General features: G+C 72.7%; 394 protein-coding genes, 11 tRNA genes, 1 other RNA gene, 4 pseudogenes and 1 riboswitch (1 of these 411 running past the window's edge). Of the genes and pseudogenes, 244 read left to right on the top strand and 166 right to left on the bottom strand.

The features are described from left to right. The 7 genes from BLW85_RS16415 to BLW85_RS16385 all read right to left on the bottom strand — a co-directional run. Positions 1-845, bottom strand: the 5' end (the start) of a protein-coding gene (locus BLW85_RS16415) for a bifunctional glycosyltransferase/CDP-glycerol:glycerophosphate glycerophosphotransferase (RefSeq protein WP_074992442.1). The gene continues 1,363 nt to the left of window position 1, outside the view; 845 of the gene's 2,208 nt are visible here — the first part of the coding sequence; it begins with the start codon at positions 843-845; its stop codon lies beyond the left edge, outside the window. A 2-nt stretch (positions 846-847) separates the two neighbouring features. Further along, positions 848-3,049, bottom strand: a complete 2,202-nt coding sequence (locus tag BLW85_RS16410) for a bifunctional glycosyltransferase/CDP-glycerol:glycerophosphate glycerophosphotransferase (protein ID WP_074992441.1) — start codon at positions 3,047-3,049, stop codon at positions 848-850. 115 nt (positions 3,050-3,164) lie between these two features. Beyond that, the gene (locus BLW85_RS16405; protein ID WP_074992440.1) at positions 3,165-5,405 is read right to left on the bottom strand and encodes a bifunctional glycosyltransferase/CDP-glycerol:glycerophosphate glycerophosphotransferase; all 2,241 of its coding nucleotides are present in this window, start codon (positions 5,403-5,405) and stop codon (positions 3,165-3,167) included. Positions 5,406-5,561: 156 nt separating this feature from the next. Further along, the gene (locus tag BLW85_RS16400; protein WP_074992439.1) at positions 5,562-6,464 is read right to left on the bottom strand and encodes a carbohydrate ABC transporter permease; all 903 of its coding nucleotides are present in this window, start codon (positions 6,462-6,464) and stop codon (positions 5,562-5,564) included. Next, positions 6,461-7,804: a carbohydrate ABC transporter permease gene (locus BLW85_RS16395; RefSeq protein ID WP_208624847.1), complete on the bottom strand. Its 1,344-nt coding sequence runs from the start codon at positions 7,802-7,804 to the stop codon at positions 6,461-6,463. Before BLW85_RS16395 ends, BLW85_RS16400 begins: the two co-directional genes overlap by 4 nt. Positions 7,805-7,811: 7 nt before the next feature. Further along, positions 7,812-9,203, bottom strand: a complete 1,392-nt coding sequence (locus BLW85_RS16390) for an ABC transporter substrate-binding protein (protein ID WP_074992438.1) — start codon at positions 9,201-9,203, stop codon at positions 7,812-7,814. Between the two features lie 164 nt (positions 9,204-9,367). Further along, positions 9,368-12,556 (bottom strand): FHA domain-containing protein, encoded by a 3,189-nt coding sequence (locus BLW85_RS16385; protein WP_074992437.1) that lies wholly within the window; start codon positions 12,554-12,556, stop codon positions 9,368-9,370. A gap of 360 nt (positions 12,557-12,916) precedes the next feature. Here BLW85_RS16385 and BLW85_RS16380 point away from each other — a divergent pair, with 360 nt between their 5' ends. The 4 genes from BLW85_RS16380 to BLW85_RS16365 all read left to right on the top strand — a co-directional run bounded on the left by BLW85_RS16380 (position 12,917) and on the right by BLW85_RS16365 (position 18,357). After that, positions 12,917-14,593, top strand: a complete 1,677-nt coding sequence (locus tag BLW85_RS16380) for a serine/threonine-protein kinase (protein ID WP_074992436.1) — start codon at positions 12,917-12,919, stop codon at positions 14,591-14,593. 134 nt (positions 14,594-14,727) lie between these two features. Then, positions 14,728-15,954 carry a serine/threonine-protein kinase gene (locus BLW85_RS16375; protein ID WP_070022691.1) on the top strand — a complete coding sequence of 409 codons (1,227 nt, stop codon included), beginning with the start codon at positions 14,728-14,730 and terminating at the stop codon, positions 15,952-15,954. A 207-nt stretch (positions 15,955-16,161) separates the two neighbouring features. Continuing rightward, positions 16,162-17,268, top strand: a complete 1,107-nt coding sequence (gene prfB / locus BLW85_RS16370) for a peptide chain release factor 2 (protein ID WP_070022692.1) — start codon at positions 16,162-16,164, stop codon at positions 17,266-17,268. 303 nt (positions 17,269-17,571) lie between these two features. Then, positions 17,572-18,357, top strand: coding sequence for an LPXTG cell wall anchor domain-containing protein (locus BLW85_RS16365; RefSeq protein WP_074992435.1), 786 nt, complete (start codon positions 17,572-17,574; stop codon positions 18,355-18,357). Between the two features lie 146 nt (positions 18,358-18,503). Here the strand turns inward: BLW85_RS16365 and BLW85_RS16360 are convergent, their stop codons facing one another. Further along, complete coding sequence (locus BLW85_RS16360) at positions 18,504-18,695, bottom strand: hypothetical protein (protein ID WP_074992434.1); 192 nt, start codon at positions 18,693-18,695, stop codon at positions 18,504-18,506. Positions 18,696-18,934: 239 nt separating this feature from the next. On the opposite strand from BLW85_RS16360, the gene ftsE reads away from it, so the two are divergent. The 5 genes from ftsE to ssrA all read left to right on the top strand — a co-directional run bounded on the left by ftsE (position 18,935) and on the right by ssrA (position 22,882). Continuing rightward, positions 18,935-19,624 (top strand): cell division ATP-binding protein FtsE, encoded by a 690-nt coding sequence (ftsE, locus tag BLW85_RS16355; RefSeq protein ID WP_070022695.1) that lies wholly within the window; start codon positions 18,935-18,937, stop codon positions 19,622-19,624. Positions 19,625-19,667: 43 nt separating this feature from the next. Further along, positions 19,668-20,585, top strand: coding sequence for a permease-like cell division protein FtsX (gene ftsX, locus BLW85_RS16350; protein WP_070022696.1), 918 nt, complete (start codon positions 19,668-19,670; stop codon positions 20,583-20,585). Between the two features lie 67 nt (positions 20,586-20,652). Next, positions 20,653-21,819: a S41 family peptidase gene (locus tag BLW85_RS16345; protein WP_177330010.1), complete on the top strand. Its 1,167-nt coding sequence runs from the start codon at positions 20,653-20,655 to the stop codon at positions 21,817-21,819. A gap of 57 nt (positions 21,820-21,876) precedes the next feature. Then, positions 21,877-22,419 carry an SsrA-binding protein SmpB gene (gene smpB / locus BLW85_RS16340; protein ID WP_070022698.1) on the top strand — a complete coding sequence of 181 codons (543 nt, stop codon included), beginning with the start codon at positions 21,877-21,879 and terminating at the stop codon, positions 22,417-22,419. Positions 22,420-22,513: 94 nt separating this feature from the next. Next, positions 22,514-22,882: a transfer-messenger RNA gene (gene ssrA, locus BLW85_RS16335) on the top strand. A gap of 95 nt (positions 22,883-22,977) precedes the next feature. Here the strand turns inward: ssrA and BLW85_RS16330 are convergent. Then, positions 22,978-23,799 carry a class I SAM-dependent methyltransferase gene (locus tag BLW85_RS16330; protein WP_074992433.1) on the bottom strand — a complete coding sequence of 274 codons (822 nt, stop codon included), beginning with the start codon at positions 23,797-23,799 and terminating at the stop codon, positions 22,978-22,980. A gap of 173 nt (positions 23,800-23,972) precedes the next feature. On the opposite strand from BLW85_RS16330, the gene BLW85_RS16325 reads away from it, so the two are divergent. The 4 genes from BLW85_RS16325 (at position 23,973) to BLW85_RS16310 (ending at position 29,431) form a co-directional block, all read left to right on the top strand. Further along, positions 23,973-24,539: a CGNR zinc finger domain-containing protein gene (locus BLW85_RS16325; RefSeq protein ID WP_070022700.1), complete on the top strand. Its 567-nt coding sequence runs from the start codon at positions 23,973-23,975 to the stop codon at positions 24,537-24,539. A gap of 120 nt (positions 24,540-24,659) precedes the next feature. Beyond that, entirely contained in the window at positions 24,660-27,020 is a 2,361-nt protein-coding gene (locus tag BLW85_RS16320) for a HelD family protein (RefSeq protein ID WP_074992432.1), read from the top strand. A 421-nt stretch (positions 27,021-27,441) separates the two neighbouring features. Continuing rightward, positions 27,442-28,857 carry an NAD-dependent malic enzyme gene (locus tag BLW85_RS16315; protein ID WP_070022702.1) on the top strand — a complete coding sequence of 472 codons (1,416 nt, stop codon included), beginning with the start codon at positions 27,442-27,444 and terminating at the stop codon, positions 28,855-28,857. 292 nt (positions 28,858-29,149) lie between these two features. Further along, complete coding sequence (locus BLW85_RS16310) at positions 29,150-29,431, top strand: HU family DNA-binding protein (RefSeq protein ID WP_023550134.1); 282 nt, start codon at positions 29,150-29,152, stop codon at positions 29,429-29,431. A gap of 185 nt (positions 29,432-29,616) precedes the next feature. On the opposite strand, the gene murA is transcribed toward BLW85_RS16310, so the two are convergent. Continuing rightward, entirely contained in the window at positions 29,617-30,957 is a 1,341-nt protein-coding gene (murA, locus tag BLW85_RS16305) for a UDP-N-acetylglucosamine 1-carboxyvinyltransferase (protein WP_070022703.1), read from the bottom strand. Between the two features lie 271 nt (positions 30,958-31,228). On the opposite strand from murA, the gene BLW85_RS16300 reads away from it, so the two are divergent. The 8 genes from BLW85_RS16300 (at position 31,229) to BLW85_RS16265 (ending at position 42,179) form a co-directional block, all read left to right on the top strand. Continuing rightward, positions 31,229-31,801, top strand: a complete 573-nt coding sequence (locus BLW85_RS16300) for a YqgE/AlgH family protein (RefSeq protein WP_070022704.1) — start codon at positions 31,229-31,231, stop codon at positions 31,799-31,801. A 28-nt stretch (positions 31,802-31,829) separates the two neighbouring features. After that, entirely contained in the window at positions 31,830-32,120 is a 291-nt protein-coding gene (locus BLW85_RS16295; protein ID WP_070022705.1) for a DUF3039 domain-containing protein, read from the top strand. 230 nt (positions 32,121-32,350) lie between these two features. After that, positions 32,351-34,024 (top strand): beta-N-acetylhexosaminidase, encoded by a 1,674-nt coding sequence (locus BLW85_RS16290; protein ID WP_074992431.1) that lies wholly within the window; start codon positions 32,351-32,353, stop codon positions 34,022-34,024. Between the two features lie 292 nt (positions 34,025-34,316). Next, positions 34,317-35,210: an FAD binding domain-containing protein gene (locus tag BLW85_RS16285; protein WP_074992430.1), complete on the top strand. Its 894-nt coding sequence runs from the start codon at positions 34,317-34,319 to the stop codon at positions 35,208-35,210. Continuing rightward, positions 35,207-37,786: a 2Fe-2S iron-sulfur cluster-binding protein gene (locus BLW85_RS16280; RefSeq protein ID WP_074992429.1), complete on the top strand. Its 2,580-nt coding sequence runs from the start codon at positions 35,207-35,209 to the stop codon at positions 37,784-37,786. The genes BLW85_RS16285 and BLW85_RS16280 overlap by 4 nt, the downstream gene beginning before the upstream one ends. After that, the gene (locus BLW85_RS16275; protein ID WP_070022708.1) at positions 37,783-40,092 is read left to right on the top strand and encodes a xanthine dehydrogenase family protein molybdopterin-binding subunit; all 2,310 of its coding nucleotides are present in this window, start codon (positions 37,783-37,785) and stop codon (positions 40,090-40,092) included. Before BLW85_RS16280 ends, BLW85_RS16275 begins: the two co-directional genes overlap by 4 nt. Before the next feature lie 199 nt (positions 40,093-40,291). Continuing rightward, the gene (locus BLW85_RS16270; protein ID WP_070022709.1) at positions 40,292-41,449 is read left to right on the top strand and encodes an SUKH-4 family immunity protein; all 1,158 of its coding nucleotides are present in this window, start codon (positions 40,292-40,294) and stop codon (positions 41,447-41,449) included. A gap of 106 nt (positions 41,450-41,555) precedes the next feature. Further along, positions 41,556-42,179, top strand: coding sequence for a hypothetical protein (locus tag BLW85_RS16265; RefSeq protein WP_074992428.1), 624 nt, complete (start codon positions 41,556-41,558; stop codon positions 42,177-42,179). Between the two features lie 48 nt (positions 42,180-42,227). Here the strand turns inward: BLW85_RS16265 and BLW85_RS16260 are convergent. Continuing rightward, positions 42,228-42,302 (bottom strand) — tRNA-Cys (locus BLW85_RS16260). Between the two features lie 223 nt (positions 42,303-42,525). Between BLW85_RS16260 and BLW85_RS16255 the strand changes: the two genes are divergently transcribed. The 4 genes from BLW85_RS16255 to BLW85_RS16240 all read left to right on the top strand — a co-directional run bounded on the left by BLW85_RS16255 (position 42,526) and on the right by BLW85_RS16240 (position 47,696). Continuing rightward, a complete protein-coding gene (locus BLW85_RS16255) occupies positions 42,526-43,962 on the top strand; it encodes an MFS transporter (protein WP_074996094.1) in 1,437 nt (478 codons plus the stop codon). Positions 43,963-44,110: 148 nt separating this feature from the next. Further along, the gene (locus BLW85_RS16250; RefSeq protein ID WP_070022712.1) at positions 44,111-45,907 is read left to right on the top strand and encodes a DEAD/DEAH box helicase; all 1,797 of its coding nucleotides are present in this window, start codon (positions 44,111-44,113) and stop codon (positions 45,905-45,907) included. A 300-nt stretch (positions 45,908-46,207) separates the two neighbouring features. After that, positions 46,208-46,849 (top strand): IclR family transcriptional regulator, encoded by a 642-nt coding sequence (locus BLW85_RS16245; RefSeq protein WP_070022713.1) that lies wholly within the window; start codon positions 46,208-46,210, stop codon positions 46,847-46,849. Between the two features lie 55 nt (positions 46,850-46,904). Further along, complete coding sequence (locus BLW85_RS16240) at positions 46,905-47,696, top strand: S16 family serine protease (protein ID WP_070022714.1); 792 nt, start codon at positions 46,905-46,907, stop codon at positions 47,694-47,696. 45 nt (positions 47,697-47,741) lie between these two features. Here the strand turns inward: BLW85_RS16240 and BLW85_RS16235 are convergent, their stop codons facing one another. Further along, on the bottom strand, positions 47,742-48,215 hold the full coding sequence (locus tag BLW85_RS16235) for an Lrp/AsnC family transcriptional regulator (protein ID WP_070022715.1): 474 nt from the start codon (positions 48,213-48,215) through the stop codon (positions 47,742-47,744). Between the two features lie 122 nt (positions 48,216-48,337). Between BLW85_RS16235 and hppD the strand changes: the two genes are divergently transcribed. Next, the gene (hppD, locus tag BLW85_RS16230; protein WP_070022716.1) at positions 48,338-49,486 is read left to right on the top strand and encodes a 4-hydroxyphenylpyruvate dioxygenase; all 1,149 of its coding nucleotides are present in this window, start codon (positions 48,338-48,340) and stop codon (positions 49,484-49,486) included. A gap of 55 nt (positions 49,487-49,541) precedes the next feature. Here the strand turns inward: hppD and BLW85_RS16225 are convergent, their stop codons facing one another. Then, the gene (locus tag BLW85_RS16225; RefSeq protein ID WP_074992427.1) at positions 49,542-51,032 is read right to left on the bottom strand and encodes a tetratricopeptide repeat protein; all 1,491 of its coding nucleotides are present in this window, start codon (positions 51,030-51,032) and stop codon (positions 49,542-49,544) included. A gap of 92 nt (positions 51,033-51,124) precedes the next feature. Here BLW85_RS16225 and BLW85_RS16220 point away from each other — a divergent pair, with 92 nt between their 5' ends. Beyond that, positions 51,125-52,540, top strand: a complete 1,416-nt coding sequence (locus BLW85_RS16220; RefSeq protein ID WP_074992426.1) for an FAD-binding oxidoreductase — start codon at positions 51,125-51,127, stop codon at positions 52,538-52,540. A 32-nt stretch (positions 52,541-52,572) separates the two neighbouring features. On the opposite strand, the gene BLW85_RS16215 is transcribed toward BLW85_RS16220, so the two are convergent. Next, complete coding sequence (locus tag BLW85_RS16215; protein ID WP_070022719.1) at positions 52,573-52,986, bottom strand: SsgA family sporulation/cell division regulator; 414 nt, start codon at positions 52,984-52,986, stop codon at positions 52,573-52,575. Positions 52,987-53,231: 245 nt separating this feature from the next. Here BLW85_RS16215 and BLW85_RS16210 point away from each other — a divergent pair, with 245 nt between their 5' ends. Both BLW85_RS16210 and BLW85_RS16205 read left to right on the top strand, forming a co-directional pair. Next, positions 53,232-54,776, top strand: a complete 1,545-nt coding sequence (locus BLW85_RS16210) for an RDD family protein (RefSeq protein WP_074992425.1) — start codon at positions 53,232-53,234, stop codon at positions 54,774-54,776. A 133-nt stretch (positions 54,777-54,909) separates the two neighbouring features. Beyond that, the gene (locus BLW85_RS16205) at positions 54,910-55,629 is read left to right on the top strand and encodes an RDD family protein (protein WP_074992424.1); all 720 of its coding nucleotides are present in this window, start codon (positions 54,910-54,912) and stop codon (positions 55,627-55,629) included. Between the two features lie 21 nt (positions 55,630-55,650). Here BLW85_RS16205 and BLW85_RS16200 read toward each other — a convergent pair whose 3' ends face one another. Beyond that, a complete protein-coding gene (locus tag BLW85_RS16200) occupies positions 55,651-55,887 on the bottom strand; it encodes a hypothetical protein (RefSeq protein WP_070022722.1) in 237 nt (78 codons plus the stop codon). A 335-nt stretch (positions 55,888-56,222) separates the two neighbouring features. Between BLW85_RS16200 and BLW85_RS16195 the strand changes: the two genes are divergently transcribed. Next, positions 56,223-58,577 (top strand): immune inhibitor A domain-containing protein, encoded by a 2,355-nt coding sequence (locus BLW85_RS16195; RefSeq protein ID WP_074992423.1) that lies wholly within the window; start codon positions 56,223-56,225, stop codon positions 58,575-58,577. Positions 58,578-58,698: 121 nt separating this feature from the next. After that, positions 58,699-59,022: a hypothetical protein gene (locus tag BLW85_RS16190; protein ID WP_074992422.1), complete on the top strand. Its 324-nt coding sequence runs from the start codon at positions 58,699-58,701 to the stop codon at positions 59,020-59,022. A 32-nt stretch (positions 59,023-59,054) separates the two neighbouring features. Here the strand turns inward: BLW85_RS16190 and BLW85_RS16185 are convergent, their stop codons facing one another. Together BLW85_RS16185 and BLW85_RS16180 are read right to left on the bottom strand one after the other, a co-directional pair. Next, positions 59,055-59,648, bottom strand: coding sequence for an isochorismatase family protein (locus BLW85_RS16185; RefSeq protein ID WP_070022725.1), 594 nt, complete (start codon positions 59,646-59,648; stop codon positions 59,055-59,057). Positions 59,649-59,734: 86 nt separating this feature from the next. Beyond that, complete coding sequence (locus BLW85_RS16180; RefSeq protein WP_074992421.1) at positions 59,735-61,081, bottom strand: nicotinate phosphoribosyltransferase; 1,347 nt, start codon at positions 61,079-61,081, stop codon at positions 59,735-59,737. Positions 61,082-61,137: 56 nt separating this feature from the next. On the opposite strand from BLW85_RS16180, the gene clpS reads away from it, so the two are divergent. The 8 genes from clpS to BLW85_RS16140 all read left to right on the top strand — a co-directional run bounded on the left by clpS (position 61,138) and on the right by BLW85_RS16140 (position 68,815). Then, positions 61,138-61,455 (top strand): ATP-dependent Clp protease adapter ClpS, encoded by a 318-nt coding sequence (gene clpS, locus BLW85_RS16175; protein ID WP_070022727.1) that lies wholly within the window; start codon positions 61,138-61,140, stop codon positions 61,453-61,455. Positions 61,456-61,468: 13 nt separating this feature from the next. Continuing rightward, positions 61,469-62,074 (top strand): DUF2017 domain-containing protein, encoded by a 606-nt coding sequence (locus tag BLW85_RS16170; RefSeq protein ID WP_070022728.1) that lies wholly within the window; start codon positions 61,469-61,471, stop codon positions 62,072-62,074. A 318-nt stretch (positions 62,075-62,392) separates the two neighbouring features. Beyond that, a complete protein-coding gene (locus tag BLW85_RS16165) occupies positions 62,393-63,826 on the top strand; it encodes an amino acid permease (RefSeq protein WP_070022729.1) in 1,434 nt (477 codons plus the stop codon). 146 nt (positions 63,827-63,972) lie between these two features. Continuing rightward, on the top strand, positions 63,973-64,395 hold the full coding sequence (locus BLW85_RS16160; RefSeq protein WP_070022730.1) for a M67 family metallopeptidase: 423 nt from the start codon (positions 63,973-63,975) through the stop codon (positions 64,393-64,395). A 162-nt stretch (positions 64,396-64,557) separates the two neighbouring features. Next, positions 64,558-64,836: a MoaD/ThiS family protein gene (locus tag BLW85_RS16155; RefSeq protein ID WP_070022731.1), complete on the top strand. Its 279-nt coding sequence runs from the start codon at positions 64,558-64,560 to the stop codon at positions 64,834-64,836. 16 nt (positions 64,837-64,852) lie between these two features. After that, positions 64,853-65,803, top strand: a complete 951-nt coding sequence (locus tag BLW85_RS16150; protein ID WP_070022732.1) for a PLP-dependent cysteine synthase family protein — start codon at positions 64,853-64,855, stop codon at positions 65,801-65,803. 321 nt (positions 65,804-66,124) lie between these two features. Then, positions 66,125-68,200, top strand: a complete 2,076-nt coding sequence (locus BLW85_RS16145; protein ID WP_074992420.1) for a putative Ig domain-containing protein — start codon at positions 66,125-66,127, stop codon at positions 68,198-68,200. Between the two features lie 171 nt (positions 68,201-68,371). Then, a complete protein-coding gene (locus BLW85_RS16140; RefSeq protein WP_070027285.1) occupies positions 68,372-68,815 on the top strand; it encodes a hypothetical protein in 444 nt (147 codons plus the stop codon). On the opposite strand, the gene BLW85_RS16135 is transcribed toward BLW85_RS16140, so the two are convergent. Continuing rightward, positions 68,812-69,333, bottom strand: a complete 522-nt coding sequence (locus tag BLW85_RS16135; RefSeq protein WP_074992419.1) for a type II toxin-antitoxin system PemK/MazF family toxin — start codon at positions 69,331-69,333, stop codon at positions 68,812-68,814. The two genes, BLW85_RS16140 and BLW85_RS16135, sit on opposite strands and share 4 nt — an antisense overlap. Positions 69,334-69,594: 261 nt before the next feature. On the opposite strand from BLW85_RS16135, the gene BLW85_RS16130 reads away from it, so the two are divergent. Next, positions 69,595-70,347, top strand: coding sequence for an MBL fold metallo-hydrolase (locus tag BLW85_RS16130; RefSeq protein WP_070027289.1), 753 nt, complete (start codon positions 69,595-69,597; stop codon positions 70,345-70,347). A gap of 70 nt (positions 70,348-70,417) precedes the next feature. Here the strand turns inward: BLW85_RS16130 and BLW85_RS16125 are convergent, their stop codons facing one another. Both BLW85_RS16125 and BLW85_RS16120 read right to left on the bottom strand, forming a co-directional pair. After that, on the bottom strand, positions 70,418-71,668 hold the full coding sequence (locus tag BLW85_RS16125) for a PTS transporter subunit EIIC (protein WP_070027291.1): 1,251 nt from the start codon (positions 71,666-71,668) through the stop codon (positions 70,418-70,420). 129 nt (positions 71,669-71,797) lie between these two features. Beyond that, a complete protein-coding gene (locus BLW85_RS16120; RefSeq protein ID WP_074992418.1) occupies positions 71,798-73,105 on the bottom strand; it encodes a PTS transporter subunit EIIC in 1,308 nt (435 codons plus the stop codon). Positions 73,106-73,289: 184 nt separating this feature from the next. Here BLW85_RS16120 and BLW85_RS16115 point away from each other — a divergent pair, with 184 nt between their 5' ends. The 3 genes from BLW85_RS16115 (at position 73,290) to BLW85_RS16105 (ending at position 74,843) form a co-directional block, all read left to right on the top strand. Then, positions 73,290-73,523 carry a PTS sugar transporter subunit IIB gene (locus tag BLW85_RS16115; protein ID WP_070027295.1) on the top strand — a complete coding sequence of 78 codons (234 nt, stop codon included), beginning with the start codon at positions 73,290-73,292 and terminating at the stop codon, positions 73,521-73,523. An 80-nt stretch (positions 73,524-73,603) separates the two neighbouring features. Beyond that, a complete protein-coding gene (gene rph, locus BLW85_RS16110) occupies positions 73,604-74,341 on the top strand; it encodes a ribonuclease PH (protein ID WP_070027297.1) in 738 nt (245 codons plus the stop codon). A gap of 103 nt (positions 74,342-74,444) precedes the next feature. After that, complete coding sequence (locus BLW85_RS16105; protein WP_070027465.1) at positions 74,445-74,843, top strand: hypothetical protein; 399 nt, start codon at positions 74,445-74,447, stop codon at positions 74,841-74,843. A 33-nt stretch (positions 74,844-74,876) separates the two neighbouring features. Here BLW85_RS16105 and BLW85_RS16100 read toward each other — a convergent pair whose 3' ends face one another. Genes BLW85_RS16100 through BLW85_RS16085 form a run of 4 tightly spaced genes read right to left on the bottom strand, consistent with a single transcriptional unit; the run spans position 74,877 to position 78,263 of the window. Continuing rightward, on the bottom strand, positions 74,877-75,674 hold the full coding sequence (locus BLW85_RS16100; protein WP_074992417.1) for a DUF1707 SHOCT-like domain-containing protein: 798 nt from the start codon (positions 75,672-75,674) through the stop codon (positions 74,877-74,879). Positions 75,675-75,683: 9 nt separating this feature from the next. After that, on the bottom strand, positions 75,684-76,646 hold the full coding sequence (locus BLW85_RS16095) for an ABC transporter ATP-binding protein (RefSeq protein ID WP_070027301.1): 963 nt from the start codon (positions 76,644-76,646) through the stop codon (positions 75,684-75,686). Between the two features lie 2 nt (positions 76,647-76,648). Continuing rightward, positions 76,649-77,413 (bottom strand): ABC transporter permease, encoded by a 765-nt coding sequence (locus tag BLW85_RS16090; protein ID WP_107409310.1) that lies wholly within the window; start codon positions 77,411-77,413, stop codon positions 76,649-76,651. Positions 77,414-77,462: 49 nt separating this feature from the next. Beyond that, positions 77,463-78,263 (bottom strand): ABC transporter permease, encoded by an 801-nt coding sequence (locus BLW85_RS16085; RefSeq protein WP_070027303.1) that lies wholly within the window; start codon positions 78,261-78,263, stop codon positions 77,463-77,465. A 973-nt stretch (positions 78,264-79,236) separates the two neighbouring features. Here BLW85_RS16085 and BLW85_RS16080 point away from each other — a divergent pair. Beyond that, the gene (locus BLW85_RS16080; protein ID WP_074996093.1) at positions 79,237-82,020 is read left to right on the top strand and encodes a transglycosylase domain-containing protein; all 2,784 of its coding nucleotides are present in this window, start codon (positions 79,237-79,239) and stop codon (positions 82,018-82,020) included. Between the two features lie 7 nt (positions 82,021-82,027). Here the strand turns inward: BLW85_RS16080 and BLW85_RS16075 are convergent, their stop codons facing one another. The 3 genes from BLW85_RS16075 to BLW85_RS16065 form a co-directional block, all read right to left on the bottom strand. Further along, entirely contained in the window at positions 82,028-82,348 is a 321-nt protein-coding gene (locus tag BLW85_RS16075; RefSeq protein WP_070027305.1) for a DMT family transporter, read from the bottom strand. A 34-nt stretch (positions 82,349-82,382) separates the two neighbouring features. After that, positions 82,383-82,447, bottom strand: a riboswitch (guanidine-III (ykkC-III) riboswitch). 75 nt (positions 82,448-82,522) lie between these two features. After that, positions 82,523-82,825, bottom strand: coding sequence for a GroES family chaperonin (locus BLW85_RS16070; protein WP_374028541.1), 303 nt, complete (start codon positions 82,823-82,825; stop codon positions 82,523-82,525). Positions 82,826-82,937: 112 nt separating this feature from the next. Continuing rightward, positions 82,938-83,264 (bottom strand): DUF3618 domain-containing protein, encoded by a 327-nt coding sequence (locus BLW85_RS16065; RefSeq protein ID WP_070027312.1) that lies wholly within the window; start codon positions 83,262-83,264, stop codon positions 82,938-82,940. A 104-nt stretch (positions 83,265-83,368) separates the two neighbouring features. On the opposite strand from BLW85_RS16065, the gene bcp reads away from it, so the two are divergent. Beyond that, positions 83,369-83,836: a thioredoxin-dependent thiol peroxidase gene (bcp, locus tag BLW85_RS16060; protein ID WP_070027314.1), complete on the top strand. Its 468-nt coding sequence runs from the start codon at positions 83,369-83,371 to the stop codon at positions 83,834-83,836. A gap of 229 nt (positions 83,837-84,065) precedes the next feature. Then, positions 84,066-84,140: transfer RNA gene (locus tag BLW85_RS16055), tRNA-Leu, on the top strand. Between the two features lie 43 nt (positions 84,141-84,183). On the opposite strand, the gene rdgB is transcribed toward BLW85_RS16055, so the two are convergent. Both rdgB and BLW85_RS16045 read right to left on the bottom strand, forming a co-directional pair. Continuing rightward, the gene (gene rdgB, locus BLW85_RS16050) at positions 84,184-84,786 is read right to left on the bottom strand and encodes an RdgB/HAM1 family non-canonical purine NTP pyrophosphatase (protein WP_074992416.1); all 603 of its coding nucleotides are present in this window, start codon (positions 84,784-84,786) and stop codon (positions 84,184-84,186) included. Positions 84,787-84,811: 25 nt separating this feature from the next. Then, positions 84,812-86,188, bottom strand: a complete 1,377-nt coding sequence (locus BLW85_RS16045; RefSeq protein WP_074992415.1) for an SGNH/GDSL hydrolase family protein — start codon at positions 86,186-86,188, stop codon at positions 84,812-84,814. Positions 86,189-86,382: 194 nt separating this feature from the next. On the opposite strand from BLW85_RS16045, the gene BLW85_RS16040 reads away from it, so the two are divergent. Both BLW85_RS16040 and BLW85_RS16035 read left to right on the top strand, forming a co-directional pair. After that, positions 86,383-87,696, top strand: coding sequence for a DUF445 domain-containing protein (locus BLW85_RS16040; RefSeq protein WP_107409309.1), 1,314 nt, complete (start codon positions 86,383-86,385; stop codon positions 87,694-87,696). Positions 87,697-87,839: 143 nt separating this feature from the next. Then, positions 87,840-89,561 carry an MFS transporter gene (locus BLW85_RS16035; RefSeq protein ID WP_244174867.1) on the top strand — a complete coding sequence of 574 codons (1,722 nt, stop codon included), beginning with the start codon at positions 87,840-87,842 and terminating at the stop codon, positions 89,559-89,561. Positions 89,562-89,600: 39 nt separating this feature from the next. On the opposite strand, the gene BLW85_RS16030 is transcribed toward BLW85_RS16035, so the two are convergent. Then, positions 89,601-90,482: an NAD(P)-dependent oxidoreductase gene (locus BLW85_RS16030; RefSeq protein WP_074996091.1), complete on the bottom strand. Its 882-nt coding sequence runs from the start codon at positions 90,480-90,482 to the stop codon at positions 89,601-89,603. Positions 90,483-90,578: 96 nt separating this feature from the next. On the opposite strand from BLW85_RS16030, the gene BLW85_RS16025 reads away from it, so the two are divergent. Next, a complete protein-coding gene (locus BLW85_RS16025) occupies positions 90,579-90,950 on the top strand; it encodes a winged helix-turn-helix transcriptional regulator (protein WP_074992413.1) in 372 nt (123 codons plus the stop codon). A 64-nt stretch (positions 90,951-91,014) separates the two neighbouring features. Here the strand turns inward: BLW85_RS16025 and BLW85_RS16020 are convergent, their stop codons facing one another. Beyond that, complete coding sequence (locus BLW85_RS16020) at positions 91,015-91,317, bottom strand: hypothetical protein (RefSeq protein ID WP_070027324.1); 303 nt, start codon at positions 91,315-91,317, stop codon at positions 91,015-91,017. A 173-nt stretch (positions 91,318-91,490) separates the two neighbouring features. On the opposite strand from BLW85_RS16020, the gene BLW85_RS16015 reads away from it, so the two are divergent. Together BLW85_RS16015 and BLW85_RS16010 are read left to right on the top strand one after the other, a co-directional pair. After that, a complete protein-coding gene (locus tag BLW85_RS16015) occupies positions 91,491-91,916 on the top strand; it encodes an Hsp20/alpha crystallin family protein (protein ID WP_208624846.1) in 426 nt (141 codons plus the stop codon). Between the two features lie 416 nt (positions 91,917-92,332). Then, a complete protein-coding gene (locus tag BLW85_RS16010; protein WP_244175030.1) occupies positions 92,333-92,803 on the top strand; it encodes a DUF2267 domain-containing protein in 471 nt (156 codons plus the stop codon). A gap of 28 nt (positions 92,804-92,831) precedes the next feature. Here BLW85_RS16010 and BLW85_RS38840 read toward each other — a convergent pair whose 3' ends face one another. The 4 genes from BLW85_RS38840 to BLW85_RS15995 all read right to left on the bottom strand — a co-directional run bounded on the left by BLW85_RS38840 (position 92,832) and on the right by BLW85_RS15995 (position 99,107). Next, complete coding sequence (locus tag BLW85_RS38840) at positions 92,832-93,785, bottom strand: hypothetical protein (RefSeq protein ID WP_143060446.1); 954 nt, start codon at positions 93,783-93,785, stop codon at positions 92,832-92,834. A 9-nt stretch (positions 93,786-93,794) separates the two neighbouring features. Continuing rightward, entirely contained in the window at positions 93,795-94,745 is a 951-nt protein-coding gene (locus tag BLW85_RS16005) for an SRA domain-containing endonuclease (protein WP_079172345.1), read from the bottom strand. 86 nt (positions 94,746-94,831) lie between these two features. Beyond that, positions 94,832-97,975 carry a DEAD/DEAH box helicase gene (locus BLW85_RS16000; RefSeq protein ID WP_244174866.1) on the bottom strand — a complete coding sequence of 1,048 codons (3,144 nt, stop codon included), beginning with the start codon at positions 97,973-97,975 and terminating at the stop codon, positions 94,832-94,834. A gap of 121 nt (positions 97,976-98,096) precedes the next feature. Next, positions 98,097-99,107, bottom strand: a complete 1,011-nt coding sequence (locus BLW85_RS15995; RefSeq protein WP_074992408.1) for a hypothetical protein — start codon at positions 99,105-99,107, stop codon at positions 98,097-98,099. A gap of 173 nt (positions 99,108-99,280) precedes the next feature. Between BLW85_RS15995 and BLW85_RS15990 the strand changes: the two genes are divergently transcribed. Next, entirely contained in the window at positions 99,281-100,324 is a 1,044-nt protein-coding gene (locus BLW85_RS15990) for a permease (RefSeq protein ID WP_074992407.1), read from the top strand. Further along, on the top strand, positions 100,321-101,139 hold the full coding sequence (locus BLW85_RS15985) for a TIGR03943 family putative permease subunit (RefSeq protein WP_074992406.1): 819 nt from the start codon (positions 100,321-100,323) through the stop codon (positions 101,137-101,139). The genes BLW85_RS15990 and BLW85_RS15985 overlap by 4 nt, the downstream gene beginning before the upstream one ends. On the opposite strand, the gene BLW85_RS15980 is transcribed toward BLW85_RS15985, so the two are convergent. Beyond that, positions 101,140-102,561 carry an MFS transporter gene (locus BLW85_RS15980; RefSeq protein WP_074992405.1) on the bottom strand — a complete coding sequence of 474 codons (1,422 nt, stop codon included), beginning with the start codon at positions 102,559-102,561 and terminating at the stop codon, positions 101,140-101,142. Positions 102,562-102,702: 141 nt separating this feature from the next. Between BLW85_RS15980 and BLW85_RS15975 the strand changes: the two genes are divergently transcribed. From BLW85_RS15975 to BLW85_RS15960, 4 genes are all read left to right on the top strand, one after another. Further along, positions 102,703-103,230: a winged helix-turn-helix transcriptional regulator gene (locus BLW85_RS15975; RefSeq protein ID WP_177330012.1), complete on the top strand. Its 528-nt coding sequence runs from the start codon at positions 102,703-102,705 to the stop codon at positions 103,228-103,230. 56 nt (positions 103,231-103,286) lie between these two features. Next, entirely contained in the window at positions 103,287-103,601 is a 315-nt protein-coding gene (locus BLW85_RS15970) for a DUF6412 domain-containing protein (RefSeq protein WP_070027337.1), read from the top strand. A 105-nt stretch (positions 103,602-103,706) separates the two neighbouring features. Continuing rightward, positions 103,707-104,423, top strand: a complete 717-nt coding sequence (locus BLW85_RS15965) for a YidC/Oxa1 family membrane protein insertase (RefSeq protein WP_074992404.1) — start codon at positions 103,707-103,709, stop codon at positions 104,421-104,423. A 143-nt stretch (positions 104,424-104,566) separates the two neighbouring features. Further along, the gene (locus BLW85_RS15960; RefSeq protein ID WP_074996090.1) at positions 104,567-105,421 is read left to right on the top strand and encodes a fumarylacetoacetate hydrolase family protein; all 855 of its coding nucleotides are present in this window, start codon (positions 104,567-104,569) and stop codon (positions 105,419-105,421) included. Positions 105,422-105,482: 61 nt separating this feature from the next. Here the strand turns inward: BLW85_RS15960 and BLW85_RS15955 are convergent, their stop codons facing one another. From BLW85_RS15955 to BLW85_RS15945, 3 genes are all read right to left on the bottom strand, one after another. After that, positions 105,483-106,358, bottom strand: coding sequence for an LLM class F420-dependent oxidoreductase (locus BLW85_RS15955; RefSeq protein ID WP_074992403.1), 876 nt, complete (start codon positions 106,356-106,358; stop codon positions 105,483-105,485). A 128-nt stretch (positions 106,359-106,486) separates the two neighbouring features. Continuing rightward, positions 106,487-106,987: a heme-degrading domain-containing protein gene (locus BLW85_RS15950; protein ID WP_070027340.1), complete on the bottom strand. Its 501-nt coding sequence runs from the start codon at positions 106,985-106,987 to the stop codon at positions 106,487-106,489. Then, a complete protein-coding gene (locus BLW85_RS15945; protein WP_074992402.1) occupies positions 106,987-108,057 on the bottom strand; it encodes a Gfo/Idh/MocA family protein in 1,071 nt (356 codons plus the stop codon). The genes BLW85_RS15950 and BLW85_RS15945 overlap by 1 nt, the downstream gene beginning before the upstream one ends. Before the next feature lie 48 nt (positions 108,058-108,105). Here BLW85_RS15945 and BLW85_RS15940 point away from each other — a divergent pair, with 48 nt between their 5' ends. The 14 genes from BLW85_RS15940 (at position 108,106) to BLW85_RS15875 (ending at position 120,008) form a co-directional block, all read left to right on the top strand. Then, entirely contained in the window at positions 108,106-109,251 is a 1,146-nt protein-coding gene (locus BLW85_RS15940; RefSeq protein WP_070027342.1) for an ROK family transcriptional regulator, read from the top strand. A gap of 85 nt (positions 109,252-109,336) precedes the next feature. Next, positions 109,337-109,666: a hypothetical protein gene (locus BLW85_RS15935; protein ID WP_074992401.1), complete on the top strand. Its 330-nt coding sequence runs from the start codon at positions 109,337-109,339 to the stop codon at positions 109,664-109,666. A 14-nt stretch (positions 109,667-109,680) separates the two neighbouring features. After that, a complete protein-coding gene (locus BLW85_RS38445) occupies positions 109,681-109,956 on the top strand; it encodes a hypothetical protein (protein WP_070027344.1) in 276 nt (91 codons plus the stop codon). Between the two features lie 84 nt (positions 109,957-110,040). Then, positions 110,041-111,141 (top strand): hypothetical protein, encoded by a 1,101-nt coding sequence (locus tag BLW85_RS15925; RefSeq protein ID WP_244174865.1) that lies wholly within the window; start codon positions 110,041-110,043, stop codon positions 111,139-111,141. A gap of 63 nt (positions 111,142-111,204) precedes the next feature. Next, entirely contained in the window at positions 111,205-111,960 is a 756-nt protein-coding gene (locus BLW85_RS15920) for a GntR family transcriptional regulator (protein ID WP_070027346.1), read from the top strand. A gap of 176 nt (positions 111,961-112,136) precedes the next feature. Next, on the top strand, positions 112,137-113,261 hold the full coding sequence (locus tag BLW85_RS15915; protein WP_070027347.1) for a TIGR03364 family FAD-dependent oxidoreductase: 1,125 nt from the start codon (positions 112,137-112,139) through the stop codon (positions 113,259-113,261). Between the two features lie 7 nt (positions 113,262-113,268). Then, on the top strand, positions 113,269-113,967 hold the full coding sequence (locus BLW85_RS15910) for a phosphonatase-like hydrolase (protein WP_074992399.1): 699 nt from the start codon (positions 113,269-113,271) through the stop codon (positions 113,965-113,967). 1 nt (position 113,968) lies between these two features. Further along, positions 113,969-115,015, top strand: a complete 1,047-nt coding sequence (locus tag BLW85_RS15905; RefSeq protein WP_074992398.1) for an ABC transporter ATP-binding protein — start codon at positions 113,969-113,971, stop codon at positions 115,013-115,015. After that, complete coding sequence (locus tag BLW85_RS15900; RefSeq protein ID WP_074992397.1) at positions 115,008-115,886, top strand: 2-aminoethylphosphonate ABC transporter permease subunit; 879 nt, start codon at positions 115,008-115,010, stop codon at positions 115,884-115,886. The genes BLW85_RS15905 and BLW85_RS15900 overlap by 8 nt, the downstream gene beginning before the upstream one ends. After that, on the top strand, positions 115,873-116,670 hold the full coding sequence (locus BLW85_RS15895; protein ID WP_071828665.1) for an ABC transporter permease: 798 nt from the start codon (positions 115,873-115,875) through the stop codon (positions 116,668-116,670). Before BLW85_RS15900 ends, BLW85_RS15895 begins: the two co-directional genes overlap by 14 nt. A gap of 55 nt (positions 116,671-116,725) precedes the next feature. Then, entirely contained in the window at positions 116,726-117,781 is a 1,056-nt protein-coding gene (locus tag BLW85_RS15890) for a 2-aminoethylphosphonate ABC transporter substrate-binding protein (RefSeq protein WP_074992396.1), read from the top strand. Between the two features lie 119 nt (positions 117,782-117,900). Continuing rightward, complete coding sequence (locus tag BLW85_RS15885) at positions 117,901-118,680, top strand: HAD-IIA family hydrolase (RefSeq protein WP_070027352.1); 780 nt, start codon at positions 117,901-117,903, stop codon at positions 118,678-118,680. A 102-nt stretch (positions 118,681-118,782) separates the two neighbouring features. Beyond that, positions 118,783-119,349 carry a hypothetical protein gene (locus BLW85_RS15880; RefSeq protein WP_074992395.1) on the top strand — a complete coding sequence of 189 codons (567 nt, stop codon included), beginning with the start codon at positions 118,783-118,785 and terminating at the stop codon, positions 119,347-119,349. A gap of 8 nt (positions 119,350-119,357) precedes the next feature. Then, a complete protein-coding gene (locus tag BLW85_RS15875; protein ID WP_074992394.1) occupies positions 119,358-120,008 on the top strand; it encodes a class F sortase in 651 nt (216 codons plus the stop codon). 57 nt (positions 120,009-120,065) lie between these two features. Here BLW85_RS15875 and BLW85_RS15870 read toward each other — a convergent pair. Beyond that, positions 120,066-120,139: transfer RNA gene (locus BLW85_RS15870), tRNA-Lys, on the bottom strand. A 176-nt stretch (positions 120,140-120,315) separates the two neighbouring features. On the opposite strand from BLW85_RS15870, the gene BLW85_RS15865 reads away from it, so the two are divergent. The 3 genes from BLW85_RS15865 to BLW85_RS15855 all read left to right on the top strand — a co-directional run bounded on the left by BLW85_RS15865 (position 120,316) and on the right by BLW85_RS15855 (position 123,532). After that, entirely contained in the window at positions 120,316-121,605 is a 1,290-nt protein-coding gene (locus BLW85_RS15865; protein WP_074992393.1) for a peptidoglycan-binding protein, read from the top strand. A gap of 67 nt (positions 121,606-121,672) precedes the next feature. Next, entirely contained in the window at positions 121,673-122,803 is a 1,131-nt protein-coding gene (locus BLW85_RS15860; protein ID WP_070027356.1) for an SPFH domain-containing protein, read from the top strand. 123 nt (positions 122,804-122,926) lie between these two features. After that, entirely contained in the window at positions 122,927-123,532 is a 606-nt protein-coding gene (locus BLW85_RS15855; RefSeq protein ID WP_070027357.1) for a lytic polysaccharide monooxygenase auxiliary activity family 9 protein, read from the top strand. Between the two features lie 43 nt (positions 123,533-123,575). On the opposite strand, the gene BLW85_RS15850 is transcribed toward BLW85_RS15855, so the two are convergent. From BLW85_RS15850 to BLW85_RS15815, 8 genes are all read right to left on the bottom strand, one after another. Continuing rightward, positions 123,576-123,649, bottom strand: a tRNA-Lys gene (locus BLW85_RS15850). 87 nt (positions 123,650-123,736) lie between these two features. Further along, positions 123,737-124,495, bottom strand: coding sequence for an IclR family transcriptional regulator (locus tag BLW85_RS15845; RefSeq protein WP_070027358.1), 759 nt, complete (start codon positions 124,493-124,495; stop codon positions 123,737-123,739). A gap of 214 nt (positions 124,496-124,709) precedes the next feature. Then, positions 124,710-125,492, bottom strand: coding sequence for an ectoine/hydroxyectoine ABC transporter ATP-binding protein EhuA (gene ehuA, locus BLW85_RS15840; protein WP_074992392.1), 783 nt, complete (start codon positions 125,490-125,492; stop codon positions 124,710-124,712). Further along, positions 125,482-126,132 (bottom strand): ectoine/hydroxyectoine ABC transporter permease subunit EhuD, encoded by a 651-nt coding sequence (gene ehuD / locus BLW85_RS15835; protein ID WP_070027360.1) that lies wholly within the window; start codon positions 126,130-126,132, stop codon positions 125,482-125,484. The genes ehuA and ehuD overlap by 11 nt, the downstream gene beginning before the upstream one ends. Further along, positions 126,129-126,848, bottom strand: coding sequence for an ectoine/hydroxyectoine ABC transporter permease subunit EhuC (gene ehuC, locus BLW85_RS15830; protein WP_074992391.1), 720 nt, complete (start codon positions 126,846-126,848; stop codon positions 126,129-126,131). Before ehuC ends, ehuD begins: the two co-directional genes overlap by 4 nt. After that, entirely contained in the window at positions 126,845-127,759 is a 915-nt protein-coding gene (gene ehuB, locus BLW85_RS15825) for an ectoine/hydroxyectoine ABC transporter substrate-binding protein EhuB (protein WP_071828868.1), read from the bottom strand. The genes ehuC and ehuB overlap by 4 nt, the downstream gene beginning before the upstream one ends. Before the next feature lie 284 nt (positions 127,760-128,043). Then, the gene (locus BLW85_RS15820) at positions 128,044-129,450 is read right to left on the bottom strand and encodes an amidase (RefSeq protein ID WP_074992390.1); all 1,407 of its coding nucleotides are present in this window, start codon (positions 129,448-129,450) and stop codon (positions 128,044-128,046) included. A 15-nt stretch (positions 129,451-129,465) separates the two neighbouring features. Further along, a complete protein-coding gene (locus BLW85_RS15815) occupies positions 129,466-130,416 on the bottom strand; it encodes a D-2-hydroxyacid dehydrogenase (RefSeq protein WP_074992389.1) in 951 nt (316 codons plus the stop codon). A 465-nt stretch (positions 130,417-130,881) separates the two neighbouring features. On the opposite strand from BLW85_RS15815, the pseudogene BLW85_RS41045 reads away from it, so the two are divergent. From BLW85_RS41045 to BLW85_RS15805, 3 genes and pseudogenes are all read left to right on the top strand, one after another. Continuing rightward, positions 130,882-131,022 (top strand): annotated as a pseudogene (locus tag BLW85_RS41045) (maleate cis-trans isomerase family protein); the annotation flags it as partial. Beyond that, positions 131,019-131,750, top strand: coding sequence for a maleate cis-trans isomerase family protein (locus tag BLW85_RS15810; protein WP_074992388.1), 732 nt, complete (start codon positions 131,019-131,021; stop codon positions 131,748-131,750). The pseudogene BLW85_RS41045 and the gene BLW85_RS15810, both read left to right, overlap by 4 nt. A 96-nt stretch (positions 131,751-131,846) precedes the next feature. Then, positions 131,847-132,944, top strand: coding sequence for an LLM class flavin-dependent oxidoreductase (locus tag BLW85_RS15805; RefSeq protein WP_070027366.1), 1,098 nt, complete (start codon positions 131,847-131,849; stop codon positions 132,942-132,944). A gap of 6 nt (positions 132,945-132,950) precedes the next feature. On the opposite strand, the gene BLW85_RS15800 is transcribed toward BLW85_RS15805, so the two are convergent. Then, a complete protein-coding gene (locus BLW85_RS15800; protein WP_070027367.1) occupies positions 132,951-134,756 on the bottom strand; it encodes a putative bifunctional diguanylate cyclase/phosphodiesterase in 1,806 nt (601 codons plus the stop codon). A gap of 323 nt (positions 134,757-135,079) precedes the next feature. On the opposite strand from BLW85_RS15800, the gene BLW85_RS15795 reads away from it, so the two are divergent. Next, positions 135,080-136,339, top strand: coding sequence for a M6 family metalloprotease domain-containing protein (locus tag BLW85_RS15795; protein ID WP_074992387.1), 1,260 nt, complete (start codon positions 135,080-135,082; stop codon positions 136,337-136,339). Between the two features lie 159 nt (positions 136,340-136,498). Here the strand turns inward: BLW85_RS15795 and BLW85_RS15790 are convergent. From BLW85_RS15790 to BLW85_RS15760, 7 genes are all read right to left on the bottom strand, one after another. Then, positions 136,499-136,572: transfer RNA gene (locus BLW85_RS15790), tRNA-Lys, on the bottom strand. After that, entirely contained in the window at positions 136,563-137,108 is a 546-nt protein-coding gene (locus tag BLW85_RS15785; protein WP_074992386.1) for a hypothetical protein, read from the bottom strand. Before BLW85_RS15785 ends, BLW85_RS15790 begins: the two co-directional genes overlap by 10 nt. A gap of 141 nt (positions 137,109-137,249) precedes the next feature. Beyond that, positions 137,250-137,618, bottom strand: a complete 369-nt coding sequence (locus tag BLW85_RS15780; RefSeq protein ID WP_074992385.1) for a hypothetical protein — start codon at positions 137,616-137,618, stop codon at positions 137,250-137,252. Positions 137,619-137,724: 106 nt separating this feature from the next. Continuing rightward, positions 137,725-139,062, bottom strand: a complete 1,338-nt coding sequence (locus tag BLW85_RS15775) for an AAA domain-containing protein (RefSeq protein WP_074992384.1) — start codon at positions 139,060-139,062, stop codon at positions 137,725-137,727. Beyond that, on the bottom strand, positions 139,059-140,648 hold the full coding sequence (locus BLW85_RS15770) for a hypothetical protein (protein WP_074992383.1): 1,590 nt from the start codon (positions 140,646-140,648) through the stop codon (positions 139,059-139,061). The genes BLW85_RS15775 and BLW85_RS15770 overlap by 4 nt, the downstream gene beginning before the upstream one ends. Then, the gene (locus BLW85_RS15765) at positions 140,639-141,865 is read right to left on the bottom strand and encodes a hypothetical protein (RefSeq protein ID WP_079172343.1); all 1,227 of its coding nucleotides are present in this window, start codon (positions 141,863-141,865) and stop codon (positions 140,639-140,641) included. The genes BLW85_RS15770 and BLW85_RS15765 overlap by 10 nt, the downstream gene beginning before the upstream one ends. Then, positions 141,762-142,697, bottom strand: a complete 936-nt coding sequence (locus tag BLW85_RS15760) for a phosphatase PAP2 family protein (RefSeq protein ID WP_070027373.1) — start codon at positions 142,695-142,697, stop codon at positions 141,762-141,764. Before BLW85_RS15760 ends, BLW85_RS15765 begins: the two co-directional genes overlap by 104 nt. 237 nt (positions 142,698-142,934) lie before the next feature. On the opposite strand from BLW85_RS15760, the gene BLW85_RS15755 reads away from it, so the two are divergent. Continuing rightward, positions 142,935-143,531 carry a histidine phosphatase family protein gene (locus BLW85_RS15755; RefSeq protein ID WP_070027374.1) on the top strand — a complete coding sequence of 199 codons (597 nt, stop codon included), beginning with the start codon at positions 142,935-142,937 and terminating at the stop codon, positions 143,529-143,531. Positions 143,532-143,583: 52 nt separating this feature from the next. Here BLW85_RS15755 and BLW85_RS15750 read toward each other — a convergent pair whose 3' ends face one another. Next, positions 143,584-145,068 carry an NsdA family TPR-like regulatory protein gene (locus BLW85_RS15750; protein ID WP_107409129.1) on the bottom strand — a complete coding sequence of 495 codons (1,485 nt, stop codon included), beginning with the start codon at positions 145,066-145,068 and terminating at the stop codon, positions 143,584-143,586. 265 nt (positions 145,069-145,333) lie between these two features. Between BLW85_RS15750 and BLW85_RS15745 the strand changes: the two genes are divergently transcribed. Both BLW85_RS15745 and BLW85_RS15740 read left to right on the top strand, forming a co-directional pair. Then, complete coding sequence (locus BLW85_RS15745) at positions 145,334-145,741, top strand: hypothetical protein (RefSeq protein WP_074996087.1); 408 nt, start codon at positions 145,334-145,336, stop codon at positions 145,739-145,741. A gap of 34 nt (positions 145,742-145,775) precedes the next feature. Beyond that, complete coding sequence (locus BLW85_RS15740; RefSeq protein WP_074992382.1) at positions 145,776-146,648, top strand: spermidine synthase; 873 nt, start codon at positions 145,776-145,778, stop codon at positions 146,646-146,648. A gap of 127 nt (positions 146,649-146,775) precedes the next feature. On the opposite strand, the gene BLW85_RS15735 is transcribed toward BLW85_RS15740, so the two are convergent. Further along, positions 146,776-147,297: a hypothetical protein gene (locus BLW85_RS15735; protein ID WP_074992381.1), complete on the bottom strand. Its 522-nt coding sequence runs from the start codon at positions 147,295-147,297 to the stop codon at positions 146,776-146,778. A 139-nt stretch (positions 147,298-147,436) separates the two neighbouring features. Between BLW85_RS15735 and BLW85_RS15730 the strand changes: the two genes are divergently transcribed. The 3 genes from BLW85_RS15730 to BLW85_RS15720 all read left to right on the top strand — a co-directional run bounded on the left by BLW85_RS15730 (position 147,437) and on the right by BLW85_RS15720 (position 151,109). Then, entirely contained in the window at positions 147,437-148,144 is a 708-nt protein-coding gene (locus BLW85_RS15730) for a response regulator transcription factor (RefSeq protein ID WP_070027378.1), read from the top strand. Continuing rightward, positions 148,141-149,544, top strand: coding sequence for a sensor histidine kinase (locus BLW85_RS15725; RefSeq protein ID WP_070027379.1), 1,404 nt, complete (start codon positions 148,141-148,143; stop codon positions 149,542-149,544). The genes BLW85_RS15730 and BLW85_RS15725 overlap by 4 nt, the downstream gene beginning before the upstream one ends. 122 nt (positions 149,545-149,666) lie before the next feature. After that, complete coding sequence (locus BLW85_RS15720; protein ID WP_074992380.1) at positions 149,667-151,109, top strand: glycoside hydrolase family 18 protein; 1,443 nt, start codon at positions 149,667-149,669, stop codon at positions 151,107-151,109. Positions 151,110-151,300: 191 nt separating this feature from the next. Here the strand turns inward: BLW85_RS15720 and BLW85_RS15715 are convergent, their stop codons facing one another. Both BLW85_RS15715 and BLW85_RS15710 read right to left on the bottom strand, forming a co-directional pair. Then, the gene (locus BLW85_RS15715) at positions 151,301-152,725 is read right to left on the bottom strand and encodes a GH1 family beta-glucosidase (RefSeq protein ID WP_070027381.1); all 1,425 of its coding nucleotides are present in this window, start codon (positions 152,723-152,725) and stop codon (positions 151,301-151,303) included. Between the two features lie 105 nt (positions 152,726-152,830). Next, on the bottom strand, positions 152,831-153,880 hold the full coding sequence (locus tag BLW85_RS15710) for a LacI family DNA-binding transcriptional regulator (protein ID WP_074992379.1): 1,050 nt from the start codon (positions 153,878-153,880) through the stop codon (positions 152,831-152,833). A 491-nt stretch (positions 153,881-154,371) separates the two neighbouring features. Between BLW85_RS15710 and BLW85_RS15705 the strand changes: the two genes are divergently transcribed. The 6 genes from BLW85_RS15705 to BLW85_RS39410 all read left to right on the top strand — a co-directional run bounded on the left by BLW85_RS15705 (position 154,372) and on the right by BLW85_RS39410 (position 161,215). Further along, positions 154,372-155,688, top strand: a complete 1,317-nt coding sequence (locus tag BLW85_RS15705) for an ABC transporter substrate-binding protein (protein ID WP_070027383.1) — start codon at positions 154,372-154,374, stop codon at positions 155,686-155,688. Positions 155,689-156,114: 426 nt separating this feature from the next. Then, positions 156,115-157,107, top strand: a complete 993-nt coding sequence (locus BLW85_RS15700; protein WP_070027384.1) for a carbohydrate ABC transporter permease — start codon at positions 156,115-156,117, stop codon at positions 157,105-157,107. A gap of 14 nt (positions 157,108-157,121) precedes the next feature. Beyond that, positions 157,122-158,030 (top strand): carbohydrate ABC transporter permease, encoded by a 909-nt coding sequence (locus BLW85_RS15695; RefSeq protein WP_070027385.1) that lies wholly within the window; start codon positions 157,122-157,124, stop codon positions 158,028-158,030. Between the two features lie 241 nt (positions 158,031-158,271). Then, complete coding sequence (locus BLW85_RS15690; RefSeq protein WP_070027386.1) at positions 158,272-159,720, top strand: GH1 family beta-glucosidase; 1,449 nt, start codon at positions 158,272-158,274, stop codon at positions 159,718-159,720. A gap of 183 nt (positions 159,721-159,903) precedes the next feature. After that, positions 159,904-160,944, top strand: a complete 1,041-nt coding sequence (locus BLW85_RS15685; RefSeq protein WP_074992378.1) for a LacI family DNA-binding transcriptional regulator — start codon at positions 159,904-159,906, stop codon at positions 160,942-160,944. Between the two features lie 130 nt (positions 160,945-161,074). Beyond that, positions 161,075-161,215 carry a hypothetical protein gene (locus BLW85_RS39410; RefSeq protein WP_167381410.1) on the top strand — a complete coding sequence of 47 codons (141 nt, stop codon included), beginning with the start codon at positions 161,075-161,077 and terminating at the stop codon, positions 161,213-161,215. A gap of 8 nt (positions 161,216-161,223) precedes the next feature. Here the strand turns inward: BLW85_RS39410 and BLW85_RS15680 are convergent. The 4 genes from BLW85_RS15680 to BLW85_RS15665 form a co-directional block, all read right to left on the bottom strand. After that, positions 161,224-161,296 (bottom strand) — tRNA-His (locus BLW85_RS15680). A 116-nt stretch (positions 161,297-161,412) separates the two neighbouring features. Next, positions 161,413-162,015 (bottom strand): oligoribonuclease, encoded by a 603-nt coding sequence (gene orn, locus BLW85_RS15675; RefSeq protein WP_070027388.1) that lies wholly within the window; start codon positions 162,013-162,015, stop codon positions 161,413-161,415. Positions 162,016-162,197: 182 nt separating this feature from the next. Beyond that, entirely contained in the window at positions 162,198-163,427 is a 1,230-nt protein-coding gene (locus tag BLW85_RS15670; protein ID WP_070027389.1) for a helix-turn-helix domain-containing protein, read from the bottom strand. A 378-nt stretch (positions 163,428-163,805) separates the two neighbouring features. After that, positions 163,806-164,222, bottom strand: a complete 417-nt coding sequence (locus BLW85_RS15665) for a hypothetical protein (protein WP_079172342.1) — start codon at positions 164,220-164,222, stop codon at positions 163,806-163,808. Between the two features lie 330 nt (positions 164,223-164,552). Between BLW85_RS15665 and BLW85_RS15660 the strand changes: the two genes are divergently transcribed. Beyond that, entirely contained in the window at positions 164,553-165,080 is a 528-nt protein-coding gene (locus tag BLW85_RS15660) for a universal stress protein (RefSeq protein WP_070027390.1), read from the top strand. Between the two features lie 49 nt (positions 165,081-165,129). Here BLW85_RS15660 and glmS read toward each other — a convergent pair whose 3' ends face one another. From glmS to BLW85_RS15645, 3 genes are all read right to left on the bottom strand, one after another. Further along, entirely contained in the window at positions 165,130-166,947 is a 1,818-nt protein-coding gene (glmS, locus tag BLW85_RS15655; protein ID WP_070027391.1) for a glutamine--fructose-6-phosphate transaminase (isomerizing), read from the bottom strand. Positions 166,948-166,959: 12 nt separating this feature from the next. Further along, positions 166,960-167,217, bottom strand: coding sequence for a hypothetical protein (locus tag BLW85_RS15650; protein ID WP_070027392.1), 258 nt, complete (start codon positions 167,215-167,217; stop codon positions 166,960-166,962). A 109-nt stretch (positions 167,218-167,326) separates the two neighbouring features. Next, positions 167,327-168,238, bottom strand: coding sequence for a DUF4429 domain-containing protein (locus tag BLW85_RS15645; protein ID WP_074992377.1), 912 nt, complete (start codon positions 168,236-168,238; stop codon positions 167,327-167,329). 62 nt (positions 168,239-168,300) lie between these two features. Here BLW85_RS15645 and BLW85_RS15640 point away from each other — a divergent pair, with 62 nt between their 5' ends. Next, positions 168,301-169,932, top strand: a complete 1,632-nt coding sequence (locus tag BLW85_RS15640) for a beta-N-acetylhexosaminidase (protein WP_074992376.1) — start codon at positions 168,301-168,303, stop codon at positions 169,930-169,932. A gap of 78 nt (positions 169,933-170,010) precedes the next feature. On the opposite strand, the gene BLW85_RS15635 is transcribed toward BLW85_RS15640, so the two are convergent. From BLW85_RS15635 to BLW85_RS15610, 6 genes are all read right to left on the bottom strand, one after another. Then, positions 170,011-171,780: an IucA/IucC family protein gene (locus BLW85_RS15635; RefSeq protein ID WP_074992375.1), complete on the bottom strand. Its 1,770-nt coding sequence runs from the start codon at positions 171,778-171,780 to the stop codon at positions 170,011-170,013. Continuing rightward, entirely contained in the window at positions 171,777-172,310 is a 534-nt protein-coding gene (locus tag BLW85_RS15630; protein WP_074992374.1) for a GNAT family N-acetyltransferase, read from the bottom strand. Before BLW85_RS15630 ends, BLW85_RS15635 begins: the two co-directional genes overlap by 4 nt. Continuing rightward, positions 172,307-173,596, bottom strand: a complete 1,290-nt coding sequence (locus BLW85_RS15625) for a lysine N(6)-hydroxylase/L-ornithine N(5)-oxygenase family protein (protein ID WP_070027397.1) — start codon at positions 173,594-173,596, stop codon at positions 172,307-172,309. Before BLW85_RS15625 ends, BLW85_RS15630 begins: the two co-directional genes overlap by 4 nt. Beyond that, the gene (desA, locus tag BLW85_RS15620; protein ID WP_074992373.1) at positions 173,580-175,022 is read right to left on the bottom strand and encodes a lysine decarboxylase DesA; all 1,443 of its coding nucleotides are present in this window, start codon (positions 175,020-175,022) and stop codon (positions 173,580-173,582) included. Before desA ends, BLW85_RS15625 begins: the two co-directional genes overlap by 17 nt. Positions 175,023-175,129: 107 nt before the next feature. After that, positions 175,130-175,975: a siderophore-interacting protein gene (locus BLW85_RS15615; RefSeq protein WP_074992372.1), complete on the bottom strand. Its 846-nt coding sequence runs from the start codon at positions 175,973-175,975 to the stop codon at positions 175,130-175,132. 54 nt (positions 175,976-176,029) lie between these two features. Further along, entirely contained in the window at positions 176,030-177,070 is a 1,041-nt protein-coding gene (locus tag BLW85_RS15610) for an ABC transporter substrate-binding protein (RefSeq protein ID WP_074992371.1), read from the bottom strand. A 160-nt stretch (positions 177,071-177,230) separates the two neighbouring features. Between BLW85_RS15610 and BLW85_RS15605 the strand changes: the two genes are divergently transcribed. Then, entirely contained in the window at positions 177,231-177,413 is a 183-nt protein-coding gene (locus tag BLW85_RS15605; protein ID WP_070027401.1) for a DUF1737 domain-containing protein, read from the top strand. 96 nt (positions 177,414-177,509) lie between these two features. Here the strand turns inward: BLW85_RS15605 and BLW85_RS15600 are convergent, their stop codons facing one another. The 4 genes from BLW85_RS15600 to BLW85_RS15585 are packed head-to-tail and all read right to left on the bottom strand — an operon-like array spanning position 177,510 to position 183,158. Further along, positions 177,510-178,670: an acyl-CoA dehydrogenase family protein gene (locus BLW85_RS15600; protein ID WP_070027478.1), complete on the bottom strand. Its 1,161-nt coding sequence runs from the start codon at positions 178,668-178,670 to the stop codon at positions 177,510-177,512. 5 nt (positions 178,671-178,675) lie between these two features. Beyond that, complete coding sequence (locus BLW85_RS15595) at positions 178,676-179,599, bottom strand: hydroxymethylglutaryl-CoA lyase (RefSeq protein WP_425275363.1); 924 nt, start codon at positions 179,597-179,599, stop codon at positions 178,676-178,678. 17 nt (positions 179,600-179,616) lie between these two features. Next, a complete protein-coding gene (locus BLW85_RS15590) occupies positions 179,617-181,530 on the bottom strand; it encodes an acetyl/propionyl/methylcrotonyl-CoA carboxylase subunit alpha (protein ID WP_074992370.1) in 1,914 nt (637 codons plus the stop codon). A gap of 11 nt (positions 181,531-181,541) precedes the next feature. Then, positions 181,542-183,158: a carboxyl transferase domain-containing protein gene (locus BLW85_RS15585; protein WP_074992369.1), complete on the bottom strand. Its 1,617-nt coding sequence runs from the start codon at positions 183,156-183,158 to the stop codon at positions 181,542-181,544. Positions 183,159-183,255: 97 nt separating this feature from the next. On the opposite strand from BLW85_RS15585, the gene BLW85_RS15580 reads away from it, so the two are divergent. The 4 genes from BLW85_RS15580 to BLW85_RS39405 all read left to right on the top strand — a co-directional run bounded on the left by BLW85_RS15580 (position 183,256) and on the right by BLW85_RS39405 (position 186,881). Next, the gene (locus BLW85_RS15580; protein WP_070027405.1) at positions 183,256-183,855 is read left to right on the top strand and encodes an SACE_7040 family transcriptional regulator; all 600 of its coding nucleotides are present in this window, start codon (positions 183,256-183,258) and stop codon (positions 183,853-183,855) included. A 143-nt stretch (positions 183,856-183,998) separates the two neighbouring features. Next, complete coding sequence (locus tag BLW85_RS15575) at positions 183,999-185,156, top strand: acyl-CoA dehydrogenase family protein (RefSeq protein WP_070027479.1); 1,158 nt, start codon at positions 183,999-184,001, stop codon at positions 185,154-185,156. A 35-nt stretch (positions 185,157-185,191) separates the two neighbouring features. Continuing rightward, positions 185,192-186,058 carry an acyl-CoA thioesterase II gene (tesB, locus tag BLW85_RS15570; RefSeq protein ID WP_070027406.1) on the top strand — a complete coding sequence of 289 codons (867 nt, stop codon included), beginning with the start codon at positions 185,192-185,194 and terminating at the stop codon, positions 186,056-186,058. A gap of 460 nt (positions 186,059-186,518) precedes the next feature. Continuing rightward, positions 186,519-186,881, top strand: a complete 363-nt coding sequence (locus BLW85_RS39405) for a hypothetical protein (protein ID WP_074992368.1) — start codon at positions 186,519-186,521, stop codon at positions 186,879-186,881. 68 nt (positions 186,882-186,949) lie between these two features. On the opposite strand, the gene BLW85_RS15560 is transcribed toward BLW85_RS39405, so the two are convergent. Continuing rightward, a complete protein-coding gene (locus tag BLW85_RS15560; RefSeq protein ID WP_074992367.1) occupies positions 186,950-187,741 on the bottom strand; it encodes a phosphatase in 792 nt (263 codons plus the stop codon). A gap of 75 nt (positions 187,742-187,816) precedes the next feature. Continuing rightward, a complete protein-coding gene (locus BLW85_RS15555) occupies positions 187,817-189,322 on the bottom strand; it encodes a PucR family transcriptional regulator (protein WP_208624845.1) in 1,506 nt (501 codons plus the stop codon). 194 nt (positions 189,323-189,516) lie between these two features. Between BLW85_RS15555 and BLW85_RS15550 the strand changes: the two genes are divergently transcribed. The 4 genes from BLW85_RS15550 to BLW85_RS15535 all read left to right on the top strand — a co-directional run bounded on the left by BLW85_RS15550 (position 189,517) and on the right by BLW85_RS15535 (position 194,205). Beyond that, positions 189,517-190,989, top strand: a complete 1,473-nt coding sequence (locus BLW85_RS15550; protein ID WP_074992365.1) for a sodium:solute symporter family protein — start codon at positions 189,517-189,519, stop codon at positions 190,987-190,989. Positions 190,990-191,043: 54 nt separating this feature from the next. Continuing rightward, complete coding sequence (gene speB, locus BLW85_RS15545; RefSeq protein ID WP_070027411.1) at positions 191,044-192,015, top strand: agmatinase; 972 nt, start codon at positions 191,044-191,046, stop codon at positions 192,013-192,015. A 5-nt stretch (positions 192,016-192,020) separates the two neighbouring features. After that, positions 192,021-193,706, top strand: a complete 1,686-nt coding sequence (locus tag BLW85_RS15540; protein WP_074992364.1) for a thiamine pyrophosphate-binding protein — start codon at positions 192,021-192,023, stop codon at positions 193,704-193,706. Between the two features lie 166 nt (positions 193,707-193,872). Then, positions 193,873-194,205, top strand: a complete 333-nt coding sequence (locus BLW85_RS15535; protein WP_143060445.1) for a hypothetical protein — start codon at positions 193,873-193,875, stop codon at positions 194,203-194,205. A gap of 23 nt (positions 194,206-194,228) precedes the next feature. On the opposite strand, the gene BLW85_RS15530 is transcribed toward BLW85_RS15535, so the two are convergent. The 4 genes from BLW85_RS15530 to BLW85_RS15515 are packed head-to-tail and all read right to left on the bottom strand — an operon-like array spanning position 194,229 to position 199,770. After that, positions 194,229-194,564 carry a hypothetical protein gene (locus BLW85_RS15530; protein WP_070027414.1) on the bottom strand — a complete coding sequence of 112 codons (336 nt, stop codon included), beginning with the start codon at positions 194,562-194,564 and terminating at the stop codon, positions 194,229-194,231. Next, entirely contained in the window at positions 194,554-195,024 is a 471-nt protein-coding gene (locus BLW85_RS15525) for an Imm50 family immunity protein (RefSeq protein ID WP_167381409.1), read from the bottom strand. Before BLW85_RS15525 ends, BLW85_RS15530 begins: the two co-directional genes overlap by 11 nt. Positions 195,025-195,049: 25 nt before the next feature. Then, entirely contained in the window at positions 195,050-199,405 is a 4,356-nt protein-coding gene (locus BLW85_RS15520) for a DUF6531 domain-containing protein (RefSeq protein ID WP_244174864.1), read from the bottom strand. Continuing rightward, positions 199,402-199,770: a WXG100 family type VII secretion target gene (locus tag BLW85_RS15515; protein WP_074992363.1), complete on the bottom strand. Its 369-nt coding sequence runs from the start codon at positions 199,768-199,770 to the stop codon at positions 199,402-199,404. Before BLW85_RS15515 ends, BLW85_RS15520 begins: the two co-directional genes overlap by 4 nt. A 358-nt stretch (positions 199,771-200,128) precedes the next feature. Between BLW85_RS15515 and BLW85_RS15510 the strand changes: the two genes are divergently transcribed. The 5 genes from BLW85_RS15510 to BLW85_RS15490 all read left to right on the top strand — a co-directional run bounded on the left by BLW85_RS15510 (position 200,129) and on the right by BLW85_RS15490 (position 208,474). Continuing rightward, positions 200,129-201,052: a serine hydrolase gene (locus BLW85_RS15510; RefSeq protein WP_074992362.1), complete on the top strand. Its 924-nt coding sequence runs from the start codon at positions 200,129-200,131 to the stop codon at positions 201,050-201,052. Between the two features lie 84 nt (positions 201,053-201,136). Then, positions 201,137-202,174, top strand: coding sequence for an esterase-like activity of phytase family protein (locus BLW85_RS15505; RefSeq protein WP_074992361.1), 1,038 nt, complete (start codon positions 201,137-201,139; stop codon positions 202,172-202,174). 90 nt (positions 202,175-202,264) lie between these two features. After that, positions 202,265-205,984 (top strand): ABC transporter ATP-binding protein, encoded by a 3,720-nt coding sequence (locus BLW85_RS15500; protein WP_074992360.1) that lies wholly within the window; start codon positions 202,265-202,267, stop codon positions 205,982-205,984. A gap of 121 nt (positions 205,985-206,105) precedes the next feature. Next, the gene (locus tag BLW85_RS15495; protein ID WP_074992359.1) at positions 206,106-206,495 is read left to right on the top strand and encodes a hypothetical protein; all 390 of its coding nucleotides are present in this window, start codon (positions 206,106-206,108) and stop codon (positions 206,493-206,495) included. Positions 206,496-206,614: 119 nt separating this feature from the next. After that, positions 206,615-208,474, top strand: coding sequence for a glycoside hydrolase family 3 protein (locus tag BLW85_RS15490; protein ID WP_074992358.1), 1,860 nt, complete (start codon positions 206,615-206,617; stop codon positions 208,472-208,474). Between the two features lie 91 nt (positions 208,475-208,565). On the opposite strand, the gene BLW85_RS15485 is transcribed toward BLW85_RS15490, so the two are convergent. Beyond that, a complete protein-coding gene (locus BLW85_RS15485) occupies positions 208,566-209,354 on the bottom strand; it encodes a sugar phosphate isomerase/epimerase family protein (RefSeq protein ID WP_074992357.1) in 789 nt (262 codons plus the stop codon). Positions 209,355-209,528: 174 nt separating this feature from the next. Between BLW85_RS15485 and BLW85_RS15480 the strand changes: the two genes are divergently transcribed. Beyond that, positions 209,529-210,944 (top strand): alkaline phosphatase family protein, encoded by a 1,416-nt coding sequence (locus BLW85_RS15480; protein WP_074992356.1) that lies wholly within the window; start codon positions 209,529-209,531, stop codon positions 210,942-210,944. A 262-nt stretch (positions 210,945-211,206) separates the two neighbouring features. Here the strand turns inward: BLW85_RS15480 and BLW85_RS15475 are convergent, their stop codons facing one another. Next, on the bottom strand, positions 211,207-212,253 hold the full coding sequence (locus BLW85_RS15475; RefSeq protein WP_074992355.1) for a LacI family DNA-binding transcriptional regulator: 1,047 nt from the start codon (positions 212,251-212,253) through the stop codon (positions 211,207-211,209). Between the two features lie 262 nt (positions 212,254-212,515). Here BLW85_RS15475 and BLW85_RS15470 point away from each other — a divergent pair, with 262 nt between their 5' ends. The 3 genes from BLW85_RS15470 to BLW85_RS15460 are packed head-to-tail and all read left to right on the top strand — an operon-like array spanning position 212,516 to position 215,618. After that, entirely contained in the window at positions 212,516-213,640 is a 1,125-nt protein-coding gene (locus tag BLW85_RS15470) for a Gfo/Idh/MocA family protein (protein ID WP_425275362.1), read from the top strand. Beyond that, positions 213,637-214,788 carry a dihydrodipicolinate synthase family protein gene (locus BLW85_RS15465; protein ID WP_074992353.1) on the top strand — a complete coding sequence of 384 codons (1,152 nt, stop codon included), beginning with the start codon at positions 213,637-213,639 and terminating at the stop codon, positions 214,786-214,788. The genes BLW85_RS15470 and BLW85_RS15465 overlap by 4 nt, the downstream gene beginning before the upstream one ends. Further along, positions 214,785-215,618 (top strand): sugar phosphate isomerase/epimerase family protein, encoded by an 834-nt coding sequence (locus tag BLW85_RS15460; RefSeq protein ID WP_074992352.1) that lies wholly within the window; start codon positions 214,785-214,787, stop codon positions 215,616-215,618. The genes BLW85_RS15465 and BLW85_RS15460 overlap by 4 nt, the downstream gene beginning before the upstream one ends. A gap of 20 nt (positions 215,619-215,638) precedes the next feature. On the opposite strand, the gene BLW85_RS15455 is transcribed toward BLW85_RS15460, so the two are convergent. From BLW85_RS15455 to BLW85_RS15445, 3 genes are all read right to left on the bottom strand, one after another. Next, entirely contained in the window at positions 215,639-215,872 is a 234-nt protein-coding gene (locus tag BLW85_RS15455) for a non-oxidative hydroxyarylic acid decarboxylases subunit D (RefSeq protein ID WP_070027428.1), read from the bottom strand. Positions 215,873-215,919: 47 nt separating this feature from the next. Then, positions 215,920-217,350: a non-oxidative hydroxyarylic acid decarboxylases subunit C gene (locus BLW85_RS15450; RefSeq protein WP_070027429.1), complete on the bottom strand. Its 1,431-nt coding sequence runs from the start codon at positions 217,348-217,350 to the stop codon at positions 215,920-215,922. Positions 217,351-217,421: 71 nt separating this feature from the next. Continuing rightward, the gene (locus BLW85_RS15445) at positions 217,422-218,012 is read right to left on the bottom strand and encodes a non-oxidative hydroxyarylic acid decarboxylases subunit B (RefSeq protein WP_070027430.1); all 591 of its coding nucleotides are present in this window, start codon (positions 218,010-218,012) and stop codon (positions 217,422-217,424) included. 156 nt (positions 218,013-218,168) lie between these two features. Here BLW85_RS15445 and BLW85_RS15440 point away from each other — a divergent pair, with 156 nt between their 5' ends. After that, positions 218,169-219,032: an AraC family transcriptional regulator gene (locus BLW85_RS15440; protein WP_074992351.1), complete on the top strand. Its 864-nt coding sequence runs from the start codon at positions 218,169-218,171 to the stop codon at positions 219,030-219,032. 18 nt (positions 219,033-219,050) lie between these two features. On the opposite strand, the gene BLW85_RS15435 is transcribed toward BLW85_RS15440, so the two are convergent. From BLW85_RS15435 to BLW85_RS15425, 3 genes are read right to left on the bottom strand one after another with little or no spacing between them, the layout of a single operon-like run. Then, the gene (locus tag BLW85_RS15435; protein WP_074992350.1) at positions 219,051-219,272 is read right to left on the bottom strand and encodes a DUF397 domain-containing protein; all 222 of its coding nucleotides are present in this window, start codon (positions 219,270-219,272) and stop codon (positions 219,051-219,053) included. 17 nt (positions 219,273-219,289) lie between these two features. After that, positions 219,290-219,514 carry a DUF397 domain-containing protein gene (locus tag BLW85_RS15430; RefSeq protein WP_074992349.1) on the bottom strand — a complete coding sequence of 75 codons (225 nt, stop codon included), beginning with the start codon at positions 219,512-219,514 and terminating at the stop codon, positions 219,290-219,292. After that, positions 219,501-220,325 (bottom strand): helix-turn-helix domain-containing protein, encoded by an 825-nt coding sequence (locus tag BLW85_RS15425; RefSeq protein ID WP_074992348.1) that lies wholly within the window; start codon positions 220,323-220,325, stop codon positions 219,501-219,503. The genes BLW85_RS15430 and BLW85_RS15425 overlap by 14 nt, the downstream gene beginning before the upstream one ends. A gap of 128 nt (positions 220,326-220,453) precedes the next feature. Between BLW85_RS15425 and BLW85_RS15420 the strand changes: the two genes are divergently transcribed. Genes BLW85_RS15420 through BLW85_RS15405 form a run of 4 tightly spaced genes read left to right on the top strand, consistent with a single transcriptional unit; the run spans position 220,454 to position 222,629 of the window. Continuing rightward, positions 220,454-220,663: a hypothetical protein gene (locus tag BLW85_RS15420; protein ID WP_074992347.1), complete on the top strand. Its 210-nt coding sequence runs from the start codon at positions 220,454-220,456 to the stop codon at positions 220,661-220,663. Next, a complete protein-coding gene (locus tag BLW85_RS15415; RefSeq protein WP_074992346.1) occupies positions 220,660-220,992 on the top strand; it encodes a hypothetical protein in 333 nt (110 codons plus the stop codon). Before BLW85_RS15420 ends, BLW85_RS15415 begins: the two co-directional genes overlap by 4 nt. 39 nt (positions 220,993-221,031) lie before the next feature. After that, a complete protein-coding gene (locus tag BLW85_RS15410; protein WP_070027436.1) occupies positions 221,032-221,403 on the top strand; it encodes a YciI family protein in 372 nt (123 codons plus the stop codon). Beyond that, positions 221,400-222,629: an RNA polymerase sigma factor gene (locus BLW85_RS15405; RefSeq protein ID WP_074992345.1), complete on the top strand. Its 1,230-nt coding sequence runs from the start codon at positions 221,400-221,402 to the stop codon at positions 222,627-222,629. Before BLW85_RS15410 ends, BLW85_RS15405 begins: the two co-directional genes overlap by 4 nt. An 11-nt stretch (positions 222,630-222,640) precedes the next feature. On the opposite strand, the gene rbsD is transcribed toward BLW85_RS15405, so the two are convergent. The 5 genes from rbsD to BLW85_RS15380 all read right to left on the bottom strand — a co-directional run bounded on the left by rbsD (position 222,641) and on the right by BLW85_RS15380 (position 228,518). Beyond that, the gene (gene rbsD / locus BLW85_RS15400) at positions 222,641-223,021 is read right to left on the bottom strand and encodes a D-ribose pyranase (protein ID WP_070027438.1); all 381 of its coding nucleotides are present in this window, start codon (positions 223,019-223,021) and stop codon (positions 222,641-222,643) included. Beyond that, positions 223,018-223,920 carry a ribokinase gene (locus tag BLW85_RS15395; RefSeq protein WP_074992344.1) on the bottom strand — a complete coding sequence of 301 codons (903 nt, stop codon included), beginning with the start codon at positions 223,918-223,920 and terminating at the stop codon, positions 223,018-223,020. Before BLW85_RS15395 ends, rbsD begins: the two co-directional genes overlap by 4 nt. Before the next feature lie 89 nt (positions 223,921-224,009). Next, a complete protein-coding gene (locus tag BLW85_RS15390) occupies positions 224,010-225,959 on the bottom strand; it encodes an ABC transporter permease/substrate-binding protein (RefSeq protein WP_070027440.1) in 1,950 nt (649 codons plus the stop codon). Beyond that, positions 225,949-227,469 carry a sugar ABC transporter ATP-binding protein gene (locus BLW85_RS15385; RefSeq protein ID WP_070027441.1) on the bottom strand — a complete coding sequence of 507 codons (1,521 nt, stop codon included), beginning with the start codon at positions 227,467-227,469 and terminating at the stop codon, positions 225,949-225,951. The genes BLW85_RS15390 and BLW85_RS15385 overlap by 11 nt, the downstream gene beginning before the upstream one ends. Further along, positions 227,466-228,518, bottom strand: coding sequence for a LacI family DNA-binding transcriptional regulator (locus BLW85_RS15380; RefSeq protein ID WP_074992343.1), 1,053 nt, complete (start codon positions 228,516-228,518; stop codon positions 227,466-227,468). Before BLW85_RS15380 ends, BLW85_RS15385 begins: the two co-directional genes overlap by 4 nt. Before the next feature lie 278 nt (positions 228,519-228,796). Here BLW85_RS15380 and BLW85_RS15375 point away from each other — a divergent pair, with 278 nt between their 5' ends. The 3 genes from BLW85_RS15375 (at position 228,797) to BLW85_RS15365 (ending at position 234,948) form a co-directional block, all read left to right on the top strand. Continuing rightward, entirely contained in the window at positions 228,797-231,160 is a 2,364-nt protein-coding gene (locus BLW85_RS15375; RefSeq protein WP_143060444.1) for a helix-turn-helix domain-containing protein, read from the top strand. Between the two features lie 46 nt (positions 231,161-231,206). Beyond that, positions 231,207-233,480: an SF1B family DNA helicase RecD2 gene (recD2, locus tag BLW85_RS15370; protein WP_070027444.1), complete on the top strand. Its 2,274-nt coding sequence runs from the start codon at positions 231,207-231,209 to the stop codon at positions 233,478-233,480. A gap of 178 nt (positions 233,481-233,658) precedes the next feature. Next, entirely contained in the window at positions 233,659-234,948 is a 1,290-nt protein-coding gene (locus tag BLW85_RS15365; protein ID WP_070027445.1) for a citrate synthase, read from the top strand. Positions 234,949-235,576: 628 nt separating this feature from the next. Here BLW85_RS15365 and BLW85_RS15360 read toward each other — a convergent pair. The 3 genes from BLW85_RS15360 to BLW85_RS15350 form a co-directional block, all read right to left on the bottom strand. Next, positions 235,577-237,838 (bottom strand): heavy metal translocating P-type ATPase, encoded by a 2,262-nt coding sequence (locus BLW85_RS15360; RefSeq protein WP_074992341.1) that lies wholly within the window; start codon positions 237,836-237,838, stop codon positions 235,577-235,579. Between the two features lie 96 nt (positions 237,839-237,934). Next, on the bottom strand, positions 237,935-238,174 hold the full coding sequence (locus BLW85_RS15355) for a heavy-metal-associated domain-containing protein (protein ID WP_070027447.1): 240 nt from the start codon (positions 238,172-238,174) through the stop codon (positions 237,935-237,937). Positions 238,175-238,246: 72 nt separating this feature from the next. After that, a complete protein-coding gene (locus tag BLW85_RS15350; RefSeq protein ID WP_074992340.1) occupies positions 238,247-239,185 on the bottom strand; it encodes a PrsW family glutamic-type intramembrane protease in 939 nt (312 codons plus the stop codon). Positions 239,186-239,338: 153 nt separating this feature from the next. Here BLW85_RS15350 and BLW85_RS15345 point away from each other — a divergent pair, with 153 nt between their 5' ends. After that, the gene (locus BLW85_RS15345; protein WP_070027449.1) at positions 239,339-240,382 is read left to right on the top strand and encodes a zinc-dependent alcohol dehydrogenase family protein; all 1,044 of its coding nucleotides are present in this window, start codon (positions 239,339-239,341) and stop codon (positions 240,380-240,382) included. A gap of 177 nt (positions 240,383-240,559) precedes the next feature. Here the strand turns inward: BLW85_RS15345 and BLW85_RS15340 are convergent, their stop codons facing one another. Together BLW85_RS15340 and BLW85_RS15335 are read right to left on the bottom strand one after the other, a co-directional pair. Beyond that, entirely contained in the window at positions 240,560-241,513 is a 954-nt protein-coding gene (locus BLW85_RS15340; RefSeq protein ID WP_107409124.1) for an IS481 family transposase, read from the bottom strand. Positions 241,514-241,631: 118 nt separating this feature from the next. Continuing rightward, positions 241,632-241,832: a helix-turn-helix transcriptional regulator gene (locus BLW85_RS15335; RefSeq protein WP_070027450.1), complete on the bottom strand. Its 201-nt coding sequence runs from the start codon at positions 241,830-241,832 to the stop codon at positions 241,632-241,634. Between the two features lie 372 nt (positions 241,833-242,204). Here BLW85_RS15335 and iolC point away from each other — a divergent pair, with 372 nt between their 5' ends. From iolC to BLW85_RS15295, 8 genes are all read left to right on the top strand, one after another. Next, positions 242,205-243,155, top strand: coding sequence for a 5-dehydro-2-deoxygluconokinase (iolC, locus tag BLW85_RS15330; protein WP_074992339.1), 951 nt, complete (start codon positions 242,205-242,207; stop codon positions 243,153-243,155). After that, positions 243,152-244,066: a Cgl0159 family (beta/alpha)8-fold protein gene (locus BLW85_RS15325; protein ID WP_074992338.1), complete on the top strand. Its 915-nt coding sequence runs from the start codon at positions 243,152-243,154 to the stop codon at positions 244,064-244,066. The genes iolC and BLW85_RS15325 overlap by 4 nt, the downstream gene beginning before the upstream one ends. Positions 244,067-244,073: 7 nt before the next feature. Continuing rightward, a complete protein-coding gene (gene iolB / locus BLW85_RS15320; protein ID WP_074992337.1) occupies positions 244,074-244,895 on the top strand; it encodes a 5-deoxy-glucuronate isomerase in 822 nt (273 codons plus the stop codon). Beyond that, positions 244,892-246,760, top strand: a complete 1,869-nt coding sequence (gene iolD, locus BLW85_RS15315) for a 3D-(3,5/4)-trihydroxycyclohexane-1,2-dione acylhydrolase (decyclizing) (protein ID WP_074992336.1) — start codon at positions 244,892-244,894, stop codon at positions 246,758-246,760. Before iolB ends, iolD begins: the two co-directional genes overlap by 4 nt. A 17-nt stretch (positions 246,761-246,777) precedes the next feature. After that, positions 246,778-248,280 carry a CoA-acylating methylmalonate-semialdehyde dehydrogenase gene (gene mmsA / locus BLW85_RS15310; RefSeq protein ID WP_070027455.1) on the top strand — a complete coding sequence of 501 codons (1,503 nt, stop codon included), beginning with the start codon at positions 246,778-246,780 and terminating at the stop codon, positions 248,278-248,280. Between the two features lie 395 nt (positions 248,281-248,675). Continuing rightward, positions 248,676-250,076 (top strand): APC family permease, encoded by a 1,401-nt coding sequence (locus tag BLW85_RS15305; RefSeq protein ID WP_074992335.1) that lies wholly within the window; start codon positions 248,676-248,678, stop codon positions 250,074-250,076. A gap of 175 nt (positions 250,077-250,251) precedes the next feature. Then, positions 250,252-252,906, top strand: coding sequence for a CocE/NonD family hydrolase (locus BLW85_RS15300; RefSeq protein WP_074992334.1), 2,655 nt, complete (start codon positions 250,252-250,254; stop codon positions 252,904-252,906). Then, a complete protein-coding gene (locus tag BLW85_RS15295) occupies positions 252,903-253,754 on the top strand; it encodes an ABC transporter permease (protein ID WP_070027458.1) in 852 nt (283 codons plus the stop codon). Before BLW85_RS15300 ends, BLW85_RS15295 begins: the two co-directional genes overlap by 4 nt. A 69-nt stretch (positions 253,755-253,823) precedes the next feature. On the opposite strand, the gene BLW85_RS15290 is transcribed toward BLW85_RS15295, so the two are convergent. Together BLW85_RS15290 and BLW85_RS15285 are read right to left on the bottom strand one after the other, a co-directional pair. Then, entirely contained in the window at positions 253,824-254,231 is a 408-nt protein-coding gene (locus BLW85_RS15290) for a rodlin (RefSeq protein ID WP_070027459.1), read from the bottom strand. A 202-nt stretch (positions 254,232-254,433) separates the two neighbouring features. After that, the gene (locus BLW85_RS15285) at positions 254,434-254,844 is read right to left on the bottom strand and encodes a rodlin (RefSeq protein WP_070027460.1); all 411 of its coding nucleotides are present in this window, start codon (positions 254,842-254,844) and stop codon (positions 254,434-254,436) included. A 280-nt stretch (positions 254,845-255,124) separates the two neighbouring features. On the opposite strand from BLW85_RS15285, the gene BLW85_RS15280 reads away from it, so the two are divergent. The 10 genes from BLW85_RS15280 (at position 255,125) to BLW85_RS15235 (ending at position 261,770) form a co-directional block, all read left to right on the top strand. Next, on the top strand, positions 255,125-255,535 hold the full coding sequence (locus tag BLW85_RS15280) for a rodlin (protein ID WP_070027461.1): 411 nt from the start codon (positions 255,125-255,127) through the stop codon (positions 255,533-255,535). A 260-nt stretch (positions 255,536-255,795) separates the two neighbouring features. Then, positions 255,796-256,047, top strand: a complete 252-nt coding sequence (locus BLW85_RS15275; RefSeq protein ID WP_239697767.1) for a chaplin — start codon at positions 255,796-255,798, stop codon at positions 256,045-256,047. Positions 256,048-256,168: 121 nt separating this feature from the next. Then, a complete protein-coding gene (locus tag BLW85_RS15270) occupies positions 256,169-256,990 on the top strand; it encodes a chaplin (protein ID WP_074992333.1) in 822 nt (273 codons plus the stop codon). A 172-nt stretch (positions 256,991-257,162) separates the two neighbouring features. Beyond that, positions 257,163-257,402, top strand: coding sequence for a chaplin (locus BLW85_RS15265; RefSeq protein WP_070027464.1), 240 nt, complete (start codon positions 257,163-257,165; stop codon positions 257,400-257,402). A 220-nt stretch (positions 257,403-257,622) separates the two neighbouring features. After that, positions 257,623-258,450: a hypothetical protein gene (locus BLW85_RS39400; protein ID WP_074992332.1), complete on the top strand. Its 828-nt coding sequence runs from the start codon at positions 257,623-257,625 to the stop codon at positions 258,448-258,450. 138 nt (positions 258,451-258,588) lie between these two features. Continuing rightward, positions 258,589-258,879: a hypothetical protein gene (locus tag BLW85_RS15255; RefSeq protein WP_074992331.1), complete on the top strand. Its 291-nt coding sequence runs from the start codon at positions 258,589-258,591 to the stop codon at positions 258,877-258,879. Between the two features lie 155 nt (positions 258,880-259,034). Next, a complete protein-coding gene (locus BLW85_RS15250) occupies positions 259,035-259,523 on the top strand; it encodes a DUF5949 family protein (protein WP_070027245.1) in 489 nt (162 codons plus the stop codon). A 222-nt stretch (positions 259,524-259,745) separates the two neighbouring features. Continuing rightward, positions 259,746-260,258, top strand: coding sequence for a hypothetical protein (locus BLW85_RS15245; RefSeq protein WP_070027243.1), 513 nt, complete (start codon positions 259,746-259,748; stop codon positions 260,256-260,258). Between the two features lie 149 nt (positions 260,259-260,407). Further along, the gene (locus tag BLW85_RS15240) at positions 260,408-260,920 is read left to right on the top strand and encodes a tyrosinase family oxidase copper chaperone (protein ID WP_079172341.1); all 513 of its coding nucleotides are present in this window, start codon (positions 260,408-260,410) and stop codon (positions 260,918-260,920) included. Then, positions 260,904-261,770 (top strand): tyrosinase family protein, encoded by an 867-nt coding sequence (locus BLW85_RS15235; protein ID WP_070027238.1) that lies wholly within the window; start codon positions 260,904-260,906, stop codon positions 261,768-261,770. Before BLW85_RS15240 ends, BLW85_RS15235 begins: the two co-directional genes overlap by 17 nt. Before the next feature lie 72 nt (positions 261,771-261,842). On the opposite strand, the gene BLW85_RS15230 is transcribed toward BLW85_RS15235, so the two are convergent. The 3 genes and pseudogenes from BLW85_RS15230 to BLW85_RS40915 form a co-directional block, all read right to left on the bottom strand. After that, positions 261,843-262,121 (bottom strand): chaplin, encoded by a 279-nt coding sequence (locus BLW85_RS15230; RefSeq protein WP_070027236.1) that lies wholly within the window; start codon positions 262,119-262,121, stop codon positions 261,843-261,845. Positions 262,122-262,245: 124 nt separating this feature from the next. Continuing rightward, positions 262,246-263,205: a D-2-hydroxyacid dehydrogenase family protein gene (locus BLW85_RS15225; protein WP_074992329.1), complete on the bottom strand. Its 960-nt coding sequence runs from the start codon at positions 263,203-263,205 to the stop codon at positions 262,246-262,248. Positions 263,206-264,161: 956 nt separating this feature from the next. Then, positions 264,162-264,920, bottom strand: a pseudogene (locus BLW85_RS40915) (serine/threonine-protein kinase); the annotation flags it as partial. Between the two features lie 89 nt (positions 264,921-265,009). Here BLW85_RS40915 and BLW85_RS15215 point away from each other — a divergent pair. From BLW85_RS15215 to BLW85_RS15205, 3 genes are all read left to right on the top strand, one after another. Beyond that, the gene (locus BLW85_RS15215) at positions 265,010-265,888 is read left to right on the top strand and encodes a hypothetical protein (protein ID WP_244174863.1); all 879 of its coding nucleotides are present in this window, start codon (positions 265,010-265,012) and stop codon (positions 265,886-265,888) included. Next, positions 265,885-266,145: a transcriptional regulator gene (locus BLW85_RS15210; RefSeq protein ID WP_244174862.1), complete on the top strand. Its 261-nt coding sequence runs from the start codon at positions 265,885-265,887 to the stop codon at positions 266,143-266,145. The genes BLW85_RS15215 and BLW85_RS15210 overlap by 4 nt, the downstream gene beginning before the upstream one ends. Before the next feature lie 237 nt (positions 266,146-266,382). Next, a complete protein-coding gene (locus BLW85_RS15205) occupies positions 266,383-266,550 on the top strand; it encodes a hypothetical protein (RefSeq protein ID WP_244174861.1) in 168 nt (55 codons plus the stop codon). Positions 266,551-266,754: 204 nt separating this feature from the next. On the opposite strand, the gene BLW85_RS15200 is transcribed toward BLW85_RS15205, so the two are convergent. Beyond that, positions 266,755-266,830, bottom strand: a tRNA-Arg gene (locus tag BLW85_RS15200). Between the two features lie 274 nt (positions 266,831-267,104). On the opposite strand from BLW85_RS15200, the gene BLW85_RS15195 reads away from it, so the two are divergent. The 4 genes from BLW85_RS15195 (at position 267,105) to BLW85_RS15180 (ending at position 273,377) form a co-directional block, all read left to right on the top strand. After that, positions 267,105-268,715, top strand: coding sequence for a dynamin family protein (locus BLW85_RS15195; RefSeq protein WP_074992327.1), 1,611 nt, complete (start codon positions 267,105-267,107; stop codon positions 268,713-268,715). Positions 268,716-268,718: 3 nt separating this feature from the next. Then, on the top strand, positions 268,719-271,079 hold the full coding sequence (locus BLW85_RS15190) for a YfjP family GTPase (RefSeq protein WP_074992326.1): 2,361 nt from the start codon (positions 268,719-268,721) through the stop codon (positions 271,077-271,079). A gap of 207 nt (positions 271,080-271,286) precedes the next feature. Then, a complete protein-coding gene (locus tag BLW85_RS15185) occupies positions 271,287-271,763 on the top strand; it encodes a single-stranded DNA-binding protein (RefSeq protein ID WP_070027221.1) in 477 nt (158 codons plus the stop codon). Between the two features lie 261 nt (positions 271,764-272,024). Beyond that, a complete protein-coding gene (locus tag BLW85_RS15180; RefSeq protein ID WP_074996084.1) occupies positions 272,025-273,377 on the top strand; it encodes a Cys-Gln thioester bond-forming surface protein in 1,353 nt (450 codons plus the stop codon). Between the two features lie 318 nt (positions 273,378-273,695). Here BLW85_RS15180 and BLW85_RS15175 read toward each other — a convergent pair whose 3' ends face one another. Then, positions 273,696-274,157 carry a MarR family winged helix-turn-helix transcriptional regulator gene (locus BLW85_RS15175; RefSeq protein ID WP_239697753.1) on the bottom strand — a complete coding sequence of 154 codons (462 nt, stop codon included), beginning with the start codon at positions 274,155-274,157 and terminating at the stop codon, positions 273,696-273,698. A 162-nt stretch (positions 274,158-274,319) separates the two neighbouring features. Between BLW85_RS15175 and BLW85_RS15170 the strand changes: the two genes are divergently transcribed. From BLW85_RS15170 to BLW85_RS15145, 6 genes are all read left to right on the top strand, one after another. Further along, positions 274,320-275,288, top strand: a complete 969-nt coding sequence (locus BLW85_RS15170; protein ID WP_074992325.1) for an alpha/beta hydrolase — start codon at positions 274,320-274,322, stop codon at positions 275,286-275,288. Positions 275,289-275,825: 537 nt separating this feature from the next. After that, complete coding sequence (locus BLW85_RS15165; RefSeq protein ID WP_074992324.1) at positions 275,826-277,754, top strand: SGNH/GDSL hydrolase family protein; 1,929 nt, start codon at positions 275,826-275,828, stop codon at positions 277,752-277,754. A 96-nt stretch (positions 277,755-277,850) separates the two neighbouring features. Continuing rightward, entirely contained in the window at positions 277,851-278,111 is a 261-nt protein-coding gene (locus tag BLW85_RS15160) for a S1 domain-containing protein (protein ID WP_074992323.1), read from the top strand. Positions 278,112-278,338: 227 nt separating this feature from the next. Next, positions 278,339-280,003: an energy-dependent translational throttle protein EttA gene (gene ettA / locus BLW85_RS15155; protein WP_070027213.1), complete on the top strand. Its 1,665-nt coding sequence runs from the start codon at positions 278,339-278,341 to the stop codon at positions 280,001-280,003. Positions 280,004-280,009: 6 nt separating this feature from the next. Next, positions 280,010-280,432: an acyl-CoA thioesterase gene (locus BLW85_RS15150; protein ID WP_070027207.1), complete on the top strand. Its 423-nt coding sequence runs from the start codon at positions 280,010-280,012 to the stop codon at positions 280,430-280,432. Beyond that, positions 280,429-281,118, top strand: coding sequence for a DUF8010 domain-containing protein (locus BLW85_RS15145; protein WP_070027205.1), 690 nt, complete (start codon positions 280,429-280,431; stop codon positions 281,116-281,118). The genes BLW85_RS15150 and BLW85_RS15145 overlap by 4 nt, the downstream gene beginning before the upstream one ends. 140 nt (positions 281,119-281,258) lie before the next feature. Here the strand turns inward: BLW85_RS15145 and BLW85_RS15140 are convergent, their stop codons facing one another. The 4 genes from BLW85_RS15140 to BLW85_RS15125 form a co-directional block, all read right to left on the bottom strand. Beyond that, entirely contained in the window at positions 281,259-282,167 is a 909-nt protein-coding gene (locus BLW85_RS15140; RefSeq protein WP_074992322.1) for an ABC transporter ATP-binding protein, read from the bottom strand. A gap of 64 nt (positions 282,168-282,231) precedes the next feature. Next, the gene (locus BLW85_RS15135; RefSeq protein ID WP_074992321.1) at positions 282,232-284,952 is read right to left on the bottom strand and encodes an FtsX-like permease family protein; all 2,721 of its coding nucleotides are present in this window, start codon (positions 284,950-284,952) and stop codon (positions 282,232-282,234) included. A 1-nt stretch (position 284,953) separates the two neighbouring features. Next, complete coding sequence (locus BLW85_RS15130; protein WP_074992320.1) at positions 284,954-288,193, bottom strand: FtsX-like permease family protein; 3,240 nt, start codon at positions 288,191-288,193, stop codon at positions 284,954-284,956. A 162-nt stretch (positions 288,194-288,355) separates the two neighbouring features. Next, the gene (locus BLW85_RS15125) at positions 288,356-288,760 is read right to left on the bottom strand and encodes a globin (RefSeq protein ID WP_074992319.1); all 405 of its coding nucleotides are present in this window, start codon (positions 288,758-288,760) and stop codon (positions 288,356-288,358) included. 68 nt (positions 288,761-288,828) lie between these two features. Here BLW85_RS15125 and BLW85_RS15120 point away from each other — a divergent pair, with 68 nt between their 5' ends. After that, positions 288,829-289,803 (top strand): methyltransferase domain-containing protein, encoded by a 975-nt coding sequence (locus BLW85_RS15120; RefSeq protein WP_074992318.1) that lies wholly within the window; start codon positions 288,829-288,831, stop codon positions 289,801-289,803. A gap of 15 nt (positions 289,804-289,818) precedes the next feature. Here BLW85_RS15120 and BLW85_RS15115 read toward each other — a convergent pair whose 3' ends face one another. The 16 genes from BLW85_RS15115 to BLW85_RS15040 form a co-directional block, all read right to left on the bottom strand. Continuing rightward, positions 289,819-291,612, bottom strand: a complete 1,794-nt coding sequence (locus BLW85_RS15115) for an FHA domain-containing protein (RefSeq protein ID WP_074992317.1) — start codon at positions 291,610-291,612, stop codon at positions 289,819-289,821. Between the two features lie 58 nt (positions 291,613-291,670). Further along, positions 291,671-293,008, bottom strand: coding sequence for a vWA domain-containing protein (locus BLW85_RS15110; protein ID WP_074992316.1), 1,338 nt, complete (start codon positions 293,006-293,008; stop codon positions 291,671-291,673). 80 nt (positions 293,009-293,088) lie between these two features. Then, a complete protein-coding gene (locus tag BLW85_RS15105; protein ID WP_074996083.1) occupies positions 293,089-294,462 on the bottom strand; it encodes a PP2C family protein-serine/threonine phosphatase in 1,374 nt (457 codons plus the stop codon). A gap of 3 nt (positions 294,463-294,465) precedes the next feature. Next, positions 294,466-296,970, bottom strand: coding sequence for a serine/threonine-protein kinase (locus tag BLW85_RS15100; protein WP_074992315.1), 2,505 nt, complete (start codon positions 296,968-296,970; stop codon positions 294,466-294,468). Beyond that, complete coding sequence (locus BLW85_RS15095; protein ID WP_070027188.1) at positions 296,967-298,241, bottom strand: coiled-coil domain-containing protein; 1,275 nt, start codon at positions 298,239-298,241, stop codon at positions 296,967-296,969. The genes BLW85_RS15100 and BLW85_RS15095 overlap by 4 nt, the downstream gene beginning before the upstream one ends. Before the next feature lie 41 nt (positions 298,242-298,282). Further along, complete coding sequence (locus BLW85_RS15090) at positions 298,283-299,308, bottom strand: glutamate ABC transporter substrate-binding protein (protein ID WP_074992314.1); 1,026 nt, start codon at positions 299,306-299,308, stop codon at positions 298,283-298,285. 14 nt (positions 299,309-299,322) lie between these two features. Then, positions 299,323-300,750, bottom strand: coding sequence for a hypothetical protein (locus tag BLW85_RS15085; RefSeq protein ID WP_208624844.1), 1,428 nt, complete (start codon positions 300,748-300,750; stop codon positions 299,323-299,325). Between the two features lie 191 nt (positions 300,751-300,941). Next, the gene (locus BLW85_RS15080) at positions 300,942-302,030 is read right to left on the bottom strand and encodes an RICIN domain-containing protein (RefSeq protein WP_070027184.1); all 1,089 of its coding nucleotides are present in this window, start codon (positions 302,028-302,030) and stop codon (positions 300,942-300,944) included. A gap of 103 nt (positions 302,031-302,133) precedes the next feature. After that, positions 302,134-303,132: an N-acetylglucosamine kinase gene (locus BLW85_RS15075; RefSeq protein WP_074992313.1), complete on the bottom strand. Its 999-nt coding sequence runs from the start codon at positions 303,130-303,132 to the stop codon at positions 302,134-302,136. Then, on the bottom strand, positions 303,123-304,388 hold the full coding sequence (locus BLW85_RS15070) for a 6-phospho-beta-glucosidase (protein WP_074992312.1): 1,266 nt from the start codon (positions 304,386-304,388) through the stop codon (positions 303,123-303,125). Before BLW85_RS15070 ends, BLW85_RS15075 begins: the two co-directional genes overlap by 10 nt. Before the next feature lie 7 nt (positions 304,389-304,395). Further along, the gene (locus tag BLW85_RS15065; protein WP_074992311.1) at positions 304,396-305,289 is read right to left on the bottom strand and encodes a carbohydrate ABC transporter permease; all 894 of its coding nucleotides are present in this window, start codon (positions 305,287-305,289) and stop codon (positions 304,396-304,398) included. Positions 305,290-305,291: 2 nt separating this feature from the next. After that, entirely contained in the window at positions 305,292-306,233 is a 942-nt protein-coding gene (locus tag BLW85_RS15060) for a carbohydrate ABC transporter permease (RefSeq protein ID WP_070027176.1), read from the bottom strand. A gap of 3 nt (positions 306,234-306,236) precedes the next feature. Continuing rightward, positions 306,237-307,580, bottom strand: coding sequence for an ABC transporter substrate-binding protein (locus BLW85_RS15055; protein ID WP_167381408.1), 1,344 nt, complete (start codon positions 307,578-307,580; stop codon positions 306,237-306,239). Between the two features lie 45 nt (positions 307,581-307,625). Next, a complete protein-coding gene (locus tag BLW85_RS15050) occupies positions 307,626-308,837 on the bottom strand; it encodes an ROK family transcriptional regulator (protein WP_074992310.1) in 1,212 nt (403 codons plus the stop codon). A gap of 131 nt (positions 308,838-308,968) precedes the next feature. After that, positions 308,969-309,589 carry a Uma2 family endonuclease gene (locus BLW85_RS15045; RefSeq protein WP_074992309.1) on the bottom strand — a complete coding sequence of 207 codons (621 nt, stop codon included), beginning with the start codon at positions 309,587-309,589 and terminating at the stop codon, positions 308,969-308,971. Between the two features lie 134 nt (positions 309,590-309,723). Further along, complete coding sequence (locus tag BLW85_RS15040; protein WP_074992308.1) at positions 309,724-310,833, bottom strand: mechanosensitive ion channel family protein; 1,110 nt, start codon at positions 310,831-310,833, stop codon at positions 309,724-309,726. Positions 310,834-311,156: 323 nt separating this feature from the next. On the opposite strand from BLW85_RS15040, the gene BLW85_RS15035 reads away from it, so the two are divergent. Continuing rightward, positions 311,157-311,693 carry an HNH endonuclease gene (locus BLW85_RS15035; protein ID WP_070027169.1) on the top strand — a complete coding sequence of 179 codons (537 nt, stop codon included), beginning with the start codon at positions 311,157-311,159 and terminating at the stop codon, positions 311,691-311,693. A gap of 99 nt (positions 311,694-311,792) precedes the next feature. Here the strand turns inward: BLW85_RS15035 and BLW85_RS15030 are convergent, their stop codons facing one another. Genes BLW85_RS15030 through BLW85_RS15020 form a run of 3 tightly spaced genes read right to left on the bottom strand, consistent with a single transcriptional unit; the run spans position 311,793 to position 314,403 of the window. Beyond that, complete coding sequence (locus BLW85_RS15030; protein ID WP_079172340.1) at positions 311,793-313,157, bottom strand: FtsX-like permease family protein; 1,365 nt, start codon at positions 313,155-313,157, stop codon at positions 311,793-311,795. Continuing rightward, complete coding sequence (locus BLW85_RS15025; RefSeq protein ID WP_074996080.1) at positions 313,154-313,852, bottom strand: ABC transporter ATP-binding protein; 699 nt, start codon at positions 313,850-313,852, stop codon at positions 313,154-313,156. Before BLW85_RS15025 ends, BLW85_RS15030 begins: the two co-directional genes overlap by 4 nt. A gap of 17 nt (positions 313,853-313,869) precedes the next feature. After that, positions 313,870-314,403, bottom strand: coding sequence for a PadR family transcriptional regulator (locus BLW85_RS15020; protein WP_074992307.1), 534 nt, complete (start codon positions 314,401-314,403; stop codon positions 313,870-313,872). Positions 314,404-314,511: 108 nt separating this feature from the next. Here BLW85_RS15020 and BLW85_RS40910 point away from each other — a divergent pair, with 108 nt between their 5' ends. From BLW85_RS40910 to BLW85_RS15000, 4 genes are all read left to right on the top strand, one after another. Then, positions 314,512-314,799, top strand: a complete 288-nt coding sequence (locus tag BLW85_RS40910; protein WP_074992306.1) for a hypothetical protein — start codon at positions 314,512-314,514, stop codon at positions 314,797-314,799. After that, entirely contained in the window at positions 314,800-316,995 is a 2,196-nt protein-coding gene (gene malQ / locus BLW85_RS15010; RefSeq protein ID WP_074992305.1) for a 4-alpha-glucanotransferase, read from the top strand. Positions 316,996-317,053: 58 nt separating this feature from the next. Next, the gene (locus tag BLW85_RS15005; RefSeq protein ID WP_074992304.1) at positions 317,054-317,284 is read left to right on the top strand and encodes a hypothetical protein; all 231 of its coding nucleotides are present in this window, start codon (positions 317,054-317,056) and stop codon (positions 317,282-317,284) included. A gap of 315 nt (positions 317,285-317,599) precedes the next feature. Next, entirely contained in the window at positions 317,600-318,499 is a 900-nt protein-coding gene (locus tag BLW85_RS15000; RefSeq protein WP_074992303.1) for a methyltransferase domain-containing protein, read from the top strand. Here BLW85_RS15000 and BLW85_RS14995 read toward each other — a convergent pair. Then, positions 318,450-318,920: a DUF1203 domain-containing protein gene (locus tag BLW85_RS14995; RefSeq protein ID WP_070027156.1), complete on the bottom strand. Its 471-nt coding sequence runs from the start codon at positions 318,918-318,920 to the stop codon at positions 318,450-318,452. The two genes, BLW85_RS15000 and BLW85_RS14995, sit on opposite strands and share 50 nt — an antisense overlap. Before the next feature lie 112 nt (positions 318,921-319,032). On the opposite strand from BLW85_RS14995, the gene pepN (BLW85_RS14990) reads away from it, so the two are divergent. Further along, complete coding sequence (pepN, locus tag BLW85_RS14990; RefSeq protein WP_070027155.1) at positions 319,033-321,600, top strand: aminopeptidase N; 2,568 nt, start codon at positions 319,033-319,035, stop codon at positions 321,598-321,600. Between the two features lie 116 nt (positions 321,601-321,716). On the opposite strand, the gene BLW85_RS14985 is transcribed toward pepN (BLW85_RS14990), so the two are convergent. Continuing rightward, the gene (locus BLW85_RS14985; RefSeq protein ID WP_074992302.1) at positions 321,717-322,733 is read right to left on the bottom strand and encodes an aspartate-semialdehyde dehydrogenase; all 1,017 of its coding nucleotides are present in this window, start codon (positions 322,731-322,733) and stop codon (positions 321,717-321,719) included. A 482-nt stretch (positions 322,734-323,215) separates the two neighbouring features. Between BLW85_RS14985 and BLW85_RS14980 the strand changes: the two genes are divergently transcribed. From BLW85_RS14980 to BLW85_RS40595, 4 genes are all read left to right on the top strand, one after another. After that, positions 323,216-324,970, top strand: a complete 1,755-nt coding sequence (locus tag BLW85_RS14980; protein WP_074992301.1) for a TIGR03767 family metallophosphoesterase — start codon at positions 323,216-323,218, stop codon at positions 324,968-324,970. A gap of 92 nt (positions 324,971-325,062) precedes the next feature. Beyond that, on the top strand, positions 325,063-326,229 hold the full coding sequence (locus tag BLW85_RS14975) for a serine hydrolase domain-containing protein (RefSeq protein WP_208624843.1): 1,167 nt from the start codon (positions 325,063-325,065) through the stop codon (positions 326,227-326,229). Positions 326,230-326,297: 68 nt separating this feature from the next. Next, on the top strand, positions 326,298-326,840 hold the full coding sequence (locus tag BLW85_RS14970; protein ID WP_079172339.1) for a MarR family winged helix-turn-helix transcriptional regulator: 543 nt from the start codon (positions 326,298-326,300) through the stop codon (positions 326,838-326,840). Continuing rightward, positions 326,837-329,566: an FUSC family protein gene (locus BLW85_RS40595; RefSeq protein ID WP_279628604.1), complete on the top strand. Its 2,730-nt coding sequence runs from the start codon at positions 326,837-326,839 to the stop codon at positions 329,564-329,566. Before BLW85_RS14970 ends, BLW85_RS40595 begins: the two co-directional genes overlap by 4 nt. 124 nt (positions 329,567-329,690) lie before the next feature. On the opposite strand, the gene BLW85_RS14960 is transcribed toward BLW85_RS40595, so the two are convergent. Together BLW85_RS14960 and pepN (BLW85_RS14955) are read right to left on the bottom strand one after the other, a co-directional pair. After that, positions 329,691-330,725, bottom strand: coding sequence for a hypothetical protein (locus tag BLW85_RS14960; protein WP_074992299.1), 1,035 nt, complete (start codon positions 330,723-330,725; stop codon positions 329,691-329,693). 206 nt (positions 330,726-330,931) lie between these two features. Next, positions 330,932-333,508 (bottom strand): aminopeptidase N, encoded by a 2,577-nt coding sequence (gene pepN / locus BLW85_RS14955; RefSeq protein ID WP_074992298.1) that lies wholly within the window; start codon positions 333,506-333,508, stop codon positions 330,932-330,934. A gap of 139 nt (positions 333,509-333,647) precedes the next feature. Between pepN (BLW85_RS14955) and BLW85_RS14950 the strand changes: the two genes are divergently transcribed. Next, positions 333,648-334,310, top strand: a complete 663-nt coding sequence (locus BLW85_RS14950) for a mycothiol-dependent nitroreductase Rv2466c family protein (protein WP_070027145.1) — start codon at positions 333,648-333,650, stop codon at positions 334,308-334,310. 203 nt (positions 334,311-334,513) lie between these two features. On the opposite strand, the pseudogene BLW85_RS14945 reads toward BLW85_RS14950, so the two are convergent. Together BLW85_RS14945 and BLW85_RS14940 are read right to left on the bottom strand one after the other, a co-directional pair. Continuing rightward, positions 334,514-334,800: pseudogene (locus tag BLW85_RS14945) on the bottom strand (carbohydrate kinase); the annotation flags it as partial. A 103-nt stretch (positions 334,801-334,903) separates the two neighbouring features. After that, positions 334,904-335,926: a 2-hydroxyacid dehydrogenase gene (locus tag BLW85_RS14940; protein WP_070027141.1), complete on the bottom strand. Its 1,023-nt coding sequence runs from the start codon at positions 335,924-335,926 to the stop codon at positions 334,904-334,906. Positions 335,927-336,036: 110 nt separating this feature from the next. Here BLW85_RS14940 and BLW85_RS40905 point away from each other — a divergent pair, with 110 nt between their 5' ends. Beyond that, positions 336,037-336,384 (top strand): histidine phosphatase family protein, encoded by a 348-nt coding sequence (locus tag BLW85_RS40905; RefSeq protein WP_425275335.1) that lies wholly within the window; start codon positions 336,037-336,039, stop codon positions 336,382-336,384. Positions 336,385-336,476: 92 nt separating this feature from the next. On the opposite strand, the gene BLW85_RS14930 is transcribed toward BLW85_RS40905, so the two are convergent. The 8 genes from BLW85_RS14930 to BLW85_RS14895 all read right to left on the bottom strand — a co-directional run bounded on the left by BLW85_RS14930 (position 336,477) and on the right by BLW85_RS14895 (position 345,069). Beyond that, on the bottom strand, positions 336,477-337,124 hold the full coding sequence (locus BLW85_RS14930) for a superoxide dismutase (RefSeq protein WP_074992297.1): 648 nt from the start codon (positions 337,122-337,124) through the stop codon (positions 336,477-336,479). 126 nt (positions 337,125-337,250) lie between these two features. Continuing rightward, the gene (locus BLW85_RS14925; protein ID WP_070027136.1) at positions 337,251-338,633 is read right to left on the bottom strand and encodes an amino acid permease; all 1,383 of its coding nucleotides are present in this window, start codon (positions 338,631-338,633) and stop codon (positions 337,251-337,253) included. Positions 338,634-338,754: 121 nt separating this feature from the next. After that, positions 338,755-339,657, bottom strand: a complete 903-nt coding sequence (locus tag BLW85_RS14920) for a TauD/TfdA dioxygenase family protein (RefSeq protein WP_070027135.1) — start codon at positions 339,655-339,657, stop codon at positions 338,755-338,757. Positions 339,658-339,696: 39 nt separating this feature from the next. Then, on the bottom strand, positions 339,697-341,037 hold the full coding sequence (locus tag BLW85_RS14915; RefSeq protein WP_279628603.1) for an LLM class flavin-dependent oxidoreductase: 1,341 nt from the start codon (positions 341,035-341,037) through the stop codon (positions 339,697-339,699). After that, positions 341,034-341,768: an ABC transporter ATP-binding protein gene (locus tag BLW85_RS14910; protein WP_070027133.1), complete on the bottom strand. Its 735-nt coding sequence runs from the start codon at positions 341,766-341,768 to the stop codon at positions 341,034-341,036. The genes BLW85_RS14915 and BLW85_RS14910 overlap by 4 nt, the downstream gene beginning before the upstream one ends. Beyond that, complete coding sequence (locus tag BLW85_RS14905; RefSeq protein WP_070027131.1) at positions 341,744-342,589, bottom strand: ABC transporter permease; 846 nt, start codon at positions 342,587-342,589, stop codon at positions 341,744-341,746. Before BLW85_RS14905 ends, BLW85_RS14910 begins: the two co-directional genes overlap by 25 nt. Beyond that, positions 342,586-343,629 (bottom strand): ABC transporter substrate-binding protein, encoded by a 1,044-nt coding sequence (locus BLW85_RS14900; RefSeq protein ID WP_074992296.1) that lies wholly within the window; start codon positions 343,627-343,629, stop codon positions 342,586-342,588. The genes BLW85_RS14905 and BLW85_RS14900 overlap by 4 nt, the downstream gene beginning before the upstream one ends. A gap of 237 nt (positions 343,630-343,866) precedes the next feature. Beyond that, positions 343,867-345,069 (bottom strand): ROK family transcriptional regulator, encoded by a 1,203-nt coding sequence (locus tag BLW85_RS14895; RefSeq protein ID WP_074992295.1) that lies wholly within the window; start codon positions 345,067-345,069, stop codon positions 343,867-343,869. 447 nt (positions 345,070-345,516) lie between these two features. On the opposite strand from BLW85_RS14895, the gene BLW85_RS14890 reads away from it, so the two are divergent. After that, entirely contained in the window at positions 345,517-346,098 is a 582-nt protein-coding gene (locus tag BLW85_RS14890; protein WP_074992294.1) for a biotin transporter BioY, read from the top strand. Between the two features lie 77 nt (positions 346,099-346,175). Here BLW85_RS14890 and BLW85_RS14885 read toward each other — a convergent pair whose 3' ends face one another. Next, positions 346,176-347,597: an amino acid permease gene (locus BLW85_RS14885; protein WP_070027124.1), complete on the bottom strand. Its 1,422-nt coding sequence runs from the start codon at positions 347,595-347,597 to the stop codon at positions 346,176-346,178. A 295-nt stretch (positions 347,598-347,892) separates the two neighbouring features. Here BLW85_RS14885 and BLW85_RS14880 point away from each other — a divergent pair, with 295 nt between their 5' ends. Both BLW85_RS14880 and BLW85_RS14875 read left to right on the top strand, forming a co-directional pair. Further along, positions 347,893-348,378, top strand: a complete 486-nt coding sequence (locus BLW85_RS14880) for a ribose-5-phosphate isomerase (protein ID WP_070027123.1) — start codon at positions 347,893-347,895, stop codon at positions 348,376-348,378. Positions 348,379-348,559: 181 nt separating this feature from the next. Continuing rightward, positions 348,560-349,369, top strand: coding sequence for an Fpg/Nei family DNA glycosylase (locus tag BLW85_RS14875; RefSeq protein ID WP_070027122.1), 810 nt, complete (start codon positions 348,560-348,562; stop codon positions 349,367-349,369). A gap of 13 nt (positions 349,370-349,382) precedes the next feature. Here the strand turns inward: BLW85_RS14875 and BLW85_RS14870 are convergent, their stop codons facing one another. Continuing rightward, a complete protein-coding gene (locus tag BLW85_RS14870; RefSeq protein WP_074992293.1) occupies positions 349,383-350,624 on the bottom strand; it encodes a GNAT family N-acetyltransferase in 1,242 nt (413 codons plus the stop codon). Positions 350,625-350,798: 174 nt separating this feature from the next. On the opposite strand from BLW85_RS14870, the gene BLW85_RS14860 reads away from it, so the two are divergent. Together BLW85_RS14860 and BLW85_RS14855 are read left to right on the top strand one after the other, a co-directional pair. After that, a complete protein-coding gene (locus BLW85_RS14860; protein WP_070027119.1) occupies positions 350,799-351,971 on the top strand; it encodes a PP2C family protein-serine/threonine phosphatase in 1,173 nt (390 codons plus the stop codon). Between the two features lie 12 nt (positions 351,972-351,983). Beyond that, entirely contained in the window at positions 351,984-352,457 is a 474-nt protein-coding gene (locus tag BLW85_RS14855; protein ID WP_074992292.1) for an HD domain-containing protein, read from the top strand. A gap of 36 nt (positions 352,458-352,493) precedes the next feature. Here BLW85_RS14855 and BLW85_RS14850 read toward each other — a convergent pair whose 3' ends face one another. Next, positions 352,494-353,678, bottom strand: a complete 1,185-nt coding sequence (locus BLW85_RS14850) for an acyltransferase family protein (protein ID WP_074992291.1) — start codon at positions 353,676-353,678, stop codon at positions 352,494-352,496. A gap of 439 nt (positions 353,679-354,117) precedes the next feature. Between BLW85_RS14850 and BLW85_RS14845 the strand changes: the two genes are divergently transcribed. Further along, positions 354,118-354,312, top strand: a complete 195-nt coding sequence (locus BLW85_RS14845; RefSeq protein ID WP_070027114.1) for a hypothetical protein — start codon at positions 354,118-354,120, stop codon at positions 354,310-354,312. A gap of 41 nt (positions 354,313-354,353) precedes the next feature. Here BLW85_RS14845 and BLW85_RS14840 read toward each other — a convergent pair whose 3' ends face one another. The 3 genes from BLW85_RS14840 to BLW85_RS14830 all read right to left on the bottom strand — a co-directional run bounded on the left by BLW85_RS14840 (position 354,354) and on the right by BLW85_RS14830 (position 355,609). Next, entirely contained in the window at positions 354,354-354,992 is a 639-nt protein-coding gene (locus BLW85_RS14840) for a TetR/AcrR family transcriptional regulator (protein ID WP_074992290.1), read from the bottom strand. Further along, positions 354,989-355,375, bottom strand: coding sequence for a VOC family protein (locus tag BLW85_RS14835; RefSeq protein WP_074992289.1), 387 nt, complete (start codon positions 355,373-355,375; stop codon positions 354,989-354,991). The genes BLW85_RS14840 and BLW85_RS14835 overlap by 4 nt, the downstream gene beginning before the upstream one ends. A 163-nt stretch (positions 355,376-355,538) precedes the next feature. Then, a tRNA-Gly gene (locus BLW85_RS14830) sits at positions 355,539-355,609 on the bottom strand. A 159-nt stretch (positions 355,610-355,768) separates the two neighbouring features. On the opposite strand from BLW85_RS14830, the gene BLW85_RS14825 reads away from it, so the two are divergent. From BLW85_RS14825 to clpX, 5 genes are all read left to right on the top strand, one after another. Next, positions 355,769-355,845, top strand: a tRNA-Pro gene (locus BLW85_RS14825). A 188-nt stretch (positions 355,846-356,033) separates the two neighbouring features. Then, positions 356,034-357,389, top strand: coding sequence for a trigger factor (tig, locus tag BLW85_RS14820; RefSeq protein ID WP_074992288.1), 1,356 nt, complete (start codon positions 356,034-356,036; stop codon positions 357,387-357,389). A 341-nt stretch (positions 357,390-357,730) separates the two neighbouring features. Then, a complete protein-coding gene (locus BLW85_RS14815) occupies positions 357,731-358,336 on the top strand; it encodes an ATP-dependent Clp protease proteolytic subunit (RefSeq protein ID WP_070027106.1) in 606 nt (201 codons plus the stop codon). A gap of 69 nt (positions 358,337-358,405) precedes the next feature. Then, positions 358,406-359,071, top strand: coding sequence for an ATP-dependent Clp protease proteolytic subunit (locus BLW85_RS14810; protein ID WP_070027104.1), 666 nt, complete (start codon positions 358,406-358,408; stop codon positions 359,069-359,071). A gap of 169 nt (positions 359,072-359,240) precedes the next feature. After that, positions 359,241-360,527 carry an ATP-dependent Clp protease ATP-binding subunit ClpX gene (gene clpX, locus BLW85_RS14805; RefSeq protein WP_014672712.1) on the top strand — a complete coding sequence of 429 codons (1,287 nt, stop codon included), beginning with the start codon at positions 359,241-359,243 and terminating at the stop codon, positions 360,525-360,527. A gap of 71 nt (positions 360,528-360,598) precedes the next feature. On the opposite strand, the gene BLW85_RS14800 is transcribed toward clpX, so the two are convergent. Continuing rightward, positions 360,599-361,654 (bottom strand): hypothetical protein, encoded by a 1,056-nt coding sequence (locus BLW85_RS14800; RefSeq protein WP_070027103.1) that lies wholly within the window; start codon positions 361,652-361,654, stop codon positions 360,599-360,601. A 137-nt stretch (positions 361,655-361,791) separates the two neighbouring features. On the opposite strand from BLW85_RS14800, the gene BLW85_RS14795 reads away from it, so the two are divergent. From BLW85_RS14795 to BLW85_RS14745, 11 genes are all read left to right on the top strand, one after another. Further along, positions 361,792-364,416, top strand: a complete 2,625-nt coding sequence (locus BLW85_RS14795) for a valine--tRNA ligase (protein ID WP_070027101.1) — start codon at positions 361,792-361,794, stop codon at positions 364,414-364,416. 89 nt (positions 364,417-364,505) lie between these two features. Next, a complete protein-coding gene (gene folC, locus BLW85_RS14790) occupies positions 364,506-366,023 on the top strand; it encodes a bifunctional tetrahydrofolate synthase/dihydrofolate synthase (protein WP_070027099.1) in 1,518 nt (505 codons plus the stop codon). Positions 366,024-366,033: 10 nt separating this feature from the next. Then, on the top strand, positions 366,034-366,390 hold the full coding sequence (locus BLW85_RS14785; protein ID WP_070027097.1) for a DUF4233 domain-containing protein: 357 nt from the start codon (positions 366,034-366,036) through the stop codon (positions 366,388-366,390). Positions 366,391-366,458: 68 nt separating this feature from the next. Continuing rightward, positions 366,459-366,872 (top strand): nucleoside-diphosphate kinase, encoded by a 414-nt coding sequence (gene ndk, locus BLW85_RS14780; protein WP_070027095.1) that lies wholly within the window; start codon positions 366,459-366,461, stop codon positions 366,870-366,872. A gap of 207 nt (positions 366,873-367,079) precedes the next feature. Then, entirely contained in the window at positions 367,080-368,099 is a 1,020-nt protein-coding gene (locus tag BLW85_RS14775) for a rod shape-determining protein (RefSeq protein WP_070027093.1), read from the top strand. A 168-nt stretch (positions 368,100-368,267) separates the two neighbouring features. After that, positions 368,268-369,284, top strand: coding sequence for a rod shape-determining protein MreC (mreC, locus tag BLW85_RS14770; RefSeq protein WP_071828626.1), 1,017 nt, complete (start codon positions 368,268-368,270; stop codon positions 369,282-369,284). Positions 369,285-369,297: 13 nt separating this feature from the next. Next, positions 369,298-369,975, top strand: coding sequence for a rod shape-determining protein MreD (gene mreD / locus BLW85_RS14765; protein WP_070027092.1), 678 nt, complete (start codon positions 369,298-369,300; stop codon positions 369,973-369,975). 167 nt (positions 369,976-370,142) lie between these two features. Next, on the top strand, positions 370,143-372,395 hold the full coding sequence (mrdA, locus tag BLW85_RS14760) for a penicillin-binding protein 2 (protein ID WP_070027091.1): 2,253 nt from the start codon (positions 370,143-370,145) through the stop codon (positions 372,393-372,395). Further along, on the top strand, positions 372,392-373,588 hold the full coding sequence (rodA, locus tag BLW85_RS14755; protein ID WP_070027089.1) for a rod shape-determining protein RodA: 1,197 nt from the start codon (positions 372,392-372,394) through the stop codon (positions 373,586-373,588). Before mrdA ends, rodA begins: the two co-directional genes overlap by 4 nt. A 41-nt stretch (positions 373,589-373,629) precedes the next feature. Beyond that, complete coding sequence (locus BLW85_RS14750) at positions 373,630-375,126, top strand: CYTH and CHAD domain-containing protein (RefSeq protein ID WP_074992287.1); 1,497 nt, start codon at positions 373,630-373,632, stop codon at positions 375,124-375,126. 70 nt (positions 375,127-375,196) lie between these two features. After that, a complete protein-coding gene (locus tag BLW85_RS14745; protein ID WP_074992286.1) occupies positions 375,197-377,158 on the top strand; it encodes a TIGR03960 family B12-binding radical SAM protein in 1,962 nt (653 codons plus the stop codon). Between the two features lie 391 nt (positions 377,159-377,549). Here the strand turns inward: BLW85_RS14745 and BLW85_RS14740 are convergent, their stop codons facing one another. Then, complete coding sequence (locus BLW85_RS14740; RefSeq protein ID WP_074992285.1) at positions 377,550-378,419, bottom strand: YhjD/YihY/BrkB family envelope integrity protein; 870 nt, start codon at positions 378,417-378,419, stop codon at positions 377,550-377,552. Between the two features lie 273 nt (positions 378,420-378,692). On the opposite strand from BLW85_RS14740, the gene BLW85_RS14735 reads away from it, so the two are divergent. The 8 genes from BLW85_RS14735 to BLW85_RS14700 all read left to right on the top strand — a co-directional run bounded on the left by BLW85_RS14735 (position 378,693) and on the right by BLW85_RS14700 (position 392,133). Next, complete coding sequence (locus BLW85_RS14735; RefSeq protein WP_074992284.1) at positions 378,693-379,469, top strand: TIGR03936 family radical SAM-associated protein; 777 nt, start codon at positions 378,693-378,695, stop codon at positions 379,467-379,469. Between the two features lie 260 nt (positions 379,470-379,729). Then, a complete protein-coding gene (locus BLW85_RS14730; protein WP_079172337.1) occupies positions 379,730-384,163 on the top strand; it encodes an Rne/Rng family ribonuclease in 4,434 nt (1,477 codons plus the stop codon). Between the two features lie 230 nt (positions 384,164-384,393). Beyond that, on the top strand, positions 384,394-384,714 hold the full coding sequence (gene rplU, locus BLW85_RS14725) for a 50S ribosomal protein L21 (RefSeq protein WP_030653874.1): 321 nt from the start codon (positions 384,394-384,396) through the stop codon (positions 384,712-384,714). 14 nt (positions 384,715-384,728) lie between these two features. After that, positions 384,729-384,983, top strand: coding sequence for a 50S ribosomal protein L27 (gene rpmA, locus BLW85_RS14720; protein WP_023550764.1), 255 nt, complete (start codon positions 384,729-384,731; stop codon positions 384,981-384,983). A 119-nt stretch (positions 384,984-385,102) separates the two neighbouring features. Then, a complete protein-coding gene (gene obgE / locus BLW85_RS14715; RefSeq protein ID WP_070027080.1) occupies positions 385,103-386,551 on the top strand; it encodes a GTPase ObgE in 1,449 nt (482 codons plus the stop codon). Between the two features lie 276 nt (positions 386,552-386,827). Further along, positions 386,828-388,324: a bifunctional cytidylyltransferase/SDR family oxidoreductase gene (locus tag BLW85_RS14710; RefSeq protein WP_074992283.1), complete on the top strand. Its 1,497-nt coding sequence runs from the start codon at positions 386,828-386,830 to the stop codon at positions 388,322-388,324. A gap of 169 nt (positions 388,325-388,493) precedes the next feature. After that, entirely contained in the window at positions 388,494-390,596 is a 2,103-nt protein-coding gene (locus tag BLW85_RS14705) for a CDP-glycerol glycerophosphotransferase family protein (protein ID WP_239697750.1), read from the top strand. A gap of 325 nt (positions 390,597-390,921) precedes the next feature. Next, a complete protein-coding gene (locus BLW85_RS14700) occupies positions 390,922-392,133 on the top strand; it encodes a glycosyltransferase family 2 protein (protein WP_070027075.1) in 1,212 nt (403 codons plus the stop codon). Between the two features lie 22 nt (positions 392,134-392,155). Here BLW85_RS14700 and BLW85_RS14695 read toward each other — a convergent pair whose 3' ends face one another. Beyond that, entirely contained in the window at positions 392,156-393,571 is a 1,416-nt protein-coding gene (locus BLW85_RS14695; RefSeq protein ID WP_074996076.1) for a polysaccharide pyruvyl transferase family protein, read from the bottom strand. A gap of 230 nt (positions 393,572-393,801) precedes the next feature. Here BLW85_RS14695 and proB point away from each other — a divergent pair, with 230 nt between their 5' ends. The 5 genes from proB to BLW85_RS14670 all read left to right on the top strand — a co-directional run bounded on the left by proB (position 393,802) and on the right by BLW85_RS14670 (position 398,626). Further along, entirely contained in the window at positions 393,802-394,929 is a 1,128-nt protein-coding gene (gene proB, locus BLW85_RS14690) for a glutamate 5-kinase (RefSeq protein WP_070027074.1), read from the top strand. Positions 394,930-395,051: 122 nt separating this feature from the next. Then, positions 395,052-395,477 carry a hypothetical protein gene (locus BLW85_RS14685; protein WP_070027071.1) on the top strand — a complete coding sequence of 142 codons (426 nt, stop codon included), beginning with the start codon at positions 395,052-395,054 and terminating at the stop codon, positions 395,475-395,477. A gap of 75 nt (positions 395,478-395,552) precedes the next feature. Continuing rightward, positions 395,553-396,839 (top strand): glutamate-5-semialdehyde dehydrogenase, encoded by a 1,287-nt coding sequence (locus BLW85_RS14680; protein ID WP_074992282.1) that lies wholly within the window; start codon positions 395,553-395,555, stop codon positions 396,837-396,839. A gap of 76 nt (positions 396,840-396,915) precedes the next feature. After that, the gene (locus BLW85_RS14675; protein ID WP_074992281.1) at positions 396,916-397,470 is read left to right on the top strand and encodes an SCO2584 family spore wall biosynthesis protein; all 555 of its coding nucleotides are present in this window, start codon (positions 396,916-396,918) and stop codon (positions 397,468-397,470) included. Between the two features lie 88 nt (positions 397,471-397,558). After that, entirely contained in the window at positions 397,559-398,626 is a 1,068-nt protein-coding gene (locus tag BLW85_RS14670) for an SCO2583 family membrane protein (protein ID WP_074992280.1), read from the top strand. A 45-nt stretch (positions 398,627-398,671) separates the two neighbouring features. Here BLW85_RS14670 and BLW85_RS14665 read toward each other — a convergent pair whose 3' ends face one another. Beyond that, positions 398,672-399,751: a M48 family metallopeptidase gene (locus tag BLW85_RS14665; protein ID WP_074992279.1), complete on the bottom strand. Its 1,080-nt coding sequence runs from the start codon at positions 399,749-399,751 to the stop codon at positions 398,672-398,674. 100 nt (positions 399,752-399,851) lie between these two features. Between BLW85_RS14665 and BLW85_RS38425 the strand changes: the two genes are divergently transcribed. The 14 genes from BLW85_RS38425 (at position 399,852) to BLW85_RS14600 (ending at position 413,532) form a co-directional block, all read left to right on the top strand. Beyond that, entirely contained in the window at positions 399,852-400,022 is a 171-nt protein-coding gene (locus tag BLW85_RS38425) for a hypothetical protein (protein ID WP_107409123.1), read from the top strand. Positions 400,023-400,163: 141 nt separating this feature from the next. Continuing rightward, positions 400,164-400,316, top strand: a complete 153-nt coding sequence (locus BLW85_RS39395; protein ID WP_167381407.1) for a hypothetical protein — start codon at positions 400,164-400,166, stop codon at positions 400,314-400,316. 50 nt (positions 400,317-400,366) lie between these two features. Next, positions 400,367-401,065 (top strand): nicotinate-nucleotide adenylyltransferase, encoded by a 699-nt coding sequence (gene nadD / locus BLW85_RS14660; protein WP_071828625.1) that lies wholly within the window; start codon positions 400,367-400,369, stop codon positions 401,063-401,065. Positions 401,066-401,084: 19 nt separating this feature from the next. Next, entirely contained in the window at positions 401,085-402,953 is a 1,869-nt protein-coding gene (locus tag BLW85_RS14655; protein ID WP_074992278.1) for an LCP family protein, read from the top strand. 92 nt (positions 402,954-403,045) lie between these two features. Then, positions 403,046-403,489, top strand: coding sequence for a ribosome silencing factor (rsfS, locus tag BLW85_RS14650; RefSeq protein WP_070027062.1), 444 nt, complete (start codon positions 403,046-403,048; stop codon positions 403,487-403,489). Further along, on the top strand, positions 403,489-404,157 hold the full coding sequence (locus BLW85_RS14645) for a histidine phosphatase family protein (protein ID WP_070027255.1): 669 nt from the start codon (positions 403,489-403,491) through the stop codon (positions 404,155-404,157). Before rsfS ends, BLW85_RS14645 begins: the two co-directional genes overlap by 1 nt. A 98-nt stretch (positions 404,158-404,255) precedes the next feature. Beyond that, positions 404,256-404,328 (top strand) — tRNA-Ala (locus BLW85_RS14640). A 218-nt stretch (positions 404,329-404,546) separates the two neighbouring features. After that, positions 404,547-404,780: a hypothetical protein gene (locus BLW85_RS14635; protein ID WP_067006897.1), complete on the top strand. Its 234-nt coding sequence runs from the start codon at positions 404,547-404,549 to the stop codon at positions 404,778-404,780. A 118-nt stretch (positions 404,781-404,898) separates the two neighbouring features. Next, a tRNA-Ala gene (locus tag BLW85_RS14630) sits at positions 404,899-404,971 on the top strand. 275 nt (positions 404,972-405,246) lie between these two features. After that, the gene (leuS, locus tag BLW85_RS14620) at positions 405,247-408,120 is read left to right on the top strand and encodes a leucine--tRNA ligase (protein WP_070027060.1); all 2,874 of its coding nucleotides are present in this window, start codon (positions 405,247-405,249) and stop codon (positions 408,118-408,120) included. A 128-nt stretch (positions 408,121-408,248) separates the two neighbouring features. Continuing rightward, entirely contained in the window at positions 408,249-408,902 is a 654-nt protein-coding gene (locus tag BLW85_RS14615) for a hypothetical protein (RefSeq protein ID WP_074992277.1), read from the top strand. A gap of 84 nt (positions 408,903-408,986) precedes the next feature. After that, the gene (locus tag BLW85_RS14610) at positions 408,987-409,832 is read left to right on the top strand and encodes a DegV family protein (RefSeq protein WP_074992276.1); all 846 of its coding nucleotides are present in this window, start codon (positions 408,987-408,989) and stop codon (positions 409,830-409,832) included. A gap of 155 nt (positions 409,833-409,987) precedes the next feature. After that, positions 409,988-411,013: a ComEA family DNA-binding protein gene (locus tag BLW85_RS14605; protein ID WP_107409122.1), complete on the top strand. Its 1,026-nt coding sequence runs from the start codon at positions 409,988-409,990 to the stop codon at positions 411,011-411,013. Beyond that, positions 411,010-413,532, top strand: coding sequence for a ComEC/Rec2 family competence protein (locus BLW85_RS14600; protein WP_074992274.1), 2,523 nt, complete (start codon positions 411,010-411,012; stop codon positions 413,530-413,532). The genes BLW85_RS14605 and BLW85_RS14600 overlap by 4 nt, the downstream gene beginning before the upstream one ends. A 25-nt stretch (positions 413,533-413,557) precedes the next feature. On the opposite strand, the gene BLW85_RS14595 is transcribed toward BLW85_RS14600, so the two are convergent. Further along, on the bottom strand, positions 413,558-414,067 hold the full coding sequence (locus BLW85_RS14595) for a DUF3761 domain-containing protein (RefSeq protein WP_074992273.1): 510 nt from the start codon (positions 414,065-414,067) through the stop codon (positions 413,558-413,560). 274 nt (positions 414,068-414,341) lie between these two features. Here BLW85_RS14595 and BLW85_RS14590 point away from each other — a divergent pair, with 274 nt between their 5' ends. From BLW85_RS14590 to holA, 3 genes are all read left to right on the top strand, one after another. Beyond that, positions 414,342-415,223, top strand: coding sequence for a YceI family protein (locus tag BLW85_RS14590; protein ID WP_070027048.1), 882 nt, complete (start codon positions 414,342-414,344; stop codon positions 415,221-415,223). 41 nt (positions 415,224-415,264) lie between these two features. Beyond that, positions 415,265-415,510, top strand: a complete 246-nt coding sequence (locus BLW85_RS14585; RefSeq protein ID WP_074992272.1) for a hypothetical protein — start codon at positions 415,265-415,267, stop codon at positions 415,508-415,510. 66 nt (positions 415,511-415,576) lie between these two features. Next, positions 415,577-416,566 (top strand): DNA polymerase III subunit delta, encoded by a 990-nt coding sequence (gene holA / locus BLW85_RS14580; protein ID WP_205009821.1) that lies wholly within the window; start codon positions 415,577-415,579, stop codon positions 416,564-416,566. 191 nt (positions 416,567-416,757) lie between these two features. Here the strand turns inward: holA and rpsT are convergent, their stop codons facing one another. Continuing rightward, positions 416,758-417,024: a 30S ribosomal protein S20 gene (rpsT, locus tag BLW85_RS14575; protein ID WP_070027045.1), complete on the bottom strand. Its 267-nt coding sequence runs from the start codon at positions 417,022-417,024 to the stop codon at positions 416,758-416,760. A 225-nt stretch (positions 417,025-417,249) separates the two neighbouring features. Here rpsT and lepA point away from each other — a divergent pair, with 225 nt between their 5' ends. From lepA to hemW, 4 genes are all read left to right on the top strand, one after another. Further along, positions 417,250-419,124, top strand: a complete 1,875-nt coding sequence (gene lepA, locus BLW85_RS14565) for a translation elongation factor 4 (protein ID WP_070027044.1) — start codon at positions 417,250-417,252, stop codon at positions 419,122-419,124. A gap of 270 nt (positions 419,125-419,394) precedes the next feature. Continuing rightward, on the top strand, positions 419,395-421,269 hold the full coding sequence (locus BLW85_RS14560) for an AMP-dependent synthetase/ligase (protein WP_074992271.1): 1,875 nt from the start codon (positions 419,395-419,397) through the stop codon (positions 421,267-421,269). A gap of 181 nt (positions 421,270-421,450) precedes the next feature. Beyond that, positions 421,451-423,271, top strand: a complete 1,821-nt coding sequence (locus BLW85_RS14555; RefSeq protein WP_107409301.1) for a SpoIIE family protein phosphatase — start codon at positions 421,451-421,453, stop codon at positions 423,269-423,271. Between the two features lie 43 nt (positions 423,272-423,314). Further along, positions 423,315-424,547: a radical SAM family heme chaperone HemW gene (gene hemW, locus BLW85_RS14550; protein ID WP_074992270.1), complete on the top strand. Its 1,233-nt coding sequence runs from the start codon at positions 423,315-423,317 to the stop codon at positions 424,545-424,547. Positions 424,548-424,568: 21 nt separating this feature from the next. On the opposite strand, the gene BLW85_RS14545 is transcribed toward hemW, so the two are convergent. Together BLW85_RS14545 and BLW85_RS14540 are read right to left on the bottom strand one after the other, a co-directional pair. Beyond that, entirely contained in the window at positions 424,569-425,378 is an 810-nt protein-coding gene (locus BLW85_RS14545) for a DUF3097 domain-containing protein (RefSeq protein ID WP_074992269.1), read from the bottom strand. A gap of 34 nt (positions 425,379-425,412) precedes the next feature. Further along, positions 425,413-426,135 carry an MBL fold metallo-hydrolase gene (locus BLW85_RS14540; protein WP_070027040.1) on the bottom strand — a complete coding sequence of 241 codons (723 nt, stop codon included), beginning with the start codon at positions 426,133-426,135 and terminating at the stop codon, positions 425,413-425,415. A gap of 163 nt (positions 426,136-426,298) precedes the next feature. Between BLW85_RS14540 and hrcA the strand changes: the two genes are divergently transcribed. From hrcA to BLW85_RS14460, 16 genes are all read left to right on the top strand, one after another. Further along, positions 426,299-427,315: a heat-inducible transcriptional repressor HrcA gene (gene hrcA / locus BLW85_RS14535; protein ID WP_070027039.1), complete on the top strand. Its 1,017-nt coding sequence runs from the start codon at positions 426,299-426,301 to the stop codon at positions 427,313-427,315. Then, complete coding sequence (gene dnaJ, locus BLW85_RS14530; protein ID WP_070027038.1) at positions 427,316-428,452, top strand: molecular chaperone DnaJ; 1,137 nt, start codon at positions 427,316-427,318, stop codon at positions 428,450-428,452. Between the two features lie 224 nt (positions 428,453-428,676). Next, complete coding sequence (locus BLW85_RS14525) at positions 428,677-429,750, top strand: nitronate monooxygenase (protein WP_074992268.1); 1,074 nt, start codon at positions 428,677-428,679, stop codon at positions 429,748-429,750. Next, a complete protein-coding gene (locus BLW85_RS14520; protein WP_074992267.1) occupies positions 429,747-430,493 on the top strand; it encodes a 16S rRNA (uracil(1498)-N(3))-methyltransferase in 747 nt (248 codons plus the stop codon). The genes BLW85_RS14525 and BLW85_RS14520 overlap by 4 nt, the downstream gene beginning before the upstream one ends. A gap of 19 nt (positions 430,494-430,512) precedes the next feature. Next, positions 430,513-430,905: a VOC family protein gene (locus tag BLW85_RS14515; protein ID WP_070027035.1), complete on the top strand. Its 393-nt coding sequence runs from the start codon at positions 430,513-430,515 to the stop codon at positions 430,903-430,905. 113 nt (positions 430,906-431,018) lie between these two features. Then, a complete protein-coding gene (locus BLW85_RS14510; protein ID WP_208624841.1) occupies positions 431,019-431,558 on the top strand; it encodes a hypothetical protein in 540 nt (179 codons plus the stop codon). A 45-nt stretch (positions 431,559-431,603) separates the two neighbouring features. Next, entirely contained in the window at positions 431,604-434,813 is a 3,210-nt protein-coding gene (locus tag BLW85_RS14505; RefSeq protein ID WP_074992266.1) for a S41 family peptidase, read from the top strand. A 73-nt stretch (positions 434,814-434,886) separates the two neighbouring features. After that, positions 434,887-435,240 carry a histidine triad nucleotide-binding protein gene (locus BLW85_RS14500; protein ID WP_070027034.1) on the top strand — a complete coding sequence of 118 codons (354 nt, stop codon included), beginning with the start codon at positions 434,887-434,889 and terminating at the stop codon, positions 435,238-435,240. 6 nt (positions 435,241-435,246) lie between these two features. Then, positions 435,247-436,152: a ribonuclease Z gene (locus BLW85_RS14495; protein ID WP_074992265.1), complete on the top strand. Its 906-nt coding sequence runs from the start codon at positions 435,247-435,249 to the stop codon at positions 436,150-436,152. Positions 436,153-436,172: 20 nt separating this feature from the next. After that, the gene (locus BLW85_RS14490) at positions 436,173-437,162 is read left to right on the top strand and encodes an adenosine deaminase (RefSeq protein ID WP_070027032.1); all 990 of its coding nucleotides are present in this window, start codon (positions 436,173-436,175) and stop codon (positions 437,160-437,162) included. A gap of 265 nt (positions 437,163-437,427) precedes the next feature. Continuing rightward, complete coding sequence (locus tag BLW85_RS14485) at positions 437,428-438,570, top strand: carbohydrate kinase family protein (RefSeq protein WP_070027031.1); 1,143 nt, start codon at positions 437,428-437,430, stop codon at positions 438,568-438,570. A gap of 160 nt (positions 438,571-438,730) precedes the next feature. Continuing rightward, positions 438,731-439,810, top strand: a complete 1,080-nt coding sequence (locus BLW85_RS14480) for a PhoH family protein (RefSeq protein WP_071828622.1) — start codon at positions 438,731-438,733, stop codon at positions 439,808-439,810. A 12-nt stretch (positions 439,811-439,822) separates the two neighbouring features. After that, entirely contained in the window at positions 439,823-440,320 is a 498-nt protein-coding gene (gene ybeY, locus BLW85_RS14475; protein ID WP_070027029.1) for an rRNA maturation RNase YbeY, read from the top strand. A gap of 9 nt (positions 440,321-440,329) precedes the next feature. Next, entirely contained in the window at positions 440,330-441,625 is a 1,296-nt protein-coding gene (locus tag BLW85_RS14470; protein ID WP_070027028.1) for a hemolysin family protein, read from the top strand. Beyond that, a complete protein-coding gene (locus BLW85_RS14465; protein ID WP_070027027.1) occupies positions 441,622-441,981 on the top strand; it encodes an MmcQ/YjbR family DNA-binding protein in 360 nt (119 codons plus the stop codon). Before BLW85_RS14470 ends, BLW85_RS14465 begins: the two co-directional genes overlap by 4 nt. Positions 441,982-442,023: 42 nt before the next feature. After that, positions 442,024-443,043, top strand: a complete 1,020-nt coding sequence (locus tag BLW85_RS14460; protein WP_074992264.1) for a S66 family peptidase — start codon at positions 442,024-442,026, stop codon at positions 443,041-443,043. Here the strand turns inward: BLW85_RS14460 and BLW85_RS14455 are convergent. After that, positions 443,028-444,482, bottom strand: coding sequence for an MFS transporter (locus BLW85_RS14455; protein ID WP_070027025.1), 1,455 nt, complete (start codon positions 444,480-444,482; stop codon positions 443,028-443,030). The two genes, BLW85_RS14460 and BLW85_RS14455, sit on opposite strands and share 16 nt — an antisense overlap. Positions 444,483-444,577: 95 nt before the next feature. Here BLW85_RS14455 and BLW85_RS14450 point away from each other — a divergent pair, with 95 nt between their 5' ends. The 5 genes from BLW85_RS14450 (at position 444,578) to BLW85_RS14430 (ending at position 448,061) form a co-directional block, all read left to right on the top strand. After that, complete coding sequence (locus BLW85_RS14450; RefSeq protein WP_070027024.1) at positions 444,578-445,456, top strand: helix-turn-helix transcriptional regulator; 879 nt, start codon at positions 444,578-444,580, stop codon at positions 445,454-445,456. A 38-nt stretch (positions 445,457-445,494) separates the two neighbouring features. Then, positions 445,495-445,848 (top strand): cytidine/deoxycytidylate deaminase family protein, encoded by a 354-nt coding sequence (locus BLW85_RS14445; RefSeq protein ID WP_074992263.1) that lies wholly within the window; start codon positions 445,495-445,497, stop codon positions 445,846-445,848. A 187-nt stretch (positions 445,849-446,035) separates the two neighbouring features. Beyond that, positions 446,036-446,989 carry a GTPase Era gene (gene era / locus BLW85_RS14440; protein ID WP_070027249.1) on the top strand — a complete coding sequence of 318 codons (954 nt, stop codon included), beginning with the start codon at positions 446,036-446,038 and terminating at the stop codon, positions 446,987-446,989. Between the two features lie 47 nt (positions 446,990-447,036). Then, positions 447,037-447,546 (top strand): nuclear transport factor 2 family protein, encoded by a 510-nt coding sequence (locus BLW85_RS14435; protein WP_074992262.1) that lies wholly within the window; start codon positions 447,037-447,039, stop codon positions 447,544-447,546. 5 nt (positions 447,547-447,551) lie between these two features. Next, positions 447,552-448,061 (top strand): hypothetical protein, encoded by a 510-nt coding sequence (locus BLW85_RS14430; RefSeq protein ID WP_107409121.1) that lies wholly within the window; start codon positions 447,552-447,554, stop codon positions 448,059-448,061. A 27-nt stretch (positions 448,062-448,088) separates the two neighbouring features. On the opposite strand, the gene BLW85_RS14425 is transcribed toward BLW85_RS14430, so the two are convergent. Then, on the bottom strand, positions 448,089-449,402 hold the full coding sequence (locus BLW85_RS14425) for a GH1 family beta-glucosidase (protein WP_074992261.1): 1,314 nt from the start codon (positions 449,400-449,402) through the stop codon (positions 448,089-448,091). Positions 449,403-449,532: 130 nt separating this feature from the next. Between BLW85_RS14425 and BLW85_RS14420 the strand changes: the two genes are divergently transcribed. After that, complete coding sequence (locus BLW85_RS14420) at positions 449,533-450,543, top strand: hypothetical protein (protein ID WP_074992260.1); 1,011 nt, start codon at positions 449,533-449,535, stop codon at positions 450,541-450,543. Between the two features lie 65 nt (positions 450,544-450,608). Here BLW85_RS14420 and BLW85_RS14415 read toward each other — a convergent pair. The 4 genes and pseudogenes from BLW85_RS14415 to BLW85_RS14400 all read right to left on the bottom strand — a co-directional run. Continuing rightward, a pseudogene (locus BLW85_RS14415) lies at positions 450,609-450,860 on the bottom strand (IS5/IS1182 family transposase); the annotation flags it as partial. Continuing rightward, positions 450,823-451,281, bottom strand: coding sequence for a pyridoxamine 5'-phosphate oxidase family protein (locus BLW85_RS14410; protein ID WP_074996073.1), 459 nt, complete (start codon positions 451,279-451,281; stop codon positions 450,823-450,825). The pseudogene BLW85_RS14415 and the gene BLW85_RS14410, both read right to left, overlap by 38 nt. A 188-nt stretch (positions 451,282-451,469) precedes the next feature. Beyond that, positions 451,470-451,736, bottom strand: coding sequence for a protealysin inhibitor emfourin (locus BLW85_RS14405; protein WP_070027018.1), 267 nt, complete (start codon positions 451,734-451,736; stop codon positions 451,470-451,472). A 25-nt stretch (positions 451,737-451,761) separates the two neighbouring features. Continuing rightward, positions 451,762-452,832 (bottom strand): M4 family metallopeptidase, encoded by a 1,071-nt coding sequence (locus tag BLW85_RS14400; protein WP_070027017.1) that lies wholly within the window; start codon positions 452,830-452,832, stop codon positions 451,762-451,764. A 342-nt stretch (positions 452,833-453,174) separates the two neighbouring features. Here BLW85_RS14400 and leuA point away from each other — a divergent pair, with 342 nt between their 5' ends. The 3 genes from leuA to BLW85_RS14380 all read left to right on the top strand — a co-directional run bounded on the left by leuA (position 453,175) and on the right by BLW85_RS14380 (position 457,072). Continuing rightward, positions 453,175-454,896, top strand: coding sequence for a 2-isopropylmalate synthase (gene leuA, locus BLW85_RS14390; RefSeq protein WP_074992259.1), 1,722 nt, complete (start codon positions 453,175-453,177; stop codon positions 454,894-454,896). A gap of 183 nt (positions 454,897-455,079) precedes the next feature. Next, entirely contained in the window at positions 455,080-455,775 is a 696-nt protein-coding gene (locus tag BLW85_RS14385) for a TerB family tellurite resistance protein (protein ID WP_070027015.1), read from the top strand. Positions 455,776-455,845: 70 nt separating this feature from the next. After that, positions 455,846-457,072 carry a sialidase family protein gene (locus tag BLW85_RS14380; RefSeq protein ID WP_074992258.1) on the top strand — a complete coding sequence of 409 codons (1,227 nt, stop codon included), beginning with the start codon at positions 455,846-455,848 and terminating at the stop codon, positions 457,070-457,072. On the opposite strand, the gene BLW85_RS14375 is transcribed toward BLW85_RS14380, so the two are convergent. Beyond that, positions 457,051-457,659: a ScbR family autoregulator-binding transcription factor gene (locus BLW85_RS14375; protein ID WP_070025161.1), complete on the bottom strand. Its 609-nt coding sequence runs from the start codon at positions 457,657-457,659 to the stop codon at positions 457,051-457,053. The two genes, BLW85_RS14380 and BLW85_RS14375, sit on opposite strands and share 22 nt — an antisense overlap. Positions 457,660-458,026: the final 367 nt, after the last annotated feature.

The raw sequence follows: 458,026 nt of genomic DNA, 5'->3' as shown, positions 1-458,026 counted from the left end.
GTGCGCCGGAAGAACTCGGCCCGGTCGGCGGGCGGCAGCCGGTCCGGTTTGGCCAGGATGTCCAGGCAGTGCTCGCCCATCTTCCGGTGCAGGTACGGCCGCCAGTGCGCGAGCCGGGGCCGCGCGTCCAGGAACGCGAAGACCCGCTCGTACTGCTCGTGGACGTCGAAGTGCCTGCGGCTGGTGGTGGACAGGATGCTGCCCTGCCTGCGCTGCCGGTAGTGCACGCAGATCCGGTCCAGCGCGGCGATCCGCCGGGCGCTGAGCAGCACCGGGAACGTCCAGGGGGTGTCCTCGTAGTAGCCCGGCGGGAACGCGAAGCCCTCCGCCTTGACGAACTCCCGGCGGTAGACCTTGTTCCACACCACCATCAGCAGGTCCAGGACGCGCGGGTACCCGTCCGCCGTGAAGGTGTCCGGGCCTGCCTCGGCGAGCACCCCGGCCAGCGCGTTGCGCCGGGTGCCGCCCCACCAGTAGGTGCGCGCGTAGTCGTACACGAGCACGTCCGGGTCGCCGGTCTCCGCCAGCCGGTCGGCGACGGCCCGCAGCGCGCCCGGGGTGAGCGTGTCGTCGCCGTCCAGGAAGAGCAGGTAGTCGCCGGTGGCGTGCTCCAGAGCGGCGTTGCGGGCGCGGCCGAGCCCCACGTTCTCCGGCAGGTGCAGCGCCTTCACGCGCGGGTCGCGGGCGGCGTACTCGTCCAGGATCGCGCCGCAGTCGTCCGGTGAGCGGTCGTCCACGGCGATCACCTCGACGTCCCGGTACGACTGCGCGAGCACCGAGTCCAGGCACTCGGGCAGGTACGCCCGCACCCGGTGGCAGGGCACGATCACGCTGAAGCGGGGCACGGTCAGCTCCTCACGAGGGTCGCGGCGGCCGGGGCGGGGACGCGCTCGGCGAGCGGGAGCACCGGCGCGATCGCCTCCGGCGGCTCGCCGAGCAGCACCCGCCGTACGACGCGTTCGGCGGCCCGGCCGTCGTCGAACTGGCAGAAGCGGGCGCGGAACGCGGCCCGCAGCGCAGCCGACCCGGCGCCCGCGTACGAGCCGTCGCGGAAGACGGCGGCCAGTTCCCCGGGGGTGCGGGCGACCGGCCCGGGCGGCTCGGCCGGCAGGTCGAAGTAGACGCCGCGGGTGTGCCGGTAGACGTCCCAGTCGTCGGCGTAGACGACGATCGGCCGGTCCAGGTTGGCGTAGTCGAACATGATGGACGAGTAGTCGGTGACCAGCGCGTCCGCGGCCAGGCACACGTCCTCGGCGCAGCGGTGCGCGGTGACGTCGATGATCCGGTCCGAGTGCCGGGCGCCGCCCCGGTCGTAGAAGTAGTGGGCGCGCAGCAGGACCACGACGTCCTCGCCGGCCGCCCGGCAGAACGCCTCCAGGTCCAGGCCCGGTTCGAAGCCGGTGTGGTGGTCGCGGTGGGTGGGCGCGTAGAGCACGGCGAGCCGGCCCTCGGGGACGCCCAGCTCCCGCCTGACCCGGGCCACGTCGTCGGCGGTCGCGGTGTAGTAGACGTCGTTGCGCGGATAGCCGTACTCCAGCGCCTCCCAGGAGCCGGGGAAGGCGCGCTCCCACATCCGGGTGGAGTGGCGGTTGGCGGACAGGTTGAAGTCCCAGCGGTCGACCCGGCCGAGCAGCCGGGTGAAGCTGCCGGACCGCGCGGCCACCACGGGGTACGTCGACTGGTCCACGCCCATCGTCTTCAGCGGGGTGCCGTGCTGGGTCTGCAGGTGCACGCTGCCGGGCCGCTTGACCACGCCCTCGGCGAAGTTGGCGTTGTTGATCAGGTAGGTGGCGCGGGCCAGCAGCTCCCAGGAGCGGTGCGAGCCGAGCACCGCGTACTCCACGTCCCGCGGCAGGGTGTGTTCCCGGCCGGCCTCCACCAGGAACACCGACCGGATGTGCGGGGCGAGTTCGCGGGCCTTGGCGTGGATCGCGGCCGGGTTGCAGGCGTAGCCGCGGCCCCAGTAGGCGCAGTACACGGCCAGGTTCGGATCGAGGGGGCGGCGCAGGGCGGCGTGGTAGCGCAGCCGGGTGCGCACCGCGTGCGGGCGGGGCAGGGCCCCGGCGGCCCTGCCCATCAGCCGGTTGGCCTCGCGCAGCGCGCGGAACGCGTCGTAGGCGCCCACCGCCAGCAGCCGGTGCTGCACCCCCAGGCTGCCGCGCGGCAGCCGGTGGCCGGCCGGCCGGAAGCGCCGGTAGAGGCGGCCCGCGCGGCGGAAGAACGCCCGGTGCCCCGAGGACAGCCGCTCCGGCCGGGACGCCGTCTTCAGCACCACCGCGAACAGCTGGTCGAAGAGGGGCCCGGTGCGCTCGGCGGGCAGGGCGCACCCGGCCGCCCGCTCCAGCACCAGCTCCACCTGGTCCAGCAGGGCGAGCTGCCCCGGCCCGGGCTGGTTCAGCCGGCTGCCCTGGCGGCGCAGCCGGTGCCGTACCACCACCCGGCGCAGCACCGCGATCCGCTCGGCGGCGAGCGAGGTCAGCCCGCCCCAGCCGACGTCGGTGAAGTGGCCGTCCGGGAAGGCCAGCCAGTGCTCGGCGAGGAAGGCGCGCCGGTACACCGCGCTCCAGGCGGGCAGCCGGACGCCGGTCAGGTGCGGCAGCTCGGCGGGGGCGAAGGCGCCGTCGGGGGCCCGGGCGAGCAGCGGCGCCACCGGATTGGCCGGCTCGCCCTCCCACCAGGGGGCGCGTTCGTGCTCCGCGTACAGCACGTCCACTCCGGCGGTCCCGGCCAGCCGGGCGTCCAGGGCGGCGAGCGCGCCCGGCAGCAGCAGGTCGTCGCCGTCCAGGAAGAGCAGGTAGGTGCCGCTCGCCGCCCGCATCCCGGCGTTGCGCGCCCCGCCGAGACCGGCCGTCGGCGGCGAGTGGACCGGGGTCACCCGGGGGTCCCGCGCGGCGTATCCGGCGGCCACCTCGGCGGCCGGGGCGTCGGGCCCGTCGCAGACCGGGATCAGCTCCAGGTCGCCGAAGGACTGGCCGAGGACCGAGTCCAGGGCCTGGGACAGCCGGCCGGCGACCCCGTGGGAGGGGACGATGACGCTGAAGCGGGGCATGCTGCTCTTTCTGTCGTTTTGCGGACGCGGCCGGGCCGTCCCGCCGGACGCCAGGTGGACGGCCGGCTCGGGGCGGGCCGCGTCGAGCCGCGGGGCATGGGAACTCCCGGTGGGATCAACGGTGTTCGGCGGCCTCGGTGACGGGGCGCGGGCCCCCCGGGCGCGGCACGGTGGCCGGCGCGGACCGGGTCGCGGCCGCGGCGGCGGACGGCACCGGCCGCCGCTCGGCGGGCGGCACCACCGGCGCCGGGTCGGTCCGCCCCAGCACCACGTGCCGTACCACCCGCTCGGCGGCGCGCCCGTCGTCCCACGGGCAGAACCGCTCCCGGAACGCGGCCCGCAGCGTCGCGGCCCGCGCGCCGTTCCAGTCGCCGCCGGTGAAGACGTCGGCCAGCCCCTCCTCGTCCCACCCCGTCTCGCCCGGCGGCACGGCCCGCAGGTCGACGTAGGCGCCGTGCACGGTCTCGTACGCCGCCCGGTCCCCGGTGTGCAGCACGATCGGCCGGTCCAGGGCCGCGTACTCGAAGAGGAGCGGCGCGTGGTCGGTGAGCAGCGCGTCCGAGGCGAGGCACAGCTCCTGGACGCAGGGGTGCGCGCGGACGTCGACGACCCGGGGACCCTCGACGGGCGCGTCCCCGGGCACGCGGGCCAGCAGCACGAAGCGCGGGCCCAGCCGGTGCGCGAGCAGCGCCAGGTCCAGCGGGGGGTGCTGGGTGCGGCGGTGCTCGCGGCGGGCGGGCGCGTAGAGGATGGCGACGGCGCCCGAGGGGATGCCCAGCCGGGCGCGCAGCCGGGCCACGTCCTCCCGGGTGGCGCGCTGGAAGACGTCGGTGCGCGGGCTGCCGTACTCCAGGGCGGTGTAGCGGCCCGGGTAGACGCGCTCCCAGGTCAGGGTGGAGTGCCGGTTGCCGGAGATCACGTGGTCCCACTGGTCGACGTCCCGCAGCAGCGCCGCGAAGTCCGTGCCGCGGGCCGCCGCCGGGCGTTCCTGGAGGTCCAGGCCGGTGTGCGCGAGCGGGGTGCCCTCCAGGGTGCGGACGAGGACCTGCCCCGGCCGTTTGCGCAGCCCGCGGGTGAGGTGGTCGTCGCCGACCAGGTAGCCGGCGCGGGCCAGCGCCGTCCAGTGGGCGGCCGTGCCGGGGGCGATGCGGCGCGCGCCGGGCGGCAGCGGGCCCCGGTAGGAGGGGTCGGCGAGCCAGGCGGTGCGGACGTGCGGGGCGTACCGCCCGAAGGCCTCCTCCAGCGCGGCCGGGTCGCCGCCGTACCCGCCGCCCGCGGCGAACACCGCCCGGTCGGGGCGCAGCGGCAGGCGCCGCTGGATCCGGTAGTGCAGCGCGAGCGCGCCGCGGCGCACGGCGCGCGCCAGGCCGGTCAGGGTGCGCTGTGCGCGCCGGCGGGCGGCCGCGGCCAGCAGCAGCGCCCGGAAGGCGCGGTGCAGCCCGAACCGGATCAGGACGTGCCGTCGCCGCAGCCGGGTTCCCGGCACCCGGTAGCGGCGGTGGTGGGCGCGGGCCCGGTGCAGGAACTCCCGGTGGCTGCCGCGCGGCAGCCGGTCCCGCCGGGTGAACACCACCCCGTAGTGGTCGATCATCCGGCGGAACAACTCCGGCTTCCAGTGGGCCAGTTCGGGGTGGTCGGCGACATAGGCGAAGACCCGCTCGTACTGGTCGAACAGATCGAAGTGCCCCCGGCTGGTGGTGGACAGGATGTTGCCCCGGCGGCGCTGCCGGTAGTGCACGCACACCCGGTCCAGGGTCGCGATCGACCCGGCCGTCATCAGCACCGGGAAGGTCCAGGGGGTGTCCTCGTAGTAGCCCGGCGGGAACGCGAAGCCCCGCTCGGTCACGAACTCCCGCCGGTACGCCTTGTTCCAGGCCACCATCAGCACCCGGAGCAGCCCCGGCCGGTCGGTCAGCGGGAAGGGCGCCGGGCCCCGCTCGGCCAGCTCGGCCCGGAGATGGTTGCGCACCCGCCGGCCGTCCCAGTACGTGCGCTCGTAGTCGTACACCAGCACGTCCGGGTCGCCGGTCGCCCCGATCCGGTCGGCGATGGCCCGCAGCGCGCCCGGGGTGAGGGTGTCGTCGCCGTCCAGGAAGACGAGGTAGTCGCCGCTCGCCTCGGCCATGCCCGCGTTGCGGGCCCGCCCGAGCCCCCGGTTCTCGGCCAGGTGCACCGGCTTCACCCGGCGGTCGCGGGCCGCGTACTCGTCGATGATCGCCCCGCACGCGTCCGGCGAACGGTCGTCCACGGCGATCAGTTCGAGATCCGTGTACGACTGGGAGAGCACCGAGTCCAGGCACGCGGAGAGATACGCCTGGACCTGGTACGCGGGGACGATGACACTGAACCTGGGCACGGGACATCCATGGGTGTGCGGCGCGGGGCGTTGTGCCCGGCAACGGCCGATGGAGTGAATTGGTTACGTCCCGTACGGCATTCGGGGGACACCGGGCGAACGGCGGGGGGCGGGCCCTTCCCGGACCCGCCCCCCTCAACACGCTGCGGTCGACGCCTACTTGACCGCGCCCGCCATCACGCCGGAGACGAACTGCCGCTGGAACGCGAAGAACACGGCCAGCGGGATCACCATGGAGATGAACGCGCCGGGCGCCAGCACGTCGATGTTGTTGCCGAACTGGCGTACCTGCGTCTGCAGGGCGACCGTGATCGGCTGGGTGCCGGACTTGGTGAACACCAGGGCCACCAGCATGTCGTTCCACACCCACAGGAACTGGAAGATGCCGAGGCTGGCGATGGCCGGCCCGCCGAGCGGCATCACCACCCGGGCGAACAGCCGCAGTTCACCGGCGCCGTCGAGGCGGGCCGCCTCCAGCAGTTCGCGCGGGATCTCCGCGAAGAAGTTCCGCAGCAGGAACACCGCGAACGGCAGACCGAAGCCGGTGTGGAACAGGACCACCCCGAGGATCGACCCGAACAGGCCGATCTTGCCGAACAGTTCGGCGATCGGGATGAGGGCCACCTGCACCGGCACCACCAGCAGGCTCACCACGCCGAGGAACCACCAGTCCCGGCCCGGGAACTCCAGCCACGCGAACGCGTATCCGGCGAGCGAGCCGATGATCACGACCAGCACCGTGGCCGGGACCGTGATCAGCACCGTGTTCAGCAGGGAGTGGGTGATGTCGCCGTTCTCCAGCAGCTTGCGGTAGCTGTCGAAGGTCAGCTGGGAGGGCTTGGTGAACACCGTCCACCAGCCGCTCGCGCTCATGTCGTCGGGCGAGCGCAGCGAGGAGATCAGCAGCCCGATGGTCGGCACCAGCCAGAACAGGCCGACGAGGACGAGGAAGACGCGGACGACCCCGCCGCCCAGCCGCTCCGTGATCCTCGCGCCGAGCGAGGGCCGGGCCCGGACGGCGGGCGCCTGTGCGCGCACCTCGGTGGCGGTCGCCGTCATCGCCGTACCTCCCGCCGCAGCCGTCGGACGTTGAACAGCATCACCGGGATCACCAGCAGCAGCAGGAACACCGCGATCGCGCTCGCGACGCCCGGCTGGCCCTCCGCGAAGCCCCTGCGGTACAGCTCCAGGGCGAGCACGTTGGCGTCGTCCTGGGAGGAGCCGGGGGCGATGATGTAGACGAGGTCGAACACCTTCAGCACATTGATCATCAGGGTGACGGTGACGACCGCGAGGACCGGCGCCAGCAGCGGCACGGTGACCCGGCGGAACACCTGCCACTCGTTGGCGCCGTCCACCCGCGCGGCCTCCAGCAACTCCCGTGGCACGCCCGCGAGTCCGGCCGCGATCAGCACCATCGCGAAACCCGCCCACATCCAGACGTACGAACCGATGATCGCCGGGGTGACCAGCGCGGGACCCAGCCACTGCACCCCGTTGTACGGCTCCCGGAAGTTGGCGGCCGGCAGCCGCAGCCGGGCCCCGTCCGCCGCCGCGGGCAGCGTGAAGGTGCCGTCGTCGGCCGCCTTCGCCGAGGCCACCACCTTGCCGTCCTTCACCGCCTCGATCCGCATCCCCGGGTAGCCCACCTCGCTCGGGTCGGGCGCGCCGAGCCGGCCGACGCCCTTGCCGCGGGTGAAGTCCTGCCAGGTGGTGCCGGTCACCTTGCCCGGCTCGGCCTTCGCGGCCGCCGCCCGCTTCGCGCCGCCCGGCATCTTATCGGGGGCGACGCCGACGAGCGGCAGGGCGACCGGCTGCCCGGCGTGCACCACGGCCCTGGTGACGAAGCCGCCGTCCTGGGCCACCAGCGGTGACCGGCGCCCCGGGTGCGCCATGGGGAAGGCCGAGGACTGGGCGAAGCTGTCGTGCACCGACACCCACACCGCGTTGGCGACGCCCTTGCCGGGGTCCTGGTCGTACACCAGCCGGAAGATGATCCCGGCCGCGAGCATCGAGATCGCCATCGGCATGAAGACGACCAGCTTGAACGCCGTTCCCCAGCGCACCCGTTCGGTCAGCACCGCGAAGATCAGCCCGAGCGCGGTGGACACGGTGGGCGCGAACACCACCCAGATGACGTTGTTCTTCAGCGCCGTGAGGATGCCGTCGTCGGTGAAGACCGTCCGGTAGTTGTCGAGACCGGCGAAGCCGTGCCCCGAATTCGTACCGAAACTGCGGACGACCGAGTACCCGATCGGGTAGACCACGAGCGCGCCCAGCAGCACCAGCGCGGGCAGCAGGAACAGCACTGCCACGGTCTTGCGGGTGCCGGTCACGCTCTTGCGGGGGCGGGACGCGGCGGGACCCGGTGGGGCCCCGGCCGCCGCTGCCGACGCCATCGCCGGATCAGCTCCCGCTTCCGTACGCGGCCGCCGCGTCCTTCTCCAGCGCGGCCTGGGCACCCGCCACGTCGCCGGGGTTCCTCAGGAAGTCCTGGAGGTCCTTCCACTCGCCCTTGCCCGGGGTGCCGCCGAACGCCTGCGGCGCCTGGTCGGACATGTCGAAGCGGAAGTCGTCGCCGGACGCGATCAGCGCCTTGGCGATCTTCTGCTGGACGCTGTTCGGGTACGCCGAGATCGGGACGTTCTTGTTCGGCGAGAGGTAGCCGCCCAGCTTCGCCTGGATCGTCGCCGCCTGCGGGGAGGCGAGGAAGGTCATCAGGGCCTGCGCCGCCTTGGAGTCCTTCAGCACCACCGCCGCGTCACCGCCGGAGACCACGGGCGCGGCCGAGCCGACGGCCGGGAACGGGAACACCTTGGCGTCGGTGCCCACCTTCGCCTTGGTCTCACCGATGTTGACCTGCGCGAAGTCGCCCTCGTAGACCATCGCCGCCTTCGGCTGGTCGCCGCCGGTGAAGGTCTGGGTGACCGAGGCCGGGAACTCCGTCTGGAGCGCGCCCTTCTGGCCGCCCGCCAGGTAGTCCTTCTTCCCCCAGACCTGCGCGAGCGTCTGCAGCGCCTGCTTCACCGAGGGGTCGGTCCACTTGATCTTGTGCTGGGCGAGCTGGTCGTACTTCTCGGGCCCCGCCTGCGACAGATAGACGTTCTCGAACCAGTCCGTCAGCGGCCAGCCGTCCGCGCCCGGCACCGAGAAGGGCGTGACCCCGGAGTCGTACACCGCCTGCGCCGTGGTCAGCAGGTCCTTCCAGGTGGCGGGCTCCTTGGCGCCCGCGTTCTCGAAGACCTTGGCGTTGTACCAGACCAGCGACTTGTTGGCGGCCTTGTAGTAGATCCCGTACTGCTTGCCGCCGACCTTGCCGATGTCCTGCCAGCCCTGCGAGTAGTTCTTCGCCAGCTCCTTCTGCGCCTTTGGCCCGACCGGCTTGGCCCACCCCTTGTCCACGGCCTGCTTGATCGCACCGGGCTGCGGCAGCATCGCCACGTCCGGCGGCTGGCCGCCCGCGATCTTCGAACCGAGGAAGTTGATGATCGGGTCCTGGGCGGGCACGAAGGTGACCTTGGCGCCGGTGCGCCGCTCGAACTCGGCGAGCACCTTCTTGAAGTTCGCCTGCTCCTGCCCGGTCCACACGGCGGCGATCTCCAACTGCGCGCCGTCCAGTCTGGGCAGGGAGACCGCGTCCCCGGCGGGCGCCGAACTCCCGCCGCCCTTGCCGCCCTTGGCGCCGCCGTCGTCCTTCTCCCCACTGGAGCAGGCGCTGAGCGCCAGGCCCCCCGCGAGCAGGGCGGCGAGCACGGTGGTGGCCCGGCCGGCCCGGATGGTGCTGCTCTTGCTGCGCATCACTTCCCCGTTCGTCGTTCTCCGTTGAACATCGTTGAACGTCAGAACACTGTCCGTGCGCTCCGGTGTACGCCGGGCCGCTCGGGCTGGGCAAGAGCGCCTACGGCACTGCGCGGGTGATCGTGACCGGCTCGTGACCGTGGCTGTATGCGCCTTCCGGACGCCTACAGCAGGGAGGGCACCCGGGAGGCCGAGACCTGGCGGGCGGCGCGTTCCACGGCGCTGGCCAGGAGGGCCAAGTCGGTGGGTCCGTTGCCGAGTTCGCGGACCGGCCGGCGGGCCGGCGGATCGCCCATGCGCTGCCAGTCCAGCGGGACGACCGTGGGCCGCTGGGTCGCGGTACGGGGGATGCGGCCGGTCACCCGGCCGCCCTGGAACTCCACCGCCGCGCCGTCCGGATGCGTCAACCGCCCACGGCCGGGCGCCGGTTCGTCCGGTCCCTGTCTGACCGCGGCCAGTGCGACGCGCAGCGCGGCCCGGCGGGCCGGCTCGCTCTCCGCCGTACGGCCCCCCGGGGCGGCCGCCGCGACCAGGTGCACGCCCAGCCGCTCGCCCTCCCGGGCCACCGCCTCCAGGGCCCGCGTCACCGACCCGGCCGCGGGCCGGCCGGGCGCGCCGAGGGCGGGGGAGACCAGTGCGTCCAGGTCGTCCACGACCACCACCAGACGGGGCAACGGCGGTACCTCCTCGGCGCGTTGCCGTGCCGCCGCGCCCGGTCGCAGCCGCAGCGTGGAGCTGGGCGGCGCCTCGATGTCCCCGGCACCGGCCGGGGTGCGCTGCGCGACGATGCGACCGGAGACCGCGCGCCCCGCGTGCCACTGCGCGAAGTCGGTCCGGCCCAGCAGCTCCGCCCGCCGCTTGAGTTCCGCGCTCAGCGACTGGGCGAACTCCCGCATGCGCATCGGGTCGTTGGCGATCAGATGGGTGGTGACGTGGGGTATCTCCACACAGACCCGCAGGCCCTCGGTGCGCCCGCCGCCCGTGCCGACGCCGTCCCGTCCGTCGATGAGCACCATGCCCAGCCGGTCCGGCCGCTCCGCGGTGGCCAGCGAGGCCACCACGGACCGCAGCAGCTCCGTACGGCCGCTGCCGGGCGGTCCCTCGACGAGCAGGTGCGGCCCGTCGGCCACCAGGTCCGCGGTGACCGGGCCGTGCGGTCCGGCACCGAGCACCGCGCGGGCCCGGCCGCCCAGCGCCTCCGTGTCGTCGGCGGCGTCCGCCCAGCGGGCCATCAGCGAGGCCGGGGTGGCGCGGGCCAGCCCCAGCTCGTCCAGCAGCCGTGCCGACCGCGGCAGCGGCGTGGCCACCAGGGCCTGTCCCTCGGCGGCCGGGCCGTCCGGACGCAGCGGCGCCAGCGCCCGCGCGAACCGCTCCGCCCACGCCGGGGACACCGCGTCCACCGTGGCGAGCACACCGGGCTCCACCGGGCCGCCCGGCGCCACCCGCATCAGCTGGAGGGTGCTCGCCACGTCACCGCTGAGCAGCGCCACGGCACCGCAGTGCCGGAACGTCGGCGCCACCGTGCAGGCCGCCGCGTACGTCCGCCCCACCGGCGACGCGGCCGAGGCGGCCGGCACCTCGGCCAGACACACCACGTGCACGCCGACCCGCGGGCCCACCGCGGCCAGCCGCGCCAGGGCCTCCTGGAGCGCGGTGCCGCCGGGGTCGCCGTCCACCACCACGACGGTGTAGGGGCCGGGGAAGCCGCTCGCCGCGCCCAGTTCGGAGTCGTCCTTGGCCCAGGAGGGGCGGCGGGGGGAGGGGGAGAGGGGAGCGGCGGGCGCGGGCGGCTGCCGCCGGGGGGAGGGGGCCTGCGCCTGCGCCGGGATGCGCGGGGTGTTGACCGCCGTCGCCGTGTTGCCGCCGGCCGCGGTGAAGTCGTCCACCCGGCGCAGCAGTTCCCCGGTGCGCGCGGCGGCCTGCTCACGGTCGTAGGCGAGCAGCAGCCGGCAGTCCTGGCCGTGGTTCGGGCGGACGTGCGGGAGCCAGCCCAGCCAGGACCACTCGGCCGTGCGCTCCTCCACCGGACGGGAACCGTCGGCGCTGATCAGCACGATCTCCAGCAGGTCCGGCGAGTGCAGCGCGGCGAGCTGGGCCAGCACCGCGCGGGCCAGCCCGGACAGCCGGGGCCGGGGACCGGCGAGGCCCAGCGCGCCCGCCTCCCGCAGGGCCGCGGTCATCGGCACGGCGGGCAGCACGCCCGAGCCGTTCGGGGTCCTCCGGTCGGCGGTGCCGAGCCGTACGGTCAGGGCCTCCGGGTGTCCCGGACCGCGCTCCCACAGCCGGGGGCCGGGGCCGAGCGCGGTCAGCAGCAGCGCGGCGGGGTCGGGCCAGGTCTCGGGCCGCCGGGCGGCATCGGCGTCCGGGCCGCCGTCGGCCGGGGCCGCGTCGCCGTACGCCCGCGCGTCGGCCTCCGGCTGCTCCGCGCGCGAGCCGGCCAGCCGCCGGGCCCAGGCGCCGAGCCCCCGCCGCCGGACCGGCTGCGCCCCGCCGCCGACGCCGAACCGGCCCGCGTGGGTGTCCCCGCTCCCCGTGGCCGCGTCCTCGACCTGGTAGCCGGCGCCGGCGGTCCCCCACGGGACGGAGCCGTAGGCGTGCGCGGTCCCGTCCGCCCCGGCGCCGCCGGGAACGGGAGGATCGAAGGGAGGGGCGGTGTCCGCGCCGGCACCGGGAGACGTCCCCGGGGCGACCCGGACGCAGCCCTCGCCGTCGGCGACGACCCGCGGCCGGTCCCCGCCGGGCACTCCGCCGGCCGCGACCCGCAGCGCGGACTCGCCGACCCGCACGAGGCTCCCGGACGGCACCCGTACCGGGCGCTCGCCCACCCGGGTCCCGTCCAGCGTCGTGCCGTTCGTGGAGCCGAGGTCGGCCACGGAGACCCGGCCGTCCGCGCCCACCGTCACCGCGCAGTGCAGACGGGACACGTCGGGGTCGTCCAGCGGTACGTCCGCGTCGGCGGAGCGGCCGATGGTGATCCGCCCGCCGTGCAGCAGGTGCACCCCGCCCGCGTCCGGCCCGGCCACCACGTGCAGCCGGGTGGGCGCGTCGTCCGGCCCGGGGTGCGGTTCGGCCGCCGCGGGCGCGCCCAGGGACAGGACGGCGCCGTCGACCAGCGGGGGCTCGCCGAGGACGGCGCGGCGCGGGTCGAGACGTACCGCGTCGGCGTAGAGCACGACGGCCGCGCCACCCGCCTCCCGTCCGGCGCCCTCTCCGGTGACCGCCCCGGCCAGCGCGGACGCGACCGCGGCGAGGTCGGTGCCCGCGGGCGCCGTGACCAGCACGTCGCGGCTCGCGGCACGGCCCCGCTGCGCGGGCGGGCCCAGCGGGTCTACGACGGTCAGCCGGATCTGCATCGGCGTCAGCGGTCCCTTCTGCGCGGGTCTGCGCGGGCGCGGACTACCCCCCACCCCACACGAGCACGTCGGCCAGTACGGGGAGCATCCTCGCACCTGCCGTCGACGGCGTGCCCGCCACCCGACGAGAAGTGATCTTGAATGGTCGGCTCTGCCCCCAAAAGTGCCTGACCATGTTGACGTCATCGATCAGTTGAGATCGGTCACGTACACCGGGTGGCAACCACCTGTCGAAGTGACGCGTCTTCCCTTCGAACATGGTCGGGAACGCTTACGTGGTGCCCCTCGGAGCGGCACTACAGTGGGTCGGAACAACCGGAACGCAAGGCAAGCAACAGCAACCAGCAGGGAGCGCGTGACGTGCGGCCAGTCGGCAGCAAGTACCTGCTTGAGGAGCCGCTCGGACGCGGCGCCACAGGCACCGTCTGGCGTGCCCGCCAGCGCGAGACCGCGGGCGAGGAGGCGGCCGTACCCGGCCAGCCGGGCGAAACGGTCGCCATCAAGGTCCTGAAAGAGGAGCTGGCGAGCGACCCGGACATCGTGATGCGCTTCCTGCGGGAGCGCTCCGTCCTGCTCCGGCTCACCCACCCCAACATCGTCCGGGTCCGCGACCTGGTGGTGGAGGGGGAGCTGCTGGCGCTGGTCATGGACCTCGTCGACGGCCCCGACCTGCACCGCTACCTGCGCGAGAACGGCCCCCTGACGCCGGTCGCCGCCGCCCTGCTGACCGCGCAGATCGCCGACGCGCTCGCCGCGAGCCACGCCGACGGCGTCGTGCACCGCGATCTGAAGCCCGCCAACGTGCTGCTCAAGCAGCAGGACGGCGAGATGCACCCGATGCTGACCGACTTCGGCATCGCCCGCCTCGCCGACTCCCCGGGCCTGACCCGCACCCAGGAGTTCGTCGGCACGCCCGCCTACGTCGCGCCGGAGTCCGCCGAGGGCCGCCCGCAGACCTCCGCCGTGGACGTCTACGGCGCCGGCATCCTGCTGTACGAGCTGGTCACCGGCCGTCCGCCGTTCTCCGGCGGCACCTCCCTGGAGGTGCTGCACCAGCACCTGAGCGCCGAGCCGCGCCGCCCCTCCACCGTCCCGGACCCGCTGTGGACGGTGATCGAGCGCTGCCTGCGCAAGAACCCCGGGGAGCGGCCCAGCGCCGAGAACCTGGCGCGCGGCCTGCGGGTCGTCGCCGCGGGCGTCGGGGTGCACGCGAACGCCGCCGCGATCGCCGCGGCCGAGGGCGTCGGCGCGCTGCTCGCCCCCGACCCGGCCCCGACCGCGGTGCCGGGCGAGCCCGGCGTGCCGGGAGCCGCCGACCCCACGCAGGTGCTGCCGACGAACGCGCCCCCGGGCGCGTACGACCCGAACGGCGCCACCAGCGTCCTGCCGCACACCGCGGGACCCGCGGGCGCCGCCGACCCCACCGCCGTCCTCCCGCACACCGGCGCCGCCGACCCGACGGCCGTGCTGCCGAGCACCGGGCCGGGTCAGCAGGGGCCCGAGCAGCCGCACCCCTGGCAGAACCAGCTGCGCGCCGCCCGCGACCGCAACGAGCAGACGCAGGTCCAGTACCTCTCCCCGGAGGACGACCCGCTGCACCACCGGCCGCACCGGCAGGCCGCCCGCCCGCAGCAGCCGCAGCGCCAGGCCCCGCAGCCCCGCCCGCAGCAGCCGCAGCCGCGCGGCCGGCAGCAGCAGGGGCAGGGGTACCAGCAGGGCTACGGCCACGCCCCGCAGCAGCAGCCCCGGCAGTACGCCCCGCAGCCCCGGCAGTACGCGCCGCCGGAGCCCCAGCGGCCCGCGCGCGAGCCCCGGCCGCCGCGGCAGCGCAGCGCCAACCCGATGAAGATCCCCGGACTCGGCTGCCTCAAGGGCTGTCTGTTCACGATCGTCATCCTGGTCGTGGCGAGCTGGCTGATCTGGGAGCTGACCCCGCTGCACACCTGGGTCGGCCAGGGGCGCGGTTACTGGCACGAGGTGACGCACTGGGCGGGCCAGGTGAGCGGCTGGGTCAAGGACCTGGGCGGCGGCAACTGACCGGTGGCGCGCCGGCAACCCACCCGTGGGGTTGGGGATTTGTCGACATCTGGCGGGTGATTTCCGTCGCCGCGGTGAAGGTTGGCTCGCCGGACGCGTAGCTTTGACGACAACACGCGTCTGTAGGAGCAGTCTTGGCACGGAAGATCGGCAGCCGGTACACCGCGAACCAGATCCTGGGGCGGGGCAGCGCCGGCACGGTGTGGCTGGGCGAGGGACCCGAGGGCCCCGTCGCCATCAAGCTGCTGCGGGAGGACCTCTCCTCCGACCAGGAGCTCGTCGGGCGCTTCGTCCAGGAGCGCACCGCCCTGCTCGGACTGGAGCACCCGCACATCGTCACCGTGCGCGACCTGGTCGTCGACGGCAACGACCTGGCCCTCGTGATGGACCTGGTGCGCGGCACCGATCTGCGCACCCGCCTGGAGCGGGAGCGGCGGCTCGCCCCCGAGGCGGCCGTGGCGATCGTCGCCGACGTGGCCGACGCGCTGGCCGCCGCCCACAGGGCGGGGGTCGTGCACCGGGACGTCAAGCCGGAGAACGTGCTGCTCGACATGCAGGGCCCGCTCGGCCCCGGCGGTGCCCACCCGGCGCTGCTCACCGACTTCGGTGTGGCCAAGCTGATCGACGCCCCGCGCCGGACCCGCGCGACGAAGATCATCGGCACGCCGGACTACCTCGCGCCCGAGATCGTCGAGGGCCTGCCGCCGCGGGCCTCCGTGGACATCTACGCGCTGGCCACCGTCCTGTACGAGCTGCTGGCCGGCTTCACCCCCTTCGGCGGCGGCCACCCCGGCGCGGTCCTGCGCCGCCATGTCACCGAGACGGTCGTGCCCCTGCCCGGCATCCCCGAGGAGCTGTGGCAGCTGATCGTGCAGTGCCTCGCCAAGGCGCCCGCGTCCCGGCTGCGCGCCTCGGAGCTGGCGGCGCGGCTGCGCGAGCAGCTGCCGACGCTGGCCGGGCTGCCGCCGCTGGACGTGGACGAGCCGGAGCCGGCCGAGCCGCCCGCCGAGGCGGAACCGGCCTCCGCGCCCCCCGAGCGGGCCGAGTCGGTGCGCCGCCGGGGCGCGGTCTCCCTCGTGCCGGGCGCCCGCCCCGACTCCAACCGCGACACCCATACCTCGATGCGGGTCCCGGCCCCGGACGAGCTGGCCGGCGGCGCCCACGGCACGGCCCGCGCCCCCCGCACCCCCGGCGCCCCCCGTCCCGGCTCGGCCCGGCACCGCGCCGCGGTACGCCGCCGCCGGATCACCCTGGGCGTGGCCGGGGCGGCGGTCGCGGCGCTCGTCGCCGTCGGCGGCTGGTGGGCCTCCGGTTCGGACGACCAACCGCCCCGCGACACGCACAGCACGTCGACGCCGTGACTCCGCCGTGGGGGCGGCGAGCGTGGTCGTCGGTGCGCGGCCGGGGCCCCGCCCGGACGGACGTCCGGGCCAGGCGGCCGCGGGGAACCGCCTGAGCGGCCACGACGTGGGCGTACCCGCAGGACCGCCGCCGCCACCCCTGCGCCCGGCGACGGCGGCCCCTCGAGCCCGGAGCAGGTCGCTTGCCACAGCCGTTACGCTGGTTGCGTGGCAGTCGTCGATGTTTCCGAAGAGCTGAAGTCCCTCTCCTCGACCATGGAGTCGATCGAGGCCGTCCTGGACCTCGACAAGATGAGGGCCGATATCGCCGTGCTTGAGGAGCAGGCGGCGGCGCCGTCCCTGTGGGACAACCCGGACGAGGCGCAGAAGATCACCAGCAAGCTCTCCCACCTCCAGGCCGAGGTCAGGAAGGCGGAGGCGCTGCGCGGCCGCATCGACGACCTCGCGGTCCTCTTCGAGATGGCCGAGGAGGAGGACGACCCGGACACCCGCGCCGAGGCCGAGTCCGAGCTCACGGCGGTGCGCAAGGCGCTGGACGAGATGGAGGTCCGCACCCTCCTGTCCGGCGAGTACGACGCCCGTGAGGCGCTGGTCAACATCCGCGCCGAGGCCGGTGGCGTCGACGCCGCCGACTTCGCCGAGAAGCTCCAGCGCATGTACCTGCGCTGGGCCGAGCAGCGCGGCTACAAGACGGAGATCTACGAGACGTCGTACGCCGAAGAGGCCGGCATCAAGTCGACCACCTTCGCCGTCCAGGCGCCCTACGCCTACGGCACCCTCTCCGTCGAGCAGGGCACCCACCGCCTCGTGCGCATCTCGCCCTTCGACAACCAGGGCCGCCGCCAGACCTCCTTCGCGGGCGTCGAGGTGCTCCCCGTCGTCGAGCAGTCCGACCACGTCGAGATCGACGAGTCCGAGCTGCGCATCGACGTCTACCGTTCCTCCGGCCCCGGCGGCCAGGGCGTCAACACGACCGACTCCGCGGTCCGCATCACGCACCTCCCCACGGGCATCGTCGTCTCCTGCCAGAACGAGCGCTCGCAGATCCAGAACCGGGCCACCGCGATGAACGTCCTCCAGGCCAAGCTGCTGGAGCGCCGCCGCCAGGAGGAGCAGGCCAAGATGGACGCCCTCAAGGGCGACGGCGGCAACTCCTGGGGCAACCAGATGCGTTCGTACGTGCTGCACCCCTACCAGATGGTCAAGGACCTGCGCACCGACCACGAAGTGGGCAACCCCGAGGCCGTGTTCAACGGCGAGATCGACGGTTTCCTGGAGGCCGGCATTCGCTGGCGCAAGCAGCAGGAGAAGTAACTTTGTCGACATGACAACTGCCGCCCGCGAGGCGGCAGTTGTCGTTTCGCCCCAGTTTTACGACACGCTCACGGCTTCCAATTCCCCCTGAAAAACCTTTATCGGACAATGCGCTCGCAACGCCCTTGACGTTGCTTTGAAAAACCGAAAAGGTGACTGTGGCATGCGTGTCTTTGGGGCGCATGTGAACCGGGGGGACCGAATCACTCGACTCTGATTCGGGCATCGTCAGCTGCCTCCGTCGATCACGGCCGGCCCCACGCGCTGCCTCATTGACGAATCGCTACTGGGGGTAGCAAATACATGACTAGGAAGACGCGGATCCGGATCGCCCGGGTCGCCGCGGGTGCCGTGGTCGCGGCCGGTGCCTCGCTGTGTGTCGCGGGTGTCGCCTCGGCCGACCCCGGTCCCATTTGTGACATCATCGTCACCCCTGACTGCCCGGACCCCGGCACGGGCGACCCGGACCCCGGCAACCCCGACCCCGGCAACCCGGACCCGGGCAACCCGGACCCCGGTAACCCGGACCCGGGCAACCCTGACCCCGGTAACCCTGACCCGGGCAACCCTGACCCGGGCAACCCGGACCCGGGCAACCCTGACCCGGGCAACCCTGACCCCGGTAACCCGGACCCGGGCAACCCCGACCCCGGTAACCCGGACCCGGGCAACGGCACCGGCGGCTCCGGCAACAACGGCGGCGGTCACGGCAACGGTGGCGGCCACGGCACCGGCGGCTCCGGCAACGGCGGCGGCTCCCACCACGGTGGCGGCACCGGTGGCTCGGGCAACGGCGGCGGCTCCGGCACCGGCGGCAGCGGCACCGGCGGCTCCGGCACCGGTGGCAACAACGACACCCCGCAGGGCGGCGGCAACGACAACGTCTCCCAGGAGGCGGGTTCCTCGGCCCTCACCGACACCGGCTCGGACTCCCCGAAGCCGCAGGGCGGCGGCAGCGGCAAGCAGCTCGCCGAGACGGGTGCCGGCCAGACCACCTTCCTGGTGATCGGTGCCGCGACGATGATCGCCGGCGGCATCGGCTTCCGCGTCCTGCCGCGCCTGGCGGGCCGGGGCGGCGCGGCCGCCTGATCGCGGTCTCCGAGTGACGACACGCGTACGGCCGTACACCGACCGTACGCATGTCACACACGGCAAGGGCCCGGAGCGTCACGCTCCGGGCCCTCAAGGTTTTCCGGGGCCTTTGCCGACCCGCGGTCGCGGCCGCCCGTCCTCGGTCACGCGGTCTGGTGCGCCAGCAGTACCAGCGCGGCGACCAGCACCGCCAGCAGCGCGATCAGCGCCATCGGGTTGACCCCGCTGAGGAAGCCCTCCTGCTGAAGACGCTCGCGGTTGGCGCGGCACACCGGGCACCGGCCCTCGCTCACGGGCGCCGCACAGTTCGCGCACACCAACCGGTCGTACGTCATGCGCTCGCCCTCCTTGCACCGGCCCTGTCGCTTCGTACAACGCTCACGGGAACCCGAACGTTCCCCTCCCACTGTGCCAGTTTCCGCCGGGGCGTGCGCGAGGCCCCCGTCAACGCGGTCCATACAAAGGGCGGTGCAAAAGCGTACAAGTCTTGCCCAACCTCAGCCTGCGCCTGCGCTTGCGCACCCGGTTCGCGTATGGTCACGCTCATCTACCCCCGGCGACCCGTGGTGCATCCGTGATCCGATTCGACAACGTCTCCAAGGTCTACCCCAAGCAGACCCGTCCCGCACTCAGGGATGTCTCCCTGGAAGTGGAGAAGGGCGAGTTCGTCTTCCTCGTGGGGTCCTCCGGCTCCGGAAAGTCCACCTTCCTGCGGCTGATCCTCCGCGAGGAGCGGTGCAGCCACGGCCAGGTGCACGTGCTGGGCAAGGACCTCGCGCGCCTCTCCAACTGGAAGGTGCCGCAGATGCGCCGCCAGCTGGGGACCGTCTTCCAGGACTTCCGCCTGCTGCCCAACAAGACGGTCGCGGAGAACGTGGCCTTCGCGCAGGAGGTGATCGGCAAGTCCCGTGGCGAGATCCGCAAGTCCGTGCCGCAGGTCCTCGACCTCGTCGGCCTCGGCGGCAAGGAGGACCGGATGCCCGGCGAGCTGTCCGGCGGTGAGCAGCAGCGCGTGGCCATCGCGCGCGCGTTCGTCAACCGGCCCAAGCTGCTGATCGCCGACGAGCCCACCGGCAACCTCGACCCGCAGACCTCCGTCGGCATCATGAAACTGCTCGACCGGATCAACCGGACGGGCACCACCGTCATCATGGCGACGCACGACCAGAACATCGTGGACCAGATGCGCAAGCGCGTCATCGAGCTGGAGAAGGGACGTCTCGTGCGCGACCAGACCCGCGGCGTCTACGGCTACCAGCACTGACCCGCCGTCCCAGTTCGTCCACGGAAAGGCACAACCCGACGCCATGCGCCCCCAGTTCGTCCTGTCGGAGATCGGTGTCGGTCTCCGCCGCAACCTCACGATGACCTTCGCCGTCATCGTCTCCGTCGCCCTGTCGCTGGCGCTCTTCGGCGGCTCCCTGCTGATGAGCGACCAGGTGAGCACCATGAAGGGCTACTGGTACGACAAGGTCAACGTCTCGATCTTCCTGTGCAACAAGCACGACGCCGAACAGGACGTGCACTGCGCCAAGGGCGCGGTCACCGAGGACCAGAAGAAGCAGATCCTCTCCGACCTGCACAAGATGACCATCGTCGAGAAGGTGGCGTACGAGTCCCAGGACGAGGCGTACAAGCACTACAAGGAGCAGTTCGGCAACTCGCCGCTGGCCGGCTCCCTCACGCCGGACCAGATGCAGGAGTCGTACCGGATCAAGCTCAAGGACCCGCAGAAGTACCAGGTGATCGCGACCGCGTTCAACGGGCGCGACGGCGTGCAGTCGGTGCAGGACCAGAAGGGCATCCTGGACAACCTCTTCCAGCTGCTGAACCTGATGAACCGGGGCGCGCTCGGCGTGATGGCGCTGATGCTGTTCGTGGCGCTGCTGCTGATCGTCAACACGGTGCGCGTGTCGGCGTTCAGCCGACGGCGTGAGACCGGCATCATGCGCCTGGTCGGCGCCTCGGGCTTCTACATCCAGGCGCCGTTCATCGCCGAGGCCGCCGTCGCCGGGCTCATCGGCGGTGGTCTGGCCTGCGTCTTCCTGGTGGTCGGCCGGTACTTCACCATCGACCACGGCATGGACCTGTCCCACAAGCTCACGCTCATCAACTTCGTCGGCTGGGACGCCGTGTTGACCAAGCTGCCGCTGATCCTCGCCACGAGCGTGCTGATGCCCGCCCTGGCGGCGTTCTTCGCGCTGCGCAAGTACCTGAAGGTGTGACGCAAACCAAGACGACGGACGGGGCAACGGGCCGTGACGACGGGCCCGTTGTCCTAGACTCACCGCCATGTCCGGCCGCGACCCGCTCTGTCCGACCTTCCGAGCCCGCCAAGGGGCCGCGCTGACCTTGGTCTTCGCCGGAGTACTCGTCGCCGGGGCGGTCACCGGGGCCTTCCCGGACCCCGACCACACGGCGCGCCGCACCACCGCCGAGCCGGTGGGCGCCGCGCTCCACGAGGACGTGCGGGAGGCCGCCGCGCGGGCCATGGCCGACGGCACGTCCCCGATGGAGGCCGCCGAACGGGCCGTCAGCCGCAGCGGGGACCGCTGGGGCGCCGTCTACTCCGAGGGCGAGTACCAGGAGTTCCAGGACTCCCTCGACGGCCGCTACACCGGCGTCGGCCTCTCCGCGGCGCGCGAGCAGGACGGCCGGATCGAGGTGACCGGCGTCCAGCCCGGCTCGCCCGCCGCCGCGGCCGGCATCCGCACCGGCGACCGGCTGCGCAGCGTCGACGGCGCCAGGGCCGACGGCCTGCCGGTCACCGAGGTGGTCTCCCTGCTGCGCGGCGACGCCGACGACGCGCCCGCCGGGACGACCGTCACCCTCGGCCTCCAGCGCGGCGGCCGCACCTGGACCGAGACCCTGCACCGGGCCACGCTGTCCACCGACTCCGTGACCGTGACCCGGCCGTCCGGCCGGCTCACGGTGATCCGGGTCGCCGCCTTCACCCGGGGCACGGGCGCCGAGGTCCGCGAGGCACTGCGCGCCGCCCCGGCCGGCGACGGGATCGCCCTGGACCTGCGCGGCAACTCCGGCGGCCTGGTCACCGAGGCCGTGGCCGCCGCCTCCGCCTTCCTCGACGGCGGCCTGGTGGCCACCTACGACGTCGACGGCGCCCAGCGCGCCCTGCACGCCGCGCCCGGCGGGGACACCGTCCGGCCGCTGGTCGTCCTGGTCGACGGCGGCACCATGAGCGCGGCCGAACTGCTCACCGGCGCCCTCCAGGACCGGGGGCGCGCGGTCGTGATCGGCTCCCGCACCTTCGGCAAGGGCTCCGTCCAGATGCCGACGAACCTGCCCGACGGCTCGGTGGCCGAGCTGACCGTGGGCCACTACCGCACCCCGTCGGGGCACGCGGTCGACGGCCGGGGCATCACACCGGACCTGGAGGCGGGGGACAGCGTCCTGCGGCGCGCCGAGACGGTTCTCGCCGGCCTGGGCGACGCCGATTAAAGGCTGGCCGCGAGGCCCCCGCGTAGTGCGAAAATGGACGGCACTATGAGCAAGGGAATGTACGTACCCAAGGAGTCCCAGCCCAAGCAGGGCGGCGGGGCGGGCAAGGCCCGGGACGGCGAGAAGGGCGGCAAGCGCAAGATCGTCGCCCAGAACAAGAAGGCCCGGCACGACTACGCGATCATCGACACCTACGAGGCCGGGCTCGTGCTCACCGGCACCGAGGTCAAGTCGCTGCGCGAGGGCCGGACCTCGCTGACCGACGGCTTCGTCCAGATCGACCGGGGCGAGGCATGGCTGCACAACGCCCACATCCCCGAGTACCACCAGGGCAGCTGGACCAACCACTCCGCGCGCCGCAAGCGCAAGCTGCTGCTGCACCGCGAGGAGATCGACAAGCTGGAGTCCAAGGCCCAGGAGACGGGGCACACCATCGTGCCGCTCGCCGTGTACTTCCGGGACGGCCGCGCGAAGGCCGAGATCGCGCTCGCCCGGGGCAAGAAGGAGTACGACAAGCGGCAGGCTCTGCGGGAGAAGCAGGACCGACGCGAGTCGGACCGCGCCATCGCGGCGGCGAAGCGGAGGCAGCGCGGCGTGTAGCCCCGGGGAATACGCTGGCATCGGCCTGCGTTGTTCCCGTACGATGGCAGCAGCATCGGGCGCAGGTCCGGTGCGCACCTTGAAAAAACAACATGGGGATGATCGGTTTCGACAGCGGCTGTCGAAGCAGGGGAAGCGTGTCGAGGAAGCGGCCATGATCTCGTAAACCACAGGCCGAAACAAATAATCGCCAACACCAAGCGCGATTCCTTCGCCCTCGCTGCCTAAGTAGCGACTTGCGAAGTGTCAGCCCGGGGCTGTTCCCGACCCGGATCCTGGCATCAGCTAGGGAACTAAACCTTGATCCCGGTCACGGGGTGAAGAGGGAAATCAAACAGTGACTGGGCCCGTCGGCGACTTGTTCGCGTGATCGCCGGGGCCGAGAAAAGCACAGCGAACTGCACACGGAGAAGCCCTGATTCCGCACCGTTGGACGCGGGTTCGATTCCCGCCATCTCCACGAACCCCTCCGGGGGTACCCCATGTGGGCGAAGGCCCCGCCGCTTCGAGCGACGGGGCCTTCGTCATGCGCGCCCGGCATGATCCGCAAGAGAGGCCCTACCGCAGCCGGGCCGCGGCGAGATGCACCGTGAAGCCGCAGGGCACGGTGCCCTCGGGGGTCGTCAGGTCCGCGACGTCGGCGAAGAAGTCCTCCCGGAGTCGTGCGACGGTCGCCGTGTCGAGCGGTCCCAGCTCGTAGAACCCGGAGACGGAGTCCCAGACCCGGGCCACGGGGCCGCCGAGATCGATGGGCACGCTCCGCCACCGCACGGGACCGAAGCCCGCGGGCCGCAGGATCTCGTCCAGCCCCGCTCGGCTGCGCGTGCGCCGGTCCCCGAGGGACGGGATGCGCGAGGAGGCGGGTGCCTCGTCGACCGCGCGCCTCAGCAGCCGTCCGAACCGCTCGAACGCCTCCCCGCCGACGGGCCCGCCGCCGACCGCACAGGCCAGCAGCCCGCCCGGCGCGAGCACCCGCGCGATCTCCGAGGCGACCTGCTCGATGTCGTTCATGAGCATCAGCGCGAGGTGCGACACACAGGCGTCGAACCCGGCGTCCGCGAACGGCAGTTGCTGCGCCCGCCCGACGGCCAGCCGGACCCCGGCCAGCGCGGGCCGGCGCCGGGCGGCCGCCAGGGACTCCGGCGACAGGTCCACCCCGGCGAGCCGCCGCCCCTCGTCGCGGGCCAGCAGTTCGAGCAACAGCCCGTCCCCGCACCCGAGATCCAGCACGCGCCGGTCCCCGGCGACCTGGTCGCACAGGAGCTGGTAACTGGACCTCCCGTCGGGCGCCCGCCCGGACCCGAAGGCCTCGGCGGTCACGGCGGGACGCTCGGCGTGAAAGGCGCGGAGGAAGTCCTCCGGCGCGGCGCTCTTCGTCATCCGCCCAACCTAGGGCGCCCCGGCGCGACGCCGCGAGCGCGGCAACCGCCGTCGCGGCGACGGATGTTCGCCGCCCCCGTCCGGCGCGGGGGGTTCCGGGGACCGCGTCGGACGGGCACTGTGGGAGGAGGGCGATGTGAGACCTCCCCGTATGCCTAGGCGGTGACAGGCACATGGCGCTGCGGTTCGATGCCGGACGGGTTTGTCTGGATCTTCTGGCCACCGGCCACCCCCGCGAACAGCTGGTTTCCGTCGGCGCGCTGTGCGCGTGGATACAGGGGGCGGGGATCGTCCCGGCCGGGACCGCGCTGGAGCACGCCGACGCCTCCTGGCTCGGGCGGTTCCGGGAAGTGCGGGGCCACGTCCAGCAGTTGGTGCGGCCCGGCGGCGGGGACACCGCGGCGTACCGGCGGGCCCTCGTCCGGGTCAACGACCTGGCCGCGGCCGCGCCCCCCGCCCCCCGCGCGGTGCGCCGCCAAGGTGGGGATCTCGTAAGAGAACTCGCCGCGCCACCCGGGCCCGCCGCGCTGCTCGCCCTCCTCGCCCGGGACGCCGTGGAGCTGATCACCGATCCCGTCGCGCGGGCCGCCGTGCGGGAGTGCGAGGGGGACAACTGTTCGCTCGTCTATCTGGACACCTCCCGGGGCAGGCGCCGCCGCTGGTGCTCCAGCGAGGTCTGCGGCAACCGGGAGCGGGTCGCCCGGCACCGGCGGCGGGCCACCCTGGCCGCCCGTGCCTGAGCCGCCCGCGCCCCGCCGCGCGATCTGCGCTCCCCGCGCCGTACGCCGTGGGGCGCCGTAGCCTCCCGGCCCCCCTTCGCGTACGGTTGACGGCTGCCCAGCACGTCAGAAGGGGGCCCGGTGGCCGCTCAGGTTCAGCATTCCGCGGTCGGCTCGGTACAGGACGCACACGATTCCGCCCGTGACCGAGAGATCAGCGTCGAACAGGCACACCTGGACCGGGTGTACCGGCGGCTCGAGGAGAAGATCCACGAGGCCGAGTTCCTGATGAACGACGCGGCCAAGCGCGGCCAGGTCGGCACCCCCGGCGCGCTCGCCGAGCGGGACGCGCAGGTCTTCCGCGCCGGCATCCACCTCAACCGGCTCAACAACGAGTTCGAGGACTTCCTGTTCGGGCGGATCGACCTGCTGCTCGGGAAGGACGGCAAGAAGGGGCCCGACGGGGCCTACACGGCGGTGGAGCCGGCCGAGGGGGCCGTGCGCGAGGACAACACCGCCGACATCGCCGAGACCCTGCACATCGGGCGGATCGGCGTGCTGGACGCCGAGTACGCGCCCCTCGTCATCGACTGGCGCGCGCCCGCCGCCGCGCCCTTCTACCGGGCCACCCCCGTGGAGCCCGGACGGGTGGTGCGCCGGCGCGTCATCCGGTCCAAGGGGCGCCGGGTGCTCGGCGTCGAGGACGACCTGATGAGGCCCGAGCTGACCGCCCGCCTCGACGGCCGGGAGCTGGCCGTCATCGGCGACGGCGCCCTGATGGCCGCCCTCGGGCAGGCCCGCGGCCACACCATGCGGGACATCGTCTCCTCGATCCAGGCCGAGCAAGACCTCGTGATCCGGGCTCCCGCCGCCTCCATCACCTACGTCGAGGGCGGCCCCGGCACCGGGAAGACCGCCGTCGCGCTGCACCGCGCCGCCTACCTGCTGTACCAGGACCGGCGGCGGTACGCCGGGGGCATCCTGATCGTCTCGCCGACCCCGCTGCTCGTCGCCTACACCGAGGGCGTGCTGCCCTCGCTCGGCGAGGAGGGGCAGGTCGCGATCCGGGCGATCGGTTCGCTGGTCGACGGCGCGGAGGCGACGCTGTACGACTCGCCGTCCGTGGCCCGGGCCAAGGGGTCCCACCGGATGCTGAAGGTGCTGCGGAAGGCCGCCCGGGGCGCCCTGGAGCTGGGGCCGGCCGCTTGCGCGGGGCACAAGGACGACGACACCGAGGGGCCGCGCGCCCTCGACGGCACCCCGACCCGCCTGCGTGTCGTCGCCTTCGGGCGCCGGCTCGAACTGGAGGCCGAGGAGCTGGACCGGATCCGCCGTACCGCCCTCGGCGGCACCGCGCCCGTCAACCTGCTGCGTCCGCGCGCCCGCAAGCTGCTGCTGGACGCCCTGTGGGAGAAGTCCGGGGCCGGCACCCGGCACACCGACCCGGAGCTGGCCGCCGAGCTGCGGTCGTCGTTCGACGAGGACATCACGACCGAGGACGCCTTCATCGGCTTCCTCGACGCGTGGTGGCCGGAGCTGACCCCGGCGCGGGTGCTGGACGCGATGGCCGACGAGAAGCGGCTGGGCCGCTGGGCGCGCAGGATCCTCAACCCGGGAGAGGTGCGCAAGGTGGCCCGCTCGCTGAAGCGGGACGGCCGCTCGGTGCACGACATCGCGCTGCTGGACGAGTTGCAGGCGATCCTCGGCGTCCCGGCGCGGCCCCGCAGGAAGCGCGAGCTCGACCCGCTGGACCAGCTCACCGGCCTGGAGGAGCTGATGCCGGTGCGCGAGGAGAGCCAGCGGGAGCGGGCCGAGCGGCTGGCGCAGGAGCGCACCGAGTACGCGCACGTGATCGTGGACGAGGCGCAGGACCTCACGCCGATGCAGTGGCGGATGATCGGCCGGCGCGGCCGGCACGCCACCTGGACGGTGGTCGGGGACCCGGCGCAGTCGTCCTGGTCCGACCCGGACGAGGCGGCCGAGGCCCGTGACGAGGCCCTGGGCAGCCGCCCCCGGCGCCGCTTCCGGCTGACGGTGAACTACCGGAACCCGGCGGAGATCGCCGAGCTGGCCGCCCGGGTGCTCGCGCTCGCGATGCCCGGCTCCGAGTCGCCCACGGCCGTGCGGTCCACCGGTGTCGAGCCGCGCTTCACCGTCGTGGGGGAGTCCCTGGAGGCCACCGTGCGGGCCGAGGCCGAGCGGCTGCTCGGGCTGGTGGACGGCACCGTCGGCGTGGTCGTCGCGATGAACCGGCGCGAGGAGGCGAGACGCTGGCTGGCCGGGCTCGGCGACCGGGTGGTGGCGCTCGGCAGCCTGGAGGCCAAGGGCCTGGAGTACGACGCCACGGTGGTCGTCTCGCCCGCGGAGATCGCGGACGAGTCCCCGGCCGGGCTGCGCGTGCTCTACGTGGCGCTGACCCGGGCCACCCAGCAGCTCACGGTGGTCTCCGGGGAACGGGACGAACCGGACGCGGCCGGGGTGCCGGACCTGCTGCGGGACTGATTTTCCTGTGAACTGCCCGCAGGGGGAATGGCAGTCGGCATCCGTTTGTTAGCCTGGGTACGGCACCGGCTCGATCCAAGCCCCCGGGCCCAACCTTCGTCCCTTCGAGGGACCACTTGCCGCGAGGCGAGCATGGCGGGCCGGTGTCTTGAACGTGGAGGCCCACGTCACGGAAGTGACGTGGGCCTCTTTTCGTTGTCCTGTTTTCGATCCCGCAGGCGCCCCGGATGCCGGGGCACCCCCCTTCCCTTGCCCGAGCGTTTCTCGTATGGTGGAAACTGTTTTCCGAAAGCATGCTGCTCTTCGGGAACCGCACATGAACAAAACGTCCGTAACCAAGGGCGACTACCACGTACTCAGCGGTAGGTGCGACGATCGGACGGCACAACTCGCGACACGGTGAAAGCAGAGGAAGTCGGCCATGGCAACGGCGCCCAGCGTCTCCTACTCGATGACCATCCGGCTGGAGGTGCCCGCGAGCGGAACCGCCGTCTCGCAGCTCACCAACGCCGTGGAGTCCTCCGGAGGCTCGGTGACCGGCCTCGACGTCACCGCGTCCGGCCACGAGAAGCTCCGTATCGACGTCACCATCGCGGCCACCTCCACGGCCCACGCCGAGGAGATCGTCGAGAAGCTGCGCGGCATCGAGGGCGTCACCCTCGGCAAGGTCTCCGACCGTACGTTCCTGATGCACCTCGGCGGCAAGATCGAGATGCAGTCCAAGCACCCCATCCGCAACCGTGACGACCTCTCCATGGTCTACACGCCGGGCGTGGCCCGCGTCTGCATGGCCATCGCCGAGAACCCCGAGGACGCCCGCCGCCTCACCATCAAGCGCAACTCCGTTGCGGTCGTGACGGACGGCTCCGCCGTGCTCGGCCTCGGCAACATCGGCCCCAAGGCCGCGCTGCCCGTCATGGAGGGCAAGGCGGCCCTCTTCAAGCGCTTCGCCGGCATCGACGCCTGGCCGATCTGCCTGGACACCCAGGACACCGACGCCATCGTGGAGATCGTCAAGGCGATCGCCCCCGGCTTCGCCGGCATCAACCTGGAGGACATCTCCGCGCCGCGCTGCTTCGAGATCGAGGCCCGGCTGCGCGAGGCCCTGGACATCCCCGTCTTCCACGACGACCAGCACGGCACCGCCATCGTGGTGCTCGCCTCCCTCACCAACGCGCTGCGCGTCACCGACAAGGCGATCGAGAACATCCGGGTCGTCATGTCCGGCGCCGGCGCCGCCGGTACCGCCATCCTCAAGCTGCTGCTCGCGGCGGGCGTCAAGAACGCCGTCGTCGCCGACATCCACGGCGTGGTGCACGCCGGCCGCGAGGACCTGGTGGACGCCCCGGCCGACTCCCCGCTGCGCTGGATCGCCGACAACACCAACCCGGAGGGCCTCACCGGCACCCTGAAGGAGGCCGTGCGCGGCGCGGACGTCTTCATCGGCGTCTCCGCCCCGAACGTCCTGGACGGCGACGACGTGGCCGCCATGGCGGACGGCGCGATCGTGTTCGCGCTCGCGAACCCGGACCCCGAGGTCGACCCGGCGATCGCCCGCCAGACGGCCGCCGTGGTGGCCACCGGCCGCTCCGACTTCCCCAACCAGATCAACAACGTGCTGGTCTTCCCGGGTGTCTTCCGTGGCCTGCTGGACGCGCAGTCCCGTACCGTCAACACTGAGATGATGCTCGCCGCCGCGAAGGCCCTCGCCGACGTGGTCAGCGAGGACGAGCTGAACCCGAACTACATCATTCCGAGCGTCTTCAACGACAGGGTCGCGGGCGCCGTCGCGGGCGCGGTGCGCGAGGCCGCCAAGGCGGTCGGCGCGACTGCCTGACCAGGGCGTGCCGTACGGTGCCGGGGGCTGTGAGGATCACCACGGCGGCCCCCCGCTCCGGCGCGTCGCGGAACCACCTGGTACCGGGCGCCCTCTAGGGTGGCGCCGATCGGGCCCTTTTCGTGTGACTCCCCAGGGTGTTCTCACGACTCCTACGGGTGCCGGATTGGCTTTCCCGCCGCAGGTAGGGGCAGGATGCGTCCCTGGGCGCGAGCGCATCGGCATCGCAGTGCCTGCGGCCTGACCGCCGCGTGGCACACCCCAACGGCAAGAAAAACACGGGAGTAACAACATGAACCGCAGTGAGCTGGTGGCCGCGCTGGCCGACCGCGCCGAGGTGACCCGCAAGGACGCCGACGCCGTGCTGGCCGCGTTCGCCGAGACCGTCGGCGAGATCGTCGCCAAGGGCGACGAGAAGGTCACCATCCCCGGCTTCCTGACCTTCGAGCGCACCCACCGTGCCGCTCGTACCGCGCGCAACCCGCAGACCGGCGAGCCGATCAACATCCCCGCCGGCTACAGCGTGAAGGTCACCGCGGGCTCCAAGCTCAAGGAAGCGGCCAAGGGCAAGTAAGCGCGTAGGCGCTCCGCTGTGCGGCGCCGGCCCGCGGGTGACCGCGGGCCCGCCGTCGCCGATCGCACGGCTGCCCGCGCCCCCTGGGGCGCGGCCCGGCGGGCGGCGCCGCGAAGAGCCGACGATGCCAACAGGGCGGCCCCCTCACACCGAGGGGGCCGCCCTGTTTGCCGTTTGCTCCGGGGTCAGCCGAGGGCCTTGCCCGGCAGCTCGACCTTGGCGCCGAGCTCCACGAGCTTCTCCATGAAGTTCTCGTAGCCGCGGTTGATCAGGTCGATGCCGTGGACCCGGGAGGTGCCCTCGGCCGCGAGCGCGGCGATCAGGTAGGAGAAGCCGCCGCGCAGGTCGGGGATGACCAGGTCGGCGCCCTGGAGCCGGGTCGGCCCGGAGACGACCGCGGAGTGCAGGAAGTTGCGCTGGCCGAAGCGGCAGTCCGAGCCGCCCAGGCACTCGCGGTACAGCTGGATGTGCGCGCCCATCTGGTTGAGGGCCGAGGTGAAGCCGAGCCGGGACTCGTAGACCGTCTCGTGGATGATCGACAGGCCCGTGGCCTGGGTGAGGGCCACCACCAGCGGCTGCTGCCAGTCGGTCTGGAAACCGGGGTGCACGTCCGTCTCCAGGGCGATGGACTTCAGCTGGCCGCCCGGGTGCCAGAAGCGGATGCCCTCGTCGTCGATCTCGAAGGCGCCGCCCACCTTGCGGTAGGTGTTCAGGAACGTCATCATCGAGCGCTGCTGGGCGCCGCGGACGTAGATGTTGCCGCCGGTCGCGAGCGCCGCCGAGGCCCAGGAGGCGGCCTCCAGGCGGTCCGACAGGGCCCGGTGGGTGTAGCCGCTCAGCTTGTCCACACCGGTGATCCGGATGGTCCGGTCGGTGTCCATCGCGATGATCGCGCCCATCTTCTGCAGCACGCAGATGAGGTCCTCGATCTCCGGCTCGACCGCCGCGTTGGACAGCTCCGTGACGCCCTCGGCCAGCACGGCCGTCAGCAGCACCTGCTCGGTCGCGCCCACGGACGGGTACGGCAGCCGGATCTTCGTGCCCCGCAGCCCCTTCGGCGCCTCCAGGTACTGGCCGTCCGCGCGCTTCTCGATGGTCGCGCCGAACTGGCGCAGCACGTCGAAGTGGAAGTCGATGGGCCGGCCGCCGATGTCACAGCCGCCGAGACCGGGGATGAACGCGTGCCCGAGCCGGTGCAGCAGCGGGCCGCAGAACAGGATCGGGATACGGCTGGAGCCGGCGTGGGCATCGATGTCAGCGACGTTGGCGCTCTCGACATGGGTCGGGTCGAGTACCAGCTCGCCGGGCTCCTCGCCCGGACGGACCGTCACCCCGTGCAACTGGAGCAGGCCGCGTACGACGCGCACGTCACGGATGTCCGGAACGTTGCGCAGCCGGCTCGGCGCGCTGCCGAGCAGCGCGGCGACCATGGCCTTCGGTACGAGGTTCTTCGCACCGCGGACACGGATCTCGCCCTCAAGCGGGTTTCCGCCGTGGACAAGCAGGACATCGTCGTTGACGGTCATGAATCTCGCGTTCCGATCAGATGGGCAGGGGACCGCCGATCACCGGGCGGGCCGTGGGACAGGGTAATCGCCGATCACCCCCCGCCCGTAAGTCCGCGGACCGCCCCGCCGTGTCATGGGTGTGTCACAACACGAAACGTCCTTGATCGGGCACATGGGGTCACCGGTCGCGCGCGTGCGCCGGGGCCGCTTCCGTGCTCCCTGAGCTGCGTTCACTCCCGCACTCCGATTGGCTCCCCACTCCCGGGGAAGATGCGGGATCATGTCTGGCATGACCGAGGTGTCCTCGCTCACAGGGCGGCTGCTCGTGGCCACCCCCGCCCTGGCGGACCCGAACTTCGACCGCGCGGTGGTGCTCCTCCTCGACCACGACGAGGAGGGTTCCCTCGGTGTCGTCCTGAACCGCCCCACCCCCGTGGGCGTCGGCGACATCCTGGCGGGCTGGGCCGAGCTGACCGGCGAGCCCGGCGTCGTCTTCCAGGGCGGTCCCGTCTCGCTGGACTCGGCTCTGGGCGTCGCGGTCGTCCCGGGCGGGGCGAACGGCGAAGGGGCCCCGCTGGGCTGGCGGCGGGTGCACGGCGCGATCGGCCTGGTCGACCTGGAGGCGCCGCCGGAGCTGCTCGCCCCGGTCCTCGGTTCCCTGCGCATCTTCGCCGGGTACGCGGGCTGGGGCCCGGGCCAGCTGGAGGACGAGCTGGCCGAGGGTGCCTGGTACGTCGTCGAGTCCGAACCGGGCGACGTCTCCTCGCCGGCCCCGGAGCGGCTGTGGCGCGAGGTGCTGCGGCGCCAGCGCAGCGAGCTGGCGATGGTGGCCACATATCCGGACGACCCTTCGCTCAACTGATGGCCGGGCGCTTCAGTACCCTGGCGGTATGAGCACTCTTGAGCCCGAGCGCGGGACTGGTACGGGGACCCTCGTAGAGCCGACGCCACAGGTGTCCCACGGCGACGGCGACCACGAGCGCTTCGCCCACTACGTCCAGAAGGACAAGATCATGGCGAGCGCCCTCGACGGCACCCCCGTCGTGGCGCTGTGCGGCAAGGTCTGGGTGCCGGGCCGCGACCCGAAGAAGTACCCCGTGTGCCCCATGTGCAAGGAGATCTACGAGTCCATGGGCAGCGGCGGCGACGACAAGGGCGGCGACAAGGGCAAGGGCAAGTAACGCCCCGCCCCCCGTGGTGACCCGCGAGGGCCCCGGTGCGCTTCGGTGCGCGCCGGGGCCCTTCGCCGTGCCGGGGCTTGCTCGTGTCACGCGTCCGAGTGGTCGAGACCTCTTGTGGGCGGGAAGCGGGGCACCTAGCCTCCCTGTCCATCGACTGGTTGTACAGAGCGAAACGGCCGTTGCGCATGGTGCAACGCGAGCGTGGAGGTGCGGCGGACCACATGAGTGACATGAGCGACAAGGGGCCGGTTCCGGCCGATTCCCCGGAGTCCGGGGCGGTGGCGCTGATTCCGGCGCCGGTCCGGATCTCGGTGCCCGGCGCCCGCTGTGTGATCGACACGGACACGGAGATCGACGCCGGCGAGGGCGCCGAACGGGTGGCGCGCTGGCTGCGCTCGGCCGTCGGCGCGGCCACCGGGCTGCCGCTCGCGCCGTACCGCGACGGCGCCGGCCGCATCCGGCTGCGGATCGTGCCCGCGCTCGCGGACGAGCTCGGCGGCCCCGAGTCCTACCGCCTGCGCGCCGAGGGCCGGCGGATCGAACTCGACGGGGCGAGCGCGGCCGGACTCTTCCAGGGCGCGCAGACCCTCCGGCAGCTGCTCGGGCCCGACGCCTTCCGGCGCGCCCCGATCGGCGACCGCGCCGCATGGGAGTTCCCCGCCGTCACCGTCGAGGACAGCCCCCGGTTCGCCTGGCGCGGGCTGCTGCTCGACGTGGCGCGGCACTTCATGCCCAAGGACGGGGTGCTGCGCTATCTCGACCTGATGGCCGCGCACAAACTCAACGTGCTGCATCTGCACCTGACGGACGACCAGGGCTGGCGGATCGAGATCAGGCGCTACCCGAAGCTGACCGAGACCGGCTCCTGGCGGTCCCGGACGAAGTTCGGGCACCGGGCCTCACCGCTGTGGGAGGACAAGCCGCACGGGGGCTACTACACCCAGGACGACATCCGGGAGATCGTCGCCTACGCGGCCGAGCGGCACATCACCGTCGTACCGGAGATCGACGTGCCCGGCCATTCGCAGGCGGCCATCGCCGCGTACCCGGAACTCGGCAACACCGACGTCATCGACACCACGGCCCTCTCCGTCTGGGACACCTGGGGGATCAACTCCAACGTACTGGCTCCCACCGACGGCACCCTGCGGTTTTACGAAGGGGTGTTCGAGGAGGTCCTGGAGATGTTCCCCTCACGGTTCATCCACATCGGTGGCGACGAATGCCCGAAGGACCAGTGGCAGAAGTCGTCGGCCGCCCAGGCGCGCATCGCCGAGCTGGGGCTCGCCGACGAGGACCAGCTCCAGTCCTGGTTCGTCCGGCACTTCGACACCTGGCTCGCCGCGCGCGGACGCCGGCTGATCGGCTGGGACGAGATCCTCCAGGGCGGCCTCGCGCCGGGCGCCGCGGTCTCCTCGTGGCGCGGTTTCGAGGGCGGGGTCACCGCCGCCCGGGCCGGGCACGACGTGGTCATGTGCCCCGAGCAGCACGTGTACCTGGACCACCGCCAGGCCCCCGGCGACGACGAGCCGGTGCCGATCGGCTTCGTGCGCACCCTGGAGGACGTCTACCGGTTCGAGCCCGTGCCGGCCGCCCTCACCGAGGCCGAGGCGCGGCATGTGCTCGGCACCCAGGCCAATGTGTGGACCGAGGCCCTGGAGGACGCCGGGCGCGTGGACTACCAGGCGTTTCCCCGGCTCGCCGCCTTCGCCGAGGTCGCCTGGAGCCGGCTGCCGGCCCCCGCGGACCGGGACTTCGCCCGGTTCGAGCGCCGGATGACCGCGCACTACCGGCGACTTGACGCCCTGGGCGTCGCCTACCGGCCGCCCGCCGGGCCCCGGCCGTGGCAGCGGCGCCCCGGGGTGCCGGGCCGCCCGATCGACGGACCGCCGCCCAACAGGTAGCCGCGAACGGCCGGATCCCGGCGGGTGTACCCCAACGGGCCTGCCGGGCAACGCGGATAGAACAGATAGCGGAAAAACCCCGTCAGCATCACCGAAGGGTGGCAATTCGCCCTCTTCGGTGATGCCTCGCCAAACCGGCCATCTCCCCGATGAGGTGGGCGAATGCCTCCTAGCGGACCCCCGCGTCCGGGTCCTGCGAAGATGTGCCAGAGTTGCCACGTCCGCCCTGTCAGCACGTACCGTACGGCGCAACAGGCGGGACCAGGTGGGGCAGCGGGAAGGGGCAGCCGGTTTGACCACGCACGCACCGCAGGCGGGGCAGGCCGTCACGCTGCCCACGACGCTGGACGAGGCGGTGGCGGCGCTCGCCGCGATGCCCACCGCGGTCCCCGTCGCGGGCGGCACCGACCTGATGGCCGCCGTCAACTCCGGGCAGCTCAGGCCCGCGGCCCTGGTCGGCCTCGGCCGGATCAGCGAGATCCGCGGCTGGCAGTACCAGGACGGCCACGCGCTGCTCGGCGCCGGCCTCACCCACGCCCGCATGGGCCGCCCCGACTTCGCGGCCCTCATCCCGGCGCTCGCCGCCGCCGCCCGCGCCGCGGGCCCGCCGCACATCCGCAACGCGGGCACCCTGGGCGGCAACATCGCCTCCGCCGCGCCCACCGGGGACGCGCTCCCGGTGCTCGCCGCCCTGGAGGCCACGCTGATCGTCGCGGGCCCGGGCGGGGCACGCCGGGAGGTCCCGGTCTCGCACCTGCTGGCGGGCGTGGAGATGCTGGGCGGCGGTGAACTCATCGGCTTCGTACGGGTGCCGCTGCTGCACGCCCCGCAGGTCTTCCTGAAGGCCACCGCGCGCACCGGACCCGGCCGCGCCCTCGCCTCCGTGGCGCTCGTCCTCGACCCCGCCCGGCGCGGCGTGCGCTGCGCCGTCGGGGCCATCGCGCCGATGCCGCTGCGGCCGCTGGAGGCCGAGCAGTGGGTCGCGCAGCTCATCGACTGGGACAACGACCGCGCGCTCGTCCCCGAGGCACTGAGTGCCTTCGGCGAGTACGTCGCCGCGGCCTGCATCCCCGACCCGGCGCCGGAGGCGGACGGCTCGGTGCCGTCGCTGCCGCCCGCCGTACTGCACCTGCGGCGCACCGTCGCCGCGCTGGCCCGACGAGCACTGGGGAGGGCGCTGTCGTGACCGACGACCAGCACGGAGAGGGCACGCCCGAGGGCGGCGGGCGCTGGAACCCGCTGCCGGGTGACTACGACGACGGCGCCACCGCCTTCGTCAAGCTCCCCGAGGGCGGCATAGACGCCCTGCTGTCCGGCGACAGCCCGCTGGCCGCGCCCGGCCACGGCTATGTGCCGCCGCGCATCCCGCAGGCCCCCGCGGAGGGCGCCGCCGGGGGCTGGCCCGCCGCGGACGGCGGTGGGTGGCCCGACCCGGGCGCGACGCACGGGGGCGCGGACGACCGGTTCACGTACGACCCGGCCGCCACCCAGCACTGGACCTTCGAGGAGCCCGCGGCTCCGGCCGCGCCCGGCCACGACGTCACCGGGCAGTGGTCCATCCCCGTCGCCGGCGGAGAACTCCCGGACGAGTCGGGCGAGTTCACGACGTCGTCCCTGGTGGAGCAGTGGGGCGGCACCCCGCCGGCCACCCTGCCGGGCGGCGCGCCGGCCCCCTGGGCCACCAACGCCGGCCAGCCCTGGGGGCAGGCGGCCGGGCCGGCGGCCCCGGCGGCGGACGGGTACGCGACCGGCGAGGGGTACGGCACGGAGGCCGGGGGCGCGCCGGGGGAGACGTACGGCGGGACCGGTGGTGTGCCGGGAGAGGTGTACGGCGCGGGGGCCGGGGAACACCCGGGCGACGAGGACTTCGGCGCGGGGCGCGCGCAGGGCGCGTACGCCGCTCCGGTGCCGGGCGTGGACACGCACGACGGGTACGGACACGCGCAGGGCGCGGACCCGCAGGCCGGTCATCCGCAGGCCGAACAGACGCAGGCAGGTCACCCGCAGGCCGGTCACGCGCAGGGCCGGCACGCCGGAGCGCACGGCGCGGGCCCGCAGGGTGGTGCCGCGCCGGGCGCGTACGGCCAGGGGGCGTACGAGCAGCCCGCCCGGCCCGACGGCGCGCCCGCGCACGACCCGCACGGCCAGGGTGCGCGGGAACACGCCGCGCACGGACACGACGACCGGATAGAGGACCCGCTCGGCCAGGCCGGGCAGGGGCAGCCGGGACACGCGGAGGCCGCGCACCGGCACACCGGGCACCCCGGACCGGCCCCGGTGGAGCCGGGCCACACCCCGCCGGAGCACGCCGACGCCGCCCACGACCCGTCGGCGCCCGGCGCATCGCCGTACTCCACGCCCGGCGCCCACGCGCGGGACGGGCGCGCGCAGGAGGCGCACCACACGCCGCCCGCCGGTGTCCCCCTGGAGCAGACCGCGCACGACCCCGCGACGGCCCCTGAGCGGCCCGTCGACGGCCCGGCGGACCACACGGCCCCCGCCGAGCCGGGTGCCGTGCCCGAGGCCGTCATGGAGCCCGGTACGGCCGCCGCCGCACCGGACGCGGCGGCGGACGCGGGGGACGCCGCGGTCCCGGAGGCCGGCGCCGCCCCGACCGCACCGGTCGTACCGGAGCAGCGCACCGGCGCGTCCGCGCCCGCCGTGCCCGGCCAGCGGTCCGACACGCCCACGCCCCCCTCCGGCGTACCCACCGTCCCCGCTCCGGCGCACGACGGCGACACGCCGGTGGCTCCGCCCAGCACCCCGGAACACGCCGTCCAGGACGTCCCGGAGGCCGCGCCCGCGGACGGCGCCCGGCAGGAACCCCACGACCTGGCCGAGCGGCCCGAACAGCCGGGACAGACCGAGCCGTCCGAGCCGTCAGGGCCGTCCGGAGGGCCCGAACAGCCCGCCGAATCCGCCGAGTCCGCCCTCGGCGCCCCCGAGGCTCCCGGCACCCCGGACACCTCGGACGCGCCGGACACCCCGGACGCCCCGGAGGAGCCCGCCCCCCTCCCGCCCCACGACGACCACCCCCTCGCCTCCTACGTCCTGCGGGTGAACGGCTCCGACCGCCGGGTCGCCGACGCCTGGATCGGCGAGTCGCTGCTGTACGTGCTGCGCGAGCGGCTGGGGCTCGCCGGGGCCAAGGACGGCTGCTCGCAGGGCGAGTGCGGGGCCTGCAACGTGCAGGTGGACGGCCGCCTGGTGGCCTCCTGCCTGGTGCCCGCCGTCACCGCGGCCGGCACCGAGGTGCGCACGGTCGAGGGCCTGGCCAAGGACGGGCAACCCTCCGACGTGCAGCGGGCGCTGGCCCGGTGCGGTGCCGTGCAGTGCGGCTTCTGCGTGCCCGGCATGGCGATGACGGTGCACGACCTGCTGGAGGGCAACCCCGCGCCGACCGAACTGGAGACCCGGCAGGCCCTGTGCGGCAACCTGTGCCGCTGCTCCGGGTACCGGGGCGTCGTCCAGGCCGTCCAGGAGGTCGTCGCCGAGCGCGAGGCCGCGCACGCCCCCGAGCCGGAGGCGGACACGGCGGGCGAGGCGCGCATCCCGCAGCAGGCGGGCCCCGGCTCCGGCGGCGTCGGCCCGTCGGCGTTCGAGGCACCGGGTGCCTTCGACACGCCGCCGCCCACGCCGGACGGGTACGGCGACATGCCGGGCGGCTACGGCGAGGCGCCCGACGGCTACGGCGACACGCCGCCCTACGGCACGCCGGGCCCGCACGACCAGCACTACGGCCAGGACGGAGGCCAGGCGTGAGCAACGAAGCCGCCACCGCGACCCCCGCCGGGGAGTCCGCCCCCGAGCCCGAGGGCCCGCCGCACGGCCTCGGCGTCTCCCTGCCGCACGCCGACGCCCGCGCCAAGACCGAGGGCACCTTCCCCTACGCCGCCGACCTGTGGGCCGAGGGCCTGCTCTGGGCGGCCGTACTGCGCTCCCCGCACGCGCACGCGCGGATCGTGTCCATCGACACCCGGCACGCCCGCGAGATGCCCGGCGTGCGCGCCGTCATCACCCACGAGGACGTGCCCGGCACCCCGCGCCACGGCCGGGGCACCCCGGACCGGCCGGTGTTCGCCTCCGAGGTCGTACGGCACCACGGCGAGCCCATCGCCGCCGTCGCCGCCGACCACCCCGACACCGCGCGGATGGCCGCGGCCGCGATCATCGTCGAGTACGAGATCCTCGACCCGGTGACCGACCCCGAGCAGGCGTTCGAGGCGGAGCCGCTGCACCCCGACGGCAACCTGATCCGGCACATCCCGCTGCGCCACGGCGACGCGGAGGCGGTCGGCGAGGTCGTGGTCGAGGGGCTGTACCGCATCGGGCGGCAGGACCCGGCCCCGATCGGCGCCGAGGCCGGACTCGCCGTGCCGCGCCCCGACGGCGGTGTGGAGCTGTACCTGGCCTCCACCGACCCGCACCACGACCGCAACACCGCCGCCGCCTGCTTCGGTCTGTCACCCGATCGAGTGAAGATCGTGGTCACCGGGGTGCCCGGCGCCACCGCCGACCGCGAGGACCAGGGCTTCCAGCTCCCGCTCGGGCTGCTCGCGTTGCGCACCGGCTGCCCGGTGAAGCTCACCGCGAGCCGCGAGGAGTCCTTCCTCGGCCACGTCCACCGCCACCCCACCCTGCTGCGCTACCGCCACCACGCCGACGCCGAGGGCCGGCTGGTCAAGGTGGAGGCGCAGATCCTGCTGGACGCGGGCGCGTACGCAGACACCTCCGCCGACGCGCTGGCGGCCGCCGTCTCCTTCGCGTGCGGCCCGTACGTCGTCCCGAACGCCTTCATCGAGGGCTGGGCCGTGCGCACCAACAACCCGCCCTCCGGCCATGTGCGCGGCGAGGGCGCGATGCAGGTGTGCGCCGCCTACGAGGCCCAGATGGACAAGCTGGCCAGGAAGCTGGGCGCGGACCCGGCCGAGCTGCGGCTGCGCAACGTGCTGGCGACGGGCGACGTGCTGCCCATCGGCCAGACGGTGACCTGCCCCGCCCCGGTCGCCGAACTCCTCCAGGCGGTACGGGACTTCCCGCTGCCGACGCTGCCCAAGGACACGCCCGAGGAGGACTGGCTGCTGCCCGGCGGCCCCGAGGGCGCGGGCGAGCCGGAGGCGGTGCGCCGGGGCGTCGGCTACGGCCTCGGCATGGTGCACATGCTCGGCGCGGAGGGCGCCGACGAGGTGTCCACGGCGACGGTCAAGGTGCACGACGGCATGGCGACCGTGCTCTGCGCGGCCGTGGAGACCGGCCAGGGCTTCACCACGCTGGCCCGGCAGATCGTCCAGGAGACCCTGGGCATCGAGGAGGTCCGGGTCGCCCCGGTCGACACCGACCAGCCGCCGTCCGGCGCGGGCTGCCGGGGCCGGCACACCTGGGTGTCCGGCGGCGCGGTGGAGCGGGCGGCGAAGATGGTCCGCACCCAGCTGCTCCAGCCGCTCGCGCACAAGTTCGGCATGTCGACCGAGCTGCTCCAGATCAACGACGGCAAGATCACGTCGTACGACGGGGTGCTGTCGACCACGGTCACCGAGGCGCTGGACGGCAAGGAGCTGTGGGCCACCGCGCAGTGCCGCCCGCACCCGACCGAGCCGCTGGACGCCGCCGGGCAGGGCGACGCCTTCGTGGGACTCGCGTTCTGCGCGATCCGCGCGGTGGTGGACGTGGACATCGAGCTGGGCTCGGTCCGGGTGGTGGAGCTGGCGGTCGCCCAGGACGTCGGCCGGGTGCTCAACCCCGCCCAGCTGGCGGCCCGGATCGAGGCGGGCGTCACCCAGGGCGTCGGCATCGCGCTCACCGAGAACCTGCGCACCCCGCGCGGGCTGGTCCGCCATCCCGACCTGACCGGCTACGCCCTGCCGACCGCCCTGGACGCGCCGGACATCCGGATCGTCAAGCTGGTGGAGGAGCGGGACGTGGTCGCGCCCTTCGGTGCCAAGTCGGTCAGCGCGGTGCCGGTGGTGACGGCCCCCGCGGCCATCGCCTCCGCCGTCCGCGCGGCCACCGGCCGCCCGGTCAACCGGCTGCCGATCCGTCCCCAGGCCGCGGTCGTCACGACGCGGTGAACGCGGCGGCCGCCGTGATCCGGTGAGCGCGGCGGCCGTCCCCATCCCGGTGGGTTTCGCGGGGCAACGTGCCCGGGTCGTCCGGCGTCCTTTCCGTCGAGGGGCGTTGTCAGTGGGGCGGCGTAGTGTGCACAGCGGTGGGGGAGCCGGGCAGCGGCGCCGGCCACACTGTCACGCAGTGGGAGATCGCGGGGGAGCGATGAGTACGACGGATGCCGGGACGGCGGCGATCACACTGACCGAGGCGGAGCTGGACCGCCATGTCACCCACGCGCCGACGCGCGGACTGCTCACGGGCCCGGGGCTGCCCGCCGTGACCGACGTGCTGACGTTCTCGCCGCTGCGCGCCCACGGCCTGCGCACCCTCGCGGACGCGGCCGAAGGCCCGCTCCACCTGGCGGAGGAACTGCGCGACCGCCTGGTGATAGGCGAACTGCTCAACCCGCCGGGCACGGAGCGCGAGTCGATCCTGCTCGACGGCGACACGGGCGAGGTGACGACGGCCTACCTGTGCGACCCGTCCGAGTCCCGCCCCTTCGCGCCGTCCCTGGCCACGCTGCTGCGGTTCGCCGCGGTCACCGAGGAACTGACGGGCCTGCGCGGCCGGTTCGCCTCCCTGGCGGGCCAGTACGGCCCGAGGACGGTCGCCGAGGCCTCGCGCCGCCTGCTCGCCCTGTTCGAGGAGGGCACGGACGGCGCGGTCCCCCCGTACTGGAAGGTGGCGGCCCTGATCCGCCCGCTGTCCCTGGTCGCGGGTCCCGGTACGGCGTCCGGTCTCGCCCTCGACCTGCCCGCCCGCGTCCTGGACCAGGAGTTCGGGCACGGCCGGGTGGCCCGCTTCGAGGACGTCGACTTCCCGGCCACGCTCACCCACGAGCCGACCCGCCGCTTCCTGCGCGAGACCGGGCTGCCGGAGGAGGCGGTCCTCTTCTTCGCCGACCCGGACGCCCCGCTGCCGACCCTGCGCGAACACTTCACCCGGGACCGCCCCGACTACCCGCTGTCCGAACTCCCGGCCCACTGCGACCACTTGATCCGCCTGGGCTACCTGGTGGAGGACAACAGCCTGGTGGTGGACGGCCGCACGGGCGCGGTCCTCACCTTCAGCGAACCGGAGGCGGCGCTCTGCCCCCTCAACACCGACGTCTCCACCCTCGCCTTCACCCTCTGGCTGCTGCACCACGAACGCACCATCGACCAGCACCTCTCCCACGAACTCAGCACGGCCGCCTACGAACAACTGGCCGCCGCCATGCTGCACACCCTGACCACCCTCGACCCGACGGCCACGCTGCCGGGCACGACGTGGCACTACTGGACCGAGACGTTCCAGGACGAGGCGGGCGGGGTGCTCTGAGCCCAGGCGCCCGGCAGGGCCCGGTCGCTGATGCGGCGACCGGTTCCGACTCCTTCAACAGGGAGGCGGTCCGGCGGTACGTTTGTGCCGCACCCTGGGAGGGCTGATGCCGTCGAGTGCCGATCTCGCCGCGTGGGCCGGTGCCTTGGGCACATGGGCGGCGCTGGGTGCCGCGGTCCACGGAGCGCGCACCGCGTTCCACATGATCCGCGTCGAACGGGACCGGGATCGCGAACAGGAGCGCCGGCGGCAAGCCGATCAGGCCTCCAGCGTCGCCGTGTGGGTCGGGCGGCCGTTCGGCGGGGGCAACCGCCCGGACCGCCTGGCGACGAGCGTGGCCCTGCGCCGCGAAAGCTTCTTCCCCGACATCTACTTGGTGAACGGCTCGCGCCTCCCCGTCTACGAGGTCGGCGTCTTCGTCTGGGTCGACTTCAGCGCCCGCCCGATCCGCTGGCAGAACCGCGTCATCCTCCCGCCCACCCACGAGCCCATGCTCGCCAGCGCCTTCGTGGAAGCGGCCCCCGATGTCGCGCCGGTCATGGAGCATGTCGTCGGCGTCAGCGTCGCCTTCCGCGACGCCGAGGGGACGCACTGGCAGCGCACGCGGGACGGGTCCCTCCGCGAGATCGACACGGACGACGTGCACCAGCGGACGGGAGTCGCCGACGGCGACGGTTTCGTCCAGCCCCAGGAACTGGAGGACGTACACATCCCCGGCCGCCAGGCCTGAGCGGGCCCCCGGGCAACCCCGTGCCGCTCCGGCACACACTGCTGTCCTTGGAGGCCGTGACGGGAATCGAACCCGTGTAACTCGCTTTGCAGGCGAGCCCCTAAGCCACTCGGGCACACGGCCGTGTTGAGTTGTCGTCCGCACGGCCGTGGCGGGAAGGCGTACGGCCATGTCGACGGATCGACCGTAGGGCGCGGGAGCCGCGGGGCTCAAGGGGATGGCCGGGGCCGCAATGTGACTGCCACACCGCGTTCACAGGACGAGGGGGGACCAGGACCAAGGTCGTAGTGGGAGGTGGGTCCACCGACAGGGGTCAATGTCGGTGACGGGCCTTACCCTGACGGGCATGAGTGTCCTGGGATCCCGTGCCGCCGATGCCGTGGTGGAGGAAGACGTCGAGCCGGACGGCGGTGTGCTCGGCCGGGCCTACCGGGCGCTGAGCGTCGGCATCGTCTCCGTCGTCCTGCTGATCGCCTTCGAGGCGACCGCCGTGGGCACCGCGATGCCCGTCGCCGCCCGCGAGCTGGACGGCGTGGCGCTGTACGCGTTCGCGTTCTCCGGGTACTTCACCACCAGCCTCTTCGGCATGGTCCTCGCCGGCCAGTGGGCCGACCGGCGCGGTCCGCTCGGGGCGCTGACCAGCGGGATCGGGGCCTTCGCGGTGGGGCTGGTGATAGCCGGCACCGCGCGGACGATGTGGGTGTTCATCCTGGGCCGGGCCGTCCAGGGGCTCGGCGGCGGACTGGTCATCGTCGCGCTGTACGTCGTCGTCGGCCGCGCCTACCCCGAGCGGCTGCGCCCCGCGATCATGGCGGCGTTCGCGGCGAGCTGGGTCGTGCCCTCCGTCGTCGGCCCGCTCGCCTCCGGTGCCGTCACCGAGCAGCTCGGCTGGCGCTGGGTGTTCCTCGGCATCCCGGTCCTCGTGGTGTTCCCGCTGGCCCTCGCCCTGCCGCAGATACGCCGGCGGGCGTCCGGACCGGTCGACGCGGAGGCGGGCGCCGCCGCCTTCGACCGGCGGCGCATCCGGCTCGCCCTCGGCATCTCCCTCGGCGCCGGCCTCCTCCAGTACGCCGCCCAGGACCTGCGCCCCCTCTCCCTCGTGCCCGGCGCGGCCGGCGTCGCCCTGCTGGTGCCCGCCGTCCTCGGCCTGCTGCCGCCCGGCACCTGCCGGGCGGCCCGCGGCCTGCCCGCCGTCGTCCTGCTGCGCGGGCTGTCCGCCGGGTCCTTCATCGCCGCGGAGTCCTTCGTGCCGCTGATGCTGGTCACCCAGCGCGGGCTGTCGCCGACGCTCGCCGGGTTCTCGCTGGCCGCGGGCGGCGGCACCTGGGCGCTGGGCTCCTGGGTGCAGTCCCGGCCGCGCCTGGCGCCCCACCGGGAGCGGCTGATGACCGGCGGGATGCTGCTGGTCACCGTCGCGCTGCTGGCCGCGCCGAGCGTGCTGTGGCACTCCGTGCCCGCCTGGACCGTGGCCGTCGCCTGGGCCTTCGGCTGCTTCGGCATGGGCCTGGTGATCTCCTCCACCAGCGTGCTGCTGCTGCGCCTGTCCGCGCCGGAGCAGGCCGGTGCCAACTCCGCCGCGCTCCAGATCTCCGACGGCCTCTCCAACGCCCTGCTGCTCGCCGCCACCGGTGCCGCCTTCGCCGCGCTCGGCGGCGGCACCTCCGCGACCACGACGACCACCTCCTCCCACCCCGCCGCCTTCGCCGCCGTGTTCCTGCCGATGGCGGTGGTGGCCCTGGCCGGGGCCTGGGTGACGACGCGGATGCGGACGGAAACGCCCTGACGCCGCGCGGCGCGAGCGCCGGAGCGCGCCGGTTGTGACGTGAGTCCCACCCTGGGGCGACCCGGCCTCGTTCGGCGTCGGCGGGGAGCGCGGCGCCGGTAGGGTGGCCCGGTTGTCATACGTAGCCGACTGACTGACCACGGAGACCGTGACTACCACCGCTTCCTCCACCACGTCCCACCACCTTTCCCCCGCCTTCCCGGGCCGTGCGCCCTGGGGCACCGCCAGCAAGCTGCGCGCCTGGCAGCAGGGGGCGATGGAGAAGTACATCCAGGAGCAGCCGCGTGACTTCCTCGCCGTCGCCACGCCCGGCGCCGGCAAGACCACCTTCGCGCTGACGCTGGCCTCATGGCTGCTCCACCACCATGTGGTGCAGCAGGTGACCGTGGTCGCGCCGACCGAGCACCTGAAGAAGCAGTGGGCCGAGGCCGCGGTGCGGGTGGGGATCAAGCTCGACCCCGAGTACAGCGCCGGCCCGCTCGGCCGGGAGTACGACGGGGTCGCCGTCACCTACGCCGGTGTCGGCGTGCGCCCCATGCTGCACCGCAACCGCGTCGAGCAGCGCAAGACGCTGGTGATCCTGGACGAGATCCACCACGCCGGCGACTCCAAGTCCTGGGGCGAGGCCTGCCTGGAGGCGTTCGAACCGGCCACCCGGCGGCTCGCGCTGACCGGTACGCCGTTCCGCTCGGACACCAACCCGATCCCCTTCGTGACGTACGAGGAGGACAACGCCGGCATCCGCCGCTCCGCCGCCGACTACACCTACGGGTACGGCTCCGCGCTCGCCGACGGCGTCGTCCGGCCGGTCATCTTCCTCTCCTACAGCGGCAACATGCGCTGGCGCACCAAGGCCGGTGACGAGATCGCCGCCCGGCTCGGGGAGCCGATGACCAAGGACGCGGTCAGCCAGGCCTGGCGCACCGCGCTCGACCCGCGCGGCGAGTGGATGCCGAGTGTGCTGCGCGCCGCCGACCAGCGGCTCACCGAGGTCCGCAAGGGCATCCCGGACGCGGGTGCGCTCGTCATCGCCTCCGACCAGGACTCCGCCCGCGCCTACGCCAAGCTGATCCGTGAGATCACCGGCACGAAGGCCACGCTGGTCCTGTCCGACGACGCCGGCGCCTCCAAGCGCATCGACGATTTCAGCGCGAGCGACGACCGCTGGATGGTCGCGGTGCGCATGGTGTCCGAGGGAGTCGACGTGCCCCGCCTCGCGGTCGGCGTGTACGCCACCACCATCTCCACCCCGCTGTTCTTCGCCCAGGCCGTCGGCCGCTTCGTACGGTCCAGGCGGCGCGGCGAGACCGCCTCCGTCTTCCTGCCGACCGTCCCCGACCTGCTCACCTTCGCCAACGAGATGGAGGTGGAGCGCGACCACGCCCTCGACAGGCCGAAGAAGGAGGGCGAGGAGGACCCGTACGCCGAATCCGAGAAGGAGATGGAGGAGGCGAACAAGGAGCAGGACGAGGACACCGGCGAGCAGGAGCAGTTCGCCTTCGAGGCGCTGGAGTCCGAGGCCGTCTTCGACCGGGTGCTCTACGACGGCGCCGAGTTCGGCATGCAGGCCCACCCGGGCAGCGAGGAGGAGCAGGACTACCTCGGCATCCCCGGGCTGCTGGAGCCGGACCAGGTGCAGCTGCTGCTGCAGAAGCGGCAGGCCCGGCAGATCGCGCACAGCAAGAAGAAGCCGGACACCGAGGCCGACCTGCTGGAGCTGCCGGCCGAGCGGCGCCCGGTGGTCAGCCACAAGGAGATGATGGAGCTGCGCAAGCGGCTCAACACCCTGGTCGGCGCGTACGTCCACCAGAGCGGCAAGCCGCACGGGGTGATCCACACCGAGCTGCGCCGGGTGTGCGGCGGGCCGCCGAGCGCGGAGGCCACGGCCGGACAGCTCAAGCAGCGCATCGCGAAGGTGCAGGAGTGGGCGACGCGGATGCGCTGAGGACCGGGCGGGCCGGGTTTACGCTGCCGTACGTATACGGACGAATACCCTCAGTCCGCCTGGGTCCTTGACCGGATTCTGGACCAAGACTTCCGCTCAGCGAACCCCCTTCGCTACTGTCCCGCTACGCATACGCCCCGTGGCAGCGCCGCCGCGGAGCGCAGCCGTGAAAGCGACAGGGTCCGGAGCCGCCGGGCCGTCCTGCCGATCGGCGGCCTCTGGAGCGCGTCGCCGACGGGACTCGGTGACGCATCGTCCGCTCGGGGGCCCGCCGACCTCACCGCCGAAGGAGTGGGGGTCGTGACCGCGGAGACCTCTCAGACGCTCGACCGGGGACTGCGGGTCCTCAAGCTGCTCGCCGACACCGACCACGGGCTGACCGTCACCGAGCTGTCCAACAAACTGGGCGTGAACCGGACCGTGGTCTACCGGTTGCTCGCCACGCTGGAGCAGCACGCCCTCGTCCGGCGCGACCTCGGCGGACGCGCCCGGGTCGGGCTCGGGGTGCTGAGGCTCGGCCGGCAGGTGCACCCGCTGGTGCGGGAGGCCGCGCTGCCCGCCCTGCGCTCGCTGGCCGAGGACATAGGGGCCACGGCGCACCTGACCCTGGTCGACGGCACGGAGGCGCTGGCCGTGGCCGTGGTCGAGCCGAGCTGGACCGACTACCACGTGGCCTACCGCGCGGGCTTCCGGCATCCGCTCGACCGCGGTGCCGCGGGCCGGGCCATCCTCGCGGCCCGCCGCGCCCCCTCCGCCGAGCCCTCCTGCACCCTGACCCGGGGGGAGCTGGAGACGGGGGCGTGCGGTGCGGCGGCACCGCTGGTGGGGGTGACCGGGGTGGAGGGCAGCGTCGGCGTCGTCATGCTCGCGGACTCCGTGCCGGAACGGGTGGGTCCCCGGGTGGTGGACGCGGCGCGGGAGGTGGCGGAGGCGCTGCGCTGAACGCCCCGGCGGCCGCCCGCGCCGCCGGGCGCGGCACGTCACGTAAATTGAACCCGTGCTCTCACGTCTCACGCGCCGCCAAGCCCTCGCCGTGTGCGCCCTCCCGGTCGCCGCGCTGTTCGCCACGGCGGTGTTCGCGCCGCTGCCGTTCTCCGTGGCGCAGCCGGGGATGACGGCGAACGTGCTCGGGGCGAACAAGGGCACCCCGGTGATCACGGTGGACGGCGCGCAGACGCGCAGGCCGAGTGGTCAGCTGCGGATGGTCACCATCGTGGCGACCGGCCCCGACGCCCGGGTATCGCTCGGCGACGTGATCGGCAACTGGTTCCGCACCGACCGTGCGGTGATGCCCCGCGACGCGGTCTACCCGACCGGTGACACCCTCAAGGAGATCGAGCAGCACAACACGGCGCAGATGCGGCAGTCGCAGGACGCGGCGACCAGCGCGGCGCTGAAGTACCTCGATCTGAGCCCCGACCAGGTCAAGGTCACCCTGAAGCTGGCCGACGTGGGCGGCCCGAGCGCGGGCCTGCTGTTCTCCCTGGGCATCATCGACAAGCTGCACGGCGACGGCCACGGCGGCGATCTGACCGGCGGCCGCACCGTCGCCGGTACGGGCACGATCGACGAGGCCGGCCGGGTCGGCGCGGTCGGCGGCGTGGCGCTGAAGACGCAGGCCGCCCGGCGCGACGGCGCCACCGTCTTCCTGGTGCCGAAGGCCGAGTGCGCCGACGCGAAGGCCGAACTGCCCAAGGGGCTGCGCCTGGTCCCGGTGACCACGCTGAAGGGCGCGGTCGACTCCCTGGTCTCCCTGGAGAAGGGCACGGGCTCGGTGCCGAGCTGTTAGGGGTGCGCGGCCCGCGGTCGCCAACTCCCGCCAGGACCGCTCCCGTTACCCCTCCTCCTCCGCCGCCTGCTCCACCAGGGGGATGATCCGCAGCGGCACCGGGTTCTCCATCACGATCGCCGTGGAGGCGCGCACGATGCCCTCGAAGCCGACGACCCGGTCGATCACCCGCTGGAGATCGGCGTTGGAGCGGGCGACCAGGCGGCAGAGCATGTCGCCGCTGCCCGTGGTGGTGAGCAGTTCCAGTACCTCCGGCACCGTCGCCAGGTAGGCGCGCACGTCCGCCCCCTGGCCCTGCCGGATCTGGAGCGTGGCGAACGCGGTGACCGGATAGCCGAGGGCCGCCGGGTCCACCTGCGGGCCGAAGCCCCGGATGACGCCGTTCGACTGGAGCCGGTCGAGGCGGGCCTGCACGGTGCCCCGGGCGACCCCGAGCCGCCGGGACATCTCCAGCACGCCGACGCGCGGCTCGCGCGCCAGCAGCACGATGATCCGCCCGTCCAGATGATCGATCGCCACAGCCCCTCCCGGGGTGGTCATCCTGTACAGAAAGTCCGGCCGGTGGGCCGTTCCGCCTAACAGATTGCCCAGTGAATACGCGAACTATTGCGCACCTTGCAGAGTCCGGTCACCCTTCCGCTATGACGCAGACCACAGAGCACACTCCCGACACGACCGCCCGGCAGGACGACCCCTTCCCGGTCAAGGGAATGGACGCGGTCGTCTTCGCCGTGGGCAACGCCAAGCAGGCGGCGCACTACTACTCCTCCGCCTTCGGCATGAAGCTGGTCGCCTACTCCGGACCGGAGAACGGCAGCCGCGAGACCGCCAGTTACGTCCTGGAGAACGGCTCCGCCCGGTTCGTCTTCACCTCGGTGATCAAGCAGAGCAGCGACTGGGGCCGCTTCATCGACCGGCACGTGGCCGAGCACGGCGACGGCGTCATCGACCTGGCCATCGAGGTCCCGGACGCCCGCGCCGCGTACGAGTACGCCGTCGCGCAGGGCGCGCGCTCGATCGACGAGCCGTACGAGGTCAAGGACGAGCACGGCACCGTCGTCCTCGCCGCCATCGCCACCTACGGCGAGACCCGCCACACCCTGGTGGAGCGCTCCGGCTACGACGGCCCCTACCTCCCCGGTTTCGTGGCCGCCGAGCCGATCGTCGCGCAGCCCGAGCACCGCACCTTCCAGGCGATCGACCACTGCGTCGGCAACGTGGAACTCGGCAAGATGAACGAGTGGGTCGGGTTCTACAACAAGGTCATGGGCTTCACGAACATGAAGGAGTTCGTGGGCGACGACATCGCCACCGAGTACAGCGCGCTGATGTCGAAGGTCGTCGCGGACGGCACCCTGAAGGTGAAGTTCCCGCTCAACGAGCCCGCGATCGCCAAGAAGAAGTCGCAGATCGACGAGTACCTGGAGTTCTACGGCGGTCCCGGCGTCCAGCACATCGCGCTGAACACCAACGACATCGTGCAGACCGTCCGCACCATGCGCGCGGCCGGCGTCGAGTTCCTGAACACCCCGGACTCGTACTACGACACCCTCGGCGAGTGGGCCGGCGAGACCCGGGTGCCGGTGGAGACCCTGCGCGAGCTGAAGATCCTCGTCGACCGCGACGAGGACGGGTACCTGCTGCAGATCTTCACCAAGCCGGTCCAGGACCGGCCGACGGTGTTCTTCGAACTGATCGAGCGGCACGGCTCGATGGGCTTCGGCAAGGGCAACTTCAAGGCCCTGTTCGAGGCGATCGAGCGCGAGCAGGCCAAGCGCGGCAACCTCTGAGCCACACCCGGTGAGCGGGGCCCGGCATCCCACGTGCCGGGCCCCCGCCCCTGTCTCAGCCCGGCACCTCCACGTCCTGCGGTTCGCCCAGCGCCGCGAGCGCCGACCTGGCCTGCGGGGCCCACAGGGGCGAGAAGGACGGGTTGATGCGCAGGGCCTCCTGGAGGCTGCGGCGCGCGGGCCCCTCCAGCTCCAGCGCGGCCTCGATCGCCCCCCGGTGGTAGGAGTACAGCGCGCTGCGCAGGCCGCCGCCCTTCGTGCCGTCCGTCGCGGTCGTGGCGTACTCCAGGGCCTCGTCGTCCTCGCCGACCCGGTGCAGCGCCCAGCCGAGCGCGTCGGCCACCTCGGTCCCGGGCTGGCGGTCGTACTCGGCGCGCAGCCGCTCCACGGCGTCCGACGCGTCCCCGTGGTCGGCCTCGTACCGCCCGAGCACCAGCTCGTCGTCGACCCCGCCCGCCGTCTCCCGCTTCGCCAGCTCGGCCACCTGGTCGTAACTCCGCCGGGCCTCCGCGGTCCGGCCCAGCGACTCGTACAGCTCGCCCAGCTCCAGGGCGTCGCGCGGGTCGGCCCGCCGGTCCAGGGCCGCCCGGTACGCGGTCACCGCCTCGGCTGGCCGCCCCAGCGCCGCCAGCGCCCGCGCCCGCCCGGACGGTGCCGCCTGCTGGTCCGCGTCCAGCCGCAGGGCCTCGTCGTAGTGGCGCAGCGCGTCCTGCGCGTCCCCCCGCTCGAAGGCCAGTTGGCCGAGCTGGGACAGGTAGGCGGCCTGCTGGGCGGGGGAGCCGGCGGCGGCCGCCGCGTCGCTCAGCTGGGCCACCGCGTCCTCGCGCCAGCCCCGGCTCCGGTAGACCGCCGCGGCCTGTGCCATCACGGCGGGCCGTTCGGCCGGCGCGGGCTTCAGCGCCATCAGCTTCTCCAGGGCGGTGCCGACGGATTCGTAGTCGCCGAGCCCGTTGTACGCCTCGATCAGCGGCGCGTACGAGCTCCACCGCTGCGGCGCCAGCTCCTGCGCCTGCTCGCCGTATCGTTTCGCCTCCGAGAAGTCCCGGCGCGCCAGCGCCAGCGTGGCCATCCCGTCCAGCGCCTGGAGGTTCTGCTCCTCGTCCACCACCTGGAGCGAGGTCTGCAAGGCCCGTTCCGCCCGCGGGAAGTCCGCGGCCTGCGCCGTACGGCGGCCCCGTTCGACGTAGGCCGTGCCCAGCACCGCCCACGCCCTCGCGTCCTGCGGCTGCGCCCGCACCCGCTGCTCCTCCTGCCCGATGAGCGCGGTCAGGGCGGGCAGCGCGGCCGGCACCCCGGAGGTCACCGCGGTCAGCGCCTGCGCCGCCTGCGCCGGGGCGCGCACCGGCGCCCGGTGGGCCCGCGGCCCCGCGGCGGGCGGACTCGCGGCCCCGGACCGCAGTCCTGGCCACACCGCCAGCACCGCGCCCGCGACCAGCCCGCCGGTCAGCGCGGTCACCAGCACCCGCCGCAGCAGTCGCCGGGAACGGCGCGGCGTGGAGGACTCGCTCATCAGGGACGTACCCGGCTCGCTCACTCGGTTGTCCATGGCGCTCACTGTGCGTCAGTACGACAAGAAGATCGCGCCGGGTGAGGCAGGAGGCTGACGGGGTTCACACCGATGGCTGTGAGTGCGAACCTGTGATCATGAGCCGCATCGAAGCGCACCGCGATGGAGCGGGCGCAGCAACCGGTAGCCTCACCGACCGGCTCCTGGCCGGCCTGCCCGCCGAGGCCGTCCTGACCGACCCGGACGTCACGGCCTCCTACGCCCACGACATGGCCAGCTTCTGCCCCGCCGGGGCCCCGGCCGTCGTGGTCCTGCCGCGCACCGTGGAACAGGTGCAGCACGTCATGCGCACCGCCACCGAACTGCGCGTCCCCGTCGTCCCGCAGGGCGCCCGCAGCGGCCTGTCCGGCGCCGCCAACGCCTCGGACGGCTGCATCGTGCTGTCCCTCGTCAAGATGGACCGCATCCTGGAGATCAACCCCGTCGACCGGGTCGCCGTGGTCGAACCGGGCGTGATCAACGCGGTCCTCTCCCGAGCCGTCGGGGAACACGGCCTGTACTACCCGCCGGACCCCTCCAGCTGGGAGATGTGCACCATCGGCGGCAACATCGGCACCGGCTCCGGCGGCCTGTGCTGTGTGAAGTACGGGGTGACCGCCGAGTACGTCCTCGGCCTGGACGTCGTCCTCGCCGACGGCCGCCTGATGTCCACCGGCCGCCGCACCGCCAAGGGCGTCGCCGGCTACGACCTCACCCGCCTGTTCGTCGGCTCCGAGGGCTCCCTCGGCATCGTCGTCCGCGCGGTCCTCGCCCTCAAGCCCAAGCCGCCCGGACAGCTCGTGATGGCCGCCGAGTTCGCCTCCGCCGCGGCCGCCTGCGAGGCCGTCTGCCACATCATGGAGCGGGGCCACCTGCCCTCCCTGCTCGAACTGATGGACCGTACGACGGTCAAGGCGGTCAACGCCATGGCCCGCATGGGCCTGCCGGAGACCACCGAGGCGCTGCTGCTCGCCGCCTTCGACACCCCCGACCCGGCCACCGACCTCGCCGCCGTCGGCGCCCTGTGCGAGGCGGCCGGCGCCACCCAGGTGGTCCCGGCCGAGGACGCGGCCGAGTCCGAGATGCTGCTCAAGGCCCGGCGGCTCTCGCTGCCCGCGCTGGAGGCGGTCAAGGGCACCACGATGATCGACGACGTGTGCGTCCCGCGCTCCAGGCTCGGCGCCATGCTGGAGGGCATCGACCGGATCGCCGCCAAGTACGGCCTGACGATCGGCGTCTGCGCGCACGCGGGCGACGGCAACACCCACCCCACCGTCTGCTTCGACGCCCAGGACGAGGACGAGTCCCGGCGGGCCCGCGAGTCCTTCGACGAGATCATGGCCCTGGGCCTGGAACTCGGCGGCACCATCACCGGCGAACACGGCGTCGGCGTGCTGAAGAAGGAGTGGCTGGCCCGCGAGATCGGGTCCGTCGGCGTGGAGATGCAGCGGGGCGTCAAGGCCGTGTTCGACCCGCTCGGCATCCTCAACCCCGGCAAGCTCTTCTGACGCCGCCCGGCCCCCGGCGACGGGGGACCGGGTCACCGGGCGAGCAGCTGGTCGAGCGCGTCGTCGATGCCGAGCTGCCCGCCCTCCGTCCCCGGCGGGACCGCGCGCAGCGTCCGCTCCAGCCAGGCCGACACCTGCGGGATCGGCGCCTCCAGCAGCGCGTCCCCGTCGGGCGAACTCAGCGCCATCAGCACGACGCTGCGCCCGTCCGCCTTCGTCGGCCACACCCGCACGTCCCCGTGCCCGCACGGCCGGAAGACGCCCTCCACCAGCAGTTCACGGGCGAACGTCCAGTGCACCGGGTGCTCGGAGTTGATGTGGAAGACGATGTGGACGGCGTAGGGATCGTCGCACCGGTAGGCGAGCAGCGCCGGGACCGGGATGCTCCGCTCGGGCGACAGGATCAGCTTGAGTTCGAGTTCCCGTTCCACCACCGTGTGCTGCATGACCTGCGTTCCTTCTCTGTCGGGGGACGTGCGCGGGACCGCGGGGCGCGGGCCCGTACCAGGGGAGAGGGGGCGGCGGCGCGGGCATTACGCGGGTTCGGAGAAATTTTTTTCGGCCCGGCGTACCGGGCGCGCCCGGCGTTGCCCGGAAGGAGTGGGTCCTGCGGGACTGGCGGTGGCCGGTGCCCGCGTCTGATAGATGTGGGACGCCCATCCCACCCACGAGCAGATACGGGACGACGGACATGAGCGCCCCAACCCCGGCCCCAGGTGACGACAGGCCCCGCGAGGGCTACTACCCGGACCCGTCCATCCCCGGCTACGTCCGGTACTGGAACGGCACCGCCTGGGTGCCCGGCACCAGCCGCCCCGCCCCCAAGGACGGCGAACCGCTCAGCCCGCCCCCCGGCGTCACCCCCGCCGTGGAGGAGACGGGCCCGCACTTCTTCGACGAGGAACCCGGTGGCCCGGCGGCCTCGGGACCGGCGGTCACGGGGGACTCCGCGCGGCCGGCGGCGGATCCGGGGACACCCGGCCGGTGGCCGGCGGCGGGCGACGCGGGGGCGGCCGCCGCCGACGGAGCGCCCGGCCGGGACGCGGAGCGGGCGGACGGGTCCGGGCAGGCGGGGCAGGCCCAGTGGGGTGGGGCCGGGGTGCCCGGGCAGGCCCGGCAGCCCTGGCAGCAGGGCGCCGCCGCCGCTCCCCGGCAGACTCCGGCCGGCCCGTCCGTGCCCGCGCAGGGCGGTGCCGCCGGTCCCCGGGGCGCCGATCCGCGCGTGGCGCCCGGCCCCGCGCAGCCCGAGGGCCGGGCGGCCCGCGGCGACGGCACGGCGACCATTCCGCCGGCCGGGAGCGAGGCCCCGGACCCCGGCACCTTCGTCTTCCGGCGGCCCGTCACGGGACCGGCCGCGCGCACGGACGGCGGCACCATGACGATCCGTCCGGTGCCGCCGGGCCAGGGCGGCGCGCCCGGCTTCGGCACCCAGGGCCCGGTCGCCGCGCCCACCCCCGCCCCCGCCGGGCCGTCCCCGTCCCCAGGCCCCGGCTTCGGCGCCGGGCAGACACCTCAGGCCCAGGCCCCCCAGGCCCAAGCCCCGCAGCCCCAGCCGCCCCAGACCCGGCAGCCCGCGCCCGCGTCCCCGTCCGGTCCCGCCGCCGTGCCCCCGCAGCTGCCGCAGCAGGCGGGCGGCCAGGGGTCCTGGGCACAGCAGGTGCACCAGCTGGCGGGCGGTGCCGACGAGCAGCCCGTGGCGCCGTGGAAGCCGCCGGTGGAGGACCTCTTCCAGGCGGCGGCGCGCAGACAGGCCGCCGCCCGCCCGGCCGGACTGGGCAAGCGGTTCGCGGCCCGGCTGATCGACAGCGTGGTCGTGGGCGCCGTGACCGCCGCCGCGGCCGTGCCGCTCGGCGTCCGGGCCGCCGACCACGTCCGGGAGAAGATCGACGCGGCCCGGCTGTCCGGGCACGAGGTCACCGTCTGGCTGATCGACGGCTCGACCGGCACCAGCCTCGCCGTCGTGCTCGCCGTGCTGCTCCTGGCCGGCGTGGTCTACGAGGTGCTGCCCACCGTCAAGTGGGGCCGCACCCTCGGCAAGAGGCTGTGCGGCCTGGAGGTCCGGGACATCGAGGCGCACGAGCCGCCGACCTTCGCCCCGGCGCTGCGCCGCTGGCTCGTCTACAGCATCCCCGGGCTGCTCGGCATCGGGATCGTGGGCGTGCTGTGGTGCCTGTTCGACCGGCCCTGGCACCAGTGCTGGCACGACAAGGCGGCCCACACCTTCGTCGCGGGCTGAGCCGCGCGCGGGGCCGGGGCGCGGCCGGGCGCGGCACCGGCGCCGGTACCGGGCCGGACCCCGGGAACAGGGCCGTCCCCCGTACGGCCGTCCGCCGGATGCGGAGCCGGGGCGTTCGCGATCCACTCGGGCCATGAGCAGCGCACCGCCCCCCGGCTCCGGAGAGCCGCCACCCGAGGACGACCCGTTCAGGAAGCCGCCCCCGTCGGAGCAGGGGCCCGGCTCGCCGTACGACCGCCCGCCGGACGGCGGCGGCCCCTACCCCCCGCCCTACGGCGGCAGCCAGCCCCCGCCCGCCGGCGGCCCCTACGGGCAGGGCCCCTACGGCGGTGGCCCGTACGGCGGCGGCCCTTACGGAGCCGGTCCGTCCGGCCCCGGCGGCCGTCCCACCGACCCCCTCGCCGGGATGCCCCCGCTGGCCGACAGCGCCAAGCGGACGCTCGCCCGCATCATCGACATGATCCTGGTCGGGATCGTCGTCTACCTGCTCACCTGGGCGTTCAACGTGCGCGAGTACGAGGTGAACGGCGACCGCGTCGACGCCGCCCGCTCGCTCGGCCAGTCCGTCATCGCCGCCGTCCTCTACATCGCCTACGACACCTTCCTGACCCACAGGACCGGTCAGACGCTCGGCAAGAAGTGGCTGCGCATGCGGGTGGCCAACCTGTCCGACGGCGCCACCCCCAGCATGCAGACCGCACTGCTGCGGGCCCTCGTGCTGTGGCTGCCGTTCGCCTTCTGCTGCGCCTGCGTCTGGACCGTGATCTGCGGCGGCTGGAGCTTCTTCGACCGGCCCTACAAGCAGGGCCTGCACGACAAGGCGGCCAGGACGGTGGTGGTCAGCACCGACTGACCGCCGCCGTACCGGCCGGCGTCACAGGGCCGTCGGGACGCGCCGCTCCTCGGGAGCCGCCCCGGCGGCCTCTTCCGTGCCCCGCGCCCGTGGCGCCGGCACCGTCATCGCGACCAGCAGCCCGAGCGCGAGCGCGGCGAGGGCGATGACGGCGATGCCGGCGCCCGAACTCGTCTGGGACAGCAGCAGCATGGCGAGGGTCGAGAAGACCACGGTGCACGCACCGTAGGCGAGCTGGGCGACGGTCGGACGAGGCATGGCAATCGTGTCCTCGGAAGTCTTCGTGATCGGGTGACCGGGTGATCGGGTGCCGTTCGACTCTCTTCTCTCCTCGCCTGCATGCCCGAGCGGACCCCTCGGTAAGCGTGACCTAACCCACGGTGCCGGTGCACGGGGGGCGCACAGGAAGCACGCCCCGCCTAAAGTCGACGTCAACTCCGCATAGTGCACCAGACCTTACCGAGTCAAGATCTGTCTTTTCTTCTAAACCTCTAGTCAAATGTCGTCACTTGAACACGCGCTTGTCATGCGCGCACGGACTTCCGATCACGGGAACCCCCTGTCCGCGCGCGGGGCGCGGGGGAGGAACTCAAGTGACCAGCAGATCCTGGACGTTCAGAGCGGCCGCGATCGGTGTGACGCTCGCGGCGGCCTCCGCCACGTTCGCCACCTTCGCCGTCGCGGAGGCGAGCACCCGGACCGGGGCCGGCGCCGTACACCGGCACGACCCGGCGCCGGTGCGGCAGCAGACGCACGACCTCGACGGCCCGCTGAGCAAGACCCAGAAGGCGCAGCGCGCCGAGGCCCTCAACCAGGTCATCGCGGGCAAGGCGTCCGCGCAGGAGCGCGACGGTTCCAAGGTCGTCAAGCTCAAGAGCGGCAAGGGCAAGAGCAAGTACGTCGAGCTGAGCCGCGAGAAGACCGACAAGATCTTCACCATCCTGGTGGAGTTCGGCGACAAGACCGATCCGAAGTACGGCGGCACCCCCGGCCCGCTGCACAACACGATCGCCGCGCCGGACCGCAAGCTCGACAACTCCACGGCCTGGCAGCAGGACTACGACCAGAAGCACTTCCAGGACCTGTACTTCGGCACCGGCAAGAACACCGAGTCGCTGAAGAAGTACTACGAGAAGCAGTCCTCGGGCCGCTACTCGGTGGACGGCGAGGTCTCCGACTGGGTCAAGGTGCCCTACAACGAGGCCCGTTACGGCAACAACGCCTGCGGCTCCACCAACTGCACCAGCGTGTGGAACGTCGTCAAGGACGGTCTGAACGCCTGGGTCGCCCAGCAGAAGGCGGCCGGCAAGTCCGACGCCGACATCAAGGCGGACCTGGCCCAGTACGACCAGTGGGACCGCTACGACTACGACGGCGACGGCGACTTCAACGAGCCCGACGGCTACATCGACCACTTCCAGCTGGTCCACGCCGGCGAGGACGAGTCCGCGGGCGGCGGCGTCCAGGGCACCGACGCGATCTGGGCCCACCGCTGGTACGCCTTCGGCACCGACGCGGGCGCCACCGGCCCCACGGACAACAAGCTGGGCGGCGCGGCGGTCGGCGACACCGGCATCTGGGTCGGCGACTACACCATCCAGCCGGAGAACGGCGGCCTCGGCGTCTTCGCCCACGAGTACGGCCACGACCTCGGCCTGCCGGACGAGTACGACACCGACGGCGGCGACAACTCCACCGGCTTCTGGACCCTCATGTCCTCCGGTTCCTGGCTCGGCACCGGCAAGGAAGCCATCGGCGACCTGCCCGGCGACATGAACGCCTGGGACAAGCTCCAGCTGGGCTGGCTGAACTACGACACCGCCAAGGCCGGCACCAAGTCCTCGCACAAGCTGGGCGTCGCCGAGTACAACACCAAGAACAAGCAGGGCCTGGTGGTCAGCCTGCCCGACAAGGCGGTCACCACCACCATCAACGAGCCGGCCGAGGGCGCCACCCAGTGGTGGAGCGGCAGCGGCAACGACCTGAAGAACACGCTGACCCGGGACGTCGACCTCACCGGCAAGTCCTCCGCCGCGCTGACGCTCGACGGCTGGTGGGCCATCGAGGCCGACTACGACTACCTCTACACCGAGGTGTCCACCGACGGCGGCGCCAAGTGGACGGCCGTGGACGGCACGGCGGACGGCAAGGCCATCCCGCGTGACGCCAGCGGCGCGCCCGCGCTGACCGGCTTCTCGGAGAAGAACCAGAAGCTGTCCTACGACCTGAGCGCGTACGCCGGGCAGAAGATCCAGCTCCGCTTCCGCTACGTCACCGACGGCGGCGTCGCGGAGAACGGCTTCACCGCCGACGAGATCACCGTGACCGCCGACGGCACCCCGCTCTTCTCGGACAACGCCGAGACGGCGGACGCCGCCTGGAGCGCGAGCGGCTTCTCCCGCATCGGGGCGTCCTTCACCAAGGACTACCCGCAGTACTACATCGCCGAGAACCGGCAGTACGTGTCGTACGACACCACGCTCAAGACCGGCCCGTACAACTTCGGTTCCGCGGCGCGGCCCGACTGGGTGGAGCACTACCCGTACCAGAACGGCCTGTTGATCTGGAAGTGGGACACCTCCCAGGCCGACAACAACACCAACGTGAAGGACCACCCGGGCAGCGGTCTGATCCTCCCGGTCGACTCCCACCCGACGGCGCTGCGGTGGGCCGACGGCACGCTGCTGCGCAACCGGATGCAGGCGTACGACTCGCCCTTCAGCCTCTACGGCACGGACGGCATCACGCTGCACAAGGCGGACGTCGCGACGACGGTCAAGCCGTCCAAGGGCGTCTCGGTCTTCGACGACCACGCGAACACGTACTACGACCCGGCGAACCCGAGCGGTGCGGTGAAGGTAACTGACACCAACACCAAGATCTCGATCGTCCACGAGGCCAAGGACGGCTCGACGATCTCCGTGAAGGTCGGACCCGCAGTGAAGTAGTCCGCATCTTCGCAGGTCAGACGCGTATCGGCGGCAACCCCTTGGCGGGTTGCCGCCGATCGTGTTTAGGTGCGTTCTGTGGCTCTCTTATTGACACCGAACGAAACGGGGATGTGACCGCATGGCCGCTGGAGGCTTTAGCAAACTGCCGAACGGCACCGTTGTCGTCGCGCTGAACCTGCCGTACGACGCCGCCGGGGTGCGTGTCCTGGTGCACGCCCGCAACCGGGCCCGGGCCCTGACCCGGCTCCGCAATCTGGGCCTGCGCGCGGTCTACCTCCGCGGCAACACGGCTCCGCCGACGCCGGACGAGATCACGGCGGTGCTGCACCATCCGGACGGCCTGATATGGCGCACTACCCCCGCCCCGGGGGACAACGGTGTCATGACCGAGCTGTGGCACCCGATCCGGGCGCTGCTGCGCGGCGCTGCGGTGGCGCGGTAGCGCCGGGCGGCGGGGCCCGGCGCCCGCCGGGCTCAGCCGCCCAGCACCGGCTTGCCGGTCAGCTCCACGCCGGCCGCCCGCAGCTCCTCCAGGGCGCGCTCGGTCGTCTCCGCCGAGACCCCGGCCGTCAGGTCGAGCAGGACGGTGGTGCGAAAGCCCTCCCGCGCCGCGTCCAGGGCGGTGGCGCGGACGCAGTGGTCCGTGGCGATGCCCACCACGTCGACCTCCTCGACGTCCCGGGCGCGCAGCCAGTCGGCGAGGGCGGTGCCGTTCTCGTCACTGCCCTCGAAGCCGCTGTAGGCGGCCGAGTAGGCGCCCTTGTCGAAGACCGCGTCGATCGCGCCGGAGGCGACCGCCGGGGCGAAGTTCGGGTGGAAGCCCACCCCCTCGGTGCCCGCGACGCAGTGCGCGGGCCAGGAGCGGACGTAGTCGGGGTCGTCCGCGAAGTGGCCGCCGGGCGCGATGTGGTGGTCGCGGGTGGCCACCACATGGCGGTACCCGGTGCCCGCCGCCTGGCCGATCAGCTCGGTGACGGCGGCGGCCACGTCGGCACCACCGGCCACCGCGAGGCTGCCTCCCTCGCAGAAGTCGTTCTGCACGTCTACGACGATCAAGGCGCGGCGCATGGTGGTGTCCTTCGAACGGCGGTGAAGTATCCGAGCCTAGAGAGTTACGGGCCCGTAGGGGAGAGGGAGGCGACGGCGGTCCGGCACTAGCTGCCCGAGCGCTCGTGCAGGTACTCCGTCGGCAGCACCGGCTCCCCCCGCGACAGCTGCGTCGCGGACAGCGGGAGGTTGGCGCGGGCGGCGATGTGCCGGTCCCGGGGCACGTCCAGCGGCTCGCGGGCCACGACCGTGCCGCCCTCGACCAGCCGCACCAGCAGCTGCCGGTCGGCCAGCTCGGCCGGCACCGGCCCGGTGCCCACGACCTCGGCCTCGGCCACTCCGTCCGCGTCCACCCTGCGCGCCGCCCACTTGCGGCCCCCGACGGAGATCTTGCCGCCGCTGGACTTCTTGGCCACCGGCACCAGCGGCGCCCCCGGGTCGGCGGTCTTTGCGCGGGCGACCAGCTTGTAGACCATGGACGCGGTCGGGTGCCCGGAACCGGTGACCAGCTGGGTGCCCACCCCGTACGCGTCCACCGGCGCGGCGGCCAGCGAGGCGATGGCGTACTCGTCCAGGTCGGAGGTGACCACGATCTTGGTGCCGGTCGCGCCCAGCTCGTCCAGCTGCTGGCGGACCCGGTGGGCGACCAGCAGCAGGTCGCCGGAGTCGATGCGGACCGCGCCCAGCCCGGGGCCGGCGACCTCCACCGCCGTGCGGACCGCCTCGGTGACGTCGTAGGTGTCCACCAGCAGCGTGGTGTCCGAGCCGAGGGCGTCCACCTGGGCCCGGAAGGCGTCCCGCTCGCGGTCGTGCAGCAGGGTGAAGGCGTGCGCGGAGGTGCCGACGGTCGGGATGCCGTACCGGAAGCCGGCCGCGAGGTCGGAGGTGGTGGCGAAGCCGCCCACGTAGGCGGCGCGCGCGGCGGCGACGGCCGCCAGCTCGTGGGTGCGGCGGGCACCCATCTCGATCAGCGGGCGGTCACCGGCCGCGGAGGCCATCCGGGAGGCGGCGGCCGCGATGGCCGAGTCGTGGTTGAGGATGGAGAGGATCACCGTCTCCAGGAGCACGCACTCGGCGAAGCTGCCCTCCACGCGCATGATCGGGGAGCCGGGGAAGTACACCTCGCCCTCCGGGTAGCCCCAGATGTCCCCGGTGAACCGGTAGCCGGCCAGCCACCGCAGGGTCTCCTCGTCGACGATCCGCTGCTCGCGCAGGAAGCGCAGGACGCCCTCGTCGAAGCGGAAGTTCTCCACCGCGTCCAGGACGCGTCCGGTGCCCGCGACGACGCCGTAGCGCCGCCCGTCGGGCAGCCGCCGGGTGAAGACCTCGAACACGCTCCGCCGGTCGGCCGTGCCCGCTTTCAGGGCGGCCTGCAGCATCGTCAGCTCGTACTGGTCCGTGAAGAGCGCCGTCGACGGAACATCCACCGGCAGCCCAAGGTCCGCTGTGTTCATGTCGAGTAGGGTAACCCCATCTCGTCAGTGTGACGATTTCCGGGGCGCGTGGCAGCATGGTCACTGTGACGTCACCCGCGCCCGTAGAGATCGAACGCACCGAGTCGGCGGAGGAGGTCTTCGCCGTACCCGAGCCCGACGTCCCCTGGGTCACCATCGTGCACAACGACCCGGTGAACCTCATGAGCTATGTGACGTACGTCTTCCAGACGTACTTCGGCTACCCCAAGGACAAGGCCACCAAGCTCATGCTCGACGTCCACCACAAGGGCCGGGCGGTCGTCTCCAGCGGAAGCCGCGAGGAGATGGAACGCGACGTGCAGGCCATGCACGGCTACGGACTGTGGGCCACCCTGCAGCAGGACCGGAAGTAGCGAACCCACTTACATGCCCGGACATTTCGAACCGCTCCCCGGCGGCGGCGCGGCCGTCGCGCTCGACGACGTCGAGATCTCGATCATCCGATCGCTGGCCGTCCAGCTCCTGGAGCTGATCGGCCCGGGTCCCGGCGCGGACGCCCCCGCCGATCCGCTCGCGGAGCTGTTCGCCGAGGGGCCGAGCGAGCCGCCCGCCGACCCGGTGCTGCGCCGGCTCTTCCCGGACGCCTACAGCGACCCGGAGAAGGCCCCGGACTCGCCCGCCCAGGCCGAGGAGCGCCGGGCGCACTCCGCCGAGTTCCGCCGCTACACCGAGAACGACCTGCGGGCCGGCAAGCGGGAGAACGCGCTCGCGGTGATCCGCAGCCTGGACGCGCTCGCCCCGGTGGACGAGGGCGGCGCGGTGCTGAAGCTGACTCCCGAGGAGTCCCGGCGCTGGCTGAACTCCCTCAACGATCTGCGCCTCGCGATCGGTGCCCGGCTGGAGATCACCGACGAGGACGACACCGAGCTGCTGTACCGGCTGCCGGACGAGGACCCGCGCAAGCCGATGGTGATGGCCTATCTGTGGCTGGGCGGACTCCAGGAGACCCTGGTGTCGACCCTTATGCCCTGATCCTGCCCGATCTGCGGTTCGCTCAGCGGACGCTCAAATCCGGATAACGATCCCGTCACCGTTGCGGCCGGGTTTGCCTCGTTCGGACGCTATTTGTCTGCTTCTACCTGTGCCTTGCATCACAATCGATCAGGGTGATCAGTGTTGCGGTCGTGATAAATCTTCACGACCGCCCGGCGAACACCACCCACGTTCGGCCGGGTGCGCCACCGAGCCGACGACCGTCGGCCAGGCAACAACTCCATCAATCCGGGGGGATCGTGATCCGGTCCGAGGCCGACGAAGGCCCGGGTCGGAATGGAGAAAGGCGCACCAAGAATGACCTCAGCGCAGGTCGACCAGCATCCCGACGGCCAGGACGCCGTGCGGGCGGAAGGCGGCGAGGGCGAGGGGTATCAGCGGGGGCTCGGGTCCCGGCAGATCCAGATGATCGCCATCGGCGGTGCCATCGGCACCGGTCTGTTCCTCGGCGCGGGCAAGGGCATCTCCAAGGCCGGACCGAGTCTGATCCTGGCGTACGCCATCGCGGGCTTCGTCATCTTCCTGATCATGCGGGCGCTCGGCGAGCTGCTGATGTACCGCCCGGTCTCCGGCTCCTTCTCGGAGTACGCGCGCGAGTTCATCGGCCCGTTCGCGGGCTTCGTCACCGGTTGGACGTACTGGCTGTTCTGGGTGGTCACCGGCATCACCGAGGTCACCGCCGCGGCCGCGTACATGACGTACTGGTTCTCCATACCGCAGTGGGCCTCGGCCCTGATCTTCACCATCGTGCTCTACGCCGCCAACCTGATCTCCGTGAAGCTCTTCGGCGAGCTGGAGTTCTGGTTCTCCATGGTCAAGGTGACCGCCATCATCGGCATGATCCTGATCTGCGCGGGCATCCTGACGCTCGGCTTCTCCGACGCGGGCAAGACCGCCTCGGTGGGCCACCTGTGGAACGAGGGCGGCTTCTTCCCGCATGGCGTCGGCGGCACCCTGATGACGCTCCAGATGGTCATGTTCGCCTTCCTCGCCGTCGAACTGGTCGGCGTGACCGCGGGCGAGTCCAAGGACCCGCGCAAGGTGCTGCCGAAGGCGATCAACACCGTGCCGTGGCGCATCGCCGTCTTCTACGTCGGCGCCCTGATCATGATCCTGTCGGTGGTGCCGTGGACCGAGTTCCACGCCGGGGTGAGCCCCTTCGTCGCCGCCTTCCAGAAGATGGGCCTGTCCGTCGGCGCCGGCATCGTCAACTTCGTGGTCCTCACGGCCGCGCTGTCCTCCTGCAACTCCGGCATGTACTCCACCGGCCGGATGCTGCGCGACCTCGCGCTCAACAGCCAGGGTCCGAAGTTCTTCACCAAGCTGACACCGAGCGGTACGCCGCTGGTCGGCACCACGTTCTCCGCCGCGCTGATGCTCGTGGGCGTCTGGATCAACTACCAGTGGCCGGGCAAGGCGTTCGACTACGTGGTCTCCTTCGCGACCATCTCCGGCATGTGGGCGTGGATCGTCATCCTGATCTGCCACATCCGCTACCGGCGGCTGTCGGACCGCGGCGTCCTGCCCCGCTCGGAGTTCCGGGCCCCCGGCGCCCCGTACGCCAGCGTCTTCGCGCTGCTGTTCATCGGCATGGTGATCGTGCTGATGGGCATCGACAAGGACGCCCGGGTCTCGCTGTACTGCGCGCCGCTGTGGGGTCTGATCCTCGGCATCTCGTACGCGGTGCTCAAGCGCCGCAACCCGGAGGCCTCGGCCTTCGCCAAGCGCTGACGCCACCGCCGGGACCCCTCCCCGGGACGTCCGGCCGCCGGGAGCACTCGTGGCGCCCCCGGCGGTCGCCGCTCAGGACGTCCGGCATGCGGGCCGCCTCGTACCACCCATCGGTACGGGGCGGCCCTGTGCTTATCCTGACGAGCATGCTGACCATCACCCAGGCGCTGTACGACCAGATCGTCGCCCACGCCCGCAAGGACCACCCCGACGAGGCGTGCGGCGTCGTCGCCGGTCCGGCCGGTTCGGACCGCCCCGAGCGTTTCATCCCCATGCTGAACGCGGCCATGTCGCCCACCTTCTACGAGTTCGACTCGGGCGATCTGCTCAAGCTCTACCGCGAGCTGGACGACCGCGACGAGGAGCCGGTGGTCATCTACCACTCGCACACCGCGACCGAGGCCCACCCCTCGCGCACCGACATCTCCTACGCCAACGAGCCCGGCGCCCACTACGTCCTGGTCTCCACCGCGGACACCGACGGCCTGGGCGAGTTCCAGTTCCGTTCCTTCCGCATCGTGGACGGTGAGGTCACCGAGGAGGAGGTCAAGGTCGTCGCCGCCTACTGATCTCAGGATGCGACCGGAATCCGTCCGACAGATGGGATCACATTCCGGAGCGCCGACCGGGAATCGATACGATGAGCCCATGGTTCTGACTGTGGTGCGCGCCTTCTGCTGACGTACCGAGCCCGCAGCCCCGACGAACACTTCCGACAGGAGCCCGCAACCATGGCCATCGAGGTCCGCATCCCGACCATCCTCCGCACCTACACCGACGGTCAGAAGGCGGTGGAGGGCACCGGGAACACCCTCGCCGAGCTCTTCGCCGACCTGGAGAGCCGGCACGCGGGCATCCAGGCCCGCATCGTGGACGGCGACCAGCTGCGCCGGTTCGTCAACGTCTACCTGAACGACGAGGACGTCCGCTTCCTGGACGGCATCAACACCAAGCTGTCCGACGGCGACAACGTCACGATCCTGCCGGCCGTCGCCGGCGGCATGCGCTGATCGGTCCCCGAGAGCGATGCGCTACGACTCCCCGCTGGCCGCGGTGGGCAACACTCCTCTGGTGCGCCTGCCGCGGCTGTCGCCGTCCCCCGAGGTCCGCATCTGGGCGAAGCTGGAGGACCGCAACCCCACCGGCTCGGTCAAGGACCGCCCCGCGCTGCACATGATCGAGCAGGCGGAGAAGGACGGCCGGCTCACCCCCGGCTGCACCATCCTGGAGCCCACCTCCGGCAACACCGGCATCTCGCTGGCCATGGCGGCCAAGCTCAAGGGCTACCGCATGGTGTGCGTGATGCCCGAGAACACCTCGCAGGAGCGCCGGGACCTGCTCGGCATGTGGGGCGCGGAGATCATCTCCTCGCCGGCCGCGGGCGGCTCCAACACCGCCGTGCGGGTGGCCAAGGAACTCTCCGCCGAGCACCCCGACTGGGTGATGCTCTACCAGTACGGCAACCCGGACAACGCGGGCGCCCACTACGCCACCACCGGCCCGGAGATCCTGGCGGACCTGCCCTCCGTCACCCACTTCGTCGCGGGCCTCGGCACCACCGGCACCCTGATGGGCGTGGGCCGCTACCTGCGCGAGCACAAGCCGGACGTCAAGATCGTGGCCGCCGAGCCGCGCTACGACGACCTGGTCTACGGCCTGCGCAACCTGGACGAGGGCTTCGTCCCCGAGCTGTACGACGCCTCGGTCCTCACCACCCGCTTCTCGGTGGGCTCCGCCGACGCGGTCACCCGCACCCGTGAGCTCCTCCAGCAGGAGGGCATCTTCGCGGGCGTCTCCACCGGTGCCGCGCTGCACGCGGCGATCGGCGTCGGCAGGAAGGCCGTCAAGGCGGGCGAGAGCGCCGACATCGTCTTCGTCGTGGCGGACGGCGGCTGGAAGTACCTCTCCACCGGCGTCTACACGGCGGCCACCACGGAAGAGGCCATCGAGACGCTGCACGGCCAGCTCTGGGCCTAGGGGCCTTTCGTCTGGATCATGCCGGGCTCGCGGGCCCGGACGAAAGACCCTGAATCCCGGGCCGCTCCCGCCTCAAGCGCAGCCCAGCCCCCTCTCACGAGGGGGCTAAGCCGTTCCTATGGGGAAGCAAAGAATTCCTTGGGCCCCTGCCGGGTGAAGCGCGTGCGGGGCTAGGTTCCTCCCGCACCCTGTCATGTCACGCTCAGCCGACACGACGAGTGTCTGCGATGTCATGCTCATGACTGCGTGGTCGCCGCTACGCGCGTCACGGGCCTGCCAACCAGTGCGAGAAACCCCACTTCCCGATGGAGGCAGTACCCCATGCGTGAGTCACGCCCGAGCGGGCGCACCCGAAGCATGCGAAGACTTCTGGCCGTCGCCTTCCCCGCTCTGTCCCTGACCGTCGCCGGATTCGCCGCCGCGCCGACGGCCGGCGCGCAGCCCGTCGCGGCCCACCCGCACACCTCCAAGGTCGCCCAGAACAACCAGGCGCTGACCGCACCCGAGCGGCAGACCTTCCACACGACCGGCAAGGCCGGCCAGAAGGTCCCCACCACCCACCTGTGCGCCGCCCACGCCGCGCCCGGTCACGTGTCCTGCTTCGCGCAGCGCCGTACCGACATCAAGCAGAAGCTGGCCTCGGCGCTCGCCGCCGCGGCGCCCTCCGGTCTCTCCCCGGCCAACCTGCACAGCGCCTACAACCTGCCCACCACGGGCGGTTCGGGCCTGACGGTCGCGGTGGTCGACGCCTACAACGACCCCAACGCCGAGGCCGACCTGGCCACGTACCGCTCCCAGTACGGCCTGTCCGCCTGCACCAAGGCCAACGGCTGCTTCAAGCAGGTCAGTCAGACCGGCTCCACCACCTCGCTGCCGACCAACGACAGCGGCTGGGCCGGTGAAGAGGCGCTCGACATCGACATGGTCAGCGCCATCTGCCCGAACTGCAACATCGACCTCGTCGAGGCCAACTCCGCGAACGACACCGACCTCGGCATCGCCGAGAACGAGGCCGTCGCGCTGGGCGCCAAGTTCGTCTCCAACAGCTGGGGCGGCTCCGAGGCGTCCTCCCAGACGACCGAGGACTCCCAGTACTTCAAGCACCCGGGCGTCGCGATCACCGTCTCCGCGGGCGACTCCGGCTACGGCGCCGAGTACCCGGCGACCTCCCAGTACGTGACCGCCGTCGGCGGCACCGCCCTCACCACCTCCTCCAACTCCCGTGGCTGGAGCGAGTCGGTGTGGAACACCAACTCCACCGAGGGCACCGGCTCCGGCTGCTCGGCGTACGACCCGAAGCCGAGCTGGCAGACCGACTCCGGCTGCTCCAAGCGCATGGAGGCCGACGTCTCCGCGGTCGCCGACCCGGCCACCGGCGTCGCGGTCTACGACACCTACGGCGGCAGCGGCTGGGCGGTCTACGGCGGCACCAGCGCCTCCTCGCCGATCATCGCCGGCGTCTACGCCCTCGCGGGCACCCCGGGCTCCAGCGACTACCCGGCGAAGTACCCCTACGGCCACACCGGCAACCTGAACGACGTCACCAGCGGCTCCAACGGCTCCTGCACCACGTCGTACTTCTGCAAGGCGACCACCGGCTACGACGGCCCGACCGGCTGGGGCACCCCGAACGGCACCGCGGCCTTCACCTCGGGCGGCAGCACCGGCGGCAACACGGTCTCCGTGACCAACCCGGGCAGCCAGTCCACCACCACCGGCAGCTCCGTCAGCCTCCAGATCAAGGCCTCCGACAGCGCGGGCGCGGCCCTGACCTACAGCGCCTCCGGCCTGCCCACCGGCCTGTCGATCAACAGCTCCACCGGCGTGATCTCCGGCACCGCGTCCACCGCGGGCACCTACCAGGTCACCGTCACCGCGACCGACTCCACCGGCGCGACCGGCTCCACCTCCTTCACCTGGACCGTGGGCACCGGCGGCGGCAGCGGCTGCACCTCGACCCAGCTGCTGGCCAACCCGGGCTTCGAGTCCGGCAACACCGGCTGGACCGCGAGCAGCGGCGTGATCACCACCGACAGCGGTGAGCCGGCGCACAGCGGCTCCTACAAGGCCTGGATGGACGGGTACGGCACCTCGCACACCGACACCGTGTCCCAGTCGGTGACCATCCCCGCGGGCTGCAAGGCGACCCTGACCTTCTACCTGCACATCGACACCGCGGAGACCGGCAGCACCGCGTACGACAAGCTGACGGTCACCGCCGGTTCGACCACCCTGGCGACGTACTCGAACGTCAACGCGGCCTCCGGCTACGCCCTGAAGACCTTCGACCTGTCCTCGCTGGCGGGCCAGACGGTCACCCTGAAGTTCAACGGCGTGGAGGACTCCTCGCTCCAGACCAGCTTCGTCGTGGACGACACCGCCCTGACGACCGGCTGATCACCCGCACCGCCCGAACCACCCTGCGATCCCGCACGCGGACACCCTCCGCGTGCGGGATCCGTTCGTTGGCCGGTCCTTTGCCTTGCGGCGGGATCCGGCACCGGCCGCCGTACGTCACACCGGCACCAGGCGGGCCGACCGGCGGCCCCGCGGAAAGGCGGTCCCCCCATGCGCCGTACGACAGTTCTCGCCCTCGCGGCCACCGCCCTGCTGCTGGCGGGCTGCGGCACCCACACCAGCTCCACCGCGAGCCGGAAGGTCTCCCCGGTCCCCGGGAACCAGGCCCCGGTGTGCCGGAACCAGGTGCGGCTGACCGCCGCCGACAACGGACGCACCGTCTGCGTGGCCAAGGGCGGTCAGGTGCGGCTCGGCCTCACCGGCACCAAGGACCGGCCCTGGAAGCCGGTCACCGTCACCGGCGGTGCCCTCACCGCCGTCAACTCGGGCTTCGTCGTCCGGCGGGGCGACGCCGAGGCCGCCTACCGGGCGGTCGCCCCCGGCACCGGGAGGCTGACCTCGTCCCGCCCCATGTGCGCCCAGCCCACCGCACCCGGCCAGATGGCCTGCAAGGGCATCCAGGACTGGACGGTCACCGTGACCGTGAAGAGCTAACGGGCGAGGTGGCGCACCTGGTCCCACAGGACCGGGTCGACCACCCCCACCCGGCGGCGGAAGTCGCCCACCGGCACCTCGCGCAGCTCGTCGGTGTGCAGGAAGCTGGGGCGGCCCCGCGCGTCGCCGACCGCGCCGGGCGGCAGCGGGATCACCCCGGCCCGGTCGTCGTGGAACTTGCTGGTGATCCTGGCGACGGTGGCCCGGTTCCCGCGCACGGCCAGCACCAGACAGGGCCGGTCCTTCCCCGGCCCGTCGCCCGCCGCCGCCCCGGCCGGCGCGCCGCGCGCGGCCCCGCGGGCTTCCGCGCGGTCCTCGAAGGGCACGTTCGCCCACCAGATGTCACCCGGTGACGGACGACCGGCCGGCGCCCGCGCGTCCCGGGCGCCCGGGAGACCCGGTGGCCGCAGCCGTCGTCGTCCGCGGGGCCGGCGTCCGCGCCCCCAGCCGTCGACGAGCGAGGCCACCAGGGCGAGCAGCACCACCGCGGCGAGCGCCAGCCACCAGGACGTGTCCATACGACGACGTTACCGGCGCGTGCCGCCCGGCGCGCGCCCTCCTGTCGTTCCCGTGCGCCCCGGGTCCAGCCGAACCGGTGACAGCACAGGTGAGTTCGCCCACAACGGCCCCTGGCAGAGGAGCGGCCCGCGCCCTCGCGCCGTAGGCTCGACAGACCCGCACGACCCCCGTCAGCCCTTTTCCGGGGTTCCTCGTCCTGTCCTTGTCCGGGGAGCCTCGGCCCGCCCATCGGTTCTCCCGCCAACGGAGGTTTCTGCTTCATGAAGCTCACCGTCGTCGGCTGCTCGGGGTCGTTCCCGTCCGCGGAATCGGCCTGTTCGAGCTACCTCGTCGAGGCCGACGGCTTCCGGCTGCTCCTCGACATGGGCAACGGCGCCCTGGGCGAGCTGCAGCGCCACTGCGGTCTCTACGACCTCGACGCGATCTTCCTCAGCCATCTGCACCCCGACCACTGCATCGACATGCTCGGGTACTTCGTCGCGCGCTACTACCGGCACGACGGCGGCCGGTGCGCGCCCGTGCCGGTCTACGGCCCCGAGGGCACCGAGCACCGGCTGACCACGGCCTACGCCGACACCCCCTCCGCCTCCTCGATGAGCGAGGTGTTCGACTTCCGCACCGTCAAGCCGTCCACGTTCGAGATCGGCCCCTTCACGGTGCACACCGACCTGGTCCGCCACCCCGTGGAGGCGTACGCGGTCCGGCTGGAGCACGGCGGGAGGACTCTCGTCTACTCCGGGGACACCGGCGTCACCCCCGTCCTGGACGAACTGGCCCAGGGCGCCGACCTGTTCCTGTGCGAGGCCGCGTTCACGCACGGCAAGGAGAACATCCCCGACCTCCATCTCAACGGCCGCGAGGCGGGCGAGACGGCCACCCGTGCCGCCGTGCGCCGCCTGGTCCTGACCCACATCGCCCCGTGGACCGACCCCGAGGCCAACCTCCGCGACGCGCGCGAGGCCTACGCGGGACCGGTCGAACTGGCGGCGCCGGGCGCGGTCTACGAGATCTGAGGCGGCCCCACGGACGAAGGCCCCGGAACCTCCTGGGTTCCGGGGCCTTCGTCGTGCCGGGCGGGCGGCCTCACGCCTTGGTGAGGTCCTCGACCTCCTCCTCGGGCTCGCGGCCCGGGGTCTTCAGGTCGAACTTGAGGATGGCGAAGCGGAAGACCACGTAGTAGATCACCGCGAAGACCAGTCCGATCGGGATGATCAGCCAGGGCTTGGTCGCCAGGTGCCAGTTGAGCGCGTAGTCGATGAAGCCGGCCGAGAAGTTGAAGCCGTCGTGCACGCCCAGGCCCCAGGTCACCGCCATGGACGCGGCGGTGAGCACCGCGTGCACCACGTACAGCAGCGGGGCGATGAACATGAACGAGAACTCGATCGGCTCGGTGACACCGGTGACGAAGGACGTCAGCGCGAGCGAGACCATCATGCCGAGGACGACCTTGCGGCGCTCGGGGCGGGCGCAGTGCGCGATGGCGAGGGCGGCGGCGGGCAGACCGAACATCATGATCGGGAAGAAGCCGGTCTGGAAGAGGCCGGCGGACGGGTCGCCGGCGAGGAACCGGGTGATGTCGCCGTGCACGACCTCGCCGGAGGCCTTCTGGAAGTCGCCGAGCTGGAACCAGGCCACGGTGTTGACGAACTGGTGCATGCCGATCGGGATCAGGCCGCGGTTGACCAGGCCGAACAGGGCGGCGCCGCCGGCCCCGAGGCCCGTCATCCACTCGCCGAAGTGCGTGATGCCCTTGCCGATGGGCTCCCAGACCAGCAGGAAGAAGACGCCGACCAGGGTGCCGACGAAGGCCATCAGGATCGGCACCAGCCGGCGGCCGTTGAAGAAGCCGAGCCAGTCCACCAGCTTGGTGCGGTGGAAGCGCTGCCACATCACGGCCGACAGCAGACCCATGATGATGCCGCCGAGGACACCGGGGTCGTTGTAGGTCGCGGCCACGATCTTGCCGTGGTCGATGTGCTGGTCGACCAGCGGGAAGGCCTGGAGGACCTTGCTGTAGACGAGGAAGCCGACGACCGCGGCCAGAGCGGTGGAGCCGTCCGACTTCTTGGCGAAGCCGATGGCCACGCCTATGCAGAACAGCAGGGGGAGGGATCCGGTCAGGGCACCGCCGGCCGCGTTGAACACCGTCGCGACCTTGTCCCAGCCAAGGCCGTCCTTGCCGAAGATGTCATCCTGTCCGAGGCGGACCATGATGCCCGCGGCCGGCAGTACGGCGATCGGGAGCTGAAGACTCCGGCCGACCTTCTGCAGGCCCTGGAACAGGCCCGTTCCCCGCTTCTTCGCGGGGGCCGCCGTTGCGGTGGCGGTGCTCATACGTCCTCCATCGGGTGGTGGTCTACACCACTCACTGGTGTAGACCTTTTGTAGCACGATGAAGGCGCGGTAAGGAACCGTGAGTTCCGCCACCGGAAGGCGGGCCGCGCGGCGCCGGAGGCGGTGCCGTCAGACCCCGGTGACGTCCTCGCTCTCGGCCTCGGGCTCGCGGCCCGGCGTCTTCAGGTCGAACGCCGTGATGGCGAACCGGAAGACGGCGTAGTAGACGAGCGCGAAGGCCAGGCCGATCGGGACGATCAGCCATGGCCTGGTCGCCAGGTGCCAGTTGATGGCGTAGTCGATCAGACCCGCCGAGAAACTGAACCCGTCGTGCACCCCGAGCGCCCAGGTCACCGCCAGGGAGACCCCGGTGAGCACCGCGTGCACCGCGTACAGCAGCGGGGCGATGAACATGAACGAGTACTCGATCGGCTCGGTGATGCCGGTGACGAACGAGGTCAGCGCCACCGACAGCATCAGACCGCCGACCTCCTTGCGGCGGTGCGGCCTGGCGCAGTGCGTGATCGCCAGCGCGGCGGCCGGCAGCGCGAACATCATGATCGGGAAGAAGCCCGAGGTGAACTGGCCCGCGTGCGGGTCGCCCGCCAGGAACATGCTGATGTCGCCGTGCACCACCGTTCCGTCCGGCGCGGTGTAGCTGCCGAACTGGAACCACAGGGGCACGTTCAGGAACTGGTGCAGGCCCACCACGAGCAGCGCCCGGTTGGCGACGCCGAACAGCCCCGCGCCCCACGCCCCGGCCGCGTGCAGCCAGCGGCTGAACGCCTCCAGGCCGGCCCCGACCGGCGGCCACACCCACAGGCACAGCGCCGCGAACACGATGGCGGCGAAGGCCATGAGGATCGGCACCAGCCGGCGGCCGTTGAAGAAACCCAGCCAGTCCACCAGCTTCGTACGGTGGAAACGCGCCCACAGGGACGCGGCCAGCAGCCCCAGCACGATCCCGCCGAAGACCCCCGGGTTCTGGAAGGTGAACGCCGCCACCGTCCCGTCCCCCGCCCGGCAGCCGATGCCGGGCAGCGGACGCGAACCGGCCGGGCAGTCCTGGGGGAACTGGTGCAGCACCCCGTAGTAGACGAGGAACCCCGCCACCGCGGCCAGCGCCGTCGAACCGTCCGCCTTGCGCGCCATGCCGATCGCCACGCCCACGCAGAACAGCAGCGGCAGCCCCAGCGAACCGTCGAGCAGCGCCCCGCCCGCGCCCCGCATCACCTTGGCCGCCGCGGTCCAGCCCAGCCCGCCCTCGCCCACCACGCCCGGCTGCCCGAGGCCGATCAGCAGGCCCGCGGCCGGCAGCACCGCGATCGGCAGTTGCAGGCTGCGCCCCATCTTCTGCAGCCCCTGGAACAGCCGGCCCCAGCGCTCCCGCACCGCGCCGGCCCCGCCCCCGCCGCCGGTCGCGCTCCCCTCGCCCATGGGCGTCCTCCGGCCACTCGACTCGGACGCGGTTTGGCGCCCGTACCCCCGCTGGTGTAGACCAGTCGGCGGACGGTTCCGCTGTCGTGATCGCCATCATTCGGCACGGACGGCATGACCGCTCGCGAAGATGGGCCAACTGTGGGTTACTGCGACAAAGCGGTTCGGATCAGGGAGAAGGAACATGGCCACCAAGGCTGAGAAGATCGTCGCCGGCCTCGGCGGGATCGACAACATCGAGGAGATCGAGGGCTGCATCACCCGGCTGCGCACCGAGGTCTCCGACCCCTCGCTGGTCGACGACGCGGCCCTGAAGGCCGCCGGCGCCCACGGCGTCGTCAAGATGGGCAGCGCCGTCCAGGTCGTCATCGGCACGGACGCCGACCCGATCGCCGCGGAGATCGAAGACATGATGTGACGTCCCCCCGGGACGCACGGACAGGGGCTCTTCCCGACGCGGGAGGAGCCCCTTCCGCATCTGCGGATAGGCTCCATGCCATGTCTCGCATCGACGGCCGTACTCCCGAACAGCTCCGCCCGGTCACCATCGAACGGGGATGGAGCAAGCACGCCGAGGGCTCCGTCCTCGTCTCCTTCGGCGACACCAGGGTCTTCTGCACCGCCTCCGTCACCGAGGGCGTCCCGCGCTGGCGCAAGGGCAGCGGCGAGGGCTGGGTCACCGCCGAGTACGCCATGCTGCCCCGCGCCACCAACACCCGCGGCGACCGCGAGTCCGTCAAGGGCCGCATCGGCGGCCGCACCCACGAGATCTCCCGCCTCATCGGCCGCTCGCTGCGCGCCGTCATCGACTACAAGGCGCTCGGCGAGAACACCGTGGTCCTCGACTGCGACGTCCTCCAGGCCGACGGCGGCACCCGCACCGCCGCCATCACCGGCGCGTACGTCGCCCTCGCCGACGCCGTCGCCTGGGCCCAGGGCAAGAAGCTGATCAAGGCCGGGCGGCAGCCGCTCACCGGCACCGTCAGCGCCGTCTCCGTCGGCATCGTCGGCGGCGTCCCGCTGCTCGACCTGTGCTACGAGGAGGACGTGCGCGCCGAGACCGACATGAACGTCGTCTGCACCGGCGACGGCCGCTTCGTCGAGGTCCAGGGCACCGCCGAGGCCGAGCCCTTCGCCCGCGACGAGCTGAACGCCCTGCTCGACCTCGCGGTCGCCGGCTGCGACAGCCTGGCCGCCCACCAGCGCGCCGCCCTGGAGGCCACGCTCGCCCGGTGACGGGCAACCCACGGCGCCCCCCTCGCGTCCTACCGGTACGGGTGCCCGGCCCGCCGCGCACCCGTACCGCACCAGGGGACATCAGGAGAGGGTGAACACCACCATGGGCGCCAGCCGACGCCGAGGCCGTCTCGCCGCCGTCGCCACCGTCGTGGCGACCGCCGCGCTCACCACCGCCCTCACCGGCTGCGGCCCCGTGGACAAGGCCCTGGACTGCGTGCAGACCGCCGACACCATCGCCGACAGCGTCACCGACCTCCAGCAGGCCGTGGAGGACGCCGCGCACGACCCCCGGCGGGCCGACTCCGCGCTCGACTCCATCGAGACCAATCTGCGCCGGATCGGCGACAAGACGGACAGCGCCGACGTCAACCAGGCCGTCGACGACCTCGACCGGGCCGTCGGCCGGGTCCGCACGGCACTGAAGGACGGCGACCGCACGCCGGACGTCGGGCCGGTCACGGACGCGGCGGGCGAGCTGACCAAGGTGTGCACCACGTAGCCACACCGCCCCCGCCGCCCGGCACGGCGCTCCTCAGAGCCCCCGACGCCGCTCCTCGCGCCGCTCCCGCCACTCCTCGCGGCGCTCCCGCAGTTCCTCGTGGCGCTCGCGGTGCGCCTCGCGCCACTCCTCGCGCGACGACCGGGGCAGCCCGCGCCGGCCCTCCCGGCGCTCCAGCCGCTCCTGCCGGCGCTGCTCCTTCAGCCGCTGCCGCTCCGCCCGCGTCACCTTGCGGGCCACCCCGACCCCGCCCCAGAAGGCGAACCCGCCGATGACCACCCGCGGCGCCCCCGGCTCCGGCGGCCCGTCCTCCCGGGGATGCTCGAAGGCGCCCATGATCCCGATGCCGCGCACCACGACCTCGACCCCCGGCGGCACGATCACCTGGACCCCGCCCATGACCGCCACCACGTTGATCTCCACCTCGCGGTCGGCGAAGTCCGCCTCACGCAGGTCGATCTCGCCGCCGCCCATGAACGTGAAGCAGTTGAAGCGCCTGGGCACGGTCCAGCGGCCCTTGCGCTCGAACCCCGACAGGATCGCCACCCCGCCGGACGAGGAGCCCTCCCCGCCGACGATCCGGGACGCCCAACCACCGTCCGGCGCGGGCTGCTTGACGAAGGAGACCGGCGCGGCCGGGGCGCCCGCGGGCAGATCCCGGGTGAGCGGCGCCAGCTCCCCGTACGTACGCGCCCGGTACGCCGCCTCCAGCCGTTCCTCGAACTCCTCCATGTCGAGGCGCCCTTCGGCGAGGGCGTCGCGCAGCACCTCGGCCACCCGGTCCCGGTCGGCATCGGAAGCGCGCAGCTCCGCACGTGCGTCGTCGGTCATGACAGCAGCCTACGAGACCGCCTTCTCCGCGTACATCTTGGCGATGACGGCCTCGATGTCGGGCTCCCGCACCGACAGGTCCACCAGCGGATACTCCGCCGCCAGCCGCGCGACCACCGGCGCCGCCGACTGCCCCGCCGGGAACGCCAGCCACTGCCGGGGCCCCTCGACGCGCACCACCCGCGCCGACGGCACCTCCACCGGCGGCAGCTCCCGCTCCAGGTCCACCACCAGCGTCCGCTCGCTCTCCCCGGCCTCGTGCAGCCCGGCGAGCGGACCGTCGTACATCAGCCGCCCGTGGTCGATCACCATCACCCGGGAGCACAACTGCTCGATGTCCTGGAGGTCGTGGGTGGTCAGCAGCACCGTCGTGCCCTGCGCGGCGTTCAACTCCCGCAGGAAGCCCCGTACCTTGGCCTTCGAGACGACGTCCAGGCCGATCGTCGGCTCGTCCAGGTACAGCACCTCCGGATCGTGCAGCAGCGCCGCCGCGATGTCCCCGCGCATCCGCTGCCCCAGCGACAGCTGCCGCACCGGCGTGTCCAACAGGCTCCGCAGCTCCAGCAGTTCGACCAGACGGTCCAGGTTCTCCCGGTAACGGGCGTCCGGGATCCGGTACATGCGGTGGGCCAGCCGGTAGGAGTCGATCAGCGGCAGGTCCCACCACAGCGTGGTGCGCTGCCCGAACACCACCCCGATGCGCTGCGCGAGGCGCGACCGCTCCCGCGAGGGATCGATCCCCGCCACCCGCAGCCGCCCCCCGCTCGGCGTCAGGATGCCGGTCAGCATCTTGATCGTGGTCGACTTCCCGGCGCCGTTCGGCCCGATGTAGCCCACCATCTCCCCGCGCGCCACGGTGAACGACAGCGAGTCCACCGCCCGCACCTCCTGCCGCTCCCGCCTGAGGAACCCGGTCTTGCGGCGCACCGAGAAGACCTTCTCCACCCCGTCCAGCTCGATGAAGCCGTCCATGGCTAACTCCCTGTGCTCCGATACGAACGAAGACCCGCCCGCCAGGCCAGCCCGGCCGGCACGCAGCAGACCACCGCCACCAGCGGCGGCGCCCCCGCCACCCACTCCGGCAGCTCCAGCGGATACGGCCGCCCCAGCACGTACGACGCGGGCAGCCAGTTGACGAAGGCCAGCGGCAGCACGAAGGTCACCCCGCGCACCAGCTCCTTCCCGAACACCGTCGGCGGGTACTGGAGCAGCGTCGTACCGCCGTACGTGAACGCGTTCTGCACCTCCGACGCGTCCTGCGCCACGAACTGGAACGCCGCCCCGGCCACGAACACCGCGCAGAAGATCGCGCAGCCGCTCAGCAGCGTCAGCGGCATCAGCAGCAGCTTCCCCGCCGTCCAGTCGACGTGCAGCCGGCTCAGCGCCCAGCCCAGCACCAGCGAGCCCTGCGTCAGCCGGCCCAGGCGCCGCAGCGCGAACCGGTCCGCCGCCACTTGCGCAAGCACCGGCGCCGGCCGCACCAGCAGCGCGTCCAGCGTGCCGTCCCGCAACCGCCGGCCCAGCCGGTCCATCGACCCGATCAGCAGGTCCGCCAGACCGAAGGAGACCGCCGACAGGCCGTACAGGAACGCCACTTCGGGCAGCGACCAGCCGCCCAGGGCGTCCACCCGCGAGAACATCAGCATGATCGCCACGAAGTCGAAGAACGTCGCCGCGAAGCTCCCGAACGTCGTCATGGCGAACGACGCCCGGTACGCCATCGTCGACCTGATCCACATCCCGGCGATCAGCCGGTACGCCCGCAGCCCCTGTGCGAGCCGCCCGCGCTCAGCCACCCTGCACCACCACCCGCCGCGTCGCCGCCGACTGGAGCAGCCGCCCGGCACCGAGCAGCACCACCGCCCACGCGCCCTGGAACAGATAGGTGCCCAGCGGATCCCCGTGCCCGAGCAGGACGTCCGCCGGCGCCTGGAGCAGCGAGGACCAGGGCAGGGCCCGCACGGCCGTGCCGAGCGCGCCCGGGAACACGTTCAGCGGCAGCAGCATGCCCGAGCAGAAGTAGCCGAGCAGCAACGCCATCTGGGTCACGCCGGTGCCGTCCAGCAGCCAGAACGCGCTCAGCGCCACCAGATAGCGCAGCCCGAAACCGACGAGCATCGCCAGCACCACGGCCACCAGGAACGCCGCCCACCTGCCCGCGTCCGCCGGCAGGTACGCCGGGAAGACCAGCGCGCCGAACGCGAACGGCACCACACCCCGCCCCAGCAGCTGGAAGAAGGCCCGGCCCAGGTCCGCGGCCAGCCACCACAGCTGGAGATCGGCCGGCCGGTACAGATCGATCGCCACGTCCCCCGTACGGATGCGTTCCATCAGCTCGTCCTCGACGCCCCCGCCACCGATCGCGAGCGTCGACAACAGGGCCTGCCCCAGCCATACGTAGGTGATGGCCTGAGCCTGGTCATACCCGCCCAGATGCGGCTTCACGTCCCACAGCGCCCGGTAGGTGCAGACGAGAATCAGCCCGAAGACCGTATTGGTGAACACCCCTGCCGCAGTGGCAGCCCTGTAGGTCGCGTACCGTCTGAATCCCCCCAACGCGACAGCGGCGTACAACCGTCCCGCGCCCACGCCAGTCGACCTCCTCGGACCGCTCGACACCGAAGCGCAGGAGCCTAGTCCGAAGGCCCGGCGGCCGGCCACGCATTTCCCTGCGGAAGCGTGCCGGAATCCGGGAACGGAACGCCAGGTGCGAGAGTCTTCAAAACGGGGGGCAAGGCGTACGAGGCGTACGGGAACGTACGACGCGAAACAGGAGTCCGTGCACGACATGAGCGACGAGCCACAGCCGCAGCAGCCGAAGGAAGGCGTGGCACCGAAGAAGCCGCTGCCGGCTGAGGGGCCAGGGACCCCGGGGGCCACCCCCGACACCCCGGAGGGCACCGAGAGGACCAGCCGGAGCAAGGACACCGAGGGGTCCGGGCGCGCCGACCGGTCCGAGGACCGGGCCGCGGAGCCGGAGGGGACCGGGCGGGCGCGGTCCGCCGGCCGCCGGGCCGAGGACACCGGGAAGGCCGGGGACACCGGCCGGGCCGAGGGCGGCGACCGGACCGAGCGGCAGGCCGGGCGCGCCGGACGGGCCGAGGACACCGGGCGATCCCAGCGCGTCGACGCGACCGACGACACCGACGGCGCGGGCGACGCCCGGGCCGCCCGGGAGTCCCGCAAGGCGGGAAGCCCGACCGGCGCCGCGAAGAGCGCCGGTGCCGAAAAGGCCGCGGACGCCGGTGACGCCCGGGACGCCCGCGGCTCCGAGACGTCCCGCGAGGACCGGGGCGCCCGTGGCGAGCGGGACACCGAGGACACCGCGACGGACGCCGCGGACACCGGAACCCGTCGTTCCGTTCCCGCGCCCCAGGACCGCACGGCCTCCATGGCCCGCGCCCGGCAGGCCGCCCGCGACGCCCGCACGGACACCGGCGCCACCTCGGCCTCCGCACCGGAGGGCACCGACCGACGCGGCTCCGGCACGCCCGCCGCCGAGAAGCCGCAGGTGCCCGGCGCCCGCACGCCCGATAAGCAGCAGTCCGCCGAGAGCACCCAGGTGCTGCGCCGGATCACGCCGCCCCGCGAGCCCAAGGAGTCCGGCGAGTCCGGCCCGGGCACGCCCGAGACCACCCAGGTGCTGCGCCGCGTCACCGCCCCGCGCAAGGGCGAGCCGAACGGCCCCGCCGCGGCGAACCCCGCGAGCGGACCCGAGGCGACCGGCCCCACCACCCACACCACCGGCACCCGTCCGGGCGGCCCCGCCCGGACCGCCCGAGCGGCAGGCGCCGCGGCCGCCGCCGGACCCGCCGCCGCGGCCACCGGGAAGGCGGGCGCGGCCGGAGCCGCGGGCACGGCAGCCGCCGGCTCCGCGGCCGGCACCGCCACCCCCGGCGGCCCCGGCCCCACCCCCGGTCGGCCCGACTCCGGCACCGGACCCCGGCAGACCGCCCACGCCCCCGAAGCCCAGACCACCGCCCTCGCCGCCGCCTCGGACGACCCCGGCGCCGGCAAGGGCAAGGGCAAGAAGCCCAAGCGGCCCAAGCGCACCGGCTGGCGACGGCTCCTGCCCACCTGGCGGATGGTGCTCGGCACCTTCATCGTCGCCGTGCTCGCGATCGTCGGCCTGTTCTTCGTGGGCTACTCGCTCGTCAACATCCCGCCGGCCAACGCCCTCGCCACCAAACAGGGCAACGTCTACCTCTACGCCGACGGCTCCCAGCTCGCCCGCGACGGCGAGATCAACCGCGAGAACGTCTCCCTCGCCCAGGTCTCCAAGGCCGCCCAGCACGCCGTACTGGCCGCCGAGGACCGGGACTTCTACACCGAGTCCGCCGTCGACCCCAAGGCGATGATCCGCGCCGCCTGGAACACCGCGACCGGCAAGGGCAAGCAGTCCGGCTCCACGATCACCCAGCAGTACGTGAAGAACTACTACCTGGCCCAGGAACAGACGGTCACCCGCAAGGCCAAGGAGTTCTTCATCTCGATCAAGCTCGACCGGAACAAGTCCAAGGACGACATCCTCGAGGGCTACCTCAACACCAGCTACTTCGGCCGCAACGCCTACGGCATCCAGGCCGCCGCCCAGGCCTACTACGGCCGCGACGCCAAGGACCTCGACCCCGCCCGCGCCGCCTACCTCGCCGCGCTCGTCAACGCGCCCAGCGAGTACGACGTCGTCGCCCACCCCGAGAACAAGTCCGCCGCCGTGGCCCGCTGGAACTACGTCCTGGACGGCATGGTCAAGCAGGGCTGGCTCAGCCAGTCCGAGCGCGCCGGCATGAAGTTCCCGATGCCCAAGGAGCAGACGACCTCCACCGGCCTGTCCGGCCAGCGCGGCTACCTCGTCGAGGCGGTCAAGCAGTACCTGACCACCAACAACATCATCGACGCCGACCAGCTCGCGGCCGGCGGCTACCGCATCACCACCACCATCCAGAAGCCCCGCCAGGACGCCTTCGTCAAGGCCGTCGACGACCAGCTGGTCTCCAAGCTGGACAAGAAGAACAACAAGGTCGACAGCTACGTCCGGGCCGGCGGCGCCTCCGTCGACCCCAAGACCGGCGAGGTCGTCGCGATGTACGGCGGCATCGACTACGTGCAGCAGTACACCAACGGCGCGACCCGCGGCGACTTCCAGGTGGGCTCCACCTTCAAGCCCTTCGTCTTCACCTCCGCGGTGCAGAACGGCTCCACCACCCAGGACGGCCGCCCCATCACCCCGAACACCCAGTACGACGGCACCAACGAGCGCCCCGTACAGGGCTGGAGCGGCGGCGGCTACGCCCCGCAGAACGAGGACCAGAAGTCGTACGGCCAGATCACCGTCACCAAGGCCACCGACCTCTCGGTGAACGCGGTGTACGCGCAGATGGCCGTCGACGTCGGCCCCTCCAAGGTCAAGCAGACCGCGATCAACCTGGGCATCCCCTCGGACACCCCGGACCTCCAGCCCTACCCCTCCATCGCGCTCGGCACCGCCACCGCCAGCGTCCTGGACATGGCGGAGGCGTACGCCACGCTCGCCAACCACGGCAAGCACGGCACGTACACCCTGGTCAAGAAGGTCACCCGGAACGGCACCGACGACGTCACGCTGCCCGACCAGCCGGTCAAGCAGGCCGTCAGCCGGGCCGCCGCCGACACCACCACCTCCATGCTGCAGAGCGTGGTCGAGGGCGGCACCGCCACCGCCGCCAAGGCCGCGGGCCGTCCGGCGGCCGGCAAGACCGGCACCGCCGAGAACGACACCGCCGCCTGGTTCGCCGGCTACACCCCCGACCTCGCCACGGTGGTCTCCGTGATGGGACAGGACCCGGTCACCGCCAAGCACATGCCGCTGTACGGCGCCCTCGGCCAGGCCCGCATGAACGGTGGCGGCCCGCCCACCCAGATCTGGGCCCAGTACACCCACGACGCCCTCCAGAACAGCGCCGTCGCGAGCTTCGACCTCCAGCTCCAGCCCGGCGCCGACCAGCCGCAGCCGCCCGGCCCGGGCGACCCGAGCCAGTCCACCGGCACCGACGGCCAGGACAACGGCGGCACCGGCACCCCGAGCGGCACCCCCAGCGGCACCCCCACCGACGGCGGCACCACCGCGGGTGACACGGGCACCGGCGGCGCCGCGACCGGCGGTGCCGCGACCGGCGGCACCCCGGCCACCGACGGCGGCACCACCGCCGGCGACCCGGGCACCGGCGGCGCCGCGACCGGCGGCGACCCCGGCACCGGCGGCGCACCGGGCGGCGGCACCCCCGGCGGCGGCACGGCCACCGGCGGCGGCACGACGGACGGCACCGGCACGGGCACCGGACCGGGAGGCACGGGAACCGGGCTCTGAGCCCGGCTCAATGACCGCCGGTCGCCTTCAGCCCCACGACGGCGACCAGCAGCAGACACACGAAGAAGATCCGGGCGGCGGTGACCGGCTCACCGAGCACCACCATGCCGAGCACCGCCGCACCGGCCGCGCCGATCCCGACCCACACCCCGTAGGCCGTACCGATCGGCAGGGTCCTCGCGGCGTACGACAGCAGCACCATGCTCGCGACGATCCCCGCGCCGGTGAGCACACTGGGCACCGGCCGGGTGAAACCCTCGCTGTACTTCATGCCGACCGACCAGCCGACCTCCAGCAGACCGGCCACGACAAGCAGAACCCAGGCCACGACGGCACCTCCGAGACGAACGACGTTTCTCCGCGGTGCGTCGTCTTTGCCTGCATCCCGGTACGGCGCGTCTCGTCGGGCTCACCTCCGAAGCTAGCAAAAGCACGACAAGAAGGGCTGGTGACCATGGTCACCAGCCCTTCTCGCACGCGTCCCGCGCCGGACGCTACGGCCTCACAGATACAGCCCGGTGGAGTCCTGCGACCCCTCGAACCGGTCCGCGGCCACGGCGTGCAGATCACGCTCGCGCATCAGCACGTACGCCACGCCCCGCACCTCGACCTCGGCCCGGTCCTCAGGATCGAACAGCACCCGGTCACCGGGCTCCACGGTCCGTACGTTCTGACCGACCGCGACGACCTCGGCCCAGGCCAGCCGACGCCCGACCGCCGCCGTCGCGGGAATCAGAATGCCGCCCCCGGACCGCCGCTCGCCCTCACCGGACTCCTGCTTGACCAGCACCCGGTCGTGCAGCATCCGGATGGGCAGCTTGTCGTGCTGCGGGGTGCTCTGCTGGTTTCTGTTGGCGCTCACGCCTCGAACCTACCTGCCTTCCGCGCGCCCGTCGTCGCCCGGGTGGCCGTCGCCGTCAGCGCCCGCGCCGCCGGGACAGGGCGAGCAGGCCCCCGACCCCGACGACGACGAGCGCCACCGGCAGCACCCGGTCCATGCGCAGCCGCCCGTGCTCATCCGCGAACTGCGCCCTGACATCGCTCACCACCCGGTTGACCTGCACATACGCGCGGCCCATCGTGTGGTCGATATTGGCGACGGCCTTGGCCTTCGCATCCCCGATGATCGTCTTCGGGTGCACCCGCACCCCGATCTCGTCGAGGGTCTCGGCCAGCACTTCGCGGCGGCGCTTGATGTCCGCCTCGATCTGCGCCGGGGTTCTGGTGTCCGCCGTGTCCGCCACCGTACGGCCTCCGAAGTCTGCCGGGATTGAGCTGTTGCTGTTCCGAACAGTTTGTCAGCTCCGGCCCGCGCCGCACCGCAAGGCCCCCCGGTTACGCTGGTCCGATGAGCGAGCGACTCCAGCCGGGGGACGTGGCCCCCGCCTTCACCCTCCCCGACGCCGACGGGAACGAGGTCTCCCTCGCGGACCACAAGGGCCGCAAGGTCATCGTCTACTTCTACCCCGCGGCACTCACCCCCGGCTGCACCAAGCAGGCCTGCGACTTCACCGACAACCTCGACCTGCTGGCCGGCGCCGGCTACGACGTCATCGGCATCTCCCCGGACGCCCCCGAGAAGCTGGCCAGGTTCCGCGAGAAGGAATCCCTCAAGGTCACCCTCCTCGCCGACCCCGACAAGAAGGTCACCGAGGCCTACGGCGCCTACGGCGAGAAGAAGAACTACGGCAAGACGTACATGGGCGTCATCCGCTCCACGTTCGTCATCGACGAACAGGGCACCGTCGAACGCGCCCTCTACAACGTCCGCGCCACCGGCCACGTCGCCAAGATCATCAAAGACCTCGGGATCTGACCCCTCCCGCCCCCACCGCCGGCCCACCCCGGAACTCCGGAGGCGGGCCGGCTTTCTTCTTCCCGGGCGAGGGCTTCCGGTCCGGCCGGAGGTCCGACCGCATCGAGGGGACCGGCGGGAGAACCCACGGCTGCCGGGTCCCAACTGCCCGGCGCTCACCGGCATCTGGCGCGGTGCGGGCGCCGGTCACAAACTCCGCGCGGCGCCAGTAGAGTAGGCGCAGCGTCGAGGGCCCGTACCCCAGCTGGCAAGAGGGCGCCGGTTTAGGTCCGGTGTGTCGTGGGTTCGAGTCCCACCGGGCCCATGCGCACAGAGGGGCTGCCCGTCGGGCAGCCCCTCTTCCACGCTCAGCCCACCAGCTCCCGCACCACCGGTACCAGGGTCCGGAACGCCTTGCCACGGTGGCTGATGGCGTTCTTCTCGGCGGCGGTCAGTTCGGCGCAGGTCCGGGTCTCGCCGTCGGGCTGGAGGATCGGGTCGTAGCCGAAGCCGCCCGTGCCCGCCGGGGCGTGCCGCAGGGTGCCGCGCAGCTGGCCCTCGACCACCCGTTCCGTGCCGTCCGGCAGGGCCAGGGCGGCGGCGCAGGCGAAGTGCGCGCCGCGGTGTTCCTCGGCGATGTCGGAGAGCTGGGCCAGCAGCAGGTCGAGGTTGGCCTGGTCGTCGCCGTGGCGGCCGGACCAGCGGGCCGAGAAGATGCCCGGGGCGCCGTTGAGGACGTCCACGCACAGGCCGGAGTCGTCGGCGACCGCTGGCAGCCCGGTGGCCTGTGCCAGCGCGTGCGCCTTGAGCAGGGCGTTCTCGGCGAAGGTGACGCCGGTCTCCTTGACGTCGGGGACCTCGGGGTAGGCGTCGGCGCCGACCAGTTCGTGGGGGAGTCCGGCGTCGGCCAGGATGGCCCTCAGCTCGGTGATCTTTCCGGCGTTGCGGGTGGCGAGGATCAAGCGGGTCATGCCGCCAGTATTCCTCGCCCCGCGCTCACAGCTCCGCCTGCCCCGCGCCCTTGAGCGTGCGCAGGTCGAAGACCTCGGCCATCTTCGCGAAGCCCCGGTCGTCGGGGTGCAGATGGTCGCCGGAGTCGTAGTCGGGGCGCAGCCGGCGCGGGTCGTAGGGGTCGCGGAGCGCCTGGTCGAAGTCGACGACCGCGTCGTACACGCCGCCCGCGCGGATCTCCGCGTTGATCTGCCGGCGGACCGCCTCGCGGGCGGGGGTCCAGCCCCGGTGGCCCTGGAAGGGCATCAGGGTGGCGCCGACGACCTTCAGTCCGCGGGCGTGGGCGTCGCGGACGAGGGTGCGCAGGCCGCCGAGGACGCGGTCGGGGTCGGCGAGGCGGGGGTTGCGCAGGATGTCGTTGATGCCGAGGTCGACGACGACCACCTTGACGTTGGTGCGGGAGAGCGCGTCGCGTCCGAAGCGGTCGAGTCCGCTCTGGTTCTCCGCGGGGCGGCCGAGGCCGTCGGCGAGGACCTGGTTGCCGCTGATGCCTTCGTTGACGACGCTGTAGCGCGGGAGTCGCCGTCCGTCCTGGAGCGCGGTGCGCAGCCGGCCGCCGAGCAGGTCGGGCCAGCGGCGGTTGGCGTTGGTGGTGGAGGTGATGCCGTCGGTGATGGAGTCGCCGAAGACGACGACGGTGCCGTCGGCCTCGTTGCTCAGCACGTCGAGGGCGGTGACGTAGCGCCAGTAGGGCGTCTGCTGGGTGTAGGGGGTGCCGGTGGAGTCCTCGGTGCGGTCGCCGGTGGCGACGTAGGAGATCTGCCGGGCGTGCGGGTGGTAGGTGACCGGTCCGGAGGGGGTGGGGGAGTAGGTGGTGACCAGGACGTCGGTGCCGTGGGGTATGAGCAGGTGGACGGCGTCGCTGACGGCTTCCTCGCCGGCGGGTATGACGACGCCGGTGGCGCCGTTGAAGGTGAGCCGGCGCATGGTGTCGGCGTCGGCGGCGGCGGTGGTGTCCCCGGCGGACAGGGCGATCGTGGCGTGGGTGATGTCCAGGGGGGACTGGCCGTAGAGGTTGGAGAGGGTGATGCGGGCGCTGGTGCCGCCGGCGTCGGCGTGGACGACGTTGCGTACCGAGTGGCCCGCGAGGCCGGTCGTCTCGGTGCCGGGTTCGCCGCCGACGGGGGCGGTGGCCCAGGAACCGACCCAGGTGCCGGTGGAGACGGGAGCGGCGGAGGAGTCGCGGTGGGGGCGGCCGTCGGCGAGGGTGCCGATGGGGGTGCCGCGGCCGGGTGCGGCGGTGACGTAGATGCCGGCGCACACGGCGATGACGAGCGCGAGGAGCGCGCCGAGCAGGGTGAGGTACTTCGCGCGGTGCTGTGTGCGGGCCTGCCCCGGGGCCCGGTCATGACGCCTGGTCACGCTTGTGTCGTTCTCCTCGGGCGAGGGAGCCCCGGGCTCCGGTCTTGATGAGTCCATGATGCGTCATGGGCCGGGGTGCGCCGTTGGCCCCCGTCCGTTCCCCCGCCGGGACAGACGCCCGGAACTCCCGTTCCGTTCCGGTGGTCTGTCGGCAAGGGACAATTGTGTGCGGTATCACCGAGCGGGTGGAGCTGATGGAACCTACCGAGACGGAAACGGCCGGGCCGGCCGCGTCGTACCGGACGATGACGGCCTTCACTCCGGCCGACGAGGAGCGCCGGCGCGGGGTGCGGCGCATGAAGGCGACCGCGACGGGCCTGCTGTTGCTGGTGGCCGTGGTCTACGTGCTGGCCAAGGTGGCCCAGGGCGCGGGTGCGGGCGCGTGGGCGGACTACGTCTCCGCGGCGGCGGAGGCGGGCATGGTGGGTGCGCTGGCGGACTGGTTCGCGGTCACGGCGCTGTTCCGGCACCCCCTCGGTCTGCCGATCCCGCACACGGCGATCATCCCGACGAAGAAGGACCAGCTGGGTGTCTCGCTGGGCGAGTTCGTGGGGGAGAACTTCCTGTCCCGGGACGTGGTGCGGCAGCGGCTGCGGGCGGTGGGCATCGGCAGCCGGCTGGGTGCCTGGCTGGCCGAGCCGGAGCACGCGGACCGGGTGACGGCGGAGCTGGCGACGGCGTTGCGGGGCGCGCTCACGGTGTTGCGGGACTCCGATGTGCAGGCGGTGGTGGGGGAGGCGATCACCCGGCGGGCGGGTGCCCGGGAGATCGCGCCGGGGCTGGGCAAGCTGCTGGAGAAGGTCGTCGCGGACGGTGGTCACAAGCGGGCGGTGGACCTGGTGGTCTCGCGTGCGCACGACTGGCTGGTGCTGCACGGCGACAACGTGATGGGGGCGGTGCAGGGCGGGGCGCCCGGCTGGACCCCGCGGTTCGTGGACCGCAAGGTCGGGGAGCGGGTCTACAAGGAGTTGCTGCGTTTCTGTGCGGAGATGCGGGACATGCCGTCGCATCCGGCGCGTGGCGCGCTGGACCGTTTCCTCACGGATTTCGCCTCCGATCTCCAGTCGGACACCGAGACCCGGGCGCGGGTGGAGCGGCTCAAGGGCGAGGTGCTGGGCCGTGGCGAGGTGCAGGATCTGATCGCGTCCGCGTGGACGGCCGTGCGGTCGATGATCGTGGCGGCGGCGGAGGACGAGCGCAGCGAGCTGCGGATGCGGTTGCGGGCGGCGCTGCTGTCGCTGGGCGAGCGGATGGCGCACGAGCCGAAGGTGCAGGAGAAGGTGGACAGCTGGGTGGAGGGGGCGGCGGTGCACGTGGTGTCCACCTACCGCAAGGAGATCACCTCGCTCATCACGGACACCGTGGCGGGCTGGGACGCGGAGCACACCACCCGGAAGATCGAGGCGCACATCGGCCGCGATCTGCAGTTCATCCGGATCAATGGCACGGTGGTGGGATCACTGGCGGGACTGCTGATCTTCACGGTGTCGCGGGCGGTGGGCGGCTGACGGCCGGATGACGCCGGGTGGCGTACGGCGGCCGGTCCGGGGCCTGTTCGCCGCCTCGGCCGCCTGAATCGGCAGGACAGGGGCACCCGTCGAGCTGTCGCCTCTCCGCGCAGGAGGGGCGTCCTTCGACGAGGAGGGAGCCGATGACAGGAGCCGAGATGGGGGCGCCGGGGGCCGGGGCGGCCGGGGCCGGTGGTGCGGGACGACGGGCTCGGGAGGACGGGCGCGGCGGTGGCGGCGGGCGGGCGGACGACGCCCGCTCCGGCGGCGGGACCGGCGGGACCGGTGGGACCGGCGGGGGCGACCTGACCGGCAGAGCCGACCGGACGGGCGCCGGGGCAGCCGGCCGGGCCGACGGCGGCGGCCGGACCATCACCACGGACATTCCCGCGCGCCTGGACCGCCTTCCCTGGTCCCGCTGGCACTGGACGATCGTCATCGGACTGGGCACGGTGTGGATCCTCGACGGCCTGGAGGTCACGGTCGTCGGCAACATCGCCAGCCGTCTGGCCGAACCGGGCAGCGGTCTGTCGATCACGTCCGGTCAGATCACGGGTGTGGCCGCCGCGCTGTACGTGGCGGGTGCCTGTGTGGGCGCCCTGTTCTGGGGCCGGCTGACCGACCGGTTCGGCCGCAAGAAGCTGTTCATGATCACGCTTGCGGTGTATCTGGTGGCGACGGCGCTGACCGCGGTCTCGTGGGAGGCCTGGTGGTTCTTCCTGTTCCGGTTCCTGACCGGTTTCGGTATCGGCGGTGAGTACGCGGCGATCAACTCGGCGATCGACGAGCTGATCCCGGCGAACTACCGCGGCCGGGTCGACCTGGTCATCAACGGCAGCTTCTGGCTGGGCGCGGTGGGCGGCTCGCTGCTGTCCATCGTCGCGCTGAACACCGGCCTGCTGCCGATGAACGTCGGCTGGCGCCTGACCTTCGCGCTGGGCGCCGTACTGGCGCTGGTGATCCTCCTGGTACGGCGGCACGTGCCGGAGAGTCCGCGCTGGCTGCTGATCCACGGCCGCGACCGGGAGGCGGAGGAGATCGTCTCCGGCATCGAGCGGCAGGTGGAGGCGGAGAAGGGCACCCGGCTGCCCGCGACCGACGCGTGTCTGGAGATCCACCAGCGCAAGAGCGTCACGTTCGCGGAGATCGCCCGTACGGTCTTCGGCCGCTACCGCAGGCGGGCCGTGCTCGGCTTCTCGCTCTTCATCGGCCAGGCGTTCCTGTACAACGCGATCACCTTCGGCTTCGGCGCCATCCTGACCAAGTTCTTCGGTGTGCCGAGCGACCGTACCGGCTACTACTTCGCGGTGATCGCGGTGGGCAACTTCTGCGGTCCGCTGCTGCTCGGCAAGCTCTTCGACACGGTCGGCCGCCGGGTGATGATCTCCTCCACCTATCTGCTGTCGGGCCTGCTGCTGTTCGGCACGGCCTGGCTGTTCGACCGGGGCGTGCTCGACGCGGCGACGCTGACGGCGTGCTGGTGCGCGGTCCTGTTCTTCGCCTCGGCGGGCGCGTCCAGCGCGTATCTGACGGTGTCGGAGATCTTCCCGATGGAGACCAGGGCGATGTCGATCGCCTTCTTCTACGCCCTGGGCACCGCGGCCGGCGGCATCAGCGGCCCCCTGCTCTTCGCCGACCTCACCAGCACCGGCCGGGTCGGCGACACGGTGCTGGCGTTCTGCATCGGCGCGTCCCTGATGTGCGCGGCGGGGCTGGTGGCGGCGGCCCTGGCGGTACGGGCGGAACGCCGCTCCCTGGAGGACGTCGCGCGCCCGCTGACGGCGGTGGGCGACGGCACCCGGCCCTCCGGCGGCCGCTCCCAGGGCCCCTCGGCACCACCACCGCCGGCGGCGAGCAGGCCGTGAGGCGCTCGCGGCGAGGGGGTGCCGTGACGGTGCGGCCGGTCAGCCCACGAGCAGGTCGATCACGCCCGTCAGGCCCTCCTCGCCGCTGCCCTCGGCCAGGCGGCGGCGCATCAGCTCGAAGTAGGGGCCGAGCAGTTCCGGGCTGACGCCCTGCTCCTCGGCGGTGCGCAGGAAGGTCGGCGTGCCGGCCACCTGCATGGCGAGGTTGGAGACGACGCCCTCGGTGTAGTCGCCGCTGCGCAGATGGCCGGCGGTCTGGTGGACGGCCGGGGCCATCGCGGTGAGCCAGTCGGCGAGCAGCGGGGCGAGCGCCGCGGGGTCGATGTCCTCCTCGCGGATCAGGGCGAAGGCGTGCGCGGCCCCGGCGAACATCCCGTACATGGCACTGAGCAGGGCCACGTCGTGCAGGGCCGCGTGGCCCGCGTCCGCGCCGACGTAGGTGGTGCCGGCCGGCACGCCGAGGGTCGCCCGGTGCCGCTCGAACAGTTCCCGCGAGCCGCTGTAGAAGACGTAGCCGCCGGTGTCCGGGACGCCGATCATCGGAGGGACGGCCATGATCCCGCCGTCCAGGTAGCGGGCGCCGCGCTCGCGGGCCCACTCGGCGCGGGCGCGGGCCTGGGCGGGGGTGCTGGTGGTCAGGTTGACCAGGTCCCGGCCGACGAGGCCGGCGCCGGCCAGCGCCTCGTCGACCGAGGTATCGTCCAGCAGGCAGACGACGGTGAGGGTGTTCGCGGCGACCGCCTCGGCGGCGGTGTCCGCGACCCGTGCGCCCTCGGCGGCGAGTGCCGCGGCGCGGGCCGGGGTGCGGTTCCAGACGGTGAGCGGGTGCCCGGCGGCGAGCCAGGCGCGCGCCAGGGCGGTGCCCATCGCACCGAGGCCGAGCAGCGTGACGGGGGTTTTCCCAACGGCGTTTCGTGTCATGCCGATGAGGCTGGTCACGGGGCCGGAGGTGATCAAGTACGCACTTCGGAGTGGGTGCTTACCCCGGGGTGAGCGAGCACGTCGAAAGGGTGGGGCATGACGACACTGAACCGGCCGGGCGCCCCGGACGGACACGTCTGCGGGATCGACACCGCGATGGAGGTGATCGGCGGCAAGTGGAAGGTGCTGATCCTCTGGGCGCTCCACGAGCACCCCTGCCGTCGCTTCGGTGAGCTGCGCCGGCTGCTGCCGGGGATCACCGAGAAGGTGCTCGCCTCCCACCTGCGGGAGCTGGAAGCGGACGGTGTCGTGCACCGCGTCTCCTACGACGAGGTGCCGCCCCGCGTGGAGTACTCGCTGACCGAGGACGGCAGGCGCCTCAACGACGCGCTCCGGCCGCTGGCCGCGTGGGGCCGCGAGCGGCCGGCCGCGCCGAGGGGGCCGGAGGGCGCGGCGGACCGGTCCTGACGCGCACGCGCCGGTCGCAGCCGCTCGCCGGCGGCCGCGACCGGCACGGTGGCGTGGCCGGATTCTAGGCCCTGCGGTCGGCGACGGCCCAGGAGGCGAGGGCGACGGCGCCCGCGACACCGAAGACCGAGGGCCAGGCGCCGACCTTCTTGGCCAGCGGGTGGGAACCGGCGAACGCGGCGACGTAGGCGGCGGTCAGCGCGCCCGCGGCCTTGCCGCCGGCCTGCTTGCGCCACTGCTGGGCCGCGGCGGCACCGGCGACGGCCAGCACGGCCCCGCCGAGCTGACGCTTCTTGGTCCAGCGGGCCACCCCGTACCCGCCGACGAGCCCGCTCGCGGCGACGACAGCGCTGGGAACCTTGGCCATGAGTGCCTCCGAAAGTCGTAGGGGGAGATACCCCTCATCTCGCCCCCGAGGCTAACGCGCCGGCCTGGGCAGATACGGAAGCTGAGTCGAGGCTTGTCAACTTTCCGGCTCCGAGCTATATAAGAAGCCGTAGGGCATCGCACCCCAGCGCCTGAAGAGAGGAGTGACCTGTGATGCTCATGCGCACCGACCCGTTCCGCGAATTCGACCGACTCGCGCAGCAGGTCCTCGGCAACACCGCCCGCCCGTCCGCGATGCCGATGGACGCCTACCGGGCAGGCGACGACTTCCTGGTCCATTTCGACCTGCCGGGCATCGACCCCGAGACGATCGAGCTGGACGTCGAACGCAACGTCCTCAACGTCCGCGCCGAGCGCCGCAGCCCCGCCCCTGAGGGCGCGGAGGTGCTGGTGGCCGAGCGGCCCACGGGCAGCTTCACCCGCCAGCTCTTCCTCGGCGACACGCTCGACACGGACCGCATCGACGCCTCGTACGAGTCCGGCGTGCTGACCCTGCGCATCCCGGTGGCCGAACAGGCCAAGCCCCGCCGCATCCAGATCACCGGCGGATCGGACTCCCGCAAGCAGATCAGCGGCTGACGCACGCCCACGGGGCGGTGAGCGGGGCCGGTTCCGGTGAGGCACCCGGAGACGGCCCCGCTCACCGCCCCGGCCGGTGGGCGGGCCCCCGGGCCCCGCCCGCCCCCTGCCGTTCGGCCCCGGGTACTGCCCACCCGTCCCGGTCGGCCGGCGCCCCGGCGGGGTACCGAACCACTGGATCTACCGGACCCCCGGCACCGCCCGACGTGCCCCGGAAAGGAGCCATGACGATGACGACGACGGCGACCACGACGCTGACGAAGCCGAGAACCGCAGAGGCGGCGACGAAGCCGGGAACTGTTGAGACGGCGCCGAATCGGGGAACCGCCGAGGCGGTGACGAAGCGGGGAACCACCGCGACGGCGCCGAAGCGGGGAACCACCGGGACGGCGCCGAAGCCGGGACTGGCCGAGACGGTGCCGAATCGGGGAACCACCGAGACGGCGACGAAGCGGGGAACCACCGACTCGGCCCGCTGGCAGGAACTGACCGAGTCCGTCCGCGAGGTGGGTCAGTACACGACACGGGCGGAGGCCGAGCGCGTCACCCGCATCGTCCTGTCGGCCCTCGGTGGCCATGTGACCGGCGACGAACGCGTCGCCCTGGCCCAGGCCCTGCCCCGCGAGGCCGGCCGGGTGATCGCCGCCCAGATCCCGGCGACCCACCCGCTGACGGCACGCGAGTTCGTGGAGTCGATAGCCACCCGCATCGAGGGCGCGACCCCGGCCACGGCCCGCTGGGACGTCAGCTCGGTCCTGAGCACCCTCGCCCAGACCATCGGCACCTCCCTGACCACCCGCATCCTGGCCCAACTCCCGCCGGGGTACGCGCTGCTGTTCGGGAGGGCGGAGCTGGTGACGACGGCCAGCTCCTCCGCAGCCCTGTGATGACCTGCCCGGCCGTGTGCCGGGCAGGCTAATTCGACGGCAAGGCGAAGTACGGAGCAGGCCAATCGACAGAGCCTTCTGAATCAGCTTGGGCTACATGCTGCAGAAGAAGGAAGGTGGGGTTTTGTAGTTGGTGTACGACGTCCTCTCCTATGAGAGGAGTGTCGATGGGTATTGACGGATAGTCGATGCCCAACAAGCTGCATATATACTCGAGGTGCGCATTTTTGTTTTCCTCGCCGAGGTTGCCGTTGAGGTAATCGCGCAGGCGTGAGCAGATGTCGAGCATCGCCAGGCCGCTCGCGGTGATTCTGTATACGCCACCCTGCAGACTTTCGCTTTCCAGGAAACCTGTCATGAAGAGACGGTCGGTTTCGTACCCTACGGGGCCAGAGGTTTGGCCTAGCGCCGTTGCCGTGCTTTTGTGGCTGCGATGACCGTTCGCCTTTATGTGCGAAAGGATGGCGATCGGGAGGCCGGGGCGCCTGGAGGATGCGAATCGGATGACATCCCGCGGCGTCAGCCCGCCGAGGGTAACTTGCAGGAGGAGGTCACGCGTGATCTCCTCCTGCAAGGCTCTATAGGTCGATGCTACGACTTCTTCATCGGTGGTGCTGAAATCCGCCGGGACCCAGAAGACGCGCAAGCGGGACAGTCGATCTCGCATGGGCGTGTCGAGATAAGACTGTGTCACCTCGGCGAAGCGTGACCGAAGACGGCTTTTGTGGCGCGCTATATAAACAGCGGCTGCGACATCCCGCTCGTTAAGGAGTGTCCTAACGTCTTTGTCGATGCCGTCGCCATCGTGCTTCCATAGTGTCTGCCCTACGACTACCTTTGACCAATCCTTCTTGAGGTCGCAGGAGAAATCAAAAAGCTTGCGTTGGCCTTCGGTGTAACCAAAGAGGCCAGAGTTCGATGCACTCTCCATGATGCGGAGCGCGGCATTCGAAAGGTATTCATGTTCCGGTGAGGTCGCCATAACCACCGCCTACTTCGCTGTGCAGCGCGTGTAAGCGCTACCGTCTCGGAAAACTAGATCGATCTCTTCTGTGTGAAGAAGGTTCGTCAAGTCATCCTGTGGCTTCTCTGGAAGCAGCGTCACCAACTTGGGAGGGTGCGGCCTTAGGTGGCGTACGTAGTCTTTGAGCTGACCTACCGCCGCACGCACCTCCTCGCGGGAGCTCTCCCCCCGCACCGAATAGAGCTCGTGTGCGGTGGCGTCGTAGAGATCGGTCGTGAGCGTGGTCGTGGTGTTGGCGATCTTTATTTGTAGGGCGCATACCTCGTGCCCTTGCGCAGTGAGTTTCTTTAGGTATGCGTCTCGAAGCTCCGATTGACGGTGCTCGGCAATGACGCTGGGCTGAGCCGCGCGTCGGCTTTCCGATACCAGTTTTTTCTTGGCGGCGACCCGCTTGGGTTCCTGCATCTTGGGCTCTGCGACGCTCGCCAAGACCCTATGTGCAGTCGTCGTTTCTGCGCGGGTAACGGCGTCCTTGGATAGACGCTCAAACGCCCCCTTGGGTCGCAGGCGGAAGACGATGATGCGGCGCTGTTTCTGACCCTTTCCGTGCGCCTCGCGTACGGTGTAAGGCAGGGTGGGGTCCAAGGCGAACTCGCCGATGTACCGCTGCTGCTTGGCGCTGGAGCTTGAGCCGGGAACCTTGCCCTCTGCCACAAAGACGTGCAGGGCCCTTCCGGCCTCTGCGTGGTACAGGACGGCGGCGTTGCGAGACCCCTTCGTCCCCAGAAACGTTTGGTCTCCGCTGGTGCCTTGACCCGTGTACTCGAAGATCGGCCCGAGCTCGTCGTCCTCTGCCAGCCAACCATCCTCGTAGCCGTACTGCTTACCACTGTCATGGTCTACGTAGATGAGGATATTTGGGGTGGTTTTAGACGGGAGGATCCCTCCCTGGTGCCCTCCGCCGAACAGCTGGTCCATCTCTGCTCGGGTAGTCAGAAGCCCAGGTGCGATCGAAGCTATGCCCATGCACTGACGTTAACTGATCGCACTGACACCGGAGTTGTTCAACTAGCGGCAGTGATTGCCGCGTAGGTCCACACATCGGCTGGGAGGTCATGCTGGAGGCGCCAGGTGATGGACATGGGCTTGCTGCCGGTGTGGTGTTCGTACGTTGCGGGGCCGAGGAGTATCCATGGTTGAGGTTTGCCGATGTCGGTGTTCTTGTAGCGCCGCATGAAGAGGAGGACGTGGCTGCCGCGTTCTCTGTGGTGTTGGTAGCGCAGGCCGGTGGGCGAGTTGGCGGCTGTCGCGTTCTGGGACTCCCAGTGGAAGAGCTCTTGGCTCAGGGCGTAGTCCTTGTAGCGGATGGTGGGTGAGAAGTCCTTCTCGTTCTTTTCCAGCGTGATGAGCAGGGCGTCTGTTTGCAGCTCCTCGACCCATTGCACCCCTTGCGCGAAGGATCGTGGCATTTGCCCATCGAAGCGGGCGACGCCAAGTGCGGCCAGGATCTCCGAGCGGTTGTAGGCGCTGTGCACCCGCAGCGGCACCTCGTTGAGGCGCCCAGTCAGCGGGAGGGGGATGTGGTCGGCCTGATCCATGACATGGGAAATCACCTGTCGGAGCTCGTCCCGGAAGGCTCGCTGGGGACGAAGAGACTCCAATCCCTCCTGGTAGGTGGTGAAGCCGCCCGCGTTATCCCACAGGTTGAAGAACAGCATGCGGGCGTACGTCTGGTCCGTCGGACTCAGGTCCTCGTACGCAGGTGCGTCGTCTTGCAGCAGCCGGAGGTAGGCAGCCGCACGCTCCGGGTCGTCTACGTGAAGGAAGGCGTGGATCCGCTTGAGGAGCGCAGCCTCCGCAGCGGAGGCCGGTTCGTCGATGAGGCCGGCGCGGCGCAGCACCGTCGTCCACGAGTTGTCGCTCTTGTAGAGCTCCTTGATCTCTCGACGGCTCTCTTGGAGGTAGTCGGCCAGGCGTGGAGTGCCATAGGTCTTGACCTCCTTCACCAACGTCTTCACTGTGGCGCCCAGCTGGGTCCGGATGTTCTCGATGACAATGTCCTTCGACTTGCCTTCGAGGATGATTTGGCACCCGGACGGCAGCTGAGGGAAGTCGCGCTGGATGTGTTCCAGGAGGCGGTTGCGGGACAGGTTGGTCAGTGCGCGGAACTGCTCCTCGAAGCGGAACTCGGCTCGGTGCTGTCCGATGAAATCGAGGACCGTGAGCACGGGTTTCGTCTCGGTTCGCCTCAGCCCTCGACCCAGCTGCTGGAGGAAGACGGTGGCGCTGTTGGTGGGGCGCAGCAGCAGCAAGGTGTCGACGTCAGGGATATCAAGGCCCTCGTTGAACAGGTCGACGGAGAAGATGACTTGGATCTTGCCGTCCCGCAGGTCAGCCAGTGCCTGGGCCCGCACGCTGGAGGGTGAGTCACTGTCGAGCGCCACCGCGTTGAGGCCGGCCTTCCGGAAGAAGTCAGCCATAAAGTGGGCGTGCGCCTTGGTCACGCAGAAACCCAGCGCCCGCATGGCGCCCGGGCGGGAGACCTTGTCTCGGATCTGCTTCAGCACGATCCGAGCGCGCGCGTCGTTGCCCGTGTAGAGGTTGTCCAGGTCCTGGTCGGTGTAGGAGCCCCGCTGCCAACCGAGATTTGTCAGATCGGTGCCGTCGGGGATGCCGAAGTAGTGGAAGGGGCAGAGCAGGTCGTTTTCCAGGGCTTCCCAGAGCCGCATCTCGGCGGCGATGCGCCCCTCGAAGAACTCATCTTGCACATTGAGCCCATCCATGCGCTCCGGGGTGGCTGTCAGGCCCAGCAGTTCCCTCGGCGTGAAGTGGTCGATCACCCGCTGGTAGGTGGTAGCGGTGGCGTGGTGGAACTCGTCGATGACGATGATGTCGAAGTGACGGGGAGCCAGTTGTTCCAGGCGCCGAACATTGAGGGACTGGACGCTGGCGAAGACGTGGTTCCACTCCTGCGGGTCCTGCCCTGCGTGCAGTAGCTCACCAAACGACGCATCGTCCAGCACCTCTCGGTAGGTACGAAGCGACTGCTTGAGGATCTCCTTGCGGTGGGCTACGAACAGCAGCGTCGGTCGGCCAGCACCATCGTGCTTGCGGCACAGGTTGCGGTAGTCCAGTGCGGCCATGACCGTTTTCCCGGTGCCGGTCGCCGCGACGAGGAGGTTGCGATGCCGGTTGCGAAACTCCCGCTCGACTGTGAGCCGTTCCAGCATGTCTTGCTGGTGGGGATAGGGGCGCACTTCTAGGCCGGAAAGGCTGATCTTCACGTCCGTGCCCGAGGTGGCTCCGCTGGCCTGGGCCAATGCCTGATCGAGGCGAGTGCCGTGGATGTCAGGATCGTACGTCTCGAAGGCTGGATCGCTCCAGTACGCATCGAACGTCGCCTCAAACTTGTCGAGGACCGCAGGTGTCGCCACGGACGACAGCCGCACATTCCACTCCAAGCCGTCGAGAAGGGCTGCCTTCGAGAGGTTGGAGCTGCCGACGTACGCCGTATCAAAGCTGGTGTTGCGCCTGAACAACCAGGCCTTAGCGTGCAGCCGGGTGGAGCGGATCTCATAGTTGACCTTGACCGTGGCGCCGAAGTCGCGAACCAGACGGTCGAGTGCATGGCGGTCGGTGGCACCGATGTACGTGGTCGTGATCACTCGGATCGGTACGCCACGCTCCCGCGCCGCGTGTAGTGAGTCTTCCAGAACGCGAATGCCGTACCACTTCACGAACGCGCAGAGCAGGTCGATGCGGTCTGCCGTAGCAAGCTCCGCCCTGAGCTCGGCGCCGAGACTCACATCTTCTGGGGAGTTGGTGATGAGCGAGGTTTCGGACAGCGGGGTCAAGGGGCGCAGTGTGTATACACCTGGCGCCTCCTGCCTAGCCAAAGTGAGCAGTTGCCGCGGGCCATCGACAATCGTGCTCGCCGCATCCGTGTCCGTGGTGCTCACATCAGTGGGGCTGGTAGCCGCCAGCGCCTCAAGGACGCGATTCGCCGTTTTGACGCGTTCCTCGGGCGGAAGCTGGGCCAACTTCTGCCCGACCGCATCACCGATGTAGCGAGCCAGGACATGGGGCGCCGACTCGGCACTGACTTCGGCGTCAATGGCTGTCCAACCGGCCGCCTCAAAGCGAGCCAACTCATCGCGCACATCCTGCGTGATCAGCTTCTCGTAGACGCCCGCGATCGGCTCTGCCACGGCTGCTCCCCCAATCCCTCGTGATGCGCGGGCACGACCTGGCGTGCCGGCATGGATCAGTTGTAACAGCAGCTACTGACAGCAGGGGCCGTGCGCGGGCGTTGAACGGTGTGCGAGGGGGCTAAACGCCGTGACACCCCTCATACGCCTCCTCCGACCCGCACCAACACCCCACCCCCACCCCCGGCGGCCAAGCCACCGCGCGGCCCCTGGAGGCCAGGGTCGTGGCGTATTGGGGGAGCAGGGTCGGGTCGTCCGGGGAGGTGGCCTCGGAGGCGGCGAAGGCTTCGTAGGAGGGGACGGTGCCGGTGACGATGCCGAGGTTGGCCGTGCCGGAGGAGGAGAGTTCGCGCAGGGAGGACTCTATGGTCGCGAGGTGGGCCTCGTGGGAGGGGTACTCCGTGGCGAGGGCGGGGTAGGCCGAGAGGAGTTCCGCCAGTTCCGGGGCCGGCCAGTGCAGGACGGCGACCGGGAAGGGGCGGGAGAGGGCCTCGCGGTAGGTGCCCAGTTCGGCGCGGAGGCGGGAGATCTCGGCCTGGAGCTCGGCGGGGTTGTCGGAGCCCAGGGACCAGACGCGTTTCGGGTCGTGCAGTTCGTCCAGGGTGACCGGGCCGGTGTGCAGGGTGTCGGCCAGGGTGTCCCAGTCGTCGTGCGGCAGGCCCCGCATGCGGCGGACGCGGTGGCGGCCGTAGAGGAGGGGGTGCAGGGGGAGCGGGGTCTCCGGGGTGTCGGGCAGCAGGAGCCGCGCCGCCTCCGTGAAGGTGTCCTCCGCCGCCTCCAGCTCGTCGTGGGACTCCAGGGACTCCGCGACGATCAGCCACGGGCCGGGGTCGCGCGGGGCCGTGGCGCGGATGCCCTCGATGATCGCCCTGGCCTCCGCCTCATGGCCGTACTCCCAGAGGTTGGCCGCCTTCAGGGCCCGCACCAGGGACGGGTTCTCCAGGATGCCGGGGGTGGACAGCAGGCGGTCGTAGAGGGTGGTGGCCGCGGGGCGGTCGCCGGACAGCTCCAGGTGGGCCGCCGCCCGCAGGAGCAGGGCCTCGGCGTCCTCCGGGTACAGGCCGGCGGTCCGCTCCAGGCGTGCCGCTTCGGCGGTGTGGTCGACGTTCTCGGCAGGCGTGTCGGGGCGCATGGGGGACACCGTACTGCCGGGCGCCGACAAACGTGAGGCGCGGTGGGGGCAGGCACCCGCGGGCGGTACCGGGGTGCGCGGCACCCGTGCACAGGTGCGGTCGCTATCTTCGGTGCCGACAGCGACATCCACGTGGACACCCGTCCGTGTGGACATCTGGACGTGGGGTCGGGATGCGGTTGACGGGGGAGCTGGTCCACGCCGATCAGGACGGTCCGGCGGGGCGGGAGGGGACGGCGGCGGAGGCGACGGCCGCGAGCGCGCCGCCCCGGTTCTGGCCGTTGCTGCTCGTCGGCGCCGCCGTCGTGCCCGGGACCCTGCTCTTCCTCGTCGGGCGGTGGGGCGACGCCCCGGCGGTGCAGGCGTGGCGGACCGTGTGTCTGGCGGTCACCGTGCAGGCGTTGCCGTTCCTGCTGCTGGGCACGGCCCTGTCCGGGGCGATCAACGCCTTCGTGCCCGAGCGGGTGTTCCGGCGGATGCTGCCGCGGCGGCCGGTGCTCGCCGTGCCGGTGGCCGGGGTGGCGGGGGTCGTGCTGCCGGGCTGCGAGTGCGCCTCGGTGCCCGTCGCCAGCAGCCTCATCGGGCGCGGGGTCACCCCGGCCGCGGCGTTCGCGTTCCTGCTGTCCGCGCCGGCCGTCAACCCCGTCGTGCTCACCGCCACCGCGATCGCTTTCCCCGGCGACCCGGCCATGGTGCTGGCCCGGCTGCTGGCCTCGCTCGCCACCGCCGTCGTCATGGGCTGGCTGTGGCTGCGGTTCGGGCGGAGCGAGTGGCTGCGGCCGGCCGTACGGCACACCGGGCACCAGGCGGGCCACAGCCGCTGGAACGAGTTCCGGCTCGGCTTCCAGCACGACTTCCTGCACGCCGGCGGGTTCCTCGTGCTCGGCGCGATGGCGGCGGCCACCTTCAACGTCGCCGTCCCGCGCTCCGTGCTCGACACGTTCGCCGGGACGCCCTGGCTGTCCGTGCTCTTCCTGGCCGCCCTCGCCGTGCTGCTCGCCGTCTGCTCGGAGGCGGACGCCTTCCTCGCCGCCTCGCTCACCGGGTTCCCGCCGGTCGCGCGGCTGGCGTTCATGGTGGTGGGTCCCATGGTCGACCTGAAGCTGATCGCCTTGCAGGCGGGCACCTTCGGGCGGGCCTTCGCCGTGCGGTTCTGCGCCGCCACCCTCGTGGTCGCCGTCGTGTGCAGCGCGCTGATCGGAGGCGCACTCCTGTGAAACGGTCGTTCCAGGCGGGACTGCTCGTGCTGTGCGGGCTCGGGCTGCTGCGCATCTCCCTCGTCTCCGACCTGTGCCTGCGTTACGTCAAGGAGAGCATGCGGCCCCTGCTCATCGCGTCGGGCGTGGTGCTGGTCCTGCTGGGGGTCGCCGGCGCCGTCCTCGACCGGAAGGGGCGGCGGCGGGACTCCGAGGAGCACGGACACGAGCACGGGCACGGGCACGACCACTCCGGTATGCCGCGCGTCGCCTGGCTGTTGCTGCTGCCTGTGCTTAGCCTGCTCTGCTACGCGCCGCCCGCCCTCGGCGCCTACACCGCCTCCCGGCAGCCGGCCGAACCCGTCAGCGGGCAGCGCACGTTCGCCCCGCTGCCCGCCACCTCGCCGCTGCCGATGACCCTGTCCGACTTCACCCGCCGGGTACGGCAGGACCGTTCGCGGGCCATCAAGGGGCGCACCGTCTCGATGACCGGGATCGTCACGCCGCACGGGAAGGACGGCTGGGACCTGACCCGCATCATCATCAACTGCTGTGCCGCGGACGCCCAGTCGGTGAAGGTGCGGATCTACGGCGGGCCCGTGCTCGCCGCCGACACCTGGGTGTCGGTCACCGGGAGCTGGCACCCCGCGGGCACCCTGGGCACCGGCTCGGCACAGGTCGTGCTGGACGCCCGTACGGTCACGAAGGTGCCCCGGCCGGTCAACGGCTACCAGGACGCCCTTCCGTTGCCCACCACACGGGCGGGCGGGCCCTGGACCGGCATCGGCGGCCGCACGCCGACCGGCCGCGTCACCGACCCGTCCGATCAGCACTAGTCAGGCCCGCTGCCCGTCGCGCTCCCGCGCCACCATCACCCCCACCGCCCCCGCCAGCGCCAGCCCCGCCGACACCACCAGGGCGATGTCCGTGCCGTGGGCGAGGTCGCCGTCCGAGGTGGCGAGGGCGATGGTGAGGGCGACGCCGGCGCTGGAGCCGATGTAGCGCAGGGTCTGCTGGGCGCCGGAGCCCATGGCGGCGCGTTCGCGCGGGACGGAGTCGACGGCGAGCAGCGGCAGGGCGCCGTTGAGCAGGCCGCTGCCCACGCCGCCGATGGCGAGACCGGGCAGCAGCCGGGTCCAGGAGCCCGCGCCGACGGCCCCGAGCATCGTCAGGACGGCGACCATGTGCAGGGCGAAGCCCAGGGCCAGTTGCGCGCGCGGCGGTATCCGGCCGGGCAGTCGCTTGACCTGGAGGGCGACGGCGAAGCTCAGCCCGGACCAGAGCAGCAGCAGGCCGGCCGTGGCCAGCGGGGACAGGTGCATGGCCTGCTGCACCACGGCGGGCAGGTAGCTGAAGGGGGCGATCACGGCGAGGCCGGTGAACAGGCCGCCCGCGGAGGAGGACAGGAAGCGGGGGCGGCGCAGCAGACCGAGGTCGATCATCGGGGTCGCGGAGCGGCGTTCCACCGCGACGAACGCGCCGACCAGCAGCACCGCCGCCGCGAGCAGCAGGCCCACCGGGGCCCGCAGCCAGCCGTCGCGGCCCAGGGTGAGGGCCGCGACCAGGGCGGTCAGGGCGGTGCCGAAGGTGAGTGCGCCGAGGATGTCGGGGCGGCCGCCGCGGGGCGCGCGGGACTCGGTGAGGGTGCGGGTGCCGAGCGCGGCCAGGAGCAGGGCGAGGGCGCCGAGGGCGCCGTAGCCGACGCGCCAGTCGGGCAGTGACGCGGCGACCAGGGGGCCCGCCGCGATGCCGCCGCTGACGAAGGCGCCCCAGACGCCGGTCGCGTGCAGCCGGCCGCGCGGGCTCGGGAAGGCGTGCACGATCAGGCCGAGGCCGCTGGCCAGCAGGGCCGCGCTCGCGGCGCCCTGGGCGATGCGGGCCAGGGTGAACTGCCAGGTGGACGTGGACAGTGCGCCGAGGGCGGTGGTCAGGCCCAGGGCCAGGGTGCCGCTGAGGAAGATCCGGCGGCGGCCGTAGTCGTCGGCGAGGCTGCCGGCCACCAGGAGCAGGGCGGCGAGGCCGAGCGGGGTGCCGTTCAGGAGCCAGGCTTGGGCGGAGAGCGAGGTGTGCAGGGCGGCCGCCGTCTGCGGCAGCGTGACCATCGGGGCGGTGTAGTTCATCAGGGTCACGGCGGTCGCCGCGCTGGTGAGGGCGAGGGTGGCGCGGGGGCGGACGGGGGTGTCCGGGCCGTGCTGCGCACCTCCCCCCGCACGCGCCGTACGCGCCTGCCGTACGGCGGTGGAATCGAGCCCGGTCATGGCAAGTCCTGTCCCGCCCCGGCCCGCGCTGCCGGACCGAAGGGCATCAGTTCGTTCATTGAACCTTGCTGTCCCGGTCACCGTAACACGTTAGGTTCAATGACTGAACCATCGGACGGAAAGTCGCTTACAGTGGGGGGCATGGCACTGGGCAAGGACTACGCGACACAGGAGTGCTCGATCGCCCGCGCGCTCGAAGTCGTCGGCGAGCGCTGGACGCTGCTCGTCGTCCGGGACGCGCTCTACGGCGTGCGGCGCTACAACGACTTCCTGGTCCACCTCGGCATCCCGCGCGCCGTCCTGGCCGCCCGGCTGCAGACGCTGACCGCCGAGGGCATCCTCGAAAAGCGCCGCTACCAGCAGTCGCCGCCCCGGGACGAGTACGTCGTCACCGAGCGCGGCATCGCCCTGTGGCCCACCCTGCGCTCGCTGGGCAACTGGGGCCGCGAGCAGTTCGACGGGGCCCGGCTGCGCTACTTCCGGCACGCCGCGTGCGGCACCGAGATCGGGCCGTACGGCGAATGCGCCCTGTGCGGAACCATCGTGCCGGTCGCGGACGTTGTCATGGAGCCGGGCCCCGGACTCGATCCCGACCCGGCGGACCCGGTCAGCCGCGCCCTGCTGAAGCCGAAGCGGCTGCTGGAGCCGCTGGAGACCGAACAGGCGTGAGTGGCGATCGGGCATAATCGGCCGGGGAGAGACGCCGGTCGGAGGAGGGGGAAGCGATGAGCCGCGAGCGCAGCCGTGCCGTCGCGTTCCTGCTGGCCCCCCTGTTCCTGCTGCTCTCCCTCGCGCTCCTCGACACCGGCGGCCTCACCACCGCCGTCGCCCTCGCCGCGACCGCCGCCGCCGGCTCCGCCCTCGCGCTGTGCACCCACCTGGCCGCCCGCTCCGTGCCCGCCGTGCCGCCCACCCGGGTGCGCACCGCGATACGCGACCGGGCCCGGCGCACCGCCTTCCTGCCCCAGCGCGACCCCGACGCCCCCGGCCGCCGCCGGCCCAGGGCGCCCGGACGGACCCTGCCGGCGACCGCCGCGTAGGGCACACCGGGCACGCACCACCGTCCCTCCGTGACCCCGCGCGGGTCGTCCTGCCGAACCCTCACTTCGCATTCCGGCACGACGAGACCCCCGGAGGGCTCACCCATGTCCGTCTTCTCCGTGTTCGCGCACCTGGTCGAGCGGCTCGCCGACCTGCTCGCACCGCTCTGCCACGCCTCCGCGACCGCCGCCGCGATCGTCCTGTTCACCGCGCTCGTACGCCTGCTCGTCCACCCCCTCTCCCGCGCCGCCGCCCGCGGCCAGCGGGCCCGGGCCGCGCTCCAGCCGAGGATCGCCGAGCTGCGCCGGCGGCACGCCAAGGACCCCGAGCGGCTGCGGCAGGCGGTGCTGGAGCTGCACACCGAGGAAAAGGTCTCGCCGCTGTCCGGCATCCTGCCGGGCCTGCTCCAGCTCCCCGCCTTCTTCCTGCTCTACCACCTGTTCTCCGGCGCCGGCGGCGCGGGCGGCGAGCTGCTCGCCCACCGGCTGTTCGCGGCGCCGCTCGGCGGCCGGTGGGCCGACGCGCTCGCCGGGGACGGGCTGTTCGGCGGGGCCGGGTTGGTCTACCTCGGGCTGTTCGCGCTGGTCGCCGTGGTCGCCACCTTCACCTACCTGCGCACCAGGCGGCAGATGGCGCAGAACCCGGTCATGGCCGCCGCCGGCGGCGAGGCGGTGCCGGGGCTCGGCGCGGTCGGCAAGGTGATGCCGTTCCTGTCCTTCCTCACCCTGGTCACCGTGGCCGTCGTACCGCTCGCCGCCGCGCTGTACGTCGTCACCAGTACGACCTGGAGCGCGGTGGAGCGGGCCGCGCTGTACCGGTAGCGGCGCCCGCGGGCGGCGCTCGGTCACGGTCCACTCCCTGAACAGGGTCTTGCGGGCCGGGCGGGGGGCTTGGAGGATCATCCAGTCCTCCGATGGCTGCACCCGTCGGTCGGGCGCCTCCGCGATCGAAGGAGATGGTGACCATGAAGCTGCTGCGAGTCGGTACGGCGGGGGCGGAACGCCCGGCGCTGCTCGACGCCGGCGGGACCCTGCGTGACCTGTCCGCACTCGTGGACGACATCGACGGCGCACTCCTCGCCGACGAGGCCGCGCTGGCCCGGGTACGGGCGGCGGCCGGCTCCGGTGAGCTGCCCGCGCTGGACCCGGGGCTGCGGATCGGGCCCCCGCTCGGCCGCATCGGCAAGATCGTGTGCATCGGGCTCAACTACCACGACCACGCCCGGGAGACCGGTGCCGAGCCGCCCGCGGAGCCGGTCGTCTTCCTCAAGGCGCCGGACACCGTCGTCGGTCCGGACGACACCGTGCTCGTGCCGCGCGGCTCCGCCAAGACCGACTGGGAGGTGGAGCTGGCGGTCGTCATCGGGCGCACGGCCCGTCATCTGGAGTCGGCCGAGGAAGGGCTCGCGCATGTCGCCGGGTACGCCGTCGCGCACGACGTCTCCGAGCGGGAGTTCCAGATGGAGCGCGGCGGGACCTGGGACAAGGGCAAGAACTGCGAGACGTTCAACCCGCTGGGCCCGTGGCTGGTGACGGCCGACGAGGTGCCGGACCCGCAGCGGCTGGCGCTGAGGCTGTGGGTCAACGGGGAGCTGAAGCAGGACGGTACGACGGCGGAGCAGATCTTCCCGGTGGGGGAGGTGGTGCGGTACGTGAGCCGGTTCATGACGCTGTACCCCGGCGATGTGATCAACACCGGGACGCCCGCCGGGGTGGCGATGGGGCGGCCCGAGCCGAAGCCGTACCTGAGGGCCGGGGACGTGGTCGAGCTGGAGGTCGAGGGGCTCGGCCGGCAGCGGCAGGTGCTGAAGGACGCGTAGCCCTCCGTCGTCGGCCCGGAGTCCGGGGAACCGCGGTGCGCGGTTCCCCGTGGGTCCGGCGTCAGCCCAGCAGCGCGGCGAGGCGGCGCCATTCCTCCCTCGGCAGGGCGCTGCCGGTGTTCTCGGTGACCACCTGGAGGGCCACGTGGTCGGCGCCCGCCTCGTGGAAGGCGTCGACGCGCTCGCGGACGCGGGCGTCGTCGCCCCAGGCGAAGACCGCGTCGATGAGCTGGTCGCTGCCGCCGTCGGCCACGTCGGCCTCGGTGAAGCCCAGGCGCAGGAAGTTGTTGGTGTAGTTGGGGAGCTTGAGGTAGCGCGAGAGGTAGGCGCGGGCGATCTCGCGGGCGCGGGCCGGGTCCGCTTCCAGGACGACCTTCAACTCCGGCGCCAGCAGCGGCCGTTCACCGAGGATCTCGCGGGCCTTGGCGGTGTGCTCGGGGGTGACGAGGTAGGGGATGGCACCGGCCGCCCGGTCACCGGACAGCTTCAGCATCTTGGGGCCGAGGGCGGCCAGCACCCGCCGGTCGGCGGGCAGGCCCGCCTTGTCCAGCTCGTCCAGGTAGCCGACCATCGCGGCGTACGGCCGCTGGTAGCCCTGCACCATGGGGCCGTGGCTCACCCCGAGGCCCAGCACGAAGCGGCCGGGGTGGGCCGACTCCAGCTCGGCGAAGTCGGCGGCGGTCTCGGCGGCCTCCCGCTGCCAGACGCTCTGGATGCTGGTGCCGACGGTGATCCGGCCGGTCGCCCCGATGAGCGGGGCGGCGTTCGCGGCGGTGCTGTTGCCGCCCAGCCAGATGGCGCCGTAGCCGAGTTCCTCCAGCTCGGCGGCGGCCTCGTCCTGTTCGGCGCGACGGTCGGGCTCCTCCGCGCGCAGCGCGACGTCCCAGACGCCGTACCGGCCGATGCGCTGCTTCAGCGGGCCTGTGGTGTCACTCATACGGGCGATCCCTCCGGGTGGTGGGGCTGTGCTGTGATCATCACTGCCCACTGCCAACCGGAGGGCGCCGCCGCTGATTCCCGCGGTTCTCCCCCGAGGCCGAGGTTCCCCCGGCCGGCCGAGACCGCTCAGCCCGCCGACGTGCCGAGGAACTTCTCCAGCGCCGCCACCACCAGCCGGTGGTCCTCCACCTGCGGCAGACCGGAGACGGTCACCGCGCCGATGACGCCGACGTCCGCCACCCGGATGGGGAAGGAGCCGCCGTGGGCCGCGTAGACGTCGGGGTCGAGGCGGGAGGAGTGCTCGAACGTGGTGCCCTTGGCGCGGAAGCGGGACCCGACCAGGTAGGAGGGGGCGCCGTAGCGCACGGCCACCCGGCGCTTGCGGTCGATCCAGGCGTCGTTGTCCGGGGTGGAGCCGGGCAGGGCCGCGTGGAAGAGCTGCTGGCCGGCGCGGTGGATGTCGATGGCGATGGGCAGCCGGCGCTCGCGGGCCATCTCCACCAGGAGGGAGCCGAGGGCCCACGCGTCCTCGTAGCCGAAGCGCTGGAACACCAGGCGGCGTTCCTGTTCCTCCAGCTCCTCGATGGTGGGCGCGGGCGCGAGTTCGGCAGTGGTCGACTGGGACATCAGAGGCTCACCGTCACTTTCTCCTGGGCGGACCTGCGGGCCGCCTCCAGTACGTCGAGGGCGGCGGCCGCCTCCAGGGCGGTCACCGGGTTCGGCCCCGCGCCGGCGAGGGCGGCGGCGACGGCCGCGTAGTACGCCGGGTAGTCGCCGGGCAGGGTCGGTACGGGGGTGCCGCCACCGGTCAGCGGCGACTCGCCGGCGCCGATGCGGCCGTGCAGCGACGCGGGCTCGGCGCCCCACTTGGGGCCCGGGCGCAGGCCCTCGCGCAGGGCGCCCTCCTGGGGGTCGAGGCCGTACTTCACATAGCCCGCCTCCGAGCCCAGCACGCGGAAGCGCGGGCCGAGCTGGGAGGTCGTCGCGGACACGTAGAGGTGGGAGCGGACGCCGCAGGCGTGGGTGAGGGCGATGAAGGTGTCGTCGTCGGCCTCGGCGCCCGGGCGGCGGACGTCCGCCTCGGCGTACACCTCGGTGGCCGGGCCGAACAGGACCAGGGCCTGGTCGACGACGTGGCTGCCGAGGTCGTAGAGCAGGCCGCCGATCTCCGCCGGGTCGCCCGACTCGCGCCAGCCGCCCTTGGGCTTCGGGCGCCAGCGCTCGAAGCGGGACTCGAACCGGCGGACCTCGCCGAGCGCGCCGTCCGCGAGGAGGGCGCGCAGGGTCAGGAAGTCGTTGTCCCAGCGGCGGTTCTGGAAGACCGACAGCAGCAGGCCGCGGTCCTCGGCGAGGGCGGCGAGCGCCCGGGCCTCGGCCGCGGTGCCGGCGACCGGCTTGTCCACGACCACGGGCAGGCCCGCCTTCAGAGCGGCGGTCGCGAGCGGGACGTGGGTCTTGTTCGGGGAGGCGATGACGACCAGGTCCAGCTCGGCCGCGCGGGCGAACAGCTCGTCGGGGGTCGCGGCGAGCGTCACGTCAGGGAACTCGCCGCGGACCTGCCGCTGCCGCTCCGGGTCGGAGGTGACGACCGTGTCCAGGGCGAGGCCCTCGGTCGCGGCGATCAACGGGGCGTGGAAGACGGAGCCGGCGAGACCGTAACCGATCAGGCCGACGCGGAAGGGTGTGGCGGCAGTCATGACTCCCACTTTCGCAACGCCGTTGCCAAAGTGCAAGCGGTGGGGACAATGGGGCGTGTGAGCATGAACAGGGCGAGGGGCGGACGGGCCGGGACCGGGGCGGACGTGGGCGCGGTGCGGTCGCACAACAGCGCGCTCGTGCTCGGTCTGCTGCGGGGGGCCGGGGCGGCGGGGATCAGCCGGCTGGAGCTGGCCGAGCGGACCGGGCTGACCCCGCAGGCCGTCAGCAAGATCACCGGACGGCTGCGGGAGGCGGGACTCGCGGCGGAGGCCGGGCGGCGGGCGTCCACCGGGGGCAAGCCGCGGACCGTGCTGCGGCTGGTGCCGGAGGCCGGGCACGCGGTCGGGGTCCATGTCGACCGGGACGAGCTGCGGGTGGTGCTGATACGCCTGGACGGGGCCGTGGTGGGGGAGCGGCGCGGGGCGCTGGACCTGGGGGCCGGGTCGGAGGCCGTGCTGGGGACGGTCGCGGCGGAGGTGACCGGGCTGGTGCGGGAGTGCCTCGGGGAGTTCGGGTCGCTCGCCGAGGCGGACTCGCTGCTGGGGGTGGGGGTCGCGCTGCCCGGGCCGCTCGACCATGTGCGCGGGGTGCTGCACCGGGTCACGGGTTACCCGGGGTGGGACGGTTTTCCGCTGCGGGACGCGCTGCGGGAGCGGCTGGGGGTGCCGGTGATCGTGGACAAGGACACCAACGCGGCGGCGGTGGGGCTGGCGGTCGCGGGCGAGGGCGGGTCCTTCGCCTATCTGCACCTCGGTACGGGGCTCGGCGCCGGGCTCGTGATCGACGGGCGGGTGCACCGGGGGGCGCGGACCGGGGCGGGGGAGTTCGGGCACCAGGTCATCCAGCTGGACGGGCCGCGCTGTGAGTGCGGGGACCGGGGGTGCCTGGAGGCGCTGTGCCTGTCCGCCGTGGCGCGGGGCGAGGTGGCCACGGCGGCGCGGGTGCTCGGGGTGGGCGCCGGGAACCTGGTGGGGCTGCTGGACATCGACCGGGTACTGCTCGGGGGGCGGACGGTGGCGGCGGACCCGGAGCCGTACGTGCGGGGCGTCGCCGAGGTGCTGGCGGCGCGGACGGTCCGCGAAGGGGTACGGGAGGGGGTGCCGGTACGGGTGGCGGCCCGGGGCGAGGCGGCCGTGGGAGAGGGGGCCGCGGAGCTGGTGCTGGGGGAGTTGTTCGGGCGAGCGGGGGCGTGACGGGGGCGGTCGGACGGCGTGCAAGCGGGTGTTCGTGCCGGGGTACTCGTGGGGTTGCTGTTGCTCCAGGGGAAGGAGGTGCGGTGTGAAGGCGCTCAGGCTGAGGATCGTCACCGTGCTGGTGGGCGCGGGAGTGCTCTGGTCGCCGGGGGTCGCGCAGGCCCTCGCGGCGCAGGGTACGGGCTACGCGTACTGCGGGGTGGACCGCGCCTCCGGGCTCGGGGTGATGGCGGCCCGGAGCGTGCCCTGCGGGGCGGCGCTCGACGTCGCGGCCGCCTATACGAAGGGCCGGGCCGCCGAGGTGCACGCGGCCGGGTCCCGGTGGGTGTGCGGGGAACGGCAGGGGGACCCCGACCCGTACCAGGCCTGCGCCGACGTACGGAGCGGTGGCCGAGTGGTCACGCTGGTCTCCTGACCCCGGAGGTTCCCATGCCGTCCACGCGGCTTTCCGCGCTCACGGCCGGTGCCGTGACGCTGCTCGCGCTCTCCGTCCCGGCCCCGGCGGCCCGGGCGGACACCGGCTGCGACCGGGCCCTTGCGGCCGCCGAGCGGGCGGAGCGCTCCTACGACGCCATGAAGGCGGACCTGCTGCGCGGCATCGCCGACGGCGGCCACCCGGACATCTCGCAGGAGCGGGCGCTGCGCCGGGCCGAGGCCGAGCGGGACGCGACCGCGTCCGCGGCCCAGCGGGCCTGCCGCCCCTGACCTCGGCCGATCGGGGGGATGTGCGGGGCGCCACCGGAGTGGCGCCGCGGGATTCGGGGCCCGCACCGGCATGGTCATGTGTTCATGCGACTGTGCACGCCCCTGCACCCGCCCCTGCGCTCGTCCCCGTCCCTGTTCCGCTTCCTCCGCACCCCGTCCCCCCGTCTCCCGACCGCGCGCCCCCTGCCACCCCACCGCCTGCCGCCCCGCCCCCTGACCCTGCGCGCCCTGGGTCTCGCCGTGGCCGCCGTCCTCGTCCCCGGGCCGGCGGCCGCCGTCGGCGCGGGGCCCTCGCCGTCCTGCGCGGCGCCGGGCGAACGGGACTTCCCGCTGGCCACCCGGATCCGCGGCGGCCCCGACTCGTACCGGCCGGGCGGCGGTCGCGGCACCTGGTACATCGACCTCACCAACACCACCACCCGCTCCTGCGCCGCCGTCCACCCGGTCGTCGTCCTCGTCGACGACCGGCACGCGCTGCGGCCGGAGCAGGCGCGCCTGGACTTCCACGACGGATCCCGCATCCGGTCGGTGGCATTCGAGAGCAGCGACGAGAAGGAGTTGATCGGCGTGCTGGACGCACCCGGATTCGGCGGCTTCACCGTGCCGCCCGGCAAGACCCTCAGCGTGCGGGTCCGGCTGGCGCTCACCCGTGACGCCGCCGTCCCCGACCAGGTCACCGCGAAAGCCGCCGCCGTGCAGCGCCGGGGCCGGGACGGGGACTGGGTCGGGGAGTCCAACGTCTACCGGTTCGGCGTCGGCACGCCGGGCGACGGCGCGGGGGAGACCACCGCGAGCCCGGACACGGACCGCACCCCGGTCGCACAGCACCTGCCGGAGGAGAGCGCCGGCACCGGCACGGGAACGAGTACGGACACCGGTACCGGCACGGGAACGAGTACGGGCACGGGCACGGATGCGAGTACGGGCACGGGCACGGAAGCGAGCGCGGGCACCCAGGCGAGCCCGGGCGCCGGTACCGCCACCGGCCGGTCGTCCCAGGACATCGACGGCGCGGCCCCCGCCAACCCCTCCCTCCCCTTCGCGAAGGACGCGCAGGAGGCCGGGGAGCGCGCCCGGGAGCTGGCCCGGACCGGGCCCGGCCTCACCCACGGACTGTTCGCCGCGGCCGGCGCCCTGCTCTGTGTGGCCGGCGCCGCGTTCCTGGTGGCCCGCAGGCGCCGCTGACCGGGCGGCCCCAACTCCCCACCCCTCACCGCCCCGAGGGCTCCCGTCTGCGACGATCCCTGCGTGGACTACCCCTATGAGCAGGCCCCAGGTGCCCCCGTCCGGTCCGGCGTCCCCGAGCACGGGCGGATCCCGAAGTACTACGCGGTGAAGGCCCGGATCGCCGCGCTGCTGGAGGAGCTGGGGGAGGACAGCGTCATCCCGACCGAGCGGGACCTCGCGGAGCGGTACGACGTCGCCCGCGAGACCGTGCGGCAGGCCGTGCGGGAACTGGTGCTGGAGGGGCGGCTGCGCAGGCGCGGGCGCGGGACGGTGGTCGCCGGACCCAAGCTGGCGCAGCCGCTGTCCCTGGCCAGCTACACCGAGGGGGTGCGCCGGCAGGGCCGTACCCCGGGCCGGGCGCTCGTCACCCTGGACCGGTTCCCCTGCCCCGGCCCGCTCGCCGCCGAGACCGGGCTGACCCGGGGCGAGCCCGTCTGGCACCTGGAGCGGGTGCTGCTCGCCGACGAGGAGCGGGTCGGTCTGGAGAGCACGTACGTGGCCGTCGAGCGGGTACCCCGGCTGGACTCCGACTTCGACGCCGACTCCTCCTTCTACGGCTATCTCGCCGCCCAGGGCATCACCTTCGGCGACGCCGACGAGCGCATCGAGACCGTGCTCGCCACCCCCCGCGAGGCGCTGCTCATCGGCACCCCGCCCGCGCTCCCCATGCTGCTGATCCACCGGGTCTCCCGGGACGCCGACGGCCGCCCCCTGGAGCGGGTGCGGTCGCTGTACCGGGGCGACCGGTTCTCCTTCACCACACACCTCCAGGGTTGAGCGGAACCCCTCCCCCTTTCCGGTGCCGTTCCGCCGTTTCGTCGCGTTCGATCCGCTACGGGCACCCTCTTGTGTAACGACGAGATAACGGGTCTAGCCCAAACTTGGAGGGTCGTTCACCGTCCCGTCGACGCGCGGACGTCTTCGGTTACCCGCCCCCGAGCACCGTTGGCGCCGTGAGAGTGACAGTCGTCGGAGGCGGCGTGGTCGGCACCATGCACGCCTGGCAAGCAATCGAACGTGGCCACGAGGTCGTACAGATCGAGCGCGAGGCGGAGGCGCGCGGCGCGTCGCTGCGCAACTTCGGGCAGATCTGGGTGAGCGGCCGGGCGGGGGGCGAGGAGCTGGAGACCGCGCTGCGGGCGCGGGAGCTGTGGGAGGAGATCGGCGGCCGGGTGCCCGCGCTGGGCTTCCGCGCCAACGGCTCGCTCACCCCGGTGCGCACGGACCTCGAACTGGCCGTGGCCGAGGCCGCCGTGGCCCGCCCCGACGCCGCCGCCCGCGGCTACGCACTGCTGACCCCGGGCGAGGCCCGCACGCTCAACCCGGCGCTGCGCGGCGAGTTCATCGCGGCCCTGCACTGCGAGCGGGACGCGGCGGTCGAGCCCCGCACCGCCCAGCGCGCCCTGCGCGAGGAACTGCGCAGGTCCCCCCGCTACACCTTCCTGCCGGGCCGCGAGGTCCGGGACGTGGTCGGCGCCGGAGCCGTCCGCGACGACCACGGGGACGTGCACCACGCCGACGCGGTCGTGCTGGCCACCGGCGCGTGGCTCGGCGGTCTGGTCCGCGAGCTGGCCGGCCCCGGACTGCCGGTGCGCCGGGTCCGGTTGCAGATGATGCAGACCGACCCGCTGGGCGAGGCGCTGCCCACCTCGGTGGCCGACGGCGACAGCTTCCGCTACTACCCCGCCTACGCCTCCCCGGCCCTGGACGCGCTCAACGCCGGCCAGCCGCAGCCGCGGACCGCGGCCGCGCACAAGATGCAGCTGCTCATGGTGCAGCGCGCCGACGGCGGTCTGACCATCGGCGACACCCACGAGTACGAGCATCCCTTCGCCTTCGACACCGTCGAGGAGCCGTACGAGCACCTGAAGGGCGTCGTGGAGACCCTGCTCGGCCGGCCGCTGCCGCGCATCCGGCACCGCTGGGCGGGGGTGTACGCGCAGTGCGCCGACAAGAGCCGCGTGGTGCACCGCCAGCAGGTGAGCGACGGGGTATGGCTGGTCACCGGGCCCGGCGGCCGGGGCATGACCTGCTCCCCCGCGATAGCCGAGACCACCGCGAACGAACTGGGCTGGTGAACACCCCATGACCGACACCACCACCGACATCCGCCTCGTCGTCCTCGACATGGCCGGCACCACCGTCGCCGACGGCGGGCTCGTGGAGCGCGCCTTCGCCGAGGCCGCCGCCGAACTCGGCGTCCGGGAGGGCACCGCCGAGCACGCCGAGCACCTCGCCTACGTCCGCGCCACCATGGGCGAGTCCAAGATCTCCGTCTTCCGGCACCTGTTCGGGGACGAGGAGCGCGCCCGGCGCGCCAACGCCGCCTTCGAGAAGGCGTACGGCGAGCTGGTCGACGCCGGGCTGATCGCCCCCGTCCCCGGTGCCCGCGAGGCCATCGAGGAACTGCTCGCGAGCGGCCGCGGCGTGGTGCTGACCACCGGCTTCGCCCGGATCACCCAGGACGCCGTCCTCGCCGCCCTCGGCTGGCGGGACCTGGTGCCGCTCACCCTGTGCCCGGCCGACGCCGGCGGGCGCGGGCGGCCCTTCCCGGACATGGTCCTGGAGGCCTTCGTCCGCACCAAGGCGGCCGAGGACGTACGGCAGGTCGCCGTCGTCGGCGACACCTCGTACGACGTGCTCAGCGGGGTGCGCGCGGGCGCCGGACTGGTCGCGGGCGTGCGCACCGGGGCCCATGGCGACGAGCAGTTCCGCGCCGCCGGTGCCACCCACGTCCTGGACTCCGTGGCCGGACTGCCGGCGCTGCTCGCGGGAGCCCGGTGAGATGAGCATCCGCTTCGATTCCGTCACGGTCGCCTACGACGGCAATGTCGTCCTCGACTCCCTCGAGCTGGCCGTCGAGCCCGGCGAGGTCATGGCGCTCCTCGGGCCGTCCGGCTCCGGCAAGACCACCGCGCTGCGGGCGGTCGCCGGGTTCGTCCGGCCCGCGTCCGGGCGGGTGTTCCTCGGCGGCCGGGACGTGACGGACCTGCCGCCGTACCGGCGGGGCATCGGGATGGTCGTCCAGCAGTACGCGCTCTTCCCGCACATGCGGGTGGACGAGAACGTGGCCTTCGGCCTCAAGGCCCGGGGGACGGCCAGGAGCGAGATACGGCAACGGGTCGGCGAGGCACTGGAGATGACCGGCATGGCCGCCTACGCCCGCCGTCATCCGCGCGAGCTGTCCGGCGGGCAGCAGCAGCGCGTCGCCATCGCCCGCGCGCTCGCCATCCGGCCCGGCGTGCTCCTCCTGGACGAGCCGCTGTCCGCGCTCGACGCCCGGCTGCGCTCCGGGATGCTCGCCGAACTCGCCCGGCTGCACCGCGAGTTGCCGGACGTCACCATGCTGTACGTCACCCACGACCAGGTCGAGGCGCTGACCCTCGCCGACCGGATCGCGGTGATGGACAAGGCGCGGCTGCGTGCCTGCGGAACACCCAGGGAGCTGTACCGGGCGCCCACCGACGCGTTCACCGCGTCCTTCGTGGGCGGCGCGAACCTGCTGCCGGTGACGGTCGGTGCCGGGGGCGTCGACATCGCCGGCCGGGAGGTGAAGGTCGACACGGCGGGGGCCGTCGCGGGGGCGCGGGCCACCCTGTGCGTCCGGCCGCACCTGGTCGGGCTCGGCACGGGGCCGAACCAGCTCACCGGCGTGGTCCAGGAGATCCAGTGGCGGGGGGCCACGCACCGGGTCCATGTGAAGGTCGGCGAGCACGACGTCATGGCGGACGTCCGCGAGCTGCGGGACCCGCCGGCGCGGGGGGCCGAGGTCGCGCTGCACTTCGCCTCCGACGACGCGGTGCTGCTGCCCGCGGGGGTCGGCCATGGCTGAGGCGGTGCGCAAGGCGCGGGTCGTCCGCGCCGGCGCGGACGGCTCCCCGCGTTCCCTCGGGGCGTTCGTCCGGGCCCTTCCCCCCGTCGCCCTCCTGGCCCTCTTCTTCCTCTACCCGCTCGCCCTCGTGGTGCGGCAGTCCTTCCGGCCCGACAGCGGCGGGACCTCCCTCCGGCCGTACGCCGACGTGTTCGCCTCGGAGGCGTTCCGGCAGGCGCTGTGGACCACCGTGTGGCTGGCCCTCGCCGCCACCGCCGGGTGCCTCGTGCTCGGGTTCCTGCTGGCCCTGGTGATCGCGTTCGTGCCGTTCCCCGGGGCGAAGGCGGTGGCGCGGTTCGTCGACGTGTTCCTGTCCTTCCCGTCCTTCCTGATCACGCTGGCCCTGCTGTTCGTCTACGGCAGCGTCGGCATGGCCAACGGCGCGTGGACCGGGCTGACCGGCGCGGCGCAGGGGCCCTTCCAGTTCCTGAACACGCCCTGGGGCGTGCTGCTCGCGGAAGTCACCTACTTCACGCCGTTCGTCATGCGGCCCCTGCTCGCCGCCTTCTCGCAGCTGGACACCGCCCAGCTGGAGGCGGCCGGTTCGCTGGGGGCGCGGGCGCCGCGGATCGTGCGGAAGGTGATCCTGCCGGAGGCGCTGCCCGCGCTCGCGGCCGGCGGCAGCCTCGTCCTGGTGCTCTGCCTCAACGAGTTCGGCATCGTGCTGTTCACCGGCGCGAAGGGCGTCACCACCCTGCCGATGCTCGTCTACAGCAAGGCGATCCTGGAGTCCGACTACCCGGGCGCCTGTGTGGTCGCCGTCGTCAACGTCCTGATCTCCGTGGGTCTTTACGGCCTCTACCGGGTGGTGAGCCGTCGTGCTGGTGCATAGCCGAGGGGCCAGGTGGGCCCTGTGGGCGGTGTTCCTCGTCCTCTTCCTGCCGCTGTTCGCGCTGCCCCTGCTGGTGGTGCTGGGCGCCTCCTTCGCCACCCACTGGTCCAGCGTCCTGCCCTCGGGCCCGACGCTCGCCAACTACCGCGCCGCGACCCGGGGCGAGGCGCTCCAGGCGCTCGTCACCAGCCTGCTCACGGCCGCCGGGGCCAGCCTCCTCGCGCTGGCCGCCGGCACCTGGGCCGCGCTCGCCGGGGCGGCCCTGGGCAAGCGCGGCAAGCGGGTGCTGGACGCCCTGTTCGTGCTGCCGGTCGCGGTGCCCTCGGTGGTCGTGGGCCTGTCCGTCCTGGTGGCCTTCTCGCAGCCGCCGCTGCTGCTCAACGGCACCCGGTGGATCGTGATCGTCGCGCACACCGTGCTGGTCACCGCCTTCGCCCACCAGTCCGTGTCGGCGGCGATCACCCGCCTGGACCCGGCCTACGAGCAGGCCGCCGCCTCCCTGGGCGCCCGGCCCTCCCATGTGCTGTGGCGGGTGCGGCTGCCCCTGCTGCTGCCCTCCCTCACCGCGGCCGCCGGACTCTGCTTCGCCCTGTCCATGGGCGAGCTGAGCGCCACGATGATGCTCTATCCCCCGGACTGGACCCCGCTGCCCGTCCTGATCTACGCGGCCACCGACCGGGGCGCCCTGTTCAGCGGCTCCGCCGTCGCCATGGTGCTGATGGCCGCCACCCTGCTCGTCCTGTTCGCCGTCTCCCGGGTCCGCACCCGGGCGTCGTACCGCTGACCCTCCCGCCGTCTCCCTCCCGACCGCCGTGAAAACGCCAGGAGTCCGTTCCGCCATGCCCAGAACCCGCGTCTGCCTCGCCATAGCCCTCGCCCTGCTCGCCACCCCCGCGCTGTCCGCCTGCGGCGGCTCCTCCGCCGCCTCCGACGCCAAGGAGGTCACCGTCTACAGCGCGGACGGCCTCAAGGGCGAGAACGGGGACGGCTGGTACGACAAGGTCTTCGCGGACTTCACCAAGAAGACCGGCATCAAGGTCAAGTACGTCGAGGGCGGCTCCGGCGAGGTGGTGCAGCGCGCCGTCCGCGAGAAGAGCAACCCGCAGGCCGATGTGCTGGTCACCCTGCCGCCGTTCATCCAGGAGGCGGACGGCAAGGGCCTGCTGGAGAAGTACGAGCCCAAGGACTCCACGGCGGTCAGCGGGGCCGACAAGGCCCCCGACGGCACGTGGACGGCCGTCGTCAACAACTACTTCGGCTTCGTCTACAACAAGAAGGAGCTGAAGCAGGCGCCGAAGACCTGGGACGACCTGCTCGACGCCAGGTACAAGAACAAGTTGCAGTACTCCACCCCGGGCGTGGCCGGCGACGGCACGGCCGTGCTCATCCAGGCCATGCACGACCTCGGCGGCAAGGACCAGGCCCTCGCCTACCTGAAGAAGCTCCAGGCCAACAACGTCGGGCCGTCCGCCTCCACCGGCAAACTGGCGCCCAAGGTGGACAAGGGCGAGCTGCTGGTCGCCAACGGCGACGTGCAGATGAACTACGCGCAGTCCAAGACCATGCCCAACCTCGGCATCTGGTTCCCGGCCGGCAAGGACGGCAAGCCCTCCACCTTCGCGTTGCCGTACGCGGCCGGGCTCGTCTCCAAGGCCCCGCACGGCGCCAACGGCAGGAAGCTGCTCGACTTCATGCTGTCACAGCGGGCCCAGGCCGAGGTCAGCTCGGTCGGCGGCGGCTTCGCCGTCCGCGAGGACGCCAAGGCCACCGACGCCAACGCCGCCGCACTCGCCGAGCTGATGGACGGCGTCGAGTTCTTCCAGCCCGACTGGAACGACATCGACAAGAACCTCGCGTCCTACGTCGACGACTGGAAGTCCGCGACGGGCAGCTGATCGCCTGGCCGGACTCCGGGGTACGGATCGGCCGGGTCTGGCTACGCTGGGGGGCGTCGGTACGCCGTGGTTCCGGCGCCCCCGTCCGTTGACCGCACGCATGCCAGGAGACGCACAACATGGCAGACCGCAAGCCCATCGAATCGTGGCTCACCGACATGGACGGCGTCCTGATCCACGAGGGTGTGCCGATCCCCGGCGCCGAGGCCTTCCTGAAGAAGCTGCGCGACTCGGGCCGCCCCTTCCTGGTCCTCACCAACAACTCCATCTACACCGCCCGCGACCTGCACGCCCGGCTGCGCCGCATGGGCCTGGACGTGCCGACCGAGAACATCTGGACCTCGGCCCTGGCCACCGCCCAGTTCCTGAACGACCAGCGCCCGGGCGGCAGCGCCTACGTCATCGGCGAGGCCGGCCTGACCACCGCGCTGCACGACATCGGCTACATACTCACCGACCACGAGCCCGACTTCGTGATCCTCGGCGAGACCCGCACCTACTCCTTCGAGGCCCTGACCAAGGCCGTCCGGCTGATCAACGCCGGCGCCCGGTTCATCGCCACCAACCCCGACAACGTCGGCCCCTCCACCGACGGCGACCTGCCCGCCACCGGCTCGGTCGCCGCCCTGATCACCGCCGCGACCGGCCGCAGCCCGTACTTCGTCGGCAAGCCCAACCCGCTGATGATGCGCGCGGGCCTGAACGCGATCGGCGCCCACTCCGAGACCTCCGCGATGATCGGCGACCGCATGGACACCGACGTGCTCGCGGGCCTGGAGGCCGGGATGCGCACCTTCCTGGTGCTCAGCGGGGTCACCCGGATCGCCGAGGTGGACCGCCACCCCTTCCGGCCCTCCCAGATCGTCGACTCCATCGCGGACCTCGTCGACCTCGTCTGAGCCCGGCCGGGTCCGGCCATCACCCGGACGGAGCAGCGCGGCGCCCCCCGAGGTGCGGGGGCGCCCGGGCCGGGGGAACCTCCTGATGTCTGGAGGTTCACGATGGGCTCACTACCCCTCACTGTGTGCAGCGGCCTGCTGGCCGTCGCCGCGCTCGGACCGGCGGCCCAGGCGGCCCACGCGGCGGGCGGCGGCACCCTCGCCGCCGTGCCCGAGTCCCCCGCGCCGGGGACCGACGTGACCCTGCGGGTCGTCGGCTGCACCGGGAGACAGGCCACCGCCGCCTCACGCGCCTTCGTCAGCGACGCCCGGCTGACCGGCGCCGGGGGCACCTTGTCCGGCGAGACCCGCGTGGGCTCCTCCGTCGGGCCGGGTGCCTACGACGTCAAGGTCACCTGCGCGGACCGGGTGGTCGACGGCACCATCACGGTCGTGGCGAAAGGAGCCGCCGAAGGAGCCGGCGCGAGCGCCCAGGGGCAGCCCGGCGGGCCCCCCGCCACACCCGTCGCCCCGGTCGACGCCGGCGGTGGCGCCACCGCCCGGTTCGCCACCGTCGCCACCAGCGGGAGCGGACCGGAGACCGCCCAGGCCCTGACCGGGCTCGCGCTGGCCTCGATCGCCGCCGTCGCCGTGGGGCTGCGCGCCCGCCGCGGCCGCCGCCCGCACTGAGGGCGCGGATGCGCGAAGAGCACCTCCGCGGCCGTCTGTGCACCGCCCTGACCTGGGCGGTGCTGCTGCTCGGGCTGTGGCTGTGGGGGCGGGCCGTCACCGCCGTACCCCAGGAGGCACGGCACCCGGAGACCGGCGATCTGTTCGCCCTCGGCGCCACCGCGCCCGTCCGGCTGCCACCCCCCGCGCGGCCGCTGCCGAAGGCGCTGCCCCAGCGCATCGACATCCCCCGGCTCGGCGTCCAGGCGCCGGTGGTGACCCGCGGTCTGGACGGGCGCGGCGCGCTCGACCCGCCGCCCTTCGGCCAGCCGGGCGTGGTCGGCTGGTACGGCGCCGGGACCCGGCCGGGCGCGAGCGGTGCCGCCCTGATGGTGGGCCACCTCGACACCGACACCCGGCCCGCCGTGTTCCACCGGCTGCGCACCCTCACCCCCGGCGCCGCGGTGCGGGTGGTCCGCTCGGACGGCAGGGTCGCCCGGTTCACCGTCGAGGACGTCCGCGTCCTGCCCCGTACCGGTTTCGACGCCCGGCAGGCCTACGCGCCGCGTGTGCCCGGCCGGGCCGAGCTGCGCCTGATCACCTGCGGCGGCGGCTTCCGCGACGGCGCCTACACGGCGAACGTGGTCGTCTCGGCGTACCTCACCGGCGCCACGGGGTGACCGTGGCCCGGCATGCGGAAAGGCCCCTCGCTGCTGCGAGGGGCCTTTCCGTGTCGGTGCGCCGCCAGGGACTCGAACCCCGGACCCGCTGATTAAGAGTCAGCTGCTCTAACCAACTGAGCTAGCGGCGCCTGCTGACAGAGAGAACTCTACCTGACCTGCGGGGGTGCTGATGACCACCCGGGGGAGTCCGCGGGGGGTGCCGTACATCATTCGGACCGTCAAAGTGCGCGCCTCGGCCAGAGTTGGAAAACTGATCAACGTGCACACAAGCGGACGAAAACACCATGAATGTGAGGCAGATCGCATGGCCGCTCCGGCGTTCGAGGAGTTCGAACCCGCGCGTGACTGCGGCTGTCCCGGCTGTGTCCACCGGCGGCGCACCCCCCGCCGCCCGCTGCCCGGCCGGATCGGCCACCGTCCCGCGGCCCGCGGCATGGTCCTCGTCGCCGCCGTGTCCGCCGCGCTCGGCGCGACGCCCCCGGCGACCGCCCTCACCGCCGGCCACGGACCGCACCGCCAGGCCGTCCCCGGCGACGGCGAGCCCGACACCCCCCAGGGCACCGAGTCCCCGCTGCACGGCCCGGCCGGCAGACCGGCCGCGCCCGGAGGCGTCGGCACCCCGCGCACCACCCGCGACGCCATCATCAAGCGGGCCAGGTCGTGGGTGACCGCCAAGGTGCCGTACAGCATGAGCCGCTACTGGACCGACGGCTACCGGCAGGACTGCTCCGGCTACGTCTCCATGGCCTGGGGGCTGAACAGCAACCAGTGGACCGGCAGCCTCGCCAAGTACGGCGTGAGGATCAAGAAGTCCCAGCTCCAGCCCGGCGACATCCTGCTCCACCACAACACGGCCGACCCCCAGCAGGGCTCCCACGTGGTGATCTTCGGCGGCTGGACGGACTACACGCACACCTACTACAAGGTCTACGAGCAGACGCCCCCGCACACCCGCTCCCAGACCACGCCGTACCCCTACTGGAACCACACCGGCGGGTACGTCCCCTACCGCTACAAGGGCCTGACCGACGGCAGTCCCGGCCCCGAGGCGGCGGACGGCAAGGTCACGGACCTCTTCCCGGGCGCCGCGTCCTTCGGGCCCGGCGCGTACAACGCCCACGTCACCCGGCTGGGGCAGATGCTGGTGGCCCGGGGCGCGGGACCGTACTACCCGAAGGGCCCGGGGCCGGTCTGGAGCGAGGGCGACCGGCGGGCCACCGAGGCGTTCCAGCGGGCGCAGGGCTGGAGCGACGAGGAGGCCGACGGGCTGCCGGGCCCGCGCACCTGGGCGCTGCTCGTCTCCGGCGGGGGCCGGGACATCGCCCCGGACGAGGACGGCCCCGCCTCGCACGGGGTGCCGGGTTACCCCGGCAAGGCGTACTTCCGCCCGGGGCAGAGCAACGACCACATCACCCGGCTCGGGGCCCAGCTGGTGACCCAGGGGTTCGGCCGGTTCTACGACACCGGGCCCGGCCCGCGGTGGGGCGAGGCGGACCGGCGGGCGGTGGCCGCCTTCCAGCGTTCCCAGGGCTGGCGGGGCGGCGCGGCCGACGGCAGTCCGGGCCCGGAGACCTGGCGCCGCCTGTTCGCGTGACTGTCCGGTGTCGCCCCCCTGTTCACCCATTTTCATGACGCATCTGGCGCGGAGGCTGGAGGCACCCATGAGTACGACCACCTCGCACACACCGTCCGGATCCGAGGAGCGACCGCAGGCCGCCACGGCCACCGGCACCCGCCCGGCCCGGCTGATCCGGAACGAGTCCACCACCGAGATCCCGGTCCATCTGCTCTTCCGCGACGATCCCGGTCCGGACGGGACGCCGCCGCGGCCCGCCGTCGTGGGGCGCCGCCAGGGCACGGGCGAGCTGCCGCGCACGAGCCGTCCGGCCGAGCGGCGGCGCCCGCTGCCCCGGGTCGACCCGGAGCTGCGCGAGCGCCCGGCGCGGGTGCTGCCCGGGGCGGCCGGGGTGCTCGCCGGGGCCTGCGGGGTCACCGGCGCGCTGGCCGCGTCCTGGTGGGCCGGGGTGCTGCCGCCGCTCGCCGTGCAGGCGCTGCGGCTGCCGGCGCCCGCGGACCCGGGCCTCGGACCGGCGCAGTGGGCGGCGTACGCCGGGGCCGGGCTGCTCGGCGCGGCCGGTTTCGGCGGGCTGGCCCGGGGCCGCACCGGCCGGGCCTGGGTGGTGGGCCTGTTCGGCCGCTACCGGGGCACCGTCCGGCGCACCGGGCTGCTCTGGGTCAACCCGCTGCTGCGCCGCAGGCGGGTGGACGTGCGGCTGCGCCACTGGCGCAGCGAGGCGATGCCCGCGGCGGACCCGGGCGGGCTGGCGGTGCGGGTGGTGGTGCTGGTGGTGTGGCGGGTGCGGGACACCGCGCGGGCGGTGCTGGGCCTGGAGGACCACGAGCGGTATCTGCGCGAGTGCGTGGAGGCGGCGCTGGCCCGGGTGCCGGTGGAGCCGGCGGTCGGCAGCCGGGGCGGGCCCGCGGTGGCCGGGGAGGCGCTGACCCGGCTGGTGGTGGCGGAGACCGCGCCGGCCGGTCTGGAGGTGTTCTCCGTGCGGCCGCTGCGGGCGGAGTACGCCCCGCAGATCGCGGACGCGATGCAGCGCCGCCGGATCGCCGCGCTGGAGGCCCGGCAGCGGGCCAGCATGCTCAGCTCGGTCGTGGACTCCGTGGAGGACACGGTGACCCGGCTGACCACGCGCGGGCTGGTCGAGCTGGACGACTCCGAGCGCAAGGTGCTGGTGCGGGACCTGACGGTGGCGTTCTGCGCGGGCCGCGGCGAGCGGGCGTAGCCGGTCCGTTCGCTTCTGCCACTGGTATGGACATGCTCAAGTGCCGCCCATAACCTGTGAGTTGGTCTAGACCTACCCTCTGCACGGCTCACCGAACTCCCCACGTTCTCCAGGAGCGGCAGTATGCGCACCAAGACGAAGATGTCCGCGGTCGTGCTCGGAGTGGTGACCGCCGGAGCGTTCGCGCTCTCCACCGGCGGCGCCAGCGGGCACGGCTACACCGATCTCCCCGTCAGCAGGCAGAAGCTCTGCGCCGACGGCACGGTCAAGGGCTGCGGCGACATCCAGTACGAGCCGCAGAGCGTCGAGGGCCCCAAGGGCTTCCCGGCCGCCGGGCCCGCCGACGGCCAGCTCTGCAACGGCGGGGTGGACCGCTTCACCCAGCTCAGCTCGCCGACCGCCCCGTCCGGCGCGGCCTGGCCCACCACCAAGGTGACCGGCGGGCAGTCGTACACCTTCCGCTGGCAGTTCACCGCCCGGCACGCCACGACGGACTTCAAGTACTACGTCACCAAGCCGGGCTGGAACCAGAACCACCCGCTGTCCCGGTCGGACCTCAACCTCACGCCGTTCCTGACGGTGCCCTACAACGGTCAGCAGCCGCCGGCGACGCTCAGCCACAGCGGCACCCTGCCCACGGGCCTGTCCGGTCACCACGTGATCCTCGCGGTGTGGACGATCGCCGACACGGGCAACGCGTTCTACGCGTGCTCGGACGTCACGTTCTAGGCATGCGGAAGGCCCCTCACCGAGGTGAGGGGCCTTCTTGCTGTGCGCCGCCAGGGACTCGAACCCCGGACCCGCTGATTAAGAGTCAGCTGCTCTAACCAACTGAGCTAGCGGCGCGTGACTCTCGCCTTCCGCTTTCCGCGGCCGGCGACGAAGAAAATACTACCTGGTCCCCGGGAGTGCTCGTGACCACCCGGGGAGTCGTCAGAGAGCCAGCGACAGCAGCACCGGTGCCGCGTTCCGGTTGAGCGCGTCCGCGGCCCGCTTCAGCCGGTGCGCGTGCTCCACCGGGAGCGACAGCGCCAGGCAGCCCACCGAGGCGCCCGCGGTGATCGGGACGGCCGCGCAGACCGTGCCCACCGCGTACTCCTGGAGGTCCAGCACCGGCACCGTGGGCGGCTGGGACTCCAGGCGGGACAGCAGCAGCTTGTCGCTGGTGATGGTGCGCGAGGTGAGCCGGGCCATCTTGTGCCGGGCCAGGTGGTCGCGGCGGGCGTTGTGGTCCAGCTGGGTGAGCAGGCTCTTGCCGACCGCCGTGGCGTGGGCGGAGACGCGGAAGTCCACCCACTCGTTGACCGCGGGCATGCCGGGTCCGGCGGCGTACTGGGTGACCTTCACCTCGCCGTCGACGTAGCGGCTGATGTAGACGGCCGCGCCGACCGAGTCGCGCAGCCGGTCCAGGGTGCGCTGGAGCTTGTCGGCGAGGGCCCGCTCGCGGTCCTCGGCCGAGGTGAGGCGGCGCAGGGTGTCGCCGGTGACGTACGCGCCGCCGCCGACCTGCTCGACGTAGCCCTCCCGGCGCAGCATCCGCAGCAGCGGGGCGAGCCGCCCGGGACCGAGGCCGGTGAGCCGGGTCAGCCCGGTCTCGGTGACCCCGGTGGCGGTGCGCGCCACGGTCTCCAGCACGCGCAGCGCGTCCTGGGCCGAGTGGTACGGGGCGGTCGGCTCGTGCATCAGCGCCACGGTGTTCCCCCCTGCGCTCGCTTACTGGGCCGTGGATCTCCGGACGGTGCGGCGCTTCCACGATAACGGGCAAACGGCCGCCGGGGAGAGGGCGTTGACAAGTTTCCGATCCGTCGCTCCCGCTCCCGGCGGCGGCCCGAACTGCGGCGACGACCCTTTGGCATATGCCAGGGTCATGCCCCAATGGCTGGACCTCGGCCGTTGCCCGCGGCCCTCACAGCACCGCGCTCAGGAACTCCCGGGTGCGTTCCTGCTCCGGCTCGGAGAAGATCTTCTCCGGCGGCCCCGACTCGATCACCCGGCCGCCGTCGAACATCAGTACCTGATCGGAGATGTCCCGGGCGAAGCCCATCTCGTGCGTCACGCACAGCATGGTGATGTCGGTGCTGCGCGCGATGTCCCGCAGCAGATCGAGCACGCCGGCGACCAGCTCCGGGTCGAGCGCGGAGGTCACCTCGTCCAGCAGCAGCACCCGCGGCCGCATCGCCAGCGCCCGCGCGATCGCCACCCGCTGCTGCTGCCCGCCGGACAGCTGGGCCGGGCGCGCCCCGCACTTGTCGGCGAGGCCCACCAGCTCCAGCAGCCCCCGCGCCCGCTCCTCCGCCTCGTCCTTGGACAGGCCGAGGACCTGCACCGGCGCCTCGGTCAGATTGCGCAGCACCGTCATGTTCGGGAACAGGTTGAAGTGCTGGAACACCATCCCGATCTTCTTGCGGACCTCCCGGACCCGCTTCTCCGGCGCCGGGAACAGCCTCTCGCCGTCGACGGTGATGACCCCCTCGTCCGGCTTGGTCAGGGTCATCAGGAGTCTGAGGATCGTGGTCTTGCCGGAGCCGGACGGCCCGATCAGGGTCACGTGCCTGCCGGGCTGGACGGCGAAGTCCAGGTGGTCGAGCACGGTGTTCGCGCCGAAGCGCTTGGTGACCTGCTCCAGGCGGATCAGATCGGCCGGCTGGGCGGCGGTGACGGACGGCTCGGTACGGGTCTCAACGGACAAGGCGTCGCTCCAGGGCTCGCAGGAGAAGGGAGGCCAGGTAGGAGATGAGGACGAAGGCCACGCCGATCACGGTGAGCGGCTCGGTGAACTGGAAGCGCTGCTGGGAGAAGAGCCGGGCCTGGCCCAGCATCTCCAGCACGGTGATCACCATCAGCATCGGTGTGTCCTTGAGCATGGAGATCACGTAGTTGCCCAGCGCCGGCACCACCCGGCGGATCGCCTGCGGCAGGATCACCGCGGTCCAGGTCCGCCGCCGCGGCAGGTTCAGCGCGGTCGCCGCCTCCCACTGGCCGACGGGCACCGCCTCGATGCCGGCCCGGTAGACCTGCATGGTGTACGTCGAGTAGTGCAGGCCGATCGCGAAGACGCCGGTGGTCAGCGCGGAGAACGTCAGCCCCCACTCCGGCAGCACGTAGAAGAGGAAGAACAGCTGCACCAGCAGCGGGGTGTTGCGCACGAACTCCGTGACCACCCCGACCGGCCAGCGCACCCAGCGGGTCGGCGCCCGCATCAGCAGCGTCCACACCAGACCGAGGGTGAAGGACAGCAGCGAACCCAGCGCCAGCGCCTGGAGGGTGACCAGCAGGCCGTCCCAGAAGTGGGGCATGAAGTCGCTCACCGCGTGCCAGTCCCACGTCATGCGACACCACCGCCCACCCCGGTCGTCTGTGCCCGCTTCAGCTCGCGCGCCGCCCGCTCCGTGCCGGCGTCCTTGTCGATCCCGGCCTTCAGCCGCTTCTCCAGGCCGCGCATCAGCCGGGTCAGCACGAAGGCGATCACGAAGTAGATGACCAGCACGTACGTGTAGATCTCCGCGCTCCGCTGGAGCGCGAGCCGCACCAGGTTGGCGCTGAACGTCAGATCGCCCATGCCCATGACCGACACCAGCGCGGTGCCCTTGAGCAGCTCGATCAGCAGATTGCAGAAGGAGGGGATCATCTCCGGCACCGCCTGCGGCAGCACGATCAGCCGCATCCGCTGCGCCGGGGTGAAGCTCAGCGCGATCCCGCCCTCGCGCTGCGCCGGGTCCACCGCGTTCAGCGCCCCGCGCACGATCTCCGAGCCGTACGCGCCGTACGTCAGCCCCAGCGCCAGCGTGCCCGCCCACATCGGCACCAGCTGCCAGCCGAAGGCGATCGGCAACACGAAGAACACCCAGAAGATCATCACCAGCGCCGAGGTGCCGCGGAAGACCTCGGTGTAGACGCCGGCCACGAAGCGCACGATCCACAACCGGTGGGTGCGCGCCATGCCGACCACGAAGGACACCGCGGCGGCCAGCAGCGCGCTGAACACCAGCAGCTGGAGGGTGGTCCAGACGCCCTTGAGCACCAGTTCCCACAGGCCCGAGGTCATTGCCCGCACAGCTCCTTCGCCGTCAGGTCCGTCATCTCGGCCTTGCTGAAACCGAACGGCCGCAGGATCCGGAACAGCTCCCCGGTCCGCTTCAGCTCGCGCAGCTCCACGTTGAAGGCGTCCCGCAGCCGCGTCTCGGTCGGCCGGAACGCGAACGCCCCGCCGTCCACATGGGGCTTGCCCCCGACCAGCGGCGCGAACGGGGCGGTGGCCTCCGCCTTGGCGGACTTCTTCACGACCTCGCGGGTGGTGAGCGCCGTGCCCGCGAACACGTCCACCCGTCCCGCCTCGACCGCGTTCAGCCCGGCCACCTGGTCCGGCACGATCAGGATGTCGCTCTGCCGGTAGCCCGCCTCGACGGCGTACTGGATCTCGGCGAACCCGGTCCCGGTCGCGAACCTCGCCTTCTTCGCGACGACGTCCTGATAGGTGTGCAACCCCTTCGGGTTCCCCTTGCGGACGATGAACGAATCCAGCATCTGGTAGTCCGGGTCCGCGAAGATCACCTGCTTGCAGCGGTCGGCGTTGACGTACATGCCGGCCGCGACCACGTCGAACTGCTGCGAGTTCAGGCCGGGGACGAGCGAGCCGAACTCGGTCGGCACCGGCTGCACCCGGTCCACCCCGAGCCGCTTGAAGACCGCCTTCGCCAGCTCGGGCGCCTCACCGGTGAGACGGCCGTCCTTGTCGATGTACCCGAAGGGGATCTCCCCGGCGATCCCGAGGCGTACGACGCCCTGCGCGCGGAGCCGGTCGAGCAGGTCGCCGCCGTTCCCGCCGGCGGCCGCCACCCGCGTGCAGCCCGCGGCGCCCAGCGCCCCGAGCGCCGCGATCCCGCGGAGAAACGTCCGCCGGCCGGGTCTGTGGTGCGGCCGGAAAGTGTGTATGCCGTTCCCATGTGGTGCAGCCATGGCGGCGCGGCTACCCAAGCGAATCCGGGGTATGCACCCCGGTTTTCCGGCCGGACGGAGCGTCACCGTCCCGTCCGGACGACGCGATCCGCGGTGCCGCGCACGGCAGTTGACCGTCCGTGCGCTCCTGACCTGCGCGGCGGTGTCCGGCGCGGGCCGCCACGCCGGACACCCGCGCACCGGGGCCGCCGGCCCGTTCCCGCCCCGGTCTCCACAGAACCCCCACCGGAGGATCCGACGGTCACCCCGTCCCCGAAGACCTCTGCCGCTCCCTTCCGGCCTGCTCAGTTCCCGGCGGGCGTGACCACCGGGCGGCACGCGACCCCGGCCTCGTACAGCGCGTGCGCGGCCCGCAGCACCAGGTCGTCGCGGTGGCGGGCGGCGACGAGCTGGAGGCCGACGGGCAGGCCGTCCCCGTCCCTGCCGACCGGCACCGACGCGGCCGGCTGCTGGGTGAGGTTGAAGGGGTAGGTGAACGGCGTCCAGCCGGTCCAGCGCCGGTGGGCCGAACCCCTCGGCACCTCCACACCCGCCTCGAACGCCGTCAGCGGCAGCGTCGGCGTCACCAGCAGGTCGTACCGCTCGTGGAACCGCCCCATCCGCCGGCCCAGATCCATCCGGGCGTCCACCGCCGCCAGATAGTCCAGCGCGCTCAGCCGCGCCCCCCGCGCACAGACCTCCGCCAGCCCCGGGTCGAGGAGCTTGCGCAGGTGCGGGGAGAGCAGCTGGGCGATCCGGGCCGCGCCGCTGAACCACAGGACCTCGAACGCCTCCACCGGATCGCTGAAGTCGGGGTCCGCCTCCTCGACGTACGCGCCGAGGTCCGCGAGCCGCGCCACCGCCCGCCGTACCGCCGCCGCGACCGCCGGTGCCACCGCCACCTGCCCGCCGAACGACGGCGAGTACGCCACCCGAAGCCCCCGCACACCCCCGGCCAGCGCGTGGGTGAAGGAGCCCGGTGCGGGCGGCAGCGCCGACCAGTCGCGGGCGTCCGGCCCGGCGACGACGTCGAGCAGCAGCGCCGCGTCGGCCGCGTCCCGGGCCATCGGCCCGGCGTGGGCCAGCGTGCCGAACGGGCTCGCCGGGTACAGCGGCACCCTGCCGTACGTCGGCTTCAGCCCGAAGATCCCGCAGAACGCGGCCGGGATCCGGATGCTGCCCCCGCCGTCCGTGCCCAGCGACAGCGGGCCCGCGCCGAGCGCCACCGCCGCCGCGCTGCCGCCGCTGGAGCCGCCGGTGGTGCGCGAGGTGTCGTACGGATTGCGGGTGACACCGGTCAGCGGCGAGTCGGTGACCCCCTTCCAGCCGAACTCGGGCGTCGTCGTCTTGCCGAGGACCACCGCGCCGTGCTCCCGCAGCCGCGCCACCGAGGGCGCGTCCTCCGCCCAGGCACCCCGCTCGGACAGGGCCCGCGAGCCGCGCAGCGTGGGGTGGCCGCGCAGCGGCAGCAGGTCCTTCACGCTCACCGGCACCCCGTCCAGCAGCCCCGCCGGCTCCCCGCGCCGCCAGCGCCCGGCCGACTCCCGCGCCCGCGCCAGCGCGTCCCGCTCGGTCAGCCGGACGAACGCGTTCACCCGCGACTGGGTGTTCCGGGCCAGCGCCAGTGCCTGCTCGGTCGCCTCCACCGGAGTGAACTCGCCCGTGCGGTAGCCGTCCAGGAGCCGGCGGGCGGTGAGGTCGGTGAGCTGCATGCACCCTCCAGGAGGTCAGTGGCCGGGCACGTATCCACGCGTCTTGTCGACCACGTTCACCAGTGATCTGCCCGCCGCCCACCGCTCGTACAACTCCACGAACTGCCGCCCCAGTTCATCGCGCCAGCCGACCGTGTCCCCGCTCATGTGCGGGGAGACGATCAGCCCCGGCAGCTCCCACAGCGGGCTGTCCGCGGGCAGCGGCTCGGCGGCGAACACGTCCAGGGCGGCGCCCGCGATCCAGCGCCGGGACAGGGCCCCCGCGAGCGCCTCCTCGTCGACCAGCTGCCCGCGCCCGACGTTGACGAAGAACGCCGAGGGCTGCATCACGCCGAACCGGTGCGCGTCGAACATGCGGTACGTGGCCTCCGTCAGCGGCGCCGCCGCGATCACCCAGTCCGCGCGGGAGATCAGCCGGTCCAGGTCGGCCGGCCCGTACACACCGGTCCGCGGCACCCGCCCGACGAGTGCCGTCGTCACCCCCAGCGCCTTCAGCATCCGGACGATCGCCCGGCCGATGGGACCCGAACCGACCACACAGGCACGGGTACCCGCCACCCGCCGGCTCTCCCGGTGCCGCCACACCCGCTCCCGCTGCTGCTCCAGGGTGCGCGGCAGATCCTTGGCCACGGCCAGCACCAGGGCCGCCACGTACTCGGCGATCGGCTGGTCGAAGACGCCTCGGGCGTTGGTGACCACCGTCTGCGAGGCGGCCAGCTCCGGGCACATCAGATGGTCCACGCCCGCGCTCGCCGTGTGCACCCAGCGCGGCCGGGGCCCCGGGCCGGGCCACGCCTCGCGCACCGCGGTCGAGGTGAAGTCCCAGACCAGCAGCACGTCCGCCGTGGGCAGCCGCTCGGCCAGGTGCGCCGCGTCCGTGCGCACGATCCGGGCGCGCCCGGTCAGCCGGCCGAGCCGGGGCGGCGGCTCGGCGTCCAGCACGAGCAGGGTGGGGACGGTCGTCATGGGCGCGGCTCCCGTCGTCCGAGGGGGTGCCTGCCCAGGCGTCCGGAGGTGCCGCCGCGAACGCCTGAGATGCACGGATCGTCCACGCTCGCACCCCGGCCCACCGTCGTCAACACGGGCGTTCCCGCCATCCGTTGTCCCCGTCCTCCCCGTCCTCCCCGGCCTCCCCGTCCTCCCCGTCCTCCCCGTCCTTCGAGGGTGCGGCCGGTGCCCGCGACGGACGCGCCCTTCCGGGCGGCCCCGACGGGAGGCACGGCGGTGCGCGCCCCGACCGCCGTGACCCCGGAGCGCTCGCCCGCGCCCCGGGCGGCTTCCCCGGCGGGGCCGCGGGCGAGGTGCGCGGCCGTGATCCGGGTCCGGGCCCGGCCCCGCGTCACCACCTCCGGCGCCCCGGGCGCGGCACCGCGCCGGCCGGCACCGAGCGCCTCGCCCCGGTGACGCCCCGCACGGCCCGCGTGCCGTCCGCTCTCGGCCAACCAGGTCGCGATGTGGGCTGCGCCGCGGAGGCTGGGTACCCGAGCCGTGGAACCGTACCGGGCGCCGCCGCACGAGGGTGCCCGGACACGGCCCGTACCGCACGACCGGACGCAGGAAGGCTGGACATGACCGCACTCGGATTCCTCTACCCGGGCCACTTCGCCGAGGACGACTATCCGCGCATCGAGCAGCTCCTGGGCAGCGACATCCGGGTGGACCTGGTCCACACCGACATCGGCGAGGGCGCGCAGCGGGTGGCCGCGCTGCGCGAGATGGGCTCCGCCGAGCGGCTGCGCGAGGGCATGGAGCGGCTGCGGCTGGCCGGTGCCGAGACGGTGGTGTGGGCGTGCACCAGCGGCGGCTTCGTGCACGGCTGGCAGGGCGCCCAGGACCAGGTGCGCACGCTGGCCCGGCTGGCCGGGATGCCGGCCTCCTCGACGTCCTTCGGCTTCGTGCACGCGGCCCGTGAGCTGGGGGTGCGGCGGGTCGCCGTGGGCGCCACCTACCCGGAGGACGTCACCGCGCTGTTCGCCGAGTTCCTGCGGGCGGCCGGCCTGGAGGTGACCGCCGTGCACTCCTCGGGGGTCGTCACCGCCGCCGAGGCGGCGCGCTGGGGCGAGGAGGAGGTACTGACGCTCGCGCGGGCCGCGGACGACCCCGGCGCGGACGCGGTGCTGCTGCCGGACACCGCCCTGCACACGGCCGCCTGCCTCGGACTGCTGGAGAAGTCCCTGTCCAAGCCGGTGCTCACCGCCAACCAGGTCACCGTGTGGGAGGGCCTGCGGCTCGCCGACCGGCGGGTGAACGCGCCGGAGCTGGGGACGCTGTTCACCCGGGAACCGCTGGTCCAGGTCTGAGTGCCGGGACCGGGCGGCCGGCGGCGGAATAACCGGGGGCCGCCCCCGGTTGTCACCCTCCGGCACAGCTCACGCCGCGAACAGGAGGCCCTCACCGTGTCGGCAGACGAGGCAGACGAGATCCGGGGAACGACGCACGGCACCGCGCCCGTCCCCCTCTCCGTGCTGGACCTGGTGACCGTCGGCGCGGGCCGCACCGCCACCGACGCCCTGCGCACCAGCGTCGAGCTGTCCCGGCTCACCGAGGCCCGCGGGTTCCACCGCTACTGGGTCGCCGAGCACCACTCCATGCCCGGCGTCGCCTCCTCCTCGCCGGCCGTGATCCTCGCCCACCTCGCCGCCCACACCGACCGCATCCGGCTCGGCTCGGGCGGCGTCATGCTGCCCAACCACGCCCCCCTGGTGATCGCCGAGCAGTTCGGCACGCTGGAGGCGATGGCGCCGGGCCGGGTCGACCTCGGGCTCGGCCGGGCCCCCGGCACCGACGGCGCCACGGCCGCGGCCCTGCGCCGCACCGACACCCTGAACGAGGGCGCCGACGACTTCCCGCAGCAGCTCGCCGAGCTGACCCGCTTCCTCGACGACGACTTCCCCGACGGCCACCCCTACCGGCGCATCCACGCCATCCCGGGCCCGATCCAGGGGAGCACCCCGGGCGGGGTCCAGTCCCCGCACCGCCCGCCGATCTGGCTGCTCGGCTCCTCCGGGTTCTCCGCCCAGCTGGCCGGCATGCTCGGCCTGCCGTTCGCCTTCGCGCACCACTTCTCGGCGCAGAACACCATCCCCGCGCTCGACCTGTACCGCCAGACCTTCCGGCCCTCCGAGGTGCTGGCCGAGCCGTACGCCCTGATCGGCGTCTCCGCGCTGGCCACCGACGAGGAGGGCGAGGCGCGCCGCCAGACCCGCGCGATGGGCCTGAACATGCTCCGGCTGCGCACCGGCCGCCCCGGTCTGTTCCCCGACCCCGCGGAGGCCGAGCGGCAGGAACTCGGCCCGATGGAGGAGGAGTTCATCGACTCCTGGTCGTCCAACGTGGTGTACGGCACCGCCGACGAGGTGCGGACCGGCCTCGACGAGCTGCAAAAGCGCACCGGGGCCGACGAGCTGATGCTCACCACCCACGCCCACCGGGGCGAACTGCGCGTTCGCTCCTACGAGTTGATCGCCGACGCCTATGGACTGCCCACCGCGTAGGGCCGGTCAGGGCTTTCCCGCCGCGTAGCTGCGGGCGCCCAGCAGCTCGGAGATGCGGTCCGGCGGCACCGGGCGGGAGTACAGCCAGCCCTGTCCGGTGTCGCAGCCGATCCGCCGCAGCCGGCTCGCCTGTGCCGCGGTCTCCACGCACTCGGCGGTGACCGTCAGCCCGAGCCGGTGGGCCAGCTGGATCATCGCCTCCACGATCACCTCGTCGGCGGGGTTCGGCGGCACCCCCTTGGGCGCCTCCTCGTACTGGAAGCCGCGGACGAAGGAACCGTCCAGCTTCAGCGCGGAGACCGGCAGCCGGCTGAGGTAGGCGAGGTTGGAGTAGCCGGTGCCGAAGTCGTCGATGGCGATGCGCACCCCCATGTCGCTCAGGGCCTGCAACGCCTGGAGCGGGCGGCCCGCCGAGCCCATCACCGCGGACTCGGTCAGCTCCAGCTGCAACAGGTGCGGGGCCAGCCCGGTCTCCGCGAGGGTCTGCGCCACATCGGCCACCAGGTCGGAGTCCCACACCTGGCGCACGGCCACGTTCACGCTGACGAAGATCGGCGGCTCGCCGGGGTGGTCCAGCTGCCAGCGGCGGGCCTGCCGGCAGGCGGTGACCAGCGCCCAGCGGCCTAGCTGCACGATCGAACCGTCCTCCTCGGCCAGCCCGATGAACCGATTCGGCGTCAGCGTGCCGAACTGCGGATGGTGCCAGCGCACCAGCGCCTCGACCCCGGACAGCCGGCCGTCCTCCATGCCCACCAGCGGCTGGTAGTCCAGCACGAACTCGCCGCGCTCGATGGCGGGGCGCAGGGTGGAGGAGAGAGCCTGGCGGGTCATCCGGTGCGCGTTGCGCTCGGGGTCGAACAGGGTCCAGCGCGCCTTGCCGTCGGCCTTCGCCCAGTAGAGCGTCGTATCGGCCGCCTGCATCAGACCGGTCGCGGTGGTGCCCGCCGCGTGGCGTTCCACCACACCGATGGAGGCCGTCAGCGACAGCCGCTGCCCGGCCAGGTCGAAGGGCTCCTCAAGGGACTTGAGCGCCGACTCGGCGAGGTCGGCGAGCTGTTCGGTGCCGGTGGAGTCCTCCACCAGCAGCGCGAACTCGTCGCCGCCGAGCCGGGCCACCAGCGGGGTGGCGGCGCGGGCGTACCCGGCCGCGTCGGCGACCGTGGTCAGCCGCTCGGCGACGGCCGCGAGCAGCCGGTCGCCGACCCGGTGGCCGAGGGTGTCGTTGACGGCCTTGAACCCGTCCAGGTCCAGGTAGCACAGTCCGATCCGGCCGGTGCCGCCGCGCTCGTACGACTCCGCCTCCAGCGCGGCCGACAACCGCTCGAAGAACAGGGTGCGGTTGGGCAGCCGGGTCACCGGGTCGTGCATCTGCAAGTGCCGCAGCCGCGCCTGGAGTTCGCGCCGGGCGCTGATGTCGGCGACGGACAGCAGCACGCCCGCCTCGCCGTCGGTCAGCGGGGCGACGGTGAGCTGCACCCACACCGAGTTGCCCCCGGGGTGCTTCAGCCGGCGGGTGCAGCGCAGCCGGGCCTGCCGGCCGCTCAGCACCTCGCGGTAGGCGTGCCAGGAGCGGACGTCGGCGGTCAGGTCCACCAGGTCGGCGGCGGCCCGGCCGGCGAGGGAGGCGCAGTCGAGGCCGAGGAGTTCGCCGAAGGCGGGGTTGGCGCGGACGACGATTCCCGCGTGGTCCACGACGGCCATGGCGAGCGGGGCCGCCCCGAAGACACGGTCGTAGGTGGTGTGATCACTGTCTGTGACGGCTGACCGGTCGAGGTCTGCCGCGGGCGTCGGCCCTTCGGACGTTCCGCTCACCGCTCGCTCCCGCAGTGCACTCGATCTCTGTCCGTGCCGGAAAGTGTGCCGATCATAGAGGCTGGCCCCGGGCCCTTCCAGCCACCGTCCAGTCTCCCGGACCGGTGGGACTTTCTGACAGATCGTTTCTGCCCGCACCTGGACGGGTTATTGAGGCCGTCGACCAGTTGTGACGTTCCGTGAGTGATGCGGTGATGTCGTGCGCCGTCGTGCGCCTGGCGCCCGAATGGGGAGTGCTCACTCTTCCGGTGCAGACAAACAGGACATGGAGTGGCGAAACACAGCAATCTGGGTGCGGGTCCGTCGAACCGCGTCCGGAGGTCATGTCCGTGCCCCTGCTGCGCAGCACCGCCGCCGTGTGCACCACGTTGTCGGCGCTGGCCGCGACCTCGATCATCGCCGGACCGTCGGTCGCCGAGCCCTTCGCCACGGCCCCGTGCGCCCTGCACCGCACCGGTGCCCGCCACTCCGAGGGGGCGGACACCTGGGACGCGGACTACGCCCGCCCCACCAGGGCGCTGAACGCCGTCATGATCTTCCTGTCGTTCCCGGACGCGGTCCCGCAGACCACCCCGGCGGAGCTGACCGCCGATCACTTCCCGCAGACCAGCCGCTACTTCGAGCAGGCCTCCTACGGCAGGTTCACCCTGCGCGCGCATCCGCTGGGCCACTGGTTGCGTATGCCCCGTCCGTCCACGGCGTACGCCGTGCGGCGGGACTGGGCCGCCGAGGACCGGGCCGCGTATCTGCGGGACGCCTTCAAAGTGGCCGACAAAGCCGTCGACTTCTCCCGCTACCAGGTGGTGTACCTCGTCGCGGACCCGGACGCGCCCGGAGTGGACTCCGACGCCACCAAGGTCGTCAACCTGGACACGCCCGTCCACGTGGACGGCACGGACGTACGGCGGGTCGTCACGGTGTTCGAGAAGCATCCGCCGGACCGGCTGGTCCTCGCCCATGAGACCGGCCACGTCTTCGACCTGCCCGACCTCTACCACCGCCCGGCCGACGGCAAGGGGGACTGGGACACCTATGTCGGCGACTGGGACCTGATGGGCAGCCAGTTCGGCCTGTCGCCCGACATGTTCGCCTGGCACAAGTGGCGGCTCGGCTGGCTGGATCCGCGCCAGGTGATGTGCGTCCGCGGCGCCGGGCCGACCCGGCTCACCCTGGAGCCCCTCGCGGCGGGGCCCGGCATCCCCGTGCAGGGGGCCGCCGGGGCGCCCGCCTTCGGTCTCGGCGACGGGCTGAAGCTGGCGGTGGTGCGCACCGGCCCGGACAGCGTCATCGCGGTGGAGGCCCGCACCGCCGCCGGCAACGACCGCACCACCTGCCGCGAGGGCATCCTTGTCTACCGGGTGCGCAGCGGCGCCGAGTCCGGCGGCGGTCCCGTCGAGGTGGTCGACGCCCACCCGCACACCGCGGCCTGCCCGGACGACTCGGTCTACCCGCCCCTCGCGGACGCCCCGATCGCGCTGGGGGAGAGTTTCACCGTCCCGGGCGCGGGCGTGAAGATCGAGGCGGAGGACCGGACGGCCTCGGGGGCGTGGACCGTGCAGATCACACAGCGGATCACGGGGTGACTTTTCGGCCGGCGGTCACCGGGCCGAAGGCGGCGGGGCCGACCGTGGCGGGGGTGTGGGTGGCGGAGCCCCCACGACGCGCCGGCGAAGCCGCGCAAAAACAGCGAGGGCGATTTACGGCCGCGTTTTTTGCGGTCGTAAATCGCCCTCGCCGTCGCGTGCGCCGCCAGGGACTCGAACCCCGGACCCGCTGATTAAGAGTCAGCTGCTCTAACCAACTGAGCTAGCGGCGCCTGCTGACGTCGTAGACCTTAGCATCCTCGTCGGCGGGAGGAAAAATCGATATCCGCACCGCCGTGCGTGCCGCCCGCACGGCCGCCCACAGCAGCACCTCCGGGCCCGGCAGCCAGGGCCGGCGCGCGTCCGGGGCGACCACCCAGCGGGGCCCGCCGCAGGTGTCGCCGCCGTCCGGCGACGGGACGGTCACCGCGTCGCCCGTGCCGTGGCACAGCAGGGGCGGTACCGCCGCCGCCCGGTGCGAGCCCCACTCCTCCCAGGCCAGCAGCGAGGGCAGCCGGTGGGCGGTGCCGGGGGCGCAGAACAGCAGCATCCGGCCGCGGGACATCGCGACCGGGCCGGAACCGGGGCCCTCCTCCCACAGGCGGTCCAGCATCCGGCGCCCGAAGACGACCGGGGCGCTCACCACGTCGAAGACGGTGCCGCAGGGCAGGGCGGCCGGGGCGGACGTGTACGGCGGGTACGTCCCGGCGGAGGCCAGCCAGGCGGCGCCGTCGGGGGTGACGCGGGTGACGTTCGGCGTACTGCTCATGTCGTCCAGATCTACCCGCCGTGAGCAACCGATTCTCCTGAGTTGCGGAAAACCGGGACAGGGGAGGAGACGGGGAGTATCTTGCCCGCCTGGCATATGCCAGGTGAGGGATCACCCGGGGCGCACGGAATCACCGCGGGGTCACACGGGGTCGGCGGAGGTCCGTCCCTCGCTGTTGCCGCGCATCAGGTCCCGGCCGAACTCGACCATCTTCTTCGCGTAGTCCTCGGTCCACTCGGCCCGATCGGCGATGTCGGCGGCCGTCAGCCGGTCGAACCGGCGCGGGTCGGCGAGCTGGGCCGCGGCGATGGCCTGGAACTCCACGGCCCGGTCGGCGGCCGCGCGGAACGCCTGGGTCAGCTCCGTCGCCCGGGCCAGCAGCGCCCGCGGATCCTCGATCGACTCCAGGTCGAAGAAGTGCTCGGGATCGGCGGCCGCCTCCGCGGGCTCGAAGATCAGGGGCGCGGGGCGTAGCCGCGATTCGTTCCGACGCGGCGTGGGCTCCGCCATGTCTTCTCTCCTCCTCGTACGACCTTCGTACGGTTCGCTGGGCACCACCTCTGTGGTGGGCCACCGTCCATTGTCCCGCGCGGACGCAAGGGGCCCGAGCCGTCGCTCACGGCCGCCACTCCACCCGGTGTTCGGCCAGGTGGGAGAGGACCGCGTGGTTCGCCTCCCAGCCGTCCGGGAACTTCACCAGCGTGCCGAGCTGGACCGGTTCCGTGGACGGGTAGTCGTCGAGCAGGTCGCTCACGCCGGCGCGGCAGACCACGATGCAGGCGTGCCGGTGGCGGGAGGCCAGGACGCACAGGCGGCCGGTCTCCAGGTGGAAGGCGGTGGCGTCGGGGCGGCCGGACAGCGGGTGCAGGACGACCGTGACGTCGTACTCGCGGCCCTGGAGCCGGTTCGCGGTGTCGACCGTCACCTCGAAGACGCCCAGGTCCGCCAGCGCGGAGCGGACCGCGGCCGCCTGGTCGCGGTGGGCGGTGCCGACGGCGATCCGGGCGGCGGTGAGGGGAGCCGGTTCCGGTGAGCGCTCGGAGACGGCCGCGCCGCCCCGGTCCAGCAGGCGCCGTACCACCAGCGCCACCGCGCGCACCGCCTCCGGATCGGTGCGCTGGGTGTGCCGGGCGGGCAGCTCCAGCAGGCCCCAGCCGGACGCGGCGGCCTCGTCGATCACCCGGTCCGGGCCCGAACCGTCGGACGGCACGGCGAAGCCCAGCCTGCGGTCGCCGTGCCCGGTGCCGCTGCGGAAGGGGGTGTACGGGTAGAACGCGTCCGAGACCAGGGGCGCGGCGGAGGCCGGCAGCCGCCAGGAGACCGGCAGCCGGTGCTGCGGCAGGCCCGGGTTGTGCGCCAGCAGGGTGGTCACGGCGGAGGCCGACGGGTCGTACGACAGCCCCGCCCACTGCTCGCTGCCGACGATCGCGAACGGGTCCAGCTGGCCGGGGTCGCCCACGAACAGCGCCCGTTCGAACAGCCCGGCCACGGCGAGCAGGGAGTCCGAGCGCATCTGGTATGCCTCGTCCACGATCGCGTGCCGCCACGGCTCGTCCACCGTCACGTGCGCCCACTTCGCGGCGGTGGACAGCACCACCGGCAGCCCCGCGAGGTCCGCCGCCTTCGCCGAGGTGCGCACGCCCGGCAGGTCGTCCAGCGCCTTGTCGTAGGCGTCGGCGTCGCTGCTGTGCAGTCGGCCCACGGGCAGCTCGGGATTCTTCTCGGCGAGGCGCAGCACGAGGTCGTCGACCTGCGCGTTGGTCTGCGCCACCACCATCAACGGGCGCCCCGCGTCGGCGAGTTCCAGCGCCGCCCGGACCACCAGGGTGGACTTCCCGGCACCCGGCGGGGAGTCGACCACCACGCCCCGCTCGGTGCCGTGCAGCGTGTCGTGGAGGATCGCGTCGGTGGCGCGGGCGGCCGCGGCCCCGGGATCGGCGTCGACGGTCGTCACAGCACGTCCTCCTCGGTGATCGGATCGGCGGCCTCCGGCACCGCCTCGCCGGGCGGCCCGCCATGGGTCCACGGGGTCTCCTCCGGGTCGGGCAGCTTCGCCCCGCCGCGCTGCTCGTGCTCGAAGAGGGTGAAGCAGACCCGGTCCCCCTTCTCGGGCACCGAGCCGGGCTCCGGCTCCCTGCCGCGGCCCATCTTGTCCAGGATCCGCAGCACCACCGCGTCCCCTGCGGCCCGCTCCACGAACTCCGCCGACTGCGGGCGGCCGTCCAGCGAGCGGTAGACCTTCGCACGCTCCGCCAGGTGCGGCAGGTCCTCGGTGCGGACCGTCACCAGCGGGCGCGGGCTCGGCCGTCTGCCCTCGCTGTACGCCATCACGACCTCGGTGACCTCGCCCGCGAACGCCTCGCCGGCCAGCCGCCGCCCCGCCATCACCAGCGGATCGTCCAGTGCCTCCTGCGCCTCCAGGCGGGCCTGTTCGCGCTCGCGCGTGGCCAGCTTGTTCGCCGCGGTCACCGCGTCGTCCCGGCGCGGCTGCGGGGGTTCCCCGGCCAGCACCCGGTCCCGGTGGCCGGTGAACGACCAGCGGTCCCGCAGCCAGCGCTCCGCCACATGCGCGCCCTCGGGCAGCGCCCGCAGCAGGTCCAGGCCCCGCCACACCGCGTCCCAGGTGGGCCGGGTCCGGCTCTCGACCAGTTCCCGCACGTCCCGCTCGGCCCGGGTGAGCGCGGCCAGCCGGTCGTCGGCTTCCAGCGGGTCCTCGGCGGCGGCCAGGGCCGTGCGCGCCCGGTCGTACCGCTCGATCGCCGGGGCCAGCAGCTTGTTGTCGAACGCCGGGTCGGTGGCCGGGCCGGCCGGCGGGCACAGCAACTGCCCGGCCGCGTCCCGCGCCAGCTCGGCCCGGTGCGCGGCGTCGGCGCCGCTGTCGCCCGCCGGGGGGTCGATCCACGCCAGCAGCGCCCCCAGGTGCTGGTCCTCCAGGCCGGACTGGCCGGTCGCCCAGTGCCGGGACAGCACGTCGGTGAGGGCGAGCAGCAGCGCGGAGCCGGGGACCCGGGACCGCTCCCCGTAGTGGGTGAGCCAGCGGCCGAGCAACGGCACCCGGGGCGGCGCCGGATAGGGCGCCTGCGGGTCCTGCTCGGCCGTACGGCGAAAGCGCATGGAGCGGCCGAGCAGCCGCACGAACTCCAGGCCGGCGCGGCTCGGCACGATCAGCTGCGGCGCGTCCGTGCACAGCTCCACCTCGACCTTGACCCGCTTGCCGGTCTCCGGGTCGGTCTCGGTGCGCTCGGCGGCCTCCACGGACCCGGCGTAGGAGTCGATGTACGGCAGGATCACGTCCGCCAGTTCGGCGAGGAACGCGAAGCGCAGCTCCCGGTCGCGCGGCTGCGGCACGACCAGCAGCCGGGGCGCGTCCCGGTCGGTGCCGACCAGCGCGCCGAGCGGGGCGCCGGTCTCGCCCGCGGTGGTCAGCGGTACGAACACCAGGGGATGCCCGGAGACGTGCCGGTGCAGCACGGTGGCGGCGGGCTGGGCCCGGCCGGTGCCGACGGCCTCCAGCCGGGCCAGGGTGTCGATCAGCGACATGCGGGCGCCACCTCCCCGGGACCTGTCTCCGGAAGTCCTGTCTCCCGAAGCCCTGCCTCCCGGAGGGCCTCCGCGCGCAGGGCCGCCGCCCGGCGCAGGGCGGCCACCGCCGGGTCGTCCGCTTCGCCGGTCACGCCGTGCGCCGCCGCGAGGACCTCCTCCACCGTGGTCAGGCCGCCCAGTTCGGCGCGCAGCGGGCGGCCGAGCCGGGTCACGGAGCCGGCCGAGCGGGCACGGTCGCGGCAGTGGAAGGCCAGTTCACAGGCGGACAGGCACTCGGGCGCGTAGGCGGCCGGGACCGCGGCCACGGCCGCCGTCAGTTCCTCGGTGCCGCGGTCGGGCGCGAAACAGGTGCCCTCGGGCAGCGCGTCGGCGATCTCCTCGATCCGGGTGAGCCGGGTGAGCTGCCGCGCGGTGACCGCGCGCTGCTTGCGCACGTCGACCGCGCTGCCGGCGGGCAGGTTGGAGAAGTCCTTGGGACACACCAGCAGCACCCGGTGACGCACCCGCGGGGCCGGGTCCAGCCGGGCGGCGACCTCCTCCAGGGCCAGCACGTACACCGCCGCCTGCCGGGCCGCGGCGCCGACCTTCGCCGGGTCCGCCGAACCGTCCAGCATCGGGAAGGACTTGATCTCCACCACCGACCAGCTGCCGTCGGGGTGCACCACCACCGCGTCCGGTTCCAGGAACGCGAGCGAGCCCGCCACGTCCAGCGCCAGCATGGGGTGGTCGAGCAGCGTCCAGCCGCCCGCGCGCGTCGCCTCCCGCAGCGCCAGCGCCGTGCGCGCCGTACGGCCCTCGGGGCCCGGCGCGGTCAGATCGGGCACCGCCGCCGACTCGGGTGCCTCGGCGCCCGGATCGAGCCGGGTGTGCGCGAGGCGCAGCAGCTCCGCGCCGCCGTCCGCCTTCACCTTCGCCTCGAACGCGTTGCCCCGGGTCAGCGCGAACTGGGACTGCCCGAAGGCCGAGGGCGCGCCCAGCGCGTCGGCCAGCCGGGCCTTGTCCACCCCGGCGCCGTCCAGGATCGCCCGTCTGCGGCACCCGGGGTTCGCGGCCAGCGCCGCGAGGGCGCGCGCGTCCAGGGCCTTCGCCGGTACGTCGGGGCCGCGCAGCTCAGCGAGCCGGTGCCGGAGCCCCTTCGCCCGCGTCGGTGGGGGAGGCGTCCGGCTCGGCTGGGGCGCCGGGCCGCGACTCGCGCTGCCGTGGAATTCGCTCACCCGCGGAAGTCTTGCATCCGCCACTGACAATCGGGGAACCCGCGCCCCGCGCGGACCCCGGGAACAGCCGGGCCCGCACCAGGTCGGCGGCCCGCGTCACCCACGGCGCGAGCAGGTGACCGACGCCCATCACGGCGATGCCGGCGAGCGCGTCCAGCAGATAGTGGTTGGCGGTGCCCATCACGACGAGCGCGGTGCCCAGCGGGTACACCACGGCGAGGACCTTGGTGAGCCGGGTGCCGCCGTGCCGCCACAGCATCACCCCGCACCACAGCGCCCAGCCGACGTGCAGACTCGGCATGGCCGCGTACTGGTTGGTCATGCCGCCCAGGCCCCGCGGCGCGCTGGCGTCGCCGCCCCACCAGCCGTACGCGCTGTAGTGGGCCATGGTGTCCACGAAGCCCTCGCCGGCGGCGAGCAGCCGCGGCGGGCAGGTCGGCACCAGGGTGAAGCCGATCAGGCCGATGAACGTGGACGTCATCAGCCAGGTGCGGGCACGCCGGTAGTACTCGGCGCGGTACCGGAACAGCCACACCAGGATCGCGGGCGTGACCAGGTAGTGCAGCGAGGCGTACCAGAAGTCCGCGGGTATCCCGAGCCAGGGCTCGCGGGTGAACAGGCGGTTGAGGGGGTGCTCGGCGTTCAGGTGGAGCAGCTTCTCGGCGCGCAGCAGGGTCAGGCCGTGCTCGACGGCGTCGTCCACGTCACCGCGCACGACGAGGCGGCCGGCCGAGTAACAGCCGTAGACCAGCAGGAGCAGTGGCAGTTCGGTCCACCAGCGCAGCCGGGTGCGGGGCACCGTCCCGGTGCCCGGTATCTCGGTCTGCGCCATCCGATCGTCCTCCCCCTTCTGCGGTACGGCCGCCCGGTGGGCGACCGTGCCACTTTACGGTGTCCGTTCCTCACCCGTGCGGGTGCTCCGGAGCCGGTCCGCGAGGGTGCTCCGGCCCACAAAGACGTCACCGGTGGCCGCCGGGTTGCCCGAGCCGCGGGTGAGCGATGATGAAAGGGCCGACTCTCGTTGTTTCTGTGACGCCCCTGTGGCGTACGCCTCCCGGAAAGGTCCCCCATGGCACCGCGCATCCTGCTGGCCCGGCACGGACAGACCGCCTGGTCGCTGTCCGGCAAGCACACCGGCCGGACCGATGTGCCGCTCCTGGAAGAGGGCCGGCGCGGGGCGAAGCTGCTCGGCGAGCGGCTGCACCGGGCGCCGCTGAACGGGCTGCCGGGCGTCGAGGTGCGCACCAGCCCGCTGTCGCGGGCGCGCGAGACCTGCGAACTCGCCGGGTTCGGGGAGCGGGCCGAGACCTGGGACGCGCTGCTGGAGTGGGACTACGGCGCGTACGAGGGGATGACCCCGGCGCAGATCCAGGCGGTGCGGCCCGGGTGGCTGATCTGGCGCGACGGCGTCCCCGAGGGGGAGACGACCGCCGAGGTCACCGCCCGCGTGGACGAGGTGATCGGCTGGGCCCGCTCGGCCGACCGCGACGTCCTGCTGTTCGCCCACGGCCACATCCTGCGTTCCCTGGCCGCGCGCTGGCTGGGCTTCCCGCTGGACTTCGGCGCCCGCATCCGCCTCAATCCGACGTCCCTGTCGATCCTGGGCTGGGCCTACGGCGAACCGGCGCTGGAGAGCTGGAACGACGTGGGCCACCTGGCGGACTGAACGGGGCGGGCGCGCGACCGGAGGCGGCGGGGGCTTCCTCGTCCGCGTCGCGTCAGGCTCCCGCCACCCGGGGCAGCGCCTTGTGGCGGTCCAGGAAGTCCGACACCCCGGAGGCCCGCCGGTGCGGCAGCAGCACCCGCGCGGTGCCCGCCAGCATCGTCTGGATGCGGGAGGACTGGACCTGGTCCAGCAGGGAGAGCACCCGCATCCCCGCCTCCGCCGCCTCGTCGGGACGGCCCTCGCGGGCGAGGTCGTCGGCCAGTTCCGCCGTGTACAGCGCGAGGTTCCGCGCGAAGTGGGGGTCCTGGAGGTCCGCCGCCCGCCGCGCGTGCCGGGACGCGCGCCGCCAGTCGCCCAGCATGGACCAGCACTGCGCCTCCAGGCCCTCCAGCTCGGCCTCGCCGTAGAAGCTCATCCACTCCGGGTCGGCGCCCGAGCGCCCCCGCGCGAACAGGGCCTGCGCCCGCACCAGCGCCCGCGCGCAGCCGGTGCGGTCGGCCAGCCCCGCCCAGCCGCCCGCCTCCCGCAGCGCCAGCAGGGACATCAGCCGGTCCGAGCCCAGGCCCCGGGCCGCACGCTGCGCGGCCTGCGCGGCCCGCACCGCCTCCCGGGGCCGCCCCGCGTCCCGGGCCAGGAAGGCGGTGTTGCAGAAGGCGTGCGCCTCCAGCCCCTCGTCTCCGGTCATCCGGGCCGTGGCCAGCGCCTCCGCGTAGTGCGAGCGGGCGTCGTCGAAGCGGCCGGAGTCATGCGCCAGCCAGCCCACCGAGATGGCGAGTTCACCCGCGCCCGCGTGCAGCCGGTCGACCGTGGTCTGCCGGGTGGCACCGGCGTCCAGCAGCGCGTAGGCGGCGCGCAGCGGAGCCGCCGCGCGCCGGTAGAGCCCGTCCGCGCCGTGCCGGTCGTCCAGCAGCCGGATCCGGCGGACGGCCTCCTCCAGGGCCGCCGCCTCGGCGCTCCCGGGCCGGCGTGGGGGCAGGGCCGCGGCCACGGCGTCCGGGGCGAGCCCCAGCGGGCCCAGCGCGGCGGCGGCCACCGTGGCTCCTCCGCCGGTCATGAATGCGCGACGCAGCACGTCGCTCTCCTCGTGGTTCGGATGGTCGTGCGGGTACGGCCCCTGCGGGTCGCATCCCTCGTGCGGGTCATACGGGTCCTGCGCGTCCTGCTGGTCCTGCGGCTCGGACCCCGCCGAGGCGGCACCCTGCTCCGTCCCGCCCGGGGCGAGCGCCCGCGGGGCCGTGCGCGCCGCGCGGCCGCGGACGGACGAGCGGGGCGCGAAGCCGAGGTCGGCGAGCGTACGGCCGGGGAACATGTGCAGGAACACGCGTTCGTAGGCGTAGTTGGGGCAGCGGATCTCACCCGCCTCGACCCGCCCGACGTAGCGCGCGTCACAGCTCACCCGCTCACCGATCTCCCGCGCGGCCCGCCGCACCAGCGCCGCGAACTCGGCCGGTGAGCGCCGGCCGCGCAGCCGCCGGAAGGCGAGGTTCGGCCGGGGTGGCCGCTCGGGCTGTGACGAGGTCACGGTAGACGACGCCATGGCCGGGTCCTCTCGTGCGAACCGTCGAACCATGCCGGGCCCGGGGCGACTCGGGAGGTGTCGCCCGAGGGACGCCCCGATTCCGGCGAGCAAGAACGTACCGGCTGTGCCGGAGCCACCACGCTCGGTTTGGCCACAAACCGGATATCTCATACGTGATCTGCCATGAAGTGCCATCCTTTGCGGCGCACTTGTGCCGTAGCCGTTGACACGGCCGCGCGTTGGACCCCATGGACCGCGACAGTGCCGTGTGGTGGAGGCGGGCATGCAGACCAGCCAGAGCAACGAACCGTGCGCGTCGCCGTCGTCGCCCGGGCCGGGCGGCACGGCGTGCGACCTGGTGACCGTATCGGCCCGGCAGGGCCTGGAAGCGGTCGACATCCTGCGGCGCGGTGCCGCCGTCGCGGTGGGGCCCGTCCTGCACGACGACGACCGCGGCACCCTCGGCTTCCTGGTGCCCGCCGGCACCGCCGCCTGCTGGGACGTGCCGGGCAGCACCTGCACCGAGACCGACGGCCGCGGGCTGCGCCTGGCCCCGGAGCCCCCGGTGCGGGGCGCCGACTGGCTCCTGCCCCCGGGCGAGGAGGCCGATCTCGCGACCGATCCGGTGGTGCTGCGCGAGGCCCTGGACGAGGCGGCGCGGCTGCTCCGGGCCGCGGACGACTGCCGCTGAAACGTTTACCGCGGGCGCCTGCGAAAATGACGGGATGGGCAGGTCGAGGAACGCGCGGCGCGATGCGGCGGTCGCCGTCGGTGTCGTCGAGGAGACGGTCGACGGCGGGCTGGCGCGGCTCGTGCCGGACCCCGACCGCGGCCGGGCGTGGACCCTCACGATCGACGGGGCGCCGCAGTCGCACGTCGACCTGGACGACCCGGCGTACCTCTCCTTCGAGTACCAGCGCCGCCTCGGCCACGTCATCGACCTCGCCGTCCCGCCCGGCAAGCCCGTCCACGCGGTGCACCTCGGCGGCGGCGCCCTCACGCTGGCCCGGTACGTCGCCGCGACCCGGCCCCGCTCCACCCAGCAGGTCGTGGAGCGGGACGCGAGCCTGGTCCGGCTGGTGCGGCGCGAGCTGCCGCTGGACCCCAACGCGCGGATCCGGGTGCGCTCGACGGACGCCCGCGAAGGACTCGCCAAGGTGCCCGACGGCTGGGCCGACCTGGTCATCGCCGATGTCTTCAGCGGCGCCCGCACCCCCGCCCACCTCACCTCCACCGAGTTCCTGGACGAGGTCCGCCGCGCCCTGAAGCCGTCCGGGGTCTACGCCGCCAACCTCGCCGACGGCCCCCCGCTCGCCCATCTGCGGGGCCAGATCGCCACCGCCGCCGCCCGGTTCGGCGAACTCGCGCTGATCGCCGACCCGGCCATGCTGCGCGGCAAGCGCTTCGCCAACGCGATCCTGGTCGCCTCCGACCTGCCGCTGCCGATCGCCGAGCTGACCCGCCGCGCCGCCTCCGACCCGCACACCGCCCGGGTCGAACACGGCAGACGGCTCACCGACTTCACCGGCGGGGCGCGCCCCGTCACGGACGCGGCGGCCGTGGACTCGCCGGCCCCACCGCCGTCGGTCTTCCGCTGACGCGATCGGACCGGGAGCCGGCCGGGTTGTGGCAACCGTCTCATGGCGGCCGGCGATCGCAGGTTGGCGGCCGTGGACCGTCGACTGTCGGCTGCGGATTGCCGACCGTCGATCACCCACCCAACGATCAATAACTGCCGATCTCCACGTGCGGCGGTCCGTCGTGCCACGTGCAGAACACCGACACCCGGTCCGTGCCCCGGCTGAACTCCACCCGGATCCACGAGGGCGTCTTCCACACCTGCATCGACCAGCCCGCCCCCGGCGTCGCCGAGACCAGCGTGGCGTCGGCCGCGCCCAGCTCGAACACGGCCCGGCCGCCCGCGGTGTCGTACGCCTTGACCGTGCCGGAGCCGGACGCGGAGGCCGAGGGCGTGGGACCGGGGGAGCGGTGGACGGTCCGGGTGGGGGAGGGGGCCGGGGCAGCGGACCGTGACCGGGACGGCGGCGGGGTGTCGGCCGTCCGCGTGCCCGGGGCGGTGGCCGCCGTCGCCATCGTCGTCGGGGACCCCGCGCCCACCACCGGCAGGGCGCGCGGCGGGTCGTACGCGGTGCCGGCCATCACCGTGTGCACGCCCCACCACGACAACGTGACCGCCGCGCCGGTCGCGAGCAGCCACGCCAGTACGTGTACGAGTCCTCTGCGCATCGCGCCCATCCTGCCCCACCCCGCGCTCGCACCCCGCACTCACGCCCCCGTCCGCGCCCCGCGGCCCCGGCTTTTCCACAGCCGCGGAGTTGTCCACAGGCCCGCACCGGGTCCTCGCCCATGGCGTACGGTGCGGCGCATGGCAAGTGTGCTCGTGGTCGAGGACGACCAGTTCGTACGCTCGGCGCTCATCCGGCAGTTGACCGACGCCTCGCACACCGTGCGCAGCGTCGGCACCGCGCTGGAGGCGCTGCGCGAGGTCGCGCACCACCGTTTCGACGTGGTGATCCTGGACCTCGGACTGCCCGATCTGGACGGCTCCGAGGCCCTGAAGATGCTGCGCGGCATCACCGACGTCCCGGTCATCATCGCCACCGCCCGGGACGACGAGGCGGAGATCGTCCGCCTGCTCAACGCGGGCGCGGACGACTACCTCACCAAGCCGTTCTCGGTCGACCACCTCTCCGCCCGGATAACGGCGGTGCTGCGCCGGGCCCGTGCGGCCGGCGGCGAGGCCCCGCCCTCGGCCGTCCTGCGCGTCGGCGGCCTCACCGTGGACCCGCTGCGCCGCCAGGCCGAGCTGGACGGCACCCGACTCGACCTCACCCGCCGCGAGTTCGACCTGCTCGCCTTCCTCGCGGGCCGCCCCGGCGTCGTCGTCCCCCGCAGGGAACTCCTCGCCGAGGTCTGGCAGCAGTCGTACGGCGACGACCAGACCATCGACGTCCATCTGTCCTGGCTGCGCCGGAAACTGGGGGAGACGGCGGCCCGGCCGCGCTATCTGCACACCCTGCGGGGCGTCGGGGTGAAGCTGGAGCCGCCCCTGGACGCGGAGCCACCGCGATGAGATGGGCCCTGGTCAAGGTGTGCCTCGCGGTCACCACCATGGTCGTGGTCGCCTTCGCGGTGCCGCTCGGCCTGGTGGTCCGCGAGATGGCCCGCGACCGTGCCTTCGCGGGCGCCGAGCGGGAGGCCGCCGCGGTCGCGCCCGCGCTGTCCATCACCACCGACCGGGACAAGCTGGAGCGGGTGGTGGCCTCCGCGGGCGCCGGTTCGAAGATGGCCGTCCATCTGCCCGCCGACGGCACCCGCGGCCCGCTGGACATCGGCGGGCGGCGCGCCGCCGACCGTGACGTCCAGGCGGTGCGCAGGCTCGGCCGGGCCTCCACGGCCACCGTCACCGGCGGCTTCGCCCTGCTCCAGCCGGTGGCGCTCGGCTCCGGTTCGATCGCCGTGGTCGAGGTGTACGTACCGGAGTCGGAGGTGACCAACGGCGTCGGCACGGCCTGGGCGGTGCTGGCCGGCGTCGGCCTCGCGCTGATCGTCGGCTCGGTCGCCGTCGCCGACCGGCTCGGGGTGCGCATGGTGCGGCCCGCGCGCCGGCTGGTCGAGGGCGCGCGCGAACTGGGCGAGGGCAAGCTGGGCGCCCGGGTGCCGGAGGACGGACCGACCGAACTGCGGCTCGCGGCGGTCGCCTTCAACTCCATGGCCGACCAGGTCGTCCAACTCCTGGCCAACGAACGGGAGCTGGCCGCCGACCTCTCGCACCGGCTGCGCACCCCGCTCACCGTGCTCAGGCTCAACGCGGCCTCCCTGGGGGCCGGACCGGCCGCCGAGCAGACCCGCACCGCCGTCGCCCAGCTGGAGCGCGAGGTGGACACCATCATCCGCACGGCCCGGGAGGCCAAGCCGCAGACGGTCCCCGCCGGTCCCGGCGCCGGCTGTGACGCGGCCGAAGTGGTGCGCGAGCGCATGGAGTTCTGGTCCGCGCTCGCCGAGGACGAGGGCCGCACCTGGCGGGTGGCCGGTGTGGACCGCCCGGTGCGGATACCCGTCGCCCGCGCCGACCTGGCCGCCGCGCTCGACGCCCTGCTCGGCAACGTCTTCCGGCACACCCCGGAGGGCACCGCCTTCGCGGTGGACGTGCACCACGGCGAGGACGCGGTGATCGTGCTCGTCTCCGACGCGGGCCCCGGCATACCCGACCCCGAGGCGGCGATGGCCCGCGGCCGGGGTTCCGGAACCGCCGGCTCGACCGGGCTCGGCCTCGACATCGTGCGCAGGCTCGCCGAGTCCACCGGCGGCGACGTCCGCATCGGCGGCTCGGTCCTGGGCGGCACCGAGATACGGGTCCGGTTCCAGTCCGACGGGCGCGGACCGCGCGGGCGGGGCCACCGAGGGGCCGCGCGAAGGCGTCGGGCACGCACCCTGGTCTCCACCTTTAACCGGCCCCGATCCCATCCTTAAGCGAACCCTAAGATCGCGAACCGCCGTCCGCATCGGGCCCTTTGCCCGATTCCGGATCGCTAGCGTGCTGCCGCACCGCACCCCCCGTGCGAAACCCCGTGAGAACGAAGGCAGGCAGGCGTATGAGCACGCACCGGCGCAGGATCAGTGGCAGGAACAAGGCGATAGGCGGTCTGGTCGCCGCGGCCGTGGTCGGCGGCGGCGCGCTCCTGTTCACGGGCACGGCGAGCGCGGCGGTGGTGAACGCCGCGTACACCAGGACCAGCGACTGGTCGACCGGCTACACCGGCCAGTACGTCGTCACCAACAACAGCACCGCGCGGGAGAAGTCCTGGACGCTGGAGTTCGACCTGCCGGCCGGGGCCAAGCTGTCCTCGCTGTGGAACGGCGAGTCGAGCGTCAGCGGACAGCACGTCACCGTGCGTCCCGCGAGCTGGGACACCCAGGGCCTGGCCCCGGGCGCGTCGGTGACCGTCGGCTTCGTGGTCGAGGGCAGCGGCGCCCCGACGGGCTGCCGGATCGACGACGCCCCCTGCTCCGCCGACGACGGCCCGGCCCCCGAGCCGAGCGGCCGCCCGACCCAGAGCCAGTCCCCGGCGCCGACCCCGACCCCCACGCCCACCAAGACGTCGACCCCCACCCCCACCCCGACCACCGGCACGGGCACCACCGCCTCGGCCGGCTTCGCCCCCTACGTGGACACCTCCCTCTACCCGGCCTACGACCTGCTCGGCGCCGCGAACGCGACCGGGGTGAAGAACTACAACCTGGCGTTCGTCACCGACGGCGGCGGCTGCACCCCCAAGTGGGGCGGGGTCACCGATCCGGCCGACGACGCGGTGGCCGCACAGATCGGCAAGCTGCGGGCCGCGGGCGGTGACGTCCGGGTCTCCTTCGGCGGCGCCTCCGGCTCCGAGCTGGCCACCACCTGCTCCTCCGCGGACGCGCTCGCGGCGGCGTACGGCAAGGTGATCGACGCGTTCAAGCTGACCAAGGTCGACTTCGACGTCGAGGGCGGCGCGCTGCCCGACACGGCCGCGAACACCCGCCGCGCCCAGGCCATCGCCAAGCTCCAGGCCCAGCACCCCGACCTGGACGTCTCCTTCACCCTCCCGGTGATGCCCGAGGGCCTCACCCAGGACGGCGTGAACCTGCTGACCAACGCCAAGGCCAACGGCGTCCGGACCGGCACCGTCAACATCATGGCGATGGACTACGGCTCCTCCTACAGCGGCGACATGGGCGACTACGCCGAGCAGGCCGCCACCGCCACCCAGGCCCAGGTCAAGAGCGTGCTCGGACTCTCCGACGCGGCCGCCTGGAAGGCCGTCGCGGTCACCCCGATGATCGGCGTCAACGACGTCTCCTCCGAGGTCTTCAAGGTCGACGACGCCACCCGGCTGGCGGACTTCGCCAAGTCGAAGGGCCTCGGCGGCCTGTCCATGTGGTCGGCCGCCCGCGACCAGCAGTGCCCCGGCGGCCCCAAGCCCTCCGCCGACCCGACGTGCAGCTCCATCACCCAGGACAAGTACGCCTTCGCCAAGGCGTTCGCCGCCTTCGGCTGACCGCCGTCACCACCGAGCCGGCCCCGGCCGGGCCCCCCGCCTCGGCCGGGGCCGACTCCTTCGCCGGGCGGGCCACCGCCGTCCCGCCGCCGGTCCGGCGGCGGGACCGGGGCCCGGCGCTCATCGGCGCGCCGCCGGCCTCCCGCCGAGCGGGCCGCTCGGCCACTTCGGCGGGAGGCCGCACGCGCCCGTCAGACGTCCTCCACCGGGGGCAGTTCCCCGGCCCGTGCCGCGCGTGCGTACCAGAGGGCGCTCGACTTGGGGGTGCGCTCCTGGGTCGCGTAGTCCACGTAGACCGCGCCGAACCGCTTGTCGTAGCCGTACGCCCACTCGAAGTTGTCCATGAGGGACCACAGGTAGTAGCCGCGCACGTCGGCCCCGTCGGCGATGGCGCGGTTCACCTCGGCGAGGTGGGCGCGCAGATAGGCGACGCGCTCGGGGTCGTGCACCCGGCCGTCGGCGCCGCGCTTGTCGTCGTAAGCCGCGCCGTTCTCCGTCACGTACAGCTGGAGCCCCGGGGCCTCGCGGGAGTAGCGCGTGATCAGGTCGTACAGGCCCGTCGGCTCGACCGTCCAGCCCATCGCGGTGCGCTCGCCCGGCGTCTGGTGGAACGCCACGTCCTCCGAGCCCGGCCACGGCGAGTGCGTGCTCGTCCCGTGCCCGTCCGCGCGCGGGCCGTCCGGCGCGGACCCGGGCGAGGAGACCAGCGCCGGTGTGTAGTAGTTGAGGCCCAGCGCGTCCAGGGGCTGGTGGATGTCCGCCAGGTCCCCGTCGAGGACGTACGACCAGTCGGTGACCGACGAGGTGGCCTCCAGCAGCGTGGCCGGGTACGCGCCGTGCAGGATCGGGCCGTGGAAGACGCCGTTGGCGAGGTCGTCGATCCGCCGCGCCGCGGCCAGGTCCGCCGGGCTCTGCGTCAGCGGCCGGATCACCTGGGAGTTGAGGCTGACCGCGACCGAGCGGTGCGCGGGCAGCACCGAGCGCAGTGCCTGCGTGGCCAGCCCGTGGGCCAGGTTCAGGTGGTGGGCGGCGCGCAGGGCGGCGGCCGGTTCGGTCCGGCCCGGCGCGTGCACCCCGGAGGCGTAGCCCAAGAAGGCGCTGCACCAGGGCTCGTTGAGGGTGATCCAGTGCTCCACGCGGTCACCGAGCGCCTCGCCCACGAGCTGCGCGTACTCCGCGAAGCGCAGCGCGGTGTCCCGCTCCGGCCAGCCGCCCGCGTCCTCCAGTTCCTGCGGCAGGTCCCAGTGGTAGAGGGTGACGGCGGGCTTGATCCCGTGGGACAGCAGCTCGTCGACCAGCCGGCGGTAGAAGTCCAGGCCCGCCTGCGCGGCGGGGCCCCGGCCGGTGGGCCGCACCCGCGGCCAGGACACCGAGAAGCGGTAGGCGTTCAGGCCGAGTTCGGCCATGAGGGCCACGTCGTCGCGGTAGCGGTGGTAGTGGTCGACCGCGATGTCGCCGGTGTCGCCGCCGGCCGTCTTGCCGGGGGTATGGCTGAAGGTGTCCCAGATCGAGGGGGTACGGCCGCCCTCGCCTACCGCGCCCTCGATCTGGTACGCGGACGTCGCCGCGCCCCAGAGGAAGGCGGGAGGGAAGGACACGGTCATCGGTTCGGGCATGGAATCGCTCCCACGAGTCGAGTGGGACCATTATGCATGGGAGCGCTCCCATAGAGAATGGGCCGACCACTGGCGGTATCCGAAGGACGGGGTTCCGGGCCGGTTCTAGGCCGACTCCCGCACGACCAGTTCCGTCGGCAGCACCACGGCCCGGTGGCCGGTGCCGCGGTGGGTGATCTCGTCCAGCAGCAGGTTCGCCATGGTGCGGCCCATCTCCTCCAGGGGCTGGCGGACGCTGGTCAGCGGGGGGTCGATGTGCCGGGCCACGATCGAGTCGTCGAAGCCGACGACGGCCACGTCCTGCGGCACCCGCCGGTGCGCGGCGCGCAGTTCCAGGACCGCGCCCGAGGCCATCACGTCGGAGGCGGCGAAGACGGCGTCGAGGCCGGGGCGCCGGCGCAGGAGCGCGCGCATGGCGGCGCGCCCGCCCTCCTCCGTGAAGTCGCCGGACGCGATCAGGTCCTCGTCGGCGGCGAGGCCCGCGCGGGTCAGTGCCTCGCGGTAGCCGTCGAGGCGCTCGCGGGCCACGTCCATGTCCATCGGACCGGTGATCGTGGCGATGCTCCGGCGGCCGCCCGCCAGCAGGTGCTCGACCGCGAGCCGGGCGCCGCCCCGGTTGTCGGCGCGGACGTGCCCGAGCCGCTCGGTGTCGCTGCGCCGCCCGGCCAGCACGGTCGGCACGGCCAGTTCGTCCAGCCGGTCGGGCAGGGTGTCGTCGTTGTGCACGGCCATCATCAGCACCCCGTCCACCCGCTGTGCGGACAGGTAGGCCGCGAGGCGCGCGTACTCGGACTCGTCCCGCGCCAGCACCAGCAGCAGCTGCATCCCGGCACCGGCGAGTCCGGCGGAGACGCCTCGGATGATCTCCGAGAAGTACGGCTCGGAGAAGAGCCGGTTCTCGGCGTCGGGGACGACCAGGGCCACCGAGTCGGTGCGGCGGGTGACCAGGGAACGGGCGGCACGGTTGGGGACGTAGCCCAGTTCGGCGATCGCCTGCTCGACGGCGGCGCGGGACCGGTCGCTGACCTTGGGGGAGCCGTTGATCACCCGCGAGACGGTGCCGCGGCCGACCCCGGCCCGGGCGGCGACGGCGTTCAGAGTCGGGCGCCGGACGTCCGCGATCCTGTGCGGCTGCGGCAGTTCGGCAGTGCTCATCGTTCACCTTCCGGTGCTTGGTGGGGGGTGGCCTCATTCTGGCCCAGAAAAGTCCGGCCACCGGCCCGGCGCCTCGCCGGACGCCACCGTTCCCCTGACCGGTACCGCCCTGACCTGGGCGAACGGAGCGGCGGCGGCGGGCGCCCGGCGCATCTGACGTTCCCTCAGGTGAAACGTAAACGTGACGTGCTGAACACGCTTGCGCAACAACGCCGTTTTCAAGTCTTGACACGTGGCCCGGCAGCAACGAGTCTTCCGGCATGCCGCGTGGGAGCGGTCCCACGGGGTGACCGGGGCTCGTTCCCCCGTGGCTTGAAACCACCAAAGGTCCTTCCCTCTGCACCCATTGACACGCCGTTGACCAGCACCTTCATCGCACGCCGAGCGCTGTGGGCTGGCCGCTGCTCGAACCGAGAGGGCAGGTCCGGGCCGTCGCACGCCGGCGGTCGGATTCCTGAGGTCCGTTCCCCACTGGAACAAGGAGTAGTGGAATGCGCATCACCCGTACCGGCGGCCACGGCCGCAGAGCGGCGGCCGTGGCCACGGCGGTCCTGGCGGCCTCCGCCGTGCTGCTGACCGGCTGCAGCAGCGACGGCGACTCGAACGCCTCGGACTCCAACGGGAACATCACCCTCAAGCTGGCGGACTTCGGCCAGTTCGGCTACAAGGAAGCCGGCCTGCTGGAGCAGTACCACAAGCTCCACCCGAACATCACCGTCAAGGAGGAGACCACCGCCAACGAGCAGGACTACTACCCGAAGCTGCTTCAGCAGTTGAACTCGGGCAGCGGTCTCGGCGACGTCACGGGCATCGAGGTCGGCCGCATCAAGGAGGTCGTGGACACCCAGGCGGGCAAGTTCGCGGACCTCAGCAAGTCGATCAACGTGAGCGACTGGGTCTCCTGGAAGGAGAAGCAGGCGACCGCGCAGGACGGCTCGGTGATCGGCGCCGGCACCGACATCGGCCCGATGTCCCTGTGCTACCGCAAGGACCTGTTCGAGAAGGCGGGCCTGCCCACCGACCGCGAGGCCGTGGCGAAGGCGGTCTCGGGCGGCTGGGAGGACTACCTCAAGCTGGGCGAGCAGTACCAGAAGAAGGCGCCCGCCGGCACCAAGTTCATGGACTCCGCGAGCGCCATGTACAACGCGGTCGTCAGCTCCTCGTCGCAGCAGTACTACGACAACTCCGGCAAGCCGGTCTACAAGGACAGCGCGTCCGTCAAGCAGGGCTGGAACCTGGCCGCCGAGGCCGCCTCGAAGAAGCTCAGCGCCGGCCTGGCCCAGTTCCAGGACCCGTGGCAGGCGGCGCTGCGCAAGGGCACCGTGGCCACCGTGGTGTGCCCCGCCTGGATGGCCGCGCAGATCTCGACCTACTCCGGTGACGCCTACAAGGGCAAGTGGGACATCTCCCGGGCCCCCGGCACCACCGCGGCCAACTGGGGCGGCTCCTTCCTCGCCGTGCCCAAGGGCGGCAAGCACGTCAAGGAGGCCATCGAGCTGGTCAAGTGGCTGACCGCCCCCGAGCAGCAGGCCGCCGTCTTCAAGGCCGTCGGCGTCTTCCCGTCCAACAAGGGCGCGTACCAGCTGGCCAGCGTGAAGAACGCCAAGCTCCCGTACTTCAGCGACGCCCCGATCGGGCAGATCTACGCCGACGAGGCCAACTCCATCCCGGAGGCCGTGCTCGGTCAGAAGGACGGCGTGATCAAGGACACCATCTCCACCCAGATCAACAACATGGAGCAGCGCGGCACCAAGCCGGACAAGGCCTGGAAGGACGCCACCGACACCATCGACAAGGCGATCGGCTGACGACCGCCGGGTGCGGGCGGCCCCACCGGCCGCCCGCACCCCGCCCGCGCGGAGCCGTGTGCCGGCCGCCGTCGCGGGCGCGGGGCCGCCGAGCGGGGCGGGCCGGGCACCGGGCCATGGACAGCGGGACCCGGACCGGCACCACCACGCTCGGCAGGACCACTCCCTGACCGCCGCTTCCCGCCGGACCGCCACGTCCGGCGGGGAAGCGCCGGCCGGGCAGGCACCAGGCCCCAGGCCGGTGCCCGGCGGGACCGGACCCGGCGTCCGGTCCCGCCGGGGCCGGCCCCGCACGCACGTCAGGCCGCGGCGCGGGCCGCTCGGCACTGCAGTCCATCCGCACAAGGAGCGGCCGGACGGGCGCCCGGTTCCCGAACGCGTCTCTCGCCCCGTACCCGGCCCAGACCTTCAGGGAAGGACTCCCTCGTGGCAACGACAACCCCCGTACGGGGTACCAGCACCCCGCCCCCCGGCGGCTCCGGCGCCGCGCCGAACGGCCGCGGCGGGTGGCGCAGCCGGCTGTGGCGCTTCGACGACCTCGCCTCGCCGTACGCCTACATCGCCCCCTTCTTCCTCGTCTTCGGCGCCTTCGGGCTCTACCCCCTCCTCTACACCGGCTGGATCGCCCTGCACCGGGTGGAGATGACGAGCCTGAGCCAGTCCCAGTGGGTCGGCTTCGACAACTTCTCCAAGATCCTCCAGGACTCGGAGTTCTGGACGGCGGTCGCCAACACCTTCATCATCGGCGTCCTCTCCACCGTCCCGCAGCTCCTCGTGGCGCTCGGGCTGGCCCACCTGCTCAACTACAAGCTGCGCGCCAGCACGTTCTGGCGGACGGTCATCCTCACCCCGTACGCCACCTCGGTGGCCACCGCGGCGCTGGTCTTCGCCCTGGTCTTCCGGGCCGACGGCGGTGTCCTCAACTGGGTGCTGCACTTCTTCGGCGCGGGCAACACCGACTGGGGCAACGGGGAGTGGACCTCGAAGATAGCCATCTCGGTCATCGTGATCTGGCGCTGGACCGGCTACAACGCGCTGATCTACCTCGCCGCCATGCAGGCGGTGCCCAGCGACCTGTACGAGGCCGCCTCGATCGACGGAGCGACGCGCTGGCAGCAGTTCCGCAAGGTGACGATCCCCGCGCTGCGGCCCACGATCCTGTTCACCATCGTCATCTCGACGATCGGCTCCATGCAGCTGTTCGGTGAGCCGCTGCTGCTGCAGGGCGGCACGCTCGGCTCCGTCGGCGGCAGCGAGCACCAGTACGAGACGCTCAGCATCTACCTCTACAACTACGGCTGGAAGCTCGGGCACCTGGGCCCGGCTGCCGCCGTGGCCTGGGCGATGCTCGTCCTGCTGCTGCTCATCGCCTTGATCAACTGGATCGTCGGCCGGTTCGTGCGCAAGAGCGCGGCCTGACGGGAGCGATATCGATGACCACGATCAGTCCCACCAACACCGCCGCGCCGGACATCCTCGCCCACGAGGGCAAGGGCCGCCGGCGCTTCAAGATCGGCGCCGGCCAGCAGCTCAAGGGCGGCCCGTTCACCTACATCGCGCTCGTCGTCGTCGGCCTGGGCTCGATCCTCCCGCTGTACTGGACGCTGGTGGCCGCCTCGCACGACCAGCAGCGGGTCCTGGACACCCCGCCCCCGCTGATACCGGGCGGCAGGCTGTGGAGCAACCTCCAGGCCGCCTGGGAGCAGGCAAACCTGGGCAAGGCCATCGTCAACAGCGTGATCGTGGCCGGCTGCATCACCGTCGCGACCCTGTTCTTCTGCACCCTCGCCGGGTACGCCTTCGCCAAGATGCGCTTCCGCGGCCGTGGCGTGCTGATGACCGCGGTCATCGCCACCCTGACCATCCCGCCGCAGCTCAGCGTGGTCCCGCTGTTCATGCTGATGTCCGACATCGGGTGGGGCGGCAAGCTGGAGTCGGTGATCTTCCCGACCCTGGTCGGCGCCTTCGGTGTCTTCTTCATGCGCCAGTACCTGCTGGAGGCCCTGCCCTACGAGCTGATCGAGGCGGCCAAGGTGGACGGGGCGAACAACATCCGCATCGTCTGGAACGTGGTCCTGCCCGCGGCCCGGCCCGCGATGATGGTGCTCGGCATGCTCACCTTCGTACAGGCGTGGAACGACTTCTTCTGGCCCTTCCTCGCGCTGAACCAGGAGAACCCGACCATCCAGGTGGCGCTCGGCCAGCTCAGCGCCTCCTACACCCCCGACCAGAGCATCGTCATGGCCGGAGCCCTGATCAGCACGCTGCCGCTGCTGGTCGTCTTCATCGTCTTCGGCAAGCAGATCGTCGGCGGCATCATGGCGGGCGCCGTCAAGGGCTGAGGTCCGCGGGCCCGCGCCCCGCGCGGCCGGGCCCGCCCCGCACGTCCCGCCGTCCGCCCCCTGCGGCCCGTCCGGTACGACCCGCACACTGTCCGGCCCGCCCCGCGCGCGGGCCGTACCGGACGGGCGTTCACCAACGCCCCGGCCCTTTCCCTCCCCCGACCCCCGTCCACCACAGGTCCCGCACCGCCGGACCACCGTCCGTACCCTTCCTCACGCCACCTTTGGGAGCGCTCTCACCATGACCGCCGTACGACCCGAGACCAGTGCCCAGCAGGCGTCGAGCACCTCGTTCCCGCCGGGCTTCGTCTGGGGTGCCGCCACCGCCGCCTACCAGGTGGAGGGGGCCGCCGCCGAGGACGGCCGCACCCCCTCCATCTGGGACACCTTCAGCCACACCCCCGGCAAGGTCCGCAACGGCGACACCGGTGACATCGCCGCCGACCACTACCACCGCTACCGCGACGACGTCGCGCTGATGAAGGACCTCGGCCTCAAGGCGTACCGGTTCTCCGTCTCCTGGTCGCGGGTCCAGCCCACCGGCCGCGGCCCCGCCGTCGAGCGCGGCCTGGACTTCTACCGCAGGCTCACCGACGAGCTGCTCGAAGCGGGCATCACCCCGGTCGCCACCCTGTACCACTGGGACCTGCCGCAGGAGCTGGAGGACGTCGGCGGCTGGCCGCACCGGGACACCGCGCACCGGTTCGCCGAGTACGCCGAGATCATGGCCCGCGCCCTCGGCGACCGGGTCGGCGTGTGGACCACCCTCAACGAACCGTGGTGCAGCGCCTTCCTCGGCTACGGCTCCGGCGTGCACGCGCCCGGCCGCACCGACCCGGCCGCCACCCTGCGCGCCGCGCACCACCTCAACCTCGCGCACGGCAAGGCCGTCGGGGCACTGCGCTCGGTCCTGCCGTCGTCCGCGCAGGTCTCCCTCACCCTCAACCTGCACCAGGTGCGCCCGCTGACCGACAGCGCGGCCGACGTCGAGGCCGCGCGCCGCATCGACGCGGTCGGCAACCGGATCTTCACCGGCCCGGTCCTGGACGGCGCCTACCCCGAGGACCTGCTCGCCGACACCGCGCACCTCGTCGACTGGTCCGAGCTGGTGCACGACGGCGACCTGGCGGAGATCTCCCGGCCGATCGACGTGCTCGGCGTCAACTACTACTCGCCCACCGTGGTCTCCCTGGCCACCGAGGGCGCCGGCACCACCAAGAACGACGGCCACGGCGCCAGCGAGCACTCCCCGTGGACCGGCTGCGACGACGTCGCCTTCCACCTCGCCAACGACCAGCTCACCGCGATGAACTGGGCCATCGACGCCGACGGGCTGCACACCCTGCTGACCGGGCTCGCGGCCTCGCACCCGCAGCTGCCGCTGATGGTCACCGAGAACGGGGCCGCCTTCGACGACTACGCCTCCCCCGAGGGCCGGGTCGAGGACCCGCAGCGCATCGCCTATCTGCACGGCCACCTGGAGGCGGTGCACCGGGCCATCGCCGACGGGGCGGACGTCCGCGGCTACTTCCTGTGGTCCCTGCTGGACAACTTCGAGTGGTCCTACGGCTATTCGAAGCGCTTCGGTGCCGTCTACGTCGACTACCCCACCCAGCGCCGCATCCCCAAGGCGAGCGCCCACTGGTACGCCGGCGTGATCCGCGACAACGCGCTGCCGGCCGGCCGGTGAGCGAGGCGGGGGCCTGACCGGCCACGGGCCCGAGGGGCGCGGCCGTGATCCCGGCCGCGCCCCTGCGCGTTCCCGGGGGCGGGGGGCAACGGAGCCGGCCCGGCGAGGGACGATGGGCGCGGGGGCGGTTCGGCCCCTGCTGTTACATTCCTGGCCTGAGGGCGGCGAACGGGAGGCGCGACCATGGCGGTCAACGGTGGACGGGGCCGGGGCGGCCGGCGGCCGACCCTGGAGGAGGTCGCCGCGCGGGCCGGAGTCGGCCGCGGCACGGTCTCGCGCGTGATCAACGGCTCGCCCCGGGTCAGCGACGCGACCCGCGCCGCGGTGGAGGCGGCGGTCGCCGAACTCGGTTACGTCCCCAACACCGCGGCCCGCGCCCTGGCCGCCAACCGCACCGACGCCATCGCCCTGGTGGTGCCCGAGCCGGAGACCCGGTTCTTCGCCGAGCCGTACTTCTCCGACATGCTGCACGGGGTGGGGGCCGAACTGGCCGAGACCGAGACGCAGTTGCTGCTGATCTTCGCGGGCAACGACCGGGAACGGCGGCGGCTGGCCCAGTACCTGGCGGCCCACCGGGTGGACGGCGTCCTGCTGGTCTCGGTGCACGCCGACGACCCGCTGCCCGATCTGCTGGCCCAGCTGGAGATCCCGGCGGTGATCAGCGGCCCGCGCTCGGCCGCGGAGACGCTCACCTCGGTGGACTCGGACAACTACGGCGGCGCCCGCGCGGCCGTGGAGCACCTGCTGTCCCGGGGGCGTACCCGGATCGCCCACATCACCGGCCGCCCGGACGTGTACGGCGCCCAGCGCCGCGTCGACGGCTACCGCGACGCCCTGCGCGCGGCCGGCCAGGAGCCGGACGAACTCCTCGTCGAACCCGGTGACTTCACCGAGGAGGGCGGCCGCCGGGCCATGTCCGCCCTGCTGTCGCGCCGCCCCGATCTGGACGCGGTCTTCGCCGGCTCGGACGTGACGGCGGCCGGCGCCCGCCAGGTGCTGCGCGAGGCGGGCCGCCGCATCCCCGACGACGTCGCCCTGGTCGGCTACGACGACTCCGCCATCGCCCGCCACATGGACCCGCCCCTCACCAGCGTCCGCCAGCCCATCGAGCAGATGGGCCGGACCATGATCAGTCTGCTCCAGGCCGAGGTGGCCGGCGGCACCGGCCCGCGGCAGCGGCACACGGTGCTGCCGACGGAACTGGTGCCGCGGGCGTCGTCCTGAGCGGGCGCCTCGGGCGCCTCGGGCGGTCCGGCCCGTGCGGGCGTGAGCGGCCGGGTCGCGGGGACGTGCTCGCGGGCTGCCGGCAGGCGATGCGGGACGGGTCCGCGGCGATCCGACGGCTCTCCGCGCCGTGGACGCGGTGCACGAGAGCCTCGACCCCTGGGTGATCGTCGTCGAGCGGGTCGCGGCCGTCGCGCCGTCGTCCGGCGGAACGCGGGGGCCGGACGCGAAACAGCCGGTGATCCCGTCGTGCGACGGAATCACCGGCTGATCGTTCAGGGTGAGTGACGGGACTCGAACCCGCGACATCCTGGACCACAACCAGGTGCTCTACCAGCTGAGCTACACCCACCACGACCGGTGTGGGAACTTGTCGTTTCCCCGACCGGCCGAGAAGAAGTCTACAGGGTCCGAAGGGGTGCTCGCGCACAGGTTTTCGCGCCGCACCCCCCACGGCCCCCGGACGTACTACTTCGCCGGCACCACGTGCTTGGCCGCGATCGTCCGCGCCGTGTCCGAGTCGGGCCCGGGCTGCGGCACGAAGATGGCCTCGCGGTAGTAGCGCAGCTCGGCGATCGACTCGCGGATGTCGGCGAGGGCCCGGTGGTTGCCGTTCTTCTCCGGGCTGTTGAAGTACGCCCGCGGGTACCAGCGGCGGGCCAGCTCCTTGATCGAGGAGACGTCCACGATCCGGTAGTGCAGCCAGTCCTCCAGCGTCGGCATGTCCCGCAGCAGGAAGCCGCGGTCGGTGCCGACCGAGTTGCCGCACAGCGGAGCCTTGCCCGGCTCCTTCACGTGCTCCTTGATGTACGCGAGGACCTGCTCCTCGGCGTCCTGGAGCGTCGTGCCGTTCGGGAGCTCGGCGAGCAGCCCGGACGCGGTGTGCATCTGACGCACCACCTCCGGCATCGTCTCCAGCGCCCGCTCCGGCGGGCGGATGACGATGTCCACCCCCTCGCCGAGTACGTTCAGCTCGGAGTCGGTGACGAGGGCGGCCACCTCGATGAGAGCGTCGTCGGACAGCGAGAGGCCGGTCATCTCGCAGTCGATCCACACCATGCGATCGTTCATGCGACCACCCTAAGGCGGACCTGAGCGTTTGGGATGCCCCGCGTCGGTACCGGCCGCGGTCGAGAGGACGGCCGCGGGGCAGAACCGCGGGGGAGCCGTGTGCGATCGCGGGGGAGCCGGGGGGAAGGGAGCGGGGGCGGAGCCCGAAGACTCCGCCCCCGCTCCCCGACCGTCGGGACCCGTCAGCTTCCGGCGCGCGGCCCGGGGAGCAGCGTCACCGCCCCGGCCGCCGCGGTGCGCCGGCTCTGGATCGGCACCCCGCTGTCCCGCTCCGGGTGCAGCACCGAGGGCACCGAGCCCATCGGGCCGGGACCCGGCAGGCCCGGGGACGGCATCGGCTGACCGGACGGCGGCTGTGCGCCGACCGCCTCCGGTTCACCCGGCTTGTCGCCCTGGGGCCGGCGGGCCCGGTAGGCGGCCCGGTACGCGGCGGGCGAGGAGCCCAGCTGGCGGCGGAAGTGCCCGCGCAGCGCGACCGGCGAGCGGAACCCGCAGCGGCCGGCCACCTCGTCCACCGAGTAGTCCGACGTCTCCAGCAGCCGCTGCGCCTGGAGCACCCGCTGGGTGATCAGCCACTGCAACGGCGCGCTGCCGGTGAGCGAGCGGAACCGGCGGTCGAACGTACGGCGGCTCATGTACGCGCGGGCCGCCAGCGTCTCCACGTCGAACTGCTCGTGGAGGTGCTCCAGCGCCCAGGCGACGACCTCGGCGAGCGGGTCGGCGCCGATCTCCTCCGGTAAAGACCGGTCGAGATAGCGCTCCTGACCGCCGGACCGGCGCGGCGGGACCACCAGGCGCCGGGCGAGCGCACCGGCCGCCTCGTTGCCGTGGTCCGTGCGCACGATATGAAGACAGAGATCGATTCCGGCCGCCGTACCCGCGCTGGTGAGCACGTCGCCGTCGTCGACGAACAGCTCCCGCGGATCGACGTGCACCGACGGATAGCGCTTGGCCAGCGTCGGCGCGTACATCCAGTGGGTGGTCGCCGGGCGGCCGTCCAGCAGTCCGGCCGCCGCCAGCACGAACGCGCCGGTGCACAGCCCCACGATGCGGGCGCCTTCCTCGTGCGCCCGGCGCAGTGCGTCGAGCGCCTCCTCCGGCGGCGGCGCGGTGATCGAGCGCCAGGCCGGTACCACGACGGTGCCGGCGCGGGAGATCGCCTCCAGCCCGTGCGGCGCGGTGAGTTCGAGGCCCCCCGTGGTCCGCAGGGGTCCTTCCTCACCGCCGCACACCAGCAGCCGATAGCGCGGCACCCCGGCGTCCTGGCGGTCGATCCCGAACACCGACAGCGGTATGGAACTCTCGAAGATGGGGCCGCCGCTGAACAGCAGCACCGCGACGATCTCCTTGCGGCGACGCCCGGACAGCTTCCGGACGGCGGCTTCCGGCGCGGCAGTGGAGTCGTGGCTCATACTGCTAAGCCCCCCTCGGTGGTCGCGGCTCCTCGGTTGTGTCGCTCCTGCACGTTTCCCCTCGGTCCTGCACGAGTCCCCCGCCGTAAGACAGTCAAGATCGAATCTACTGGGTCCCGCGAACACACGGTGACCAGTTCCAAATGCGGCACATTGTCGACATGACAACTTGGCGTGAAGCATTCGATCACGAAGGGTTGCACTCGCGAGCCGTGCAGGGAAGTGCGCCTCGTGGCAGTGGCCAAAGCGCGTAGGGTGCGCAGCGCCCCACAGACCCTTTCCGTGCAGGTGGAACGGGGGTTGAGGGGTGGTCAGGAGCACCTTTGGGCGAGAACCAGAAGTTGGCTGAAAAGAAGCGCTTGTAAGCGTGGAAACCGGTCAGTCGACCGGTGTCCGCTCCCGCGTGTGACGTCCGCCTCTTTGCACGCCGGAACGGTCCGCCCCGCGTGCGCCCCCGTGCCGGGCACCGCGCCCGTGGCCCCCGCCCGCGCCGTCGGCCCCCCGCCGTGCGCCGCGCGCTCCCCGCGCCCGCCGGCCCCCTCGCACACCCCGGCCCGCCCGTGCGCCCCGGGTGCCGCGCGCACCTCGCGCACCTCGCTCCGAGCGGCGCAGCAGCAGCCGGCAGACGGCGGTGACGGCGGCCAGGCCCAGCGCGGTGCCCGTGGCACCGGCCAGCGAGGTGCCGTACCAGACCAGGACCACGGGGACGAGGACGCAGCTGAAGGCGGCCCAGCGGATCAGTTCGCTCGCGCTGTCCGGCGCGGCGGGCTCCTCGTCGGTCCGGGGACCGGGCATCTCGTACTCCCTGTGGCGCCTCGTGGCTCGCTGTGGCGGTGGCTCACCCCCTTCAACGCCCGTCCGACCGGTCGGTCACCGGCCGTGCGGCTGTGAATCCCGTGCAAACCGCCTGTACGGGGCAGCGAGCATTGCGTTACGGGCGCGGCTCGTGCATGCTCCGGTGAACCCCTACGGACGTCGGGGACCGCTTACGGAGCGTGCAAGGGATCTGGGCTCGGGAGGCGTGCCGCCGTACCCTTGGGGGTATGGGGTGGGGAAGATGTTTCCCGGACAGCTCCGCTGCACACTGTCGTCCATCCCATAAAGGATCACAACGCCGAGACAGCCATGGCCGGTCACGAATTCTTCGAACCCGCGGACCGCAAGCGGCCGGTCGCCGATCCCACGGCGGCCGATCCCCTGGCGGCGGACGAGTCACGCCAATCCTGCGATCCAGCCTTCCGGCACGGGGTCGTCGTCGGCTTCGACGGCTCCACCTCCAGCGAGCGCGCCCTCGCCTATGCGATAGGCATGGCCCACCGCTCCCACTCCGGCCTGATCATCGTGCACGTCGCCAACCGGCTGCCGACCACCGTGTGGGCGGGCTGCGAGCCCCCGGTCTTCGTGGACGTACCGGACCACCGCACGGAGGTCCTCGGTCTCGAACTGGCCTGCGCGGACTACCTCTCCGAGGTGCCGTGGATCCTGGTCGAGCGCGGCGGGGACATCTGCCACGAACTCGAAGAGGTGGGGCGGGAGTACGAGGCGGACGCGATCGTCGTCGGCTCCACCCAGGGCATCGTGGGCCGGATCTTCGGCTCCGTCGCGGGGCGGCTCGCCCGCCGGGCGCGGCGGCCGGTGATCGTCATCCCCTGACACGCGAAGGACCCCCGTGCGCCGCGCACGGGGGTCCCTTTTGGTCCGCTTACTCGACCGTCACCGACTTCGCCAGGTTCCTCGGCTTGTCGATGTCCCGGCCGAGCGCCTTCGCCGTGTGGTAGGCGAGGAGCTGGAGCGGGATGCCCATCAGGATCGGGTCGAGCTCGTCCTCGTTCTTGGGGACGACGATGGTCTGGTCGGCCTTCTCCTGGTGCTGGTGGGCCACCGCGAGGATCTTGCCCTCGCGGGCCTTGATCTCCTCCAGCGCGGCGCGGTTCTTCTCCAGCAGGTCGTCGTCGGGGACGATCGCGACCGTCGGCAGGGCCGGCTCGATCAGCGCCAGCGGGCCGTGCTTCAGCTCGGAGGCCGGGTAGGCCTCGGCGTGGATGTAGGAGACCTCCTTCAGCTTGAGGGAGGCCTCACGGGCGACCGGGTAGCCGCGGACCCGGCCGATGAAGAGCATCGAGCGGGCGTCGGCGTACAGCTCGGCCAGCTCCCTGATCTGCTCCTCCTGCTTGAGGATCTCGGTGATCTGCCCGGGCAGCTTGCGCAGGCCCTCGATGATCCGCTTGCCGTCGCGCACCGAGAGGTCGCGGGTGCGGCCCAGGTGCAGGGCGAGCAGGGCGAAGGCGACCGTGGTGTTGGTGAAGCACTTGGTCGACACGACGCAGACCTCGGGGCCCGCGTGCACGTAGATGCCGGCGTCCGCCTCGCGCGCGATCGCCGAACCGACCACGTTGACGACGCCGAAGACCCGCGCGCCCTTGCGCTTGAGCTCCTGCACGGCGGCGAGGACGTCGTACGTCTCACCGGACTGGGAGACGGCGACGTACAGGGTGTCGGGGTCCACGACCGCGTTGCGGTAGCGGAACTCGGAGGCCGGCTCGGCGTCGGCGGGGATGCGGGCCAGCTCCTCGATCATCTGGGCGCCGATCATGCCCGCGTGGTACGAGGTGCCGCAGCCGAGGATCTTCACCCGGCGGATCTGCCGGGCCTCGCGGGCGCCCAGGTTGAGGCCGCCGAGGTGCACGGTGGAGAACCGGTCGTCGATCCGGCCGCGCAGCACGCGGTCGACCGCGTCGGCCTGCTCGAAGATCTCCTTGTGCATGTAGGTGTCGTGGCCGCCCATGTCGTACGACTCGGCCTCCCACTCCACCGTGGTGGGCTCGCTCGTGGTGCGGGTGCCCTCGGTGGTGTAGGTGCGGAAGTCGTCGGCCTTGAGGGTGGCCATCTCGCCGTCGTCCAGGGTCACTATCTGGCGGGTGTGCATGACCAGGGCGGCGATGTCGGAGGCGACGAACATCTCCTTCTCGCCGATGCCGAGGACGACCGGGGAGCCGTTGCGGGCCACCACGATCCGGTCGGGGAAGTCGGCGTGCAGCACGGCGATGCCGTACGTGCCCTCGATCAGCCGGACCGCCTGGCGGACCTTGTCCTCGAGCTTCTCGGCGGTCGAGCGGGCGATGAGGTGGGTGAGCACCTCGGTGTCGGTCTCGGAGAGGAACTCGACGCCGTCCGCCTCCAGCTTGCGGCGCAGGTCGGCGGCGTTGTCGATGATGCCGTTGTGGACGACGGCGACCTTGTTGTCGGCCGACATGTGCGGGTGGGCGTTCACATCGGAGGGGGCGCCGTGGGTGGCCCAGCGGGTGTGGGCGATGCCGGTGGTGCCCTTGAAGCGCGCCGGGATCTTCGCCTCCAGGTCGCGCACCCGGCCCTTGGCCTTGACCATCTTCAGGCCGGGCGTCTTCGGGGAGGTGACGACGACGCCCGCGGAGTCGTACCCGCGGTACTCCAGCCGCTGGAGGCCCTCCAGGAGGAGGGGGGCGACGTCACGCTTCCCGATGTAACCGACAATTCCGCACATAGACAGGTATTCCTAGCCGTAGACGATGCGGCGCAGCTGCCTGAGCGTCAGCTCGGGCGGTGCCACCGCTCGATATCTGAGGTCCGCCCCGATCCGTTCGAAGATCTCCGCGTTCACCAGGCCCTGGGCCTGGAGCTCGCGGTGGCGGCGACGGACGAAGTCCTCCGTCGACTCGTCGAAGTAGGCGAGCACGTCCTGGATCACCCGCAGCGCCTCGCCCCTGGCCAGGGGCGTGGATCGCATCAGATGATCTACGAGTTCGTCGTGCACCCGGTAGATCCTCGGGTACCGGAGACGGTTTCGCAAGAATCCTGCCCGATATCGGGCAGCCAACGGCCGGGCGGGGCTGGGGAGTCCCGCCCATGCCCTGTGGCTCACCTCACATCTTGTCGAGCACCGCCCGCTTGGCCAGCGTGAACTCCTCCTCGGTCAGCACCCCGTCACGGCGCAGCTCGCCCAGCTCCCGCAGCCGGCGCAGCAGCGCGTCGTGGGTGTCCTCGGCGGCCCCCTGCTCCGGTGCGGGCCCCTGCTCCGGCGGCGGCGCCGACCGCGGCGCGGGCAGCTCCTCGCGGTGGCCGGCGGACCCCGGCGCCGAGGGGTGCGGCAGCCGTGCCTGTACGGCGGCGGCCACCAGCGCCATCAGCGGGTCCTTGCGGAAGCCCCACAGCTCCACGGCGTTCGGGTCGTACTTGGCCCGTTGGGTGACCGGGGCGCCCCGCACCGCGAACCGCAGGTGCCCGTTCTCCAGCCCGGACGCCGGCCGCCACTCCACGCCGAGGATCTCGGCGAGCGGGAGGGTCCGGGTACCGGTCTCGGCTTTGACGTCCTCGGTCTTCCAGTTCCACTCCAGCCGCACCCGCTCCCCGTCGAAGTACGCGCTGCCGTCCCCGGCGGACGCGGACACCGGCAGCGGCGGTCCCGGCAGCAGATAGCCGGAGACCGGCTCGGGTGAAACCCCCTCCAGCAGCAGGGCGTTGCGCACCTCGTCCGCGAAGTACTCGGCGACGCCGTACCGGTCGGGCCGCACGGTCAGCCGGTAGGGGTCGTCGGCCTCGCCGAGCCGGCCGCCGGTCGCCTGGAGCAGGGGGTCGGCGCCCTCGCGCAGCCGCAGCCTCAGCCACCCCGACTTCCTGCCCTGCTCGACGGAGACGGAGGCCAACGCGCCGAGCGGAACCACGAGTTCGCCGAGTTCCCGGCGCAGCGGCCCGACCGACTTGTCCCGGCCCGGAGTGAGCCGCAGGGCGTCGCCGTCGAAGACCCAGGTGCCGTCCTTCTGGATGATTTCCGCCATAGCGGGATTGTTTCACCGGATCTGCGGGAGAGTGGTCTCGACCAGATACGAAGGGAGCGCATGTGAGACGGAACCACAGCTCGACTCCCCGAACCGGCCGCGTTCTCGGTTCGCTGCTGCTCGTCGCGGCGGCCGGCGCCTTCGCCCTCGGCGCCGCCCCCACCGCGCCCGAGGCGCGCGCCGCCGCCGCGGGCGCCCGCGCCCAGGCCCCCGTCCCCCTGGACCGGGTCGTCCCCGCCCCCGCCTCCGTCACCCCCGGCGGAGCGCCGTACCGCATCACCCGGGGTACCGCCGTCCGGGTCGACGACTCGGCCGAGGTCCGCCGCGTCGGCGCCTATCTCACCGGCATCCTGCGGCCCTCCACCGGCTATCCGCTGCCGCTCACCGACCACGGCGGCGGCGGCATCCGGCTCCACCTGGCCAAGAGCGGCCTGGGCGCCGAAGGCTACCGGCTGCACAGCGGCCCCGACGGCGTCACCCTCACCGCGGACACCCCGGCCGGTCTCTTCCACGGTGTGCAGACGCTGCGTCAGCTGCTGCCCGCCGCCGTGGAGAGGAAGACAGTGAGCCGGCAAAGCTGGCGGATCGCCGGCGGCACCATCGAGGACCGCCCCCGCTACGCCTACCGCGGCGCCATGCTGGACGTCTCCCGGCACTTCTTCGGCGTCGACCAGGTGAAGCGGTACATCGACGAACTCGCCCTGTACAAGGTCAACGAGCTGCATCTGCACCTCAGCGACGACCAGGGCTGGCGCATCGCCGTCGACTCCTGGCCGCGCCTTTCGGCCTACGGCGGCGCCACCGAGGTCGGCGGCGGCAAGGGCGGCTACTACACCAAGGCGCAGTACCGGCAGATCGTCTCCTACGCAGCCTCCCGCTATGTGGAGGTCGTCCCGGAGATCGACATGCCCGGCCACACCAACGCGGCCCTCGCCTCGTACGCCGAGCTCAACTGCGACGGCGTGGCACCCCCGCGCTACACCGGCACCAGCGTCGGCTTCAGCTCGCTGTGCGTCTCCAAGGACGTCACCTACACCTTCGTCGACGACGTGGTGCGGGAGCTGGCCGCGCTCACCCCGGGCCGCTACCTGCACATCGGCGGCGACGAGGCGCACTCCACCAGCCACGCCGACTACGTGACGTTCATGGACCGGGTGCAGCCGGTCGTCGCCAAGTACGGCAAGACGGTCATCGGCTGGCACCAGCTCACCGGCGCCCACCCCGCCAAGGGCGCCCTCGCCCAGTACTGGGGCCTGGACGGCACCGGCGCGGCCGAGAAGGACCAGGTCGCACGGGCCGCCCGCAACGGCACCGGGCTGATCCTGTCCCCGGCCGACCGGGTCTACCTGGACATGAAGTACACCAAGGACACCAAGCTCGGCCTCACCTGGGCGGGCCTGGTCGAGGTGCGCAGGTCGTACGACTGGGACCCCGGCGCCTATCTGCCGGGCGCGCCGGCGTCGGCGGTCAGGGGCGTGGAGGCGCCCCTGTGGTCGGAGACCCTGAAGACGTCCGCCGACATCGAGTACATGGCCTTCCCGCGGCTGCCGGGCGCGGCCGAGCTGGGCTGGTCGCCGGCGGCCACCCACGACTGGGACACCTACAAGGTGCGCCTGGCCGCCCAGGCTCCGCGCTGGGACGCCCTCGGCATCCGCTACTACAAGTCGCCGCAGGTGACCTGGCCCACGAGCTGAGACGGAGGTGGACGGGCGCCCCGGAGGACCGTACTCCGGGGCGCCCGCCCGTCCCTGGGGCCCTCGCGGCCCCGGGCCTCAGAACCCGGCGATGGGGTTCCTCAGGGTGCCCACCAGCTGGAGCGCCCCCGACGGGTCGGCGAGGTCCACCATCTGCCGGTTGTCGCGCAGCTGGAGCCGGTTGAGGCAGGACAGCGCGAACTCGGGCGCGAACACGTCGTACCGGCGGAACCGGTCGGCCAGTCCGGGATTCGCCTCCTGGTAGGCGCGGGTGGTCCGCGCGACCGTCCGCCAGAACTCGTCCTCCGTGAGGACGCCCTCGGCGGCGAGGAGGGCGGCGAGGAAGCGGAAGAAGCAGTCGAAGACATCGGTGAAGACCGACAGCAGCCGCTCGTCCTCGGGGACGTCGGCCCGGATCCGCGCCACCTCCGGCGGCAGCGGCGTGTCCGGGTCCATCACCACGATCTCCTCGGCGATGTCCTTGTACACCGCCCGCCGCACGACCCCGTCCCGCAGCACCAGGATGGTGTTCTCGCCGTGCGGCATGAACGCCAGGCCGTAGGCGTAGAAGCTGTGCAGCAGCGGCACGTAGTACGCCCGCAGGTACGTCGCCAGCCAGTCGGCCGGTGCCAGCCCGGACCGCTCGATCAGCGCGCCCGCGAAGGAGGCGCCCTCGTGGTCCACGTGCAGCAGGGAGGCCATCGTGGCGAGCGACTCGCCGTCGTCGAGGGAGGGCACCGGGCTCTCCCGCCACAGCGCGGCCAGCATCTTGCGGTAGGGGGAGTGGCGGTCGGTGGCCCGCTCGTACTCCAGGTGCCGGTAGCCGACGGCGGCCCGCTCCCGGATGATCGTCAGGCCGGTGCCCTTCAGCACCGGGTCGTCCTCGATCAGCCGGGCGAGCCAGTCGTTGATGGCCGGGGTGGCCTCCATGTAGGCGGCGGAGAGCCCGCGCATGAAGCCCATGTTGAGCACGGACAGGGCCGTCTTCACATAGTGCTTGTGCGGGTCGCTGGTGTTGAAGAAGGTCCGGATGGACTGCTGGGCGAGGTACTCGTCGTCGCCCTCGCCGAGGCAGACGAGGTGGCGCCGGGCGATCTCCGCGGCGAAGGTGACCGACAGCTTGTTCCACCACTGCCAGGGGTGGACCGGCAGGAAGAGGTAGTCGGCGGGGTCAAGCCCCTGCGCGGTCAGCGTCCGGTGGAACCGCTCGACGGTCGCCGCGCCCAGCTCACCCCGGACGAAGCCCTCGTACTCGATCCCGGCCCCCGCCGTGAACGCGGCCCGCGAGCGGTGCGCGGCCAGCCACACCAGGCGGATCGGGTGCGCGGTCTCCGGGGCGTACGACAGGTACTCGTCGACGCCGAACCCGAGCCGTCCGTTGTTGGCGACGAAGCAGGGGTGGCCCTCGGTCATCCCCGTCTCGATCGCCTGGAAGCCGCTCGCGGCCAGCTCGGCCGCCGTGACACGGGGCTTGGTGAGCTTGTAGCAGGTGCCGGCCAGGGTGGAGGAGATCTCCTCCAGGTAGACCGGCAGTATCTCGTCGCTCAGCCCCAGGGACTCCTTCAGTTCGATGAAGAAGTCCAGTGCGGCGAGCGGGAGTTCGCGGCCGTCGCGGTGGCGGGTGATCGAGCCGGCGTCGACCTGCCAGTGGTCCAGGGCGCGGCGCACGGCGGTGAACCGGTACGCGGTGAGCCCGTCGTCGCCGCGCACGACGTACCCCTCGCCGTCCTCCTCGGGGCTGATCAGGCGCTCGTGCGCGAACTCGGCGAGCGCCTTGCGGATCAGCAGCCGGTTGGCGGTCGCCCAGCGCTCGGGGGACAGATGGGCCACGGCCTGTGCGGGGGTCATCGGGCCACCGCCTGGGTGAACTGCTCGCGGGTGCAGAAGCTCAGCAGGGCCCGCTTCTCCGGCTTGCGGATCTCCCGCTCGGCCACGAAGCCGACGGCCGCGTTCAGCGCGTGCACCGCCGTGTTGCGCACGTCCGGCTCGACGACGACGCGCCGCACCGCCGGATCCTCGAACAGGCGGGCCATGACGGCGGTGAGGACGGCCCGGGTGAAGCCGTGCTCGGGCGTGTCGGTCGCCGGGGTCAGGAAGTGCATCCCGATGTCACCGGGGCGCGCCTCGTAGAGGCCGACCAGTTCCCGGTGCGCCGGGTCGTACGTCTCCATGAGGAAGACGGGCCGCTCGCCGCGCAGCCCGAGGAGGGCCTCCTGGTGCTCGTCGGCGGCTGTCTCCGTGTACACGCGCTCGATGTCCGCTTGCCGGGCGTCCTGCATCATCCAGAAGGCGGCCTTGGGGTGGGTGATCCAGGAGTGCAGCAGTGCGGCGTCCGCGCGCGGATCGACGGGACGGAAGCCGAAGTCGGTGTCGGTCATACGGCGAACTCCTGGAAGGCGATGGACTTCTCGACCGGGTAGTGCTCACTGCCGAGCAGCTCGCGGATGATGGTCGCGTTGCGGTACGGGCCCATGCCGAGGTCGGGGCTGGTGATGCTGTGGGTGTGGACGCCGGCGTTCTGGAGGAAGACGCCGCGGCCGGTGACGTCGATGCTGTAGTTGCGGGCGACGTCGAAGCGGCCGTGGCCGTCGAAGCGCAGCCGGTCGCGGAGCGGGGCGAGGAAGGCCGGCGGCTCGTAGTGGTAGCCGGTGGCCAGCACCAGGCCCTCGCTGCGGATCTCGAAGTCCTTGCCCTGCTCGTCCTGGCGGAAGCCGAGGGTGTAGCTCCCGTCGTCGTAACGGGCGCTCACCAGTGAGGAGTTGGTGAGCAGCCGGGTCGGCAGCGGCCGGTCCCCGCGCGACACGTCCTTCTGGTACAGCAGGTCGAAGATCGCGTCGATCAGCTCCGAGTTGATGCCCTTGAACAGGCCCTTCTGCTGCTTCTCCAGCCGGTAGCGGGTCTCCTCGGGCAGCGCGCGGAAGTAGTCGATGTAGTCCGGAGAGGTCATCTCCAGCGTCAGCTTGGTGTACTCCAGCGGGAAGAACCGCGGGGAGCGGGTGACCCAGTTGAGCTGGTAGCCGTGGACGTCGATCTCGGACAGCAGCTCGTGGTAGATCTCCGCCGCGCTCTGCCCGCTGCCGACGACCGTGATGGACCTCTTCTCGCGCAGCTCCGCCTTGCGGTGCATGTACGCGGAGGTGTGCAGCAGGTCCCCGCCGAGGCCGCGGCAGGCTTCGGGGAGGTACGGCACCGTGCCCGTGCCGAGGACGAGGTGCCGGGCGCGGTACGTCTCCCCGGCGGCGGTGCGCACGAGGTACAGCTCGCCCTCCTCGTCGTACGACACCTCGGTGACCGTGGTGCCGAACCGGACGCTGCTCAGCCGGCCCGCGGCCCAGCGGCAGTAGTCGTCGTACTCCACCCGCAGCGGATAGAAGTTCTCCCGGATGTAGAAGGAGTACAGCCTGCCCTTCTGCTTCAGGTAGTTGAGGAAGGAGTACGGCGAGGTCGGGTCGGCCAGGGTGACCAGGTCCGACATGAACGGGGTCTGGAGGTGGGCGCCGTCCAGGAACATCCCGGCGTGCCACTCGAAGCCGGGCTTGGACTCCAGGAAGACGGCGTCCAGCGCGTCGATCGGCTCGGTGAGGCAGGCGAGACCGAGGTTGAAGGGGCCGAGGCCGATCCCCACGAGGTCGTGGACGCGGCTGGCTTCAGGAAGCGCGGTCAAGGGATTCTCCCAGGTACTGCTCGGCGTGGCCGGCGATCAGATCGAGGACGGCGGCGATGTCGGCCGGGGTCGTCTCGGGGTTGAGGAGGGTGAACTTCAGGTAGTGGCGGCCGCCGACCTTGGTGCCCGCGACCACGGCCTCGCCGGAGGCGAACAGGGCCTTGCGGGCATGGAGGTTGGCGCGGTCGGTCTCGGCCGGGTCGGTGACGGCGGCCGGGACCCAGCGGAAGACCAGGGTGGACAGGGACGGCTCGACCACCACCTCGAACCGCGGGTCGGCGGCCAGCAGCCGCCACCCCGCCACGGCCAGGTCGCAGACCTCGTCGAAGAGTTCGCCGATGCCGTCGGCGCCCATGGTGCGCAGGGTCAGCCACAGTTTGAGGGCGTCGAACCGGCGGGTGGTCTGGAGGGACTTGTCGACCTGGTTGGGGATGCGCTCGCGCACCGTCGTGAGCGGGTTGAGGTAGTCGGCGTGGTAGGTGGCGTGCCGCAGGGTGGCGCCGTCGCGGACCAGCACGGCGGACGAACTCACCGGCTGGAAGAAGGACTTGTGGTAGTCGACGGTGACCGAGTCGGCGCGCTCGATGCCGTCGATGCGGTGCCGGTACTTCCGGGAGGCGAGCAGCCCGCAGCCGTAGGCGGCGTCCACGTGCAGCCACACCCCGTACCGGTCGCACAGCTCGGCGATCCGGGGCAGCGGGTCGATGGAGCCGAAGTCGGTGGTACCGGCGGTGGCGACGACCGCCATCGGCACCAGGCCCGCACGGCGGCAGCGCTCCAGTTCGCCGGCGAGGGCGACGGTCCGCATCCGCTTGTCGCGGTCGACGGGCACGGTGACGACCGCGTCCTCGCCGAGCCCCAGCAGTTTCGCCGACTTCTGCACGCTGAAGTGGCCGATCTCGGAGGCGAGGATCCGCAGCTTCGCCGGGTCGTGGCACTTGGCCTCCTCCCGGGCCAGCAGCAGCGCCTGGAGGTTGGACTGCGAGCCGCCGGACGTGAAGACCCCGTCCGCGGCGGGCCCGAGCCCGATCCGCCCGGCCGTCCAGTCGATCAGCTTGCGCTCGATGAGGGTGCCGCCGGCCGACTGGTCCCAGGTGTCCAGCGAGGAGTTGACCGCGGAGAGCACCGCCTCGCCGAGCACCGCCGGGATGACGACCGGGCAGTTGAGGTGGGCGAGATAGCGGGGGTGGTGGAAGTAGACCGCGTCCTTCAGATAGACGTCCTCCAACTCGTCCAGCGCGGCCGCGGTGTCGCCGAGCGGCCGGTCCAGGTCGATGGCGTCGACCCGGGGCGCGAGCGCGTCCGGCGTGACACCGCTGAACGGCCGCTCGGTGCCGGCGAGTTTCTCCGCCACCCGCTCGACTCCTTCGGTCACGGAGCGGCGGTAGTGCTCCGCGGTGAGGCCGTTGAGCAGGTGGGAGCGCATGGGGGTGTCCTCCGGTGAGGTGGATTCAACTTAGGTTAGCCTAACCTAAGTTTGCCGAATCGGGGCGCACGTCTGCGCGGACGAGGGTCATGCCCCCCGGGGTCGGGCTACTCTCCCGCCGCCCGCAGCTCTTCCTCCGTCAGGCCCCGTCGCCAGTACCCCACGAACGTCACCCGGCGCCGGTCCACGCCGCGTTCGCCGACGAAGTGGCGGCGCAGTGCCTTCACTTGGCCCGACTCTCCGGCGAGCCACACGTAGGGTCGCGCGGCGTCGTCCAGAAAGGTCTCCCGGAGGGCGGTGAGCGGGTCGGGGGAGCCTGTTTCGCGTACCAGCCAGGTGATCCGCGCGTCGGCGTCCGTGCGCACGTCCTGGACGTCGCCGGCGTGGGGGACCTGGAGCCAGGCGCGCACGGGGGTGCCGGGGGGAAGGGATTCGAGGATGGCGGTCGCGGCCGGTACGGCGGTCTCGTCGCCCCACATCACCACCAGGTCGGTGTCCTCGGGCGGCCGGAACCGGATCGACCGGTTGTCGGCGACCACCGGTCCGAGTAGCAGCACCCGGTCGCCGGGCACGGCCCGCGCGGCCCACCGGGAGGCGGGCCCCGCGGGCGCCGGGGCACCCGGCTCCGTGCCGTGCAGCGCGAAGTCGATGTCGACCTCGTCCGGGTCCCGGCGCAGGGCCCGCAGGGTGTACGACCGCATCACGGCCCGCACGTCCTGCGGCAACTCCCGCCACCGCCGGGACCAGTCGTCGTCCAGGTCGAGCGGGACGACGGGCTCGGTCTGCCCGGGGCGCGGCAGGAACAGGGAGAGGGACTGGTCGCGGCCGTCGGAGTGGAAGGCGTGCAGGGCGGCGCCGGTGAAGGTGACCCGGACGAGCGTCGGCCCGAGCCGCCGCGTCCGCGCGACCTGGAGGGGGAAGAACCGGAAGGGGGAGGCGACGGCTGTCGTCATGAGCGGGCTCCCGAAGGGGTGGGGTCAGGGCTGGGGTGTGCTCCGTGCGCCGGTTCAGCCGACCTTCTTCGCCTTCTCCAGCGCCTCGGCCAGGTTCGTCAACAGCGGCACGCACTTGTCGTACGACAGGATCGGCTCGGGGGACCGGGGGATCACCTGACCCGCCTTCACCGCGGGCAGCTTCTTCCAGGTCGGCTTGGTGATGTCCGCGGGCTGGATGGCCGAGGTCCGGTCGTCCATCATGATGATGTCGGCCTGGTACTTGTCGACGTTCTCCCAGCTCAGCGACTCGTACCAGCCGCCGCCCTGCTTCTTCGCGCTCTCCGGCGGCTCCACGAAGTTCACCCCGAGCGCCTTGAAGTACTCCAGGTCGATGGAGAGGTTGGTGCCGGAGACGTAGAAGAGCTGGTCGCTCGCGCTGCCCGCCATCACCTTGATGTCGGGCCTGGCCTTGGCCGCGGCGCGCAGCCGGGCCGCGGCCTCCTCGAACCGCTTCTTCGCGGCGGTGACCTTCGGTGCCTTCATGTCGGCGCCGAGCGACGCCGCGAGGTCCCACATCCGCTGGAGGGGCTCGGTGAGGGGGCGGTCGTAGACGGAGACGCCGACGCTCGGGGCGAGCGCGCCGATCTTCTTCGCGGACTCCTCCGGGACGTACCAGAGGGTGCCGGCGTCGTCGAACATGGTGCTGATCAGCACGTCCGGGGCGAGGGCGGCGTACTTCTCGATGTTGAACTGCCCCCAGGCGTTGCCGAGGACGGTCACCTTGCTGACGTCCATGTCGCCGGCCTGCACGTCAGGCTTGCCGTCCTTGGTCGTCGTGGGGCCGAAGACGCCCTTGACCTGGACGCCGTAGTCGTGGAGCGCGGCGCCGACGCCGGTGAAGGCGACGATGTTCGCGGGGGTCCTGTCCAGCTTCACGGTCGTGCCGCGGTCGTCCTTGAAGGACCAGGGGCCCGACTTCCCGGTGGCCGCCGGCCCGCCGCTGCCTTTGCCCTTGTCGTCCCCGCAGGCCGCGAGGGCGGCGCCGAGTCCGATGGCGCCGCCCGCGGCGAGCAGGCCGCGGCGAGTGAGGTGGGTGACACGGGCATGGGGCATGGGTATGACCGCTTTCGAACGGGGCGCAGCGCCCGCCGGACAGGTGCAAAGGTAGGTTAGCCTAACCTTCCTTGCTGTCCAGGGCGGGTGTGCCGACCGGCTTCAGGGCCGCCCGTACCCGCGGGCCGGGACGGCGGGCCCGCCTGGCACCCTGTCCCCCATGAGCACACCTCCCGACGGCCTGCCCGTCTACCGCGTACTGACCGGCCCGGACGACGCCGCCTTCTGCCACCGGGTGAGCGAGGCCCTCGCCCTCGGCTATGAACTGCACGAGGGGCCCTCCGTCACCTTCGACGGCGAACGCGTCGTCGTCGCCCAGGCGTTGCTGTGGCCGTCGCGCTGACATGAGGTGACATGTGCACAGGGCCGCGCGGCCCGGGTGGCGGTCAGGTCGCTCACCCGGGCCGCGCGGCCCGTCCTCCTCGGGTGCCGGAGCCCGTCAGCTCACCAGCCCCAACTCCCGTGCGATCAGCATCCGCTGGACCTCGCTCGTGCCCTCGCCGATCTCCAGGATCTTGGAGTCGCGCCACATCCGGGCGACCGGGTACTCGTTCATGAAGCCGTAGCCGCCGTGGATCTGGGTGGCGTCGCGGGCGTTGTCGACGGCGATGGTGGAGGAGTAGAGCTTGGCCAGGGCCGCCTCCTTCTTGAAGGGCTCGCCGCAGACCAGCCGGGAGGCGGCGTCGCGCCAGGCGAGGCGGGCCGTGTGGGCCTTCATCTCCATGTCGGCGATCTTGAACTGGATGGCCTGGTTGGCGCCGATGGGCCGGCCGAAGGCGTGCCGCTCCTTGGCGTACTTCACCGACTCGTCCACGCAGCCCTGGGCCAGGCCCGTGGCGAGGGCGGCGATGGCGACGCGGCCCTCGTCCAGGATGCGCAGGAACTGGGCGTAGCCGCGGCCCTCCTGGCCGAGCAGGTTGGCGGCGGGCACCCGGACGTCCACGAAGGAGAGTTCGCGGGTGTCCGAGGCGTTCCAGCCGACCTTGGAGTAGGGCGCGGCCACCGTGAAGCCCGGGGTGCCGGACGGGACGATGATCGAGGAGATCAGCGGCCTGCCGTCCGGCTTGCGGCCGGTGACCGCGGTGACCGTCACCAGCCCGGTGATGTCCGTGCCCGAGTTGGTGATGAAGCACTTGGAGCCGTTGATGACCCATTCGCCGGTGTCCGGGTCCAGCCGGGCCGTCGTACGGGTCCCGCCCGCGTCGCTGCCGCCGTCCGGCTCGGTCAGGCCGAAGCCGCCCAGCATCTCGCCCGAGCACAGCCGGGGCAGCCACTCGCGCTTCTGCTCCTCGGTGCCGAAGAGGTGGATCGGCATGGCGCCGAGCGAGACGCCGGCCTCCAGGGTGATGGCCACCGAGGAGTCCACCCGGGCCAGCTCCTCCAGGGCGATGCCGAGCGCCAGGTAGTCGCCGCCCATGCCGCCGTACTCCTCCGGGAACGGCAGCCCGAACAGGCCCATGCGGCCCATCTCGCGGACGATCTCGTACGGGAACTCGTGCCGCTCGTAGAAGTCGCCGATCTTCGGCGCGACGACGTCGTGCGCGAACTCCTCGACCGTGCGGCGGAGTTCCTCCAGCTCGGGGCTGAGGCGGTGGTCCATGCTGATCACTGTTCCTTGTGGGAGAGAGCGCGGACGGTACGGGAGGGGCTGGGCCGGTCGAGGTGGGCGGCCATCCACACGCTGGTGGCGGTCAGCCGGGCGAGGTCGACGCCGGTCTCGATACCGAGCCCGTGCAGCATCCAGACCAGGTCCTCGGTGGCGAGGTTGCCGGTGGCGGACTTGGCGTACGGGCAGCCGCCGAGCCCGCCGGCCGACGCGTCGACCGTGGTCACGCCGTGTTCCAGCGCCGCGTAGGTGTTGGCGAGGGCCTGTCCGTAGGTGTCGTGGAAGTGCACGCCGATCTCGTCGGTCGGCACGCCCTCCTCGTTGAGCAGATTGAGGAGTTCCTGCACATGGCCGGGGGTGGCCACCCCGATGGTGTCGCCGAGGCTCAGCTCGTCGCAGCCCATGTCCCGCAGGGCGGTGCAGACGCGGGCCACCTGGTGCAGCGGCACCGCGCCCTCCCAGGGGTCGCCGAAGCACATGGAGACGTAGCCGCGCACGTGCGCGCCCGCGTCCTTGGCCTGGCGCACCACCGGCTCGAACACCGCGAGGGACTCGTCCACCGTGCGGTTGAGGTTGGCCTTGGCGAAGGACTCGGTGGCGCTGGCGAAGACCGCGATCCGGTCGGCGCCCAGCCCCAACGCCCGCTCCAGGCCGCGCTGGTTGGGGACAAGTACGGGCAGTGCGACCCCGGCCAGGTCCCGCACCTGCGGGTACAGCTGCTCCGCGTCGGCGAGCTGGGGCACCCACTTGGGGTGCACGAAGCTCGTCGCCTCCACGGTCGTCAGACCCGCGTCGGCCAGCCGGCGGATGAACTCGGCCTTCACCTCGGTCGGTACGGCGATCTTCTCGTTCTGGAGCCCGTCGCGCGCCCCGACCTCGTGGATCCGCACCCGGGCGGGCAGGCCCGGGGCCGGTACGACCATGGGCAGTTGCTCGGTGCTCACTCCGCCTCCTCCTTCGGTGCGATGACGGCCAGCACCTGGTCCATGGCGACCGTGGTGCCCGGCGTCACGTCCAGCTCGGCGACCGTGCCCGCGTGCGGGGCGGAGATGACGTGCTCCATCTTCATCGCCTCCACCACCAGCAGGCTCTGGCCGGCGGCCACCTCGTCGCCGACGGCGACCTTGACGACGGTCACCGTGCCGGGCATCGGGGCGGTCAGCGAGTCGGCGCCCGCGTGCGCGGCCTGGGACAGGGAGGCGGCCACCGGGTCGTGGTCGCGCACCTGCCAGGCGTCGCCGTCGCGGCCCAGCCAGTCGCCGGCGCGGTGGAAGCCGTGCCGGACGCCGTCGAGGGTGACGGTCACCGCGGTGTCCGTGACCTCGGCGGTGCCGCGCGGGGTGTACGTCACCGGCTCCTGCACCCGCAGGGGGAAGGCGGGGGGCTTGGGGGTGCCGCCCAGGCGCCAGCCGTCGGGCACGGAGAAGGGGTCGGTCCAGCCGGCGCCGCGCGGCTTCAGCGCCTGGAGGCGTACGGCCGCCGCCGCCTCGTAGACCTCCTCCGGCACCCGGGTGGTGACCAGTTCGTCCACGACCCGCTCCACCAGGCCGGTGTCCAGCTCGCCCGCCACCACGGCCGGATGGCCCAGCAGCCGGCGCAGGAAGCCCGCGTTGGTCGGGACGCCCAGCGTGACCGTCTCCGCGAGCGCCGCCCGGAGCCGGCGCAGCGCCGTCTCGCGGTCGGGGCCGTACGCGATCACCTTGGAGAGCATCGGGTCGTACAGACTGCCGACCTCGGTGCCCTCGCTGAGGCCGGAGTCGGTGCGGACGCCGTCGCCCTGCGGCTCGTTTAGCAGCAGGACCGTGCCGCCGGAGGGGAGGAAGCCGCGGGCGGGGTCCTCGGCGCAGATGCGGGCCTCCACCGCGTGCCCGGTCAGCCGGACGTCCTCCTGCGCGAAGCCCAGCGGCTCGCCGGCCGCCACCCGCAGCTGCCACTCGACCAGGTCGAGGCCGGTCACCAGCTCGGTGACCGGGTGCTCCACCTGGAGCCGGGTGTTCATCTCCATGAAGTAGTACGACGACGGGTCGTTGCCCGGCACGATGAACTCCACCGTGCCCGCGCCCCGGTACCCGCACGAGCGCGCCGCCTGCACGGCCGCCTCGCCCATCGCCGCCCGCGTCGCCTCGTCGAGCAGGACGCTCGGCGCCTCCTCGATGATCTTCTGGTGCCGCCGCTGGAGCGAGCACTCGCGCTCGCCGAGGTGGACCACGTGGCCGTGGCCGTCGGCCAGCACCTGGATCTCGATGTGCCGGGGCCGGTCGATCCACCGCTCCACCAGCAGGGTGTCGTCGCCGAAGGAGGCGCGGGCCTCGCGGCGGGCGGCGGCGATCTCCTCGTCCAGCACCGACAGGTCCCGCACCAGGCGCATGCCCTTGCCGCCCCCGCCGGCCGACGGCTTCAGCAGCACGGGTGCGCCCAACTCACGGGCCGCGTCGGCCAGTTCGGGGTCGCGTCCGCCGGGGACCACCGGCACCCCGGCGGCCTTCACCGTCTCCTTGGCGCGGATCTTGTCGCCCATCAGCGCGATGGCGTCCGCCGGCGGGCCGATGAAGACCAGGCCCGCCTCCTCGCAGGCCCGCGCGAAGGCGGCGTTCTCGGCGAGGAATCCGTAGCCGGGGTGGACGGCCTGCGCGCCGGTGCGGGCGGCGGCCTCCAGCAGCCGCTCCACCGACAGATAGCTCTCCGCCGCCGGGGCCGGGCCGATCCGTACCGCCGTGTCGGCCTCCCGGACGTGCCGCGCGTCCGCGTCGGCGTCGGAGAAGACCGCCACCGAGCGCACGCCCAGCGAGCGGAGCGTACGGATGACCCGTACCGCGATCTCGCCCCGGTTGGCGACCAGCACTGTGTCGAACACGGTTCCCCTCCTCACATCCGGAAGACGCCGAACTGGGGATCTCCCAGTGGCGCGTTGGCGCAGGCCGTCAGGGCGAGTCCGAGCACCTGACGGGTCTCCATCGGGTCGATCACGCCGTCGTCCCACAGGCGGGCGGTGGCGTAGTACGCGTTGCCCTGGGTCTCGTACTGGGCGCGGATCGGCGCCTTGAAGGTCTCCTCGTCCTCGGCGGACCAGGACTCGCCGCGGCCCTCCAGCTGGTCGCGCTTGACCGTGGCGAGGACGCTGGCGGCCTGCTCGCCGCCCATCACGGAGATCTTGGCGTTGGGCCACATCCACAGGAAGCGGGGGGAGTAGGCCCGGCCGCACATCGAGTAGTTGCCCGCGCCGTAGGAGCCGCCGACGACCACGGTCAGCTTGGGCACGCGGGTGCAGGCCACCGCCGTCACCATCTTGGCGCCGTGCTTGGCGATGCCGCCCGCCTCGTAGTCCTTGCCGACCATGAAGCCGGAGATGTTCTGGAGGAACACCAGCGGGATGCCGCGCTGGTCGCACAGCTCGATGAAGTGGGCGCCCTTCTGGGCGGACTCGGAGAAGAGGATGCCGTTGTTGGCGACGATCCCCACCGGGTGGCCGTGGATGCGGGCGAAACCGGTGACCAGCGTCTGGCCGTACTCGCTCTTGAACTCGGCGAACCGGGAGCCGTCGACCACGCGGGCGATGATCTCGCGGACGTCGTAGGGGGTGCGGGAGTCGACCGGGACCGCGCCGTACAGCCCGGCCGGGTCCACCTTCGGCTCGACGGCCGGGGTGACCTCCCAGGGCAGCGACCGCCGGGCCGGGAGGGTGGAGACGATGGTGCGGACGATCCGCAGGGCGTGCGCGTCGTCCTCCGCGAGGTGGTCGGTGACGCCGGAGATCCGGGAGTGGACCTCGCCGCCGCCCAGCTCCTCCGCCGTGACCACCTCGCCGGTGGCCGCCTTCACCAGCGGGGGGCCGCCCAGGAAGATGGTGCCCTGGCCCCGGACGATGACCGCCTCGTCGCTCATCGCCGGGACGTACGCGCCGCCCGCGGTGCAGGAGCCGAGCACGGCCGCGATCTGCGGGATGCCCGCGCCGGACATCCGGGCCTGGTTGTAGAAGATCCGCCCGAAGTGCTCGCGGTCCGGGAAGACCTCGTCCTGCATCGGCAGGAAGGCGCCGCCGGAGTCGACCAGGTAGACGCAGGGCAGCCGGTTGTCGAGGGCCACCTCCTGGGCGCGCAGGTGCTTCTTCACCGTCATCGGGTAGTACGTGCCGCCCTTGACGGTGGCGTCGTTGGCGACGATCACGCACTCGCGCCCGCTGACCCGCCCGATCCCGGCGATCACCCCGGCGGCCGGCGCCTGGCCGTCGTACATCCCCTCGGCCGCCAGCGGTGCCAGCTCCAGGAAGGGCGAGCCCGGGTCGAGCAGTGTGTCGACCCTGTCCCTGGGCAGCAGCTTGCCGCGCGCGGTGTGCCGCGCCCGCGCCCGCTCACCGCCGCCGAGCGCCGCCGCGGCCAGCTTGCCGCGCAACTCCTCGACCAGTGCGAGATGGGCCTCTTCATTGGCCCGCCAGGCCTCCGACGCGGGGTCTGCCGCGCTCCGGAGCTCCGGTGCCTCCTGCATTCTGCGGTCCCCTCACCCGGTGCTCGGACCGGTTAATGAGCGTTAACCATTTCCTTCAGGTTAACGACCGCTAACCTCGCTGTCTAGAATTGTCTTCATGGCTCCCAGAACCGACGCCCCGACCCGGCGCGAGCAGATCCTGAAGGAAGCCGCGCGGCTGTTCGCCGAGCGCGGCTTCCACGGCGTCGGCGTGGACGAGATAGGGGCGGCGGTCGGCATCAGCGGCCCCGGCCTGTACCGGCACTTCCCGGGCAAGGACGCGATGCTCGCCGAGCTGCTGGTGGGCATCAGCGGGCAGCTGCTGACCGGCGCCCGGCGGCGGCTCGCGGAGGCCGACGGCGACCTGGGCGCCCCCGCGGTGCTGGACTCCCTGATCGAGGGCCACATCGACTTCGCGCTGGACGACCGGCCGCTGATCACCCTGCACGACCGCGAGCTGGACCGGCTGCGCGACAGCGACCGCAAGCTGGTGCGCCAGCTCCAGCGGCAGTACGTCGAGCTGTGGGTGGAGGTGGTCCGCGAGGTCTACCCGGCGCTGACCGAGCCCACCGCCCGCTCGGCCGTCCACTCGGTCTTCGGGCTGCTCAACTCCACCCCCCACCTGGGCCGCGCGGGCACCCTCCCGGGCCGCGGTGCCACGGCGGCGCTGCTGCACCGGATGGCGCGCGGGGCGTTCGCGGCCGCCGGCGCCGCGTAGCCGCCCGCCGCGTTCCTCCCCGGCGTGACGAGCGTTACGGCCGGCCACCCCTGGACGGGCCACCTACCCGCCGGTACGATCCAGTGAGCAAGCGCTTAGACATGCCCCATTCCGGCATGCCGAGGTACGTGGAGGTGGGCGGCGTGCGCCGTACGGTGTTCAACGAGGATCACGAGGCGTTCCGGGAGACCCTGCGCGCCTTCATCGAGGCCGAGGTCGTACCGGTGTACGACGAGTGGTTCGCGGCCGGCCAGGCGCCGCGCGACTTCTACTACAAGCTCGGAGAGCTGGGCATCTTCGGCATCAACGTCCCCGAGGAGTTCGGCGGCGCGGGCCTGGACAGCCACAAGTTCGAGGCCGTCCTCTACGAGGAGACCGCCCGCGCGGGCGTCCAGTTCGGCGGCTCCGGCGTGCACGTGCTGCTCGCCCTGCCGTACATCAAGATGCTCGCCACCGAGGACCAGAAGAAGCGCTACCTGCCGAAGTTCGTCACCGGCGAGGAGATGTGGGCCATCGCGATGACGGAGCCGGGCACCGGTTCCGACCTCGCGGGCATGAAGTCCACCGCCAAGCTGAGCGAGGACGGCACGCACTACGTCCTCAACGGTGCCAAGACCTTCATCACCGGTGGCGTGCACGCCGATCGCGTGATCGTGTGCGCCCGCACTTCCGCGCCCACCGCCGAGGACCGCCGCCACGGCATCTCGCTGTTCGCCGTGGACACCAAGTCCGAGGGCTACTCCGTCGGCCGCAAGCTGGACAAGCTGGGCCTGAAGACCTCCGACACCGCCGAGCTGGCCTTCGTGGACGTCAAGGTCCCGGTCGAGGACCTGCTCGGCGAGGAGAACAAGGGCTTCTACTACCTCGGCCACAACCTGGCCTCCGAGCGCTGGGGCATCGCCTTCGGCGCCTACGCGCAGGCCAAGGCCGCCGTCCGGTTCGCCAAGCAGTACGTCCAGGAGCGCACCGTCTTCGGCAAGCCGGTCGCGCACTTCCAGAACACCAAGTTCGAGCTGGCCGCCTGCCAGGCCGAGGTGGACGCCGCCGAGGCCGTCGCCGACCGCGCCACCGAGGCCCTGGACGCGGGCGAGCTGACCCCCGCCGAGGCCGCCTCCGCCAAGCTGTTCTGCACCGAGGTGGCGCACCGGGTCATCGACCGCTGCCTCCAGCTGCACGGCGGCTACGGCTACATGAACGAGTACCCGATCGCCCGCCTCTACGCGGACAACCGCGTCAACCGCATCTACGGCGGCACCAGCGAGATCATGAAGACGATCATCGCCAAGGACATGGGCCTGTAAGCCCGGCGCAAGGACCGGCCGGTACACCAGACACCATGAGCCAGGCACTCGAAGACCTCCTCGATCTGCTCGACCTGGAGCGGATCGAGGAGGACATCTTCCGCGGCCGGTCGCGCTCCGCCGTCGTGCCCCGCGTCTTCGGCGGGCAGGTCGCGGCGCAGGCGCTGGTCGCCGCCGGGCGGACGGTCCCCGCGGACCGGCCCGCCCACTCCCTGCACGCCTACTTCCTGCGCCCCGGCGACCCCGGCGCGCCCATCGTGTACACCGTCGACCGCATCCGCGACGGCCGGTCGTTCACGACCCGCCGCGTGGTCGCGGTCCAGCACGGCAAGCCGATCTTCCACCTCTCCGCGTCCTTCCAGACGTACGAGGAGGGCCTCGACCACCAGGCGCCGATGCCGTCCGCGCCGGACCCGGCGACCCTGCCGACCTCCCAGGAGCGGCTGCGCGGCTACGGCCATCTCGCGCCCGACGTGGTGGAGCGCTTCCTGGAGGCGCGCGAGGCGGTCGACCTCAGGTACGTGGACGAGCCGCCGTACGGGAAGTTCGGCGAGCCCCGCGAGCCGCACAGCCAGGTGTGGTTCCGCACCAACGGCAAGCTGAACGACGACCCCCTGCTGCACGTCGTCCTCGCCACCTATGTCTCCGACATGACGCTGCTCGACTCGGTGCTGCTCGCGCACGGTCGCGGCGGCTGGGCGGTCGGCGACGTGGTCGGCGCCTCCCTGGACCACGCGATGTGGTTCCACCGCCCCTTCCGCGCCGACGAATGGCTGCTCTACGACCAGGAATCGCCGTCCGCGCACGGTGGCCGCGGCCTCGGCCAGGCGCGCATCCACACCCAGGACGGCCGGCTCGCCATCACGGTGATCCAGGAGGGCGTGGTCCGCGTCCCGCGCTGACGCCGACCGGGTGTTGGTTCTCCTGAGGTGCCAAGCGGCGGGTGGGGTACTAGGCTCAATCAGTGAAAAGCCGCACGTGCTCGGCATGCGCGGTCGGCGAGGTCAGGGGGACACCTCGATCCTCAGCCGCGGTACCCGATGGCGCGACAGCGTCCGGGCGGACCGCAGGCGTCGGCCGTATCGACGTGCCGCACATGATCCAGCGGTGACATCCGAAGACCGTGCCGCACGTTCTGTGTGCGGCGGCGGCCATCCACCTCGCGCGTTCCCGAAACGGAGCCGTGAGAGACGATGGAACGGAAGGTATCTCCTATGCGAGCACAACGCACGAGGCGTCTCTTCGCCCTGTCCGCGGCCGGTGTCATGCTGGCCGGTGGAGCCGCACTCAGCGCAGCGAGCACTGCCTCGGCGACGACGTTCGACCACTCCACCAGCTCGATCAGCAGGGTCGACGACAACGGTGGCGGCGGCCACGGCGGACGCGGCGGCGACCATGGCGGACGCGGCGGTGACCGCGGCGGACGTGGTGGATACGACGACGGCGGACGCGGCGGCTACGACGACGGCGGACGCGGTGGCTACGACCACGGCGGACGCGGCGGCTACGACGACGGCGGACGCGGTGGCGATCACGGTGGACGCGGTGGTGACCACGGCGGACGCGGTGGCGACCATGGCGGACGCGGTGGTGACCACGGCGGACGTGGCGGCGGTCACGGTGGCGGAGGCCACGGTGGTGGCGGTCACGGCGGCGGTGGCCACGGTGGTGGCGGCCACGGCGGTGGCGGTCACGGTGGCGGCGGTCGCTGAGCCCCCCTCATGACGGAATGCGGTGTGCGGTCCCGCTCGCGGGGCCGCACATCCTTGTGACCAGCGACTGCCGGGCCGGCGCTACTGGTCCAGACCGGCCGCGGTGAGCAGGTACGCGGTCATCGGGTCGTAGTGGCGCGGGCTGGTCACATGGTCGTCCAGCGGCACCGCGACCTGGAGGGTGCCCTCCGACTCGGCGAGGAAGAGCGCCGGGTCGTTGCAGTCCGCGTAGCCGACCGAGTCCAGGCCGTGCTGAGCGGCGTACCCGGCCCAGCCGTGATCGGCGACCACCAGGTCGGGCAGCGGCCGGCCCGCCCGCTCAAGTCCCGTGAGAACGGCCCGCATCGGCTCCCCGGAGTGGGTGTGCCACAGCGTGGCCCCGTGCTCCAGGACGGCCACGTCCGCGAACTGCATGACGTAGCCCTCGTCGGTCCGCAAGCCGTCCGGGATGACGACGATCTCGCAGCCGGCGGCGCGCAGCGCGGCGGCCGTGGCCCGGTGCACGTCCAGCAGCCCGCCCGGGTGCCCGGTGGCGAACAGCACCCGCTGGCGCCCCTCGGCCGCCTTGCGCAGCCGCGCCGCCAGCCGGTCCAGCGCGTCCACGGTCAGCTCCGGGTCGATGGTGTCCTGGCCGTACCGGTACTCGGGGTCGTCGTTGACGCCCACCCGCTCGGCCATCACCGCGAGCACGTCCTGCTCGTCCGCCCAGCGGTCGCCCAGCTCCAGGCCGAGCCAGAAGTTGCGGTCGCCGTTGGCCAGGAGGCGGTAGTGGGAGAGGTTGTTCTCGCGGGGCGTGGCGACGTCCCCCGCGATACGGGTTCTCACCAGGTGGTCGACGAGCTGGGCGCGGCTGGGTGTCCCGGGTATCGGCATGCCTCCCATTGTGGGGCAGCCCGGCGCGGGCGGCCCCGGGGTTACGTCCGCTGGGACGGGGGTCACGCCCGGCCGTCAGTGGTGCCGCAGCGCGAACCACAACTCCATGCGCACGTCCGCGTCGTCCAGGTCGGTGTCCAGCAGCAGGGCGCAGCGGGCGATGCGTTGCCGCACGGTGTTGCGGTGCACCCCCAGGGCGACCGCGGTGCGGTCCCAACTGCCGTGCAGCGAAAGCCAGGTGCGCAGGGTGTCGAGCAGCGCGGGCCGGGGGGCGAGCGGCGCGAGCAGGGTGCGCGCGTGGGCCCGCGCCTCCGCCTCGGGCACCAGCCGCGACAGTCCGGGGCGGGGGTCGTGCCGGACCAGCGGGGCGCGGGCGGCGCGGGCGCGGGCCAGGGCGCGCGCCGCCTGGGCGTCGGCGGCCGGCCACTCGTGCGGCGCCGCGGGCGCGCTGACCCCGAGCGTCCAGCCGGGCACCGGGGCGGGCTCCCGGTCGGCGGGCGCGAGGACCCGCACCACCTCCTCGGCGACGTCGACCAGCGGGGACCCCAGAGCGGCCCCGAGCGCGGAGGCGGCCAGGGCGCCGGGCTTCTCCGGCTGTGGCGAGCGGTGCGCGGCGGACGGCTCCGGCGGCTGTGGCGAGGCGTGTACGACGAACCAGTCGCCGTCCCCGAGCAGGGGCGCGACGGTCTCCGGCGCGGCCCCGAGCAGCAGCCGTACCAGCGCGGACGACCGCGCCGCCCCCGCCGCGCTCTGGTGCTCCCCGGTCAGCAGCGACAGCAGCACCACGCCCACCGAGGCGATGGTGTGGTCCCCCGCCTCCCGCCGCCCGGCCGCCACCCCGAGCACGAAGCCCGCCCCGGACCCGAGCGCGTACGCGGACAGATGGGCGCCGCCGACGGTGTCGGTGGCCGAGGAGGGGGCCGCCGGGCCCGCCGGCCGGACCACCCGCGCCAGTTCCGCCAGCGCCTCCCGTACCCCCGGCGCCGGTTCGCGGCCCGCCGCCGCGATCGGCGTGCCGTCCGGCCCGTGGAGCACCGCCTGCCCGCCGAGCCGCTGGGCCAGCCGGCGCAGCACGGACGGCACCGGGTCGGGACGGGCGGCCGCGGCGGCGAGACTCAGCTGGGCCTCGGTGACCCGGCGCAGCTCGGCCAGCCTGGCCTGCGCCATCAGCTGCCACACGGCGCGCGCCACGGCCGAGAAGGTGGTCTGCGGCGGGACCTCCAGCAGGGGCAGCCCGTGGGCGTCGCAGGCGGCCACCAGAGCGCGCGGAACCCTCTCGTGCACCGGCGCCAGCCCGAAGCCGAGGGCCGCGCCGCCCGCCGCGACGATCCGGGCGACGTACGCGTCGAAGAAGGCGTCCGGCGCCGACACGTCGGGGATCTGCACGCCCGCCGTCAGCAGCAGCTCGCCGCCCAGCAGATACGGGTAGGGGTCGGCCATCTCCGAGGTGTGCGCCCAGTGGATGACGACGTCCGCGCCGCCGGGACCGGCGATCCGGCGCAGGGCGAGGTCGTCACGGGCCAGGAGGGCGGACAGGGGGACCGGCGGGGTGGGCGGGACCGGCGCGGCGCTGTCCACCATGGTGTGCGATCCCTCCACTGCCGTACCCCTGTGGTGGAGGAAACGTACACTTCGCAGTCGCTTTCCGGCCACCTAATGTCGGTCCGGAGCCGACGGCCGCGGGTACGGGCGGATGTCCCCGCGATCCGCCGTCGGCGTGACCCCACCGCATCTGCACGACACGCCACCGGAAAGTGCGCGAAGGAGGGCCCCACATGGCCGTCGACTACACGGTGATCGTCCTGTATCTCGCCGGGATGCTGGCCATGGGCTGGTGGGGCATGCGCCGCGCCAAGTCGAAGAGCGACTTCCTGGTGGCGGGCCGGCGCCTCGGGCCCGCGATGTACTCGGGCACCATGGCCGCGATTGTTCTCGGCGGCGCCTCCACCATCGGCGGCGTCGGCCTCGGCTACCAGTACGGTCTTTCCGGCGCCTGGATGGTCTTCACCATCGGCCTCGGCCTGCTGGCACTCTCCGTGTTCTTCTCCGCGCGCATCGCCCGCCTGAAGGTCTACACGGTCTCCGAGATGCTGGACCTGCGCTACGGCGGCCGGGCGGGCGTGATCTCCGGCGTGGTCATGTGGGCGTACACCCTGATGCTCGCGGTGACCTCCACCATCGCCTACGCCACGATCTTCGACGTCCTCTTCGACATGAACCGCACGCTGGCGATCGTCATCGGCGGCTCGATCGTCGTGGCGTACTCGACCCTCGGCGGCATGTGGTCCATCACGCTCACCGACATGGTGCAGTTCGTCGTCAAGACGATCGGCGTGCTGCTCCTGCTGCTGCCGATCGCGGTGATCCGGGCGGGCGGCTTCGGTGAGATGAAGGCCAAGCTGCCGACCACGTACTTCGATCCGCTGGGCATCGGCGGCGAGACCATCTTCACCTACGTGCTGATCTACACCTTCGGCATGCTGATCGGCCAGGACATCTGGCAGCGCGTGTTCACCGCCCGCAGCGACCGCACCGCCCGCTGGGGCGGCACGGTGGCCGGAACGTACTGTCTGGCCTACGCCGTGGCCGGCGCGGTGATCGGCACGGCCGCCAAGGTGCTCTACCCCGAGCTGGCCAGCCCCGACGACGCCTTCGCCACCATCGTCAAGGCCGAACTCCCCGTCGGTGTGCGCGGACTGGTGCTGGCCGCCGCCCTGGCCGCGGTGATGTCCACCTCCTCCGGCGCGCTGATCGCCTGCGCCACCGTCGCCAACAACGACATCTGGTCGCGGCTGCGCGGAGCCGTCCGCCGGGGCGCCGACCCCGGTCCCGGGGCGCACGACGAGGTCTCGGGCAACCGCGCCTTCATCCTGGTCATGGGCCTCGCGGTGATCGGTACGGCGATCGCGCTCAACGACGTGGTGGAGGCGCTGACGGTGGCGTACGACCTCCTCGTGGGCGGTCTGCTGGTGTCGATCCTCGGCGGCCTGCTGTGGAAGCGCGGCACCGTGCAGGGCGCGCTGGCCTCCGTGATCACCGGCGGTCTGGCCGTCATCGGGCTGATGGCCGGGTACGGCATCCTCGCCAACGAGCCGGTGTACTACGGCCTGCTGGCCTCCCTGGCCGCCTACGTCGTCGTCTCCCTGGCCACCAGGCCGACCGACGAAACCGTCCTCGCCGCCTGGCGCGACCGGCTGGCCGGACGGGCCCCCGAACTCCCTTCCGAACCGGTCACGGCTCACCAGTAGAGTCATCAGAAAGCAGTACATGCGCCGCGAAGCGCAGGAAAGAAGGCATGTCACATGAGCGGCAACGAGACGCCCCGCGGTCCCGTCGACTCCTCCCGCGTCCCGCGGTACGCCGGTCCCGCCACCTTCGCCCGGCTGCCCCGCCTGGACGAGGTCCACGCCGCCGACGTCGCCGTGGTGGGCGTGCCGTTCGACTCCGGCGTCTCGTACCGGCCCGGCGCCCGCTTCGGCGGCAACGCCATCCGCGAGGCGTCCCGGCTGCTGCGCCCGTACAACCCCGCGCAGGACGCGTCGCCGTTCGCGCTGGCGCAGGTGGCGGACGGCGGCGACATCGCGGTGAACCCGTTCAACATCAACGAGGCGGTCGAGACGATCGAGGCGGCGGCCGACGACCTGCTCGGCACCGGCGCCCGGCTGATGACCCTGGGCGGCGACCACACCATCGCCCTCCCGCTGCTGCGCTCGGTGGCGAAGAAGCACGGCCCGGTCGCCCTGCTCCACTTCGACGCCCACCTGGACACCTGGGACACCTACTTCGGCGCCGAGTACACCCACGGCACCCCGTTCCGCCGCGCGGTCGAGGAGGGCATCCTCGACACCTCCGCCCTCTCCCACGTGGGCACCCGCGGCCCGCTGTACGGCAAGCAGGACCTGACCGACGACGAGAAGATGGGCTTCGGCATCGTCACCTCCGCGGACGTCTACCGCCGGGGCGCCGACGAGGTCGCCGACCAGCTGCGCCAGCGCATCGGCGACCGCCCGCTGTACATCTCCATCGACATCGACTGCCTCGACCCGGCGCACGCGCCCGGCACCGGCACCCCCGAGGCGGGCGGCATGACCTCCCGCGAGCTGCTGGAGATCCTGCGCGGGCTGGCCGGCTGCAACCTGGTCTCCGCGGACGTCGTCGAGGTCGCCCCGGCGTACGACCACGCGGAGATCACGTCCGTGGCCGCCTCCCACACGGCCTACGAACTGACCACCCTCATGTCCCGCCAGATCGCGGCGGCCCGGAAGGACGCGTAAGCGACGTGACGCACGACCACGACCTGGTACTCCGGCCGACCACCGCCCAGCTGGAGGCCGCACTGAACCCGCCCCCCGGCCGCAACGGCGGAGACCTGGTCGTGGAGACGCTGGCCGGGCTGGGCGCGACGACCGTCTTCGGGCTGCCCGGCCAGCACGCGCTCGGCATGTTCGACGCACTGCGCCGCTCGTCCCTGCGCTATGTGGGCCTGCGGGTGGAGAACAACGCGGGCTTCGCGGCGGACGCGTACGGCCGCGTGACGGGGGAGGCGGCTCCGCTGTTCCTGTCGACGGGCCCGGGCGCGCTCACCTCCCTGGCGGCCCTCCAGGAGGCGGCCTCGGCCTCCGCCCCGGTCCTCGCGATCAGCAGCCAGGTCCCGACGGCGGGCCTGGGCGGCGGCCGCCACGGCTACCTCCATGAACTCCCCGACCAGGCGGCCTCGTTCCGGGGCGTGGTCAAGTCCGTCCACACGGTCCGCGCCCAGTCCCAGATCCCCTCCGCCATCGCCGCCGCCTGGAAATCCGCCCTGTCGGCCCCGCACGGCCCGGTGTGGGTGGAGATCCCGCAGGACGTCCTGCTCGCGCCGGCCTCGCTGCCGGTGGTGACGGCGCCGGACGCGACCCCGGAGGAGCTGCCGCCGCGCCCCGAACTGACGGCGATCGCGGCCGACCTGCTGTCCCGCGCCTCCCGCCCGGCGATCATCGCGGGCGGCGGGGTCGTACGGTCGGACGCCTCGGGCAAGCTGCTGGCGCTCGCGGAGCGGCTCCAGGCCCCCGTGGTGACGACCTTCGGCGGCAAGGGGGCGTTCCCCTGGGAGCACCCGCTGTCGCTCCAGTCCTGGCTGGAGGACCGGTACACGACGGACTTCCTGGAGGACGCGGACGTCCTCCTGGTCGTCGGCTCGGGCCTGGGCGAACTCTCCTCGAACTACCACACGTTCCGGCCGCGCGGGCGAATCGTCCAGATCGAGGCGGACCTGGGCAAGCTGGAGGCCAACCACCCGGCCCTCGGCATCCACGCGGACGCGCGCCTGGCGCTCCAGGCCCTGCTGGAGACGGTGGACGCCCGCACGGACCCGGAGGCCCCGGCGCGGGTACGCGCCCTGCTGTCCCGCGTCGCGGCCCGCATCGACGCCCAGCGACTCACCCTGGAACAGGACGTCCTGGCTGCCGTCCGCCGTGCCCTGCCCGCCGGCGCCCCCTCCTTCTGGGACATGACGATCCTGGCCTACTGGGCGTGGTCGGCCTTCGACCCCCGGGGCGCCAACACGATGCACTCGGCCCAGGGCGCGGGCGGTCTCGGCTACGCCTTCCCGGCGGCACTGGGCGCGGCGGCGGCCGACCCGGCCCACCCGGTCCTCGCGGTCTCCGGCGACGGCGGCGCCCTCTACTCGATCGCCGAACTGGCCACGGCCCGCCAGTACGACCTCCCCGTCACCTGGCTGATCGTCGACGACGGCGGCTACGGCATCCTGCGCGAGTACATGACGGACGCCTTCGGCGAACCGACCGCGACGGAACTCCACCGCCCGGACTACGTGGCCCTCGCCGAGTCCTTCGGCGTCCCGGGCGTGCGCACGACACCGCAGACCCTGCAACAGGACCTGACGAACGCCCTGTCCACCCCGGGCCCCTCGGTGGTGGTCCTCCCGGCGGTCCTGCGGATGTTCGCGCCGACGCACCTGGGCTGAGAACGTCGGTCGCGACCCGGGCGGCGGCTCCGCCCGGTGGACTACGGTGAGGTGCCGCACGGGTGGGAGGGGTGGGCGTCGTGTCGTTCCTGATGGCCTTGTCCTCATGCCTTTCGGTTGCTTCGCCCTCTTGGCGCAGTCGGGGAATTTCGTGATCTACCGTCTCATGCGCGGTTTGAAGCACCATGGCGTCGAGGGGCAGGCGGTCTACGCGTTCCACGAGTACGCGACCGGGTCGCACCGGGTCTTCTTCGACGTCTGCCTGCCGGAGGGGGCGCCGCCTGCGCGGTTCCACGAGCACATGCGGGAACTGCCCGGCCCCGAGGGCACCGTCGTGCCGGTCGTGTACGACAGCAGGAAGCCCCGGCGCGCCAAGACGGGCGTCCGCAAGGACCTCGACTTCGACAAGGAGCGCCCGGTCGTCCTGCTCGTCGGAGGTACCGGCCTCGTGCTGCTCGGCATCGGGGCGTTGCTCTGCCTCGTCGACGCGGCGATCTGACACGACGTCACCACGGAGCCGGCTCATGAACTCCCCGGAGCCGTCTGGAAGGAACGGGTGCGGGGCGTGGTCATGTCCGCCGCCTCGAAGTTCAGTGACGAGCCCTGGGTCGCGACGGACACCGTGATGCCGTTCTCCGTCCTTTCGAGCCGTACGTCCTTGCGCCCCGGCGGGCCCCAACCGCGCACCGACACATTGCGCACGTCGGTGAAGGCGAGGAAGAACTCGAAGCCATCATGACCCTCCTGGCCGGTGAACCCGAGGGTGGCGGAGCACTGCCGCTCATCGAGGTGCACGTAGAACAGGTCGTGGCCGCTCAGCGCGGAAGGCGTCGTCAGCGCGGCGAGTTCAGCGTTCATAGAAGGTCTTCTCGCAGGGGTCCGGGATCGTCGAATACCGTCTCGCGTCCACCTTGCCGAGGAAGTGGTGCGGACCGTCGTCCGAGCCGTCCGGCTCGAGCCGGAAGCCGCTCAGGTGACCGGCGAGCACATCCGCACTGGCCGTGAAGTCCAGGAAAGCACCGCCGTCCGCGGAGGCCGTCACCCGGATCCGGTGCTCACCGCCCGGCAGGGGCGCCGTCGAAATCCGGGCCGTGACGGGCGGCTCCCAGGCGGACAGCACCAGGTCGGCCACCGCCAGGAACCGGAGATGGCACTGGACGGTGTCGACTCCGGACGCCGTCCAGTCGTCCGGCAGGGAAGCGGCCGGCGCGGGCAGATCGAGCCGTAGGGCGACCTGCGGCCCACGCCAGTCGAGATGGACGGAACGCAGCCGGACCGAGTCCAGCGGAGGGAGTTCCGCTCCGTAAAGGGGAGCCATGACCTCCATGTTCCGCACAGAGAAGCTAGCGGTCATAGTAGTAGTGCTCCTCGCACCCCGGAATCTGGCCGTTTCGTGTGTCTTCGAATGGTCTCACATGAACGTGTGACGGCTGATAACCAGGTTCCCCTGGCTTCTGATGGCCGAACCAGTGGTCCTGGAAGACTACCAAGTCACGTCCGTTGGGATGCTCATACACTTCCTCGGTGTAGTAAATGGGCTTGTGGTCGTCGCCCATTAGCTGTTTAGAACCTTGCCATTCCGGAGTGGTTGCAGGGACGAACTCGTTTACTTCGAGTGGGGCTGCTCCTTCCGGAATTCCTGCATCGCTCAATGCCTTTGCCTTTGCTCCAGCCAGGTCCCGACCGAAGGGGCCCACTTTCGGGCATACGTCAGGAGCTAGTCCCAGAGGGTCTGCCCAGGTATAGGGGTTTCTCACGTAGGTTGCCGGATTGGGGGCTGGTGCGATCCCGAGCGGATCGAGTGTGAAATATCGCCCAGTCTCGGGGTCGTAGTGCCTGAAGTAGTTGTAGTGCAGCCCGGTTTCCGGGTCGTAGTACTGGCCGGGGAAGCGTAGGGGTGTGTAGGTCGTGCTGTTTGTTGACCATGCGGTTGTTCCCCACAGGGTGCTTCGGGTGCGCCAGGCGATGTGGCCTTGTTCGTCGATGAGTTCGTTCGGGGTGCCGACGAGGTCGGTGACGATGGCGAAGAAGCGGGAGTCGATTTCCTCCTGGGGGGTGTCGGCCGAGGTGATGCGTTCGGTTTGGGACAGGGGGCGTAGGCCTTGGTGGTCCCAGGTGAGGGTGACGGGGTGGGGGAGTGACGGGGCGGTGGTGGTCTGTTCGCAGAGGGTGGTGCCGTCCCAGGTGAAGGTCACTTCTTCCAGGGCGGTTTCGCCGTCGTCGGCCAGGCGGAGTTTGGCGGTGCGGCGGCCCAGGGGGTCGTAGGTGTAGCGCCAGCGGGTGCCGTCCGGGGTGGTCACCGAGACCAGGCGGTCTTCGGTGTCCCATTCGTAGCGCCAGGTGTCCGGTTTGCGGGAGAGGCGGGTCTTCTGGCGGAGGGTGATGCGGCCCAGGGCGTCGTGTTCGTAGCGGACGTTGCCGGCGCGCAGGATGCGGGTTCCCTGGTAGGCGCGGGGGCCGGTCGCCTCCGCGCCGGGGTGGGCGGAGGGCCAGGTTGCTTCGGTCTGGTTGCCCGCCTCGTCGTAGGCGTAGCGCTCGGTCCAGCCGGCCGCGTGGACCGCGGTGACCCGGCCGGTCGCGTCGATGTCGAAGCGGCGGGGGCCCGAGAGGTGGTCGTCGATGCCGGTCAGGTTGCCGTCGGCGCGGTAGGTGTAGGACCGGTGCTGGACCAGGGTGCCCGCGGCGCCGGTCACCGACTGGGTCGTCAGGCGGCCCAGTGGGTCGAAGGTGTGGGCGAGGGTTACCGTTCCGCCGATGTGGCGGGTCAGTTCGCGGCCGGTCTCGTCGTAGGTGAAGTCGATGGGGCGGCCCGATGCCACCATGTTCGTGCGGCGGCCCGCCGCGTCGTACGACCAGGTGGAGACGGCGCCGGTGGGGGTCGTGCGGCCCGTGCGGCGGCCCAGCTCGTCGTACGTGTACGTCAGGGTCCGGCCGTTCACCGTCTCCGAGCGCAGGCGGCCGTGGCGGTCGCGCAACAACGTGAGCGTGGTGCCGTCAGGGCCCGTCGCCTCCGCCAGTTGGTCGGTGAAATCGTAGGCGTACGTGGTGAGGGCGCCTGCCGCGTGTTTCCTGGTGATCCGGCCCAGGGCGTCGCGTTCGAAGGCGATCCGTTGACCCAGAGTGTCACTACGTGACACCAGGCGGCCTGCGGAGTCGTATTCGTACGTCCGTCGTCTGCCGTCGAAGTCCTTCTCCGCTCGGAGATGGCCCGCTGCGTCGTACTCGTACTCCCACGTGAGGCCCTGCGGGTTGGTGACCTTCGTCAGGCGCAGTTCCGCGTCGTGCTCGAACTCGTATCGCACCCCGTCCGGACCCGTGCGGGAGGACAGGAGGTCGAAGTGGGTGTACGAGAAGTGCGAGACACCGCCCAGTGGGTCCGTGTGGCTCGTGCAGTTGCCCTCACCGTCGTACGTCCATGTCTCCGTCGTGCCGTCGGGAGCCGTGCGGCGCAGCAGGTGACCCTCGACCGACCACTCCAGCAGCGTCGTCGCGCCGGCCGGGTCGGTGATCGCGGTCGGGCGGCCGAAGGCGTCTCGCGCATAACGGGTGACCGCGCCCAGGGGATCCGTCACCGTCAGGGGGAGGCCCGCCCGGTCGCACTCGACCGTCGTCGTGTTGCCCAGCGGGTCGGTCACCGAGGTCAGATGGCCGGACTCGTGGTACGTGAAGTGTGTCGTCCGGCCCGCCGGGTCCGTCACCGACGTGCGGTTGCCCCGTGCGTCGAAGGTCTGCCGGACGATCGCGCCGTCCGGCCCGACCAGCTTCACCGGCAGGCCCAGGTCGTTGTACTCGGCTCGCGACTCGCGGCCGTCCGGGCGGATGACCGACGTGAGGTTGCCCGTCTCGTCGTAGCGGAACGACGTCGTGTGGCCGAGCGGGTCCGTCGTGGACAGCAGTCGGTTGTAGCGGTCGCGAGTGAAGTGGGTGGCTGATCCCAACGGGTCGATCTCCGCGACAACTTGGCCGGAGGAGTTGATGAAGTAACGGCGAGTGTGGCCCTCGCCCGTCACCGTCGTGGTGACGCGGTGGCCGGACGCCGTATCCGTCTCGTCGTAGGAGAGGCGCAGAGACATGTGCCCGGCCGCGCCGCCCTCGGCGATGCAGCGGTCGCGGTCGTCGTAATGGTAGGTGTAGCTGCGGTTGTTCGAGTCCGTCCAGGAGGTCACTCGCCCACGCTCGTCGTAGCTGAAGCGCAGGGGGACGCCCGAGGAGTTGATGACTTCCGTCAGGTTGCCTTCGGAGTAGCCATAGCGTTTGAGTTCCTGGTCGGTGCCATCGGGGGCGGCACCCATGAGGTGCAGGGCGGTGATCCGGTTGCCGGTCGTGGTTATCCGGATGCGGTAGCCGGCGGAGGAGGCGATCGCGACAGGAGCGCCGTCGGTGTCGTATGCGAAGGTCAGCCAGTTGCCGTTGCGGTCGTCGATCTGTTCCAGCACCGCTCGGTCCGCCGACTGGTCGGCGAAGTGCCGGACCTGGCCCGAGCGGGGATCCGTGACCGTGTAGCCGCCGTCCACCCGGGCCAGTGGCCAGCGGCAACTGCCGTGGTCCGGCAGGGTCGGGGCGTCGGGCTGGGGGTGAGGGTAGGTGAGGAGCAGACCGTCCTCGGTGACGAAGACAACGCCCTCGGCATCGATGGCCAGGTGCTGGTCCACGGTGGAGGACCAGGACGGGCCGAACCAGCGGCCCAGCCCGTAGCCGGACTCGACGCGGCGGGTGAAGGTCAGGGGAAGCGCACCCGGCAGGGACACATCGGTCTGGGGCAGATACATTTTGCCGGTGACCAGGTCGATCGGGTCGGTGTTGTCATCCGCGACCTTGTTCTTCGGATTCTCTGCCGTGCCCTCCGGATCCTTGCCCGCGGCCTGGCGTGTGACGCTGCGCGCGTCCCCCGCCGCGGCCTGTTCGCCGCTGCGCAAGCCTGCACCCAAGCCGTTGAGTTCACTGGGCAACACGCGTGCGCCAGGGACGGAGATGCCCTCGAACAGGGCCCGGAATCCACCCGCCTCGCCCGCGGCCTTGGCGACCGCGCCGCCACCTCCGAAGGCGCCGCCGAACGCCATCCCGTACAGCGCGGACTGGCTCACCTCGTCCAGGCTGAGGCCCTTGCTCTCGCCGGTGGCCATGGCGACGGGCTGGGTCACGGCCAGGTCGACGGTGATCGACTCGATGCCGCCGATCGCCGCCGTGGCAAGGGTTGTGCCCGCGATCGTCGCCACCTCGGTCGACACCGCCACACCCAAGCTCCCGGCCAGTTCCACGATGCCTGCCGTGGCCGAGGCCGCGGCGGCCTCCGAGATACCGGCCGTGAAGATGGCGAGCGCTGTGCCCGCGACGATCGTCGCGCCGACGATCTCCAGTTCGTGCTCCAGGCGCGTGACCGCGTGGTGCACGGCGTCCGCGTACTTGTCGAGCGCCTTGGCCATGTCGCGGGCGCCGTCGGCCATGTCCTTCAGCCAGCCGTGGCCGTTGTAGTAATAACGGCGCCAGTAGGGATCGTCGAAAGCGGAGATCGCCTCGCCCTTGTTGTTCTCGATGATGCCGCGGGCCGTCTTGTTCGCCGCGGTCATGACCCCTTCGATGTCATCGGCGAAGTCCCGCCAGGCCTTGGCCGCGTCCCGCAGCCCGCCCTCGTCCGCCGCCGGCCACCACATGCCGGTGACGTCCTGGATGATCTGCTTCGCCTTGTCGGCCGCACTCACTTGGCGTGGCTCCCGTCCTGGTCGCCGCCCTCCACATGGATGCGGCTGAACATCGAGCGGACGAGTTCCTCGTTGTCGATGTGGCCGTCCGCCATGTCGCTCATGGCGTCATGGATGCTGGCCAGGCCCTGGGACAGAACGGACGCGGCATTCTCGATCTTCGTCACCAGGGGGCCGTAGGCCTTGTGGAACTCATTGCCCTGCTTGTCATCACCCCACGGCGAACCCGCCGACTGGAGCGCCGACTTGAGCTTGGTGAGAGCCTTGGCGAGGTCATGGCTGTGCGTCTGGAAATGTGGTGCTGTCTTCTTCAGATCATCGATCTTGATGTCGAGAATCTCGCCGCCGCTTCCCTGGTCACCCATGGCGTGGGCCCCTCCCCGTCAATCCGTCGCTCACCGGCCTGAAAACTCTAAACGGTTCATCGCCTTCGCATTCGGGAGCCGTGTCAAGGGGCGGTAAAGGTCCGGAGGTCCGCACCGAAGCGGTCAGGCCCGCGAGCCGGCGACTCCTCGCCCGCAACGCCATTTGCGCGTCGTTGCCCCCTCTGCGCCACCGGTGCCTCCTCCGGTCCCCCCCCCCCCCAAGCATCCCCGCCCCCGCCCGCGTTGCCGCACCCGCCCCTGAGAACATGTGTGCAACTTCCGACCGCCCCTGCGAGTCAAAAGGCCGTAAGTGCCCGCAAGGGGTGTGTTCTCACGTCGTTCTCAGGGGGATTCCTCCATGGATCACCGCATCAGCCGGCGCGCCAAGGCGTCGGCGGCGGCGCTCGGTGTCGCGCTGCTCATACCCACCGTCGCGGCCGCCACCCCGGCCGCCGCGGCCACACCCGCCGTCAGCTGCACGTCCGCGAAGAGCGGACTCGCCGCCAAGCTGAAGAAGGACATCACCGCCGCGCTCGCGAACCGCAAGGGCACCGTCGCCCTCGGGGTCTACGACCGCTCCACCAAGACGACCTGCACCCTGCGCGCCACCAGCGCCTACGACTCGGCCAGCACCGTCAAGGTCACCGTGCTCGCCACGCTGCTGTGGGACGCCAAGAAGCACAACAGGCTGCTCACCGGTACCGAGTCCTCGCTCGCCACCGCCATGATCACCAAGTCGGACAACACCGCCACCAGCAAGCTGTGGAAGCAGCTGGGCGTGACGAAGATCAAGGGCTTCCTGGCCGCCGCCAAGATGACCAAGACCGTGCCGGGGTCGGGCGGTTACTGGGGTCTGACGCAGGAGAACGTCAACGACGAGCAGAAGCTGCTCCAGCTGATCACCGCCAAGAACAGCGTGCTCAGCGACAACTCCCGGGCCTACATACAGAAGTTGATGGGCAAGGTCATCTCGTCCCAGCGCTGGGGCACCCCCGCCGGCGCCCCCTCCACCGTCTCCGTGCACGTCAAGAACGGCTGGCTGCAGCGCTCCACGCACGGCTGGCGGGTGCACAGTCTCGGCACCTTCAACGGCGCCGGGCACGACTACATGATCTCCGTGCTCACGCAGGACAACAGCACCATGAGCTACGGCGTGACCACCATCCAGAACGTCGCCAAGGCCGTTCACAAGGACCTGGTGCCGACCACCGCGAAGACCGCGCTCTACGTCCCGACCAGCAAGCCGGCCGAGGCCATCGTCGCCACGCCGCCCCAGGGCTGAGACCGGGCCGGGGAGCCCCGGGGCCGGGCACGTTTCACCGCCCGGCCTCCCGTCCGTCACCGTCCGGCCGTACGGTGATCGACCATGCGCCTGAGAACCGTACTCGCCACCCTCACCGCCGGCCTGGCGGCGGCCACCACGCTGACCGCCGCCGGGACCGCCCAGGCCGCCCCGGCCAACCCGACCGCCACTCACGCCTGTTCGCCCGCCGTCACGATCGACCGCTTCTCCGACGCGCTCGACAAGACGACCTACCACGGCACCTTCGTCGGCAACTTCTCCGCCCTCGCCGTGGACCGGGACGGCTCCCTGGCCGCGCTGTCGGACCGCTCCGACCTGTTCCGCCTGGACGGCAGGACGCTCGCGCCGCGGGGCGTCGTCCACCTCTCGGACGAGCGCGGCGCCGACCTCGACTCCGAGGGCCTCGTCATCGACCGGGACGGGACCCGGCTGGTCGGCTCCGAGACCGAGCCGTCCGTCCGGCGCTACTCGCCCGACGGCAGGATCCTCGACCGGCTCCCCGTGCCGTCCTCCCTCCTCGTCGCCCCGGCCGGCCGCGCCACCTCCAACGCGACCTTCGAGGGGCTGACCCTGCTGCCCGGCGGCCACACCCTCCTCGCGTCCATGGAGGCGCCGATCGCGGGTGACGCCTCGGACCTCGTCCGGTTCCAGACCTGGACCCGGACCGCGGGCGGCCGCTTCCGGCTCGCCGCCCAGTACGCCTACCGCGTCGACGCCGGCCTCGGCGTCCCCGAGGTGCAGGCCACGCCCGACGGCCGGCTGCTCGTCCTGGAGCGCGGCTTCACCGCGGGCGTCGGCAACACCGTCCGCCTCTACCTCGCCGATGCCCGCCACGCCACCGACACCAGCGGCATCGAGAACCTGACCGGGCAGCCGGGCGTGCGGCCGGTCCGCAAGACCCTGCTCGCCGACATCGCCGACTGCCCCTCCCTCGGCGCCACCGCCAAGCAGCCCCAGCCCAACCCCCTCCTCGACAACATCGAGGGCATGGCCGTCACCGGCCGTGACCACACCGGGCGCCTGAAGGTCCTGCTGGTCAGCGACGACAACCAGAACGCCGTCCAGACCACCCGCTTCTACCACCTGCGGGTTCGCGTCTGACCCACGGCCCCCGATTGTTGCGGAGGGATGAAATCCGCTCCCGCGCGCGTTGGTGCCTTCCGGCGGAGAACGACAACCGGGAGGCACCGCGTGCGACCACATCGGGGATGGGCGAGACGACTCGCGGGCTATGCCTGGCGGTATCCGAAGGACGTCGTCCTGGCGCTCGGCGCCTCCCTCGCCGGCATGGCCGTCACCGCCGTGGTCCCCCTGATCACCAAGGTGATCATCGACGACGTGATCGGCGCCCACACCCGCTCCATGGCCCCCTGGGCCGGTGCCCTGGTCGTCGCCGCCCTCCTCGTCTACGGCTTCACCTATGTGCGCCGCTTCTACGGCGGCCGGCTCGCCCTCGACGTCCAGCACGACCTGCGGACGGAGATGTACGACACGATCACCCGCCTCGACGGCCGCCGCCAGGACGAGCTGTCGACCGGGCAGGTCGTGGGCCGTGCCACCAGCGACCTCCAGCTGATCCAGGGCCTGCTCTTCATGCTCCCGATGACCATCGGGAACGTGCTGCTCTTCCTGGCCTCCCTGGTGATCATGGCGTCGCTGTCGCTGCCGCTGACCCTGGTCGCCCTCGCCGTCGCCCCCGCGCTCGGCTGGATCGCCAAGCGCAGCCGCACCCGGCTGCACCCCGCCACCTGGTACGCCCAGGCCCAGGCCGCCGCCGTCGCGGGCGTGGTCGACGGCGCGGTCAGCGGCGTCCGCGTGGTCAAGGGCTTCGGGCAGGAGGAGCAGGAGACCGGCAAGCTGCGCGCCGTCGGCCGCAAGCTGTTCGCCGGCCGGCTGCGCACCATCCGCCTGAACAGCAAGTACACCCCCGCCCTCCAGGCCGTGCCGGCGCTGGGCCAGGTCGCCATGCTGGCCCTCGGCGGCTGGCTGGCGGTGCGCGGGCACATCACCCTCGGCACCTTCGTCGCCTTCTCCACCTACCTCGCCCAGCTGGTCGGCCCGGTCCGGATGCTGGCGATGGTGCTCACCGTCGGCCAGCAGGCCCGCGCCGGCACCGAGCGCGTCCTGGAGCTGATCGACACCGAGCCGTCGATGCCGGACGGCACCAGGGAGCTGCCCGCGGACGCGCCCGCCACCGTCGAGTTCGACGACGTGTCCTTCGGGTACGGCGCCGACGCCAAGGTGCTGGACGGGCTCAGCTTCGAGATACGCCAGGGTGAGACCCTGGCGGTGGTCGGGTCCTCCGGCTCCGGCAAGTCCACCCTCTCCCTGCTCCTGCCGCGCTTCTACGACGTCACCCACGGCGCCGTCCTGATCGGCGGGCACGACGTCCGCGAGCTGACCCTGTCCTCGCTGCGGGCCGCGATCGGCCTGGTCCCCGAGGACTCGTTCCTGTTCTCCGACACCGTCCGCGCCAACATCGCCTACGGCCGCCCCGACGCCTCCGACGAGGAGATCGAGGCCGCCGCCCGCGCCGCCCAGGCGGACCGTTTCATCCGGGAACTGCCCGAGGGCTACGACACCAAGGTCGGCGAGCAGGGCCTGACCCTCTCCGGCGGCCAGCGCCAGCGCGTCGCCCTCGCCCGCGCCCTGCTCACCGACCCCCGGCTGCTGATCCTGGACGACGCCACCTCCGCCGTGGACGCCCGCGTCGAGCACGAGATCCACGAGGCCCTCAAGCAGGTGATGCGGGGCCGGACCACCCTGCTGATCGCCCACCGCCGCTCCACCCTGAACCTCGCCGACCGCATCGCCGTCCTCGACCACGGCCGGCTCGCCGACCTCGGCACCCACGAGGAGCTCCAGCGGCGCTCCGCCCTCTACCGCCGGCTGCTGACCGACCCGGACGAGTTGGGCGGCGTCTCCCCGGGCCACGCCCTGCCGGCCGGGCCGACCGAGGACGACACCCTGCGCGCGGAGCTGGACGCCGAGTACGACGCCGAGCGGGGCGTCACCCCCCGGCTGTGGACCGGCGACCGCGCACCCAAGGACGAGGCGCTGGCCGGCACCCCGGCCACCCCCGAGCTGCTCGCCCAGGTGGCCGCGCTGCCCCCGGCCACCGACACCCCCGGCATCGACGAGCGGCAGGCGGTGCGGCCGGAGGACTCCTACGGGCTGCGCCGCCTGCTGCGCGGCTTCGGGCTGCCGCTGCTGGCCAGCCTGGCGCTGGTCGCCGTGGACGCGGGCGCGAGCCTGGTGCTGCCGGTGCTGATCCGGCACGGCATCGACGCGGGCGTCACCAAGCTGGCCATCGGCGCCGTCTGGTCCGCCTCGCTGCTCGCGCTGCTGGTGGTGCTGGTGCAGTGGGCCGCGCAGATCGGCGAGAACCGGATGACCGGCCGTACCGGCGAACGCGTCCTCTACACGCTGCGGCTGAAGATCTTCGCGCACCTCCAGCGGCTCGGCCTCGACTACTACGAGCGCGAGCTGACCGGCCGGATCATGACCCGGATGACCACCGACGTCGACGCCCTGAGCACCTTCCTGCAGACCGGCCTGGTCACCGCGTTCGTCTCGGTCGTCACCTTCTTCGGCATCATGGGCGCCCTGCTGGTGATCGACGTCCGCCTCGCCCTCGTCGTGTTCACCACGCTGCCCCCGCTGATCGTGGCCACCTTCTTCTTCCGCCGGGCCAGCGTGAAGGCGTACGAACTCGCCCGCGAGCGCGTCTCGGCGGTCAACGCCGACCTCCAGGAGTCCGTGTCCGGGCTGCGGATCGTCCAGGCGTTCCGGCGCGAGCGCGACGGCGGGCGGCGGTTCGCCGGGCGCAGCGACAGCTACCGGCAGGCCCGGCTGCGCGGCCAGCGCCTGATATCGGTCTACTTCCCGTTCGTGCAGCTGCTGTCCTCGGTCGCCGCGGCGGCCGTGCTGATCGCGGGCGCGGGCCGGGTGGAGGACGCCACCCTCACCACCGGCGCCCTGGTCGCCTACCTCCTCTACATCGACCTGTTCTTCGCGCCCGTGCAGCAGCTGTCCCAGGTCTTCGACGGCTACCAGCAGGCCACCGTCTCCCTCGGCCGCATCCAGGAGCTGCTGCGCGAGCCCACCTCCACCGCGGCGGCCGAACGGCCCCAGGAGGTGCGCTCGTTGCGCGGCGACATCGCCTTCGAGGGCGTGAGCTTCGCGTACGGCGACAACGAAGCGGCGCTGCGCGACGTGGAGTTGACGATCCCGGCGGGCCAGACGGTGGCCTTCGTCGGTGAGACCGGCGCCGGAAAGTCCACCCTGGTCAAGCTGGTGGCCCGGTTCTACGACCCCACCGCCGGGCGGGTCACGGTCGACGGCACCGATCTGCGCGACCTCGACCTGACCTCCTACCGGCACCGGCTCGGCGTCGTCCCGCAGGAGGCCTACCTGTTCCCGGGCACCGTCCGTGACGCCATCGCCTACGGCCGCCCCGACGCCACCGACGCCGAGGTGGAGGCGGCGGCGCGGGCGGTCGGCGCGCACGAGATGATCGCCACCCTCGACGGCGGCTACCTGCACGAGGTCGCCGAGCGCGGCCGCAACCTCTCGGCCGGCCAGCGCCAGCTGATCGCGCTCGCCCGCGCCGAACTGGTCGACCCGGACATCCTGCTCCTGGACGAGGCCACGGCCGCCCTGGACCTCGCCACCGAGGCCCAGGTCAACCAGGCCACCGACCGCCTCGCGGGCCGTCGTACGACGCTGGTGGTCGCCCACCGGCTGACCACCGCCGCCCGCGCCGACCGGGTGGTGGTGATGGACCACGGCCGGGTCGCCGAGGACGGCACCCACGAGGAACTGCTCGCCCGCGACGGGCGGTACGCCGAACTGTGGCGGACCTTCGCCGGCCGGCCCGGGGACGAGGAGCCGGTCGGGGTCGTCCGCTGAGCCCTCGTGGTTCATGTGGCTCGTACCGTTGACGGCCGTGCAACCATCCGCCACACCCGGGCGTCCGTACGTCTGTACGGCCGCCGGGGGAGGCTTGGCTGCGCTTCGGGGAGGACAGCAAGTGGACAGTGGTGCGATACGCCGACGCTTCTCGCTCGGTGCGGCCCTGCTGGTCGCGTCCGGGCTGCTCGCCTTCGCGGCGTCCGGCACCGCACAGGCCGCGTCCGGCGGCTGCGCGGGGCACCAGGTGAGAAGCATCCCCTTCGGCTCGGGCGTCACCCGTGTCTACAAACGCGGGGACTACGTCTGCGCCGTCACCGTCGCCCGCCGGCCCGGCGCCGTGCGCACCATGTCGGTCAGCGTCCAGGCCCGCGGCAGCCGCCCGGCCACGGACTCCGGCCGCTACAGCCGGCACGCCGGGCCGGTGACCGTGCACGCCGGGCACCGCTGCGTGTGGATCCGCGGCTCGATCGGCGGCGAGTCCGTCAGCACCGGCTGGATCCTCTGCTGACCAGGGGTCCCCTCCGACACGCTGGGTGCTGTGCGTTCCCTTGACGGAAAGAAACTTCCAGGATATTGGTGATTCCTCGGAAGTTTCCTTCAGCGGTTCTCCTCTGGGAGGGAGCGCACGTGCCCGACACCAGCACGGGAAGCGACACCAGCAAGAGAGACACCGGAACCACCCGGAACGCCGCACGGCCGTCCCGGCGTACCGTCCTCGCCGCCACCGCCGGCCTCACCGCCGCGCTGACCGTGCCGGCCACCGCCCACGCCGACACCCCCGACGAGCGCTCACTGCGCGCCCTCGTCTCCCGGATGACGCTGGAGGAGAAGGTCGGCCAGCTCTTCGTGATGCGGGTCTACGGCACCTCCGCCACCGCCCCCGACCAGGCCGACATCGACGCCAACCTGGGCGAGCTGGGCGTGCGCACCGCCGCCGAGCTGATCGCGAAGTACCGGGTCGGCGGCATCATCTACTTCACCTGGGCCCACAACACCCGTGACCCGCACCAGATCCTGGAGCTGTCCAACGGCATCCAGCGGGCCTCCCTGGAGCAGCCGCGCGGCCTGCCGATGCTGATCGCCACCGACCAGGAGCACGGCGCGGTGTGCCGGGTGGGCAAGCCGGCGACCCTCTTCCCCGGCGCGATGGCGATCGGCGCGGGCGGCTCACGGTCGGACGCCCGCGCCCTCGGCCGGATCTCCGGCGCCGAACTGCGCGCCCTCGGCATCAACCAGGACTACTCGCCGGACGCCGACGTGAACGTCAACCCGGCCAACCCGGTGATCGGCGTGCGCTCCTTCGGCGCGGACCCGGCGGCCGTCGCGGAGCTGGTGGCGGCCGAGGTGAAGGGCTATCAGGCGGCCCGGGTCGCGGCCACCGCCAAGCACTTCCCGGGCCACGGCGACACGGCCGTCGACAGCCACTACGGCTTCCCGGTCATCACCCACAGCCGGGAGCTGTGGGAGAAGCTGGACGCGGTGCCGTTCCGGTCGGCCATCGCGGCGGGCATCGACTCGATCATGACCGCGCACATCCAGTTCCCGGCCCTGGACGACTCCGGCGACCCGGCCACCCTCTCCCACCCGATCCTCACCGGCATCCTGCGCGGCGAACTCGGCTACGACGGCGTGGTGATCACCGACTCGCTGGGCATGGAGGGCGTGCGCACCAAGTACGGCGACGACCGGGTGCCGGTGCTCGCCCTGAAGGCGGGCGTGGACCAGCTGCTCAACCCGCCCTCCATCGACACCGCGTGGAACGCGGTCCTGAAGGCGGTCCACGACGGCGAGCTGACCGAGGCCCGCCTCGACGAATCGATCCTGCGCATCCTGCGCCTGAAGACCCGGCTCGGGCTCTTCGCACAGCCGTACGCCGACCGCCTGGCCGTGGACCGGGTGGTGGGCACGAAGTCCCATCTGGCCGCGGCCGACCGCATGGCCGAGCGCACCACGACCCTCCTGGTCAACGAGGGCCGCACCCTCCCCCTCGACCGCCGCGAACAGCGCCGCCTCCTGGTGGTCGGCGCCGATCCGGCCTCCCCGTCCGGCACCACGGGCCCGCCCACGGGGGTGCTGGCCGCCGCCTTCACCGAGCTGGGCTTCGCCGCCACGGCGCTGTCGACCGGCACCGCCCCCTCCGCCGCGACCGTCGACAAGGCGGTGGCCGCCGCCCAGGACGCGGACGCGGTGGTGGTCGCCACCTACAACGTCACCGCGGGCAACTCCCAGCGGACGCTGGTCGACCGCCTGGTGGCGACGGGCAAGCCGGTCGTGGCCGTCGCCGTGCGCAACCCGTACGACGTGGCCCAACTTCCGTCCGTGCGGGCCTGCGTGGCGACGTACTGCTGGACCGACGTCGAACTGCGCGCCGCCGCCCGGGTGATCGCGGGCCGGGTGGCACCACGCGGAAAGCTCCCGGTGCCGGTGCAGCGGGCCGACGACCCGAGCCGGGTGCTGTACCCGATCGGCCACGGTCTGACGTACTAGCTGTATTGATCAGGAGCGGACCGCCGGGCGTCAGCGCCGTGGGACTCCCGTGGCCCTGACGCCCGGCCGGGTCCGGCAGAAGCCGACCGGGTCACGCCGTCCCGTCGAGCAGCCGTACGAGATGGTCGTGGCCCTCGGCGAGCAGGCCGGGCAGCGGGGCGGCCCGCTCGTACCACCGCTTCTCGTACTCCCAGCACAGCCAGCCGTCCCAGCCGCCCCGGCGCAGCACGGCCACGCACTCGGCGAGCGGCAGCACCCCCGCGCCCAGCGGCAGCGGGGTGGTGTCCTCGGCCGACGCGATGTCCTTGACCTGCACGTATCCCAGGCAGGGGGCGAGCGCCGCGTACGTCTGCGCCGGCTGCTCGCCGCCCAGCCAGGTGTGCATCACATCCCACAGCGCCCCCACCCGGCCGTGCCCCACCGGCCCGAGCACCCGGATCGCGTCGGCACCGGTGCGGTGCGAGTCGTGGGTCTCCAGCAGGATCCGCACGCCGAGGGCGGAGGCGTCCTCGGCGGCGGTGCCCAGCCGCCGGGCGGCGATGGCGTCGGCCTCCTCGGACTCTCCGCCGGGGAACACCCGTACGAACGGTGCCTGGAGGTCGTGCGCGAGCCGGAGCAGTTCCCGCAGTTCGGCCAGTACGGGCGCGTCGTCGCCGGGGGCGGCGACGCGCACGTACCCGGCGAGCGCCAGCGGTTCGACACCGGAGCCGCGCAACAGCGCGGCGGCGTCGGCCCGTTCGGCGGGGGTCAGCCCGACGTGCACCGCCTCCTCGGGGTGCGCCCGCAGCTCGACTCCCTGGAAGCCGTGCGCGGACGCGAGCGCCAGCACCTCGGGAAGGGCCGTACCGGGGACACCGAGAGTGGAGAACGCAAGCTTCATGCCCACCGACCATACCCGGCCGCCCCTCATCCCGCCGCCGTGCCGCAATGTCACGACTTCTCCAAGAAGAGCCCAGGTATTGCCGCTTTTTCGCCATCGACCACTGTCATCCGATCAGCCCGGGTAGGAAGCGTCTGCTGTCCGGTCCGCAAAGAACCGCAAGAAGGGCGATACATGGCAGAGTTGACTCGACGCAGACTCCTGGGCTCGGGCGCCGGTGCGGCGGCCATCAGCCTGCTCCCGCCGAGCGTCCAGAAGGCCGTCGCCGCCGGACCGCCCCGCAAGGGCTCCCTGCGCGACATCGAGCACGTCGTCCTGCTGATGCAGGAGAACCGGTCCTTCGACCACTACTTCGGCACGCTCTCCGGCGTGCGCGGCTTCGCCGACCCGAAGGCGCTCAAGCTCCGCGGCGGGCGCAGCGTCTTCCACCAGCCGGACACCGCCAACCCCAAGGGCTATCTGCTGCCCTTCCACCTCGACACCCGCGCCTCCAGCGCCCAGGCCATCCCGTCGACCAGCCACGCCTGGACGGTGCAGCACCAGGTCTGGAACGGCGGCCGGATGGACCGGTGGCTGTCTGCCCACCGCAAGGCCGACGGCACCAAGGCCCCCTACGTCATGGGCTACTACACACGCGAGGACATCCCGTTCCAGTACGCGCTCGCGGAGACCTTCACCATCTGCGACAACCACTTCTGCTCGGTCCTCGGCCCCACCTGGCCCAACCGCCTGATGTGGATGACCGGTACGGTCGACCCGGGCGGCACCCACGGCGGCCCGGTCACCACCAACACGGCCCCGGCGCCGTACCGCTGGAAGACGTACGCCGAGCGCCTCCAGGCGGCCAGGGTCAGCTGGAAGGTCTACCACCAGGACGACGACTACGGCTGCAACATGCTGCGGCGGTTCGCCGCGTTCCGCGACGCCAAGCCCGGCTCCGACCTGCACGAGCGCGGTGTGCGCCCGCAGCCCGAGGGCACCTTCGAGGACGACGCCCGCGCCGACCGGCTGCCGGCGGTGAGCTGGATCGTGCCGCCCGGCCACCAGTCGGAGCACCCGGACTACCTTCCCGCCGCCGGCGCGGACTTCGTGGCGTCCAAGCTCGAGGCCATCGCCGCGAACCCGAAGGTGTGGCGCAAGACGGCCTTCATCCTCAGCTACGACGAGAACGACGGCTTCTTCGACCACGTCCCGCCGCCCACCCCGCGCGCCGGGACGAAGGGCGAGTTCATCGGCGGGCTCCCGATCGGCGCCGGCTTCCGGGTGCCCGCGATCGTCGTCTCCCCGTGGACGGTGGGCGGCTGGGTCGCCACGGAGGCCTTCGACCACACCTCGGCCCTGCGCCTCCTGGAGCGCTTCACCGGCGTCGAGGAACCCAACATCAGCGCCTGGCGGCGTGCCACCTTCGGTGACTTCACCAGCGCCTTCCGCTTCTCCCAGGCCCGCACGAGCCCGCCCTCCCTCCCCGGCGGCACGGCGGCACAACTCCGCAAGGCCCAACAGGAGGTGGCGACCCTGCCGAAGCCCCGCCTGCCCGGCGGCGACCAGACCTTCCCCCACCAGGAACCGGGACGGCGGCCGCAGGTGTAGCCGTACGACACCACCGGCCCGGCCGCGCGACGCGGACGCCCGGCCGACCGCCCCGCGTGGTGGGGCGGTCGGCCGGGTGCGGGTGCGGGTGTGGCGCGCGGCGCCGTGTGCTCGGGGGCCGAGCCGAATGCGTCGGGGGGGGGTGTTTCGCCAGACGGCCACGGTCCTCCGGACCGCGACGGCGGCGGTCACCTGGCGACCGCGCTACGTCGGCCGGCCGCGGCCCTCGGGTGTGCCTGCCCGCCGGACCGTCCCCGGCGCCTCACCCCCGGGGCGCCCCCGTCGATCCGCGGACCGTCAACTCCCCCCGCACCGAGGCGGTTCCGCCGCCGGGCGGGTCCTCGCGGCCCATGGCGAGGCGGCCCGCGCGGGCGCCGGCCTCGGCCAGGGGGAGCCGCACCGTCGTCAGGGCGGGCACGGCGTCGATGCTGCACGGCAGGTCGTCGAATCCGGTGACCGAGATGTCGTCGGGGACGCGCAGCCCGGAGTCCCGCAGCGCGGCGCACGCCCCCAGCGCGACGGAGTCGTTCGCGGCGACGAGCGCGGTCAGCGAGGGATCGCGCCGCAGCAGTTCCAGTGCCCCCTCGTACCCCGAGCGCCGGTCGAACCGCCCGTGCACCGTCCAGCGGGCGTCCTCCTCGATCCCCGCCGCGGCCAGCGCGAGCCGGTGCCCTTCGAGCCGGTGCCGCGTGGTGGTGCGCTCCCCGGGCCCGGCGATGCAGCCGATGCGCCGGTGACCGAGGCCGACCAGGTGGTCCGTGACGGCACGCGCCCCGCCGAGGTTGTCGAAGGCGAGCGTGACGGCCCCGGTGCCGGCCACCGGCGGCCGCCCGCACAGCACCACCCGCGTCCCGCCCTCCGCCAGCTTGCGCAGCTTCGCCGCGACCGCCGCCGCGTGCGGCGCGTCGGTCACCGCCCCGCCGGTCAGCACCACGGCCGCCGCCCGCTGCCGCTGGAGCAGCGTCAGGTACTTCAGCTCCTGCTCCGGCGAGCCGCCCGTGTTGCAGACGACCGCGAGCCGTTCGCAGCCCGCCCGGCCGCCGGTCCCGCCGATCTCCGCCTGGATCGCGCTCGCCATGATCCCGAAAAAGGGGTCGGCGATGTCGTTGACGAGGATGCCGGCCAGATCGGACGTGGCGGCGGCGAGCGCGCTGGCCGGACCGTTGACGACGTAGTCCAGTTCGTCCACCGCCCGCAGCACCCGCTCCCGCGTCGCCGCGGCCACCGGGTAGTTGCCGTTCAGCACGCGCGACACCGTCGCGGGGGAGACCTGGGCGTGCGCCGCCACGTCCGCCAGAGTCACCGTCATCTCGTCGTCCTCCGGTCGCGCAGTTCGTCGTACGGCCTGGTGAACGGCCAGCTCAGGGGCCCGTGCCGGGTGCCCGCTTTGAGGGGGACCAGGCCCGCCGCCCGGCCGCGGTCTTGTGCCGACCGCCGACCCGAGGCTAGCTTCCTCCCCGATAGAAAGCGCTTGCTATGGGGATTGTCTCGCGGGCGACACGGCACACAGCGGCACAAAAGAGGCCCTTGGAGGGACCGACGTGACACGCACGACGACGGTGCGCATCGCCATGAACGGCGTGACCGGGCGCATGGGCTACCGCCAGCACCTGCTCCGGTCGATCCTCGCCCTGCGCGACCAGGGCGGCCTCGCCCTCGGCGACGGCACCGTGCTGTGGCCCGAGCCGGTCCTGCTCGGCCGCCGTGAGCACGCCCTGAGGGAGATCGCCGAGCGGCACGGCCTGGAGCACGTCTCCACCGACCTGGACGCGGTGCTCGCCGACCCGGACGTCGACATCTACTTCGACGCCCAGGTCACCGCCGCCCGCGAGGAGGCGCTCAGGAAGGCGATCGCCGCCGGGAAGCACGTCTACACCGAGAAGCCCACCGCCACCGGCCTCGACGGCGCCCTCGAACTCGCCCGCCTGGCCCGGGAGAAGGGCGTACGGCACGGGGTCGTCCAGGACAAGCTCTTCCTGCCGGGCCTGCTGAAGCTGAAGCGGTTGGTCGACGGGGGCTTCTTCGGGAAGATCCTGTCCGTGCGCGGCGAGTTCGGCTACTGGGTCTTCGAGGGCGACTGGCAGCAGGCCCAGCGTCCCTCCTGGAACTACCGCGCCGAGGACGGCGGCGGCATCGTCCTCGACATGTTCCCGCACTGGGAGTACGTGCTGCACGAGCTGTTCGGCCGCGTCACCTCCGTCCAGGCCCTGACCGCGACCCACGTCCCGCGGCGCTGGGACGAGCACGGCAGGCCCTACACCGCCACCGCCGACGACGCCGCCTACGGCATCTTCGAGCTGGACGGCGGTGTGGTCGCGCAGATCAACTCCTCCTGGGCGGTCCGCGTCCACCGCGACGAACTGGTGGAGTTCCAGGTCGACGGCACGGAGGGCTCGGCCGTCGCGGGCCTGCGCGACTGCCGCGTCCAGCACCGCTCCGCCACCCCCAAGCCGGTCTGGAACCCCGACGTCCCCGCCGGCGAGCGCTTCCGCGACCAGTGGCAGGAGGTGCCGGACAACGGGGAGTTCGACAACGGCTTCAAGGCCCAGTGGGAGCTGTTCCTCAAGCACGTCTACGCCGGCGCCCCCTACCGGTGGGACCTGTCGGCCGGCGCGCGCGGCGTCCAACTCGCCGAACTGGGCCTGAAGTCCGCCGCGGAAGGCCGCCGTCAGGCCGTTCCGGAGATCGCCCCGTGACCATCCGCCTCCCCGCCGCCGACGGCACGCTGCGCGCGTACGAGCCGCGCGCCGAACCCCTCCCCGTCGCGCCCGGTGCCCCCTTCACCTCCCGTACGGTCTTCTCGGCGGCGCATGTCGTCGCCGACCCGTACGCGGACGTCTCGCCCGGCTCGCCCGCCGCCGTCGACTGGGACGCCACCCTCGCCTTCCGCCGCCATCTGTGGTCCCACGGCCTCGCGGTCGCCGAGGCGATGGACACCGCCCAGCGCGGCATGGGGCTGGACTGGGCGGGCGCCGCCGAGCTGATCCGGCGCAGCGCCGCCGAGGCGAAGGCGGTCGGCGGGCGCATCGCCTGCGGCGTCGGCACCGACCAGCTCACCGGCGGCACCCTGGCGGACATCCGTGCCGCCTACGAGGAACAGCTCGCCGTGGTCGAGGGAGCGGGCGCCCAGGCGATCCTGATGGCCTCCCGGGCGCTGGCCGCCACGGCTCGCGGACCCGAGGACTACCTGGAGGTCTACGGCCATCTGCTGCGCCAGTGCGCCGAACCGGTCGTCCTGCACTGGCTCGGCCCGATGTTCGACCCTGCCCTGGAGGGCTACTGGGGCACCACCGACCTGGACGCCGCCACCGAGGTGTTCCTGGACGTCGTCGCCGCCCACCCCGGCAAGGTCGACGGCGTCAAGATCTCCCTGCTGGACGCCCGCCGCGAGATCGAGCTGCGCCGCCGCCTGCCGCGGGGCGTGCGCTGCTACACCGGCGACGACTTCCACTACCCGGAACTGATCGCGGGCGACGACCGGGGCTTCAGCCACGCGCTGCTCGGCGTCTTCGACCCGCTCGGCCCGCTGGCGGCGCGGGCGGTACGGGTCCTGGACACCGGTGACACGGCGGGCTTCCGCGAACTCCTCGATCCCACGGTCGAGTTGGCGCGCCACCTGTTCCGGCACCCGACCCGCTTCTACAAGACGGGCGTGGTCCTGCTCGCCTGGCTCGCGGGTCACCAGTCGCACTTCGCGATGGTCGGCGGCCTCCAGTCCGCCCGTTCCCTTCCGCACCTCGCCCGCGCCTACGAGCTGGCCGACTCCCTCGGCCTGTTCCCGGACCCCGCGCTCGCCGAGGACCGCATGAAGACCCTTCTCGCCCTGTACGGAGTGGCCCGGTGACCGGTCTCGACCGCTTCTCCATCAACCAGATGACGGTACGTCAGCTCTCTCTGCCCGAACTCGTCGCCGCCTGCGCCGGGTCCGGCATCGGCAAGGTGGGACTGTGGCGCGAGCCGGTCCGGGCGTACGGACTGCGGGAGACCGCCGCGCTGGTCCGCTCGGCGGGGCTGGAGGTGACCACCCTGTGCCGGGGCGGCTTCCTCACCGCGACCGCGCCCGCCGAACGCGCGGCCGCCCTCGCCGACAACCGCCGCGCGGTGGCGGAGGCGGCGGCGCTCGGCACCGGCACGCTGGTCCTGGTCTCCGGCGGCCTCCCGCCCGGCGACAAGGACCTGCGGGCGGCCCGCGAACGCGTCGCCGACGCCCTGGCCGAGCTGGCCCCCCACGCCGAGGAGCACGGCGTCCGCCTCGCCGTCGAGCCCCTGCACCCGATGTTCGCCGCCGACCGCTGTGTGGTCTCCACCCTCGCCCAGGCCCTTGACCTGGCCGAACGCTTCCCCGCGCACCAGGTCGGGGTGGCCGTCGACACCTACCACGTCTGGTGGGACGACCAGGCGCCCGCGCAGATCGCCCGCGCGGGCGCCGGGGGCCGCATCCACGCCTTCCAGCTCGCCGACTGGACCACCCCGCTGCCGGCGGGCGTCCTCAACGGCCGGGGCCGGCTCGGCGACGGGTCGATCGACCTGCGCGAGTGGTGCGGCCGGGTGGCGGCGGCGGGCTACACCGGCCCCGTCGAGGTGGAGATCTTCAACGAGGACCTGTGGGCCCGGGACGGACGGGAGGTGCTGAGGGAGACGGCGGAGCTGTTCCTGGAGCACACCGGGGGATGACCGGCGGCCCGGACGGGGGGTCAGGCGGAGGCGCGCAGCGGCGGCACCGCCGGGACCTCCGGGGCGTTCGCGATGGCCTCGGGAGTCAGCCGGAACTGCTCGGGGTAGGCGTCGCGCTGCGTGCGGCGGGCGGGCTCGCTGGTCCGCCAGGTGTAGAGGCAGCGCCCGCACTGGAGCACGTCCCAGACACCGGGCACGGGCGAGGTGTACAGCTTCTCGATGGTCTCGAAGGCGCAGCGGGGGCAGATGGTCATGGCGGGTTCTCCTTCTTCGCGGTGACGGCGGGACGGGCGGCGGCCGGTCAGGCGCGGGCCTCGGCGATGAGCCGCTGGAGCTTGGCGGCCCACTCCGCGGTCTCCGGCAGGTCCTTGGCCGGGGTGGCGAAGCTGCCGCGGTTGTCGGGGCTGACGGGGGTGGTGGCGTCGATGATCATCTTGCTGGTGATGCCGGCGGGCTGGGCGGCGGGCGCCAGCTCCAGCACCGACAGGTTGGGGACGATCACGACGTCGCCGGACGGGTTGACCTTCGACGACATCGCCCACATGACCTGCGGCAGGTTGAACGGGTCCACGTCCTCGTCGACGAGGATGACCGTGGAGACGTAGCCGAGGCCGTGCGGGGTGGTCATGGCGCGCATGGCCACGGCCTTGGCGAAGCCGCCGTACCGCTTCTTCGTGGAGATGATGACCAGCAGGCCGTGCGTGTACATGGCGTTGACGGCCTGGACCTCGGGGAACTCGGCGCGCAGCTGCTTGAGCAGCGGGACGCAGGTGTTGGGCCCGACGAGGTAGTCGACCTCGGTCCAGGGCATGCCCAGGTACAGCGACTCGAAGACCGGGTTCGTGCGGTACGAGACGCGGTCGACGCGGATGACGGGCATCCGGCGGCCGCCGGAGTAGTGGCCGGTGAACTCGCCGAAGGGCCCCTCGATCTGGCGCTCGCGGCTCTGGATCACGCCCTCGATGACCACCTCGGAGCCCCAGGGCACGTCGAAGCCGGTGAGCGGGGCGGTGGCGATGGGGGCGGGGGCGCCGCGCAGGGCGCCGGCCATCTCGTACTCGCTCTGGTCGTACGCCATCGGCATCCCGGCGACGATCGTCATCACCGGGTCGTTGCCGAGGGTGATGGCGATCGGCAGGTCCTCGCCCTTCTCCTCCGCCTTTTGCAGGTGGATGGCGACGTCGTGCACCGGCACCGGCTGGATGGCCAGCCGGTTGCGGCCGATGACCTCCAGGCGGTAGGTGCCGACGTTCTGCTTGCCGAAGTTCCCGGGGTCCTCCGGGTCGCGGGAGACCACGGCGGCCTTGTCCAGGTAGAAGCCGCCGTCGCCGTCGTTGAGGCGGAACAGCGGGAGGACCGAGAAGAGGTCGACGCCGTCGCCCTCCTGGGTGTTCTCCCGCCAGGGGGCGTCCTCGCGGCGCTCGGGGGCGACGGGGAAGGCGTCCCAGCGGCGGGCGAACTCCGCCACCTGCTCCTTGACGGGGGTGTGCTTCGGCAGGCCGAGGGCGAGCGCGTGGTTGGCCCAGGAGCCGTGCACGTTCAGCGCGATGCGGGCGTCGGTGAAGCCCTTGACGTTGTCGAACCAGAGGGCGGGCGCGCCCTCGCCGATGCGGCCGGTGGCGTTGGCGGCCGCGGCGAGGTCCGGTTCCGGGAGGACTTCCTCGGTGATGCGCAGCAGCTGGCCTTCCTTCTCCAGCGTGCCGAGGAAACCGCGCAGGTCGTCGTAGGGCATGGGACTCCTTCTGGGGACGTCCGGACGCGTCCGGACAGGGGGTGCGGGGGAGGGGTGCCGCGGGGCGGGCGTCAGGAGGCGGACCTGAGGTCCCGCGCGGCGCGCATGCCCTCCCACCGCTTGGCGGCGGGGGCGGGCAGCTCGAACTGGTCGAGGACGCGGGCGACGATGTGGTCCACGATGTCGTCGACGGACGCCGGGTGGTTGTAGAAGGCGGGCATCGGCGGCACCATCTGCACGCCCATGCGGGCCAGCGCCAGCATGTTCTCCAGGTGGATCTCGCTCAGCGGCGTCTCGCGGGGGACGAGGACGAGCTTGCGGCGCTCCTTGAGGACGACGTCCGCCGCGCGGCCGACCAGGCCGTCCGCGTAACCGGCGCGGATCCCGGCGAGCGTCTTCATGGAGCAGGGGACGATCACCATGCCGTCGGTCCTGAAGGACCCCGAGGAGATCGTCGCGCCCTGGTCGTCGGGGTTGTGCACGACGTCCGCCAGCCCGGCGACCTCGCGGGCCGTCCGTCCGGTCTCCAGCTCGATCGTGGTGCGGGCCCACCGGCTGAGCACGAGATGGGTCTCCACCTCGGGAAGCTCCGCGAGGTTCTCCAGGAGCCGTACGCCGAGGGCGGCCCCGGTGGCCCCGGTCATCCCTACGACCAGTCTCATACGAGGGCTCCCTTACCGTTGTCGCGTGCCTTGTGCACGCCTGTGACCTGCACCGATGTCTCCACGCTAGGAGCGGGACCGGGGCCACCGGCGGTAGGCTCGGGACTAGCCATGGGAAAAAACGGACAGTCTTCCGGGCAGCCGGAACCTCGGCCGGTGATCCGGGACCTGGCGTTCCGCCGCACCGCCGGCTCCCCGCCGGGCCTCGAACTGGTCAACCTCGCCGAGCTGGACCGGCGCGCCCGCAACCACGGCAACGAGCCGTACGCGCCCCTGCGCCCCGCCTTCCACCAGCTCGTCGCGGTGCGCTCCGGGAGCCTCACGGTGTCCGTGGACTTCACCACGTACACCCTCGACGCGGGTTCCTGGCTGTGGATCCGGCCCGGGCAGGTGCAGCGCTGGGGGCGGGACCTGCCGGTCTCCGACGGAGTGGTGGTCGCCTTCCCGGCGGGCTTCCCGGACGCGGCCACCGTCGCCGCGGCCTTCGCCCGGCCGCCGTACGCGCCGGGTCCCGTGCGCCCGGCGGGCGCGGACGCGGAGGGGCTGCGCCGGGCGCTCGACCACCTGCGGTACGAGTACGAGGCGATGACGGAGCTGCCGCTGGAGTCCCACGTGCAGGCGCTGCGGCATCTGCTGGCGGTGCTGCTGCTGCGGCTGGCCAAGGCGCGGGGCGCGGCCCCGGACGCGCCGGTCTCCAATCAGGCGTTCCGGCGCTTTCACGCGGCCGTCGAGCGGGACTTCGCGGTCACGCGCCGGGTGGAGGACTACGCGGCGGCCCTCGGCTACAGCCCGCGCACGCTCACCCGGGCCACGACGGCGGCCACCGGGATGTCGGCGAAGCGGTACATCGACGAGCGGGTGGTGCTGGAGGCCAAACGGGAACTGGCCCACAGCCGGCTGCCCGCCACCGCCATCGCCGCCCGGCTGGGCTTCACCGACCCCAGTGACTTCACCAAGTTCTTCCGCCAGCGCACGGGAACCACCCCGACGGCGTTCCGCCGGGAGGCCGCCGGGACGTGAGGGGGCTCGTCACCAGGGTCAGGTGAGGCTCCCGTCCTTCACGGCACCGATGAAGGCGGTCCAGCCGTCGGAGGAGAAGAGCAGCGCCGGGCCGGTGGCGTTCTTGCTGTCGCGGACGGGGACGGTGGTGTGGCCGGAGGCGATCTCCACGCAGTTGTCGTTGGTGCCACCGCTGTAGCTGGACTTGAACCACCCGGTGAGGGTGGATGCGTTGGGGAGGGTGGGGTCATTGCTCGGCATGGCGTGCCCTTCCGCTGTCAGCTCTTGAAGTGTCCGTCTTTGACCGCGCCGACGAAGGAAGTCCAGCCGTCGAAGGGGATGAGCAGTGCCGGGCCGGTGCGGTTCTTGCTGTCGCGGACGGGGACGGTGGTGTGGCCGGAGGCGATCTCCACGCAGTCGTCATTGGTGCCACCGCTGTAGCTGGACTTGAACCAGCCGGTGAGAGTGGATGCGTCGGGGACAGTGTGTTCATTGCGCGCCATGTACGTGCTCCTCCGCTGCCGCTCTGACGAGGGCATGTGACTCCTGCTGCGACAACGCGTCGCTCAGGGCCAGAGCGTAGGCGGTCCGACTTGCCCTCACCAGCGACGGATCATCCATCAAGTGGCCTGTGCGGAAGCCTTCCACGTAGGCCACCGGTGCGGAGTCCTTGAAGCTCATCAGCACGAGCGGGCTCTGTAGGAGCGCGTGTGCTCCGACACGGTGCGGAAGCACATGGAGCCGCAGCCGCCCCGCCTCGGCCATGTCGGCGATCTTGTGGAGTTGTTCGGCCATGACCTCTGGGCCGCCGACGCGGTGCCGCAGCACCGACTCGTCGAGCAGTGTCCAGACGACCGGCTGCTCGGGGCCCTCGAACATGCGTCGGCGTTTCATTCGGTTGACGAGGAATTCTTCAAGTTCCTCGGTCGTGTAGTTCGGCCAGTAGGCGCGGAACACAGCGGTTGCGTAGCCCTCGGTCTGCAGGACGCCAGGAACCAGCGCCAGCCCGAACTGCTTGATCGTCGTGGCCTGTTGCTCAAGCTCCGCCACAGCCGCGAAGTAGTCGTTGTATTTCGACTCCAGGTCTTCCAACCACCGCTCGAAGAACCCGTCCGTCCCGAGCGCCAGATCGATCCGGCGTGCGTCGTCGGGCTTGGGCAGCCGCCTGCCCGATTCGTAGTGGCTGATCAGCGTGGGCGAGCACACGATGATCTCGCTCAGTTGCTCCTGCGTGAGCCCGGCCGCGATCCGTCGCAGCCTCAGCTCCTCCCCGTACTTCTCGCGCGGCGTCCGTGGCCTGCGGTCAACGCTCATCCGGCCAACTCCCTTGCTGACGTGGGCAATGTCAACCCCCCACCTCTGGAAAGCCTAGCCACCGCCGCCCCACTCTGTGACCGGTTCACCACACACCGCAGTCACCCGAGACGAGAAAGCAGGTCGGCATGACCCAACTCCTGACCCGGCTGGTCGAGCCCTTGCTGAGGCTCCTCCTGCCCGCCCGCGGACGCCGGCGGCGCGGGCCGGCGCACCCGTCGTACTCGTGCCCGTACGTCGGCGGCCCCGCGGCGTACCGGCGGGGCGAAGCCCCCCTCCGCGGCGAGGACAGCCCGCTCGTCCGCCCCTACCTCGACCTCGTGGAGACCTACGCGTGAACGAACGTCTGCTTCCCTGGACCGGTTCGGAGGGGAAGCCCTGCTACCTCCTCGGCGACGGCACCGGGTACGTCTCGCGGGTCGCCGACCAGGTCGAGCAGGTACAACTCGGGATGGCCGGTGGTCTGCTGGAGCACACCGCCGAACTCCTCGCCGGGCCGGGGCGGAAACTGACCGGTGAGGAGTTGCACTACCTGGTCCGCCGCCTCGCCGAGTCGCTGAAGGAGACCAAGCGGATCGCGGAGAGCAGGGGCGCCCGGCTGAGGAACTTCCCGGAACCCGTGCCGGACGATGTCAAGAAGTCCGACGCGGCTCCGACCACAGGGTGAAGGGCCCGGCAGGGGCCCGCGAACCATGAGGAGTACGACATGCAGTTCCTGATCGCCCTGCACATCAACCCCGCCGTGCTGGACGCGCTGACCGCCGAGGAGAAGGCGGCGGTCCAGGAGGGCCACGGGAAGTTCATCGAGGCGCTGAAGGAGTCCGGCGAGCTGGTCACCACGCAGGCGCTGGCCGACCCGTCCCAGTCCGCCGTCGTCACCGTGCGCGGCGGCCGGACGGTCGTCACCGACGGGCCCTTCCTGGAGGCCAAGGAGCACCTGGGCGGCTACTACCTGGTCGACTGCGAGGACCGGGACCGGGCGGTCGAACTGGCCGCGATGATCCCGGACGCCGCGATCGAGGGCCTGGGGGTCGAGGTGCGCCAGGTGATGTTCGAGTGCGGACGGCTGGAGGCGTGAGCGCTCCCGGCCCGGCACCGGGCACCGAGGACCTGCTGCGCGACCTCGCGCCGCGGGTCCTCGGCGCGCTCGTCCGCCGGCACGGCCGGTTCGAGGACTGCGAGGACGCCGTGCAGGAGGCCGTCCTCGCCGCCACCACGCAGTGGCCGGCCGAGGGCGTGCCCGGCAACCCGCGCGGCTGGCTGACCACGGTCGCCTCCCGCCGGCTGGCCGACCAGGCGCGCAGCGACATCGCCCGCCGGGAGCGGGAGGCCGCGACCGCCGCCGAGGTCGCCCCCGGAGAGGTGCCGGACACCGACGACACCCTGCTCCTGCTGTTCCTGTGCTGCCACCCGGCGCTGACCCCGGCCTCCCAGACCGCGCTGACCCTGCGGGCCGTGGGCGGCCTGACCACGGCCGAGATCGCCGGCGCCTTCCTGGTGCCGGAGGCCACGACGGCGGCCCGGATCAGCCGGGCCAAGCAGCGGATCAGGGCGGCGGGCGGCACCTTCGCCGCGCCGGACGGACCGGAACCGCGGGAGCGGCTGCCGGTCGTCCTGCACGTGCTCTACCTGATCTTCAACGAGGGCTACACCGCCACCTCGGGCAGCCGCCTCGACCGTCCCGACCTCGCGCACGAGGCCATCCGGCTCGCCCGGGCCGTGCACGCCCGGCTCCCCGAGGACGGCGAGGTCACCGGGCTGCTCGCCCTGATGCTGCTGACCGACGCCCGCCGCACGGCCCGTACCACCCCCTCGGGCGACCTGGTCCCGCTCGCGGAGCAGGACCGCACGGCCTGGGACCGCGCACTGATCGAGGAGGGCACCGCACTGGTCGAGACGGCGCTGGCCGGGCCCTCCCTCGGTCCCTACGCCCTCCAGGCCGCCATCGCCGCCACCCACGCCGACGCGCCCAAGGCCGAGGAGACCAACTGGGCCCAGGTGTACGCCCTCTACCTGATCCTGGAGCGGATCGCGCCCAATCCCATGGTCACCCTCAACCGGGCCGTCGCCCTCGCGGAGACCGCGGGGCCCGAGGCCGGGCTCGCCCTCCTCGCCACCCTGGACGGCGACCCCCGCACGGCCCGCCACCACCGGCTGCTGTCGGTCCGGGCGCACCTGCTGGAGAGGACCGGCGACACGGCGGGGGCCCACGAGCACTACCGGCGCGCGGCGAAGGCCACCGCGAGCCTCGCCGAACGGCGCCACCTGGAGGCGCGGGCGGCCCGGCTGTCAGGAGACGGGTGAATTCCCGCCGCTCAGAAGAACACCCCGCACCGCAGCAGCACATTGGCGTACGGACTGGCCTCGCCGGTGCGGACGATCAGCCGGGCCCCCGCCGACAGCTCCTTGAGCCGCTCGTGGGGCACGTAGGCCAGGCCGGGCAGCCGCCGCTCCAGCAGCTCCCGATGGGCCCCGCGCAGCTCCCGCGCCGCCGTCGCCCCCTCGATCACCAGCTCGTCCAGCAGGCCGTCCAGGACCTCCGCGAAGGACGGCACCCCGGCCCGGAAGGCCAGGTCCACCACGCGCGGACCGTCCGGGACCGGCATGCCCGCGTCGCACACCAGCACCCCGTCGGTGTGCCCCAACTCGGCCAGCGCACCGGCCAGATGACGATTGAGGATGCCCGCCTTCTTCACAGCGCCCGGACCTCCTCGGCCGTCGGGTACGACTCCTGCGCCCCCGGCTTCGTCACGGCCGCCGCGCCGACGCGCGCCGCGTACCCGGCCGCCTCCGCGAGGCTCGCGCCCGTGCCCAGCCGCCACGCCAGCGCGGCCGTGAACGCGTCGCCGGCGCCCGTGGTGTCCACCGCGTCGACCTTCACCGACGCCACCCGGGTCGCGCCCGAGCCGTCGTGCACCAGCGCGCCCTCGGCGCCGAGCGTCACCACCACCGAGCGCGGGCCCAGGGCCAGCAGCCCGCGGGCCCAGTCCTCGGGCTCCTCGCCCGCCCCGGCCCCGCCCAGGAGCACCCGCGCCTCGTGCTCGTTGACGATCAGCGGGTCGCAGGCCGCCAGCACCTCCGCGGGCAGCGGGCGCGGCGGGGACGGGTTCAGCACGAACCGGGTCCCGGACGGCAGGCCGCGCACCACCTCCTCGACCGTCTCCAGCGGGATCTCCAGCTGGGTGGAGACCACGCGGGAGGCGCGCAGCAGCCCCTCGGCCGCCCGCACGTCCGCCGGGGTGAGACGGGCGTTGGCACCCGGCGACACCACGATGCTGTTGTCGCCGGACGGGTCGACGGTGATCAGCGCGACACCGGTGGGCGCCCCGCCGGCCAGCACGCCCGCCGGGTCCACCCCGGCCGAGCGCAGGGAGTCGAGCAGCAGCCGGCCGTGGCCGTCGTCGCCCACCCGGGCCAGCAGGGCCGTGCGGGCCCCGAGCCGGGCGGCGGCCACCGCCTGGTTGGCACCCTTGCCGCCGGGGTGCACGGACAGGTCCGAGCCGAGCACCGTCTCACCGGCACCCGGCCGCCGTTCGACACCGATCACCAGGTCGGCGTTGGCCGAGCCCACGACCAACAGGTCGTAGTCGTACATGACTTGACTCCCATGAGAGATGAACCGGGGCGGACGGCCGCCACCTGTGGTGTACGACCGCCCGCCCGAGTCTTCCGCGTCTTCTTCCGTCAGCCGCTGAAGCCGGCCACGTTGTCCTTCGTGACCACCTTCACCGGCACCTTCACCATCTGCTCCACCTTCTTGCCCTGGGTCGCCTTGAGCGCGTTGTCCACGGCGATCCGGCCGAGCTGGGTCGGCTGCTGGGCGACGGAGGCGTAGAGCGTGCCCGCCTTGACCGCCTTCAGGCCGTCGGGGGTGCCGTCGAAGCCGACCACCGGCACCGACGTACCGGCCTTGGACCCCAGGGCCTTGATCGCGCCGAGCGCCATCTCGTCGTTGGCGGCGATCACGCCCTGCACGTCCGGGTGGGCCTGGAGCAGGTTGGACATCACGTCGAGGCCCTTGGTGCGGTCGAAGTCGGCCGGCTGCTGAGCCACCACCTTGATGCCCGGGTAGGCCTTGAGGCCGTTGGCGAAGCCCTGCGCGCGCTCCCGCGCCGCCGAGGTGCCCGCCTGCCCCTGGAGGATCACGATCTTGCCCTTGCCGCCCAGCTTCTCGGCGATCGTCTTGGCCGCCTGCTCACCACCGGCGATGTTGTCCGAGGCCACCAGGGCGTTCACATCCGCCTTGTTGACGCCGCGGTCGACCGCGATGACCGGGATGTCCGCCTTGTCGGCGGCCTTGACCGAGTTGCTGGCCGCGTCCGAGTCCACCGGGTTCACGATGATCGCGCCCAGGTGCGAACTGGTGAAGTTCTGGAGCTGGTTGGCCTGCTGCGAGGCGTCGTTCTGCGCGTCGGTCACCGTCAGGTCCACGCCCAGCCTCTTCGCCTCGGCCTGCGCGCCGGAGCGGATCTGCACGAAGAACGGGTTGTTGAGGGTGGACAGCGACAGACCCATCTTCGGCTTGTCCGAGGACGAGGAGCCGTTGTGCAGGAACGAGGTCGCGCCGACGATCGCCACCGTCACCACGGCCGCGAGCCCGTACGTCGCCGCCTGCTTGCCCTTGTTGCCGCCGCCACCGCTGGTCACCGGGGTGGCGCCCGCCTTGCGGCGCACCGTGTCGAGCAGCACCGCCAGCGCGATGACCACACCGATCACGACCTGCTGCCAGAACGCCGAGACGTTGAGCAGGTTGAGGCCGTTGCGCAGCACCGCGAGGATCAGCGCGCCGACCAGGGTGCCCGACGCCTTGCCGGTGCCGCCCGCGAGCGAGGCACCGCCGATCACGACCGCGGCGATCGCGTCCAGCTCGTAGCCGTCGGCGGCCTGCGGCTGCGCGGAGGACAGCCGGGAGGCCAGCACGATGCCGGCCACCGCGGCGAACACACCGGACAGCGCGTAGATCGCGAGCTTCTGCTTCTTCACCCGCAGGCCCGACAGGCGCGCGGCCTCCTCGTTGCCGCCGATCGCGTACATCGAGCGGCCGATGTAGGTACGGCCGAGCACGAACGCGGCCAGCAGCCCCATCACGATCATGACCAGCACCGGCACCGGCAGCCAGTCGCCCAGGGTGTCACCGAGGTGCGAGACCGAGTCCGGGAACGGGATCGGCACACCGCCGGAGATCACCAGCGCCAGACCGCGGCCCACCGACAGCATCGCCAGCGTCGCGATGAACGGCGGCAGCTTGCCGTAGGCGATCAGGAAGCCGTTCACCAGACCGGCCGCCACACCCGTGGCGACCGCGAGGACGACGGCCAGCGCGACCGGCACCCCGTGCTGGGTGGCGCTCCAGGCCAGCACGGTCGCCGACAGCGCGGCCACCGAGCCCACGGACAGGTCGATGCCCGCCGCGACGATCACGAAGGTGACACCGAAGGCCAGGATGGCCGTCACGGCCGCCTGGACGCCGATGTTCAGCAGGTTGTCCGTCGTCAGGAAGTCGCCGGACAGCGCCGACAGGGCGATGACCAGGACGATCAGCGCGGTCAGCGCGCCGTTGTCGAGCAGCAGCCGGCGCAGGCCGCCCGGGGCGCCACTCGCGCCCGTCGTGCTCTTGAGCGTGTCAGCGGCCACGGGTGGCCTCCTTCTCAGCGGTGGGGGTGGATACGGCGAGCGCCATCACGGCGTCCTGGGTGGCCTCGTCGGCCGCGAGTTCTCCGGCGATCCGGCCCTGGGCCATCACCAGCACCCGGTCGCTCATGCCGAGCACCTCGGGCAGATCGCTGGAGATCATCAGCACGGCGGCGCCGGCCGCGGTCAGCTCGTTGATCAGCTGGTAGATCTCGACCTTGGCGCCGACGTCGATGCCGCGCGTCGGCTCGTCGAGGATCAGCACCTTGGTGTCGGCCAGCAGCCACTTGCCGATGACGACCTTCTGCTGGTTGCCGCCGGACAACGTGCGCACGTGCTGGCCGAGCCCGGCCATCCGCACGCCCAGCTGCGCGGCGATCCGTTCGGCCGCCACGTGCTGCGCCTTGCGGTCGACCAGCCCCGCCCGGGACGCCGAGCGCATGGTCACCAGCCCCAGGTTCTCCTCGACCGAGGCGTCGAGGACGAGCCCCTGCCCCTTGCGGTCCTCGGGCACCAACCCGATCCCGGCCGCCATCGCGGCGTTCACGTCGAAGCGCCGCAGCGCGTTGCCGCCGACCTTCACGGTGCCGTCGTCGTACGGGTCCGCGCCGAACACGGCCCGCACGACCTCGGTCCGCCCGGCGCCCACGAGCCCGGCGATGCCGACGACCTCACCGGCGTGCACCTCGAAGCTCACGTCGTGGAAGACACCGTCGCGGGTGAGCCCCTCGACACTGAGCAACGCGGCGCCCTTCTCGGGGCGTCGGCGCGGGTACTGCTGCTCGATGGAGCGTCCGACCATGAGCCGCACCAGCTCGTCCTCCGGGGTGGAGGCGGGCACCTGCCCGACGCTCTTCCCGTCCCGGATGACGGTGACGCGGTCGCCGAGGGCGGCGATCTCGTCGAGGTGGTGGGTGATGAACACGATGCCCACCCCGTCCGCGCGCAGCTGCCGCACGATGGCGAACAGCTTCTCGACCTCCTCCGAGGTCAGCACGGCGGTCGGCTCGTCCATGATCAGCACCCGCGCGTTCAGGCTCAGCGCCTTGGCGATCTCCACCATCTGGAGCCGGGCGATGCCGAGTTCGCGTACCCGGGCACGCGGCGAGACCCGCACGCCGACCCGTTCGAGCAGCTTGGCGGCGTCGGCCTCCATGCGCCCGCGGTCGATCATCCCGAACCGGCGCGGCTGGCGGCCGAGGAAGATGTTCTCGGCGACCGTCAGGTCCGGGACCAGGTTGAACTCCTGGTAGATGGTGGCGATCCCGAGCCGCTCGGAGTCCTGCGCACCATGGATGCGCACCTCCTCACCGCCCACGAGGATCCGCCCGGAGTCGGGCGTATAGGCACCGGAGAGCATCTTGATCAGCGTGCTCTTGCCGGCGCCGTTCTCACCGAGCAGCACATGCACCTCGCCACGGCGCAGGTCGAAGTCGACACCGTCGAGCGCGACCACGCCGGGAAAGGTCTTGCGTATGCCCTCGATGCGCAGCAACTCGTCCGGGTTGCTCACGGCGTGCTCCTTTGCACTGGGGGGAGGGGCGGGGTGGGGATGATGCGGGCCTTCTCCGGCGTCTCACCGCAGGAGCGGCGTACGACGAGCCGGGCGGCGAGGGTGACGGACGCGGCCGGCCGCCCCTCGATCCGGTCCACCAGGGCCCGTACGGCGGCCCGGCCCAGTTCGCCCGTGGGCTGGGCGATCGCGGTGACCGGAGGATCGGTGTGCACGAACCACGGGATGTCGTCGAACGCGGCGAGCGCGATGTCGTCCGGCACCCGCAGCCCGCGGGCGCGGACGGCGTCGAGGGCACCGAGCGCCATCAGGTTGTCGGCCGCGAAGACGGCGTCCGGCGGCTCGGGCAGGTCGAGGAAGCCCTCGGTGACCCGGCGCCCGCTGGCCGCCTGGAAGTCGCCCTGGCCGATGTGGACGTCGGGGAGCGACAGCCCGTACTCGGCCAGCGCGGACCGGAACGCCTCGACCCGCTCGCTGCCGGTCGTGGTGGCCGCCGGTCCCGCGATGATCGCGACCCGCCGGTGGCCCAGCCGGTACAGGTGGGCCACGAGGTCCTGCACGGCGGCCCGTCCGTCGGCGCGTACGACGGGGACGTCGACGCCGGGGATCCAGCGGTCCACGAAGACCATGGGGGTGCCGGCCCGCGCCGCGTCCAGCATCAGCGGCGAACCGCCGTCGGTCGGGGACACCAGCAGCCCGTCGATCCGCCGGTCCAGCAGAGTGCGCACGTGGTGGTCCTGGAGGTCGGGCCGCTCGTCGGCGTTCCCGATGATCACGCTGTACCCGAGCGCCCGGGCCTCTTCCTCCACGGAGCGGGCCAGCTCGGTGAAGTACGGGTTCAGCACGTCGCTGATGACGAGGCCGAGGGTGTGCGTCTGGTCGGTGCGCAGCGAACGGGCGACGGCGTTCGGCCGGTACCCGAGCGCCTCGACGGCGGCCAGCACGCGGCCGCGGGCGTCCGCGCTGACCGACGGATGCGCGTTCAGCACCCGCGAGACCGTCGCGACGGACACGCCCGCCGCGGCGGCGACATCCTTGATGCTCGCCACTCCGGCCCACCTCCTTGTGAACTCGTGACGCTTGGAATCGATTACATCGAGACGCGAGAAACGATTGGAATCGATTACATGAGTGGTGACAAGGGGGTGAGGGTGGCCGAAACCCAATCGTGACCTGGCGGGAAAGTGATGGACCGCCACGGTGGCGGCGGGCAGCGTGGAGGGGTCGCTGTTCGTGGCGCGAGGCCGGATCCGGCATTCGGTGCGATGTGGGATGCTTCGGTGGAAGCTTCACTCTTTGTATTGGGTGGAGCACCACCGTCGAGATCGTGGAGCAACGGGAACACACCATGGGTGAGGCGGTGGGAGCCGGTGGCCGATCGCCGGCCGGCCGGAAGGTGCGGGAGGCGCGGCAGGGCCTTGGTCTGACGATCGAGGAGCTGGCCGAGGCGTCCGGCGTTTCGGTGCGCACGATCAGCGACGTGGAACGGGGCCGGAGCCAGCGCCCCCAGCGCGGGACGCTCACCGCGCTCGCCCAGGGTCTCGGCCTGGACGAGGCGGCACGTGCCGAACTGCTGGCCGTCGCCCGCGCGGGCCGTCCGGTGAGCGACGGCTCCGCCCGGGTCGGCGCCTCCCCCTGCCCACTGCCCAGGGGAGTACGGGACTTCGTCGGACGGCACGCGGAACTGTCCGCGCTGCGCGCCCTGGCGCAGCGGGCCGCCGAGGGGCGGGGCCCGGACAGGGACGTGCCGCCGGTGGCGGTGGTGTCCGGTCCGCCGGGCAGCGGGAAGACGACCCTCGCGCTCCGGCTGGCCGAGGAGTTCGCACCCTCGTTCCCCGACGGTGAATTCCTGCTCGACATGCGGGGGTTGGAGGAACAACCGCTCTCGGCGCAGGAGGCGGTGCTGCGCCTGCTGGGGGCGTGGGACGTCGAGGTGGCCCAGCTGGGTGCAGAGGAGCGGCTGGCGCGCTACCACGCCAGGGCGGCCCGGCTGCGTGCGCTCGTGATCCTGGACAACGCGGCCGACGAGGCCCAGGTCAGGCCGCTGCTGCCGCGGGCGGGCGGTGTGCTGGTGGTGATGACCAGCCGGTCCACCCTGGCCGGCCTGGAAGGGGTGCTCCGGTTGCCGCTGGGCGCGCTGAGCGAGGACGAGTCGACCGCCTTGCTGCGGGCCATCGTCAGTGACGGGCGTGTGGACGCCGAACCGGACGCCGTGCGTTCGGTGAGCGAGCTGTGCGGGCACCTTCCGCTGGCGTTGCGGGTGGCGGGCAACTGGGCGGCCACCCGGACGAACTGGAGCCTGCGGCGGCTGGCCGGCCGGCTCGCCGACGAGGATCGTCGACTGGACTCGCTCAGCGCCGGCGACCTGCGGGTGAACTCGGCCTTCTCGCTTTCCTATTCACGTCTCGCTCCCGCGGCCGCCCGGATGTTCCGGCTGCTGGCCCAGGTGCCGGGACCCGATTTCAGCGCGCCGTCGGCGGCCGTCCTCGCGGGCACGTCGCTGCCGTACGCGGAGGACCTGCTGGACGACCTGCTCGACGCCGGACTGCTGATGACCTCGCCGGGGGACCGCTACCGCTTCCACGACCTGCTGCGGCTGTACGCGCGCTCCCGGCTCCGCGCGGAGGAGGGCGAGGAGGGATCGGCCGAGGCCGGTGCCCGCCTGCGCTCCTGGCTGCTGGACACCGCGGTCCTGGCCGGCCGCTGGTACGAGCCGGACCACGGCGCGCCGCAGCCGGACCCCGGCCGCCTGGTCGCCCTCGACGACCGGGAGCAGGCACTGCGTTGGCTCAAGGCGGAGAGCGACAACTGGCTGGCTGCCTTCCGCGAGGCCGCCGCGCGCGGCGCGCACGCCAGGGTCACGGAGGTCGCCCAGGCCATGAACTGGTTCTCCGACCTGTGGGTCTCCTGGGGCCACTGGGCCGAGGTCTTCCAGAGCGCCGCACAGTCCGCGGCGGCCCTGGGCGACGCCGGACTGGAGGCCACCCACCGCAACCACCTCGCCTGGGCCCACTGGGTGGGCGGCCGCCACGACGAGGCCGCCGCCTCCGCCGCACACGCGCTGCGCCTCGCCACGGCCGGCGGGGACGTCGCCCAGCAGGGCTGGGCGCACTTCTACCTCGGCTGGCTCCAGAACCTGGCCGGCGACGACGCGCCCGCGACCGCCAACCTGCTGCGGGCCAAGGAACTGTTCGCCCGGGCCGACGACATCAGGGGCCACCTCCACGCGGCCATCGCCGGCATCAACCTGCTGGAGAAGGCAGGCCGCGCGCGGGAGGCCGTCGAGACCCACCGGGAGGTCATGGACGCCCTCGCCGACCCCCGCAACCACGAGCGCATCCCGTCGAACGTACGCGACACCAACATCCTGACCGCCAACTACCAGGTGGGCTTCGTGCATCTCGGACAAGGCCACTGGGCGGACGCGGTCCGCGCCCTGCGTCCGATCCGCGGGCAGTTCGACGCCCGCGGGTTCCACACGCCCGGCGCCGAGGTCCACCTCAACCTGGCCCACGCCCTTGCCCGCCTCGCGGAGAACGAAGAGGCCGCCGCCGGGTACCGCGCCGTGCTCGCGCTGGAAGACCGCGTCCCGCCGGCCATGGTGGACGAGGCCCGCGCGGGCCTCGACGCCCTCGCCCCCGGCGGGCCGCCCCTGGAGGAGCCGGCCCGGCTCGCGGCCCGGCGCCCCTGATCCACACCCTTCATCCGCTGTCACCCCCCACCGGTACCGTCGGACCATGGTTCGACAGGCGGGGACCCAGGCCGGTGAGCGGCGGACGGCCGTGCTCGAAGGTGTGCTGGAGCGGATCACGTACGCCAACGAGGAGAGCGGGTACACCGTCGCCCGGGTGGACACCGGAAGAGGCGGCGCGGAACTGCTCACCGTCGTCGGCGCGTTGCTCGGCGCCCAGGTGGGGGAGTCCCTGCGGATGGAGGGGCGCTGGGGCACGCACCCGCAGTACGGCAAGCAGTTCCTGGTCGAGAACTACTCGACCCTGCTGCCCGCCACCGTCCAGGGCATGCGGCGCTACCTGGGCTCCGGGCTCGTCAAGGGGATCGGTCCCGTCTTCGCCGACCGGATCACCCGGCACTTCGGCCTGGACACCCTGCGCATCATCGAGGAGGAGCCCGAGCGGCTGATCGAGGTGCCGGGGCTCGGGCCCAAGCGGACCAGGAAGATCGCCGACGCCTGGGAGGAGCAGAAGGCGATCAAGGAGGTCATGCTCTTCCTCCAGACCGTCGAGGTGTCCACCTCCATCGCCGTGCGGATCTACAAGAAGTACGGCGACGACTCGATCGACGTCGTCAAGAAGAACCCCTACCGGCTCGCCGCCGACGTCTGGGGCATCGGGTTCCTCACCGCCGACAAGATCGCCCAGTCCGTCGGCATCCCCCACGACAGCCCGGAGCGCGTCAAGGCCGGTCTCCAGTACGCCCTCTCGCAATCCGCCGACCAGGGCAACTGCTTCCTGCCCGAGGAGCGGCTGATCGCCGACGCGGTCAAGCTGCTCCAGGTCGACACCGGGCTCGTCATCGAATGCCTCGCCGAGCTGGCCCGGGAGCCGGAGGACGGCACCGACCCCGGGGTGGTGCGCGAGAAGGTGCCCGGCCCCGACGGCACCGAGCCCGTCACCGCCGTCTACCTCGTGCCCTTCCACCGCGCCGAGATCTCCCTCTCCGCCCAGCTGCTGCGCCTCCTGCGCACCGACCAGGACCGCATGCCCGGCTTCCAGGACGTGGACTGGGCGAAGGCCCTCGGCTGGCTGCGGACCCGTACCGGCGCGGACCTCGCGCCCGAGCAGGAGGCGGCGGTCCGGCTGGCGCTCACCAGGAAGGTCGCCGTGCTCACCGGCGGCCCCGGCTGCGGCAAGTCCTTCACCGTGCGCTCGATCGTGGAGCTGGCCCGGGCCAAGCGGGCCAAGGTGCTGCTCGCCGCGCCGACCGGGCGGGCCGCCAAGCGGCTGGCCGAGCTGACCGGGGCGGAGGCGTCCACCGTGCACCGGCTGCTGGAGCTGAAGCCCGGGGGAGACGCGGCGTACGACCGGGACCGGCCGCTCGACGCGGACCTCGTCGTCGTGGACGAGGCGTCCATGCTGGACCTGCTGCTCGCCAACAAGCTCGTCAAGGCCGTGCCGCCCGGCGCGCACCTGCTCTTCGTCGGGGACGTCGACCAGCTGCCCAGCGTCGGTGCCGGCGAGGTGCTGCGGGACATGCTCGCCGACGGCAGCCCCGTCCCCGCCGTCCGGCTCACCCGGGTCTTCCGGCAGGCCCAGCAGTCCGGTGTGGTCACCAACGCGCACCGGATCAACGCCGGGCGGCCTCCGCTCACCGACGGGCTGAAGGACTTCTTCCTCTTCGTGGAGGACGACACGGAGGAGGCCGGACGGCTCACCGTGGACGTGGCGGCGCGGCGCATCCCGGCGCGGTTCGGGCTCGATCCGCGCCGCGACGTGCAGGTGCTCGCGCCGATGCACCGGGGGCCCGCCGGGGCCGGCACCCTCAACGGGCTGCTCCAGCAGGCCATCACGCCGGGGCGGCCCGACGTGCCCGAGAAGCGGTTCGGCGGGCGGGTCTTCCGGGTCGGCGACAAGGTGACCCAGATCAGGAACAATTACGAAAAAGGGAAGAACGGTGTGTTCAACGGCACCGTGGGCGTCGTCACCGCGCTCGATCCGGTCGACCAGCGCCTGACGGTGCTGACGGACGAGGACGAGGAGGTCCCGTACGAATACGACGAACTGGACGAACTGGCGCACGCGTACGCGGTGACCATCCATCGCTCGCAGGGAAGTGAATATCCCGCCGTGGTGATTCCCGTCACCACGGGAGCATGGATGATGCTCCAGCGGAACCTGCTCTACACCGCCGTCACCCGGGCCAAACGGCTGGTCGTGCTGGTCGGTTCGCGCCGGGCGATCGGCCAGGCGGTGCGCACGGTGTCGGCCGGACGGCGGTGTACGGCACTGGACTTCCGGCTCATCGCGAAAAATGATCGATCAAATGAGTCGTGAAGGTCACAGAGCACTTCCAGATGCCTCTCCGAGGGGGCAGGATGAGCAGGTTGGCGGCACTGAGTGCCGCCAATAGGCCCAATGGTCGACCCCGAGTGCACTCTCCTGAGCCAAATGGGGGATGGTAGAGACAGTCAGGGCACCTCGAAGATGAGGCACTACGTCGGTGAGGGAAGACGTGAGCGACAACTCTGTAGTACTGCGGTACGGCGACGGCGAGTACACCTACCCGGTGGTCGACAGCACCGTCGGCGACAAGGGCTTCGACATCGGGAAGCTGCGCGCCCAGACCGGGCTGGTGACCCTGGACAGCGGGTACGGCAACACCGCCGCCTATAAATCCGCGGTCACCTACCTCGACGGCGAGGCGGGCATCCTCCGCTACCGCGGCTACCCCATCGAGCAGCTGGCAGAGCGCTCCACCTTCCTGGAGGTGGCGTACCTGCTGATCAACGGCGAGCTGCCCACCGTTGACGAGCTGACGACGTTCAAGGACGACATCACGCGGCACACGCTGCTGCACGAGGACGTCAAGAACTTCTACAAGGGCTTCCCGCGCGACGCCCACCCGATGGCCATGCTGTCCTCGGTCGTGTCGGCGCTGTCCACCTTCTACCAGGACAGCCACAACCCGTTCGACGAGAAGCAGCGCAACCTCTCCACGATCCGGCTGCTCGCCAAGCTGCCGACCATCGCGGCGTACGCGTACAAGAAGTCGATCGGTCACCCGTTCGTCTACCCGCGCAACGACCTCGGCTACGTCGAGAACTTCCTGCGCATGACCTTCTCGGTGCCGGCCGACGAGTACGAGCTGGACCCGGTCGTCGTCTCCGCGCTGGACAAGCTGCTGATCCTGCACGCCGACCACGAGCAGAACTGCTCGACCTCCACGGTCCGCCTGGTCGGCTCCTCGCAGGCCAACATGTTCGCGTCGATCTCGGCCGGCATCAACGCGCTGTGGGGCCCGCTGCACGGCGGCGCCAACCAGTCCGTGCTGGAGATGCTCGAGGGCATCCGCGACTCGGGCTCCGACGTCGACACCTTCATCCGCAAGGTGAAGAACAAGGAGGACGGCGTCCGCCTGATGGGCTTCGGCCACCGGGTCTACAAGAACTTCGACCCGCGCGCCCGCATCATCAAGGCCGCCGCGCACGACGTCCTCTCCGCGCTGGGCAAGTCGGACGAGCTGCTCGACATCGCCCTCAAGCTGGAGGAGCACGCGCTCTCCGACGACTACTTCGTCGAGCGCAAGCTGTACCCCAACGTCGACTTCTACACCGGTCTGATCTACCGGGCCATGGGCTTCCCGACCGAGATGTTCACGGTCCTGTTCGCCCTCGGCCGCCTGCCGGGCTGGATCGCCCAGTGGACCGAGATGATCAAGGAGCCGGGCTCCCGCATCGGCCGCCCGCGCCAGATCTACACGGGCGTCGTCGAGCGCGACTTCGTGCCGGTCGAGGAGCGCTGACACCTGCCGGTGGGGGCGCCGCATCCGGTGCCCCCTTTTCGGCGGCCCGCGCCGCGCGCACCGTTGGGGAGCGCTGAGCGCAGCGGCTCCCAGGGCCTGCCCGCGAGGGCGGGCCCTGAAGTGTTCCGGCGGCCTTGACGCCACCGGTCCCGACGCGCACAAGAAGAAGGCGCCCTGAGACGCCGGTCCCCCCACGGGCCGGCGACCAGGGCGCCTTCCCATGTCCCGGTGCGGATTCCCCCCACGGGATCCGGGCCGGGCGCTCGAGAGGACAGCGCCTGAATCGCTGTCGGTGCGGTCTGCCGGGACATCGCACGCCGGGAGGGCCGCTCAAAGCTTCCCGGTGTACGTGCCCCGGCAACGCATCTCCGGGGAAGTCCCCCAAGACATCCCCAGATGCCGGGTCAGCGCCCCCCAAGACGCCGATCCGACATCGCCAACTTAGACCTTCGAACCCCTTCGATGGTTACGTTCACATCACTGTGATCTGCGTCTCTTGCATATGTCCTTTTGATGCGCAAGAGCCCCGTTATGGCGAACGGAGCCCTTGCGTAAGGAAGATGCGCGAGCCTTGTGAAGAGCTTATGTGAGGCTCGCGCCCGTCTCTAGGGGGACTTGTGGCCCAACTTCAGCGGAAGCGGCGCAGCCGCAGGCTGTTGGTCACCACGAACACCGAGGAGAAGGCCATCGCCGCGCCCGCGATCATCGGGTTCAGCAGCCCCGCCGCGGCCAGCGGCAGCGCGGCCACGTTGTAACCGAAGGCCCACACCAGGTTGCCCTTGATCGTGGCCAGGGTGCGCCGGGAGAGCCGGATCGCGTCCGCCGCCGTGCGCAGGTCGCCCCGCACCAGGGTCAGGTCGCCGGCCTCGATCGCCGCGTCCGTGCCGGTGCCCATGGCGAGGCCCAGATCGGCGGTGGCGAGGGCGGCCGCGTCGTTGACGCCGTCGCCCACCATGGCCACCGCGCGCCCCTCGCGCCGGAGCCGCCGGACCACGTCCACCTTGTCCTCGGGCAGCACCTCCGCGTACACGTGCTCCGCGTCGATGCCGACGGCCTTCGCGACCGACTCGGCGACCGTCCGGTTGTCCCCGGTCAGCAGTACCGGCGTGAGCCCGAGGGCGCGCAGTTCGCGGATCGCCTCGGCGCTGGTCTCCTTGATCGCGTCGGCGACCGCGAGGACCCCGCGGGCCCGCCCGTCCCAGCCCGCCAGGACGGCCGTACGGCCCTCCCGCTCGGCCTCCCGCGCCGCGCGGGCCAGGTCCTCGGGAACGTCCTCGTACAGGCGCCCCACGGCCACCTCGCGGCCGTCCACGCGCCCGCGCACACCTCGCCCGGGCACGTTCTCGAAGTGCTCGACCGCCGGCAGCGCGCCGGCGCGTTCCTCGGCTCCCGCCGCGATGGCGCGGGCGACCGGGTGCTCGGAGGCGTGCTCCAGGGCGCCCGCGAGGCGCAGCAGCTCCTTCTCGTCCTCGCCGTCCGCGGTGTACACCGCCTGGAGGGTCATCCGGCCGGTGGTGACGGTGCCGGTCTTGTCCAGCACGACGGTGTCGACGCGGCGGGTGGACTCCAGGACCTCGGGGCCCTTGATCAGGATGCCGAGCTGGGCGCCGCGCCCGGTGCCGACCATCAGCGCGGTCGGCGTGGCGAGGCCCAGCGCGCACGGGCAGGCGATGATCAGCACGGCGACGGCGGCGGTGAACGCGGAGACCGCGTCCCCGGTGCCGAGCCAGACGCCGAAGGTGGCGAGCGCGATCAGGATGACCACGGGCACGAACACGGCGGAGACCCGGTCGGCGAGCCGCTGCACCTCGGCCTTGCCGTTCTGCGCGTCCTCCACCAGCTTGGCCATCCGGGCGAGCTGGGTGTCGGCGCCGACCCGGGTGGCCGCCACGACGAGCCGGCCGCCCGCGTTGACCGTGGCGCCGGTGACCTTGTCGCCGGGGCCGACGTCCACCGGCACCGACTCGCCGGTCAGCATGGAGGCGTCGACCGCGGAGACGCCCTCGACCACGGTGCCGTCGGTGGCGATCTTCTCGCCGGGCCGTACGACGAACCGGTCGCCGACCGCCAGGGAGGAGACGGGCACGCGCACCTCGCGGCCCTCCCGCAGCACCGCCACGTCCTTGGCGCCCAGCTCCAGCAGCGCCTTCAGGGCCGCCCCCGCGCGCCGCTTGGAGCGGGCCTCCAGGTAGCGGCCGAGCAGGATCAGCGCGACGACGCCGGAGGCGACCTCCAGGTAGATGGTGGACGCGCCGTCCATCCGGGAGACGGTGAGGCGGAACTCGTCGTGCATGCCGGTCATCCCGGCGTGGCCGAAGAACAGCGCCCACAGCGACCAGCCGAACGCGGCCAGGGTGCCGACCGAGACCAGGGTGTCCATGGTGGCCGCGCCGTGCCGGGCGTTGGTCCAGGCGGCGCGGTGGAACGGGGCGCCGCCCCAGACGACGACGGGCGAGGCGAGGGTCAGGGACAGCCACTGCCAGTTGTCGAACTGGAGGGCCGGGATCATCGCGAGCAGCACGACGGGGGCCGCCAGCAGCACGGAGACGAGCAGCCGTTGACGCAGGGCGCCCAGTTCGGAGTCGGGCCCGGGGGTCTCCTCGGCCGTCGCCTCGGGCTCGGCCCGCGGGGGCGCGGGCTCCTCGGCGGTGTAGCCCGTCTTGACGACGGTGGCGATCAGGTCGGCGACCTCGACGCCCGCGCCGTAGCTGACCTTCGCCTTCTCGGTGGCGAAGTTGACGGTGGCGCTGACGCCCTCCATCCGGTTGAGCTTCTTCTCCACCCGGGCGGCGCAGGAGGCGCAGGTCATCCCGCCGATGAGCAGTTCGACCTCGGACGCCGAGGGCGCGTCACCCGGGGCTATGGGTGTCTGCGCGGTAGTGCTGGTCATGTCCGGACTCCAGACATCGGACCGGACCGCACGGAGCCAGTATCAGCTGGTCGGTACGGCCCGGTCGGGGAAAGTAGGAGGTGGTGCGGGTGGTGCTCAGGCCTTGCCGGCCAGCTCGAAGCCGGCCTCGTCGACGGCGGCGCGGACGGCCTCGTCGTCCAGCGGGGCCTCGGAGACGACGGTGACCTCGCCGCTCGACGCGACGGCCCGCACCGAGGTGACGCCGGGGATCTGGGAGATCTCGCCGGAGACGGATCCCTCGCAGTGGCCGCAGCTCATGCCGGTCACCTTGTAGACGGTGGTGACGGAGGCCGGGGTGTCGGTCTGGGCGCTCATGTCGTTGCTCCTCGTGGTGGTGTGTGGGGCTCGGGTGTCCAGAGGGTTCCCCACCTTCTTCAGACTATACCCCTAGGGGGTATTTTTCCAAGGGGGATTCCTGCGGACGAGTGACAGCGCCCAGCCCGCCCCGACCAGCGTGACGAGCGCCGGGCCGACCGCGGACACCAGGGTGAGCAGGTGCTGCTGGGCGGCGCTCGGCTGGGGCGGGTACCCCGACGCGAACAGACCGGGCTCCGTGCCCCGGCCGGTCAGCCGGACGACCAGCCAGGGCGAGACGGCGCGCAGGGCGTCCGCCAGGGCGTGCAGCAGCGCGACCCCCATGCACGCGGCGACGACCGGCGGGGCGTACCGGAAACGTCCGTCCGGGCGGCGCAGCGCCAGCAGCGCGCCGCCGGTGACCGCGGTCCACAGGCCCTGTCCGAAGGGTGCGAGCAGCCCGCGCAGCAGCTCCGGCTCCAGCCTGCCCCATGGGGTGGCGAGCGCCGCGGCGAGGGCGTACCCGGTGCTCTCCACCGCGGCGAACCCGACGCCGACGGCCGCGCCGAGCACCAGCCCGGCCCGCGTGCCGCGGATGCCGGGCTGCCGGCGCAGCGTGAACGCCAGCGCCCCCAGCTTGGCCGCCTCCTCGGCCAGGGCGACGGTCAGCAGCCAGTCGGGGGAGGGGTGCGGCACGGCGGAGCCGGCGAGCGCGGCGCCGAGCACGCCGAGCGCGCCGCCGGCCAGGAAGCAGCCGAGGGCCGCGCTGACCCCTAGGTCGCGGCCGTGCCGTTCGTACGCCCAGAGCACGAAGGCCACCGGCACCAGGAAGCCGCCGAGCAGCACCAGCGCGGGCAGCGGGGCGGTGCTCCGGGTCGTCCAGGTCACGCACGCGGTCGCCGCCCACACCGCGAGCCCGGCGCCCAGGCAGCGCCGCCACAGTCCCGCGCCGATCCGGGGGAACGGCGGCAGGGGCTGCTGCGGACCGGGGATGCGGGCCCTGGGGGCGCCGGGCGGCGGCGGGTGGCTCACGTGGTCGTCCCCTCGGGCTGGGCGGAACGGGGATCGGCTGGGGGATTCCTCCGCACTGTAGGCAGATGTCCCGGTTCGCCGCCGTCCTCGTGCGCCGTACGCGTGACGCGGGCCGACCGGGGGCGGTGCCGGCCAGCGTGAAAGGGTGAAGGCATGAGAGCGGTGCTGTTCGAGGAGTTCGGGAAGCCGGCCGAGGTGCGGGAGGTGCCCGACCCGGCGCCCGCGGAGCACGGGGTCGTGGTGCGGGTCGAGGCGACCGGGCTGTGCCGCAGCGACTGGCACGGCTGGATGGGCCACGACGCGGACATCGTGCTGCCGCACGTGCCCGGCCACGAACTCGCCGGTGTGGTCGAGGCGGTGGGCGCCCGGGTGACCGGCTGGCGGCCCGGCGACCGGGTCACCGTGCCCTTCGTCTGCGCCTGCGGCACCTGCGCGGCCTGCGCGGCGGGCGACCAGCAGGTGTGCGAGCGGCAGACCCAGCCCGGTTTCAGCCACTGGGGCTCCTTCGCCCAGTACGTCGCCCTCGACCACGCCGACGTCAACCTCGTGGCGATCCCGGACGGCATGGCGTACGCCACCGCCGCGGGCCTCGGCTGCCGCTTCGCCACCGCCTTCCGTGCCGTGGTGCAGCAGGGGCGGGCCGCGGCCGGGCAGTGGGTCGCGGTGCACGGCTGCGGCGGGGTCGGGCTGTCCGCGGTGATGATCGCGGCGGCGGCCGGGGCGCGGGTGGTCGCCGTCGACATCTCGCCCGGCGCCCTGGAACTCGCGCGCCGGTTCGGCGCCGCGCACTGCCTGGACGCGCGCACGGTGCCGGACCCGGCGGCTGCGGTCCGCGAGCTGACCGGCGGCGGCGCCCACCTCTCGCTGGACGCCCTCGGCTCGCCCGTCACCTGCGCCGCCTCGGTGAACTCCCTGCGCCGCCGCGGCCGGCACGTGCAGGTGGGCCTGCTGCCCTCGGCGGACGGCACCACCGCCGTGCCGATGGCCCGCGCCATCGCCCTGGAGCTGGAACTCCTCGGCAGCCACGGCATGGCCGCCCATACCTACCCCGGCATGCTGGAACTGGTCCGCTCCGGCGCCCTGCGCCCGGACCTGCTGGTGACCTCCGTCATCGGTCTCGACGCGGCCCCGGCGGCGCTCGCCGCGATGGCGGACGCACCGGGCGCCGGCGTCACGGTCGTCGAACCCTGGGCGTGACGGGCCTGCCGGTAGCCAGGGTCTTTCGTTTGGATCAGGCCGGATCAGGGAGCGGGGTCTGGTGCCGTGCATCGCAAGGCGGAGGAGGGCGCCATGGCGGAGCCATGGCAACCGACGACAACGCCGCGAGGCGCGGTGCCAGACCCCGCGAGCCCGGCAAGATCCAAACGAGAGGCCCTAGTTGTGCTGTTCGGACAGGTTGGTGACGCGGCTGGCTGGTGGGTGGCCGCCGATGCCGGTGTGGGGTCGGTGGTAGTTGTACCAGTCCAGCCAGTCGGGGAACGCCGCTTGTCGTTCGGTGTCTGAGGTGTAGGGCCGGATGTAGGCCCATTCGTCGAGCAGGGTGCGGTGGAAGCGTTCGACCTTGCCATTGGTCTGGGGCCGCCAGGGCCTGGTCCAGCGGGGGCTGATGCCCAGGTCGCGGCAAGTCTGGCGCCAGGTGTTCTTGGTGTAGGCCCAGGCGTTGTCGGTCAGGACCCGCTCGACGATGACGCCTTGCCGGGCGAACCAGGCAGTTGCTCGTCGTAGGAAGCCGGCGCAGGTGGTGGCGGTCTCGTCGGGCAGGTCTTCGGTGTAGGCGAGGCGGGTGTGGTCGTCCAGGGCGGTGTGCAGGTAGGCGTAGCCGACTCCGGTGCGGTTGCGTCGGCCTTCGGCACGGCCCTGGGTGCGGTGCCCGCCGCCTTCTGGGATGCGGCCGAGCTTCTTGACGTCGATGTGGATGAGTTCGCCGGGCCGGGCGCGTTCGTAGCGGCGGACGGGTTCGCCGGTGGCCCGGTCGCAGGCGGCCAGGGCAGGCAGGCCGTGGCGGACGAGGATGCGGTGGACGGTGGATGCGGCGATGCCGGTGCGGGCGGCGAGTCGCAGCGGGCCGATCCGGTGCTCGCGCCGCAGCCGCAGAACCTGTGCCTCGACGGCAGCCGGGGTGCGGCGGGGTTGATGGTGCGGGCGGCTGGAGCGGTCGTGCATGCCCGCCTCGCCCAGCTGCCGGTAGCGGCTGGCCCAGCGTGCGGCTGTGGTGTGGCTGACCTGGAAGCGTTCCGCGGCCCGGCGCAGCGGCCAGCCGTCGTCCACGACACACCGGGCCAGACGCAGCCTCCCAGTCGGCGTCAGCGGGGCGTTACGGTGGGACACGAGGGCCTCCTGGCGGTCGGCGGTAGATGTCGCAATCCACACCGAACCCAGAAGGCCCTCACCTGTTCAAGCACCCAGCACGCGTGTCACCAACGTCCCGGGACAGCACACCTAGTCCCTAGTCGGCCCGGCGGCCCCTGCTCCCGGGCCGGGAGGCGACCCAGGCGCGGACCGTGTCGGCGTACCAGTAGGGCTTGCCGCCCTCCACGTGGTCGGGCGGCGGCAGCAGCCCGTGCTTGCGGTACGACCGTACGGTGTCCGGCTGCACCTTGATGTGCGCCGCGATCTCCTTGTAGGACCAGAGCCTGCGGTCGGTCATGAGTTGCACCTCCCTGCGCGCGCCACGGCGGCGGCCGGGGGGCGGCCGTCGGGGGGCCGGGCGCTGCGCTGGCGATCACCAAGCCTGCGCCAGGACAACGACGCACCGTGACCGACCGTCAGCCCCTGTCGACCGCATGTGACGCCCCGCCCGCGTACCCGCGACATGTGTGACGGAAAGCGGGTGTTCGTTACACAGCCGGCACAAAGCCGACAGCGAGCGCGCGCATGGAGGGGCACCGGGCCGGGCAAGGGTGCGCGACCGGCCCCGGACGCGCCGTTCACCGCATCGTCCGAATGTCCGGACAAAACATTGACAGGGCTCGGTGGGCAGGACTACAAAGCCGGGGAGGCCCGTGACGAAGGGGAGTCGATGGCGTACGACCTGATCACCATGGGGCGGATCGGGGTGGACCTCTATCCGCTCCAGGCCGGCGTCCCGCTCGCCCGGGTGACCACCTTCGGCAAGTTCCTCGGCGGGTCGGCGACGAACGTGGCGGTCGCCGCGGCCCGGCTCGGCCGCACCGCCGCCGTGATCAGCCGCACCGGCGACGACCCCTTCGGCACCTTCGCGCACGAGGCGCTGCGCGGCTTCGGCGTCGCCGACCACTGGGTCACCCCGGTGGCCGGACTGCCCACCCCGGTGACCTTCTGCGAGATCTTCCCGCCGGACGACTTCCCGCTCTACTTCTACCGCCGCCCCAAGGCCCCCGACCTGGAGATCCACACCCACGAGCTGGACCTGGACGCCGTCCGCGCGGCCCGGATCTTCTGGGTGACCGGCACCGGGCTCAGCGAGGAACCCAGCCGCACGGCCACCCTCGCCGCCCTCGCGCACCGGGGCAGGGCCGGCACCACCGTCTTCGACCTCGACTGGCGGCCGATGTTCTGGAACGACCCGGACGCGGCCCGCCCCTTCTACGCCGAGGCCCTGCGCCACACCACCGTCGCCGTCGGCAACCTGGACGAGGTGGAGATCGCCACCGGGGAGCGCGAACCGCACGCCGCCGCACGGGCGTTGCTGGCCGCGGGGGTCGAACTCGCGGTGGTGAAACAGGGACCCAAGGGCGTCCTCGCGGTCAGCGCGCGCGGCGAGTGCGCCGAGGTGCCGCCGCTGCCCGTCACCGTGCTCAACGGCCTCGGCGCCGGGGACGCGTTCGGCGGCTCCCTGTGCCACGGGCTGCTGGCCGGCTGGGACCTGGAGACCACCATGCGGCACGCCAACGCGGCCGGCGCCATCGTCGCCTCCCGCCTGGAGTGCTCCTCCGCGATGCCCACCCCCGACGAGGTGGCCGCCGCGCTGGCCGCGGGAGCGGTGCGATGAGAGCCGGTACTCCGCGGCAACCGCACGTGGACGTCGGCGAGTTGGTCCGCCTGCGCACCCGGCACCCCGAGGCCGTCGCCGAGGCCGCCGCCCGCCGGGTGAGGCGCCCGCTGCTGAACGAGAACGGCCGCTTGATGATCGTCGCCGCCGACCACCCCGCCCGGGGCGCGCTCGGCGTCGGGGGGCGGGGGCTCGCCATGGCCAACCGCGCCGACCTGCTGGAGCGCCTGTGCCTCGCACTGTCCCGGCCCGGTGTCGACGGTGTGCTCGCCACCGCCGACATCCTGGACGACCTGCTGCTGCTCGGCGCCCTGGACGGCAAGGTCGTCATGGGCTCGATGAACCGGGGCGGGCTGCAAGGGGCCAGCTTCGAACTGGACGACCGGTTCACCGGGCACCGCCCCGAGGACATCGCCCGCCTCGGCTTCGACGCGGGCAAGCTGCTGCTGCGCCTCGACTACACCGACCCCGGCTCGCTGACCACCCTGGAGTCCGCCGCCCGCGCCGTCGACGCCATGGCGGAACGCGCGCTCCCGGTCTTCGTCGAGCCGTTCATCTGCCGCCGCACCCCCGAGGGCCGGCTCGTCAACGACCTCTCCGCCGAGGCGGTCACCCGCTCCATCGCCATCGCCTCCGGGCTGGGGGGCAGTTCGGCCTACACCTGGCTGAAGGTGCCGGTCACCGCGGACCCCGACGACATGGCCGAGGTCATGGCGACGTCCACGCTGCCCGCCGTGCTGCTCGGCGGCGACATAGGCGACTCGCCCGAAGGACGGCTCGCCGCCTACGAGAAGTGGCGCGGCGCGCTCCGACTGCCCACCGTGCGCGGCCTGGTGGCCGGCCGCTCGCTGCTGTACCCGGCGGACGGCGATGTGGCCGCCGCCGTGGACACCGCCGTAGGACTGCTGTGAGGGCCGTATGACCAGCACCGACCTGCATCTGCCGCGGGGCACCGCCGCGAGCGCCGAGTACGCCGTCGACATCGGCCCGCGGCGGGCCGGGTGGACGTACGGCGCACTGCGCGTCGTCGAACTGCCCCCGGGTGGTGGCCATACGTTCATCACCGGGGACAGTGAGTACATCGTGCTTCCGCTGGAAGGCGGATGTACCGTTCGAATCGAGGAAAACGAGTTCCAACTCCTGGGCCGGGAGAGCGTGTTCGCGGGGACCACCGACTTCGCGTACGCGCCCCGGGACGCCCGGGTCCAGATCGCCTCCGGCGCGGGAGGCCGCTTCGCCCTGGCAGGAGCGAAGTGCGAGCGACGACTCCCCGCCCGCTACGGCCCCGCGCCGGAGGTCCCCGTCGAACACCGCGGCAGCGGCGGCTGCGCCCGCCAGGTGCGCAACTTCGCCGCCGCCGACACCTTCGCGTGCGACCGGCTGATCGCCGTCGAGGTGCTCACCCCCGGCGGCAACTGGTCCTCGTACCCGCCGCACAAGCACGACGAGCACCGGCCCGGCGAGGAGTGCGAGCTGGAGGAGATCTACTACTTCGAGATCGAGGGGGGCGGCCTCGGCTACCAGCGGGTGTTCCCCTCCCGAGCGGGCGGCGCCGACGTCCTCGCCGAGGTCCGCTCCGGCGACGTGGTGCTCGTCCCCGACGGCTGGCACGGCCCCTCCATCGCCCAGCCGGGGCACGCCATGTACTACCTGAACGTCATGGCCGGGCCCGGCGAGACACGGGAGTGGCGCATCCGGTTCCACCCCGACCACACCGAGACCACCGGGGGCTACCGATGACGATCCGGCTCACCGTCGCCCAGGCGCTCGTCCGCTTCCTCGCCGCCCAGCACACCGAACGCGACGGCGAGCGGCGGCGGCTGATCGGCGCCACCTGGGGCATCTTCGGCCACGGCAACGTCGCGGGCATCGGCCAGGCGCTGGTCGAGTACGCGGACGTGATGCCCTTCCACCAGGGCCGCAACGAGCAGTCCATGGTGCACGCGGCCGTCGGCTACGCCCGCCAGTCGGGCCGCCTGTCCACCCACGCCGTGACCACCTCCATCGGGCCCGGCGCCACCAACCTGGTCACCGGCGCCGCCCTCGCCACCGTCAACCACCTCCCCGTCCTGCTGCTCCCCGGCGACGTCTTCGCCACCCGCCCCGCCGACCCGGTGCTCCAGCAGCTGGAGGTGCCGTACGCGGGCGACGTCTCGGTCAACGACGCGCTGCGTCCGGTCTCCCGCTACTTCGACCGGATCACCCGCCCGGAGGCCCTGATCCCGGCCGCGCTCCAGGCCGCGCGGGTGCTCACCGACCCGCTGGAGACCGGCGCCGTCACCCTCGCCCTGCCCCAGGACGTGCAGGCGGAGGCGTACGACTGGCCCGAGGAGTTCTTCGCCGAGCGGGTGTGGACCGTACGGCGGCCGGGCGCGGACCCGGCCGAACTGGCCCGCGCGGCCGAGGCGGTCCGCGCGGCGCGCCGGCCCCTGCTCGTGGCGGGCGGCGGCGTCCACCACAGCCGCGCCGAGGCGGCCCTCGCCGCGTTCGCCTCGGCGACCGGCATCCCGGTGGCCTCCACCCAGGCCGGCAAGGGCTCGCTGCGGTACGACCATCCGCAGGACGTCGGCGGGATCGGCCACACCGGCACCGCGACCGCCGACGAACTGGCGCGCACCGCGGACCTGGTGATCGGCGTCGGCACCCGCTTCACCGACTTCACCACCGCCTCCGGCACCCTCTTCGCCCACCCGGACGTCCGCTTCCTGAGCCTCAACATCGCCCCCCACGACGCCCACAAGCTGGCCGCGCTGCCCCTGGTGGCGGACGCCCGCGGCGCCCTGGAGCAGCTGACCGCGGCGCTGTCCGCGTACCGGGCCGACGCCGCGTACGTGGCGGAGTACACGGCGGGCAAGGAGCGCTGGGAGCGGATCGTCGACGCCTGTTTCGCGGCGGACCCGGCCGACCCGCCGACCCAGACGCAGGTCATCGGCGCGCTCGACGCCGTGGTGGACGAGTCGGACATCGTGATCAACGCGGCCGGATCGCTCCCCGGGGACCTGCACAAGCTGTGGCGGGCGCGGTCGCACGACCAGTACCACCTGGAGTACGGCTACTCCTGCATGGGCTACGAGATCCCGGCCGCCCTCGGCGTGAAGCTGGCGGCCCCCGGGCGGAACGTGTGGGCGCTGGTCGGCGACGGCACCTATCTGATGATGCCGACCGAGCTGGTGACCGCCGTACAGGAGGGAGTCGCGATCAAGGTGCTGCTGGTGCAGAACCACGGGTACGCGTCCATCGGCGGCCTCTCGGCGTCGGTGGGCGGCGAGCGGTTCGGCACCGCGTACCGGTTCCGCGCCGGGGACGGCGCCTACACGGGCGCCCCGCTGCCGGTCGATCTCGCCGCCAACGCGGCGAGCCTCGGCATGCGGGTGCTGCGGGCCCGGACGGCGGGGGAGCTGCGCACGGCGCTCGCCGAGGCGCGCGCCGCCGACACTCCCACATGTGTCTACGTCGAGACCAAAACGTCCGACACTGTGTCGGGCGCGCCCGAGGCGCAGGCCTGGTGGGATGTTCCCGTGGCCGCGACCGCGACCCGGTCGGCCGCGGTCAGGGCACGTGAGCAGTACGAACGGCACGTCTCGACCCGACGCCGCCATCTGTGAGTAAGGAGTCTGTCGGCATGACGAAGATCGTCAACCACTGGATCGGCGGGAAGACCGTCGAAGGCGCGTCGGGCACGTACGGGCCGGTCACCGACCCGGCGACCGGCGCGGTGACCACGAAGGTCGCGTTCGCCACGGCCGAGGAGGTGGACGCGGCGGTCGCCGCCGCGAAGGACGCCTTCGCGACCTGGGGCACGTCCTCCCTCGCGCAGCGCACCACGATCCTCTTCAAGTTCCGGGCGCTGCTGGACGCGCACCGGGACGAGATCGCGGAGCTGATCACCGCCGAGCACGGCAAGGTGCACTCCGACGCGCTCGGCGAGGTCGCCCGCGGCCTGGAGATCGTGGACCTGGCCTGCGGCATCAACGTGCAGCTCAAGGGCGAGCTGTCCACCGAGGTCGCCAGCCGCGTGGACGTGGCCTCGATCCGCCAGCCGCTGGGCGTCGTCGCGGGCATCACGCCGTTCAACTTCCCGGCGATGGTCCCGATGTGGATGTTCCCGATCGCCATCGCGACCGGCAACACCTTCGTGCTCAAGCCGAGCGAGAAGGACCCGTCGGCCTCGATCCGCCTCGCCGAGCTGCTGGCCGAGGCCGGGCTCCCGGACGGCGTGTTCAACGTGGTGCACGGCGACAAGGTGGCCGTGGACCGCCTCCTGGAGCACCCGGACGTGCGGGCCGTCTCCTTCGTCGGCTCCACCCCGATCGCCCGGTACATCCACGCCACCGCCTCCGCCAACGGCAAGCGCGTACAGGCCCTGGGCGGCGCCAAGAACCACATGCTGGTGCTGCCGGACGCCGACCTGGACGCGGCGGCCGACGCGGCCGTCTCCGCCGCCTACGGCTCCGCGGGCGAGCGCTGCATGGCCGTCTCGGCCCTGGTCGCGGTCGGCTCCATCGGCGACGAGCTGGTGGCGAAGATCCGCGAGCGCGCCGAGAAGATCAAGATCGGTCCGGGCAACGACCCGTCCTCCGAGATGGGCCCGCTGATCACCGCCGCCCACCGCGACAAGGTCGCCTCCTACGTCGCGAACGCGGCCGCCGAGGGCGCCGAGGTGGTCCTCGACGGCACCGGCTACACCGTGGAGGGCTACGAGGACGGTCACTGGATCGGCATCTCGCTGCTGGACAAGGTGCCCACGACCGCCAAGGCCTACCAGGACGAGATCTTCGGCCCGGTGCTGTGCGTGCTGCGCGTGGACACCTACGAGGAGGGCGTGGCGCTGATGAACGCCTCGCCGTTCGGCAACGGCACCGCGATCTTCACCCGGGACGGCGGCGCCGCCCGCCGCTTCCAGCTGGAGATCGAGGCCGGCATGGTCGGCGTCAACGTGCCGATCCCGGTGCCGGTGGGCTACCACTCCTTCGGCGGCTGGAAGGACTCGCTCTTCGGCGACCACCACATCTACGGCAACGACGGCACGCACTTCTACACCCGCGGCAAGGTCGTCACCACCCGCTGGCCCGACCCGGCGGACGCCCCCGCGGGCGTCGACCTCGGGTTCCCGCGCAACCACTGAGCGTACGCGCACGCCCTCGTCGCAGCCCCGTCAGGCCGTCCGGATACCGGACGGCCTGACATTTTTTTGACACGTTCGCTGCGGTTCCCGTTCATGAGGATGAAACGGGTGACGAAGGGGTTAACTGCAAATGACCTTGGAAAGCAAGGTCAGAGCACATACAGGCTTGGTGGATGCACCAATAGGGCCTTGTTGCCTGCGAATCTGATGCCGAGTAAGGGTCACTCAGGGTGCGGATTCCGAAGGCAAACAGCCATTGACGTGGTGGTTTTCGTCGGGGTTCCCTATGGTCGCCGGGAGCGGACGAGACGAACGTACGACGACGATCCGCCGGAGGCGATAGCGCTCCCGGACCCCCCAACCCTCACTCGCACGAGTCGATCGGATTCCGCCGCATGACCGACACGCTCCGCCCTGTCGAGACGAGCCTCCCCGAGGCCACGAACAGCCCGCAGAAGCTCAAGCGATCCATCGGCGTGGTCGGCGGCACCCTGCTCACCCTCTCGTGCGTCACACCCGCCTCCACGCTCTTCGTCATCGTGCCCGACCTGTTCTCCAGCCTGGGCACGGCGACGGCGCTCTGTCTCGCCATCGGCGCGCTGCTGTGCATCCCGGTCGCCTTCTGCTACTCCGAGCTGGGCACCCTGGTCCCCAGCGCGGGCGGCGAGTACGCCATGGTGTCCACCCTGGCCGGACGGCTGGCCGGCTGGCTCGCCTTCGTGATGTCGCTGCTCGTCGTGATGATCGTCCCCCCGGTCATCGCGATGGGCACCGCCGACTACCTCGCCCCGGTCATCCACCTCGACCCGTCCTGGACCGGCGCCGGCGTGATGATCGCGGCCACCCTCGCGGGCCTGCTGGACCTGCGCGCCAACGCCTGGATCACCGGCATCTTCCTGGTCCTTGAGGTCGTCGCGGCCGGCGTCGTCGCCCTGCTCGGCTTCGCCCACGCGCACCGCGGGGCCGGCGCCCTCACCTCCTTCCAGATCGCCGGCGAGAACGCGCACGTCAACCCCGTCACCGCGATGATGGTCCTGTCCGGGCTCGCCATCGCGCTCTTCGCCACCCAGGGCTTCTCCACCGCCGTCTACCTCTCCGAGGAGCTGGAGGACCCGCGCCGCAACGTCGCCCGCACCGTCCTCGCCACCCTCGCCATCTCCAGCGTCGTCATCCTGGTGCCCGTCACGGCGATCACCCTCGGCGCAGGCGACCTCAAGTCCCTGACCGCGGGCAACATCAGCAGCATGGTCATCGCCTGGAGCAACTCGGCGGTCGGCACCTTCGTCAGCCTCTGCGTGGCCCTCGCCATCATCAACGCGGGCATCGTGATGGTCATCCAGAACTCCCGCGTCCTGTTCGCCTCCGCCCGCGACAAGGCCTGGCCCTCCCCGGTCAACAACGCCCTCGCCAAGCTGGGCCGGTTCGGCTCCCCCTGGGTCGCCACCCTCGTCGTGGGCGTCCCCGGCGCCTTCCTCTGCTTCGTCAACCTGGACACGCTCTACGGCGTCACCGGCGTCGCCGTCACCGCCCTCTACCTCCTGGTCGCCGTCGCCGCCCTGCTCGCCCGGCGCGGCGGACACGGCGCCCGCAAGGCCTGGCGGATGCCGCTGTGGCCGGCCATGCCGGTCCTGCTGATCGCGATCCTGCTCTACATCCTGGTCGAGCAGGAGGTCTCCTACCTGATCTGGACCGGCGGCATCACCGTCGTCGCCACCCTCTACTGGGCCTTCTACCTCCGCCCCCGCCAGGACACCCGCTGGCTGGTCTCCATCCCCGAGGACACCGAGGAAGCCTGACCCCCGCAGCGCCCGGCCCCCGGTACCCCCCTCACCTTCGGTACCGGGGGCCGGGCCGTGCCCGGGCGGCTACCGCGGACGAAGTACCCGGCGGCGGGCCGTACTCCCCCGGGAGGGGCCCGGGATCAGCCCAGGGGGCCGGGCGGACGCCCGGGGCGGACCGTACCGTTGAGCCATGGATCTTCGTGTCCCCGCGTGGCGAGGGCTGATCGAGGGGCCGCGGCGGCTGGTGGCCGCCGCGGCCGCCGTCGTGGTGCTCGCGGCCGCCGGAACCTGGACCGCCGCCACCGCCTTCGGCGGCGAGACCCCGGTGCACCGCAGCGACCGGATGATGACCATGCCGGGCGGAGTGCGGCTGGACACCTCGTACTTCACCGCGGGCGGCGGCGGCCGGCGGCCCGCCGTGCTGCTGGCGCACGGCTTCGGCGGCAGCAAGGACGACATGCGCGGCCAGGCCGAGGACCTCGCCCGCGACGGGTACGCGGTGCTGACCTGGTCCGCGCGCGGCTTCGGCAGATCGACCGGCAAGATCGGCCTGAACGACCCCAGGCACGAGGTCGCCGACGTCTCCCGGCTCATCGACTGGCTGGCCGAGCAGCCCCAGGTGCGCCTCGACAAGCCCGGCGACCCCCGCGTGGGCATGGCCGGCGGCTCCTACGGCGGCGCGGTCTCCCTGCTCGCCGCCGGGTACGACCACCGGGTGGACGCCATCGCCCCGGCCGTCACCTACTGGAACCTCGCCGACGCCCTGTTCCCCGGCGGCGTGTTCAAGAAGCTGTGGGCCGGGGTCTTCTTCGGCGAGGGCGGCGGCTGCGCCCGCTTCGAGACCGACCTGTGCCGGATGTACGACCGGGTCGCCGAGTCCGGCACCCCGGACACCGCCGCCCGCACGCTCCTGGAACAGCGCTCGCCGTCCGCCGTCGGCTCCCGCATCAAGGTGCCCACCCTGCTGGTGCAGGGCCAGACCGACTCCCTCTTCCCGCTCGGCCAGGCCGACGCCGCCGCACGGGCCGTCAAGGCCAACGGCGCCCCCGTCGACGTCGACTGGATCGCGGGCGGACACGACGGCGGCGACCTGGAGACCGGCCGCGTACAGGGCCGGGTGCGCTCCTGGTTCGACCGGTACCTGAAGGGCGACAAGGGCGCCGACACCGGACCCGCCTTCCGGACCACCCGCACCGGCGGCGTCAACTCCACCGACGGCACCGCCCAGCTGCGCGGCGCGAGCGCGAACGCCTACCCGGGCCTGCGCGCCGACCGGCACGCCGTGCCCCTGACCGGCGGCGAGCAGCGCGTGGAAAACCCGGCCGGAGGGAGCCCGCCCGCCGTCTCCGCGGTGCCCGGACTCGGCGGCTCGGCCGGCCTCGGCCGGCTGTCCTCGCTCGGCCTCGGCGTCTCCCTCGACTTCCCCGGCCAGTACGCCCGCTTCGACTCCGCGCCACTGACCCGCGACCTCCAGATCACCGGCACCCCGACCGCCCGCATCCACCTCCGCTCGACCGGCGACGACGCCGTGCTGTTCGGTAAGGTCTACGACGTCGGCCCCGACGGCGGGCAGCAGGTGCTGCCCGCCCAGCTCGTCGCCCCCTTCCGGGTGACCGGGGCCAAGGCCGGCAAGGACGTCACCGTCACCCTCCCGGCGATCGACCACGAGGTGCGCAAGGGCCACCGGCTCCGCCTGGTCCTCGCCGCCACCGACCTCGGCTACGCCTCCCCGGCCGCCCCGGCCACCTACACGGTCTCCCTCAAGAGCGCGCTCAGCGTCCCGACGGCACCCGCCGTCACCACCGCCGCTGCCCCGCTGCCCTCCTGGGTGTGGTGGCTGCCCCTGACCGGCGCCGCGATCGCCGCCGCCCTGCTGCTGACCGGCCGCCGCCGGACGACCGCCCCCGCCCCCGACCCGGAACTGGCCGAGGTCCCCCTGGTCATCGAGGGCCTCAGCAAGCGCTACGCCGGGTCCGCCGACCGGTACGCGGTGCGCGAGCTGTCCTTCCGCGTCGAGCGCGGCCAGGTGCTCGGCCTGCTCGGACCCAACGGCGCGGGCAAGACCACCACCCTGCGCATGCTGATGGGCCTGATCACCCCGGACGACGGCGAGATCCGCGTCTTCGGGCACGCCGTCCGCCCCGGCGCCAAGGTGCTGTCCCGGGTCGGCGCCTTCGTGGAGGGCGCGGGCTTCCTGCCGCACCTGTCCGGCCGGGAGAACCTGGAGCTGTACTGGCGGGCCACCGGCCGCCCGGAACAGGACGCCCACCTGGACGAGGCCCTGGAGATCGCCGGACTCGGCGACGCGCTCGCCCGCGCCGTGCGCACCTACTCCCAGGGCATGCGCCAGCGGCTGGCCATCGCCCAGGCCATGCTCGGCCTGCCCGACCTGCTGATCCTGGACGAGCCCACCAACGGTCTCGACCCGCCGCAGATCCGGGAGATGCGCGAGGTGATGATCCGGTACGCGGCCGGCGGGCGCACCGTGATCGTCTCCAGCCACCTCCTCTCCGAGGTCGAGCAGTCCTGCACCCACCTGGTGGTGATGGACCGCGGCCGGCTCGTCCAGGCCGGTCCGGTGCGGGAGATCATCGGCTCCGGCGACACCCTGCTGGTCGGCACCGCCACGCCCGTGGACGAGCCCGTGGTGGAGAAGGTGGCCGCCCTGGACACCGTGGCCTCCGCCGTGCGCACCGACGACGGACTGCTGGTCCGCCTCGAACCCGGCGGCACCGCCGAGCGGCTGGTCGCGGAGCTGGTGCGGCTGTCGGTGCCGGTCGCCTCGGTCGGCCCGCACCGCCGCCTGGAGGACGCCTTCCTCACCCTGATCGGAGGTTCCGCATGAGCACGCTCACCGAGGTGGCCTCCGGGTACCGCACCCGGCACACCCTGCCCCTGCGGGTGGAGCTGGTCCGCCAGCTCAAGCGGCGCCGCACCCTGGTCATGGGCGCGCTCCTCGCCGTGCTGCCGTTCGTGCTGGTGATCGCCTTCGCCGTCGGCCACCCCTCGGGGCGCGACGGCCAGGTCACCCTGATGGACACGGCCACCGCGTCCGGGGCGAACTTCGCCGCGGTGAACCTGTTCGTCACGGCGGGCTTCCTGCTGGTCGTGCCGGTCGCCCTGTTCTGCGGGGACACCGTGGCCTCGGAGGCCAACTGGTCCTCCCTGCGCTATCTGCTGGCCGCGCCCGTGCCCCGGGCCCGGCTGCTGTGGTCCAAGCTGGTCGTGGCGCTCGGGCTGAGCCTCGCCGCGATGGTGCTGCTGCCCGTCGTCGCGCTCGCGGTCGGCACCGTCGCCTACGGCTGGGGGCCGCTGCGGATACCCACCGGCGGCGAGCTGGACACCGGCACGGCCGTGCAGCGGCTCGCGGTGGCGGTGGCCTACGTCTTCGTGTCCCAGCTGGTCACCGCCGCCCTGGCGTTCTGGCTGTCGACCAGGACGGACGCCCCGCTCGGCGCGGTCGGCGGCGCGGTCGGCCTGACCATCGTGGGCAATGTGCTGGACGCCGTCACCGCCCTCGGCCACTGGCGCGACTTCCTGCCCGCGCACTGGCAGTTCGCCTGGGCCGACGCCATCCAGCCGCACGCCGAGTGGTCCGGCATGCTCCAGGGCGCCTCCCTCTCGCTCACCTGCGCCCTCGTGCTGTTCGCCCTGGCCTTCCGGGGCTTCGCCCGCAAGGACGTCGTCTCCTAGCCGTGGCCGGACGCCGAAACGGCGGGCCACCGGGGAACCGGTGACCCGCCGCCGCGGGGGGAGGACCGCTCAGCTGCCGGTGGCGCCGTTGCCCGACAGGGCCGAGATGTCGTCCAGGATGTGCGAGAGCGGCTCGTCGCCCTTCGCCTCGGTCGAGTTCTCCGTGCACTCCTGGTACTGCGGCGAGGACAGGATCGGGATGTCCTGGACGCCGATGTTGAGCAGGCCGATCAGCGACTGCGCGTCGACCTTCGCCGGCAGGCCGACGCAGGGCTTGTTCAGCGAACCCTCGACCAGCGAGAGCTGCGGGCTCATGCTGCCGGACGTGCTCGAGTTGCCGAAGGACGACGTGGCGTTGGTGCCGCTGTATGACGTGGTGCCGTGGTCGTTACCGATGGCGAGGGCCTGGGGAGCCGCCGCACCGGCGATACCGGCCACGGAGGCGGCGACGGCCGCGGTTGCCCACAGCTTCTTCATGTTCGTTCCCTTTCGAAAGGCGGACTCCGGGGAGGAGCTGCGTGACCGTCAACTGGCCCAGCGGAGCCGTGGTTGCGGCGTTTGCCCCGATCGGAGCAGTGTGGTGCGATGAATGCATGAACGTCCCGGGGGATCGTTTCCCCGGACGGCGCGACGGCGGGTCACCGGAGCACCGGTGACCCGCCGCCGTGGAGAGGGGTGCTCAGCTGCCGTTGGCGCCGTTGCCCGCGAGGACGGAGATGTCGTCCAGGATGTGCGACAGGGCCTCGTCGCCCTTCGCCTCCGTGGAGTTCTCCGTGCACTGCTGGTTCTGCGGCGAAGACAGGATCGGGATGTCCTCCACGCCGATGTTGGCCAGGCCGACCAGCGACTGGAGGTCCGCCTTCGCCGGCAGGCCGATGCAGGGCTTGTTGAACGAGCCCTGGATGAGCGCCATCTGCGGGCTCATGTTGCCGTAGGTGGCCGAGTTGCCGTACGTCTGCGTGGCGTTGGTGCCGCTGTACGACGTGGTGCCCGTGTCGTTGCCGATGGCCAGCGCCGGCGACGCGGCGGCGGCGGAGGCGCCGACGATGGAGGCGGCGACCCCGGCTACGGCCAGAACCTTCTTGATCACGTGATCTTTCCCTTCTGAAGACACCCCGTCACCGGAGCGACCTGGTTCAACGGCCCGTCGCGCCGACGGGTTGCACCGATTCACTCCTTCGGCCCACACGGGCCCCCGCCGCGCCTGCCGAATGCCGATCGGGTGCCGATCGGGGAATTCCACCGGTTTCGTCGTTCCGCCGCCGCCGTGCGATCCGATCGGGTGACGCCCCGCAACCAAATGGCGTCGGCTCGGTTGATGCGAGGGCAGGAACGTGCGTCCTTGCGAGGAGCCAGGAAAGGAAAGCGAAATGCTGAAGAAGGCAATGGCCGCGGCGGCGGTCGCCGCGTCCTTCATCGGTGTGTCGGCGGCGGCGGCCCCCCAGGCGCTTGCCATCGGCAACGACACCGGTACCACGTCGTACAGCGGCACCGGAGCCCACGAGAGCTTCGGCAACGCCACGACCCACGGCAACCTGAGCCCGCAGGCCACCCTGGTCGGCGGCTCGCTCAACGAGCTGTGCGTGGGCGTCCCGGCCAAGGCGGACGTCCAGTCGGTCCTCGCCGCCATCAACGTCGGCGTCCAGGACATCCCCGTGCTGTCGTCGCCGCAGAACCAGCAGTGCGCCGAGAACTCGACCGAGGCCAAGGACGACGAGCCCCTGTCGCACATCCTGGACGACATCTCCGTCCTCGCGGGCAACGGCGCCACCAACAGCTGAACCGGCCGCGGTCCGAATGCCGTCCGGGTGTCGCGCGGGTCCCTCCCGCGCCGGCGCCCGGGCGGTTTTCGTCATCCTTCTCGAAGAAGCGGTTATCCGCGTGTCCGCCAAGGTGTCAATTCCCTGAGGGCGTTCGAGTGAATTAGGGGGCGACGCGCGTTCCAGAGTTTCTCCGGCTGTCTATCCCTCGTTTTACAACCTGCCGGTCATGGTGCGAGCCGTTCCAGCTGTGCTCGCTCGGTTTCGACCGCAATAGGGGCATGACCGCAGAGAAGGGAAAACTCATGAAGAAGAGCGCTGCTGTCGTCGCCGGCGCCATCCTGGCGCTGGGCGCGGCCGCCCCCGCCTTCGCCGACTCCGGTGCCAACGGGGTCGCCGCCGGCTCCCCGGGTGTGCTCTCCGGCAACGTGGTCCAGATCCCGGTCCACGTGCCGATCAACGTGTGCGGCAACAGCATCGACGTCATCGGCGTGCTGAACCCCGCCTTCGGCAACGCCTGCGTCAACCACTGACGTTCGCCCCCCACCAGCCCACCCGGCTGCGTCCCGGCCGGCCTCGGACCGTCGATCCCTCGATCCCGCGTCCCGGGGCCGGCCTTCGCCTTCCCCCACTTCGAGCAGGAAGACCACGAGATTGCGACAGACCCTCAGCAAGGGCATGGTCGTGGCCGCCGCGGCCGCGACCGGCGTGCTGTCGTTGTACGGCAGTGCCGCGCTCGCCGACTCCGGCGGGCAGAGCGTCGCCCAGGGCTCGCCGGGCGTGCTGTCCGGCAACAGCGTCCAGGTCCCGGTGCACATCCCGGTGAACGTCTGCGGCAACTCCGTGGACGTGGCCGCGGCGCTGAACCCCGCGTTCGGCAACTTCTGTGCCAACGTCGGCGGTCACCAGCACCATTCGACCCCGCCCACCGGTTACGGCGACGACGACACGAGCGGCTACGGCAGCTCCGAGACCACCGCGCCGTCGTCGTACGGACACGACACGACGCCGCCGTCCTACGGGAGTTCCGAGACGACCGCGCCGTCGTCGTACGGACACGAGACGACTCCGCCGCCGTCGTACGGCAACGAGACCACCCCGCCGCCGTCGTACGGCAACGAGACGACTCCACCGCCTTCCTACGGGAACGAGACGACTCCGCCGCCCTCGTACGGCAACGAGACCACCCCGACGCCCTCGTACGGCAACGAGACGACCCCACCGCCCTCCTACGGGAACGAGACGACTCCGCCGCCGTCGTACGGCAACGAGACGACTCCGCCCCCGTACGGCGGTGGTGAGACCACGCCGCCGCCCGAGACCACCCCGCCGACCACCCCGCCCCCGGGCCACCCCTCGCTGCCGCACACCGGTGGCAACGCCCGCGCCATGATCGCGACTTCGGCCGCCAGCGCCGCGCTGATCGCGGCCGGCGCGGTGCTGTACCGCCGAGGCCGGAACACCGCCCGCCGGTGACGCCCGGCAGGACCCCCGCGCGCGCCCGTGCGGGGGTCCTCCCGTGTGATGACGGGCCGTCAGTCAAAGGAGGATCACTCCTTTGGCGGCACAACCCGCGCGGACGGGGCGCGTTGACACAACGCCGGGTGTCCGCCCGGATGTTTGTGTCGATCCCAAGGAGCACCTTTCCATGTCGCGTATCGCGAAGGGTCTGGTCCTGACCTCTGCCGCCGTCGCGGCCGTCGCCGGCACCGCCGGTGTCGCCGCCGCCGACGCGGGCGCCAACGGCGTCGCCGCCAACTCGCCGGGCGTCGCGTCGGGCAATGTCATCCAGGTCCCGATCCACGTGCCGATCAACCTCTGCGGCAACACCATCGACGTCATCGGCCTGCTGAACCCGGCGTTCGGCAACACCTGCGCCAACGGCTGACGTCCGCCGCAGTCCCCCGACCGGCCGTCCACCCCCGCATCCGTCGTGGGGTGGGCGGCCGGTTCGCCGTGTCCGGGGGCACGGGGTCCGGCACGTCCGTTACGGCGGACGGGGCAGCGGGCGGCCCGGACGGGGCAGGTGGCGTAGCGAGCGGTTGCGGGGCGCGGGCGGCGAACCGACGGTGGCTTCGGATCCCCGAACCCGTCCGAAAGGAATCCCCATGCGTGCTCTGCCCACGCGGCGCCTCGCCACCACCGTCGTCGGTGCCGCCGTCCTGGCCGCCGTCACCGGCCCGGTCGCCGTCGCCGTCTCCGCCGACTCGACGGGAGACCGTGCCGACACCGGGGCCTCCCAGACCTCCCTGCCCGGCGCCGCGAAACTGCTCGCCCAGGTCAGGGCCATGGACCGCAACGGCTCCGTGCCCAAGCAGGTCGTCACCCTGCTCGACCGGTCGCTGACCGAGGGCAGACTGCCGGCGGCCGAGGCCAGGCGGCTGGGCGACGAGGCGAAGAAGGCACTCGAACGGGCGGCGGCGGCCGGAACACTCGCCACGCCGACGGCCGCGGCCGAACCCACGGCCCCCGCCCTGCCGTCGACTCCCGCCACCCCGACGGCTCCCGCGGCGCCGTCGACCCCCGCGACCACGCCCACCGCCCCCGCCGCCACCTCGACGGCCTCCGCCGTACCCGCGCAGCCCGCCACGCCCTCCGCGCCCGCCGTCGTCCCCTCGGGCTCCGAGTCGCAGTCGGCGATGCCCAAGCCGGCCACCTCCGCCGCCAAGCACGGCGCGACGCGGGCCGTGCCCGCCGCCCGCGATCTCCTCGGCGATGTGCTCGCCGCGGTGGACGCCCTGGTCAACGCGGTCGTCTCCCAGGTCGACCAGGTGGTCTCCAACGCCAAGAACCTCGTTGACCTGCTGCTCGCGTCCCTCAACCCGACCCCCACCGCGACCCCCGTCGCGACCCCCGTCGCGACCCCCACCCCGGCCGCCACGCCGAGCGCGCTGCCGAGCCTGCCCGCGCTGCCGAGCCTGCCCGCGACCGGGTGAGCGTCCGAGGGCCGGGCGCGGACCGGGGCATGTTCATATGTCTTCCGGGCCACGGGGTTTCGGCCCGGCGCGGCGGTCGTTAGGCACGGCGTCGGACATCCCCTGGGCGGCGTCGAGCCGCCCGAAGAGAGGAACATGATGAAGTCCCTGAAGGCTGCCGTCGTCGTTGCCGGTTCCGTGGCCCTCGCCGGCGTCAGCGCGCCCGCGTTCGCCTACAACGCCTCCGACCTGACGCCCACCAGCCTCAACGGTGCCGTCAACCAGCTCGCCAAGGGCCCCATCACCCTGCGCGACGTGATGCCGATCCAGCACCAGTCGGACGCGCTCGACACCGAGAACAAGGACTCCCTGCTGCACACCGTCAAGGGCGCCACCACCGCGCTGAACCAGCACAACCCGCTGCTCGGCGGCCTGCCCCTGCAGAGCTGACACCCCTCGCGCCCCGGGGCCGGTACCGCATCCGCGGCACCGGCCCCGACCCGTTCGAGGCCCCTTCCCTCGATCGTGTGGAGCCCCCCGGACCACTGGTCCGGACGGGTGAGAAGCCGCCGGACCGCCCCCGGGCCCGTCGATAAGGTCGCGCGGTGACCTCAACCCCCACCGCACCACACCCCGCCGACCTCGGCACGCTCGTCGTGCTGCCCTGGAGCGGCGCGGCCCCCGACGGCACCGACATGCCCTATCTGCTGGCCTACTCCCTCGGGGACGCGCCGGGCGGCCCGGACACCACCGCCGCCGCGGTCGAGCACCTGCTGGTGAGCAACGGGCTGCCGGTCGGCGGCGACCTGGTCGACGGCACGTACCGGCCCAGCCTGCCCATCAGCCTGCTGGTGGAGGCCGGGCAGGCGGTCGTGCGGATGCCGCGGCTGATCGCCCAGGCCCCCGCGCCGCCGGAATGGCTCGCCGCCGTCCGCGCCCGCGGCTACGCCTACCTCGTCTTCACCACCCGAGCCTGGCCCGAGGGCGCCCCCGGCACCATCGTGTCGCCCGCCGCGCTGGCCGCGTTCGCCGGCGCCCAGGAGACCCTGAACGCCGCCGCCCACGTCGTACTGCCCGCCACCAGCCTGCGCTGACGCGGCCGACCCGAGCCGCCCGGCCGACTCGGGGACGCCCCCGCCGCCCGGTGGCCGCACCGGGCCGGCCCGGCGAGGGGACTCGCGGAGCGGCCCGGCACGACCAGCCGACTATTACGGCAGCCGGGGGAAAAGCGCGCCGACGCCGTTTTCCCCCTCCGGCAACGCCAGTTACGCGGTACGGACGTCAACTCCCGCATCCGTGAAGGGACCGTAGCCGAGATGAAGCCGACCACCCGAGGAACCCTTGCCGCCGTCGTCACCGGCGCCGCGGCCGCCGCCCTGGCCGCCACCCCCGCCGCCGCGGCCGGCTCGGTCCCCGTCCCGGTGCCGCTGGGCGGCGTCTCCCAGTCCCTCGGCACTCCGGTGCCTGAGGCCTCCCTGGACGTGCCGCTGCTGACCCCGGGCACCCCCGACGGCCCGCGCTACACCACGGGCCGGCTGCTGCCCGAGGGCATCCTGCCCCAGGTCCCGATCAGCGGCTCCCTGCCCGGCGCCGACCTGCGCGCGCCGCTGCCGCGGCTGCTCGGCGAGGGCTTCGACCACCTCGACGTCGACGCTCCCGCCTCCGGCCTGCACACCCTCGGCCCCGGGCTGGACCTGGACGCGCCCCTCACCCAGCCCGACCCGCACAACTTCGGCCTGCCCGGCCTCAAGGCCCCCGAGGCCGGCCTCCTCGCCCCCGTGGTGCGCACCGTCGCCGGCGCCGGCCTCGGCACGGACTCCGGCCGGTAACCCGCACGGCCTCCCCGACAGCGCCGTTCGGCCGTACGCGGGTGACCCGCACGGCTCCCTTGCCCGCGCGTTCGGCCGTATCCCGGTGACCGGGGCCGCCCCCGGCCGGTTACCGGGTGCGACAACCGATCCCGGACGAGGAGGGTGCGATGACCGACGGCGAAGCGGTGGGCGCGAGGGAGCGGGCCAGAGCGGATACGACGGCCGGGCCGACACGGAGGCGGGTGGCGCGGGGACTGCTGTCCTGCGCCGCGGTCCTCTCCCTCGCGCCGGTCGTCGCCGCCGCCCGGCCGGTGCCCCCGGTCGCGGGCCCCGGCGGCGACTCCTTCGACGAGACCTACCGGGGCCGGCACATCCGGGGCGTGCGGATGCCCGAGGAGGGCCGCAGCGGCTTCGACGCCGACTGGCGGATCACCGTCGACGGCCGCCCGCTGCACCTGATGCGGCGCGCCGACGGCACCTGGCTGAGCATGGTCGACCACTACACCTCGTACCGGACGCCGCAGGAGGCGGCCCGGGCCGCGGTGGACGAACTCGGTCCCGGCCAGCGGCTGCGCGACCTGGCCCCCGGCCCACTGGGCCACGCCCGGTCCGACAGCGTCCTGGACCTGGTGGAACACCTGGGCATGGAGTGGGGGGACCGGCATGGCGTACGTGCGTAAGAACGTCGGCTCCCTCACCGCGAGCGAGCGGCGGCGGTTCGTCAACGCCCTGCTGGAACTCAAACGGCGCGGGGAGTACGACGAATTCGTGCGCATCCACATCGCGTACTACGCCGCCGACGGCGAGACCGGTCTGCGCACCGCCCACATGGCGCCCTCCTTCCTTCCCTGGCACCGCCGGTTCCTGCTGGAACTGGAGGGGGCGCTGCGCCGCGTCGACTCCTCGGTGACCGTGCCGTACTGGGACTGGACCCGGGACCGCTCGGCGACCTCCGTGCCCTGGACCGCCGATCTGCTCGGCGGCAACGGGCGCCGCTCCGACCAGCAGGTCACGACCGGGCCGTTCGCCTACTCGGCGGGTCACTGGACCATCCGGGAGGGCGTCACCGACGGCCGCTACCTCACCCGGGACCTGGGCCGCGCCGCCTCCCCCCTCCAACTGCCCACGCAGGGCGACGTGGACTGGGCGCTGAACGACGCGGCGTACGACGTGCACCCCTGGGACTCGACCGTCACCCGGGGCTTCCGCAACAAACTGGAGGGCTGGGGGACCGGCAGCGGCAGCGCGTCCTGGCACAACCACAACCGGGTGCACCGCTGGGTGGGCGGGGCGATGCTCGGCGCCGCGTCCGTCAACGACCCGGTGTTCTGGCTACACCACGCCTTCCTGGACATGCTGTGGGAGCGCTGGCAGCGGGCGCACAAGAACCACCGCTATCTGCCGGCCGAGCCGCCCGGTGCCGGTGACGCGCAGCGCGGCCGGGTCGTCGCCCGGCACCAGAAGCTGCCGCCGTGGGACGACACCCCGGACCAGCTGGAGGACGTGAGCCGGATCTACCGGTACGTCTGACGGCCCGCGCGGCGCACGCGAAGAGCCCCGGCGCTCGGAGGTGCCGGGGCTCTTCGCTGGTCACGGCGTGGCTCAGTTGCCGTAGTCGCCGTTGGGCTGGGCGTAGCCGCCGCCCTGGTTGACGCAGGTGTTGCCGAAGGCCGGGTTCAGCAGGCCGATCACGTCGATCGTGTTCCCGCAGACGTTCACGGGGATGTTGATCGGGAGCTGGACGACGTTGCCCGACAGCACGCCGGGGGAGCCGACGGCCGCGCCCTGGGCACCCGCGTCGGCCATGGCCAGACCGGCTCCGCTGATCACCACGGCACCGGTGCCGAGGGCCACGGCGGCTGCCTTCGCGATGCGAGACATCACGTTCTCCTTCTGTCGCTCGGGAAGCGCGACGGCAGGACCAGCCGCCGCACTCCCCGTTCAACGCCGCGGCTCTGGGGTGGTCACGGTGATCACCCGGGGATCACTCTTTCAACAGGCACGTTCACGGCAGCCGGCGTATCGGGGCGCCCGCCAGGTACGCCCGGATGTCCTCCACCGCCTGGGTGTAATAGGTGCGGTAGTTGGCGCGGGAGACGTAGCCGAGGTGGGGCGTGGCGAGCAGCCGGGGCGCGGTGCGCATCGGGTGATCCGCGGGCAGCGGCTCGATGTCGAAGACGTCGACGCCGGCGCCCGCGATCCGGCCCTCGCACAGCGCGGCCAGCAGCGCGTCCTGGTCCACCACGGAGGCGCGGGAGGTGTTGACGAGGTAGGCGGTCGGCTTCAGCAGGGCGAGTTCGGCCGCGCCGATCAGACCCCGGGTGCGCTCGCCGCCCGGCACGTGCACGGTGACGAAGTCGCTGCCGGCGAGCAACTCCGCCTTCGAGGCCGCCGCTTCGACCCCGGCCGCCGCGGCGCGCTCCTCGGTCAGGCTCGGGCTCCACGCGCTCACCCGCATGCCGAAGGCGAGCCCCACCCGGGCGACCCGGCCGCCGATCCGGCCGAGCCCGAGCACGCCCAGCCGGGCCCCGTCCAGATCCGCGCCGACCGTGGACTGCCAGGGGCCGCCGGTGCGCAGCGCGGTGTTCTCCGGCACGATCCCGCGGGCCAGGCCCAGCAGCAGCGCCCAGGTCAGCTCCACCGGCGGAGTGCCGGAACTCTGCGTGCCGCACACGGTGACGCCCCGCGCCTCGGCGGCCGCGTAGTCGATCACGGTGTTGCGCATCCCGGTCGCCACGATCAGCTTCAGCCGGGGCAGCCGGGCGAGCAGCGAACCCGGGAAGGCGACGCGTTCGCGCAGGGTGACGACGATGTCGTACTCCGCGAGCGCCGCGGCGAGGGCGTCCTCACCCTCCAGGTGCCGGCGCAGCGCGACGACCTCCACCGCGTCCTCGATCACCGACCAGTCGGCCGACTCGGCGGCCACCCCCTGGAAGTCGTCCAGCACCGCACAACGAAGCCGCACGCTTGGCTCCCCTCTCGATCCTCCGGGTCCGCAGTATGGCGGACGGCGCGATCATGCCTGCCGGGGGTGCCCGACAGGGTCGCCAACTCCCCCACGCCCGGCTTCGCTCGCGTGGGGGCGCCCCCATCGCGTTGACTCTCTCCCCCGCCTTGCGCCTGCGCGCACCAGACCCCGCTCCCTGATCCGGCCTGATCAAACGAAAAACCCTAACTGCCGCGTGTGCAGCGGCCCTTCGGACCGGAGGTCGGGGGGCGGCACTGGAGGGGGAAGTCGGCGTGGCTGGTGCTCAGGTAGCGGCCGATGCAGGTGTTCGCGGTGGTGCGGCCGTGCTCGGCGCAGTAGGCGAGCGCGGCGCGGCCGTCGGGGAAGGGGCCAGGGGCGTAGATCACCCAGTAGCCGGAGCGCAGCGAGGCGTAGTCGTCGCTGCGCAGGTAGAGCGCTTCGGGCACGGAGGCGCGGATGCGTTCGAGGCGCCGGTCGCGGGCGGCGGCGCCCGAGGAGACGGGCTCGGAGTACAGCTGCGCGATCCAGCGGCCGCCGTCCGCCGGGGCCGACGACCGCTGTGACGCGCTCGGTTCGGGGGAGGAGGACGCGCTCGGCGCCGGGTCCGGGCTGTGCTCAGGACCGGGGCTCGCCGGCCGCGTGTCAGGGGCGGACGTGGGCGAGGCGGGCGTGGTCGCGGCGACGGCGGGACCGGCGGCCGCTCCGTCGTCCCCGCCCGTGTGCAGGGTCAGGACCAGCGCGGTCGCCGTGATCACGGCCAGGGCGGCCGTCGCTGCGAGGAGCGCCGGTGCACGGCGGCGGGCCGGCGCCAACGTCCCGGGCTTGGGGACGTCCTGCTGCGTGGGGGTCGCCTGGAGCACCGGGGCCGGTGTGCGGGCCGCCGTCAGCGTCGGCTGAGCCCAGCTGGGTGTGGTGCCGGCCTCGACCTGGGCGAGCATCGCGTCCAGCTGCCCGGCGTCGGGGCGGGCCGCCGGGTCCCGTACGAGGAGGGACCGCAGGACGGGAGCCAGGGGCCCGGACCGTACGGGCGGGGGGACCGGCTCTTCGAGGACCGCGGCCAGGGTGGCGGGCGTGGTCGCGCGGCGCAGCGGGCTCGCCCCCTCCGTGCACAGGTACAGGACCAGCCCGAGGGACCACAGGTCGGAGGCCGGGTCGTCGTCGCGGCCGCGGATGCGTTCGGGAGCCATGTACTCCGGGGTGCCGACGAGCTGGTCGGTCGCGGTCAGTGCCGTCGTGCCCTGGAGGGCGGCGATGCCGAAGTCGGTGAGGGCGGCGGTGCCGTCGGGGCGGATCAGGATGTTCGCCGGTTTCACGTCCCGGTGGTGGATGCCGGCGGCGTGCGCGGCGCGCAGGGCGGAGAGGATCTGGCGGCCGATGCGGGCCGTCTCCGCCGGAGTCAGCGGCCCCGCGTCGATGCGTTGTTGGAGCGAGGTGCCGGGTACGAGCTCCATCACGATCCACGGGTGCGGCTCCGCCTCGACGACCTCGTACACCGTCACCACGTGCGGGTCGCTGAGCCGGGCCAGCGCCCTGGCCTCCCGCATGATCCGCTCCCGTACGGTGTGCGAGGCGTCCGCGTCCTGGTGCACCGCCTTGAGGGCCACCTCACGGTCCAGCAGCGTGTCCCTGGCGCGCCATACGGTCCCCATCCCCCCGCTGCCGAGCCGCTCGATCAGCTCGAAGCGCCCGCCGACCCTGTCCCCCGGTGTCATGCCGGCCAGGCTAGGACAACCGGTGACAGCCCGGAACCCGGTCGACCACGGGACGGCGCGAGTAAGACAACCGGAACACGCGCCTCACCATGCGGCTCGATGACGACGCACCGGGCGCGGGCCGCGAGGGGGAGAAGATGGGAACATCGGCACCGAGCAGTGCGGGACCGGAACCGAGCGCGGCCGCGGCCGCCTTACTGGCGGCGACGGACGGCCTCCGGACCAAGACCCGCAGCCAGCTGAACGGCGCGTGGGCCCCCCTCCTCGGCTTCGGGCTCCTCGCGCTGGCGGCTGTCCCGATCGCCCGGTTCGCCTTCAACTTCGGAGCCCACGGGCGCGACGTCGGGTCCTACCCGACCTTCGCCTACGCCGAACTGACCGGACTGTGCGTCGTCCATGAACCGGGAACCCCCTGCCTGAAGGGCGAGTTCGACGGCGCGGTGCTGCGCTTCGTGGCATGGGGCGTCTGGTTCGCGCTCCTCCCCCTTGCCTGGTTCGTCTTCGCCCGCTGGTACCGACTGCGCGGCGAGGCCCGGGGCGTCGTCCCCCGGCGCGGCATGTGGGTACGCGCGACCGCCGCGGCCACCGCGGTGATCACGGCGGCTCTGGTGGCGCTGCTGTTCGGCAAGGACCAGCCGTGGGAGGCCGTGCTGCTGGAGAACAGCTACGCCTCCCCGTGGTACCTGGTCGGCGTCGGACTTCTCGCGCTCGGCATCGCCGAACGCAGCTGGGTCACCGCGACGGCCGGCACCGTCCACGCCCTGGTGCTCACGGGGTACCTCGGAGCCTCCCCGGGCAGTGGATGGCTTCCCTGGCAGCACCCCGCCCACCCCGGCTGGGCCGACGGACCGCAGGTCAAGGCCTTTCTGCTCGCCGCCGTCCTGCTTCTCGCCGGCCTGGGCGAGTGGGCGGCCGCCCGCCGCCGGGGCACGCCCGGTGCCGCGGTTGCGGGTACGGTCCTCTCATGAGCGTCGAAGACTCGACCGCTGCACAGGGCGACCTAGAGGCACCGCATCCCACCCAGGCGCTGGACGACACCGTCCACCAGCGGGTACGGCTCGGCGTCCTCACCGTGGCCCGTGAGGCCGACCGGGTCGACTTCGGCTTCCTGAAGAAGCAACTGGCCGTCACCGACGGGAATCTCTCCCGGCATCTGAAGGTGCTGGAGGAGTCCGGAATGATCACCGTGGAGAAGGGCTACGCCGGCCGGCGTCCCCGCACCTGAGTGACCCTCACCCGGGCAGGTGCCCAGGCACTGGACGCCGAACTCCGGGCCCTGCGCGCACTCGTGCTGCGCCTTGAGGCTCCCCGTCCCGTGCCCGGCGCACCCGACGGCTGATCACCACTTTCCGGAGTCCGGTCACCCGTTCGACGGCGGCCCCGACGGCCTGCCCGGCCGGCGGCTCGGCCTGACCGGACTTGCCGACCGGCACGACCTCCACGGCGATCGACAGGCCGGCGCTTGCGCGGTCACGGCGCCAAGTGGCTCAACGACGGCGTCCCGCCCGCCCAGGTGGCGGAGTGGGCCGGGAACAGCGTCGCCGTGCTCCTGGCCACCTACGCCCGCTGTGTCGACGGGCAGCTGCCCGATCTGAAGAGGCGGCTCGAAGCGGCTGGAGATCTTCCCTAGGAGTCCCTGGGAGCCGTCCCCTAGCTGATCCGTCGCCCCGGAAGCTTCGACACGTATTCGACACGGCCACCCGCGAAAACCCGGTGACAGCCGGACGGCCCCGGAGTCCGCCCTTGATCGTCAGGGGCGTTCCCGGGGCTGACGCGCGCCCTGCTGCACCCGCCCTGACCAGCAAAAAGCCCTCCCCGAAGGGAGGGCTTCGGATGGCGCCCCCGGCAGGACTCGAACCTGCGGCCAAGCGCTTAGAAGGCGCCTGCTCTATCCGCTGAGCTACGGGGGCCTGGTGGCGGGACCAAGGATAAAGCTCCCTGCTTGCCGACCCTGTCGCTTCCCCTCCGTGGCTCGATGTGGAGGTTCGGTGAAGCGGTCCCGATAATCGCAGGCAGGTACGAATCGTGCAGCGCTTTTGGCGTCCGAGGCCGCAGGGTGTTGTGCACTCGTTATGCCTGACGCGCGCCCGTGTCCCGGTCGCCCCTTCTGCCCTTTCTGTTCTGTCGGCGCGCAGACATGTCTATATGCTTCAGAATTCCCCTAAAATTGGGCATTCTTCGCATGTGGTGACCTTGGACGTACGGCCCCAGCTGCTCGACACACTCTCCGCTCTGCGCGACCGTGTCGCCGCCGCACGCTTTCCGCTGCCGCTGGCCGGTGCCCCCCGCGCCCGCGCCAACCGGGACGAGCTCCTCGCCCAGTTGGACGACTACCTCGTACCCAGACTACGGGCGCCCGAGGCGCCGCTGCTGGCCGTCGTCGGCGGGTCCACCGGCGCCGGGAAGTCGACGCTCGTCAACTCTCTCGTCGGGCGCCGGGTGAGCGAGGCGGGCGTGATCCGGCCGACGACCCGCACCCCGGTCCTGGTCTGCCATCCGGCGGATCACCACTGGTTCAGCGGTGTGCGCGTGCTGCCCGACCTCGCCCGCGTCTGGCTGCCCCACCACGACCCCCGCGACGACGACCTCCTGCTCCCCGCCGATCAGCCCGCGCGCGCCCTGCGCATCGAGACCGCCGAGACCCTCCCGCGCGGCCTCGCCCTCCTCGACGCCCCCGACGTCGACTCCCTGGTCGCCGAGAACCGCGTCCTCGCCGCCGAGCTGCTGTGCGCCGCCGACATCTGGGTGATGGTCACCAGCGCCGCCCGCTACGCCGACGCCGTCCCCTGGCACCTGCTGCGCACCGCCAAGGAGTACGACGCCACCCTCGTCACCGTCCTGGACCGGGTGCCCCACCAGGTCGTCTCGGAGGTGTCCCGGCAGTACGCCGCCCTGCTCACCAAGGCCGGCCTCGGCGACGTGCCCCGCTTCACCGTGCCCGAGCTGCCCGAGTCGGTGTGGAGCGCGGGCCTGCTGCCCGCCACCGCCGTCGCGCCGCTGCGCGCCTGGCTCGCCCACCACGCCCAGGACCCCGGCGCCCGGCAGTACGTCATGGCCCGTACCGCCCACGGCCTGCTCGACTCGCTGCGCACCCGGATGCCCGAGCTGGCCGGTGCCGCCGCCGCCCAGTACGCGGCGGCGCTCCGGCTCACCTCCGCCGTGGAGGGCGCGTACGACGGCGAGCACGCCCGGCTCCGAGCCCGCCTCCAGTCGGGTGCCGTACTCGCCGGGGACGCCCTCAAACGCTGGCGCGCCTTCCCCCTGGACTGCACCGCGGGCGAACTCCTCGACGCCCTGGTGGAGAGTCTGGCCGCGCTGCTGCTGTGCGCCGTCACCGCAGCCGACGAGCGGGTGGCCGAGGCCTGGCAGCGCGAGCCCGCCGCGCAGGCCCCGGGCCTCGCCGGGCGCGATCCCTCCCCGGAGAGCGCCGAGCACCGTATCGGCCTCGCGGTACGGCGCTGGCGGCGCGAGCTGGAGGAGTACGCCGAGGAGGAGGCGCGCGAACTGGAGCGCGCCGTCGCGCCCGACCCCGAGGCCGTGGCCGCCCTCGCCGCCACCGCCCTGCTGGGCGGGCGCCGGGCGCGCAACGCGGGCGAGCGGCTGGCCGACCGGGTCGGCGCCCATGGCGCGCTGCGCCTGCGCGACCGGGCCGAACGGCTGCTCACCGAGCACGTGGACCGTGTCGTGCACCGCGAACGCGAACGCCGACTCGCCCCGCTCGACGCCCTCGACATCCATCCCGAGCCCCAGGCCGAACTCATCGCCGCCCTGTCCGTACTGCAGAAGGAGAGGTGACCGGTGACCGCCGTCACTGACCAGGAGCACATCGAGCACATGGAGCACGTCGAGCACACCGGTTCCAGCAGTCACAGCGGAGCCGGGGATGGACTCGTGCGGCAGGACACCGGGCACGCGCGGGCGCGGGTCATCGACCTCGGGAAACGCGTCGAGGGGGACGACGCGGCCGGCACTCGTCCGGCCCCGGAGGCGGGGGCGGACGACGGGAGCGCCGGGGGAGGGGAGGAGCCGGAGAACAGGGAGGACGCGGGGAACGGGGGGAACGGCGAGCAGGGGGAGGAGTGGGAGAAGACGGAGCAGAAGGAGAAGGTGGAGAAGGCGGAGGCGGATGGGGATGGGGAGCGGGACGGCCCGGGTTCCGGTGGCGTTGCCGGTGGTTCCGAGGCCTCCGGTGGTTCCGATGCGGGGGATGGCGGGGAGGCGGAGGAAGCGGGGGTTGCGTCCGATGCGGCCGGAGCCGGCTCGCGCTCCGGCTCACGCCCCGGCTTGCGCTCCGGTTCGGGCTCCCCATCGGGGGCCGGTTCCAGTTCCCCCTCCGGGTCCGGGTCCGGGTCCGCATCCGAGACCGCGCCGGTCACTTCCGCAACGTCCGCCACTTCCGCCCCATCCGGCACGGACCCGTCCGCTCCCGCCGACTCCACCGGAGCGTGGGACGACGGTCTGATCGCCCGTCGCGTCACCGACGCCGCCGCCCTCACCGCCGGACGCGCCACCGCCCTGGAACCGGCTCCCGGCCGTGGTCCGGGCGGTGCCGTCCCCCCGGTCCCGCTCGCCTACGAGGGTCCCCTGCGCTCCCGGCTGGACGCGCTGCGCGAACTCGTCGGACTCTCCCGGGCCAGGCTGGACGGCCAGACCCTCGCCGAGGCGGGCCGGGTCCTGGACGAGGCGGCGGCGCGCCGCAAGCTGTCCGGCCGGCACACGGTCGTCGCCATCGCGGGTGCCACCGGCAGCGGCAAGTCGCAGCTGTTCAACACCCTGGCCGGGGTAGCCATTTCGGAGACCGGGGTACGGCGCCCGACCACCGCCTCGCCGATCGCGTGCAGTTGGAGCGACGGCGCCGCGGGCCTCATCGACCGGCTCGGCATCCCCGGCCGGTTGCGCCGCCGTCCGCTGCACAGCCCGGACGGCGAGAAGCAGCTGCGCGGACTGGTCCTGATCGACCTGCCCGACCACGACTCCGCCGCCGTACAGCACCGTGAGCAGGTCGAACGGATCCTGAAGCTGGTCGACGCGGTGATCTGGGTGGTCGACCCGGAGAAGTACGCCGACGCCGTGCTGCACGAGCGCTATCTGCGGCCGATGGCCGGGCACGCCGAGGTCATGTTCATCGTGCTCAACCAGGTGGACCGGCTGCCCGGGGAGGCGGCCGACATGGTCCTGGACGACCTGCGGCGGCTGCTGGACGACGACGGGGTGGCGCTCGGCGAGCACGGCGAACCCGGCGCCACGGTGCTCGCGCTGTCCGCGCTCACCGGGGAGGGCGTCGGCGAACTGCGCGAGGCGCTGGGCGAGTTCGTGACCGAGCGGGGTGCGGCGGCCCGCCGGGTCTCCGCCGACGTGGACGCCGCCGCGGCCGAGCTGCGGCCGGTCTACGCCGCCGGGCGCCGAGTCGGCCTCAGCGAGGAGGCGCGCGAGGAGTTCGCCGCGCGGCTCGCGGACGCGGTGGGCGCCACCGCGGCGGGCGACGCCGCCGAGCGGGCCTGGCTGCGCAACGCCAACCGGGCCTGCGGCACACCCTGGCTGCGGCTGTGGCGCTGGTACCAGCGGCGCGGCACCGCCCCGACCGGCCGGCACCAGGTGCGCGTCCAGACGGAGGAGGAGGCGACGGCGCGGCAGCGGGTGGAGCAGGCGGTGCGCACGGTGGCCGACCGGGCGTCGGCGGGGCTGCCGGTGCCGTGGGCGCAGGCGGTGCGCGAGGCCGCCGTGCGCGGCGCGCGGGGATTGCCGGAGGCGCTGGACGAGCTGGCGGAACGCGCCGGGGAGCCGTCCGGGCGGCCGCCGCGACCGGGCTGGTGGCCGGCGGCGGTGCTGGTGCAGGCGGCGATGACCCTGGTGCAGATCGCCGGCGGGCTGTGGCTGGTCGGTCAGATCGCCGGGGTGATGGCGCCCAACCTCGGTGTTCCGGTGCTGTTGATGGTGTGCGGGATCATCGGCGGGCCGCTGGTGGAGTGGGGGTGCCGGATGGCGGCACGGGGGCCCGCGCGGCGCCATGGCCAGGACGCGGAACGGCGATTGCGGGAGGCGGCCGCGAGCTGCGGCCGGGCGCGGGTGCTGGATCCGGTGGCGGCGGAGTTGCTGCGGTACCGGGAGGTGCGGGAGCAGTACGGGAAGGTCGTGCGGGCGGACGCCGCGGCGGGCTGAACCCGGTCTCCCCGGCGGGTCGGCACTCGTGTGGGTGGCGGGGTTTTCCACAGGCGGGGGACCGTCCACAGCGCTCGGCGGGCTCGGCCCGAGGCGGGCAGTCTGAGGTCGTGGCGGACGCCGCCGTACGGGAGGGGCCCGTACGTGTCGCCCGCTCGGCCGGACCGCATCGGCGGACCGCACGGGGCGGGCGGAGGGGAGCGAGAAGTGAACGAGACCGTGGTGTGCGTGGTGGGCAATGTGGCGACCGCGCCGGTGTACCGGGAGCTGGCGGCGGGGCCGTCGCTCCGGTTCCGGCTCGCGGCCACCGCGCGCTACTGGGACCGCGAGAAGAGCGCCTGGACGGACGGGCACACCAACTTCTTCACGGTGTGGGCCAACCGTCAGCTCGCCGCCAACGCGATGGCGTCGGTGGAGGTGGGCCAGCCGCTCGTGGTGCAGGGCCGGCTGAAGGTGCGCACGGACGGGCGCGAGGGGCAGCAGCAGTGGGCGTCGGCGGACATCGACGCCACGGCGATCGGACACGACCTCTCCCGGGGCACGGCGGTCTTCCGCCGCGCGGCGAAACCGGAGCCGCCGGTCGCGCAGCCCCGCCCGGAACCCGACTGGGAGACACCGGCACCTGCGGCGACGGGGGACGGCGCCCTCGCCCAACAGCAGTCAGAACCAGCCACGGTGACGTGATGTCAGCGTCCGCGGCGAGTGGATTTGTCGATAAGCCCTGCTCAAGTGCGGTCCGGCGATAACGATTCCGGATCGGATCAGCCGTCGGATCATCCGACCGGCGGGGGAGGCGTCGCCCGGTTCATAGGATGCCGGGCGTGCCTCTCGGGGCCGCCGATTCTGCTGGTGGGACCTTCCCCGACGTCCGACGGGTCCTGCTCGAAGGGGAATTCTGTGCTTGTTGCGCTGTCTGGGTTCTGCCGGTCCACCGCCGTGGCCCGCCTGGCCGCCACCGCCACGGTGTCCGGGCTCGTGGCGGTCGGGATGCTGTCCGGCGCGGGTACCGCCTCGGCCGATGTGGCACCGCAGACCGAGGGCGGGGCGACGGCCACCATCGACGGCCTGAAGACCTTCGGCGAGGCCGTGGTCCACGACGCGGGCGGCGACCAGCGGGTGTCCGCGGGACTCTTCGAGATGTCCGTGGACGGCGGCGGCACCCTGCAGACGTACTGCGTCGACCTGCACAACCCGGTCCAGCGCGACGCCCACTACCAGGAGACGTCCTGGAGCGGCACGTCGCTCGGCACCAACCGGGACGCGGGCAAGATCCGCTGGATCCTGCGCAACTCCTATCCGCAGGTCAACGATCTCGCCGCGCTCGCCCGGCGGGCCGGGACGCACGGCCTCACCGAGCAGGACGCGGCGGTCGGCACGCAGGTGGCGATCTGGCGGTACTCGGACCACGCCAAGGTCGACGCCGTGGATCCGCAGGCCGAGAAGCTCGCCGACTATCTGGAGCGCAGCGCGCGGGACAGCGCCGAGCCGCCCGCCTCGCTGTCGCTGGACCCGTCCGCGGTCTCCGGCCGGCCCGGCGCGCTGGTGGGCCCGGTGACCGTGCACACCAACGCGAGTGCCGTCACGGTGATACCGCCCGCGGGCGTGGCCGCCGGCGGCGCCCGGATCACCGACAAGGCCGGCAAGCCGCTGACGGTCGCGAAGAACGGCAGCCGGATCTACTTCCGCATCCCGCAGGACGCGGCGGACGGCTCCGCCCAGCTGACCGTGCAGGCGTCGACGACCGTCCCGGTGGGCCGCGCGCTCGCCTCCGACAGCCGCAGCCAGACCCAGATCCTGGCCGGCTCCAGCGAGTCCGCGGTCTCCGCGACGGCGACGGCCGGCTGGGCGGCGCGGGGCGCGATACCGGCGGTCTCGGCGCGCAAGAACTGCGCCAAGGGCACGGTGGACATCCTGGCCGTCAACAAGGGCGACCAGCCCTTCACCTTCCGCCTGATGGACACCGAGCACACCGTCCCGGCCGGTGCCACCCGCACCATCGGCGTCCCCCTCCAGGAGGACCAGGGCTACGACTTCACGATCACCGGCCCCGACGGCTTCAGCCGGCGCTTCACGGGCGTCCTGGACTGCAAGATCCAGGGCACGATCGTCTCGAAGACCACCACCCAGACCATGGGCGAGCCCACCCCGATCACCACCCCCACCCCCGACGACACGAACCTCGCCGCGACCGGCGGCTCCGCCCTGACCCCCCTGATCGCCGGCGTCGCCATCGGCCTGGTCGTCATCGGCGGCGCCGTCCTGGTCATCCTCCGCAAACGCGAGCAGCCGAACGAGTGATCCGGCCGGCCGACCCCCACCTCGAAAGGGAGCGGGGCGGCCGTGCAAGGCGGGCGCCGACTGGGAACAACCGAGCACCCTCACCCGTCGGGAGGAGGCTCGGACCGTGTTCGCTCAACAGGGCGCGGGCGGGACGCTCTGGTCGAGGAATCGTCTAGTGCTGTGACCGGAAAGGTTCACCGGCTCGCGACGCCCGGCACGGCACCTCGCCGCGTTGTCGCGTCACCCGAGTACATCCAGTACGCGGGCGACGCTCCGCCTTGCGATGCACCGCACCGGACGCCGCGAGCTTTCCGGCGAACCTTCCCGGCCACGGCACTAGCCACCGGCGGAGACGTTGGCGGTCAGCAGGCGCAGGAGTCGGCGTGCCTGGTCGAACTGGGCGGGCGACAGGCCCATGGCGTCACCGATTGCCGTCGGGATCGTCCGGGCCCGCTCGCGCAGTTCCTGTCCTTGCCCGGTGAGGGTGACCAGGACGGTGCGCTCGTCGTCGGGGCGTCGCTCGCGGCGGACCAGGCCGGCCTGCTCCAGGCGCTTGATCAGTGGCGTGAGCGTGCCGTAGTCGAGTTGGAGGGCGGCCCCGATGTCCTTGATCGGCACTGTGTCGTGCTCCCACAGCACCAGCATCACCAGGTACTGCGGGTAGGTCAGTCCCAAGGCTTCCAGGAGCGGCCGGTAGCGGTTGGTCACGGCGCGGGAGGCCGCGTACAGGGCGAAGCACAGCTGGTCGTCCAGGAGCAGGGAAAAGCCCTCCTCGGTGTCGTTCTCGGTGCTGTTCACGCCGGGTCTCCTCTCGCGTCACACGCGTCGTCCGCGCGCACCAGCGTAGGTCACCGATGGCTAAATTTCAACGCGCACAATTGCATTGCGCACAATGTAATTGCGTCATAGTCTTCTGGGGGTGGGCAGCCACTCACAACCGTTCCGACCAGGGAGTTCACCATGACCGACCACATCCCGAACGCTCCCGTGCTGGAGGCCGCCGCGGCCGAGTTCTCCGCGGCCACCGCCAACCCGCCGTACCTGTTCGACCTCGGGCCGACAGAGGGCAGAAAGGCCGTCGACGAGGTCCAGTCCGGCGAGATCACCAAGCTTCCGGTGGCCGAGGAGTGGATCACCGTCCCGGGTGGCCCGACCGGTTCGGTCCGGGCCCGGATCGTCAAGCCCGCCGGCGCCACCGGCGCCTTGCCGGTGATCCTCTACATCCACGGCGCGGGCTGGGTCTTCGGCAACGCCCACACCCACGACCGACTGGTCCGCGAACTCGCCACCGGCGCCGGCGCCGCCGTCGTCTTCCCCGAATACGACCTCTCGCCCGAGGCCCGCTATCCCGTCGCCATCGAGCAGAACTACGCCGTCGCCCAGTGGATCGTCCGCCACGGCGCCGGCAAGGACCTGGACGCCGCCCGCATCGCCGTGGCCGGCGACAGCGTCGGCGGCAACATGTCCGCCGCACTGACCCTCATGGCCAAGCAGCGCGGCGACGTGCCGCTGATCCAGCAGGTCCTGTTCTACCCGGTCACCGACGCGTCCTTCGACACGCCCTCCTACCACCAGTTCGCCACCGGCTACTTCCTGCGCCGCGACGGCATGCAGTGGTTCTGGGACCAATACACCACCGACCCCGACCAGCGCGCCGAGATCACCGCCAGCCCCCTGCGCGCCACCACCGAGCAACTGACCGGCCTGCCGCCGGCCCTGGTCATCACCGGCGAGGCCGACGTCCTGCGCGACGAGGGCGAGGCCTACGCCGACAAGCTCCGCGAAGCGGGCGTCCCTGTCACCTCCACCCGCTACCGGGGCATCATCCACGACTTCGTGATGCTCGACGCCCTGCGCGGCACCCAGGCCGCCGAAGCTGCGATCAACCAGGCCGTCGACGTTCTGCGCCGCGCGTTCGGCACCGCCTGACCCATCCCGTTCCTGTCCGGCCAACCAGGCCGGACAGGAACGGCCGGTCACGCACCTCGCCGAGAACCGGAGCCTCCAGCCGCTCATCGATCTAGGCGTAGACGACCCACAACCTGACCGCGCGCGATCCGGCCCCGAAGTCGAAACAGAGCGTAAAAAATCGGCCCGAGAAGAACGAAAGAGTCACCCAACTTAAGGGCATAACTCCGATCACATGAGCCAGAAGGGGACTGCCGGTCGGCGCCTGGCGATCGAATAGCGATGGACCGCGCGCACGGCGAGCTTCCAGAATGCACAGCGGCGCGGGCCCACTGGGGGACCGCTTGTGCCCCGGGAAGGACCCCGACGTCCATGTCAGTCTTCCGCTCACCCAGGCACGCATCCAGACGTCCCAGGTCAAGACCGGTCGTCGCCGTCACTGTCGCGGCCGCGGCCCTGGCTGCCGGGTTCCTGACCACCGCGGCGTCGGCCCACGCGGCGTCCGGCACCCCGGCTCAACCACCTCGTACCGCATCGCCCAGCACCCGCTCCCTGTCCGTGGCCCGACCGACCTGTGCGATCGACGACACCAGTGGCTGCCTGAACAACACCGCCACCAGTACCTTCACCACCACGACCAGCCCTGCCGACGCCGACGGCTCCGGCAACAGCCTCAACGCCACCGACCTGACGGGGACCGCGGGCTGGCAGAGCGGCAAAACCGTGACCATCGACGGCGCCACCATCACGCTGCCGGAGTTCGGCACCGGCGCCTACGACAACATGCTGGCCTCCGGCCAGACCGTCACCCTGCCGGACAGCGGTGTGGTCAACACCGGCGCCGCCGTGGTCTTCCTCGCGTTCGCCACCGGCGCCCCAGTCACGAACGCCACCGGCACCATCACCTACGCCAAGAACAACTGCCTGGACCCCAACGGCGTCCCCAGCGACCAGAGCTATGACCTGAGCGCCGTGCCGGACTGGCTCTCCGGCCCGTCCTCCGCGGCCTCGATCACCCTTGTCCACGAGAACCACAGCGACGACACCCAAACCAGCCCGAGCTCCGGTCCGAAGGTCTATGCCATCAGCGTCCCGCTGACCTGCCCCGGCTCGGTCATCAGCAGCGTCTCCCTGCCCCAGCTCACCAACGGTGTCCAGGCGGGCCGACCCGCCCTGCACATCCTCGGGCTGGGTGTACGGCCGACGACCGCCACCGGCAGCGGATCCAGCGCTCGGCACTGGGTCGGCACCTGGGCCTCGGTTCAGGACACCGGCAAAGTGCAGTCGTCCGACGGCAGCACAGCGGCCGTCGACAGCCAGACCCTGCGCATCCCGGCTCACGTCAGCATCGGCACCGACAGCGGAAGCGGAGTACGCGTACATCTGTCCAACGCCATGGGTGCCACTCCGGTGACCTTCGACGCGGCTTCCGTCGCCCTGCAGGACACCACCGCAGCCGGCGCCACCGCAGCCGCGGCACCAGCGACGCTGACCTTCGACGGTTCCCCCTCCGTCACCATTCCGGCGGGCGGCGACGCCACCAGCGACCCAGTCACCCTGACCGTCGAACAGCAAGCAACCGTCCTGGTCAGTTTGCAGGTGCGCGGCATGGCGCCCGCCATGCCCGGCCACTCTGTGGCCCGGACTCCCGTCTGGGTCAGCGACCACGCGGACCGCACCAGTGACACGGACGCCACCCACTACACGCAGACCACGTACACCGGTCTGCCGTACCTCTCCGGCATCGACGTCACCACCTCCACCTCAAATCCCGCCGGCTCGCTGGTCCTCTACGGAGACCAGAGCGTCAACGGGGGGACCGCAAGCGCCGACGGCCGGCATCACCTCAGCGATGCGATCACCGACGCCCTGGCCGACGATCCCCACGGGGACGCCTCCGTGCGCTACGGCGTGCTCAACGCGGGCGCCGACAGCAACAGCCTGCTGCCGCAGATCACCAGCAGCACCAGCCCGTTCGGCGTGCTCAACCCCTTGGACCGCGATGTGCTGACCCAAGGCAACGTGCGAACGGTCCTCGTCTCCACCGGCGCCACCGACCTGCTGAACTGCACCGGCAACGCCTACACCTGCGCCACCGAGGTGGAGGACGGACTGGCCTCCCTCGACATCCGGCTGAGCGGGTACTCCACCGATGACAGCCAGCTCTCCATCAATCAGCAGCCGGTCACCCAGAACTCCGACATCACCGTCTATCTCGCCACCATCGCGCCGTTCACCGCCGCCCATCCCGGCACCGCGACCCAGGAGGCCGCCCGCGAGGAGGTCAACACCTACCTGCTCGACAACTACCCCGGTCAGATCATCGACTTCGCCGCAGCGGTCTCCACCGACGGCAACGCCACATCCTCGACCGTCAAGGCCGCCGACCTCTCGGACGGCAACCCGTCCGCCGCGTACTACGCCGACCTCGCCGGCCGATACGTCGACGACATCGACGCCGGTGCCCTCATCTATCCACCCAACTGACCCCACCAGCGGGCCCAGGCCCGCCGCTCCCATCAGATGCGGCGGGGCCTGGGCCCCGGGTACGTCCGAACAGATCTTGTGGAATGGGAGAGGCGGATGCGTCGTCGAAGAGGGACCCGCAAGGTCCCCGCCACCGTGACCGCGATCGTGCGTGAGTGGAGCGACGAGGAGGGGTGGGGCGTGCTCGACTCGGCCGAGACTCCCGGAGGGTGCTTCGGCCACTACTCCGACATCCAGGGGGCGGCCTTTCGCACGCTGTCACCAGGGCAAGAAGTCGATCTCGTCTGGGAAGCGCCCGGCTTCAAGCAGGACGGGTACGACTATCGCGCGGTGAGCATCGTCCGCCGGGCCGTCTGACATCCACGATCACGGCCCGAGTTCAGGCAGACCCCGGGGCGCTGGGCCGTCCCTGCGGTCCGAGGGTGCCCGAGAGCACTCGACGGCGACTGGCGCGCCACGGCCGCCATCGGAGAAAGACCAGGTCAGAGCGGTCCAGCCTTACGGGTTTCCGCGCAGGGGTGGCGATACGGCAAGATGGGGTGTATCTGCCCACTGCCAGATTTCAAGCTGCCGGACGGTTTCTCTTGGCTGAGTTCATTTACACCATGCGCAAGGCGCGCAAAGCGCACGGCGACAAGGTGATCCTCGACGACGTCACCCTGAACTTCCTGCCGGGTGCCAAGATCGGCGTCGTCGGTCCGAACGGTGCCGGTAAGTCGACCGTGCTGAAGATCATGGCTGGGCTGGAGCAGCCGTCCAACGGCGACGCGTTCCTGTCGCCCGGCTACACCGTCGGCATCCTGCTGCAGGAGCCCCCGCTGAACGAGGAGAAGACCGTCCTGGAGAACGTCCAGGAGGGTGTCTCGGAGATCAAGGGCAAGCTCGACCGGTTCAACGAGATCGCCGAGCTGATGGCGACCGACTACTCCGACGCGCTGCTGGAGGAGATGGGCAAGCTCCAGGAGGAGCTGGACCACGCCGAGGCGTGGGACCTCGACGCCCAGCTGGAGCAGGCCATGGACGCGCTCGGGTGCCCCCCGGGCGACTGGCCGGTCACCAACCTCTCCGGTGGTGAGAAGCGCCGCGTCGCGCTGTGCAAGCTGCTCCTGGAGCAGCCCGACCTGCTGCTCCTCGACGAGCCCACCAACCACCTCGACGCCGAGTCGGTGAACTGGCTGGAGCAGCACCTGGCCAAGTACCCGGGCACCGTCGTCGCCGTCACCCACGACCGGTACTTCCTGGACAACGTGGCCGGCTGGATCTGCGAGGTCGACCGCGGCCGGCTGCACGGCTACGAGGGCAACTACTCCAAGTACCTGGAGACCAAGGCCGCCCGCCTCAAGGTCGAGGGCCAGAAGGACGCCAAGCGCCAGAAGCGCCTCAAGGAGGAGCTGGACTGGGTGCGGTCGAACGCCAAGGGGCGCCAGGCCAAGTCCAAGGCCCGTCTCGCCCGCTACGAGGAGATGGCCGCCGAGGCCGACAAGATGCGGAAGCTGGACTTCGAGGAGATCCAGATCCCGCCGGGCCCGCGTCTGGGCAACGTCGTGGTCGAGGTCAGCGACCTGCACAAGTCCTTCGGCGAGAAGGTCCTCGTCGACGGGCTGTCGTTCACGCTGCCGCGCAACGGCATCGTCGGCGTCATCGGCCCCAACGGCGCCGGCAAGACCACGCTCTTCAAGATGATCCAGGGCCTGGAGACGCCGGACTCGGGTCAGATCAAGGTCGGCGAGACCGTCAAGGTCTCCTACGTCGACCAGGGCCGCGCCAACATCGACCCGAAGAAGACGCTGTGGGAGGTCGTGTCCGACGGGCTCGACTACATCAACGTCGGCCAGGTCGAGATGCCCAGCCGCGCCTACGTGTCCGCCTTCGGGTTCAAGGGGCCGGACCAGCAGAAGCCGGCCGGTGTGCTCTCCGGCGGTGAGCGCAACCGCCTCAACCTCGCGCTCACCCTCAAGCAGGGCGGCAACCTGCTGCTCCTCGACGAGCCCACCAACGACCTCGACGTCGAGACCCTCTCCAGCCTGGAGAACGCGCTGCTGGAGTTCCCCGGCTGCGCCGTGGTCGTCTCCCACGACCGCTGGTTCCTGGACCGTGTCGCCACCCACATCCTCGCCTACGAGGGCGACTCCAAGTGGTTCTGGTTCGAGGGCAACTTCGAGTCGTACGAGAAGAACAAGGTCGAGCGCCTCGGCCCGGACGCGGCCCGTCCGCACCGGGCGACGTACAAGAAGCTGACCCGGGGCTGATCGGTCTTGCGCCACGTCTACGCGTGCCCGATGCGCTGGTCCGACATGGACGCCTACGGCCATGTCAACAACGCGGTCTTCGTCCGCTACCTGGAAGAGGCCCGGATCAACTTCCTGTTCCGTCCGGACAAGGAGTTCCAGCAGGGCTCCGTGGTGGCGCGCCATGAGATCGACTACAAGCGCCAGCTCGTCCACCGGCACCACCCGGTGGACATCGAGCTGTGGGTCTCCGAGATCCGCGCCGCGTCCTTCACCATCGCCTACGAGGTGAAGGACGAGGACGTGGTGTACGTGCGGGCCTCGACCGTCGTCGTGCCGTTCGACTTCGAGGCCCAGCGGCCGCGCCGGATCACCCCGCAGGAACGCGAGTTCCTCCAGCAGTACACGGAGCCGGCCGAGACCGAAGAGGGCGAGGCCGTCGCCGCATGACGGAGCTGCACCTCGTGGACGAGACGGAGGCGGCGGACCTCGCCGCCTTCCTCTCCCGGTTGCTGCACTACGACCGCGGTGCCGCGGTGCGCCTCCAGGCGGCGGGCACCGCGCTCGCCGTCTTCGGCCGGCCGCCGTCCTTCGAGGTGCTCGCGGTGCGCGCGGTGCGGCTGGCGAAGCCGTACGAGGACGGGCTCGACGCCACCCTCGACGTGACCGTCTCCGCCGGTGAGCTGCTGGAGTCGGTGGACGAGCGGGCGGCCACCGCCGTCGTGCCGGGCGCGGTCACCGGGCCGCCGTGGGCCGGCGTGCTGCCGCCGCGCGGCGGCTGGCGGGCCGAGCCCGGACTGCCGGCGCCGGACGCGCTGCGGGCGACCGTGGCCGCGGCGGTCGGTGAATTCCGGGCGCGTACGGAGGAGTTGGCGCCCGAGCGGCGTACCCGTACGGAGCTGGACCGGATCGGCCGGGACATCTGGTCCCGGGAGATAGGGCACACCCGGCTGCCCGTGCGGGCCGTGCACGCGGCCCAGTCGCTGGGCTTCCTGCGGCCGGGCGCGGAGGCCGCCGACACCGGGCTGCTGTCCTCGGGGACGTGGCTGCGGCTGCGCACCCCCTACGGGTCGGTCGCGGTGCGGCGGGCGGGGACGCTCGGCGCGCTCGCGGTCAGCGTCAACGCCACTGGCTGAGGCACCGGCACCGGGGCGGACGGACCGTCCCGTCCGGGGGCTCTTCCACGGCCGTCTTCCCGTGGTCCCTCCTACGGCTCCCGCGGTCCTCCCTCCTACCGCGCTCCCCGCGGTCCCTCCTACGGTTCCCGCGGCCCCTCCTACGGCTCCCCGCTGTCGTCCGGCCGTACGGCGATGTGGTCGGACTCCAGTTCCAGGGCCACCCGGTCGCGCATGTCCAGGGCGCGGACGTAGTCCGCGGGCAGCTGGAGCCGGCCCGCGCGGTCGAGCATCGCGTATTCGCGGGCGACGACCGTCTCCCTGCCGGTGCCGGCGTCCACCTCGCTGCGGCGCAGCACCTCGGTGGAGGTGCGGCCGTCCCGGATGGCCACCGTGCGGCGCACCTCGCCCGCCACCGCCTGGTCGTGGGTGACGATCACGATCGTGGTGCCGAGGGTCTCGTTGGCGGTGCGGAACGCGTCGAAGATCTCGGCGGCGGTGTGGGAGTCGAGTTCGCCGGTGGGTTCGTCGGCGAGCAGCACGGCGGGGTCGTTGGCGAGGGCCACCGCGATGGCGACGCGTTGCTGCTGACCGCCGGACATCTCGTGCGGGCGGCGGTCGCGGCAGTCGGCCACGCGCAGCAACTCCAGCAGTTCCAGGGCGCGTCGGGCGTGGGCGCGGCGGGCGGTGCGGCGCGCGCGGCCCGCGAGCCGGAGGGGCAGGGCGATGTTCTGGGCGGCGGTGAGGTAGGGCAGGAGATTGCGGGAGGTCTGCTGCCAGACGAAGCCGACGGTCTCGCGGCGGTAGGACAGCCGGTCGGCGGCGCTCATGGTGAGCAGGTCGCGGCCGGCGACGCGGGCGGCGCCCGCGGTGGGGGTGTCCAGGCCGGCGAGGATGTTCATCAGGGTGGACTTGCCGCTGCCGGAGGCGCCGACGAGGGCCATGAGTTCGCCCTCGCGGACGAGGAGGTCCAGGCCCTGGAGGGCCTGCACCTCGATGCCGTCGGTGGAGAAGATCCGGACCAGGCGGTCACAGGTGATCATGCCGGCGGGAGCGTGGGTGGTGGTCATCGGGTCTCCTGCGGGAACGGTGCGCCGGGCCGTGGCGGGCCGGGGGCGGTCGCGGCCGGCGGGGTCATCGGTCGTCGCCCGCCCTCAGTTCCGTCACCGCGCCCCGGCGCACCGCCCACCAGGCCTGCGCCGCGGCGACCCCGGTCGTCGTGACGAGGAGCAGCACGGCCGGGACGGTCAGGGACCAGGCGTCGGGGCGTAGCCGGGCCGCCACGGCCTGGGTGTCGGGCAGGGCGACGGCGGTGAGGTCGAGGGCCGGGGAGAGGAGGCGGGTGGTGGCCCAGCCGGTCAGGGCGCCCGCCGCGGCGGCGAGGGCGGACTGCGGAAGGGACTCCAGGACCAGCAGGCGGCGGCCCTCGGCGCGGGACAGGCCCATCGTGCGCAACCGGGCCAGCAGCGCGGCCCGTTCGGGGGCGGCCCGCAGCAGGGACAGGAGCAGCGCGAGGACGGCGAAGCCCGCGCCCGCGGCCACCGCGGCCGTGTAGACGTCTTCCGCGCCGGACTGGAGCGGGGACCTGGCGTAGCGGGCGCGTTCGGTGGCGCGCAGCTGGACGGTGGCCGAGGTGCCGGCGGCACGCCGTAGCGCGGAGGCGGTCAGGCCGTCGCCCGTCAGGAACAGGGCGGTCGGGCGGTCGGCGGGGGCGGTGAGTCCCGCGCGGTCCACGACCAGGAAGTCCCCGCCTGGCAGGGCCGGGGTGGCGTCCCGGACCAGGGTGATCCGCACGGTGACCGAACCGCCGTCCTGGAGACGGACGGTGAAGGGGTGCCCGGTGCCGTACCGCGCGGCGACGGAGGGGGAGGCGAGGGCGGGGAGCGTGCCGCCAGAGGGCCTCAACTCCGGCGCGCGGAAGGGGCCCAGGCCCGTGTGGGTCGCCAACCGGCCGTAGGACGCGGGGTCCACGCCGATCAACGGGACCGAGTCCTGGCCGTCCATCGGCTTGGCCTGGTAGTCGATGCCGACCGGGGCGACGGACCGTACCCCCGGCACCGCCCGCAGCCGGTCCGCGGTGGCGGTCGGCAGCGGCGCGTCGGAGGCCACGCGGGCGTCGGCGCCGACGGCGAGCAGCGCCGCGCGGTCGCGGGCCGCGGCCACGCCCGCCAGCACCGAGCCGCCGAACGCGGCCGTGGTGAGCGCGGTGAGCAGGGCGAGCAGGGGCAGCACCGCCGAGGACCGGCCGCGGCTCGCGCGGGCCAGCGAGAGGGGGACCACCGCACTGCGCAGCCGCCCGGCCGGGGCGGTGAGGCGGCGCAGCAGGAACGGGGTCAGGCGCAGCACGATCAGCGCGGCGACGACACCGATCAGTACGGGCGCCAGGGCCACCAGCTGGTCGCCGGTCGCGCCGCGCCGGCGCAGCGCCTCGACCGCGCCGGCCGCCAGGACCAGCACCGTCAGCTCCGCGATGGTGCGGCGACGGGAGGGCCGTACGGTCGCCAGGTCCGCGCGGGGGACGGCCGACCGTACCGTGCGGTGGGCCCAGGCGGCGCGCAGCGGGAGCGCGGCGCAGGCGGTGAGGGTGACGGCGCCCGCGGCGGCGAGCGCGTACCCGGTGCGGCCGGCCGGGACCGCGAGCAGGGCCGCCAGCAGGCCGAGCGCCCCCGCCGGTACGGCGATCACCGCGGTCTCGGCCAGCAGCCGGCCGGCGAGCGCGGGCAGGGCGGCGCCGCGGGCGCGCAGCAGGGCGAGTTCGGCGCGCCGCCGGTCGGCGGCCAGCGCCCCGGCCATGAGCAGTACGACGGCGACGACGGTGGCGGCGCCCGCGCCGGCGATGGACACCAGCGGGGCGATGCCGGACCGCAGCCGGGCGAAGGAGGCGAGGGTGTCGTCCAGCTGGGTGGTGACGCCGGTGCCGTCGTCGGCGGTGGCGGCGCGGGCGCGGCGCAGGCCGGGCCCGGACTCCAGCGCGGCCACGGCCGACTTCAGGGCGCCGAGGTCGTGGGCGCGCAGGGCGCCGGGGTCGGGGGCGAGGAACCAGTAGCGGACCGGGTCCGCGTCCGTGCCCAGCAGTGCGGGCGCGGCGCCCTGGGGGAGCAGCAGGCCGCCGAGCCAGTACCTGGGCGGGTCCGCGCCGGGGGTGGGGACGGTCATCAGGGCCGGGGTGCGCAGCCGCGGGACGGTCGACCAGTAGGCGCCGCCGGGATCGCGCGGGAGGAGGATGCCGGTGACGCGGGCCCGCAGCGGCGGCCGGCCCGGCGCCGGGACGTGGATGACCGAACCCGCCGTGATGTGCAGGCGGTCGGCGGTGGCGGCGGTCACGGCGGCCTCCACCTCGGCGGTGGCCGCGTCCACCGGGCGGTCAACGCGCGGCAGCCGGCCGGTGCGCACGCGGGCGTGTTCGGCGAGGCCGCTCGGCGCGTACAGGGCGACCCGCGCGGGCAGTCCGCTCGGGCGGGGCAGCCAGGGATCGGGCACCGGCAGCTCCTCCCGGGCGGCGACGCCGTACATGGACTGGGCGGGGTCGATCGCCAGCGGGGCGTCGGGAGCGGTGCGGAGCCTGGCGTACTGCCGTTCCAGCGCGGCGGGGCGCAGCGCGGCGGAGCGGCGGGCGGCGGGCAGCCCCGGGTCCGGCTGGGGCGCCGTCACCTGCACGGTGGTGCGGTCGGGGCCCGCCTGGGCGAACGCCCGGCGCAGGCCCGCGTCCTCGTACCGGTCGACCGCGCGCGGACCGGCGCCCGCCAGGCACGCGGCCAGCGCGACCAGCAGCGCGAGCGCCCCGGCGGCCCCGGGCGCGACCCGCAGCCGCGTCCGCACCCAGGGCGCGACGACCTGCCGTGCGGAGCGGCTCATCTCACTCACCTCCCGGGGCGCGCAGCGTCCGGGCCAGGTCCGCTTGGCGGCGGACGGCGGGCAGCGCGGTGAGGGCCAGCGGGAGCGCGGCGACGGCGAGGAGCAGCAACGCCACCTGCCCCGGCGGGAGTTGGACCAGCAGGGGCGGTGCGGGCCGGGTGGCGTCCGAGGTGAGGGTGATCAGCGGGAGGAGCGTGCGGGCCAGTACGGTGCCCAGGGCCAGGCCCACCGCGAGGGCCAGGGCCACCAGCACCGCCTGCTCGGCGGCGGTCGCCCGGGTGAGCCGGCGGCGGGGCACCCCGAGCGCCCGCAGGACGGCGAACTCCGCGTCCCGGGCCCGCACGGCGGCCGCCGCGCCCACCGCGAAGCCCACCGCCGCGAGCGCCGCCGCCACCACGGCCGCCGCCGCGAACGCGGCCGTGGGACCGGCGCCGAAGGGGTCGTCGCGCAGCCGGTCGGCGATCTCGTCGCGCACCGTCACCTGGCCGGGATCGACGTCCGGCAACGCCCGTACCTCGGCGGCCACCTGGGCCGCCGCGCCGGGGGCGGTGGCCAGCCACCACTCGGTGGGCGGGGCGGCGTCGCCGTACCGCGTCCCGAGCAGCAGGTTCAGGGCGCGCAGGTCGAGGAGGACGGCGCCGCCGTCGTCCTCGGTGGTGGTGGGCAGCGCCCGGACCGCCCGGACGATCCGCACCGGCACCGGGTGGCCGCCGACCGTCAGGTCGACGCGCTGGCCGGGGCGGGCGTCGGCCGAGGCCAGATAGCGGTCGGTGACGACGGCCGGTACGGCGGCGGGCGCGGGCTGCGGCACCTGGAGCCGCACCGTGACGGAGGCGACCCGCCACAGGTCGGCGTCCGGGAGGTAGCCGGTGCCGTAGGCGAAGGCCAGGGGGCGGGCGCCGGTCAGCCGGGGCCGGGTGGGGCTGGTGGTGGCGTTGGGCACGGCGTCGCCCCCGGCCTCCGCGGCGGTGCGCCAGCGGGCGGGCAGGGCCAGCGGGCGTTCCGTCCCGGCCGCGTCCGTCGCCGTCAGCCCGGTGAGGGCGAGCCGGTGCCGGGCGGGCGCCGCCGGCTGGATCATCTCCAGCTGGAGACCGGTCAGGGTGAGCGCGCCGCGGGCCGCGCGCACGTCGAGGGCCAGGGCGTGCGGCCGGCCGTCGGCGGGCAGCTGCCCGAACGGCATCCGGTACGACACCCCGTACCCGTCGGTCAGCGTCGCCGTCACATCGGTGACCAGCCCCGGACCGGCCGAGCTGGTCAGGGTCGCCGCGAGCCGCAGCCGGGCGGTGCCCGCGGGCACCCGGGTCCCGGCCGGGGAGCGCGTTGCGGCCAGCCCGGCCAGCAGCGGCCGTACCGGCACGTCGGCGAGGTCCGGGCGCATCAGCACCGCGTCCGCGGCCCGCCGGGTGTCCAGGGCCAGCACGGTCGCCGTACGGTCACCGGACAGCGGCTGGTCGGCGCGGACGGCGGGGGCCGCCGCGCGCACGTGCGGCAGCCGCGCGTACCCGTCCGTGCTGCCGAGCCCGCCCGCCCCGGCCCCTGTCACCCGCACCGGCACGCCCGCGCGGAAGTCGGCCTGGTCGGCCTGCGAACGGTGCCAGGAGGCGGCCTGCCCGAGCGCGAGCATGCCGAGCGCCACGGCGAGCACGAGCAGCAGCACCGGCCCGGCGCCGCGCGCGGTGCGCCGGCTGAACTGCCAGCCCGCCAGCGCCAGCGGCAGCCCCCGCCCGCGCGCCGCCCAGCGCTCCGCCAGCCGGGCCACCGGCGGCAGCAGCCGCAGCGTCAGCACCGTCCCGGCGAGCAGCGCCAGCGCGGGCGCCGCCACCAGCAGGGGATCCACGCCGAGCGTCCCCGACCGGTCCGCTACCACACCGCCGGAGCCCTGACGCGCCAACTCCCCGTAGGCCACGGCCGCCACGGCGAGCAGCCCGAGGTCGGCCCCGGAGCGGCGCAGGGCCGCGCGCCGGCCGCCACGGCGGTCCTTTGGCCGCCTGCCGCGACGGCCCGCCCCGGCGCACCCGATCGCGAGCGCGCAGGCCGCCGCCACCGCGACGGCGACGAGCCGCACCGGCGGACCGCCCGCGAGCGGCAGGGTGAGCCGCAGGTCCAGGCGGGACAGCGGACCGTGGGCGGCCAGGACCCTGGTCAGCGGGGCGGCGAGGAAGGGGGCGGCCAGGGCGGCGGGCAGGACCAGCAGGCCGGCCTCCGCGGCGGCCAGGGCGGCGAGGCGGGCGCGGGAGGCGCCCCGGGCACGCAACAGGCGGGTCTCGGCGGCCCGTTCGGTGCCCAGCAGCCGGGCCACCAGCAGCAGCGCGTACCCGGCGAGCAGCACCAGCTGGAGCGCGGCGATCAGCAGCGTGGAGCGGGCGGCCGGCAGCGAGCGCTCCAGCCGGTCCAGCACCTCCGGCAGCCCGGTCTGCGCCATCGTGGCCCCGTGCAGTTCCGGGCGGGCACGCAGCCGGGCGCTGCCCTCGCGTGCCGCCGTGCGCAGCCGCCCGATCCGTCCCGTCGTCGTCCGGCCGAAGTCCGCCGACGCCAGCCACGCCGTCGGGCCGGCGCTGACCCGGCCGCCGGCGAGCACCGAGGGGTCGGCGAGCAGCGGACCGTACGTCGTGAAGCCCGACTCCTTCACCCCGCGGCCCAGCAGGTCGTCGAGCCGCCAGTACGGCGCCGTCACCGACGCCGGCCGGTACAGCCCGCTGATCCGCACCCGCAGCGCCGGGCCGCCCAGCCGGTCGGCCAGGGTGAGCCGGTCGCCGACGCGCAGCCGCAGCGCGCGGGCGGCGGTCTGCGGGAGGGCGACCTCGACGGCGTCGCGGGTCGCGCGCGGGAAGCGGCCCGCGGACAGCCGCAGCCGGGAGCGGTCCAGGGCGGCGAGGTAGGTGAGGTCGGGGTCGCCGGAGCGGTCCGCGGGCGGCCGCAGCGCGGCGGGCAGCGCGTACGGGCCCGAGCGGCGCAGCGTCCGTACCGTCACGGGCAGGTGGTCGAAGGTCCGCCGGGCCTCCGTGCGCACCGCGCGGTCGGCGGCGGCCCGCTGTCCCGGCGGCACCTCCGCCTTGACGATCAGCGCGGCGTCGGCCGCGGTGCCCGGGTCGGCCAGCGCGTGCCGCAGCGCCGCGTCCCCGATCGCCCCCGCGTAGGCGGTGAGCGTCGTCAGGACCGCGGTGGTCAGCACCACGGTGAGCAGCGCGGCGCCCAGCAGCAGCCGGTGCGCACGCGCGCGTGTTAAGACGAACCCCGTCATCCGGCCCCCGTCGTCCGGACGTGCTGCCTGGCGCTTCCAGGACTTCGGGCGATGGTGACAGAACGGACCGGCGCGGGGTAAGCGGTCGTCGGCCGGTCTATACCGGATCGTGACCGGATTCCGGCGCCGGGCGACCGGAATCCGACGTTCAGTGCGGGCCGGTCAGCCCGCGGTGTTGATCATCGAGGCGGCCGCGTACGTCAGGTAGTTCCACAGGGTCCGCTCGTGCTCCTCGGAGAGGCCCAGTTCGTCCACCGCCACCCGCATGTGCCGCAGCCAGGCGTCGTGCGCCGCCCGGTCCACCGCGAAGGGGGCGTGCCGCATCCGCAGCCGGGGGTGGCCCCGGCGCTCGCCGTAGGTGGTCGGGCCGCCCCAGTACTGCATGAGGAAGAGGGTGAGCCGCTCCTCGGCGGGGCCCAGGTCCTCCTCCGGGTACATCGCCCGCAGCTCCGGGTCCTCGGCGACTCCCTGGTAGAAACGGTGGACGAGCCGGCGGAAGGTGTCCTCCCCGCCGACCTGCTCGTAGAAGGTCTGCTCCTGAAGCGTGCCGCGCCGAATCTCATTCACCCGTCCATCGTCTCAGACGCGGCGGACGAGGACCCGGGGCTTGCGACCACCGGACCTAGGCTTGTCGTATGGCAGGTGCCGACGAGATCGAGGGGCTCGCCGTCGCCGCGCGGGCCGCGCTGGTGCGGGAGATCGAGGCCGACGGCGCCTTCGCGCGGGACCCGCGGTGGCGGGAGGCGTTCGCCGAGGTGCCCCGGCACCTGTTCGTGCCGTACTACTACGTGACCGGGCCGCGCGGCTACGAACGCCGCTGGGGCGAGAGCCCCGACCCACAGGACCGGGAGCGCTGGGTGCGCGGCGCCTACGCGGACGTACCGCTGGCCACCCGGCTGCGCGACGGCGAGCTGCTGTCCTCCAGCAGCCAGCCCTCCCTGATGGCGCGGATGCTGGCCGCGCTGCGGGTGGCGGACGGGGACCGGGTGCTCGAAGTGGGCGCGGGCACCGGCTACAACGCGGCCCTGCTCGCCCACCGGCTCGGCGACGACGGCCTCGTCACCACCGTCGACCTGGAACCGGAGATCACCGAGTCGGCGCGCCGGCACCTGGCGGCCGCCGGGTACCACCCGGCGGTCGTCACCGGGGACGGGGCGCGCGGGGTGCCCGAACGCGCCCCCTTCGACCGGATCATCGCCACCTGCGCGCTGTCCACGGTGCCGCGCGCCTGGCTCGCCCAGTGCCGCCCCGGTGCGCGGATCGTGGTCCCGCTGGCCACCGGACTGCTCGCGCTGACCGTGCGGGACGCGCGGCACGCGCAGGGCCGTTTCCTTTCCACGGCCGCCTACTTCGTGCCGTTGCGCGGTCAGGGCAGGGCCGAGCCGGACGGCGTCTCGCTCGCGGGGCTGCCGGGCCGGGCCCGCGAACAGGACTCGTTCCACTTCCTGCTGGCGCTGACCCGCGGCGCCCTCGATCCGGGAGGCGCCTGGGCGCTGTGGGAGCGCGAGGGCGAACCGGAGCGCGAGCGGTACGGCGTCACGGTCGCCGGCGAGCACGTCCGGGCCTGGCTGGACGACCCGGAGGGGCCGTACGTCTGGCCCCTCCCGTGACCACCGACCGCGGGCTCAGCTCCGGCGGACGGTGATCGTCGTCCAGGCGCCCACGTGCACCCGGTCGCCGTCCCGCAGCGGGACCGGCACGAACGGCTGGATCGGCTCCTCCGACATGTTGACCGTGGTGCCGTTGGTCGAGTTCTGGTCGACCACCGCCCAGCTGCCGTCCGGCTGCTGCACCAGCATCGCGTGCTGGTGCGAGACGCCCGGGTCCTCCGGCGGCACCGCGAGGTCGATGTCCGGGGTGTCGCCGGTGGAGTGCCGGCGGCGGCCGATCGTCACCTGGTCACCGGTGAGGGTGCGCTGCTGCTCGGGGGAGTAGGCGGGCAGGTTCAGGCCCGTGGCCTCGGGGCCCGAGCGCTGCATCATCGCCATGAAGTACTCGCGGTCCGGGCCGATGGTCGCCGTCCAGGTGCCCTGGCCCGGCGCGTCCGGGAACGCGGGACCGGCCGGGGCCTTCTGGAAGCCGGGTCCGGCGGGGGCCTGGGCGCTGCCGGGCTGCGGGTAGCCGTAGCCGCCGCCCTGGCCCGGCGCGGAGGGACCGGTGGACGAGGGCGGGGAGATCACCCAGTCGTCCTCGCCGCCGCCGAAGGAGGGGCCGGAGCCGGGGCCGCCGGGACCACCGGCCGGGGGACGGCCGGTCTCCCGCGGGAAGGCGGGCGGCGCGGGCGGTCCGGACGGCGAGAACGCCTGCGGAGCACCACCGGGACCCCCCTGGCCGCCGGGGCCGGCGGGCGGCGTCGGGCCGGGCGGCGGCGGGACGGGACGGGACGGGTCGGTGCCGAAGGGGGTGGGGACGGCGGGGCCGCCCGGTCCCTGACCGGGGCCGTTGCCGAAGCCGCCGGGGCCCTGCCCCGGACCGCGGTCGCCGCCGAAGCTCGGCGGGGTCTGGTCGGCGCCGGGCTGGGGGTAGCCGTAGCCGCCGCCCTGGCCCTGGTTGCCGGGGCCCTGGCCGGGGACGGAGGGGCCGCCGGCCGGGCCGCCCGGGCCCTGGCCCGGACGGTTGAAGGCGGGCGGGGCCTGGGTGCCGCCGGGCTGCGGGTAGCCGTAACCACCGCTCTGGTCCTGGCCGCCGGGGCCCTGGCCCTGGTTCCGGCCCGGGCGGTCGAAGGCGGACGGGGTCTGGTCGGCGCCGGGCTGGGGGTAGCCGTAGCCGCCGCCCTGGCCCTGGCCGGGTCCCTGGCCGGGGCCCGAGGGGCCACCGGCCGGGCCACCGCGGTCGCCGCCGAAGGGGTTGGGCCTGGACGGACCGCCCTGGCCGCCCCCGAACGGGGACGGACGGCCCTCGTTGCCGAAGGCGGGCGGGGCCGGCGGCCCGGGGTTGGCCGGCGGGGCCGGCGGGGTGCCGCGGTCGAACGGGGTCGGCCCCGACGGCTCGCTGCCGAACGACGGGATCGGCTCGGCCGGCCGGTTCACCTGCGAGGGCCGCGAGCCCTGGTACTCGAACCCGTCACCGCTGCCGTACGTCGAACTCGGCGGCTGGAAGCGGGGCGTCGAGGGGGTGGAGGGGCGCGGGGCCGCCGGGGTGTACGAGGTGGCCGTGTTGGTCAGGAAGTTCCACCGGCACTCCTCGCAGAACGGCGCGCCGCCCTCGCGGGGGGTACGGCACTGCGGGCACAGCTCCGGCTCGCCGCCGGGCGCGGCGGGCGGCCGGGCACCGGCCGGGCCGCCCTGCGGGGGCGGGAAGCCGTAGCCGCCGGGCGGCGGGGGCGGCGGGGGCGGAGGCACGGCACCGGCCATGCGGTGACCGCAGACCTCGCACCAGTCGTCGGAACCCGACTGGTGTCCGTTCGGGCAGGTCGGCATGTCGGGGCTTCCCCTTCGTCTCAGGGCTGGGCTGGCTCGCCTGGTGTCGCTTCCAGGGTCACTTCTTTACACGAACAGTTTTTGTGGACCGGGTCTCCAGAGTCATCTCGTCAGCCTCCGCGACCCTCGTCTTCAACCGCACAGTACCTGTCGCGGCGTCGACCACGTCCACCACCTTCGCAAGCAGTTTCGCAGTATCCGCGTTCCCGGAGGCGCTCGCCAGCTGAACGGCCCGTCCTAGTTTGGCCGTTGCTCCATCGAAATCGCCCACTTTGCGAAGGTCGAGCCCCTGCTTGATGACTTGCGCCAGTTCGGCCTGCCCGGTGTAGTGGGCGACTTGGGGGCTGATCGCGGTGGAGGCCGTCATGTCGTCGGTCCACACCGCCCGTACGAGACCCTGCGCGCCGAGGTTCTGTGCCGTTCCGTCCGGTTGGGGCACCACCAGCGAGACGCGGGCGGCCAGCATCTCCCGGCCCAGGCCGGCCGGCGGGACCTCCACGCACAGGTGGTAGTCGCGGGACTCGTCGCCCCAGGAGCCGGTGGGGTAGTCCCCCGCGCGGGGCCCGGCCTCGGTGCGTCTGCCGGTCAAGTCCGCGACGGCGGGCGCGACTTGCTTGACGAAGCGGATGGCCGTGCCGACCGGCGTCCACACCCGCAGGGCGACGTCGGCGACCTCCTTGTCCATCGCCGTCTCCATCATCCGCGTGAAGTCCGCGGCCAGGCCCGCCGGATCGGCGACGATGTCGGCGGTGCCGAGGAGCGCCGAGGCGATGCCTGTGACTTCTTTCACTTCCCAGTCGGTGCCCACACCCCGCGCGTCACAGGTGAACCGTCCGGCGCAGGCGTCCAGGGCGGCCCGCAGATCGTCCGGCGACTCGTGCTCGTTGCGGCCGTCGGTGAGCAGGATGCCGTGCCGCAGGGTGACGTCCGCCGAGGCCAGCAGCCGGTCGGCGAGCCGCAGCCAGGTGCCGATGGCCGTACCGCCGCCCGCGCTCAGCCGGCGCAGCGCCCGCTTGGCCTCCTCCCGGGTGGCCGGACCGGCGACGGCGAGCCGGCCGCCGCCCGGGTAGACCTCGGTGGCCACATGGGTGCCGCCGATCACCGCGAAGTGCGTGCCGTCGCGCAGGGTTTCGACGGCGGCGGCCGTGGCGTCCCTGGCGTGGCGCATCTTGGTCGGCGGATAGTCCATGGAGCCCGAGCAGTCGACCATGAGCGCCACCGCGGCGGACGGCCGCCGTCCGGGAACGGCGGCGCCCGGGCCCTTGCCGATCGTGCCCCCGCCGGTCGCCGTCACCGTGACGATGGCGTTGACCTCGCGGCCGCCCTCGGGCAGGTACTCGTTCTGGTACACGTCCACCGAGAACCGCGGCACATCAGGTTTCGCGAAGTTGGCCATACAGACTCAAATCCCCCTCGACCGCCCCGCTCACGCCGGGCGATGGCTGTGTACGGGCCGGTCCCCTCCGGCCCGTGGCCTCAGGCCGATCCTGCCCCCCGCGGTGGTGCCGGGAACGGCAGGACCGCCACCGTTACGTTGTCGTGGCCCCCGCCGTCCAGGGCGTGGCCGACCAGGACACGGGCGCTGTGCAGCGGGCGGACGGCGGCGTCCGCCGGGATCGTCTCGGCCATCTCCCCGGCCGTCTCGGCGTAGTTCCACAGCCCGTCGGTGCACACCACCACGACACCGGGCCGGTCCGGCTTGAACGAGGCGGTGTGCGGGTCCAGTTCGTAGGCGTCCGCGCCGAGCCAGCCGGTGATGGCGTGGGCCCGTTCGTCGGCGTACGCCTCGGCCTCGCTCATCAGCCCGGCGGCGACCATCTGCGCGGCCCAGGAGTCGTCCTCGGTCAGCCGGGCGGGCGGGGCGCCGCGGTCGTCCGGCACCCAGTAGGCGCGGCTGTCGCCGACCCAGCCGACCACCAGCAGTCCGGCGGCGACCACGGCGGAGACGATGGTGCAGGCCGGGGCGTTGTGGTGCGGGTCGTGCTCGCGGGCCGCGTCCGGCTCCCCGGCGAGCGCGTTGACGGCCTGGGCGGCGGCGACGATCGCCTCGTGCATGGCCGCCTGCGGGTGGGTGCCGCGCGGCAGCGCGGCGAGCAGGGTGTCACCGGCCGCCCGGGCGGCGGCGGCCGACGCCTCGTCGGGGCGGGTGGCCGAGGAGACGCCGTCGCAGACGACGGCGAGGGCCGCCGGGGTGCCGTCGGGCAGCGCGGTGTGGCCGACGGTGAAGGCGTCCTCGTTGCGGTGGTGGCGCAGCCCGCGGTCGCTGACGGCGGCCACCGGGCCCGACTCCCGCTCCATGTGGTCGCGTTCGCGGGGCTGGGCGTGCCCGCAGTGCTCGCAGTAGCCGTCGCTGTCCACGCGGCCGGCCCGGCAGGCGACACAGGTCGGGACGGGCTGCGGGTGCTCCTGCGACGGGCCGGCCTGGGCCGTCCGCGCGTTCGGTGCCTGGGGGTCCGGTGCCTGCAAGGGGTACTCCTCCGGTTCCGCCGGCCGGTCCAGGCGGACGCCGGACGTGGCCGGTCCGGCGGGCGCGGGTGGCGCGGCCGGTTCCATGGGGTGCAGCGGGTGGCCGCCCGAGTCGGTGCCGGGCAGATCGGTCGGCAGATGCGTCGCGGGCGGGGTGGCGCCGGAGCCGGGCGGCTCGGGGGCGGGCCACCGGACACCCTCCCCGGTGGCGGGGGCCGCGGGCTCCGGGGAGCCGGTCATGGTCAGCGTCGGATGGTCCTGCGGCGGGGCGGGCACCACCGAGAGGTCGTGCCCGCACGCACCACAGAAGAGGTCACCCGGCTCGACGGGCTCCGCGCAGCTCGGGCACGTGGCCGGTGCGGCCTGCTGGGGCTTCTGCGACATCAACTACACCCACGTCCGGGGGCGGTAACGGTTGGCCCGTTCCACCAGTTCGTTCCTCTCCTCGCCGCCGGGCGCCAGCCGGGCCAGCGTGCGGTAGGCGCGCTCCAGGCCGAAGCGCAGCCCCCGCTCGTCCAGTCCGCTGCCCAGCAGCACCCGCCCGCCGGCGGCCGGCCGGGCGGTGTCCGTGCCCCCGGAGAGTATCCAGTCCAGGGCGCAGCCGAGCACTTCCGCCGACAGCGACTCGCGCCGCGCCGGGTCCAGACCGTACGCCCGGAGGGCCTCGACCTGTCCGGCGGCGGCGGTCAGGTCGTCCAGGAACGGTACGTCACCCGCGCCCGCCGTGCGCTGTCTCAGCCGCGCCCGCACCGCGGCGACCCGGGCGGCCGTGTAGTGGATGGAGGACTCCGGCACCGACTCCAGGGTGCGCACCGCGCCCTGCCGGTCCCCGGTCGCGAGCCGTACCCGGGCGAGTCCGAACGCGGCGCTCACATAGCTGAGGTCGGTGGCCCACACCAGGTGGTAGTACTCGGCCGCGTTGTCCAACTGGCCCAGCACCTCGGCGCACAGGGCGAGCGCCAGCTTGGGCGCGGCCTCGCCGGGGAAGGCGTCGTAGACCGCGTCGAAGGCGAGGGCGGCGCCCTCGAAGTCGCCGGTGACCAGGGCGGCCACCCCGCGGTACCAGACCACCCGCCAGTCCTCGGGCCGCTCCTCGTCCAGCGCGGCCAGGCCGGCCAGCGCGCCGTGCCGGTCGCCGGTCTCCAGCCGGGCCCGCACCTGCCGCAGCCGTGTCTCCACGGACCGCGCGGGCGCCGCCGCCAGCGCCCCGATCAGCTCACCGGGCGCCGAGGCCACCAGACCCGCGAGGAAGCCCGCGTCGGGGTCACCGGGATCGACCAGCGGCACCGGCAGCGCGAGCGCGGCGGCGGGGACGTCGACCGGCCGCACCAGAGTGGAGACGGGCGGCGCGGGCGCCGCCGGCGGGCGCCGTCTGCCCCGCCCGCCCATCTCCCGCGCCCCCAGCCGCGACACGTCCCCGGCGAGCGGGGGGAACAACTCCGTGTCGACGACCCGCACTTCGGGGCCAAACAGGGTCGACAGGGCGGGCCGGGCCTGCCCCGACCGGAGGGCCACGACCTCGCGCAGCACCCCCGTCAGCTGCTCGGCCATCTCCTGGGCGGAGCCGAAGCGGCGGGCCGGGTCGGGGTCGGTGGCGCGCACCAGCAGCCGGTAGAAGGACTCGTAGCGGCGGAAGACCTCGATGGTGTCGGGGTCGGGCAGCGAGTCGGCGTAGACGGTGGTGTAGCCCTGGAAGTCGAAGGTGAGCACGGCCAGGGTGCGGCCCACGGTGTACAGGTCGCTGGCGACCGAGGGGCCGGCCTCGGCGACCTCGGGCGCCTGGTAGCCGACCGTGCCGTAGATCGCGGACTCGTCGTCGTCCATGCGGCGCACCGCGCCCATGTCGATCAGCTTGAGCTGGTCGCCGGTCTGGATGGCGTTGTCGACCTTGAAGTCGCAGTACAGCAGGTTGCGGCTGTGCAGGTGGCCGAGGGCCTCCAGCGCCTCGATGCCGTACGCGCACGCCTGCTCCACCGGCAGCGGATCGCGTCTGCCCTCCGGTGTGCGGCGGGCGTTGGCGATCTCCTTGAGGGACTTGCCGCCCAGGTACTCCATGACGATGTAGCCGTCGAGGGAGCCGGTGCGTTGGTCCAGGTGCTCCACGAAGTTGTAGATCCGCACGATGTTGGCGTGCTCGATCTCCGCGAGGAAGCGCCGCTCGGAGATGGCGGCGGCCATCGCGTCCTGGTCCCCGGTGTCCAGCAGGCCCTTGAGCACCACCCACCGGTCGGAGACGGCCCGGTCCACCGCGAGGTAGATCCAGCCCAGACCGCCGTGCGCGAGGCAGCCGGCGACCTCGTACTGGCCGTGCACGATGTCCCCGGCCTTCAGCTTGGGCACGAAGGAGTACGGGTGCCCGCACTTGGTGCAGAACCCCTCGGTACGGCCCGGCCGTTCGCCCCGCGCCCGGCCGACCGGCGCCCCGCAGTCCGCGCGCGAGCAGAACCGTTTGCGTTCGGGGACCTCGGGATTCTCCAGCACCATGGTGTGCGGGTCGGGCCGCGGCACCTGCGGCACGTCCACCAGGCCCGCGCCCAGCCGGCCCCGCCCCGAGGAGGAGCCGGAGGAGGAGCCGGAGCTGCGCACCGACACCGAGCGGCTGGTGGAGCGGCCCGACAGGGAGCGCGACAGCCGCCCGGAGACCGAACGGCGCGACCGGGCGGACTGCGAGGAGGTGCGTGCGCTGGGGGCGCTGCCGGAGCCGCGGCCGCCGGCCGCGCCCCGGGTCACGCCGGTGGGCGGCGAGCCGACCGGCCCCGCCCCGGCGGCGGGACCCCCGGCCGACACCACGGGCGCCAGGCCGCACAGGCCGCAGTACAGCTCGCCGCCGCCGACGTCCTCGTACGACCCCGCGCAGCCCGGCCGCTGGCAGGCCCGACCGGCCCCGCTCACGACTGCTCCCCCCTGCGGTCCTCCGGCGCCCCGTCCAGCAGTTCGGCCGCCGCCCGCTGGTAGCGCAGCACCGCCTGCCCGGCCACCCGCAGATCGCAGGGCGCGCTCCACAGCATCCGCCGCGCGGCGTCGTACCGCTCCACCAGGAAGGGGTCCTCGGCCAGGCCGTGCCGGGCCACCTTGGCCTTGTAGGCGTCGAGCCGGCCGCGCAGCTCGGCACGGACCGCGAGCGGCGCGGTCACCGCGGTCAACTGCTCGCGGGCCCGCAGCAGTTCCTCCTCCGCCTTGCGCTCCAGGGACTCCAGCAGCGGGGACAGCCGGTGCCACTGGCCCTGCCTGCGGTACTCGGCCGCGGTCGCCAGCTGCTCCTGGAGCACGGTCGGCGGGCCGCTGACCACCGGCACCTCGGTCGCGGCGATCTTCGCCAGCACCTCGCCGCGCGCGGTGCGGGCCTCGGCGAGGGTGCGGTCGGCGCGCGAGAGCACGTCCCGCAGCCGGATCAGCCGGGCCTCGGCGTCCTGGCGCACGGTCAGCACCGCGTCGATCTCCCGCCGCACGTCCTCCAGGGCGCGCGCCTCTCGGTCGTACACCGTGGTGTCGGGGCGGCCGCCGCCGGGCGCCGAACTGCCCTCGGCGGGCACCCAGAAGGCCAGCGGGTCGGAGACCACGTCGGCGCGCAGCCGGGTCAGGGTGCGGGTGATCCGCTCCAGGTCGTCACCGGCCGGGTGCTCGCCGGGGCGGACGCCGACGGAGTGCGCGAGCTGCCGGGTGCGCTGGAGTTCGGCGGCGAGCAGGTCGATCCGCGCGGGCAGCGCCGACCAGACCGCGTCGGCGGCGACGACCAGGTCCAGGCTGGTCGCGTACAGCTCGTTCATCCGGTCCACCAGCTCGGCCAGCGAGAAGCTCTCGCTGAGCCGGCCGTCGCCCGGACCGGGGAGCGCGACGCAGGTGCCGCGCAGCAGTCCGGTCAGCTCGGCCAGGTCCTCGCGGCTGGACCAGCGGCGCCGGGCGCGGATGTCGCGGGCGCCGCGCAGCGCGTCCGTGTAGGCGTCGAAGTACGTCCACAGCAGGGTGATCCGCGCCTCGGCCGCCTGCCAGCGCTCCTTGGTGACGCCGGTCAGTTCGGCGCCCTCCAGGAGTCTGCGGCCCGCGTGGTCCTGGAGGGCGAGCAGGGAGGTCTCGATGGCCTCGTGCTCCTGGCCGAGCCGGGCCAGCGCACGGTCCACCTCGTCCCGGTCCATCACCGGCCCGGCGGGGTCCGTGACGCCCATCGATCACCTCTCGCTTGCTGTGTGTTCCGGTCGGCTGCGGTTCAACTGGTGCGCAGGTACTGCGGCGCGGGCGGCCTGGAGGCCGAGGAGTCCCTTCCCAGTGTCGCCGACAGCCATGTGTCGTACGACGCCTGCCAGCCGCTCGCGCGGTAGGCGACCAGCACCCGGTTGACCCGGCGTACCAGATCGGTGGCGTCCTTCTTCATCGCCACTCCGTAGTACTCGGTCGTGAACGGCGCGCCCTTGAGTTCCACGGTCGGGTCCTGGGCGGCCTGGCTCGCGGCGAGGGCGCCGTCGGTGACCACCGCGTCCGCCTCGCCGAGCTGGAGCCGCACCAGGCAGTCCAGTTGGTTGGGCACCGTGGTGGAGATGTCGGTGGAGGCGGGCAGCGTCCCGGACTTCTTGTCGGCGGCCAGCTTCGCGTACGCCGTCGAACCGGCCGCCGTGCACACCTTCTTGCCCGTGAGCGAGCCGTTGTAGCCGGTGACGGCGGACGACTTGGGGGCGAGGACCTGCTGCCCGGTCTTGAAGTACGGCGCGGAGAACGCGACCTGGCCGAGCCGGTCGCAGGTGATGGTCATGGTGCGCACCACCATGTCCACCCGGCCGTCCTGGATCGCCGGGATGCGCTGGTTGGTCGGTATCGCCTTGAACTGCACCGCGTCCGGGTCGCCGAGGATGTCCTGGGCGATGCGGTGCACCAGGTCGATGTCGAAGCCCTCCAGCCGGGCGCCCTCGGTGTTCGGGTTGCGGTAGCCCCAGCGGTAGCTGTTCTGGTCGACGCCGACGATCAGCTTGCGCTTGGCGCCCTGCCGGGCCTTGATGGCGTCGATCGCGGGGCCGTCCGCGCCGGACGGGGCGAGCGTCTGGTTCTGCGCCTCGGCGTCCTCGCAGGCGCCGGCGCGGACCTGGCTGCCCTCGGCGAGCTGCTGCCCGGCCCGGTCCGGCGCGTGGTGGTGGTGCGCGGCCAGGGTGCGCGGCAGCAGCAGGACGAACGCCAGCGCCAGCGCGCACAGGACCGCCATCGTGCCGACGCCGCCCCAGCCGCGCAGCCGGCTCGCGCCCATCGCCTCGCCCCTTCTCACCGGTACTCCGAAAGCCTGCGGCCGATCCCGGCGAGCGCGCCCGCCGCGCCGAGCAGGGCGAGCACGGCCACGCCGGCGGGCAGCCCGGTCATGGCGTCCCGCCCGGCGGTGGCGGCCCGCTGGAACTCGCCCTGTTCGTGGCCGATCGCGCGGGCGAGGTCGCCGTCGACACCGTCGAAGCACTCCCCGGTGGTGCCCTTGGCGCCGATCACCTCGTCCAGCGCCTGCTGGTAGTCGCCGTTCTCGTCGTCGGTGCGGGCCGCGGTGTGCCGCTGGCGCCACAGCGCCGCGCTGTCCTGGGCCGCCTTGACGGGCGCGGTGCCTCCCGAGTCGTCGGCGAGCCGGGCCGCCCGGCTCAGTCCCTCGCCGAGCACCGCCATGTCCTTGTCGAAGTCGTGGTAGTAGACGTCGTACTGCTCGCCGTCGACCGTGACGGTCTCGGCGCCGCGCGCCACCAGGCCCAGGTTCTCGTTGCCCCGCGCCTTCAGGGAGGCGATGCGGGCGTCGTGCAGGACGGTCAGGGAGCGGATGCCGTGGTCGTAGGAGCCGTCGAGGCCGGACCGGGCGACGGTGTGCCCGACGGTCAGCCACAGCAGGGCGACCAGTGTGGCGGAACCGGCGGCCACCAGTCCGCGGTTGAGGACCCGGTTGGTGCGCAGGAAGTCGCGGCGCTGGGCCCAGCCGAGCGCCGCGAGCGCGGTCACACCGAGCGCGATGGCCGCCCACGGGTACGGCGTCGCGTCCGCGTAGTCGGCGTCCAGGCGGGCGTTCTCCCGGGTGTACAGGTCCTCCGCGGCCGGGAGCATGTCCTGCTGCATCTTCTCGTTGGCGTAGCGCAGATAGGCGCCGCCGACCGGATAGCCCTGCCGGTTGTAGGTGCGGGCCCGCTCGATCAGGCCCTTGTACTCGGGCAGCAGCCGGTTCAGCCGGGCGATGGTGGCCTCGGAGGCGGAGCCGGGCTCGGCGTTGGCGGCGGCGGTCACCAGGCCGGAGGCGGCGGTGCTGATGTCCTTCTCGTACCGGTCACGGGTGGCGGCCGGTTCCGCGCCGCCCGCCAGGAAGCCGCTGGAGGCGGCCGTGTTGGCGTCGGCCAGCGAGCGGTAGATGTCGGCGGCGCCGGAGCTGAGGGGCTGGCTGCGGTGCAGCACGTCGTCGGCGGCGGACGCGCGCTGGTCGCACTGCCAGGCGGTGACCGCGCCGAACGCCACGACCAGCAGGGCGAGGACGGCACCGATGATCCGCAGCCGGCCCGGCTCGGTGGTCGCGGCGGCCCGCAGCCGGTCGGTGCCCTCGGCGAACGCGGAACGCCGCGCGGGCGGGGCGGGCGGCGGGAGCGGGGGGCCGGGCTGGGCGGGGATGCCGGGGGCGGCGGGCGCGGCGGGACCCGCGACGGGCGGTGCCGCGCTCTGCGGCGGGTGTGTCACTCGACCTCCCCCATGGTCATCCGTACGACAGCAAGTATCGCCGCACGGACCGACGTTCCGCACCGGCCTTCACTGGATCTCGCGGGGATCTCGGTGTGCGCTGTTCATATATACGTGCCAAGCAGGTGTTCGGTTCCTCGGACCGGCGGCCCGAGGAACCTCTTACCGTGCGGAGATCCGGCGCGGGACGGTCAGGAAGCGCTGCCGCAGCCGGAGAAGGTGTCGCTGGTCCGGGCCAGGTAGATGCTGGCGCCGCCCTGGTCGTCGCTGAGCAGCGGGACGGTCAGGGTGTCGTCGGCGGTCCAGGGGTAGCCGTTGACGTCGAAGGTCCAGGTGCCGGTGACCTTCGTCGCCAGTTCCGACAGGGCGACCCAGCCGTACTGCGCCGGCGGCACGCTGATGGTGAGGCTGTTGCCGAGTTCGTCGGTCAGGCTCTGGGTGACCTTGCCGCTGATCTGCGTGCTGATCTTCGCGGTGACCGGGGTCGCGCCGCCGGTGCCGAGGTCGGTGCCGAGGCTGAAGCCCAGCTCGGACTGCCAGCCGGTGGTGCGCTTCATGGAGAACGTCCACGGCACCGCCGCCGTCGTGCCGTTGTACCAGACGGGCGAGACGCACTGCTGCGGCAGCGGCGCGGCCGGGGCCTGGACCCGGGTGCGCCAGGAGCAGCTGGAGGTGTCCTTGACGCAGCGGGCCGCCGCGTGGTCGACGGCCGACGCGACGGCGGCCTCCTGGGCGCCCGCGGGCAGCCGCCACTGCTGGGCCTGGCTGTTGTTGCAGCCGTAGGTGTCGGTCCAGGCGTCGTTGTACTGCGCGTTGTACCAGACGTCCAGGCACTTGTCGTCCTGGGTGTTGCGGACCATGAAGGCGCCGGAGCCGCCGGCCACCGGCTGGAAGTACCAGCGCTCGCCGCCGCGGCCGTCGCAGGGCTGCTGGGTGAGCGGCAGCCCGGCGGTGGCGCACTTGCCGGTGGCGTCGTTGACGAGGGTGAAGGAGCCGTCCGTGCCCAGGTTGGCGCTCCACTTCTGGTGGTAGCCGGGCGCGCTGTTGGTGACGAGGAAGACGCCGTCGCCGGTGTTGCCGTTCTGCACGTCCAGACCGCGGCCGTTGCTCACCGAGGTCAGCGTCAGGCCCGTCAGCTGGGCCGGGTCGGGGGCGGCGGTGGCGGCGCTCGCGGGGGCCGCCGTCCCGGCGGTGACCCCCACGAGCACCGCGAGCGCGCCGAGCCCGACCGCGGCCGCGCGCCGGGCCCGGCGCCATCGGGATATGGGCTGGTGTTCCACGGGCTGTCCTTTCGCCGGTTGCGAGACCCGGGGAAACTAGCCGCGCGGGTTCCGGCGCGGCGCGCGATCCCGGCGATCGCCCGGATAAACCGGCCCTTTCCCGTCAACGGCCTTTCCCGGACACCTCCCAGTGCGTCCGCGCCCGCGCCAGCGCCTCAGGGTTGGCGGAAAGCCGGTCCAGGCCCAGCAGGGCCGCGCCGAGCACCGGACGCGCGGTGACGACCCGGACCCGGGCCTTGGGCGCGCGGGCCGCCAGCAGGGCCCGGACGCCGTCGTCCAGCCGCGGGTGCCCGGCGGTGAGCACGCTGCCGCCGAGCAGCACCGGGACCGGTTCGTCCAGCAGGTCCAGGCGGGTCAGCGCGACCGTGGCCATGACCGTCACCTCCTCGGCGAGCCGGTCCACGATCGCGCCGGCCACCGGGTCCCCGCCGGCCGCCGTGGCGAACAGCACCGGCGCCAGCTCGCCCCGGCGCTCGTGCGCGATGTGCTCCAGGTGCAGCGCCTCGATCAGCGCGTACATGGAGGACAGGCCGAAGTGGGCGGGCAGCGTCCGGGCGAGCGCCGTGGCCTCGCCCCGCCCGTCCGCCGCGCGCGCCGCGTGCCACAGCGCCTCCTCGGCGAGGCCCCAGCCGCCGCCCCAGTCACCGGAGATCCGGCCGATGGCCGGGAACCGCGCGGTACGGCCGTCGGGCCGCATCCCCACGCAGTTGATGCCCGCCCCGCAGACCACCGCCACGCCCAGGGGCTCGGCGACGCCCGCCCGGAGGAGCGCGAAGGTGTCGTTGCGGACCTCCACCGAGCCGCCCCAGCCGCGCTCCTCCAGCGCGGTCGCCAACTGCTCCTCCTCCACCGGCAGATCGGCGTTGGCGAGACAGGCGGAGACGTGCGTGACCCGGTCGAGTCCCGCCTCGGCGAGCACCCGGCGCACCGGTTCGGCGAGCGCGTCGAAGGCCGCCGGCACGCCCACCGCGGGTGGCCGGAAGCCGCCGCCGCGGGCCGTGGCCAGCACCCGGCCCGCGGTGTCCACCACGGCCACGTCGGTCTTGCTGTTGCCCGCGTCGATCGCGAGCACGCTCGCGGTGCCGGTCGAGGTCAGGCCCACGCGAGGTGCTCCCTGTTGTGTGCGATCAGTCGGTCGGTGAGCGTGTCGGCGTACCCGTACTGGCCGATCAGCGGATGGGCGAGCAGGGCGCGGAAGACCCGGTCCCGGCCCCCGCGCAGCGCCGCCTCCAGGGCCAGTTCCTCGTACGCCGTCACGTTCGCGATCAGGCCCGCGTAGAGCGGGTCCGGCTCGGGGACCGGCAGCGGCACGGGGCCGGTGGGGCCGACCGCCGCCTGCACCTCGATCACCGCGTCGTCGGCGAGGAAGGGCAGGGTGCCCTTGTTGAGCGTGTTCACCACCTGGTACGGGCTGCCCCCGCCGCTGAGCAGGGCCGCGGCCAGGTCGACGGCGGCCTCCGAGTAGTAGGCGCCGCCGCGCCGGGCGAGCAGCGCCGGCTTCTCGTCCAGGGCCGGGTCGCCGTACATCTCCAGCAACTCGCTCTCCATCGCGGCGACTTCCTCGGCGCGGGAGGGTTTGCCGCGAAGGTCGCGGACGACCTCGTCGTGGGCGTAGTAGTAGCGCAGGTAGTACGAGGGGACCACGCCCAGGCGGTCCAGGAGGGCGCGGGGCAGGCGCAGGTCGTCGGCGATGGCGTCGCCGTGCTCGGCCAGCAGCTTCGGCAGCACGTTCGCGCCCTCGGGGCCGCCGAGCCGCACGCTGGTCTCCCAGGTGAGGTGGTTCAGCCCGACATGGCCGAGATGGACGTCGGCCGGCTGCACCCCGAGGCGGGCGGCGAACTTCCGCTGGAGGCCGATCGCCACGTTGCACAGGCCGACCGCGCGGTGCCCGGCGTGCAGCAGGGCGCGGGTGACGATGCCGACCGGGTTGGTGAAGTCGATGATCCAGGCGCGCGGGTTGGCCCGGCGCACCCGCTCGGCGATGTCCAGCACCACCGGTACGGTGCGCAGCGCCTTGGCGAGGCCGCCCGCGCCGGTGGTCTCCTGGCCGACGCAGCCGCATTCGAGCGGCCAGGTCTCGTCCTGCCGCCGGGCCGCCTGCCCGCCGACGCGCAGCTGGAGCAGGACGGCGTCCGCGCCGTCGATGCCGGCGTCCAGGTCGGCGGTGGTCACGATCCGGCCGCCGTGCCCCTGCCTGGCGAAGATCCGGCGGGCCAGCCCGCCCACCAGCTCCAGGCGTTCGGCGGCCGGGTCCACCAGCACCAGTTCCTCGACCGGCAGGGTGTCCCTGAGCCGGGCGAAGCCGTCGATGAGTTCGGGGGTGTAGGTCGAGCCGCCGCCGACCACGGTGAGTTTCATACAGAGATCAACCCTTCACTCCGGTGAGCGTGACGCCTTCGACGAACGCCTTCTGGGCGAAGAAGAACACGAGGATCACGGGGGCCATGACCAGCACGGTCGCGGCCATGGTGAGGTTCCAGTCGGTGTGGTGCGCGCCCTTGAAGGACTCCAGGCCGTAACTGAGCGTCCAGGCACCGGGGTTCTCGGAGGCGTAGATCTGGGGGCCGAAGTAGTCGTTCCAGGCGTAGAAGAACTGGAAGAGGGCCACGGCGGCGATGCCGGGCTTCGCCATCGGCAGGACGACCCGGACGAGGGTGCGCAGTTCGCCGCAGCCGTCCACCTTGGCGGCGTCGACGTACTCGTCCGGGATGGTCGTCAGGAACTGGCGCAGCAGGAAGACGGAGAACGCGTCGCCGAACGCCATCGGGACGATCAGCGGCCACAGCGTCCCGGACAGGTCCAGCTGTTTCGCCCAGAAGAGGTACATCGGGATGACGACGACCTGCGGGGGCAGCATCATCGTCGAGATCACCAGCATCAGGGCGAGACTCCGGCCCCGGAAGCGGAACTTGGCGAGCGCGTAGGCGACCGGGACCGAGGACACCACGGTGAGCACGGTGCCGAGACCGGCGTAGAGCAGGGTGTTCTTCCACCAGGTGAGAAAGCCGGGGGTGGCGAGGACCTTGCGGTAGTTGCCCCATTCCCAGGTGTGCGGGACCAGGTCCCGGCTCAGCGCCTGGCTGTCGCTCATCAGCGAGGTCAGCAGCAGGAACACGAAGGGCAGCACGAAGAAGAGGGCGGCGGCGACGCCGAGGGAGTGCACGGCGATCCACCGCAGCAGCTCCCGCCGGCGCGCGGCGCGGTCGCCGGGCGGCTCGCCCGCCTCCGTCCGCACCGGCTGGTCGAGTACGTGGGTCATCGTCAGTCACCTGCCTGGATCAGACCGCCCCGGCGCCGCATCAGAAGTGCGGTGAACGCCATCGACAGGGCGAAGAGGACGAGGGCGACGACACACGCGGCGCCGTAGTCGAAGCGCTGGAAACCGAGGTTGTAGACGAGCTGGGGCAGGGTGAGCGTGGACTTGTCCGGGTAGCCGGGCTCGAACTGGGTGCCGGCGCCCTGGATCACCCCGGAGGCGACCTTTCCCGCGATCAGCGGCTGCGTGTAGTACTGCATGGTCTGGATGACCCCGGTGACCACGGCGAACATCACGATGGGGGAGATGTTCGGCAGGGTGACGTACCGGAAGCGCTGCCACGCGGAGGCGCCGTCCAGCTCGGCCGCCTCGTACTGCTCGGCCGGCACGTCGAGCAGCGCGGCCATGAAGATCACCATGAGGTCGCCGACGCCCCACAGCGCCAGCAGGGTCAGCGCCGGCTTGGACCACGCGGGGTCGTTGAACCAGCCCGGGGCCGGTATCCCGATCTCGCCCAGGATCGAATCGACCGGCCCGGTACCGGGGTTGAGGAGGAAGGCGAAGGCCATGGTGGCCGCGACCGGCGGGGCGAGGTAGGGCAGGTAGAACAGGGTGCGGAAGACCCCGGTACCCGTCTTGATCTTCGTGATCAGCAGTCCGACGCCCAGCCCGAACACCACGCGCAGGGTCACCATCACCACGACCAGCCACAGGGTGTTGCGCAGGGCGGGCCAGAACAGCGGGTAGTGGGTGAAGACGTAGGACCAGTTCTTCCCGCCGCTCCAGACCGGCGGCCGGAAGCCGTCGTAGTGCATGAACGAGAAGTAGAGCGTCGAGACCAGCGGGTACGCGAAGAACACCGCGAAGCCGATCAGCCAGGGTGACAGGAAGCCGAGCGTGCGCAGCGCCGCGCGGCGGCGCTTGGCGGCGAGAGTGACCGCGGTCATCGGCTACTCCGCCTGCGCGATGTCCGTGTCGATCTGCGCGGCCGCCTTCTTCAGACCGGCGCGCAGATCCCCGACCTTGCCGCTCTCGTAGTCGTAGCCCAACTGCTGGATGGTCACCAGGTACTGGCCGCCGTTGACGGAGGGCGGGGTGGTGGTGGAGCGGGGGTTCGCGGCGATGTCCAGGAAGGTCTTGAAACGCGGTTCGTACCTGAGCTTCGGGGACTTGAGGGCGGCGAGGGTGGAGGGCACGTTGTGGATGTCGTTGGCGAAGCCGACCACGGCGTCCGTGTCCGTGGTGATGTACTTGACGAACTCCCAGGCGGCGTTCTGCCGGTGGCTGGTGGCGGCGATGCCGGTGACGGTGCCGGTGATGTACCCCTTGCCGTACTGGTCCTCACTGCCGTCCGGTACGGGCAGCGGGGCGACGCCGATCTCGAAGTCCGGCTTGGCCGCCTCGGCCATGCCGAGCCGCCACTCGCCGTCCAGCTGCATGGCCACCTGGCCGGTGTGGAAGGGGTGCCTGGGGCCCCACTCGTCGCCGAGGGTGGACCGGAACCGCTCCAGCCGCCGGAATCCGCCGAGTTCGTCCACGAGCCGCTTCTGCAGCGCGAACCCCTGCCGGAAGGCGGGGTCGGTGGCCACCCGCGACTTCCCCTTCGCGTCGAAGTACGTCGGGGAGAACTGCGCGAGGTAGTGCTCGGTGGTGGTCTCCCAGCCGTGGTAGTCCGGCATGAAACCGAGCTGCCGGTAGGAGTCCCCCGCCGGAATCGTCAGCTTCTCGGCGTCGGCCTCGAACTCGCTCCAGGTCCTGGGCGGCCGGGCTATGCCGGCCTTCCGGAACGCCGTCTTGTTGTAGTACAGCCCGTACGCGTCCCCGAGCAGCGGCAGGGTGCACCGGTTCCCGTCGAACCGGGTGTACTCGTTCATCGCCCTGGGGAAGGTCGTGGCCGCGTCGATGCCGTCCTTCTTCAGGAAGGGGTCCAGATCGACGAGCGCGCCCGAGGAGCAGAACTTGCCCACGTTGTTGGTGGTGAACGAGGAGACGACGTCGGGGGCCCGGTCGCCACCGGCGCGCAGCGCCTGGTTGATCTTGTCGTCGGTCATGTCGCCGACGACGCGCACATGGATGTTGGGGTGCGCCTTCTCGAAGCCGGCGACCAGGGACGTGACGGCCCGGACCTCGTTCGGCGCGCTCCAGGCGTGCCAGAAGGTGATGGTCGTGTCCTTGGTGGGGTCGTCCGTGGCGCCCGCGCCGGACTGCCCGGTGCACGCGGCGCCGAGCAGCACGACGGAGACGGTCAGGGCGAGCGCGGCTGGTCCGCCGGCTCTGCGCGTCGCTGTGGGCATGGCGAGGTCTCCCGGGGGCGGGTAGGGAAGGGGAGGACGCGTGCTCTAGCGCGAGGTGTCGAACACCTCGTCGCGGGTCGTGGCGAGCGCGGCCTCCAACGCACCGCGCAGCACCGGGTGTTCACGGATGTCACCGAGGACGAGCCGGGGGCGGGCCGCGGCCAGCTCCGCCAGCTCGGCCTGGACGAGGGCGCGCAGCACCTCGCCGCCGGCGGTCAGCGCGGAGCCGCTGAGCACGACCAGCTCGGGATCGAGGACCGAGACCAGCGAGGCGAGACCGGTGGCGAGCCGGGTCGCGTAGGACTCCAGCAGCGCCCGGTGCGGCCCGCCCGCGTGGTCGGCGGCGCGCGCCAGCAGCTCCGCGGCGACCTCGGTGTACGGCCCCGACGGCACGTCGGGGACGCCGAGCGCGCGGGCCAGCTTCGGCACCTCCTGGGCGCCGGCCAGCTCCTGGTAACCGCCGCTGTTGGCCCGGGTCACCTGCCGCACCAGGGGCGCGCCCGGCACCGGCAGGAAACCGACCTCGCCGGCGCCGCCGGTCCAGCCGCGGTGCAGCCGGCCGCCGAGCACCAGGGCGGCGCCGAGGCCCTCCTCGTTCCACAGCAGCACGAAGTCCCCGTGGCCGCGGGTGGCGCCGAGCCGCTGTTCGGCGAGGGCGACGAGGTTGACGTCGTTCTCGTACTCGACCGGCATCGGCAGCGCGGCGGCCAGCTCGTCGAGCAGCGTGGGGGAGTGCCAGCCGGGCAGGTGCGAGGCGTACCGCAGCCGCCCGGTGTTCGGGTCGAACGCGCCGGGTGTCCCGATGACCAGCCGGTGCACCTCGCCGCGCGCGAGGCCGGCCGCCTTCACGGCGCCGTCGAGGGCGTCGGTGACCTGCCGTACGACGGGCTGCGCGGGGCGCCGGCCGGGGGTGGGCAGCTCGTACTCGCCGACCGTGCGGCCGGTGATGTCGGCGACGGCGGCGCGGATGCGGTCCGGGGTGACGTCGAGCCCGGCGGCGTGGGCGGCGCGCGGGTTCACCGCGTAGAGCTGGGCGCTGGGCCCCGGCCGTCCGGCACTGGTCCCGGTCACCCGTACCAGCCCGGCCGCCTCCAGCCGGGCCAGCAGCTGGGAGGCGGTGGGCTTGGACAGTCCCGTCAGATTGCCGATCCGGGTCCGGGTCAGCGGCCCGTGCTCCAGCAGCAGATCGAGTGCGGCCCGGTCGTTCATGGCGCGCAGCACGCGCGGGGTGCCCGGCGTACCGGCGGTTCCTGCCATGGGGGTCGACACCTGCCTCACTGTTAGGAAACTTTCCTATTGCGGCCGAACGTAAGCCCGGTGCGCAGGGGGCGTCAATACGCGGGAGCCGTGAGGCAACAGAGTCGTTACCTCGGGTCGCGGAGGGTGTCTCAGCCGGCCACGAGGAAGGGGCTGGTGTCGAGGGCGGGGTACGGCGCGGGCAGCGGGAGGGGGTCGCCGAGGTCGACTTCGGTGTCGTGCGTGTAGTAGGCCTCGGCGGGGTTGTCACCGGGAAGGGACGGTCCGGTGTAGCAGTGGGCCGTCCTCGTCTCGCGGTTGATCAGGACGTAGACCGGAATTCCGGCGGCGGCGTAGGTGGCCAGTTTGGCGCCCGTGTCGATGGCGTGGTTGGACGACGTGACCTCGCCGACCAAGGCGATCATGCCGATCGGGTACCAACCCTTGTGAACCCTGAGATATGAGCTGTCCAGTTCGGTCGGCTCACGGCGCAAGATGTAGAAGTCGGGGATCACCAGTGCCATGGTGCTGCCGTCTTGGTGGGCCGCGCGGAAGCCCATGCCCATACCCGCCAGATCGAGTCCGGCCATGTGAAGCTGGAAGGTGAGCTTGACTGCTCCCTTGCTGTGGTTGTAATCCGGCTGCGGCGGCACGATGACCGTCCCCTCGACGTACTCGGGTCGAATCGGCGCCACCGACGCCTTCTCGAACGCGATCAGCAGATCGATGGGGTCCTGCGTCATCATCGGCTCCACGAGAGGTCCGGCGCTCATCGCTCGTTCTCCTTGTCGCATCGATGCCAGGCTAAGCCCGCTCCGGGCGCCCCGGCAGAACGATGGGGCACCCCGAGCGCCACCGCGCCGGAATGCCCCACCCCTCACTCGAACGAGCGTGCTGAACCGTTCCCCTACTTCCGCGGCGGAGCCGTCCGCTGGGTGGTGATCGGTGTCGCCGCCGCGGACTGCGGCGAGTCGGCGTTGGAGAAGGCGGAGGGGGCGGCCACCGTGGCGGTGGGGTCCGGGGTGTCCTCGACGTCCTCGACGGCCGTGGCGCCGCCGACGATCCGGATGCTCGCCGCGTCGAAGGCGCGCTTGACCCGCCAGCGCAGCTCGCGCTCGACCGTCACCGACTTGCCCGGCATCGTCTTGGCCGACAGGCGCACCACCATGGAGTCGATGAGGACCGAGTCCAGGCCGAGCACCTCGATCGGGCCCCACAGCAGCTCGTTCCAGGGCTCTTCCTTGCTCATCTTCTCGGCGACCTCGTCCAGCGTCGCCTTGACCCGGTCCAGGTCCTCGCTCGCCCGCACGGTCACGTCGACCCCGGCCGTCGCCCAGCCCTGGGAGAGGTTGCCGATCCGCTTGACCTCGCCGTTGCGGACGTACCAGATCTCGCCGTCGGAGCCGCGCAGCTTGGTCACGCGCAGGCCCACCTCGATCACCTCGCCGGTGGCCACGCCCGCGTCGATCACGTCACCGACGCCGTACTGGTCCTCCAGGATCATGAACACGCCGGAGAGGAAGTCCGTGACGAGGTTGCGCGCGCCGAAACCGATCGCCACACCGGCCACACCGGCCGACGCCAGCAGCGGAGCCAGGTTGATCTTGAAGGTGGACAGCACCATCAGTGCCGCCGTGCCCAGGATCAGGAAGCTCGCCACCGAGCGCAGCACGGACCCGATCGCCGCCGAACGCTGCCGCCGTCGCTCCGCGTTGACCAGCAGCCCGCCCAGCGCGGTGCCGTCCACGGCCTGCGCGGTGCGCGCCATCCGCTCGATCAGCTTGGTGATCGCCCGCCGCACCACCGCGCGCAGCGCCACCGCCACCACGATGATCAGCAGGATCTGCAGACCCATCGCGAGCCAGGTCGACCAGTTCTCCTCGACCCAGCTCGCCGCGTTCGTCGCGCTCTCCTGGGCGTCCTGGAGCGTCGGCACGGCCGGCGCCGTACCGGACGGCGACGGCGACGGGGACGGTGACGCACCGGCGGCCGTCAGGACCACGGGCAAGGACGACACGGCAGGTACCTCCAGTGCTGCGCGTCCGCACCGGCGGGGCGGTCAAGGGCTGCGAGATCACGAAAGGACCACCGGTCGGACAGGACCACCACACTAACGGGGCATTGTGTGTGCCCTTGGCGGATCCGCCAAGGAGGGGCGCAGGAGAGACACGGCTCACCCTGGCTTGAACAGGCGGTGAAACGGGGGATGAATCACCTGTGGTCGAAAACACTCCCAGCCCGTTACCGGGACATGGTGGCGCCGCCACCAGGCATGAGGGGAGACTGGCTGCAGATCGTCCCGGCGCGAGCCACGCGCCGCCGACGCCCAAGGAGGCACCCGTGCCGCATGTCCTGGTCCTCAACGCGTCGTACGAGCCGCTCGGCGTCGTACCGCTCCGCCGCGCGCTCGTCCTCGTCCTGGAGAACAAGGCCGTCTCCCTCGAGGAATCCGGCGCCTATATGCACAGCGCGACCGTCACAGTCCCCGCACCCAGCGTGGTCCGGCTCAAGCGATTCGTCCGGGTCCCCTATCGGGGGCCCGTACCTCTGACCCGTCGTGCGCTCTTCGCGCGGGACGGGGGCCGGTGCATGTACTGCGGTGGCGTCGCAACCAGCGTCGACCACGTCATCCCGCGCAGTCGCGGGGGCAAGCACGTCTGGGACAACGTGGTGGCATCCTGCCGCCGCTGCAACCACGTGAAGGCCGACCGCCACCTCGTCGAACTCGGCTGGCGCCTGCGCCACAAACCGGCCCCGCCCACCGGTCTGGCCTGGCGCATCATCGGCACCGGCCACAGGGACCCGCGCTGGCTGCCCTACCTCCAGCCGTACGGCGCGGACGACGCCATGGCCCGGATCGACGGCATCTCAGCCTGACGATCCGGGCCTTCGCGCATCCGACGGCCGTACGGCCCCGGGAGCCCCCCGCGCCCCCGGGACCGTACGGCCGTGCCCGCGCACCCGGTCCCGCGCGCGTCAGGCGTACCGCAGCTCCGCCGGGCGCGCCGAGCGGCGCAGCAGCGGCAGCGCGGTGGCCGCCGCCGCGAGACAGCAGCCGTACACGAGGACCGGCACCAGCAGGGCGGCGTACGGCACGACCAGGCCGGGGCCGGTCAGCGCGGCGTACCAGGTGCCGATCGCCATGCCCCCGGCGCCCGCCAGCACCACCGCGGGCAGCAGCGGCAGCGCCGTCTCCAGCAGCAGCGCCCGGCCGAGCACCGCCCTCGGCACCCCGGCCGCGAGCTGCGCGGCCAGCCCCCGGCGGCGGGCCGCCAGCGACTCCGCGGTGCCGACGGCGAGACCGCACAGGGTGATCGCGAGGGCGACGAGGACCGCGGCGCCCGCCAGGGCGATGCCGGTGGTGTAGAAGGCCATCGGCATGCCGAGCTGATGGTCGCGGCGCATCCGGTGCAGATCGGCGAGGAGCGCCTGCCGGACCCCCACGAAACCGGTGCCGACCACCGTGACCAGCAGCACGGCCGCGTGGGTGCGGGCCGCGGCCCACGGGTCGTCGCGCAGCCGCTCCGCCGCGATCAGCGCCGCCGCCGTGCGGGCCCGCCGCGCCACCAGCCGGCCGGCCAGCCGCGCGGTGCCCCCGGCCAGTCCCACCGTGCCCGCGCCGACCGCGACGACCAGCGCGCACACCACCAGCGGAAGCCGGCCGCGGGCACCGCCGAAGGCGCAGAGCGCCGACAGCAGGACGATCAGCGGCCCGGCCGCGTAGCGCGGCCACCGCCGTCCTCCGTCGCGCGGCCGCACCCGGCGCACCCAGCCCAGCGGGGACGCCACCAGCCGGCGCAGCGCCAGCAGGGCCACCGCCGTGCCCAGCACCGGCACCGCGAGGGCGACCAGCGCCAGGCCCGCCCAGGCCGCCGGCGGCGGGCCGCTCCACAGCCGGGACAGGACCAGGGCGGCCGCGGCCGTGGCGAGCAGCGAGCCCAGCAGACAGGCCGGGCCGGTCTCCAGCGCGGCGATCCGGCGCACCTGGGCCGGGGTGGCACCGGCCAGCCGCAGCCCGGCCAGCCGGCGGTCGCGGTGCACGGCACCGATCCGGGCGCACTGCCCGAGGAACCCCAGCACCGGCACCAGCAGCAGGAGCAGGGTGAGGACCACGCCCGAACGCTCGCCCGGCCGGTCCAGCAGACCGCCGCCCACGGACACGTGGTACTGCCCCCGCAGCGAGGCCAGTGCCACGGCGGCCTGCGCGACGCCCGTCGCCAGCGTGGCCCCGGCCGCGGTCAGGGCGGCCCGCCACCACTCCCGCCGGTCCGCGCCCCGGCCGAGCCGCCAGGCCAGCCGCGCCTCGGCCGCGATCGCGCCGCCCGGCGCCCGGCGCGTCACGCCGCCACCTCCGCCGGGAGCACCAGACCGTCGCTCAGCCGCACCTCGCGGTCCGCGTACGCCGCGATCTGCGCGTCGTGCGTGATCAGCAGGACCGCCGTGCCCGCCTCGCGGGCCGTGCGCGCCAGGGCCGTCATCACCTGCTCGCCCGCCAGCGAGTCCAGGGCGCCCGTCGGCTCGTCCGCGAAGACCACCTTGGGGCCGGTCACCAGCGCCCGGGCCAGTGCCACGCGCTGCGCCTGCCCGCCGCTCAGCTCCCCGGGCCGCAGCTCCTCCTGGCCGCGCACCCCGAACCGCTCCAGCCACTCGCCCGCCCGCCGCCGGGCCTCGGCGCGGGAGGCCCCGGCCAGCAGCAGCGGCAGCCCCACGTTGTCCACGGCCGTCAGCTCCGGGATCAGCTGCCCGAACTGGAAGACCACGCCGAAGTCGGTGCGGCGCAGCTCGGTCAGCCGCTGCTCCGGCAGCCGGTCGAGCCGCTGCCCGGCGTACGTCACCGAACCCTCGTCCGGCCGGACGATCCCCGCCAGCAGGTGCAGCAGCGTGGACTTGCCGCTGCCGCTCGCCCCCGTCACGGCGAGGATCTCGCCGGCCGCCAGCGCGATCGAGGCGCCGCGCAGCGCCGGCGTCCTGCCGTGCGCCTTGACCAGGCCCCGGCCCGCCAGCAGCGGCGTCCGGGAACCCCCCTCGTCCGTCATCGTGTCCCCCCTGTGGTTCATGCGGTGTCGACCTCCGCGGTCAAAGTGGTCAGCCGGGCCGCCGTGGTGTTCATCCAGCGGAGGTCGGCGTCGAGGTGGTTCAGGGCGTAGTCCGCCGAGAGCACGGTCGCCAGATCGGCGCCCGGGTCCGTCTTCACCGCCGTCAGCTCCCGCATCCGCGCCTTGTGCGCGGCCTGCTGGGCGCGCAGGTAGGCGGCCGGATCGCCGCCGGCCAGGATGGAGACGACGACCTTGGCGAAGATCTCGTTCGCCACGAAGGGCGCGGGTGGGGTGATCTCCCCGGCCCACCGGGCCAGTTCCCTCGCCCCGGCGGCGGTCGACCGGTACAGCGTGCGCTCGGGCCCGCCGTCCGCGTCCGTCCCCTCGATCTCCGCGAGACCGTCCCTGACCAGGCGTTGCAGGGTCGTGTAGACCTGCCCGTACGCCAGCGGCCGGGCCTGCGGGAAGCGTTCGTCGTGGCGGCGCTTGAGGTCGTAGCCATGGCTCGGCCCCGCCTCCAGCAGGCCCAGGAGGATGTGCCGGGTGCTCATGGTGATCAGTATGCATCAAGTACATGTACTGAGTGAATAGTGAGTGGGGTCGCGTTCACGGGGTAGGGCTGCGATAACCCAGGCCGCCGCACAGACAAGGAGGCCCCCGTGGCCGCACCGGCCCGAAGCCCGATCCCGGCCCAGTGGAAACACGGGCGGGGTTCCGGCGAGCGAAAACCGTTGGTGGAGACGTCCGCCGAGACCATCGAGTCGATGGAGTCGAGCGAGACGGGTGAGATCAGGCTGTACGCGTTCAACGCGGAGGCCGCCGCCACCACCGCGCCGCTGACCAGCGAACCACCGCTGCCCGACGCCGAGCCCCTGACCAGCGAACCCCCACTGGCCGACACCGGCTCCCTGACCAGCGAGCCGGACGCGTACGCGGCGGGGGCGTAGATGACCGGGGCGCCCGCGGACGCGGAACTGTCCCGGCTCGCCGGGCTGCACGGGGTCGCCGTCTCCTACCGCCCCGCCCCCGACCGCACGGTCACCGTCCCGGCCTCCGCCGTGGTCGCCGCGCTGGCCGCCCTCGGCGTCGACGCGGGCACCCCGGACGCGGTCCGCGCCGCGCTCGCCGGCAGGGAGCGCGAGCTGCGTCAGCGGCTGCTGCCGCCGACCGTCGTGCACTGGGCGGGCGACCCGGGCGGCCCCGCCGCCCTCGGTGACCTGCCCGCCGGCACCCGGCTGCGGGTGGAGGCCGAGGAGGGTACGGAGGGCACGGGCTGGGAGTCGTACGGCGGTGCCGGGGCGGGAGAGGACGCCCCCTCGTCCGCCGCCGCCCTCGTCGCCGGACTGCCCCTCGGCGTCCACCGGCTGACCGCCCTCGCCCCCGACGGCCGCACCGCCCGCGCCCACCTCGTCGTCGCCCCCGACCGGCTGCCCGCCCCGCCCGGCCGCTCCCACGGACTGCTCGTCCAGCTGTACTCGCTGCTGTCCCGGCGCTCCTGGGGGATGGGCGACCTCGGGGACCTCGCGGAGCTGGCGGGCTGGGCCGGGCGGACCGCCGGGGCCGGGTTCGTGCAGGTCAACCCGTTGCACTCGGCCGTGCCCGGCGCACCCACCGACCCCTCGCCCTACCGGCCCTCCTCCCGGCGCTTCCCCGACCCCGTGCACCTGCGGATCGAGGACGTGCCCGAGTACGCGTACGTCGCGGACCGCACCCGGCTCGACGCGCTCCTGGAGCGGGCCGCACGGCTGCGCGCCGCCGTCCTGGACAAGGGCGCCCTCATCGACCGGGACGCGGTGTGGGAGGTGAAGCGGCAGGCGCTGGAAGAGGTACTCGCCGTGCCCCTCGGCCCCGGCCGGCAGGCCGCCTACGACGCCTTTTGCGCCGCCCACGGACAGGCCCTCGACGACCACGCCGCCTACCACGCCCTCGCCGAGGTCCACGGCCCCGACTGGCGCGCCTGGCCGGACGGGCTGCGCGACCCGCGTTCCGCGGCGACCGCCCGCGCCCGCGCCCACCTCGCCGACCGCGTCGCCTTCCACACCCGGCTGGCCTGGCTCACCGACGGGCAGCTGCGGGCCGCGCAGCGCGTCGCCCGGGAGGCCGGGATGGCCGTCGGGATCGTGCACGACCTCGCCGTCGGGGTGCACCCGGCCGGCGCCGACGCCTGGGCGCAGCAGGATGTTTTCGCCGCCGGCATGTCGGTCGGCGCCCCGCCGGACGCCTTCAACGCCCGCGGCCAGGACTGGGGCCTGCCGCCCTGGCGCCCCGACCGCCTCGCCGCCACCGGGTACGCCCCCTACCGCGCCCTGCTGCGCGCCCTGTTCCGCTACGCCGGCGCCCTGCGCATCGACCACGTCATGGGCCTGTTCCGGCTCTGGTGGGTGCCCGAGGGCAGCCCGCCCACCGAGGGCACCTACGTCCACTACGACGCCGAGGCCATGCTCGCCGTCCTCGCCCTGGAGGCCGGGCGCGCCGGGGCCGTCGTCATCGGCGAGGACCTCGGCACCGTCGAGCCCGGCGTCCGCGAGACGCTGCAACGGCGCGGAGTGCTCGGCACCTCCGTGCTCTGGTTCGAGCGCGACTGGACTGGCGACGGCCGCCCGCTGCCCCCCGAGCGCTGGCGCGCCGACTGCCTGGCCACCGCCACCACCCACGACCTGCCGCCCACCGCCGCCCGGCTCACCGGCGACCACGTCGAGCTGCGCGACCGGCTCGGCCTGCTCACCCGCCCCGCCGGCGAGGAACGCACCGCCGCCGCCGCGGACGCCGCCGAATGGCTCGCCCTGCTCGGCAGCCTCGGCCTGCTGGACAGCACGGCCACCGGGCCGCCCGGCACCGACGAGGAGGCCGAGATCCGTGCCGTCCACCGCTTCCTGCTGCGCACCCCGGCCCGGCTGATCGGCGTCTGGCTCCCGGACGGGGTGGGCGACCGCCGTCCGCAGAACCTGCCGGGCACCAGCGCGGAGTACCCCAACTGGCGGCTGCCGATCGCGGACCGCACGGGCCGGCCGGTGCCGCTGGAGGAGCTGACCGCCGCACCGCGGCTGCGCGCGCTGCTGGAGGTGTTCGGGCAGCTCAGGGGCGGGGGAGCGGCCGCTACGGGACCCCGGGCGCGCGGCCTTCCGGGTGATTCGCTAACTTGAGATCGGGGACAAGAAGAACGCCCTGCGCGCCGGCGCCCTGGCCGCCGGTACGACGCTGATGATGCTGCTCATGTCGTCCCCCGCGCTCGCGCTGACCCGCGACGACGGCGACGACCCCGGCCCGGGCCTGAGCGTCATCCAGACGCTGGGCCTGTACGTGCTGATCCCGCTCGCCCTGTTCGCGGTCATCGCCGGTCTGGTGATGGTGCTGGACAAGTCCCGCGCGAAGGGGAAGACCACCTCGTCCAACATCACCGTCAAGTCCGACGCGCAGGCCAACAAGGCCTGACCGTCCGGTTCTCCTCGCCGGGGGCGCCTGTCCTCCCGCCGGTACGCGCGAAAGCCGTACCCCGGGGTAGGTCGGCGCCCTCGGCGTTTTCCGGCTCTCCAGTGCTGTGACCGGAAAGGTTCACCGGCTCGCGAACCTTCCCGGCCACAGCACTAGGCTCTCCGTCATGGCGTTCATGAGCACTCCGCACTGCTGCTTCCTCTGACCGGAGGGCGGCGAGGGCGGTGCCGGACGGCATCGCCCTCCTCGGCGTGCCCGTCGGCCTGAACCCGCGGGCACCTCCCCTCCCCTTCGGTCCGCCAGGAGTGCCCGCTCATGCCCCCGTCGTATCCCCCTGCCCTCATACCGTTCCTCCCCCTGCTGCGCTGCCCCGCGTGCGGCGCGCCCCACCTGAGTCCCGCCCACGGCGCCCTGCGCTGTCCGGCCGGGCACGCCTTCGACATCGCCCGCCACGGCTACGTCGGCCTCCTCACCGGAGCCCGTGCCACCAGCGGCGACGACGCGCCCATGGTCCGCGCCAGGCAGCGGTTCCTGGCCGCCGGCGGGTACGAGCCGATCCGCCGCGCGGTGGCCCGGCTGGTCGCCGCCCGGCCGGCGGAGCCGGGCACCGTCCTGGACGCCGGCTGCGGCACCGGCTACTACCTCGCCGGAGTCCTCGACCGGCTGCCCGGCGCGCACGGACTGGGCCTCGACTCCTCGGCGCGCGCCCTGCGTTCGGCCGCCCGGGCCCACGACCGGGCCGCCGCGGCGAGCTGGGACCTCTTCCGGCCCCTCCCGCTCGTCGACCGGGCGGCGGACGTGGTGCTGGACGTGTTCGCCCCGCGCAACCCCGGGGAGTTCCACCGGGTGCTGCGTCCGGGCGGCCGGCTGGTCGTCGTACGGCCCACCGCGCGGCACCTGGCCGAGCTGCGCCACCGGCTGCCCGGGGCGGTCGCGGCCGACCCGGACAAGGAGCGGCGGCTGCACCGGGCGCTGCACCCCTTCTTCGAGGCCGCCCGCACCGAACGGGTCGAGTACGGGCTGTCCCTCGACGCGGAACGGGCCGCCGACCTGGTCGGGATGACGCCGAGCGCCCGCCACCTGGACGCGGCCGGCGCCGGGGCCGGGGCCGGGCGCGTCACCGTCTCCGTCCTCGCGACCGTCTACCGGCGCCGCCCCGGGCCGGTCAGCCCCGCCGCACCTCGTACAGGAAGCACCCGTACTCCACCGCCCTGACGTGCACCAGCGCCACCTCCGGGTCCTCGAACGCGGCCGTGAGGGCGTGGTGGAAGCCGGCCGGGACCAACCGGCCGCCGAGGATGCGGCCCTCGGCGGAGTAACGGCGCAGGACGCGGTGGGAGTTGTCGAAGGGGAGGTCCGGGCCCGCCCAGCCCGGGCACTCCCCGGCGTGGACGAAGACCGGGCCCTGCTCGTCGTAGGCGCCGGGGCGGGCGCCGGTCGCGGCCGCCCAGCGGCGCAGCGGCGCGTACGAGACCAGGGCGATGCGCTCGCCCGGCGCGCTGCGGCGCAGGCAGCAGCGCAGCGGGGCGCCACCCTCCTCGTCGGTGTACGGGGCCGCGGGGCGGCCCGCGTCGTCCACCGTCCGCAGGGCGCGCAGGGTGTCGGCGGGTACGGGGCACACGGTGTAGGTCGTCATGAGTTCACCCTCCGCCGACGGCGCCCGCGTCACCGGCGGGATGCGGACATCGCCTTCCCGCCAGGTGGCATGGAAGGATGGCGCAACCCACACATAACGAGGAGATGACCGCGTGCCTGGCACAAACCTGACTCGCGAAGAGGCGCAGCAGCGGGCCGAGCTGCTCACCGTTGACTCGTACGAGATCGATCTCGACCTCTCCGGCGCGCAGGAGGGCGGTACCTACCGGTCCGTGACCACGGTGCGCTTCGACGTCGCCCGTGGAGGGGCGGAGTCCTTCATCGACCTGGTGGCCCCGGCCGTCCACGAGGTGGTGCTCAACGGCGACCGGCTGGAGCCCGCCGAGGTCTTCGCCGACTCGCGGATCGCGCTGCCCGGCCTGCTGGAGGGCCGCAACGTCCTGCGGGTCGTCGCCGACTGCGCGTACACCAACACCGGCGAGGGCCTGCACCGCTTCGTCGACCCGGTGGACGAGCAGGCGTACCTGTACACCCAGTTCGAGGTGCCGGACGCCCGCCGGGTCTTCGCCTCCTTCGAGCAGCCGGACCTCAAGGCCACCTTCCAGTTCACCGTGAAGGCGCCCGCCGGCTGGACGGTGATCTCGAACTCGCCGACCCCGGAGCCGCAGGACGACGTCTGGACGTTCGCGCCGACCCCGCGCATCTCGACGTACATCACCGCGCTGATCGCCGGCCCGTACCACGCCGTGCACAGCGTCTACGAGAAGGACGGGCAGCGGGTGCCGCTCGGCATCTACTGCCGTCCCTCGCTCGCCGAGTTCCTGGACGCGGACGCCATCTTCGAGGTCACCCGGCAGGGCTTCGACTGGTTCCAGGAGAAGTTCGACCACGCGTACCCGTTCGAGAAGTACGACCAGCTCTTCGTGCCCGAGTTCAACGCGGGCGCCATGGAGAACGCGGGCGCGGTCACCATCCGCGACCAGTACGTCTTCCGGTCCAAGGTGACCGACGCGGCGTACGAGGTGCGCGCGGAGACGATCCTGCACGAGCTGGCCCACATGTGGTTCGGCGACCTGGTCACCATGGAGTGGTGGAACGACCTGTGGCTGAACGAGTCGTTCGCCACCTTCACCTCCATCGCCTGCCAGGCGGCGGCGCCCGGCTCGCGCTGGCCGCACTCGTGGACCACGTTCGCCAACTCCATGAAGACCTGGGCGTACCGGCAGGACCAGCTGCCCTCCACGCACCCGATCATGGCGGACATCCGCGACCTGGACGACGTCCTCGTCAACTTCGACGGCATCACCTACGCCAAGGGCGCCTCCGTCCTCAAGCAGCTGGTGGCGTACGTCGGCGAGGACGAGTTCTTCAAGGGCGTGCAGGCGTACTTCAAGCGGCACGCGTTCGGCAACACGCGCCTGTCCGACCTGCTGGGCGCCCTTGAGGAGACCTCCGGCCGCGATCTGAAGACCTGGTCGAAGAAGTGGCTGGAGACCGCCGGGATCAACGTCCTGCGGCCCGAGATCGCCACCGATGCCGAGGGTGTCGTCACCTCCTTCGCCGTCCGCCAGGAGGCCCCCGCGCTGCCCGCGGGCGCCAAGGGCGAGCCGGTGCTGCGCCCGCACCGCATCGCCATCGGCCTGTACGACCTCGACGCCGACGGCAAGCTGGTGCGCACCGAGCGCGTGGAGCTGGACGTCGACGGCGAGCTGACCGCCGTACCGCAGCTGACCGGCAAGCGCCGGCCGGCCGTGATCCTGCTCAACGACGACGACCTGTCGTACGCCAAGGTCCGCCTGGACGAGCAGTCCCTCGCGGTCGTCACCGAGCACCTCGGCGACTTCACCGAGTCCCTGCCGCGCGCCCTGTGCTGGGCCTCCGCCTGGGACATGACGCGGGACGCCGAGCTGGCCACCCGCGACTACCTCTCGCTGGTGCTGTCCGGCATCGGCAAGGAGTCCGACATCGGCGTGGTGCAGTCGCTGCACCGCCAGGTGAAGCTGGCCATCGACCTGTACGCCGACCCGGCCGCCCGCGAGGCCCTGCTCACCCGCTGGACCGACGCCACGCTCGCGCACCTGCGCGCGGCCGAGGCGGGCAGCGACCACCAGCTGGCCTGGGCGCGGGCGTTCGCGGCGACCGCGCGCACCCCGGAGCAGCTGGACCTGCTGGAGGCCCTGCTGGACGGCTCGCAGAGCATCGAGGGCCTGGCCGTGGACACCGAGCTGCGCTGGGCGTTCGTGGAGCGGCTGGCCGCGGTGGGCCGGTTCGACGAGGCGGAGATCGCCGCCGAGTACGAGCGCGACAAGACCGCGGCCGGCGAGCGGCACGCGGCCACCGCGCGCGCGGCCCGGCCGACCGAGGAGGCGAAGGCGGAGGCCTGGTCGTCGGTGGTCGACTCCGACAAGCTGCCCAACGCGGTGCAGGAGGCCGTGATCGGCGGCTTCGTCCAGACCGACCAGCGTGAGCTGCTGGCGCCCTACACCGAGCGGTACTTCGAGATCGTCAAGGACGCCTGGGACTCCCGCTCGCACGAGATCGCCCAGCAGATCGCCATCGGCCTCTACCCGTCGCTCCAGGTGTCCCAGGAGACCCTGGACCGGACGGACGCCTGGCTGGCGGCGGCCGAGCCGGGCGCGGCCCTGCGCCGCCTGGTCTCCGAGTCCCGCGCGGGCATCGAGCGCGCCCTGAAGGCACAGGCCGCGGACGCGGCCGAGTAGCACGCGGTACCCGAAGGGGCGCCCGGCGGATCGCCGGGCGCCCCTTCCTCGTGTCCGGCGGGAAGGCGCCGGGGCACGGAAAAGGGCGGCCACGCGTCCGTGGCCGCCCTGCCGGGTCAGGCGGCCAGTTCCGCCGCCACCAGTTCCGCCAGCTGCACGGCGTTCAGCGCCGCGCCCTTGCGGAGGTTGTCGTTGGAGACGAAGAGGGCGAGCCCGTTGTCCACCGTCTCGTCGGCGCGGATACGGCCGACGTACGAGGGGTCCTGGCCGGCCGCCTGGAGCGGGGTCGGGATGTCGGACAGGGCGACGCCCGGGGCCTTGGCCAGCAGTTCGGTGGCGCGCTCGGGGGAGAGCGGGCGGGCGAAGCGGGCGTTGATCTGGAGGGAGTGGCCGGTGAAGACCGGTACGCGCACGCAGGTGCCGGAGACCTTGAGACCGGGGATCTCCAGGATCTTGCGGGACTCGTTGCGCAGCTTCTGCTCCTCGTCGGTCTCGTTCAGACCGTCGTCCACGATCGAGCCGGCCAGCGGGAGCACGTTGAAGGCGATGGTGCGCCGGTAGACGTTCGGCTCGGGGAAGTCGACCGCCTGGCCGTCGTGGGTCAGCTTGTCGGCCTCCGCGGCCACCTTCTGGACCTGGCCGTGCAGCTCGGCCACGCCCGCGAGACCCGACCCGGACACCGCCTGGTAGGTGGCGACGACCAGGGCCTCGAGGCCCGCCTCCTCGTGCAGCGGCTTGAGGACCGGCATCGCGGCCATCGTGGTGCAGTTCGGGTTGGCGATGATGCCCTTGGGGCGGTCGGCGATCGCGTGCGGGTTCACCTCGGCGACGACCAGCGGCACCTCGGGGTCGCGGCGCCAGGCCGAGGAGTTGTCGATCACGACGGCGCCCTGCGAGGCGACCTTTTCGGCCAGCGCCTTGGATGTCGCGCCGCCCGCCGAGAAGAGCACGATGTCGAGGCCGGAGTAGTCGGCGGCCGACGCGTCCTCCACCGTCACGCCGTCCAGCACCGTGCCGGCCGAGCGGGCCGAGGCGAACAGCCGCAGCTGCGTGACCGGGAAGTTGCGCTCCACGAGGATCCTGCGCATGACCGTGCCGACCTGACCGGTGGCTCCGACGATTCCGACCCTCACGACGACTCCCTCTGTCCGACTCTGCCTGGCCCCGGGGCTGACCGGGGCGTTTCCATGATGCGGCCGACCCCGGCCCACCTGTCCAATTCTTTGCGACATGTGCCCGAGGAGTGGACGTGCCCGCAAGGGCGCCCCACCGGGTGCCCGCGCCGCACGCCGTGCCGCCCAGCCCCCTGCCCGGCCGGGACACGGTCATACGGACGTGTGACGCACGCCTCTGCCGCGAGGCGCTCCGTCCCGGCGCCGGGCGCGCCCCCTGCCCCGGCGGATGAACGGGGAACGACCGCGTCCGGACCGTCCGCGATCCACTCCGTGACCACGTGCCGTACCCGGTGATCGACGTCCCGTGATCGGCGCCCCGCGTTGCCGTCTCGTTCACGCCGGGGCCACCCCCGCCGCCGACGATCCCCCTTGAGCGGGGCGTACGCGTACGCGGCGGCCCGCGACCACTGCCGACGCGTTCGCACCCGGGGAGATCGCGCATGCCGCGCACACGCTCTGTCGCCGCCTCCGCCGCGGGGGTCAGCCGCCGCTCCGTCCTCGCCGCCGCCGGAGCGGTCTCGCTCTCCGCGGGCGTCGGCTACGCCCTGCGCCCCACGGCCAGCGAGGCCGCCACCACCGCCCCCGCCACCCGGACGCCCGCCGCCGGGTCCCGGGGGCCGGCCGCTCCGCTCGCCCCCTCCACCAAGGGCACCACCCTCGACTCGGTCGCCACCCCGCGAGGCGCCTCCGGCTACCGGCGCCTCGGCGACGGGCCCGGCTGGCCGCGGGTGGTGCGCACCGAGCTGGCCGCCCCGAAGTCCGGGCGGGAGGGACGCCGCACGACGCTCGCCGCGTTCGTGCAGTTCACCGATCTGCACCTCCAGGACGTGCAGCACCCGCTGCGCCTGGAGTACATGCGCGTCACCGACACCCACTCCTGGCGCCCGCACGAGGCGCTCACCGTGCCCGGCGCGGTCTCGCTGGTGGAGCGGGTGAACGCGCTGCGCGGCGGCCCGGTCACCGGCGCCCCGCTGGGGTTCGTCATGACCACCGGCGACAACACCGACAACAACGCCCACTCCGAACTGGAGTGGTTCATGAAGGTGATGAGCGGCGGCCGGATCACCCCCAACACCGGGGACCCCCGGTACTACGAGGGCGTGCAGAACAGCGGCCTGAAGATGTTCTGGCAGCCCGACTCCGACGTCCGCGACGGCGACAAGGCGCTCGGCTTCCCGCACCTGGACGGCTTCCTCGCCGCCGCCGTCCGCGAGGTGCGCAGCCCCGGCCTGGACGTGCCGTGGTACTCCACCGTCGGCAACCACGACGCCCTCCCGCTCGGCTGCTACGGCTCCCACGGCGACCCCTACCTCGCCGAGGCCGCGATCGGCGGCCGGAAGCTGTACGACGTCGCCCTCGCCGACGCCAAGAAGCTCCAGGCCGCCATCAAGAACGGCACGGACCCCGCGGCCGTCGGCTACCGCGACTTCCTCAAGGCCCACGCGAGCGGCATGCGGGCGGTCACGGCGGACGAGAAGCGCGCCCCCTACACCCGGTCCGACTACCTCAAGGCCCATCTGGACCCCGCCTACCAGGGCCACGGCCCGGCCGGGCACGGCTACTCCGCGGCGAACCTCGACGCGGGCACCCAGTACTACGCCTTCCGGATCTCGGACGACGTCATCGGCATCAGCCTCGACACCACCGACCCCGGCGGCCACTACCAGGGCTCGATCGGCACCGCCCAGCTGAAGTGGCTGGACAGGACGCTGCGGGAGAACAGGGACTCCCACGCCGTCGTCTTCAGCCACCACACCAGCAAGTCCATGGACAACACCCGCCCCGACCCGGACCGCCCCGGCGAGAAGCGGCACGGCGGCGCCGAGGTGGTCACGCTGCTGTCCCGCCACGCCAACGTGCTGGCCTGGGTGAACGGGCACATCCACCGCAACGTCGTCACCCCGCACCGCACCGGCGGCGGCCGCTCGTTCTGGGAGATCTCCACCGCCTCGCACGTCGACCACCCCCACCTCGCCCGGATCATCGAGCTGACCGACAACAAGGACGGCACGATCTCCCTGTTCACCACCCTGATCGAGTCCGCGGCCCCGCACCGCACCGATTTCGCCGACCTCTCCCAGACCGGACTCGCCGCGCTCTACCGGGAGTTGGCGTTCAACGCCCCCGGGGCGAGCCCGAACCTCGCGGGCACCGCGGCCGACCGCAACACCGAACTGGTGCTGGAAAAGGGCTGAATCGCGGCCGTCCGGAGCGGTGCCGGGCAACCCCCGGGCACCCGGCACCGGTATCTTCCCCCGACAGCGCACATCACCAGTTGGGGGAAGACATGCCGGCACGCACGGTCCTGGTGGGCGCCACCGCCCTGCTCCTGACGGCGGCCCTCACCACCCCGGCCCTCGCCACCCACGCCCACCCCACCCCCCGCCCCGCCGGAGCACGCTCCGCCGACGCGCACTCCGCCACCCGCCGGGCCGTCGAGGCCGCCGTCGCGGCCGGCGTCCCCGGTGTGACGGTCACCGTGCGCGACCCCCACGGGACCTGGTCCGCGACCGCCGGCACCGGCGACCTGCGCACCGGCGAACCGCGCTCGCCGCGGGACCGGTACCGCATCGGCAGCATGACCAAGACCTTCGTCGCCACCGTGCTGCTCCAGCTGGAGGCGGAGGGGCGGCTGTCCCTGGACGACACCGTGGACAAGTGGCTGCCGGGGCTCGTACGGGGGCACGGCAACGACGGCCGCCGCATCACCCTGCGCCGGCTCCTCGACCACACCAGCGGCCTGCCCAACTACACGGAGGACAAGGAGTTCCGCGCCGCGCACCTCACCGAGGACGGCTTCCGGCGGCACCGCTACGACACCCTCACCCCGAGCGGGCTGCTGGCCATCGCCCTGCGGCACGCGCCGGACTTCGCGCCCGGCACCTCCTGGCACTACTCCAACACCAACTACGTCGTCGCCGGGATGGTCGTCGAGAAGGTGACGGGACACTCGTACGCCACCGAGATCACCCGCCGCGTCATCGAGCCGCTGGGCCTGCGGGCCACGTCCCTGCCCGGCACGCAGGTCACCCTCCCGCGTCCCAGCGGCCGGGCCTACTCGACGTTCGACGACCCGGCGGGACCGGTGTACGACGTCACCGACCTCGACCCCTCCCTCGCCGGCTCCTCGGGCGAGGTGATCTCCGACTCGGCCGACCTGGACCGCTTCTACGGCGCCCTGCTGGGCGGACGGCTGCTTCCCGCCCGCCAACTGGCGGAGATGCGGACCACGGTCGCGATCGACGGCGTCCCGGACGTCCGCTACGGCCTCGGCCTCATGGACCGCAGGCTCGGCTGCGGCGTGCACGTCTGGACCCACACCGGCGACATCCTCGGCTCCACCTCCGTCGCGGCGGCCACCGCCGACGGCCGCCATGTGCTCGCGCTGAACTTCAACAGCGACTGGGCCGGGGACACGGACGCGGTGGTCGAGGCCGAGTTCTGCGGGGACTAGCCAGCTGGACACCGTCCGGTCCGGGGGTGCGGCCGTGCGGTCGTATCACGTGGATATATACTTTCCATATGCACGTATCCTCCGGCGGTGGCGGCGCCCCCCTGGACGGACAGGACGATCTCCTTCTCCCGGACCGCTTCGGCGAACCCGCCGACGACGGCGACCCCTCCGCCGAACGCCGTATCCAGAGCGCCGCCCAGGGCATGCTGCGCGACCTCGCCAGGCTGACCCAGGCGCTGTTCCGGGCCGGGGAGTACGGCCTGACCCGTACCGAGGCGTCCCTGCTCGCCGCTCTGGAGACCACGCCCCGGCGCGTCACCGAACTCGCGGCGCGCACCGGCCTGGTGCAGCCCCGGGTCACGGTGCTGCTCCAGAAGCTGGAGGACCAGGGGCTGGTCGAGCGCCGCCGCTCCACGGCCGACCGCCGCGTGGTGGAGACGACCCTCACCCCCGGCGGACGCCGCCTGCTCGAACAGGCCCGGCAGCGGATGGCCGCCGCCCTGCTGGACGCGCTGCACAGCCCCACCGTCGAAGAATGCGAGCGCACGGTGTACGCCGCGCGGCAGGCCGTGGCCACGCTCGCCGAAGCCATGGAACCGGAGGCCACTTGACCCGCCCAGGAACCGCCCGGCAGGAAGCCGATCCCACCCCGGCCGTGACACCGGCCGAAGCCGTGCCCATCGGCGTGGCCCCCAGACGGGTGGCCGGTCCGTACCGGTGGTGGGACCGCGTGCTGGTCTCGGACCCTGGACTGGGTCAGCTCCAGGCGGGCTGGCGGACGCTGGTGACGATGGTCACCTCGCTGGCGGTCGGCTACGGACTGTCGCACGCCCTCGCCGTTCCCCCGATGATCGGCATGATGGTCGGCGGGATGATGGGCCTGATGAACGGCTTCGCGGTGACCGGCAACAGCTGGGACAAGATAGCGAAGTCCAGTCTCTGGATGCCGTTCCCCTACACCCTGGTGCTCTGGGTGGCCGCGAGCCTGAGCGGCCACCGCACGCTGGAGCTCGGCCTCAACGTCGTCGCGCTCGCCGTGACCTTCCTGCTCGCCCGGTTCGGTCAGCTGGCGCTGCTCACCGGCATGATGCTGTTCAACGGGCTGATGGTGGGCACCATCGCGGGCATCCCCTCCGCCATGGTGGGCAAGGCGTTCGTGATCGCCCTGGTCTCCGCCGCGGCGGTGCTGGCCGCCCGGCTCCTGCTGTGCTACCCGATGCCCAGGGAGGACCTGCTCCGCACCCAGCGGGCCTTCGTCCTGGAGGCCCGCCGGCTGGTCGACATCACCGTCGACGCGCTCGACCCCGACGCCTCCCCGAAGCGGGCGGAGCGCCGGATGAACCGCTCGCTGCGCCGCCTGAACCTGGTCACCCTCACCATCGACGCCCGCCTCGCCCAGCCCGAGGCCGCCACCGACCCCGTGGTGGCGGAGCTGCTGCACCGGCATCTGTTCGACGCGGAGCTCGCGCTGCGCGGCATCAGCCAGGCGGTCCAGGTGCTCACCACGCAGTCGCCGCCCGAAGAGCTGCGCCAGTGCCTGGCGGTGGGCCTGCTGCTGGCCCGCGACACCCCGCCCGCCGAGGCCGGCGGGCTGCGGCCCGCCGTGCGGACCATCCGGGAGCGGGCCGACGCGATCCTGCACGACCCCCGGGCAGCCGCCCACGACGCCGAGTCCGCGGCCCTCGTCCGCCGCGTCGCCGAACTCCTCGAATCCCTGGCCGACTCCCTGTCCGGCTGGCTGGCCCTGGGCCGGCGCACACCCGACAGCCCCGCCGCGGTGCCCTTCGAACCGGCCGTGGCGCTGGAGAACAACCGCATCCCCGGCTCGGCCGCGCCGATGCGGCGCGTGCTCACCGCGCGCACCCAGAGCGGCTGGCAGCGGGTCGTGCCCTTCGTGCGGGCCCCGCTGCACGCGGGAGTGGCCGCCGCGATCGCCTGTCCCATCGCCGACGCCATCGACCCGCGGCGCTTCTACTGGGGCCTGGTCGGCGTGATGATCACGCTGTTCGGCACCAACACCACGCACGAACGGCTGCGCAAGTTCGGCCACCGCATGATCGGCACCGCCGCCGGCGCGATCATCGGGGTGCTCCTGCTCCACTGGGTCGGCCGCGACCACGTCTACTGGACGCTCACCGTCATCGTCCTCGGTCTCGCCCTCGGCTCCTGGGGCATGCAGCGCGCCTACGCCCTGTGGACCACCGGCCTGGTCGTCGCCCTCGTGCAGCTCTACGGCCTGACCACGCCGGACAGCCGGATGGACCACCTGCTCGGCGAACGCCTCCTGGACAACGGCATCGGCATCCTGGCGGCGGCCGCCTGCGCCGCGCTGATCTTCCCCCTGTCCACCCGGTCGATCGCCCGGGAGGCGGAACACGGCTACGTCCGGGCGGTGCAGAACCTGCTCACCCAGGTCTCGGCCCGCTGGGAGGAGCCGGACAGCCCGGTGCGGCTGCGGGGCGCGGCACGAGCCGTCGACGTCGCGCTGTTCGAGGTCGCGGAGGTCTCCCGGCCGCTGGTGCGCATGCCGATCGGGGTGCGCGGACGCGGGCCGCTCAACCGGATGGCGCTGCTGACCACGGCCACGGGACACGCCCGGGCGCTGGCGTCCGCCGCGGACATCGACATCGACCTCCCCCCGCGGCTGTCCGAGCGGCTCCAGCTCGTCACCCGCACCTTCACCGACTCGCTGCGCGCCCTCGACCACCACCTCGTCAACGACACCGCCCAGGGCGCCTGGCGCCCCGTCGGCCCCATGGTCCGGGAGTTGCAGGCCCAGGTGCGCCCGGCCGCGCCCGGCCCGCGCGCCCAGCGGCTGCAGACCGCCCTGCGCGAACTGGAGGCACTGGACACGGCACTGGCCGCGTTCGCCGAGAAGAGCGGGCTGCCCGTGGCCCCCGGCACCGGCCGGGACGCGGGGCAGCCGTGCCCGTCCCGGCGGCCCGCGCCCGTCCCGGCGGCGGACGCCCCGGCGGCGGGCCGGGGCGGAACGCGCCTCGTGCGGACGCCGTCCGCCCAGGTCGCCGTCGCGGTGGGCACCGGCACGGCGGATCCCGCCGCCGGTGCGGTCAAGGCGCAGGGCGCGGCCGCGGCGTACCTCGCCGGCGCGGTGTCCTGCGCCGCCCACCCGGACGGCTGCCCCGGCGTCAGGATCACCGTCATCAACTCCCGCGGCCAGCGGGTCGCCCAGACCCACGCCGACGCCGGCCGCTACCGGCTCGGCCTGCGGCCGGGCTCCCACACCCTGGTGGTGGCGGCGGCCGACCACCCCCCGCGCGCCCAGTCCGTCACGATCCACGCGGCGCGGGCGGACGTGCGGCTGGACATCCGGCTGTAGGCGGGCGCCGGGGGCGCCCCGGCCGCCGCCGAGGCGTTCCCCGGCGGATCGGGCGGGGCGCACCGGGCGGCGGCCCCGGCACCCGGGGGGCCGGGGAAGCGCGCGGCCGTGGCGGGGGCCCGGACTACCGGGGCAGGGCGACGACGTAGGCGGGCGGCTCCCGGTCGTCGGCCGCCATCAGGGCCGTACGGACCACCGCGGCCTGCTGGGCCATCGACTCCCTGAGCTTCGCCGGGGTCAGATGGACGACCGTGATCCCGAGCCGCTCCAGCCGCTCCCGCTTGTCCGCGTACCGCGCCCAGACGGCGTCCTCGCCGTCCCCGTGCCGGACGTCCAGCTCGACCGCGACCGCCTGGTCCGGCCAGTAGGCGTCCAGGGCGCCGAGCGAGGGGCCGCCGGGCAGCCGCAGGTCCACGTTCCACAGCGGGTCCGGCAGGCCGTACTCCCGGACCATCCGGTACAGCCGGCCCTCCGCGATCGACCGGCCCTCCGCGACCAGCGCGTCCACCGCGCCCGCCACGTGCGGCCGCCCGAGCAGCTTCGCCCGCGTCAACTCCTGGACGACGGCGGCCGGTTCGCAGTGACCGCCGCGCACCGCCTCGGTCAGCAGCCGCCGCACCGGCTCCGCGTCCCGCAGCCCGGCCACCGCGTCCGCGAGCGCCCTCGGCACCGGCGCCACCGGCAGCCCGGTCACCGTGCGCGGGGCGGGCACGTCCGCGCCGCGCACGATCCGGACGTAACCGGTGGAGCGCAGCCTGCGCTGCCGGGGCACCAGGACGTCGACGTGCTCCAGGGAGGTCAGCGGCGGCGCGGCGCGGAAGCCGTACAGGGTGAGCGCCGCCAGTCCGGTGAGCATCGCGCCCGGGTACGGCGGGCGGTGCGCGTGCCGGGCCGTCGGCTGGAGGGGGACGCCCGGCGCGGGCTCGCGGGCCGCGTACAGCAGGGCGCCGCGCAGCCGCTCCTCGCTCGTCGGCGGTCCCGGGTGCAACAGGTGGACGTGGGGCAGCAGTTGTCGCCAGGGCCCGCCGGGGCGGGTCCGTGCGGACAGCTCGGCCGCGGTCACCCCGTGGGCGCGCAGCTGGGCCGTGGTCAGCACGCGGTGGTGGGTGTCGTGGAGATGGCCGAGGGGGCGGGGGGAGAGGGGGGTGTTGTGCGTCATGCCCTCGGGATGCCCACCCCTGGTCCCTCCTTTAACCGCTGTTACACGGTCGTCGAGAAATGCGGACAAGACGGCACTAAAGGTCAGGTGTTCGGATGCCGATCGGGCACCGGAAACCCCTGGTCGCCGGGGTGCGGACCAGGGGTTACGGCCGTCGGGGCACGAATCCGGTAACGGTCACCGACCGCCGAGGCTCGGGCCAAGGCTTATCGGGCGGCGGCCTCCGCGTCGCACGCCTGTCCGCGCAGCGCCCGCGCCAGGTCGTCCCGCGCCTCCAGCACCAGCCGCCGCAGCGCGGGCGCCGCGTCCTGGTGCGCCTGGAGCCACGCGTCCGTCGCCGCCAGCGTCTCGGGCCGGTCCTGGAGGGCCGGGAACAGCCCGCTGACCACGTCCATGCCGATCTGGATGGAACGCTCCCGCCACACTCGCTCGATGGCCGCGAAGTACTTCTGCGCGTACGGCGCGGTCAGCTCCCGCTGGGAGGGCTGGTCGAAGCCCGCGATCGTCGCCTCCACCAGCGCGTTGGACAGCGTGTCGGACTCCACGACCTGCTCCCACGCCCGCGCCTTGACCTCCGCCGACGGGCGGGCCGCCAGGCAGCGGACCTGGTGGCGCTTGCCGGACGCGGTGTCGTCGCGGGCCAGTTCGGCGGCGAGCAGCCGCTCGTCGGCCACGCCGTGCGCGGCCAGCGGCTCCAGGAACGCCCACCGCAGCTCCTGGTCCACCTCCAGGCCCTCGATCTCCGTGGTGCCGTCCAGCAGCTCCCTCAGCAGCGCCAGGTCCGGCTCGGCCGACGCCGTCGAGGCGAAGAACCGCGCCCAGGCCAGCTGGTGCTCGCTGCCCGGCCCGGCCGCCCGCAGCTCCCGCAGCGCGCCCTCGGCGAGCAGCGCGCCGCCGGTCTCCCGCCAGTCGGGGGCCGCGTAGCGCTCCAGCGCCGAGTGCGCCCACGCGTGCAGCATCTGGAGCACGCCGATGTCCGACTCGCGGCCCGCGAAGCGCAGCACCAGGCCGATGAAGTCCCGGGCCGGCAGCAGCGCGTCCCGGGTCATGTTCCACAGCGCCGACCAGCACAGGGCCCGCGCCAGCGGGTCGGTCAGGTCGCCCAGGTGCTCCTGGAGCGTGGCCAGCGAACCGGCGTCGAAGCGGGTCTTGCAGTAGGTCAGGTCGTCGTCGTTGACCAGCACCAGGTCCGGGGCCTCGGCGCCGGCCAGCCCGGCCACGACCGTGCGCGGGCCGTCCACGTCCGTCTCCACCCGCGCGTACCGTTCGAGCGCGCCGCCCTCGGCGAGCCGGTACAGGCCCACCGCGATCCGGTGCGGTCGCAGTTCGGGATGGGTCTCGGGGGCCTCCTGCACCACCGCCAGCTCCGCGACGCGCGAGTCCGCCAGGAGCACCTGCGGGGTCAGCGCGTTCACCCCGGCCGTCTCCAGCCAGGACCGCGACCACGCCGTCATGTCCCGGCCGCTGGTCTCGCCCAGCACCGACAGCAGGTCGGCCAGGCGCGTGTTGCCGTACGCGTGCCGCTTGAAGTAGCGGCGGGCGCCCTCCAGGAACGCGTCCTGCCCGACGTACGCCACCAGCTGCTTGAGCACGGAGGCGCCCTTGGCGTAGGTGATGCCGTCGAAGTTCAGCTTGGCGTCCTGGAGGTCGCGGATGTCCGCCGTGATCGGGTGCGTGGACGGCAGCTGGTCCGCGCGGTACGCCCAGGCCTTGCGGCGGTTGGCGAAGGTGATCCAGGCGTCCTTGAAGCGGGTCGCGCCCACGTTGCCGAACGTGCCCATGAAGTCCGCGAAGGACTCCTTCAGCCACAGGTCGTCCCACCAGGCCATGGTGACCAGGTCGCCGAACCACATGTGCGCCATCTCGTGCAGGATCACGTTGGCGCGGGCCTCGTACGACGCCTGCGTCACCTTCCCGCGGAAGATGTACTCCTCGCGGAAGGTCACCAGGCCCGGGTTCTCCATCGCGCCCAGGTTGTACTCCGGCACGAACGCCTGGTCGTACTTGCCGAAGGGGTACGGGTAGTCGAAGTGCTCGTGGAAGAAGTCCAGGCCCTGCTTGGTGATCAGGAAGACGTCGTCGGCGTCGAAGTGCGGGGCGAGCCCCTTGCGGCACATCGCGCCCAGCGGGATCTCCAGCGTGGTGCCGTCCGCGAACGTACGGGAGTAGGTGTCCGTCACGTAGTGGTACGGGCCCGCCACCACGCAGGTGATGTACGTCGAGATCGGCTTGGTCTCCGCGAACCGCCAGACGCCGTCGGACAGTTCACCGGCGCCGTTGCTCCACACGGTCCAGCCCTCGGGCGCCCGCACCTCGAAGCGGAACGGCGCCTTGAGGTCGGGCTGCTCGAAGCCCGCGAACACCCGGCGGGAGTCGGCCGGCTCGTACTGCGTGTAGAGGTAGACCTCGCCGTCCTCCGGGTCCACGAAGCGGTGCAGGCCCTCGCCGGTGCGCGAGTAGGCGCACTGGGCGTCGACCACCAGCTCGTTCTCCGCGGCCAGGTCCTCCAGCGCGATCCGGGTGCCGTCGAAGACCTCGCTCGGGTCCAGGTCCTTGCCGTTGAGGGACACGGCGGTCACGCTCGGCGCGATCAGGTCGGCGAAACTGGACGCGCCCGGCTCGTTGCAGCGGAAGCGGAGGGTGGTCACCGAGCGGAAGGTGCGCGGCTCGCCGTTCCCGTCGCCGACGGCGGACCTGAGGTCCAGGGACACGTCGTATCCGTCGACGGACAGCAGGGCGGCCCGCTCCCGGGCCTCGTCGCGGGAAAGATTCTCACCGGGCACGGCGGCACTCCCTTGTGATCGCGTGATTCATGGCTGAACAGCACCGATCCTGCCATGTGCTCCTGACGGGGCTCGGCGGGGAATGCCGCTCGCGGGGACGTCGTTGCCGCTGGAGACGACCTTTTCGCTGAGGAGAACCATGTCCGAGACCGTGTCCCCGTCCGGCAAGACCCCCGTCGACTTCTGGTTCGACCCGCTGTGCCCCTGGGCCTGGATGACCTCCCGCTGGGTGCTGGAGGTGGAGAAGCTCCGGGACATCGAGGTCCGCTGGCACGTCATGAGCCTCGCCGTCCTCAACGAGGACAAGCTGGACGAGCTGCCCGACGAGTACCGGGAGATGCTCAGCACCAAGGCCTGGCAGTCCGTGCGGGTGGTCACCGCCGCCTGGCAGAAGCACGGCCAGGAGGTCGTGGGCCCGCTGTACACCGCGCTCGGCACCCGTATCCACAACAACGGCGAGGGCCCCACCCTGGAGGCCATCGCCGGGGCGCTCGCCGACGTGGGCCTGCCCGCCGAGCTGATCGACTACGCCGAGCAGGAGGACTTCGAGTTCGACGCCGAGCTGCGCGCCTCCCACAAGGAGGGCATCGACAAGGTCGGCCAGGAGGTCGGCACCCCCGTGATCGCGGTCCCCGGCGACGACGGGCAGCAGATCGCCTTCTTCGGCCCGGTCGTCACCCCCGCCCCCAAGGGCGAGCAGGCCGCCCGCCTGTGGGACGGCACCCTCGCGGTCGCCTCGGTCCCGGGCTTCTACGAGATCAAGCGCACGCGGACGCAGGGCCCCGACTTCAGCAACCTGTAGGCCGCGGCACTTGCCGGCTTCTGGGGCCGGGGTGCGGGGTGACGTGAACGGGAGCACCCGGCCCGGTCACCCGCGCCGGGCCCGGCTCCGGGCCGCCGTCAGCAGACGCGGGTGCTCCTCGTGGTGCCCGGCGTGGGAGGCCGCCCGTTCCGGGGCCGGGTGGACGGTGCGGGCGGGCTGGGTCCAGGCGGTGACGTCCAGCGGGACGCCGTGCCCGCCATCGCCGGCATCGCCCGCGGCCGGTGGGCCGCCCGGTCGGTGGAGACGTACATCCCGGCCGGTTCCCCACCCAGGTCGAGGGAGGCGGTGGCGACCAGGGCGGCCGGACAGGTGCCGACGATCAGCAGCCCGTCACCGGGCGCGGTGACCCCGGCACCGAGCGCGCACGCGGGCAGGGCGTACGGCCCGTTCGACAGCCGCGTCCCGGCCGGCAAGCCCGACGGGCCCGCCCGGCCGCCGCCGGGTCGGCGACCGGCGCGAGCAGCCGCCGCCCGGCCGGCGCCGGTCAGCCGCTGGAAGGCCAGGCCGCCGCGTTCGACCTCGAGGGCCGTCAACCGGCCGTCGAGGCAGTCCCGTTGCCCGGCTCGCCCGCCTCACGTCAGACAGTGGGCGAGCGGCTCCCCCCGCACCCACCGGCCCACCTCCGCCGCCGCCAGCCGGGCCGCCTTCTCCGCGACCGCCCGGCTCGCGCCGCCGAGGTGCGGGGTCAGCAGCACCCGCCCGCCGACCGTGCGCAGCCGCGAGTCGGCCGGCAACGGCTCCTCGGCGTACGTGTCCAGCGCCGCCGCGGCGAGCCGGCCGTCCTCCAGCGCGTCGCACAGCGCGGCCTCGTCCAGCAGGGCCCCGCGGGCCGCGTTGACCACGACCGCGCCCGGCGGCAGCAGCGCCAGCTCCCGGGCGCCGATCAGTCCCCGGGTCTCCTCGGTGAGCCGGGCGTGCAGACTGATCACCCGGGAGCGGCGCAGCAGTTCGTCCAGCGAGGACATCCGCAGCCCGTGCACCTCGCCGCGCGCGTACGGGTCGTGCACCATCACCCGTGCGCCGAACGCGCACAGTGCCCGCGCGACCCGGCTGCCGACCGCGCCGTGCCCGATCAGCCCGATCGGCAGGTCCTCCAGCTCCAGTCCGCTCTGCTCGTACGTGTAGTACGTCGATCCCGCCCAACTGCCCTGCTCCGCCAGCAGGTCGTGGGCCTGCGGGATGCGGCGCAGGGCGGCGATCAGCAGGCCGACGGTGAACTCGGCGGTGGCGGCGGCGCTGCGGCCGGGCGCGAAGCAGACCCGGACGTCGTGCCGCCGGGCCGCCTCCAGGTTGACGTTCACCGGGCCGCCCCGGCAGACCGCGACCAACCGCAGCTCCGGGCGGGCGGCCAGCACCCGCTCGGTGACCGGCGCCATCTGGGTGACGAGGACGTCCGCGCCGGCCAGGGCCGCGATCAGCTCGTCCTCCGCGTCGCTGGCCTCGCGCACCTCGGCGACCGGACCGAACGGTTCCAGCGGCCAGCCGAGCGTCAGCTCCCGCACGTCACAGTGGGCCTGCCGGGCGAGGGCCGCCGTGATCAGCGAGGGCAGCACGAAGCGGTCGCCGGCGACCAGCACCCGCACACTGGAGGCCATCACAGGGCGTCTTTCGTCTCGTCGTCCAGGACAGGGGCGGCCGGGGCCGGCCCGGGACCGGTGGCGCGCGCCTCGTACCGCACCGGCGAGAGGATCGCTCGCTCGACACGGTGGGTCGCTTCGGATGTACAGGTTGTAATGACCATCCGGTGGGCGTCAATCCCTCGGGCACGGGAAAGACAGGAAGAACCCCCATACGGGCATGGGGAGTTGACCGAACGGGCAGGAGGCGCGGAATCCGGTGGCACGCGGAGAACCGGTACGCCGGAGCGAGCGGCATCGGGCTCACCGCGCTGGGGCGGGCGCAGGCCGAGGCGCTGGGGAAGTGGGTGGGGGAGCGGCCCGTGGACGCCGTGTGGTGCTCGCCGCTGACCCGGGCCGTGGCCACCGCCGAGCCCGCCTGCCGGGTGCTCGGCATCGAGGCGCGGCGCGGCCACACGACGGAAGGCCCTCCGTGAGTCACGTCCTCACGGAGGGCCTCCCTCCATCCGCCCGCCGCCGTGAAGGGTGAGAAGACGATCACGAGGCGGGACGCTTCAGGGGCGCGCGCTCACGGCGCGAGCAGCAGCGCGTTCGCGCGGGACTTGGCGGCCTCGTAGCGCCGGGCCACGTCCTGCCAGTTGACCACCTGCCACATGGCCTCGATGAAGTCGACCTTCTGGTTCTTGTACTGGAGGTAGAAGGCGTGCTCCCAGGCGTCGAAGACCAGGATCGGGGTCGAGCCCTGGCCGACGTTGCCCTGGTGGTCGTAGACCTGCTCCACGATCAGCCGTCCGCTCAGCGGCTCGTACGCGAGCACGCCCCAGCCGGAGCCCTGGGTGGTGGCCGCCGCCTTGGACAGCTGGCTCTTGAACGCGGCGAAGGAGCCGAAGGACTCCTTGACGGCGTCGGCGAGTTCGCCCACGCCGTCCGCCGCCAGCGGCTCGCCGCCGCCGTCCTTCGGGCCGGTCATGTTCTGCCAGTAGATGCTGTGCAGGATGTGCCCGGACAGATGGAAGGCCAGGTTCTTCTCCAGCCCGTTGACCGAGCCCCACGACTCCTTGTCCCGCGCCTCCGCCAGCTGTTCCAGCGTGTCGTTGGCGCCCTTCACATAGGCGGCGTGGTGCTTGTCGTGGTGCAGCTTGATGATCTCGGGGCTGATCACGGGGGCCAGCGCCGAGTAGTCGTACGGGAGGTCGGGCAGCGTGTAGACGGGCATGGGTGATCCCCTCCGGAACCTTATTGCAAGTCTCTTGCAACTACACGCTAGCAACAACAGTGTCCGGGCAACAGAAAGGCCCCCACGTGTCGCACGTGGGGGCCCGGTCCGCCTGCGGCGCGGGGGTCAGCGCCGGGCGCGCGCCCGCTGCCAGACGTATCCCACCGCCGCGAGCACCACGGTCATCGCGCCCGACGAGTACAGCTGGACCCGGGTGTCCGGCTGCCGCGCCATCAGCACGAAGACCGCGGCCATCCCGGCCAGCGCCACCCAGGTGAGGTACGGGAACGCCCACATCCGCACCACCAGCTTCTCCGGCGCCTCCCGCTCGATCCGGCGGCGCAGCAGCAGCTGGGAGACCGCGATGAAGATCCAGACGACCAGGATCACCGCGCCGATCATGTTCAGCAGCCACGGGAAGACGTCGTCGGGCCGCCAGTAGCTCAGCAGCACGCAGAAGAAGCCGACGACGCAGGAGGTGAGCACGCCGATCCGGGGCACCCCGCCGGACAGCTTCGCCAGCGCCTTCGGGCCCTGGCCGCGCTCGACCAGGGAGAAGGCGATGCGCGAGGAGCCGTAGATGTTGGCGTTCATCGCGGACAGCAGCGCCACGAACACCACCACGTCCATCAGCCGGGCCGCGCCCGGGATGCCGAGGTGGTCCAGGGTCGCGACGTAGGGGCCGCGCGCCACGACCTCCGGGGAGTCCCAGGGCACCAGGGTGACGACGACGGCCATGGAGCCGATGTAGAACACGGCGATGCGCCACATCGCGGTGCGCACCGCGCGCGCCACGCCCCGCACCGGGTCCTCCGACTCCGCCGCCGCGATGGTGACCGTCTCCAGGCCGCCGTAGGCGAAGACCGAGGCGAGCAGGCCGATGACCAGGCCCTGGCCGCCGTGCGGCAGGAAGTGGGACAGATGGGAGGTGCCGGGCGCGTCCGTGCCCGGCAGCACGCCCGTGATGGCGAGCACGCCCAGCACCAGGAACAGCGAGATCGCGCCGACCTTGAGCGCGGCGAACCAGAACTCGAACTCGCCGAAGTTCTTCACCGCGGCCAGGTTGGTGCCGAGGAAGACCAGCATGAACAGCGCGACCCAGATCCACTGCGGGCTGCCCGGCACCCAGCCCTGGACGATCTTGGCCGCGCCGATGCCCTCCAGGCCCACGGCGGTGCACAGCAGCACCCAGAAGGACCAGCCGGCCGCGAACCCGGCCCAGGGGCCGATCGCCCGCTCGGCATGGGCCGAGAAGGAGCCGGACGACGGGTAGGCGGCCGACATCTCGCCGAGCATCCGCATCACGAGCATCACCAGCAGCCCGGACAGGGCGTAGGCGATCACGATGGACGGGCCGGCCGCGGCGATGCCCGCCCCCGAACCCACGAACAGGCCCGCGCCGATCACGCCGCCGAGGGCGATCATCGACAGGTGGCGCTGTTTGAGGCCGTGGGCGAGTGAGGCACCCTCCGTCTGCGGTGGTGTCTCGGTGCGGGTGCTGCTGGGCATGGGCGCGGCTCTCCCGTGCGGTGTGGGGGGTAAAAACTCCCTAAGTCTGGGCGGCCCGTCCGCTTGTGCGAAGGAGCCGCCCAGTATCCGGACACCCGGCGCGCGGAGAGTGAGATTCCGGTTACACCGCCACGGGGTCCCCGACGGGCGTGTAGTGCGAGGCGTCGCCCTCGATGGAGTAACTCTCCTTGCCCTCGACGCCGACCGGGACGTCACCGGCGACGGTCACCCGGTGCAGCCGGCGCGGCAGCCCGTCGTAGTTGTCGATGGCGTAGTGCTGGGTGATCCGGTTGTCGAACAGCACCAGCTCGCCCTCCGCCCAGCGGTGGCGCAGGATGTTCTCCGGGCGGGTGACGTAGGACTGGAGCAGGTCGAGCACCTTGCGCGACTCGCCCACCGACAGGCCAGTGATCCGCTGCGCGAACCCGCCGATGAACAGCCCGCGTTCCCCGGTCAGCGGGTGCACGCGGACCACCGGGTGGGCGGTGCGGTACCTGATCGAGGTGAACCGGGCGCGGCGCTCGGCCAGCTCCGCGTCGATCTCCTCGTCCGGTACGGCGTAGTCGTAGTCGTTGGTGTGCTCGGCCCACAGGGTGTCCGCGAAGCGGCGCAGCGGCTCGGGCAGGTCCCGGTAGGCGGCCGCCGCGTTCGCGATCAGGGTCTCGCCGCCGTACGGCGGGACGGTGATCGAGCGCAGGGTGCTGGCCTGCGGCGGATTGAGGACGAAGGTGACGTCCGTGTGCCAGTGGTTGGCGATGCCCCGCTCGCTGTCCACGGGGAGCACGTTCGGGGCGCCCTCGACGGCCTCGACGGTCGGATGGGCGGTGGTCAGCTCGCCGAAGTGCCGGGCGAAGGCCTGCTGGCCCGCGTCGTCCAGGCCCTCGGCGGCGAAGACCAGCGCCTTGTGGACGTTGAGGGCCTCGCGGATGCCGGTCACCTCCGCCTCGGTGAGCGGCCGGGTGAGGTCGACACCCCGGACGCGGGCGCCGATGCGCGCGGTGACCTTGGTGATCTCCAGTGACATGGGGGTTCCTTTCGGGAGGGGTCGCGGAAGGCGTCGGGGTCAGCTGTGGGAAGGGGTCGGGTACCGGTTGGCGGGGCGGGGCAGGCCGTAGCGCTCGCGCAGGGTCCGGTGCGGGCCGTACCCCTCGCGGAACAGCCCCCGGGCGCGCAGGACCGGTACGACGTGCTCCACGAAGGCGTCCAGGCCCGAGGGCAGCACGGGCGGCATGACGTTGAAGCCGTCGGCCGCTCCTTGCGTGAACCAGGTCTCGATCCGGTCCGCGATCTGCTCGGGCGTCCCGGCGAAGGTCTGGTGCCCGCGCCCGCCGCCGAGCCGGCCGATCAGCTGCCGCACGGTGAGCTGCTCGCGCCGGGCCAGCGACACCACGAGGGTGTAGCGGCTCCTGGCGCCCTCGACGGCGGACTCGGGCGGCAGGTCCCCGGGCAGCCGCCGGTCCAGCTCCAGCGAGTCGGGCGCGAGCTGGAGCAGCCGTTCCAGGCGCCTGAGCCCGTGCTCGGGCACGATGTGGTCCTCCAGGACCCGCTCGGCCGCCCGCGCCTCGGCCTCCGTGGACCCGATGACCGGCACGATCCCGGGCAGCACCTTGAGGTGCTCGGGGTTCCGTCCGGCCCGCCGGGTGCGGTACTTGAGGTCCGCGTAGAAGACCTGCGCGTCGGCGAGGGTCTGCTGCGCGGTGAACACCGCCTCCGCGTACCGCGCCGCGAACGCCTTGCCGTCCGCCGAGGAGCCCGCCTGCACCAGCAGCGGACGCGCCTGCGGGGAGCGCGGCACGTTGAGCGCGCCCGCGACCCGGAAGTACGGTCCCTCGTGCCGGGGCGGATGGATCTTGCGGTCGTCGCCCCAGACACCGGCGGCCTTGTCGGCGACGATCGCGTCGTCCTCCCAGCTGTCCCACAGCTTCAGCGCCACGTCCAGGAAGTCGGCGGCGCGCGCGTACCGCTCGGCGTGCGGCGGCTCCTGCTCCAGACCGAAGTTGCGCGCCGCCTCCGCGCCGGCGGTGGTGACGATGTTCCAGCCGGCCCGGCCGCCGCTGACGATGTCCAGCGAGGCGAGCCGGCGGGCCAGGTCGTAGGGCGAGTTGTAGGAGGTGGAGGCGGTGGCGATCAGGCCGATGTGCTCGGTGGCCGTCGCCAGCGCGGTCAGCAGGGTCAGCGGCTCCAGGGCACCCGCCGGACGCTGCCCGATGTCGCTCCACAACTGCGGGCTGTCGGCCAGGAACACGCTGTCGAAGGTGCCGCGCTCGGCGATCCGCGCGAGCCGTACGTAGTGCCGCGGGTCGACGTGCGCGTACGGGTCGCTCTCCGGCAGCCGCCAGGAGGCCTCGTGGTGGCCGGTGTTCATGAGGAACGCGTTCAGGTGCAGTCGCCGTGCCGCGGTCACCGGTGGTCCTCCGTGACGCCGAGGGCGGCCAGCAGCCGCTCCCGGTACTCGCCCAGCAGCGGCTCCCGGTAGGAGCGCGGGTGGGGGCGGTCGACGGCCAGATCGAGTCCGATGCGGCCGCGGTCCAGGACGAGGACCCGGTCGGCGAGCACGATCGCCTCGTCCACGTCATGGGTGACCAGCAGCACGGAGGGCCGATGGCGCTCCCACAGCTCGCGCAGCAGATGGTGCATCCGGATCCGGGTCAGCGCGTCCAGGGCGCCGAACGGCTCGTCGGCCAGCAGCAGTTCGGGCTCCCGGACCAGGGCACGGGCCAGCGCGGCCCGCTGCGCCTCGCCGCCGGACAGCTCGCCCGGCCAGGCCCGCTCCCGGCCCGCCAGCCCGACCTCCGCGAGGGCCGCCCGGCCGCGCTCCACCGCGCCCTTTCCGTCCAGGCCCAGCACGACGTTGTCCAGCACCCGGCGCCAGGGCAGCAGCCGGGAGTCCTGGAAGGCCACCGACACCCGCCGCGGCGCCGCGACGTGCCCGGTCCCGGTCACCCCGTGGTCGAGTCCGGCGACCGCCCGCAGCAGGGTGGACTTGCCAGAACCGGAGCGCCCCAGCAGGGCCGTGAACTGTCCGGCGGGCAGCTCCAGATCGATGCCGTCGAGGACCGTACGGCCCCCGAACGACCGCTTCAGGTCCCGCAGCCGGACGGCGGGCCGGGTCAGCTGCTCAGTGTGCGGCGCCATGACAGCACCCTCCGTTCGACGAGACGGACCGCGCTGTCGGAGACCAGGCCGAGCACGCCGTAGATCAGCAGGCCGACGAGGATGATGTCGGTACGGCCGTAGTTCTGCGCCTGGAACATCAGATAGCCGAGGCCGCTGGTGGCGTTGATCTGCTCCAGCACCACCAGGCCCAGCCAGGAGCCGGTCACCCCGAGCCGCAGCCCCACGAAGAACCCGGGCAGCGCCCCCGGGATCACCACCCGGCGCACGAACGCGAGCTTCGACAGGCCCTGCACCTCGGCGAGTTCGACGTACCGGCTGTCGATGCCGGCCAGCGCGGCATGCGTGTTCAGATAGACCGGGATGTAGACGACGATCGCGATGATGGCGACCTTGAACGTCTCCCCGATGCCCAGCCAGAGGATGAACAGCGGGATCAGACCGAGGGTGGGGATCGCCCGGTTGAGCTGCACCGTGCCGTCGACCAGCGCCTCGCCTATCCGGCTGAGCCCGGCGACCAGCGCGAGCAGCACCCCGGCGGCCAGCCCGATCGCGAAGCCGTACCCGGCCCGCCGCAGCGAGGTCAGCACATCGGTGGGCAGCGTGCCGTCGGTCCACAGCCGGCCGAGGGTGCGCAGCACCGTCCAGGGCGCCGGTATCGCGGCCGGATCGAGCTGACCCGCGGCCGACGCGGCGGCCCAGGCGCCGAGCACCAGCAGGGGACCGGCCAGCCGGGCGGCGGGCCACCGGCGGCCGGGGGCGAGCCGGCGCCGGCGGCGGACCGGGGGCAGCGCGCCCGCCTCGGTGGCGGGCGCGGCGGTCGTCGTGGTCACGGCGGTCACCTCCGGTACTCCTCGGGTACGGCCCGCGCGGCGATCGCCTCGAAGCGGCGGTCGAACAGCGTGGTCACGTCCGTGTGCCGGACGAAGCCGCCCGCCGCGAGCAGATCGGCGGTCTCCTGCTCCCAGCGGACGGCCTCGTCCCAACTGGGCGGGAACAGCGGTTTGCCGGCGAGCGCGGTGACGGACCGGGCCTGGTCGGGGCTCAGGTTCTGCGTCTTGACGTAGAACTCCTCGTTCCACTCGGCCGGGTGCTCGTACTGCCACACCTGGCCCCGGGCCCACCGCGGGATGTAGGCGGCGATGGCGGCGGCCTTGGCGGGGTCGTTCAGCACGGCCTGCGGCGCCCACAGCAGATTGAGCAGGTCGACCACGTCGGTGGTGACGGTGCGGGCGCCCTTAGCCGCGTACTGCTGGAGGTAGGCGGGCGCCTGGCTGTTGGCGAGGGGGGCCACGTCGACCTGCCCGGACTGCAGGGCGGTCAGGAACTGGTTGCTGGTCAGCGGCACCAGCGTGACCTGGCCGTACGCCAGGCCCGCCTGCTTCAGGGCGCGCAGCAGGACCACGCCCTGCGCCTGCCCCTGCGAGAAGGCGAGCCGCCTGCCCTTGAAGTCGGCGACGGAGCGGATGTCGCTGCCGGGCCGGGTCGCGAAGAGGTAGTTCGGCTTGCGGGTCAGCTCGACCGCCACGATCTTCGCGGCGAGGCCCTGGAACCGCGCCTGGATCGGCGGGATGCCCGCGTTGTTGGCGAGGTCCAGGGACCTCGCGCGGAAGGCGTTGATGACATCGGGTCCGGCGGCGAGGTTCACCCACTCGGACACGGTGAACGGCAACGGCGGGAACTTCCCCAGTCTGAACTGGAGTTGCTCCACCCCCTGGTACGAGGTGATCTTCAGGCTGGTGCCGGACGGCACCCGGGCCGACAGCGGCCGGGTGGCGGCGCCCCCGGTGTCGGCGGCGGCCTCGCCCTTGGCGCAGCCGGCGACGCCCAGGGTGGCGGCGGACGCGCCCAGCAGTGAGGTGAGAAAGAGGCGACGGTGCATGGGAGGTCTCCCGGAAAAGAGCCGGTCAACGGAAACAGGGAGAGCACGCAGAGAAACCCGGGGAAACACCGAGAAGCATCTGAGAAACCCTGCGAAATTCACGGAAACGCGCACTTCATGCGCGGCAACATGTCAGCAACAGAGGGCGCGACAGCCGGTCCGACAGCTCGTGAGAGGGCTCATGACCAGCATGTTCCCGGTGCCGGGCGACCGGTGTCAACATTCCGAGTTTCTGAATTAAATACCCTCAGGTGAGGCGCTCAAAGGATCGCGGAACAGCTCGTCGAGCATCACCGAACCACCCGCCACGGCCAGCACCGAATCGATGAAACTCGTCGGCAGCACGGAGGCGGAGCGGGAATTCCCGACCGCGTCCCGGAGCGCGTCCAGGCACTCCGGGACGTGCATGATCCCCACCTCGGTGACCACGACCGTCTCCGGATTGAGCACGTCGAGCAGCAGCCCGGCCGCCCGTCCCGTCGCCCGCGCCCGCTCCACCAGCAGCCGCCGGGCCACCGCGTCCCCGGCCGCCGCCGCGGCCACCACCCGCATCGGACGGGCGGCCGCGTCCACGATCCCGGCCTCCCGGGCCCGGCGGCACAACGTCCGCTCGCCCAGCTCCGCCTGGAGGCAGCCGGTACGCCCGCACGGGCACGGCTCGCTGCCGCCCGGCACCGGCAGATGGGCGATGGCACCGGCCGCGGACCGGGGCCCGTGGTGCACCTCGTCGCCGGTGGCGAACGCCGCGTCCACCACATTGCCCATGAACAGGTGCAGCACGCTCCCGCCGCCCCGGGCCCGCCCGAACAGCCGCTCCGCGTTCACCAGTGCCCGCGCGTGCCCGTCGACGTGCACGGGCAGCCCGGTGCGGGCGGCGAGCAGCTCCCGTACCGGCACCTCCCGCCAGCCCAGCAGCTCGTGTGCGACCACGGTGCCCGCCGCCCGGTCCACCCAGCCGCCGACGGCCACCCCGACCCCCAGCGGCCGCCGGTCCGGCACCTGCGCGAACAGCGCCGCGAGCCCTTCCGCGGCCCGCGCCAGCACCCCGTGCGGCTCGGTCCGCCGGTGCGTCAACTCCCGCCGGACCAGCACCCGGCCGCGCAGATCCAGCAGCGCCACCGTGGTGTACGGCACCGCCACGTGCACCCCGCCCACCACGAACCGCGCGTCGTCCAGCTCCACCGGCACATGCGGCCGCCCCACCCCGCCCGAGCGGCGCGGGGCGGCCGACTCCCGGATCAGCCCGAGGGCCGCGAGCCGGGCGCAGTGCTCGGTCACCGAGGCGGGCGACAGCCCGGTCAGCCGCGCCACGGTGCTGCGCGCCACCGGTCCGTGCTCCAGCACGGACCGCAGGACGACGCTGGCACTGGTGCGCCGCCGGTCGCGGTCGGCGGCACGCGGAACGGGGGAGACGAGGGTGGGGGCCGCACTGCGGGGCATGGAAGACCGTCCTCGGGGACCGGAGCCGACACATCGGGAACCGGGAGGGACGGGGCGGACCGAGCGGGCCCGCCCTATCCCGGACGGCGACAGGTGGCCGCGCCCTGACGCCGCAGATCGACATAGCGACGCGACGTGAAGTACCGGGCCTGGGCAACCATGTGCCCGAAGCTAGCAAACGGCCCCCGCGCCGCCCAGGGGCCGTCGTCCGGGCGGTCGCGGACCTTTGGGGGAAACCTACAGACGCGCCGTATGCGGCCCGCGTCTGCCGGACCACGCCACCTCAGTGACCGTAATCACGCCGCGCCCGATGTAAGGCGCGCACTTTGTGCGGAGCCCACCAAGTCGGCGATCACCCCTTTGTCGGGCGCTGACGGTGATCGGATTCGGGGCGCCGGTATAGCGTCGCGGTGTTCCCACCTGTCCCCTTCATCCCGCGGAGTCCCCATGAGCACCGCCACCGTCTCCACCCGCCCGGGTGCCGTCCTCGCCGATCTGCTGCCCGCGTCCCGCGTCCGCGACGCCGCCCTCGTGCTCGGCGGCGCCGCGCTCACCGGCCTCGCGGCCCAGCTGTCGGTGCCCGTGCCCGGCTCCCCGGTGCCGGTGACCGGTCAGACCTTCGCCGCGCTGCTGGTCGGCACCGCGCTCGGCGCCCGCCGCGGCTTCCTCTCCCTCGCCCTGTACGCGCTGGCCGGCGTGGCCGGTGTGCCGTGGTTCGCGGGCGGCGACTCCGGTTCCGGTTCCGTCTCCTTCGGCTACGTCCTCGGCATGCTGCTGGCCTCCGCCGTCGTGGGCGCCCTGGCCCGCCGCGGCGCCGACCGCTCCCCGCTGCGCATGGCGGGCACGATGGTCCTCGGCTCGGCCGTCATCTACGCGGTCGGCGTCCCGTACCTGGCCCTGGCCGCCCACTACTCCCTCGCCCAGGCGGCGGCGGTCGGCCTCGTCCCCTTCCTGATCGGCGACGCCCTCAAGGCCGCGCTCGCGATGGGTCTGCTGCCCACCGCGTGGAAGTTCGCCGGCAAGCGCTGATCCGCCGGCACGGTACGACGGCCGCGGGGCCCGACGAAGTTCGTCGGGCCCCGCGGCCGTCTGCGCGTCAGGAGGGGTCAGCCGATGGAGACCTTGTCGGCCGAGGCGTCGGCGGCCGGGGCCGGCCGGTCGCCCGCGACCTTCTGCTTGATCAGGGAGATGGCGACCACGATCGCCGCGACCAGCAGCGACAGCAGGACCGTCTCCCGGCCGTCGTGTTCGGTGTCGAACAGCATGTAGACCAGGACCGCCACGATCACCGCGGCCGCCGCCCAGGTCAGGTACGGGTACAGCCACATCCGCACGATGAGCTTCTCCGGCGCCTCGCGCTGGATGATGCGGCGCATCCGCAGCTGCGAGAAGCAGATGACCAGCCACACGAACAGGGCGACCGCGCCGCTGGAGTTGACCAGGAAGAGGAAGACGGTGTCGGGGAACTCGTAGTTGAAGAAGACCGCGACGAAGCCGAAGACGACCGACGCCAGGATCGCCGCCATCGGGACACCGCGCGAGTTGGTGCGGGCGAACGCCTTCGGGGCGTCACCGCGCTGGCCGAGCGAGAAGGCCATCCGGGAGGCCGTGTACAGACCGGAGTTGAGACAGGACAGCACCGCCGTCAGCACGATGACGTTCATGATCTGGCCGGCGTGCGCGATGCCGAGGGAGTTCAGCGCGGCGACGTACGAGCCGTCCTTCTCCAGCGACGGGGAGTTCCACGGCAGCAGCGCGACCACGACGAGGATCGAGCCCAGGTAGAAGACGCCGATGCGCCAGATGATGCTGTTGGTGGCCTTGGTGACCGCCCGCTGCGGGTCCTCCGACTCCCCGGCCGCCAGGGTGGCGATCTCGCTACCCATGAAGGAGAAGACGACCAGCAGGACACCCGTGAGGATCGCGCCCGGACCGTGTGGCAGGAATCCGCCGTGGTTGGTGAGGTTGGCGAAGGACGCCTGGTCCGTGTGGGCCCCCGGCAGCACACCGAAGATGGCGAGCAGGCCGACGATGATGAACGCGGCGATCGCCACGACCTTGATGCCGGCGAACCAGAACTCGAACTCGCCGTAGGAACCGACGGAGAAGAGGTTCGACGCGGTCAGCACCAGCATCACGATGAGGGCCCAGCCCCACTGCGGCACCGCCGGGACCCAGCCCGACAGGATCTTGGCACCCGCGGTCCCCTCCACGGCGAGCACGACGACCCAGAAGAACCAGTAGAGCCACCCGATGGAGAAACCGGCCCAGCGGCCGAGCGCGCGGTCGGCGTGCTCGGAGAAGGAGCCGGAGGTCGGGTTGGCGGCGGACATCTCGCCCAGCATTCGCATCACGAGGACGACGAGGGTGCCGACGAGGGCGTAGGACAGCAGGATGCCGGGGCCCGCCGCGGCGATGCCGGAGCTGGAGCCGACGAAGAGGCCGGCGCCGATCACACCGCCGATCGCGATCATCGTCAGGTGGCGGTTCTTGAGGCCTGCTTGAAGTCCGGAACCAGGAGGGGTCATGGACGGATTCCTTTGCGCCTGTTGAGCGGGGGTTCTCGTACGGGAACGGAGGTGCCGTTGAGGGGTCCGGTACGGGATTCGTACGAGCGGTGTACGAGTCGGTCCAGTGAATCCGAGGCGAACGAATTCGGGAACCTCTGAATCCGGATTGTTACTTGAGGTTCCCTTGAGGTTCTATGGTCCCGCTCACATTCGAGCTACGGAATTCGTAGCGCCGCCGCGTTCCCCTCCTTCGCCGTCCGGGCGCCGCCGACCCGGGGCTGCTGCCCCGTATCCGTCGTGTCACACTCGTGGCATGCGCGTGTACCTCGGCTCGGACCATGCCGGCTACGAACTCAAGAACCACCTCGTCGAGTGGCTCAAGGAGGCGGGCCACGAGCCCGTCGACTGCGGGCCGCACATCTACGACGCCCAGGACGACTACCCGCCCTTCTGCCTGCGGGCGGCCGAGCGTACGGCCGCGGACGCCGACGCCCTCGGCATCGTGATCGGCGGCTCCGGCAACGGCGAGCAGATCGCCGCGAACAAGGTGAAGGGCGTGCGCGCGGCGCTGGCCTGGAGCGAGGAGACGGCGTCCCTCGGGCGTCAGCACAACAACGCCAACGTGGTCGCCGTGGGTGCGCGCATGCACACCACGGAGGAGGCCACGAAGTTCGTCGAGGTGTTCCTCGCCACCCCGTTCTCGGGTGACGAGCGCCACATCCGCCGCATCGACATGCTCTCCGACTACGAGACCACGGGCGACCTCCCCCCGATCCCGGCGCACCACCCCCAGGCGTAAGCCCCGCCCGGACCGGCGTCCGGCCCGCTTTCCCCACCCGCCCTCCGGCCCGACTCGACGGGCCGGAGGGCGGGCGTCATGGGCGCCCCGTCCCCCGGGGTCGCCGGCGGCGGTTCCGTACGCTGGGTGAGTGCACCGCGGGGCCCGCCCCCGGTGACCAAGAGGAAAGGACGGCCCCGCCTTGCCCGAAGGGCACACCATCCACCGGCTGGCCCGGGACTACGCCGAGCGCTTCCTGCACACGGCCCCCCGCGTCACCAGCCCCCAGGGCAAGTTCTCCGACGCCGCCGCCCTCCTGGACCGCGCCGAGCTGACCGCCACCGAGGCCCACGGCAAGCACCTGTTCCTCCGGTTCCGCGACACCGACTGGGTCCACATCCACCTCGGCCTCTTCGGCAAGGTCGGCTTCGGCGACGCCCCGGCGCCCCCGCCCACCGACACCGTCCGCCTCCGCCTCGCCACCGACACGGCGTACGTCGACCTCCGCGGGCCCACCACCTGCGCCCTGATCACCGACGCGGAGAAGCGGGCCGTCCACGACCGCCTCGGCCCCGACCCGCTCCGCGAGGACGCCGACCCCGAGGCCGCGTACCGGAAGATCTCCCGCAGCCGCACGACCGTCGCCGCCCTGCTGATGGACCAGAAGACCGTGGCCGGCGTCGGCAACGTCTACCGCGCCGAGGTCCTGTTCCGGCACGGCATCGACCCCTACCGCGCGGGCCGCGACATCACCCCGGCCGAATGGGACGCGATCTGGTCCGACCTGGTCGCGCTGATGCGCCAGGGCGTGCGCGACAACCGGATCGACACCGTACGGCCCGAGCACACCCCCGAGGCCATGGGCCGCCCGCCCCGCGTCGACGACCACGGCGGCGAGGTGTACGTCTACCGCCGCGCCACCCAGCCCTGCCACATCTGCGGCGACGAGATCCGCACCGCCGGCCTCGCCGCCCGCAACCTCTTCTGGTGCCCCACCTGCCAGAAACGCTGACCCGGGCGAAGAGCTAGAAACTGTGCGGCAGCCACGGGGCCACAGCGGACCCGAACCCCACCGACGCCTCCGCCAGCGCCCCGCCGCGCAGCTCCCGCACCCGCCCGGCCGCCGCCAGCGCGGCCAGCGACACCCCGCCCAGGTACGCCGCCCCCAACTCCCGTACCGAAAGCGCGAGTTCCGCAGGCTCCGTCGTACGCTCGCAGGACGCCCCCTTGGCGTCCCCGGTCAGCCGCCAACGCCCCGCGTTCCAGGGACAGAAGGCGTCCGCCACCTCCAGGACGACGTCCACCGGCGCCTGGTACGTCCGCGCGGCCAGCGCCGTACCGACGTCGACCAGCCGTACGAAGCCCTCGTCCCGCACCCGCGGCCGGCAACGGCGGACGTCGGAGACCATGTGCTGCCAGCCGTCGTCCACCGGCCGCGCGTCCACCGACACGGTCGTCATCAGGTCGATGCCGCACAGGAAGCGCCACAGCGCGCCCTCCGTCGCGGGATCGAGCGCGGCGAGGTCCGCCGGCCGCACCGTGCCGTCGGCGCCGCCCGCGTTCCACTCGGCCCGGGTGCGGAACCGCGCGTACCCGGTGACCTGCCCGTCCCGCTCCGCGACCACGCACTGGAGCGCCGACGCCCCGCCGCGCGCCATCTCGGTGTCCAGCAGTCCGGCCCGCTCCCAGCCGGGCCGGCGGACCAGCATCCCGGGCCGGCGCGGCACCAGCGCCGCGTACACCGCCTCGCACGCGTCGAGGACGTCCGCCGGCGCCGCGTACCGCAGCCGTACCTCGTCGGTGCCGGCCGGCGGATCGAGGGTGACCCGGCTGGTGTCGATCTCCGCGGACAACCGGTACGTCGCGACGCCGTAGCCGAAGCGGCCGTAGATCGCCGGCTCGGACGCGGTCAGCACCGCCAGCGGTTCGCCCAGCGCCCGGACGTCGTCCAGCTGCCGGCGCATCATCGACGTCAGCACCCCGCGCCGCCGGTGCGTGGCCGCCACGCTCACCATGGTGACGCCCGCCGCCGGGACCGCCGCCCCGCCCGGCACGGTCATCCGGAAGGCGAACGACCCCGCCGTACCGACGATCCGGTCCCCGTCCCAGGCGGCCAGACCCCGGTCCGGGTCCAGCAGGGACCGGTGCAGTTCGCGGTCCTCGGGCTGCTCCGCCGGCCAGCCGAACGCGCGGTACAGGGAGCCGTACCACTCGTCCCAGTCGGCCTCACGCAGCACCCTCAACTCGGTTCCCCGGTCAGTCTCCATGCGCCATGCCTAGCAAGACGTCGCGGGGCGGGCCAGCGAATTTCGCCGGGACGGGGACGCGCGGGCGCCGGGTGGCGTTCACTGAGGGACGAACCTGTGAAACGCAGCCCGCACGGGGGACAAGTGGGACCTCCCGTGCCAAGCGGCCGGTGCGATGGATAGGGTCCCGAACTAATGGCAGCAGGACGAGAGACGCGCGCGAAGGCCGAGACGTTCACGGCCCGGTGGAGGATGCAGTGGCACCGGGCCCGCGTCGGCCTGCGCAAAAGCGCCGTCGACTACTTCCGCGGCGACGGCTCCGACTGGATCGCCTTCGCCGGGCTGCTGCTCACCGTCCCCGTCCTCGCGGCCCTCACCCTGTTCGACTCCGTGTGGTGCTCCCCGGCCATGCTGGTGCTGCCGATCGTCGCCGGCGGGCTGCTGCTGCGCCCGGCGAGCCTGCTCGGTCTGTACGCGGCGGCGGCCACCGCGCTGATCGTGGAGTCGGTGCGGCTGGGCCCGTACACCGAGGGCCCCTCGCGGGTCACCCCGGGCGTGGTCCTGGTGGTGGCCGCCTGCGGCTTCTTCGGCCTGCTCACCGCCCAGTTCCGCAGCCGCGTCGGCGTGCCCTGGCGGCGCGGCGGCACCATGCTGTTCGACCTGCGCGAACGGATCCGGGTGCAGAGCAAGCTGCCCAAGCTGCCGCAGGGCTGGCACCACGAGATGGCGCTGCGCCCGGCCGGCGGCCAGTCCTTCTCCGGCGACTTCGTGGTGGCCGCCCGCACCAACGGCGGCCGCACCCTGGAGGTCGTCCTCACCGACGTCTCCGGCAAGGGCATGGACGCCGGCTCGCGCGCCCTGCTGCTGTCCGGCGCGTTCGGCGGGCTGCTGGGCTCCCTGCCCCCGCACGCCTTCCTCCCGGCCGCCAACGGCTACCTGCTGCGCCAGGACTGGGAGGAGGGCTTCGCCACCTCCATCCACCTCGTCCTGGACCTCGACTCCGGGGACTACGAGCTGTACTCCGCGGGCCACCCGCCGGGGCTCCAGCTCAGCGCGGGCACCGGCCGCTGGGAGGAGAAGTCGGCCGAGGGACCGCTGCTGGGGGTGTACGACGGCGCCCAGTTCGACTCCGTGAAGGGCTCGCTGCGCCCCGGCGACGTGCTGATGCTGTTCACCGACGGCCTGGTGGAGACCTCCGACCGGGACATCGTCGAGGGCATCGACCGGCTCACCGGCGAGGCCGACCGCTATGTCGCCGGCGGCTTCCACGGCGCCGCCTGGCACCTCATCGAGGCCGTCGCCAAGGACGTCAACGACGACCGCGCCCTGCTCCTGATCTGCCGCGAGGCCTCGGCCCACGCCCGCTGACACACTGGGCGCATGACCGAGACACCGCCCGCGGCACCCGGACTCCTCACCCTCGCCGAGGTCGAGGCCACGGCCCGGACCGCGCACGAGGGACAGACCGACAAGGCGGGACGGCCGTACGCCGAGCACCTCGCCGCCGTGGCGAACGGCGTGCGCGCCCGCGGGGGCGACGCCGAGCAGATCGCGGCGGCCTGGCTGCACGACTCCGTGGAGGACGCCGCGCTCAGCCGCGCCTGGCTGGCCGGGGCCGCCCTCACCCCGCGCACCAAGGCCATCGTGGACGCCGTCACCAAGCGGCCGGGGGAGGACCCGGCGGCGTACGCCCGGCGCGTCCTCGACACCCCGGGCGCCCTGCTGGTGAAGGAGGCGGACCTGGCGCACAACGCCGACCCGGAGCGGCTGGCCGTCCTGGACGAACCGACCCGGAAACGACTGACCGAGAAGTACGCGCACATGCGCGCGCTCCTCGGTCTGCGTCAGAGCTGAAGGGCCCCGGATCGGGACGAAGAGCAGTAAAACCGGTCAGGTCGCGGCCTTTTCGTGCGCCTGCTGCCCCCGCTCCCGGGCCAGCCGGGCGGCGTCCTGCTTGAACGCCCACTCCATCTTCGGCTCCATCGCGAACCGGAAGACCCGCCGCACCGGCGCGGTGCACAGCAGGGTGACGGCGGCGCCCGCGAGCAGGGTCACCAGGATCTCGCCGAGCGGCCGGTGCAGCCAGGCGTGGTCGAACCAGCCCCGGTAGTCGGCGAACTTCACCAGGAAGCCGTGCAGCAGATAGCCGCAGATGGTGCCCGCGCCCAGCGTGGTGAACCAGGTCCTGCGGCCCGGCACCCAGGCGAAGAAGCAGGCCGTCAGCAGCAGCGAACAGGCCATCATCGCGAGCGTCATCACCGGCCCGCACCACCAGGGCGCGCCCAGCTCCTGCGCCGAGTCGCGGTGGTAGAACCACGCGGTGTTCATGCGCGGCACCGCCCACCAGCCGACCAGCAGCGCCGCGGCGAACACCGGCACCGCGGCGATCCGCACCGCGCGGCGGCGCACCAGCTGGAAGTGCTCCGGCTTCATGTTCAGGCCGAGTACGAAGTACGGCAGGAACTGGAGCACGCGCTGGAGGTCGAGGTCGTCGCCGATGTTCGGGGTGACGGAGGCCAGCATGGCGACGACGAGGGCCACCGGCAGCGGATGGCGCACCAGCTTCCAGATCGGCGTGGTCAGCCGCCAGACGAACAGGGCGCACAGGAACCAGGTCAGGAACCAGGGATCGAGCAGACTGATCTCCTGGTGGGAGCCCGTGACGAGGTTGTTGAACAGGGGGTATGCCGTCTCGAAGACGACATAGGGGACGAGGACCCCGGTGACCAGCCGCTTGAGCCGGTCCGGGCGCATGTCGAAATGACGCGAGAAGAAGCCGGAAATGATGATGAACGCCGGCATGTGGAAGCTGTACACGACCGTGTACAGGCCCTCCAGGATGCGGCTGTCGCCCTTCAGCGGCTCCCACGAGTGACCCATCGCGACGAGCACGATCGCCAGGTACTTGGCGTTGTCGAAGAACGCGTCGCGCTGTTTGCCGCCGGGTCTCGCCGTCTGCCCCGGCCGTTCCTGCGTACTCACCGGGGTACGCGGACCGGGCACTCCCGGCGCCGGCGGCTGGGCCGGGGGGAGCGGCTGCGGGGTCTGGCCGGGGGAGGAGGCGGCGTCGAACATCTCAGGCACCCTAGCGTCGTGTGCGGGATTCCGTAAAACCCCGTGCAGTCATTTCCGGTTATTCCCTGCGACTGCCCGCGAATTCAAAGGACTTGCGGTCCGTAATCACGTGACGGTGCCCACAGAAAAGCCCGCCGTTCACCCATGATGTCGGGATTCGTCCCCACCAAGTGGGGCATACGGCGTCTCTGTGCGATCAATTTGAATTACCTGCGCGCAAGTTGTGTGGAGCTGGAAACGAAGTCGCGTAATTCCTGCCGCAGTCGCGATCGGGTGCCCGTCGAATTCCTGTGCGGGGTGTCGCCCGGGCCGGGACGGCGTGTCCGACATCATGTCAGGAGCCGCATGGACCAGGCCCGTTGGTGGCACGATGGTTCTGGCGGGGGTGCGGGCCGTGCCCCCGGGCCGGGAGAGGGACCGACCGAGGGTGTGATCAGTTGTGGCCATTTCACTGTCTGTGGTGCTGCTGTTGGCGGTCATCCTGGTGGTGCTCATCAGGGGGAAGAACCTCAAGCCCGGACCGGCCATCGTGGCCATGCTCTTCGGCTTCTTCCTGGCCTCCAGCGGCATGGCGCCGTCCATCAACCGGTTCCTGAACTCGATAGCGGACTCGATCTCCGCGATCAAGTTCTGACCGGCCGCGGTCCCGCCACGGCCGGTGCCCCGGTGCCGGCCCTAGTGGTAAAGGTGCCGCCGCTCGGCCGGCTGCCGGCTGATGAACACCAGCCGGTCGAAGTCGACGGCCACCCCGCGCAGCAGCAGGTCGACCAGCGCGCGCGCCGACGACGCGTCGACCGGAGCCTCGCCGAACAGCGCCCGCCGGTACACCACCGAGGCGAGCAGGTCGACGAACAGCTCGGGGTCCACGTCCGGCAGCAGGTCCCCGCGCTCGACGGCCCGCCGCACCGCGACCGCGGCGGCCGCCCGGCCCGGCTGTACGAGGCTGTGCAGCAGGTGCTCGTGCAACTCGGGGTCGTCGGCGCAGTCGGCGATCAGCGGCGCGAGCACCCCGGCCGGCAGCCGCTCGTGCAGCACCTCGGCGAGCAGCCGCACGCTCTGGTGCAGATCGCAGCGGGTGCAGCCGTTGTCCGGGGCGGGCGGCACGACGAGGACCGAGGCGAGCGCGTCGATCACCAGCCGCTGCCGCCGGGGCCAGCGGCGGCGGATGGCGGCCTTGCTGGTGCCCGCGAGCGCGGCCACCCTCTCCAGCGCGAAACCGCCGTAACCGTCCTCGCCCAGCAGCCGCACGGTGGCCGCCAGCACCGCGGCGTCGATCGCCGGATCCCGGGGCCGGCCGCCGGCCGCCGGGCTCATGCGGCGGCGTCCTGGGGGTACCAGCGCAGCTCCACGGTGTTGCCGTCGGGGTCGCGCACGTAGACGGACTCGGCCGAACCCCGGGCGCCCCAGCGCGGCACGGGCCCCTCGACGACGTCGAACGTGCCGGAGGCGACGACCTCCTGCCAGTCCAGCGGATCCACCACCAGGCAGATGTGGTCGACGTTGGACTCGCCGCGGGGCCGCTCGACCAGGTCGATGACCGTGGTCCCGCTGATCCGCACCGAGGGGAACGGCACCTTCCCGGCCCGCCACTCCTCGACCCGCTCGCCCGCGAGCCCCAGCGGCCCGGTGTAGAAGCCCAGCGCCCGCTCGACGTCCGCGACGTTGAGCACCAGGTGATCGAAGTCCTTGACCCGCATGATCTTTCCCCCTTGTACCGGCCGAGCCGTTCCGCTCGCGTCCGAGTTATGTTCCGTACCGGTACGGATCGTATCGACGCCGCGGCCGCACATCAAGAGGCGGCCCGGAAACGACCGAAGGCCCAGGCGAGGAGACAACCTCACCTGGGCCTTCGGCATCCGGAGCGGGCGACGGGAATCGAACCCGCGTAGCTAGTTTGGAAGACTAGGGCTCTACCATTGAGCTACGCCCGCAGCGCTGCGCCGCAGCTCGGTGACCGCGGCACGAAGGCATCGTAGCGGGTCGCCCGTCCATTGGGCCAACGCGTTCGGATCACGCGTACCACGCGCCCCGCCTCGAAGAATGCGGCCGACGCGAACCGCCCGGCCATGTACCCTACGTCTCGCACCAGACGGGGTGTGGCGCAGCTTGGTAGCGCGTCCGCTTTGGGAGCGGAAGGCCGTGGGTTCAAATCCCGCCACCCCGACCACCAGCCGACCAGCGGCCCGCGCGTCGTGATGGTCGCCTTTTGGGGCGCCGACCGCCTGCGGTTACTATGCAAGCTGCGCGCCCGTGTGACCCCGGCCCCCACGGCCTACGTACTCCTCCGGGCGGCGAATCCGCCGGACCTGTCTGGCTCGGCAGAACCCAAGCAGTCAGCCACAAGGAGACCGAACCGTGAAGAGCGCCGTGGAGACCCTGAACCCGACCCGGGTTCGGCTCACTGTCGAGGTGCCCTTCGAGGAGCTCAAGGACAGCCTCGACGCGGCGTACAAGAAGATCAACCAGCAGGTCACGGTGAAGGGCTTCCGCAAGGGCAAGATCCCGGCCCGCGTCATCGACCAGCGGTTCGGCCGCGGTGCGGTCCTGGAGGAGGCGGTCAACGACGCGCTCCCGAAGTTCTACACCGAGGCGGTCAACGAGGCCGAGCTGAGCCCGCTGGGCCAGCCCGACGTCGACATCACCGAGCTGAAGGACGGCGAGACGCTGAACTTCACCGCCGAGGTGGACGTGCGCCCGGCCCTGGAGATCCCGGACTACTCCGGCATCGAGGTCGAGGTCGACGCCGTCGAGGTGACCGACGAGGACGTGGAGAAGTCGGTCGAGCAGCTGCGTGAGCGCTTCGCGTCCACCTCCCCGGTGGAGCGCGCCGCCGAGGACGGCGACGTCGTCACCATCGACCTGGAGGCCAAGGTCGACGGCGAGGTGCTGGAGGACGGCATCGCCAACGGCGTCTCCTACACCATCGGCTCCGGCGAGCTGCTCGACGGTGTCGACGAGGCCGTCAAGGGCCTGTCCGCCGGCGAGGAGGCGACCTTCACCTCCGAGCTGAAGGGCGGCTCCGCCGCGGGCAAGGAGGCCGAGGTCACCGTCAAGGTCACCGAGGTCGCCAAGCGTGAACTGCCCGAGCTGGACGACGAGTTCGCGCAGCTCGCCTCCGAGTTCGACACCCTGGACGAGCTCAAGGCCGACAGCCGCAAGCGCCTCGCGAACATGAAGCAGTTCGACCAGGCCACCCAGGCGCAGGAGCGCGTCCTGGAGAAGCTCCTGGAGCTGGTCGAGGTCCCGGTCCCCGAGAAGCTGCTCGAGGACGAGATCAACACCCGCAAGCACAACCTGGAGCACCACCAGCTCGCGCAGATGGGTCTGACCCTCGACAAGTACCTGGAGATCCAGGGCAAGTCCGCCGAGGAGTTCGAGGCCGAGACCCGCGAGGCCGCGGTCAAGGGCATCAAGACCCAGTTCGTCCTGGACGAGCTGGTGAAGAAGGAGAACCTGAACGTCAACCAGGAGGAGCTCACCGAGCACCTCATGCGGCGTGCGGCCTCCTCCGGCATGTCCCCCGACCAGTTCGCCCAGGCCGTCGTCGAGGGTGGCCAGGTGCCGCTCCTGGTCGGCGAGGTGGCCCGCGGCAAGGCCCTGGCCGTCGTGGTCGAGGCCGCCTCGGTGAAGGACACCAACGGCGAGACGGTCGACCTCAGCGACGAGGACGAGGAGACCGAGGCCGCGGCCGAGGAGACCACCGAGGGCTGAACCGCCCCGCGGCGCCTCTGAAGGACGCCTGGACGGGCCCTGGGGACTTGTTCCCCGGGGCCCGTTCGCCTACCCGGGGACGGCCGGGCCGTGCCCCGCGCACGGCCGTGCCGCGGGCCGCTCAGGCGGCCTGGCACCCGCACCCGGGGGCGCGCCGCGTCCCGATGGCGCTACGCCCCCGGCGAACACTCCTATCTCCGGGATTCCCCGAACGGGCCCGAGCGTTAGGGTCCATGAGTACGGGGGCAGGGGAGTCTCCTGAAACCCCAAGCCCCCGGCAGGACGACGTGAGACGGCCCGGCGCCGTCGTGAGACGAGCAGGTGGATACGTGACGAATCTGATGCCCTCCGCCGCCGGCGAGCCCTCCATCGGTGGCGGCCTCGGCGACCAGGTCTACAACCGGCTGCTCGGCGAGCGGATCATCTTCCTCGGCCAGCAGGTCGACGATGACATCGCCAACAAGATCACCGCGCAGATGCTGCTCCTTGCCGCCGAACCGGACAAGGACATCTACCTCTACATCAACAGCCCCGGCGGCTCGGTGACGGCCGGCATGGCGATCTACGACACCATGCAGTACATCCCGAACGACGTGGTCACCATCGCGATGGGCATGGCGGCCTCCATGGGCCAGTTCCTGCTCACCGGCGGTGCCGCCGGCAAGCGCTTCGCCCTGCCGCACGCGGACATCATGATGCACCAGGGCTCCGCGGGCCTCGGCGGTTCGGTCACGGACATCAAGATCCAGGCCGAGTACCTGCTGCGCACCAAGCGCCGCATGGCGGAACTGACCGCGCGGCACTCCGGCCAGACCTTCGAGACGATCACCCGGGACGCCGACCGCGACCGCTGGTTCACCCCGGAAGAGGCCAAGGAGTACGGTCTGATTGACGAGATCATCTCGAGCGCCTCGGGTGTTCCGGGAGGCGGCGGCACCGGTGCCTGACCGGCCCGGCCGCGCCACGCACCGCCACCACCCACGCCCCCAGAACGCCACCAGGACGGTGAACATCCCATGAGCAACTTCCCCGGCACCGCCAGCGGCATGTACGAAGGGCCCCGGCCCGACGCCCGCTACGTCATCCCGCGCTTCGTCGAGCGCACCTCCCAGGGCATCCGCGAGTACGACCCGTACGCGAAGCTCTTCGAGGAGCGCGTGATCTTCCTGGGCGTCCAGATCGACGACGCCTCCGCCAACGACGTCATGGCGCAGCTGCTGTGCCTGGAGTCGATGGACCCCGACCGGGACATCTCGATCTACATCAACAGCCCCGGCGGGGACATGACCGCCCTGACGGCGATCTACGACACGATGCAGTTCGTGAAGCCCGACATCCAGACGGTCTGCATGGGCCAGGCGGCCTCCGCCGCGGCCATCCTGCTCGCGGCCGGCACCCCGGGCAAGCGCATGGCGCTGCCCAACTCCCGGGTGCTGATCCACCAGCCGGCCGGCTCCACCGGCCGCGGCCAGCTCTCCGACCTGGAGATCATCGCCAACGAGTTCACCCGGATGCGCGAGCAGCTGGAGAACATGCTGGCCAAGCACTCGAACCAGCCGATCGAGAAGATCCGCGAGGACATCGAGCGCGACAAGATCCTCACGGCCGAGGAGGCGCTGGAGTACGGCCTCGTCGACCAGATCATCTCCACCCGCAAGCTGAACAACAGCTCGGTCCGCTGACGCGGAGCGGCACGCTCTCAGCCCCCCTCGGCAGGGCTCACGGCAAAGTGAACCCTGCCAAGGGGGGCCCGAACATCGGGCCCGGCAAGGTACCGTCGGACATAAGGCAGCACCAGGAGCCACTGGACCGCAGTGTCCAGGCGGCTCCCAGGCGAAGGGGAAGCACACCGTGGCACGCATCGGTGACGGCGGCGATCTGCTCAAGTGCTCGTTCTGCGGCAAGAGCCAGAAGCAGGTCAAGAAGCTCATCGCAGGGCCCGGTGTGTACATCTGCGACGAGTGCATCGATCTCTGCAACGAGATCATCGAGGAGGAGCTCGCGGAGACCAGCGAGGTGCGCTGGGAGGAGCTGCCCAAGCCCCGCGAGATCTACGAGTTCCTCGAGGGCTACGTGGTCGGCCAGGAGGCCGCCAAGAAGGCCCTGTCGGTCGCGGTGTACAACCACTACAAGCGGGTCCAGGCGGGCGAGAACGGCGGCGCGAGCGGCCGGGACGACGCCATCGAGCTGGCGAAGTCCAACATCCTCCTGCTGGGCCCCACGGGCTCCGGCAAGACCCTCCTCGCGCAGACCCTGGCGCGGATGCTGAACGTCCCGTTCGCCATCGCCGACGCCACCGCGCTGACCGAGGCGGGCTACGTCGGCGAGGACGTCGAGAACATCCTCCTGAAGCTGATCCAGGCCGCCGACTACGACGTCAAGAAGGCCGAGACCGGGATCATCTACATCGACGAGATCGACAAGGTGGCCCGCAAGAGCGAGAACCCGTCGATCACCCGCGACGTCTCCGGCGAGGGCGTCCAGCAGGCCCTGCTGAAGATCCTGGAGGGCACCACGGCCTCGGTGCCGCCGCAGGGCGGCCGCAAGCACCCGCACCAGGAGTTCATCCAGATCGACACGACGAACGTGCTGTTCATCGTGGGCGGTGCCTTCGCCGGTCTGGAGAAGATCATCGAGGCCCGGGCGGGCGCCAAGGGCATCGGTTTCGGCGCGACGATCCTGTCCAAGCGCGAGCTGGAGGCCAAGGACGTCTTCGAGGACGTCATGCCGGAGGACCTGGTCAAGTTCGGCATGATCCCCGAGTTCATCGGCCGGCTGCCGGTGATCACCTCGGTGCACAACCTCGACCGCGAGGCGCTGCTGAAGATCCTGGTGGAGCCGCGCAACGCCCTCGTCAAGCAGTACCAGCGCCTGTTCGAACTCGACGGCGTGGAGCTGGACTTCGAGCGCGAGGCCCTGGAGGCCATCGCCGACCAGGCCATCCTGCGCCAGACCGGCGCCCGCGGCCTGCGCGCCATCATGGAGGAAGTCCTCCAGGGCGTCATGTACGAGGTCCCCTCCCGCAAGGACGTCGCCCGCGTCGTCATCACCGCCGACGTCGTCCTCTCCAACGTCAACCCGACCCTGATCCCGCGCGACGCGCGCGGCCGGGGCTCGGGGGAGCAGAAGACGGCGTAACGAGCCCGTACGGCGGAAGGGGCCCCGGTCGTCCGACCGGGGCCCCTTCGCATGCCCTGAGGGCTGCCGCGTCAGGCCTTCACCCGCACGTCGTTGCGCAGCTTCGCCGCCAGTTCCGCCGTGTCGTCCAGGGAGCCGCTCTCGCCCGAGGCGAGGGAGGCGACGCTGAACGACGTCACCAGGGCGACGGTGCTGTGGTCGCCCCAGATGCACATCGGCATCTTGATGGTCTTCGGCATGCCCGCGTCCTCGGACGACGAGCCGGTGCTGTCGATCTGCGCCACCTGGCACTTCATGATGCCGTGGGAGAGGCCGGCCGGGTGGACGGTCTGCGGGCTGCCGATGAGCTTGCCCTTGGTGTCCGAGCCGCTCTGGTCCTTCTCCGACTCCGACTTGGCCTTGGCGAACATGGCGTCCACCACCGCCTCCGGGTCGTCGATCGAGCCGTAGACGCCGCTGAAGGAGAGGCCCTTCTTGGTCAGGCCGGTGCCGTTCTCGTAGCCGCTGCTCACCTGGGTGGGGTTCTTGACCCCCCACTTCTCGAAGTCCGACTTGTCGGAGTCGCTGAGGCCGTCCGAGGAGTCGTCGGAGCCGGACTCCTTGGTGTACGTCCCGTTGATCACCGAGCCGGGGGTGATCAGCTTGTGCGGGCCGTCGTCCGCGATGCTCGGGCTGCTTCCGCCGCTGAGCGCGAAGTACGCGCCCACCGCGACCGCCGCCACCACGGCGACCGCGCCGATGATCAGGCCCGTCTTCTTCTTGCCGCCGGCCGGCTGGGGGGCCTGGGGCATGCCGTAGGGCTGCTGGCCGTAGGGGTTCGGCTGCTGGCCGTACGGGTTCTGCTGCGGGGGCACCCCGGGCTGCTGCGGGTAGCCGTACCCCGGCTGCTGCGGCGGGGCCTGCGGGGGGTAGCCGTAGCCGGGCTGCTGCGGGGCCTGCGGGGGCTGGCCGTACGGGCCGGGCTGCTGCGGAGCCTGCGGGGGCTGGCCGTACGGGCCGGGCTGCGGCGGCTGGCCGTACGGGTTCGGCTGCCCCGGCTGTCCGTACGGGCCGGGCTGCCCCGGCTGGCCGTACGGACCCGGCTGCTGGGGTGGCTGGCCGTACGGGCCCGGCTGGTTGCTGCTCATTTCTGGGATCCCCCTAGGACTCTTATGTGTTCCTGACATCCTGGACCAGCGCCCGGGGACGCAGGCCACCGGGGGCCGCACCGTTACAGAACAAACGCGTTTCGGGACCGGCCCGTGACCCCTCTAAACTGACCCCCGTGACCGACAACGCTCAGCAGCAGCCACCCGCGCCCGACACCGAACTGCCGACCCAGTACGCGCCGGCCGATGTAGAGGGGCCGCTGTACGAGCGCTGGGTAGAGCGGGGCTACTTCGAGGCGGACGCGAAGAGCGACAAGCCGCCGTACACCGTCGTCATCCCGCCGCCCAACGTCACCGGCTCGCTCCACCTGGGCCACGCCTTCGAGCACACCCTCATCGACGCCCTGACCCGCCGCAAGCGGATGCAGGGCCACGAGACGCTGTGGCAGCCCGGCATGGACCACGCCGGCATCGCCACCCAGAACGTGGTCGAGCGCGAGCTCGGCAAGGAGGGCAAGTCCCGCCACGACCTGGGCCGCGAGGCCTTCGTGGAGCGCGTCTGGAAGTGGAAGGGCGAGTCCGGCGGCCAGATCTCCGGCCAGATGCGCCGCCTCGGCGACGGCGTCGCCTGGTCCCGCGAGCGCTTCACCATGGACGAGGGCCTCTCCCAGGCCGTCCAGACCATCTTCAAGCGCCTGTACGACGACGAGCTGATCTACCGCGCCGAGCGCATCATCAACTGGTGCCCGCGCTGTCTGACGGCCATCTCGGACATCGAGGTCGAGTACCAGGACGACGACGGCGAACTCGTCTCCATGAAGTACGGCGACGGGGACGACACCATCGTCGTCGCCACCACCCGCGCCGAGACGATGCTCGGCGACACCGCCGTCGCCGTCCACCCCGAGGACGAGCGCTACAAGCACCTGGTCGGCAAGCTCATCAAGCTGCCGCTGACCGACCGCTCCATCCCGGTCGTCGCCGACGCCCACGTCGACCCGGAGTTCGGCACCGGCGCCGTCAAGGTGACCCCGGCGCACGACCCGAACGACTTCGAGATCGGCCAGCGCCACGACCTGCCGTCCATCACCGTGATGGACGAGCACGCCGTCATCACCGTGCACGGCCCCTTCCAGGGCATGGACCGCCTGGAGGCCCGCTCCGCCATCGTCGCCGCGCTGCGCGCCGAGGGCCGGATCGTCGCCGAGAAGCGCCCCTACGTCCACTCCGTCGGCCACTGCTCGCGCTGCAAGACCACCATCGAGCCGCGCCTGTCCATGCAGTGGTGGGTCAAGGTCGGCCCGCTCGCCAAGGCCGCGGGCGACGCGGTCCGCGACGGCAAGGTCAAGATCCATCCGCAGGAGATGGAGAAGCGGTACTTCGACTGGGTCGACAACCTCCACGACTGGTGCATCTCGCGCCAGCTGTGGTGGGGCCACCGGATCCCGGTGTGGTACGGCCCCGACGGCGAAGTCGTCTGCGTCGGCCCCGGCGAGGAGCCGCCCGCCGGCGAGGGCTGGCACCAGGACACCGACGTCCTCGACACCTGGTTCTCCTCCGGCCTGTGGCCCTTCTCCACCCTGGGCTGGCCCGAGCAGACCGAGTCGCTCGCGAAGTTCTACCCGAACTCGGTCCTGGTCACCGGCTACGACATCCTCTTCTTCTGGGTCGCCCGGATGATGATGTTCGGCCTGTACGCGATGGACGGCACCCCGCCGTTCCACACCATCGCCCTGCACGGCATGGTCCGCGACCAGTTCGGCAAGAAGATGTCGAAGTCCTTCGGCAACGCGGTCAACCCGCTGGACTGGATGGACAAGTACGGCAGCGACGCGCTGCGCTTCACCCTGGCCCGCGGCGCCAACCCGGGCGTGGACGTGCCGATCGGCGAGGACTGGGTCCAGGGCTCGCGCAACTTCGCCAACAAGATCTGGAACGCGACCCGCTTCGCGCTGATGAACGGCGCGACGGTCCAGGGCCCGCTGCCGGAGCCGTCGGCCATGTCGGCGACGGACCGCTGGATCCTGTCCCGCCTCAACTCGGTGGTCGCCGAAGTCGACGCCTACTACGAGGACTTCCAGTTCGCGAAGCTCTCCGACACCCTCTTCCACTTCGCGTGGGACGAGGTCTTCGACTGGTACGTCGAGCTGTCCAAGACCGTCTTCCAGGCGGGCGGCGAGCCGGCCGAGGTCTCCAAGCGGGTCCTGGGCGAGGTCCTGGACGTCACCCTGAAGCTGCTGCACCCGGTGGTCCCGTTCGTCACGGAGACCCTGTGGACGACGCTGACGGGCGGCGAGTCCGTCGTCATCGCCGAGTGGCCGGCCGACAGCGGCTTCCGTGACGCGGCCGCCGAGCAGGAGATCTCCGCGCTCCAGTCGGTCATCACCGAGGTCCGCCGCTTCCGCGCCGACCAGGGCCTCCAGCCGGGTCAGCGGGTTCCGGCCCGGCTGTCCCTGGACGGCACGGCGCTCGCCCCGCACGAGGCGGCCATCCGCCAGCTGCTGCGCCTCCAGCCCGAGGGCGACTCCTTCACGGCGACGGCCACCCTGCCGATCGCCGGGGCGGAGGTCGCGCTGGACCTCTCCGGCACGATCGACGTCGCCGCCGAGCGCAAGCGGCTGGCCAAGGACCTCGCCGCCGCCGAGAAGGAGAAGGCCCAGGCCACGGCCAAGCTCGGCAACGAGGCCTTCCTCGCCAAGGCCCCGGAGAACGTGGTGGACAAGATCCGCACCCGCCTCTCCAAGGCCGACGAGGACATCGCCCGCATCCAGGCCCAGCTGGAGAAGCTGCCGCAGGCGTAGCCGTCACCACGACGCCGAAGGCCCCGGTCCCGCGAAGGCACCGGGGCCTTCGCCCATCCCTGTCCGTGCGGCTCCGTAGACTGGGACCCGTGAGCGACCTCCCGCACGACGACAACGGCCGGCCCGACCCCCTCGACTCCTTCGAGGAGATCATCGAGGCCGAGACCACCCGCGACCCCGACCTCGCCGTGATCGAGGCCGGCAGCCGTACCCTCCGGACGCAAGGGGGAGCGCCGACGGCCGACGTGCCCGCGCGCCCCGAGGACCCCGAGGTCGACAAGGCGCTGCGCGAGGTCGAGGCCGAGCTGGCCACCCGCTGGGGCGAGACCAAGCTGGAGCCCTCGGTCGGCAGGATCGCCGCGCTGATGGACGTGCTGGGCGAGCCGCAGCGCTCGTACCCCTCGATCCACATCACGGGCACCAACGGCAAGACCTCCACCGCCCGCATGATCGAGGCCCTCCTCGGCGCCTTCGAACTGCGCACCGGCCGCTACACCAGCCCGCACGTCCAGTCGATCACCGAGCGGATCAGCCTGGACGGCGCCCCGATGAGCGCCGAGCGGTTCGTCGAGACCTACCGGGACATCAAGCCGTACGTCGAGATGGTGGACGCCGCCCAGGAGTACCGGCTGTCCTTCTTCGAGGTGCTCACCGGCATGGCGTACGCCGCCTTCGCGGACGCCCCGGTCGACGTCGCCGTCGTCGAGGTCGGCATGGGCGGCTCCTGGGACGCCACGAACGTGATCGACGCCGATGTCGCGGTCGTCACCCCGATCGCCCTGGACCACACCGACCGCCTCGGCGAGACCCCCGCGGAGATCGCCGGCGAGAAGGCCGGGATCATCAAGCAGGACGCGACCGTCATCCTGGCCCAGCAGCCGGTGGACGCCGCCCAGGTGCTGCTGAAGAAGGCCGTGGAGGTCAACGCCACCGTGGCCCGCGAGGGCCTGGAGTTCGGCGTCGTCGCCCGCCAGGTGGCCGTCGGCGGGCAGCTGCTCACCCTGCGCGGCCTCGGCGGCGAGTACCACGAGGTGTACCTCCCGCTGCACGGCGCCCACCAGGCGCACAACGCGGCCGTGGCGCTCGCCGCGGTGGAGGCGTTCTTCGGCGTCGGCGCCCAGCGCGCCGAGCCGCTGGACATCGACACCGTCCGCAAGGCGTTCGCCGCCGTCTCCTCCCCGGGCCGCATGGAGGTCGTACGGCGTTCCCCCACCGTCGTCCTGGACGCGGCGCACAACCCGGCCGGAGCCGAGGTCACCGCCGAGGCGGTGCGCGAGGCGTTCGACTTCAGCCGGCTGATCGGCGTGGTCGGCGCGAGCGGCGACAAGGACGTACGGGGGCTGCTGGAGGCCTTCGAGCCGATCTTCGCGGAGATCGTCGTCACCCAGAACTCCAGCCACCGCGCCATGGACGCGGACGAACTGGCCGCCATCGCCGTCGAGGTCTTCGGCGACGAGCGGGTCCAGGTCGAGCCGCGGCTGCCCGACGCCCTGGAGGCCGCGATCACGCTGGCCGAGGAGGAGGGCGAGTTCGCGGGCGGCGGGGTGCTGGTCACCGGTTCCGTCATCACGGTCGGCGAGGCCCGGCTGCTGCTGGGCAAGGGCTGAGGAGTCCGACGTGCGTACGCTCTGTTCATCCACTCTGATCGGCGAGTTCTTCATCATCGGCTTCGCCGGGCTGGTCGCCATGAAGGACCCGGGCCTGTCGGTGTCCACCGTCTGGCTGGTCAGCGGCATCGCCATGGTGCTGTGCGTGCTGCTGTGCGGCGTGGTGACCCGGCCCGGCGGGGTCGCCCTCGGCTGGGCCCTGCAGATCGCCCTGATCGCCTCCGGCGTCTTCGTGCCGACCATGTACTTCATGGGCGCGCTGTTCGCGGCCCTGTGGTGGGCCTCGGTGCACTTCGGCCGGAAGATCGACGAGGCCAAGGCCCGGTTCGCCGCGCAGAGCGGCTCCTCCACGCCTGACGCTGTGTAACGGGCGCCCGGACACGCCCTGTAACCTCGTCCCACCGCACACACGTTTCACGCGTAAGGAGTCCCCTCGTGAGCCAGCGCACCCTCGTCCTCCTCAAGCCCGACGCCGTCCGTCGCGGCCTGACCGGCGAGATCATCAGCCGTATCGAGCGCAAGGCCGGCTGGCAGATCACCGCGCTGGAGCTGCGCACCCTGGACCAGGAGACCCTGGAGCAGCACTACGGCGAGCACAAGGGCAAGCCCTTCTACGAGCCGCTGGTCGCGTTCATGGCCTCCGGTCCGGTCGTCGCCATGATCGTCGAGGGTGAGCGGGTCATCGAGGGCGTGCGCGCGCTCGCCGGTCCGACCGACCCGATCGCCGCCGCGCCGGGCTCCATCCGCGGCGACTACGGTGTGATCGTCCGGGAGAACCTGATCCACGCCTCCGACTCCGAGGAGTCCGCCGAGCGCGAGGTGAAGATTTTCTTCCCCGGCCGCGCCTGATACCGGCGATCGAGGGAACGAGCGCCCCCGAACGCCCGTCTCCACAAGCGAGGCGGCCCGCCATCTGGTGACAATGACGGAGACCCTCGCGCAGTGTTCGTGCAGGCGCGTTTACGATGGAAGCCTTCACGTCACAGCACCCGCCTCGCCTGCCTGACATGCCCTCAAAAGCTCGGGAAGGCCAGATGAATCCGGATGGGGAACTCAATGTCGTTCATCGGCCGTGACATGGCTGTCGACCTCGGGACCGCCAACACGCTGGTGTACGTCAGGGGTCGCGGAATCGTACTGAACGAGCCGTCCGTCGTCGCGATCAACACCAACACCGGTGGCATCCTGGCGGTCGGCGCCGAAGCGAAGAAGATGATCGGCCGGACGCCGGGGAACATCGTGGCGGTCCGGCCGCTGAAGGACGGCGTGATCGCCGACTTCGAGATCACCGAGCGGATGCTCCGCTACTTCATTCTGAAGATCCACAAGCGGCGGTACCTGGCGCGTCCGCGGGTCGTCGTCTGTGTGCCCTCGGGCATCACGGGCGTCGAGCGCCGCGCGGTGATCGAAGCCTCCACCCAGGCGGGCGCCCGCCAGGTGCACATCATCGAGGAGCCCATGGCCGCGGCCATCGGCTCCGGCCTGCCGGTCCACGAGGCCACGGGCAACATGGTGGTGGACATCGGCGGCGGCACCACGGAGGTCGCGGTCATCTCCCTCGGCGGCATCGTCACCGCCCAGTCCATCCGCGTCGCGGGCGACGAGCTGGACAACGCGATCATCCAGTACATCAAGAAGGAGTACAGCCTCCTGCTGGGTGAGCGCACCGCCGAGCAGATCAAGATCACCATCGGTTCGGCGTACGAACTCGAAGAGGACGAGCACACCGAAGTCCGCGGCCGGGACCTGGTGTCCGGGCTGCCCAAGACCGTCGTCATCTCGGCCGCCGAGGTCCGCAAGGCGATCGAGGAGCCGGTCAACGCGATCGTGGACGCGGTCAAGACGACCCTCGACAAGTGCCCGCCGGAGCTGTCCGGCGACATCATGGACCGGGGCATCGTGCTGACCGGTGGCGGCGCCCTGCTGCGCGGTCTGGACGAGCGGCTGCGCCGGGAGACCGGAATGCCGATCCATATCGCCGAGGACCCGCTGGACAGCGTCGCGCTCGGATCCGGAAAGTGCGTCGAGGAGTTCGAGGCGCTCCAGCAGGTTCTGGACGCCCAGCCGCGCCGATGACGCGGCACTTCGATTCCGCCGTACGAGACGTTCTCCTCTCGTGCGGCGGATCGTTGATATAGAGGCATAAGCTCCCCCCAACGGGCCTCTTGGATTTGCGCCTTGCCATTGGCGTCTTTTCCAAGGGCCCGACGAATTCCTACTTGAGGAAGGGCACGGCCGCCGCACGTGAGGGACACCAAAGAGAGCCGGCTGCTCCTGGTCCTGCTGATCGCCATCGCGTTCGCGTTGATCACCGTGGATATCCGAGGGGGCCGGAACTCCCCGGTCGACGGCGCCCGGCAGGCCGCGGCCGCCGTCTTCGGCCCGGTGGAGGACGGACTTTCCTCGGCGGTCGACCCGGTCGGCAACGCCATCTCCGCGGTCCGCGACTCGGGCAACCGGCACAGCAGGCTCGCCGAGCTGGAGAAGGAGAACGCGGCCCTCAAGGCGAAGCTCGGCAGCGACGACCGGACCCGCAGCCGGCTCGGCCAGCTCGACCGGATGCTGAAGCTCGCCGGCGAGGGCCAGTACGGCATCAAGGGCGCCCAGGTCATCGCCATAGGGTCGGCGCAGGGCTTCTCCTGGACCATCACCATCGACGTCGGCGCGAACGACGGCATCAAGCGGGACATGACCGTCCTCAACGGCGACGGCCTGGTCGGCCGGGTCACCACGGTCGGCCCCGACACCTCGACCGTGCTGCTCGCCAACGACCCGGACTTCACCGTCGGCACCCGCCTGGAGGGCAGCGACGAACTCGGCTTCGCCTCCGGGCAGGGCGACCGCCCGCTGCGCGTGGAACTCCTCAACGGCAAGGCGGAGGTGAAGAAGGGCGACCGGCTGGTCACCTTCGGCTCGGAGTCCGACAAGCCGTTCGTGCCGGGCGTGCCGGTCGGCGTGGTCTCCCGCGTCGATCCCTCCGGCGGCGGTCTGACCCGCACCCTGTACGTCACGCCGTACGTCGGCTTCACCAAGCTGGACGTCGTCGGCGTGGTCGTCCAGGGCCCGAAGAAGGACCCGCGCGACGAGGTGCTGCCCGCCAAGCCCAAGCCGGTGCCGACGCCCACGGTGACCGTCACCGTCACCCCGTCGGCGGACGCGAACGGGAACGGCGGCAACTCCGGCTCCGGAGACCGGTCGCGGAACGACTCGTCGCAGAACTCTTCACAGAACGACTCATCGCAGAACGACCAGCAGCCGTAGGAGCTGAATCCCCATGCGTGTCAACCGGATCCTGCTCTCCGTACCGCTGGTCGTGGTCGCGCTGGTGATCCAGGTGAGCGTCCTCGCCCGCCTCCATCTGCCGGGCGCCGTCCCCGACCTGCTGCTCCTCACCGTCCTGGGCCTCGCCATGGTGTACGGCCATGTCGGCGGCGCCCTCGTCGGGTTCGCCGCCGGCCTGCTGGCCGACGTCGCCCCGCCCGCCGACCACGCGGCCGGCCGCTACGCCCTCGTCCTCTGTGTGACCGGCTACTTCGCCGGACTGATCAAGCCGGAGAACGGCAAACTGAGGTCGGCGACCGGCCCGATGGCCGTGGTGGTCGCCGCCGCGATCGGCTCCACCCTGCTGTACGCCGGGGTGGGCGCCCTGGTCGGCGACACCGCCGCCCGCCATGTGGGCCTGCCCGGACTGCTGGTCTCGGCCGCCCTGTACGACCTGCTGCTCGCCCCGTTCGTGGTCCCCGGGGTGATGTGGCTGGCCCGCCGCTGCGACAACGACCCGCTGGCCGAGACCGGCGCCACCGGCAAGGCGGCCGACATCTCCTCGGGCTGGCTGTCCTCCGGCACCGGCCTGCACATCGGCAGCCAGCGCGGCGCCCTCGGCGCCCTGAAGGCCAAGGCCCGCACCCGTTCCGCGCGGGTCGGCCGCATCAAGGGGGTCAAGCGCCTGTGAGCGAATGTCAGGCCCCCGGCGGTCCGGGGCGATTCACTCGAACGGGTCGGCTTTCCCGGAACGCGGGCTCACAGGCTGATCGTTCATCATTCGTACGCGCGCAGGCCGTTCGCACAAACGCGCCGCGCACCCGGCCGTCCGCGCACTGAGAGGGGGAGACAGCCGCAGTGACCAACATCCCCGAGACCGGTCGGACCCCACGGGTCCAGATCCGGCTCGTCGTGATCCAGATCCTCGTCCTCTCCCTCCTCGGCACGCTCGGCGGCCGACTGTGGTACCTCCAGATCCGGGAGGGCGCCCAGTACCAGAAGGAGGCCTCCGGCAACCACGTCCAGCAGGTCGTCCAGCCCGCCGTGCGCGGCGAGATCCTGGACGCCCGCGGCGTCCCCCTCGCGGACAACGAGACGCGTCTGGTGGTCTCCGCCTCCCGCACCGACCTGCTCAAGCAGAAGGACGACGGCAAGGCGGTCCTGACCAAGCTGGCCGGGGTCCTCGGCATGAGCCCCGAGGACGTCATGCAGAAGGTCCGCCTCTGCGACGCCAAGACCCCCCAGCCGTGCTGGAACGGCTCGCCCTACCAGCCGATCCCGATCACCGACGAGGCCACGCCCCGGCAGGCCCTCCAGATCCGCGAGCGCTCCGAGGACTTCCCCGGCATCACCGCCGAGCCCGAGGCCGTGCGCCGCTACCCGGGCCCCGGCAAGTCCAACACCGCCCAGGTCCTCGGCTACCTCTCGCCGGTCACCGACGACGAGATCCAGAAGGCCAAGAACACCAGCTCGCCCTATCTGCGCTCGGACATGGTCGGCCGCTCCGGCCTGGAGCGGGAGTACGACAAGGAACTGCGCGGCAAGGCCGGCGTGACCCGCTACGAGGTGGACAACCTCGGCCGGGTCATCGGCAAGGCCAAGGCGGACGCCGCCCAGCCCGGTTCGAACCTGGTGACCAGCATCGACTCCCGCGTCCAGCGCGTCGCGGAGTACGAACTGGACAAGGCGATGAAGGCCGCCCGCCAGCAGTACGACTCCATCACCGGCGAGAACTACAAGGCCGACTCCGGTGCCGTCGTGGTGATGGAGGCCAAGACCGGCCGCGTCGTCGCCATGGCCTCGGCCCCCACCTACGACCCGAACGTCTGGGTGGGCGGCATCTCCGCCAAGGACTACAAGGCCCTCACCGGCAAGAACTCCGACTACCCGCTGCTCAACCGGGCCATACAGGGTCAGGCGGCGCCCGGCTCGACCTTCAAGGTGATCTCCACGGCCGCCGCGGTCCAGGCGGGCTACGCGTGGGACGGCGGCTACCCGTGCACCAGCGACTACCGGGTGGGCAACCAGGTCTTCAAGAACTTCGAGGGCGAGAACTTCGGCGACATCTCGCTGGGCCGCGCCCTGGAGGTCTCCTGCGACACCGTCTTCTACGGGCTCGCCGACCGGGAGTGGAAGAAGGACGGCGGCATCAACCCCAAGAAGGGGCAGCCGAAGGACTACTTCTTCAAGACCGCCCACCAGTTCGGCCTCGGCAAGCCGACCGGCGTCGACCTGCCCAACGAGCTGGGCGGCCGCGTCCCCGACCGCCAGTGGAAGCAGGACTACTGGGAGGCCAACAAGGACTCCTGGTGCAAGACCGGCAAGAAGGACGGCAGCTACGTCGAGAAGATCGCCTACGAGAACTGCCTCGAAGGCAACAAGATGCGCGAGGGTGACGAGATCAACTACTCCATCGGCCAGGGCGACACCCTCGTCACGCCGATCCAGGAGGCCATGATCTACGGTGCCGTCGCCAACGGCGGCACCGAGTACGTCCCGACCATCGGCAAGGCGATCGTCAGCCCCGACGGCAAGACCGTGCAGGAGATCAAGCCCAAGGTGCAGCGCAAGCTGCCGGTCACCCAGGCCACCCTCAAGGGCATGGACGACGCCTTCGCGGGCGTCATCACCCGCGGTACCGCGGCCTGGAAGTTCAGCGGCTGGCCCCAGGACAAGATCCCGCTGCACGGCAAGACCGGTACCGCGGAGGTCTACGGCAAGCAGACCACCTCCTGGATGGCCACCTACTCCAAGGACTACACGGTGATCATGACGATCGCCCAGGCCGGTACCGGTTCCGGCGCCTCCGGTGAGGCCGTGCGCAACATCTACAGCGCGCTCTACGGCGTCCAGGGCGACGGCTCCATCGACAACAAGAAGGCGCTGCTGCCCCAGCCGCAGGCGAGCCTGCCCAAGGTCCGCACGGACGGCACCATCGTCGCCCCGCCGGTCCCGAAGGACGCGGCGAAGGACACCGAGGCCGCCCAGAAGAACAACCCGAGCAACGGCGGCGACCAGCAGCCCGCCACCACCGCCCCGACCGACAACGCCAACCGCAACACCCGAAGGCGGCCACGCCGGAAGCGGGGGAGCCGGAGGATGCCCTCATGACCGGCGTGAACAGCTTCTCCGTCTCCGGGTACGGCCCCGAGCGCGCCGGCTGGACGAGGATCTTCGCCCGCGACTCCGTGACCCGCCGCCTCGACTGGCCCATGATGCTGGCCGCCCTCGCGCTGTCGCTGCTGGGCTCGCTGCTGGTCTTCTCGGCGACCCGCAACCGCACCGAGATCAACCAGGGAGACCCGTACTTCTTCCTGGAACGCCACCTGATCAACCTGGGCATCGGCGTCGCCCTGATGATCGGCACCCTCTGGCTGGGCCACCGCGCCCTGCGCAACGCGGTGCCGATCCTCTACGGCGCCTCCGTCATGCTCGCCCTGGTGGTGCTCACCCCGCTCGGCGCCACCATCAACGGCCAGCGCAACTGGATCGTGATCGGCGGCTTCTCCGTCCAGCCCGCCGAGTTCCTCAAGATCGCGATCATCCTCGGCATGGCGATGCTGCTGTCCGCGCGGGTGGACGCGGGCGACAAGCCGTTCCCCGACCACCGCACGGTGGCGCAGTCCCTCGGCCTCGCGGCCGTACCGTGCATGATCCTGCTGCTGATGCCCGACCTCGGCTCGGTGCTGGCGATGGTGGCCATCATCCTGGGCGTACTGCTCGCCTCGGGCGCCTCCAACCGCTGGGTCTTCGGCCTGCTCGCCACCGGTGTGATCGGCTGCGTCGCCATCTGGCAGCTGCACATCCTGGACCAGTACCAGATCAACCGCTTCGCGGCCTTCGCCAACCCCGACCTGGACCCGGCCGGCGTCGGCTACAACACCAACCAGGCCCGGATCGCCATCGGCTCCGGCGGGCTGACCGGCGCCGGGCTCTTCCACGGCTCGCAGACCACCGGCCAGTTCGTGCCCGAACAGCAGACCGACTTCGTGTTCACGGTCGCGGGCGAGGAACTGGGCTTCCTCGGCGCCGGGTTCATCATCTTCCTGATCGGCGTCATCCTGTGGCGGGCCTGCCGGATCGCCCGGGACTCGACGGAGCTGTACGGGACGATCGTCGCCGCGGGCATCGTGGCCTGGTTCGCCTTCCAGGCGTTCGAGAACATCGGCATGACCCTCGGCATCATGCCGGTCACCGGTCTGCCACTGCCGTTCGTCTCGTACGGAGGCTCCTCGATGTTCGCGGTCTGGGTGGCGGTCGGCCTGTTGCAGTCGATCAAGGTGCAACGGCCCATGTCGGCGTGAGAAAGCTGCCGTCCCGGGCGGAAGCCCACTAGATTCGGTTCATGGCGCAGTCGCAACGCGAGATCGAGCGCAAGTACGAAGCCGAGGACGGCGGGCTGCCCGACCTGACCGGCGTCGCCGGGGTGGCGGCCGTCCTCGACCAGGGCCTGACGGAGCTGGACGCCACCTACTACGACACCGCCGACCAGCGCCTCGCCGCCGCCTCGATCACCCTGCGCCGCCGCACCGGGGGCGCGGACGCAGGCTGGCACCTCAAGCTCCCGGTCGCCCCGGACGTCCGCGACGAGATCCGGGCCCCGCTGGCCGACACCCTCCCCGCCGAACTCGCCGTCCTGGTCCGCTCCCGGGTCCGCGGCGCCGAACTGGTCCCGCTGGTCCGGCTGCGCACCGCCCGCGCCGTCCGCCACCTGGTGGACGCGGACGGCGCCCTGCTGGCCGAGGCGAGCGTCGACGCCGTGACCGCCGAGCGGCTCACCGCCGGGGGCGGCACCGCCGAATGGACCGAGATCGAGCTGGAACTGGCCGACGGGGGAGACCCGAAAATCCTCGACCGGCTGGAGAAGCGGCTGGTCAAGGCGGGCGTGCGGCCCTCCGCCGCACCGTCCAAGCTCGCCCGCGCGCTGGCCCGGACCGGAGCCCGCCGCAAACCCGCCGTACCCGCCGAGCCGGTCACCGCGGGCGACCACGTCCTCGCCTACCTCCGCGCCCAGCGGGACGAGCTGGTCGCGCTCGACCCCGCCGTCCGCCTGGACACCCCCGACGCCGTGCACCGGATGCGCGTCGCCACCCGCCGCGCCCGCGGCACCCTGCGCACCTTCCGCCGCGTCCTCGACCGCGCCGCCACCGACCCGGTCGCCGCCGAACTGAAATGGCTCGCGGGCGAACTGGGCGTCGACCGCGACCAGGAGGTGCTGGCCGACCGCCTCACCACCGCCCTGGACGCCCTCCCGGCCGCCCTGGCCACCGGCCCGGCCCACGACCGCGTCACGGCCTGGGCGCAGACCCGGCGGAGCGGCGCCCACGGCCATCTCACCGGCGTCCTCGACTCCCCGCGCCACCTCGCCCTGCTGAACTCCCTCGACGCCCTCCTCGCCGACCCGCCGCTGCGCGAGGCCGCCGCGCGCAAACCCCGCAAGGTGCTCGGCAAGGCCGTGCGCAAGGACCTGGCACGGCTCACCACGCGCGTCGAGCGGGCGCTGCGCCTGCCCCCGGGCGAGGAGCGCGACCTTGCCCTGCACGAGGCCCGCAAGAAGGCCAAGCGCGCCCGCTACGCCGCCGAGGCCGCCACCCCCGCCCTCGGCACCCCGGCCGCCGAGCTCACCGCCGCCATGAAGACCCTGACCACCCTGCTCGGCGAGCACCAGGACAGCGTGATGGCCCGCAGGACCCTGCGCGAGCTGGCCGCGGTGGCCCACGCGGCGGGGGAGAGCGCGTTCCCGTACGGGGTGCTCCACGGCCTGGAGGAGGCCCGTGCGGCGGCCGCGGAGGCCGAGCTGCCCGGCCGCTGGCGGGCGGCCGGTGCCCGCTTCCCCCGCTGACCGTTCGGAGGAACCCCTCGGGCGGGTTACGCTGGATGGTCACCCCTGTCAGCTCATGAAGGTTCGCGAGATGCCTGTCGAGTCGGTTTTCCCGCAGCTCGAAGCTCTGCTCCCGCACGTGCAGAAGCCCATCCAGTACGTGGGTGGAGAACTCAACTCCACCGTCAAGAACTGGGACGAGTGCGACGTCCGCTGGGCGCTCATGTACCCGGACGCTTACGAGGTCGGCCTGCCCAACCAGGGCGTCATGATCCTCTACGAGGTGCTCAACGAGCAGGAGGGCGTGCTCGCCGAGCGCACCTACAGCGTCTGGCCGGACCTGGAGGCGCTGATGCGCGAGCATCGCGTCCCGCAGTTCACGGTCGACAGCCACCGACCGGTGAAGGCCTTCGACGTGTTCGGGCTGAGCTTCTCCACGGAGCTGGGCTACACCAACATGCTCGCCGCGCTGGACCTGGCCGGCATTCCGCTGGAGTCCCGGGACCGCACCGACGAGGACCCGATCGTCCTGGCCGGCGGCCACGCCGCGTTCAACCCGGAGCCGATCGCCGACTTCATCGACGCGGCGGTCATCGGCGACGGCGAACAGGCCGTCCTGGACATGACCCGGATCATCCGCGAGTGGAAGGCCGAGGGCCGCCCCGGCGGCCGCGAGGAGGTCCTCTTCCGGCTGGCGAAGACCGGCGGGGTCTACGTCCCGGCGTTCTACGACGTCGAGTACCTGCCCGACGGCCGTATCGCCCGCGTCGTCCCCAACAAGTCGGGCGTGCCGTGGCGGGTGTCCAAGCACACCGTCATGGACCTGGACGAGTGGCCGTACCCGAAGCAGCCGCTGGTCCCGCTGGCCGAGACGGTCCACGAGCGGATGTCGGTGGAGATCTTCCGCGGCTGCACCCGCGGCTGCCGCTTCTGCCAGGCGGGCATGATCACCCGCCCGGTGCGCGAGCGCTCCATCACCGGCATCGGCGACATGGTCGACAAGGGCCTGAAGGCCACCGGCTTCGAAGAGGTCGGCCTGCTCTCGCTGTCCTCCGCGGACCACTCGGAGATCGGCGACATCGCCAAGGGCCTGGCGGACCGCTACACGGACGACAAGATCGGCCTGTCGCTGCCGTCCACCCGCGTGGACGCCTTCAACGTCGACCTGGCCAACGAGCTGACCCGCAACGGCCGCCGCTCCGGTCTGACGTTCGCCCCCGAGGGCGGCTCCGAGCGCATGCGCAAGGTCATCAACAAGATGGTCTCGGAGGACGACCTCATCCGCACCGTGGCGACGGCCTACGGCAACGGCTGGCGCCAGGTGAAGCTGTACTTCATGTGCGGCCTGCCCACGGAGACCGACGAGGACGTCCTGCAGATCGCCGACATGGCGACGCACGTCATCCAGAAGGGCCGCGAGGTCTCGGGCTCCAACGACATCCGCTGCACGGTCTCCATCGGCGGCTTCGTGCCCAAGCCGCACACGCCCTTCCAGTGGGCCCCGCAGCTGTCGGCGGAGGAGACGGACGCGCGCCTGGAGAAGCTGCGCGACAAGATCCGCGGCGACAAGAAGTACGGCCGCTCCATCGGCTTCCGCTACCACGACGGCAAGCCGGGCATCGTCGAGGGCCTGCTGTCCCGCGGCGACCGCCGGGTGGGCGACGTCATCCGCGCCGTCTACGAGGACGGCGGCCGCTTCGACGGCTGGCGCGAGCACTTCTCCTACGACCGCTGGATGGCCTGCGCCGACAAGGCCCTGGCCGATCACGGCGTGGACGTCGACTGGTACACCACCCGCGAGCGCACCTACGAGGAGGTCCTGCCCTGGGACCATCTCGACTCCGGCCTGGACAAGGACTGGCTCTGGGAGGACTGGCAGGACGCCCTCGACGAGACCGAGGTCGAGGACTGCCGCTGGACCCCGTGCTTCGACTGCGGCGTCTGCCCGCAGATGGACACCCACATCCAGATCGGCCCGACGGGCAGGAAGCTGCTGCCCCTGACCGTGAAGAACGCGGGCCCGGCGCCGGCTTCGAGCGGGCACGCGCACTGACGACCGGTGAGGGCGGGGCCGCTCGGCCCCGCCCTTCGGAGTGTGCGGGTCAGTCCAGGTCGGCCTGCCACAGGTCGGGGCCGCCTGCCGGAGAAGCGGGAACCGGCTCTCCTCGAGATCGGCGTGCAGCACCGTGATCGACAGTCCGGACTCGGCCGCCGCCAGGTGGGACAGCATCCCCGCCAGGGGGAGACGCCGATGCCCGCGCCGGCGAAGACCACCGGGCACCCGGCGTCGTCGAGCACGACGTCGCCGTACGGCAGGGACAGCGACACCGTGTCGCCCACCCCCACGGAGTCGTGGAGCAAGCTGCGCCGCCCCTGGTACCCATGGCGGCCCCACCCGGCACGTCCGCCCCGGGACGCCCGCGCGGTGTCGGGGCGCGGCGGCCTCAGTCGTCCGCCGGGGGGCCGGGGCGCCGCAGGGTGCGGCGGGCCGTGCGCCAGCGCGAACGCGCCTGGCCGACCATGGCGTCCCACTGGCGGCGCACCTCGTCGTCGGGGGTGCGCTCGCCGTGGCCGATGCGGGTGAGTTCGTCGCGGATCTCGCGGCCCGCCACGGCGGAGCCGACGATGCACAGCATCACCGCGAACAGCGCGGAGATCATCGCGAAGACGGCGCCGACGACGCCGTAGCGCTGGGCGGAGGTGTTGAACAGGAGGGGGAGGTAGAGGGACGCGCCCACCGAGTAGACCGCGATGGCCACGGCGCCGGTGACGCCGAACGGGACCAGGTCCCGCCAGGCGACGCGGTGCGCGGACAGCAGGACGCCGCTCCAGACCAGGAAGACGGCGGTGACCGGCAGTTCGCCGGCCGCGCTGACCAGGTGCGCGCGGCTTTCCCCCGGCAGGGCCTGGACCAGGGCGCTGACCACCATGTAGCAGGCGCCCAGCAGGAGCCAGGCCAGGCCGCCGCGGGTGTTGCGGACGCTGAGGGAGCGCAGTTCCCAGGTCTGCTCGAAGAGGCGTTGCAGGGCGCGGGTGAAGCTCAGCGCGGAGACCGCGAGGAACACCGCGCCGACGACGCTCACGTCGGGCTGTCCCTGTCCGGGCGCGAAGAGGGCGTCCACCGCCGCGGCCCCCTCGCCGGTCAGGCCGTAGCGCGTGATCAGCTGCCGGGCGATGTCGTGGGAGCCGATGCTGGTCAGCAGCGTGGCGCCCAGGATCGCCAGCGGGACCAGCGCGGTCAGGGCGCTGGAGGCGAGCGCCATGGACCGGTCGAAGCCCGCGACCCGCTGGAAGCGGGCCAGCACCCGCAGCACGAAGGCAGGACGCAGCCAGAAGGTGAGGGTCCTGAGCAGACGACGGCCGCCGTGCTCCGCGATCGTGCCCTCCGGAGATTGGTCGGAAGGGGGTGAATTGCTCGAAAAGGGCAGGCTGTGAAGGGTATCCGGCCGTCCCGTCCCACCCGTGGCCGACACGGCGGGAACCTCCGGGCGTGACGGCACGTACTCTTGGTAGGAGTACGACCGCTCTCACGAAGGACTAGGACACTGGGCAAGCGACAGCCCGAAGGCCCGCCGCCCGCACCCGCGGTGCAGCGCATCCGACTGCGCTACACCAAGCGCGGCCGCCTGAGGTTCACCAGCCACCGAGACTTCCAGCGCGCCTTCGAGCGTGCGCTGCGCCGCGCCGAGGTGCCCATGGCCTACTCGGCCGGGTTCACGCCGCACCCGAAGGTGTCGTATGCCAATGCCGCACCCACCGGCACGGGCAGTGAGGCGGAGTACCTGGAAATCGCGCTCACCGCGCCGCGCGATCCCGAGAAACTGCGCGTCCTCCTCGACGAGTCGCTGCCCGCCGGGCTCGACGTCGTCGACGCGGTGGAGGCGCACACCTCGGGTCTCGCGGACCGGCTGACGGCCTCCGTCTGGGAGCTCACGCTGGCCGGAGTCGATCCGGCCGACGCCGAGCGCGCGGTCGAGGCCTTCAACGGAGCCGAGACCGTCGAGGTGCAGCGCATGACCAAGAACGGTGTGCGCACCTTCGACGCCCGCCCGGCCGTGGTGAGCCTTCAGGCGCACGGCGCACCGGCTGATGGGCCGATCGACCAGCCCTGTGCGATACTGCGGCTGGTTGTTCGGCACGTGACGCCTGCCGTACGACCCGACGACGTCCTGTCCGGTCTCCGCGCCGTGGCCGACCTGGCGCCGCCGGTCCCCGCAGCGGTGACCAGGCTGGCGCAGGGGCTGTTCGATGAAGAGACCGGCACGGTGACCGACCCGCTCGCGCCCGACCGCGAGGCAGCCACGGCCCTGACGGCCGCACCGGCTGCCGCCGCGACGGCGCCGGTGCCGGAAGGTCCCGCGTAGGACGGACGTCGTAGCGCCGCCCTCGTACTCGGGAGCCACCTGGGTCGGGCAGCGCACCGACCAGAAGACTTTCGCCAGGCCGTACCGACAAGGCGTACGGAACCGGCGAGACAGGACACAGAGTGCTCCCGTGCGGCGCCCGCGCCCCGGACGGCGGCCATCGCGCATCGCGCGGGCCGCGGACGTCAACGGCGGACGGCCCCTGAGGCCGATGCCGGACCGGGTGCGGCGCCCGGGAGCCTGACGGGAGAAACGCCCGCATGCTCGAACCGACCGAACCCAACGAGGGTTCCGAACCGAACACTCCGAGCGACACCCTGCCGCCGCGCAGGCGTCGCCGTGCCGCCTCCCGCCCGGCGGGTCCGCCCGTCGCGGCGGAGGCGCCCGCGGAGGTCACCGTCCCGGCCATACCGGCCGCCGAGACGGACGAACCGGCCGAGGCCGAGGAGACCGCCGCCGAGGCCGCCGCCCCGGCCGAGGAGGCACCGGCCGCGCGTCCGCGCCGTCGCGCCACCCGCCGTGCGTCCGCGCCCGCCGGGGCGCCCGCGTCCGGCGAGGAGGCACCGGCCGCCGAGACCGTCGCGCCGGCCGCGTCCGCGGCCGTCGCCGAGGGCGGCGAGGTCGTCGTCGGCGAGGAGGCCGCACCGCGCCGCACCCGCCGCCGGGCCACGCGCAGTGTCGCCACGCCCACCGCCGCGGCCGGGGAAGCCGACACCGCGACCCCCGCCGAGACCGAGACCGAGACCCCCGCCGAGACCGAGGCGCCCGCCGCCCGGCCGCGTCGCCGGGCCACCCGCCGGGCCTCCGCGGCCGCCGAGGCGCCCGCCGTGACCGAGGCCGCCGAGACCGCGGCGCCGGCCGTCGCCGAGGCCCCCGCCCGGCAGACGGAGGAGGCCGAGGCGCCCGCCGCCCGGCCGCGCCGCCGCGCGTCGCGCCGCGCGTCCGCCCCCACCGGGGCGCCCGCCGCGGCCGAGGTCGTCGAGACCGTCGTGCCGGCCGCCGCCGAGGAGGCCCGGGAGACGGCGCAGGAGCCGGAGACGGCCGAGGCCGCTCCCACCGCCCGCCCGCGTCGCCGGGCCACCCGTCGGGCCTCCGCGCCCGCCGGTGCGCCCGCCGAGACCGCCGAGGCCACCGAGGCCACCGAGACGGTGGTCCGGGTCACGGTCGAGGACGCGCCCGCCGAGGACGCTCAGGAGCAGGCCGTCGAGGAGACGGAGGAGGCGGCCCCCGCCCCCCGTGCCCGTCGTCGCGCCACCCGCCGCGCCTCCGCCCCCGCCGGTGCGCCGAAGGCCGCCGAGGGCGCCGTGCCGGAGGCCCCCGCCGCGGCGGAGGTCCCCGCCGTCGCCGAGGCGTCCGCCGAGGACGAGTCCGCCGAGGACGCCGCGCCGCGCCGCACCCGTCGCCGCGCCACCCGCCGGGTCTCCGCGCCCGAGAGCACCCCCGCTGCCGAGGCCGCGCAGACCCCGGAGGTTCCCGTCACCACGCACACCACCGCGCCCGCCCCGGCCGCCGAGGCCGTCCCGGCCGCCGCCGAGGCCACGCAGTCCGCCGAGAGCGCCGCGCCGCGCCGCGCCCGGCGCCGGGCCGTGCGCCCCGCGTCCGGCTTCTCCGCGCCCGCCCGGAAGGCCGCCGAGAACGAGGCGGACGGCCCGCGCCGGCCCGCCGGTCCCGCCGTCGCCGTCTTCCAGCCGCCGGTGTTCGCCGAGCCGCGCTTCCAGACCCCGGAGCGCGCCGCGGCCGAGGCCGCCGCGGAGGCCGCCGGGGCGGAGGAGCCCGAGGAGCACGCCGAGCAGCAGGTCGAGGAGCAGGTCGAGGAGCGCCCCGAGGAGCGCGCGGAGGCCGGTTCGCGCCGTCGCCGTCGCCGCCGTGCCGAGCGCCTTGAGGAGGCCCCGGTCGCCGAGGCCGCCGAGGACGAGGACGCCGAGGAGGCGGAGGGCGCCGAGGACGAGGACACCGAGGGCGCCGAGGGCTTCGAGGAGTCCTCCTCGCGCCGTCGTCGCCGCCGGGGCGGCCGTCGCCGTCGCCGCGGGGACGCCGCCGAGGGCGAGGGTGCCGACGGCGAGGACGAGGAACTGGCCGCCGAGCAGGCCGCGCAGGACGCCGAGGACACCGCCGAGCAGGAGGAAGAGGACGTCGAGGAACTGCGTGGCGAGGACTCCGGCGGCTCCAGCGCCGGCAGCCGCCGTCGCCGTCGTCGTCGCCGCCGCGCCGGTGACTCCGCCGTCGACGCCGAGCCGTCCGCCGACGACCCGGAGCGCACGGTCGTCAAGGTCCGCGAGCCGCGCAAGCAGAGCGAGCCGTCCGACGAGGTGCAGTCCATCAAGGGCTCGACCCGGCTGGAGGCGAAGAAGCAGCGCCGCCGCGAGGGCCGCGAGCAGGGCCGCCGCCGCGTCCCGATCATCACGGAGGCCGAGTTCCTGGCCCGCCGCGAGGCCGTCGAGCGGGTGATGGTCGTGCGCCAGCACGGCGAGCGCACCCAGATCGGCGTCCTCGAGGACAACGTGCTCGTGGAGCACTACGTCAACAAGGAGCAGTCGACCTCGTACGTCGGCAACGTCTACCTCGGCAAGGTGCAGAACGTGCTGCCGTCGATGGAGGCCGCCTTCATCGACATCGGCAAGGGCCGCAACGCGGTGCTGTACGCCGGTGAGGTCAACTTCGAGGCGCTGGGCATGGGGGGCGGCCCGCGGCGCATCGAGTCCGCCCTCAAGTCCGGGCAGTCCGTGCTCGTCCAGGTCACCAAGGACCCGATCGGGCACAAGGGCGCGCGTCTGACCAGCCAGGTCTCCCTGCCGGGCCGCTACCTCGTGTACGTGCCCGAGGGTTCCATGACCGGCATCAGCCGCAAGCTGCCCGACACCGAGCGGGCCCGGCTGAAGACCATCCTCAAGAAGATCGTCCCCGAGGACGCGGGCGTCATCGTGCGCACCGCCGCCGAGGGCGCGAGCGAGGACGAGCTGCGCCGGGACGTCGAGCGGCTCCAGGCGCAGTGGGAGGAGATCCAGAAGAAGGCCAAGAGCGGCAACGCGCCGACGCTGCTGTACGGCGAGCCGGACATGACCGTCCGGGTCGTGCGCGACATCTTCAACGAGGACTTCTCCAAGGTCATCGTCAGCGGTGACGAGGCCTGGTCGACGATCCACGGGTACGTCTCGCACGTCGCGCCGGACCTGGCGGGCCGGCTGTCCAAGTGGACCTCCGAGGTCGACGTCTTCGCCACCTACCGGATCGACGAGCAGCTCGCCAAGGCCCTGGACCGCAAGGTCTGGCTGCCCAGCGGCGGTTCGCTGGTGATCGACCGGACCGAGGCGATGGTCGTCATCGACGTCAACACCGGCAAGTTCACCGGCCAGGGCGGCAACCTGGAGGAGACGGTCACCAGGAACAACCTGGAGGCGGCCGAGGAGATCGTGCGCCAGCTGCGGCTGCGCGACCTCGGCGGCATCATCGTGATCGACTTCATCGACATGGTCCTGGAGTCCAACCGCGACCTGGTGCTGCGCCGCCTGCTGGAGTGCCTGGGCCGCGACCGCACGAAGCACCAGGTGGCCGAGGTGACCTCGCTGGGCCTGGTGCAGATGACCCGCAAGCGGGTCGGCCAGGGCCTGCTGGAGTCCTTCTCCGAGACCTGTGTCCACTGCAACGGCCGTGGTGTCATCGTCCACCTGGAGCAGCCCGGCTCCGGCGGTGGCGGCGGCAAGCGCAAGAAGCGCGGCAAGGGCGGCGAGGCGCCCGAGCCGCACGTGCACGAGACCGCCGCGGTCGTCGTGGAGAGCGGCGAGGCCGTCGAGCCGGAGATCGAGACGGCCGCCGAGGTGGCCGCCGAGGCCGCCGAGCCGGTCGCCCTCCCGGCGCCCGAGTTCGCGCCGGACGAGGAGCTGTACAGCAGCGTCGCCGAGGCGGAGGCGGCGGCCGGCCGCGGCCGTACCCGCCGCCGGGCGAGCCGCCGCGCGTCGGCCCCGGCGGGTGCGCCGAAGGCCGAGAAGGCTCCCGCGAAGGCCGCGAGGGCCGCCGAGGCCGAGCGGGCCGTGGCGCCGACCGCCCAGGACGTCACCGCCGAGGAGGCGGCGGCGCGCCCGGTGCGGCCCGAGCCTGCCGAGCAGGCCCTGGCCGAGCCGGTGGCCGCCGAGGACCAGGTGGTCCCGGCGCCGCAGGCCGAGGCCGCCCCGGCCGCCGACGAGGCCGCGCCGAAGGGGCGCACGCGCCGTCGGGCGACCCGGAAGGTGTCCGCGCCGGCCGGTTCCCCCGCGGGTGCCGAGGCCGCCGCTGCCGTGGTGACCGTCGCCGAGACCGCTCCCGCGGCCCCGGAGCCCGCGGCCCCGGTCGAGGAGGCGCCGGCGCCCGCCGAGAGCGCCGCCCCGGCCCGTCCGCGCCGCCGTGCCGTGCGGCAGGCCGCCGCGCCGACCGCGCCCGAGGAGGCGGCCGTCGTGGTCGTCCCGTCGGCCGCGTCGGAGACGGCCGAGGCGCCCGTCGAGGCCCCCGCCGAGGAAGCCCCGGCGCCGGCCAAGAAGACCGCCCGCAAGACGGCCAAGAAGGCCACGGCGAAGAAGGCGGCCACCAAGAAGACGGCGGCCAAGAAGACCGCCGCCAAGAAGACGACGGCCAAGAAGGCGGCCAAGACCGCCAAGACGGCCGCCGCGAAGAAGTCGACGGCGAAGAAGACCACCACGGTCTCCGCCGGCGACGAGGGCTGACGCCCGGGGTGTGCGGCCGGTCCACGTGACCGGCCGCACACCCGCGGGGCCCGGTTTGATTTTGTCGGCCATGGCCCCGTAACCTTGACCGTCGGCGTGTCACTGAGCACGCCACATCCCCGTAAACCTCTTCCTCCCGGACGCACGGCCGACCGGGAGAGGTCGCTCGTGTTGTTACCGGGCGGCTGGCCTGCGGGGGTGCCGTTTCTTCGAGCGAAAGAGAGATCCGCGTGTACGCCATCGTGCGCAGCGGTGGTCGCCAGCACAAGGTTGCTGTCGGCGACATCGTTGAGGTTGACAAGATTTCCACTGCCAAGGTGGGCGACACGGTCGAGCTCTCGACCCTGCTCGTCGTCGACGGCGACTCCGTGACCAGCGACCCGTGGGTGCTGGCCGGCATCAAGGTCCAGGCCGAGGTCGTGGACCACCACAAGGGCCAGAAGATCGACATTCTGCGCTACAAGAACAAGACCGGCTACCGCCGTCGGCAGGGCCACCGCCAGCAGTACACGGCGATCAAGGTCACGTCGATCCCCGCAGCTGCGAAGTAAGGGACTGAGGAGACATGGCACACAAGAAGGGCGCATCGTCCACCCGGAACGGTCGCGACTCCAACGCCCAGCGGCTCGGCGTGAAGCGCTTCGGCGGTCAGGTCGTGAACGCTGGTGAGATCCTGGTCCGCCAGCGCGGCACCCACTTCCACCCCGGCGCCGGCGTCGGCCGTGGCGGCGACGACACGCTGTTCGCCCTGCAGGCCGGTGCGGTGGAGTTCGGTACCCACCGTGGCCGCAAGGTCGTGAACATCGTTCCGGTCGCCTGAATCAGCTGATTCGGCACCGAACGCACGCGAGGCGGACCTCACTTCCCGGTCGGGAAGGCGGGTCCGCCTTCGCGCGTTAGTACCTGGAAACACCCGTACTTTTCTGGAGGCACCGAACCATGACCACCTTCGTGGACCGCGTCGAACTGCACGTCGCCGCGGGTAACGGAGGCCACGGCTGTGCCTCCGTCCACCGTGAGAAGTTCAAGCCGCTGGGCGGCCCGGACGGCGGCAACGGCGGCCGTGGCGGTGACGTCGTCCTCATGGTGGACCAGTCGGTCACCACGCTGCTGGACTACCACCACTCCCCGCACCGCAAGGCCACCAACGGCAAGCCCGGCGAGGGCGGCAACCGCTCCGGCAAGGACGGCGAGGACCTGATCCTGCCGGTGCCGGACGGGACCGTCGTGCTGGACAAGGCGGGCAACGTGCTCGCCGACCTGGTCGGGCACGGGACGTCGTACGTCGCCGCGCAGGGCGGCCGGGGCGGCCTCGGCAACGCGGCGCTGGCCTCGGCCCGCCGCAAGGCGCCCGGCTTCGCGCTGCTCGGCGTGCCCGGCGACGTCCAGGACGTCGTCCTGGAGCTGAAGACGGTCGCCGACGTGGCGCTGGTCGGCTACCCGAGCGCCGGCAAGTCCTCGCTGATCTCGGTGCTGAGCGCGGCCAAGCCGAAGATCGCGGACTACCCGTTCACCACGCTGGTGCCCAACCTCGGTGTGGTCACCGCCGGTTCCACCGTCTACACCATCGCCGACGTGCCGGGTCTGATCCCGGGCGCCAGCCAGGGCAAGGGCCTCGGCCTGGAGTTCCTGCGGCACGTGGAGCGGTGCAGCGTGCTGGTGCACGTCCTGGACACCGCCACCCTGGAGTCCGACCGCGACCCGGTCTCCGACCTCGACATCATCGAGGAGGAGCTGCGGCAGTACGGCGGTCTGGACAACCGGCCCCGGCTCGTCGTCCTGAACAAGGTGGACGTGCCCGACGGCAAGGACCTCGCCGAGATGGTCCGCCCCGACCTGGAGGCCCGCGGCTACCGCGTCTTCGAGGTGTCGGCGGTCGCCCACATCGGACTGCGCGAGCTGTCCTTCGCCCTCGGCGACCTGGTCGGCAAGGCGCGCGCTGCCAAGCCCAAGGAGGAGGCGACCCGGATCGTCATCCGGCCCAAGGCCGTGGACGACGCCGGCTTCACCGTCACCCGCGAGGAGGTCGGCGGCGAGCCGCTGTTCAGGGTGCGCGGTGAGAAGCCCGAGCGCTGGGTGCGCCAGACCGACTTCAACAACGACGAGGCCGTCGGCTACCTCGCCGACCGGCTCAACCGCCTCGGTGTGGAAGAGCAGTTGATGAAGGCGGGCGCCCGGGGCGGCGACGGCGTGGCCATCGGTCCCGAGGAGAACGCGGTCGTCTTCGACTGGGAGCCCTCGGTCATGGCGGGCGCCGAGATGCTCGGCCGCCGCGGCGAGGACCACCGCTTCGACGCGCCCCGGCCCGCGGCCCAGCGCCGCCGGGACAAGGATGCGGAGCGGGACGAGGCGCTGCGCGAGTTCGGCGACTTCGACCCCTTCGAGTGAGAGTGCGGTAACGCACGAGTGCCGGGCGCCTCTTGGGGCGCCCGGCACTCGTGTCCGGGCCGATATCGAATTGCCGCGGATTCTTGATGAATCCGATCTGTGCAGTTACTCACAGCAAATTCACGGAAGTTCACACCGGCCGCGCCGGAATCACCGGGTGTGCAAGGTAAATGACAGGTTGCGATCCCCTGTGCACGGGATGACGCTCACCTTGCACTGCGCTTACCTAAAGTGGGACCATTTCACGGTTCCCTGTCGCCCCAAGGTAGGTCACCTGTGTCACAGCACATAGCCAAGCCCCGTACCACCGCAGTGATCCTGGCCGGGGGTACCGGTCAGCGGGTGGGTCTGTCGATCCCCAAGCAGCTGCTGAAGATCGCCGGCAAGGCAGTCATCGAGCACACGCTGACCACCTTCGAGAAGGCGGATTCGATCGACGACGTCATCGTGCTGATGGCGCCGGGATATGTGCCGGACATCGAGAAGATCGTGACCAAGGCCGGATTCACGAAGGTGAAGAAGGTCATCGAGGGCGGCTCCACGCGGAACGAGACCACCGAGCGCGCCATCGCGGCCCTCGGCGAGGGCCTGGCCGAGGGCGAGGACCTCAACGTCCTCTTCCACGACGCCGTGCGCCCCCTGCTCTCGCGGCGCGTCATCGACGACTGCGTGGCGGCGCTGGAGCGCTACCAGGCCGTGGACGTCGCGATCCCGTCCGCGGACACCATCATCGTCACGCGCACCCACGGCGAGGACGGCGAGTTCATCACCGAGATCCCGGACCGCTCCCGGCTGCGCCGCGGCCAGACCCCGCAGGCCTTCAAGCTGTCCACCATCCGGCGCGCCTACGAGGTCGCCTCCGGTGACCCCAACTTCCAGGCCACGGACGACTGTTCGGTGGTCCTCAAGTACCTGCCGGACGTGCCGATCCATGTGGTCGCGGGCGACGAGTACAACATGAAGGTGACGCAGCCGGTCGACGTCTTCATCGCCGACAAGCTGTTCCAGCTCGCCTCCACCGCCGCGCCCGAGCAGAAGGGCGAGGACGTCTACCGCGAGCTGCTCACCGGCAAGACGGTGGTCATCTTCGGCGGCTCGTACGGCATCGGCAAGGACATCGCCGAGCTCGCGGAGTCCTACGGCGCGCGGGTCTACGCGCTGGGCCGCTCCACCACCGGCACCCACGTGGAGAACCCGGAGGAGGTCGACGACGCGCTGTCCAAGGCGTACGCGGAGACCGGCCGGATCGACTACGTCGTCAACACCGCGGGCGTGCTGCGCATAGGCAAGCTCGCCGAGACCGACAACGCCACCATCGAGGAGGCGCTGAAGGTCAACTACCTGGCGCCGGTGCAGATCGCGCGCTCCTCCTACAAGTACCTGGCCGAGACCCAGGGCCAGCTGCTGCTCTACACCTCCAGCAGCTACACCCGGGGTCGTGCCGAGTACAGCCTCTACTCCTCCACCAAGGCCGCCATGGTGAACCTCACCCAGGCGCTGTCCGACGAGTGGGCGGGCGACGGCATCCGCGTGAACTGCGTCAACCCGGAGCGCACGGCCACCCCGATGCGCACCAAGGCCTTCGGCCAGGAGCCGGCCGGCACCCTGCTGTCCTCCGAGGCGGTGGCCCGTACCTCCCTGGACGTGCTGCTGTCGGAGCTGACCGGTCACGTCATCGACGTCCGCCAGCAGGACCCGACCGCCGGTGCCGCCACGGCCTCCGGTTTCGAGCAGGCCCTGGCCTCCGTGTTGGACCGTCAGGACGGCATGTAATAATTCGACAATAGCTTTTAGGAATTCAGGCCTCTGCGATCGCTCATTCACCGGGCGTTCACAGGGGCCTGAATCCGTACACCGCGAATACCCCTACACCCTGTGTATCACCGGCATTTGCGGCAGTACCGACAAAACCGGCACTCCCCCTCCCAGAGCAGGTTTCTCCGTGATATCCACCGCTATTCGCGTCGCCCGGGTGGGCAGCGCGGCCGAGCTGGCCGCGGCGGCGCTCATGATCCTGGGCTACCCGGCGCTCATGCTGGCCGCGCTCGTCCCGAGCATTCCCGCCTTCGCGGCCGCGGCCGTCGTGACGTACCTGGCGGACCACTATCTGCACCGCAAGGGCAGCTATCTGATCAACCGCCTCAGCAAGGTCCGCGCCGGTCTGTCGATCCGCTTCCTGATCCGGCAGCTGCTGCTGATCCTCCTGCTGGCCCGGCTGTCGCACGCCGACGACCTGATCTTCTACGGCGCGGTCGCCTGCTTCATCGCCTTCTACGGGCTCCAGGCCCCGCACGGAGCGCTGGTCACCCTCATCCGCAACCGCCGCAAGATGCCGGTCGCGACCCGCAACGTGGACCTGAAGTCCCGCATCCGCATCCCGGACGCCCCGCCGCAGTTCCTGCTGCACCGCAGCGCGGAGAAGATGCTGCACCTCGACCTGTTCGCGGTCGTCGGCATCCTCGTCTCCGTCGACCTGGACGCCTCCGCCGCGGGCTTCGCCGGCATGTGCCTGACCATCGGCCTGGGCCTGCTCTACGTCCTGGTGCTCACGCCGTACGTGCGCGGTCGCAAGGTCCCGCCGAAGGCCGAGGTCGTCCTCGCCGCCGTCGACGACTGGCTGGCCGGCTACAAGCCGGAGACGGTGCTGTACTTCTCCGGCTCCAAGGACTCCGCCTACCAGGTCAACATGTGGCTGGAGACGATGGAGCAGCTGGAGTCCCGGCCGCTGATCCTGCTGCGCGAGCGGGTCATCCTGAACAACCTGGCGCCCACCACGGTCCCGGTCATCTGCGTGCCCGGAGGGGTGCACCTGATGAACATGGACCTGTCGACCGTGCGCGTGGCCCTGTACGCGGCCAACGTCGGCAAGAACATCCACCTGCTGCGCGTGCCCACCATGAAGCACGTCTTCATCGGCCACGGCGACAGCGACAAGCTCGCCAGCGTCAACCCGTTCAGCAAGGTCTACGACGAGGTGTGGACCGCGGGCCGGGCGGGCCGCGACCGCTACGCCATCGCCGACGTCGGTGTCCGCGACGACGACATCGTGGAGGTGGGCCGCCCGCAGCTCGCGCCCATCCAGGGCTGGCGGGGCGTGCCCGAGGGCCGCATCCCGACCGTGCTGTACGCGCCCACCTGGGAGGGCTGGGACGGCAACCCGGGCAACACCTCGATCGTGCTGGCCGGCGAGAACATCGTGAAGAAGCTGGTCGCGGCCGACCCGCCGGTCCGCGTCCTGTACAAGCCGCACCCGTTCACCGGCACGGTCTCCAAGCGGGCCGGCGCCGCCCACCAGCGGATCACCGCCCTGGTGGAGAAGGCCGCCGCCCAGCGGGCCGGCGACTCCCGGTTCACCGCCGACGCCAAGGCGATGGCGCAGGCCAAGGCCGAGCTGGCCCGCATCGAGGCCCGGCTCGCCGAGCTGGCCGGCCCGGCCGGCGAGCGCGGCGACGAGGCCGAGGCCACCCGGGAGGGTGTCGTGGACGTGGCCAGGCACCAGGAGGTCGCCCGGCTGCGCGCCGAGTGGAACGACGCCTACTGGCGCTCCTTCCCGTCGTACGAGCACCGGGTGATCACCGGCGCCGAGCCGCGCCTGTACGACTGCTTCAACGTCTCCGACGCGATGGTCTCCGACATCTCCTCGGTGGTCTCCGACTTCATCGCGAGCGGCAAGCCGTACGCGGTCACCGACTCGGGCGAGCTGGGCGCCGAGGAGTTCAAGCGGCAGAACACCGCGGTGCGCGCCGCGACCATCCTGACCAACAGCGCGGCCGAGCTGGGCGAGCTGCTGGCCGCCGTGCGCGACCCGGCGGGCGACCCGCTGGCCGCGGACCGGGTGGAGCTGAAGCGCTATCTGCTGGGTCCGGACGAGCCCGCGTCCATCGTCCAGTTCAACACCGCGGTGACCGATCTCGCGGTCAGGGCGGAGGCCCGCAACGTCGGCCAGCAGGCGCGGCTGAGCGGCGAGGACGGCGGACTGGCCGGGGCGGTGCCCGGACCGCGCACCGCGGCCGCCGGTGACACCGACGGCGTGAACGCGGGCTGACGCCCACCGCCGACGAGGGCCGGCCCCGGGACACGATCCCGGGGCCGGCCCTTTTCCGTGCCCTTGCCCCGGGTTTCCCCGGCCCTTGCCTGCCGTTCAGGTTTCTTGCGCCCTCTCTTACCCGGGCCGCCGGTCGCGGGTGAACGGTTCTTACCGGACCTCCGTACTCTCGGGCCGTGCCACCCGGGGCGGCTCCGGCCGCCGGACCGGTGTGATGTGCGCCACTCATGGCCGTACAGAGGGCAACCGCTTCCCCTCGGTGTCCGTCTAACAAGGTGCCATTGCGGCGAAACGCGGGGGAATGTTCCTTTTGCAAGGGGGAAGTGTGACCGTCGGGACGCAGCCTGATGTGACGGTGATCATCGGGGCGTACGAAGCGATGCCGTATCTGGTCGAGTGCCTGGCCTCCGTCGAGGCGCAGACCATCGACCCGGCGCGCCTGGAGGTCATCGCCGTCGACGACGGTTCCACCGACGGCACCGGGGAGTGCCTGGAGGAGTTCGCCGCCCGCGCCCCCATGCCGGTCACCGTGATCCGCCAGGAGAACTCCGGCGGCCCCAGCGGCCCGCGCAACGTCGGCCTCGGCAAGGCGGCCGGACGCTACGTCTTCTTCCTCGACGCCGACGACCGGCTCGGCCCCGAGGCCCTGGAGCGCATGGTCGCCATGGCCGACGAGAACGGCACCGACGTCGTGCTCGGCCGGGTCGAGGGCATCAACCGCACCCCGCCGAAGTCCATGTGGGGCAAGACGCTGCCGCGGACCGACGTCTTCTCCTCCAACATCAAGTTCACGCTCAGCGCCCAGAAGATGTTCCGCCGCGCGCTGCTGGAGCGGCACGGCATGCGGTTCGACGAGTCGCTGTTCACCGGCGAGGACGCCCTGTTCACGCTGGAGGCGTATCTGCGCGCGGACGGCGTCTCCGTGCTCGCCGACTACACCTGCTACTACCTGGTCGGCCGCGACGACGGCAAGCACGTCACCAAGACCGGCAGCTACACCCTGCGCTTCGACTCCGCGCGCGCCCTGATGGCGCTGATCGAGGAGATGGTGCCGGCCGGCGACAAGCGCGACATCCTCATGGTCCGGCCCTTCCTGATCACCCTGCTGCCGCAGTTCGGGCCGAAGTTCCTCAAGGACAGCGAGGAAGTGCGGCGCCACAAGCTGGAGCTGGCCAAGCCGCTCATGGACGCCCACTGGACCCCCGGAGTGGCCCGGCGGCTGCGGGTCCACGAACGGCTGCGGCTGCACCTGGTGGCCCGTCAGCGCCCCGAACTCCTGCTGGACGTCCTGGAGTTCATGAAGGCGAAGAAGGAGCCCGAGGCGCGGCTGGAGAAGCGCGGCACCCAGGTCTACCTGGCGTACCCGCACTTCCGGTCCGAGGCGGCCGGCATCCCCGACGACATCTACCTCGCGGAGCCCCGCGAGGCCCGCGCCGTCCCGGGCTACCGCGCGGCCGCCGCCAACACCTTCCTGCGCCGGGCGGTGCGCAAGGTCCGCCGCACCCTGCGCGCGCGGAACTTCAAGGCGGCGGCCTGAGGGCCGCCGCCCGCCCCCGCCCTTACTGCTGCCGGCCCGACTGCAGCGCGCGCTTCAGGGGCCGGCCCACCGCCCGGCGGGCGCGCCGGTAGACCGACGGGGCGGGCGCCGCGGTCTGCGCCTTCTTCGCCCGCGCCAGCTCCTTGCGCAGCTCGGCGTTGTCCTGGGTCAGTTCGCTGACCTGGGTGTGCAGCCAGGAGAAGCGACCGCTGAGCGAGGCCGGGTCGGTGTCGTTCCAGGGCCGCACGCCCGGGGGGAACGGCAGCGAGCGCATCCGCTTCTCGAAGGCCGCGCCGCCGTCGCCGTGGGTGAAGGTGTTCTGCAGCCCGTTGCGCTCCATGAACCCCGTGAACCGCGCGAAGCGCTCGCCGTGGTTGCCGACCAGGGCGCCGAAGTCGGCCTGCGCGTACAGCAGGGCCGGGTCGGCCGAGGCCGGGTCCTTCGCGGCCTGGTCCAGGCGCCGGTGCGGGATCTCGAAGTAGCGGCACAGCTCCAGGGTGCGCGAGTCGCCGCACAGCACCGTCGCGGGCGTGCCGGCCAGCAGCGCGGTGATGTTGCCGTGGATGCGGGAGCCGAAGGAGAAGTCGAACTCCCGCAGGTCCTCGATCCAGGTGCGCGGATCGACGTACACCCGCACCTGGTCCGCCCGGTACATCGGGTGGTCCGGGTGCGTCGGCATCGCGGTCAGCCTGGCGTTGGGGTCCGTCAGGTCCCGCCAGTGCAGCTGCCGTGCGTCGCTGAGGTTCTGGCCGACGAAGCGCAGGTTCGGGTAGAGCGACCGCGTGCGGTCGAGGATCTTGTCGAAGCCCTGGCTGCGTATCGCGCCGTGCGAGCCGTTGACCGAGATCCGCGAGTCGGGCGTCAGCTCGGGCACCCGCTTGCGCACGTCGAGGTCGGGGCCGTGCATGAACAGGGAAGGACAGCCGATGACCTCGACGTCGTTGAAGCCCATGTCCTTCAGATACCGCTCGGTGAACTCGCCGCGCACCCCGATGGAGGCGCTGCGCTCCAGCACCGCCGCGCAGAAGTCCCGCACGGCCGGCTCCATGCGCTTCAGCCGCGCCGGGTCGTAGCCCACCCCGGTCTGCGCGCCGACGCCGAGCACCACGACCGGGATGCGCAGCCGGGAGATGAATCGGGTCAGCCGGGTCAGCGCGGCCTCGAAGGAGGGGCGGAAGGCGTTGGCGAGCGGCACCACGAAGGCGTCGTACTCCTCGTTGACCCGCGCCGCCGCGGCCAGGTCGGTCCGCACGCCCCCCGAGACCACCTCGGTGCCCGGCACTTCGAGGATCTTGTGCGCCGCCTCCTGGAACACCAGGTTCCCGGAGTTGGTGGCGATCACGTCCCGGTGCAGGGCCTCTTCGACGGACAGGACGTCGTACGGGTTCTTGCCCGAGCGGAGCAGAATGCGCTTTTGCTGGCGAACGGTGGATGACACGATGATCAAAATAAGTTTGCCCGAGATTTAATTTCTATAGGAAACCGGTACAACCTTTTTGCCGTGAGCAAATCGTGAGCAAACGGTGACCGAGTGTGGCGGTAGCGGGTGCGGAGTGCGACGACGGCGGTGCCGCGTCCAGCCGGCGAAACCGGGGGGCGGCGGGTGTGTCCGGTCGCGTACATTGCGCAGCACGCAGGCGAACCCGGGTGAAAGGGGCGACGGGCAAGGTGGGAAGTGCAAGGCGGGGCGTCGCTCAGGCGCGCAGGGTTGTCGTCAAGGTGGGGTCCTCCTCGCTGACCACCGCCGCGGGCGGGCTGGACGCCGACCGGGTCGACGCCCTGGTGGACGTGCTGGCCACCAGCAGGCGCAAGGGCGACAGGGAGATCGTGCTGGTGTCCTCCGGCGCCATCGCCGCCGGGCTCGCGCCGCTCGGGCTGCGCCGCCGCCCCCGGGACCTCGCCCGCCAGCAGGCCGCCGCCAGCGTCGGCCAGGGCCTGCTCGTCGCCCGCTACACCGCCTCCTTCGCCCGCTACGGCGTCCGCGTCGGCCAGGTCCTGCTCACCAGCGACGACATGAGCCGCCGCGCCCACCACCGCAACGCCTCCCGCACCCTCGACAAGCTGCTCGCCATGGGCGCCCTCCCGGTCGTCAACGAGAACGACACCGTCGCCACCGACGAGATCCGCTTCGGCGACAACGACCGCCTCGCCGCCCTCGTCGCCCACCTCGTCCACGCCGATCTGCTCGTCCTCCTCTCCGACGTCGACGGCGTCTACGACGGCGACCCCGGCAGGCCCGGCACCTCCCGGATAGCGGAGGTGCGCGGCGCCGAGGACCTCGCGGGCGTGGAGATCGGCAGCGCGGGCAAGGCCGGCGTCGGCACCGGCGGCATGGTCACCAAGGTCGAGGCCGCCGGGATCGCGGCCGCCGCCGGCATCCCCGTGGTGCTGACCAGCGCGGTGCACGCGGCGGACGCCCTCGGCGGCGGCGACACCGGCACCTACTTCCACCCCACCGGCAAGCGCTCCGCCGACCGGCTGCTCTGGCTCCAGCACGCCTCCACCCCGCAGGGCGCGCTCATCCTGGACGACGGCGCCGTGGACGCGGTCGTCAGGGGCCGCAAGTCGCTGCTGCCCGCGGGCATCGCCGCCGTCGAGGGCGAGTTCGGCGCCGGCGACCCGGTCGAGCTGCGGGACACCGCGGGCCGCGCGGTGGCCCGGGGCCTCGTCAGCTTCGACGCCAGGGAGATCCCCCCGATGATCGGCCGTTCGACCCACGAACTGGCACGCGAACTGGGTCCCGCGTACGAACGCGAGGTCGTACACAGGGACGATCTGGTGCTGCTGCGCTCGTAAAACGGGGCGTACCCCGGGCCTCCGGTGGGGGACGTTCCGTAAAACCGCCCCGCGAAGCCTTACGGCCTGCTCAACTTTGTGTCGGAGACATCTTTCCGAGCACTTGGGTGAAGGAGGCCGTCGTGAGACGAGTGCGCCCTGGGGGGACCACCCGAGGTGCCCTGACGAGCGTCGCGGCCGGGGACACCTACGAGGAACCCAGGGACCTGCCCCGGCTGTGGCACGTCACCCTCAGCGTGGCCGGTCCCGGCGTCCCCCTCACAGAGCTGCGCCGCTCCCTCGAACAACTGGCTCACGACCACCCCTTCCTGCTGACCAGCAGATACGCGAGCGACCACGCGGAGATCCGGTACTGGGAAGAGGCCCGCGACCTGCACGACGCGGCCGCCGTCGCGCTGCGCCTGTGGGGCGAGCACCGGCTCAGCGCCGGGCTGCCCCCGTGGGAGATCGTCGGCCTGGAGGTCGTCGACCGGGAGACGTACCACCAGCGTGTCGCCGAGGGATACGGGCCGCCGCCCGCGGTGCCCGTAGGGGTCCACCCCTTCTGAGCCCTTACAGGGGATTTCGTCTCGGGGTGTGGAACGTGCGCGGAGGGGCTCCGCACCGCGCACTACCCTTCCCCCATGACCACGCTCTCGCCGTACGACTCGATGTCCCCGGTCACCCAGGCCGCCTACCGGGCCAAGGCCGCCGCCGCCGACCTCGCGCCGCTGCCGCGCGCCGCGAAGGACGACGCCCTGCTCGCCATCGCCGACGCGCTGGAGGTCCGCACCGGCGAGATCATCGAGGCCAACGCCGAGGACGTGGCCAAGGCGCGGGCGAACGGCACCAGCGAGGCCATCGTGGACCGGCTCACCCTCACCCCCGAGCGGGTCCGCGCCATCGCCTCCGACGTCCGCGACGTCGCCGGGCTGGCCGACCCGGTCGGCGAGGTGGTGCGCGGCTCCACCCTGCCCAACGGCATCGACCTGCGCCAGGTCCGCGTCCCGCTCGGCGTCGTCGGCATCATCTACGAGGCCCGCCCCAACGTCACCGCCGACGCCGCCGCGCTCTGCCTGAAGTCCGGCAACGCGGTGCTGCTGCGCGGCTCCGCCTCCGCCTACGCGTCCAACACCGCCCTGGTCCGGGTGATCCGGGACGCGGTCGGCGGCGCCGGGCTGCCCGCCGACGCCGTGCAGCTGGTGCCGGGGGAGAGCCGCGAGTCCGTGCGCGAGCTGATGCGCGCCCGCGGCCTGGTCGACGTCCTCATCCCGCGCGGCGGCGCCTCCCTGATCCGGACCGTGGTCAACGAGTCCACCGTGCCCGTCATCGAGACCGGCACCGGCAACTGCCACGTCTACGTCGACGCGCAGACCGACATCGACATGGCGGTCGACATCCTCGTCAACTCCAAGGCCCAGCGGGTCAGCGTGTGCAACGCCGCCGAGACCCTGCTGGTCCACCAGGACATCGCCGCCGAGTTCCTGCCGCGCGCCCTGGACGCGCTGGCCGAGGCCGGGGTCACCGTGCACGCCGACGAGCGGGTCATGGCCTACGCCAAGGACTCCAAGGCCACCGTGGTCGAGGCGACCCCGGAGGACTGGGAGACGGAGTACCTGTCGTACGACATCGCCGCCGCCGTGGTGGACTCCCTCGACAAGGCCGTCGAACACATCCGGCTGTGGAGCTCCGGGCACACCGAGGCGATCGTCACCACCTCGCAGCAGGCCGCCCGCCGGTTCACCCGACTGGTCGACTCGACCACGGTCGCCGTGAACACCTCCACCCGGTTCACCGACGGCGGCCAGTTCGGCTTCGGCGCGGAGATCGGCATCTCCACGCAGAAGCTGCACGCCCGGGGCCCGATGGGGCTGCCGGAGCTGACCAGCACCAAGTACATCGTCACCGGCGACGGGCACGTCCGGCGCTGAGTTCCGGGCGTCCCGGCCCGTGGACGAATTTCCATACCGTCTGCCCAAATTGACCCCCCAGGTCTACTCTGGATGCGTGCCGGAGGACGTGGGGGGCACGCCGTTCCCGGACGGCTGGGAGCCCGACGACGACCACGACCGCGGGGTGTCGGACGAAGAGTTCGCCTCCGTGGTCTTCGACGAGGCCTTCATACGGGCGGCGGTGGTCCACGAGCCGACCGCCGTCGAACGCCTCCTCGCCGCGGCGGAGGCCAGGGCCGAGGCCGCCGAGGCGGAGGCCCGCCGGGCCCGCGCCCGCAGCGAGCGGTACGACGACACCTACGCGAGCGCCGACCTCGGCGAGGACGCGGACGACGACCTGGACGACCTGGACGACGTCTACGCCCTCGACCGCGGCCCCTTCGACGGCCACGGCAGACAGGCCCGCTGGCACCGCCCGGTGGCCTGGGTCCTCGCCGTGGTGATGGGCGTCGGCATGGTCGCCCTGGCCTTCGCGGCGGTCTACCGGGGCACGTCCTCGGGCAGCCGGGACCAACTCCCGCCCGCCGCCCCGGCCCTCAACCAGGGCACGTCGGCCCCGTCCGCCGTCCCGGCCCGGCCCCGGGTGTCGGCGGTCCCGCACACCCCCTGACCGGACGCCCCGGCCGTGGTGAGCCCCTGTCAGAAGTTGGCGTGCAGCGCGGCGTTTACCCGGCGTCCCCGGAACCCACTCTGAAAGTATGGGCGGGCCTGGAGACCCACCGGAGGGGACACCCGAGGGCGGCCCCGGTGGTGCCGAGGACGAGTACCGATCCGTCGTGTTCGACGAGTCGTTCGTCCGCGCTGCCCGCCTCCAGGAGTACTCCGCCGAGGAGCGGATGGCCGACCACGCGCCCGCCGTGCGCCGCCGCTCGCCGCTGCACCGGGGGCTCGCCCGCCAGGCCGTGATCCTCGTCCTGCTGCTCGCCGTGGCCTTCTGCACCGCCGTCTACATGGGGGTGCGCCACCCCGACGACTCCGCCCGGGCCCCGCGGCCCGTGCAGCTCCTGCGGACGACCGTCATACCGCTGGCCCCGCAGGGCAGGGTGCCTGGCGGCACGGACGCCGAGGCGCTGTACGCGCACAGCCCCGCGGCCCGGTTCGACATCGGCGCCGAAGGGGTCCCGCTGCCGGCCGCGCGCGGCACCGCCCACTTCTCCGACAGCCAGGTCATGGCGGCGCTGACCACGGTCAAGGACTACATCGTGCGCTCCTCGCTCTACCCCGAGGTGCTCGGCGGCCGTACGGCGGCCCCCGCGCGGGCGCTGGTGGACTCCGACCAGCTGGCCCAGTTCGACCAGAGCTTCGACCACCCGGCGGCGGACGGCCGGCACGCCGCCACCGGCTGGGTGGTGCGCATCGACCCGTCCCGGGCCCGGCTGGCCGACGACCGCGTCCGCGTCCAGGGCGACCTGCGCGCCACCGAGGCCGATCCGGCCGCGCTGGACGTCACCGCCGACCACACCTTCGTCTACGCCCTGCGCCCGGCCGGCGCCGCGAGCGCGCGGGTGTCCCTGTTCACGGTCCGCCGCGCGCTGACCTTCCGGCTCACCCGCGACGACCTGCGCGCCCGCCAGCTCCAGCTGGTCACGGCCTACGTCGAGGCCGGCCCCCTGTCCTGCGCCGACGACTCCACGTCGTACCTGCATCCGCTCCTGGCCGGCCAGACCCCCCACCCGGGCAGCCCCGCCGCCACCGACCCCTACGCGACCGAGGCCCCCGCCTCCCTGTGCGGCACCCTCGCGAGCGCCTCCCAGCTGACGACGTAGACGAGAGCCGGGGCGGGGGCTTCGGGCGCCCCTGGGCGCCTTGCGCTACTGCGCCTCGGTGGCCGGGCCGTTCTTCGGCGGGGGCGGGCTCTTGAAGCCGTCGAAGCCGCGCCTGACCCGGCCGCCCAGGTCGCCCGCGCCGCCCGCGAGGTCGCTGACCAGCTTCATCAGCGGGTCCTTCGAGGACTTCACGTCGCTCGCGTAGCTCGCCGCGGACTCGCGGAAGGAGTCGCCGAAGGAGGCGTCCTTGTCCTCGTCCCGCCGCGGGTAGTGGCCGTCCATGATCCGCTGGTAGTCCCGCGACTCGGCCCACCGCTTCAGCTCGGCGGCCCGCACGGTGGTGAACGGGTGCGAGCGGGGCAGCACGTTGAGGATCTTCAGCACGGAGTCGCGCAGATCACCCCCGGCGTCGTACTCCTCCGCCTGCTCCAGGAACGCGTCCACGTTCATCTCGTGCAGATGGTTGCCGCCCGCGATCTTCATCAGGCCGCGCATCGAGGCCCGTACGTCCTGGCCGACCAGCAGCCCGGCCCGGTCGGCGGACAGCTCCGACTTGCGGAACCACTCCCGCAGCCCCGCGACGAGCCCCATGATCGCCAGATTGCCCAGCGGGATCCACGCCACCTTCAGCGCCAGGCTGGTCAGGAAGAGCAGGATCGTGCGGTACACCGAGTGGCCGGACAGCGCGTGGCCCACCTCGTGCCCGACGACCGCCCGCATCTCCTCCTCGTCCAGGAGCTCCACCAGCCCCGTGGTGACCACGATGATCGGCTCGTCCAGGCCGATGCACATCGCGTTCGGCTGCGGGTCCTGCGTGACGTACATCGGCGGGACCTTCGCCAGGTCCAGGATGTAGCAGGCGTCCAGCAGCATGTCGTGCAGATGGCCGAACTGCCGCTCGGAGACCCGCACCGAGTCGGACAGGAACAGCAGTCTGAGGCTCCGCTCCGGCAGCAGCCCGCTGAGCGCCTTGAACACCTGGTCGAATCCGCTGAGCTTGCGCAGCGCCACCAGTGCGGAGCGGTCCGCCGGATGCTCGTACGCACGCGAGGAGATCCCCGGGAAGCGCGTCCGCTGCCTGCCGGGCACCCGCTCGTGCCCGCCCTGCCCATCGCCGTCGTGCATGTCTTCCCCCAACTGCGTCCGAGAGTGCCGTGCCCCCGAGGCGGGACACAGCCTAGGCGGAGATACCGTGGACGGGCAGACAGCCGAAGGAGTCCACGCCATGGAGCACCACCCCGCAGCCGCCCGGCTGACCGAGGCCGCAGCGAACGCCGTCCAGCAGCACGGGGGCGGAGGAGGGAACCTGCTCCGTATCGTGCTGGTCGTGATGATCCTGGGCTGCGTGCTGACCGCCTGGTTCCTGCTGCGCGGCTACAAGCAGAAGGACGACTGACCCCCGCCGGGAGTTCCCTGCCCGGGCCGTCCCGCCCGGCCGGCGGTCCCCAACGGCGGAGTCGGCGTGATCGCCGCAGGACCGCCCGCATACGATGAGCCGACATCTTTATCCCGCCCACACGCGAAGGTCCCGCCGAAGATGATGCTCACCAGCGCAGCCCAGTTGGTCTCCCTTGCAGCCGAAGAGGGCGGCCACCACGACAGCCTGAGCCCCGCCGTCACCGGCGGCAGCGCCCTCGTCATCCTGCTCCTGCTGCTGTGGATCACCACGCGCTTCAACCGCGACCGCTGAGCCGAGACCCCGGCCGGGCGTCCCGGACCGGGCCGGTAGGGTCTGCACGCATGGGAGAGCAGGACATGCCTACCGGCCCGGCGCACACGAAGGCCGCCGACGACACGGTGAACGAGCCGCAGTACCGGCGGCACCGGCCGGGTCACGGCCCCGCCCGCCCGGGCAAGCGGCGCCTGGGTGTCATGGGCGGCACCTTCGACCCGATCCACCACGGGCACCTCGTGGCGGCCAGCGAGGTCGCCGCGCAGTTCGAGCTGGACGAGGTGGTGTTCGTCCCCACCGGCCAGCCCTGGCAGAAGTCGCACCGCCGGGTCTCCCCGGCCGAGGACCGCTACCTGATGACGGTCATCGCCACCGCCGAGAACCCGCAGTTCTCCGTCAGCCGCATCGACATCGACCGCGGCGGCCCCACCTACACCGTGGACACCCTGCGCGACCTGCGCGCCCTCAACCCCGACACCGACCTGTTCTTCATCACCGGTGCCGACGCCCTCGCCCAGCTGCTGACCTGGCGCGACAGCGAGGAGCTGTTCTCGCTCGCGCACTTCATCGGCGTCACCCGGCCCGGCCACCCCCTCAGCGACAAGGGCCTGCCGGAGGGCGGCGTCTCCCTCGTCGAGGTCCCCGCGCTCGCCATCTCCTCCACAGACTGCCGTGCGAGAGTCGCCAAGGGGGACCCCATCTGGTACATGGTGCCGGACGGAGTCGTGCGCTACATCGACAAGCGCGAGCTGTACCGCGGCGAGTGAGCCGAGAGGGGCACCACCGGTGAACGACCGATACGACGCGGGTGACGCCGGCCACGGCGCCGGCCCGTACGAGCTCGTCGGCTACGACGAGTACGGCCAGCCCGTGTACCGCCAGGTTCCGGCACAGCAGGCGCCGAACGGGTCCTACGACCCCTACGGCCGGCAGCACCAGCAGCAGGACTACGGCTACGACCCCTACGCCGCGGGCACCCAGCAGCCCGCGCCGCCCTACGGGTCGTACGGCACCGGACAGCAGCCGCCGGCCACCGCCTACCCCGGGTACGACGCCCACCCCGGCTACGACCCCTACGGCACCCAGGCCCCCGGCCACCAGGCGCATTCCGGGTACGACCCCTACGGGCAGGCGGCGACCAGCGGGCCCCAGCCCCGGGTCGCCGAGCAGGCCGCCCACATCCCCCAGCAGGCCGGCCCGGCCGACGACGCCCGGCACGACCCGTACGCCGGCCCCCGGGCCGACGAGCCCGCGCACGACCCGTACGCCGAACTGCAAAGCGACGAGCCCGCGCACGACCCCTACGGGGAGCCGCGGCCCGAGGGCGGCCGGCCCGACCCCTACGCGGAACTCGCCGCCGACGACACCTCCGGCGAACCGGACTACCGCACCGAGCAGTTCGCGTTCGTGGAGGAGCCGGACGGCGACTCCGAGGACGTCATCGACTGGCTGAAGTTCACCGAGAACCGCACCGAGCGACGCGAGGAGGCCCGCCGCCGCGCCCGCGGCCGGCTCGTCGCGCTCGCCGTGGTCCTCGCCCTCGTGGCCGTCGGCGGCGTCGGCTACCTCTGGTACGCCGGGAAGCTGCCCTTCCTGTCCTCCTCCGGCGGCGCGGCCGGCACCGACACGGCGCTCGGCGCCCAGAAACGCGACGTGATCGTCGTCCACCTGCACAACACCGGCAAGCGCGGCACCTCCACGGTGCTGCTGGTCGACAACACCACCACCAAGCAGGGCAGCACCGTGCTGCTGCCCAACTCGCTCGCGCTGACCGACGACGACGGTTCCACCACGACGCTCGCCAAATCGGTCGACGACGACGGCTCCTCCGGCACCCGCGACCAGCTCAACACCGTCCTCGGCACCGACATCCAGGGCACCTGGCGCCTGGACACCCCCTATCTCCAGAACCTCGTCGACCTCGTCGGCAACATCGACATCGACACCAACACCGACGTGCCCGACCCGGACGCCAAGAAGAAGGGCACCGAGCCGCTCGTCAGCAAGGGCGCCGACCAGACCCTCAGCGGCAGGATGGCCGTCGCCTACGCCACCTACCGGGCCCCGGGCGAAGCGGACAGCGCCCAGCTGGAGCGGTTCGGACAGGTCCTCCAGGGCGTCCTGCGCAAGATCTCCTCCGACCCGGCGGACGCCACGGTCACCGTGCAGTCCCTCGCGCAGATCCTCGACCCCTCGCTCACCGACAAGGACCTCGGCGCCTTCCTCGCCAAGCTCGCCGACCTGGCCAAGAGCGGCGCCTACAAGACCGCCCTGCTGCCCGTGCAGCCCGACGGCACCCTCAGCGCGCAGACCAGCGACAGCGTGGTCAAGAACATCCTGGGCGGCACCGCCAAGAGCCCCGACGCCGGCTCCGCGGTCCGGGTCTCGGTGCGGAACGCCACCGGCGTCAAGGACGACACCCAGCAGGCCCGCGTGGTGCTCCTCAACGGCGGCTTCACCTTCCTGGAAGGCGGCAGCGGCGGCACCGAGGCCACCTCGAAGGTCGTCTACCAGGACGCCGCCGACAGGCAGAACGCCACCGAGGTCGCCAAGACCCTCGGCCTGCCCGCCGGCTCCGTGGCCAAGGGCACGGTCTCCTCGGGCGCCGACGTCTCGGTCGTCCTGGGCCGTGACTACCGGCCGTCCGGCTCCTGACCCCGGCCGGGGGCACCCCGTAAACGCGTGGGGTGCCCCCGGCGGTCCGTGAGACCCTTGAGGTTCAGTGACCGCCGACGGAAAGCCACGCAGTGACCGCCACCGACCGTTCCCTTGAGCTCATCAACACCGCCGCCCAGGCGGCCGCCGACAAGCTCGCCCACGACGTCATCGCCTACGACGTGAGCGACGTCCTGTCGATCACGGACGCCTTCCTGCTCGCCTCCGCCCCCAACGACCGCCAGGTCAAGGCCATCGTCGACGAGATCGAGGAGCGCCTCCAGAAGGAACTCGGCGCCAAGCCGGTGCGCCGCGAGGGCGACCGCGAGGCCCGCTGGGTGCTGCTCGACTACGTCGACATCGTGGTCCACGTCCAGCACAGCGAGGAGCGGGTCTTCTACGCCCTGGAGCGGCTGTGGAAGGACTGCCCCGAACTGGAGCTGCCCGCCGACGCCAAGGCCACCCGCGGCAAGGGCGAGGAGCACCGCCGCCTCCAGGCCGCCGAGGCCGACCAGGAGCCGGGCGGGGAGTGGTGATGAGCGCCACGGGTGAGGTGACCGACCGCAAGGACCGGGGCCGCCGCATCATCCTGTGGCGGCACGGCCAGACCTCGTGGAACGTGGAGCGCCGCTTCCAGGGCAGCACGGACGTGCCGCTGACGGAGACCGGCGTCGGCCAGGCCCGGCGGGCCGCCCGGCTGCTCGCCTCGCTGCGGCCCGACGCGATCGTCTCCTCGGACCTCGCGCGGGCCGTGGACACGGCCGCCGAGCTGGCCGCGCTCACCGGCCTCGACGTCACCCGCGAGGAGGGCCTGCGCGAGACCTACGCGGGCGTCTGGCAGGGACTGACGCACGAGGAGATCATCGCCCGGCACGGCGATGAGTACGCCGCCTGGAAGCGCGGCGAGGCGGTCCGCCGCGGCGGCGGCGAACTGGAGACCGAGGTCGCCGACCGGGCCGCGCCCGTGGTGCTGCGGCACGCGGAGAAGCTGCCGGTGGACGGCACGCTCGTGGTCGTCAGCCACGGCGGCACCATCCGCACCACCATCGGCCGGCTGCTCGGGCTGGAGGCCCGCAGCTGGGAAAGCCTCGGCGGCCTCACCAACTGCTGCTGGTCGGTGCTGGGGGAGGGGGCGCGCGGCTGGCGGCTGCTGGAGCACAACGCGGGCACCCTGCCGGAGCCCGTGCTCGGCGACGACGCCTGAGCCCGTTCCCGGCACTCCGGACCCCGGATTTCACTTTCTGGCAGGTCGCAGGCTAAAGTTCTTCTTGTTCGCCCCGCCGAGCGGGAAGAACACAGCAAGGGGCTATAGCTCAGTTGGTAGAGCGCCTGCATGGCATGCAGGAGGTCAGGAGTTCAATTCTCCTTAGCTCCACAGAGGAAGATCCCGTCCCCGTCAGGGGGGCGGGATCTTCTGTTTGTCCCGCCTCCGCACCCGGCCGCCGTGTCCGGACCGGTACCGCGGCGTCGCTGACCGTGTCCGCCCGCTCGTGGCAGAATCAAACGGCCGGAACGGGGCGCGGCCCGACGGGAGGGAGTCCGATGCCTGCCAGCATCGTGTGTACGGCCTGCGGCCACGGCCGGAGCTGAGCCATGGGTGCACACAGGCGGAAGTGCGACTGGTGCGGCAGCGGCACGCCCATCGTCCGCGACATGGAGCCGATCAACGCCGACTATCAGTACTGGTGCGAGGAGTGCGCGCGGGCGCTGATCATAAAAGGCGACCCCATCGAGACGTACCGCGAGCTGGAGGGCGAGCCGATCTACGGCCGGCTGCTGGAGGAGCACTGCACGCTCAAGAGGTTCTACTCCTTCGTCACGGCCTGAGCCTGAAGTCGGACATAGGTGACTAAAGGCGCAGAGTGGAAACGGATTTGGTGCTGCACCCCCGGGGCCTGTAATGTTTTCTTCGTCGCCGGGGGAACCGGGCGGCGAAACAAAACAAGGGGCTATAGCTCAGTTGGTAGAGCGCCTGCATGGCATGCAGGAGGTCAGGAGTTCAATTCTCCTTAGCTCCACAGAAGTCGAGGGCGGATCATCCGGAAGGATGGTCCGCCCTCGGCGCATTGTCGTCCCGAGGGGCGGAAACCGTCGCGGCCGCCTCGGGGCCTGCGGTACCCTAGCGCCATGCGTGCCGTACGCCTTCTGCTTAGCGGGCCGCGCTGATCAGTACCGACCCCGGTGACACCCGAGAGGTCGGCATCGGCGCGGCATCCCCTCCTGCGTGAGGGGATTTTTCGTTTCTTGAAATGGCACAGCCGCTGGCAGGACGATCGATGGAGCTTTGAGGATCATGAGCGAGACGAACCCCGCTGCCGCCGCTACCCCGGCGGAGGCCGCCCCGTACCGCTACACGGCCGCCATGGCAGCCGACATCGAGGCACGCTGGCAGGACTTCTGGGACGCCGACGGCACCTACGCCGCGGCCAACCCGACGGGCGACCTGGCGGGCGACGGCGCCGCCAAGCCCAAGAAGTTCATCATGGACATGTTCCCGTACCCCTCCGGTGCGGGCCTGCACGTCGGCCACCCGCTGGGCTACATCGCCACCGACGTCTACGCCCGGTTCCAGCGCATGACCGGCCACAACGTCCTGCACACCCTGGGCTTCGACGCCTTCGGCCTGCCCGCCGAGCAGTACGCCGTGCAGACCGGCACGCACCCGCGCGTGTCCACCGAGGCCAACATGGAGAACATGAAGGCCCAGCTGCGCCGGCTGGGCCTGGGCCACGACAAGCGCCGGTCCTTCGCCACGATCGACCCGGACTACTACAAGTGGACCCAGTGGATCTTCCTGCAGATCTTCAACTCCTGGTACGACGACGAGGCCCGCAAGGCCCGTCCGATCGGCGAGCTGATCGCCCAGTTCGAGACCGGTGAGCGCGCGATCCCGGGCACCACGCGCGGCTGGAACGAGCTGAGCGCCCGAGAGCGCGCCGACGTCCTGGGCGAGTACCGCCTGGCCTACGCCTCCGACGCGCCGGTCAACTGGTGCCCCGGCCTGGGCACCGTGCTGGCCAACGAGGAGGTCACCGCCGACGGCCGCTCCGAGCGCGGCAACTTCCCGGTCTTCAAGGCCAAGCTGCGCCAGTGGAACATGCGCATCACCGCCTACGCCGACCGCCTGCTGGAGGACCTGGAGGAGCTGGACTGGCCCGAGGCCATCAAGCTGCAGCAGCGCAACTGGATCGGCCGCAGCGAGGGCGCCCGCGTCGACTTCCCGATCGACGGCGAGCACATCACCGTCTTCACCACCCGCCCGGACACCCTGTTCGGCGCCACCTACATGGTGCTGGCGCCCGAACACCCCCTGGTCGACGCGTTCACCCCGCAGGCCTGGCCCGAGGGCACCCACCAGGTGTGGACCGGCGGCCACGCCACGCCCGCCGAGGCCGTCGCCGCCTACCGCGCGCAGGCCGCCTCCAAGTCCGACGTCGAGCGGCAGGCCGAGGCCAAGGACAAGACCGGCGTCTTCACCGGCGCCTTCGCGACCAACCCGGTCAACGGCGAGCGTGTCCCCGTCTTCATCGCCGACTACGTCCTGATGGGCTACGGCACCGGCGCGATCATGGCCGTACCGGCGCACGACACCCGTGACTTCGCCTTCGCGCGCGCCTTCGAGCTGCCCATGCGCTGCGTGGTCGAGCCGACCGACGGCCGCGGCACCGACCCCGCCGAGTGGGACGACGCGTTCGCCTCGTACGACGCGAAGATCGTCAACTCGCGCGGGGAGGGCGTCGACCTGGACGGCCTGAACGTCACCGAGGCCAAGGCGCGCGTCACCGAGTGGCTGGAGCGCAAGGGCATCGGCCAGGGCACCGTCAACTTCCGCCTGCGCGACTGGCTGTTCAGCCGCCAGCGCTACTGGGGCGAGCCCTTCCCGATCGTCTACGACGAGGACGGCGTCGCGCACGCGCTGCCCGAGTCGATGCTGCCGCTGGAGCTGCCGGAGGTCGAGGACTACAGCCCGCGCACCTTCGACCCGGACGACGCCGACACCCAGCCCGAGACCCCGCTGTCGCGCAACGAGGAGTGGGTGCACGTCACCCTGGACCTGGGCGACGGGCCGAAGAAGTACCGCCGCGAGACCAACACCATGCCCAACTGGGCCGGTTCCTGCTGGTACGAGTTCCGCTACCTGGACCCGCACAACGACCGGCGGATGGTCGACCCCGCGATCGAGCAGTACTGGATGGGCCCGCGCGAGGGCATGCCGCACGGCGGTGTCGACCTGTACGTCGGCGGCGCCGAGCACGCCGTGCTGCACCTGCTTTACGCCCGCTTCTGGTCCAAGGTCCTGTACGACCTGGGGCACGTCTCCTCCGCCGAGCCGTTCCACAAGCTGTTCAACCAGGGCATGATCCAGGCCTACGTCTACCGCGACAGCCGGGGCATCGCCGTGCCGGCCGCCGAGGTGGAGGAGCGCGACGGCGCGTACTACTACCAGGGCGAGAAGGTCACCCGCCTGCTGGGCAAGATGGGCAAGTCCCTGAAGAACGCGGTGACCCCGGACGAGATCGCGGCCGAGTACGGCGCCGACACCCTGCGCCTGTACGAGATGGCGATGGGCCCGCTGGACGTCTCCCGCCCCTGGGACACGCGCGCCGTGGTCGGCCAGTTCCGGCTGCTGCAGCGGCTGTGGCGCAACATCGTGGACGAGGAGACCGGCGAGGTCACCGTGGTCGACGCGGCGCCCGACGAGGACACGCTGCGTGCGCTGCACAAGGCGATCGACGGGGTGCGCCAGGACCTGGAGGGCCTGCGCTTCAACACCGCCATCGCCAAGATCACCGAGCTGAACAACCACCTGACCAAGGCCGGCGCGGCGCTGCCGAAGTCGGTGGCCGAGCCGCTGGTGCTGATGGTCGCCCCGCTGGCCCCGCACATCGCCGAGGAGCTGTGGCGCCGCCTGGGCCACACCGACTCGGTCGTCCACCGGGACTTCCCGGTCGCCGACCCCGCCTACGTGGTGGACGAGACGGTGACCTGCGTCGTGCAGATCAAGGGCAAGGTCAAGGCCCGCCTGGAGGTGGCGCCCGGCATCTCCGAGGAGGAGCTGGAGAAGGTGGCGCTGGCCGACGAGAAGGTCGTCGCGGCGCTGGACGGCGCGGGCATCCGCAAGGTGATCGTGCGCGCGCCGAAGCTGGTGAACATCGTTCCGGCGTAACGGCGACGCCTCTCGGGGTACTCCCCTACGGGCAGGTTCGGGGTTTTTCTGGAACCCCGGGCCTGCCCGTTGCGTTTACGGTGGAGGGGTGTCGCGTCGCGCGGCGCACCGGTCCGAGGAGGAGCGTCGTGGAAGCAGTGATCATCGTCATCGCCCTCTTCTTCCTGGCCTTCGTCGTCCTCGGCGCGTACGCCACGATCAAGGTGGTGAGCGCCGCCAAGCGCGGCGTGGACCGCACCATCGGGCAGGCCCGGCGCACCGTCGAGGACCACACGCTGCGCGCCAAGTCCTTCGCGCAGGTCGGCCCGGCCGCCGAGCTGGCCCAGCTGCGGCTCACCCTGCGCACCTCGATGCGCGCCACCCAGGAAGCGCTGTACGCGGGCGCCGCCGAGGACGAGTCGCTCAAGGAGTCCGTCGGCCTCTTCGAGCGCCTGAGCGTGCACGGACGCGAGCTGGAGGCCGACCTCAAGCGCCTGGAGTCCGAGCCGGACCGGGCCACGCTCGCCGCCCGCCTGCCCGAACTGCGCGCCCGCACCGAGCAGATCGCCAAGTCCGCGGACGCGCTGCGCTGGGCCGCCCGCGACCGGGCCCGCCGCTTCGCCGACGACGACCTCGGCGCGCTCAGCGCCCAGATCGACCTGGAGGCCGACGCCCTGCGCCACTGGACCGGACCCACCGGACCCCGGGCCGCCGAGGAGCCGGTCCCGCCCCCGATCACCCCGCCCGGCCCCCGCGCCGCCTACCCCTGGCAGAAGAACCCCCGCCCGGAAAGCACCACATGACGCCTCGCGCGGGCGCAGCGCGCCGGGCGCACACCCCGGGGGCCGGGCTGCCGTGGGCGCGCTACGGCAGGTAACCTCCAGCTCATGTCCCGCCATGTCGCCATCGTCACCGATTCAACGGCCTACCTGCCGCCCCGGATGATGGAGCGCCACGGCATCACCGCGGTGCCGCTGACCGTGGTCCTCGGCGACCGGGCGCTCGAAGAGGGCACCGAGATCTCCACCCGAGCCCTCGCCCAGGCGCTGCAGAAACGGCGCCCCGTCACCACCTCCCGCCCCGCTCCCGAGGTGTTCGCCGAGACCTACCGCGAGGTCGCCGGGTCCGGGGTGAGCGGCATCGTCTCCCTGCACCTGTCCGGCGAGCTGTCCGGCACCTACGACGCGGCCGTCCTCGCCGCGCGCGAGGCGCCGGTGCCGGTGCGGGTGGTGGACACCGGGATGGTCGCGATGGCCCTCGGCTTCTGCGCACTGGCCGCGGCCGAGGCGGCGGAGGCGGGCGGCACCGTGGACGAGGCGGTCACGGCCGCCGAGAAGCGGGCCGCGGGCAGCTCCGCCTACTTCTACGTCGACACCCTCGACTACCTGCGCCGCGGCGGCCGCATCGGAGCCGCCCAGGCCCTGCTGGGCTCCGCGCTCGCGGTCAAGCCCCTGCTCCAGCTCGACGGCGGCCGCATCGAGCTGCTGGAGAAGGTGCGTACGGCGTCCAAGGCGATCGCCCGCCTGGAGGAGATCACCGCCGAGCGCGCGGGGAGCGCCGAGGTCGACATCGCCGTCCACCACCTGGCCGCGCCCGAGCGCGCCGCCACCCTCGCCGACCGGTTGCGGGAACGGGTGCCGGGCCTGGCCGAACTGCACGTCAGCGAGGTCGGCGCGGTGATCGGGGCGCACACGGGGCCGGGGCTGCTGGGCGCGGTGGTCTCGCCTCGGTGAGACCGGGGTCCGTCCCGGTGAGACGGCGCCGGACGGGGCGCCGGCCCTGACGGGCGGTCACTCACACGGGTGATGGAGTTTTCCACAACCGGGCGGCTGTCCCCGGATATTGACCAAGATCATCGCGATGGGGCGGGATGTCCGATCCTCGTCCCATGGCACTTCGATCACGTTCCCGCACCGTAACCCCGACCAGCGGCCCCGGCCGTGGCCCCGCCTCCGACGGCCGCGTGCGTCATCGCACGAGCGAGCACCGACGTGTCCGCCCCCGCGCGCACGCGCCCGCGGACGAACTGCGCCGCCGGGCGGAACTCCTCTTCGGCGAACGCGCCGTGCAGTGGGGGGAGTCGGGGAAGGCACCGCCGCAACCGGGCCTGCCGGACCAGGATTCGCCGCCCGCGGCGGAACCGGCGGGACCGGCGGAACCGGCGGGACCGGTCAAGCCGCCGGAGCCGTACGACGGGGTGTTCCCGGGCCGGCGCGAGCGGGCCGGGGCGGCGCTGCGGGAGCGGCTGCCGGTGTGGTTGCAGGCGCGGTGCGGGGTGGAGCGCCGGGGGACGGTGGCCCTCGCCGTGCTGCTGGCGGCCGCCGCCCTCTTCGCGGTCCAGCACTTCTGGACGGGCCGGCCGCAGACCGTGAGCGCCCCTCAGGTGGTGCGCTCCCAGGCGACGATCCCGAGGGCGCCGGGCGGGGGAGGGGAGGCACCGGCCGCGGGCGGGGGAGCCTCCCCGACGCCGGGCGGGGAGATCGTGGTGGACATCGGCGGCAAGGTCCGCGACCCCGGCGTCCGCCGGCTCCCGGCCGGCTCCCGGGTGGCCGACGCGCTGCGGGCGGCGGGCGGCGTCCGGCCGGGAGTGGACACCGACGGGCTCAACCGGGCGCGCTTCCTGGTCGACGGCGAGCAGGTGGTGGTCGGCGGGCAGGGGACGGCCGGCGGCCAAGGGCCCGGCGGAGCGCCCGCCGGGCCCGCCGTCCCGTCCGGTCCGGCCGGGCAGATCTCCCTCAACACGGCCACCGAGGACCAGCTCGACACCCTGCCCGGGGTCGGCCCGGTGCTGGCCCGGCACATCATCGACTACCGCACCCGGCACGGCGGTTTCCGCTCGGTGGACGAACTGCGCCAGGTCAACGGCATCGGGGACCGCCGCTTCACCGACCTGCGGAACCTGGTACGGCCATGAGCGGCGCGCATGCGCGGGACACCGTACCGGCGGGCGAGCCGGGCCCCCTCGATCTACGTCTGGTGCCGCCCGCGCTCGCGGCCTGGGCCATGGCGGCGCTGACGCCGGACGCGCCGCCGGCCCGGACCCTCGGCATCGTGCTCGGCTGCCTGGCCTGCGGGGCGCTCCTGCTCGCGGCGGGACGGTCCGGGAGGGCGCCCCGGTGGGCCCGCGGACGGCCCGGGTGGGCGCGGTCCTCGCTCGCCGCGGTGCTGCTGTGCGCCGCCGCGGCGGCCGCGTCTGCGGGACTGCACGGAGCGGACGTACGGCGCGGACCGGTGCCCGAGCTGGCCCGCCGGTCCGCCACCGTGACCGCCGAGGCGCAGCTGACCGCCGATCCCCGACTCAGCAGGCCCCGGGTGCGCGGCGACCACTCGGCCCCGGTGGCGGTGCTGCTCAAGGCACGGGTGCTGCGCGTCGAGGAGACCGGCGGGAGGACGACGCGGACCAGGGCGCCGGTCCTGATGATCGTCGACGCGGGTGCCCCGGCGCCCGGGGGCGAACCGCGGGCCCGGGGAGACCGGGCGGCCTGGCTGCGGCTGCTGCCGTCCACCACGCTGCGGGTGACCGGGCGGCTGGTGCCCGCCCTCGCCGGGGGCGATCGGACGGCGGCCGTGCTCCGGGTGCGCGGCGGGTCCGGGCCACGGGTCGTGGCGGGGCCGAGCGGGACGCAGCGACTGGCGGGGCGGCTCAGAGCGGGGCTGCGGGAGGCGACGGACGGGCTGCCGGGGGACGCGCGGGCGCTGCTGCCGGGGCTGGTCGTCGGGGACACCTCGCGGATCACCCCCGAGCTGGACGACGCCTTCAAGGCGACCGACCTGACCCATCTGCTCGCGGTCTCCGGCAGCAATCTCACCGTGCTGCTCGCCCTGCTCGTCGGCCCGCCCGGCCTGGCCCGGCTGGCCGAACGCCGGGGCCTGGCCCCCCGCCTGGGACTCTCGCTGCGGGCGACCGCCCTGCTCGCGGGGGTACTCACGCTCGGTTTCGTGATCGTGTGCCGCCCCGACCCCAGCGTGCTGCGGGCCGCGGCCTGCGGTGCGGTCGCGCTGTTCGCCCTGGCCACCGGACGCCGCAGATCCCTCGTCCCGGCGCTGGCCACGGCCGTGCTGCTGCTGGTGCTGTACGACCCCTCGCTGGCCCGCAGTTACGGCTTCCTGCTCTCCGTGCTGGCCACCGGGGCGCTGCTGCTGCTCGCCCCCGGCTGGAGCGAGGCGCTGCGGCGGCGCGGGGTGCCCCCGAGGCTCGCCGAGGCGCTGGCGGCGGCCCTCGCGGCGCAGGCGGTGTGCGCGCCGGTCGTGGCGGTGCTGTCGGCCCGGGTGAGCCTGGTCGCGGTGCCCTGCAACCTGCTGGCCGAGGCGGCGGTGTCACCCGCGACGGTGCTGGGCTTCGCCGCGCTCGCGACCGCACCGGTGGGCATGCCCCTGGCCAAGGCGCTGGCGTGGTGCGCGAGTTGGCCCGCCGGGTGGATCGCCTCGGTCGCCCGGACCGGGGCGGCGCTGCCCGGGGCGGGGGTGGACTGGCCGGGCGGCTGGCCGGGGGCGCTGCTGCTCGCGGCGGTCACCGTGGCCGTCGTCCTGGCCGGGCGGCGGCTGGTGCGGCACCCGTGGTGGTGCGGGCTGCTCGGCGCGCTGCTCCTGCTGGCGGTGGTGCGGCCGGCGCCGCTGACCCGGGTGGTGACGGGCTGGCCGCCGCCGGGCTGGCGGTTCGCGATGTGCGACGTGGGACAGGGCGACGCGACCGTGCTGTCGGCGGGCGCCGGGGCCGGGGTGGTCGTGGACGCCGGCCCCGATCCGGCACCGGTCGACCGCTGTCTGCGGCGGCTGGGCATCACCCGCGTCCCCCTCCTCGTGCTGACGCACTTCCACGCCGACCATGTGGCGGGGCTGACCGGTGTGCTGCGGGGCCGGGAGGTCGCCGCGATCGAGACGACCGGGTTCGAGGAGCCGGGGCAGGAGGCGGAGTTCGTCAGGAAGGAGGCCGCCGCCCGCCACATTCCGGTCACCCGGGCCGTCGCGGGGGAGGAGCGGCGCACCGGCCCGCTGGCCTGGCGCGTCCTGTGGCCGCCGGCGGACACCGCGCCGGCCTTCGACGGCCCGAACGACGCCAGCGTGGCCCTGCTGGTCCGCACCGGCGGGCTGCGGCTGCTGCTCCTCGGCGACCTCGAACCCCCGGACCAGCAGGCCCTGTTGCGCTCACCGCGGGCGGCCGAGCTGGCCGGCGTGGACGTGCTGAAGGTGGCCCATCACGGCTCGGCGTACCAGGACCCGGAGCTGATACGGCTCGCGGCACCCCGGCTGGCGCTCGTCTCCTGCGGCACCGGCAACCCCTACGGGCACCCGGCCCCGTCGACGGTGGCCGCGTTGCGGGCCGGTGGCGCGCTGGTGCTGCGGACCGACCGGGACGGGGCGCTCGCGGTCGGCGGGGGCGAAGGAGCCGCCGGTGCGGGCCGGGAGGTGGAGGTGACGCGCGAGGGACCCTGAACGGCCGACGCGCCGCGCGGTCCGCCTACCGGTAGAAGACGGCCACGCCCCCGTGGTGCGAGCAGGCGCCCTGGTGGTGGGCGGCGTACGAGTAGGTGCCGTCGTTGCACCGGGCGGTGGCGCCGTTCCCGGCACCGCCGGTGCCTCCGGAGGAGCCGGAGCCCCCGCTCCCCGACGACCCGCCCGACGAGCCCCCGCTGCCGCCGGAGTTCCCCGAGCCCGCGGCCGGCGCGTGCCGGGTGACGGTCACCTCGACCTTCACCGTCTTCGTGGCGGTCACCGTGGGCGCGGGCCCGGGCGCCGCCGTCTCGGTGGCCGTCGCGGTGGCGGTGGCGGTGACCGTGGCGGTCGGCCGGACCTTGGCGGCCGCCGGCTGCGCGTCGCCCCCGCCGCCCTGACCACCGGCGCCGGCTCCGATGCCGAGGAGGAAGGCGAGCCCGATCCCCGGCAGCACGTACCGCTTGCGCGCCCAGCGCGGGGCCGTTCGCTCGGGCGGGTGCGGCGGCCGTGGCGGCATGACGTACGGGTTGCTCATGTGTCCCCCCAAGCGAGTTCGGAGGTAGGACCGTAGCTCCACTCGTGATGTTCGTGTGAAGTTTCCGTGAAGTAGTGGCCCGTTCGTGATGGAGTGAGGGGTGGTGCGAATCAGGCACCGGGCGGCGAAAGGGCGTAGTTCCCGCAGTTTCCACAGTTCCGGCGCATGCGCTGGATTGCCGTGATGTGGGCCCGTGTTGCCTCGAAAGCCGCAACAGTGATCGAATGAACCTTCGACAACAGAAGATGTCGAGGCGTACAGGGGTGTGTCGTAGATGTTCGGCCGCTGGCTGGGTGATCGGACGAACCGGATGCAGCGGACGGGTCCCCTGGGGGCGGTGCGGACACCGCCCGGCGCGGGAGTGCTCGGCTGCCGGGTGGTCGACCCGGTCAACCAGCCGGTCACCGGCGCCGAGTTCACGGTCAGCGACCCGATGGGCCGCAAGGTGGTGTCGGGCGGTACGGACCCGTACGGCTCGTTCCTGACGACCGTGCCGGCCGGGGAGTACCGGCTCGCGGTGTCCGCCGAGGGGTACGCGCCCTACCGGACCACCGCGCTGGTCGCCGAGGACACCCTCGCCTCGCTGGGCGACGTCACCCTCCAGCTCGCCCCGCCGCCCGAGCCGCCCGCGCCCGGCGACTGGGAGGTGGACCCCGCGCACTCCGCGATCGCCTTCACGGCGCGGCACATCGGACTCGCCCGCGTCCACGGGCGGTTCGACTCGTTCGCCGGGGCGGTGCGGATCGCCGAGCGGATCGAGCAGTCGGCGATGCACGTGGTGATCGACGCGGCGTCCATCGACACCGGGGTCCGGATGCGCGACGACCATCTGCGCTCGGGGGACTTCCTGGACGTACGGCGGTTTCCGACCCTGGAGTTCTACAGCGACCGCTTCACGCACAAGGGCGGCAACCGCTGGGCGGTCACCGGAGCGCTGTCGCTGCACGGCGTGACCCGCACGGTGACGCTCGACACCGAGTACCTCGGACTCGGCAACGGCATCGAGGGCGAGACCCGGGCCGCCTGCCGGGCCACCACCGAACTGCACCGCGACGACTTCACGGTCAGCTGGCAGTCGATGCTGGCCCGGGGGATCGCGGTGGTGGGGCCGAGCATCCGCGTCGACCTGGACGTGCAGATCGTGCCCAAGGGCTGACCTGGCGGTTCGCTTCCGGGCGGGTACCGGACAATGGCGGCGTGAGCGATGTGAGACACGTGCTGGTGCTGCCCGACCGGGACGCCGCGCAGGAGGCGGCCGAGGCGCTCGGGGAGCGGTTCGGCCTGGACGAGGAACCCCGGCTGCTCCGCGACGCGCTGGCCGGCGAGGACGATGCCGAGGACGCCCAGTGGCTGGTCGTACTGGCCGACGACGAGGAGCGGCTGGACCCCCGGGAGCTGGACGCGTTCGCGGCGGAGTGGGACGGCTGGCGCGAGGAACCGTAGGCCCCGGGGGCGCGGTGCGGGCCGCGGCCGGGGGCGTTGTCGGTGGGGCGTGGGATGCTTGGTGCGATGGCCAGGAAGACTGCGAACGACGACCCCCTCGCCCCGGTGACCGTTGCCGTGGGCCAGGAGGACCTGCTGCTCGACCGTGCGGTGCGGGAGGTGGTGGCCGCCGCCCGGGCCGCCGACGCCGACACGGACGTACGGGATCTGACCTCGGACCAGGTGCAGCCCGGCACCCTCGCCGAGCTGACCAGCCCCTCGCTGTTCGCCGAGCGCAAGGTCGTCGTGGTGCGCAACGCGCAGGACCTGTCGGCCGACACCGTCAAGGACGTGAAGGCGTACCTCGCCTCGCCCGCCGAGGAGATCACCCTCGTGCTGCTGCACGCGGGCGGCGCCAAGGGCAAGGGCCTGCTGGACGCCGCGCGCAAGGCGGGGGCGCGGGAGGTGGCCTGCCCGAAGATGACCAAGCCGGCGGACCGGCTGGCGTTCGTGCGGGGGGAGTTCCGCGCCGCGGGGCGCTCGGCGACCCCCGAGGCGTGCCAGGCGCTGTGCGACGCCATCGGCAGTGATCTGCGCGAGCTGGCGTCCGCCGTGAGCCAACTGGTCGCGGACATCGAAGGCACGATCGACGAGGCCGTCGTCGGGCGCTACTACACCGGTCGGGCCGAGGCCTCCAGCTTCACGGTCGCGGACCGGGCGGTGGAGGGGCGTACCGCGGAGGCCCTGGAGGCGCTGCGCTGGTCGCTGGCGACGGGGGTGGCCCCGGTGATGATCACCAGTGCGCTGGCGCAGGGCGTGCGCGCGATCGGGAAGCTGTCCTCCGCGCGCGGGGGGCGCCCCGCGGACCTGGCGCGGGAGCTGGGGATGCCGCCGTGGAAGATCGACCGGGTGCGCCAGCAGATGCGGGGGTGGACGCCGGACGGCGTCTCGGTCGCGATGCGGGCCGTCGCCGAGGCGGACGCGGGCGTGAAGGGCGGAGGGGACGACCCCGAGTACGCGCTGGAGAAGGCGGTCGTGGTGATCGCGCGGGCCGCCCGGTCGCGCGGGCGCGGATAGCGGCTCCCGTACGCCGAGAACCCCGGCACCCGCCCTGGGGAAGGGAAGGGGGCCGGGGTTCCGGGTCAAAAGCTGTCGAGCCCGTTCCCGCGTGGCGAACGCAGGCCGCGAACAGGCTCTGGGTGCCGGTCGGGAGCGGATGAGAGAGGGCCCGCTCTGGGTCCTTCCGGCGGTCAGATCAAAGGGAGAACTCAGCCCTTGAGGGTCGCGACCTTGGAAGCAAGCGCCGACTTCTTGTTGGCGGCCTGGTTCTTGTGGATGACGCCCTTGGAGACGGCCTTGTCGAGGGCACGCGCGGCGGCGCGCTGCAGCTCGGTGGCCTTCTCGAGGTCACCCGCGGCAGCGGCCTCACGGGCCTTGCGGATCGCGGTCTTCAGGGAGGACTTGACGGCCTTGTTGCGCAGCCGAGCCTTCTCGTTGGTCTTGATCCGCTTGATCTGGGACTTGATGTTCGCCACGAAGGAGCCTTTTCAGGTTCAGGCACGGGGCCGCTCGGGTCCCGTGCCGGTGATCCAAAATTTCTCTGACGTGCCTCGGCCGAGAGGGCATGAGGCACAGCCATCTACAGTACCAGTGGCCCTGCGACCGGCCCAAAACGCCCCTCGGTCCCTCCGCGTGGGACCATGGAGACTACGTATCGATCCGACCCGAGGCATAAGGCGCCTCAAGAGACAGGACCCTGCGTGCCCGCGACCCCTAACCATGTGCCCGAGCCGAGCCGTACCGACCCGGCTCTGATCCGCAACTTCTGCATCATCGCGCACATCGACCACGGCAAGTCCACGCTCGCCGACCGGATGCTCCAGCTGACCGGTGTGGTCGAGCAGCGGCAGATGCGTGCTCAGTACCTCGACCGGATGGACATCGAGCGCGAGCGCGGCATCACGATCAAGTCCCAGGCGGTGCGTCTGCCCTGGGCCCCGACCGAGGGCCCCGACCAGGGCACGACGCACATCCTCAACATGATCGACACCCCGGGGCACGTCGACTTCACCTACGAGGTCTCGCGGTCGCTGGCCGCCTGCGAGGGGACCATCCTCCTCGTCGACGCCGCCCAGGGCATCGAGGCGCAGACCCTCGCCAACCTCTACCTGGCGATGGAGAACGACCTCACGATCATCCCCGTGCTCAACAAGATCGACCTGCCGGCCGCCCAGCCGGAGAAGTTCGCCGAGGAGCTGGCGAACCTGGTCGGCTGCGAGCCGGACGACGTGCTCAAGGTCTCCGCGAAGACCGGTCTCGGCGTCGACGCGCTGCTCGACAAGGTCGTCAGGGACATCCCGGCCCCGGTCGGCGTCGCCGACGCGCCCGCCCGCGCGATGATCTTCGACTCGGTCTACGACTCCTACCGCGGTGTCGTGACGTACGTCCGTGTCATCGACGGCCAGCTCAACAAGCGCGAGCGCATCAGGATGATGTCGACCGGCGCCACCCACGAGCTGCTGGAGATCGGCGTCAGCTCGCCCGAGATGCTGCCGGCCGACGGCCTGGGCGTCGGCGAGGTGGGTTACCTGATCACCGGTGTGAAGGACGTCCGCCAGTCCAAGGTCGGTGACACCGTCACCAGCCAGCACAAGGGCGCCACCGAGGCACTCGGCGGTTACAAGGACCCCAAGCCGATGGTGTTCTCGGGCCTGTACCCGCTGGACGGCTCCGACTACCCGGAGCTGCGCGAGGCGCTGGACAAGCTCCAGCTCAACGACGCCGCCCTGGTCTACGAGCCGGAGACCTCCGCCGCCCTCGGCTTCGGCTTCCGCGTCGGCTTCCTCGGCCTGCTGCACCTGGACGTGATCCGGGAGCGCCTGGAGCGCGAGTTCGGCCTCGACCTGATCGCCACCGCCCCCAACGTGGTCTACCGCGTGGTCATGGAGGACGGCAGCGAGCACACGGTCACCAACCCGAGCGAGTTCCCCGAGGGCAAGATCGACGAGGTCTTCGAGCCGGTCGTGCGGGCGACGATCCTCGCGCCCACCGAGTTCATCGGCGCGATCATGGAGCTGTGCCAGACCCGGCGCGGCACCCTGCTCGGCATGGACTACCTCTCCGAGGACCGGGTCGAGATCCGCTACACCCTCCCGCTCGCGGAGATCGTCTTCGACTTCTTCGACCAGCTGAAGTCCAAGACCCGCGGTTACGCCTCGCTCGACTACGAGCCCACCGGCGAGCAGGCCAGCAGCCTGGTCAAGGTGGACATCCTGCTGCACGGCGACAAGGTCGACGCCTTCTCGGCGATCACCCACAAGGACCAGGCGTACGCGTACGGCGTACGGCTCGTCGCCAAGCTCAAGGAGCTGATCCCGCGGCAGAGCTTCGAGGTCCCGGTGCAGGCCGCCATCGGCTCCCGGGTCATCGCCCGCGAGACCATCCGCGCCATCCGCAAGGACGTCCTCGCCAAGTGCTACGGCGGTGACATCTCCCGTAAGCGCAAGCTGCTGGAGAAGCAGAAGGAAGGCAAGAAGCGGATGAAGATGGTGGGTTCGGTGGAGGTTCCGCAGGAGGCCTTCATCGCCGTCCTGTCCAGCGATGACAGCGCGGGGTCGGGCAAGGGCAAGAAGTAACCGGAGCCGGCATCCGGTCACATGCCCAAAACGGACACCAGGGGGCCCGTCGTGCGAAAGCGCGGCGGGCCCCCGCGCGTACCCGGCGCCGCCCAGGGGCGCGAGCGCGGGGAAAGAGACAGGCCGAAGCCCCTTACGCAGCGGGCACTCGCGCCTTACCCTGATGCCTGCTCGATAGTTACTCGCGAGTTAAACAAGCCCGAACACCACCGTGAGTTAACCCAGCCGCACCGAGTACCAGCCGCGCTGTCGCGGGCCCCGGAGGATGTCGTGAGCGACACACAGACCCTGATCGAGAACCGACCGCCGTCCGTCGCGGCCCTCTTCCTGGAGCGCGTGGCGGCCACACCGGACGCCGAGGCCTACCGCTACCCGGTGCCCCCCGCGTCCGGCCAGGGCCCCGACGACTGGAAGTCGCTGAGCTGGGCGGGGGCGGCCGAGCGGGTCTACGCCATCGCGGCCGGTCTGATCGAGCTGGGCATCCAGCCCGAGCAGCGGGTGGCGCTGGCCTCCTCCACCCGGGTGGAGTGGATCCTCGCCGACCTCGGCATCATGTGCGCCGGCGGCGCCACCACCACGATCTACCCGCAGACCAACGCCGACGAGTCCGCGTTCATCCTCTCCGACTCCGAGAGCCGGGTGCTGATCGCGGAGGACGCCGCGCAGGTCGCCAAGGCCGCCGAGAAGCGCGCCGAGCTGCCGGAGCTGACCAAGGTCGTCGTCATCGACCCGGCGGGCGTGGACGGCGACGACTGGGTGATCACCCTGGACGAGCTGGAGAAGCGCGGCGCGGCCCACCTGGGGCAGCACCCGGAGCTGATCAAGGAGCGGGTCGGCGCCCTCACCAAGGACCAGCTCGCCACCCTCATCTACACCTCCGGCACCACCGGCCGCCCCAAGGGCGTGCGCCTGCCGCACGACAACTGGTCGTACATGGCCCGGGCCATCTCCGCGACCGGGCTGCTCGGCCCCGACGACGTGCAGTACCTGTGGCTGCCGCTCGCGCACGTCTTCGGCAAGGTGCTCACCTCCGGGCAGATCGAGATCGGTCACGTCACCGCCGTGGACGGCCGCGTCGACAAGATCATCGAGAACCTCCCGGTGGTGCAGCCGACGTACATGGCCGCGGTGCCGCGCATCTTCGAGAAGGTCTACAACGGCGTCGCCGCCAAGGCCCGCGAGGGCGGCGCGGCCAAGTACAAGATCTTCCAGTGGGCCGCCGAGGTCGCCCGCGAGTACGCCAAGGCGGAGCAGGACAACTTCCGGCGCACCGGCAACCGCACCGTGCCCTTCGGCCTGGCCGTCAAGCACAAGGTCGCCGACACCCTCGTCTTCGCCAAGATCCGCGAGGCCTTCGGCGGCCGGCTGCGCGCCTGTGTCTCCGGCGCGTCCGCGCTCGCCCCGGAGATCGGCTACTTCTTCGCCGGCGCCGGCATCCACATCCTGGAGGGGTACGGCCTCACCGAGTCCTCCGCGGCCTCCTTCGTGAACCCGGGCGAGGCCTACCGCACGGGCACGGTCGGCAAGCCGCTGCCCGGCACGGAGGTGCGCATCGCCGACGACGGCGAGATCCTGCTGCGCGGCCCGGGCATCATGCAGGGCTACCACAAGCTGCCCGACAAGACCGACGAGGTGCTGGAGTCCGACGGCTGGTTCCACACCGGTGACATCGGCGAACTCTCGCCCGACGGCTATCTGCGCATCACCGACCGCAAGAAGGACCTCATCAAGACCTCCGGCGGCAAGTACGTCGCCCCGGCGGAGGTGGAGGGCCAGTTCAAGGCGGTCTGCCCGTACGTCTCCAACATCCTCGTGCACGGCGCCGACCGGAACTACTGCACCGCCCTCATCGCCCTGGACGAGGACGCGATCACGGAGTGGGCGAAGGAGAACGGCCTGGAGGGCAGGCCGTACGCCGAGATCGTCGCCGCCCCGGCGACGGTCGAGATGGTCGACGGCTACGTCCAGCAGCTCAACGCCGGGCTCCAGCGCTGGCAGACCATCAAGAAGTTCCGGCTGCTGCCGCGGGACCTCGACGTGGAGCACGGCGAGATCACGCCGAGCCTGAAGCTGAAGCGGCCGGTGGTGGAGCGGGAGTACAAGGGGCTCATCGACGAGATGTACGCCGGGACGCGCGAGAAGTAGCGGACGCGGGAGCCGCGGCGGGACGCGGGAGAGCGGCGGGGCGCGCGGGGCCGAAAGGAAGGGAGCGCTCGAAAGGCGCCGCCTTTCAGTCCTGTCGTAGCACGGTTCTCGGCCAGGAGTGGGCAGTTCGGTGACTTCACGCTTATGCGTGACGCCCTTCTGTCACCCTGGCCGCATGGACATGGCGGCCATACCCACCCAGTGGGAGACCGAGGGCCGGGGCGCCGGGGCGCGCGGTCACGTCACGCTGCCCGGCAGCCCGGCCGCGCCGGGCTCCGCGCGGGCCCTGGTGCGGGCCGCGCTGGCCGAGGCGCCCGCAGTCGCGCCCCGGCTGCTGGACGACGCGCTGGCGGTCGTCAGCGAGCTGGTCACCAACTCCGTGGTGCACGCCGGCACCGAGATGGACCTGGACTGGTGCCTGGAGGAGGACGGCGCGTTCGTGGTCGAGGTCGGCGACCGGCACCCGGCCCGCCCGCCGCGCGACGCGACCGCGGGCGAGCCGCCGTACGAGATCCCGGAGTACGGGCGGGGGCTGCGGCTGGTCGGCGCGCTCGCCGAGTCCTGGGGCGTCACCTACCGCACCGGCGCCAAGTCGGTGTGGGCCAGGCTGCCCCCGGGCGGCAAGGAGACCCCGGCCGGCGCCCGCGCGCAGGACGCCCTGGAGGTCGCCGAGGACCTGGCCCCGCAGGCACAGCGCGCCGACAGCGACCGGGACTGGCTCGGCCGGGGCGCGCTGTCCTTCCTCGCCGAGGCCTCCGACCTGCTCGCCGGGCAGCTGGACGAGAACCTGGTCACGGCCCTCACCGGCCAGCTGATCGTGCCCCGGCTCGCCGACTGGTGCGCGGTGTGGCTGGAGGACGAGGCGTCGGCGCGCGGCGGGTCGTACGACGGTCCCGCCCGGGTCTGGCACGCCAGCGAGAACCGCATCGAGGAACTGCGGGGCGCGCTGGAGAAGGAGCCGCCGCGGACGGGGGACGCGGTGGGGTTCGGCCCCGAGCCGTACCCGTGGCCCGGCGCCTCGCTCGGCCCGCAGGGCGCCGACGGCACGGCGCTGGCGTACCGGCTGGTCGCGGGCGGGCGGCCGCTCGGCACGCTGGTCATCGGGCGGTGCGGGCTCGTGCGCTTCCCGGACGAGATCACCGGGCTGGTCGAGGACCTGGCCCGCCGGGTGGCGCTCGCCATCGGCGCGGCCCGGCAGTACGCCCGCCAGGCCACCATCAGCGCGGTGCTCCAGCGGGGCCTGCTGCCCGGCGCGGTCGCGGAGATCCCCGGGATGAGCAGCGCGCTGGTCTACGAGCCCTGCGACAAGAGCGGGCCCAGCGGCGACTTCTACGACCTGTTCCCGGCGGGCGACGGCCGCTGGTGCTTCGCCATCGGCGACGTGCAGGGCAAGGGCCCGGAGGCGGCGGTCGTCATCGGCCTCGCCCGGCCCTGGCTGCGGCTGCTGGCCCGCGAGGGCTACCGGGTGGCCGACGTGCTGGACCGCCTCAACCAGCTCCTCCTGGACGACGCCACCGAGGCCGCGGACGCCGCGGCCCGCGCGCTGGTGGCCGCCGACGGCCTGGCCGTGGTGCCCGGGGAGGGCCCGCAGACCCGCTTCCTGTCCCTGCTCTACGGCGAGCTGATCCCGTTCGACGGCGGAGTCCGCTGCACCCTGGCCTCCGCCGGGCACCCGCTCCCGCTGGTCCTCGGCCCCGACGGCGCCGTGCGCACCGCGGCCCGCCCGCAGACCCTGCTCGGCGTGGTCGAGGACGAGACCTACGTCAGCGAGACGCTGGACCTGCTGCCCGGCGACAGCCTGCTGTGCGTCACCGACGGGGTGACCGAGCGGCGCTGCGGCTCCCGCCAGTTCGACGACGCCGACGGCCTCGCCGACGCCCTGGCCTCCTGCGCCGGCCTCACCGCGGAGGAGATCGCGGAAAGGATCCGCCACCTGGTGCACACCTTCGGCGAGGCCCCGCCGGAGGACGACCTGGCGCTGCTGGTGCTCCAGGCGGGATGAGACGCCGGCCCAGGGAGCGCGGCGGTGCTGGACAATGGGTCGTATGCCTTCCGCACTCCCCGACGGTGAGCCCGTTCCCGACGACGGCGCGTTGCCCGCACACGCGCTCGCCGGGGCGGTGGAGCGTCCGCTCGGTTTCTATCTGCACGTGCCGTACTGCGCCACCCGCTGCGGCTACTGCGACTTCAACACCTACACCGCGACCGAGCTGCGCGGCACCGGCGGGGTGCTCGCCTCCCGCGACAACTACGCGGACACCCTCACCGACGAGATCCGGCTCGCCCGCAAGGTGCTCGGCGACGATCCGCGCCCGGTCCGCACGGTCTTCGTCGGCGGCGGCACGCCCACCCTGCTGGCCGCCGACGACCTCGTACGGATGCTGGCGGCGATCCGCGACGAGTTCGGACTGGCGCCGGACGCCGAGGTCACCACGGAGGCGAACCCCGAGTCCGTCGACCCGGCCTACCTCGCGACCCTCCGGGAGGGCGGCTTCAACCGGATCTCCTTCGGCATGCAGAGCGCGAAGCAGCACGTGCTGCGGGTCCTGGACCGCACCCACACCCCCGGGCGCCCCGAGGCGTGCGTCGCGGAGGCGCGGGCGGCGGGCTTCGACCACGTCAACCTGGACCTGATCTACGGCACCCCGGGCGAGAGCGACGACGACTGGCGGGCCTCCCTCCAGGCGGCGATCGGCGCCGGCCCCGACCACGTCAGCGCCTACGCGCTCATCGTGGAGGAGGGCACCCAGCTCGCCCGCCGGATCCGCCGGGGCGAGGTCCCGATGACCGACGACGACGTGCACGCCGACCGCTATCTGATCGCCGAGGAGACCCTCTCGGCCGCGGGCTTCGCCTGGTACGAGGTCTCCAACTGGGCCACCTCCGCGGCCGGCCGCTGCCTGCACAACGAGCTGTACTGGCGCGGCGCGGACTGGTGGGGCGCCGGGCCGGGCGCCCACTCGCACGTGGGCGGCGTCCGCTGGTGGAACGTCAAGCACCCCGGCGCCTACGCCGCCGCCCTGGCCGCGGGCCGCTCCCCGGGCGCCGGCCGGGAGGTGCTGACCGCCGAGGACCGCCGCGTCGAGCGCGTCCTGCTGGAGCTCCGGCTCCGCGAGGGCGCGCCGCTGGACCTGCTGAAGGAGGCGGGCCTCGCGGCCGCGCGCCGGGCCGTGGCGGACGGACTCCTCCAGGAGGGCCCCTACGCCGAGGGCCGCGCCGTGCTCACCCTGCGCGGCCGGCTGCTCGCGGACGCGGTGGTGCGGGACCTGGTGGACTGACCCGTCCGGGCCCGAAGCGGATCAGGCACCGCCGCCCGTGACGAAGTCGATCAGCTCCTCTACGCGTCCCAGCAGCTCCGGCTCCAGGTCCTTGTAGGAGCCGACCCGCTTGAGGATCGCCTGCCACACCGCGCCGGTGTTGTCCGACGGCCAGCCGAGGGCGCGGCACACGCCCGTCTTCCAGTCCTGGCCGCGGGGCACGGCGGGCCAGGCGGCGATGCCCAGGGAGGCGGGTTTCACCGCCTCCCAGATGTCGATGTAGGGGTGGCCCACGACCAGGGCGTGCTCACTGGTCACCGACTCGGCGATGCGCCATTCCTTGCTGCCGGGCACCAGGTGGTCCACCAGGACGCCGAGCCGGGCGTCCGGGCCGGGGGCGAAGTCGGCGACGATCGAGGGCAGGTGGTCCACGCCCTCCAGGTACTCCACGACCACGCCCTCGATGCGCAGGTCGTCGCCCCAGACCTTCTCGACCAGCTCGGCGTCGTGCCGCCCCTCGACGTAGATGCGGCCGGCGCGGGCCACGCGGGCGCGGGCGCCGGGCACCGCGACCGAACCGGATGCCGTGCGGGCGGGACGGGCCGGGGCGGCGGCGGGGCGCACGAGGGTCACCGGGCGGCCCTCCAGCAGGAAACCGCGGGGTTCCAGCGGGAAGACCCGGTGCTTGCCGAAGCGGTCCTCCAGCGTGACCGTGCCCGCCTCGCAGCCGATCACCGCGCCGCAGAACCCGGTGCCGGGCTCCTCCACGACCAGGCCCGGCTCCGCGGGCACCTCCGGCACCGGCTGGGACTTCTTCCAGGGCGGGGTGAGGTCGGGGGAGTACTGGCGCATTCGGATGACGATAGGAGAAGAGCGGGGCGGGCGCTCACGACACGCCGAAACGCGCGGCCAGGGCGTCCCGTTGGCGCCGCACGAAGGCCGCGTCCACCACCGCTCCGTGACCGGGCACGTACAGCGCGTCCTCGCCGCCCAGCGCCAGCAGCCGGTCCAGCGCGGCCGGCCAGCGGGACGGTACGGCGTCCGGGCCCGCCTGGGGCTCGCCGGACTCCTCGACCAGGTCGCCGCAGAACACCACCTCTCGCTCGCCCGGCACCAGGACCACCAGGTCGTGGGCGGTGTGGCCGGGGCCGACGTTGGCCAGCAGCACCTGGCGGCCCCCGCCGAGGTCCAGGGTGCGCTCCCCGGAGACCAGGTGCCGCGGCGGGACCAGCGCCAGCGCCGCCTCCTCCGCGTCCGCCGCCGGCAGCCCGTGGTGGACGGCGTCGTGGCGCAGCGCGTCGCGCTCGCCGGCGAGCACCGCCTCCGCGCCCACCGCCGCGTACACCGCCGCCCCCGCGAACGCGGCGGCGCCGAAGACGTGGTCGAAATGGGCGTGGGTCAGCGCGAGATGGGTCACACGGCCGCCCGCCAGTTCCTCCGCCGCCGCCCGCAGCCGCGCCCCCTCGCCCAGGCTCGACCCGGCGTCCACCATCAGCGCCGTGTCCGCGCCCAGGACCAGCCCCGCCGTGCAGTCCCAGCCCGGCAGGCGGCACCGTCCGACCCCCGTGGTCAGCCGCTCCCATCCCCGCTCTTCCCAAGTCACCGTCATACCGCGACGCTAGCCCCACGAGCGGTCACGGGGGCACCGACCTTGCCCGGTGCGTACCCCACGGCCGTACACTGGGCCGGGGAACGCTGGCACTCGCACGCGAAGAGTGCCAGGCGCCCGAACCGAGGGACACAAGGGGACGACGTGCTGGAGGTGCGCGCGAATGCTGAGTGAACGCAGGCTTCAGGTGTTGCGCGCCATCGTCCAGGACTACGTCGGCACCGAGGAGCCGGTCGGGTCGAAGGCCCTGACCGAGCGGCACAACCTCGGCGTCTCCCCGGCCACCGTGCGCAACGACATGGCGGCCCTGGAGGACGAGGGGTTCATCGCCCAGCCGCACACCAGCGCGGGGCGCATCCCCACCGACAAGGGCTACCGGCTGTTCGTCGACAAGCTCGCCGGCGTCAAGCCGATGACCGCGCCCGAGCGGCGCGCGATCCAGAACTTCCTGGACGGCGCCGTCGACCTCGACGACGTGGTGGCGCGCACGGTACGGCTGCTCGCGCAGCTGACCCGGCAGGTCGCCGTCGTGCAGTACCCCTCCCTGACCCGGTCCACCGTGCGGCACGTGGAACTGCTCGCGCTCGCCCCGGCGCGCGTGATGCTGGTGCTGATCACGGACACCGGCCGGGTCGAGCAGCGGATGGTGGACTGCCCGGCGCCGTTCGGCGAGGCGTCCCTGGCGGATCTGCGCGCGCGGTTGAACAGCCGGGTCGCGGGCCGCCGGTTCGCGGACGTGCCGACACTGGTCGAGGACCTGCCGGACGCCTTCGAACCCGAGGATCGGGGTACGGTCTCCACGGTGCTCTCCACTCTTCTGGAGACACTGGTCGAGGAGAACGAGGAGCGGCTGATGATCGGCGGCACCGCCAATCTCACCCGTTTCGGACACGACTTCCCCCTCACGATCCGGCCCGTCCTGGAGGCGCTGGAGGAGCAGGTCGTGCTCCTCAAGCTCCTCGGCGAGGCGAAGGATCCGGGCATGACCGTGCGCATCGGGCACGAGATCGCCCACGAAGGACTCAACTCAACCTCCGTGGTGTCGGTGGGCTACGGTTCGGGCGGCGAGGCGGTTGCCAAGCTCGGCGTGGTCGGACCGACCCGCATGGACTACCCGGGAACGATGGGAGCGGTACGCGCAGTGGCACGGTACGTCGGACAGATCCTGGCGGAGTCGTAAGTGGCCACGGACTACTACGCCGTTCTCGGCGTGCGCCGCGACGCGTCGCAGGATGAGATCAAGAAGGCGTTCCGCCGGCTCGCGCGCGAGCTGCACCCGGACGTCAACCCCGATCCGAAGACCCAGGAGCGGTTCAAGGAGATCAACGCCGCTTACGAGGTGCTGTCGGACCCGCAGAAGAAGCAGGTCTACGACCTCGGCGGAGATCCCCTCTCGCAGTCCGGCGGCGCCGGCGCGGGCGGCTTCGGGGCCGGTGGCTTCGGCAACTTCTCCGACATCATGGACGCGTTCTTCGGCACGGCGTCGCAGCGCGGGCCGCGCTCGCGCACCCGGCGCGGCCAGGACGCGATGATCCGGATCGAGGTGGAGCTGGACGAGGCGGCCTTCGGGACCACCAAGGAGATCCAGGTCGACACCGCGGTCGTCTGCAACACCTGCAACGGCGAGGGCGCGGCTCCGGGCACGTCCGCGCAGACGTGTGACATGTGCCGCGGCCGCGGCGAGGTCTCGCAGGTCACCCGGTCCTTCCTGGGCCAGGTCATGACCTCGCGGCCGTGCCCCCAGTGCCAGGGCTTCGGCACCGTGGTGCCGACCCCGTGCCCGGAGTGCGCCGGCGACGGCCGCGTCCGCTCGCGGCGCACGCTGACGGTGAAGATCCCGGCCGGTGTCGACAACGGCACGCGGATCCAGCTCGCGGGCGAGGGCGAGGTCGGCCCCGGCGGCGGTCCGGCCGGCGACCTGTACGTCGAGATCCACGAGCTGCCGCACAGCACCTTCCAGCGCCGCGGCGACGATCTGCACTGCACGGTGACGATCCCGATGACCGCGGCGGCCCTCGGCACCAAGGTGCCGCTGGAGACGCTGGACGGCCTGGAGGAGGTCGACATCCGGCCCGGCACCCAGTCCGGCCAGTCGATCCCGCTGCACAACCGGGGCGTCACGCATCTGCGCGGCGGCGGCCGGGGCGACCTGGTCGTCCACGTCGAGGTCCAGACGCCGACCAAGCTGGACCCCGAACAGGAGCGCCTGCTGCGCGAACTCTCCAAGCTGCGCGGCGAGGAACGCCCCCAGGGCCAGTTCCAACCGGGGCAGCAGGGTCTGTTCTCGCGGCTGAAGGACGCGTTCAACGGGCGCTGACGCCGCTGACCGGAGCCGTGGCCGGGGGTCCGGGGGTCGTCCCCCGGGCGGGCACAGCCAGCCCGGGCAGCAGGGTCTGTTCTCGCGGCTGAAGGACGCGTTCAACGGGCGCTGACCGAGCCGTGGCGGTGGACGTCCGCGGCGCGCTGACCGGGAGCGGAGTGGAATATGCCGATGCGGACTCCCGATTCGGACTTGTTCGGAGGACGTGACACCATGCGGTCATGTCCTCCGCACTGACCGATCTTCTCCCTCACCCGATCGTGCAGGCACCCATGGCGGGCGGCGTCTCCGTGCCGGAGCTCGCCGCCGCGGTGTCCGGGGCCGGTGGGCTCGGGTTCCTGGCCGCCGGGTACAAGACCGCCGACGGCATGTACCAGGAGATCAAGCGGCTGCGGGGACTCACCGACCGCCCCTTCGGCGTCAACGTGTTCATGCCGCAGCCGGAGCACGCGGAGAGCGGCGCGGTGGAGGTCTACGCCCATCAGCTCGCCGGCGAGGCCGCCTGGTACGAGACCGAGCTGGGCGATCCGGACGGCGGCCGCGACGACGGCTACGACGCCAAGCTCGCCGTGCTCCTGGACGACCCGGTACCCGCGGTCTCCTTCCACTTCGGTGTGCCGAGCCCCGAGGCGCTGGAGCGGCTGCGGCGGGCCGGCACGGTCACGCTGGTCACCGCCACCACCGCCGAGGAGGCCCTCGCGGTGGAGCGGGCCGGAGCGGACGCGGTGATCGCCCAGGGCGTGGAGGCCGGCGGCCACCAGGGCACCCACCGGGACATCGCGGAGAACGACGGCACCGGCATCGGACTGCTGTCGCTGGTCGCCCAGATCCGCGAGGCCGTGGGCATCCCGGTCGTCGCCGCGGGCGGCATCATGCGCGGCAGCCAGATCGCCGCCGTCCTCGCGGCGGGCGCGAGCGCGGCCCAGCTGGGCACCGCCTTCCTCGCCACCCCCGAGTCCGGCGCCCCCGCCGTGCACAAGGAGGCGCTGACCAACCCGCTGTTCGCGCGCACCGAGCTGACCCGCGCGTTCTCCGGGCGCCCGGCACGCGGACTGGTCAACCGCTTCCTGCGCGAGCACGGCCCGTACGCGCCCGCCGCCTACCCCGAGGTCCACCACCTCACCTCCCCGCTGCGCAAGGCCGCCGCCAGGGCCGGGGACGCGCAGGGCATGGCGCTGTGGGCGGGCCAGGGCCACCGGCTGGCCCGGGACCTGCCCGCCGGACGGCTGGTCGAGGTGCTCGCGGACGAACTCGCCGAGGCCCGCGCCGCGTTGGCGAAGGACGGTGCCCGGTGACCGCCCCCGTCTTCGTCGTCCCCGACTTCGACGCGGACGGCGGCCGGTACGTGCTGGACGGTCCCGAGGGCCGGCACGCGGTCTCCGTGAAGCGGCTCCAGCCCGGCGAGGAGGTCGTGCTCACCGACGGCGCCGGGCGCTACGCGGTGTGCGAGGTGATCGGCAGCGAGGGCAAGGACCGGCTGGTCGTCCACATGAGCGGGATCGGCGAGGAGGCCGCGCCGAACCCCCGGATCACCGTCGTCCAGGCCCTGCCCAAGGGCGACCGGGGCGAGCTGGCCGTCGAGACGATGACCGAGGTCGGCGTCGACGCGATCGTGCCGTGGCAGGCCGCCCGGTGCATCACGCAGTGGAAGGGCGACCGGGGCCTCAAGGCGCTCGGCAAGTGGCGGGCCACCGCCCGCGAGGCCGGCAAGCAGTCCCGGCGGGTGCGCTTCCCCGAGGTCGCGGACGCGGCGACGACCAAGCAGGTGGCCGCGCTGCTCGCCGACGCGGACTTCGCCGGGGTGCTGCACTCCGACTTCGAGCACGTCAGCGAGCCGCTGGCCACGGCCGAGCTGCCCGCGCGGGGCGAGATCGTACTGGTCGTCGGCCCCGAAGGGGGCGTCTCCCGCGACGAGTTGGCGCTGTTCGAGGAGGCGGGCGCGAAGGCGTACGTGCTGGGCCCCAGCGTGCTGCGCACCTCCACCGCCGGTACCGCCGCGGCGGCCCTGCTGCTGGGACGCACCGGCCGCTGGTCCTGAACCTCATCCGGGAGACTCCGTGGAACTGGCCCAAGTACGCCTGCTGGTCACCGACTTCGCCGCCTGCTACCGCTTCTACGCCGACGTCCTCGGCCTCAAGCCGCAGTCCGGCGCGAGCGAGGGGCCGTACGAGAAGTTCAGCCCGCACACCGGCTCGGCGGGCATCGCCCTCCAGGACCGCGCCATGATGGCCGGGGTGCTGCCCGAACTGGCCGGTGCCGCGACGGGCCACCGTTCCCTGGTGGTGCTGCGGGTGGACGACCTCGACGCCTACTGCGCCGGTCTCGCCGCCCGGGGCGCCACCCTCCTGCACGGCCCCGCCCCGATGACCGACCGCATGCGCGTGGCCCACCTCAAGGACCCCGAGGGCAACCTGGTCGAACTCCAGGAGTGGCTGCTGCTGCGCGGCTGACGCCCAGGGCGCCGTGACCGGCCGGGGCCCGGTCCGGGGCGCGGGCCGCCGAACGGGTGAGTGATCGGGCGCAGGCTTCCGGCGCGGCCGTGCGCGGTGGCAGTCTGCCGTGCATGGGGGCATTCATGTGGACCCGGGCCCGGCGCCGGGTGCTCGGCGTCGCCGGGCTCGTGCTCGCGGGCGCGGGCGCCCTGGTGGCCTGCGAGCCCGATCAGCTCGGGCCGGCGACCGTCGCCTACACCACCGACGGCACGGCGACCGCGGAGCTGACCCGGCAGCACGTCGACGTCGGCTGGCTGACCTGCGGCGGCGACCGGGGCGGCGGTGCCGCGGTGGCGGCGTCCGCGCCGGGCGCGAGCGCCGTGGTCGCCGTCGACTGCCAGGGCGAGACCAGGGACCGCCGCAGGATCACCGTCAACGGAGAGGTGACCAGGGCCGTCGACGGCGTCTGCGTACGCGGGGACCTGCGGGCCAGGGTGGGCGGCAGACAGGTGTTCCACGTCAGCGGGCTCGGCGACTGCGGTGCCGCGCCCGGCCCGGCGTACCGGCCGTCGTACGCCCCCGCCGTCCCGCGTCCCGTCGTGACGGTCACCGTCACCCGCACCGTCTGGTGCACGGGTGATCCCGCCTGCCCGCCGGCCCAGGGCAAGTGATCGGAAAAGGACCCGCGAACGGCGTCCGCTGCGTATGGTGACGGGGTGACTCAGGGCGCTTCGACAGGAACCTCCGGCTACCTCCGATTCCCGCACCTGCACGGCGACTTGGTGACCTTCGTCGCCGAGGACGACGTCTGGCTGGCCCCCCTCGACGGGGGCCGCGCCTGGCGGGTCAGCGCGGACAACGTGCCCGTGGACCACCCCCGCATCTCGCCCGACGGCACCACCCTCGCCTGGACCTCCACCCGCGACGGCGCCCGCGAGGTGCACATCGCCCCCGTCGAGGGCGGACCCGCCAAGCGCCTGACCCACTGGGGCAGTTCGCGGACCCAGGTGCGCGGCTGGACCCCCGGGGGACAGGTCCTCGCGCTGAGCACCGCCGGTCAGCCCAGCCTGCGCCGCACCTGGGCCCGCGCCGTCCCGCTCGACGGCGGACCCGCCGCCACCCTGCCCTACGGCCCGGTCGGCGACGTCGCGTTCGGCCCGCACACCGTGCTGCTGTCCGCCCCCATGGGCCGCGAGGCCGCCTGGTGGAAGCGCTACCGGGGCGGCACCGCAGGCAAGTTGTGGATCGACCGGGAGGGAACCGGGGAGTTCGTCCGGCTGCACGAGGAACTGGACGGGAACATCGAACACCCCGGCTGGGTCGGCGACCGCATCGCCTTCCTCAGCGACCACGAGGGCACCGGCGCCGTGTACTCCTCCCGCGCCGACGGCTCCGACCTGCGCCGCCACTCGCCGCTCGACGGCTTCTACGCCCGCCACGCCACCACCGACGGCACCCGCGTCGTCTACTCCAGCGCCGGCCGGCTCTGGCTGCTGGACGACCTCGACGGCGCCGCCCCGCGCCCCCTGGACATCCGCCTCGGCGGCCCCCGCGTGGACCTCCAGCCCTTCCAGACGGGCACCTCCCGCTGGTTCGGCTCGGCCGCGCCCGACCACACCGCCCGGGGCAGCGCGGTCGCCGTGCGCGGCACCGTCCACTGGGTCACCCACCGCGCCGGGCCGGTGCGCGCGCTCGCCGCCGAACCCGGCGTCCGCGCCCGGCTGCCCCGCACCTTCCGCGCCGACGGCGAGGAATGGGTGGTGTGGGTGACCGACGCCGAGGGCGAGGACGCCCTGGAGTTCGCGCCCGCCACCGGCCTCGCCCTCGGCGCCACCCCGCGCCGGCTGGCCGCCGGACGGCTCGGCCGGGTCCTCGCACTCGCCATGGCGCCCGACGGCAGCCGCGCCGCCGTCGCCTCCCACGACGGCCGGCTGCTGCTGGTCGAGCGGGAGACCGGCGAGGTCCGCGAGGTCGACCGCAGCGAGGACGGCGACGTACGCGACCTGACCTTCTCGCCCGACTCCGCCTGGCTCGCCTGGAGCCACCCCGGCCCGCGCCCGCTGAGCCAGCTGCGCCTCGCCCACACCACCGACCTGACCGTCAGCGAGGCCACCCCGCTGCGCTTCCGGGACCACGCGCCCGCCTTCACCCTGGACGGCAGGCACCTCGCCTTCCTCTCCAACCGCTCCTTCGACCCGGTCTACGACGAGCACGCCTTCGACCTGGCCTTCGTGGAGGGCACCCGCCCCTACCTGATCACCCTCGCCGCCACCACCCCGTCCCCGTTCGGACCGCAGCGCCACGGCCGCCCCTTCGAGACCTCCGACAAGGAGGAGACCCCGGACAGCGAGGGCGTGCCCACCACCCGGATCGACCTCGACGGGCTCGCCGACCGCATCGTGCCCTTCCCGGTGGAGGCCGCCCGCTACTCCCACCTGCGCGCCGCCAAGGACGGCGTGCTCTGGCTGCGGCACCCGCTGCACGGCGTCCTCGGCGCCTCCCGCGCCACCCCCGACGACCCCGACCCGCACACCGAGCTGGAGCGCTACGACCTCGTCCAGCAGCGCCTGGAGCACCTGGCCGCGGACGCCGACCGGATCGAGGTCAGCGGCGACGGCAAGCGGGTGCTGCTGTGGACCGACGGCAAGCTGAAGGTCGTCCCCAGCGACCGGCGCGCCTCCGCCGACGAGGACAGCGACTCCAACATCACCGTCGACCTCGGCCGCATCCGGCAGACGATCGACCCCGCCGCGGAATGGCGGCAGATGTACGAGGAGACGGGCCGCATCATGCGGGACAACTTCTGGCGGCCCGACATGGGCGGCGTCGACTGGGACGGCGTCCTCGACCGCTACCGTCCCGTCCTCGACCGCCTCGCCACCCACGACGACCTGGTGGACCTCCTGTGGGAGGTGCACGGCGAACTCGGCACCTCGCACGCCTACGTCATCCCGCGCGGCGGCTACGGCGGCGGCCCCCGCCAGGGTCTGCTCGGCGCCGACATCTCCCGCCACGAGGACGGCAGCTGGCGCATCGACCGCATCCTGCCCAGCGAGACCTCCGACCCCGAAGCGCGCAGCCCGCTCGCCGCGCCCGGCGTCGCCGTCCGCCCCGGGGACGCGATCCTCGCCGTCGCCGGCCGCCCGGTCGACCCGGTGACCGGCCCCGGCCCGCTGCTGACCGGCACGGCCGGACGCCCCGTGGAACTCACCGTCTCGCCCTCCAGCGGCGGCGAGGCCCGCCACGTCGTCGTGGTCCCGCTCGCCGACGAGGAGCCGCTGCGCTACCACGACTGGGTCGCCGGCCGCCGCGCCCACGTCCACGAGCGCTCCGGCGGCCGCCTCGGCTATCTGCACGTGCCCGACATGCAGGCGCCCGGCTGGGCCCAGCTCCACCGCGACCTGCGCGTCGAGGTCGCCCGCGAGGGTCTGATCGTGGACGTGCGCGAGAACCGGGGCGGCCACACCTCCCAGCTCGTCGTGGAGAAACTGGCCCGCCGGATCGTCGGCTGGGACGTGCCCCGCGGCATGCGTCCCGAGAGCTATCCGGGCGACGCCCCGCGCGGCCCCGTCGTCGCCGTCGCCAACGAGTTCTCCGGCTCCGACGGCGACATCGTCAACGGCGCGATCAAGGCCCTCGGCATCGGTCCGGTCGTCGGCACCCGCACCTGGGGCGGCGTCATCGGCGTCGACAGCCGCTACCGCCTGGTCGACGGCACCCTGGTCACCCAGCCCAAGTACGCCACCTGGCTGGAGGGCCAGGGCTGGAACATGGAGAACCACGGCGTGGACCCGGACGTGGAGGTCGTCCAGCGCCCCCAGGACTGGGCGCGGGGCACGGACACCCAGCTGGACGAGGCGATAAGGCTGGCGCTGGAGGCGCTGGCGGCCTCGCCCGCGAAGACACCGCCGGCCCTGCCCGACTGACCGGCCACCGCGCACGCGTCACCCGAACGACTACCATGCCCCCGTAACGATCACCGGCACAGAGGAGCGGCGCATGCCCGGAGAACCGCAAGAGGACTGCCTGTTCTGCGAGATCGTCGCGGGTCGCGTCCCGGCGACCGTCGTCCGCGAGACGGACACCACCGTCGCCTTCCGGGACATAAACCCCCAGGCGCCCACCCACGTCCTGGTGATCCCCAAGGCCCACTACGCGAACGCCGCCGAACTGGCCGCGGGCGCCCCGGAGCTCGCCGCCGACGTGCTGCGCGAGACCAAGGCCGTGGCCGACGAGGAGAAGCTCGACAGCTACCGCCTCGTCTTCAACACCGGCAGCGGCGCCGGCCAGACCGTCTGGCACGCCCACGCGCACGTCCTCGGCGGCCGTGGCCTGCAGTGGCCGCCCGGATAGCAGGCCGTGTCCGTCCGTGAACTGGTGGTGCTCGGCACCGCCAGCCAGGTCCCGACCCGGCACCGCAACCACAACGGCTATCTGCTGCGCTGGGACGGCGAGGGCATCCTGTTCGACCCCGGCGAGGGCACCCAGCGGCAGATGCTGCGCGCCGGGGTCGCCGCCCACGACCTGAACCGCCTGTGCGTCACCCACTTCCACGGCGACCACTCCCTCGGCCTCGCCGGGGTCATCCAGCGGATCAACCTGGACCAGGTACCGCACGAGGTCACCGCGCACTACCCGGCCTCCGGGCAGCGCTTCTTCGACCGGCTGCGGTACGCCACCGCCTACCGGGAGACCGTCCGCCTCGCCGAGGCGCCGGTGGCCGCCGACGGCATCCTCGCGGTGACGCCGTCGTACACCCTTCAGGCCCGGAAGCTGTCGCACCCGGTGGAGTCCTACGGCTACCGGCTGACCGAGCCCGACGGCCGCCGGATGCTGCCCGAGCGGCTCGCCGCGCACGGCATCAAGGGCCCGGACGTGGGCGTGCTCCAGCGCGAGGGGCGGCTCGGGGACGTGACGCTGGCGGAGGTCAGCGAGGTACGGCGCGGACAGCGGTTCGCGTTCGTCATGGACACCCGGCTCTGCGAGGGCGTGCACGCGCTCGCCGAGGGCTGCGACCTGCTCGTCATCGAGTCCACCTTCCTGGACGAGGACGAGCGACTGGCCGCGGAACACGGCCACTTGACGGCCGGTCAGGCCGGAGCCGTGGCGCGGGACGCGGGGGTGCGGCACGTCGTGCTGACCCACTTCAGCCAGCGCTACCCGGAGCCGGAGGAGTTCGAGCGGCAGGCGCGGGCCGCCGGCTTCACGGGGGAGCTGACCGTGGCGTACGACCTGCAGAGAGTGCCGGTTCCGAAACGACGGTGAAGGGCTCGTACCATGCTCTGATGCCCCTCCCCAAAGCAGAACTGCACCTCCACATCGAAGGCACGCTGGAGCCGGAGCTGGCCTTCGAGCTGGCCGCCCGCAACGGCGTGGAGCTGGCGTACGCCGACACCGACGAGCTGCGCGAGGCGTACCGGTTCCAGGACCTCCAGTCGTTCCTGAACCTGTACTACGAGCTGATGGCCGTCCTGCGCACCGAGCGCGACTTCGAGGACCTGGCCAACGCCTATCTGGCCCGCGCCGCCGCGCAGGGCGTGCGGCACGCGGAGATCTTCTTCGACCCGCAGGCCCACCTCGCCCGGGGCCTGACCATGGGCACGGTGGTGGAGGGGCTGTGGCGGGCGCTCGGCCGCAGCGAGCAGAACCACGGCGTCTCCACCCGGCTGATCCTGTGCTTCCTGCGCGACGAGTCCGCCGAGTCCGCGCTGGAGACCCTCGAGGCCGCGCGGCCGTACCTGGACCGGATCACCGGCATCGGCCTGGACTCGGCCGAGGTCGGGCACCCGCCGGCGAAGTTCCGCGAGGTGTACGAGGCCGCCGCCGCGCTCGGCCTGCGCCGGGTGGCGCACGCCGGCGAGGAGGGGCCGCCGGAGTACATCACCGAGGCCCTGGACGTGCTCGGCGTCGAGCGCGTCGACCACGGGCTGCGCTGCATGGAGGACCCGGCCCTGGTGGAGCGGCTGGTGCGGGAGCGCGTCCCGCTCACCCTGTGCCCGCTGTCCAACGTCCGGCTGCGCACCGTGGACACCCTGGCCGACCACCCGCTGCCGGCCATGCTGGACGCCGGGCTGCTGTGCACGGTCAACTCCGACGACCCGGCCTACTTCGGCGGGTACGCCGACGACAACTTCCGGGCCGTGGGCGAGACCCTGGGCCTGGGCGAGGACCGGCTGCGCGAGCTGGCCCGCAACTCCTTCCTCGCCTCCTTCCTGGAGGACGACGAGGAGCGCCGCGCCCGCTGTCTCGCCGAGGTGGCGGCCTACGCGTTCTGAGCGGTCCCCGGCATGGGATATGCTTGATCATGTCGAGGCCGCCGGGGCAACTCCCGGAGCCCGGCAGTGCGTTGGTGGTCCAAGGAAAGACGCCCCACTTCCTGTGGGGAGATGCAGGTGCAAGGCCTGCCCGGCGCTCTACGCGAGCCCCATCCCGCCGTGTGCGGGGTGGGGCTCTTCGCGTGCGCGGACCCGGCCGTATGCCCGTGCGCGGTGGTCGCCGTGGTGCACACTGGCCAGACCCGCACACGTCAGGGAGCGCACCGTGACCTCGTCGCACACCCTCACCGGAGAGGAACCCGAGCACCTCACCCAGGCCGGACGCAGGCAGGCCCAGGTCGACCCGCTCGCCGCGCTGCGCGAGCCCGGCGACCCGCCCTGGGACGTCTACCTCACGGGCACCGTCTTCCTCGACATCATCTTCACCGGCCTGGACTCGGCGCCCGTGCGCGGCACCGAGTCCTGGGCCCGCGGCATGGGCTCCAGCCCCGGCGGCGTCGCCAACATGGCCAGCGCCCTGGCCCGCCTCGGGCTGCGCACCTCGCTCGCCGCGGCCTTCGGGGACGACCACTACGGGGAGTACTGCTGGGACGCGCTCGCCCAGGGCGAGGGCATCGACCTCGCCGCGTCGCGCACGGTGCCCGGCTGGCACTCGCCGGTGACGGTCTCCATGGCGTACGAGGGCGAGCGGACCATGGTCTCGCACGGGCACGAGCCGCCGCCGGAGGAGCCGGCCCCCGACTGCCCGCCGCGCGCCCGGGCCGCCGTCGCCTCGCTCACCCCGGGGCGGCGGGCGCCGTGGATCGCGCAGGCCGCGCGGGAGGGCACCCGGATCTTCGCCGACGTCGGCTGGGACGAGACCGGCGCGTGGGACCTCGCCGGGCTGCCCGACCTGGAGCACTGCGAGGCGTTCCTGCCGAACGCGGAGGAGGCCAAGCGGTACACGGGCGCCGACTGCCCGCGGCTCGCGGCGCACGCGCTGACCGAGTACGTGCCGGTGGCCGTGGTGACCCTCGGGTCCGAGGGGGCGTACGCGGTGGACCGGCGCACCGGGGAGGCGGCGGAGGTGCCGGCCATCGCGGTGGAGGCGCTGGACCCCACGGGCGCGGGCGACGTGTTCGTCGCCGGGTTCGTGACCGGGTCCCTGGCGGGGTGGCCGCTGGCGGACCGGCTGGCGTTCGCGGGACTCACGGCGGCGCTGTCGGTGCAGGAGTTCGGGGGGTCGCTGTCGGCGCCGGGGTGGTCGGAGATCGGGGCGTGGTGGCGGCGGGTCCAGTCCGTGCCGGGGCAGGACCGGGCGGCGCTGCGCCGGTACGCGTTCCTCGACCGGCTGGTGCCGGAGGAACTGGACCGGCCCTGGCCGCTGCGCCGGGCGGTGCCCACGATCGGGTTCCGCCGCTCCGGCTGACGGCACGGGGACGGGGGCGGGGGCCGGCCGGTCCCGGAAGGTGCGCGTCGGAAAAGCCCTACGGGCTTGTCAGCCGTCCGGCGTACCCTGGAGGGGACGAGGCCGCCCTGCGTCGTGGCGGCCGTGATCAGGAGGAAGCGCAGGCCTTCAGCGCCGGCCCATGACACAGACACCCACAGCTCACACCCCCGCGCAGGAGCAGGCGAGAGCGCAGTTCACCGTCCCCGCCCAGCACCCCATGGTGACCGTGCTGGGTTCCGGTGACTCCCTTCTGCGCGTGATCGAGAGGGCCTTCCCGGCGGCCGACATCCACGTCCGGGGCAATGAGATCAGCGCGGCCGGCGATCCCGTCGACGTCGCCCTGATCTCGCGCGTGTTCGACGAGATGATGCTGGTGCTCCGCACCGGGCAGCCGATGACGGAGGACGCAGTGGAACGCTCGATCGCCATGCTCAAGGCGAGCGAGAACGGTACGAGCGACGGACCGGAGACCCCGGCCCAGGTGCTGACGCAGAACATCCTGTCCTCGCGTGGCCGCACCATCCGCCCGAAGACCCTCAACCAGAAGCGCTATGTCGACGCGATCGACAAGCACACCGTCGTCTTCGGCATCGGCCCCGCCGGTACCGGCAAGACGTACCTGGCCATGGCCAAGGCGGTGCAGGCGCTCCAGTCCAAGCAGGTCAACCGGATCATCCTGACCCGTCCGGCGGTCGAGGCCGGCGAGCGGCTCGGCTTCCTGCCCGGCACGCTCTACGAGAAGATCGACCCGTACCTGCGCCCGCTGTACGACGCGCTGCACGACATGCTCGACCCGGACTCCATCCCGAAGCTGATGGCCTCCGGCACGATCGAGGTCGCGCCGCTGGCCTACATGCGCGGCCGCACGCTCAACGACGCCTTCATCATCCTGGACGAGGCCCAGAACACGAGCCCCGAGCAGATGAAGATGTTCCTCACCCGGCTCGGCTTCGACTCGAAGATCGTGATCACGGGTGACGTGACGCAGGTCGACCTGCCGAACGGGCAGAAGTCGGGTCTGCGGCAGGTGCAGGAGATCCTGGAGGGCGTCGAGGACGTCCACTTCTCCCGGCTGTCGTCCCACGATGTCGTCCGGCACAAGCTGGTGGGCCGTATTGTCGACGCGTACGAGAAGTACGACAGCAAGAACGGCACCGAGAACGGCTCCCCCAAGGGCGGCCGTGGCAGGACCGGCGCCAAGGGCACCCAGGGGAAGTAGACCGGCACGAGCATGTCGATCGACGTCAACAACGAATCCGGCACCGAGGTCGACGAGCAGGCGATCCTCGACATCGCCCGCTACGCGCTCGCGCGGATGCGCATCCACCCGCTCTCCGAGCTGTCGGTGATCGTCGTGGACGCCGACGCCATGGAGCAGCTGCACATCCAGTGGATGGACCTGCCCGGGCCCACCGATGTCATGTCCTTCCCGATGGACGAGCTGCGTCCGCCGGGCAAGGACGACGACGAGCCGCCGCAGGGGCTGCTCGGCGACATCGTGCTGTGCCCGGAGGTCGCCGCCAAGCAGGGGGCCGACGCGCCCACCAAGCACTCCATGGACGAGGAGCTCCAGCTGCTCACCGTCCACGGCGTGCTGCACCTGCTCGGCTACGACCACGAGGAGCCCGACGAGAAGGCCGAGATGTTCGGGCTCCAGGCCGCCATCGTGGACGGCTGGCGGGCCGAGCACGGCCTGACCGGGCCCTCCCCGGCGCCGACCGTCTCGTAAGCGAGCCGTATGTCCCCGCAGATCGTGATCGGCGCGATCGCGCTGGTCGTCGTCGCCTGGCTCGCCGCCTGCGCGGAGGCGGGCCTCGCCCGGGTCTCCAGCTTCCGGGCCGAGGAGGCCGTGAAGTCCGGGCGGCGCGGCGGCGCCAAGCTGGCGCAGGTCGCCGCCGACCCCACCCGCTACCTCAACGTGGCCCTGCTGGTCCGTGTCGCCTGCGAGATGGCGGCCGCCGCCCTGGTCACCTACGCCTGTCTGGAGGCTTTCCCGGCCACCTGGCAGGCCCTGCTGGTCGCCATCGCCGTGATGGTCCTGGTGTCGTACGTCGCCGTCGGCGTCTCGCCGCGCACCATCGGCCGCCAGCACCCGCTGAACACGGCGACCTTCGCCGCGTACGTGCTGGTGCCGCTGGCCCGGGTGATGGGCCCGGTCCCGTCGCTGCTGATCCTCCTCGGCAACGCGCTGACCCCCGGCAAGGGCTTCCGGCACGGCCCGTTCGCCTCCGAGGCGGAGCTGCGCGCCCTGGTCGACCTCGCCGAGAAGGAGTCGCTGATCGAGGACGAGGAGCGCCGCATGGTGCACTCCGTCTTCGAGCTGGGCGACACCCTGGTGCGCGAGGTCATGGTGCCGCGCACCGACCTGGTGACCATCGAGCGGTTCAAGACGATCCGGCAGGCCCTCACCCTCGCCCTGCGCTCCGGGTTCTCCCGGATTCCGGTGACCGGCGAGAGCGAGGACGACATCGTCGGGATCGTGTACCTGAAGGACCTGGTCCGCAAGACGCACATCAGCCGGGAGGCGGAGAGCGACCTGGTGTCCACCGCCATGCGCCCGGCCGTGTTCGTGCCCGACACCAAGAACGCCGGCGATCTGCTGCGCGAGATGCAGAAGGAGCGCAACCACGTCGCCGTCGTCATCGACGAGTACGGCGGCACGGCGGGCATCGTCACCATCGAGGACATCCTGGAGGAGATCGTCGGCGAGATCACCGACGAGTACGACCGGGAACTCCCGCCCGTCGTCGACCTCGGCGACGACCGCTACCGGGTCACCGCCCGCCTCGACATCACCGACCTCGGCGAGCTGTACGGCCTGGAGGAGTACGACGACGAGGACGTGGAGACGGTTGGCGGACTGCTCGCCAAGGCCCTCGGGCGCGTGCCCATCGCGGGCGCGTCCGCGCAGGTCGAACTCCCCGACGAGCGGCGGCTGAAGCTGACCGCGGAGGCGTCGGCCGGCCGCCGGAACAAGATCGCCACGGTGCTGGTGGAACCCGCCGGGTCCGACGAGGAGGAGAAGCCCGAGTGACCCCCCAGGAGCTGCGCGCCTTCTGCCTGTCGTTCAACGCGGCGGTGGAGGACTTCCCGTTCGACACGCAGACCTCGGTCTTCAAGGTGCTGGGCAAGATGTTCGCCCTGACGAACCTGGGCGCGCGGCCCCTGACGGTCAACCTCAAGTGCGATCCGGAGGACGCGGTACGGCTGCGCGCCGACCACGAGGGCCTGATCGTTCCCGGCTGGCACATGAACAAGCGGCACTGGAACACCGTCACCGCCGACGGCGCCCTGCCGGACCGGCTGCTGCGGGAGCTGGTCGAGGACTCCTACGACCTCGTCGTGGCGGGGCTGCCCAGGGCGCAGCGGCTGCGGCTGGACCGGCCGTAACCACGTTGCCCGGCGCGGTCGTCCTTCGGGAACATCCTGTGCATGACGACGCGATACCCGCGCCCCCTGCGCCCCGGTGACCGTATCGGCGTGACCTCGCCCTCCTCGGGCGTGGCCGGACCCCTCAGGGCGCGCCTCGACGCCGCGATCGAGGTGGTCGAGGCGCGCGGCTACGAGGTGGTCGTCGGCCGGTGCATGGACGGCGCCACCCACGTCAGCGCCCCGGCGGCCGAACGCGCCGCCGAGCTGACGCGGATGCTGACCGACCCCGCGATCCGGGCCGTGGTGCCGCCGTGGGGCGGCGAGACGGCCATCGACCTGATGCCCCACCTGGACTTCGAGGCGATCGGCCGGGCCGAGCCCACCTGGCTCGTCGGCTACTCGGACATGTCGACCGTGCTCGCCCCGCTGACCCTGCTGACCGGGGTGGCGACCGTGCACGGCAACTGCCTCATGGAGACCCCGTACCGGACGCCCGAGGGGCTGCTGTCCTGGCTGGACGTCGTGGCCGCGCCCCAGGGCGGGCCGTTCGCCCAGACCCCGCCCGGCCGGCACTACACCGGCGGCCGGCCCGACTGGGTCGGCGACCCCGGGATGCGCGAACTGCCCCTGGAGGGCACGGGCGGCTGGCGGCGGCTCGACGCCGACGGGGACGTGGACGTCGAGGGGCGGCTGATCGGCGGCTGCATCGAGACCGTCGCCCCGCTCGCCGGCACCCGTTACCTCGACCCGGCGCGCCTCGCGGGCGACGGGCCGCTGCTCGTCTACGTCGAGGCCTGCGAGGACGGCGCGCTCACCATCGCCCGTCATCTGCACGGCATGCGCCTCGCCGGGTTCTTCGACCGGGCGGCCGCCGTCCTGGTCGGCCGCACCCGCGCCCCCGACGCGCCGGCCCTCACCCAGCACGAGGCCGTCCTCGACGCGCTCGGGCCGCTCGGCGTGCCGATCGTCGCCGATGTCGAGTGCGGGCACGTGGCGCCGTACCTCCCGCTGGTGAACGGCGCGCGCGGCCGTGTGGTGCACACGGCCGCGCGGAGCGAGATCGTTCAGGTCCTGGACTGAGTCCGGCGCAGGGCCAGGCCGATCAGGGCCGCGGCGGCGAGGACGATCGCCGCGTCCAGGGCGACCACGGTGTGCACGCCGGACAGCAGGTCGCCGGAGGTGGTGGCCAGGACGCCCAGCAGCGGGATGCCGATCGTGATGCCGACCTGCTGCGTGGAGGTCACCAGGCCGGTGGCCAGGCCCTGCTCCTCGTCCGGGACGCCCGAGGTGACCGTCAGGCCGTAGGAGATGATCGCGCCCAGGTGGCACATGCTGGCCAGGGCGACCGCGGCGGTGGCGAGCCACGCCGACCAGCCGTGGGTGTCCAGCAGGAGCAGGGTCGCGATCAGGGCGCCCTGGCCGGTCAGTGAGCAGACCAGGGTGCGGCGAGCGCCGAGGCGGCCGATGACCTTCGGCGCGAGGGTGCCGGCCACGACGGACAGCAGGCCCTGGACGCCGAAGACCAGACCGGTCTCGAAGGCGGACAGACGCAGGATCTCCTGGAGGTACAGGGTCAGCACGAAGACGATGGTGGACATCATCGAGAAGGTGACCAGACCGCCCAGGTTGCCCCACGCCACCGTGCGCCGGCGCAGCATCGGCAGCGAGACCAGGGGCGCGGCCGAGCGGGACTCCACGATCGCGAACGCGGTCAGCAGCACCAGACCGGCGATCAGGGCCGCGATGACGTCGGCGCGGCCGAAGCCGTGGTCGGCGGCGGTGGACAGGGCGTAGATCAGGGACAGCAGACCGGTGGTGACGGTGACCGCGCCGGGCACGTCCAGGCGTGGGCGCTCCGGGGCCGGGGCACCCGCGACGCCGTGCGGGCCGCGGGGTGGCGTCTTCGGCAGCAGGCCCGGCGCGAGCGGCAGCACGATCAGCGCGAACACCGTCAGCAGGGCCATCGTGGAGCGCCAGCCGAAGGTGTCGGTGAGGGTGCCGCCCGCGACCATGCCGATGGTGAAGCCCAGCGACAGCAGGGTGCCGGAGATGCCGAGGGCGCGGTCGCGGGCCGGACCCTCCGGGAAGGTGGTGGTCAGCAGGGACATGCCGGTCGGTACGATCGCCGCCGCGCCGATCCCCTGGAGGGCGCGCCCGGCGAGGAAGGAGGCCGGGTCCCAGGCGAGGGTGGACAGCAGCGAGGCCGCGCCGAACACGGCCAGCCCGGTCAGGAACAGCCCGCGGCGCCCGAACAGGTCGCCGACGCGCCCGAACAGCAGCAGGAAGCCCCCGGAGGGCAGCGCGAACGCGGTGACGGCCCACTGGAGCGCGGACTGGCTCATGCCGAGGTCGCGGCCGAGGCCGGGCAGCGCCACGTTCAGTACGGAGAAGTCCAGCGCGACCATGAACTGGGCCGCGCACAGCACGAACAGGACGAGCTTGTCACGCGTCGACAGCCGGGGGACACCGGGTGGGGTGGTCGTCGCGGGGGAGGTCTGGGTGGTGGTGTCGATCGCCATGGCAAGAGCTTCGGCCGGACGGAATACCGGTGGGGAGTCGCAACTTATGGTGGTGGTGGCACCACCAGACAGCACCGACGGGGGAGGGGCGCCGGATGCCCGCTGCTGAGGCGACGCGAAGTCATCGCCGTGACGAACTGCGCGAGTTCCTGATGAGCCGGCGTGCCCGGGTCAGTCCCGAGGAGGCCGGGCTCCCGGCCGGCGGCGGCCGGCGCCGTACGCCCGGACTGCGCCGCGAGGAGGTCGCGGTGCTCGCCGGGGTGGGCGCCTCCTGGTACCAGTGGCTGGAGCAGGGGCGGGAGATCTCCGTCTCCCCGCAGGTGCTGGACGCGGTGGCCCGGGTGCTGCGGCTCAGCGACGCCGAACGGCGGCACCTGTACCTGCTGGCCGGGCTGAACCCGCCCGCGCCCCAAGTGGCGCCCGGGAAGCGGGACATGTGCGACGGACTGCGGCGGCTGATCGACACCTGGATGCCGTACCCGGCGCACATCATGGACCTCTACTACAACTGCGTGCTGTACAACGACGCGGCCGCGATCGTGCTCGGGATGCGCCCCGGCATCACCCAGAACTGTCTGATCGACTTCTTCACCGACCCGCTGTACCGGGAGCGCAGCCACAGCTGGGAGCGCAACGCGCGCACCGTCGTGGCGCAGTTCCGGGCCGCGTGCGCGGCGCGCCCCGAGGACGAGGGCTTCCGGGAGGTGCTCGCGCAGGCGAGCGCCGCCAGCGAGGAGTTCGCGGCGCTGTGGGCCGAGCGGGACATCGAGGACCAGGGGCAGGTGCGCAAGGAGCTGTCGCATCCGCTGGCCGGGCTGCTGGTCGTGGAGTCGACGGTGCTGAAGGTCCCCGCCCGGCCCGATCTGATGATCGTGCTGCACACCCCGCTGGACGAGGCGAACACCGCGGAGAAGCTGGAGTGGCTGGCCTCCCCGGAGGGCCGGCGGGGCGCGATGTACCCGGTGGCGGGGTGAGCGTCGTACGCCGTGGTACGGCTTCGTATGCTCGGGGCATGACCGACAGCAGCGCGCTCGACCCCGAGGACCGCAAGATCGTGACCTTGGCCCGCTCCGCGCGGGCCCGCAACGCAGTGCCCGAGGGCGCGGCCGTACGGGACGACACCGGGCGCACCTACGTCGCCGGGACGGTGGACCTGCCCTCGCTGAAGCTCAGCGCGCTGCGCACCGCCGTCGCCATGGCGGTGGCGTCCGGGGCGGCCTCCCTGGAGGCGGCGGCCGTGGTGAGCGACGCCGAGGAGGTGCCGGCCGAGGACCTGGCCGCGGTGGCCGACCTCGGGGGCGCGGACACGCCGGTGCTGCTCGCGGGCGCGGACGGCGCGGTACGGGCCACCCTGGCCGCGGGCTGAACCACCGGCCGCGGGCTGAACCACCGGAGGAGACCGGCCGAGAGGTCGCGGAAACGCGACCGTGGCGGGGTGCGGGACGGGCGCGAGCGCGTCCCGCACCGGTGCGTCTGCGTGTCGGTTCGCTGGCGCAGCGTCACCGGGGATTCGCGGTGCGGCGGGGGCTCCGGGATCAGGGACAATGAACGGCATGAGCGTTCGCACCCAGTCATCCGAGCAGCCGGCGGAAACCGTCCACCGCGCCGGCTTCGCCTGCTTCGTGGGCCGCCCCAACGCGGGCAAGTCCACCCTCACGAACGCTCTGGTCGGGCAGAAGGTGGCGATCACCTCGAACCGGCCGCAGACCACCCGGCACACCGTGCGGGGCATCGTGCACCGGCCGGACGCCCAGCTGATCCTCGTCGACACCCCCGGGCTGCACAAGCCGCGCACGCTGCTGGGCGAGCGGCTGAACGACGTGGTGCGCACCACGTGGGCCGAGGTCGACGTGATCGGGTTCTGCCTGCCGGCCGACCAGAAGATCGGGCCCGGTGACCGGTTCATCGCCAAGGAACTGGCCGGGATCAAGAAGACGCCCAAGGTCGCCGTCGTCACCAAGACCGACCTCGTGGACGCCAAGGCCCTCGCCGAGCAGCTGATCGCCATCGACCAGCTGGGCAAGGAGCTGGGCATCGAGTGGGCGGAGATCGTGCCGGTGTCGGCGGTCGGCGACAAGCAGGTGGAGCTGCTGGCCGACCTGCTGGTCCCGATGCTGCCCGAGGGGCCCGCGCTCTACCCGGAGGGCGACCTCACGGACGAGCCGGAGCAGGTGATGGTCGCCGAGCTGATCCGGGAGGCGGCGCTGGAGGGCGTGCGGGACGAGCTGCCGCACTCCATCGCGGTGGTGGTCGAGGAGATGCTGCCGCGCGAGGACCGGCCGGCGGACCGGCCCCTGCTGGACATCCACGCGAACGTCTACATCGAGCGCCCCAGCCAGAAGGGCATCATCATCGGGCCCAAGGGCAAGCGGCTCAAGGAGGTCGGGATCAAGTCCCGCAAGCAGATCGAGGCGCTGCTGGGCACGCCGGTCTTCCTCGACCTGCACGTCAAGGTGGCGAAGGACTGGCAGCGGGACCCGAAGCAGCTGCGCAAGCTGGGCTTCTGACGGGCACCGCTTGACCTCGAGCGGACTTGAGGAAGCAGTCTTCCGGCATGGACACCGAAGAGACGCGGCGACAGCTGCGGACCCTGACCGACCGTGCCGAGATCACCGATCTGCTCGACCGCTACCTGCGCTCACTGGACGACGGCGTCCTCGACGAGGAGTGGGCGCGCGCGTTCCACACCGAGGACGTCACCGCGGAGATGCCCATCGGCACCGTGCACGGCCGCGACGCCCTGCTGGCCCGCGTCCGGCGGGGCATGGCGCTGTTCGACCGCACCGTGCACCTGGGCACCAACGCCGTCATCGAGGTCGACGGCGACCGGGCCACGGCCCGTGGTGCCCAGTTGAGCACCCACGTCCTGGCGGACGGCTCGGGCGGCGTCTTCGTCTCCGCCGGCCACGCCGACACCGAACTGGTCCGGACGGCCGACGGCTGGCGGATCTCCGCGACGGCGCTGCGGGTGGTGTGGACGCAGGGCACTCCTCCGCGACTTCCGGACGACTTCGGCGCGATCGCGGCGGCCGGCGCAACCAGCGGGGCCGCCGAGAAGTCGTAGGCGACATGATCAATGCCCGCGCACGGCACGCCCTCGGCGCCGCCACGCTCATGGTGGCCCTGGCGTCATCGCTGCTCTCCTGTTCCGGCGGACCGGACACGGCTCCGCACGCGGGGGCGTCGCCCAGCCGCGACGCCCCCGCGGCGGCGCCCGTCACCGCCACCGAGGAGCCTGACGACCCGAGCACGGTGGCGCCCTCACCGGGCCCGGCGAAGGTCCGCGACGCCTTCGCCGTACTCCAGGCCACCTACAACGACGGCTGCACCACCCCGGGGAACTGCGCGTACTTCCTGAACCGCGTGCTCGACAACCTCGACGCCCTCGACGCCGCGATGAAGGCCGACCCCCAGGGGCCCGCGCACTTCGAGCAGCCCCTCGCGTGGATCGCGGGACTGCGGCGCGAACTCGGCGACGACCGCTCCTTCGAGAACCTCAAGAAGCACCAGGACCGGCTCACCGGAGTCCGGGACAGGATCAACGCCTGGATGCAGGGGCACCCGGAGGACTATCGCTGACGGGGGCCGCCCGGCCGCCGGGCCCCGTCAGCCCTGCGCCCGCAGCACGTCCCGGAACCACCGGTACGACGCCTTCGGGGTGCGCTCCAGCGTGTCGAAGTCCACGTGCACCAGCCCGAAGCGGCGCGCGTACCCCTCGGCCCACTCGAAGTTGTCCAGCAGGGACCAGACGAAGTAGCCGCGCACGTCCACGCCCGCCTCCAGCGCGGCGTGCAGGGCGCGCAGATGGGCGTCCAGGTAGGCGATGCGCTCCTGGTCGTCCAGGCCCTCGTAGGAGCAGCCGTTCTCGGTGATGACGACCGGCGGCAGCCGGTCGCCGTAGCGGTCGCGGAAGCCGCACAGCAGCTCGGTCAGCCCCTCCGGTACCACCGGCCAGCCGAAGTCGGTCAGCGGGCGGTCCTCGATCTCCCGTACCGAGAAGGGGAGTTCGGCCGGGATCGTCACACCGCCGAACTCGCCCCGCGTGCCCAGCGGGGCGCCCACCCGGGTCGGCGCGTAGTAGTTGACGCCGTACCAGTCCAGCGGTTCCGCGATCACCCGCAGGTCGGCGGCGACGTCCCCGGGCATCAGCTCGCCGAGCCCGTCCGGGTACCCGCCCAGCAGCACCGGCTCCGCGAAGAGGCGGTTGAGCAGCGTGTCGTAGAAGCCCGCCGCCGCCACGTCGTCCGGGTCGGCGGAGGCCGGCCAGGTCGGCCCGTGGGAGTTGGCGATGCCGATGTCGCGCGCGCCCGCCGCGCGCAGCGCCCGCACCGCGAGACCGTGGGCGAGGAGCTGGTGGTGGGCGACCGGGAGCGCGTCGAACAGCAGCCGCCTGCCGGGGGCGTGGGCGCCCAGGGCGTGGCCCAGGAGGGTGTGTTCGGCCGGCTCGTTGAGGGTGATCCACTTGGTGACCCGGTCGCCCAGCCGGCCGGCGACCGCCGCCACGTGGTCGGCGAAGCGGGCGGCCGTGTCCCGGTCCAGCCAGTCCAGATGGGCGGGCAGGTCCCAGTGGAAGAGGGTCGGCACCGGGCGGACGCCCGCCGCGCACAGCTCGTCCACCAGCCGGTCGTAGAAGTCCAGGCCGCCCGGGGAGGCGACCCGGGGCCAGGAGACGGAGAAGCGGTAGGCGTTCACGCCGAGACCGGCGAGCAGGGCCACGTCCTCGGGGTAGCGGTGGTAGTGGTCGCAGGCCACCGCGGCCGTGGAGCCGTCCTTCACCCGGCCCGGCTCGGCGGTGAACACGTCCCACACGGACGGGCCGCGCAGCTCGGCCGCGCCCTCGATCTGATGGGCGGAGGTGGAGACCCCCCACAGGAAGCCGGCCGGGAACCGGGGGAGCGGATCGCCCGCGTCAGTCGCCATGGCGGGATCATCCGTACCCCCGGTAACGAAGTCAACGCCCGTGTACGCGACGGTTCCAGAGCGTCTTGGTGTGGGCCGCTTGGCCCAATCGACTGGCATGCGGGGGCACGGCGTTCGGAGACTGTCCCGCATGACTCTCCATCAGCTGACCACCGGGAGGCGCGGGCGCCTGCTGACCGCGCTCGCGGCCTGCCTGTTCGCCGTCCTGGGCACCGCGCCGGGCGCGCTCGCCGACCCCCGTCCGGCCAGGGCGGCCGACTGCGTCTCCACCCCGGCCGAGTACCGGGCGGCATGGGACGCGCGCGAGGTGCGCTGTGTGGCGCCCACCCTGTTCGGCACCACCCACACCCGGGGCGACACCACCCTCTACCCGAGCGGCTTCTGGTACGCGTGGGCGGGCTCGAACACCAATCTGGAGCGGTATCTGCAACTGCGCAGCCGGTACGGCGACCAGCCCAAGACCGGGGTCGGTGTGCTGTCCTTCGTCGGCTACCCGGGCCTCGACAGCTGGGACACGCCGACCGATCTCGCCGTCTACACCCTGCCCCCCGGAGTGCGGGCGCAGGTGCCGGCGTTCGAGACCTGGTTCCGGCTGCTGGACGAGGAGTTCGGGAACACGGGCGCCTATCCGCTCGCCGCCCAGCGGGACCTGGTGCTCGCCTACTCGCGGCTGCGCAAGGGGGAGGACGTGGTCGGCGCCTTCCAGGACGTGACCGGGTGCAGGCGCGCCCAGCTCCTCAAGGGGGCGGCGCCCTCGGCGGCGATCGGCTGCAACCGGTCCTTCCTGGACGCGCTGGCGGCCGCCGGGCCCTCGCCGTACGACGGGGCCTCCTCGCTGGACTGCTTCGCCGGCTTCCAGACCCGCTACACCGGCCCGCGGAACGCCGCCGCGCTGCGGGCCGCGCTGTACCAGTGCCAGGACGCCGGATTCCTCAACACCGGTGTGGGACTGGGCTACAACACGTACGCCAACCCGTTCGTGTGCCGGCCCGCCGCCGCGCAGACGGTACGGCAGCGGTACACCGGGCGGGAGTTCATCCTCCCCAACGCGTCCTTCGCCGACCTGCCGAGCCACGTCGACATCCCGCTCGACCTCGGCACGCCGGGCCGGCGGGGATTCCTCACGAAGGGCTACTGCTAGAGGTTGTCCGGTACGGGATGTGAGTGACCCGGTGGGGGCCAGGTCGTGGAGCCGAACGATGCCGAGGCCCGGTCGGCACCGGATTCGGTGAACGCCCGGCAGTCGTTGCGGCTGCCGGGCAGTGGCAAGCCGATCGCCCCCACCAGGCGGCTGTTGGCGTCGATGACGACCCGAAGGCTGGTCGAGGACCGGTAGTTCCTGCTCGAGGCGCGGGCCGGCGAGAGGGCCTGCAGAGGTGCGAGGTGATCGCGGATGCGGTCGGCCGCCGACTTGAAGACCCTAGCCGTCGATGTCGAGCGCCGTCCCGTACAACCGGTCCACCTTCAACCGGATCACCAAACGGCGTTCCGCGACCAGCTGCTCAAGGAACGCGGCTTCGTCCTCAGGCTTCGCAGCCTCCGGGATCATCCCGAGCAATTCCCGCCCGACGGCGTCACCAGGAGCCGTCGTGCTCTCGGAGACCTCGGCCTCGCCTTCGGCGACGGCGAACGACCACACGTCGCCACCCTGCACATGCAACGCCACACGTGGGTTGCGTCGCACATGCGCGACCTTCACCCGGTCGGCCGTCGTCGAGAACCGCACAACGCGGGCCTCCGGGTCCCATCTGTACAGCATGGTGGTCAGATGGGGGTGACCACTGCGCTTGACGGTTGCGAGCGTGCCGAACTGCTGCTCGCCGAGCAGGCCGGCGAGGGCTTCGTCGGACAGGGGACGAGGTGCTGGTCCTTGAGTCATGATGCGATCAACGCCCTTGGCCGCGCGACAATTTCGCGGGTGGCCGACGTGGCCGTCCTCGGCGGCTGCGGCGCGGGCCGACTGCATCCCGCCCGCGACCAAGAGCTACGGGACAGCCCTCGGGAACCTGTCCGGACAGCACACCTGGGCGCAGGAGGACCGCTGCCAGGCGCGGAGGCGCTCCTCCGCTAAGCGCCCTCCTTGAGCACCCGGGAGATCAGCTCCCGCTGCTCGTCGGTCAGTCGTGGGTCGGCCGCGTACACCGTGCGGCCGTCCACCGTGATCTCGTAGCTGAAGCCGTCCGGCACACCGGCCGGCGGGGTGTCCTGGCCGGACGCGAGCACGCGCGCGGCCAGGCCGTCCCAGTCCGGGGCGTCGGGCCGGGCCGAGGTGTCCACCTCGGCCCGGCGCTCGATGCCGGCGAAACCGCCTGTGCGCCTCACCTGAATCCGCATGGGTCCAGTGTCGCAGTGCGCGGGGCTAGCGTGTGTGCACCCCGACCTGTTCCCACGCCTTCTCGACGGCCTCGAACTCGTCCCCGCCGCCGTAGCGGTGGCGCGCCGCCTTCAGGGTGAGCTTGGCGAAGTCGGCGAACTGGGCGTCCGACTTCAGCTCGCCGCCGGTCACCGTGTCGTACCAGATCTGCCCGGCCTTCTCCCAGGCGTGCCCGCCGAGGGCCTTGGCGGCCAGGTAGAAGGCGTGGTTCGGGATGCCGGAGTTGATGTGCACGCCGCCGTTGTCGCGGCCGGTGCGCACGTAGTGGTCCATGCTGCCCGGCTGCGGGTCCTTGCCGAGGTTCGGGTCGTCGTACGCCGTGCCCGGCGCCTTCATCGAGCGCAGCGCGGTGCCGTGCACGCCCGGCGCGAGCAGCCCGGCGCCGATCAGCCAGTCGGCCTCGGCGGCGGTCTGGCCCAGCGCGTACTGCTTGATCAGCGAGCCGAAGACATCGGAGACCGACTCGTTGAGCGCGCCGGACTGGCCGAAGTACTCCAGGTTCGCGGTGTGCTGGGTGACGCCGTGGGTCAGTTCGTGGCCGATGACGTCGACGGGGATGGTGAAGTCGAGGAAGACCTTGCCGTCGCCGTCGCCGAACACCATCTGCTCGCCGTTCCAGAAGGCGTTGTCGTAGCCCTCGCCGAAGTGCACGGTGGCGTCGAGCGGGAGGCCGTTGCCGTCGATGGACCGGCGGCCGTAGACCTTCAGATACAGGTCGAAGGTGGCGCCGAGGCCGGCGTACGCGCGGTTGACGGAGGCGTCCTGGCCCGGGTCGGAGCCCTCCTCGCGGACCTTGGTGCCGGGCAGGTCCTGGGTGTGGTGGGTGTCGTAGATGGTGCGGTGGGGACGGTCGGCGGCGGCACCTTCCGGCGGGGCGACGGCGGTCGCGCCGAGCACCGTGGTCAGCCGGCGCCGGGTGCGCTGGAAGGCGTCGTGCTCCAGGGAGCGGCGGGCGGGTGCGGACACGTCCGGGTCCTCGGCCTGGGACAGCCGGTCGAGGACGTGCGGCGGGACGATCGTGCAGAAGACGGGCTCGAAGCCCCCGTTCGTCGTCATGTACCGACCATCGCACTGAGTGACGTCGATGTCACTACTCGCAACCATCATTGGTGAAATACCGGGACAGTGGGCGCGACGCGGCGTGACGATGTGGTAGGGCGATGTGATGCGGTGCACTTTTTGTCCCTTTTGGTTCCCCGGTCCCGCATACTGGAACGCGTCCCCGGATGCTGGAAGGCATCGGCTAGGCTGCGCTGCATCATGCGTTTCGGGCTGCTTCTCCTTAGCTGCCGCGGCGAGGGTCTGTAGTCGAGGCCGACTCCCTCCCCGCGGAGCTTGGCGTCGCGTCGTCGGCCGTCCAGTCGGACACCTGCCAGACCCATCGAGGAGCCACGCACCATGGCCAACCGCCAGCAGCCCAGTTCCATGCCGGTCCACAAGTACGGTCGCTACGACCAGGTGGACATCCCGGACCGCACCTGGCCGGACCAGCGGATCACCGTCGCCCCCCGCTGGCTCTCCACCGACCTGCGAGACGGCAACCAGGCCCTGATCGACCCCATGTCGCCCGAGCGCAAGCGCCGGATGTTCGACCAGCTGGTCAAGATGGGCTACAAGGAGATCGAGGTCGGCTTCCCCGCCTCCGGCCAGACCGACTTCGACTTCGTGCGCTCGATCATCGAGGAAGAGGGCGCGATCCCGGAGGACGTCACGATCTCCGTACTGACCCAGGCCCGCGAGGACCTGATCGAGCGGACCGTGGAGTCCCTGAAGGGCGCGCGGCGCGCCACCGTCCACCTGTACAACGCCACCGCCCCGGTCTTCCGCCGGGTCGTCTTCCGCGGCTCCAAGGACGACATCAAGCAGATCGCCGTCGACGGCACCCGCCTGGTGATGGAGTACGCCGAGAAACTGCTGGGCCCCGAGACCGAGTTCGGCTACCAGTACTCGCCGGAGATCTTCACCGACACCGAGCTGGACTTCGCGCTGGAGGTCTGCGAGGCGGTCATGGACGTCTACCAGCCCGGCCCGGGCCGCGAGATCATCCTCAACCTGCCCGCCACGGTGGAGCGTTCGACCCCGTCCACGCACGCGGACCGCTTCGAGTGGATGCACCGCAACCTGTCCCGCCGCGAGTACGTCTGCCTGTCGGTGCACCCGCACAACGACCGCGGCACGGCGGTGGCGGCGGCCGAACTGGCGCTGATGGCCGGCGCCGACCGCGTCGAGGGCTGCCTGTTCGGGCAGGGCGAGCGCACCGGCAACGTCGACCTGGTCACCCTGGGCATGAACCTGTTCTCCCAGGGCGTCGACCCGCAGATCGACTTCTCCGACATCGACGAGATCCGTCGTACGTGGGAGTACTGCAACCAGATGGAGGTCCACCCGCGCCACCCGTACGTGGGCGACCTGGTCTACACGTCCTTCTCCGGCTCCCACCAGGACGCCATCAAGAAGGGCTTCGACGCCATGGAGGCCGACGCCAGGGCCAAGGGCGTCACGGTGGACGACCTGGAGTGGGCGGTGCCGTACCTGCCCATCGACCCGAAGGACGTCGGCCGTTCCTACGAGGCGGTCATCCGCGTCAACTCGCAGTCCGGCAAGGGCGGTGTCTCCTACGTCCTGAAGAACGACCACAAGCTGGACCTGCCGCGCCGGATGCAGATCGAGTTCTCGAAGATCATCCAGGCGAAGACGGACGCCGAGGGCGGCGAGATCACCCCGAAGGAGATCTGGTCGGTCTTCCGGGACGAGTACCTGCCCAACCCGGAGAACCCCTGGGGCCGCATCCAGGTCAGGACGGGCCAGTCGACCACCGACAACGACGGCGTGGACACCCTCACCGTCGATGCCACCGTGGACGGCGAGGACCGCGTGCTGACCGGTTCCGGCAACGGTCCGATCTCGGCCTTCTTCGACGCCCTGCACGCCATCGGCATCGACGTGCGCCTGCTGGACTACCAGGAGCACACGATGAGCGAGGGCGCCTCCGCGCAGGCCGCCTCCTACATCGAGTGCGCGATCGACGGCCAGGTCCTGTGGGGCATCGGCATCGACGCGAACACGACGCGTGCCTCGCTGAAGGCGGTCGTCTCGGCCGTCAACCGAGCCGCCCGCTGACCCACCCCCACCGGCGGTTTCCCGGCCCCGGTCGCCTCGCACGGCGGCCGGGGCCCCGTCGTTTCTCGGCCAGGGGGCCGCACAGGTCACGGATCGGTCTCGTCCGGGGTACTGACTCCGCCGCCCGATGTGGCTAACATCACGCCAGCGCGGCGATGGTGTCGTGCTCTAGGGAGGTGCGACGTGCTGCCAGTACGGGGACGAGACGGCCGTGACACCAGGGCTCTGCGCGTCCTGGGCACCCGCACCGCATGGACTCCCGTGGGCGACGGCGAGTTCTACTGCCCGGGCTGCGGGGGCGACCGCAACTACCAGCGGCTCACCGGGCGCCGCAGGCTCACCGTGTTCGGGGTGCCGGTGCTGCCGCGCGGCACGACCGGGCCCGTCGTGGAGTGCGCCGACTGCGGCCACCACTACGGCACCGAGGTCCTCGACCACCCCACCACCCGCCGCTTCTCCGCGATGCTCCGCGACGGCGTGCACACCGTGGCCCTCGCGGTGCTCGCCGCCGGCGGCACCGGCTCCCGGGCGTCCCTGGAGACGGCCTGTGCCGCGGTCCGCGCGGGCGGCGTCGACGACTGCACCGAGGAGCAGCTCGCCGCCCTGGTCGACGCCCTGGCCGCCGACACCGGCCGGGTGCTGGGCGAGCCCTGCGGCGCCAGCCTGACCATAGAGCTGCACGAGGCACTGGACCCGCTCGCCCCGCACCTGGCCCCGGCCGGACGCGAGGCCCTGCTCCTCCAGGGCGCCCACATCGCCCTCGCCGACGGCCCCTACACCCCCGCCGAGCGCGACGCCCTCACCACGGTCGGCGCGGCCCTGACCCTCCCGGCCGAGGACGTCACCCGGCTGCTGGCGGCCGCCCGGACGCCCTCCTGAGCGCCGGACCGCCCGATCAATGGCCCGAACGGAGTAAGGCGAGCCCGTCCCGGGCGGGCAGCATCACGGCGTGACACTGCCGCGCCGCGCCCTCCTCACCGGCCTCCCGTTCCTCGCCGCCCTCGCGCTCCCGGAACCCGCCCACGCCACGCCCCGCGGGCCCGCCGTGAGCCGCGCCTCCTCGCGGCCCTACGTCTCGGGCCGGGGCGGTTACGCCGCCTACCGCATTCCCGCGCTGGTCCGCACCCGGCGCGGCACGGTCCTCGCCTTCGCCGAGGGCAGGCGCGACGGCACCGGCGACAGCGGGGACATCGACGTCGTGCTGCGCCGCTCCACCGACGGCGGCCGCACCTGGGGCCCGCTCGCCGTGGTGGCCGCGGGGAACGGGAACACCCGGGGCAACCCGGCGCCCGTACTCGATCCGCGCAGCGGCGACATCGTCCTGGTGACCTGCGGCAACGCGGGGGACGTCAGCGAGGCGCAGATCATGCGCGGCGAGGTCACGGCGGCGCGGGGCCGCCGGGTGTACGTGCAGCGCAGCACGGACGACGGCCGCACCTTCACCCGGCCGCGGGACATCACGGACGCGGTGAAGCGGCCCGGCTGGCGCTGGTACGCGACCGGGCCGGGTCACGCCGTCGCCCTCACCCGGGGCCCGCGCTCCGCCGCGGGCGGCGCCCCCGGCCGCCTCCTGGTCCCCGCCAACCACTCCACCGCGCCGGCCCGGGGCTCGAAGGACACCGGCAGGGAGGCCCGGTACTACGCCGGTCACGCCCTCTACAGCGACGACGGCGGCACCACCTGGCACCTCGGCTACCAGGCCACCGGCCCCGCCGGGACCGTCAACGTCAACGAGACCAGCGCCACCCAACTGCCCGACGGGCGGGTCTACTTCAGTGCCCGTGACCAGAACGGCGGCGCCCCCGGCAACCGCCTCGACAGCTACTCCTCGGACGGCGGCGCCACCCTCGACCGCCCCTATGCCCCCCAGCCCACCCTGAAGGACGTGCCCGTCGTCCAGGGCAGCGTGCTCCAGCTCCAGGGGGACGGCGCCCCGCTGCTGTTCTCCGGGCCGTCCGTGCCGACCGCGCGGCGTGCCATGGCGCTGTGGTCCAGCACGGACGCCGGGCGTACCTTCACCCGCCTGGCCACCCTGTCCGACGGCCCGGCGGCCTACTCCGACCTGGTCCAGCTCGGACCGGGCACGGTCGGCGTCCTGTACGAGACGGGCCCCTACGACGCCCTGGAGTTCCGGCGGGTGACCGGGATCGGCGGTCACCCGCCCGCCGGCCGGTGAGTCCCCGGCGCGGGCCGCAGCGAGGGCAGGGTCAGCTGCCACCAGTCGGTGAGCCGGTCGGTGACGGTGGCCGCGCCCTCCAGCGCCTCGGTGAGCGAGCACAGGCCGAAGAAGGCGCGCACCAGGGCCCGCGCGGTGGGGGCGGGCCGGACGTGCGCGGCCACCTGGCCGGCCAGCCGGGCCTCGGCGAGCAGCCGGGTGGCGGCGGCGGTCCAGAGCGCGAAGGGGTCGGGCAGCGGGGCGTCGATGGTGGCGCGCTCGGCCCACAGTCGTGCGCCCGCGCGCGTCACCGGGTCCTCGGCGAGGGCGCGGGCGATGTCGTAGCTGAGGCCGACGAGGCGCTCCACCGGCGGCACGGCCCGGTCCGCGTACGCCGTGGTGAGCTGGGACCAGGTGGCGAACCGGTCCCGGACGACCGCGAGCGCGATGCCCTCCTTGCTGGCGTAGTGGAAGTAGACGGCGCCGCTGGTCCGGCCCGACCGTGCGCTTATGTCGTTGACGCTGGTACCCGCGTAGCCCTGTTCCGCGAAGAGCTGGGCCGCCGCCTCCAGGAGTGATCTGCGGGTTGCCTTGGCCCGTTTCTGCACCGTTTTCCCGCCCGCCCTCGTTCGGCTCTTCTGCTGCCACGAATGTAATGCGCCCGCGTACGCCCGGAGCAAACAGGAACCACCCTCTGGCGGTAATTACGTATTTCTTTCGAGGGTGAACGCGGTCGAGTGGTAAGGGGTGCGCTCCGCGCCGGCGTCGCATGACCCCCGCATATGCGCCAACTGTCATGCGTACAAGTCGATTTGGCGACACCGCGGGCGGCGGGCGGCCGGGCCGCTATACACCCGAAAGCCGTCGCCGTCGAGTCGCTCTATGGGGTTATTGCCTGATTTACCACCGCGAAAATAACGTAGTCATCGCTATCTTTCCGCTTCCTGCGGACAGCCGGGAATGTCGCACATCCCT

It is taken from the genome of Streptomyces misionensis (assembly GCF_900104815.1).
GTDB classification, from domain to species: domain Bacteria; phylum Actinomycetota; class Actinomycetes; order Streptomycetales; family Streptomycetaceae; genus Streptomyces; species Streptomyces misionensis.
This window is presented reverse-complemented; position numbering and strand designations above follow the sequence as displayed.

What these genes read in the sequence shown, in the direction of transcription:
- BLW85_RS15890 (WP_074992396.1), top strand. Translation starts at nt 116,726, where the DNA reads ATGCCCAGAACCCGCGTCTGCCTCGCCATAGCCCTCGCCCTGCTCGCC.
- BLW85_RS16290 (WP_074992431.1), top strand. Translation starts at nt 32,351, where the DNA reads ATGAGCGACAAGGGGCCGGTTCCGGCCGATTCCCCGGAGTCCGGGGCG.
- BLW85_RS15020 (WP_074992307.1), bottom strand. Translation starts at nt 314,403, where the DNA reads ATGAGCACCCGGCACATCCTCCTGGGCCTGCTGGAGGCGGGGCCGAGC.
- BLW85_RS14665 (WP_074992279.1), bottom strand. Translation starts at nt 399,751, where the DNA reads ATGCACGACGGCGATGGGCAGGGCGGGCACGAGCGGGTGCCCGGCAGG.
- BLW85_RS15555 (WP_208624845.1), bottom strand. Translation starts at nt 189,322, where the DNA reads ATGGTGGACAGCGCCGCGCCGGTCCCGCCCACCCCGCCGGTCCCCCTG.
- BLW85_RS14460 (WP_074992264.1), top strand. Translation starts at nt 442,024, where the DNA reads ATGACGACGCGATACCCGCGCCCCCTGCGCCCCGGTGACCGTATCGGC.
- BLW85_RS15305 (WP_074992335.1), top strand. Translation starts at nt 248,676, where the DNA reads ATGACCGACACGCTCCGCCCTGTCGAGACGAGCCTCCCCGAGGCCACG.
- BLW85_RS14595 (WP_074992273.1), bottom strand. Translation starts at nt 414,067, where the DNA reads ATGAGCAACCCGTACGTCATGCCGCCACGGCCGCCGCACCCGCCCGAG.
- BLW85_RS15480 (WP_074992356.1), top strand. Translation starts at nt 209,529, where the DNA reads ATGGCAGAGTTGACTCGACGCAGACTCCTGGGCTCGGGCGCCGGTGCG.
- malQ (WP_074992305.1), top strand. Translation starts at nt 314,800, where the DNA reads ATGACCGGGGCGCCCGCGGACGCGGAACTGTCCCGGCTCGCCGGGCTG.
- BLW85_RS15455 (WP_070027428.1), bottom strand. Translation starts at nt 215,872, where the DNA reads ATGACCATCTGCCCCCGCTGCGCCTTCGAGACCATCGAGAAGCTGTAC.
- BLW85_RS16215 (WP_070022719.1), bottom strand. Translation starts at nt 52,986, where the DNA reads ATGCAGCACACGGTGGTGGAACGGGAACTCGAACTCAAGCTGATCCTG.
- BLW85_RS15995 (WP_074992408.1), bottom strand. Translation starts at nt 99,107, where the DNA reads ATGCGCCCCGACACGCCTGCCGAGAACGTCGACCACACCGCCGAAGCG.
- BLW85_RS16395 (WP_208624847.1), bottom strand. Translation starts at nt 7,804, where the DNA reads ATGGCGTCGGCAGCGGCGGCCGGGGCCCCACCGGGTCCCGCCGCGTCC.
- mmsA (WP_070027455.1), top strand. Translation starts at nt 246,778, where the DNA reads ATGACGAAGATCGTCAACCACTGGATCGGCGGGAAGACCGTCGAAGGC.
- BLW85_RS15510 (WP_074992362.1), top strand. Translation starts at nt 200,129, where the DNA reads ATGGATCACCGCATCAGCCGGCGCGCCAAGGCGTCGGCGGCGGCGCTC.
- ybeY (WP_070027029.1), top strand. Translation starts at nt 439,823, where the DNA reads ATGTCGATCGACGTCAACAACGAATCCGGCACCGAGGTCGACGAGCAG.
- BLW85_RS15145 (WP_070027205.1), top strand. Translation starts at nt 280,429, where the DNA reads ATGACGGAGCTGCACCTCGTGGACGAGACGGAGGCGGCGGACCTCGCC.
- BLW85_RS15705 (WP_070027383.1), top strand. Translation starts at nt 154,372, where the DNA reads ATGCGCATCACCCGTACCGGCGGCCACGGCCGCAGAGCGGCGGCCGTG.
- BLW85_RS15690 (WP_070027386.1), top strand. Translation starts at nt 158,272, where the DNA reads ATGACCGCCGTACGACCCGAGACCAGTGCCCAGCAGGCGTCGAGCACC.
- BLW85_RS15980 (WP_074992405.1), bottom strand. Translation starts at nt 102,561, where the DNA reads ATGACCGGGCTCGATTCCACCGCCGTACGGCAGGCGCGTACGGCGCGT.
- rph (WP_070027297.1), top strand. Translation starts at nt 73,604, where the DNA reads ATGTCTCGCATCGACGGCCGTACTCCCGAACAGCTCCGCCCGGTCACC.
- BLW85_RS15725 (WP_070027379.1), top strand. Translation starts at nt 148,141, where the DNA reads ATGAGATGGGCCCTGGTCAAGGTGTGCCTCGCGGTCACCACCATGGTC.
- BLW85_RS16100 (WP_074992417.1), bottom strand. Translation starts at nt 75,674, where the DNA reads ATGACCGACGACGCACGTGCGGAGCTGCGCGCTTCCGATGCCGACCGG.
- BLW85_RS14925 (WP_070027136.1), bottom strand. Translation starts at nt 338,633, where the DNA reads ATGCCCAGCAGCACCCGCACCGAGACACCACCGCAGACGGAGGGTGCC.
- BLW85_RS16300 (WP_070022704.1), top strand. Translation starts at nt 31,229, where the DNA reads ATGACCGAGGTGTCCTCGCTCACAGGGCGGCTGCTCGTGGCCACCCCC.
- BLW85_RS14950 (WP_070027145.1), top strand. Translation starts at nt 333,648, where the DNA reads ATGTCCGAGACCGTGTCCCCGTCCGGCAAGACCCCCGTCGACTTCTGG.
- BLW85_RS15715 (WP_070027381.1), bottom strand. Translation starts at nt 152,725, where the DNA reads ATGCCCGAACCGATGACCGTGTCCTTCCCTCCCGCCTTCCTCTGGGGC.
- ehuC (WP_074992391.1), bottom strand. Translation starts at nt 126,848, where the DNA reads ATGACCTCGGGCCTGTGGGAACTGGTGCTCAAGGGCGTCTGGACCACC.
- BLW85_RS15865 (WP_074992393.1), top strand. Translation starts at nt 120,316, where the DNA reads ATGGCCGCTCCGGCGTTCGAGGAGTTCGAACCCGCGCGTGACTGCGGC.
- BLW85_RS15585 (WP_074992369.1), bottom strand. Translation starts at nt 183,158, where the DNA reads ATGCAGGAGGCACCGGAGCTCCGGAGCGCGGCAGACCCCGCGTCGGAG.
- BLW85_RS14470 (WP_070027028.1), top strand. Translation starts at nt 440,330, where the DNA reads ATGTCCCCGCAGATCGTGATCGGCGCGATCGCGCTGGTCGTCGTCGCC.
- BLW85_RS16120 (WP_074992418.1), bottom strand. Translation starts at nt 73,105, where the DNA reads ATGGGCGAGGGGAGCGCGACCGGCGGCGGGGGCGGGGCCGGCGCGGTG.
- nadD (WP_071828625.1), top strand. Translation starts at nt 400,367, where the DNA reads ATGGGAGAGCAGGACATGCCTACCGGCCCGGCGCACACGAAGGCCGCC.
- BLW85_RS16185 (WP_070022725.1), bottom strand. Translation starts at nt 59,648, where the DNA reads ATGCGCCGCGCCTTGATCGTCGTAGACGTGCAGAACGACTTCTGCGAG.
- BLW85_RS14510 (WP_208624841.1), top strand. Translation starts at nt 431,019, where the DNA reads ATGGGGGCATTCATGTGGACCCGGGCCCGGCGCCGGGTGCTCGGCGTC.
- BLW85_RS15300 (WP_074992334.1), top strand. Translation starts at nt 250,252, where the DNA reads ATGGATCTTCGTGTCCCCGCGTGGCGAGGGCTGATCGAGGGGCCGCGG.
- orn (WP_070027388.1), bottom strand. Translation starts at nt 162,015, where the DNA reads ATGAACGATCGCATGGTGTGGATCGACTGCGAGATGACCGGCCTCTCG.
- BLW85_RS15900 (WP_074992397.1), top strand. Translation starts at nt 115,008, where the DNA reads ATGGCTGAGGCGGTGCGCAAGGCGCGGGTCGTCCGCGCCGGCGCGGAC.
- BLW85_RS15740 (WP_074992382.1), top strand. Translation starts at nt 145,776, where the DNA reads ATGGGCAGGTCGAGGAACGCGCGGCGCGATGCGGCGGTCGCCGTCGGT.
- BLW85_RS16020 (WP_070027324.1), bottom strand. Translation starts at nt 91,317, where the DNA reads ATGGCCAAGGTTCCCAGCGCTGTCGTCGCCGCGAGCGGGCTCGTCGGC.
- BLW85_RS16330 (WP_074992433.1), bottom strand. Translation starts at nt 23,799, where the DNA reads ATGACGAAGAGCGCCGCGCCGGAGGACTTCCTCCGCGCCTTTCACGCC.
- BLW85_RS15105 (WP_074996083.1), bottom strand. Translation starts at nt 294,462, where the DNA reads ATGTCGCAGAAGCCCCAGCAGGCCGCACCGGCCACGTGCCCGAGCTGC.
- BLW85_RS14850 (WP_074992291.1), bottom strand. Translation starts at nt 353,678, where the DNA reads ATGTTCGACGCCGCCTCCTCCCCCGGCCAGACCCCGCAGCCGCTCCCC.
- BLW85_RS15485 (WP_074992357.1), bottom strand. Translation starts at nt 209,354, where the DNA reads ATGAAGCTTGCGTTCTCCACTCTCGGTGTCCCCGGTACGGCCCTTCCC.
- BLW85_RS16150 (WP_070022732.1), top strand. Translation starts at nt 64,853, where the DNA reads ATGCGCTACGACTCCCCGCTGGCCGCGGTGGGCAACACTCCTCTGGTG.
- BLW85_RS16005 (WP_079172345.1), bottom strand. Translation starts at nt 94,745, where the DNA reads ATGGACCAGCTGTTCGGCGGAGGGCACCAGGGAGGGATCCTCCCGTCT.
- BLW85_RS14890 (WP_074992294.1), top strand. Translation starts at nt 345,517, where the DNA reads ATGAGCACCGCCACCGTCTCCACCCGCCCGGGTGCCGTCCTCGCCGAT.
- BLW85_RS15000 (WP_074992303.1), top strand. Translation starts at nt 317,600, where the DNA reads ATGCCCCCGTCGTATCCCCCTGCCCTCATACCGTTCCTCCCCCTGCTG.
- BLW85_RS16035 (WP_244174867.1), top strand. Translation starts at nt 87,840, where the DNA reads ATGACAGGAGCCGAGATGGGGGCGCCGGGGGCCGGGGCGGCCGGGGCC.
- hemW (WP_074992270.1), top strand. Translation starts at nt 423,315, where the DNA reads ATGCCTTCCGCACTCCCCGACGGTGAGCCCGTTCCCGACGACGGCGCG.
- BLW85_RS16130 (WP_070027289.1), top strand. Translation starts at nt 69,595, where the DNA reads ATGAAGCTCACCGTCGTCGGCTGCTCGGGGTCGTTCCCGTCCGCGGAA.
- BLW85_RS14880 (WP_070027123.1), top strand. Translation starts at nt 347,893, where the DNA reads ATGCGCGTGTACCTCGGCTCGGACCATGCCGGCTACGAACTCAAGAAC.
- BLW85_RS15435 (WP_074992350.1), bottom strand. Translation starts at nt 219,272, where the DNA reads ATGCCGAGCAATGACCCCACCCTCCCCAACGCATCCACCCTCACCGGG.
- BLW85_RS15645 (WP_074992377.1), bottom strand. Translation starts at nt 168,238, where the DNA reads ATGGCGGAAATCATCCAGAAGGACGGCACCTGGGTCTTCGACGGCGAC.
- BLW85_RS14435 (WP_074992262.1), top strand. Translation starts at nt 447,037, where the DNA reads ATGGACACCGAAGAGACGCGGCGACAGCTGCGGACCCTGACCGACCGT.
- BLW85_RS15130 (WP_074992320.1), bottom strand. Translation starts at nt 288,193, where the DNA reads ATGACGGGGTTCGTCTTAACACGCGCGCGTGCGCACCGGCTGCTGCTG.
- BLW85_RS15665 (WP_079172342.1), bottom strand. Translation starts at nt 164,222, where the DNA reads ATGCCCGGTCCCCGGACCGACGAGGAGCCCGCCGCGCCGGACAGCGCG.
- BLW85_RS15410 (WP_070027436.1), top strand. Translation starts at nt 221,032, where the DNA reads ATGCAGTTCCTGATCGCCCTGCACATCAACCCCGCCGTGCTGGACGCG.
- BLW85_RS16145 (WP_074992420.1), top strand. Translation starts at nt 66,125, where the DNA reads ATGCGTGAGTCACGCCCGAGCGGGCGCACCCGAAGCATGCGAAGACTT.
- BLW85_RS15580 (WP_070027405.1), top strand. Translation starts at nt 183,256, where the DNA reads ATGGCTCCCAGAACCGACGCCCCGACCCGGCGCGAGCAGATCCTGAAG.
- BLW85_RS15530 (WP_070027414.1), bottom strand. Translation starts at nt 194,564, where the DNA reads ATGAACGCTGAACTCGCCGCGCTGACGACGCCTTCCGCGCTGAGCGGC.
- BLW85_RS14960 (WP_074992299.1), bottom strand. Translation starts at nt 330,725, where the DNA reads ATGACGCACAACACCCCCCTCTCCCCCCGCCCCCTCGGCCATCTCCAC.
- BLW85_RS15965 (WP_074992404.1), top strand. Translation starts at nt 103,707, where the DNA reads ATGTCCGTCTTCTCCGTGTTCGCGCACCTGGTCGAGCGGCTCGCCGAC.
- hppD (WP_070022716.1), top strand. Translation starts at nt 48,338, where the DNA reads ATGACGCAGACCACAGAGCACACTCCCGACACGACCGCCCGGCAGGAC.
- BLW85_RS15815 (WP_074992389.1), bottom strand. Translation starts at nt 130,416, where the DNA reads ATGACGACCGTCCCCACCCTGCTCGTGCTGGACGCCGAGCCGCCGCCC.
- ehuD (WP_070027360.1), bottom strand. Translation starts at nt 126,132, where the DNA reads ATGACGTGGGACTGGCACGCGGTGAGCGACTTCATGCCCCACTTCTGG.
- BLW85_RS14555 (WP_107409301.1), top strand. Translation starts at nt 421,451, where the DNA reads ATGGCGGCCATACCCACCCAGTGGGAGACCGAGGGCCGGGGCGCCGGG.
- BLW85_RS14885 (WP_070027124.1), bottom strand. Translation starts at nt 347,597, where the DNA reads ATGACCCCTCCTGGTTCCGGACTTCAAGCAGGCCTCAAGAACCGCCAC.
- BLW85_RS16205 (WP_074992424.1), top strand. Translation starts at nt 54,910, where the DNA reads ATGAGCAGCGCACCGCCCCCCGGCTCCGGAGAGCCGCCACCCGAGGAC.
- BLW85_RS16225 (WP_074992427.1), bottom strand. Translation starts at nt 51,032, where the DNA reads ATGGACAACCGAGTGAGCGAGCCGGGTACGTCCCTGATGAGCGAGTCC.
- recD2 (WP_070027444.1), top strand. Translation starts at nt 231,207, where the DNA reads ATGGTTCGACAGGCGGGGACCCAGGCCGGTGAGCGGCGGACGGCCGTG.
- BLW85_RS16070 (WP_374028541.1), bottom strand. Translation starts at nt 82,825, where the DNA reads ATGCTGCACGACCGGGTGCTGGTCAAGCAGGAGTCCGGTGAGGGCGAG.
- BLW85_RS15265 (WP_070027464.1), top strand. Translation starts at nt 257,163, where the DNA reads ATGTCGCGTATCGCGAAGGGTCTGGTCCTGACCTCTGCCGCCGTCGCG.
- leuS (WP_070027060.1), top strand. Translation starts at nt 405,247, where the DNA reads ATGAGCGAGACGAACCCCGCTGCCGCCGCTACCCCGGCGGAGGCCGCC.
- BLW85_RS14840 (WP_074992290.1), bottom strand. Translation starts at nt 354,992, where the DNA reads ATGAGCCCGGCGGCCGGCGGCCGGCCCCGGGATCCGGCGATCGACGCC.
- BLW85_RS14500 (WP_070027034.1), top strand. Translation starts at nt 434,887, where the DNA reads ATGCCCGGAGAACCGCAAGAGGACTGCCTGTTCTGCGAGATCGTCGCG.
- BLW85_RS14920 (WP_070027135.1), bottom strand. Translation starts at nt 339,657, where the DNA reads ATGTCACTGGAGATCACCAAGGTCACCGCGCGCATCGGCGCCCGCGTC.
- BLW85_RS15960 (WP_074996090.1), top strand. Translation starts at nt 104,567, where the DNA reads ATGAAGCTGCTGCGAGTCGGTACGGCGGGGGCGGAACGCCCGGCGCTG.
- BLW85_RS38840 (WP_143060446.1), bottom strand. Translation starts at nt 93,785, where the DNA reads ATGGCGACCTCACCGGAACATGAATACCTTTCGAATGCCGCGCTCCGC.
- BLW85_RS14635 (WP_067006897.1), top strand. Translation starts at nt 404,547, where the DNA reads ATGGGTGCACACAGGCGGAAGTGCGACTGGTGCGGCAGCGGCACGCCC.
- BLW85_RS15820 (WP_074992390.1), bottom strand. Translation starts at nt 129,450, where the DNA reads ATGCAGCTCACCGACCTCACCGCCCGCCGGCTCCTGGACGGCTACCGC.
- BLW85_RS15770 (WP_074992383.1), bottom strand. Translation starts at nt 140,648, where the DNA reads ATGTCGCTGATCGACACCCTGGCCCGGCTGGAGGCCGTCGGCACCGGC.
- BLW85_RS15065 (WP_074992311.1), bottom strand. Translation starts at nt 305,289, where the DNA reads ATGACCCACGTACTCGACCAGCCGGTGCGGACGGAGGCGGGCGAGCCG.
- BLW85_RS15560 (WP_074992367.1), bottom strand. Translation starts at nt 187,741, where the DNA reads ATGCCGATACCCGGGACACCCAGCCGCGCCCAGCTCGTCGACCACCTG.
- BLW85_RS15395 (WP_074992344.1), bottom strand. Translation starts at nt 223,920, where the DNA reads ATGTACGACTACGACCTGTTGGTCGTGGGCTCGGCCAACGCCGACCTG.
- BLW85_RS16180 (WP_074992421.1), bottom strand. Translation starts at nt 61,081, where the DNA reads ATGAACACAGCGGACCTTGGGCTGCCGGTGGATGTTCCGTCGACGGCG.
- BLW85_RS15425 (WP_074992348.1), bottom strand. Translation starts at nt 220,325, where the DNA reads ATGAGCGTTGACCGCAGGCCACGGACGCCGCGCGAGAAGTACGGGGAG.
- glmS (WP_070027391.1), bottom strand. Translation starts at nt 166,947, where the DNA reads ATGTGCGGAATTGTCGGTTACATCGGGAAGCGTGACGTCGCCCCCCTC.
- BLW85_RS16315 (WP_070022702.1), top strand. Translation starts at nt 27,442, where the DNA reads ATGGCAACGGCGCCCAGCGTCTCCTACTCGATGACCATCCGGCTGGAG.
- BLW85_RS14730 (WP_079172337.1), top strand. Translation starts at nt 379,730, where the DNA reads ATGCTCGAACCGACCGAACCCAACGAGGGTTCCGAACCGAACACTCCG.
- BLW85_RS15295 (WP_070027458.1), top strand. Translation starts at nt 252,903, where the DNA reads ATGAGCACGCTCACCGAGGTGGCCTCCGGGTACCGCACCCGGCACACC.
- BLW85_RS16165 (WP_070022729.1), top strand. Translation starts at nt 62,393, where the DNA reads ATGACCTCAGCGCAGGTCGACCAGCATCCCGACGGCCAGGACGCCGTG.
- BLW85_RS15210 (WP_244174862.1), top strand. Translation starts at nt 265,885, where the DNA reads ATGAGCGTCGAAGACTCGACCGCTGCACAGGGCGACCTAGAGGCACCG.
- BLW85_RS15445 (WP_070027430.1), bottom strand. Translation starts at nt 218,012, where the DNA reads ATGAGACTGGTCGTAGGGATGACCGGGGCCACCGGGGCCGCCCTCGGC.
- BLW85_RS15515 (WP_074992363.1), bottom strand. Translation starts at nt 199,770, where the DNA reads ATGGGTGACCAGGGAAGCGGCGGCGAGATTCTCGACATCAAGATCGAT.
- BLW85_RS14835 (WP_074992289.1), bottom strand. Translation starts at nt 355,375, where the DNA reads ATGCGGGTCAAGGACTTCGATCACCTGGTGCTCAACGTCGCGGACGTC.
- iolC (WP_074992339.1), top strand. Translation starts at nt 242,205, where the DNA reads ATGGCGTACGACCTGATCACCATGGGGCGGATCGGGGTGGACCTCTAT.
- BLW85_RS15855 (WP_070027357.1), top strand. Translation starts at nt 122,927, where the DNA reads ATGCGCACCAAGACGAAGATGTCCGCGGTCGTGCTCGGAGTGGTGACC.
- BLW85_RS14410 (WP_074996073.1), bottom strand. Translation starts at nt 451,281, where the DNA reads ATGACTCAAGGACCAGCACCTCGTCCCCTGTCCGACGAAGCCCTCGCC.
- BLW85_RS16385 (WP_074992437.1), bottom strand. Translation starts at nt 12,556, where the DNA reads ATGCAGATCCGGCTGACCGTCGTAGACCCGCTGGGCCCGCCCGCGCAG.
- BLW85_RS14815 (WP_070027106.1), top strand. Translation starts at nt 357,731, where the DNA reads ATGCCCTCCGCCGCCGGCGAGCCCTCCATCGGTGGCGGCCTCGGCGAC.
- BLW85_RS15905 (WP_074992398.1), top strand. Translation starts at nt 113,969, where the DNA reads ATGAGCATCCGCTTCGATTCCGTCACGGTCGCCTACGACGGCAATGTC.
- BLW85_RS15990 (WP_074992407.1), top strand. Translation starts at nt 99,281, where the DNA reads ATGCGGTTGACGGGGGAGCTGGTCCACGCCGATCAGGACGGTCCGGCG.
- BLW85_RS15810 (WP_074992388.1), top strand. Translation starts at nt 131,019, where the DNA reads ATGACCGCACTCGGATTCCTCTACCCGGGCCACTTCGCCGAGGACGAC.
- BLW85_RS15420 (WP_074992347.1), top strand. Translation starts at nt 220,454, where the DNA reads ATGACCCAACTCCTGACCCGGCTGGTCGAGCCCTTGCTGAGGCTCCTC.
- BLW85_RS15695 (WP_070027385.1), top strand. Translation starts at nt 157,122, where the DNA reads ATGACCACGATCAGTCCCACCAACACCGCCGCGCCGGACATCCTCGCC.
- mreD (WP_070027092.1), top strand. Translation starts at nt 369,298, where the DNA reads ATGCGTGTCAACCGGATCCTGCTCTCCGTACCGCTGGTCGTGGTCGCG.
- obgE (WP_070027080.1), top strand. Translation starts at nt 385,103, where the DNA reads ATGACCACCTTCGTGGACCGCGTCGAACTGCACGTCGCCGCGGGTAAC.
- BLW85_RS14680 (WP_074992282.1), top strand. Translation starts at nt 395,553, where the DNA reads ATGACCACGCTCTCGCCGTACGACTCGATGTCCCCGGTCACCCAGGCC.
- BLW85_RS15885 (WP_070027352.1), top strand. Translation starts at nt 117,901, where the DNA reads ATGGCAGACCGCAAGCCCATCGAATCGTGGCTCACCGACATGGACGGC.
- BLW85_RS15945 (WP_074992402.1), bottom strand. Translation starts at nt 108,057, where the DNA reads ATGACTGCCGCCACACCCTTCCGCGTCGGCCTGATCGGTTACGGTCTC.
- BLW85_RS15090 (WP_074992314.1), bottom strand. Translation starts at nt 299,308, where the DNA reads ATGGGCGCGAGCCGGCTGCGCGGCTGGGGCGGCGTCGGCACGATGGCG.
- BLW85_RS15025 (WP_074996080.1), bottom strand. Translation starts at nt 313,852, where the DNA reads ATGACGGACGAGGGGGGTTCCCGGACGCCGCTGCTGGCGGGCCGGGGC.
- BLW85_RS15940 (WP_070027342.1), top strand. Translation starts at nt 108,106, where the DNA reads ATGGGGCGTGTGAGCATGAACAGGGCGAGGGGCGGACGGGCCGGGACC.
- BLW85_RS15055 (WP_167381408.1), bottom strand. Translation starts at nt 307,580, where the DNA reads ATGCCCACAGCGACGCGCAGAGCCGGCGGACCAGCCGCGCTCGCCCTG.
- BLW85_RS15730 (WP_070027378.1), top strand. Translation starts at nt 147,437, where the DNA reads ATGGCAAGTGTGCTCGTGGTCGAGGACGACCAGTTCGTACGCTCGGCG.
- BLW85_RS15910 (WP_074992399.1), top strand. Translation starts at nt 113,269, where the DNA reads ATGACCGACACCACCACCGACATCCGCCTCGTCGTCCTCGACATGGCC.
- era (WP_070027249.1), top strand. Translation starts at nt 446,036, where the DNA reads ATGAGCGTTCGCACCCAGTCATCCGAGCAGCCGGCGGAAACCGTCCAC.
- BLW85_RS15120 (WP_074992318.1), top strand. Translation starts at nt 288,829, where the DNA reads ATGGCAGGTGCCGACGAGATCGAGGGGCTCGCCGTCGCCGCGCGGGCC.
- BLW85_RS16155 (WP_070022731.1), top strand. Translation starts at nt 64,558, where the DNA reads ATGGCCATCGAGGTCCGCATCCCGACCATCCTCCGCACCTACACCGAC.
- BLW85_RS14400 (WP_070027017.1), bottom strand. Translation starts at nt 452,832, where the DNA reads ATGACGACGAACGGGGGCTTCGAGCCCGTCTTCTGCACGATCGTCCCG.
- BLW85_RS14930 (WP_074992297.1), bottom strand. Translation starts at nt 337,124, where the DNA reads ATGCCCGTCTACACGCTGCCCGACCTCCCGTACGACTACTCGGCGCTG.
- murA (WP_070022703.1), bottom strand. Translation starts at nt 30,957, where the DNA reads ATGACCGTCAACGACGATGTCCTGCTTGTCCACGGCGGAAACCCGCTT.
- BLW85_RS15955 (WP_074992403.1), bottom strand. Translation starts at nt 106,358, where the DNA reads ATGAGTGACACCACAGGCCCGCTGAAGCAGCGCATCGGCCGGTACGGC.
- BLW85_RS15760 (WP_070027373.1), bottom strand. Translation starts at nt 142,697, where the DNA reads ATGGCGCAGACCGAGATACCGGGCACCGGGACGGTGCCCCGCACCCGG.
- BLW85_RS15745 (WP_074996087.1), top strand. Translation starts at nt 145,334, where the DNA reads ATGCAGACCAGCCAGAGCAACGAACCGTGCGCGTCGCCGTCGTCGCCC.
- BLW85_RS15535 (WP_143060445.1), top strand. Translation starts at nt 193,873, where the DNA reads ATGCGCGGTTTGAAGCACCATGGCGTCGAGGGGCAGGCGGTCTACGCG.
- BLW85_RS16200 (WP_070022722.1), bottom strand. Translation starts at nt 55,887, where the DNA reads ATGCCTCGTCCGACCGTCGCCCAGCTCGCCTACGGTGCGTGCACCGTG.
- BLW85_RS14855 (WP_074992292.1), top strand. Translation starts at nt 351,984, where the DNA reads ATGACCGAGACACCGCCCGCGGCACCCGGACTCCTCACCCTCGCCGAG.
- BLW85_RS14900 (WP_074992296.1), bottom strand. Translation starts at nt 343,629, where the DNA reads ATGCACCGTCGCCTCTTTCTCACCTCACTGCTGGGCGCGTCCGCCGCC.
- desA (WP_074992373.1), bottom strand. Translation starts at nt 175,022, where the DNA reads ATGCGCTCCCACCTGCTCAACGGCCTCACCGCGGAGCACTACCGCCGC.
- BLW85_RS15880 (WP_074992395.1), top strand. Translation starts at nt 118,783, where the DNA reads ATGGGCTCACTACCCCTCACTGTGTGCAGCGGCCTGCTGGCCGTCGCC.
- BLW85_RS15525 (WP_167381409.1), bottom strand. Translation starts at nt 195,024, where the DNA reads ATGGCTCCCCTTTACGGAGCGGAACTCCCTCCGCTGGACTCGGTCCGG.
- rodA (WP_070027089.1), top strand. Translation starts at nt 372,392, where the DNA reads ATGACCGGCGTGAACAGCTTCTCCGTCTCCGGGTACGGCCCCGAGCGC.
- BLW85_RS15735 (WP_074992381.1), bottom strand. Translation starts at nt 147,297, where the DNA reads ATGCGCAGAGGACTCGTACACGTACTGGCGTGGCTGCTCGCGACCGGC.
- BLW85_RS16190 (WP_074992422.1), top strand. Translation starts at nt 58,699, where the DNA reads ATGGCCGCTGGAGGCTTTAGCAAACTGCCGAACGGCACCGTTGTCGTC.
- ehuB (WP_071828868.1), bottom strand. Translation starts at nt 127,759, where the DNA reads ATGGCTGCACCACATGGGAACGGCATACACACTTTCCGGCCGCACCAC.
- BLW85_RS14980 (WP_074992301.1), top strand. Translation starts at nt 323,216, where the DNA reads ATGCCGCGCACACGCTCTGTCGCCGCCTCCGCCGCGGGGGTCAGCCGC.
- BLW85_RS16410 (WP_074992441.1), bottom strand. Translation starts at nt 3,049, where the DNA reads ATGCCCCGCTTCAGCGTCATCGTCCCCTCCCACGGGGTCGCCGGCCGG.
- BLW85_RS16030 (WP_074996091.1), bottom strand. Translation starts at nt 90,482, where the DNA reads ATGACACGAAACGCCGTTGGGAAAACCCCCGTCACGCTGCTCGGCCTC.
- BLW85_RS15360 (WP_074992341.1), bottom strand. Translation starts at nt 237,838, where the DNA reads ATGACCAGCACTACCGCGCAGACACCCATAGCCCCGGGTGACGCGCCC.
- BLW85_RS15600 (WP_070027478.1), bottom strand. Translation starts at nt 178,670, where the DNA reads ATGGACCACCGCCTCAGCCCCGAGCTGGAGGAACTCCGCCGCACGGTC.
- BLW85_RS15430 (WP_074992349.1), bottom strand. Translation starts at nt 219,514, where the DNA reads ATGGCGCGCAATGAACACACTGTCCCCGACGCATCCACTCTCACCGGC.
- BLW85_RS16125 (WP_070027291.1), bottom strand. Translation starts at nt 71,668, where the DNA reads ATGAGCACCGCCACCGCAACGGCGGCCCCCGCGAAGAAGCGGGGAACG.
- BLW85_RS14975 (WP_208624843.1), top strand. Translation starts at nt 325,063, where the DNA reads ATGCCGGCACGCACGGTCCTGGTGGGCGCCACCGCCCTGCTCCTGACG.
- BLW85_RS15785 (WP_074992386.1), bottom strand. Translation starts at nt 137,108, where the DNA reads ATGAGCAGTACGCCGAACGTCACCCGCGTCACCCCCGACGGCGCCGCC.
- BLW85_RS16115 (WP_070027295.1), top strand. Translation starts at nt 73,290, where the DNA reads ATGGCCACCAAGGCTGAGAAGATCGTCGCCGGCCTCGGCGGGATCGAC.
- BLW85_RS14540 (WP_070027040.1), bottom strand. Translation starts at nt 426,135, where the DNA reads ATGACGGTGACTTGGGAAGAGCGGGGATGGGAGCGGCTGACCACGGGG.
- BLW85_RS14445 (WP_074992263.1), top strand. Translation starts at nt 445,495, where the DNA reads ATGACCGACAGCAGCGCGCTCGACCCCGAGGACCGCAAGATCGTGACC.
- BLW85_RS16015 (WP_208624846.1), top strand. Translation starts at nt 91,491, where the DNA reads ATGCTCATGCGCACCGACCCGTTCCGCGAATTCGACCGACTCGCGCAG.
- iolB (WP_074992337.1), top strand. Translation starts at nt 244,074, where the DNA reads ATGACCAGCACCGACCTGCATCTGCCGCGGGGCACCGCCGCGAGCGCC.
- BLW85_RS15970 (WP_070027337.1), top strand. Translation starts at nt 103,287, where the DNA reads ATGAGCCGCGAGCGCAGCCGTGCCGTCGCGTTCCTGCTGGCCCCCCTG.
- BLW85_RS15710 (WP_074992379.1), bottom strand. Translation starts at nt 153,880, where the DNA reads ATGAGCACTGCCGAACTGCCGCAGCCGCACAGGATCGCGGACGTCCGG.
- leuA (WP_074992259.1), top strand. Translation starts at nt 453,175, where the DNA reads ATGGCCAACCGCCAGCAGCCCAGTTCCATGCCGGTCCACAAGTACGGT.
- BLW85_RS16210 (WP_074992425.1), top strand. Translation starts at nt 53,232, where the DNA reads ATGAGCGCCCCAACCCCGGCCCCAGGTGACGACAGGCCCCGCGAGGGC.
- BLW85_RS14590 (WP_070027048.1), top strand. Translation starts at nt 414,342, where the DNA reads ATGTTCGGCCGCTGGCTGGGTGATCGGACGAACCGGATGCAGCGGACG.
- BLW85_RS15160 (WP_074992323.1), top strand. Translation starts at nt 277,851, where the DNA reads ATGCGTCGTCGAAGAGGGACCCGCAAGGTCCCCGCCACCGTGACCGCG.
- smpB (WP_070022698.1), top strand. Translation starts at nt 21,877, where the DNA reads ATGTACGTACCCAAGGAGTCCCAGCCCAAGCAGGGCGGCGGGGCGGGC.
- BLW85_RS16265 (WP_074992428.1), top strand. Translation starts at nt 41,556, where the DNA reads ATGCCGTCGAGTGCCGATCTCGCCGCGTGGGCCGGTGCCTTGGGCACA.
- BLW85_RS14670 (WP_074992280.1), top strand. Translation starts at nt 397,559, where the DNA reads ATGGGCGGGCCTGGAGACCCACCGGAGGGGACACCCGAGGGCGGCCCC.
- BLW85_RS14995 (WP_070027156.1), bottom strand. Translation starts at nt 318,920, where the DNA reads ATGACGACCTACACCGTGTGCCCCGTACCCGCCGACACCCTGCGCGCC.
- BLW85_RS15345 (WP_070027449.1), top strand. Translation starts at nt 239,339, where the DNA reads ATGAGAGCGGTGCTGTTCGAGGAGTTCGGGAAGCCGGCCGAGGTGCGG.
- BLW85_RS14940 (WP_070027141.1), bottom strand. Translation starts at nt 335,926, where the DNA reads ATGGCCTCCAGTGTGCGGGTGCTGGTCGCCGGCGACCGCTTCGTGCTG.
- BLW85_RS15335 (WP_070027450.1), bottom strand. Translation starts at nt 241,832, where the DNA reads ATGACCGACCGCAGGCTCTGGTCCTACAAGGAGATCGCGGCGCACATC.
- BLW85_RS15670 (WP_070027389.1), bottom strand. Translation starts at nt 163,427, where the DNA reads ATGAGCCACGACTCCACTGCCGCGCCGGAAGCCGCCGTCCGGAAGCTG.
- BLW85_RS16400 (WP_074992439.1), bottom strand. Translation starts at nt 6,464, where the DNA reads ATGACGGCGACCGCCACCGAGGTGCGCGCACAGGCGCCCGCCGTCCGG.
- BLW85_RS14490 (WP_070027032.1), top strand. Translation starts at nt 436,173, where the DNA reads ATGCCCCTCCCCAAAGCAGAACTGCACCTCCACATCGAAGGCACGCTG.
- speB (WP_070027411.1), top strand. Translation starts at nt 191,044, where the DNA reads ATGAGCGGCAACGAGACGCCCCGCGGTCCCGTCGACTCCTCCCGCGTC.
- BLW85_RS14605 (WP_107409122.1), top strand. Translation starts at nt 409,988, where the DNA reads ATGGCACTTCGATCACGTTCCCGCACCGTAACCCCGACCAGCGGCCCC.
- BLW85_RS15140 (WP_074992322.1), bottom strand. Translation starts at nt 282,167, where the DNA reads ATGACCACCACCCACGCTCCCGCCGGCATGATCACCTGTGACCGCCTG.
- BLW85_RS15630 (WP_074992374.1), bottom strand. Translation starts at nt 172,310, where the DNA reads ATGACCGACACCGACTTCGGCTTCCGTCCCGTCGATCCGCGCGCGGAC.
- BLW85_RS15290 (WP_070027459.1), bottom strand. Translation starts at nt 254,231, where the DNA reads ATGAAGAAGCTGTGGGCAACCGCGGCCGTCGCCGCCTCCGTGGCCGGT.
- BLW85_RS14750 (WP_074992287.1), top strand. Translation starts at nt 373,630, where the DNA reads ATGGCGCAGTCGCAACGCGAGATCGAGCGCAAGTACGAAGCCGAGGAC.
- holA (WP_205009821.1), top strand. Translation starts at nt 415,577, where the DNA reads ATGGCCAGGAAGACTGCGAACGACGACCCCCTCGCCCCGGTGACCGTT.
- BLW85_RS15950 (WP_070027340.1), bottom strand. Translation starts at nt 106,987, where the DNA reads ATGTCCCAGTCGACCACTGCCGAACTCGCGCCCGCGCCCACCATCGAG.
- BLW85_RS15045 (WP_074992309.1), bottom strand. Translation starts at nt 309,589, where the DNA reads ATGAGCGCCGGACCTCTCGTGGAGCCGATGATGACGCAGGACCCCATC.
- BLW85_RS14895 (WP_074992295.1), bottom strand. Translation starts at nt 345,069, where the DNA reads ATGCCCCGCAGTGCGGCCCCCACCCTCGTCTCCCCCGTTCCGCGTGCC.
- BLW85_RS15860 (WP_070027356.1), top strand. Translation starts at nt 121,673, where the DNA reads ATGAGTACGACCACCTCGCACACACCGTCCGGATCCGAGGAGCGACCG.
- rdgB (WP_074992416.1), bottom strand. Translation starts at nt 84,786, where the DNA reads ATGACCCGCTTGATCCTCGCCACCCGCAACGCCGGAAAGATCACCGAG.
- BLW85_RS15975 (WP_177330012.1), top strand. Translation starts at nt 102,703, where the DNA reads ATGGCACTGGGCAAGGACTACGCGACACAGGAGTGCTCGATCGCCCGC.
- BLW85_RS15275 (WP_239697767.1), top strand. Translation starts at nt 255,796, where the DNA reads ATGACCGCAGAGAAGGGAAAACTCATGAAGAAGAGCGCTGCTGTCGTC.
- BLW85_RS14430 (WP_107409121.1), top strand. Translation starts at nt 447,552, where the DNA reads ATGATCAATGCCCGCGCACGGCACGCCCTCGGCGCCGCCACGCTCATG.
- BLW85_RS38425 (WP_107409123.1), top strand. Translation starts at nt 399,852, where the DNA reads ATGGAGCACCACCCCGCAGCCGCCCGGCTGACCGAGGCCGCAGCGAAC.
- rpmA (WP_023550764.1), top strand. Translation starts at nt 384,729, where the DNA reads ATGGCACACAAGAAGGGCGCATCGTCCACCCGGAACGGTCGCGACTCC.
- BLW85_RS15245 (WP_070027243.1), top strand. Translation starts at nt 259,746, where the DNA reads ATGAAGCCGACCACCCGAGGAACCCTTGCCGCCGTCGTCACCGGCGCC.
- BLW85_RS14405 (WP_070027018.1), bottom strand. Translation starts at nt 451,736, where the DNA reads ATGCGGATTCAGGTGAGGCGCACAGGCGGTTTCGCCGGCATCGAGCGC.
- BLW85_RS16360 (WP_074992434.1), bottom strand. Translation starts at nt 18,695, where the DNA reads ATGACGTACGACCGGTTGGTGTGCGCGAACTGTGCGGCGCCCGTGAGC.
- BLW85_RS16170 (WP_070022728.1), top strand. Translation starts at nt 61,469, where the DNA reads ATGCCCGGACATTTCGAACCGCTCCCCGGCGGCGGCGCGGCCGTCGCG.
- BLW85_RS15925 (WP_244174865.1), top strand. Translation starts at nt 110,041, where the DNA reads ATGCGACTGTGCACGCCCCTGCACCCGCCCCTGCGCTCGTCCCCGTCC.
- BLW85_RS15280 (WP_070027461.1), top strand. Translation starts at nt 255,125, where the DNA reads ATGCTGAAGAAGGCAATGGCCGCGGCGGCGGTCGCCGCGTCCTTCATC.
- BLW85_RS15115 (WP_074992317.1), bottom strand. Translation starts at nt 291,612, where the DNA reads ATGCCGACCTGCCCGAACGGACACCAGTCGGGTTCCGACGACTGGTGC.
- BLW85_RS15355 (WP_070027447.1), bottom strand. Translation starts at nt 238,174, where the DNA reads ATGAGCGCCCAGACCGACACCCCGGCCTCCGTCACCACCGTCTACAAG.
- BLW85_RS16160 (WP_070022730.1), top strand. Translation starts at nt 63,973, where the DNA reads ATGCTGACCATCACCCAGGCGCTGTACGACCAGATCGTCGCCCACGCC.
- BLW85_RS16295 (WP_070022705.1), top strand. Translation starts at nt 31,830, where the DNA reads ATGAGCACTCTTGAGCCCGAGCGCGGGACTGGTACGGGGACCCTCGTA.
- BLW85_RS16365 (WP_074992435.1), top strand. Translation starts at nt 17,572, where the DNA reads ATGACTAGGAAGACGCGGATCCGGATCGCCCGGGTCGCCGCGGGTGCC.
- BLW85_RS14800 (WP_070027103.1), bottom strand. Translation starts at nt 361,654, where the DNA reads ATGAGCAGCAACCAGCCGGGCCCGTACGGCCAGCCACCCCAGCAGCCG.
- BLW85_RS14610 (WP_074992276.1), top strand. Translation starts at nt 408,987, where the DNA reads ATGTCCCGCCATGTCGCCATCGTCACCGATTCAACGGCCTACCTGCCG.
- BLW85_RS15610 (WP_074992371.1), bottom strand. Translation starts at nt 177,070, where the DNA reads ATGCCCCATGCCCGTGTCACCCACCTCACTCGCCGCGGCCTGCTCGCC.
- BLW85_RS15470 (WP_425275362.1), top strand. Translation starts at nt 212,516, where the DNA reads ATGAACGGCGTGACCGGGCGCATGGGCTACCGCCAGCACCTGCTCCGG.
- BLW85_RS15095 (WP_070027188.1), bottom strand. Translation starts at nt 298,241, where the DNA reads ATGGGCGTCACGGACCCCGCCGGGCCGGTGATGGACCGGGACGAGGTG.
- BLW85_RS39395 (WP_167381407.1), top strand. Translation starts at nt 400,164, where the DNA reads ATGATGCTCACCAGCGCAGCCCAGTTGGTCTCCCTTGCAGCCGAAGAG.
- clpS (WP_070022727.1), top strand. Translation starts at nt 61,138, where the DNA reads ATGGTCACTGTGACGTCACCCGCGCCCGTAGAGATCGAACGCACCGAG.
- BLW85_RS16345 (WP_177330010.1), top strand. Translation starts at nt 20,653, where the DNA reads ATGTCCGGCCGCGACCCGCTCTGTCCGACCTTCCGAGCCCGCCAAGGG.
- BLW85_RS14600 (WP_074992274.1), top strand. Translation starts at nt 411,010, where the DNA reads ATGAGCGGCGCGCATGCGCGGGACACCGTACCGGCGGGCGAGCCGGGC.
- BLW85_RS14645 (WP_070027255.1), top strand. Translation starts at nt 403,489, where the DNA reads ATGAGCGCCACGGGTGAGGTGACCGACCGCAAGGACCGGGGCCGCCGC.
- BLW85_RS14745 (WP_074992286.1), top strand. Translation starts at nt 375,197, where the DNA reads ATGCCTGTCGAGTCGGTTTTCCCGCAGCTCGAAGCTCTGCTCCCGCAC.
- BLW85_RS15240 (WP_079172341.1), top strand. Translation starts at nt 260,408, where the DNA reads ATGACCGACGGCGAAGCGGTGGGCGCGAGGGAGCGGGCCAGAGCGGAT.
- BLW85_RS15550 (WP_074992365.1), top strand. Translation starts at nt 189,517, where the DNA reads ATGGCCGTCGACTACACGGTGATCGTCCTGTATCTCGCCGGGATGCTG.
- BLW85_RS16025 (WP_074992413.1), top strand. Translation starts at nt 90,579, where the DNA reads ATGACGACACTGAACCGGCCGGGCGCCCCGGACGGACACGTCTGCGGG.
- BLW85_RS39400 (WP_074992332.1), top strand. Translation starts at nt 257,623, where the DNA reads ATGCGTGCTCTGCCCACGCGGCGCCTCGCCACCACCGTCGTCGGTGCC.
- BLW85_RS15050 (WP_074992310.1), bottom strand. Translation starts at nt 308,837, where the DNA reads ATGGCAGGAACCGCCGGTACGCCGGGCACCCCGCGCGTGCTGCGCGCC.
- BLW85_RS14970 (WP_079172339.1), top strand. Translation starts at nt 326,298, where the DNA reads ATGCACGTATCCTCCGGCGGTGGCGGCGCCCCCCTGGACGGACAGGAC.
- BLW85_RS15750 (WP_107409129.1), bottom strand. Translation starts at nt 145,068, where the DNA reads ATGGCGTCGTCTACCGTGACCTCGTCACAGCCCGAGCGGCCACCCCGG.
- BLW85_RS14450 (WP_070027024.1), top strand. Translation starts at nt 444,578, where the DNA reads ATGCCCGCTGCTGAGGCGACGCGAAGTCATCGCCGTGACGAACTGCGC.
- BLW85_RS16310 (WP_023550134.1), top strand. Translation starts at nt 29,150, where the DNA reads ATGAACCGCAGTGAGCTGGTGGCCGCGCTGGCCGACCGCGCCGAGGTG.
- BLW85_RS15875 (WP_074992394.1), top strand. Translation starts at nt 119,358, where the DNA reads ATGCGCGAAGAGCACCTCCGCGGCCGTCTGTGCACCGCCCTGACCTGG.
- BLW85_RS15685 (WP_074992378.1), top strand. Translation starts at nt 159,904, where the DNA reads ATGGCGGTCAACGGTGGACGGGGCCGGGGCGGCCGGCGGCCGACCCTG.
- BLW85_RS14455 (WP_070027025.1), bottom strand. Translation starts at nt 444,482, where the DNA reads ATGGCGATCGACACCACCACCCAGACCTCCCCCGCGACGACCACCCCA.
- BLW85_RS16255 (WP_074996094.1), top strand. Translation starts at nt 42,526, where the DNA reads ATGAGTGTCCTGGGATCCCGTGCCGCCGATGCCGTGGTGGAGGAAGAC.
- BLW85_RS15780 (WP_074992385.1), bottom strand. Translation starts at nt 137,618, where the DNA reads ATGGCGGAGCCCACGCCGCGTCGGAACGAATCGCGGCTACGCCCCGCG.
- BLW85_RS15170 (WP_074992325.1), top strand. Translation starts at nt 274,320, where the DNA reads ATGACCGACCACATCCCGAACGCTCCCGTGCTGGAGGCCGCCGCGGCC.
- BLW85_RS15005 (WP_074992304.1), top strand. Translation starts at nt 317,054, where the DNA reads ATGATGCTGCTCATGTCGTCCCCCGCGCTCGCGCTGACCCGCGACGAC.
- BLW85_RS15135 (WP_074992321.1), bottom strand. Translation starts at nt 284,952, where the DNA reads ATGAGCCGCTCCGCACGGCAGGTCGTCGCGCCCTGGGTGCGGACGCGG.
- BLW85_RS14480 (WP_071828622.1), top strand. Translation starts at nt 438,731, where the DNA reads ATGACACAGACACCCACAGCTCACACCCCCGCGCAGGAGCAGGCGAGA.
- iolD (WP_074992336.1), top strand. Translation starts at nt 244,892, where the DNA reads ATGACGATCCGGCTCACCGTCGCCCAGGCGCTCGTCCGCTTCCTCGCC.
- BLW85_RS16090 (WP_107409310.1), bottom strand. Translation starts at nt 77,413, where the DNA reads ATGTGGATCAGGTCGACGATGGCGTACCGGGCGTCGTTCGCCATGACG.
- BLW85_RS15635 (WP_074992375.1), bottom strand. Translation starts at nt 171,780, where the DNA reads ATGACCCCCGCACAGGCCGTGGCCCATCTGTCCCCCGAGCGCTGGGCG.
- BLW85_RS38445 (WP_070027344.1), top strand. Translation starts at nt 109,681, where the DNA reads ATGCCGTCCACGCGGCTTTCCGCGCTCACGGCCGGTGCCGTGACGCTG.
- BLW85_RS15720 (WP_074992380.1), top strand. Translation starts at nt 149,667, where the DNA reads ATGAGCACGCACCGGCGCAGGATCAGTGGCAGGAACAAGGCGATAGGC.
- BLW85_RS15230 (WP_070027236.1), bottom strand. Translation starts at nt 262,121, where the DNA reads ATGTCTCGCATCGCGAAGGCAGCCGCCGTGGCCCTCGGCACCGGTGCC.
- BLW85_RS15475 (WP_074992355.1), bottom strand. Translation starts at nt 212,253, where the DNA reads ATGACGGTGACTCTGGCGGACGTGGCGGCGCACGCCCAGGTCTCCCCC.
- BLW85_RS15110 (WP_074992316.1), bottom strand. Translation starts at nt 293,008, where the DNA reads ATGGCCAACTTCGCGAAACCTGATGTGCCGCGGTTCTCGGTGGACGTG.
- BLW85_RS16040 (WP_107409309.1), top strand. Translation starts at nt 86,383, where the DNA reads ATGGAACCTACCGAGACGGAAACGGCCGGGCCGGCCGCGTCGTACCGG.
- BLW85_RS14775 (WP_070027093.1), top strand. Translation starts at nt 367,080, where the DNA reads ATGTCGTTCATCGGCCGTGACATGGCTGTCGACCTCGGGACCGCCAAC.
- hrcA (WP_070027039.1), top strand. Translation starts at nt 426,299, where the DNA reads ATGCTGAGTGAACGCAGGCTTCAGGTGTTGCGCGCCATCGTCCAGGAC.
- BLW85_RS15450 (WP_070027429.1), bottom strand. Translation starts at nt 217,350, where the DNA reads ATGCCCTACGACGACCTGCGCGGTTTCCTCGGCACGCTGGAGAAGGAA.
- tesB (WP_070027406.1), top strand. Translation starts at nt 185,192, where the DNA reads ATGAGCCAGGCACTCGAAGACCTCCTCGATCTGCTCGACCTGGAGCGG.
- BLW85_RS14870 (WP_074992293.1), bottom strand. Translation starts at nt 350,624, where the DNA reads ATGGAGACTGACCGGGGAACCGAGTTGAGGGTGCTGCGTGAGGCCGAC.
- BLW85_RS15755 (WP_070027374.1), top strand. Translation starts at nt 142,935, where the DNA reads ATGGCACCGCGCATCCTGCTGGCCCGGCACGGACAGACCGCCTGGTCG.
- ftsX (WP_070022696.1), top strand. Translation starts at nt 19,668, where the DNA reads ATGCGCCCCCAGTTCGTCCTGTCGGAGATCGGTGTCGGTCTCCGCCGC.
- BLW85_RS14910 (WP_070027133.1), bottom strand. Translation starts at nt 341,768, where the DNA reads ATGGCGCCGCACACTGAGCAGCTGACCCGGCCCGCCGTCCGGCTGCGG.
- BLW85_RS16325 (WP_070022700.1), top strand. Translation starts at nt 23,973, where the DNA reads ATGGCGCTGCGGTTCGATGCCGGACGGGTTTGTCTGGATCTTCTGGCC.
- BLW85_RS15605 (WP_070027401.1), top strand. Translation starts at nt 177,231, where the DNA reads ATGAGCACACCTCCCGACGGCCTGCCCGTCTACCGCGTACTGACCGGC.
- BLW85_RS15325 (WP_074992338.1), top strand. Translation starts at nt 243,152, where the DNA reads ATGAGAGCCGGTACTCCGCGGCAACCGCACGTGGACGTCGGCGAGTTG.
- BLW85_RS15235 (WP_070027238.1), top strand. Translation starts at nt 260,904, where the DNA reads ATGGCGTACGTGCGTAAGAACGTCGGCTCCCTCACCGCGAGCGAGCGG.
- BLW85_RS16140 (WP_070027285.1), top strand. Translation starts at nt 68,372, where the DNA reads ATGCGCCGTACGACAGTTCTCGCCCTCGCGGCCACCGCCCTGCTGCTG.
- BLW85_RS15660 (WP_070027390.1), top strand. Translation starts at nt 164,553, where the DNA reads ATGGCCGGTCACGAATTCTTCGAACCCGCGGACCGCAAGCGGCCGGTC.
- BLW85_RS14810 (WP_070027104.1), top strand. Translation starts at nt 358,406, where the DNA reads ATGAGCAACTTCCCCGGCACCGCCAGCGGCATGTACGAAGGGCCCCGG.
- BLW85_RS16390 (WP_074992438.1), bottom strand. Translation starts at nt 9,203, where the DNA reads ATGCGCAGCAAGAGCAGCACCATCCGGGCCGGCCGGGCCACCACCGTG.
- BLW85_RS15060 (WP_070027176.1), bottom strand. Translation starts at nt 306,233, where the DNA reads ATGACCGCGGTCACTCTCGCCGCCAAGCGCCGCCGCGCGGCGCTGCGC.
- BLW85_RS14425 (WP_074992261.1), bottom strand. Translation starts at nt 449,402, where the DNA reads ATGGCGACTGACGCGGGCGATCCGCTCCCCCGGTTCCCGGCCGGCTTC.
- BLW85_RS16105 (WP_070027465.1), top strand. Translation starts at nt 74,445, where the DNA reads ATGGGCGCCAGCCGACGCCGAGGCCGTCTCGCCGCCGTCGCCACCGTC.
- BLW85_RS14545 (WP_074992269.1), bottom strand. Translation starts at nt 425,378, where the DNA reads ATGCGCCAGTACTCCCCCGACCTCACCCCGCCCTGGAAGAAGTCCCAG.
- BLW85_RS14860 (WP_070027119.1), top strand. Translation starts at nt 350,799, where the DNA reads ATGGCAGCAGGACGAGAGACGCGCGCGAAGGCCGAGACGTTCACGGCC.
- bcp (WP_070027314.1), top strand. Translation starts at nt 83,369, where the DNA reads ATGAGCGAGCGACTCCAGCCGGGGGACGTGGCCCCCGCCTTCACCCTC.
- BLW85_RS16135 (WP_074992419.1), bottom strand. Translation starts at nt 69,333, where the DNA reads ATGGACACGTCCTGGTGGCTGGCGCTCGCCGCGGTGGTGCTGCTCGCC.
- BLW85_RS14420 (WP_074992260.1), top strand. Translation starts at nt 449,533, where the DNA reads ATGACTCTCCATCAGCTGACCACCGGGAGGCGCGGGCGCCTGCTGACC.
- BLW85_RS15215 (WP_244174863.1), top strand. Translation starts at nt 265,010, where the DNA reads ATGCGGCTCGATGACGACGCACCGGGCGCGGGCCGCGAGGGGGAGAAG.
- BLW85_RS16270 (WP_070022709.1), top strand. Translation starts at nt 40,292, where the DNA reads ATGAGTACGACGGATGCCGGGACGGCGGCGATCACACTGACCGAGGCG.
- BLW85_RS15795 (WP_074992387.1), top strand. Translation starts at nt 135,080, where the DNA reads ATGTCCGTGCCCCTGCTGCGCAGCACCGCCGCCGTGTGCACCACGTTG.
- BLW85_RS15615 (WP_074992372.1), bottom strand. Translation starts at nt 175,975, where the DNA reads ATGACGACAGCCGTCGCCTCCCCCTTCCGGTTCTTCCCCCTCCAGGTC.
- BLW85_RS16095 (WP_070027301.1), bottom strand. Translation starts at nt 76,646, where the DNA reads ATGGACGGCTTCATCGAGCTGGACGGGGTGGAGAAGGTCTTCTCGGTG.
- BLW85_RS15070 (WP_074992312.1), bottom strand. Translation starts at nt 304,388, where the DNA reads ATGAAACTCACCGTGGTCGGCGGCGGCTCGACCTACACCCCCGAACTC.
- BLW85_RS15255 (WP_074992331.1), top strand. Translation starts at nt 258,589, where the DNA reads ATGAAGTCCCTGAAGGCTGCCGTCGTCGTTGCCGGTTCCGTGGCCCTC.
- BLW85_RS14525 (WP_074992268.1), top strand. Translation starts at nt 428,677, where the DNA reads ATGTCCTCCGCACTGACCGATCTTCTCCCTCACCCGATCGTGCAGGCA.
- BLW85_RS15595 (WP_425275363.1), bottom strand. Translation starts at nt 179,599, where the DNA reads ATGGTCGTACCGGCCCCGGGCCTGCCCGCCCGGGTGCGGATCCACGAG.
- BLW85_RS15505 (WP_074992361.1), top strand. Translation starts at nt 201,137, where the DNA reads ATGCGCCTGAGAACCGTACTCGCCACCCTCACCGCCGGCCTGGCGGCG.